261 protein-coding genes, 3 tRNA genes, 2 other RNA genes and 5 pseudogenes (1 of these 271 cut by a window edge) are annotated in these 341,126 nt (G+C 72.5%); 141 read left to right on the top strand and 130 right to left on the bottom strand.

Translation table 11 applies throughout. The features are described from left to right. The 5 genes from JJI54_RS14340 to JJI54_RS14360 all read right to left on the bottom strand — a co-directional run. Window positions 1–670: the 5' portion of a TetR/AcrR family transcriptional regulator gene (locus tag JJI54_RS14340; protein ID WP_203073686.1), read on the bottom strand. It extends 56 nt beyond the left edge of the window; only the first 670 of its 726 coding nucleotides appear in the window; it begins with the start codon at window positions 668–670; its stop codon lies beyond the left edge, outside the window. Window positions 671–776: 106 nt separating this feature from the next. Further along, window positions 777–1,853: a tartrate dehydrogenase gene (locus tag JJI54_RS14345; RefSeq protein WP_203073687.1), complete on the bottom strand. Its 1,077-nt coding sequence runs from the start codon at window positions 1,851–1,853 to the stop codon at window positions 777–779. A gap of 63 nt (window positions 1,854–1,916) precedes the next feature. Further along, window positions 1,917–4,760, bottom strand: a complete 2,844-nt coding sequence (locus tag JJI54_RS32715) for a pre-peptidase C-terminal domain-containing protein (protein WP_203073688.1) — start codon at window positions 4,758–4,760, stop codon at window positions 1,917–1,919. A gap of 158 nt (window positions 4,761–4,918) precedes the next feature. Further along, window positions 4,919–5,791: a protein-methionine-sulfoxide reductase heme-binding subunit MsrQ gene (locus JJI54_RS14355; protein ID WP_203073689.1), complete on the bottom strand. Its 873-nt coding sequence runs from the start codon at window positions 5,789–5,791 to the stop codon at window positions 4,919–4,921. 46 nt (window positions 5,792–5,837) lie between these two features. Continuing rightward, window positions 5,838–6,794, bottom strand: coding sequence for a mitochondrial fission ELM1 family protein (locus JJI54_RS14360; RefSeq protein WP_203073690.1), 957 nt, complete (start codon window positions 6,792–6,794; stop codon window positions 5,838–5,840). Window positions 6,795–6,877: 83 nt separating this feature from the next. Here JJI54_RS14360 and JJI54_RS14365 point away from each other — a divergent pair, with 83 nt between their 5' ends. From JJI54_RS14365 to JJI54_RS14395, 7 genes are read left to right on the top strand one after another with little or no spacing between them, the layout of a single operon-like run. After that, the gene (locus tag JJI54_RS14365; RefSeq protein WP_203073691.1) at window positions 6,878–7,591 is read left to right on the top strand and encodes an orotate phosphoribosyltransferase; all 714 of its coding nucleotides are present in this window, start codon (window positions 6,878–6,880) and stop codon (window positions 7,589–7,591) included. Between the two features lie 20 nt (window positions 7,592–7,611). Further along, complete coding sequence (locus tag JJI54_RS14370) at window positions 7,612–7,872, top strand: CopG family ribbon-helix-helix protein (protein ID WP_203073692.1); 261 nt, start codon at window positions 7,612–7,614, stop codon at window positions 7,870–7,872. Next, entirely contained in the window at window positions 7,869–8,156 is a 288-nt protein-coding gene (locus tag JJI54_RS14375; RefSeq protein ID WP_203073693.1) for a type II toxin-antitoxin system RelE/ParE family toxin, read from the top strand. The genes JJI54_RS14370 and JJI54_RS14375 overlap by 4 nt, the downstream gene beginning before the upstream one ends. Then, window positions 8,135–9,802 (top strand): peptide ABC transporter substrate-binding protein, encoded by a 1,668-nt coding sequence (locus JJI54_RS14380; protein ID WP_203073694.1) that lies wholly within the window; start codon window positions 8,135–8,137, stop codon window positions 9,800–9,802. The genes JJI54_RS14375 and JJI54_RS14380 overlap by 22 nt, the downstream gene beginning before the upstream one ends. A gap of 34 nt (window positions 9,803–9,836) precedes the next feature. After that, window positions 9,837–10,202, top strand: a complete 366-nt coding sequence (locus JJI54_RS14385) for a VOC family protein (protein ID WP_203073695.1) — start codon at window positions 9,837–9,839, stop codon at window positions 10,200–10,202. Further along, the gene (locus JJI54_RS14390; RefSeq protein WP_318987509.1) at window positions 10,199–11,137 is read left to right on the top strand and encodes an ABC transporter permease; all 939 of its coding nucleotides are present in this window, start codon (window positions 10,199–10,201) and stop codon (window positions 11,135–11,137) included. The genes JJI54_RS14385 and JJI54_RS14390 overlap by 4 nt, the downstream gene beginning before the upstream one ends. Then, a complete protein-coding gene (locus tag JJI54_RS14395; RefSeq protein ID WP_203073696.1) occupies window positions 11,134–11,952 on the top strand; it encodes an ABC transporter permease in 819 nt (272 codons plus the stop codon). Before JJI54_RS14390 ends, JJI54_RS14395 begins: the two co-directional genes overlap by 4 nt. A 6-nt stretch (window positions 11,953–11,958) precedes the next feature. Here the strand turns inward: JJI54_RS14395 and JJI54_RS14400 are convergent, their stop codons facing one another. Both JJI54_RS14400 and JJI54_RS14405 read right to left on the bottom strand, forming a co-directional pair. Further along, window positions 11,959–12,393, bottom strand: a complete 435-nt coding sequence (locus tag JJI54_RS14400) for a DUF3597 domain-containing protein (RefSeq protein ID WP_203073697.1) — start codon at window positions 12,391–12,393, stop codon at window positions 11,959–11,961. Between the two features lie 63 nt (window positions 12,394–12,456). Continuing rightward, a complete protein-coding gene (locus JJI54_RS14405) occupies window positions 12,457–13,935 on the bottom strand; it encodes an MDR family MFS transporter (protein ID WP_318987510.1) in 1,479 nt (492 codons plus the stop codon). 233 nt (window positions 13,936–14,168) lie between these two features. Between JJI54_RS14405 and JJI54_RS14410 the strand changes: the two genes are divergently transcribed. Then, entirely contained in the window at window positions 14,169–15,149 is a 981-nt protein-coding gene (locus tag JJI54_RS14410) for a Bug family tripartite tricarboxylate transporter substrate binding protein (protein WP_203073698.1), read from the top strand. Window positions 15,150–15,359: 210 nt separating this feature from the next. Here the strand turns inward: JJI54_RS14410 and JJI54_RS14415 are convergent, their stop codons facing one another. From JJI54_RS14415 to JJI54_RS14425, 3 genes are all read right to left on the bottom strand, one after another. Next, a complete protein-coding gene (locus tag JJI54_RS14415; RefSeq protein WP_203073699.1) occupies window positions 15,360–17,288 on the bottom strand; it encodes a PhoX family protein in 1,929 nt (642 codons plus the stop codon). A gap of 67 nt (window positions 17,289–17,355) precedes the next feature. Then, window positions 17,356–18,927, bottom strand: coding sequence for a PhoX family protein (locus JJI54_RS14420; RefSeq protein WP_203073700.1), 1,572 nt, complete (start codon window positions 18,925–18,927; stop codon window positions 17,356–17,358). Next, entirely contained in the window at window positions 18,924–21,233 is a 2,310-nt protein-coding gene (locus JJI54_RS14425) for a molybdopterin-dependent oxidoreductase (protein WP_203073701.1), read from the bottom strand. The genes JJI54_RS14420 and JJI54_RS14425 overlap by 4 nt, the downstream gene beginning before the upstream one ends. Window positions 21,234–21,382: 149 nt before the next feature. Between JJI54_RS14425 and JJI54_RS14430 the strand changes: the two genes are divergently transcribed. Together JJI54_RS14430 and JJI54_RS14435 are read left to right on the top strand one after the other, a co-directional pair. After that, window positions 21,383–22,792: an aspartate aminotransferase family protein gene (locus tag JJI54_RS14430; protein ID WP_203073702.1), complete on the top strand. Its 1,410-nt coding sequence runs from the start codon at window positions 21,383–21,385 to the stop codon at window positions 22,790–22,792. 140 nt (window positions 22,793–22,932) lie between these two features. Next, on the top strand, window positions 22,933–23,772 hold the full coding sequence (locus tag JJI54_RS14435) for an FkbM family methyltransferase (RefSeq protein WP_203073703.1): 840 nt from the start codon (window positions 22,933–22,935) through the stop codon (window positions 23,770–23,772). On the opposite strand, the gene JJI54_RS14440 is transcribed toward JJI54_RS14435, so the two are convergent. The 3 genes from JJI54_RS14440 to JJI54_RS14450 are packed head-to-tail and all read right to left on the bottom strand — an operon-like array spanning window position 23,769 to window position 25,553. Then, on the bottom strand, window positions 23,769–24,191 hold the full coding sequence (locus JJI54_RS14440; RefSeq protein WP_203073704.1) for an acyl-CoA thioesterase: 423 nt from the start codon (window positions 24,189–24,191) through the stop codon (window positions 23,769–23,771). The genes JJI54_RS14435 and JJI54_RS14440 overlap by 4 nt on opposite strands. Then, window positions 24,191–24,559, bottom strand: a complete 369-nt coding sequence (locus JJI54_RS14445; protein WP_226381796.1) for an acyl-CoA thioesterase — start codon at window positions 24,557–24,559, stop codon at window positions 24,191–24,193. The genes JJI54_RS14440 and JJI54_RS14445 overlap by 1 nt, the downstream gene beginning before the upstream one ends. Before the next feature lie 43 nt (window positions 24,560–24,602). Beyond that, the gene (locus JJI54_RS14450) at window positions 24,603–25,553 is read right to left on the bottom strand and encodes a Bug family tripartite tricarboxylate transporter substrate binding protein (RefSeq protein ID WP_203073706.1); all 951 of its coding nucleotides are present in this window, start codon (window positions 25,551–25,553) and stop codon (window positions 24,603–24,605) included. Between the two features lie 78 nt (window positions 25,554–25,631). Here JJI54_RS14450 and JJI54_RS14455 point away from each other — a divergent pair, with 78 nt between their 5' ends. Further along, window positions 25,632–26,210 carry a histidine phosphatase family protein gene (locus JJI54_RS14455; RefSeq protein ID WP_203073707.1) on the top strand — a complete coding sequence of 193 codons (579 nt, stop codon included), beginning with the start codon at window positions 25,632–25,634 and terminating at the stop codon, window positions 26,208–26,210. Between the two features lie 2 nt (window positions 26,211–26,212). Here the strand turns inward: JJI54_RS14455 and JJI54_RS14460 are convergent, their stop codons facing one another. From JJI54_RS14460 to JJI54_RS14475, 4 genes are read right to left on the bottom strand one after another with little or no spacing between them, the layout of a single operon-like run. Next, the gene (locus tag JJI54_RS14460; protein ID WP_226381762.1) at window positions 26,213–27,565 is read right to left on the bottom strand and encodes an LLM class flavin-dependent oxidoreductase; all 1,353 of its coding nucleotides are present in this window, start codon (window positions 27,563–27,565) and stop codon (window positions 26,213–26,215) included. Between the two features lie 16 nt (window positions 27,566–27,581). Further along, complete coding sequence (locus JJI54_RS14465) at window positions 27,582–28,289, bottom strand: ABC transporter ATP-binding protein (RefSeq protein WP_203073709.1); 708 nt, start codon at window positions 28,287–28,289, stop codon at window positions 27,582–27,584. After that, window positions 28,286–29,167: an ABC transporter permease gene (locus JJI54_RS14470; protein WP_203073710.1), complete on the bottom strand. Its 882-nt coding sequence runs from the start codon at window positions 29,165–29,167 to the stop codon at window positions 28,286–28,288. The genes JJI54_RS14465 and JJI54_RS14470 overlap by 4 nt, the downstream gene beginning before the upstream one ends. Next, complete coding sequence (locus tag JJI54_RS14475; RefSeq protein ID WP_203073711.1) at window positions 29,164–30,180, bottom strand: ABC transporter substrate-binding protein; 1,017 nt, start codon at window positions 30,178–30,180, stop codon at window positions 29,164–29,166. The genes JJI54_RS14470 and JJI54_RS14475 overlap by 4 nt, the downstream gene beginning before the upstream one ends. A gap of 271 nt (window positions 30,181–30,451) precedes the next feature. Between JJI54_RS14475 and JJI54_RS14480 the strand changes: the two genes are divergently transcribed. Together JJI54_RS14480 and JJI54_RS14485 are read left to right on the top strand one after the other, a co-directional pair. Further along, window positions 30,452–32,341, top strand: a complete 1,890-nt coding sequence (locus JJI54_RS14480; protein WP_203073712.1) for a primary-amine oxidase — start codon at window positions 30,452–30,454, stop codon at window positions 32,339–32,341. A 104-nt stretch (window positions 32,342–32,445) separates the two neighbouring features. Then, window positions 32,446–33,519, top strand: coding sequence for a branched-chain amino acid aminotransferase (locus JJI54_RS14485; protein WP_203073713.1), 1,074 nt, complete (start codon window positions 32,446–32,448; stop codon window positions 33,517–33,519). Between the two features lie 30 nt (window positions 33,520–33,549). Here the strand turns inward: JJI54_RS14485 and JJI54_RS14490 are convergent, their stop codons facing one another. After that, complete coding sequence (locus JJI54_RS14490; RefSeq protein WP_203073714.1) at window positions 33,550–34,752, bottom strand: ATP-binding response regulator; 1,203 nt, start codon at window positions 34,750–34,752, stop codon at window positions 33,550–33,552. Window positions 34,753–35,139: 387 nt separating this feature from the next. Here JJI54_RS14490 and JJI54_RS14495 point away from each other — a divergent pair, with 387 nt between their 5' ends. From JJI54_RS14495 to JJI54_RS14505, 3 genes are read left to right on the top strand one after another with little or no spacing between them, the layout of a single operon-like run. Continuing rightward, window positions 35,140–36,645 carry an ATP-binding protein gene (locus JJI54_RS14495; RefSeq protein WP_164693928.1) on the top strand — a complete coding sequence of 502 codons (1,506 nt, stop codon included), beginning with the start codon at window positions 35,140–35,142 and terminating at the stop codon, window positions 36,643–36,645. A gap of 43 nt (window positions 36,646–36,688) precedes the next feature. Continuing rightward, window positions 36,689–38,404, top strand: coding sequence for a gamma-glutamyltransferase (gene ggt / locus JJI54_RS14500; protein WP_318987511.1), 1,716 nt, complete (start codon window positions 36,689–36,691; stop codon window positions 38,402–38,404). A gap of 11 nt (window positions 38,405–38,415) precedes the next feature. Then, a complete protein-coding gene (locus JJI54_RS14505; RefSeq protein WP_203073715.1) occupies window positions 38,416–39,384 on the top strand; it encodes a 2-hydroxyacid dehydrogenase in 969 nt (322 codons plus the stop codon). Between the two features lie 55 nt (window positions 39,385–39,439). Here JJI54_RS14505 and JJI54_RS14510 read toward each other — a convergent pair whose 3' ends face one another. The 10 genes from JJI54_RS14510 to JJI54_RS14555 form a co-directional block, all read right to left on the bottom strand. After that, window positions 39,440–40,252 (bottom strand): creatininase family protein, encoded by an 813-nt coding sequence (locus JJI54_RS14510; protein WP_226381763.1) that lies wholly within the window; start codon window positions 40,250–40,252, stop codon window positions 39,440–39,442. A 17-nt stretch (window positions 40,253–40,269) separates the two neighbouring features. After that, entirely contained in the window at window positions 40,270–41,244 is a 975-nt protein-coding gene (locus tag JJI54_RS14515; RefSeq protein ID WP_203073716.1) for an ABC transporter ATP-binding protein, read from the bottom strand. Next, entirely contained in the window at window positions 41,241–43,064 is a 1,824-nt protein-coding gene (locus JJI54_RS14520) for a dipeptide/oligopeptide/nickel ABC transporter permease/ATP-binding protein (protein WP_203073717.1), read from the bottom strand. The genes JJI54_RS14515 and JJI54_RS14520 overlap by 4 nt, the downstream gene beginning before the upstream one ends. Further along, window positions 43,061–44,011 carry an ABC transporter permease gene (locus JJI54_RS14525; protein WP_203073718.1) on the bottom strand — a complete coding sequence of 317 codons (951 nt, stop codon included), beginning with the start codon at window positions 44,009–44,011 and terminating at the stop codon, window positions 43,061–43,063. Before JJI54_RS14525 ends, JJI54_RS14520 begins: the two co-directional genes overlap by 4 nt. Then, entirely contained in the window at window positions 44,011–45,543 is a 1,533-nt protein-coding gene (locus tag JJI54_RS14530; protein ID WP_226381764.1) for an ABC transporter substrate-binding protein, read from the bottom strand. The genes JJI54_RS14525 and JJI54_RS14530 overlap by 1 nt, the downstream gene beginning before the upstream one ends. An 85-nt stretch (window positions 45,544–45,628) precedes the next feature. Further along, window positions 45,629–46,687, bottom strand: a complete 1,059-nt coding sequence (locus tag JJI54_RS14535) for an ABC transporter ATP-binding protein (RefSeq protein ID WP_203073719.1) — start codon at window positions 46,685–46,687, stop codon at window positions 45,629–45,631. Further along, window positions 46,684–47,484 (bottom strand): ABC transporter permease, encoded by an 801-nt coding sequence (locus JJI54_RS14540; protein WP_203073720.1) that lies wholly within the window; start codon window positions 47,482–47,484, stop codon window positions 46,684–46,686. Before JJI54_RS14540 ends, JJI54_RS14535 begins: the two co-directional genes overlap by 4 nt. After that, the gene (locus tag JJI54_RS14545; RefSeq protein ID WP_203073721.1) at window positions 47,484–48,665 is read right to left on the bottom strand and encodes an ABC transporter permease; all 1,182 of its coding nucleotides are present in this window, start codon (window positions 48,663–48,665) and stop codon (window positions 47,484–47,486) included. Before JJI54_RS14545 ends, JJI54_RS14540 begins: the two co-directional genes overlap by 1 nt. 23 nt (window positions 48,666–48,688) lie before the next feature. Then, entirely contained in the window at window positions 48,689–49,714 is a 1,026-nt protein-coding gene (locus JJI54_RS14550; RefSeq protein ID WP_203073722.1) for an extracellular solute-binding protein, read from the bottom strand. Window positions 49,715–49,720: 6 nt separating this feature from the next. After that, complete coding sequence (locus tag JJI54_RS14555; protein ID WP_203073723.1) at window positions 49,721–50,671, bottom strand: aminotransferase class IV; 951 nt, start codon at window positions 50,669–50,671, stop codon at window positions 49,721–49,723. A gap of 102 nt (window positions 50,672–50,773) precedes the next feature. Between JJI54_RS14555 and JJI54_RS14560 the strand changes: the two genes are divergently transcribed. The 4 genes from JJI54_RS14560 to JJI54_RS14575 are packed head-to-tail and all read left to right on the top strand — an operon-like array spanning window position 50,774 to window position 55,066. Then, window positions 50,774–52,192: an amidase gene (locus JJI54_RS14560; protein WP_203073724.1), complete on the top strand. Its 1,419-nt coding sequence runs from the start codon at window positions 50,774–50,776 to the stop codon at window positions 52,190–52,192. Further along, a complete protein-coding gene (locus JJI54_RS14565; protein ID WP_203073725.1) occupies window positions 52,189–53,151 on the top strand; it encodes a Bug family tripartite tricarboxylate transporter substrate binding protein in 963 nt (320 codons plus the stop codon). The genes JJI54_RS14560 and JJI54_RS14565 overlap by 4 nt, the downstream gene beginning before the upstream one ends. A gap of 1 nt (window position 53,152) precedes the next feature. Then, window positions 53,153–54,046 carry an SMP-30/gluconolactonase/LRE family protein gene (locus JJI54_RS14570; protein WP_203073726.1) on the top strand — a complete coding sequence of 298 codons (894 nt, stop codon included), beginning with the start codon at window positions 53,153–53,155 and terminating at the stop codon, window positions 54,044–54,046. 45 nt (window positions 54,047–54,091) lie between these two features. Then, window positions 54,092–55,066, top strand: a complete 975-nt coding sequence (locus JJI54_RS14575) for a Bug family tripartite tricarboxylate transporter substrate binding protein (RefSeq protein WP_203073727.1) — start codon at window positions 54,092–54,094, stop codon at window positions 55,064–55,066. Window positions 55,067–55,070: 4 nt separating this feature from the next. Here the strand turns inward: JJI54_RS14575 and JJI54_RS33170 are convergent, their stop codons facing one another. The 7 genes and pseudogenes from JJI54_RS33170 to JJI54_RS14605 form a co-directional block, all read right to left on the bottom strand. Then, window positions 55,071–55,574, bottom strand: a complete 504-nt coding sequence (locus JJI54_RS33170) for a DbpA RNA binding domain-containing protein (protein WP_456305588.1) — start codon at window positions 55,572–55,574, stop codon at window positions 55,071–55,073. A gap of 249 nt (window positions 55,575–55,823) precedes the next feature. After that, window positions 55,824–56,765: pseudogene (locus tag JJI54_RS33175) on the bottom strand (DEAD/DEAH box helicase); the annotation flags it as partial. A gap of 83 nt (window positions 56,766–56,848) precedes the next feature. Continuing rightward, on the bottom strand, window positions 56,849–57,814 hold the full coding sequence (locus JJI54_RS14585; protein ID WP_226381765.1) for a Bug family tripartite tricarboxylate transporter substrate binding protein: 966 nt from the start codon (window positions 57,812–57,814) through the stop codon (window positions 56,849–56,851). Continuing rightward, window positions 57,811–59,232, bottom strand: coding sequence for an amidase (locus JJI54_RS14590; RefSeq protein ID WP_203073729.1), 1,422 nt, complete (start codon window positions 59,230–59,232; stop codon window positions 57,811–57,813). Before JJI54_RS14590 ends, JJI54_RS14585 begins: the two co-directional genes overlap by 4 nt. After that, a complete protein-coding gene (locus tag JJI54_RS14595) occupies window positions 59,225–59,434 on the bottom strand; it encodes a hypothetical protein (protein WP_203073730.1) in 210 nt (69 codons plus the stop codon). Before JJI54_RS14595 ends, JJI54_RS14590 begins: the two co-directional genes overlap by 8 nt. Next, on the bottom strand, window positions 59,431–60,267 hold the full coding sequence (locus JJI54_RS14600; RefSeq protein ID WP_203073731.1) for an HpcH/HpaI aldolase/citrate lyase family protein: 837 nt from the start codon (window positions 60,265–60,267) through the stop codon (window positions 59,431–59,433). Before JJI54_RS14600 ends, JJI54_RS14595 begins: the two co-directional genes overlap by 4 nt. Beyond that, on the bottom strand, window positions 60,267–61,526 hold the full coding sequence (locus JJI54_RS14605) for a CaiB/BaiF CoA transferase family protein (protein ID WP_203073732.1): 1,260 nt from the start codon (window positions 61,524–61,526) through the stop codon (window positions 60,267–60,269). The genes JJI54_RS14600 and JJI54_RS14605 overlap by 1 nt, the downstream gene beginning before the upstream one ends. A gap of 87 nt (window positions 61,527–61,613) precedes the next feature. Between JJI54_RS14605 and JJI54_RS14610 the strand changes: the two genes are divergently transcribed. Continuing rightward, window positions 61,614–62,528 carry a polysaccharide deacetylase family protein gene (locus JJI54_RS14610; RefSeq protein ID WP_318987512.1) on the top strand — a complete coding sequence of 305 codons (915 nt, stop codon included), beginning with the start codon at window positions 61,614–61,616 and terminating at the stop codon, window positions 62,526–62,528. A gap of 107 nt (window positions 62,529–62,635) precedes the next feature. Here JJI54_RS14610 and JJI54_RS14615 read toward each other — a convergent pair whose 3' ends face one another. Then, on the bottom strand, window positions 62,636–63,604 hold the full coding sequence (locus JJI54_RS14615; RefSeq protein ID WP_203073734.1) for a Bug family tripartite tricarboxylate transporter substrate binding protein: 969 nt from the start codon (window positions 63,602–63,604) through the stop codon (window positions 62,636–62,638). A 130-nt stretch (window positions 63,605–63,734) separates the two neighbouring features. Here JJI54_RS14615 and JJI54_RS14620 point away from each other — a divergent pair, with 130 nt between their 5' ends. The 3 genes from JJI54_RS14620 (at window position 63,735) to JJI54_RS14630 (ending at window position 66,196) form a co-directional block, all read left to right on the top strand. After that, the gene (locus JJI54_RS14620; RefSeq protein ID WP_203073735.1) at window positions 63,735–64,448 is read left to right on the top strand and encodes a cysteine hydrolase family protein; all 714 of its coding nucleotides are present in this window, start codon (window positions 63,735–63,737) and stop codon (window positions 64,446–64,448) included. Beyond that, window positions 64,445–65,194 carry a GntR family transcriptional regulator gene (locus JJI54_RS32725; protein ID WP_203073736.1) on the top strand — a complete coding sequence of 250 codons (750 nt, stop codon included), beginning with the start codon at window positions 64,445–64,447 and terminating at the stop codon, window positions 65,192–65,194. The genes JJI54_RS14620 and JJI54_RS32725 overlap by 4 nt, the downstream gene beginning before the upstream one ends. A 63-nt stretch (window positions 65,195–65,257) precedes the next feature. Then, window positions 65,258–66,196 (top strand): LysR substrate-binding domain-containing protein, encoded by a 939-nt coding sequence (locus tag JJI54_RS14630; protein WP_203073737.1) that lies wholly within the window; start codon window positions 65,258–65,260, stop codon window positions 66,194–66,196. 3 nt (window positions 66,197–66,199) lie between these two features. Here JJI54_RS14630 and JJI54_RS14635 read toward each other — a convergent pair whose 3' ends face one another. After that, entirely contained in the window at window positions 66,200–66,982 is a 783-nt protein-coding gene (locus JJI54_RS14635; RefSeq protein WP_203073738.1) for a class II aldolase/adducin family protein, read from the bottom strand. A 13-nt stretch (window positions 66,983–66,995) separates the two neighbouring features. Continuing rightward, window positions 66,996–67,964, bottom strand: coding sequence for a Bug family tripartite tricarboxylate transporter substrate binding protein (locus JJI54_RS14640; RefSeq protein ID WP_203073739.1), 969 nt, complete (start codon window positions 67,962–67,964; stop codon window positions 66,996–66,998). Between the two features lie 187 nt (window positions 67,965–68,151). Between JJI54_RS14640 and JJI54_RS14645 the strand changes: the two genes are divergently transcribed. The 6 genes from JJI54_RS14645 (at window position 68,152) to JJI54_RS14670 (ending at window position 75,283) form a co-directional block, all read left to right on the top strand. Then, window positions 68,152–69,270 carry a type 2 periplasmic-binding domain-containing protein gene (locus tag JJI54_RS14645; protein ID WP_203073740.1) on the top strand — a complete coding sequence of 373 codons (1,119 nt, stop codon included), beginning with the start codon at window positions 68,152–68,154 and terminating at the stop codon, window positions 69,268–69,270. A gap of 63 nt (window positions 69,271–69,333) precedes the next feature. Then, on the top strand, window positions 69,334–71,289 hold the full coding sequence (locus JJI54_RS14650) for a tripartite tricarboxylate transporter permease (RefSeq protein ID WP_203073741.1): 1,956 nt from the start codon (window positions 69,334–69,336) through the stop codon (window positions 71,287–71,289). Window positions 71,290–71,297: 8 nt separating this feature from the next. Next, window positions 71,298–72,413, top strand: a complete 1,116-nt coding sequence (locus JJI54_RS14655) for a 4-oxalomesaconate tautomerase (protein ID WP_203073742.1) — start codon at window positions 71,298–71,300, stop codon at window positions 72,411–72,413. Then, window positions 72,410–73,441: an Ldh family oxidoreductase gene (locus JJI54_RS14660; RefSeq protein WP_203073743.1), complete on the top strand. Its 1,032-nt coding sequence runs from the start codon at window positions 72,410–72,412 to the stop codon at window positions 73,439–73,441. The genes JJI54_RS14655 and JJI54_RS14660 overlap by 4 nt, the downstream gene beginning before the upstream one ends. Window positions 73,442–73,479: 38 nt before the next feature. After that, a complete protein-coding gene (locus tag JJI54_RS14665) occupies window positions 73,480–74,457 on the top strand; it encodes a Bug family tripartite tricarboxylate transporter substrate binding protein (RefSeq protein ID WP_203073744.1) in 978 nt (325 codons plus the stop codon). A 1-nt stretch (window position 74,458) separates the two neighbouring features. After that, window positions 74,459–75,283: an NAD-dependent epimerase/dehydratase family protein gene (locus tag JJI54_RS14670; RefSeq protein WP_203073745.1), complete on the top strand. Its 825-nt coding sequence runs from the start codon at window positions 74,459–74,461 to the stop codon at window positions 75,281–75,283. Here the strand turns inward: JJI54_RS14670 and JJI54_RS14675 are convergent. Beyond that, window positions 75,276–76,037: an MBL fold metallo-hydrolase gene (locus JJI54_RS14675; protein ID WP_203073746.1), complete on the bottom strand. Its 762-nt coding sequence runs from the start codon at window positions 76,035–76,037 to the stop codon at window positions 75,276–75,278. The genes JJI54_RS14670 and JJI54_RS14675 overlap by 8 nt on opposite strands. After that, a complete protein-coding gene (locus JJI54_RS14680; RefSeq protein WP_203073747.1) occupies window positions 76,034–77,077 on the bottom strand; it encodes an Ldh family oxidoreductase in 1,044 nt (347 codons plus the stop codon). The genes JJI54_RS14675 and JJI54_RS14680 overlap by 4 nt, the downstream gene beginning before the upstream one ends. A gap of 213 nt (window positions 77,078–77,290) precedes the next feature. On the opposite strand from JJI54_RS14680, the gene JJI54_RS14685 reads away from it, so the two are divergent. After that, window positions 77,291–79,279, top strand: a complete 1,989-nt coding sequence (locus tag JJI54_RS14685) for a PhoX family protein (protein ID WP_226381767.1) — start codon at window positions 77,291–77,293, stop codon at window positions 79,277–79,279. Here the strand turns inward: JJI54_RS14685 and JJI54_RS14690 are convergent, their stop codons facing one another. Next, entirely contained in the window at window positions 79,280–80,422 is a 1,143-nt protein-coding gene (locus tag JJI54_RS14690) for a MalY/PatB family protein (RefSeq protein WP_203073748.1), read from the bottom strand. It abuts the gene before it with no gap. Next, window positions 80,419–81,267: a sulfurtransferase gene (locus JJI54_RS14695; protein ID WP_203073749.1), complete on the bottom strand. Its 849-nt coding sequence runs from the start codon at window positions 81,265–81,267 to the stop codon at window positions 80,419–80,421. The genes JJI54_RS14690 and JJI54_RS14695 overlap by 4 nt, the downstream gene beginning before the upstream one ends. 87 nt (window positions 81,268–81,354) lie before the next feature. On the opposite strand from JJI54_RS14695, the gene JJI54_RS14700 reads away from it, so the two are divergent. The 4 genes from JJI54_RS14700 to JJI54_RS14715 all read left to right on the top strand — a co-directional run bounded on the left by JJI54_RS14700 (window position 81,355) and on the right by JJI54_RS14715 (window position 87,106). Next, window positions 81,355–82,671 (top strand): MFS transporter, encoded by a 1,317-nt coding sequence (locus JJI54_RS14700; RefSeq protein WP_226381768.1) that lies wholly within the window; start codon window positions 81,355–81,357, stop codon window positions 82,669–82,671. A 106-nt stretch (window positions 82,672–82,777) separates the two neighbouring features. Next, window positions 82,778–84,151 (top strand): LLM class flavin-dependent oxidoreductase, encoded by a 1,374-nt coding sequence (locus tag JJI54_RS14705; RefSeq protein WP_203073751.1) that lies wholly within the window; start codon window positions 82,778–82,780, stop codon window positions 84,149–84,151. Then, window positions 84,148–85,728: an ABC transporter substrate-binding protein gene (locus JJI54_RS14710; protein WP_203073752.1), complete on the top strand. Its 1,581-nt coding sequence runs from the start codon at window positions 84,148–84,150 to the stop codon at window positions 85,726–85,728. Before JJI54_RS14705 ends, JJI54_RS14710 begins: the two co-directional genes overlap by 4 nt. Before the next feature lie 16 nt (window positions 85,729–85,744). Further along, window positions 85,745–87,106: an LLM class flavin-dependent oxidoreductase gene (locus tag JJI54_RS14715; RefSeq protein WP_203073753.1), complete on the top strand. Its 1,362-nt coding sequence runs from the start codon at window positions 85,745–85,747 to the stop codon at window positions 87,104–87,106. Here JJI54_RS14715 and JJI54_RS14720 read toward each other — a convergent pair. The 5 genes from JJI54_RS14720 to JJI54_RS14740 form a co-directional block, all read right to left on the bottom strand. Beyond that, window positions 87,103–87,423: a hypothetical protein gene (locus JJI54_RS14720; RefSeq protein ID WP_203073754.1), complete on the bottom strand. Its 321-nt coding sequence runs from the start codon at window positions 87,421–87,423 to the stop codon at window positions 87,103–87,105. The two genes, JJI54_RS14715 and JJI54_RS14720, sit on opposite strands and share 4 nt — an antisense overlap. A gap of 80 nt (window positions 87,424–87,503) precedes the next feature. Further along, window positions 87,504–87,576 (bottom strand) — tRNA-Glu (locus JJI54_RS14725). 41 nt (window positions 87,577–87,617) lie between these two features. Then, on the bottom strand, window positions 87,618–88,697 hold the full coding sequence (locus JJI54_RS14730; protein WP_203073755.1) for an FAD-dependent monooxygenase: 1,080 nt from the start codon (window positions 88,695–88,697) through the stop codon (window positions 87,618–87,620). Further along, entirely contained in the window at window positions 88,694–89,377 is a 684-nt protein-coding gene (locus tag JJI54_RS14735) for a methyltransferase domain-containing protein (protein WP_203073756.1), read from the bottom strand. The genes JJI54_RS14730 and JJI54_RS14735 overlap by 4 nt, the downstream gene beginning before the upstream one ends. 1 nt (window position 89,378) lies before the next feature. After that, window positions 89,379–90,437: a type III polyketide synthase gene (locus JJI54_RS14740; protein WP_203073757.1), complete on the bottom strand. Its 1,059-nt coding sequence runs from the start codon at window positions 90,435–90,437 to the stop codon at window positions 89,379–89,381. A 373-nt stretch (window positions 90,438–90,810) separates the two neighbouring features. Between JJI54_RS14740 and rpoD the strand changes: the two genes are divergently transcribed. Next, window positions 90,811–92,625 carry an RNA polymerase sigma factor RpoD gene (gene rpoD, locus JJI54_RS14745; protein ID WP_203073758.1) on the top strand — a complete coding sequence of 605 codons (1,815 nt, stop codon included), beginning with the start codon at window positions 90,811–90,813 and terminating at the stop codon, window positions 92,623–92,625. 62 nt (window positions 92,626–92,687) lie between these two features. Here rpoD and JJI54_RS14750 read toward each other — a convergent pair whose 3' ends face one another. The 7 genes from JJI54_RS14750 to JJI54_RS14780 form a co-directional block, all read right to left on the bottom strand. Further along, on the bottom strand, window positions 92,688–93,068 hold the full coding sequence (locus JJI54_RS14750) for an H-NS histone family protein (RefSeq protein WP_203073759.1): 381 nt from the start codon (window positions 93,066–93,068) through the stop codon (window positions 92,688–92,690). Window positions 93,069–93,484: 416 nt separating this feature from the next. Then, window positions 93,485–93,560: transfer RNA gene (locus JJI54_RS14755), tRNA-Lys, on the bottom strand. Window positions 93,561–93,645: 85 nt separating this feature from the next. Continuing rightward, window positions 93,646–94,797, bottom strand: coding sequence for a rod shape-determining protein RodA (gene rodA / locus JJI54_RS14760; RefSeq protein WP_203073760.1), 1,152 nt, complete (start codon window positions 94,795–94,797; stop codon window positions 93,646–93,648). After that, a complete protein-coding gene (gene mrdA / locus JJI54_RS14765) occupies window positions 94,794–96,686 on the bottom strand; it encodes a penicillin-binding protein 2 (RefSeq protein WP_203073761.1) in 1,893 nt (630 codons plus the stop codon). The genes rodA and mrdA overlap by 4 nt, the downstream gene beginning before the upstream one ends. 316 nt (window positions 96,687–97,002) lie before the next feature. Beyond that, window positions 97,003–97,536 carry a rod shape-determining protein MreD gene (locus JJI54_RS14770; RefSeq protein ID WP_203073762.1) on the bottom strand — a complete coding sequence of 178 codons (534 nt, stop codon included), beginning with the start codon at window positions 97,534–97,536 and terminating at the stop codon, window positions 97,003–97,005. A gap of 11 nt (window positions 97,537–97,547) precedes the next feature. Next, complete coding sequence (gene mreC, locus JJI54_RS14775) at window positions 97,548–98,411, bottom strand: rod shape-determining protein MreC (protein ID WP_203073763.1); 864 nt, start codon at window positions 98,409–98,411, stop codon at window positions 97,548–97,550. A gap of 32 nt (window positions 98,412–98,443) precedes the next feature. Then, the gene (locus JJI54_RS14780; RefSeq protein WP_092958525.1) at window positions 98,444–99,487 is read right to left on the bottom strand and encodes a rod shape-determining protein; all 1,044 of its coding nucleotides are present in this window, start codon (window positions 99,485–99,487) and stop codon (window positions 98,444–98,446) included. Between the two features lie 246 nt (window positions 99,488–99,733). On the opposite strand from JJI54_RS14780, the gene JJI54_RS14785 reads away from it, so the two are divergent. Both JJI54_RS14785 and JJI54_RS14790 read left to right on the top strand, forming a co-directional pair. Then, window positions 99,734–99,970, top strand: a complete 237-nt coding sequence (locus JJI54_RS14785; RefSeq protein WP_203073764.1) for a YMGG-like glycine zipper-containing protein — start codon at window positions 99,734–99,736, stop codon at window positions 99,968–99,970. A gap of 53 nt (window positions 99,971–100,023) precedes the next feature. Next, a complete protein-coding gene (locus JJI54_RS14790; RefSeq protein WP_203073765.1) occupies window positions 100,024–100,677 on the top strand; it encodes a hypothetical protein in 654 nt (217 codons plus the stop codon). A 4-nt stretch (window positions 100,678–100,681) separates the two neighbouring features. Here JJI54_RS14790 and JJI54_RS14795 read toward each other — a convergent pair whose 3' ends face one another. The 4 genes from JJI54_RS14795 to JJI54_RS14810 form a co-directional block, all read right to left on the bottom strand. Further along, the gene (locus JJI54_RS14795) at window positions 100,682–102,538 is read right to left on the bottom strand and encodes an ABC transporter ATP-binding protein/permease (RefSeq protein WP_203073766.1); all 1,857 of its coding nucleotides are present in this window, start codon (window positions 102,536–102,538) and stop codon (window positions 100,682–100,684) included. A 3-nt stretch (window positions 102,539–102,541) separates the two neighbouring features. Continuing rightward, window positions 102,542–103,237, bottom strand: coding sequence for a hypothetical protein (locus JJI54_RS14800; protein WP_203073767.1), 696 nt, complete (start codon window positions 103,235–103,237; stop codon window positions 102,542–102,544). A gap of 5 nt (window positions 103,238–103,242) precedes the next feature. Further along, window positions 103,243–103,407 (bottom strand): DUF1328 domain-containing protein, encoded by a 165-nt coding sequence (locus JJI54_RS14805; RefSeq protein WP_203073768.1) that lies wholly within the window; start codon window positions 103,405–103,407, stop codon window positions 103,243–103,245. Between the two features lie 82 nt (window positions 103,408–103,489). After that, window positions 103,490–104,248, bottom strand: coding sequence for a PhyR family response regulator anti-anti-sigma factor (locus JJI54_RS14810; protein WP_203073769.1), 759 nt, complete (start codon window positions 104,246–104,248; stop codon window positions 103,490–103,492). 95 nt (window positions 104,249–104,343) lie between these two features. Here JJI54_RS14810 and JJI54_RS14815 point away from each other — a divergent pair, with 95 nt between their 5' ends. From JJI54_RS14815 to JJI54_RS14830, 4 genes are all read left to right on the top strand, one after another. Beyond that, window positions 104,344–104,844 carry a sigma-70 family RNA polymerase sigma factor gene (locus JJI54_RS14815; RefSeq protein WP_203073770.1) on the top strand — a complete coding sequence of 167 codons (501 nt, stop codon included), beginning with the start codon at window positions 104,344–104,346 and terminating at the stop codon, window positions 104,842–104,844. Between the two features lie 65 nt (window positions 104,845–104,909). Then, window positions 104,910–105,494, top strand: a complete 585-nt coding sequence (locus JJI54_RS14820; RefSeq protein WP_203073771.1) for a sigma-70 family RNA polymerase sigma factor — start codon at window positions 104,910–104,912, stop codon at window positions 105,492–105,494. 63 nt (window positions 105,495–105,557) lie between these two features. Next, the gene (locus JJI54_RS14825) at window positions 105,558–105,767 is read left to right on the top strand and encodes a NepR family anti-sigma factor (RefSeq protein WP_203073963.1); all 210 of its coding nucleotides are present in this window, start codon (window positions 105,558–105,560) and stop codon (window positions 105,765–105,767) included. 16 nt (window positions 105,768–105,783) lie between these two features. Beyond that, window positions 105,784–107,421: a sensor histidine kinase gene (locus JJI54_RS14830; RefSeq protein WP_203073772.1), complete on the top strand. Its 1,638-nt coding sequence runs from the start codon at window positions 105,784–105,786 to the stop codon at window positions 107,419–107,421. Here JJI54_RS14830 and JJI54_RS14835 read toward each other — a convergent pair. After that, window positions 107,384–108,988 (bottom strand): 2-isopropylmalate synthase, encoded by a 1,605-nt coding sequence (locus tag JJI54_RS14835; RefSeq protein WP_203073773.1) that lies wholly within the window; start codon window positions 108,986–108,988, stop codon window positions 107,384–107,386. The two genes, JJI54_RS14830 and JJI54_RS14835, sit on opposite strands and share 38 nt — an antisense overlap. A gap of 298 nt (window positions 108,989–109,286) precedes the next feature. Here JJI54_RS14835 and JJI54_RS14840 point away from each other — a divergent pair, with 298 nt between their 5' ends. Then, window positions 109,287–110,264: an NAD(P)-dependent oxidoreductase gene (locus JJI54_RS14840; protein ID WP_203073774.1), complete on the top strand. Its 978-nt coding sequence runs from the start codon at window positions 109,287–109,289 to the stop codon at window positions 110,262–110,264. A gap of 16 nt (window positions 110,265–110,280) precedes the next feature. Here the strand turns inward: JJI54_RS14840 and JJI54_RS14845 are convergent, their stop codons facing one another. The 11 genes from JJI54_RS14845 to miaA form a co-directional block, all read right to left on the bottom strand. Next, window positions 110,281–110,601, bottom strand: a complete 321-nt coding sequence (locus JJI54_RS14845) for a DUF6968 family protein (protein WP_203073775.1) — start codon at window positions 110,599–110,601, stop codon at window positions 110,281–110,283. Beyond that, window positions 110,601–110,939, bottom strand: a complete 339-nt coding sequence (locus tag JJI54_RS14850) for a DUF6968 family protein (protein WP_203073776.1) — start codon at window positions 110,937–110,939, stop codon at window positions 110,601–110,603. Before JJI54_RS14850 ends, JJI54_RS14845 begins: the two co-directional genes overlap by 1 nt. Window positions 110,940–110,946: 7 nt before the next feature. Next, window positions 110,947–111,894 (bottom strand): allantoinase PuuE, encoded by a 948-nt coding sequence (gene puuE / locus JJI54_RS14855; protein ID WP_203073777.1) that lies wholly within the window; start codon window positions 111,892–111,894, stop codon window positions 110,947–110,949. A 32-nt stretch (window positions 111,895–111,926) separates the two neighbouring features. After that, window positions 111,927–112,232, bottom strand: a complete 306-nt coding sequence (locus JJI54_RS14860) for a hypothetical protein (RefSeq protein ID WP_203073778.1) — start codon at window positions 112,230–112,232, stop codon at window positions 111,927–111,929. Next, complete coding sequence (locus JJI54_RS14865) at window positions 112,229–112,846, bottom strand: SOUL family heme-binding protein (protein WP_203073779.1); 618 nt, start codon at window positions 112,844–112,846, stop codon at window positions 112,229–112,231. The genes JJI54_RS14860 and JJI54_RS14865 overlap by 4 nt, the downstream gene beginning before the upstream one ends. A gap of 52 nt (window positions 112,847–112,898) precedes the next feature. Next, window positions 112,899–113,522 (bottom strand): aspartate/glutamate racemase family protein, encoded by a 624-nt coding sequence (locus JJI54_RS14870; RefSeq protein ID WP_203073780.1) that lies wholly within the window; start codon window positions 113,520–113,522, stop codon window positions 112,899–112,901. Between the two features lie 73 nt (window positions 113,523–113,595). Continuing rightward, complete coding sequence (ilvC, locus tag JJI54_RS14875) at window positions 113,596–114,612, bottom strand: ketol-acid reductoisomerase (RefSeq protein WP_203073781.1); 1,017 nt, start codon at window positions 114,610–114,612, stop codon at window positions 113,596–113,598. 15 nt (window positions 114,613–114,627) lie between these two features. Then, window positions 114,628–115,680 carry a zinc-binding metallopeptidase family protein gene (locus JJI54_RS14880; protein WP_203073782.1) on the bottom strand — a complete coding sequence of 351 codons (1,053 nt, stop codon included), beginning with the start codon at window positions 115,678–115,680 and terminating at the stop codon, window positions 114,628–114,630. Between the two features lie 55 nt (window positions 115,681–115,735). Next, window positions 115,736–116,260, bottom strand: a complete 525-nt coding sequence (gene ilvN / locus JJI54_RS14885; protein WP_203073783.1) for an acetolactate synthase small subunit — start codon at window positions 116,258–116,260, stop codon at window positions 115,736–115,738. Between the two features lie 76 nt (window positions 116,261–116,336). Next, window positions 116,337–118,139, bottom strand: coding sequence for an acetolactate synthase 3 large subunit (locus JJI54_RS14890; RefSeq protein WP_203073784.1), 1,803 nt, complete (start codon window positions 118,137–118,139; stop codon window positions 116,337–116,339). A 66-nt stretch (window positions 118,140–118,205) separates the two neighbouring features. After that, a complete protein-coding gene (miaA, locus tag JJI54_RS14895) occupies window positions 118,206–119,195 on the bottom strand; it encodes a tRNA (adenosine(37)-N6)-dimethylallyltransferase MiaA (RefSeq protein ID WP_203073785.1) in 990 nt (329 codons plus the stop codon). A gap of 48 nt (window positions 119,196–119,243) precedes the next feature. Between miaA and serB the strand changes: the two genes are divergently transcribed. Beyond that, entirely contained in the window at window positions 119,244–120,140 is an 897-nt protein-coding gene (serB, locus tag JJI54_RS14900; RefSeq protein ID WP_203073786.1) for a phosphoserine phosphatase SerB, read from the top strand. An 81-nt stretch (window positions 120,141–120,221) separates the two neighbouring features. Here the strand turns inward: serB and JJI54_RS14905 are convergent, their stop codons facing one another. The 3 genes from JJI54_RS14905 to hflK form a co-directional block, all read right to left on the bottom strand. Further along, window positions 120,222–121,736, bottom strand: coding sequence for a DegQ family serine endoprotease (locus JJI54_RS14905; RefSeq protein ID WP_203073956.1), 1,515 nt, complete (start codon window positions 121,734–121,736; stop codon window positions 120,222–120,224). Between the two features lie 212 nt (window positions 121,737–121,948). Next, window positions 121,949–122,848: a protease modulator HflC gene (hflC, locus tag JJI54_RS14910; protein WP_203073787.1), complete on the bottom strand. Its 900-nt coding sequence runs from the start codon at window positions 122,846–122,848 to the stop codon at window positions 121,949–121,951. Continuing rightward, complete coding sequence (gene hflK, locus JJI54_RS14915) at window positions 122,845–124,122, bottom strand: FtsH protease activity modulator HflK (RefSeq protein WP_318987514.1); 1,278 nt, start codon at window positions 124,120–124,122, stop codon at window positions 122,845–122,847. Before hflK ends, hflC begins: the two co-directional genes overlap by 4 nt. A 199-nt stretch (window positions 124,123–124,321) precedes the next feature. Between hflK and JJI54_RS14920 the strand changes: the two genes are divergently transcribed. Beyond that, window positions 124,322–125,455, top strand: coding sequence for an Mrp/NBP35 family ATP-binding protein (locus tag JJI54_RS14920; RefSeq protein WP_203073788.1), 1,134 nt, complete (start codon window positions 124,322–124,324; stop codon window positions 125,453–125,455). Window positions 125,456–125,458: 3 nt separating this feature from the next. On the opposite strand, the gene JJI54_RS14925 is transcribed toward JJI54_RS14920, so the two are convergent. From JJI54_RS14925 to JJI54_RS14945, 5 genes are all read right to left on the bottom strand, one after another. After that, complete coding sequence (locus tag JJI54_RS14925; protein ID WP_203073789.1) at window positions 125,459–126,349, bottom strand: ribokinase; 891 nt, start codon at window positions 126,347–126,349, stop codon at window positions 125,459–125,461. After that, window positions 126,346–126,942: an HD domain-containing protein gene (locus JJI54_RS14930; RefSeq protein WP_203073790.1), complete on the bottom strand. Its 597-nt coding sequence runs from the start codon at window positions 126,940–126,942 to the stop codon at window positions 126,346–126,348. The genes JJI54_RS14925 and JJI54_RS14930 overlap by 4 nt, the downstream gene beginning before the upstream one ends. Before the next feature lie 10 nt (window positions 126,943–126,952). Beyond that, window positions 126,953–127,180 carry a hypothetical protein gene (locus tag JJI54_RS14935; RefSeq protein ID WP_203073791.1) on the bottom strand — a complete coding sequence of 76 codons (228 nt, stop codon included), beginning with the start codon at window positions 127,178–127,180 and terminating at the stop codon, window positions 126,953–126,955. Further along, window positions 127,170–128,108 carry an FAD-dependent thymidylate synthase gene (gene thyX, locus JJI54_RS14940; RefSeq protein ID WP_203073792.1) on the bottom strand — a complete coding sequence of 313 codons (939 nt, stop codon included), beginning with the start codon at window positions 128,106–128,108 and terminating at the stop codon, window positions 127,170–127,172. The genes JJI54_RS14935 and thyX overlap by 11 nt, the downstream gene beginning before the upstream one ends. A 74-nt stretch (window positions 128,109–128,182) precedes the next feature. Beyond that, on the bottom strand, window positions 128,183–129,058 hold the full coding sequence (locus JJI54_RS14945; protein WP_226381769.1) for an alpha/beta fold hydrolase: 876 nt from the start codon (window positions 129,056–129,058) through the stop codon (window positions 128,183–128,185). Between the two features lie 72 nt (window positions 129,059–129,130). Here JJI54_RS14945 and ssrA point away from each other — a divergent pair. From ssrA to JJI54_RS14965, 4 genes are all read left to right on the top strand, one after another. Next, window positions 129,131–129,457, top strand: a transfer-messenger RNA (tmRNA) gene (gene ssrA, locus JJI54_RS14950). Between the two features lie 73 nt (window positions 129,458–129,530). Next, window positions 129,531–130,046 carry an SspB family protein gene (locus JJI54_RS14955; protein ID WP_203073793.1) on the top strand — a complete coding sequence of 172 codons (516 nt, stop codon included), beginning with the start codon at window positions 129,531–129,533 and terminating at the stop codon, window positions 130,044–130,046. A 175-nt stretch (window positions 130,047–130,221) separates the two neighbouring features. After that, window positions 130,222–131,823: a fumarate hydratase gene (locus tag JJI54_RS14960; RefSeq protein ID WP_203073959.1), complete on the top strand. Its 1,602-nt coding sequence runs from the start codon at window positions 130,222–130,224 to the stop codon at window positions 131,821–131,823. Window positions 131,824–131,827: 4 nt separating this feature from the next. Beyond that, window positions 131,828–132,079 (top strand): DUF1272 domain-containing protein, encoded by a 252-nt coding sequence (locus JJI54_RS14965; RefSeq protein WP_203073794.1) that lies wholly within the window; start codon window positions 131,828–131,830, stop codon window positions 132,077–132,079. Here JJI54_RS14965 and JJI54_RS14970 read toward each other — a convergent pair whose 3' ends face one another. The 3 genes from JJI54_RS14970 to JJI54_RS14980 are packed head-to-tail and all read right to left on the bottom strand — an operon-like array spanning window position 132,080 to window position 134,238. After that, window positions 132,080–132,343: a BrnA antitoxin family protein gene (locus JJI54_RS14970; RefSeq protein ID WP_203073795.1), complete on the bottom strand. Its 264-nt coding sequence runs from the start codon at window positions 132,341–132,343 to the stop codon at window positions 132,080–132,082. Continuing rightward, the gene (locus JJI54_RS14975) at window positions 132,333–132,638 is read right to left on the bottom strand and encodes a BrnT family toxin (protein ID WP_203073796.1); all 306 of its coding nucleotides are present in this window, start codon (window positions 132,636–132,638) and stop codon (window positions 132,333–132,335) included. Before JJI54_RS14975 ends, JJI54_RS14970 begins: the two co-directional genes overlap by 11 nt. Window positions 132,639–132,690: 52 nt before the next feature. Next, window positions 132,691–134,238: an ABC transporter substrate-binding protein gene (locus JJI54_RS14980; protein WP_203073797.1), complete on the bottom strand. Its 1,548-nt coding sequence runs from the start codon at window positions 134,236–134,238 to the stop codon at window positions 132,691–132,693. Window positions 134,239–134,599: 361 nt separating this feature from the next. Between JJI54_RS14980 and JJI54_RS14985 the strand changes: the two genes are divergently transcribed. The 5 genes from JJI54_RS14985 (at window position 134,600) to JJI54_RS15005 (ending at window position 139,338) form a co-directional block, all read left to right on the top strand. After that, on the top strand, window positions 134,600–134,998 hold the full coding sequence (locus JJI54_RS14985) for a RidA family protein (protein ID WP_203073798.1): 399 nt from the start codon (window positions 134,600–134,602) through the stop codon (window positions 134,996–134,998). Window position 134,999: 1 nt separating this feature from the next. Further along, window positions 135,000–135,410: a VOC family protein gene (locus JJI54_RS14990; protein ID WP_203073799.1), complete on the top strand. Its 411-nt coding sequence runs from the start codon at window positions 135,000–135,002 to the stop codon at window positions 135,408–135,410. Between the two features lie 70 nt (window positions 135,411–135,480). Continuing rightward, window positions 135,481–136,911 (top strand): class II fumarate hydratase, encoded by a 1,431-nt coding sequence (locus JJI54_RS14995; RefSeq protein ID WP_203073800.1) that lies wholly within the window; start codon window positions 135,481–135,483, stop codon window positions 136,909–136,911. Continuing rightward, window positions 136,908–137,186, top strand: coding sequence for a ribbon-helix-helix domain-containing protein (locus JJI54_RS15000; RefSeq protein WP_203073801.1), 279 nt, complete (start codon window positions 136,908–136,910; stop codon window positions 137,184–137,186). Before JJI54_RS14995 ends, JJI54_RS15000 begins: the two co-directional genes overlap by 4 nt. A gap of 49 nt (window positions 137,187–137,235) precedes the next feature. Further along, window positions 137,236–139,338, top strand: a complete 2,103-nt coding sequence (locus JJI54_RS15005) for a PAS domain S-box protein (protein ID WP_203073802.1) — start codon at window positions 137,236–137,238, stop codon at window positions 139,336–139,338. Between the two features lie 3 nt (window positions 139,339–139,341). On the opposite strand, the gene JJI54_RS15010 is transcribed toward JJI54_RS15005, so the two are convergent. Then, window positions 139,342–142,185, bottom strand: coding sequence for an AsmA family protein (locus JJI54_RS15010; protein ID WP_203073803.1), 2,844 nt, complete (start codon window positions 142,183–142,185; stop codon window positions 139,342–139,344). Beyond that, window positions 142,182–145,790, bottom strand: coding sequence for a hydantoinase B/oxoprolinase family protein (locus tag JJI54_RS15015; RefSeq protein ID WP_203073804.1), 3,609 nt, complete (start codon window positions 145,788–145,790; stop codon window positions 142,182–142,184). The genes JJI54_RS15010 and JJI54_RS15015 overlap by 4 nt, the downstream gene beginning before the upstream one ends. Window positions 145,791–145,918: 128 nt before the next feature. Here JJI54_RS15015 and JJI54_RS15020 point away from each other — a divergent pair, with 128 nt between their 5' ends. The 27 genes from JJI54_RS15020 to JJI54_RS15150 all read left to right on the top strand — a co-directional run bounded on the left by JJI54_RS15020 (window position 145,919) and on the right by JJI54_RS15150 (window position 175,203). After that, window positions 145,919–146,443 (top strand): winged helix DNA-binding protein, encoded by a 525-nt coding sequence (locus tag JJI54_RS15020; RefSeq protein ID WP_203073805.1) that lies wholly within the window; start codon window positions 145,919–145,921, stop codon window positions 146,441–146,443. A gap of 61 nt (window positions 146,444–146,504) precedes the next feature. Beyond that, on the top strand, window positions 146,505–147,278 hold the full coding sequence (locus tag JJI54_RS15025) for a TerB family tellurite resistance protein (RefSeq protein ID WP_203073806.1): 774 nt from the start codon (window positions 146,505–146,507) through the stop codon (window positions 147,276–147,278). A 16-nt stretch (window positions 147,279–147,294) separates the two neighbouring features. Continuing rightward, window positions 147,295–147,969 (top strand): N-acetylmuramoyl-L-alanine amidase, encoded by a 675-nt coding sequence (locus tag JJI54_RS15030; protein ID WP_203073807.1) that lies wholly within the window; start codon window positions 147,295–147,297, stop codon window positions 147,967–147,969. Then, window positions 147,966–148,514: a nucleotidyltransferase family protein gene (locus JJI54_RS15035; protein ID WP_203073808.1), complete on the top strand. Its 549-nt coding sequence runs from the start codon at window positions 147,966–147,968 to the stop codon at window positions 148,512–148,514. The genes JJI54_RS15030 and JJI54_RS15035 overlap by 4 nt, the downstream gene beginning before the upstream one ends. 35 nt (window positions 148,515–148,549) lie before the next feature. After that, an RNA gene (rnpB, locus tag JJI54_RS15040) (RNase P RNA component class A) lies at window positions 148,550–148,963 on the top strand. 356 nt (window positions 148,964–149,319) lie between these two features. Beyond that, window positions 149,320–149,796 carry a division/cell wall cluster transcriptional repressor MraZ gene (locus JJI54_RS15045; protein ID WP_203073809.1) on the top strand — a complete coding sequence of 159 codons (477 nt, stop codon included), beginning with the start codon at window positions 149,320–149,322 and terminating at the stop codon, window positions 149,794–149,796. Then, window positions 149,793–150,740: a 16S rRNA (cytosine(1402)-N(4))-methyltransferase RsmH gene (rsmH, locus tag JJI54_RS15050; RefSeq protein WP_203073810.1), complete on the top strand. Its 948-nt coding sequence runs from the start codon at window positions 149,793–149,795 to the stop codon at window positions 150,738–150,740. Before JJI54_RS15045 ends, rsmH begins: the two co-directional genes overlap by 4 nt. Beyond that, a complete protein-coding gene (gene ftsL / locus JJI54_RS15055; RefSeq protein WP_203073811.1) occupies window positions 150,737–151,642 on the top strand; it encodes a cell division protein FtsL in 906 nt (301 codons plus the stop codon). The genes rsmH and ftsL overlap by 4 nt, the downstream gene beginning before the upstream one ends. A gap of 7 nt (window positions 151,643–151,649) precedes the next feature. Continuing rightward, on the top strand, window positions 151,650–153,671 hold the full coding sequence (locus JJI54_RS15060; RefSeq protein ID WP_203073812.1) for a peptidoglycan D,D-transpeptidase FtsI family protein: 2,022 nt from the start codon (window positions 151,650–151,652) through the stop codon (window positions 153,669–153,671). A gap of 10 nt (window positions 153,672–153,681) precedes the next feature. After that, window positions 153,682–155,160, top strand: coding sequence for a UDP-N-acetylmuramoyl-L-alanyl-D-glutamate--2,6-diaminopimelate ligase (locus tag JJI54_RS15065; protein WP_203073813.1), 1,479 nt, complete (start codon window positions 153,682–153,684; stop codon window positions 155,158–155,160). Further along, on the top strand, window positions 155,157–156,527 hold the full coding sequence (locus JJI54_RS15070) for a UDP-N-acetylmuramoyl-tripeptide--D-alanyl-D-alanine ligase (protein ID WP_203073814.1): 1,371 nt from the start codon (window positions 155,157–155,159) through the stop codon (window positions 156,525–156,527). The genes JJI54_RS15065 and JJI54_RS15070 overlap by 4 nt, the downstream gene beginning before the upstream one ends. Next, on the top strand, window positions 156,524–157,612 hold the full coding sequence (mraY, locus tag JJI54_RS15075) for a phospho-N-acetylmuramoyl-pentapeptide-transferase (protein WP_203073815.1): 1,089 nt from the start codon (window positions 156,524–156,526) through the stop codon (window positions 157,610–157,612). The genes JJI54_RS15070 and mraY overlap by 4 nt, the downstream gene beginning before the upstream one ends. After that, on the top strand, window positions 157,609–158,988 hold the full coding sequence (murD, locus tag JJI54_RS15080; protein WP_203073816.1) for a UDP-N-acetylmuramoyl-L-alanine--D-glutamate ligase: 1,380 nt from the start codon (window positions 157,609–157,611) through the stop codon (window positions 158,986–158,988). Before mraY ends, murD begins: the two co-directional genes overlap by 4 nt. Continuing rightward, entirely contained in the window at window positions 158,985–160,118 is a 1,134-nt protein-coding gene (locus JJI54_RS15085; protein WP_203073817.1) for an FtsW/RodA/SpoVE family cell cycle protein, read from the top strand. Before murD ends, JJI54_RS15085 begins: the two co-directional genes overlap by 4 nt. Further along, window positions 160,115–161,278, top strand: a complete 1,164-nt coding sequence (gene murG, locus JJI54_RS15090; RefSeq protein ID WP_203073818.1) for an undecaprenyldiphospho-muramoylpentapeptide beta-N-acetylglucosaminyltransferase — start codon at window positions 160,115–160,117, stop codon at window positions 161,276–161,278. Before JJI54_RS15085 ends, murG begins: the two co-directional genes overlap by 4 nt. Then, window positions 161,279–162,721 carry a UDP-N-acetylmuramate--L-alanine ligase gene (murC, locus tag JJI54_RS15095; protein WP_203073819.1) on the top strand — a complete coding sequence of 481 codons (1,443 nt, stop codon included), beginning with the start codon at window positions 161,279–161,281 and terminating at the stop codon, window positions 162,719–162,721. 5 nt (window positions 162,722–162,726) lie between these two features. Continuing rightward, window positions 162,727–163,635, top strand: a complete 909-nt coding sequence (murB, locus tag JJI54_RS15100; protein ID WP_203073820.1) for a UDP-N-acetylmuramate dehydrogenase — start codon at window positions 162,727–162,729, stop codon at window positions 163,633–163,635. Next, entirely contained in the window at window positions 163,632–164,555 is a 924-nt protein-coding gene (locus tag JJI54_RS15105) for a D-alanine--D-alanine ligase (RefSeq protein WP_203073821.1), read from the top strand. Before murB ends, JJI54_RS15105 begins: the two co-directional genes overlap by 4 nt. Then, entirely contained in the window at window positions 164,545–165,429 is an 885-nt protein-coding gene (locus JJI54_RS15110) for a cell division protein FtsQ/DivIB (RefSeq protein WP_226381771.1), read from the top strand. Before JJI54_RS15105 ends, JJI54_RS15110 begins: the two co-directional genes overlap by 11 nt. Further along, entirely contained in the window at window positions 165,426–166,718 is a 1,293-nt protein-coding gene (gene ftsA, locus JJI54_RS15115) for a cell division protein FtsA (RefSeq protein WP_203073822.1), read from the top strand. The genes JJI54_RS15110 and ftsA overlap by 4 nt, the downstream gene beginning before the upstream one ends. A gap of 77 nt (window positions 166,719–166,795) precedes the next feature. Further along, complete coding sequence (gene ftsZ / locus JJI54_RS15120; RefSeq protein ID WP_203073823.1) at window positions 166,796–168,301, top strand: cell division protein FtsZ; 1,506 nt, start codon at window positions 166,796–166,798, stop codon at window positions 168,299–168,301. A 251-nt stretch (window positions 168,302–168,552) separates the two neighbouring features. Further along, the gene (lpxC, locus tag JJI54_RS15125) at window positions 168,553–169,500 is read left to right on the top strand and encodes a UDP-3-O-acyl-N-acetylglucosamine deacetylase (protein WP_203073824.1); all 948 of its coding nucleotides are present in this window, start codon (window positions 168,553–168,555) and stop codon (window positions 169,498–169,500) included. A 152-nt stretch (window positions 169,501–169,652) separates the two neighbouring features. After that, the gene (locus tag JJI54_RS15130) at window positions 169,653–170,495 is read left to right on the top strand and encodes an outer membrane protein assembly factor BamD (RefSeq protein WP_203073825.1); all 843 of its coding nucleotides are present in this window, start codon (window positions 169,653–169,655) and stop codon (window positions 170,493–170,495) included. 22 nt (window positions 170,496–170,517) lie between these two features. Continuing rightward, on the top strand, window positions 170,518–172,200 hold the full coding sequence (gene recN / locus JJI54_RS15135; protein WP_203073826.1) for a DNA repair protein RecN: 1,683 nt from the start codon (window positions 170,518–170,520) through the stop codon (window positions 172,198–172,200). Then, a complete protein-coding gene (locus JJI54_RS15140; protein WP_203073827.1) occupies window positions 172,197–172,673 on the top strand; it encodes a GNAT family N-acetyltransferase in 477 nt (158 codons plus the stop codon). The genes recN and JJI54_RS15140 overlap by 4 nt, the downstream gene beginning before the upstream one ends. Further along, window positions 172,666–174,834 (top strand): NAD-dependent DNA ligase LigA, encoded by a 2,169-nt coding sequence (ligA, locus tag JJI54_RS15145; protein ID WP_203073828.1) that lies wholly within the window; start codon window positions 172,666–172,668, stop codon window positions 174,832–174,834. Before JJI54_RS15140 ends, ligA begins: the two co-directional genes overlap by 8 nt. A 39-nt stretch (window positions 174,835–174,873) precedes the next feature. Next, window positions 174,874–175,203, top strand: a complete 330-nt coding sequence (locus tag JJI54_RS15150) for a hypothetical protein (RefSeq protein WP_203073829.1) — start codon at window positions 174,874–174,876, stop codon at window positions 175,201–175,203. On the opposite strand, the gene JJI54_RS15155 is transcribed toward JJI54_RS15150, so the two are convergent. Together JJI54_RS15155 and JJI54_RS15160 are read right to left on the bottom strand one after the other, a co-directional pair. After that, the gene (locus JJI54_RS15155) at window positions 175,194–175,982 is read right to left on the bottom strand and encodes an N-acyl homoserine lactonase family protein (RefSeq protein WP_203073830.1); all 789 of its coding nucleotides are present in this window, start codon (window positions 175,980–175,982) and stop codon (window positions 175,194–175,196) included. The two genes, JJI54_RS15150 and JJI54_RS15155, sit on opposite strands and share 10 nt — an antisense overlap. A gap of 4 nt (window positions 175,983–175,986) precedes the next feature. After that, the gene (locus JJI54_RS15160; RefSeq protein ID WP_203073831.1) at window positions 175,987–176,904 is read right to left on the bottom strand and encodes an NAD(P)-dependent oxidoreductase; all 918 of its coding nucleotides are present in this window, start codon (window positions 176,902–176,904) and stop codon (window positions 175,987–175,989) included. Between the two features lie 104 nt (window positions 176,905–177,008). Here JJI54_RS15160 and JJI54_RS15165 point away from each other — a divergent pair, with 104 nt between their 5' ends. Further along, a complete protein-coding gene (locus JJI54_RS15165; protein ID WP_203073832.1) occupies window positions 177,009–177,899 on the top strand; it encodes an alpha/beta fold hydrolase in 891 nt (296 codons plus the stop codon). Here the strand turns inward: JJI54_RS15165 and JJI54_RS15170 are convergent. From JJI54_RS15170 to JJI54_RS15215, 10 genes are all read right to left on the bottom strand, one after another. Continuing rightward, on the bottom strand, window positions 177,880–178,386 hold the full coding sequence (locus JJI54_RS15170; protein WP_203073833.1) for a DinB family protein: 507 nt from the start codon (window positions 178,384–178,386) through the stop codon (window positions 177,880–177,882). The genes JJI54_RS15165 and JJI54_RS15170 overlap by 20 nt on opposite strands. Continuing rightward, on the bottom strand, window positions 178,383–179,381 hold the full coding sequence (locus JJI54_RS15175; protein ID WP_203073834.1) for a GNAT family N-acetyltransferase: 999 nt from the start codon (window positions 179,379–179,381) through the stop codon (window positions 178,383–178,385). The genes JJI54_RS15170 and JJI54_RS15175 overlap by 4 nt, the downstream gene beginning before the upstream one ends. Then, window positions 179,378–180,580 (bottom strand): pyridoxal phosphate-dependent aminotransferase, encoded by a 1,203-nt coding sequence (locus JJI54_RS15180; RefSeq protein WP_203073835.1) that lies wholly within the window; start codon window positions 180,578–180,580, stop codon window positions 179,378–179,380. The genes JJI54_RS15175 and JJI54_RS15180 overlap by 4 nt, the downstream gene beginning before the upstream one ends. 54 nt (window positions 180,581–180,634) lie before the next feature. Then, complete coding sequence (locus JJI54_RS15185) at window positions 180,635–181,075, bottom strand: GNAT family N-acetyltransferase (RefSeq protein WP_203073836.1); 441 nt, start codon at window positions 181,073–181,075, stop codon at window positions 180,635–180,637. Between the two features lie 46 nt (window positions 181,076–181,121). Continuing rightward, window positions 181,122–182,321, bottom strand: a complete 1,200-nt coding sequence (locus JJI54_RS15190; protein ID WP_203073837.1) for a pyridoxal phosphate-dependent aminotransferase — start codon at window positions 182,319–182,321, stop codon at window positions 181,122–181,124. A gap of 86 nt (window positions 182,322–182,407) precedes the next feature. Continuing rightward, window positions 182,408–182,770, bottom strand: coding sequence for a hypothetical protein (locus JJI54_RS15195; RefSeq protein WP_203073838.1), 363 nt, complete (start codon window positions 182,768–182,770; stop codon window positions 182,408–182,410). Window positions 182,771–182,814: 44 nt separating this feature from the next. Then, on the bottom strand, window positions 182,815–183,612 hold the full coding sequence (locus tag JJI54_RS15200) for an ABC transporter permease subunit (RefSeq protein ID WP_203073839.1): 798 nt from the start codon (window positions 183,610–183,612) through the stop codon (window positions 182,815–182,817). Window positions 183,613–183,614: 2 nt separating this feature from the next. Continuing rightward, complete coding sequence (locus JJI54_RS15205) at window positions 183,615–184,496, bottom strand: ABC transporter permease subunit (protein WP_203073840.1); 882 nt, start codon at window positions 184,494–184,496, stop codon at window positions 183,615–183,617. Then, window positions 184,493–185,668, bottom strand: coding sequence for an ABC transporter ATP-binding protein (locus tag JJI54_RS15210; protein ID WP_203073841.1), 1,176 nt, complete (start codon window positions 185,666–185,668; stop codon window positions 184,493–184,495). The genes JJI54_RS15205 and JJI54_RS15210 overlap by 4 nt, the downstream gene beginning before the upstream one ends. Beyond that, window positions 185,665–186,771: an extracellular solute-binding protein gene (locus tag JJI54_RS15215; protein ID WP_203073842.1), complete on the bottom strand. Its 1,107-nt coding sequence runs from the start codon at window positions 186,769–186,771 to the stop codon at window positions 185,665–185,667. The genes JJI54_RS15210 and JJI54_RS15215 overlap by 4 nt, the downstream gene beginning before the upstream one ends. Window positions 186,772–187,125: 354 nt before the next feature. On the opposite strand from JJI54_RS15215, the gene JJI54_RS15220 reads away from it, so the two are divergent. From JJI54_RS15220 to JJI54_RS15240, 5 genes are all read left to right on the top strand, one after another. Beyond that, complete coding sequence (locus tag JJI54_RS15220) at window positions 187,126–187,776, top strand: hypothetical protein (RefSeq protein WP_203073843.1); 651 nt, start codon at window positions 187,126–187,128, stop codon at window positions 187,774–187,776. 45 nt (window positions 187,777–187,821) lie between these two features. Further along, window positions 187,822–190,176 carry a glycosyl hydrolase family 28-related protein gene (locus JJI54_RS15225; RefSeq protein WP_203073844.1) on the top strand — a complete coding sequence of 785 codons (2,355 nt, stop codon included), beginning with the start codon at window positions 187,822–187,824 and terminating at the stop codon, window positions 190,174–190,176. Between the two features lie 37 nt (window positions 190,177–190,213). Next, window positions 190,214–190,483: a hypothetical protein gene (locus tag JJI54_RS15230; RefSeq protein ID WP_203073845.1), complete on the top strand. Its 270-nt coding sequence runs from the start codon at window positions 190,214–190,216 to the stop codon at window positions 190,481–190,483. Window positions 190,484–190,514: 31 nt separating this feature from the next. Continuing rightward, a complete protein-coding gene (locus JJI54_RS15235) occupies window positions 190,515–190,889 on the top strand; it encodes a phage tail fiber protein (RefSeq protein WP_203073846.1) in 375 nt (124 codons plus the stop codon). A gap of 93 nt (window positions 190,890–190,982) precedes the next feature. Continuing rightward, complete coding sequence (locus tag JJI54_RS15240; RefSeq protein WP_203073847.1) at window positions 190,983–191,726, top strand: Crp/Fnr family transcriptional regulator; 744 nt, start codon at window positions 190,983–190,985, stop codon at window positions 191,724–191,726. 22 nt (window positions 191,727–191,748) lie between these two features. Here the strand turns inward: JJI54_RS15240 and JJI54_RS15245 are convergent. The 10 genes from JJI54_RS15245 to JJI54_RS15290 form a co-directional block, all read right to left on the bottom strand. Beyond that, window positions 191,749–191,823 (bottom strand) — tRNA-Thr (locus JJI54_RS15245). A 94-nt stretch (window positions 191,824–191,917) separates the two neighbouring features. Next, on the bottom strand, window positions 191,918–192,907 hold the full coding sequence (locus JJI54_RS15250) for a hypothetical protein (RefSeq protein ID WP_203073848.1): 990 nt from the start codon (window positions 192,905–192,907) through the stop codon (window positions 191,918–191,920). Between the two features lie 73 nt (window positions 192,908–192,980). Further along, window positions 192,981–193,994, bottom strand: coding sequence for a hypothetical protein (locus JJI54_RS15255; protein ID WP_203073849.1), 1,014 nt, complete (start codon window positions 193,992–193,994; stop codon window positions 192,981–192,983). After that, window positions 193,991–194,371, bottom strand: a complete 381-nt coding sequence (locus JJI54_RS15260; protein ID WP_203073850.1) for a hypothetical protein — start codon at window positions 194,369–194,371, stop codon at window positions 193,991–193,993. Before JJI54_RS15260 ends, JJI54_RS15255 begins: the two co-directional genes overlap by 4 nt. Window positions 194,372–194,443: 72 nt before the next feature. Next, window positions 194,444–195,463 carry a hypothetical protein gene (locus JJI54_RS15265; RefSeq protein ID WP_203073851.1) on the bottom strand — a complete coding sequence of 340 codons (1,020 nt, stop codon included), beginning with the start codon at window positions 195,461–195,463 and terminating at the stop codon, window positions 194,444–194,446. A 161-nt stretch (window positions 195,464–195,624) separates the two neighbouring features. After that, on the bottom strand, window positions 195,625–198,696 hold the full coding sequence (locus JJI54_RS15270) for an efflux RND transporter permease subunit (protein ID WP_203073852.1): 3,072 nt from the start codon (window positions 198,694–198,696) through the stop codon (window positions 195,625–195,627). Further along, the gene (locus JJI54_RS15275) at window positions 198,696–199,787 is read right to left on the bottom strand and encodes an efflux RND transporter periplasmic adaptor subunit (protein ID WP_203073853.1); all 1,092 of its coding nucleotides are present in this window, start codon (window positions 199,785–199,787) and stop codon (window positions 198,696–198,698) included. The genes JJI54_RS15270 and JJI54_RS15275 overlap by 1 nt, the downstream gene beginning before the upstream one ends. Before the next feature lie 102 nt (window positions 199,788–199,889). Then, window positions 199,890–201,749 (bottom strand): ABC1 kinase family protein, encoded by a 1,860-nt coding sequence (locus tag JJI54_RS15280; protein ID WP_203073854.1) that lies wholly within the window; start codon window positions 201,747–201,749, stop codon window positions 199,890–199,892. Between the two features lie 135 nt (window positions 201,750–201,884). Continuing rightward, on the bottom strand, window positions 201,885–202,142 hold the full coding sequence (locus tag JJI54_RS15285) for a DUF6200 domain-containing protein (RefSeq protein ID WP_203073855.1): 258 nt from the start codon (window positions 202,140–202,142) through the stop codon (window positions 201,885–201,887). Window positions 202,143–202,211: 69 nt separating this feature from the next. Next, the gene (locus tag JJI54_RS15290; RefSeq protein WP_203073856.1) at window positions 202,212–202,550 is read right to left on the bottom strand and encodes a DUF6312 domain-containing protein; all 339 of its coding nucleotides are present in this window, start codon (window positions 202,548–202,550) and stop codon (window positions 202,212–202,214) included. Window positions 202,551–202,836: 286 nt separating this feature from the next. Here JJI54_RS15290 and JJI54_RS15295 point away from each other — a divergent pair, with 286 nt between their 5' ends. From JJI54_RS15295 to JJI54_RS15345, 13 genes and pseudogenes are all read left to right on the top strand, one after another. Then, complete coding sequence (locus JJI54_RS15295; RefSeq protein WP_318987515.1) at window positions 202,837–203,586, top strand: thioesterase II family protein; 750 nt, start codon at window positions 202,837–202,839, stop codon at window positions 203,584–203,586. After that, window positions 203,573–213,604, top strand: a complete 10,032-nt coding sequence (locus JJI54_RS15300; protein WP_203073858.1) for a type I polyketide synthase — start codon at window positions 203,573–203,575, stop codon at window positions 213,602–213,604. The genes JJI54_RS15295 and JJI54_RS15300 overlap by 14 nt, the downstream gene beginning before the upstream one ends. Then, window positions 213,601–219,081: an SDR family NAD(P)-dependent oxidoreductase gene (locus JJI54_RS15305; protein WP_203073859.1), complete on the top strand. Its 5,481-nt coding sequence runs from the start codon at window positions 213,601–213,603 to the stop codon at window positions 219,079–219,081. Before JJI54_RS15300 ends, JJI54_RS15305 begins: the two co-directional genes overlap by 4 nt. Continuing rightward, entirely contained in the window at window positions 219,078–225,158 is a 6,081-nt protein-coding gene (locus JJI54_RS15310) for a type I polyketide synthase (RefSeq protein WP_203073860.1), read from the top strand. The genes JJI54_RS15305 and JJI54_RS15310 overlap by 4 nt, the downstream gene beginning before the upstream one ends. After that, entirely contained in the window at window positions 225,155–228,670 is a 3,516-nt protein-coding gene (locus JJI54_RS15315) for an SDR family NAD(P)-dependent oxidoreductase (protein ID WP_203073861.1), read from the top strand. Before JJI54_RS15310 ends, JJI54_RS15315 begins: the two co-directional genes overlap by 4 nt. Then, window positions 228,667–229,761: pseudogene (locus JJI54_RS33150) on the top strand (condensation domain-containing protein); the annotation flags it as partial. The gene JJI54_RS15315 and the pseudogene JJI54_RS33150, both read left to right, overlap by 4 nt. A gap of 471 nt (window positions 229,762–230,232) precedes the next feature. Continuing rightward, window positions 230,233–231,357 (top strand): annotated as a pseudogene (locus tag JJI54_RS33155) (amino acid adenylation domain-containing protein); the annotation flags it as partial. A 777-nt stretch (window positions 231,358–232,134) separates the two neighbouring features. Further along, a pseudogene (locus tag JJI54_RS33160) lies at window positions 232,135–232,386 on the top strand (acyl carrier protein); the annotation flags it as partial. Next, window positions 232,383–238,040 carry a beta-ketoacyl synthase N-terminal-like domain-containing protein gene (locus tag JJI54_RS15325; protein WP_203073863.1) on the top strand — a complete coding sequence of 1,886 codons (5,658 nt, stop codon included), beginning with the start codon at window positions 232,383–232,385 and terminating at the stop codon, window positions 238,038–238,040. The pseudogene JJI54_RS33160 and the gene JJI54_RS15325, both read left to right, overlap by 4 nt. After that, on the top strand, window positions 238,037–247,477 hold the full coding sequence (locus JJI54_RS15330; protein WP_203073864.1) for an SDR family NAD(P)-dependent oxidoreductase: 9,441 nt from the start codon (window positions 238,037–238,039) through the stop codon (window positions 247,475–247,477). Before JJI54_RS15325 ends, JJI54_RS15330 begins: the two co-directional genes overlap by 4 nt. Continuing rightward, window positions 247,464–253,469 carry a type I polyketide synthase gene (locus JJI54_RS15335; protein WP_203073865.1) on the top strand — a complete coding sequence of 2,002 codons (6,006 nt, stop codon included), beginning with the start codon at window positions 247,464–247,466 and terminating at the stop codon, window positions 253,467–253,469. Before JJI54_RS15330 ends, JJI54_RS15335 begins: the two co-directional genes overlap by 14 nt. Continuing rightward, complete coding sequence (locus JJI54_RS15340; protein ID WP_203073866.1) at window positions 253,462–253,935, top strand: nitroreductase family protein; 474 nt, start codon at window positions 253,462–253,464, stop codon at window positions 253,933–253,935. Before JJI54_RS15335 ends, JJI54_RS15340 begins: the two co-directional genes overlap by 8 nt. Beyond that, window positions 253,932–254,828 carry a methyltransferase domain-containing protein gene (locus JJI54_RS15345; RefSeq protein ID WP_203073867.1) on the top strand — a complete coding sequence of 299 codons (897 nt, stop codon included), beginning with the start codon at window positions 253,932–253,934 and terminating at the stop codon, window positions 254,826–254,828. Before JJI54_RS15340 ends, JJI54_RS15345 begins: the two co-directional genes overlap by 4 nt. A gap of 3 nt (window positions 254,829–254,831) precedes the next feature. Here the strand turns inward: JJI54_RS15345 and JJI54_RS15350 are convergent, their stop codons facing one another. Genes JJI54_RS15350 through JJI54_RS15360 form a run of 3 tightly spaced genes read right to left on the bottom strand, consistent with a single transcriptional unit; the run spans window position 254,832 to window position 258,169 of the window. Continuing rightward, entirely contained in the window at window positions 254,832–256,121 is a 1,290-nt protein-coding gene (locus JJI54_RS15350; RefSeq protein ID WP_203073868.1) for an MBOAT family O-acyltransferase, read from the bottom strand. Between the two features lie 58 nt (window positions 256,122–256,179). Further along, a complete protein-coding gene (locus JJI54_RS15355) occupies window positions 256,180–257,802 on the bottom strand; it encodes a radical SAM protein (protein ID WP_203073869.1) in 1,623 nt (540 codons plus the stop codon). Continuing rightward, the gene (locus JJI54_RS15360) at window positions 257,795–258,169 is read right to left on the bottom strand and encodes a MaoC/PaaZ C-terminal domain-containing protein (protein WP_203073870.1); all 375 of its coding nucleotides are present in this window, start codon (window positions 258,167–258,169) and stop codon (window positions 257,795–257,797) included. The genes JJI54_RS15355 and JJI54_RS15360 overlap by 8 nt, the downstream gene beginning before the upstream one ends. Before the next feature lie 213 nt (window positions 258,170–258,382). Here JJI54_RS15360 and JJI54_RS15365 point away from each other — a divergent pair, with 213 nt between their 5' ends. The 6 genes and pseudogenes from JJI54_RS15365 (at window position 258,383) to JJI54_RS15390 (ending at window position 275,364) form a co-directional block, all read left to right on the top strand. Beyond that, window positions 258,383–260,248: an HAD-IIIC family phosphatase gene (locus JJI54_RS15365; protein ID WP_203073871.1), complete on the top strand. Its 1,866-nt coding sequence runs from the start codon at window positions 258,383–258,385 to the stop codon at window positions 260,246–260,248. After that, the gene (locus tag JJI54_RS15370) at window positions 260,241–260,486 is read left to right on the top strand and encodes an acyl carrier protein (RefSeq protein ID WP_203073872.1); all 246 of its coding nucleotides are present in this window, start codon (window positions 260,241–260,243) and stop codon (window positions 260,484–260,486) included. The genes JJI54_RS15365 and JJI54_RS15370 overlap by 8 nt, the downstream gene beginning before the upstream one ends. Continuing rightward, complete coding sequence (locus JJI54_RS15375; RefSeq protein WP_203073873.1) at window positions 260,483–261,631, top strand: hypothetical protein; 1,149 nt, start codon at window positions 260,483–260,485, stop codon at window positions 261,629–261,631. Before JJI54_RS15370 ends, JJI54_RS15375 begins: the two co-directional genes overlap by 4 nt. A gap of 130 nt (window positions 261,632–261,761) precedes the next feature. Next, window positions 261,762–272,603: pseudogene (locus JJI54_RS15380) on the top strand (amino acid adenylation domain-containing protein); the annotation flags it as partial. 83 nt (window positions 272,604–272,686) lie between these two features. Continuing rightward, a complete protein-coding gene (locus tag JJI54_RS15385) occupies window positions 272,687–274,138 on the top strand; it encodes a cytochrome P450 (RefSeq protein ID WP_203073875.1) in 1,452 nt (483 codons plus the stop codon). Continuing rightward, entirely contained in the window at window positions 274,138–275,364 is a 1,227-nt protein-coding gene (locus JJI54_RS15390) for a cytochrome P450 (RefSeq protein ID WP_203073876.1), read from the top strand. Before JJI54_RS15385 ends, JJI54_RS15390 begins: the two co-directional genes overlap by 1 nt. Window positions 275,365–275,370: 6 nt before the next feature. On the opposite strand, the gene JJI54_RS15395 is transcribed toward JJI54_RS15390, so the two are convergent. Next, window positions 275,371–276,165 carry an IclR family transcriptional regulator domain-containing protein gene (locus JJI54_RS15395; RefSeq protein ID WP_203073877.1) on the bottom strand — a complete coding sequence of 265 codons (795 nt, stop codon included), beginning with the start codon at window positions 276,163–276,165 and terminating at the stop codon, window positions 275,371–275,373. A gap of 93 nt (window positions 276,166–276,258) precedes the next feature. On the opposite strand from JJI54_RS15395, the gene JJI54_RS15400 reads away from it, so the two are divergent. The 7 genes from JJI54_RS15400 to JJI54_RS15430 are packed head-to-tail and all read left to right on the top strand — an operon-like array spanning window position 276,259 to window position 283,326. Further along, window positions 276,259–277,581 (top strand): Rieske 2Fe-2S domain-containing protein, encoded by a 1,323-nt coding sequence (locus JJI54_RS15400; protein WP_203073878.1) that lies wholly within the window; start codon window positions 276,259–276,261, stop codon window positions 277,579–277,581. Then, a complete protein-coding gene (locus tag JJI54_RS15405; protein WP_203073879.1) occupies window positions 277,578–279,002 on the top strand; it encodes a glutamine synthetase family protein in 1,425 nt (474 codons plus the stop codon). Before JJI54_RS15400 ends, JJI54_RS15405 begins: the two co-directional genes overlap by 4 nt. A 42-nt stretch (window positions 279,003–279,044) precedes the next feature. Beyond that, window positions 279,045–279,818, top strand: coding sequence for an ABC transporter ATP-binding protein (locus JJI54_RS15410; protein ID WP_203073880.1), 774 nt, complete (start codon window positions 279,045–279,047; stop codon window positions 279,816–279,818). Next, a complete protein-coding gene (locus tag JJI54_RS15415; protein WP_203073881.1) occupies window positions 279,808–280,569 on the top strand; it encodes an ABC transporter permease in 762 nt (253 codons plus the stop codon). The genes JJI54_RS15410 and JJI54_RS15415 overlap by 11 nt, the downstream gene beginning before the upstream one ends. Window positions 280,570–280,583: 14 nt before the next feature. Next, window positions 280,584–281,549, top strand: coding sequence for an ABC transporter substrate-binding protein (locus tag JJI54_RS15420; RefSeq protein ID WP_203073882.1), 966 nt, complete (start codon window positions 280,584–280,586; stop codon window positions 281,547–281,549). After that, on the top strand, window positions 281,549–282,310 hold the full coding sequence (locus tag JJI54_RS15425; RefSeq protein WP_203073883.1) for an ABC transporter permease: 762 nt from the start codon (window positions 281,549–281,551) through the stop codon (window positions 282,308–282,310). Before JJI54_RS15420 ends, JJI54_RS15425 begins: the two co-directional genes overlap by 1 nt. Before the next feature lie 59 nt (window positions 282,311–282,369). Continuing rightward, window positions 282,370–283,326 (top strand): radical SAM protein, encoded by a 957-nt coding sequence (locus JJI54_RS15430; protein ID WP_203073884.1) that lies wholly within the window; start codon window positions 282,370–282,372, stop codon window positions 283,324–283,326. Between the two features lie 157 nt (window positions 283,327–283,483). Here JJI54_RS15430 and JJI54_RS15435 read toward each other — a convergent pair whose 3' ends face one another. Next, the gene (locus JJI54_RS15435; protein WP_203073885.1) at window positions 283,484–284,173 is read right to left on the bottom strand and encodes a cyclase family protein; all 690 of its coding nucleotides are present in this window, start codon (window positions 284,171–284,173) and stop codon (window positions 283,484–283,486) included. 108 nt (window positions 284,174–284,281) lie between these two features. Here JJI54_RS15435 and JJI54_RS15440 point away from each other — a divergent pair, with 108 nt between their 5' ends. Continuing rightward, complete coding sequence (locus JJI54_RS15440) at window positions 284,282–285,217, top strand: glutathione S-transferase family protein (RefSeq protein WP_318987516.1); 936 nt, start codon at window positions 284,282–284,284, stop codon at window positions 285,215–285,217. Here the strand turns inward: JJI54_RS15440 and JJI54_RS15445 are convergent. After that, window positions 285,193–285,684: a MarR family winged helix-turn-helix transcriptional regulator gene (locus JJI54_RS15445; protein WP_203073887.1), complete on the bottom strand. Its 492-nt coding sequence runs from the start codon at window positions 285,682–285,684 to the stop codon at window positions 285,193–285,195. The genes JJI54_RS15440 and JJI54_RS15445 overlap by 25 nt on opposite strands. Before the next feature lie 133 nt (window positions 285,685–285,817). Between JJI54_RS15445 and JJI54_RS15450 the strand changes: the two genes are divergently transcribed. After that, the gene (locus JJI54_RS15450) at window positions 285,818–286,861 is read left to right on the top strand and encodes a glycosyltransferase family 2 protein (RefSeq protein ID WP_203073888.1); all 1,044 of its coding nucleotides are present in this window, start codon (window positions 285,818–285,820) and stop codon (window positions 286,859–286,861) included. Here JJI54_RS15450 and JJI54_RS15455 read toward each other — a convergent pair. After that, entirely contained in the window at window positions 286,845–288,305 is a 1,461-nt protein-coding gene (locus JJI54_RS15455) for a DUF6311 domain-containing protein (RefSeq protein WP_203073889.1), read from the bottom strand. The genes JJI54_RS15450 and JJI54_RS15455 overlap by 17 nt on opposite strands. Window positions 288,306–288,544: 239 nt before the next feature. Then, the gene (locus tag JJI54_RS15460) at window positions 288,545–288,736 is read right to left on the bottom strand and encodes a hypothetical protein (protein WP_203073890.1); all 192 of its coding nucleotides are present in this window, start codon (window positions 288,734–288,736) and stop codon (window positions 288,545–288,547) included. A 303-nt stretch (window positions 288,737–289,039) separates the two neighbouring features. Here JJI54_RS15460 and JJI54_RS15465 point away from each other — a divergent pair, with 303 nt between their 5' ends. From JJI54_RS15465 to JJI54_RS15495, 7 genes are all read left to right on the top strand, one after another. After that, a complete protein-coding gene (locus JJI54_RS15465) occupies window positions 289,040–289,789 on the top strand; it encodes a sugar transferase (protein ID WP_226381774.1) in 750 nt (249 codons plus the stop codon). A gap of 72 nt (window positions 289,790–289,861) precedes the next feature. After that, complete coding sequence (locus tag JJI54_RS15470; protein ID WP_203073891.1) at window positions 289,862–291,415, top strand: flippase; 1,554 nt, start codon at window positions 289,862–289,864, stop codon at window positions 291,413–291,415. After that, window positions 291,412–292,470 carry a glycosyltransferase family 4 protein gene (locus JJI54_RS15475; RefSeq protein ID WP_203073892.1) on the top strand — a complete coding sequence of 353 codons (1,059 nt, stop codon included), beginning with the start codon at window positions 291,412–291,414 and terminating at the stop codon, window positions 292,468–292,470. The genes JJI54_RS15470 and JJI54_RS15475 overlap by 4 nt, the downstream gene beginning before the upstream one ends. After that, on the top strand, window positions 292,467–293,573 hold the full coding sequence (locus tag JJI54_RS15480) for a glycosyltransferase (protein ID WP_203073893.1): 1,107 nt from the start codon (window positions 292,467–292,469) through the stop codon (window positions 293,571–293,573). The genes JJI54_RS15475 and JJI54_RS15480 overlap by 4 nt, the downstream gene beginning before the upstream one ends. Next, a complete protein-coding gene (locus JJI54_RS15485) occupies window positions 293,570–294,448 on the top strand; it encodes a glycosyltransferase family 2 protein (RefSeq protein ID WP_203073894.1) in 879 nt (292 codons plus the stop codon). The genes JJI54_RS15480 and JJI54_RS15485 overlap by 4 nt, the downstream gene beginning before the upstream one ends. Next, a complete protein-coding gene (locus tag JJI54_RS15490; RefSeq protein WP_203073895.1) occupies window positions 294,448–295,320 on the top strand; it encodes a glycosyltransferase family 2 protein in 873 nt (290 codons plus the stop codon). Before JJI54_RS15485 ends, JJI54_RS15490 begins: the two co-directional genes overlap by 1 nt. Next, on the top strand, window positions 295,320–296,117 hold the full coding sequence (locus tag JJI54_RS15495) for a YdcF family protein (RefSeq protein WP_203073896.1): 798 nt from the start codon (window positions 295,320–295,322) through the stop codon (window positions 296,115–296,117). Before JJI54_RS15490 ends, JJI54_RS15495 begins: the two co-directional genes overlap by 1 nt. A 4-nt stretch (window positions 296,118–296,121) precedes the next feature. On the opposite strand, the gene JJI54_RS15500 is transcribed toward JJI54_RS15495, so the two are convergent. Continuing rightward, window positions 296,122–296,985: a LysR family transcriptional regulator gene (locus JJI54_RS15500; RefSeq protein WP_203073897.1), complete on the bottom strand. Its 864-nt coding sequence runs from the start codon at window positions 296,983–296,985 to the stop codon at window positions 296,122–296,124. Between the two features lie 84 nt (window positions 296,986–297,069). On the opposite strand from JJI54_RS15500, the gene JJI54_RS15505 reads away from it, so the two are divergent. Together JJI54_RS15505 and JJI54_RS15510 are read left to right on the top strand one after the other, a co-directional pair. Beyond that, window positions 297,070–298,215 (top strand): mandelate racemase/muconate lactonizing enzyme family protein, encoded by a 1,146-nt coding sequence (locus JJI54_RS15505; protein ID WP_203073898.1) that lies wholly within the window; start codon window positions 297,070–297,072, stop codon window positions 298,213–298,215. Beyond that, window positions 298,212–299,174 carry a tripartite tricarboxylate transporter substrate binding protein gene (locus JJI54_RS15510; RefSeq protein WP_203073899.1) on the top strand — a complete coding sequence of 321 codons (963 nt, stop codon included), beginning with the start codon at window positions 298,212–298,214 and terminating at the stop codon, window positions 299,172–299,174. Before JJI54_RS15505 ends, JJI54_RS15510 begins: the two co-directional genes overlap by 4 nt. Window positions 299,175–299,189: 15 nt before the next feature. Here the strand turns inward: JJI54_RS15510 and JJI54_RS15515 are convergent, their stop codons facing one another. Both JJI54_RS15515 and JJI54_RS15520 read right to left on the bottom strand, forming a co-directional pair. Beyond that, window positions 299,190–300,743: an ArnT family glycosyltransferase gene (locus JJI54_RS15515; RefSeq protein WP_203073900.1), complete on the bottom strand. Its 1,554-nt coding sequence runs from the start codon at window positions 300,741–300,743 to the stop codon at window positions 299,190–299,192. Window positions 300,744–300,885: 142 nt separating this feature from the next. Then, entirely contained in the window at window positions 300,886–301,881 is a 996-nt protein-coding gene (locus JJI54_RS15520; RefSeq protein WP_203073901.1) for a tripartite tricarboxylate transporter substrate-binding protein, read from the bottom strand. A 133-nt stretch (window positions 301,882–302,014) separates the two neighbouring features. Between JJI54_RS15520 and JJI54_RS15525 the strand changes: the two genes are divergently transcribed. Continuing rightward, on the top strand, window positions 302,015–303,001 hold the full coding sequence (locus JJI54_RS15525; RefSeq protein WP_203073902.1) for a tripartite tricarboxylate transporter substrate-binding protein: 987 nt from the start codon (window positions 302,015–302,017) through the stop codon (window positions 302,999–303,001). Between the two features lie 151 nt (window positions 303,002–303,152). On the opposite strand, the gene JJI54_RS15530 is transcribed toward JJI54_RS15525, so the two are convergent. Genes JJI54_RS15530 through JJI54_RS15540 form a run of 3 tightly spaced genes read right to left on the bottom strand, consistent with a single transcriptional unit; the run spans window position 303,153 to window position 306,675 of the window. Next, a complete protein-coding gene (locus JJI54_RS15530; protein WP_175533845.1) occupies window positions 303,153–303,581 on the bottom strand; it encodes an acyl-CoA thioesterase in 429 nt (142 codons plus the stop codon). Further along, window positions 303,578–304,807 (bottom strand): thiolase family protein, encoded by a 1,230-nt coding sequence (locus JJI54_RS15535; RefSeq protein ID WP_203073903.1) that lies wholly within the window; start codon window positions 304,805–304,807, stop codon window positions 303,578–303,580. The genes JJI54_RS15530 and JJI54_RS15535 overlap by 4 nt, the downstream gene beginning before the upstream one ends. Further along, complete coding sequence (locus JJI54_RS15540) at window positions 304,804–306,675, bottom strand: feruloyl-CoA synthase (RefSeq protein ID WP_203073904.1); 1,872 nt, start codon at window positions 306,673–306,675, stop codon at window positions 304,804–304,806. Before JJI54_RS15540 ends, JJI54_RS15535 begins: the two co-directional genes overlap by 4 nt. Before the next feature lie 117 nt (window positions 306,676–306,792). On the opposite strand from JJI54_RS15540, the gene JJI54_RS15545 reads away from it, so the two are divergent. From JJI54_RS15545 to JJI54_RS15555, 3 genes are all read left to right on the top strand, one after another. Further along, window positions 306,793–307,263 carry a MarR family winged helix-turn-helix transcriptional regulator gene (locus JJI54_RS15545; protein ID WP_203073905.1) on the top strand — a complete coding sequence of 157 codons (471 nt, stop codon included), beginning with the start codon at window positions 306,793–306,795 and terminating at the stop codon, window positions 307,261–307,263. Window positions 307,264–307,359: 96 nt separating this feature from the next. Then, a complete protein-coding gene (locus tag JJI54_RS15550; protein ID WP_203073906.1) occupies window positions 307,360–308,133 on the top strand; it encodes a crotonase/enoyl-CoA hydratase family protein in 774 nt (257 codons plus the stop codon). 2 nt (window positions 308,134–308,135) lie between these two features. After that, window positions 308,136–308,894, top strand: a complete 759-nt coding sequence (locus JJI54_RS15555) for an SDR family NAD(P)-dependent oxidoreductase (protein WP_203073907.1) — start codon at window positions 308,136–308,138, stop codon at window positions 308,892–308,894. A gap of 175 nt (window positions 308,895–309,069) precedes the next feature. On the opposite strand, the gene JJI54_RS15560 is transcribed toward JJI54_RS15555, so the two are convergent. From JJI54_RS15560 to JJI54_RS15600, 9 genes are read right to left on the bottom strand one after another with little or no spacing between them, the layout of a single operon-like run. Continuing rightward, window positions 309,070–309,789, bottom strand: a complete 720-nt coding sequence (locus JJI54_RS15560) for a PP2C family protein-serine/threonine phosphatase (RefSeq protein ID WP_203073908.1) — start codon at window positions 309,787–309,789, stop codon at window positions 309,070–309,072. Next, the gene (tagF, locus tag JJI54_RS15565; protein WP_203073909.1) at window positions 309,786–310,292 is read right to left on the bottom strand and encodes a type VI secretion system-associated protein TagF; all 507 of its coding nucleotides are present in this window, start codon (window positions 310,290–310,292) and stop codon (window positions 309,786–309,788) included. Before tagF ends, JJI54_RS15560 begins: the two co-directional genes overlap by 4 nt. A 2-nt stretch (window positions 310,293–310,294) precedes the next feature. Then, window positions 310,295–313,792 carry a type VI secretion system membrane subunit TssM gene (gene tssM / locus JJI54_RS15570; RefSeq protein ID WP_203073910.1) on the bottom strand — a complete coding sequence of 1,166 codons (3,498 nt, stop codon included), beginning with the start codon at window positions 313,790–313,792 and terminating at the stop codon, window positions 310,295–310,297. A 1-nt stretch (window position 313,793) separates the two neighbouring features. Beyond that, entirely contained in the window at window positions 313,794–315,161 is a 1,368-nt protein-coding gene (gene tssL / locus JJI54_RS15575; protein WP_203073911.1) for a type VI secretion system protein TssL, long form, read from the bottom strand. Continuing rightward, window positions 315,158–316,498, bottom strand: a complete 1,341-nt coding sequence (gene tssK, locus JJI54_RS15580) for a type VI secretion system baseplate subunit TssK (RefSeq protein ID WP_203073912.1) — start codon at window positions 316,496–316,498, stop codon at window positions 315,158–315,160. Before tssK ends, tssL begins: the two co-directional genes overlap by 4 nt. A gap of 47 nt (window positions 316,499–316,545) precedes the next feature. Continuing rightward, window positions 316,546–317,958 (bottom strand): type VI secretion system-associated FHA domain protein TagH, encoded by a 1,413-nt coding sequence (gene tagH / locus JJI54_RS15585; protein ID WP_203073913.1) that lies wholly within the window; start codon window positions 317,956–317,958, stop codon window positions 316,546–316,548. Window positions 317,959–317,965: 7 nt separating this feature from the next. After that, complete coding sequence (locus JJI54_RS15590; RefSeq protein WP_203073914.1) at window positions 317,966–318,268, bottom strand: PAAR domain-containing protein; 303 nt, start codon at window positions 318,266–318,268, stop codon at window positions 317,966–317,968. Window position 318,269: 1 nt separating this feature from the next. Then, window positions 318,270–318,860 carry a DUF6931 family protein gene (locus JJI54_RS15595; protein WP_203073915.1) on the bottom strand — a complete coding sequence of 197 codons (591 nt, stop codon included), beginning with the start codon at window positions 318,858–318,860 and terminating at the stop codon, window positions 318,270–318,272. A gap of 2 nt (window positions 318,861–318,862) precedes the next feature. After that, the gene (locus tag JJI54_RS15600) at window positions 318,863–320,845 is read right to left on the bottom strand and encodes a type VI secretion system Vgr family protein (protein WP_203073916.1); all 1,983 of its coding nucleotides are present in this window, start codon (window positions 320,843–320,845) and stop codon (window positions 318,863–318,865) included. A 207-nt stretch (window positions 320,846–321,052) separates the two neighbouring features. Here JJI54_RS15600 and JJI54_RS15605 point away from each other — a divergent pair, with 207 nt between their 5' ends. Further along, entirely contained in the window at window positions 321,053–322,126 is a 1,074-nt protein-coding gene (locus JJI54_RS15605) for a hypothetical protein (protein ID WP_203073917.1), read from the top strand. A gap of 2 nt (window positions 322,127–322,128) precedes the next feature. Continuing rightward, window positions 322,129–325,083: a caspase family protein gene (locus JJI54_RS15610; protein ID WP_203073918.1), complete on the top strand. Its 2,955-nt coding sequence runs from the start codon at window positions 322,129–322,131 to the stop codon at window positions 325,081–325,083. Between the two features lie 106 nt (window positions 325,084–325,189). Here the strand turns inward: JJI54_RS15610 and JJI54_RS15615 are convergent, their stop codons facing one another. Next, window positions 325,190–325,669: an Hcp family type VI secretion system effector gene (locus tag JJI54_RS15615; protein ID WP_203073919.1), complete on the bottom strand. Its 480-nt coding sequence runs from the start codon at window positions 325,667–325,669 to the stop codon at window positions 325,190–325,192. A 65-nt stretch (window positions 325,670–325,734) separates the two neighbouring features. Beyond that, window positions 325,735–328,392 (bottom strand): type VI secretion system ATPase TssH, encoded by a 2,658-nt coding sequence (tssH, locus tag JJI54_RS15620; RefSeq protein WP_203073920.1) that lies wholly within the window; start codon window positions 328,390–328,392, stop codon window positions 325,735–325,737. 173 nt (window positions 328,393–328,565) lie between these two features. On the opposite strand from tssH, the gene tssA reads away from it, so the two are divergent. The 11 genes from tssA to JJI54_RS15675 all read left to right on the top strand — a co-directional run bounded on the left by tssA (window position 328,566) and on the right by JJI54_RS15675 (window position 340,983). Then, window positions 328,566–329,678 (top strand): type VI secretion system protein TssA, encoded by a 1,113-nt coding sequence (gene tssA / locus JJI54_RS15625; protein WP_203073921.1) that lies wholly within the window; start codon window positions 328,566–328,568, stop codon window positions 329,676–329,678. A gap of 202 nt (window positions 329,679–329,880) precedes the next feature. Beyond that, the gene (gene tssB, locus JJI54_RS15630; RefSeq protein ID WP_203073922.1) at window positions 329,881–330,387 is read left to right on the top strand and encodes a type VI secretion system contractile sheath small subunit; all 507 of its coding nucleotides are present in this window, start codon (window positions 329,881–329,883) and stop codon (window positions 330,385–330,387) included. Between the two features lie 3 nt (window positions 330,388–330,390). After that, complete coding sequence (tssC, locus tag JJI54_RS15635; protein ID WP_203073923.1) at window positions 330,391–331,884, top strand: type VI secretion system contractile sheath large subunit; 1,494 nt, start codon at window positions 330,391–330,393, stop codon at window positions 331,882–331,884. 21 nt (window positions 331,885–331,905) lie between these two features. Continuing rightward, window positions 331,906–333,438 carry a type VI secretion system contractile sheath large subunit gene (gene tssC, locus JJI54_RS15640; RefSeq protein WP_203073924.1) on the top strand — a complete coding sequence of 511 codons (1,533 nt, stop codon included), beginning with the start codon at window positions 331,906–331,908 and terminating at the stop codon, window positions 333,436–333,438. A gap of 29 nt (window positions 333,439–333,467) precedes the next feature. Beyond that, window positions 333,468–334,247 (top strand): type VI secretion system accessory protein TagJ, encoded by a 780-nt coding sequence (locus tag JJI54_RS15645; protein ID WP_203073925.1) that lies wholly within the window; start codon window positions 333,468–333,470, stop codon window positions 334,245–334,247. Further along, the gene (tssE, locus tag JJI54_RS15650; RefSeq protein ID WP_226381775.1) at window positions 334,244–334,753 is read left to right on the top strand and encodes a type VI secretion system baseplate subunit TssE; all 510 of its coding nucleotides are present in this window, start codon (window positions 334,244–334,246) and stop codon (window positions 334,751–334,753) included. The genes JJI54_RS15645 and tssE overlap by 4 nt, the downstream gene beginning before the upstream one ends. A 3-nt stretch (window positions 334,754–334,756) precedes the next feature. After that, window positions 334,757–336,586: a type VI secretion system baseplate subunit TssF gene (tssF, locus tag JJI54_RS15655; protein ID WP_203073926.1), complete on the top strand. Its 1,830-nt coding sequence runs from the start codon at window positions 334,757–334,759 to the stop codon at window positions 336,584–336,586. Next, on the top strand, window positions 336,583–337,563 hold the full coding sequence (gene tssG / locus JJI54_RS15660; RefSeq protein WP_203073927.1) for a type VI secretion system baseplate subunit TssG: 981 nt from the start codon (window positions 336,583–336,585) through the stop codon (window positions 337,561–337,563). Before tssF ends, tssG begins: the two co-directional genes overlap by 4 nt. After that, complete coding sequence (locus tag JJI54_RS15665; RefSeq protein ID WP_203073928.1) at window positions 337,560–339,101, top strand: class I SAM-dependent methyltransferase; 1,542 nt, start codon at window positions 337,560–337,562, stop codon at window positions 339,099–339,101. Before tssG ends, JJI54_RS15665 begins: the two co-directional genes overlap by 4 nt. A gap of 83 nt (window positions 339,102–339,184) precedes the next feature. Continuing rightward, window positions 339,185–339,853 carry an OmpA family protein gene (locus tag JJI54_RS32735; protein ID WP_318987517.1) on the top strand — a complete coding sequence of 223 codons (669 nt, stop codon included), beginning with the start codon at window positions 339,185–339,187 and terminating at the stop codon, window positions 339,851–339,853. Window positions 339,854–339,876: 23 nt separating this feature from the next. Continuing rightward, window positions 339,877–340,983 carry a hypothetical protein gene (locus JJI54_RS15675; protein WP_203073930.1) on the top strand — a complete coding sequence of 369 codons (1,107 nt, stop codon included), beginning with the start codon at window positions 339,877–339,879 and terminating at the stop codon, window positions 340,981–340,983. Window positions 340,984–341,126 lie beyond the last annotated feature (143 nt).

The raw sequence follows: 341,126 nt of genomic DNA on the forward strand, positions 1-341,126 counted from the left end.
GGGCCTCTGCATGCCCGAAGGCCGGCAGCATGGGCGGCGGAAGCGGCGCCGCGGCGCCCGCATCCTGCCCCAGCCAGCCGCGCAGCTGCCGCTTCCACCAGCCCAGCATCGCGGCGTAGTAGGCAGGGTCATTGCGCAGCACGTTCTGCGCGATCATGCCGCGGATCAGGCACATGGTCGCGTTCAGCGACACCTGCGCCTCCTCCGCCGGAATGCCCGCCACCGCCGAAAGCCGGGTCCAGGACGCATCCAGCGCCGCGTGGAATTCCCGCACCACCGGCAGCAGCCGCTCCCGGAAGGGCGCGTTGTGGCGGGCCTCCGGCAGGAATTCCATCGTCACCTGGAACAGCCCGCTCGCCATCATGTCCCAGAGGTAGTCGACCAGCGCCTCGATCGGCATGGTCGGCGCGGGATAGGCATCGCAGAGCTTGCGCAGGCCGCCCGTCGCCTGGTCCAGCAGCCAGGCGATGGAGCAGACCAGCAGGTCCTCCCGGCTCGCGAAATGGTAGGTCAGCGCGCCGCGGGAAACGCCGGCGCGGCGCGCGATATCGGGCGTGGTCAGCCGGGTCAGCCCCTGGTCGCGCAGCGCCTCCACCGTGGCGCGCAGCAGCCGGGCCCGGGTTTCCTCCCGGCGCTCCTCCTGCGTTCGGCGGCGCGGCGCATCGATCATCACGGGATTGAGACAGCCCACAAACAAACACGCAAGTCTGTTCATGGCGCAAATCGCGCCCGCCCGGCGGGGGCTGCCTCGCGCGCGGGCAGCCCCGGCGCGGAACCTAGCCCCGCGCCACCGCCTCCGCGATCGCCTTGCCCACATCGATGGTGCCGGCCTGCCCGCCCATGTCGCGCGTGCGCGGCCCGCCCTCGGCCAGCAGCTTCTCGATGGTCTGCGTGATGCAGTCCGCCGCCGCCTTCTCCCCCAGGTGCTCCAGCATCATCGCCCCCGACCAGATCTGCCCGATCGGGTTCGCGATCCACTTGCCCGCGATGTCCGGCGCGCTGCCATGCACGGGCTCGAACATGGAGGGCGCCGTCTTCTCCGGGTTGATGTTGGCGCTGGCCGCGATGCCGATGGAGCCCGCCACCGCCGGGCCCAGATCGCTCAGGATGTCCCCGAACAGGTTCGATCCCACCACCACGTCGAACCAGTCGGGATGCTGGACGAAATGCGCGCAGAGGATGTCGATGTGGTATTCGTTCGCCGTCACCTCGGGATAGTTCTTCGCCATGAGCGCGAAGCGCTCATCCCAGTAGGGCATGGTGAAGGTGATGCCGTTGGACTTCGTCGCGCTCGTCACCTTCTTCCGCTTGCGCGTCATCGCCAGCTCGAAGGCGTATTTCATGATCCGGTCGCAGCCGATCCGCGTCATGATCGATTGCTGGGAAACGAATTCGCGATCGGTGCCCGGGAACATCCGCCCGCCGACGCTGCTGTACTCGCCCTCCGTATTCTCCCGCACCACGTAGAAATCGATATCCTCCGGCCCGCGGTTCGCGAGCGGGCTCTTCGACCCCGGCAGCAGCTTGCAGGGGCGCAGGTTCACATACTGGTCGAAGCCGCGGCGGATCGGGATCAGCAGGCCCCAGAGCGAGACATGGTCCGGCACCCCCGGCCAGCCGACGGCGCCCAGGAACACGCTGTCGCTGTCCCGCAGCTGGTCGAGGCCATCATCCGGCATCATCTTGCCGGTGGCGGCATAGGTCTCGCAGGACCAGTCGTAATGCTTCAGCTCCAGCTCGAAGCCGAAGCGCCGCGCCGCGGCGTCCAGCACGCGCAGCCCCTCGGGCGTCGTCTCCTTGCCGATGCCGTCGCCGGGGATGACGGCGATGCGGTGCTTTCTCGTGGTGCTCATGCGGGCTCGCTCCGGTCAGGGCGCGGACCCTGCCGCCCCCCGCCCGATCCGGCAAGCCCGCCCCTACAGCAGCAGCGTGTCCACGAAGCGCACATCGAGCAGCGGGTCGAAATCGCCCAGCAGGATGAAGGTATCGGACCCCGCCGCCCCCTGCACCCGCCAGATGTCGCCCGTGGTCCGCACCACGCTGGCGCCGGGGCCATAGCCCACGAAGACGATCTCGTCCCCCGCCGCCGCGCCATTGCCGGTGAAGTCCATGATGCGGTCGCTCTGCGCATCGCCGCGGCGCAGGATGAACAGGTCATCCCCCGTGCCGCCGAACAGCCGGTCCAGCCCGCCCCCGCCCTCCAGCGTATCGGCCCCGGCGGCGCCGGTCAGCACATTGGTCGCGCCATTGCCGATGATGAGGTTGTTGCCCGCATGCCCCGTGCCGTTGATCGAATCGGCACCGGTCAGGCGCAGCACCTCGAAGGCCGTGCCGAGCGTCCAGGTCACGCCCGCCATGACGGTGTCGTTGCCGGAGGCATCGGTCAGCCGGTCGCCGGCATCGTCCACCCAGTACAGGTCGTTGCCCGGGCCGCCATTCAGGCTGTCCGCCCCCGCCCCGCCATCCAGCGTGTCGTCGCCGCCGCTGCCATGCAGGGTCTGCGCGCCGGCGGCGCCCGTCATGCGGTTGGCGGCGCCATTGCCGGTGCCGCTGGTGCCGGGGGAGAGCAGTTCCAGCCCCTCCTGCCACCCGGCCATGGTCCAGCTGACGCTGCTGCGGATCGTGTCCTGCCCGCCGGTGTCCAGCAGCAGGTCGGCCAGGCTGTCCACGCCGTAGAAATCGTTGCCCGCCCCGCCCGCCAGCGTATCCGCCCCCGCGCCGCCATCCAGCGTATCGCCCAGGTCGCCGCCCGCCAGGTCGTCATCCCCCGCGCCGCCGGTCAGGGCGAAGCGCTCGATGCCGCCGAAATCCGCGAAATAGGCGCCGGTGCCCAGCACCCCGTCGCCATCCCCGAAGGCCATCAGGAAGACCGCGTCATCCTGCCCCGACCAGTCCGCCACCAGCAGGTCGATCCCCGTCCCGCCATCCACCACATGGCTGCCCAGGCCGATGACCAGCACGTCATCCCCCGAACCGCCCTGCAGCAGCGCCTCCGTCCCCGTGGCCGCCACCAGCGTATCCGCGCCGGCGCCGCCATCCAGCGCCCCGCTGCTGCCCGCGCCGCCCAGCACCAGCCGGTCCGCGCCGCCCTCGCCGCGCAGCAGCGCATCCGTCGCCACCAGCCCCTCCGCCACGGCCAGCAGCACGTCGTCACCCTCGCCGCCGGACAATTCGTCCTCCGCGCCGGCCACGCCGCGCAGCGTGTCCGCCCCCGCGCCGCCGCGCAGCAGGTCCGTCCCCTCGCTGCCTACCAGGTCGAAGCGCTCGAATCCCGTGAAGCGGATGGTGACGGGGTCGCCCACCGCGGTGTCGTCCAGCACCACGGTGATGCTGCCCCCCGCGCCCGCATCGGGCAGCACGGTGATGGCGGCAATCGCCTCCCCCGGCGCCAGGCGCAGCACGTCGTTGCCCTCTCCGCCATCCGCCAGCCCGCGCTGGGTCGCCAGGCCGAAGGCGGCGAAGGCGCCGGTCCAGGCCACCACCACCAGGTCGTCGCCCTCGCCCCCCAGCAGCCGGTCCATGGGCGCGCCCAGCAGCGTATCGGCCCCGGCCCCGCCTTCCAGCGTATCGGGCTCCGTCTCCGCGGCGCCCGGCGCCAGGCGGCCCGCCACCAGCAGGTCATTCCCCCCGGCGCCCAGCAGTCGGTCCATGCCGGTGCCGCCCACCAGCGTATCGGCGCCCGCCCCGCCATTCAGCAGGTCGGCGCCGCCATTCCCCTCCAGCCGGTCATTGCCCGCAGCCCCCAGCAGCGTGTCGCGGCCGCCATTCCCCTCATCCTGCGCATCGCCCAGGTCGCCGACCAGCGTGTCGTTGCCCGCGCCGCCATCCAGCCGGTCCGCGCCGAGCATCCCCGCCAGGCTGTCATGCCCCGCGCCGCCCAGCAGCAGGTCGTTGAAGCCCAGCGTCGTGGCCGTGGCCTCCGCATCGCCGATCAGCGTGTCCGCGCCATCCCCGCCATCCAGCGTGTCGCCGGCGGTACCGCCCAGCAGCCGGTCGTCCCCGGCCTCCCCCAGCAGGCGGTTATTGGCGCCCAGCGCCTGGATGGTGTCGTTGCCCTCCCCGCCGAAGGCGATGTCGAGGTCGCTCTCCCCCGCCTCGCCCAGCTCGATCCGGTCATGCCCCGCGCCGCCCCGCAGCGTATCGGCGCCGGGCCCGCCCAGCAGCGTGTCGTCCCCGCCGCCGCCATCCAGGCTGTCCGCCCCCGCCTGGCCGGCCAGGCTGTCCGCCCCCTCTCCCCCGCCCAGCGAATCGGACCAGGGCGAGCCCGGGGAGGTCTCGTCCCCCGCGCCGCCGACGAACAGCACCGGCAGGCCGGGGCGGGTGATGTTGAGCGTATAGGCCCCGACCGCCGTCCCCGCCGGCGCGCGCAGGCCGAAGACCCAGTAGCCCGTGGCCGTGGCCGTGAAGGACAGGAAGGGATCGGCGAGGGAGGCCGAGCCCGCATCCACCACCGCGGCATCCGCCGCCGTCGCCACCAGCGTGCCATTGGGGTTGAAGAGGGTGAGCGTCAGGTCGAGCGGCGCGGCGACGCCATCCACATCCAGCACCACCGCATCCCCGGCCGAGAGATAGACGGCGTAGTAGTCCTGGTCGGTCGTGGTGCCGATGCTGGCCTGGATCGTCGCCGTCATCAGCGCGGGGTGCAGGCTGCCGGCGCCATCCGCGGCACGGGCGGTGAAGGCGGCGCCGGGGATGGTCTGCGCCCCCATCACCCCCGCCACGCCCGTCAGCCCGTTCTCGATCTCCGCGATGATCGCCATGCCCCGCCCCTTCTGGCCGTCGACTCGGATGTCGTAACGGTCGCATTGCAGAAGGGCAGCTTCCTAGCGCCGCCGGTCCCGTTCATTGCGATTGCGTCAACGAAAGCCCCGAACGCGGTCGTTCTGCGGCAGGATTCGTTAAGATTCGGCTAAGACGGTTAACGCGCCCTTGCCGCGCGGCCGGGCCAGCGCAGCCGCGCCAGCCAGGGCAGCACCGCCACCGCCAGCCCGAGCACCAGGGTCAGCTGCGCCGGGCGCAACCCGGCGCCGGGGTCCAGGTTGGCGGCCAGGATGCGCGCAGCCGGCAGGTTGCTGGACAGGGCGTACCAGGCGAATTCCACCCCCGCCGCGCCCGCCGCCGCCAGCACCGCCAGCCCCGCCAGCGCCAAGGGGGAGGCCCGCCACCGCCCCGGCAGCGCCCGCCAGGCCATCAGGAACAGGAAGACGCCAGCCATCAGCACCGCGCCATCCGCACGGGACTTGGCCTGCAGGAACTGATGGAAAATGCCCGCCGCCGCCAGCGCATAGACGGCGCGGTGCAGCGCCTTCCACCGCCGGCCGAGCCGCGCCTGCCAGCCATCGGTGGAGGTCACGCCCAGCACCACGAGGCCCAGCAGCACCAGGAAGCCGAGGGTCAGGTAGAAGCGCAGCAGGATCTCGCTGGCGATCTCCGGCAGGTCCCAGGCCATGTGGCCGGCATACATCAGCAGGTGCAGCACCGCGTAGCCCAGCGCCACCAGCCCCAGCATGCGCCGGAAGGTCAGCGCCTGCGGCCAGTTGGCGACATGGCGCAACGGCGTGACCGCCAGGCTGATCAGCAGGAAGCGGATCGCCCAGGTGCCCGATTCCTTCGCCGCCGCCTTCCAGGGCTCCGCCCCCATCTGCCCGCTGCCGAGCAGCCAGAGCAGCACCAGCCCCGGCGCGATGGCGGAAACCAGCACCAGCATCCGGGTCCAGGAAAAGCGCCCGCCCCGTGTCAGCCAGGGCCAGGGGATGGACGGGCGATCAGGGGCGAGGGTCGTGGCGCTCATGCCCGCCCCTTCGCGCCGCGCGGCCCGGGCGTTACGCGGGGCAGCCTCACTCATGCGTCAGCAGGCCCCGTTCGCGGATGGCCGCCACGATGCGCGCCACCTCGTCCCGGGGCTGCCGGGCGAAGGGGGCGGGCGCATCGTCGATCGGCCGGGCCTGCCCGGCGGCTTGGAGGCTGGCATGCAGGGCCCTGTGGCGCGGCCCCTCGTCACCAAGGGGCGCGATGAAGATCGGCGCGGCGGTCACCAGCGCCTCCGACAACATGGAGACGCTGTCGCCCGACACCACCATCACATCCGCCCAGGCCAGGATGCCGAGATAGGGATTTTCCCCGGCACTCCCCCAGCCGTGGAGCCGATGCGGCACGGGGGCGAGGGCTTCCGCCAGCGCCGCGGTCGCGGCAGCCCCGGTCCGCCGGCTGGCCGTCGCCATCACGCTGCCCGCGAAGCCCGCCACCCGCCGGCCGAGCGCGGCGGCGATGGCGGGATCCAGCCCCTCCCCCCGCACCGGCCCGCCCAGCAGCAGGCCGACCCGGGGCGATGGCAGCCCCCCCAGCGCCGCGAAGCGGGTGCGCCCCGCCGCCAGCGCCGCCGGCGTCACCCGATGCGCGGCGCCCAGGATCTCGATCCGGTTCGGCGCCGGGCCCATCCCGTCATGCGCCCCCACCACCTGCAGGTCGAAGCCCGCGCTGCCCGGCGCCCGCATGCAATGCACCACCCGCGCGCCGCGCCGCCGGAGCCACAGCGCCACCGGCGCGGATCGCCGCCCGGCGGAGACCACCAGCCGCGGCCAGGGCGGGCGGAACGCGCCGCGGCTGGCCGGCGCCAGGCCCAGCAGCGTCCCCCAGCCCAGCGGCAGCCGCGCGAGCGGACCCCATTCCAGCGGCACCGCCCGGAAGGGCAGGCCCAGCCGCTCCGCGATGCCGATCGCCTGCGCCGCCGTCCCCGCGCGCGGATCGGCCAGCACCCAGACGGGTTCCGCCGCCTCGCTCATGGACGCCCTCATGGACGCCCTCATGGACGCGATGCACGGGCAGGGTTACGAACAGGCCTCACACCGCCCGCCCGACACCCGAGGATTTCGTCACGATGGCCATCCCCCACGCCTCCGACTGGGACCGCGACGCCGCGCTGACCACCGCGCGCATCCTGCTGGAAATCAAGGCGGTGAACTTCCGGCCGGAGGAGCCCTACACCTTCACCAGCGGCTGGAAGAGCCCCGTCTACATCGATTGCCGCAAGATCATCTCCTTCCCCCGCGCCCGCAACCGCATCTGCGACCTGGCGGTGGAGAAGATCGGCCGCCACATCGGCTACGAGACCATCGAATCGGTGGTGGGCGGAGAGACCGCCGGCATCCCCTTCGGCGCCTGGATCGCCGACCGGATGATGGCGCCCATGGCCTATGTCCGGAAGAAGCCCAAGGGCTTCGGCCGCAACGCCCAGATCGAGGGCGAGGTCCCCGTCGGCCAGAAGACCCTGCTGGTCGAGGATCTGACCACCGACGGCGCCAGCAAGATCAAGTTCGCCCAGGCGCTGCGCGACGCGGGCGCCATCTGCGACCACACCTTCGTCGTCTTCTACTACGGCGTCTTCCCCGGCAGCTTCGAGCAGATGAAGTCCATGGGCCTCAACCTGCACCACCTCTGCACCTGGTGGGACGTGCTGGAAGTATGCCGGGAACGCCCCTATTTCAGCGAAGGCGCGCTGAAGGAAGTGCGCAAGTTCCTGGAGGACCCCGTGGGCTGGTCCAGGGCCCATGGCGGCATCGGCAGCCTGGCGGAGGCCAAGCCGAAGGAGTGAGTTCGCGCACAGGGGGTCGGATGGTCCGCATCAGCGTCGAATTGCCGGATGAGGTGGCGGAGGCGCTGTCGCGCCTGGCGCATGGGCGGCAATCGACCCCCGCGGCCCTGCTGTCCCGATGGGCGGAGGAGGCCACCGCGTTCCAGGCAGAACTCGACAGCCGCCTCGAGGAGGGTCTTGCCGACCTCGCCGCCGGCCGCACCGCGTCGCATGAGGAGGTGATGGCTGACCTCGAGAGCTGGGCGGAAGACCTCGAAGCCCGGCACCGGCGTACACGGTGAGGCTGCGCTGGTCCCGCCTCGCCCGGCGCGACCTTGCCGACATCAAGCGCTTCATCGAGGACGACAACCCGCAAGCCGCGTCGGCGCAGGTGGCGCGCATCCGTCGCAGCGCCGCGCGGTTCGAGGAATTCCCGGAGTCCGGCCCGCTCATCACGACGTCGGGCCTGCGCGCCACGGGCGTGCCCGGCACCGCATACCGCATCGTCTACCGCATCGAGGCCGACCTCATCCTCATCGTCGCCGTCTGGCATGGAGCCCGTGCATGGCCCTTCGACCCGCGCTGACCCTCCTCGCCGCGCTCGCCGCCGCGCCCGTCCTCGCGCAACCCGCGCGGGACAGCCTCACCATCGGCATCACGCAATACCCCGCCACCTTCCACCCGAACATCGAGGCGATGGCGGCCAAATCCTATATCGGCGGCTTCACCCGCCGGCCGCTCACGGCGCGCGACCCCGACTGGGCGCTCGCCTGCCTCGGCTGCGAGACGGTGCCCACGCTGGAGAACGGCCTCGCCATCCGCGAACAGACGCCCGATGGCCGCCCCGGCATCCGCGTCACCTGGCGGCTGCGGGAGGGCTGGCGCTGGGCCGATGGCCAGCCCGTCACGGCGGAGGACCTGCTCTTCGCCTGGCAGGCCGGGCGCGACTTCTCCACGGGCTTCGGCGGCGCCGAATTCTACCGCCAGGCCTATGAGGCGATCGTCACCGACCCGCGCAGCATCACGCTCCGCTTCGACCGCGTGACCTTCGACTTCGCCAGCGCCGGCGATTTCGTGCCGCTGCCCGCGCATCTCGAGCGCCCCATCTGGCAGGCCGACCCGCGCGCCTACCGCACCCGCACGCTCTACGAGACGCAGACGACGAACCCCGGCCTCTGGAACGGCCCCTACCGCGTCACCGCCGTCACCCCCGGCAGCGGCGTGACGCTGGAACGCAACCCGCACTGGGCCGGCCAGGCCCCCGCCTTCCGCCGCATCGCCATCCGCACGGTGGAGAACACCGCGGCGCTGGAAGCCCAGCTGCTGGCCGGCCAGATCGACATGGTGGCCGGCGAACTCGGCCTGCCGCTCGACCAGGTTTCCGCCCTCGAACGCCGGATGCCGACACGCTTCCGCTACGCCTACAAGCCCGGCCTGATCTACGAGCATCTCGACCTGCTGCTGGACCTGCCGCAGCTCAGCGACGTGCGCGTGCGCCAGGCCCTCATCATGGCGACCGACCGCGCGCAGATCACGGCCCGGCTGTTCGAGGGCCGGCAATCCGTCGCCCACACCAGCGTCAACCCGCTGGACGGCATGCATGACGACAATGTCCGGCAATGGCCCTTCGACCTGGCCCGCGCCCGCGCCCTGCTGGACGAGGCCGGCTGGCGCCTCCCCTCGCCCCCCGGCGACGGCATCCGCCGGAACGCCGCCGGCGAACGCCTCTCCTTCGACCTGATGACCACCGCCGGCAACCGGTCCCGCGAACAGGTGCAGCAGGTGCTGCAGGGCATGTGGCGCCAGGCCGGCATCGAGGCGCGCATCCGCAACGAGCCGCCGCGCGTCTTCTTCAGCGAGACCCTGCCCCGCCGCCGCTATGGCGGCGCCGCCATGTTCGCCTGGATCAGCAGCCCGGAGAACGTCCCCCGCACCAGCCTGCATTCGGAGGAGATCCCGACCGCGGAGCGCAACTGGTCCGGCCAGAACACGACGGGCTTCCGCAACGCGGAGATGGACGCGCTGCTGGAGGCGATCCCCGTCGAGCTGGACCGCGACCGCCGCCGCGCCCTCTGGCACCGCCTCCAGGCGATCTATGCCGAGCAGCTGCCCGCCATCCCCCTCTGGTTCCGGTCCGACGCGCATGTCTGGCCCCTCTGGCTCGACGGAATCCGCCCCACCGGCCACCTGAACGCCTCCTCGAACTGGGTCGAGGAATGGCGGATCCGGTGATGGCTGCACCAGCAAATCCACGCCCCCACCCCTGATGTTCGACCACCTCTCCCTCCCCGTCACCGACATCCCCCGCGCGCGCCGCTTCTACGACGCCGTGCTCGCCCCCCTCGGCATCCCGCGCGTCTGGGCGGAGGATCGCGCCCTCGGCTACGGCCCGCGCGACACGGGCGCCGCCTACCTCACGCTCCGCCTCTCCCCGGCCGCCTCTCCCCCCGCCGCCCACACCGCCTTCCGCGCCCCCTCGCGCCAGGCCGTCCATGCCTTCCACCAGGCCGGCCTCGCGCAGGGCGGCACCTGTGATGGCCCGCCCGGCCCCCGCCCGCACTACGGCCCCGGCTACTACGCCGCCTTCCTGCTCGACCCCGACGGCAACCGGATCGAGGCGGTGCACCGGTGACGCGCCTCATCGCCGCCCGCCTCGTCCAGGTCGCGATCACGCTGGCGATCCTCTCCTTCGCCATGTTCCTGCTCATCGGCCTGATGCCGGGCGATCCCATCGACCTCGCCATCGCCGGCGACCCGCGCCTGACGGCGGAGGATGCGGCGCGGCTCCGCGCCCTCCACGGCCTCGACCAGCCCCTGCTCGCCCGCTACCTCGCCTGGGCCGCCGCGCTGCTGCGGGGCGAATTCGGCTTCTCCCGCCTCTTCGCCCAGCCCGTCGCCGCCATCATCGGCCCCGCCCTGCTCTCGACGCTCGCCCTGCTCGGTGCCGCGCTGCTGGTCGCGGCGGCCATCGGCCTCGCGCTCGGCATGCTGGCGGCGGCCAGGCCCCGCGCCGCGCCGCTGGTCGATGCCATCGCCATCCTCGGGCAATCCGCGCCCACCTTCTGGCTCGGCATCCTCCTCATCATCCTCTTCGCCGTCACGCTGGGCTGGCTGCCCGCCGGCGGCACCAGCGAAGCGGGCGGCCTCGACGCGCTCCGCTTCCTGCCGCTGCCCGTGGCCACGCTCGCCATCGCCAACCTCGCCGCCTATGCCCGCCACAGCGCCGCCGCGCTGTCCCACACGCTGCGGGAACCCTGGGTCACCGCCGCCCGCGCCCGCGGCAATGGGGAGGCCCGGCTGATGCTGCGCCACGCCTTCCCCAACGCCGCCGTGCCCATCCTGCAGGTCGCGGCGCTGGATGCGGGGGCGCTGGTCGGCGGCGCGCTGATCACCGAAACCCTCTTCGCCCGCCCCGGCATGGGCAAGCTGATCTATGACGCGGTGATGGGCAACGACACCAACCTGGCCCTCATCGCCCTGCTGCTGGTGGCGCTGGTGACCATGCTGGCGACGCTGGCGGCCGACCTCGCCCAGCGCGCCCTCGACCCCCGGCTGCGCGATTCATGAGGCTCTGGCTCGGCCTGCTGCTGCTCGGCACGCTCGCCCTCGGCGCCGCGCTCGCGCCGCTGGCGCAGGGCTGGCTGGGGCATGATCCCTTCGCGCCCGACCTCTTCAACCGCCTCGGCCCGCCCAGCGCCAGCAACCCGCTGGGCACCGACGACCTCGGCCGGGACCTGCTGCTGCGCCTGCTGCATGGCGCGCGGGTCTCGCTGGCCGTCGGCCTCGCCACCGCGCTGGCCGCGACGCTGATCGGCACCGCCATCGGCCTGCTCGCGGCCTGGCGCGGCGGGGCGCTGGACGCCGTGCTGATGCGCCTGGCCGATGGGCTGCTCGCCCTGCCCGCGCTACCCGTCCTCGTCGTCCTCGCCGCGGTGGACACCGGCAGGATCGGCCTGCCCCGGGGCGAGGCCGCTTCCGACATCCTCCGCATCACCATCATCCTCAGCCTCTTCGGCTGGGTCGGCGTCGCCCGCCTGGCGCGCGCCGCGGCGCTGTCGGTGCTGGCGCGGGACTATGTCCGCGCCGCCCGCGCGCTCGGCGCCAGCGAGGCCCGCGTCCTGCTGCGCCATGTCGCGCCCAACATCGCGGGCCCCGTCGCCGTCGCCACCGCGCTGTCCGTCGCCGGCGCCATCCTGGCGGAGAGCACGCTCTCCTTCCTCGGCCTCGGCATCGCGCCGCCCGCCGCCAGCTGGGGCAACATGCTGGCCAATGCGCAGGACCTGGTCTTCAGCGCGCCCATGGCCGCGCTCTGGCCCGGCCTCGCCATCCTGCTGGCGGTGGCCGGCTGCACCCTGGTCGCGGACGGGCTGCGCCAGCGCTGAGGCGCCTCAATCCCGCAGGCTGTCCGGCACCCGCCCGCCATTCTCCGCGAGCTTCCGCATCACCGCGCGGTGCAGCCAGGTGTTCATCGCCGCGCTGCCATCCAGCGCGCCGCCATAGCCCAGCTCCCGCGCCAGCGCCGACCGCGCCGCCAGGCTGCTGTCGAGGTCCAGCAGCTTCATCAGGTCCACGATGGAGCTGCGCCAGTCCAGCCTCTGCCCGGCCCGCGCCTCCAGCCCCGTCAGCACCGCCTCGACATCCACGGGCTGGGCGGGCGCCGCCGTCGCCGGCATCGCGGCGGGCGGTGGCGCGGCGCGTGCCTCATGCGCCGGTTCCGCCGCCGGCATGCTTGCCTGCTCGCTGGCCGGCCGCGCCTCCGCCGGCTTCGGGCCGAGGGTGCTGCCGCGGAAGACGCGGGAGACGATGTCGCCGAAGATGCTCATGGCCGCTGGCCCTGCCCCGTTGAAGCAGCCCCAACGGCGCCCACCGCCCGGCGTTCCGCCGCCCTACCCCTTCACCTCCTCCTCCACCCGGCTGCGCAGCGTCCGCTCCGGCAGCCCCAGCGTCACCAGGAAGGCCGCCGTCATCACAACCCCGCTCAGCGCGAAGCAGCCCGTCAGCGCCGCGCGATAGGCCAGCGCCACCGCCCCCGCCTCCGCCGCCGTCACGGCCTGCGCCGCCTGCTGCGTCAGCTGCGCCAGGCTCTTCCCCTGCGCCCCCGCCGTGATCGCCAGGCTATGCGCCATGATGGTGCCGGATGTCGCGACGCCGAGCGCGCCACCCAGCGACCGCAGGAAGGCCATGGTCCCCGTCGCCGCCCCCACCTCCCGGTGGTCCACCGCGTTCTGCACCGCGGTCGTCAGGTTCGGCATCCCCATCCCCATCCCAAGGCCCAGGGTCAGCAGGGACAGAAGAAAGACCCAGGCCGGCGCCGCCAGCCAGGCGAACAACCCCAGCGAGGCCAGCGCCGCCGCCTCCAGCCCCAGCGCCAGCAGCAGGAAGGGCTTGGTCCGCCCGACGCGGGACACGATCCGCCCGCCCAGGATCGAGGTCAGCAGCATGCCGCCGACCTGCGGCACCAGCATCGCCCCCGCCTCCGCCGGCGCCATGCCGAGCACCAGCTGGAAATAGAGCGGCAGGAACACCGTCGATCCCATCATGGCGAAGACCATCATGCCCCCCACCGCGACGCCCCGGGCGAAGACGGGGTTGCGGAACAGGCGCAGGCGGATCAGCGGCTCCGGCGCCACCGCTTCCCGCCACAGGAACAGCGCCGCCAGGCCCGCCGTGCCGCCCGCCATGGCCGCGGTCTGCCAGGACGCCCAGGGGAATTCCGTGCCGCCCCAGGCCAGCAGCAGCAGCAGCATGGCGGTCGCGGCCGCCAGCAGCAGCGCGCCCAGATGGTCCACCGGCCGCGCCACGCCCGGCGCGCGGCGGCGCAGCCCGATCGCCAGCATCACCAGCGCCAGCACGCCGATCGGCACATTCACGTAGAAGACCCAGCGCCAGGACAGCGTCTGGGTGATGAAGCCGCCGACCAGCGGCCCCGCGACGCTGGCGAGCCCGAAGGTGCCGCTGAACAGCCCCTGGTAGCGCGGCCGCTGCCGGGGCGGCACCACATCCGCCACCATCGCCTGCGCCAGCACCATCAGCCCGCCGGCACCCAGCCCCTGCAGCGCACGGAAGCCGATCAGCTGGCCCATGGATTGCGCCGCGCCGGACATGACCGATCCGCCCAGGAACAGCGCGATGGCGATGAAGAACAGCGCCCGCCTGCCATAGAGGTCCGACATCTTGCCGTAGAGCGGCGTCGTCGTGGTGGAGGTCAGCATGAAGGCCGTGACCACCCAGGACAGATGCGCCATGCCGCCGAGGTCCGCCGCCATGCGCGGCAGCGCGGTATTGACGATGTTCTGGTCCAGCGCCGCCAGCAGCATGGCCAGCAGCGCGCCCGCCAGCACGATCCGCAACTGCGTCGGCGTCACATCGGGCCCAGCCCCGGACGTCTCGACAGGCGTCGCCGCCCTGGGCCTGCTCGCTTCGTTCACCACGATTCCTTCGGCAACGCTGTGCCCGGCGCGCCATGCCTATCGCACCCCGCGGGGCGGTGAAAGCGCGCCAGCCCGTCGCGTTCCGCGCGATGGATGACGCATGGGTTAAGCCTGGGATAGATTGTTCCCTGGCGAGACCGGGACGACCCGGCCCCAGGAGGAAACCCATGAATCGACGCATGCTGCTGGGCGCGGCCCTGCTGGCCACGCCTGTCCTCGCCCGCCAGGGCGCCGCCCAAGGCGCCACCTGGCCCGGCAACCGCCAGGTGCGCATCGTCATCACCTATCCGCCCGGCGGCACCACGGATTTCGTAGCGCGCCTCTACGCCCAGTCGCTGGCGGCGCAGACCGGCGCCAGCGTGGTGGTGGACAACCGCAGCGGCGGCGGCGGCGTCGTCGGCTGGACCAACGTGGTGCGCAGCGCGAATGACGGCACGACCCTGCTGCTGACCGACAATTCGCTGGCCACCGCCCCGCCCCTCTACCCCAATCTCGGCTTCGACATCCGGCAGGACTTCACGCCGATCTCGCTGCTGGTGGACTACCCGACCGTCTTCGTGGTGCCCGGCAGTTCACCCGTGCGCACGCTGCGCGAATACGTGGAGAGCGTGCGCGGCAAGCCGGCCGACGCCAATTTCTACGGCTCCATGGGCGCGGGATCCTCGCCGCATCTCTACACCGAATACCTGCAGGACATCGCGGCCATCCGCATGACGCATGTGCCCTATCGCGGCATGGGCCCGGCCTTCGCGGATCTGCTGGCCGGGCGCATCGGCCTGCTGATCGCGGCCCCCGCCACGGTGATGGGCGCCATCGCCGATGGCAGGGCGCGGGCCATCGCCATCGGCACCACCGGCGGCCGCATCCCCGGCCTGCCCGATGTCGCGACCGCGAAGGAACAGGGCTTCGACTTCACCTATTCCTTCTGGTACGGCCTGCTCGGGCCGCGCGGCATGGATCCCTCGCAGGTCGGCGCCATCAAGGCGGAATGCGACAAGGTGCTCGCCAATCCCGAGAACCGCGCCCGCTTCCTCCAGCAGGGCGCCACCCCCGTGGCCGGGGACGGCGCGGCCTTGCGCGCCGTGATGGACAGCGACCTGGAACGCTGGAGCGCGGTGGTGCGGGAGAAGGGGATCAAGCTGGAATAGCTTGCACGGGGGAAGGGCGAAGGACTATATTCCTGCAATCATCGGCCGTCCCGCGGGGAAGGCGCTGCCTTCCCCGCGCCCCGGGGACCCCCGGGGCCGATGCGGGCCTGGACCCGCGCCAGGGGCACCGCGAAAACGGTGCTAAAAGCACTAAATCGGCATAAACGGCTAAATGCGCTGTATTTTCTAAAACATTCCCTGACCGCGCGTTCAGCTTCCGATCTCGCCCCCATCCCGCTTCACGATGGCGATCACCGAAGGCCGCGGCGGCCGCCCCGGCTCGAAATCGGGCCAGCGGGTGGAGGGGTTCTCGTAGGTGCTGCCGGTATCCTCCCCGGGATGCTGGATCGCCAGGAACAAGGTCCTGTCATCCGGCGTGAAGCAGGGGCCGCAGACCTCCGCGCCGGTCGGCGCCTGGTAGAAGCAGCGGGTCAGCGCACGGCCATGCCCGCTGGTATCCGCGGCCCAGATGCCATCCGCGATGCCCGCGAATTCCGGCCCGCCATCGGTGGCGATCCAGGCGCGGCCCTTGCTGTCGAAGGCGATGTTGTCGGGGCAGGACAGCCAGCCGCTGTCGCTGGTGGCGCGATGATACTGCGTGCCGGGATCGACGCCGGGCTTGCCCGCGGCGATGAACACCTCCCACCGCGCCTCCGTGGCGGAGTGATCGACACGGCCCGTGCCGGCGCCGGGGTGGATCACCTCCAGCACATGGCCATGGATGTTGTTGGCGCGGGGGTTGCCCGGCCCCGCCTGCTGCGCGGTGCGGCGGCTGTTGTTGGTCAGCATGACATAGACGCGGCCATTGACCCTGTTGGTCTCCACATCCTCCGGCCGGTCCATCGGCGTGGCGCCCAGCAGGTCGGCGGCGCGCCGCGCCTCGATCACCACATCGGCCTGGCTGTGGAAGCCGTTGGCCGGCGTCAGCGGGCCCTCGCCATGCGTCAGGGCCAGCCAGCGCAGGCGGCCCTGCTCCTCGAACCTCGCCACATACAGCGTGCCGTCATCCATCAGGTCGCGGTTGGCGGCGCGGTCGTTGGGGTTGAAAGGGCGCGCGGTGACGAATTTGTAGAGGTACTCGAAGCGCTCATCGTCGCCCATGTAGAAGGCCACGCGCCCGTCGCTGCCGATCGCATGCGTCGCCCCCTCATGCTTGAAGCGGCCGAGCGCGGTGCGCTTCACGGGAACGCTGGTGGGATCATAGGGATCGTATTCGACCACCCAGCCGAAGCGGTTCGGCTCGTTCGGTTCGCGGTCCAGGTTGAAGCGCTCGAAATGGCGGAACCAGGCGTAGCTCGGCTCCGCGATGATGCCGTAGCGGCGATAGGTCGCGGCCTCCGCGCCCGTCGTCGCGGCGGCGCCGCCGAAGTAGTTGTTGAAGTTCTCCTCCGCCGTGATGACGGTGCCCCAGGGCGTGTTGCCGCCGGCGCAATTGTTCAGCGTGCCCAGCACGCGCGTGCCGGTCGCATCCGCATTGGTGCGCAGCCGCGCATGCCCCGCCGCCGGGCCGCTGATGCGCATCGGCGTGTTCATGGTGATGCGCCGGTTCATCGCGCCGCCCGGCACCGCCTTCCAGGTGCCGCCTTCCTTCCGCACCTCGACGACGCTCATGCCATGCGCCTCGATCTCGACCGCCGCCTGCGCCGCGGTGGTGCGCCCGCGCGCGGCGCGGCCTTCGCCGATGCCGGCGAACATCAGGTTGGTGTTGGTGTATTCGTGGTTCACGCAGAGCAGGCCATGCTCGCTGTTGCGGCTGCCCGCCGGCAGCGGCCAGTAGTCGAGGTAGTCGCAATTGTAGCCGAACTGCCGCGCCTGCGCGGCCGCCGTCTGCGCCATGGGGTCGTAGGGGGGCGCGCCGTCCAGCACCGGGTCGCCCCAGCGGATCACCGTCTGCGCCTCATACCCCTCCGCCACCGCCTGGTTCTGGCTGAGCTGGTGGCGAAGCTCCGGGAAGGTCAGGGTGGAGGGCCCGCCGCGCACCGGCACGGGCAAGGGCTGCGCCACCGCCGGGGCGGCCGCCACCGCCGCGGCCGCGCCCAGCACCCCGCGCCGCGTCAGCCTGGCCGCGATGATCTCCCCCATCGCGCGGCCGGGCGCGGGATTGCTGCCGATATCCTCCAGCTCGATCTCGTCATCCATGGCTGTTCCCCCCATCGTGTCATCGAAGTGTCACAATGGGGCTCCCGGCTCACGGCGCCGTCAAGCGTCAACCGCCGATGGCACCGCCGGCGTTCCGCGTGATCGTCAGCAGCGCGCTGCGCGGCGGCAGGCGGTTGTCGAAGGCGGGCCAGCGCGTGGCCGGCCGGTCGAAGCTCGCGCCCGGCTCCGCGCCCGGCGTGCGCACCACCAGCAGCAGCGAATCGCCCTCCGGCGTCGGTGCCGCGCCGCCGATCGCGCCACCGCGCGGCGCCGCATGGACCGGCAGCGGTACCGCCCGCCCCGGGCCATCGAGGTCGCAGGCGAAGGCCATGTCGGGCGCCGCCCCGGGCCGGCCGGCACGGTCCGTGCCCAGCCAGAGCCGCCCGCGCGGGTCCACCGCCAGCGTCGCGGGGTAGCGCGGCACCGCCGTGTTCGCCGGCATGTCGCGGCCGTAGCGCCCGCCCTCCGCGCCATCGCCGGCCAGGAACAGCACCCGCGCGGCCAGGCGCGCGCCGGCGGGATCGCCGGTGATCTCGATGACATGGCCGGGATGCGCGCCGGGCCGGGGGTTCAGCGCATCCACCCGCGCCTCGCCCCGCGTCGTGCCGGCGCGGCAGGCCAGCAGCAGGCGCTGCCGCCGCGGGTCCATGGCCAGCGCGGCGGGCGTGTCGAAGGGCGTGGCGCCCGCGGCCTCCGCGGCCCCGGCCGGGTTCAGCAGCGACCCCTCGCCCAGCAGGCGCCAGGTGATGGCGTCCCCCTCCACCCGCGCCACGGCCAGTTGCCCGGCCTCCAGCGCCTCGCCCTCCATCGCCTTCCCAGCGGAGACAAAGCGGTAGAGGAAGCCCATCGGCCGTCCATCGGCCAGGAAGACGACGGCGCGGCCATCATCGGTGACGGTCGCCGCCACCGCCTGCGCGCCGATCCGCCCCAGCGCGCCGCGCTTCACCGGCACGCTCTGCGGGTCCAGCGGATCGACCTCCGCCACCCAGCCGAAATGCCGCCCATCCCGGAAGCGGGGGTCGAGGTCCTGCAGCCGCGCCAGCCAGCCGGCGGGGTCCTGTTCCGCCAGCAGCAGCGTGCCCCAGGGCGTCGCCGTGCCCGCCACGGGGCCGAGCAGCCCCACCACGCCGCCACCCAGGCCCACCGGCCCGCCCATGCGGCAGAGCGTCGCGGTGCCGAGACGGCGGCTCTGGAACCCGCCATCCACCAGCACCCAGCGCCCGCCTTGGCGTTCCAGGTTGAGCAGCGAGGCGCCGGACATGGCGGCGGCCACCGCCGGCCGGTCCCGCCCGCCGGGGAAGGCCATGGCGGGATCGACCTCCGGGTGCACCACCGCCACCACCAGCCGCGCCACGCCATCGGCGCCCATCGGCGGCGCCACCAGCCCCGCGAGCCGCGCATCCCAGCCGAACTGGCCGGAGACGCCATCGGCGGTCGGGTTGCGCGGGTCCCAGGGCGCGGCGTCGAAGGTCACGCGGTCGCCCCAGCGCACCAGCACGTCCCGCCGGTGCCCCGGCGCCACCCAGTCATCCGGCCGCACCGCCGGCATCGCGGGCGGCAGGTCGAGCGTCGTCACCTGCGCCCGGGCCGGCAGGGCCAGCAGCGCGGGCGCCGCCAGCAGCAGGCGGCGGCCGATCATGCGAAGGCGGTCGCGCCCGCCGGCGGCGCATGCACCGTCACGGGCGGCGGCTCGCCCGGCCAGGCCTCGATCTCCACCAGGCAGGATTGCGCGGCGGAACCCTGTCCGAGGCGGGACGTCCCGACATCGGAGGTCAGCACATTGGCGTTGCCGTGGATGCAGGCGGCATCGGTGGCGCCGGGCCTCGCCGGGTTCCACCAGGCGCCCGTCGCCATCGCCACCACGCCGGGGCGGATATCGGCCGTCACGCGCAGCCCCGCCGCGACCGCGCCGCGGGCGTTGAAGACGCGGACGACCTGCCCATCCACCAGCCCGCGCGCCGCGGCATCGGCCGGGTTCATGCGGATCGGCTCCCGCCCCTGGATCTTGTCCGCCGCCGCCACCGGCCCGCTATCCAGCTGCCCATGCAGCCGGGTGGAGGGCTGGAAGGACAGCATGTGCAGCGGGAACTGCGCGGCCAGCGCGGAGCCCAGATACTCCGTCGGCTCCCTCCACACGGGATGGCCGGGAGTCTCGGCATAGCCGAAGGAGGAAATGGTCTCGGAGAAGATCTCGACCTTGCCGGAGGGCGTGTTCAGCGGGTTGGCCGCCGGGTCCGCCGCGAACTCCGCGAACTGGACGTAGTCCTGTTCCGGCGCGGGAACCTCGACGAAGCCCTCGGCCCAGAAGCGCTCGAAATCCGGCACCTCGACGCCCTGCGCCGCGCAGGCCTGGCGCCAGCGGCCATAGAGGTGGCGGAGCCACGCGCCCTCATCCCGCTGTTCCGTGAACTGGGCGCGGAAGCCCGCGGCATCGGCCAGGTCCGCCAGGATATCGACGTCGTTCCGCGCCAGGCCCTGGGGCGGGATCGCCTGGTGCATGGCGCGCACCCAGCGGTCGCGGGACGCGCTGCCGATGTCGTTGCGCTCCAGCGTCGTCGTCGCCGGCAGCACGATGTCGGCATGCCGCGCGACGGCGGTCCACCAGGGTTCCTGCACCACCACCGTATCCGCCCGGTTCCAGGCGCGCAGCAGGCGCCCCAGGTCCTGGTGGTGGTGGAAGGGATTGCCGCCGGCCCACCAGATCAGCCGGATATCGGGCAGCAGCAGGTCGCGGCCATTGTACTGCAGGATCTCGCCCGGCCGCTCCAGCAGCTCCGTGACGCGGGCGACGGGGATATAGGCGCCGCAGGGGTTGCGCACGGCGGGGCCGGCGACGGAGGGCACTTCCTGCCGCGGCGTCCCCATCCCGTTCATGGAGCCATAGCCGAAGGCGATCCCCTGCCCCGGCTTGCCGATGCCGCCCAGCATGGCGGCAAGCGCGACCAGCGCCCACCAGGGCTGCTCCCCATGCTCCGCGCGCTGGATGGACCAGGTGGCGGTGCACATGGTGGGGCTGCCCGCGGCTTCCAGCGCCAGGCGGCGGACGGTGGCGGCGGGCACTTCCGTGATGGCTTCCGCCCAGGCCGGCGTCTTCGCCACGCCATCGGCCAGGCCCAGCACATAGTCGCGGAAGCGGTCGTAGCCGACCGTGCAGCGCGCGAGGAAATCCGCATCCTCCCGCCCCGCCTCGATCAGCACATGGGCCATGGCGAACATCATCGCCGCATCGGTGTTGGGCCGGATCGGCACCCATTCCGCACCCAGGAAATCGCCCACATCGCCCTTGAAGGGGGAGATGTTGACGAAGCGCACGCCCGCCGCGGCGGCGGCCTTCATCAGCGGCACGTATTCATGCCCGCCCGCGCCGCCCGAGGTGACGAGCCCGTTCTTCAGCGGCAGCCCGCCGAAGCAGAGCATGAGCTTCGCGTGCTTCCTGATGCTGGCCCAGTCCGTCACCGGGCCCTGGATGACCTCGTTGGTGCCCAGGATATGGGGCATCAGCGTCATGCCGGCGCCGTAGGAATAGTTCGTCACCTGCGCCGTGAAGCCGCCGCCCATGCCGAGGAAGCGGTGCAGCTGGGTCCGCGCATGGTGGTAGCGCCCGGCCGAGGACCAGCCATAGGACCCGCCGAGGATCGAGGCATGGCCGTGTTCGGTCCGCACCCGGGCGGATTCCTCCGCCACCAGCCGGATCACCTGGTCCCAGCCCATCGGCACGAAGTCATCGCCGCCGCGGGACGACCCGCGCCGTTCCCCCTTCAGCCAGCCGGCGCGGACATAGGGCTGGTCGATGCGCGCCTTGCCGTGCACGGCCTCCGGCATCGAGGCGAGCAGCGTGCCCGGGAAGGGATCGCGCGCGAAGGGGCGCGCCTCCACCAGGCGGCCCTGGTCCACCACCGCCTCGAAGGAGCCCCAATGGGAGCCATGCGGCTTGATCTCGGTCATGTGAAGTCTCCGGCCCCGCGGCGGGTGAGTGCGGGGCAAAATGCGACGAACACCGGCACGCCGCAACCAGGACGGGCGTCAGGGCAGATGACGCGGCGCGAATGCCGTTCTAGCATCCCGCGAACGCCTCTTGAGGAAGAACCACTCCCATGACCCCGCCCGCCACGCCGGTCCGGAATTCCAACGCGGAACGCGACATCGCGAACGTGCTGCATCCGTATACCGACCACCGTGCCCATGCCAAGAACGGCCCGCTGGTGATCGCGCGCGGCGAAGGCGTGAAGGTTTGGGACGACCAGGGCAAGGAATACATCGAGGCCGTGGCCGGCCTCTGGTGCGCCTCCCTCGGCTTCTCCAACCATCGGCTTGCCGAGGTTGCCTATGAGCAGATGAAGAAGCTGCCCTTCTACCACGCCTTCACGGCGAAGTCGCATGAGCCGCTGATCGACCTCAGCGAGATGCTGATCGAGCGCGCGCCCTGCCCGATGTCCAAGGTCTTCTACGCCAACAGCGGGTCGGAGGCGAACGACACCGCCATCAAGATGGTCTGGTACTACAACAACGCCATCGGCAAGCCCGAGAAGAAGAAGATCATCTCGCGCCTCAAGGCCTATCACGGCATCACCATCGCCAGCGGGTCCCTCACCGGCCTGCCGGCGAACCACAAGATGTTCGACCTGCCGGTCTCCGACCGCTTCATCCACGTCTCCACGCCGCACCACTACCACGGCGCCAAGCCCGGCGAGTCCGAGGAGGATTTCGCCACCCGCCTGGCGACCGAGCTGGAGGAGACGATCCTGCGGGAGGGGCCGGAGACGGTCGCCGCCTTCTTCGCGGAACCCGTGATGGGCGCCGGCGGCGTGATGGTCCCGCCCGCCACCTATTTCGACAAGATCCAGGCCGTGCTGCGGAAGTACGACGTGCTGTTCGTGGCGGACGAGGTGATCTGCGGCTTCGGCCGCACCGGCAACTACTGGGGCTGCCAGACCTACGCCATCACGCCGGACATCATCACCTGCGCCAAGGCGCTGTCGGCCAGCTTCCTGCCGATCTCCGCCATCATCATCAATGACCGAATCTTCCAGGGCCTGGCGGATGGCTCCGCCACCATCGGCACCTGGGGCCACGGCTTCACCTACTCCGGCCACCCCGTTGCCGCCGCGGTCGCGCTGGAGACGCTGAAGATCTACGACGAGCTGAACATCGTCGAGCACGTCAACACGGTCGGCGCCCATATGCAGGCGAAGCTGCGCCAGCGCTTCCTGGACCACCCGCTGGTCGGCGAGGTGCGCGGCATCGGCATGGTAGCGGCGATCGAGCTCGTCGCCGACAAGGCCGCGAAGAAGAACTTCGAGCCCTCCGCCAAGGTCGGCCCGCGCCTCGCCAAGCTCGGCGAGAACGAAGGCGTGATCCTGCGCGGCCTGGCCAACGACACCATCGCCTTCTCGCCCCCCCTCATCATGAAGGCGGATGAGGTGGATGAGATGGTGGAGCGCACCGGCCGGGCGCTGGACGCACTCGCGGTGCAGCTGCGGCGGGAGAGCCTGACGGTCGTCTGAGGGGGGGAAGGATCGTCCCCCTCACCCAACCCTCTCCCCCCCTCTCTCCAGGGGCCGGGGGAGAGGGCTTTTCAAGTTTGCCGCTTCATTAACCGCCGGCGCGCCAAATTGGCCCTGCGACAGCAGAAGGCAGCGCATCCATGGCGGCAGAAGGCCGGTCCTTCCGGGACCTCACGGGCCAGGCCATCCGCATCAAGGCCGTCGATATCGGCGCCAACCCGATCGATGGCGACCCGCCCTATGCGACGCTGCTCCGCGCCGGCCAGGCGGAGGTGGTGGGGTTCGAGCCCGATGCCGCCGCACTCGCCACGCTGAACACCCGCAAGGGCCCCGATGAACGCTACTTCCCGCACGCCGTCGGCGATGGCGGCCGCCACACGCTGCGGGTCTGCCAGGCGCCGGGCATGACATCCCTGCTGGAGCCCGACCCCGCGACGCTCGCCCTGTTCCACGGCTTCCCCGAATGGGGCCGCGTGCTGGACCGCGTGGAGCTCGACACGGTGCGGCTGGACGATGTGCCGGAAACCGCGGGCGCGGATCTCCTGAAGCTCGATATCCAGGGGGCGGAGCTGATGGTGCTGCGCCACGCGCAAGCGCGGCTGCGCGATGCGCTGGTGGTGCAGGCGGAGGTGGAGTTCCTGCCGCTGTACCGGGACCAGCCGCTCTTCGCCGACGTCGATGCCTTCCTGCGCGGCCAGGGCTTCGCCTTCCACCGCTTCTTTCCGCTGAACAGCCGGGTGATGGCGCCGATGGTGGTGGGCGGCAGCCCCTATGCGGGGCTCAGCCAGATGGTCTGGGCGGACGCCATCTTCATCCGGGACCTGACGAGGCCGGAGGCGCTGGACGACCGCGCGCTGCTGGCCATGGCGACGATCCTGCACGATTGCTACGGATCGGCGGATGCGGCGCTGCGCCTGCTGATGGAGCATGACCGCCGGCATGCCGGCGGGCTGGCGGGGCGCTACCTGGCGGGGCTCTAGCCTTCCGCCACCGCGCCTTCCGCCAGCATCCGCTCCCGCAGCTCGGGCCAGAGCGGCACCTTCTCCCCGGTGTCGTTGCGCGTCACCACGCAGACCGCGCGGCCCGTGCAGCAGGCGACGCCGTCGCGCCACATGGCGTAGTCATGGATGAAGGAGGTGCGGCGGAAGGAGACGACGCGGCTGCCGAGCACCACCTTCTCCGCGAAGCCCGCGGCGCGGTGGTACCTGGCCTCGATCTGCGCCACCACCGGGCCGGGCCTGGTGGGGGAGATGGGCAGGCCCGTCAGCGCCTCCCAATGCGCGATGCGCATATCCTCGAAGATGGTCAGGTAGGCCGCGTGGTTGACGTGGCCGTAGAGGTCGCATTCGGACCAGCGGATCACATGGTCGCGCAGCAGGGGCCAGGTGGTGCCGTCCATCACGCCGCCTCCGCCGGAAGCGTTCCAGTCGCCGGCTCCGCCGGCACGGGCCTCGGCTTCCGCGCCTCGTCGATCGCGACGAAGGTGAAGACCGCTTCCGTCACCAGGAACATCTCATCCTCCGACCGTTCGCGCCGCCAGGCCTCGACCTCGATGCGCATGGAGGTGCGGCCGACCGAGACGATGCAGGCATAGATGCTGACCTCGTCGCCCACCAGCACCGGGCGGTGGAACTTCATGCCGTCCACGGCAATGGTGGCGACGCGGCCGCGCGCCCGGCGCCCCGCGGCATTGCCCGCCGCCAGGTCCATCAGCCCCATCAGCCAGCCGCCGAAGATGTCCCCGGACGGGTTCGCATCCGCCGGCATGGCGGTGGTGCGCAGCTTCAGCTCCGCCGGCGATGGCGGCACCCTATTCGGCCCGGATGTTAGCGGCACGCACCACGCCTCCCCACAGCTCACGATCAGCGGCGATGCGGCGGTCCATCGCCGCCCCATCCTCGAACAGCGGCACCAGGCCCATGCCTTCCAGCCGCGACCGGAAGCCGGGATCGGCGACGGCGGCGGCGGTGCCGCGTTCCCACCGCGCGCGCCCCTCCGCGCTCATGCCCCTCGGGCCACAGAGGCCGAACCAGGTGTAGCTCTCCACCCCCGGCAGCGTGGCGCTGATCGGCGGCACGTTGGGGAAGAGCGGCACCGGGCGGCTGTCGCCCAGCGCCAGCAGCCGCAGGTCGCCATCCTGGATCTGCTTCGTCACGTCGCCGAGGCTCACCATCATGAAATCGGCGCGACCGGCGATGATGTCGAGCAGCGCGGGCGCCGCGCCGCGATAGGGCACATGCACCATCTCCGCCGGCGCGCGGAGCCCGATCAGCACGCCGCCGAGATGCGGCGCCGACCCCACGCCGACGCTGGCATAGGACACGGCTGCGGGCCGCGCCTTCGCGGCCTCCACCAGCTGGGCCAGCGACCGGTAGGGCGATTGCGCGCCGACCACCAGGCCATAGGGCGACAGGGCGAAGAGCGCGACGCCCGAGAGATCCGTGCGCGGGTCGATCGGCAGCCGCGCGCCCGGCAGCTCGGGCGCGATGGCCAGCATGGACATGACGCAGAGCACCACGGCGGAGCCATCGGCCGGGCCGCGCGCGACCTGTTCGGCGGCGATGAAACCCGTGGCGCCGGTGCGCGTCTCCACGACCGGGCGCGCCCCCAGCGCCGGGCCGGCCAGGTCCGCCAGCAGCCGGGCGACGATGTCGGCGGTGCCGCCCGGCGCGAAGCCGTTCACCAGCCGTGGCGGCGACTGCGCCATGGCAGGGAGGCTGAGCGCGGTGAACAGCGCGAGCGCGACGAGGCGACGGAGCATCGGCGATTCTCCTCAGGACCCCTACCCTAGGGGCGGGTTGCGCCCCTGGGGAGTCCGCGCATAGCGTGCGGGGGCGCCATGCCGGTCGTCCGATTCATTACCCATCCCGATGTCATGGTCGATCCGGCCCGGCCCGTGCCGGAATGGCACCTCTCGCCGCGCGGCATCCATCGCGCGCGGCTGATGCTGGGCCGCCCCTGGGTCGCGCGGTTGCGCAGCCTGTTCAGCAGCGCGGAACGCAAGGCGGTGGACACGGCGGCGATCCTGGCGGCGGGCACGAGCCTGGATGTGACCGTGCTGGAAGCGCTGCATGAAAATGACCGCAGCGCCACCGGCTACCTGCCCGGCCCGGTCTTCGAGGCGATGGCCGATGCCTTCTTCGCGCGGCCGGAGGAGAGCGTGCGCGGCTGGGAACGCGCGGTGGATGCGCAGGCGCGGATCGTGGCGGCGGTGGAGCGGGTGCTGGCGATGGCGCCGCCCGGCGATATCGCCATCATCGCCCATGGCGCCGTCGGCGCGCTGCTGCTGTGCCGGCTGAAGGGCGTGCCGATCAGCCGGGCGGAGGACCAGCCCGGCCGTGGCGGCGGCAACCTCTTCACCTTCGACCGCGCCAGCCGGGCGCTGCGGCATGGCTGGCGGCCGATCGAGGGCGGGTAGCCTCACGCCGCGGCGGGGATGCGCCGCGACGACGGGAAGAACTGGCTGTCCGGCCGGTCGAGGCCCAGGTGGTCGCGCAGCGTCGTGCCGCTGTAGCCGTGCCGGAACAGGCCGCGGGCCCGCAGGAGGGGCACGACCTCCGCCACGAAGGCGTCGAACAGCGCGGGCAGCACGGGGGGCATGAGGTTGAAGCCATCCGCGGCGCCGGTGGTGAACCAGTCCTCGATCACCGCCGCCACCTGTTCCGGCGTGCCGGCCAGGCTGAAATGGCCACGGGCGCCGGACAGGCTGTGCAGCAGGGCGCGCAGCGTCGGGCGTTCGCGCGCCACCAGCGCGGTGATGACGGCGGCGCGGCTCTGCGCGGCCTGCACCGTGGCGGGATCGGGGAAGTCATCGACGCTCAGCACCTGGTCGAGCGACAGGTGCGAGAAGTCATGCCCGCCGAAGCGGGCGGAGAGCCGTGCCAGGCCGACGGCGGGGTCGGTCAGCTCGTTCAGCTCGCGCTGCAGGCGCCGGGCCTCGGCCTCCGTCCCCGCGATGACCGGGCTGATGCCCGGCAGCACCAGGATCTGGGAGGGATCGCGGCCCACGGCGCGGGCGCGGGCCTTCAGGTCCGCGTAGAAGCCCTGGGCGGCCTGCTTCTCGAGATGCGCAGTGAAGACGGCCTCCGCATGCCGCGCCGCGAAGCCGCGCCCGGTGTCGGAGGATCCGGCCTGCACCAGCACGGGCCTGCCCTGCGGGCCGCGCGGCAGGTTCAGCGGGCCGGCAACCTGGTAGTGCGGGCCCTGGTGGTCGAAGCGGCGGATGCGGGCGGGGTCGGCGAAGCGGCCGCCATCGCGGTCGTCCAGCACCGCACCATCCGCCCAGCTGTCCCAGAGCTTCTTGACCACGTCGAGGAAATCATCGGCCTGGGCGTAGCGTTCGGCATGCGGCGTCTGCGTCGCCTCCCCGAAATTGCGCCCGGCTTCCGGCAGCCAGGTGGTGACGATGTTCCAGCCGGCGCGGCCGCCGCTGATGTGGTCCACGCTGGCGAATTGCCGCGCCAGGTTGAAGGGCTCCGTGTAGCTGGTGGAGGCCGTCGCGATCAGCCCGATATGGGTCGTGGCGCCGGCCACGGCGGCGAGCGTCGTGATCGGCTCCAGCTGCCCCTTCGCGACATGCTCGACCTCTCCGCCCAGGGCCAGGTGGTCGGCGAAGAAGATGCTGTCGAAGGCCGCGGCTTCGGCGGCGCGGGCCAGGTCCTGGTAGTAGCGGATATCGGTCAGCGCGCGCGGCGTGGCACCGGGGTGGCGCCAGGCGGCTTCGTGATGGCCGCGGCTGTTGATGAAGAGGTTGAGGTGCAGCTCGCGGGGCATGGTCATGCTCCTCCGGTCAGGCGTGTTCGGGAACGCCGAGGGCGTTGAGAAGGGTGGTGCGCAGCGCATCGAAGCCGGCATCGCTGCGGCGGCGGGGGGCAGGCAGGGCGATGGGCAGGTCCCGCGTGATGCGGCCCTGGTCCATCACCAGGATGCGGTCGGCCAGCGTCAGCGCCTCATCCACGTCATGCGTCACCAGCAGGACGGTGGGGCGGTGTCGCGCCACCAGCGCGGCCAGCAGCGCGTGCATGCGCAGCCGGGTCAGGGCGTCCAGCGCGCCGAAGGGCTCGTCCGCCAGCAGCAGCGCGGGTTCGCGCACCAGGGCGCGGGCCAGCGCCACGCGCTGCTGCTCGCCGCCGGACAGCGTGCCGGGCCAGGCATCCTCCCGCCCCTCCAGCCCCACCGCTTCCAGCACGCGGCGGGCGCGGGAATCGGCATCCGGCACCGCGAGGCCGAGGGTGACGTTGGCGAGCACGCGTTCCCAGGGCAGCAGGCGGCTGTCCTGGAACAGGATGGCCTTGTTGCGCGGCGCCTCCACCGTGCCGCCACCGGCCACGCCCTCATCGAGGCCCGCGATGGCCCGCAGCAGCGTGGATTTGCCGCAGCCGCTGCGGCCGATCAGCGCCACGAACTCCCCGGGCTGGAGGTCGAGGTCGATCTCCTCCAGCACCACGCGGCCGGCGAAGGCGCGGGTCAGCGCCTCGATCCTCATGGCCTGCGTCATGTGCCGAGCGCCTTGCGCCAGGACAGCGCGCGGCGTTCCACCGCCCGCACCGCCATGTCCGACGCCAGGCCCAGCACGGCATAGACCGCGAGGCCGACGACGATGACATCCGTCTGCCCGTAGTCCCGGGCGCGGTTCATCAGGTAGCCGATGCCCTCCGTCGTGTTGATCTGTTCCAGCACCACCAGCGCGGTCCAGCAGGCCGTGACCGCCAGGCGCAGCCCCGTGAAGAAGCCCGGCAGCGCGCCTGGCAGCGCCACGCGCCGCAGGAATTCCGCCCGGCCGAGCCCCACGGAGCGCGCCAGTTCCACGAAGCGCAAATCGATGCCCCGCAGCGCCGCATGGGTGTTGATGTAGACGGGGACGAGGACGGAGGTCGCGATCAGGGCGATCTTCATCGCCTCCCCGATCCCGAGCCAGAGGATCGCCAGCGGGATCAGCGCGAGCGTCGGGATGGCGCGCTTCACCTGCACGACGCCGTCGATCGAGGCCTCGCCGAGGCGCGTCAGGCCCGAGGCCAGCGCCAGCACCAGCCCCGCCACGACGCCGATGCCGAGCCCGAGCCAGGCGCGCTGGGCGGAGGCGAGGAAATGCTCCTGCAGGGTGCCGGCCTGGAGCATGGCGAAGCCGGTGGTGACGGCGGTGGAGGGCGCGGCCAGCAGGCGGGGCGAGAGCAGGCCCGTCTGCGAGGCCGCTTCCCACACCAGCACCAGCACCAGCGGGCCGAACAGGATGCCCCAGGCGGGCAGGCGCCGCGGCGCCAGCACCGGCGCGGCGGGGCGCGCGGATCGCGGCCGGGGCGGATCGATCGGCAGCATCACATCCGCGACCGAGATCAGTTCATAGGTCGCCCGGTCGCTGGTGGAATGGCCGCTCATGCCGCGTACTCGGCGATCACGGCGTCGAAGCGCAGGTCGAACTCCTCCCGCGCATCCAGGCGGCGGGGGATGTCGCCGGCGGCGTGGATCAGGTCGATCGTCGCCTGGTGCGGGGCGATGAGCGTGGAGAGCGCGGGAAAGCGGTACTCGCCCTCCGATGCCTCGATGGCGCGGCCATCCTCCGGCCGCAGATTCTGCAGGCGCACGTAATAGGCCTGCACCCATTCCTCCGGCCGCGCCTTGGACCAGCGGCTGGCGGCGATCCAGCGGATGACGAAGTCCCGCAGCGCCGCGGCCTTGGCCGGGTCATCCAGCGCGCGGCCGCTGGCATAGAGGTAGCTGAGCCGCTTCGGCAGATCGGCATACTGGTCCGCCGGCAGGGCGGAGGCGCCGCGATCCGCCCATTGCGCGAGGTAGCGGGAGAAATGCGGCTCGTTCAGCGGCGCGATATCCACCTGCCCGCCGCGCACCGCATCGGGGAAGTCCGAGACGCGGAGCGGCACGAGGCGAACGTCGCGCCGCGTCAGCCCCGCCAGTTGCAGAGCCCGCAGCACGAAGGGCTGGCGGCCCGTACCCTCGGCATAGGCGATGCGCCTGCCCGCGAAATCCTTGAGCGTCGTCACCGACAGCCCCGGGCGCACCGCGAATTTGTAGTCGGGCTCGGTGGAGGCGCGGGCCGCGATGACGGGAATGCGCTCCCCGGCCGCATGGGCCTGGATCGGCGGCGTGTTGCCGACGATGCCGAGGTCGAGCGCACCGGCGCGGAACGCCTCCAGGATGGCGGGGCCGCCGAGGAAATTGGCGTAGCTCACCTGGGCGGCCAGGCGGCCATGCTCGCCGGAGGCCTGCATCATGGTCTGCAGCGCCTGGTTCTGGTCGGCCGCGACCAGCCGCGTGCCGGGCGGCACCCGGCGCGGCAGCTCGCTCGCCAGGGCCGGAGACGCCAGCAGCGCGGGCAGCAGGAAGGTCGCACGGCGGCCGAGCACGGCGCGCCGGGATGGCACGAGAGGCATGAAGGATGGGTCCTTGCGCGGAGGGACGGCGCGGCCCGGCGGGCCGGGCGGAAGGAGGCGGCGGATCAGCCCCGACAGCAGGGCAGGATGGGCGGCATGGGGCGCTCCTCTGCGGCGGGCGGATCGTGCGATCAGCGGTCGCGCAGAGTCAATAAGCCCGATTCAAACATGGTGAATAGGCGATGCCTGCGCGTCCGGCCGTTGAACCGGCCCGCGCTTCCGTCCCCCTTCCGCCCCCGGTACCGTCGCGGGACGCCCGAAGGACGACGCCATGCCCGCCCATCCGCTCGACCCGCTGACCCCCGCGGAAATCCGCCAGGCCGCCGCGCTGGTCCGCGCCGCGCATGATCTGGGCGCGGGCATGATGTTCGAGACGATCAGCCTGCACGAACCCGCCAAGGCCGAACTGCGCGGCGATGCCCCGCCGCCCCGCCGCGCCTTCGTCTGCGCCTTCGACCGCACCGATGGCCGGGTGTTCGAGGCGGTGGCGGACCTGACCGCCGGCGCCATCCTGTCCTGGACGCCGATGCCGGGGGTGCGGCCGCGCATCCTGTTCGACGATATCGAGCTGGTGGGCCGCGTCGCCCGCGCCGATCCCGGTTTCCAGGCGGCGCTGGCGCGGCGCGGCATCACCGATATCGGCCTGGTCCAGGTCGATCCCTGGTCCGCCGGCAATTACGGCCTGCCGGATGAGGAAGGGCGGCGCCTGTCACACACCTTCTGCTGGCTCCGCACCTCTCCCGACGACAATGCCTATGCGCACCCCATCGAGGGTCTCTGCGCCGTCATCGACCTCGACCGCGCCTCGGTGCTGCGGATCGATGACCATGGCGAGGCGCCGATCCCGATGCGCGACGTGAACTACGCCGCGAAGTTCCGGCAGACCTTCCGCGACGACATCAAGCCGCTGGAGATCATCCAGCCGGAGGGCGCCTCCTTCACCGTCGAGGGCCAGGAGGTTCGCTGGCAGAAATGGCGCTTCCGGGTCGGCTTCAACGCGCGGGAAGGCCTGGTGCTGCATGCCCTGGCCTATGAGGACCAGGGGCGGCTGCGCCCGGTGATGCATCGCGGCGCGCTGTCGGAGATGGTGGTGCCCTACGCCCATCCCGGCGGCGGGCATTATCGCAAGAACGCCTTCGATGTCGGCGAATACGGCATCGGCGTGCTGGCCAATTCACTGACGCTGGGCTGCGATTGCCTGGGCGCCATCCACTACTTCGATGGCTGGCTGGCCGACAGCAAGGGCGATCCCTACTGCATCCGCAACGCCATCTGCCTGCATGAGGAGGATCACGGCATCCTCTGGAAGCACACGGATCTCCACACCGGCAAGGTGGAGGTACGGCGCGCGCGGCGGCTGGTGCTGTCCTCCATCTCCACCATCGGCAACTACGAATACGGGTCCTTCTGGTACCTGCACCAGGACGGCTCCATCCACTTCGAGATCAAGGCCACCGGCATCATGAACACCGCCGGCCTCAAGCCCGGGGAGGAGCCGCGCTTCGGCACCATGGTGGCACCTGGCGTCTATGCGCATCTGCACCAGCACGTCTTCGCCATGCGCCTCGACATGGATGTCGATGGGGAAGCGAACCGCGTCGTGGAGGTGGACACCGTCGCGCTGCCGATGGGGCCGGAGAACCCGCATGGCAACGCCTTCGTGCTGCGGGAGACGGTGCTGGAGAGCGAGTTGCGCGCGCAGCGCAACGTCGATTTCCACGCCATGCGCGGCTGGCGGGTGGAAAGCGCCACGGCGCGCAACGCCATGGGCCGCCCGACCGCCTATCGCCTGGTGGCGCAGAATCCCCTGCCCACCTTCTCCGCCCCCGAGGCCAGCGTCACCCGCCGCGCCGCCTTCATGACGAAACAGCTCTGGGTCACCGCCTTCGAGCCCGAGGAGATGTTCGCCGCCGGCCGCTACCCCAACCAATCCGCGGGCGGGGATGGGTTGCCGGCCTGGACGGCGGCGGATCGGCCGCTGGTCGATGCCGACCTCGTCCTCTGGCACTGCTTCGGCCTGCACCACATCCCGCGGCCCGAGGATTTCCCGGTGCAGCCCGTCATCACCGCCGGCTTCGCCCTGCACCCCGAGGGCTTCTTCGACGAGAATCCGGCGCTGGACGTGCCCCCCAGCCGCAGCGCGAAGAGCTGCTGCGTCTGACCGCAGGGCTGCCATGCGCGGAAATTATGTCAGCCCCTCTTACCGTTCCTAAAAGAACGCGGCATGGTAGGGAACGCGCAAGGAAACGCTGGAGGACCCGCCTGATGAGCAACTTCCCGATCACCCGCACAAGCTCGCCCAAGGCGAAGCCCGCCGACGAGACGCTCGCCTTCGGCAAGGTCCTGACCGACCACATGTTCCTCATGAATTACGACGAGGGCCGTGGCTGGCATTCCCCGCGCATCGAGCCCTATGGCCCGCTCTCCCTCGACCCCGCGACCAGCGTGCTGCACTACGGCCAGGCGATCTTCGACGGGCTCAAGGCCTTCCGCGGCGATGACGGCCAGATCCGCCTGTTCCGCGCCGATCGCCATGCGGAGCGTTTCAACCGCTCCGCCCGCATCATGTGCATGCCGGAAGTGCCGGTGGAGTTGGTGCGGCAGAGCTTCGACGCGCTGGTGGGGCTGGAAGCGGATTGGGTGCCGCGCAAGGCGGGCACCTCGCTCTACCTGCGGCCCACGATCATCGCGACCGACGTGATGCTGGGCGTGCATCCCGCCCACAGCTACCTCTATTTCCTGATCCTCTCCCCCGTCGGAAGCTACTACAAGGAAGGGGTGAAGCCGGTGCGCATCCTGGCCTCCGACACCCATGTGCGCGCGGTGCGCGGCGGCACGGGGGAGGCGAAGACGGCGGCGAACTACGCGCAGTCGCTCTCCGGCCAGCAGGACGCCGCGGCGGCGGGCTACACGCAGGTCCTCTACCTCGATGGCGTGCACCGCAAGTACCTGGATGAGGTCGGCACCATGAACATCATGGTCCGCATCGGGGATGAGGTGATCACGCCCCCGCTCGCCGGTACCATCCTGGATGGCGTAACCCGCGCCTCCACCCTGCAGCTCATGCGCGACTGGGGCCTCAAGGTCTCCGAGCGTCCCATCACCATCGACGAGGTCATGGCAGCGGGCCGCGACGGCACGCTGAAGGAGATGTGGGGCACGGGCACCGCGGCCGTCGTCTCCCCGGTGGGCACGCTGGGCTACAAGGGGGAGGACGTGCTGATCAATGGCGGCGTGACCGGGGAGCTGACGCAGAAGCTCTACGACAGCATCGTCGGCATCCAGTATGGCCGGACCAATGATGCGCATGGCTGGACCAGCGTGGTGCCGGCAGTCTGAGGCAGGCGCGGGGCGGCGCCTGCCGCCCCGTCACGCCGCCGGCAGCAGCAGCCGCATCGTCATGGCGCCGTCGGCGCCGCCGGTGCTGGTCAGGCTGCCGCCATGCCGCTCCGCCAGGCGCCGGGCGATGGCGAAGCGCAGATCCTCCTGCGTGCGGGCGAAATCGGACAGCACGGGCGCCGGCTGATCCGGCCCCGACTCGCTGGCCCGGACGGCGAAGCGGGCCTCCGCCATGCCGTTCGCGGCGGGCTGCGCCGCCAGCACGACGGATGCGCCGGGCGAGGCCCAGGCCAGCGCGCTGTCGGCGCAGAGGTCGATGACCCGCCGCAGGTCGTTCGGCAGGCAGCGCACCAGCACGCCCGCGCCCCCTTCCACCACCAGCGCCGCTTCCGGCGGCGGGTCCCGGCGCTGCAGCCGCTGGGCGAGCCGCGTGATGGCGAGGGAGAGGTCGAGCGGCGCCGGCTCCTCCCCCGGCGGGGTGGCATCGGTGCGGTGCAGCTCCTCCACCAGCGCCACGGCCTCCACCGCGCGCTGCACGCCGTCCTGCAGCATCGCCATGTCGTCCCGCGCCGCGGCGTCATCCAGCGTGCCGCCGCGCAGCTTCAGCAGGTCCGCCCCGCCGGCGATGGCGTGCAGCGGCGTGCGCAGCGCGTGGGAGATGGCGTGCAGCTCCCGCCGCAGCGCCTCGGCCGGGGCGAAGCCGCTCGGCATGGCCGAAAGCCGCCCCTCGGCGCCGCCGACCAGGCGTTCCATCTCGGCGCGGGCGCGTTCCGCCTCCTCCGTCCGGCGCAGCAGGTCGCGGCGATGGGCGCCATCCGCGCGGCGCGACCGGGCGCGGGCCAGGCCGCGTTCCACCGCCTCCGCCGCCGCATCCACGGTGAAGGGCTTCGGCAGGAAATCGAAGACATGCAGCCGGATGGCGGCCGCGGCGTCCTGCACCGTGGCGTGGCCGGTGATGACGACGACCTCGATCGCCGCCTCATCCGGCCGGCCGGTCATGATCTGCTGCGCCAGCTTCAGGCCATCCTCGCCCGGCATGCGGATATCCGTGATGACCACGCCGATATCCTCCCGCCCCGCCATCACCGCGCGGGCCTGTGCGGCCGAATGGGCGGTCAGCACCACATGGCCGCACATCTCCAGGCCCTCGGCCAGGTTCAGGACGATATCCTCGTCGTCATCCACCACCAGGACGCAGAGCGGGGCCTCGGGCGGCGGGGCGCCGGCGGCCATCACGGCCGGCGGCCCGGGCAGGAGGCTACGGGCCGGCATATCCGCAGCGACGACGGGCCCGGTGGCGTGATCATGCATGGAGGATGCCACGCGCGGCCGGGGGGCGACAGGTTCTGAATTGAAAGGAGCTTGCCCCGGGCATGGTCACGCCGTGCGGCCGGCAGGGGCGGAAGGGGGAGGAGACGTCATGACCGGGGGCGACGGGCTTCGATGCGGACCTGTCCCATCATGCGCCCCCGCACTTAACCGCGGATGAACCGCCGCCGGAATGGGCACCATGCTGCGGTGCCGAAATCCTGTCTTCCACCCCCTGCCCTGCCGCGTTAGTCCTCCGCCCCCCGCCCGGCCCCCGGGCGGCGAGTCCGCAACACCGGCCGGGATGGGTGCATGACGATCGGGATCGAGATGGGACGCGCGCCGAACGGGGAAGCCGCGACCTTCGACCTCGAGGAACTGCTCTCCACCCGCCTGCTGGTCCAGGGCAATTCGGGGTCCGGCAAGTCCCACCTGCTGCGCCGCCTGCTGGAACAATCCGCCCCCTGGGTGCAGCAGGTGGTGGTGGACCCGGAGGGCGACTTCGTGACGCTCGCCGACAAGCACGGCCACCTGGTGATCGAGGCCGAGGACCATACGGAAGCCGCCCTGGCCCGGGTGGCGGAGCGGGTGCGCCGCCACCGCGTCTCCGTCGTGCTGAACCTGGAGGGGGTGGAGGTCGAGGCCCAGCTGCGCTGCGCCGCCGCCTTCCTCAACGGGCTGTTCGAGGCCGATCGCGACGCCTGGACCCCGCTGATGGTGGTGGTGGATGAGGCGCAGCTCTTCGCCCCCGCCATGGCCGGGGAGGTCTCGGACGAGGCCCGCCGCGCCGCGCTCGGCGCCATGACCAACCTGATGTGCCGCGGCCGCAAGCGCGGCCTGGCCGGCGTGATCGCGACGCAGCGCCTCGCCAAGCTCGCCAAGAACGTGGCGGCGGAGGCGTCCAACTTCATGATGGGGCGCACCTTCCTCGACATCGACATGGCCCGCGCGGCCGACCTGCTGGGCATGGAGCGGCGGCAGGCGGAGATGTTCCGGGACCTCCAGCGCGGGCATTTCGTGGCGCTCGGCCCCGCCGTCTCCCGCCGCCCGCTGCCGATCCGCATCGGCGGGGTGGAGACGGCGTCGCGCTCCGCCGGCCCGGCCCTGGTGCCGCCGCCGGTGGCGAGCGCGGAGGAGGCGCGGGACCTGATCCTGAAGGCGCCGCAGGACGAGGCGCCCCGCCCCGCCCCCGTGCGCCGCGCGCCCAAGCCGCCCATGCCGGACATCCTGGTCCAGCTCTCCCAGTACCGCCCGCCCGCCGCCGCCGAGCCGGCGGAACCCCCGCCGCCCCCGACGCCGGAGCAGCAGGAGGACAGGCGCCGCCGCATGGACGCCATCCTCCGCCAGGTGCTGGCGGACCCGGAGGCCGCCTTCCGCCCGGCCAGCGTGCTCTACCAGGATTTCCTGGTCCGGCTCCGCATCCATGAGGTGGAGGGCCCGCCGGACCTGCCCGCCTTCCGCCGCATGCTCTCCACGGCGCGGGCCGGCATCGACCCCGATGTGGCGGAGGGCGAGGCCTGGCAGGGCGCGGTGGCGCGGGCGGAAGCGCTGCCCGAGGATTCGCAGGGCGTCTACCTGCTGCTGGCCCGCGCCGCGCTGGACGGCCTCCCCTGCCCCTCCGACGCCACCATCGCGAGGGCCTATGGCAGCCACTCCCTCGGCCGCGCGCGGCGCCTGCTGGCCTGGATGGAGGAGCGCAAGGCCATCGTGCTGCGCGCGGAGCGTGGCGGGCGGCGCGTGGTGGCGATGGTGGGCCTGGGCTGGGAGACGGCGCCGGGCGATCCCGACGGACCCGCGGAGGATGCGGCCGCGGCGTGAGGCCCCCTTTCTCACCTCGCCATCGCGGCCCAGACTGCGCGCCATGACGAGGAAGGAGGCGCCGGCGATGGCGCAATCGGTGGGCCGCAACGGCTTCGCCCTCACGCTGGAGAAATCGCCCGCGCGCGGGACGCGCGGCGTGGTGGCGACCAACCATCCCATGGCCTCCGCCGCCGGCGCGGAAGTGCTGCTGGCCGGCGGCAATGCGGTGGATGCCGCCATCGCGGCGCTGTTTGCGCTGACGGTGGTGGAGCCGATGATGGTCGGGCTGACCGGCGGCGGCGTCTGCCACCTCCGCATGGCCGATGGGCGGCACAAGGTCGTGGACGGCCTCAGCACCGCGCCCGCCGCGGCGAGCCCCACCATGTACACGCCCGCGCCGGGTTCGGCGCCGGAGGAGCGGGAGACGGTGGGCCGCGCGAATGCCATCGGCGCGCTCTCCGTCGCCGTGCCGGCGGCGCTGCGGGCCTGGTGCGTCACCTTGGCGGAATACGGGACCTGGCCACTGGCCGATGTCATGGCGCCGGCCATCCGCCTGGCGAGCGAGGGCTTTCGCGTCACGCCCTACCTCTCCGACTCCATCGGCGATGCCGGCGCCGACCTGGCGCGCGACCCGGACCTCGCCGCGCGCTTCCTGGCGGGCGGGGCCAAGCCCGCCGTGGGGTTGAAGCTGGTGCAGGGCGCCTATGCGGAGACGCTGCGCTGCGTGGCCCGCGAGGGAGAGGCAGCGCTGCATGGCGATGGGTCGCTCGGCGGCGTCGTCGCCGATGCCATCGCGAAGATGGGCGGCATCATCACGCGCGACGACCTCCGCGCCAGCCGCCCGATCCAGCGCGACCCGATCGGCGGCACCTATCGCGGCTACGAGGTCTTCGCGCCCCCGCCGCCGGCCTCGGCCGGCGTGCATGTCGCGCAGATGCTGAACGTGCTGGAGGGCTTCGACGTCGCGGGCATGGGCTTCGGCACCGTGGACGGCTTCCATCTGGTCGCGGAGGCGCTGAAGATGGCCTTCGCCGACCGTAGCGCAGCGACGGCCGACCCCGACTTCGTCAAGGTCCCGGTCGCGCACCTGACCTCGAAGGACTACGCGGCGCTGCGTCGCGGCGAGATCGACCTGGCGGCGGCGAAGGCCTGGGCCTCGCATCCCTCGCTGATGGAATCCAACTGCACCACCCATGTCACCGTCGCTGATGCCCACGGCAACATCGTCGCCACGACCCAGACCATCAACGCGCTGTTCGGCGCCCGCATGGCCATCCCCGGCACGGGCCTCATCTGCAACAACTACATGCATAACTTCGACCCGCGGCCGGGGCTCGCGCTGTCCGTCGAGGCGGGCAAGCGCGTCTATACCTCCATGGCGCCGACCATCGCGCTGAGGGACGGCAAGCCCGCCTTCGCGCTCGGCCTGCCGGGGGGCTTGCGCATCTTCACCTCTGCCTTCCAGGCCGTGCTGAACCTGATCGACCACGGCATGACGCTGCAGCAGGCGGTGGAGGCGCCGCGCATCTGGACGCAGGGCCAGGCGCTGGAACTGGAGCCCGCCGTGCCGGCCGAGGTCGCGGAAGGCCTGGCCGCGCGCGGCCACAAGGTGCAGCGCGTGCGCACCATCGGCGGCGGCATGAACGCCATCGCCTTCGAGGCCGATGGATCGATGACCGGCGCCGCCTGCTGGCGCGCGGATGGTTCGGTGGTGGCACTCGGCGGGGGGCTCGCGCGCGCGGGCATCCGCTTCTCCGCCGACGCCCCTGTTCTCTGAGGAAAGACACGATGACGACGAAGATTGCCCTGCTGCAGCCCATCGCCGGCGAGATGGCCGACATCATCCAGTCCCTGCTGCCCGAGGGCTTCACCGCCACGGCCGTGAAGGGCCGGAGCGTGGAGGACCTGAAGGCCGAGGTGGCGGATGCGACCTATGCGCTGTGGTGGGACGTGCCGGTGCCGGCGGAGGTGCTGGCCGCGGGGCCGAAGCTGAAGCTGGTCCACAAATGGGGTGTCGGCATCGACAACATCGACCTCGACTATTGCCGCGCCCACGGCATCAAGGTGGCGCGCACCACGGGCAGCAATGCCGCGCCCGTGGCCGACTTCACTATTGGCCTCATGCTGGCGTTGGCGCGGCGCATCGTGCCCGCGCATAACAGCACGGCCGCTGGCGGCTGGGCCAAGAACGAGGTGTGGAAGCAGTCCATCATGGTGTCCGGCAAGACCGTCGGCATCATCGGGCTCGGTGCCATCGGCAAGGGCGTGGCGAAGCGCCTGCAGGGCTTCGATTGCCGCGTGCTCTACTACAGCCGCACGCAGCTGCCGCCGGAGCAGGAGAAGGCGCTCGGCGTCGAATACCGCACGCTCGACGCGCTGCTGCCGGAGGTGGACATCCTCTCGCTGAACTGCCCGCTGACGCCGGAGACGGCGAAGATGATCGACGCCAAGGCCTTCGCGAAGATGAAGCGCGGCGCGCTGCTGATCAACGTCGCGCGCGGCGGCGTGGTGGTGGAGGCCGACCTGGTGGCGGCGCTGAAGGACGGCACGCTGCGCGGCGCCGCCGTCGATGTCTTCGACCAGGAGCCGCCGCCCGCCGACCACCCGCTGCTGCACATGGACAACGTGATCGTCACGCCGCACTGCGCCTCCACGGCCTATGAGAACAGCCGGCGGAGCATCCAGCACTGGCTGGGCAACATGATGCGGGTGGAGAAGGGCGAAGCGATCCCGGAGCAGGATCGCGTGGTGGACTGAAGGATCGACCCCTCACCCAACCCTCTCCCCCGTCCGGGGGAGAGGGCTTTTCACGTTACTGCTTGGCGTAGTGGTGGCAGAAGCCGGCGCCGATCTCCGTCAGGCGGTCGGCGATCAGCTTACCGGATTCCGCGCTGCACAGCCGCGGATCGCCGGTGCCGAGGCCGTTGGGGCTGACCGCATCATACTCGATGGGGACGGTGACTTCCGCGCCCTGGAAATCGAGCGCACCCCAGCCGCTGAAGGGCAGGCCCAACGCTTCCGGCTTGCCGCTGCGGGGCTCCGGCACCAGGTCCCCGCGGATGCGTTCCGGGAACAGGTGCATGCAGAGGCTGGTCAGCGGATCGGCGCCGTGGCTCGACACCGCCTTCGCCTTCTCCGCGCCCAGCAGCTTCGGCATCTCCGCATAGGCGATGCGCCAGAGATACAGTGCCGGGATGACGAGCCCCGTCTTGTGCATCACCGCGCGCGTGGCTTCGTTGATGACGGTGACGTTGCCGCCATGGCCGTTGATGACGATGAGCTTCGTCAGCTTGTGGCGCAGCAGCTCCCCGAACAGCTCATCCAGCACGGCGCGGAAGGTGGCGGCGGAGAGTGCGATGCCGCCCGGCATGGGGCCGAAGAAATCGCCCTTGCCGAAGGGCAGCACGGGCGCCACGACGGTGCGCGTGCCCTCCGCCGTCGCGCGCAGCGCGATCAGCTCCGCCATCTTCTCGGCCAAGAAATAGTCGCCCATCGGCGCGTGCGGGCCCTGGTCCTCATGACTGCCCATGGGCAGCAGGATCACGGGGTTGGTGGCGTAGAGCGCGCGGGCCTCGCCGCCCGTGATCTCCCCCATACGCACCTTGGTCGGGGACAGCGTCGTCATCTGGCTCTTCCTCTTGTTCAGCCGATCTCTTCGGCCCGGATGCAGGCCACACGGTGCCCGCTTTGGTCGAGGCTGCGAAGCGGGGGCACCGCCTCCGCGCAGGCGGGGCGGGCATGCAGGCAGCGCGTGCGGAACACGCAGCCGGATGGCGGGTTGGTGGGGCTCGGCGGCTCCCCCGGCAGGATCACGCGCTTCGCGCGCTTCGCGGGATCGAGCATCGGCGTCGCCGACAGCAGCGCCACGGTGTAGGGATGCAGCGGCCGCGCGAAGACCTGGGCGACGGGCCCTTCCTCCATGACGCGGCCCAGATACATGACGATGACGCGGTCACAGAGATGCCGCACCACCGGCAGATCATGGCTGATGAACAGCATGGCCAGGCCGAGATCGCCGCGCAGCTCCGCCAGCAGCTTCACCACCTGCGCCTGGATGGAGACATCGAGCGCCGAGACCGGTTCATCCGCCACCAGGAAATCGGGCGAGGTCGCCAGCGCGCGCGCGATGCCGAGGCGCTGCCGCTGCCCGCCGCTGAACTCATGCGGATAGGCGCCCATGCGCTGCGGGTCGAGGCCCACGCGCCGGAACAGCGCCGCGGTGCGCTCCTCGCGCTCGGCGGCGTTCAGCGTGGTGTGGATGGTCAGCCCATCCATCACCTGCGCGCCGATGCTGCGCCGCGCATCGAGGCTGCCGAAGGGGTCCTGGAAGACGATACCCATGCGGGCCCGCAGCTTCCGCCATGCGCTGCTGCCGGGCTTGGGCAGGGGTTCGCCATCGAAGCGCACGCTGCCGCCCGTGGCCGCCAGCAGGCCCAGCAGCAGGCGTCCCAGCGTGGACTTGCCGCTGCCGCTTTCGCCGACGACGCCCAGCGCCTCACCCTTCGCGACGGTCGCATCCACGCCGGCGACGGCGCGCACGGGCCGCCCGCCGGCCAGGATGCCGCGCGGGGCGAAGCTCATCTCCACCGCCTCCGCCACTACCAGCGGCGCGGTCATGGCGCGATCTCCCGCCAGCGGATGCAGCGCACGGCACGGTCCCCCTGCCCTTCCAGCGCGGGCGGCGCGGCGTTGCAGGCCTCCGTCGCATGGGCGCAGCGCGGCGCGAAGCGGCAGCCCGGCGGCCACTGGTCGGGCCGCGGCACGACGCCGGGGATCCCCTCGGGCTCCACATCGCCATCCGGCACGGCGGCGAGCAGCGCGCGGGTGTAGGGATGCAGCGGGTGGGCGAAGACCTCCGCCACCGGGCCGCGCTCCACCACCTGCGCGGCGTACATGACGACGACGTCCTCGGCCACTTCGGCCACGACGCCGAGCGAATGGGTGATGAGCACGACGCCCATCCCCTCCTCCCGCCGCAGCACCGCGAGCAGTTCCAGGATCGCCGCCTGCACCGTGACGTCGAGCGCCGTCGTCGGTTCATCCGCGATCAGCAGCCGCGGCTTGTTGGCGATGGCCATCGCGATCATCACGCGCTGGCGCATGCCACCGGAGAGTTCATGCGGATAGGCGCGGGCGCGGCGTTCAGGATCGGCGATGCCGACGCGCTTCAGCAGGTCCACTGCTTCCCGTCGCGCGGCCTCCGCCGTCACGTCGCGATGGGCGCGGATGGCTTCCGCCACCTGGTCGCCGATGCGGTGCACGGGGTTCAGGCTGCTCATCGGGTCCTGGAAGACCATCGCCATGGCGCCGCCGCGCAGCTTGCGGCGCTGCGCCTCCGGCATCCGCAGCAGGTCCTCGCCCTCGAACCGCGCGACACCATCGGCGGCGCGCGCCGCGGGCGGCAGCAGGCCCATGATGGCCGTGGCCGCCATGGATTTGCCGGAGCCGCTCTCCCCCACAATGGCCAGCGTGCGGCCGGCGGAGAGGCTGAAGGAGACATCCTCCACCGGCTTGATGACGCCGCCCGGCACCGCGATCTCCACCGTCAGCCCCTGCACCTCCAGCAGCGGCGCGGGCGAGGCCGGCGGGGGGAACAGCCCCGGCAGCAGCCGGTCCACCAGCCGCAGCCGCTTGGCACCACCGCCACCGCGCTTGTCCGCGATGTCGCGCACGGCGTCGCAGAGGATGTTCATCGCGAGGATGGTGAAGGTCAGCGCCACGCAGGGCCAGACCAGCAGCATCGGCGCCTGTTCCATGGTGGATCGCGCACCACGGATCATCAGGCCCCAGGACGGCGTCGGCGGCACCACGCCGAGGCCGAGGAAGGAGAGCCCCGATTCCAGCACCACCGCCGCCGCGACGGCGAGGGAGAATTGCACCAGCACCGGTCCCGCGATGTTCGGCAGCACCGTGCGCAGCAGGATGCGCGTGGTCGGCGCGCCGAGCGCGCGCACGGCCTCCACATAATCCTGGTTCCGCGCCGACAGCACCTCCGCGAAGCTCACGCGGATGAAGCCGGGGAGGTAGAGGACCGACAGCACCAGGATCAGCGTCGCCGTGCCCGGGCCGAGCAGCGTGACGACCAGCAGTGCCAGCAGCACCGGCGGGAAGCACAGCACGACATCCGCGCCGCGGATCGCCAGGAACTCCGCCACCCCGCGGAACCAGCCGCCGAGCAGCCCGAGTGCCGTGCCGACCACGGCCGCGATGGCGGAGGAGATGAAGGCCACCATCAGCGACGACCGCGCGCCCCAGATCAGGCGCGACAGCACGTCCCGCCCGAATTCGTCGCGCCCGAGCGGGCTGCCCGGCAGCCAGGCCGCGAGCCGGTTCGCGACATCCTGCCGGATCGGGTCCGGCATGGGCAGCAACGGCGCCGCGGCCGCGACCAGGCAGATGAACAGGACCGCGAGGCCCGGGAGATAGAGGCGTCTCATGACCGGCTGATCCGCGGATCGAGGGCGGCGTAGAGCAGGTCCATCGCCAGGTTGATGAGCAGGAACAGCGCGGAGACCGTCAGCACGATGCCGACCACCATCGGGTAGTCCCGCCCCTCCACCGCGCGCAGCAGCGGCGTGGAGAGGCCCGGCCAGTTGAAGACGTATTCCACCAGCACCGTACCGCCAAGCAGCGTGCCCATCTGCAGGCCGAGCACGGTGGTGACGGGGATCAGCGCGTTGCGCACGACATGGCGCGTCAGAACGCGCCGCGGCGTCAGCCCCTTCGCCCGCGCGGTGCGGACATGGTCGCGGGACAGCGCATCCAGCACGGAAGCGCGCGTCATGCGGAAGACCGTCGCCGTCAGCCCCTTGGCGATGGCGATCGCGGGCAGCGACAGCAGCAGCAGGTGGCGCGCGGGGTCCTGTGCCAGCGGCACGTAGCCCCCCGCCGGCATCCAGCGCAGTGTCTGCGCCAGCAGCAGGATCAGCAGCGTGCCCAGCACGAAGACCGGCACCGCCTGCAGCAGCGCCGCCACCCAGGATGCGGCACGGTCGAAGGCCCCGCCAGCGCGCACCGCGGCATAGGTGCCGGCCGGCAATGCGATGAGGATGGAAAGCAGCGTGCCGGCCAGGATGAGTTCGAGGGTGCGCGGCAGGCGCAACAGGATCTCCTCCGCCACCGGATAGTCATCCACCAGCGAATTGCCGAGGTCGCCGCGCGACAGCCCCTCCAGGAAGGCCAGGTATTGCTCCCAGATCGGCCGGTTGAGGCCGAGCTTCTCCCGCAGTTCGGCGATGGCATAGGCATCCGGCATGGCGCCACCGGTGGAAAGCAGCAGTTCCGCCGGATCGCCGGGGACCATGTGCAGCGCCATGAAGACGACCGTCGCCACCACCCACATGAGCAGCAGCGACACGCCGATGCGCTTGGCGATCCAGAGCATCAACCGAAGGCCGCGAATTCCAGCAGGGCGCCGGATGCGGTGGACAGCGCGGCGGGCAGGTTGGCGAAACCCGTGATGCGGCGGTCGAAGCCGTAGCCCTGCTCGCGCCAGGCGAGGCCGACCAGCGGTACTTCCTCCAGCGCCGCGCGCTGCATGTCGCGATAGATCTCGATGCGCTTCGCCTGGTCGAATTCCTGCCGGCCCTTCGCCAGCAACTCCGTCGTGCGCGGCGCGCGGACGCCGAAGGAACGGCCATGCGCGGGCGACAGGGACGTATCCATCACCACGCTCAGCCCATCCGGATCGTTGAATTCGGAGGAGACACCATGTACCGCCAGGTCATACTGCCCGCGGATGCCGCGGCTGACGCGCGTGGACCAGTCCACCAGCTGAAGCTCCGCGCGGATGCCGATGGCCGCCAGGTATTGCTGGCTGATCTCCGCGCTGTCCTTGTGCATGGCGAATTGCGAGGCGGCGAGCAGGGTGGTGTTGAAGCCGTTCGGGTGGCCCGCCTGCGCCAGCAGCGCCTTCGACCGCTCGGGATCATAGGCGTGGCCGCGGGAGAGTTCCGCATCGAACCAGGGCGTGCCCTCGGAGATCGGCATGCCCTCCAGCACCTTGCCGCGGCCGGAGAAGGCGACGCGCACGATGTCGTCCCGCTTCACCGCATGCGCCACGGCGCGGCGCACCAGCGGGTTGTCGAAGGGCGGGCGCGTGCCGTTGAACAGGATGTCCATGAAGGGGCCCATCTGGGTCGCCAGCGTGAGGCGCGGATCGGCCTCCACCGCCGCCATGCCGGACCAGGGCACGTATTCGATCATGTCCATGTCGCCGGATTGCAGCGCGGCGAGGCGAAGGTTCTCATCCGCATAGACGGTGAAGCGGATGGTGCGCGTGCGCGGCAGGCCGGGCACCCAGTAGTTCGGCACGGCCTGCACCTCGATCCAGGTGCCGCGTTCCTGCGACGTCACGCGGTAGGGCCCGCAGCCGACCGGCGCGTTCATGTCGCGCGACCCGCGCCAGACGATGGCCATGTTGTAGTTGGTGAACCACAGCGGGACGGTGGCGGAGGGTTCCTTCATCACCAGGCGCACGGTATGCGCATCCGGCGTCTCGACGCGCTCCACCTGCTGCATCTGCTGGCGGTAATAGGCGGTGGAGCGTTCGGCGGCCATCTGCTCGATGGTCCACTTCACATCCTCGGCCGTCACCTTCTCCCCATTGTGGAAGACGGCTTCGGGACGCAGCTTGAAGACCCAGGCGCCCTGCGCATCCAGCGACCATTCGCGCGCCAGCTCACCGCGCATCTCCCCCTTCTCGTCGAAGCCGACCAGGCGGCGATGGATCAGCAGCTTCACCGTGCCGGCGGAAGCGCCGGTGGAAACCCACGGCTGCAGGTTGGGCGGCCAGGCCGAAAGGCCGTAGCGGATCGTCGCCGGCCGCTGCTGCGCGCGCGCCGGGTTGACCAGCACGGGCAGCATGGCCCCGCCTGCGGCGGCGCCGAGAAGGGTGCGTCGGTTCAGCGTCGGCATGGGGACATCCTGCGGCTCCGGTCCCTGCGATGCCACGGGACGGGGCCGTCCCTGTCAAGCGGAATGCGGCCGCAAAAATTCCCTCTCAATCGCCGGATGCGCGAAACAACATCACCGACGATGGCGGGATGGTGAGGAAAACAGCCTCCCCCGGCCGCGGCACGGGCGATCCCTCCTGGCTCGGCCGCTTGGCGAAGAAATCCGGCAGGCCCGCATAGGACAGGCGAAGGCGGCAATGGTCGCCGAGATAGACGACCTCCGTCACCACGGCCCGATGCCCGGCTTCCGCCAGCTGGACTTTCTCGGGCCGGATACAGGCAAGAACACGCTCGCCGGCGGAAAAGCCGTGCGGCGCCGTGGCCAGCATCGTGCCATCGGCAAGGCGCAGCGTGGCGGAGTCGGCGACCACCGCCTCCATCCGGTTGTTCTCCCCGATGAAGCCCGCGACGAAGGCGTTGGCGGGGTGTTCATAGACCGCATCCGCGGTGCCGAGCTGCTGGATGCGCCCGCCTTCGAACACCGCGATGCGGTCGGACATGGTCAGCGCTTCCGACTGGTCATGCGTGACATAGACGATGGTCACGCCGAGCGTCGCGTGGATGCGCCGGATCTCCAGCTGCAACTCCTCCCGCAGCTGCTTGTCGAGCGCGCCGAGCGGCTCATCCATCAGCACCAGGCTCGGCGAGAAGATCAGCGCGCGGGCCAGCGCCACGCGCTGCTGCTGCCCGCCCGAAAGCTGCTGCGGGCGGCGATCCCCGAAGCCCGACAGCCGCACCATCTCCAGCGCCTTCGCGGTACGGCTGGCGATCTCCGTGCGCGAGGTGCCGCGGACGGACAGGGGAAAAGCCAGGTTCTGCGCCACCGTCATGTGCGGGAACAGCGCGTAGTTCTGGAACACCACGCCGATGCCGCGCTTGTGGGGCGGCACGGTGTCGATGCGCCTGCCCTCCAGCTCGATCACGCCGGCGGAGGGATCCTCGAACCCCGCCAGCATCATCAAGGTCGTCGTCTTGCCAGAGCCGGAAGGGCCGAGCAGCGTCAGGAACTCGCCGCGCGCGATGTCGAGGTCGAGCGCCGCCGCCACTTGCGTGCGGCCGTCATAGGATTTGCTCACGCCCCGGAAGCGGACGATCGGCTCGCTCATGCACGGCCCCTTCGTTCGGCACGCAGGCGCAGCGCCTCGCTGACCAGCAGGAAGACCAGGGAGCAGAGGAACAGCAGCGTGGCCGCGGCCAGGATGGTGGGGCTGAGGAATTCCCGCACGCTGGCATACATCTGCCGCGGCAGGGTGAACTGGCCGGGCCCCGCCATGAACAGCGTGATGACGAATTCGTCGAGCGAGGTGGCGAAGGCGAAGATGGCGCCGGCCGCGATGCCGGGCCAGATGTTCGGCACGACGATGCGCAGGAAGGCCGTGGCCGGCGAAGCGCCGAGCGAGGCCGCCGCGCGCAGCAGCGTCGCATCGAAGGTCTGCAGGGTGGCCAGCACGCTCACCACGACGAAGGGAACGGCCACCACCGTATGCGCCAGCACCAGCCCCGGCAGCGATCCCGTCAGCCCCACCAGCGAATAGGCGAAGAACATCGCGGCCGCGGTGACGATGTAGGGCGTCACCATCGGCAGGGTCAGGATCGTGACCAGCACCGCCTTGCCGCGGAACCGGCCGAGTTGCAGGCCGAGCGCCGCCATCGTCCCCAGCACCGTCGCGACCAGCGTCGTGGCGCCCGCGACGATAAAGCTGTTCTTCATCGCCAGCAGCCAGCGCGCGCTGTCCAGGAACTCCCCGTACCAGCGCAGGGAGAAGCCCCGCGGCGGCAGCGCCAGCAATTCGGTGGGGGAGAAGGACAGCAGGATCACCGCTACCATGGGCGCCAGCAGGAAGGCCAGCACCAGCCCCGTGACCAGGCGCAGCAGCAGGCGGGCCAGCGGCGATTCCCGCATCAGGCACGCCCGCCGATCGTCGCCACGCCGCCCGTCAGCACGCGCGCCAGGCCGATCGCGGCCCCCGTCAGCGCCAGCAGATAGGCCGACAGGGCCGCGGCCATGCCCCAGTTCACCTCCCGGTTCATGAAGTAGGCGATGAACCAGGCGACCATCTGGTCGCGGTCCCCGCCCACCAGCGCGGGCGCCGTGTACATGCCGACCGCGAGGAGGAAGACCATCGCCGCCCCGGCCAGCACGCCCGGCAGGCTCATCGGCAGATAGACGCGCAGGAAGCGCTGGAAGCCGTTGGCGCCGAGGGAGGCTGCGGCGCGGAGGTAGCTGCCATCCAGCCGCTTCATCACGCTGTGCATCGGCAGCACCGCGAAGGGCAGCAGCACATGCACCAGCGCCACCACCACCGCGATGCGCGTGCCGACGATCTGCACCGGCGCCTCCGTCAGCCCCAGCGCCATCATCGCCTGGTTCACCGGGCCTTCGCGTTGCAGCAGCACGAACCAGGCGGTGCTGCGCACCAGCACGCTGGACCAGAAGGGAATCAGCACGAGCGTCAGCGCGATGGACGACCAGGGCGCGCGCAGCTTCGCGATGGTGTAGGCGACGGGATAGGCCAGCAGCACGCAAAGCGCCGTCACCAGCAGGCTGATGCCGAAGGTCCGCCAGAAGAGCTGGCGGTACAGCGCCTCATCCGCCGCCACCGCCTGCACGCCGCCATCCGGTGCGCGCTGCAGATCCATGGCGCGCAGCAGGTAGAGCGGCGTCACCGGCCCGCCCGCGCGGGCGACCAGCAACCAAGTCTCGCTCTCCCCCCAGCGGGGATCGAGCGCCACCATCGATGCCGCATAGGGCGCGGCCAGGCGGCCGGAGGCCCGCGCGGTGCGCAGCAGCAGGCCGCGCATGCCCGTGCGTTCGAAGTTCAGGCGCTGCGCCATGTCGCCGATGCGCCGTTCCTCCAGCGCCTGGCCAAGCTCCTGCGCCATGGCGGCGAAGGCGGCCTCCGGCGGCAGGCCCTTGCCATCCCAGGCGGAGAGCGCCGCCCGGGTGCGCGGCAGCGTCGCCGCCACTTCCCGGTCCGCCACCGCGGTGAACAGCGCGAAGCCCACGGGCAGCAGGAAGCTGCCCAGCATCAGCAGCATCAGCGGCGCGATGAGAAGCGCGGCGAGCCAGTTGGTACGTCGCATCGCCGCGCGCCGATCAGGTCAGGTCAGCGATTCACCCAGGCGGCGAAGCGCTGTTCCAGGTCCGGCCCGTATTCCAGCCAGAATTCGGTATTGATCTCGAGCCCGCCGGCCTGGTGGTTCGTCATCATCAGCGGGTTGCGCGCGCGCACATCGGGGTCGTTCGCCACCGCCGCCGTCGCCGGGTTGATCGGCCAGAGCTTCGTCAGCTCCATCACCGGCCCCGGCTCCGTGATGTGCTGGATCAGCCGCATCGCCGCCGCCGTGTTCGACGAACCCCGCACCACCGCCCAGCTGTCATAGGCGTAGAGCAGCGTGGACCAGCGCAGCGCGTAGCGCGCGCCGGCGCGGATGCCGTTGGCGGTGCGGCCGACGAAGCCCAGCGCGTAGGCGACCTCTCCGGAATTCACCAGCTCGATCGGCTGCTGCCCGCCGGTCCAGAACACGAGGTTGGGGCGCAGCCGGTCCAGCGCCGCGAAGGCGCGCGCCTGGCCGGCCGGCGTCGCCAGCACGCGATAGACATCGGCGGGCGCCACGCCATCGCCCATCAGCGCCGCTTCCAGCGTGATGCGCGCGCCACGGCGCAGCGTCCGGCGGCCGGGGAAGCGCTGCGTGTCCCAGAATTCCTGGAAGGTCGAGGGGCCGTTGGGGTTCCGGCCCTCATCGTAGAAGACCGCGACGCCCCAGCCGATGGCGCCCGCGCCGCAGGTGGTGGCGCCGCCCGGCATGAACTTGGCGCGGTCCACCACGCTGTAGTCGATGCGTTCGAAGATGCCGTCCTCGCAGCCGCGGATCAGGTCCGGCGCTTCCACCAGCACCACGTCCCAGGTCACGTTGCGGGCCTGCACCATCGCGCGGATGGGGCCGACATTGTAGTCATAGGCCGTGTCCACCACCGGGCCGCCGGCAAAGGTGGAGAAGAGCGTCCGCCGCATGTGGTCCTGCAGCGCGCCGCCGCCGGCCACCACGGTCAGGTCCCGCGCCATGGCGGGCGACGCCGCGGCGGCCAATCCGATCGCCAGCCCCGCCAGCTTTCCCAGCAAACGCTTCATCCCGCCCTATCCCTCATCCCTGGCCGTCACCGGTGTGATGTGCCAGCCCTCATTCTTCTTGCGGTAATAGGTATTGAGCAAGCGCGTCGTGATCGGCCCGGGCACGCCGGCGCCGATGGCCCGCCCGTCGATCCGGGTCACCGGGAACAACCCGCAGGAGGTGGCGGTCAGGAAGGCCTCCTCCGCCCCCAGCAGCGCCTCCGGCGTCAGCGCGCCGTAGCGGGCGGGGATGCCGAGCTCCGCCGCGATCTCGAACATGGTGCGGCAGGAAATGCCCTCCAGCACCCCCGATTCCGGGCTGAGCAGCGCGCCATCGATGACGGCCACGATGTTGAAGCCCGGCGCTTCCGCCACCAGCCCGTCGGTCGCCAGCAGGATCGGCGTGTCGAAGCCCGCATCCTTGGCGGCGAAGGTGGCGCGGATGAAATCGCCCCAATGGCTGTTCTTCCAGACCGGATTCACGGCGGAGGACGGGATGCGGTGGATATCGCGAACCAGCATCGCATCCTTGCCGCGTGCCATCTCCTCCGGCTGCCCGCGCAGGATCAGCGGCGTGACGGTGGCGAAGAAGGTGTTGCGGGACAGCGTCGGGTCGCGCGACCCCGGCACCGCCATCCCCCGCGTGCAGGCGAAATAGACCAGCGTGTCCTGAAGCCCGCTCTGCCGCACCAGGTCCATCAGCACCGCCCGCATCCCTGCGCGGTCCATGCCCGCATCCAGCCGGAGCCCCGCCATGGAGGCGAAGAAGCGGTCGAGGTGATCCTCCAGCCGGAAGAAGCCGCCCTTCCAGGTATGCACCACGTCATAGGTCATGTCGGCATACATCAGGCCGAGGTCGCGGACCGGGATCTTTGCCTCCGCCAGCGGCACCACCGCGCCATCGATGAAGCCGAGCGCCTTGCTGAAATCGGCGTTCTCCACGGTCAGGTGCGTGGGAACCTGCAACGCCTCGGTCATCAATCATCCTCGTGTCGACTCAGGATAGGGATCGCCGGCGCGCCGCGTCAAACCGCCGCCCCCCGGCTTTGCAGCCCCGCAACGGCGTCGCATGCTGCTTGTATGGAACCCCACCCCGCCCCGCCTGTCGATGACCTGGCCGCGGCAGCCACCGCCCTCGGGACGGGGACCGCCACGTCGGAGGGCCTGCTGGAAGCCTGCCTGGCGCGGCTTTCGGCGCACAACCCGTCGCTCAATGCCATCATCGCCACAGACCTGCCGGCCGCCCGCGCGGCGGCGGCGGAAAGCGGCGCGCGGCGCCGCGCGGGAAAGGCGATCGGCCCGCTGGATGGCGTGCCGTTCACCGTGAAGGACAACCTCTACGCCACGGGCTTCGGCGCGACCTGGGGATCGCGGCTGTTCCGGGATTTCGCGCCGGGGGTGGACGACCTTTGCGTCGCGCGCCTGCGCGCGGCGGGGGCGGTACTGGTCGGCAAGACGAACACGCCGGAATTCGCGCTGGCCGTGCACACCAGCAACCCGGTCTTCGGCACCACGCGCAACCCATGGAACCCGGCGATGGTGCCGGCCGGGTCATCGGGCGGCGCGGCCGCGGCGGTGGCGGCGGGCATGGCGCCGCTCGCCATCGGCACGGATGCCGGCGGCTCCATCCGGCTGCCCGCGGCCTTCACGGGCCTCAGCGGCTTCAAGCCGAGCACGGGGCGAATCCCCCGGCTGCACGGTTTCCCGCCGCTGTCGCTGGACTACCAGGCGATCGGCGTCATGGCGCGGGATGTCGCGGGGCTGCGGCTGGCGATGGCGGTGCTGGCGGGGCCCGATGCGCGGGACCGCGCCTCCCTCGCCTTCGGGCCGCTCGATGCGTCACTCCCTGCCGGCGGCACGCGCATCCGCCTGGTCATGCAGGCGCCCGGCGAGGGGACGGACCCCGCCGTGGCGGCGCTGCTGCGCGATGCGGCCGCCGTGCTGGCGGAAGCGGGATGCACCGTCACCGAGGGCGCCATGCCGGGCGATGCCACCGCGCTGCGCGACTTTTCCGCCGTGCTGTCCGCCGTCGGCGTCGCGCGCGTCGTGCAGGGGCATGAGGGGTGGCAGGACGCCGTGACCCCCGCCATCCGCGCGGTGGCCGAACGCGGCATGGCGCTGTCGGGCATCGACCACGCCCGCGCCCAGGACGGCCTGGCCGCCTGGCGCGCCAGCGTCGGCGCCGCGATGGGCGATGACGACCTGATCGTGACGCCCACCTGCCCGGCCCCGCCCTGGCCGATCGAGTCCGGCCCGCCCGCCACCGTGGGCGGCATGCCCGCCGGGCCGCGCATGCCGGTCGCCTTCACCGCCTTCGCCAATGCCATGGGCTGGCCGGCCATCTCCATCCCCTGCGGCCTGTCGCCCGATGGCCTGCCCATCGGCCTGCACCTCATCGGCCGGTACGGGCAGGATGCGCGCGTGCTGGCCCTGGCCGAGGCCTTTCAACAGCGCACCGCCTGGCACAAGGCGCGGCCGCCTTTGGGAGAAACGCCATGACCCTCACCCGACGCACCCTGCTCGGCACGCTGCTGGCGACGCCAGCCCTGGCGCAGGATGGCTGGCCCAACCGCCCCATCCGCCTCGTCGTGCCCTTCCCGCCCGGCGGGCCCACGGACATCATGGGCCGGCTGCTGGCGCAGGCGCTGGAGGTCGATCTCCGCGTGCCGGTCGTGGTGGAGAACCGCGCCGGCGCCACGGGCGCCATCGGCAGCGCCGCCGTGATGCAATCGCCGCCGGATGGCTACACGCTGGTGGTCGGCACGCTCGGCAGCCATGCGCTGCAGCCGCTGATCGCGAAGACGCCGGCCTATGACCCGCGGCGGGATTTCGCGCCCGTGGCCCTCTTCGCCACCATCGCCAACGTCCTGATGGTGCATCCCGGCGTGAATGTCCGCAGCGCCGGGGAGCTGGTGGCGCTGCTGAAGGCGGAACCCGGCCGGCACAATTACGGCTCCGCCGGCATCGGGTCGCCCATCCACCTCTCCGCCGTGCTGCTGGAAGCGGTCGCCGGCGTGCAGGCGCAGCATATCCCCTATCGCGGCTCCGCCCCGGCCATCCAGGACCTCCAGGGCGGGCGGCTCACCTTCATGTTCGACGCGGTGCCGAGTGCCATGGGCGCCATCCAGGGCAATGCCGTGCGGGCGCTGGCCGTCACCACCCCCAACCGCATCGCCGCGCTGCCGGACCTGCCGACCATGCAGGAAGCCGGCATCAGACCCTATGACGCCTATACCTGGAACGCCATCTTCGCGCCGCCGCGCACGCCGGAGCCCCTCGTCGCGCGCCTCAACGCCGCCATCGGCGCCATCACCGCCCGCACCGAATTCCGCGCCCGCGCCACCGCGCTCGGCGCCGATGCCGCGACCTCCACGCCCGAGGCGCTGCGCGCGCTGGTGACGGCGGAGATGGAGAAGTGGCGCGGCATCGTCGAGACCGCCGGCGCGCGGGAGAGCTGAGATGGAAGCCATCCGCTGCCTGGCCGACACGGCCGACGAGCTCGGCGAGAGCCCGGTCTGGGACCCGCGCGACCATTGCGTCTGGTGGCTCGACAACCTCAAGCCCGCGATCCATCGCTGCGACCCCGCCACGGGCGCGCATGCCGAATGGAAGCTGCCGGAATTCGTGGGCTCCATCGGGTTGCGCGCCAAGGGCGGCTTCATCGCCGGCACGCTGCAGGGCTTCGCGGTGATCGAGCCGGAGAAGGGTATCTTCGAGACCATCGCCCGGCCGGAGCCCGACCGCCCCGGCAATCGCATGAATGACGGCAAGGTGGATCGCCGCGGTCGCTTCTGGTGCGGCGGCATGAATGCCCGCTTCGTCGAGACCTATGAGCCCTCGGCCTCCCTCTGGCGGCTCGACCCCGATGGCAGCGTGCACCGGATGGAAACCGGCATCATCGTCGGCAACGGCATCGCCTTCAGCCCCGACGACCGGACGATGTACCTCTCCGACAGCAGCGCCAAGACCGTCTGGGCCTACGACTTCGACCTCGACGCCGGCACCATCGGCAACCGCCGGATCTTCCTCTCCGCCACCAACTTCCCCGGCCACAACGGCAAGGTCGATGGCGCGGCGGTGGATACCGATGGCTTCTACTGGGCGGCGCTGCCCTATGACGGGCTGCTGATGCGCTACGCGCCGGATGGGCGGATCGACCGCTGCTACCGCATGCCCTCCTCCTGCCCCACCATGCCGAGCTTCGGCGGCGCGGCGCATGACGTGATGTTCGTGACCACCGCGCGGAAATTCCTGAATGGCTGGCAGCGCGGCGTGCAGCGCTGGGAAGGCGCGCTGCTGGAGGTCACGGGCCTCGGCGTGAAGGGCCTGCCGGAACCCATGTTCGCGGGCTGACCGACCCGTGCTTCACTGCGATCCAACAACGGGAGATTTCACACCATGCGTCGTCGCGCCGCCCTGAGCCTTCTCGCCGCCCCCCTGCTGCTGCCGCGCCTCGCCGGCGCGCAGGCGCCCTGGGCGCCGACCCGGCCGATCAGCATGGTGGTCCCCTTCCCGCCCGGCGGGCCGACGGACCTGGCCGGCCGGGTGGTGCAGAACGGCATGCAGGCGGCGCTCGGCCAGCCCGTGGTGATCGACAACCGGCCGGGCGCGACGGGCGCCATCGGGTCCCGCTTCGTCGCCGGCCAGCCGGGGGATGGGCACACGCTGCTGGTCGCGGCCAGCGGCACGCTGACCATCAACCCCGTCATCATGCGCAACCCCGGCTATGACGTGGAGCGTGACTTCGCCCCGGTGACGCTGGTGATGACGGCGCCGAACATGCTCGTCATCCACCCCTCCATCCCCGCGCGGGCGGTGCAGGAGGTCGTGGCCTGGATGAAGACCATCCCGGGCGGCCCGGCCTATGCCTCCTCCGGCGTCGGATCCTCCGAACAGCTGGGGATGGAGCTGTTCAAGCTGCTGACGGGGACGGAGGCCGTGGCCGTGCCCTTCACCGGCGGGCCGGCGGCGGCCACCGCCGTGATCCAGAACCAGGCGCCGATCGCGGTGCTGAACGCGGCGACGGTCGGCGTGCATGTGGCCTCCGGCGCGCTGCGCGGCATCGCCATCTGCGGCCCGACGCGCTTCGGCCAGCTGCCCGACGTGCCGACCATGGCGGAGCAGGGGCTGCCGGACCATGTCTCCGGCTCCTGGACCGCCATCGTCGCCCCGGCCGCGACCCCCGCGCCCATCCTGGACCGGCTGAACGAGGTGATCGTGGCGGCGCTGAAGACGCCGGAGGTGACGGAGCGCCTGGCCCGCGTCGGCTTCGCCGTGGATGCGACGGACCGGCCGACCCTGGCGCGGCTGATCGCCGCCGACCTGGCGCGCTGGCGCCGCGTGGTGCGCGACGCCCGGATCGACCTGATCTGAGGCGCTACCGCGGCGCCCGGTTCTTCGGCACGTAGGGGCGCTTCGGCCCCCGCGGCGGCCCGCGATCGTCATGCCGCGGCGGCCCGGAAGGCCGGGGCGGCGCCCGGTGCGGCGCGGGGCGGCCGAGCGGCTCCACCTTGATTCGGTCGTCCTCGTCCCCCGTCGGGCGGGCGACGGCGGCCAGGAAGCGCTCCGCGGCCCAGGGGGCGATCTCGACCCGCGTCTCCCGGTCCAGCACATCGATGCGCCCGACCTCCCGCCGCGTCAGGTCGCCGCGGCGGCAGAGGAAGGGCAGCACCCAGCGCGGATCCGCCTGGGAATGCCGGCCGATGGACAGGCGGAACCACACACCCTCACCGCCGCCCGTGTCGCGCGGCGCGCGGGGCGCGGGCGGCGGCAGGGCGGTGATCTCCTCGGGCGCCGGCAGGGTGGAGCGCAGCGCGCGGAACAGCGCGGCCGCCACCTGTTCCGGGCTGCGTTCCGCCAGCAGCGCCTGGCCCAGCGCCACATCATCCTCATCCGCCGCCGCATCGGCCGCGTCCCGCGCCTGCGCGGCCAGGCGTTCCCGGTCCTTGGCATGGACGTCATCGGCACTCGGCGGGCCTGACCATTCGGCCTGGAGCCGCGCCATGGCCAGCAGCCGCTCCGCGATGCGGCGCCGCGAATGCGGCACCAGCATCACCGCCGTGCCCTTGCGCCCCGCGCGGCCCGTGCGGCCGGAGCGGTGCAGCAGCGTCTCCTTGTCCCGCGGCAGCTCGGCATGGATCACCAGGCCGAGGTCCGGCAGGTCGATCCCCCGCGCCGCCACATCGGTCGCGACGCAGACCCGCGCGCGCCGGTCCCGCAGCGCCTGCAGCGCGCGGTTTCGCTCCGCCTGGGTCAATTCGCCAGAGAGTGCGACGGCCGAGAAGCCGCGTTCCGAGAGGCTGCCATGCAGCCGCGCCACCTGTTCCCGCGTGTTGCAGAAGACCAGCGCGCCGGAGGCCTCGAACCAGCGGAGCGCGTTGACGACGGCCGCCTCCACCTCCCGCGGTCCCACCATCATGGCGCGATAGGCGATGTCGCCATGGCGCTCGCCCTCCGCCGTCGCGGCGATGCGCATGGCGTCCCGCTGGTAGGAGGCGGCCAGCGCCGCGATCTCCCGCGGCACGGTGGCGGAGAACATCAGCGTGCGGCGGGATTCCGGCGCCGCTTCCAGGATGGCTTCCAGATCGTCCCGGAAGCCCATGTCCAGCATCTCATCCGCCTCATCGAGCACGGCGGCGCGGAGCTGGGACATGTCGAGCACGTTGCGCTCCACATGGTCCCGCAGCCGCCCCGGCGTGCCGACGACGATCTCGGCGCCGATGGAGAGCATGCGCCGGTCGCCGCGCACTTCCGTCCCGCCGACGCAGGCGATGACGCGGGCGCCGGTGCCGCCATAGAGCCAGGTCAGCTCATCCCGCACCTGCTGGGCGAGTTCGCGGGTCGGCGCGATGATGAGGGCGAGCGGCGCGCCGGTGCGGCGGCCTTCCAGCACATCGGCGGCCATGGCCAGGCCGAAGGCCACGGTCTTGCCGGAGCCGGTCTGGGCGGAGACGAGCAGGTCCCGCCCCTGGGTTGCGGGGTCGAGGACAGCGGCCTGGACGGGGGTGGGTTCGGCGTAGCCGCGCTCGGCCAGGGCCTGGGCGATCGGCTGGGGCAGTTCGGGAAATGGCATTGTGCGCCCCCCCTAGCGCAGAAAGGGGCGCACCGCACGCATTACCGGAAGGCCGCGCATGGCTGCACCGCGCCACACGCTTGTCAGTTGAGGGCGACGCCCGCCCGCTTCGCCACATCCGTCCAGCGCGCGACCTCCGACCGCACATGCGCGGCGAAGGCCTCCGGCGCCAGGGCGGCCATGGAGGCACCGCCGGCTTCCAGCACGCGCTGGTATTGCGGCTCCGCCATCGCCCGGTTGACGGCGGCGTTGATGGTGGCGGTCAGCGCCGGGGGCAGGCGGGCGGGCGCGAAGACCCCCCACCAGACGCCGGTGACGTAGTCGATCCCCGTCGCCTCCCGCACCGTCGGCACATCCGGCATGCGGGCGTCACGCTCGGCGGAGGCGGTGGCGAGGAGGCGAAGCTGCCCGGCCTCGATCAGCCCGCGGGCGGAGGCGAGGGTCGTCACCACCAGGTCGATGCGCCCGGCGGCGGCATCGGTCTGCGCCTCCGTGATGCCGCGATAGGCCACGGCCTCCATGTCCAGATTGGCCGCCATTTTGAGCAGTTCGGTCGCGAAAAAGGAGGTATCGCCGGGGCCGGCGCCGCCGAAGCGCAGCATCCCGGGCCGTTCGCGCGCGATCCGCACCAGATCCGCCATGGTGCGGGCCGGGCTGTCCTTGCCGACGGTCACGATCATCGGCGCCACGGCGGCCTGGGCGATGGGGGTGAAGTCCGCCACGGGGTCATAGGGCAGGCGCTGCACGGCGGCGTTCGTCGTGAGCGACGACGACATGAAGAGCAGCGTGTAGCCATCCGGCGCCGATTTCGCGACCTGGTCCGCGCCGATCGCGCCCCCTGCCCCGCCCCGGTTCTCGACCACGAAGGGTTGCCCGAGTTGCGCGCCCAGCCGTTCGCACAGCGCGCGGCCCAGCACGTCATTGCTCCCGCCCGGCGGGAAGGGCACCACCATGCGCACGGCGCGGGTGGGCCAGGCCGGCTGCGCTGCCGCGATCCCCGGCAGCGCGCCCAGCGCGGCGGCGGTCAGCAACGTCCTGCGATCCATCATGCGGCGTCTCCGTCGATGCGTGCCGGCAGCCCCGGCGTGAAGGACCAGCCCAGCGCGGCCGAGAGCCCGGCGCCGAGCGAGAGCAGCCGTGCCTCCCCGAAGGGCCGCCCGACCAGCTGCGCCGCGACGGGCATGCCGTTGCGGTCGAGCCCGATCGGCACCGTGAGCACGGGCAGGCCGAGATAGGAGAAGGGGCGCGTCCAGCTGGTCAGCGCCGCCACCACGGGGAAGACGCGGCCCGCGCCTTCCATATCGGCCTCGATCCGCGTCGGCACGGGGATCGGGATGGCGGGGCAGATCAGCGCATCGGCATCGGCCATGACGGTCTGGAGAAAATCCTCCAGCATCCGGGCGCGGAGCGCGAGCGATTCCAGGTAGCGCTGGGCCGGGATGTGCAGGCCGGGTTCCGTCCGTGAATGCACGGCGGTGGAATAGTCGCCGCCCTGCGTCGCCATCCAGTGGCCGTGCAGCGTGGAGGCCTCGACCTTGGAGAGCACGTCGCCCAGCGCATCGCAGGCCGCGAATTGCGGGAAGGGACGGCGCGCGACGGGGCCGTGGAGCTCGGCCGCGACGCGCAGCAGGTCCTCGATACGCGCGGCGATGTCGGCATCCATCGGCCCGGGATCGGCGAGCGTGACGAGGCGCGAGCCCGCCGCCGCGGTCGCGATCCGCGCGGCATAATCGGGCACCGGCGCATCGAGCGCGGTCGGGTCCCGCGGGTCCGGCCCGGCCAGCGCGCCGAGCATCAGTGCCGCATCCTCCGCCGTCCGCGTCATCGGCCCGACGCAGTCGAGGCTGTGCGCCCGCGGGAAGCAGCCGGCGCGGCTGACGCGGCCATAGGTCGGCTTCAGCCCGAACAGCCCCTGCATGGCCGCGGGCAGGCGGATGGACCCCCCGGTATCCGACCCCAGCGCCCCATAGACCGCGCCGGACGCCACCGCGGAGCCGGAGCCGGAGGACGACCCGCCGGAGATGCGATCCGCGTCCCAGGCATTCGTGCAATCCCCGAGATGCGGGTTCTGCCCCGTCGGCCCCGCCACGAACTCGTTCAGGTTCAGCCGCCCGAGATCGACCGCGCCCGCTGCTTCCAGCCGCGACAGCGCCGTCGCATCCCGCGCACCCGGCGCGCTGTCCGCCAGCAGCTTCGACCCCACGCCCATGGCGGCGCCCGCACGCTCGAAGCAATCCTTATGCGCAAGCGGCACGCCATGCAGCGGGCCGCGGAGGCGCCCCGCGCGCAGTTCCGCATCCAGCGCCCGCGCCTGGTCCAGCGCGCGATCCGCGAGAATCTCGACGAAGGCGTTGGTGACGGGCTGCACCGTCTCCGCCTGCTCGATGGCGGCAAGCGTCACTTCCAGGCAGCTCACCTGCCGCGCGCGAATGGCGGCGGCAATCTGCGCCAGCGTCAGCTCAAGCATTGGCGGGATCGGCGTTGCGCAGCAGCGCCGCCGGGAAATCCGCAGGCTGGTCGCTGAAATGCAGCGCCGGGCGGGCGAGGTCCCGCACCGCCTTGTTCAGCCGCACCACCTCCCGCGCCACGGCCTCCGCGCCGGCGCGGCTTTCGATCCCGTGCAACTCGCGCACGGAAATCCCGACCAGCCGCGCGATCTCCTCGCTCATGATGCCAGCGCGAGGATGCGGCGCGCGCGGATCAGGATGGGCTCATCCACCATCATGCCATCCACGGTGAAGGACCCGCGCCCGTCCCGCGCCGCCTCCTCCGCCGCCGCCAGCTGCCGCCGCGCCAGGTCCACCTCCTTCTCGGAGGGCGAGAAGCCCGCATTCAGCACCGGCACCAGCGCCGGATGGATGCAGGTGGCGCCCACGAAGCCGGAACGCTTGGAGCGCGCGACCAGGTCGCGGATGCGATCCGCATCCCGGTAATCCGCGACGGTGCCGAGCGTGCCGAGCGGCGCCACCCCCGCCGCCACCGCGGCCAGCACCATCTGCCGCTTGGCCAGCACGATGAGGTCGTCGTCGGAGGCAGCGTTGCATTCCAGCGCCAGGTCCTCCGCCCCCACCAGCAGCCCCGCCACCATGGACGACGCGCGCGCGATCGCTTCCATCTGCGGCAACGCGGCCGCGGTCTCGATCATCGGCACGATCACCATCTTCTGCCGCGCCTCGGCCAGCACCTCCGCCGCCAGGCGCACATGGTCGGGTCCCAGGCACTTGGTCAGCAGGATTCCATGCGCGCCCGCTTCCGCCGCCGCTTCCATGTCCGGCACGGCGAGCTTCAGCGGGCGGTTGATGCGCACCAGCACATCGGCGCCGCCGGAGGCCGCCATCGGCACCGCATCCTTCAGCGCGGCGCGGGCTTCCAGCTTGCGGTCATGCGGCACGCTGTCCTCGACATCCAGCACCACCGCATCGGCGCCGGCACCCGGCGCCTTGGCGACGAAGCGCGGCACATTGGCGGGGACATACAGCATGGAACGCCAGACGCGGGTCATCAGACAATCTCTCCGTGCAGGATCACGCCGGCGGCACGCAGCCGCGCGACTTCGGCCTCGCCCAGCAGGGGCACCAGCAGCGCATCATTGTCCTGGCCCAGCCGCGGCGCCGGATTGCGCAGGATGCCCGGCGTGGCCGACAGGCGCGGCACCTCCCCATGCATGGGCAGCCAGCCATCCGGCATCTCGGCGTCCGGCACCTCGATCAGCGCCTCCCGCTGCGCGGCGTAGTCGTCGGCATCGATATCCTCGACATCCATGATGGGGCCGATGGTGACGCCGTCGCGGTCGAATTTCTGCAGAGCCTCCTCCCGCGTCATCAGCGCGATAGCGTCGCGGATCACGCCGTCGATGGCCTCGATGTGCCTGAGGCGATCGGGGTTGGTGCGGAAGCGCGGGTCGTCAACCAGCTCGGGCCGCCCGATGCTCTGCATCAGGCGCACGAAGACCGCCTGGGTGGAGGTGGACAGGCTGAGCCAGCCGCCATCCTTCGTGCGATAGGCGTTGCGCGGCGCGGTGTTGGTGCTGCGGCTGCCCGTGCGTGGCTTCTTGCGGCCCATGATCCGCCAGTTGGCCATCTGCGGTTCCAGCACCGCGAAGATCGGCTCGAACAGCGAGAGGTCGATGACCTGCCCCTGCCCCGTCCTCTCCGCGTGATGCAGCGCGATCATGGCGGCGGAGGCGCCGTAGAGGCCCGCATAGGCATCCGCCATGAACATCGGCGGCAGCACCGGCTCCCGATCCTCGAAGCCGTTGATGGCGGCGAAGCCGGAATAGCCCTCCACCAGCGTGCCGAAACCGCCCTTGTGGCGGTACGGCCCCGTCTGCCCCCAGCCGGAGACGCGGACGATGACGAGCTTCGGGTTAATGGCCAGCAGCGTCTCCGGCGCCAGGCCCATCGCCTCCAGCGTGCCGGGTTTGAAGCTCTCGACGAAGATGGAGGCGGTGGCGGCCAGGCGCTTCACCACCTCGATCGCGTCGGGGTTGCGCAGGTCCATGCAGGTGCTGCGCTTGTTGCGGCACCAGGTCTTCCACGCCGTCTCCACGCCGTCGACCTTCCAGGCCCGCAGGCTGTCGCCCGCCGGCGGCTCCACCTTCACCACCTCCGCCCCGTGATCGGCCAGCACCTTGGTCAGCATGTTGCCGGCGACGAGCCGCGCCAGGTCCACCACGCGCAGCCCATCCAGCGCGCCCTTCGCCGCCGGGTCGAAGTCACGCCGCCGCTTGCTGGATCGCGGCTTCGAAGGGGTATCGCCCACTGACAGGCCTTCGGATAGGGTGGTTGTCCGTACAACGGTAGGCGCGGCCCCTCACGGGGTCAATGCGAGGGCAGGATGCACTACGAGGTGAAGCGCGACTTCGTCGGCTATGGCCGCCACACGCCCGATCCGCGCTGGCCGGATGGCGCGCGCATCGCCGTGAACTTCGTCCTGAATGTCGAGGAAGGCTCCGAACCCTCCGTGCAGGATGGCGAGGGCTTCACCGAGAACAACCTGACCGAAGCCGCCGCCCGCGCGCAGATTCCCCGCGGCCGCGACCTGGCGGCGGAGGGCATGTTCGAATACGGCAGCCGCGCCGGCTTCTGGCGCATCCTCCGCGCCTTCGAGGAACGGAAGCTCCCCCTCACCTTCTTCGCCTGCGCCCTGGCGCTGGAACGCAACCGGCCGATCGCGGAGGCGATCCGCGACAGCGGCATGGACATCTGCAGCCATGGCTGGCGCTGGGTGAAGCATTACGAGATGGACGAAGCGGAGGAACGGTCGCAGATCGCCCGCGCCGTCGCGAGCTTCAAGGCCACCACGGGCATGACGCCGGAAGGCTGGTATTGCCGCTACGGACCCAGCGTGAACACGCGCCGCCTGGTGGCGGAGCATGGCGGCTTCCTCTACGACAGCGACTATTACGGCGACGAATTGCCGCATTGGGTGACAGTGCAAGGCAACCCGCATCTCGTCGTGCCCTACACCATGACGACGAATGACGCGCGCCACTTCGGCGCGGCGACCACCTCCGACGACTGGTTCCATTTCTGCCGCGACCATTTCGACGTGCTCTACGCCGAAGGCGCGGTGGGGCGGCCGGTGATGATGTCGGTCGGCCTGCATTCCCGCATCACCGGCCAGCCCGCCCGCGCCGCCGGCCTGCATCGCCTGCTGGACCACATGGCAGCGAAGCCGGGCGTCTGGATCACGCGGCGGATCGACATCGCCCGCCACTGGGTCCAGACGCATCCCTATCCCGGCCGCGGCCTGAACGAGTAAGGGCTTTGCCCGCCCTCAAGCGCCGGGCGCGCGCTCCGCGCGCTTGGCTCGCCGCATAAGCGGCGGGCCGCGTTCGCGGCCTCGGTCGCCGGGGGCGACCGCCTTTCTCAATCCGGCCGGATGTTCGCTTCCCGGATCACCCGGGTCCAGCGCGCGCGGTCACGCTCGATCAGCGCGCCGAAGGCCGCCGGCGTCATCGGCGCGGGATCGGAACCCTGCGCCAGCAGCTTCTCGCGGAAGGCAGGGCGGGCCAGCAGCGCGTTGATCTCGCTGTTCACGCGCTCGATCATCGCGGCCGGCGTGCCGGTCGGCGCCGCGATGCCGTACCAGCCCGTGGCCTCGTAGCCCGGCACGCCCGATTCCGCGACGGTCGGGATCTCCGGCAGCGCCTGGTTGCGCGTGGCCGTCGTCACCGCCAGCGCCCGCACGCGGCCTTCCCGCACATGCGGCAGCGCCAGCGGCAAGGTGTCGCACAGGATCTGCACGCGCCCCGCGATGGTGTCCGTCATGGCCGGCCCGCCGCCGCGATAGGGGATGTGCTGGATATCCACGCCCGCCATCTGCTTCAGCAATTCGCCGAACAGGTGCTGCGCCGTGCCGTTGCCACCGCTGGCGTAGGACAGCGCGCCGGGCTGCGCCTTGGCCAGCGCCAGCAGCTCCGTCATCGTCCGTGCCGGCACCGCGGCGTTCACGATGAAGATGGAGGGCACGATCGCCACCATCGCAACAGGTGTCAGGTCCCGCGACGGGTCGATGTTCAGCCTGAACAGGCCGGGATTGATCGCGAAGGGACCCGTGCTGGCCAGCAGGAAGGTATAGCCATCCGGCGTGCTGCGCGCCGCATGCTCCGTGCCGATGGCGCCGCCGGCGCCCACGCGATTCTCGACGAAGACGGTCTGGCGCAGGGCGCCGGACAATTCCTCCGCCACCATCCGCGCCGTCAGGTCCGCGGCGCCGCCGGGCGGAAAGGGGGAGACGATCCGCACCTGGCGGTTGGGCCAATCGCTGCCCTGTGCCAGCGCCGGCAGGGAAAGCCCCGCCATGCCGCCGGCCAGCACCGTCCTGCGTCGCATCATCGGTCCGTTTCCCTCGGCTGATGTCCGGATGCGCCGCTCGCGATGCGCGGCGCCCTCGGTTATCATGTTGTCCGGACAAGGCTATGCGGCACCGCCCCCCGGGGTCAACGCCGCAGGCAGGAGGACCCGCATGCCGAGTGACACCGCACGCCCCTGGGACGTTTTCCTCACGGACGCCGATCGCGCCGTCCTGTCCAAGGGGCGCTTCGGCCGTCGCATGGGCTTCGGGCGTCGCGCGGCGGTCCTCGTCATCGATGCGCAGCGCTACATGGTGGGGGCGGAGGGTGATGACGCCGCCTGGCCCTCCTCCTGCGGCGCCATCGGCCGCGCATCGCTGGCCGCCGCCGCGCAGGTGGTCCGCGCCGCGCAGCAGGCCGGCGCGCCCTGCATCTTCACGCGCTTCGAACTCGATCCCGAAGGACGCGACATCGGCGTCTATGGCCGGAAGCGCGACCTGCTCCAGAGCCCGCATTGGTGCCTGGCCGGCACGCGCGGCGCCGAACTGGCGGAGGGGATGGAGCCCCACGCCCGCGACCTGGTCTTCGTGAAGAAGAAGCCCTCCGCTTTCCACGGCACGCCATTGCTGGGCTACCTGATCGATCGCGGCATCGACACCGTCATCGTCACCGGTGGCGCCACCAGCAACTGCGTGCAGGCGACGGTCTTCGACGCCGCCTCCTACAACCTGCGCGCCATCGTGCCGCAGGAAGCCGTCTTCGACCGCATCCCCATCTCCCACGCCATCGCGCTGTTCGACATGGACCGGCAATTCGCCGATGTCCTGCCGATGGAGGAGGTGCTGGCCTGGCTCGGCACGCTGCGGGACGGGACGGCCCCCGCATGAGCCGCCGCGCACCGCCCCGCCTCGGCCCGCGCTACGCCGCGCTGGCGGAGACGCTTGCCGCCGGCATCGCCGCCGGCCAGCCCGCGATCGGGGAGAACCTGCCCACCGAGGCGAAGCTGGCGGAGACGCATGGCGTCAGCCGCGCCACGGTGCGGGAAGCGCTGCGGCGCCTGCGCGACCAGGGCTTGGTGGAGCCCGTGCATGGCGTGGGCACCCGCGTCACCGCCCGCCGCCCGCGCCCGACCTATGAGATGGCGGTGCGGTCCCTCGCCGACCTCATGGGCTATGGCGGCCCGACGCAGCTGACGGTGACGAAGCGCGACCGCCTGGTGGTGGACCCCGCGCTCGGCGCGCTGCTCGGTGATGGCGCGGGGGTGGAGATGGCGCGCATCACCGGCATCCGCACCGCCGCCGGCACGGACCCGACGCCGCTGGCGGCGGTGGAGATGTTCGTCCCCGCCCCCTTCGCCGCCGCCGCCGAACGGCCGGAGGTCGGCCGCACGCCGATCTACCGCCTGATCGAACGGCAGTGGAAGATCCCCGTGGTGGACATGCGGCAGGAGATCGCGGCCCTGTCCCTGCCCCGCGCCGCCGCCCATGCGCTGGGCGTGCGCGCCGGCACGCCGGGGCTCCGCATCGTGCGCCGCTTCTACGGGCCGAAGGCGCTGCTGCTGGAAGCCACGGTGAACCTGCACGCGGCCTCGCCCCGCTTCGCCTACGCCATCCGCCTGTCATCGCCGGAGTGACAACGGGCCTGGACCTTCGCGCTGACAGGGCGATACTGCGCCCCGATTCATCCGGGACCCGCCATGACCCTCGCCGGCCTGTCGCTGCGTGACCTGGAATACCTGCTGGCCGTGGCGGAGCATCTGAGCTTCGGCCGCGCCGCCCAGGCCTGCGCCGTCAGCCAGCCCACCCTCTCCGCCCAGATCCGCAAGGTGGAGGAGCTGCTGAAGATCGAGGTCTTCGAACGCGCGCCGCGTGGCGTGCTGGTGACATCCCGCGGCGCGGAGGTGGTGGCCCAGGCCCGCCTGGTGGTGGCGGAAGCGCGAAGGCTGTTCGAGGTCGCGGCCGCCGGCAATGCGCCGCTGGAGGGCACTTTCCGCCTCGGCGTCATCGCCACCCTCGGCCCCTACCTCGTCCCCTTCCTGTTGAAGCCGCTGCGCGCCCGCTTCCCGCATCTGCGGCTGCTGCTGTCGGAGGGCTATACCCGGCAGCTTGCCCGCCAGGTGGAGGAAGGCGAACTCGACGCCATCCTCGCCGCCTCCCCCCTCCCCGGCCCCGAGCTGACGGAACTCAAGCTGTTCCGGGAGGAATTCGTCCTGGCCGTCCCGCGCGACCATGCGCTCGCCCGCGTGGAGGCGGTGCGGCGGGAGGATGTGCCCGTGCAGGACCTGATCCTGATGAGCGAGGGCCATTGCCTGCGCGAACACGCCCTGGCCTTCTACGCCGAGCGCCTGTCCGTGGACCGTCCCGAATTGCAGGCCGCGAGCCTGGAGACGCTTCGCCAGATGATCGCCGCCGGCGTCGGCGTTTCGCTGCTGCCGCAGCTCGCCGTGCAGGTCGGCGCGCTGCTGGATGACATGGTCGCCTATCGCCGCATCGGCGATGGCAGCATCTCCCGCGACGTGGCGCTGTTCCACCGCCCGGGCTTCAGCCGCATCCGCGACGTGCGGCTGCTCCGCCAGGCCGTGCAGCAGATCCTGGCGGAGCAGAGCGCGGTGAAGGTGGCGGCGACGCTGGCCTGACCGCTACTGCCGCCAGCTGCTGTCGGCCTGGTCCAGCTTCCGCAGCAGCCCCGGCCATTCCAGCAGCCCGTAGCGGCGGGACGCCGAGAGGTCATAGGCCGCGCAGGATTTCGCCACGACCTCCGGGGATGGCATCTCGAGTTCCGTGTTGCAGGCCATGGCGGCGAGCTGTGCCTGGCAGGCACGCTCCATGCCCCACATCGCGATGAAGGCCTCCGGCACGCTCTCCCCCAGCGTCAGCAGGCCGTGGTTCTTGAGGATGCAGTAGTTCTTCTCGCCGATGCTCTTCGCCAGCAGGTCGCGCTCGGAGGGATCGCGCTCCGGCCCCCGGAAATCGTGGTAGGCGACCCGGCCATAGAAGCGCGTCGCCGTCTGCGTCAGCGGCAGCAGCCCGCATTTCAGCGCGGAGACCGCCATGCCCGCGATGGTGTGCGTGTGCATCGCCGCCATCGCATCCGGCCGCGCGCGGTACAGCGCGCTGTGGATGGTGAAGCCGGCCTTGTGCAGCCCATAGGGCAGTTCCGGCTTGTAGAGGACCTCGCCCTCGATCGTGACCTTCAGCAGTGAGGATGCCGTGATCTCCCCGAACAGCATGCCGTTCGGGTTGATCAGGAACTGGTCCGGCGCATCGGGCACGCGGGCGGAGATGTGGGTGTAGATCATGTCCGACATGCCGTAGCCGTCGCAGAGCCGGTAGGCCGCGGCGAGGTCGAGCCGCGCCTTCCATTCCGCGTCGCTGACGGAAGCCTGGATGGGCGCGATCTCGAGCGGTCCGAACTGGGTCATTCTCGTCTGTCCTTCAGGAATCGCCGCGGATGCCGGCACGCTGGATCACGTCGCGCCAGCGGGGGATCTCGGCGGTCAGCTGCGCGGTCAGCGCGGCCGGGCCATCCATGCGCACGATGGCGGCGGCGGTGTTGAGGCGGTTCAGCAGGTCCTCGTCACTTCGCATCGCCGTCAGCTCCGCCACCAGCCGGCCCATCAAGGCATCGGGCATCCCCTTCGGCGCGAACATCGCGAACCAGTTGGGCGCGGCATAGCCGGGCACGAATTCCGCGATGGCCGGGATCTCCGGCACGGCCGGAACGCGCGCCGGCATCGTCATGCCCAGCAGCCGCGCGCGGCCCTGGCGGTAATGCGCCAGCACCTCCACCGTGCTGCCGAAGACGAAGTCGATCTCCCCCGTATAGATCGCATTCACCGCCTGGCTAACGCCGCGATAGGGCACATGGGTGATGTCGATATTCGCGAGCGCCCCGAACTGCGCCGCCGCCAGGTGGTTGGCCGAACCGACGCCGCCCGAGCCATAGGTCAGCCGCCCCGGCGCCGCGCGTGCCGCCGCGATCAGCGCGGGCAGGTCGGCGAAGCGGCTGTCGGCGCGCACCATCAGCCCGGCCGGCACGTCGCACACCACCGTCAGCGGCGCCAGGTCCCGCAGCGGGTCGAAGTTCAACTGCGCCTGCAAGGTCGGCAGGATGGCGATGGAGGAGGAGATGAAGAGCAGCGTCGCGCCATCCGGCTCGCTCCGCGCCACCGCCTGCGCGCCGAGCCCGCCGCCGACGCCGGGCCGGTTCTCCACGATGAAGGTGGCGCCCATCCGCCGGCTCAGACGGTCCGCGATGATGCGCGCCGGCACGTCCTGCGGGCCGCCGGCGGCGAAGGGGATGATGATGCGGACCTGGCGCACCGGCCAGGCTTCCTGGGCGCGCAGGACGGAGGGCGCCAGCAGCGCGCCCCCGGCGTAGAGCAGGACCTGCCTGCGTTGCATGGTGTTTCCTCCTTGGCGGGCGCGGTGGACCGCGCCTCTTGCGGCGCATGTTGCATGGCGGCGGCAACCCCGTCACCCCGCCCGCTAATGCAGGCGTGACGGCGGGGGGTTTTGCGTCCGTCGCCAAAAGGGTTCTATCTTTCCCATCAGGCGGGACAAACTCGCCATATCTGGGGAGAAAGCGACCATGGCTGACCGCGAGGGCGTGATGAACGCCGGACGCCGCGACCTCATCCGCCTCGGCGCCGGGCTTGGGGTGGCGGCGGCGCTGCCGGGCGCGGCGCGGGCCCAGGATTTCGCCGGCCGCACCATCGAATGGATCATCCCCATGTCGGTGGGCGGCGGGTCCGATACCTGGGCGCGCTTCCACCTGCCCTTCCTCAACCGCCACATGGCGGGCAACCCCACCATCGTCGTCCGCAACATCACCGGCGGCGGCGGCATCAACGGCACCAACCAGTTCGCCGCAAGGGCGCGGCCGGATGGGCTCACCATCCTCGGCACCACCGCCTCCATCCAGTTCCCCTTCCTGCTCGGCGATCCGCGCGTGCGCTACGACTACGCGAACTGGGTGCCGGTCCTGGCCTCCCCCACCGGCGGCGTCCTCTACATCCGGCCGGAGGTCGGCGTGCGCGGGCCTGGCGACATCGCGAAGCTGCGCGCGACGACGGGCCTGAAATTCGGCAGCCAGGGGCCGACCTCGCTCGACATGGTGCCGGCGCTGGCCTTCGAGCTGCTGGGCATCGACGTGCAGGTGGTGATGGGCATGCAGGGCCGCGGCCAGGGGCGGCTGGCCTTCGAACGCGGCGAGACGCCGATCGATTACCAGACCAGCTCCGCCTACATCTCCCAGGTCATGCCCCTGGTGCGGGAGGGCAAGGCCGTGCCGCTATGCAGCTGGGGCAGCCTGAACGATGCCGGCGAACTCGTTCGCGACAGCAATTTCCCGGACCTTCCGCACTTCGCGGAATTCCTGCAGGCCGCGACGGGCCGCGCCCCCTCCGGCCCCGCCTGGGAAGCCTGGAAGGCGCTCTTCGTCGCCGGCTTCGGCGCGCAGAAATTCGTCGTGCTGCCGAAATCCACGCCGGCCAACCTGGTGAACGCCTACAAGGAGGCCTTCCGCAAGACGATCGCCGATGCCGAATACCGGGAGAAGCGCGGCCCCGTGATCGGCGAGTACAACGAGACGGTCGGCGAGCCCGCCGACCGCGCCTATGCCGCCGCCACCACCATGGCGCCGGAGGTCCGGCAATGGACGCGGGACTGGCTGCAGCGCCGCTTCAACCACACGCTCGGTCGCGAATAGCGCGCAACGGGGCCCGCATCGCCGGTGCGGGCCCGATCGCCTTGCCTGGATGGATGACGCGCGATGATCGAAGCCCTGCTCTCCGCCCTCGTGCAGCTGTCGAGTCCCGACCGGCTGGCCTACATGGCGCTCGGCGTCGCCATCGGCTACGCGATCGGCGTGCTGCCGGCCCTCGGCGGCCTGGCGGGCCTCTCCCTCGTGCTGCCCTTCATCTACGGGCTGGACCAGGTCTCCGCGCTGGCGATGCTGACGGGGCTCGTCGCCGTGGCGGCGACGGCGGATACCTATAGTTCCATCCTGATGGGCATCCCCGGCTCCTCCGCCAGCCAGGCAACCATCCTGGACGGCTTCCCGATGGCCAGGCGGGGGGAAGCCGCGCGCGCTTTGTCCGCCAGCTTCATCGCTTCCATGATCGGCGGCCTGGTCGGCGCGGTGATCCTGAGCTGCGCGGTGCTGGTCGCGCGCCCGCTGATCCTGGCGCTGGGCACGGCGGAGCTGTTCATGCTGGCCGTGCTCGGCCTGTCCATGGTGGGCGTGCTGGCGGGGCGCAGCTTCGGCAAGGGGTTGGTGGCCTGCGGCCTCGGCCTCGCGCTCGGCACCATCGGATCGGCGCCCGCCACCGCGGAATATCGCCTCGATTTCGGCACGCTCTACCTGAGTGACGGCCTACCCCTGCCCGTCCTCGTGCTGGCCATCTTCGCGCTGCCGGAGATCGTGGACCTTGCCCGCGGCGGCGGCACCATCTCCAAGACGGCGGAGTTGGGGAAAGGCTGGATGGCGGGGCTGCGCGACATCGCGACGCATTGGTGGCTGCTGCTGCGCACCTCCACCATCGGCAGCCTGCTCGGCGCCATCCCGGGGCTTGGCGGCAGCGTGACGGACTGGATCGTCTATGGCCATGCCGTGCAGACGGAGAAGAACGGCCAGTTCGGCAAGGGCGATGTCCGCGGCGTCATCGCCGTCGAAGCCTCCAACAACGCGCGGGAGGGCGGCGCGCTGGTGCCGACGCTGTTCTTCGGCATCCCCTCCTCCGGCTCCATGGCCGTCTTCCTCGGCGGCATGACGCTGATCGGGATCGAGGCCGGGCCGCAACTCGTCGGCGAGCGGCTCGACCTGACCTACGCCATCATCTGGTCGCTGGCGATCGCCAACGTCATGGGCACGGGGCTCTGCTTCGTCACCTCGCCGCTGATCGCGAAGCTGACGACGATCCGCTTCGGGCTGATCGCGCCCTTCATGGTGATGATCGTCTGCTTCGGCGCCTTCAACACCAGCCGGGACGCGGCGGATCTCTACCTGCTGCTGGCGGTCGGCGTGCTCGGCCTGTTCATGCGCCGCTTCGGCTGGCCGCGGCCGCCCTTCGTGGTGGGCTTCGTCCTCGCCCAGCCGATGGAGACCTACCTCTACCAGGCCGTGCAGTTCTATGGCTGGAGCTTCGTGGAACGGCCTGGCGTGCTGATCATCGCCGCCATGATCGCGTTGTTCGTCTTCATCGGCGCCCGCCAGCGGCGCCTGGCCGATACGGATGACGAGAGCGACAAGCGCGGCCAGGCGCGGCCGCAGGCGATCTTCGCCCTCGTCCCCGTTGCCATCTTCGCGGCCGTGCTGCTGGACGCCACGAAGCACAGCTTCCTCGGCGCCGTCTTCCCCGGCATGGTCGCGGCGGCGATGCTGGTCATCAGCATCCCTATCGCGCTCAAGCTCGCCTTCGCGAAGGATCCGGGGTCCCTGCTGCATGACGGGGAGGAAGGTTCGGATGAAAGCCAGGGCGGCTTCTGGACCTACCTCTTCTGGTTCGCGGGCCTGATCCTGGGCTCCGCCCTGGTCGGCTTCCTGATCGCCAGCATCGTCTTCTTCCTGGCCTTCCTGCGCCACGCCGCGAAATGCAGCTGGACCAAGACGCTGGTGCTGACCGCCATCGCCAATGGCGGCCTTGTGGCGGTGGCGGATATCCTCGTGCTCGACTTCCCCAATGGCCTGCTGCAATCCATGATCGACCTGCCCTGGCCGCTCCGATGAAGGCTCCGATGACGAAACCCGTTCTCCAGACTGCGATCCCCTGCACCTTCATGCGCGGCGGCACCAGCCGCGGCCCCTATTTCCTGCGCAGCGACCTGCCCGCGGACCGGGAGACGGCGGGCCGCGTGCTGCAGGCCGTGATGGGCTCCCCCGATGCGCGGCAGATCAACGGCCTCGGCGGCGCGACCACCCTCACCAGCAAGACGGTGATGGTGAGCAAGGCGGAGCCCGGCCAGCCCCAGCAGGTGGACTACCTCTTCGCCCAGGTGAATGTGGACAAGGATTTCGTGGATTGGGGCCCCACCTGCGGCAACATGCTCGCCGGCATCGGCCCCTTCGCGATCGAGAATGGCCTGGTCCCGGCCGAGGACGGGGAGACGAAGGTGCTGATCCGAGCCGTCAACACCGGCGCGCTGATCGAGGCCGTGGTCCAGACCCCCGGCGGCCGCGTGACCTATGATGGGGATACCGCCATCGCCGGCGTCCCCGGCACCGCCGCGCCCATCGTGCTGAACTTCGCGGATGCCGTCGGCGGCTCCACCGGCAAGCTGATGCCCACCGGCAACCCGAAGGATGTGATCGAGGGCGTGGAAGTCACCTGCCTCGACGTCGCCATGCCCGTCGTCATCGCCCGCGCGCGGGACCTCGGCAAGACGGGGCATGAAAGCAGCGCGGACCTCGATGGCGACAAGGATTTCATGGCGCGGATCGAGCGCATCCGCCGTGCCGCCAGCCTCGCCATGGGCATGGGCGATGCGGAAGGGCGCGTGATCCCGAAATTCGCGATCGTCGGCGAACCCAAGGGCGGCACCGGCGTCGCCGCGCGCTACTTCACGCCGCTCGCGCTGCATGAAGCCATGGCCGTCACCGGCGGCATCTGCATCGCCAGCGCCTGCAAGCTGCCGGGCACGGTGGCGGAAGGCATCGCCGTGGTGAACAGCGAGGCGCGGGAGAACGTCACCATCGAACATCCCTCCGGCGTCATGGATGCCGTCATCACCACCGGCACCGCGGCGGATGGCAGCGCCACCATCCTCGGCGGCGGCACGCTGCGCACCGCGCGCCGCATCATGAAGGGGGAGGTCTATATCCCCGCGCGGGTCTGGGCGGGACACGGCGCGTGACGGACGCCACCATCACGGAAGACGCGCTGCGTTCGCTCGCCACCCGCGCGCTCGCCGCGGGCGGGATGCGGGAGGAGGAAGCGGCGCTGGCCGCGCGCGTGCTGGTGCTGGCGGATCTCTTCGGCCTGTCCACGCATGGCATCAGCCGCGTGCCGCAGTATCTCGGCCGCGTGAAGGTCGGCGGCATCGATGCGGCGGCCGGGGTGCAGGTGGAACGCGTAATGCCCGCCCTGGCCATGGTGGATGGCCGCAACGGCATCGGCCCGCTGGTCGGCATGAAGGCGCTGGAGGCGGCGCTGGAGGGTGCGCGCGCCTGCGGCATCGGCGCCGCCTTCGCCCGCGCCAGCAACCATTTCGGCCCCATCGCCCCCTACGCCATGATGGCCGCGGAACAGGGCTTCGCAACGCTGATCGCCAGCAACGCCACCACCACCATCGCGCCCTGGGGTGGCAAGGATACGCGGCTCGGCAACAACCCGATCGGCATCGGCATCCCCAATCCCGGCGGCGATCCCGTGCTGCTGGACATGGCGCTGTCCGTCGCCGCGCGCGCCAAGATCCGCAGCCTCGCCGCCTCCGGCCAGCCCATGCCGGAAGGCTGGGCCACGGATGCCGATGGCAGGCCCACCACCGATCCGAAGGCGGCGCTGGCCGGCTTCCTGCTGCCGGTCGGCGGGCACAAGGGCTATGGCCTGGCGGTGATGGTCGATCTGCTGGCCGGCCTGCTCTCCGGCGCCTCCTACCTCACCCGCGTGCGGGCCTGGGACAAGACGCCGGAGGTGGCGCAGGACCTGGGCCACGTCTTCATCGCCATCGATGCCACCAGGCTGGCGCCGGTGGAGGTGCTGAAGGCCCGCATGGCCGACTTCATCGACATCATCCACACCACGCCGCCCGCCGACGCCACCCGCCCCGTGCTGCTGCCGGGGGAGCGGGAGATGCAGCTGCTGCACCGAAGCCGCGCGCAGGGCGTGCGGGTGGCGAGCGCCGACCTGGTGAAGCTGCGGGAACTGGCGAGCGAAGCCTGAACGGCGCGACGCCCGCCACCAAAGGGAGGAAACGAACCATGCTGACGCGCCGCATCCTGCTGGCCAGCGCCACGACGGCGCTGGCGGCGCCTGCCCTCGGCCAGGGCGGCTACCCCAACCGCCCGATCCGCCTGCTGGTGCCCTATGCCGCCGGCGGCGGGCAGGACATCTCGGCCCGCCTGCTGGCGGACCCGCTCCGCAACGCGCTCGGCCAGCCCGTGGTGGTGGAGAACCGCACCGGCGCCAGCGGCATGATCGCCGCCCAGGCGCTCGCGACCGCCGCGCCGGATGGCTACACGCTGATGCTCGGCGGCGCCGGGGAGACGGCGATCAACCAGCACCTGTTCCGCGGCCGCATGACCTACGACCCGATGCGCGACATCCGCGCGGTGATGGTCGTGGTGAAGGTGCCGAACGTGCTGATGGTGAACCCGCAGGCGCCCTTCGGCACGGTGGAGCAGCTGGTCACCTACGCCAAGGCGAATCCCGGGCGGCTCTCCTACTCCTCCTCCGGCATCGGCAATCCGCAGCACCTGGCGGGTGCGCTGTTCGACTACATGGCGGGCATCCAGACCGTGCACGTGCCCTATCGCGGATCGGGCCAGGCGGTGATCGATATCGCCGGCGGCCAGGTGCAGTTCGGCTACAACAGCCTCGCCTCCGGCCTGCCGCTGATCCGGGAAGGCCGCATCAGGGCCATGGCGGTCACCAGCAAGGAACGGATGCCGCAGCTGCCGGACAGCCCCTCCGTCTCCGAATACGCGCCGCTCGCGGCCTATGAACTCGTGAACTTCTTCGGCGTCTTCGCCCCCGCCGGGGTGCCGGACCCCATCATGCAGCGGCTGCACGAGGTGGTCGCGGCCGCGGTGCGCGACCCGGAGCTGCGCGGCCGGTTCGAGGGCCAGGGCCTGCTGGTGCAGTCCATGAACCTCGCAGAATCGCAGGCCTTCGTGACGAATGAGGCCACGAAGTTCGGCCGCATCGTGGATGAGGCGAAGATCACGGTGGAAAGCTGAGATGCCGCGCTGGAACCGCCTTCTCGTCACCGGCGCGGCCGGGGAGATCGGCAGCGTCATCCGCCCCGCGCTCCGCGGCGCCGCCTCCAACCTCCGCTGGCACGACATCCGCCCCATCGCCGATGCCGCGCCCGGTGAGGAGGTGATGCGGGGTGACCTGGCGGAGCCCGGCGTCGCGCTGGACGCGACGCGTGACGTCGATTGCCTCATCCACCTCGCCGGCATCCCGCGCGAGACCGGCGGCACAGCCGCTGACATCCTGCGCGCCAACGTCATCGCCTGCCACGCGGTCTTCGAGGCCGCGCGGGAGAACGGCGTGAAGCGCTTCATCTTCGCCAGTTCCAACCACACCATCGGCTTCCACCCCGCCGATGCGCTGGTCGGTACGGAGGAACGGCCCCGCCCCTCCGGCCAGTACGGCGCCAGCAAGGTGTGGGGGGAGACGCTCGGCCGTCTCTACGCCGACAAGCATGGGATCGAGGTCGCCTGCCTCCGCATCGGCGCCTTCCGCGCGCGGCCCGGCAATGCGCGCGAACTCGGCGGCTGGATCAGCCATGGTGACATGGCGGGCCTGGCCCGCGCCGCGGTCGATGCCGCGCCCTTCCACTTCCTCGTCGTCTATGGCGTCTCCGCCAATCGCCGCGCGCTATGGGGCAAGGACGAGGCCGCGCGCGCCGCGCTGGGCTGGTGGCCGAAGGACGATGCTGAACCCTATGCCGCGGAACTCGCGGACAAGCGCCCGCCCGCCGGCAGCGTCGCCGCGCGCTTCCATGGCGGCGTCGTCTGCGAATACGGCTTCACGGGCGACGCCGACCGGATCAGCTAGCGCCGCGCTCCGTCACGTCGAACCTCGTCACGTCATCGAGCGAGGCGCCGAACCAGGCCTGGATCTCCAGCACCCGGGCCTCCATCGCCTCGGGCTGCCCATCGGCGCCGATGCGCAGCGCGACGTCATGGCCGGGCAGCAGCACCGTGCCCGGCTTCTCCCGCCACACCGCGTTCAGCCGCGCGATGGAGGCGCGGTGGACCCCGGCATCCATCGTCATGTCCGCCACCCCGGTCGCCAGCTCCGCGCGGTTCTTGGCGACGTCGGCGGAGAAGATGGTGCGCGCCGCACCCTCCAGCACGAAGACCAGGTGGTACGGCGAATGGCCAGGCGCCTCGAAGCAGGTGATGCCGGGCACGCCCGTCTCCCCTTCCGCCAGCCGCCGCATGCGCGGGTTCTCCGCCAGCGCGCGGAGGCAGAATTCCGGCCAGAGCGGCGCGCCTTCGGGCTGGCGCAGCGCGTAGTCCAGTTCCGCGCCTGGCACATGGATCAGCGCGTTGCGGAACATCGGCCAGTTCTCGACATGGTCGTAGTGCAGATGCGTGACCAGCACGTCGGTCACCGCCTCCGCCGCCACGCCCACCGCCTTCAGCCGGTCGAGGATCAGGCGGCGCGCGCCGCTGCGCCCGGTATCCAGCACGGCGATGCGGCCACCGGGTCCGCGCGCCAGCGCCACGGTGCTGAAGCCAAGCCCGCCCTGCTGCTTGGATTTGCCGGGATAGCCCTGGATCAGCGTCTCGACGGTCCAGCTCATGCCATCAGCTCCTCCGGGGCGGCGACGCCCCAATGCGTCGCGGCCTGGCGCAGATCCAGCACCGTGTTCTCCGGCAGGTCGATGCCCTGCGCCAGATGCTTCGCCTCGTTCCGTGCCTCGATCTCGCCGGGGTAGAAGATCTCCTCCACCCCATCCGCGCGCGGCGCGGCCTTCATCTCCGCGATCATGCGCTCGATCCGGTCCTCGAAGACCGGCAGCAGGCCGAAGGCGGCGATGTTCAGCGCCATCACGAAATGGCCGCTGCGGCTGCGCTTCTCCGCCTGGTAGGGGCCGGCCACCTCCGTCAGCATCCCGCTGCCGGACAGCGCGCCCGCCAGCACATCCATCATGGCGGAGATGGCGTAGCCCTTGTGCTCCGCCATCGGCTGGATCACGCCTTCCAGCGCCGCCACCGGGTCCGTCGTGCGGCGGCCTTCCTTGTCCAGCGCCCATGAATCGGGAATCGGCTGGCCCTTCTGCCGCGCCAGGAAGATCTTGCCGCGCGCCACGCTGGTATTGGCGATGTCCAGCATCATCGGCGCATGCCGCCCCGCCGGCGCCGCGATGGACCAGGGGTTGTTCCCCACCACCTTCTTCCGCCCGCCCCAGGGCGCCATGGCCGGGCTGCCATTGGCGACCAGCATGCCGATGCAGCCCTGCGCCGCCGCCATGCGCGTGAAGTAGCCGAGCGCCCCGTGGTGGTTGCTCTCCCGCACGGAGACGATGCCCACGCCATGCTTCCGCGCCCGGTCGATGGCGCTGTCCATCGCCTGCTTCGCGATCACCTGGCCGACGCCGTCATGCCCGTGCAGCACGGCGATGGCGCCGCCATCCACCAGGTATTCGGCCTGCGTCCGCGCCTTCATCACGCCGGTACGGATGCGGTCCAGGTACCAGGGCGCGCGCATCACGCCGTGGGAGGAATGGCCCCAGAGATCCGCCTTCACCAGGCTGTCCGCCACCAGGGCCGCATCATCCCCCGGCAGCCCGGCCGCGCGGTACAGCGCCGCCACGAAGTCACGCAAGCCGTCAGCCCGCACCACCGCCATCGTCCTGATCGTTCCCCATCCCCATGGGCGGATCATGGGCGGCCCGCCGCCCCGGCGCCAGCCTGCCGGGGCGTGGCGGGGTCAAGGCAGCCATGCAACCGCCACGGATGCTTCATCCATCCGTCATCGGCCTTTCGCGGAGCCTGTCTAATCACCCGCCCGACCGCCGCGCCATCCCGCGCGGCGCCGGAGAGACGAGTGACCATGCCCGAGACGATGGAGCCAGCCGGCCACGGCAAGCCGATCGAGATCGAGGATATCGGCAGCAACCCGAACCCCCGGGAGACGATCGGGGATGTGATGAAGCGCCGCCTGTCCCGCCGCGCCGCGATGCTCGGACTGGGTGGCGCGGCCGCCGCGGCGACGCTGGTGGACCAGATGGTCGCCGCCGCCGATGGCGCGCTGGCGCAGGGCGTGGTGCCGATGACGGATGGCCCCTCCACCCTCGGCTTCACCGAGATCCGCCACGGCATGGCGCAGCGTGACGCGGTGGCCGAGGGCTATGAGATCCAGACCGTGATCCGCTGGGGCGATGCGGTGGTGGGGGAGGCGCCGGCCTTCAACCCGATGGCGCAGACCCCCGCCGCGCAGGAAGTGCAGTTCGGCTACAATAACGACTTCATCGATTTCCGCCCGCTGCCCCAGGGCAGCCGCAACAGCGACAGCGGCCTGCTGGTGGTGAACCACGAATACACCGACACCCAGCTGATGTTCGCCGGCATCGGCGCCGGCCGCGCCGGCCGCCTGCGCGCCACCGCCGAGCAGTCCCGCATCGAACTCCTCGCCCATGGCCTCAGCGTGGTGGAGATTCGCAAGACCGATGGCCGCTGGGCCGTCGTGCCCAACAGCCGCTACAACCGCCGCATCACCGGCGAGACGCCGATGCGCATCAGCGGCCCGGCCGCGGGGCATGACCTGCTGAAGACCGCCGCCGACCCGACCGGCACCCAGGTCCTCGGCACGCTCAACAACTGCGCCGGCGGCAATACGCCCTGGGGCACCGTCATCACCTCCGAGGAGAACTTCAACCAGTACTTCTCGGGCCGCGCGGCCACCACCGGCGCGCAGGCGGAAGCCTATCGCCGCTACGGCATCGCGGCGGAGGGCACCTATGGCTGGTCCCGCTTCGTGGACCGCTTCGACCTGGACAAGGAACCGAACGAGCCGAACCGCTTCGGCTGGAACGTCGAATTCGACCCCTACGACCCCGCCAGCGTGCCGGTGAAGCGCACCGCCATGGGCCGCTTCAAGCATGAAGGCGCGACGCACGCCATCAGCGCCGATGGCCGCGTGGTCTTCTACCAGGGCGACGACGAACGCTTCGACTACGTCTACAAATTCGTCACCGCCCGCCCCTGGAACCCGAATGACCGCGCTGCCAATCGCGACCTGCTGGATGAGGGCACGCTCCACGTCGCGCGCTTCCACGATGATGGCCGCGTCGAATGGTTGCCGCTGGTGCATGGCCAGGGCCCGCTGACCGCGGCCAACGGCTTCGCGAACCAGGCGGAGGTGCTGATCAACACCCGCCGCGCGGCCGACCTGCTGCAGGCCACGCCGATGGACCGGCCGGAGGATGTGGAGGCGAACCCCGCCACGGGCCGCGTCTATGTCATGCTGACCAACAACGGCAACCGCACCGCGCAGCAGGTGAACCGCGTGAACCCGCGCGCCGCCAACACCCATGGCCATGTGGTGGAGATCATCCCGCCCGGCGCGGGCACCAACGCCGTGGACCATGCCGCGACCGAGGCCCGCTGGGCCATCTTCCTGATGGCCGGCAAGCCCGGCACCGATGCGGGCGCGCGCTACCACCGCGCCACCAGCGATGCGGGCTGGCTCTCCTGCCCCGACAATTGCGCCTTCGACAGCAAGGGCCGCATCTGGATCGCGACCGATGGCGCGCCTTCCGCCGCCGGCGTCGCGGACGGCATCTGGGCCGCGGATACCATGGGCGCCGGCCGCGCGCTGACGAAGCAGTTCTACCGCGCGCCGACCGGTGCGGAGGTCTGCGGCCCCTGCTTCACGCCGGATGACCGCACCCTCTTCCTCGCCATCCAGCACCCCGGCGATGATGCGGGCAGCACCTTCGAACGCCCCTCCACCCGCTGGCCGGACTTCGCGGAGGGCATGCCGCCCCGTCCCGCCGTCATCGCCATCGTCAGGAAGGATGGCGGCGAGATCGGGTCGTAGTCAGCGCGCCGCCAGCGCGGCCTGAAGGCGGGCGACCCCCGCTTCCAGCGTCGCGCGCGGGCAACCGAAATTGAGCCGGGCGCCGAGAGGCACGCCGAATTCGGCGCCCGGGCTGAGCGCGACCTTCGCACGCTCCAGGAACCAGGGCTGCGGCTCCCCGATGCCGAGGGCGCTGCCGTCCAGCCAGGCCAGGAACGTCCCCTCCGGCCTGTGGATCGAGAGACCCGGAAGGCGCGCGCGCACCGTCTCCACCAGCCAGTCGCGGTTGGCCTGGAGGTATGCGAGCACCGCCGCCTTCCACGCCGCGCCGTGTTCCAGCGCCGCCAGCGTCGCCTCCAGCCCCAGCACGTTCACGCTGTCCACCATCCCCGCCTTGCTGGCCAGGAACCGCTCCCGCATGGCCTCGTCCGGGATGATGGCGAAGGCGGTCTTCAGGCCGGCGATGTTGTAGCTCTTGCTCGCCGACATCAGCGTGATGGTCCGCGCCGCGACCGGCGGCGAGAGGGACGCGATCGGGATGTGCCGCCGCCCGTCGAAGAGCAGTTCGCAATGGATCTCGTCGGAGATGATCACCGCGCCCGCCTCCAGCGCCGCGGCCGCGATCGCCTCCAGCTCGGTTCTCGAAAAAACCTTCCCCAACGGGTTGTGCGGGTTGCAGAACAGCAGCGCGCGGGATTTCGCCAGTGCCGCGCGCAGCGCATCCATGTCGCAGATGACGTCATCGCCCCGCACCGCGAGCGGCGCATCCACCCGCCGCAGGCCCCAATGGCCGGGCGCGGCCAGCATCGGCTTGTACGCCGGCGTCTGCACCACCACGCCCTCTCCGGGCGTCAGGAAGGCACGCAGCGCCATGTTGAAGCCGGGCTCCACGCCGGGCAGGAAGCACACCGCCTCCGGCGCCACCGCCCAGCCATACTCCCGCGCCAGCATCGCCACCACGGCATCCCGCAGCGCATCCCGCGCCACGCCATAGCCCAGCACGGGATGCTCCAGCCGTGCGCGGATGGCGTCCAGGATCGGCGGCGCCACCGCGAAATCCATGTCCGCCACCCACATCGGCAGCACGTCGTCGCCGTAGCGGCTCCATTTCGAACAGCCGGTGCCGCGGCGGTCGATCGGCGTGTCGAAGTCGAAGCCGCTCATTCCGGGCGGCCGCCCACCACCACCGGCCGGTCGGGATCGGCGATCCAGGCGGACCAGGATCCCGGATACATCGCGGCCTCCACCCCGATGGAGGCCAGCACCGCCACCGCATGCGCGGCCGAGATGCCCGCGCCGCAGGAAACCCCCACCGGCCGGCTGCCATCCGCCCCCAGCGCGGCATAGAGGTGCCGCAGCGTCTCCGCCTCCGCGAAGGTGCCGGCCTCGGTCAGGTTGTCGATGGCGGGCGCGCTGACCGATCCCGGGATATGCCCGCGCCGCGGCTGCCCCGGCGCGACCGTGGCGCCGATGTAGTTGGGCCGCACGCGCGAATCGAGCAGCACCCCCTCCCGCGCCAGCCGCGCCGCACCATCAGCGTCCAGCACGCCGAGATGGCCTGGCGACAGCACCACATCCCCGGGCGCCGGATCACCGGGCGAGGTCACGGTGGAAAGCCCCGCCCCCTGCCAGGAAGCGAAGCCGCCATCCAGCAGCCGCACATCCGCAATCCCCGCCCAGCGCAGCACCCACCAGCCCCGCCCAGCCACCAGGCAGCGGTCATGGTCATAGACCACCACGGCATCCCCCTGGCGGATGCCCCAGCGCCGCGCGGCTTGCTGCAGCGCCCCGATCTCCGGCAGCGGCCGGCTTCCCTTGGTGCCGCCGCCGGGGGAGGCCAGTTCGGTCGGCAGATCCACATCGATGGCGCCCGGTATCCGCGGCGCCGCTTCCATCTCCGCCGTCCTGGGATTGCGGACGCACAGCACCACCGGCGGCCGCGCCCCCTGCAGGGCCGCCGCCAGCGCAGTCGCGGTGATGAAAACCTGGTCGCGGGGGTCGGTGGCCATGGAGTCTCCGGAGCATTGCGGCGCCGCGCATCCTGCCCCGCGCAGGCCGTGGTTGCGAAGCGGGGGGCGGCAATGCTCCCCTGGGCCATGCCTGATCCCTCCCCTGGCGCGCTGTCGCTGCTGCGCCAGACGCCCTTCGCGCTCTTCCTCGGCTCCCGGATCATCTCGGCCATGGCCGTGCAGGTGCAGGTCGTGGCCGTGGGCTGGCAGGTCTATGACCTGACGGACAGCGCCTTCGCCCTCGGCCTGGTCGGGCTGGTGCAGTTCCTGCCCGTGCTGCTGCTGACGCCCCTGACCGGGGAGGTCGCGGACCGCTTCGATCGCCGCCTGGTCGTCGGCATCTGCCGGGCGCTCACCGGCCTGGCCGCGCTGGCGTTGACGCTGGCCAGCCATGGCGGCTGGGTGACCAGCTCCACCATCTTCGCCTTCGTGGCCGTCATCGGCGCGACGCGGGGCTTCGAGATGCCGGCCCAGCAGGCGCTGCTGGCCGGCGTGGTGCGGGCGCCCGACATGGCGCGCGCCACCGCCCTCTCCTCCTCCGCCAGCCAGGCGGCCACCATCGCGGGGCCGGCGGCGGGCGGCTTCCTCTACGCGCTGGGCGGGCCGGAGATCGCCTATGGCACGGCGGCGGGCGGCTTCCTGCTCGCCGCCCTCATGGCCTTCGCCATCCGCACCGCGCCCCGCCAGGGCATCCGCGGCCGCGTGACGATGGAGAACCTGCTCTCCGGCCTCGTCTTCGTCCGCACCCGCCCCGTTCTGCTCGGCGCCGTCTCGCTCGACATGGTGGCGGTGCTGCTGGGCGGTGCGGCGGCGCTGCTGCCGATCTATGCGCGGGACATATTGCAGACCGGGCCCTGGGGCCTCGGCATCCTGCGTGCAGCCCCGGCCGTGGGCGCGCTCGGCATGTCGCTGGTGCTGGCCTGGGTGCCGCTCGGCCGCAACGCGGGGCGGAAGATGTTCGCGGGCGTCATACTGTTCGGCGTCGCGACGGTGGTCTTCGGCTTCTCCACCAACCTCTGGCTCTCCGCTAGCGCGCTGGCGCTGATCGGCATGGGGGATGTCGTCAGCGTCGTGGTGCGGCAGACGCTCGTGCAGTTGGCAACGCCCGATGAGATGCGCGGCCGCGTCGCCGCGGTGAATTCGCTGTTCATCGGCGCCTCCAACCAGCTCGGCGAATTCGAATCCGGCGTCGCCGCCGCGCTGATCGGCCCCGTCGCCGCCGTGGTGCTGGGCGGCATCGGCACCGTCGCGGTCGCGCTGCTCTGGATGCGGATCTTTCCCGCGCTGAGGGACATCGACCGGCTGGAGGACATCACGCCGGACAGCGAGACCGCGCGCCGGCGATCCGCAACCGGCAAGCCCGCGATGCCGTCGTCAGGAACAGCGAAAAGCACGTTGCAATAGTCCCACCGCGTGACATGCTTTCGCCTGTCGCGACGGCTCCCACCAACCCGTCGCATTCCCGGCATCACCCTCGCGCGGTGCCGAAGGGGCTGGAGGGCTTTGCACGATGCCTGCGACGCGAAAGATCAGGCTCGGCGTCTCCATGGTCGGCATGGGGTATCACCTCGCCGCCTGGCGCCATCCCGACGCCTCCGCTGGCGGCAACATGGAATTGCAGCACTTCGTGAAGACGACGCAGGTGGCGGAGCGCGGGCTGCTCGACATGGCCTTCCTCGCCGATGGCGTCGGCATCCGTTTCAACGACCGTCCGCCCGGCGCGCTCAGCCACACCTGCAAGAACGTGCAGTTCGAGCCGCTGACGCTGCTTTCCGCGCTGGCCATGGTGACGGAGCGCGTGGGCCTCGTCGCCACCGCCTCCACCACCTACAACGAGCCCTATCACGTCGCGCGGAAATTCGCCTCGCTCGACCATATCAGCGGCGGGCGCGCGGGCTGGAACGTGGTGACCAGCGCGACCGACATGGAGGCGCAGAATTTCGGGCTGGATGGCGCGCCGGCCAAGGGCGGACGCTACGACCGCGCCATCGAATTCGTCGACGTCGTGCGCGGCTTGTGGGAGTCCTGGGAGGATGATGCCTTCGTCCGGGACAAGGCGAGCGGCGTCAACTACGACCCCGCCAAGCTGCACATCCTGAACCACCAGGGCGAGCATTTCCGCGTCCGCGGGCCGCTCAATGTGCAGCGCACGCCGCAGGGCCGCCCGATCATCGTGCAGGCCGGTGCCAGCGACCAGGGACGCGAGTTGGCCGCCGCCACCGCCGATGTCGTCTACGCCGCGGCGCAGACGCTGGAGGATGCGCGCGCCTACTACCAGGATGTGAAGCGCCGCATGCCCCGCTACGGGCGCCATCCCGACCAGTTGAAGATCATGCCGGGCCTGATGGCCGTGCCCGGCCGCACGCGGCAGGAGGCGCAGGATCGCTACCAGGTGCTGCAGGAACTGGTGCAGCCCGTGGTCGGGCTCGGCGCTCTCGCCAACTACCTCGGTGATCTCTCCGACCATGACCTCGACGGCCCGCTGCCGGAGCCGAAGGACCGGCGCGACCACAGCCGCGGCCAGATCTTCATCGACATGGCGCGGCGCAACAACCTGACGATCCGCCAGCTCTACCTCTCCATCGCCGGCGGCAACGGCCACCGCACCGTCATCGGCACGCCCGCCGATATCGTCGACGCCATGGAGGAGTGGTTCCACGGCGAGGCCGCCGATGGCTTCAACATCCTGCCGACCTGGCTGCCAGGCGGGCTCGAGGAAGTCGTGGAGATGGTGGTGCCGGAGATGCAGCGGCGCGGCCTCTACCGCACCGCCTATGAAGGCCGCACCCTGCGGGAGAATCTCGGCCTCGCCTATCCCGAACACCCCGCCGCCGCCGCCCGCCGTGCCGCCCTGTCACAAGCCCTCGGGAGTGCCGCTGAATGATCCGTCCGACGCTCGCCCTGCTCCTGGCCCTTGGCACCGCGCTGCCCGCAGGCGCCCAGACGCTGCGCATCGGCATGAAGGCCGCGATCGACGGATCGGACCCGCACCAATCCTACAGCCCCAACCGCAACGTGCAGATGCACGTCTATGAATCGCTGGTGGAGCAGGATCCCAACATGCAGGCCCTGCCGGGGCTCGCGGAATCCTGGCGCGTGGTGGACGACAGCACCTGGGAATTCAAGCTGCGGCCTGGTGCCACCTTCCATGACGGGACGCCGCTCCGCGCCGCCGACATCGCCTTCTCCTTCGCGCGCGCCGGCGATGCGCGGGGCCTTCGCACCTACAGCGCGCAGATGCGCGCGGTGACGGGGGTGGAGGAGGTGGATGCGCGCACCATCCGCATCCGCACCAACGGCCCCTCGCCGCTGCTGCCCTACAACCTCGCCTCCATCATGATCGTCTCCGCCGCCGCGGTGGGGGAGAATGCGACGGAGGATGACTTCAACGGCGGCCGCGCCGCCATCGGCACCGGCCCCTATCGCTGGGTGCGCTTCAACCGCGGCGCCGACGTCACGATCGAACGCGTGCAGCGCCCCTCCGGCCGCCCAGCCGAGCCCTGGGAGCGGGTGGTCTTCCGCTTCATCCCGAATGACAGCGCGCGCGTCTCCGCACTCCTCGCCAATGATGTCGATGTGGTGGATGCGGTGCCGCCGGCGCTCTATGGCCGCGTGCGGACCGATGCGCGCTCGCGCCTCGTCACCTCCACCTCCGGCTTCAACTTCTACATGTACATCGACAGCGGACGCGAACGCTCGCCCTTCGTCACCACGACGGAAGGCCAGCCGCTGGACCGCAACCCGCTGCAGGACCGCCGCGTGCGCCTTGCCCTCTCCCACGCGCTGAACCGAACGGCGCTGGCGGAGCGCGCGATGGAAGGCGGCGCGGAGCCCGCGGGCCAGATCGCGCCGGCGGGCTTCATCGGCCATGTGCCGGACCTGCCGATCCCCGCCTTCGACCCCGCCCGCGCCCGCGCCCTGCTGGCGGAGGCCGGCTACCCCAACGGCTTCGGCCTGACCATCCACTGCACCGGGGACCGCTTCGCCGGCGATGCGCGCAGCTGCCAGGCGATCGGCCAGATGCTGACCGCGATCGGCATCAGGACGGAGGTGGAGGCCCTGCCCTCGGCCATCTTCTTCCGCCGCGCCAATCGCAACCCCGCCAATGGCGGCCCGGAATTCTCCGTCTCGCTCTCCATGTTCTTCACCACGACGGGCGCGGCGCCGGAAGGGATGAGCACGATCCTCCGCACCTACAACGCGCAGCTCAGCCACGGCGCCTCCAACCGCGGCCGCTATTCGGATGCGAATCTCGACCGCCTGCTCGCCGCCATCGAGACCACGCTCGACGATACGCGGCGCGAGGCGCTGACGCAGGAAGCCGTGCGCTACGCCATGCAGGAGGCGGCCATCGTGCCGGTCTTCTTCGTCCGCTCCGCCTGGGGCACGGCGCGCAACATCACCCTGACCCCGCGCGGGGACCAGTACACCATGGCGACCGGCATCCGCATCGCCCGCTGAACGGACCATCCGCATCATGACCACCAAGAAGAAACAGCTGAAGCTCGGCGCCTTCCTCAGCGTGCCGGGCAACCACCTGGCGGGCTGGCGCCACCCCGATGCCGTGCCCGAATACGACATGGATTTCGCGCTCTACATGCGCCTGGCCCAGACGGCGGAGCGCGCGCTCTACGACACCATCTTCTTCCAGGACACGGTCGCGGTCGGCGGCAGTGATGCGCTGAAGGCCGGCGACCTGACGCGCACGCGGCTGTCGCGCATCGTCAAGCTGGAACCCACCGCCACGCTCGCGGCGCTGGCCGTCGGCACGAAGAACATCGGCCTGATCGCCACGGCGACGACGACCTTCAACGAGCCCTACAACATCGCCCGCCGCTTCTCGACCATCGACCACATCAGCGGCGGCCGCTGCGGCTGGAACCTGGTGACCTCCCAGATCGAGGACGAGGCCGGCAACTTCAACCTCGACACCCATGTGGACCACGCGCTGCGCTACGAACGCGCGATCGAGTTCTATGAGGTCGTCGCCGGGCTCTGGGATTCCTGGGAACACGACGCCTTCCTGCGGGACAAGGAAAGCGGCGTCTGGTTCGACCGGGAGAAGATGCATTTCCTCGACCACCACGGGAAGTACTTCAACGTGCGCGGCCCGCTGAACTCGCCGCGCACGCCGCAGGGAAGGCCCGTGGTGGCGCAGGCCGGCTCCTCCGAACCGGGCCGCGAACTCGCCGCCCGCACCGCCGACATCGTCTTCACCGCGCAGACGGAGCTGGAGGCCGCGCGCGAGTTCTTCGCCGATGTGAAGGGCCGCACCGCCCGCTACGGCCGCACGCCGGACGACATCAAGATCATGCCCGGCATCACCCCCGTCATCGGCCGCACGATGGAGGAGGCGCAGGAGAAGTACGACGCCCTGCAGGCGCTGCTGCCGGACGATGTGGCGCTGGCCGCGCTGGCCCGCTTCACCCGCGGCATCGACATCTTCAGCTATGATCTGAACGGCCCGATGCCGGACCTGCCGGAGGCCAATTCCGCCAAGTCGCGCCAGAAGCTGATCATGGACATGGCGAAGAAGCACAACATGACGCTGCGCCAGGTCGCGCGCTCCGTCTCCGCCGCGCAGGGGCATCGCGTGCTGGTCGGCACCGTGGGCTACATCGCCGACCAGATGCAGGAATGGCTGGAAGCCGATGCCTGCGACGGCTTCAACGTGATCTGCAACTACTACCCCGGGCCCTTCGACGATTTCGCCAACCAGGTGATCCCGGAACTGCAGCGGCGCGGCATCTTCCGCACGGCCTATGAGGGCAGCACGCTGCGGGAGAATCTCGGCCTGCGCGTGCCGGAGAACCGCTACACCGCCGCGCGGCGGGGCTAGATCCCGGCGCGCCGCCGGGCGCGCCGCATCAGCCAGCCCGCGACACCAGGCGCCTTGTCGATGAGGTCGCTGAGCGCCTTCCGCTCGGCCTCCGCCTTGGCCCGCGCCGCGGCAGCTTCCAGCGCCTGGCCGCGCGCCACCAGCCGCGCCTCATCCATCTCGGCCATGCGGCGCTTCATATAGGCATCCGCGCCCTCGGCCTCGATCCGCCGGAGCTTCGCCTCCAGGGACTCGATCGCCTGGCACAGGGCATCGACATCGGCCGTGGCGGCGGGTTTCGGGCTGCGGATCGGGGGCTTCTGGCGACGCCGGCTCATGGCTTCCTCCCGCGCCGCCTCGCGGCGGAACGCACTGGAAGTGGGGTGGGGAAGGCGTTGGCGCCCCTGCGAAAGGGGTATGCCCCGTACGGGATTCGAACCCGTGTTACAGCCTTGAAAGGGCCGTGTCCTAGGCCTCTAGACGAACGGGACAGCCGGAGGTGGTGGGCGTATGGCCGCGCCCGGGCGACCGGTCAAGTCCCAGGCACGCCCAATCGGGTGCGAAGCGCCGCCCAGCGCGCCAGCCCCGGCGCCCAGCCTGCCAGCAGCGCCACCGCCCCCGGCCCGCGGGCCAGCGCCCAGTCCACCAGGCCCGCCACCCGCATCCCCGGCCGCACATGCCGCCCCCAGGCCGCCTGGTGCCGCGCCGCGCCCTGCCCCGCCAGGATCATCCGCGCCGCATGGCCGCCCGATCCCAGCGCCATCGCGATTCCATCCCCGCAGAGGGAGGGGATGACCGCCGCCTGGTCGCCGATTCGGAACAGGGACGAGGCCTCCGGCGCCACATAGCCATAGGGCACCGCCGCCACCGCCAGCGGCCGGTCCCACAGCGGCACCGCCCCCCGCAGAAGCGCCCGCGCCAGCAGGCTGCCGCCCGCCACCAGGTCGAGCAGCGCGGCGGGCTCCCGCGCCGCGGCGGCCAAGCCGGGGGTGCCCGCCGGCAGCGCCAGGCAGAGATTCGCCCCGCCCCCCGCCCGGGGCTGCAACCCGGCATAGCCGCCGCCGCAGGCCAGCACGGCGATCGCATCCCCGATCGGCACCGCCGCCAGCGGCAGCTTCAGCCCGACCGCCCCCGCCGCCGCGCCCCGCCCCCAGCCGCGCAGCTCATGCTTGCCCGTCGCCAGCACCAGGTCCCGCGCGCCCAGCACCCGGCCATCGGCCAGGCGGAGCGACCAGTCGCCCTCCCGCCCCGTCGCCGCCGTCACCGCCACCCCGCGCTCCACCCTGGCCCCCGACGCTTCCGCCGCCGCCAGCAGGGCCTCGTCGAGCACCAGGCGCGGCAGGCTCCAGGCCGCGAAGGGCAGGCCGAACCGGCCCTCCCGCCGCCCGGCGGCGAAGATCGCGCGCCGGACCGGAACCGCGCCCAGCGCGGCCAGGTCGATGCCGAGGCCCGCCAGCGCGGCCGCGGCATCGGCGCCCAGGAATTCGCCGCAGACCTTCTCCCGCGTCGCCGGATCGCGTTCCAGCAGCAGCGGCCTGGCGCCGCCGCGGGCCAGGGTGATGGCGGCGGCGCTGCCCGCGGGGCCGCCGCCCACGATCACCACCCCCGTCACCCGCCGCCCGGCCCTTCCACCGCCCAGCGGAAGGGCAGCACCCAGCGGGCGCGCGCCTCCACCCCCGCTTCCGCCACCAGCCGCGTCCAGTCATTCCGCTTGAAGCCGCGCGCGATGGAGATCGGGCCGTCATGGCTCACCATGGGGTGCATGCGCATCACCCGCGTCCCGGCCCAGACCGCCGCCCAGGGAATCCAGTGGCGATGCAGGTCCAGGATCAGCCAGCGATCCCGCGCATGCCCAGGCAGCCAGCGCAGGAAGCGCACCAGCGTCGCGTCATCCAGGTGATGCGCGAACAGCCCGCAGATCACGACATCGAAGCGCCGCCCCGGCTCCAGCTCGAACAGATCCGCCGTGATCCAGCGCGCCGGCGTGCCCCGCGCCAGGGCGTGCCGCTCCGCCCAGGGGCTGCGGTCCAGCCCCCAGAGATCCGTCGCGATGCCCCGCTTCGCCCCCCACCGCGCCACCGCCCGCAGCGCATCCCCGCCGCCCGCGCCGACATCCAGCACGGAGATCGAATCCCGCGGACGCGCCGCCACCACCCGGTCCAGGAAGCGCAGCAGCGGCGTATAGGCGAAGGTCAGGCGGTTCAGCGTCTCCAGGTCCCGCAGCGCGGCGGCGAAATCGGCCTCGGACTGGCCGGGATCGTCCATGATCTCCCCGGCCTGGCTGCGCGGCATGTCAGGCGGCCTCGAAGCGCATGGCCTCGGCCGAGAGGCCCGGCCCGAAGGCCAGCGCGCAGCCCAGGCCCCGCCGCCCCTCCCGCATCATCCGCGCCAGCACGAAAAGCACGGTGGCGGAGGACATGTTGCCATGCTCCGCCAGCACGCCCCGGCTCTCCGCCAGCGCATCCTGCGGCAGGTCCAGCCCATGCGCCACGGCATCGAGGATGCTGCGCCCGCCGGGATGCACGGCCCAGAGGTCCACCGCCGCCACCTCCCTCCCCGCCAGCATCCGCGGCGCCAGCGCCGGCAGCGCATGGGCCAGGGTGAAGGGCACCATGCCGGACAGGGTCATGTCGAAGCCCGCATCGCCGATGCGCCAGGTGATCTGCTCATGCGCCTCCGGGATCACCACGCTGCTGAACCCGTCCAGCCGCAGCCCCGTCTCCTCCGCGGACACGATGGCGGCGGCGCAGCCATCGGCGAACAGAAGAAAGCACAGCAGCTGTTCCAGCGCCGTCGTGTCCTGCAGGTGCAAGGTGCAGAGTTCGAGGCACACCACCAGCACGCGGGCCCGCGGCTCGCTCCGCACCACATGCCAGGCCAGCTTCAGCGCGTTGATCGCGGCCTGGCAGCCCATGAAGCCCACGGTGGTGCGTTCCACCGACAGCGGCAGCCCGAAGCGGGTGATGATGTGGCGGTCGAGCCCCGGGGCCACGAAGCCGGTGCAGGTGGCGACGATGACATGGGTGATCCCCGGCGCCGCCGAGGCCAGGTCCAGCCGTTCCAGCGCCGCATCCGCCAGCGCCGGCGCCTCCTCCTCCCACCGCCGCATCCGGGCCTGGGTGGTCGGGAAGGCGCCGCCCTGGCGGTAGAAGCCGCAGCTGGTGCCCGAACCCTCCGGCTCGGCGGGGTGGAGCACGGAGTGCCGGCTTGCGATGCCGGACCGCGCCGCCATCTTGGCGAAGGCGGCGCGGTCCCGCCCCAGCGCCTGGGCCATGGCGAAGGCAGAGAAGGCGCCATGCACCTGGTGGGCGGGCGTTGCCGTGGCGATGCGGTTCAGGAAGACCTGTGTCATCCCATCAAGGTTGGGCGGCGCGGCCCGGCGGTAAGGCCCCGTTCACGAAACAGGCGGTGAGCAGCCGCGACTCCGCCATGCAGCAAAGTCAATCCTGGGCAGCCCTTGGCGCAGGTCTACCCCCAAACCCCGCTTTTCCCTGCATTTTCCGCCGCCTGCCCGGCGTTCTGCACATGACAGGTTTCTGGCGATTTGGGGGTGTCTTGGCGCCTTGACTGGCCCATATGGTGCCGGCGGCCGAAACCGGCCCCTTCCCAACCGCAAGATCGCTGACCCGCCGGTGAACCCGCGCGGGCCATCGCTCGTGCCGGCGCCGGGCGGGGGTCCTGGCTTCGGGCACCGACGTGATGGCGGCAGGGACACGGGCTGACAGATGGACGGGATGTTCGGACAGAAGGCGACCGACCGGGACGGGCTGGAGGCTGAGGCCCCCAGCTTCGCGGCCCTGATGCGCCGCGATGGCTCCGACGATGCGGGCCATGACGAGATGCGCCCGGGTGTCTCGGCCGAGGCCCTGATCCCCGAGGATGACGAGGATGCGGTCGTCGGCCTGGTGGATGACGCCGGCCTCGACGTGCTGCCGGAGGAAGAGGCCGAGGAGCAGGAGGGCATGGCCCCCCTCGGCTTCACCGCCGGCGCCGGGGACGACGAGTCCGCCCCGGCCGCGGGCAACATCAATCCTGCCTCCGGCGGCCGCAACGACGACAGCGTCACCATGTTCCTGCGGGAGATGGGCCAGGCGGAGCTGCTGTCGCGCGAGGATGAGATCGCGATCGCGCAGCGGATCGAGGCCGGGCGCGAAGCCATGCTCTCCGCCCTGTGCGAGAGCCCGACGACCATCGCCACGCTGACCGCCTGGCGGGACGCGGCCGAGGCCGGCCGCCTGCCGCTGCGCGACCTGATCGAGCTGGAAGCCGCCGCCGCCGCCCATGGCGCGGAGGAACCGATCGTCGAGGGCGTGGAGGAAGCCGCCGCCGACCTGCCCGTCATCTCCGTCGAGGCGCGGATGCGGCCGGAGGTGATGGAATCCTTCGCCACCGCCCTCGCCGCGCTGGCCGCGCTGCGGGCCCCCGGCATCAAGGCGGCCGAGCTGCAGGCGCTGCGCCAGGAGGCCGTCGCGCAGGTGACGGCGCTTCGCCTCCGCCCCGCGCGGACCGAGGAGCTGCTGGGCAAGCTGCGCGACATCCACCGCCAGCTGGTCGCGCTGGAAGGCCGGGCCCTGCGCCTGGCCGCCAGCGCCCGCATCAGCCGCGACGATTTCCTGAAGCTCTGGAAGGGCGGCGAGGCCGGCTGCGGCGCGCGGCTCGAAAAGGCGATCGGCGCCACCAAGGCGGCGACCACCCTCAAGGGCGACCTGGCCGAGATCAAGGCCGAGCTGGCGCGGATCGAGCAGGATTCCGGCGTTCCCGCCGCCACGCTCCGCCGCCTCTATGCCGAGGCCGCCCGGGCGGAGCGCGACCTGCGCCAGGCGAAGGATGAGCTGATCCGCGCCAATCTCCGCCTGGTGGTCCACCTGGCCCGCAAGTACCGCAACCGCGGCCTGATGCTGGGCGACCTGATCCAGGAGGGGAACATCGGCCTGATGCGCGCGGTCGAGAAGTTCGACTGGCGCCGCGGCTTCAAGTTCGCGACCTACGCGACCTGGTGGATCCGCCAGTCCTTCACCCGCGCCATCGCCGACCAGGCCCGCACCATCCGCGTGCCCGTCCACATGACGGAGACGGTCGGCAAGGTGGTGCGCGTCGGCCGTCGCCTCGCCCAGCAGACCGGCCGGGAGCCGACGCCGGAAGAGCTGGCGGATCGCCTCGGCATGCCGCTCGACAAGGTGCGCGCCGTGCAGGGCCTGGCGAAGGAGCCGGTGAGCCTGGAATCCCCGATCGGCGAGGATGGCGACGCCAGCCTCGGCGACCTGATCGAGGACCGCAACGCCGTGCTGCCCTTCGACAGCGCCGCCCAGGCCGGCATGCGCGAGGCCGCCGGCCGCGTGCTGGCCGACCTGACGCCGCGCGAGGAGCGCATCCTGCGCATGCGCTTCGGCATCGGCACCAATGGCGAGCACACGCTGGAGGAGGTCGGCAAGACCTTCGGCGTGACGCGCGAACGCATCCGCCAGATCGAGGCGAAGGCGCTCGGCAAGCTGCGCTCCTCCGGCCAGGGCCGGGCGCTGCGGAGCTTCCTGGAGGCGTAAGGCCTCCGGCACGCCAGGAATGACAGGCGCCGGCGGGGGAGACCCCGCCGGCGCTTGTCGATTCAGACGGCGTAGTCGTTCCGGCTGCGCCCTTCGGCCTCCACCGCCTGCACCCAGCGCGGCGGGCGCCCACGGCCCGACCAGGGCTCCCCATTCGGCCCGCGATACTTCACCGCCGCGCTCGCGCGCGTCTTCTTCTCCGGCTTCGCGGCGCGGCGGCGGCCGGAGGAAGCGGGCGCGATCTCGCCCAGCACATCGCTGATGCTGAGGCCGAGCGCCGCGGCCTTCTTGCGGGTTTCCTCGATGAAGCTGCGGCGTTCGCTTTCACCGCGCTCCTGCGCCAGCCGTTCCGCCGCCGCGGCGACTTCCCGCAATTCCGCGACATCGAGCGCTTCGAGAGCGCCCAGCGCCGTGGCCAGCGGGGTTTTTTCCGATGCCGTCATGGTGTTTGCCTCTATCCGGTCCGCCGCGCGGTTATGCCAGCGGATGGCGACGGCATAGCCCCTAAAACCATCGGGGGAAACGAATTAATCGCGAGCGGCCTTCGCGATGCCGTTCCGCGGCAATTAACCATCGTGGCCGGAACGTATTTTTACCATACCGGAAATGCATCGAATGCGCGGCGCGCCTTCATTTCCCGATGACCGCATCATCGATTTATTCATCTTTTCCGCCGGCCCACCCGCGACCCTTCGCCCGACAGCCGCGCAAGGTCATCCGGGAATAAGCCGCCCCGTGCTATCGCGCCCCGCGCAGCGGGAATCGCCCGCATCGCATCGCGCGCCGCGCGAATCGGCGCCGCGCGGACGCAACGCGCCCGCGAATGCCGGCAACCGGATCTGGTAACAGGAGGGGGATTTGGTGGGCGCTGTAGGGCTCGAACCTACGACCCGCTGATTAAGAGTCAGCTGCTCTACCAACTGAGCTAAGCGCCCGGGCGGTGACCGCCGGTGAGGGGCCGTTTAAGGGCTGGGACGGGGTTTGGCAAGCCCATGCGGTCATGGGAGACCTGCATCCTCGTCAGGTCTCGCCGCGTTCGGTCCCCATCTCCGCATCGCGGTGCACATGCGCCGACATCAGCAGCCCGAAGCCGATCATGACGGTGATCATGGCGGACCCGCCATGGCTGATCAGCGGCAGCGGCACGCCGCCGACGGGGATGGATCCCGTCACCATGGCGATGTTGACGAAGACATAGAGGAAGTAGTTCGTCGCCAGCCCCACCGCCAGCAGCCGCCCGAACTGGTGCCGGCTGCGCAGCGCCACCAGGAAGCCGAAGGCGATCACGCAGGCCAGCAGCCCCAGCACGGACAGCCCGCCCACCAGGCCGAATTCCTCCGCCAGCATGGTGAAGATGAAGTCGGTCTGCTTTTCCGGCAGGAAGTTCAGGTGCCCCTGCGTGCCCTGCAGGAATCCCTTGCCCCAGAATCCGCCGGACCCCAGCGCGATCTTGGACTGGATGATATTATAGCCCGCCCCCAGCGGATCGCTTTCCGGATCCAGGAAGGTGGTGATCCGCGCGCGCTGATAGTCGTGCAGGTTTTCGTACACGATCGGCGCCGCGATCGCGACCGCGCCGACCACCAGCGCGAATTTCCAAAGCCGCACCCCGGCCGCGAAGAATACCGCGCCGCCGATCATCAGCGTGATCAGCGACGTGCCGAGATTAGGCTGCTTGAAGATCAGCGCCGCCGGGATCAGCACCGCGATGATCGGCGGAATCAGGAACAGCGGATTGCCGATCCTTTCCCAGGACGCCTTGTGGAACCAGGATGCCAGCGCGACCACCAGCATGATCTTCATCAGCTCGGAAGGCTGAAGCTGCACCGGGCCGATATCGATCCAGCGCTGCGCCCCCTTCCCCACCTGCCCATGCAGGGCGACCAGCACCAGCAGCCCGACGCCCATCGCGTAGCCCACCCAGGCGAAGCGGGCGATCAGCCGGATATCCACCAGCGCGATGGACAGCATCACCACCAGGCCGAAGCCGAAGCGGATGGCGTGCCGCCCCGCATAGGGGTCCGGCGACCCGCCGCCGGCCGAATACAGCGCCACATAGCCCACGCCCGCCACGGCGCAGAGCAGCAGGACGAAGACCCAGGGGATCTGCCACAGCTTCTCGAACACCCCGGTGCCGCGTTCCCGCAGCAGCAGGCGCCGTTCGAACTTCATGGCCGCACCGGGGGGATGGGCGAACGCGGCGCCTCGGCGACGCGCGCCGCCGGCCCGCCCTGCCCCGGCCGCAGGCGCTGGAAGGCCTCCACCAGCACGTCCCGCGCCAGCGGCGCCGCGGCGCCCGAACCGCTGGTGCCATGCTCCACCACCACCGCCACGGCGAAGACCGGGTTCTCGACCGGCGCGAAGGCGACGAACAGCGCATGCGGCCGCCATTCCCGCGGCAGCTGGTCCACCCGGAAGCCCCGCTCCCGCTGTTCGCGGCTGACGCGCCGCACCTGCGTGGTGCCGGTCTTGCCCGCCATGGTGCCGATCTCGGTGGGCAGGCGGGCGGCGCGGGCCGTGCCGCCCTGCTCGTTCACCACCGCCCACATCGCTTCCCGCACCAGGCGCAGGTCGCGCTCGGGAATGCCGAGGCTCGGCCAATCCTCCGCCCGCGTCCCCCGCACCGGCCGCCCGCCGATCGATCGCGTCAGGTGCGGCTGCACCGCGCGCCCGGTCGCCAGCCGCGCCGTCATGGTCGCCAGAGACAGCGGCGTCAGCTGGTAGAAGCCCTGCCCGATGCCGTGCACCACCGTGTCGCCCAGGGCCCAGGGCTTGCCCTGCGCCTGGCGCCATTCCCGCGTCGGCACCAGGCCCGGCCGCGTGCCGGGCAGCTCGATCTCCAGCGGCACGCCGAGCCCGAAGCGCCGCGCCATGGCGGCGATGCGGTCCATGCCGACGCGCTTCGCGACCTCATAGAAATAGACGTCGCAGGACAGCTTGATGGCCGTCCGCATGTCCACGCCGCCATGGCCCGGCCGGTGCCAGCAATGGAAGCGCGTGTCGCCCAGGTCCATGTAGCCTGGGCAGTTGATGCGCTCCCCGGGCGTCACCACCCGCGCCTCCAGCCCCGCCAGCGCCACCACCATCTTGAAGGTGGAACCCGGCGCGTAGAGCCCGTTGGTCGCCTTGTTGATCAGCGGCGTCGCGCGGTTGGCCGTCCATTCCCGCCACTGGGCGGCGGAGACGCCGGAATTGAACACGTTGGGGTCGAAGCTCGGCTGCGTCGCCATCGCCAGCAGCTCGCCGTTCCGCGCATCCATCAGCACCACGGAGGTGCCTTCCTCGATCTTGCCGCGGATCGATTTCTGCAGCTCCGCATCGACCGAAAGCTGCACGTCCTGGCCCTGCACGCCCTCCCGCCGGTCCAGCTCCCGGATCACGCGGCCGACGGCATTGACCTCCAGCTGCACCGCGCCGGCGCGGCCGCGCAGCGCCAGGTCGTGGTGCCGCTCGATCCCCGCCCGGCCGACGCGGATGCCGGGCAGTTCCAGCAGCGGGTCGCCATCCATGTCGCGCTCGGCGGGCGGCGCGACATAGCCGACGATATGGGCGAGGTGCTCGCCCTCCGCATAGATGCGCGTGGTGCCGACATCGACGCTGATGCCCGGCAGGTCCGGCGCGTTCAGCTCGATCCGAGCCATCTCCTCCCAGCTCAGGAATTCGCGCACCACCACGGGCACGAAGCGGCGGCGGCGGCGGACCTCGCGCTCGATCCGCGCGCGCTCGGCATCCGTCAGCGGGATGATCTTCGTCAGCGTCTCCAGCGTGGCGCTGACGTCGGAGGTCTGCTCCGCCACCAGCAGGGCGCGCCAGTTCAGCTGGTTGCCCGCGACCACGCGCCCTTCCCGGTCCAGCACCCGCCCGCGCGGCGGCGCCAGCAGCCGGGCGGAGAGGCGGTTCTCCTCTGCCAGCGTCGCGTAGCGCTCCCCCTCATCCACCTGCAGCGTGTGCAGCCGATGCGCGAGGAACCCCAGCAGCCCCATCTGCCCAGCGCCGAGCAGCAGCGCCCGCCGGCCGAAGATGCCGCGGACCCGCTCCTCCTCCCGCTGCTTGCGGCTCATGAATTTTTGCCCTCAAGCGGCGGGCGCGCGCTCCGCGCGCTTGCCTGCGCGCCGACGCACTGTCGCGTGGGGCCATGCGGGCGGTCTGTGCGCGGGGCCGCTATCGCGGCCGCGGCCCGGCGGAACAGCCGGGCCGAAAGAGGCGCGGGCGCACGGCGCGCGCTTCGCGCGCTTGCCTGCGCGCCAACGCACTGCCGTGCGGGGCCATGCGGGCGGTCTGTGCGCGGGGCCGCTATCGCGGCCGCGGCCCGGCGGAACAGCCGGGCCGACAGAGGTACGGTGGCGCTGGTGGGTATGGGCGGGGCCGTGAGCCTGGTCACACCGTCTCCTCCGCCTGCCGCATCGCCGTGTGGATGCGGCCCAGGACGAAGGCGAAGGCCGGGTAGAGCCCGGCGGAGAGCGCCGCCAGGTGCAGGGAAGGCGCCGGCGCCGGCAGGTCCCAGGCCAGCAGCGCCGTCAGCACCCAGCCCAGCCCGGCCGACCCCGCCGCGAAGCCACAGAAGCACAGCCAGACGAACAGGAAGCTCTGCCGCACCAGGAAGCGCCGCCAGGCCACCGCCAGCCCATGCGCCACCAGCAGCGTCACCACCCCCGTCCCGAAGGGCGCCAGCGTCAGCAGGTCCTGCAGCAGCGCCAGCAGGAACACCGCCGGCGGCGGCATCGCGCCCGGCCGGAAGATGGACCAGAAGATGATGCAGGGCAGCGCCACCCCCGGCACCAGCGTCGGCAGCCCCGTGGGGCCGGAGGCCATGATCATCAGCACGGCCGTGCAGGTGGCCGGGAAGGCCGCCCGCGCCAGGTCGTCCAGCCGCCGCAGCAGACCGGGCGACGGTTCCTTCCGCCCGACCATGGGGCCTGCCTCTACCGCCGGCCACGCGGTTCGGGCCGCGCCACGGCTTCCGGCGGCAGGATGCCGCCCAGCCCGAAATCGAACAGCCGCACCACGTCCAGCCGGTCGAGCCGCGCGAACAGCTCCACCTCCGCCGTCCCCGATTCCGTCCAGCGCACCACGCCGATCGGCAGCCCCGCCGGGAAGGCCACGCCCTCCGCGCTGGTGACGATCCGCTCGCCCTCGGCCGGGCGGCTGCCTTCCGCCCAATGCTGCAGCCGCGGCCGGGCACCATTGGTGCCGACCATCATCGCCCGCGCCCGGCTGCCTTCCAGCGTCACGGGGATGCGGCTGTTCATGTCGGTCGCCAGCAGCACGCGGGCGGAGCGGTTGCCCACCTCCGTCACCCGCCCGACGAAGCCCCGCTCATCCAGCGCGATCTGCCCGCGCCGCACCTGCATCTCCGGCGGCACGGACAGCAGCACCGCCCTTGCATAGACGCCCCCGCCATCCGCCACGACCCGCGCCGTCTGGTAGGCCGGCGCCCGTTCCGGCACGAAGGCCAGCTGGCGCCGCAGCATGGCGTTCTCCGCCTCCAGCGACAGGGCCGCGGCCTGCCAGCGGCGCAGCCGCTCATTCTCCTCGCGCAGGCGGGCATTCTCCTCCCGCATGACGAAGAGCTGCTCCAGCTCCTCCACCGCGTCCCGCACCGCATGGGCGGGCTCCGCGAAGGCAGCGTAGAAGGGCATCAGCGCATCCGCCAGCGCCGTCCGCGCACGCTCCGCCAGCAGCGCATCGGCCTTGCCGAGCAGCATGGTGCCGAAGGCGACCGCGATCAGGACGGGCAGCGACAGGCGCGACAATGCCTGCCGGAGCGGAATGCTGAGACGGATCAACCGACGCCCCCCCGCAAGAACCTAACCCCCCATCAATACATGGAGGTCAGCACGTGGCGAAGCCGCTTCATCTCCTCAAGGGCCCGCCCCGTGCCGAGAGCGACGCAGGAAAGGGCATCCTCCGCCACCACAACGGGCAGGCCGGTGGCATCCCGCAGCACGCCGTCCAGCCGGTGCAGCAGCGCGCCGCCGCCGGTCAGGACGATGCCCTTGTCCACGATATCGGCCGCCAGCTCCGGCGGCGTGTTCTCCAGCGCCACCCGCACCGCCTCGACGATCGCGATCACGGGCTCATAGAGGCTTTCCGCGATCTGCCGCTGGCTGACGATCACCTCCCGCGGCACGCCGTTCATCAGGTCCCGGCCCTTGACCTCGGTCATCGGCCCTTCCTCCCCATCCGGGGGCGGGGCGGCGGCGCCGATCTCCATCTTGATGCGCTCGGCCGTGCTCTCGCCGATCAGCAGGTTATGCTGGCGGCGGATGTAGCTGATGATGGCCTCGTCCATCTTGTCCCCGCCCACGCGGACGGACCGGGCATAGACGATGCCGCCCAGCGAGATGACGGCCACTTCCGTCGTCCCGCCGCCGATATCCACCACCATGGACCCCGAAGGCTCCGTCACCGGCAGCCCCGCGCCGATCGCGGCCGCCATCGGCTCCTCGATCAGCAGCACCTTCCGCGCCCCCGCGGATTCGGCCGATTCCTGGATCGCCCGGCGTTCCACGGCGGTGGAGCCCGAGGGCACGCAGACGATGATCATGGGAGAGGCGAAGGACCGCCGGTTATGCACCTTGCGGATGAAGTGCTTGATCATCTCCTCCGCCACCTCGAAGTCGGCGATCACCCCGTCCCGCAGCGGGCGGATGGCGGCGATGTTGCCGGGGGTGCGGCCCAGCATCTGCTTGGCCTCCTCCCCCACCGCCAGCACCTGCTTCTTGCCGCGATGGTCGGAAATGGCGACGACCGAGGGCTCATTCAGCACGATGCCGCGGCCCTTCACATAGACCAGCGTATTCGCGGTGCCGAGGTCGATGGCCATGTCGGCCGACAGGAAGCCGAACAGGCGGGAAAACATGCGGCGGGAACCTTCCAGGCGTCGATGCCAGCAAGCCCGCCCGCCATCGGCCCGGCACGCCTGCCCAGGCCCGCTGGGTCATGGCGCCGCCCGGTCCTCACGGCGCCGCGGGGTGGCGAGAGGCGCTTCCGATAGCCCTCCCCCGCCCCTGGCTCAAGCCCTGATGAGCAGCGGCGCCCCACCGGCGGCGAACCCCACGGGTTCCGCAGCGTTACGGCGGGCATACGAACCCCGAAGGAGGTCACGATGCGTCGTCTTCCCCTGCTTCTCCTCGTCGCCGGCTCCATGGCCGCCTGTGGCCAGACCACCGGCGACCGCGCCGTCTCCGGCGGCCTGCTCGGCGCCGGCGCCGGTGCCGCCATCGGCGCGGTCTCCGGCGGCGGGGTCGGCACCGGGGCGCTGATCGGCGGCGCGGCCGGCGCGGCCGGCGGCGCGCTGACCAGCCCGGGCACCGTCAATCTCGGCCGCCCCGCCTGGCGCTGAAGGGGCGGCCTTGCCCATGGCGCGATGCCGGGCGGCACCCCTATCCTGCCGCCATGGGGCATCGGGACCGGATCGGATGGGGGCGCGGCGCGCTGGTCGCCGCCGCCCTGTCGCTCGCCCTGGCCTGTGCCCCGGCACGGGCCTCCGCCTTCCCGGCGACGGAGGACGCCGCCCTCCTCTCCACCCTGCCCGACCGCCTGGCGAGCCTCCGGCGGCAGGGCCCGGTCAGGGAGGGCGCGCTTCCGCGCGCCGCCCCCCTGCTGGCCTTCGCGAAGCCCGGCGTCCTGGCCGCCATCATGCTGTCCGGCCAGGGCACGCTGCCGGTGCCGGACGGCCCCACCTCCACCGCCGCCCGCGGCGCCCTGGCGGAGGCGACGAGCGACGCCTCGCTCCGCATGCTGGAGGAAGCCAGCCGCCAGGCACGCGCCGGCCATGGCAGGCGCCCCACGGAGCTGCGCTGGCGCAGCTTCGTCATCCATGACGGCAGCGCCACCGACCTGCTCTGCAACCGCGCCACCCTGCCCGCCGCGCGCGGCCAAGTGACGGAAATCGTCTGCGTGACCGGCGTGGCCGGGCGGATGATGACGGTGGGCCTCACCCTGCGGCACCCCCGGGACGGGCAGCAGGAGGCGATCCGCCTGGCCTGCCGCTTCGCCGCCGCGGCCCGCGCCGCGCTGCGGGAGGCCGGGCGCCTCCACCGCGCCTGACCGTTCAGCCCCGCCGCAGCATCCGCCGCAGCGCCCCGCGCCCGGCCGCCACCAGCGGCCCCGCCTTGCCCTTCGGCCGCGGCGGCCCGACCCGCCGCCGCACCTCCAGCCTCGCCCCATCCGGGGCGCGGGAGAGGTGGAGCGTCCGGTCGTGATAGGCATCGAGTCCCGGGCGATGCCCGATCGAGACCAGCGCGCTTTCCGCCAGCTCCTCCCGGAACAGGTTCATCATCACGTCCTGGTTCTCCTCGTCGAGCGCGGCGGTCGCCTCGTCCAGGAACACCCAGCGCGGCCGGTGCAGCAGCAGCCGCGCGAAGGCGAGCCGCTGCTGTTCGCCGAGCGACAGCACGCGGTCCCACCGATCCTCCTCCTCCAGCCGCGGCACCAGGTGCGGCAGGCCGCAGCGTTCCAGCGCCGCCGCCATGGCCGCATCCGGGAACTTCTTCGGCGCGGCGGGATAGGCCAGCGCCGCGCGCAGCGGCCCGAGCGGGATGTAGGGCCGCTGCGGCATGAACATCATGCGGTCGCGCGGCGGGATGCGGATCTCCCCGGCGCCCCAGGGCCAGAGCCCCGCGATGGCGCGGAACAGCGTGGACTTGCCCGTGCCGCTCTCCCCCACGATCAGCACCTTCTCCCCCGCCTTGATCTCCGCATTCGCCTCCTGGATCACGACATTGCCGTCGGCATGGCCGATCTGCAGGTCGCGGAAGGCCAGCACCTCCCGCCCCTGCTCGTCCGGGCCTTCCTTCACCGTGATGCGCTGCTCGGATTCCATCGCCTCCGCCTCGTCGAAGGTGTCCTCCAGCGCCGCCACGCGCTCCACATGGCTCCGCCAATCCGCCAGGATCGGGAACTTGTCCACGAACCAGTTCAGGCTGCGCGTCACCTCCAGGAAGGCCTGGGTGATCTGCATCAGCACGCCCAGCGTGATGGCGCCCGCGAAGTAGCGCGGGGATGCCACCAGGATCGGCACCACGCCGGCGGCCATGCCATAGGCGGAGGTCAGCCACATCAGCCGCCGCTCGCTGCCATAGAGGTCCTTCATCACGCCGACCACCTGGCCGAAGGCCCGCTTCAGCCCGCGTTCCTCATCCGCCTCGCCGCGGATCAGCGCGATGCCCTCGCTGCTCTCCCGCATGCGGATCAGCGCGAAGCGGTGGTTGCTCTCCGCCTCGTTGCGCCGGATGTTGATGTCGACCATCGGCCCGCCGATGAACCAGGTCAGCACGGACCCCACCACGGCGTAGATCAGCGCGGCCCAGACCATGTAGCCCGGGATCTCGAACTCATTGGCGCCGAAGGCGACATGCAGCGGCCCCGACAGCGTCCAGAGGATGCCGAGGAAGGAGGCCAGCGTCAGGATCGACCCCAGCAGCCCGACCAGCAGGTCCACCGCCATCGCCGTCGCCCAGCGCGTATTCTCGCTGATGCGCTGGTCGGGATTGTCGGCGGCGTCGGGCATGAAGTTCAGCTGGTAGTGCCGCCCGCCTTCCAGCCAGCGCCCCTGCAGCCGGTGCACCAGCCAGCGACGCCAATCCAGCATCAGCGCCTGCCGCGCCCAGAGCTGCGCGACGGCCGTCACCATGGCCGCGATGATCAGCGCGCCGAACATCCACATCTGGCCGAAGAAGGCAGCGCGGTCGCGGTTCTCCAGCGCGTTGAAGAAGTCGCGGTTCCAGATGTTGAAGCGAAGCTGCACCATGATCTGCGCCAGCGTCAGCACGATGACGCCGATGGTCAGCAGCCAGGCGCGCTTGCGGTCCTGCGGGGAGGCATAGTAGCCGCGCGCCAGGCGCCAGAAGCGCCGGAGGAAGCCCTGCCGCGGCGCGGACTCGGGTTGCGCCTCGGTCGTGTCCGGCATGGGTCAGCGCCTGCGTTGGGGTTCGGGAACCGTGACGGGCTTCAGGTTTTCCACCGTGTCGCCGATGCGGTCGGCGGCCAGCGCGCGGCCATGGTCGCCCGCCACGCCAGGCCCTTCCGCCGCCAGCCGGGCGCCCGGCCGCAGCAGGTCGCGCAGGCCGTCTGAGGCACCGGGCGGCAGCGTGATCACCGTGCCGTCGTCAAGGATCGCGCCCGCGACCTCGCCCTGCGGGGCGAAGTAGGGCGCCTTCACCGTGCCGGCCACGCTGACGCGCTCCGCCCGCTCCGCCGCGCTGCGCCCGCCGAGCCGCCAGTAGAAGCGATCGACCACGCCGGGCACGCTTTCCGCATTCGGCGCGAAGGCCAGCATGGTGATCACCGGCGCATGCCGCGCGCGGATGCCCCAGACGATGATCGGCCGCCCGGCGGGCGCCGCATCGCGCACGGCCTGCGCGACATCCGGCGGAAAGACGATCTGCGGTCCCTCCCGGAACAGCAGCGCATCCGTCTCGCCGCGCGGATTGATGAGGTAGCGCTCCACCGTCCCGGTGAAGGAAGGCAGCTGCGTCGGATCGAACCAGAGGTCCGATTGCGGCCGGGGCGGCGGCCTGTCCTGCGCGATGGCAGGCGCTGCAAGGGAAAGGCACGCGGCCAGGCCCAGCACGATGCGGCGCGTCGCGCCCTTCCCCCGCGGATGCATCCCCGTCAGGCGCCGCGGATGGCGCCGAAGACCAGGCTGACCAGGAACAGCACGATGAAGATGCCGAACAGGATCTTCGCGATGCCGGCGGAGGCCGAGGCAATGCCGCCGAAGCCGAACAGCCCGGCGATCAGCGCGACGACGAGGAAGATGAGGGTCCAGTAGAGCATGATCGCCTCCCGCTTGTGGGAACCGCCCCACGAACGCGAGAAGCCGTGACCGGTTTCCCCACCGGAACGGGAATCTGGCCGGTCAGACCGGGTCCAGGTGCACGCCGCGCGTCACCGCCTGGTAGGTGGCGACGGCCAGCGTCGTCGGCTCGAACGGCTTGGTGATGATGAAGGCGGGCTCCAGGTCCTGACCCGTCAGCAGCCGCTCCGGATAGGCGGTGACGAAGATCACCGGCGCGCGGTGCGTGGCCAGGATGCGCGCCACGGCCGTGGCGCCATCGCCGCCGGCGCCGAGGTTCACGTCCGCCAGCACCAGCGTCGGCAACTCCGCCTCCGCGATCGCCACGGCCTCGTCCTCGCTGGCGGCGATGCCCACGACCTCATGGCCCGCATTCTCGACGAGTTGCTGCAGGTCCATCGCGATGATCGGCTCATCCTCGATGATCAGCACGCGCGCCACCGCGCCCGCGCGCAGATGCGCGCGCGCCGCCTCCACCTCCGCCGCCGCCGCCGCCGCCGGCAGCCCGACCGCGATCGCCGCGTGCGGCGTGTCCAGCTCCTCGAGCGAGGTGAGCAGCAGCAGCATGCGCTGCGTGGTGGTCAGCGCACCGTCATCCGCGTCATGCAGCGACAGGTCCGCGGCCTTGCGGCCGATGGCGCCATAGAAGGCGACGCGCGCCGCCAGCACCGGTTCCTGCACGGCGGCCGGGGGCGCCAGGCCGGCGCGCAGCGCATCCGCCACCATCGCATCGCCGCGGGCCTGCGAACCCGTCAGCGCGCGGGCATAGCGCCGCGCATAGGGAAGCGCGCCGATCAAGGCTGTCCGACCGATCTCGCTCATCACCTTGTCATCTCCGATCCGGCAGAGTGCGGTGCCGCGCCCGTCGCGTCGTTGATATGCATCGCGCCGTGATTGAACAAGCCAAAGACACGGCGATGCGCGCCGCAATCGCGCAGTTGTTGCCGGAACTCCGCGCCAGCGCGCGGATGCTCACGCGTTCGAGAGCCGAGGCCGACGACCTCGTGCAGGACGCCGTGCTGCGCATGCTGCGCAACCTCGATTCCTTCGAGCCGCCGCCGGAGCTGGCGCATGACATGCACGCGGCGCTGCGCCCCTGGGCGCTGACCGTGCTGCGCAACGCCTTCCGCGAAGGATGGCGCCGCGCCAAGCGCGAACAGGATCACCGCGACACGCGCGGCCCCGACATCCCGCCACCGCCGGCGGAGCAGGAGACGGCGCATGAGCTGCGCGACCTCGCCCGTTCGCTCGCGCGCCTCACGCCCACGCTGCGGGAGGCGCTGGTGCTGGTGGCGGCGCGCGGCCTGAGCCATGAGGAAGCCGCCGCCATCTGCAACGTGCCTGTCGGCACCATGAAGGCGCGCGTGTCGCGCGCGCGGAAGGCGCTGGCCGATGATCTCGCTCCCGTGATGGGGTAACGGAACCGCGATGCAACCCGATCCCCGGCCCGGTCATTCATCCCGTATCCAGGATGGAGTTGACCATGCCGAACGAGTTCCACAGCCAGTTGATCACGCTGCTGCCCCGCCTTCGCGTTCAGGCGCTTGCCCTGACCCGCAACCGGGCCGCGGCGGAGGACCTGGTGCAGGACGCGGTGGCCAATGCGCTGGCTGCCCAGAACAGCTTCACGCCGGGAACGAACTTCGCCGCCTGGATGCACCGCATCCTCCGCAACCGCTTCATCAGCACGCTGCGCAAGCAGCGCGAGACCACGGATATCGAGGACCTGCCCGCGGGCGCCTTCGCCGTCAGCGCGACGCACGAGGACCGTCTGGTGCTCAAGGAACTCGGCCATGCCGTGAACCGGCTGCCCGCCGACCAGCGCGAGGCGCTGTTCATGGTGGTGCTGCAGGGCATGTCCTACGAGGATGTGGCGGAAGCCACGGGCTGCGCCGTCGGCACGGCCAAGTCCCGCGTCTTCCGCGCACGCCGCCAGCTGCAGACCTGGCTGATGGGCGAGGAGAGCGCCACGCGCAACGAAGCGACGCAGGCCGAGGATCGTGCGCAGGACGCGCGCGGTGGGAAGGATCGTCGCGCAGGGGTTGGCGATCAGCAGTTGTTCGCCTAAGTCCCGCTGACACGGCGCCGCAACGGCTCAGTCTCTCGTGCGGCGTCGGTGGCGGCGATGGACATGGACAGAAGCGACAGCAGGACCCCTCCCCCGAAGCCACCAGCCGCCCCGGGCCAGCCGGCCCCGGGCAAGCCCGGGGCTGCGGAGGATCCCTTCGGGCTGTGGCTCCAGCGCGGGCTTCATCAACTCTACGACAGCGTCGCGAACGAGCCCATTCCGGCGGAGCTGCTGCGGTTGATCGAGGACGACAAGTCCAAGGACCGCGGCTGAGCGGGCGGGGCACGGGATGAAGATGCCCGGCCCCGACCACATGCCGGCGGATGCCGCCGCCATCGGGCGCCGGCGCTGGCCGTTCCTGCGCCCGCATTCCACCATCCGTGGGCGCCTGATCGGCCTGCTGCTGCTGGCCGCGACGCCCGTGGTGGTGATCGCGCTGGCCGGCACCGCCAGCGATTTCGGCGCCGCCCAGCGCGCGGTGCAGGATGCCCTTACGGTGCAGCGGGATCTCCTGCTGCGTCGCGTCGTAGCGCGGCTCGATGTCGCGGATACGGCGCTGCACCTGCTGGGCGCGATGCCCGATATCGACACCGCCTGCCAGAGCCTGGCCGCCACCGCGCTGCCGGCCGGGCTGACGCTGCGCGTGGTGCAGGGCGCCGCGCCCGGCGCATGCGCGGCCGGGGAGGTGCTGCTGGACGCGCCGCAGGCCACGGGGCAGCAGGCCCTCCTCATCCGCAACGGCGTCGCGACCCTGGCGCGAGAGGTGGAAGGCCGGCGCCTCTCCGCCCATGTCACCCTGCCCCCGCCGCCGCCCGGCCTCTCCGCCTGGATCGTGGATGCGGAGGGCCAGCCCTGGCCCATCACCGCCGATGGCCCGCAGGCCCCCGCAGGCTGGCGGGTGGACGCCACCACCGCGACCGACGCCAATGGCCGGCCGCTGGTGCTGGCCCAGGCGCCGATCGCGGAAGACCTGGTGCTGGTGGTGTCGCAACCCGCCGGCGCGGCGCGGGACGAGGCGATCCTGGCGGCGCTGCAACGGGTGGGGGAGATCCTCGGCCTGCTCGCCCTCAGCATCGGCGCGGTCATGCTCGGCTCCGGTTACGCCGTCACGCGCCCCCTGACGCAGCTGCGCCGCATCGTCACGCAATGGCGGCAGGATGGCGCCAGCGTCGCGCCGCCGGACCGCGCCGGCATGCCCGATGAGATCCGCGACCTCGCCGAGAGCTTCGTCGCGGGGGCGGAGGCGCTGGCGGCGCGCGAGGCGGATCTGCGGGGCGCGCGGGAAAGGGCGGAGATCCTGGCCTCCGAGGTCCATCACCGCGTGAAGAACAACCTCCAGATCGTCAGCAGCCTGCTGGCACTGCAGGCCCAGCGCGTGACGGATCCCGCGGCGCGGGCGGAGTTCGAGGCCGCGCGCGACCGCATCGGCGCGATCGCCACGCTGCACCGCCACATGTACGCGCATCACGACCCGGAGGCGATCGACCTTGGCGCCTTCATCGAGGAACTCGGCGTCCAGCTCTTCGCCGCGGTGGGCGACCGGCCTGGCCGGCGCATCATCCTCGATGTCTCCGCGCCCGCGCTGCGCATCTCCTCGGACCAGGCGGTGCCGCTGGCCCTGATCATCACGGAAGCCGTCTCCGCGGCGCTGAAGCAGGGCTTCCCGCCCGGCCAGGGCGGGCGCATCACCATCCGGGTGGAAGCCGATGCGCGGCGCGCCAACCTCGCCATCGCCGACGATGGCGTGACGCCGCGCAGCGACGACCAGCTGCGCGCCATGCTGCTGCGCGGCCTGGCCCGGCAGCTCGGCGGAGAGTTGAAGCGGCAGGATGCGGGGCTGACGCTGGATTTTCCCCTGCGCTCGCCCCTGCCACGCCCGCCGCCTTCGGTCAGGCCGCCCCCTGCACCGGCGTCGCGACCGGGCTGATCGCCGCCGGCGCCGTGCGCTGCCGCTTCACCAGCAGCTTGTTCAGCGCGTGCACATAGGCGCGGGCGGAAGCGACGATGGTGTCGGTATCCGCGCCCTGCCCGTCCACATGCTTGCCTTCCTCCTCCAGCCGCACCGTGACGCGCGCCTGCGCATCCGTGCCGCCGGTGACGGACTGCACCGCGTAGAGCTTCAGGTTCACCTCATGCGGGAAGGCCTGGCGCAGCGCCGCGAAGGTGGCGTCCACGCCGCCATCGCCGCCGGCCACGCCCTCGCGCGCCTCGCCATCCACTTCCAGCGCGATGGAGGCGATGGGCCGCGTGTGCATGCCGGTGGAAACACTGAGCCCGACCAGCTTGATGCGGTCATTGGCGCGGACGACCTCGTCATCCACCAGCGCCACGATGTCCTCGTCGTAGACGACCTTCTTGCGGTCGGCGAGGTCCTTGAACCGCTTGAAGGCGTCGTTCATGGCGTTGTCGCCGACATCGTAGCCCAGCGCCTTCAGCTTGTCCTTGAAGGCGGCGCGGCCCGAATGCTTGCCCAGCACCAGCGACGACTTCGTCCAGCCGACGCTCTCCGGCGTCATGATCTCGTAGGTGGAGCTGTCCTTCAGCATGCCGTCCTGGTGGATGCCGCTCTCATGCGCGAAGGCGTTGCGGCCGACGATCGCCTTGTTCGGCTGCACGTCGAAGCCCGTGATCGTCGCCAGCAGGCGGGAGGTGCGCAGGATGTTCGGCGTGGCGACGCCATTCGCGAAGGGCAGCGCATCATGCCGCGTGCGCAGCACCATCGCGATCTCCTCGAGCGAGGCATTGCCCGCGCGCTCCCCGATCCCGTTGATGGTGCATTCCACCTGCCGCGCGCCGGCGCGGATCGCCGCGATGGTGTTCGCCACCGCCAGGCCGAGGTCATTGTGGTTGTGCGTGGAGAAGATGACGCGCTCCGCCCCCGGCACGCGGTTGCGCACGGTGGAGAAGATGTTCGCCATGTCCTCCGGCACCGCATAGCCGACGGTGTCGGGGATGTTGATGGTGGTGGCGCCGGCCTTGATCGCGGCCTCCACGCAGCGGCAGAGGAAGTCGATCTCGGTCCGCGTGCCGTCCTCCGCGCTCCACTCGACATCCGCCGTCGCGTTGCGCGCGGCGGTGACGGAGGAGGTGACCAGCGCCAGCACATCCTCCGGCTCCATCCGCAGCTTCACGCGCATATGCAGCGGGCTGGTGGAGACGAAGGTGTGGATGCGGCTGCGCGCCGCGGGCTTGATGGCTTCCGCCGCCCGCGCGATGTCGCCCGGCGCCGTCCGCGCCAGGCCGCAGACGACCGGCCCGTCCTTGCTGAACTTCTGGGCGATGGCGTGCACGCTTTCGAAGTCGCCGATGCTGGCGATGGGGAAGCCGGCTTCCAGCACATCGGCGCCCAGCTCGTGCAGCGCCTCCGCCATGCGGATCTTCTCCTCCAGGTTCATGGAGAAGCCGGGGGACTGTTCGCCATCGCGCAGCGTGGTGTCGAACACGATGATGCGGTCGGGGTCCATCGCCCCGAAGGACGGATGATTGATGGCCATGGGAGGCGTTCCTTCGATTCGTCGTTGAGCCATGCGCGAGGGCATAACGGCCCTCAGGGTCCCCTGAGCGATGCCGGCCGTGGTCAGCCGGGCGTTACGCCCAGGGGTGGCTAAGTCGAAGAAGAAGGAGCGCGCGCAGGCACAGACCCGCCCGGGGGGCGTCGGTCGGCTCGAAAAGGCGCGCGCGGGGCGTCATGGCTGCCCGCACCCTAACCGCGACCGCGCGGCCCTGCAAGCACTGGCGCGCAAGCCGCGGCGGGGTCACGATACCGCCGTTAAGGGCGGGGAAACGAAAGCCATGGGGTTCAAGGTGGTGGTCGGCCGCAGGCTGGCGGCGGCAGGGATGGCGGTGCTGGAGGCGCGGCGCGACCTCGACATGACGATCCTGCACGACCCGACCGAGGCCGAATGGCACGCCGCCCTGGCCGAGGCGGAGGCCTGCATCGCCTGGACCAACCGCGTGGACCGCGCCGCCCTGGCCGTGGCGCCCCGGCTCCGCGCCGTCTCCCGCATCGGCGTCGGCTACGACACGGTGGACATCCCCGCCTGTTCGGAGCGTGGCGTCGCCGTGATGGTCGCCAATGGCTCCAACGACCTCTCGGTCGCGGAACACGCCATGATGCTGCTGCTGGCCGTGGCGCGCCGGGCGGTCGATATCCACAACCACGTCGCGCGAGATGGCGGCTGGTGGCCGCAGGACGGCCTGCGGATGGTGGATCTGGCGGGCCGCAAGGCGCTGGTCGTCGGCTATGGCCGCATCGGCACGCGCGTGGCGCAGTACCTGAAGGCGTTCAGGCTGGACGTCGCGGTGCTGGACCCCAACTTCGCCCCCCACCGCATCGCCGCCGACGGCTTCCGCTGCGTCCGCGACCTGCATGCCGGCCTGGCCGAGGCCGATGTCGTGACGCTCCACTGCCCCCTGATGCCCGCGACCCATCACCTGATGAACGAGTCCGCCTTCGCGGCGATGAAGCCCGGCGCCATCCTCGTGAACACCGCCCGCGGCCCCGTGGTGAAGCAGGATGCGCTGGTGGCGGCGCTACGATCCGGCCACCTGATGGGCGCTGGCCTCGACGTTCTGGAAGTGGAGCCCGCCCTGCCCGGCAACCCCCTCCTCACCCTGCCCAACGTCGTCATCAGCCCCCATTCCGCCGCGAGCACGAAGGAGGGCCTGGACCGCATGGCGGCCTTCGCCGCGCAGAACATGCTGGACGCGCTGGACGGCAAGCCGGACCCGGCGATGATGGTGAATCCCTGGATCTTGCAGAAGACGTAACGAGCCTTCCGCGCTCTCAGCCGGCGCCCTTCCTGGTCCCGTGCAGTGCCTGCGGATCGGGGAGGCCAAGGTCACCAATGACGCCATCGAGAGACAGCAATCCCCGCACGGCCTCCTCGCAGAGTCCCAGGTCCAGGCTCGCCCCGGCAATGGCCAGAAGCAGCGCCTGCACCGCATCGGCGCCGCCGAGGCGGAAACGGCGTTGTGTCAGCGGGCCGTCAATCTCATAGGGGCGGAGAAAATCCCGGCCGTCCGGGAAGGGCTCCGGCTTGCCGATGCAAAGCACCAGATCGGCCATGCCGCGCAGCTGGTAGCGCCGCTCAGCGATCACCTCCATCACGCCTCCGGCGCATGCCGGTGGAAATGCTCGACATTGACGGGGTGGTGTTGATGCAGCCCAGGGTCCGGCAGGTCGAAATAGCCCGTCGCCCCGTCGTAGCTCAGCCGGCCCTCAAGATATTCTTCGCACGTCTCCAGCTTGAGCCGCACCATGTAGATGGCGTGCACCAAGGCCTGCATGGCATCGGCGCCGCCGAACGACCCCTTGATGCTGGTCTTCGGCCCCTGGATCTCGTAGCCGCAGAACCAGTTGCCGTCCGCCTCCATGATGGGCTGTTCGATCGCCACGCGGAGTTCGGGCCGGCCATCCACCTCATAGACCCGGGTCGCGATCACCCCCATGTCACGGGGTGGCACCAGGCGGATGCACCGCCCACCAATGCCGCGCGATATCCGCCCGCCGTGCCACCCAGACCTCGTCCCGGTGCTTCGCGACATGCGCGAGGAAGCGCTGCAAGGCCCGCGCGCGCCCGGGCCGCCCGACCAGCCGGCAATGCAGCCCGACCGACATCATCTTGGGGCTTCCCGCGCGCCCTTCCTCCAGCAGCAGATCGAAGGCATCGCGGAGGTGCCGCTCGAACCCATCGGGATCGCCGAAGCCCGGCGGCACAGCGAACTTCATGTCGTTGTTGTCGAGCGTGTAGGGGATGACGAGCACGTCCTTCCCCTCGACCTTCACGTAATGCGGCAGGTCGTCGTCATAGCTGTCGCTGTCATAGAGGAACCCGCCATGCCGCGCGACGAGCCGGCGCGTCATCGGGCTGAACCGCCCCGTGTACCAGCCGACCGGCGGCGTGCCCGTCAGCCGCGCGATGGTCTCGACGCAGCGATTGATGTGCTCGACCTCCTCCGCCTCGCTCATCGAATGATAGTCGAACCAGCGCCAGGCGTGGGAGGCCACCTCATGCCCCGCCTCCGCGAAGGCGCGGGCGACATCCGGGTTCAGTTCCAGCGCGCGACCCACGCCATAGACGGTGAAGTTCAGCCCCTGCTGCGCGAAGAGCCGCATGACGCGCCACACGCCGGCCCGCGCGCCATAGTCGAACTGCGTCTCCGTGCTGCGGTTGCGCTCGCCGACCGTGGGCGACCCGCCCGGCACCTCATGGAGGTAGAGCTCGCTGCCCCGGTCGCCGTTCAGGACGGTGTTCTCGCCACCCTCCTCGTAGTTGAGCACGAAGGAGAGTGCGAGCTTTGCGCCGCCCGGCCATTTCGGGTCGGGCGGGTTGGCGCCATAGCCGCGGAGGTCGCGGGGATAGCCGGAGCCGTCATCGGGGAAGCGGGCGTCTGTCATGCCGGAAGAGTGACAAGCGCCGCCCCTTCCGGTCAATCGCGGCAGATGAACGGCACGAAGCTGCTCGCCGCGCCCGCATTCATCGCCGCGATGGTCATGACGTCGGCCATGGCGATCTCCTGCGGCGATCGCGGGCAGACATCCCGCGTGCGGCAGCCCGAGGCGATGAAGGCCTCGTGCCGCGCGAGGAATTCCTCCGACAGCCCCACGCGCCCGAAGCGCGCCAGCGCCTGCGGCCACATCTCGCTGTAGCGGCCGCATTTCTCCGCGGTCCAGTCGCGGGACTGCGCCACAGCCGGCGAGGCCAGCAGCACCAGCAGGATCGCCAGCCGGATCATCGCGGCACCACCGGCACCGCCACCTCGTTCCGCCGCAGCGCGGGGATGGTCCAGGGCGGATCGTAGAACCAGCCCACCACCTCACCCGCCGCCGCCCAGCGCGTGGCGGGCAGCGCCGCTTCCAGCCGCGCCCGCGCCGCCGCCACCGCCGCCGGGCTCGGCACGCCCGTGAAGCGCAGCACCGCCACCGTCTCCCCCGGCACTTCCACGACCTTCACGCGCGCATCGTTCGGCGCCGGCGGATCGCGCAGCGCGGCGGGCAGGAAGAAGCGGATGCGGTAGCCGCCCGGCGCCGCCGCCTGCGCCACCGGCGCGGTCATGGCGATGCGCATCGGATCCTGCGCGACCGGCGCCGTCATCGCGATCCGCGCCGATCCCTGGTTGCCCCCGAAGATGTAGCGCGCCAGGCGGGAGAACCCCTCGCTCCGCGCCGCCTCCTCGCTGCCCTCCACCACCGTCTCCGCGGCCAGGCGCGGCGCGTAGCGGCGGAATTCGATCCCGCCCTCCGTGCCCAGCGCCTCGTAGCGCGGCTCCTCCGTCCCCGACCTCACGCCGACGACCGAGCAGGCGGAGAGGAGGACGGTGGAGGCGAGGGTCGCAAGGCGCTTGAGCATGGCGGCACCGCTACCACCCCGCGCCTGGCGCCGCACGCCAATCCGGCCGGACTCACGCGCTTGCGAGGGCCGCGGCCAGCCCGGCGGGCGGGCTCGCCAGCGGCTTGCGGCCCCGCGCCATCCCGACCGCGCCGGCCATGCTGGCCTGCGCCAGCGCGACCTCCGCCGCCCCTTCCGCGAAAGCGGCTTCGGCGGCTTCCGCGACCAGCCGGTGATACCCCGCCACGTCCCCGCCGCGGAACGCCGCCCAGGCGCCCGGCACCAGCCGCACATCGAGCGTCGCGCCATGCCGCGCCGCCGGCCCCTCGAACACCTTGCGGCTCGGCTCCATCGTCGTCTCGACCGCACAGAGCACCATCACGCGCCCGCCGCCCTTGGTCGCGGCCTCCGCCAGCGCGGCATCCACCCGCAGCACCGGCACCGGGGCCCGCGCCAGCGCGACGCCAGGCCCGACCGTGGAGCAGGTCAGCAGCACCGCATCCACGCCGGGCCCGGCCAGCGCCTCCAGCGCGCGGGCTGTCCGCGCTGCGATGGCCTCCGTCAGCCCGCCCGCGGCCTCGGCATCCTTCAGCAGCGCCTCGTTCACCGTGTGGCGCAGCGTCACACCGGGCGGGCAGGCCGCGTCGAACACCGCGACATTGCTCCCGGCCGTGTGCAGGCAGGCGATGGTCTTCATGGTTCTTCCCCCCTGAAACGACGAAGGGCGGCGGGTTGCCCCGCCGCCCCCCGAGACGGCGTCTCCGCCGATCTCAGTTCCGCGCCTTGTCCACCAGCTGGTTCTTCTTGATCCAGGGCATCATGCCGCGGAGCTTCTCGCCCACTTCCTCGATCGGGTGCTCGGCCAGGCGGCGGCGCGTCGCCTTGAAGGAGGCCTGGTTCACCTTGTTCTCCAGCATCCAGTCGCGGGCGAACTTGCCGGTCTGGATGTCGGCCAGCACGCGCTTCATCTCGGCCTTCGTCTCCGCCGTGATGATGCGCGGGCCCGTCACGTACTCGCCATACTCCGCGGTGTTGGAGATGGAGTAGTTCATGTTGGCGATGCCGCCCTCATAGATGAGGTCGACGATCAGCTTCACCTCGTGCAGGCACTCGAAATAGGCCATCTCGGGCGCGTAGCCGGCTTCCACCAGCGTCTCGAAGCCCGCCTTGATGAGCTCGACCAGGCCACCGCAGAGCACGACCTGCTCGCCGAACAGGTCGGTCTCGCATTCCTCCTTGAAGGTCGTCTCGATCACGCCCGAACGACCGCCGCCGATGGCGGAGGCGTAGGAGAGCGCGATTTCCAGCGCGTTGCCCGACGGGTTCTGGTGCACCGCCACCAGGCAGGGCACGCCGCCGCCCTTCTGGTATTCGCCGCGCACCGTGTGGCCGGGGCCCTTCGGCGCGATCATGAACACGTCGATGTCGGCGCGGGGGTCGAGCAGGTTGAAATGCACGTTCAGGCCATGCGCGAAGGCCAGCGCGGCGCCGGGCTTCAGGTTGGCGTGCAGGTGTTCGCGGTACAGGTCGCCCTGCAGCTCGTCCGGCGTCAGCACCATGACCACGTCGGCCCACTTGGCCGCGTCGGCGGGCGTCATCACCTTGAAGCCGGCGGCTTCCGCCTTGGCCCAGGACCCGCCCGGCCGCAGCCCGATGACGACCTCGGTCACGCCGCTGTCGCGCATGTTCTGCGCATGGGCATGGCCCTGGCTGCCGAAGCCGATGACCGCGACCTTCTTGGCCTTGATCAGGTTCACGTCCGCATCGCGGTCATAGTACACGCGCATTCTCAGGCTTTCCTTCTAGCTGACCCCGATCCCGGGTCCTTGATGGGTCTCGGGTCTGTGATGCACCAATTCATGGATGAACCCAAGCTTCCGCGCCACGGGGGCAGACAGGACAAACGGGTATAGGTCCGGTGTCCCCATGCTGCGGTTGATCTCGTTCATCGCCACCGTCAGCGGCGTCCAGGCCGCGAGGATGTCGTCCATGCCGGCACGGTAGGGGTCGAAATCCACCTCCGCCTCCAGCACGCCCTCCCGGTCCAGCCGCGGCCGGATGCGCAGGCCGACGCTGCCCGCCGTCTCCAGGCTATCGACCATGTGCAGGTAATGGGCGAAGCACTCCGCCCAATCCTCATGCGGATGCGCGGCCGCGTAGGCGGAGATGTATTCCCCCCGCCATTCGTCATTGGCGCCGCGCGCGTAATGCGCCTGCAGCGCCGCCGCGTAATCCGCGCTCTCGTCGCCGAACAGCTGGCGGAAATCGGCCGTGCGGCCGGCGCGCTCCACCAGCACGATGAAGTACCAGTGCCCCACCTCATGCCGCATATGGCCGAGCAGCGTGCGGTAGGGCTCGTTCATCAGCCCGCGGCGCTTCTCCCGCTCCGCGTCATCGGCCTCCCGCAGCGCGATGGTGATGTGGCCCTTGTCATGCCCCGTCATGGCGGGCTGGCCGTCCACATCGGCCAGGAAGCTGAAGCGCAACTCCGCCGTCTCATGCGGCAGGCCGAGGCGCTGCAGCGTGTAGAGCAGCCGCCGCTTCGCCCCTTCCAGCTTGCGCCACAGCGGCAGGTTCTCCGCCACCGTCAGGTCCGGCACCACCTCGTTGTGGCGGCAGGAGGGGCAGTAGCTCTCCGCGTCATCCGCCGGCAGTCGCCAGTTGCAGGCATCCTCCGCGGCATTGGCGCAGGGCTTCCAGGGCTGGTGGTCCAGCATGGCGGTCAGGCCATCGGCCTCGAAGGCGGAGAGGCGGCCATGCCGGGGAAGGAACCCCAACCCGGATCCGCACTTCTCGCAGGAGGTATTCTCGAAGTGCAGCAGGTTGCCGCACTTCTGGCAGGCGAAAAGGCGCATGGCTCGGGCTCCGCGGTCGGTTCGCGCAGCGAACGGCGTGAGGCCCGGCAAGGTTTCAGCCCATCAGCGCTTTGGTGCCGCGCGCGATCGCGACGGCGCCGGTGCGGGAGATCTCGGTCAGCCCGATCGGCCGCATCAACGCGCAGAAGGCGTCGATCTTGTCGGCATTGCCGGTCATCTCGAAGACGAAGCTCTCCGTCGTCGCGTCCACGACGCGGGCGCGGAAGGCATCGGCCAGGCGCAGCGCCTCCACCCGATGGTCCCCGGTGCCGACCACCTTGATCAGCGCCAGCTCGCGGACCAGGTGCGGCCCCTCCAGCGTCAGGTCGCTCACCTTGTGGACGGGCACCAGGCGGTCGAGCTGCGCCTTGATCTGCTCGATCACCATCTCCGTGCCGGAGGTGACGATGGTGATGCGGGACAGGCGCCCTTCCGCATCCACGGGCGCGACCGTCAGGCTGTCGATGTTGTAGCCGCGGCCGGAGAAGAGGCCGATGACGCGCGCCAGCACGCCGGCCTCGTTCTCGACCAGCACCGCGATGGTCGCGGCGCGCAGGGCAGTTCCGGTCTTGTCGGACATGGGATTCGATCTTGGTCAGAAGGTCAGGAGGGCGGGACGCCCGAGGCGCCCCGCAATGGTCACGCGGCGTGAGGGATCAGACGAGGACCTTGCCCTCATCCGTTACGCCGGCGACGCCACCTTCCTGCCCCGGGCCGAGGATCATCTCGTTATGCGCGGCGCCCGAGGGGATCATCGGGAAGCAATTCTCGTCCTTCGCCACGGCGATGTCGGCGATCACCGGGCGATCCGTCGCCAGCATCTCCCGGATCACGTCATCCAGCTGGTCCGCGTTCGTCGCGCGCAGGCCAACACCGTGGAAGCTCTCCGCCAGCTTCACGAAGTCCGGCAGCGCGGCGGAGTAGCTCTCCGAATACCGGCCGCCATGCAGCAGCTCCTGCCACTGCCGCACCATCCCCATGTATTCGTTGTTGAGGATGAACACCTTCACCGGCAGGCGGTACTGCGCCAGCGTCGCCATCTCCTGGATGTTCATCAGGATCGACGCCTCGCCGGCGATGTCGATCACCAGCGCATCGGGATGCGCGATCTGCACGCCCATCGCCGCCGGCAGGCCGTAGCCCATGGTGCCGAGCCCGCCCGAGGTCATCCAGCGGTTCGGCTTCTCGAAGCCGAAATACTGCGCGGCCCACATCTGGTGCTGGCCGACCTCGGTGGTGATGAAGGTGTCGCGCCCGCTCTCGCGCGTGATCTCGTACAGCCGCTTCACCGCATGCTGCGGCTTGATGATCTTGCCCTGCTGCACGTAGCGCAGGCAGTCCTTCGCGCGCCAGGCGTCGATCTGCTTCCACCAGGCGGCCAGCGCCTCCCGGTCCTGCGTGGTGGTGTCTTCCTTCCAGGCCTGGATCATCGCCGCCAGGATGCGCCCCGCGTCGCCGACGATCGGCACGTCCACCTTGACGTTCTTGTTGATGGAGGAGGGGTCGATATCCGCGTGGATCTTCTTGGAGCCCGGGGAGAAGTGGCTGAGCTTGCCCGTCACCCGGTCATCGAAGCGCGCGCCCATGTTCAGCATGACGTCGCAGCCATGCATCACGAGGTTCGCCTCGTAGGTGCCGTGCATGCCCAGCATGCCGATGAACTGCTTGTCCTGGGACGGGAAGGCGCCCAGGCCCATCAGCGTGTTCGTGCAGGGGAAGCCCGTCAGGTGCACGAATTCCGTCAGCAGGCGCGACGCCTCCGGTCCCGCATTGATGACGCCGCCGCCGGCATAGACCACTGGCTTCTTGGACGCCTTCAGCAGCGCGATCGCCTTGCGCACCTGGCCCATGTCGGGCTCCGCCTGCGGGCGGTAGGACCGGTGCGGCTGGGTGGCCGGCGGCGCCTCCACATAGGGCGCCTTGTTGATCAGGATGTCCTTCGGCAGGTCGATCACCACCGGGCCCGGGCGGCCGCTGCGCGCCACATGGAAGGCCTCATGCACCACCCGCGCCAGGTCGTCCGACCGCTTCACCAAGTAATTGTGCTTGGTGGCGGGGCGCGTGATGCCGGTGGTGTCGGCTTCCTGGAAGGCATCGTTGCCGATCAGGTGCGTCGGCACCTGGCCCGTCAGGCAGACCAGCGGCACGCTGTCCATCAGCGCGTCCAGCAGGCCCGTCACCGCATTGGTCGCGCCGGGGCCGGAGGTCACCAGCACGCAGCCCACCTTCCCCGTGGACCGCGCATAGCCTTCCGCCGCATGCACCGCGGCCTGCTCATGCCGCACCAGGATGTGGCGGATGGCGTTCTGCTGGAAGATCGCGTCGTAGATCGGCAGCACCGCGCCGCCGGGATAGCCGAAGATGACCTCGACGCCCTGGTCCTTCAGCGCGCGGAGGACGACCTCCGCGCCCGACATCGTCAGGGGCGTTGCGTCGGCGTGCTGGGTGGTGGCGGACATGGGGTGCTCGGCTTTCCTGTGTCTGGCGTGAACCGGCATGGCTGCGCCCTGCCGGCCCGCGTCCCTCTACGCCCGCGATTCACCCCCGTCAACGCGCCGATCAACAAAAGCGATGATTTTTGCCAGTTCGCATTCCGAAAATTGCTCCAGACCCTCACATCGCGCATGGATGCTATGCATGAGCGCCGGGGGCGCCAGGGCGTGATGCCGGAACCAGGTCGCCTGCCGCTTGGTGTACTGGCCCGTGTTCAGGATCGCGCGGGTGGAGGCCGCCTCCAGCGTCATCCGCCCCGCCTGGTGCGCCAGCAGCTCCGGCACCCCATGCGCGCGCATCGCCGGCAGCGCGGGGTCCAGCCCCTGCGCCCCCAGCGCCGCCACTTCCGCCTGCGCCCCGCCCGCCAGCATGGCCTGCCAGCGCCGGCGGATGGCCTCCCGCAAGGCCGGCCGCGGCGGGTCCAGCACCACGGCGGCGAAGCGCCAGGGCGCCGGCGTCGCGCCCCCCGCCCGCTGCCAGGCCCGGAGCCCCCTGCCCGTTCCCGTCACCACCTCATAGGCCCGCGCCAGGCGCTGGCTGTCGGAAGGCCGGAGCGCCGCCGCCGTCTCCGGGTCCAGCGCCGCCAGCCGGGCATGCAGCGCGGGGGCGCCCTCGGCCTCCAGCAGCCGCCGCGCCTCCGCCCGCGCCTCCGGGGCCACCGGCGGCACCTCCGCCAGCCCCTCCGTCAGCGACAGGAAATAGAGGCCCGTCCCCCCGCAGAGGATCGGCACGCGCCCCGCCGCCCGCGCCTGCGCCATCGCCGCCAGCGCCTCGCCCCGCCACCAGGCGACGGTGCCCGCCTCCGCCGCCGGCCGCACGCCATACAGCGCATGCGGCACCATCGCCTCCTCCGCCGGCGTCGGCCGCGCCGTCAGCACGCGCAGCTCCCGGTACACCTGCATCGAATCGGCGTTGATGACGGTGCCGCCGATCCGCCGCGCCAGCGCCAGCGCCAGCGCGCTCTTCCCGCTTGCGGTCGGGCCGGCGACGATCAGGGCGGGGGGCAGCGCATGCGTTGTCATGCCCCTGATGTTGCACAGCCCGGACGCCAATGGCATGGGGCGCCCCGCATGCCCCACATCCTCACCCTGGTCGCCGCCCCCGGCGCGCTCGACCCCGCCCTCGTCTCCCGCGTCCGCGGCGCGCTGGAAGCCCTCGGCGCCGCCCCCGGCACGCCGGACTGGCTGGCGGAGCGCGAGGCCGTGGACATCCCCTTCGCCGAGGCCGCCGCCGAACAGGCCGCCGCCGCCGCCCGCGCCGCGCTGGCCGATGCGCCGGTGGACGCCATCGCCATGCCCGCCGAGGGCCGCCGCAAGCGCCTCCTCGTCGCCGACATGGACAGCACCATCGTCACCAGCGAGACGCTGGACGAGATCGCCGCCTATGCCGGGCTCAAGGAGAAGATCGCGGAGATCACCCGCCGCTCCATGAACGGCGAACTCGATTTCCGCCAGGCGCTGGTGGAGCGCGTCGGCATGCTGAAGGGCCTCGAGGTCTCGGCGCTGGAAGCCACCTGGGCGCAGACCGCCATGATGCCCGGCGCGGCGGAGCTGGTCGCCACCATGCGCGCCAACGGCGCCACCTGCTGCCTGGCCTCCGGCGGCTTCACCTTCTTCACCGGCCGCGTGGCGGAGAAGCTGGGCTTCCACCACCACGTCTCCAACGTGCTGCTGATCGAGGACGGGAAGCTGACCGGCCAGGTCGCGGAGCCCGTCTTCGACCGCAACGCCAAGCTCGCCACCCTCACGCGCCTCGCGGCGGAAAACAGCCTGCCCATGGCGGCGACGCTCGCGGTCGGCGACGGCGCCAATGACCTCGACATGATCCAGGCGGCGGGGCTGGGTGTCGCCTATCGCGCCAAGCCGGTGGTGGCGGCGGCGGCGCGGGCGCGGGTCGATCACACGGACCTGCTCGCGCTGCTCTACATGCAGGGGTATCGGCGGGCGGAGTTCGTCGCGAAGGCCTGAAAAGAAAAAGGGGAGGGCTCTGCCCTCCCCCGACCCCACCCGCCAGGGGCGAACCGCCCCTGGACCGTCGTCAGTGGAAGATCAGCCCGGCGCGCCGGGCGGGCGGGCGGGCGTCAGGCGCAGGGGGACCCAGCGCTGGCCCTGGGGGCCCTCGATCAGCAGCAGCGCGGTCGCGCGGTTCTGGCGGCGCAGGCGCTCCAGCCGCTCCTGCACCTCCTGCGGCGTGTTCACCCGCTCCTGCTGCACCTCGACGATCACGTCGCCCGGGCGCAGCTCACGCTCCGCCGCCGTGCTGCCCGGCGCCACTTCCGTGATCACCACGCCCCGGCTCTCCGCCCGCAGGCTGAAACGCTCCCGCGCCTCGGGCGTGATCGGGCCGACCCGCAGGCCGAGGCCCGAAAGCTCCAGCGTCTGCGGCCGGGCGGCCGGCGCCGGCGTCGCCGCGGCCTGCTGCGTCTCGGACGGCAGCTCCGCCACCGTGATGGTCACGGTCCGCTCGGCCCCGTCGCGCCACACCACCACCGGCACGCTGTTGCCCACATTGGTGTCGGCCACGATGCGCGGCAGGTTGCGCATCTCCCGCACCTCCTGCCCGTTGAAGCGCAGGATCACGTCGCCGGCCTGGATGCCGCCAGCCGCCGCCGGCCCGCCTTCCTGCGCCCGCGCCACCAGCGCGCCCCGCGCGCCGCCGCGGATGCCGAGGCTCTCCGCGATCTCATCCGTCACCTGCTGGATGTTCACGCCGAGCCAGCCGCGCCGCACCCGCCCCTGGTCCCGCAGCTGGTTCGCGATGTTGCGCGCCAGGTTGGAGGGGATGGAGAAGCCGATGCCGATCGACCCGCCGGAGGGCGAGTAAATCGCCGTGTTGATGCCGATCACCTCGCCCGCCAGGTTGAACAGCGGGCCGCCGGAATTGCCGCGGTTGATGGCCGCATCCGTCTGGATGAAGTCATCATACAGGCCCTGCCGGATGTCGCGCCCGCGGGCCGAGACGATGCCCGCCGTGACCGATCCGCCGAGCCCGAAGGGATTGCCGATCGCCAGCACCCAGTCGCCCACCAGCGCCGTGTCGCTGTCCCCGAAGGCGACGGAAGGCAAGGGCCGCTCCGGCCGCACGCGCAGCACGGCGATGTCCGTGCGCGGGTCGGTGCCCACCAGCTCCGCCCGCAGCGTCGTGTTGTCCTGCAGCACCACGTTGATCTCATCCGCGCCGTCGATGACGTGGTTGTTCGTCACCACGATGCCCGACGGGTCGATGATGAAGCCCGAACCGAGCGACTGCGCGCGGCGCTGCGGCTGCTGCTGCGGCGGCTGGTTCGGCCGGCCCTGCTGGCCGGGCGGGCGGTTGCGTTCCAGGAAGTCCCGGAAGAATTCCTCGAAGGGGCTGCCGGGCGGCGCCTGGGGGGTATCCGGCGCATCGGGGCGCTGCGCCCGGCCGGGGGACCCCGCGGCCTGGGTGGTCTGGATGTTGACGACGGCCGGCAGCAGGCGCTGCGCCAGCGGCGCGAAGGAGGACGGGGCCCCCGGCGGCGGGATCTGCGCGGCGGCCGGCGCGGGCGACAGCGCCGCGAAGGGCGCGGCGATGGCCGCGGCCATCAGAAGGGGGGCAAAGCGCACGGGCGGCACCTTTTCTCAGCTCGGACCGACAGGGTGGGCGCGGACGCCCGAGACGGCAACATTGGCATGCCGGGCGAAGATCGTAAGACCGGCCCTCAACACGAAGTGTGGCCGCGGGATGGCGCGGCGCCCTGCCCGCTCCCTCCCCCGCGCCTGGCGGGGGAGGGTCGGGGCGGGCTCGCCGCGGCCCGCTACCGCGGCGTGGTCGGGGTCAGCGGCGCGCCGACCGCCGGCATGCTCTCCCGGAAGAAGCGGAAGAACTCGCTGTCCGGGGACAGCAGCAGCCGCGTCTCGCCCTCGCTGAAGGCCTCGCGATAGGCCTGCATCGTCCGGTAGAACTGGAAGAACTGCGGGTCGCGCTGGAAGGCCTCCGCGAAGATGCGGATCGCCTCCTGCTCGCCCTGGCCGCGCAGGATGTCGGCCTGCGCCTGCCCTTCCGCCAGCAGCACCGTGCGTTCGCGGTCGGCGCCGGCGCGCACGCGCACCGCCACCTCGGCACCCTCGGCGCGCGCCTCCCGGGCCACGCGCTCGCGCTCGGACTGCATCCGGTTGAGGATGGCCTGCGTGTTCTCCTCCGGCAGGTCGGCGCGGCGGATGCGCACATCCGTCACCTCGATGCCGAAGCGCCGCGCCTCGTCATTCACCTGGCGGCGGATCTCACCCATGATCCGGGTGCGGTCCGTGGACAGCACGCTGAGCAGCGGTTCGTTGCCCAGCACGCGGCGCAGCGCGGAGGTGACGATGGAGTTCAGCCGCGCCCGGATGCCGGCTTCCGCCGCGCCCGCGGTCTGGAAGAACAGCAGCGGATCGACCACGCGGTAGCGCGTGAAGCTGTCCACGATCAGGCGGCGCTGGTCGCCCAGGATCAGCTCCTCGCCCGGCGCGTCGTAGTCCAGCAGCCGGCGGTCGAAGGTGATGACGGCGTCCAGGATCGGCACCTTGGCATGCAGGCCGGGCTCGCGGATCACCCGCACCGGCTCGCCCAGCCGGGTGATCAGCACCTGCTGCGTCTGGTGCACCGTGAACAGGGTGGAGGAGGCCACGACGAGGCCGATGGCGGCGACGACCGCCAGGATGAGGGCGCGGTTCATCGGGGCACTCCGGCCGGACGGTTGTTGCCGAAGCCCTGGCCCTGGGCGGGCTGGGCCGGCGGCGGCGCGGGCGGCTGGCGCATCACCTGCGGCACGGCGCCCGCCACGCCGCGGCCCTGGTCGCCCAGGTTCAGCAGCGGCACCACGCCCTGCAGCCGGTCATCCACCAGCACCTTCGGATTGCGGCGGAGGATCTCCTCCATCGTCTCCAGGTACATCCGGCGCACCGTCACGTCCTGCGCGACCTGGTAGGCCGAAAGCACGGACACGAAGCGCGCCGCCTCGCCTCGGGCGCGGGCGATCTGGCTTTCGCGGAAGCCCTCGGCCTCCTGCACCAGGCGCTCGGCCTCGCCGCGCGCGCGGGGGATGATGTCGTTGCGATAGCTCTCGGCCTCGTTGCGGGCGCGTTCGCGGTCCGCATTGGCGCGCTGCACGTCGCGGAAGGCGTCCACCACCGTGGCCGGCGGGTCCACCTTCTGCAGCTGCACCTGCGTCACCTCGATGCCCGCGCGGTACTGGTCGAGGATCGCCTGCGTCCCGCGGCGCACATCCTGCTCGATCTGCGCGCGCGCCTCCGTCAGCGCGGGCTGGATCGGCGTGCGGCCGATCACCTCCCGCATCACGCTCTCGGCCGCGGACTTCACGGTGGCCTCGGTGTTGCGGGTGTTGAACAGGAAGTCGGCGACGTCGCGGATCTGCCAGAAGACCGCGAAATCGATGTCGATGATGTTCTCGTCGCCCGTCAGCATCATGCTCTCCTCGAGCACGTCGCGGGACGGGATGGGCCGCACGGCCTGGCCGCTATCGGCCGGCGCGCGGAAGCCGACATCGACGCGGTTGATGCGCGTGACGCGCGGCTTGGACACCGCCTCCACCGGCCAGGGGATGGCGTAGCCCCAGCCCGGCGGCGTGGTGCGGTTGAAGGCGCCGAAGCGCATCACCACGCCCTGCTCGTCCGGCTGCACCCGGTAGAAGCCGGAAGCCCCCCAGATGCCCACCAGCACCACGCCGATCAGCGCGAGCCCCATGCCCCCGCCGCCGCGCGGCAGGTAGCGGCGCACCGTGTCCTGCGCCTGGCGGATCACGTCATCAAGGTCGGGCCCGCCACCGCCGCGGCCACCGCCGCCACCACCGCCCTGGCCCCCGCCGGAAGGCGGCTGCGGCGCCCCCCACGGCCCGCCGGGCCTGGGATTCCCCCAGGGGCTGGGTCCGCCGCTGCTGTTCCACGCCATCGGGCTGTAGGCCTCCTTCAGTACGGGCAAGACATGTGCCACGTCCCTTCCCGGCAAGGGAGGGGTGCAGCGGTCGCGTCGTCGGTCCATATGGGGGCCATATGGGGGCCGCGCCGGGTCGGGCGAGCCCGGCCTTCTCGGTGCCGGGCCAATCCGCACGGGCATCCGCCCCGCGGTGAACCGCGCGACGGGGCCGACTTGGCCGGCGCGATATCGGATGGAACAGGGGGTTTTTCAAGCGATGGGCGAGATGCTGGAACAGGCGGTGCGCACCGCGCTGCGGTCGGTGCGCGACCCCGTCACCGGCCAGGACGTGGTCAGCGCCGGCATGGTGGATGGCCTCGCGGTCAAGGCCGGCATGGTGCAGTTCGCGATCCAGGTGCCGCGGGAGCGGGCGCGGGAGAGCGAGCCGCTGCGCGCCGCCGCCGAACGCGCCGCCGCCGCCGTGCCCGGCGTGCTCTCCGCCACCGTGGTGTTGACGGCGCATCGGGCGCCGCCCGCGGGCGGATCGGGCGGCGAGGCGGCACCCCACGCCCATGGCCCCGCCCCCGGGGCGAAGCCCCCCCCCGGCCAGGGCCCGATGCTGCTGCCCGAGGTCGGCGCCATCATCGCCGTCGCCTCCGGCAAGGGCGGCGTCGGCAAGTCCACCACCGCGGTCAACCTGGCCGTGGCGCTGGCCATGCAGGGCCAGCGCGTCGGGCTGCTGGACGCCGACATCTACGGCCCGTCGCTCCCGCAGATGCTCGGCACCCATGAACGCCCGCGGGCGGAGGGCAGCCGCATCATCCCGCTCAGCCGCTGGGGGCTGAAGGCCATGTCCATCGGCTTCCTGGTGGAGCAGGAGACGCCGATGATCTGGCGCGGCCCGATGGTGATGGGCGCGCTGGAACAGCTGATGGGCCAGGTGGCCTGGGGGCCGCTCGACATCATGGTGGTGGACATGCCGCCCGGCACCGGCGACGCGCAGCTCACCATGAGCCAGCGCGTGCCCCTCGCCGGCGCCGTCATCGTCTCCACGCCGCAGGACGTGGCGCTGATCGATGCCCGCCGCGGCGTCCGGATGTTCGAGAAGGTGAACGTCCCCGTCCTCGGCCTGATCGAGAACATGAGCTTCTTCTGCTGCCCGAATTGCGGCCACCGCACCGACATCTTCGGCCATGGCGGCGCGCAGGCCGAGGCCGCGCGACTCGGCGTGGAATTCCTGGGCGACCTGCCGCTGAAGCTCGCGATCCGCGAACTGGCCGATGCCGGCACGCCGATCGTGGCCGCCAGGCCCGACTCGGAGGAAGCGGCCGCCTACCAGCGCATCGCGACGCGGCTGCGGGCCAAGCTGGCGGAACGCGCCGGCGCCGGCCCCAAGATCGTCATCGACTGATCTTCATCGACTGGCGAGCAGCGCGTCCGTCTCCGCCCCGGTCGGCATCGAACTCGCCGCGCCGGGGCGGGTGCAGGCGATGGCGGCCGCGGCGGAGGCCCGGCGCATCGCCGCATCCAGCGGCAGCCCGCGGTCGAGGGCCGAGGCCAGCACGCCGCACCAGCAATCCCCCGCCCCCGTCGTATCCACCGGCTTCACCGGGAAGGCGGGGTAGCGGAACAGCCCGGCGGAGGTCGCGGCGGTGACGCCCGACCCCCCCATGGTCAGCGCCACATCGGTGCCGAGCGCGGCGCGGATCGCCGCCGCATCCGGCGCGGTGCCGAGGCGCCGCGCGACGGCCATCGCCTCATGCTCGTTCACCACCAGCAGGTCGAGCGCGGCCAGGATGTCCCGCGGCAGGTCGCCCGCCGGCGCCAAGTTGAGGATGACGCGCGCCCCCCGCGCCCGCCCGCGGGCGACGGCCACGGCCACCTCCGCCGGCGGCACCTCCATCTGCAGCACCAGCCAGGTGCCGGGGCGCAGCATCGTGTCCTCGATCTGCTGCGCGCTGGCCAGCAGGTTGGCCCCGCTGCCGACCGCGATCTGGTTGGACCCGTCCGGCCCGACGCAGACCGCCGCGCAGGCCGTCGGCGCCTTCACGGTGGCGAGGCGGGAGAGGTCCACCCCCGCGCCCCGCAGCCCCGCCAGCGCCACATCGGCCATGGCATCCGCGCCGACGGCGCCGACGAAGACCGTCCGCGCCCCGTCCCGCGCCGCCGCCACCGCCTGGTTCGCGCCCTTGCCCCCCGGCAGCGCCCGGTACCCCGGGCCCAGCACGGTCACGCCCGGCCGCGGCAGTTCGGGCAGGGAGAAGACGAGGTCGGCGACGACGGATCCGAAGACGATGACGGTCATGCCGCGAACATGCCCGCCGATCGCGCCCGGTCATAGAGCATGCCGATCAGCGCATCGAAGGCGGGGGCCACGGCGCGCGCCGGGTTCATCCGGCCATGCGTCTGCGCCTCCCGGATTCCGGCATGGCGCCAATGCCCGGTGCCGATCACGCCCTGCATCATGCCCTGGGCGCGGTCGCAGGCCATGGCGAAGCGGGCGGCCTTGCTCTCCCCCTCCTCGAATTCCTCCCACAGCGCGCGCAGGCGCTGGCCGAGGTCGGGCGGCAGCAGGCCGAACACCACATCCGCCGCCGCACGCTCCCGCGCCGCCTGGGTCAGCAGATGCGCCTCGTCATAGGCGAAGGTGTCGCCGGCCTCGATCTCCACCAGGTCATGCGCGGCGATCATCGCCAGCACATGGCCGAGGTCGGGCGGGTCCTCCACCTCCGCATGCAGCAGCACGGCGACCAGGGCGACGTTCCAGCAATGCTCCGCGCTGTTCTCCGCCCGGTCGGTACCGTCCGGGCCCCGCGTGCGGCCCCGCCGCTCCACATGCTTCAGGCGATCGGCCAGCGCCATGAAGTCCAGCAGCGCCGCGGTACGGTCCGGGGTCATCCATCCCTCCTCATCGCGGCGCGGTCCAGCGGCCCAGCAGGAAGCCGAACAGCGCCGCGCCGCCCAGCAGGGCCGCGACCTCCCCGAACAGCGCATGCGCCACCGGCAGGCCGATCGTCACCAGCGCGACCAGCAGCGCCACCTTCCACCAGCGCTGCAGCCAGGCGAGCCGCGCCCCGCGCCCGCCCGCCTTGCCCCGCGGCTTCGCGCCGCGGCGGGAGGCAGCGCTACTCGCCACGCCCCAGCGTCTCCATCAGCTCGCGCCATTCGCGCTTGGACAGGCCGGACCCCGCCTGCTCCACCGCCTCCCCCGCCAGCATCCGGCGCAGGATCGCGAGCATCTGGGCGGACAGCGTGACGGCGCCCAGCCGGTAATCCTTGAAGGCCCCGGCCGCCATCGGCACCCAGGCCTCCGCCATCGTCATCATCGCCTCGGCATAGACGCGGATCTCGTACTGCGCATGCGCATCGGCGCGCAGCGACAGGAAGTGGAAGAGGTTGTGGAGGTCCGTCTTCCAGTACCACTGCGTATAGGCGTTCAGCGTCAGGTTCATGCGCGCCAGCTCCCGCGCCAGCCCCTGGCGGGAGGGATCGAGCGGCTGCCCCCCCTCATCCTCGTTCAGCATCTCGACGTAATGGTCGTAGTTGCGGGTCGCATCCTCCCGCAGCAGGTCCAGCACGCGGGCGGCCTCCGCCCCTTCCAGCACGGTGCCGCGCCCCTGACGGTTCATCGCGGACTGGGCCGCGAGCTGCGCCGGCGCCGGGATGTAGAATTCGCGGTCCAGGATCGAGTAGCGCGCGCTGTATTCGTTCACATTCGCCGTGCGGTGCCGGATCCATTGCCGCGCCACGAAGATCGGCAGCTTCACATGGAACTTGATCTCGCACATCTCGAAGGGGGTCGAGTGGCGGTGGCGCATGAGGTAGCGGATCAGGCCCCGGTCCTCATTCGCCGCCCGCGTGCCGCGGCCGTAGGAGACGCGGGCCGCCTGCACGATGGCGGCATCGTCGCCCATGTAGTCGATGACGCGGACGAAGCCGTGGTCCAGCACCGGCACGGCCTGGAACAGCATGGCTTCCAGCGCGGGCACGGTGGGGCGCAGCGTCCGCGCCTCGGCGGCGCGCGCGGCCTCGATCTCCTGCTGCTGCTCGCTGGTCAGAGCCATGCCAATCCCCCTGCACCGGGTCGCGCGCGCGACCCGGTGGGGCACTACCGTCCCGGCCCTCCGGCGTCCAGCCGCTAACCGACTAGGCCCGGATGCGCCTGCAGGAAGCGAAGCAGCCCCGCCCGGAATTCCGGCGTCCCCGGGGCGCTGCCATGGCTCGCGCCGGGAATCGTCACCAGCTCCAGCCGCGGCATGGCGGCCTTCAGCCGCTCGAAATCCCGCAGATAGGGGTCGGCCATGCCAACGATGCCGAGCGTCGGCATCGGCACCCGCGCCAGCGTCTCCACCGGCACCACCTGGTCGGGGTTGGACCGCCGCACCGCCGCCAGCGCCCGCGCATCCTGCCCGGCCAGGCGCCGCTCCGAATCGGCGCGGATCTCGGCCTCGCCCGGCGGCGGCCGGTCCCGCGGCCAGAGGCGGAGGAACTGCGACCGCAGCAGCCCCTGGTCCATCTCGGCGCTTTCCTCATCGACGCGCTTCTGGTCATCGGCCGTCCAGCCCAGCCGCCCGGCGGCGCCGCCCAGCGTCAGCGTCGCGAAGCGCCCGGGGTCCAGCACGGCCAGCTGCGCCACGATATGCGCGCCCATCGAATAGCCCACGATATGCGCCCGCCGCAGGCCGAGATGGTCCATCAGCCGCGTCACGTCCCGCCCCATCTCCGGCCCATAGGCGCTGCGCTCATGCGGCTTGCCGCTCTGCCCATGGCCGCGGGCATCGAGGGCGATGGTGCGGAAATGCGGCGCCAGCGCGCCGAAGACGCCGGGCCTGACCCACTGCCCTTCCAGGTTGGTGGTGTAGCCATGCAGGAGGATGACGGGCTCCCCCTGCCCTTCCTCGATGAAGCGGATCGGCACGCCGGCGCTGTCGAAGCGCCGCTCCTCCGCCGCGCGGGCGATGCTGGCGGCGAACGGCATGGCGAGCGCGGCCGAGACGACGGCACGACGGTTCATGGCACGCTTCCTTCCCCTCGGGGTGTCTTCCCCCGGGGAAAGCGCATCACCGGGGGCGGCGCGGGTCAAGCATGGCTGGAACTATGGGCGCCCATCGCCTATATGACCGGCGTCGGCTTGCCGACTATGGCGATAAACACGGTTCGGAATAAGCGTTGCGGACCCGGGGGCAGTGCCCGGCGCCTCCACCATTCCTCCTCTGCCTCGCGCAGGGGCGGAAAGTCCGGGGGCGAAACAGCTTCGACGCGCGTAGTAAAGGGATCGCTTTTGCCCGGCATTGTACCGCCGTTATCGGGCTAACCCTACAAGTGCGAACGATAACAGCCGCGAGGCTGTCGCACTCGCTGCCTAACAGGTAAGCGCGGTTCGGGGGGCACCGGGCAACAGAAGCCCCCCACTTCCTTTATCCTCGGCGGCGCCTCTTTCCCCAACAGCGGCGTCATCTTATGGTTGTATGCGAAGGGGTGCATCCATGAGCGACGAGGCCCGCCCGGCGCAGGGGCAGATTCCGTACGAACGTTGGACCGATGATGCGCTGCGCGAAGTGGTGGCAAGGTCGCTCGACCTGGCGGGCTCCAAGGGCCTGCCCGGCGACCATCATTTCTACCTGACCTTCCGCACGGACCATCCCGGCACCCGCGTGCCTGGCCACCTCAAGGCCAAGTACCCGCAGGAAATGACGGTGGTGCTGCAGCACCAGTTCGAGGCGCTGGTGGTGGACCGCGCCGGGGGCTTCTTCTCCGTCCGCCTCTATTTCGGCGGCGTGCCCTCCACGCTGGTGGTGCCCTTCGCGGCGCTGACCGGCTTCGCCGATCCCTCCGTCCGCTACGGGCTGCGCTTCCAGCCGCAGATGGATGCCATCCCCGCCCCCGCGCCGGAACCCGTGGCCGCCCCCGCGCCGGCCCCCGCCGCCGCCCCGGCCGCGGTGGAAGCCCCCGCGCAGGTCGTCAGCCTCGACGCCTTCCGCCGCCGCCCGGCGCGGGATTGAGGGCACGGCCAGGCCGCCCCGTTGGCGGCCCGGCCCCGCTGCGCTACCACCCGCGGATCACGTCGCGCGCCCAAGCCCCGGGCGCCGCCCACGGAGACCGCCCGTGACCGCACCGCTCGACCTCGACAGCCCCGTCATCGCGCCGACCCGCCCGGAAGGCTTCCGCTACAGCCCCATGCTGCCGCTGGGCGAGGATGCGACGCCCTACCGCAAGCTCGACATCGCCGGCGTCTCCACCGCCACCTGCGATGGCAGGACGGTGCTGAAGGTGAAGCCGGAGGCGCTGGAACAGCTGGCCTTCCAGGCGTGCAAGGACGTCTCCCACCTGCTGCGCCCGGCGCATCTCCAGCAGCTCGCCAATATCCTGAAGGACCCGGAGGCGAGCCCGAATGACCGCTTCGTGGCGCTGGACCTGCTGAAGAACGCCAACATCGCCGCCGGCGGCGTGCTGCCCATGTGCCAGGACACCGGCACCGCCATCGTCTTCGGCAAGAAGGGCCAGCGCGTCTGGGTCGAGGGCGATGAGGAGGAGGCGCTGAGCTACGGCGTCCACCGCACCTATACCGAGACCAACCTCCGCTATTCCCAGATGGCCCCCCTGACCATGTGGGAGGAGGTGAACACCGGCAACAACCTGCCGGTCGAGTTCTCCATCATGGCGCAGCCCGGCGACCACCACGCCGATGAGATGCACCTGATGTTCATCCTCAAGGGCGGCGGATCGGCCAACAAGACCTTCCTGTTCCAGCAGACCCGCGCCGTGCTGTCGCGCGACAAGCTGCTGAAGTTCCTGGAAGACAAGATCAAGACGCTCGGCACCAGCGCCTGCCCGCCCTATCACCTCTCCATCGTCATCGGCGGCACCAGCGCCGAGATGAACCTGAAGACCGTGAAGCTCGCCTCCACCAAGTGGCTGGACGCGCTGCCGACCGAGGGTTCCAAGGCCGGCCACGCCTTCCGCGACACGGCCTTCGAGGCCGAGGTCCACAAGCTGACCCAGAACCTCGGCATCGGCGCGCAGTTCGGCGGCAAGTATTTCTGCCACGACGTCCGCGTGGTGCGCCTGCCGCGGCACGGCGCGTCGCTGCCCATCGGCATCGGCGTCTCCTGCTCCGCCGACCGCCAGATCAAGGCGAAGATCACGCCGGAGGGCGTGTTCCTGGAGCAGCTCGAGCATGACCCCGCCAGGTACCTGCCGGAGGCGACGGACAGTATCCTCGGCGGCGATGTGGTCCGCATCGACCTGAACCAGCCGATGAGCGCGATCCGCGCCGAACTGTCGAAGCACCCGGTGAAGACCCGCGTGTCGCTCACCGGCACCGTGGTGGTCGCCCGCGACATCGCGCATGCGAAGCTGCAGGAGCGGCTGGACCGCGGCGAGGGCCTGCCCGACTACCTGAAGAACCACCCGGTCTATTACGCCGGCCCCGCCAAGACGCCGACGGGCTACGCCACCGGCAGCTTCGGCCCCACCACGGCCGGGCGCATGGACAGCTATGTCGAGGCCTTCCAGAAGGCCGGTGGTTCGCTGGTGATGCTGGCCAAGGGCAACCGGTCCAAGGCCGTGCTCAACGCCTGCAAGAGCTATGGCGGCTTCTACCTGGGCTCCGTTGGCGGGCCCGCGGCGCGGCTGGCGCAGGACTGCATCCGCAAGGTCGAGGTTCTGGAATACCCGGAGCTCGGCATGGAAGCCGTCTGGAAGATCGAGGTCGAGGACTTCCCGGCCTTCATCGTCGTCGATGACAAGGGCAACGACTTCTACGAGGGGCTGGAATAGCGCCATGCTGGAACTGCGCCCGAACTGCGAATGCTGCGGCGCCGACCTGCCGCCGGATTCCGACCGGGCGCTGATCTGCTCCTTCGAATGCACCTGGTGCCGGGACTGCGCGGCCACGCGCCTGCCCGGCGGTTTGTGCCCGAATTGCGGGGGGAACCTCGTCCCCCGCCCGATCCGCCCGGCGGGCAAGCTGGAGCGTTTCCCCGCCAGCACGGTGCGGAAGCGGAGCACGCTGCCGGCCTGCACGGGGGGCTGATCAGCCCGCCTTGCGCTCCCGCTGCGTGCCGACCCATTCACGCAGCGCGGCATTGATGCGGGTCTGGTAGCCCTTCCCACCGGCCTCGAAGAAGTCGATGAGGTCAGCATCCAGCCGCAGCGTGATCTGGCGCTTCACCGGCCGGTACATCCCGCCCCGCACCGCATCGCTCCAGTCCAGCACTTCCGGGATGTCGGAGGTGTCGATCGTCTCGTCCGGCATGGCCGCCAGTTCGCGCAGATGAGCCTCCATCTCAGGCGTCATCGGCGCTGAACTTCCCAGCGTGATACGCACGTCGCTCTCGGGGTGTCGCTCGTCTGGCTGATATGATCCGGACTTCTTCGTCATCGCCGCTCACCCATTGCGCGTGTACGACCAGGAGAACCAGCGGATTTGCACTGCTCGGCATGCCGATCGTCTGCCACCGCTGCTCATGGCGTGTGTCGTCCAGGCGCGTCCTGTGCGATGGGTCGTCGAAGACCCGGATTGCTGCCTCGAACCTGACACCATGCTTGCGCAGGTTGTCGGCGGCTTTCCATTCATCCCAGGAGAAACGCATGGATTGCTCACCTACGAAAATGTAGTTACAATGAGGCCATCCATCAACCCCCTCACCTTGGCCTGATCTCCACCGCCAGCACCTCCTCATCCGCCCGCGCCTTCGTCACCAGGTTCGCGCTGCCCGCATGGGCGGAGTGCACCAGTCCGACGCCGATGATCAGCGCCTCATCCACCGTCCGCTGCACCAGCGCCCGCAGCAGCCGGTTGCGCTCCGCATCGTCCAGCGTGGCCCGCGCCCGCGCGATCTCGGCATCCACCGCCGGCACGCCGTAGCCCGTGAAGTTCAGCGTGCCCAACCCCGGCACCGTCCCGTTGGTGTGGATCTGGGAACTCAGCAGGTAGGACGTCTCCCCGGTCAGGGACCCGAAGACGGTCACGAAGACCCCGTATTCCCGCCGGTTGCGCCGGGTCAGGAAGGTCGCCTGCGGCACCACCTCCACCGTCGTGCGGATGCCGATGCGGGTCCAGGCGGCCGCGATCGCCTGGCAGATGCGCGGCACGCGCGCCGGGGAGCAGAACAGGTTCAGCCCGAAGCCCTGCCCCCAGCCCGCCTCCGCCAGCAGGGCGCGGGCGGCGTTGAGGTCGGCCGCCGGCAGGGCGCGGTCCGGGATGGCGCCGAAGACGAAGGGCGGCACGGGCTGGTCGGTCGGCTCCGCATAGCCTTCCATGATCTGGCGCGCGATGCCGTCCCGGTTCAGCGCCAGCGACATGGCGCGGCGGACGCGCACGTCCCGCATCGGGTTCTGGCCGCCGGCCTCCACGCCGGGCGGGCTGGCCCGCTCCACATCCGGGTAGATGTTCACGGCGTAGATGGACGGGCTGGTGAACAGCGCCACGCGGCGATCGGCCGCGAGCCGCCCCGCATCCTGCAGCGGCACGTTGTTGATGAAGTCCACGTCGCCCGCCAGCAGGGCCGCGACGCGCGCCGGGTCGTTCGGGATCGGCGTCAGCACCGCCGTCTCCCACGGCACGCGCCCGCCCCACCATTCCTCGTTCCGCCGCAGCACCAGCGGCGCGTTGGTGGACCACGACCCCAGCTTGAACGGCCCCGTCCCGATCGCCGCCTGGCCGCTGTTGAATTCCGGATTGCCGAGCCCCGCCACGGCGCGCGGCACGATGAAGATCTGCGTCAAATTGGTGGGCAGGATCGGCAGCGGGCCGGAGGTGCGGATGCGGAAGACCAGGTCGTCCACCACCTCCACCCCCGTCACCCCGGACAGGTAGATGGAATAGGGGTTCGGGTTGCCCGGCACATTCGGCACCCGCTGGAAGCTGGCCGCGATATCGGCGGAGGTCAGCGGGCTGCCGTCATGGAAGCGCACGCCGGGGCGCAGCCTGAACTCCCAGGTGGTGTCGTCCACCACCCGCCAGGATTCCGCCAGGCCCGGGCGCAGCGCCATCTGGTCGTCGCGCATGACCAGCGTCTCGTAGATGTTCCGCAGCGCCCCGGTATTGGCCAGGTTGAGCAGCCAATGGGGATCCAGCGTGCTCGGCGGCGCCTGCATGCCGATCCGCAGCGTCTGCGCCGCGGCCGGCGGGGCCAGCGGGACGGCAAGCGCGAGTGACAGCCCGAAGGCCAGCCTTGTGACGAACCCCATGCAGCCCGATCCCCTCTTGTCCCGTCCGGGGCGTCAGAGTGCCACCCGCGGCGGCGCCGGGGCCAGGGGCAAGGCCCGCGAAAACGGTGGCGCCGGGCGCCGTGTTGCTGCTATGTTCTGTTCGCCACTGGCCCAGCCATGCCCCAGGCACCCCGGCGGCACCCCCGTGAATCGTGACTAAAGAGGCATAAACGGCATAATCGGCTAAATCCCCTAAATGCCTTTAGTGGCGCCCGCGCAACACCCTGGCACAACCGGTGGCTGCAAGTTGGTGGGTGGCGGCGGCGCCGGCCCTTCCGGCCGGCCCGTCCCTGCGATATGGCTTCCGCCACCAGCACCTCCCCCGGGAACCCGTCAGCCCATGGCCCGCCTCCGCTTCTCCTCCGGGAGCCGATTCGAGGAAGAGATCGGCTATTCCCGTGCCGTCATCGACGGCGACTGGATCTTCGTCTCCGGCACCACCGGCTTCGACTACGCGACGATGACGATCGAACCCGGCGTGATCGAGCAATGCGACCAGGCCTTCCGCAACATCGAAGCGGCGCTGCGCCAGGCGAATGGCCGGATGGACGATATCGTGCGCGCCAACTTCATCCTGCCGGACCGCGCGGATTGGCCGCCCTGCTGGCCCGTGGTGAAGAAGTGGCTCGGCCGGGTGCGCCCGGCCTCCACCATGATCGTCGCCGGGCTGCAGGCGCCGGAGATGCGGATCGAGATCGAAGTGACGGCCCGGCTGCGGCGCCGCGAAGGGGACAAGTAGCATGCGCTTCGCCGTGGACCGCCTGGACCACCTGGTCATCACCTGCCGCGACGTGGAAACCAGCGCCGGCTGGTACCAGCGCGTGCTGGGCATGGAGCGGGAGGAATTCGGCGAACAGCGCCGCACCGCGCTGCGCTTCGGCGGCCAGAAGCTGAACCTCCGCCCGAAGGAGGCGACGCAGCAGGCCTGGTTCTCCTCCGTCGTCGCGGAACCCGGCACGCAGGACCTCTGCTTCGTCGTCACCGTGGATGCCGACGACATCGTCAGCCACCTGCGCGGCTGCGGCGTGCAGGTGGAACTGGGCCCGGTGCCGAAGCAGGGCGCGCTCGGCCCCATGACCTCCGTCTATTGCCGCGACCCCGATGGCAACCTGATCGAGGTGGCGACCTATGGCGACCGCTTCCCGGAATAGCGACCATCGGCAAGCGTGATGGGCGGCCGCCCCGGCGGCTGCCTATCTGGCGGGACGGAGGGTCCCAACCATGACCGACGCTACCCGCACCGAGACCACGCGCACCGAGACGGACAGCCTCGGCACCATCGACATCCCGGCCGACCGCCTCTGGGGCCCGCAGACGGAACGCGCGCGGCGCCTGTTCCGCATCGGGACGGAACGCTTCCCGCCGGGGCTGATCCGCGCCGTCGGGCTGCAGAAGCAGGCGGCGGCGGAAGCCAATGCCAGGCTCGGCGAGCTGCCCGCCGACATCGCCGCCGCCATCGCCGCCGCGGCGGCGGAAGTGGCGGAAGGCCGCCACGATGCCGAATTCCCGCTGCCGGTCTGGCAGACGGGCTCCGGCACCCAGACCAACATGAACGCCAACGAGGTCATCTCGAACCTCGCCAACCGCGCCCTCGGCCAGCCCCTCGGCAGCCGCAGGCCGGTGCATCCGAATGACCATGTGAATCGCGGCCAGTCCTCCAACGACAGCTTCCCGACCGTCATGCATGTGGCGGCGGCGGAAGCGGTCTCCCGCCGCCTCATCCCGGCGCTCGGCGTGCTGCTGGCCAGCCTGTCGCGCCGCGCGCGCGAATGGGACGCCATCGTGAAGATCGGCCGCACCCACATGATGGATGCGGTGCCCGTCACCCTCGGCCAGGAAGCGGCCGCCTGGGCGCGGCAGGTGGAACACGGCATCGCGCGGCTGCAGGATGCGCTGCCGCGCGTGCTGGAACTCGCCCAGGGCGGCACCGCCGCCGGCACCGGCCTCAACCGCCACAAGGATTTCCCGCGGGTCTTCGCCGCGATCCTGGCGGAGCGCACCGGCCTGCCCTTCCGCCCCAACCCCAACCCCTTCGAGGGCATGGGCGCGCATGACGCGCTGGTGGAGCTGTCGGGCGCGATGAACACCATCGCCGTCTCGCTCAACAAGATCGGCAACGATGTCCGCCTGCTCGGCAGCGGTCCCCGCGCCGGCTTCGCGGAACTCGTCATCCCCGCCGATGGCCTGTCCAGCAGCATCATGCCCGGCAAGACCAACCCGACGCAGTCGGAGGCGCTGACCATGGTCGCCGCCCAGGTCATGGGCAACCACGTCGCCATCACCATCGGCGCGGCGCAGGGGCACCTGGAGCTGAACGTCTTCAAGCCCCTCATCATCCACAACGTCCTGCAATCCGCGGGGCTGCTGGCGGATGCGGCGGAAAGCTTCGCGGCCAACATGATCGACAAGCTGGCGCCCAACCACGCCCGCATCGCCGACAACCTGGCGAAGTCGCTCATGCTGGTGACGGCGCTCAACCCGCGCATCGGCTACGACAAGGCCGTCGCCATCGCGAAGCTGGCGCTGGCGGAGGACATCACCCTGAAGACCGCCGCCGCGCGGCTCGGCCATGTGAGCGAGGCCGATTTCGACCGCTGGGTGGTGCCGGCGGAGATGGTGCATCCCGGCACCACGCTGGATGGCGGTGGATGAGCGGGGGCGAGGGCCATCTGCGCAAGCGGTCCTTCCGCCTGGCCGGCCACCGCACCTCCGTCGCGCTGGAACCCGCCTTCTGGTCGGCGCTGGAAGCGATGGCGGCCGGGCGCGGCACCAGCCTCGCGGGGCTGGTCGCCGCCATCGATGCCGGGCGCACCGACCTCGCCATCCCGCTCTCCAGCGCGCTGCGGGTGGAAGCGCTGCGCGCCGCCTGTCAGGGGGGCATGACAGCGATGGTTGACAGCGATCCGGCCCCGTTAAGGTCCGCTTAATCCCGCCGGCTGAGACTATCGCCCACGCATTGGATGATCGGCTGGGCTGATGGGATTCTTCGGAGGCAGCGCGGATGCCGCGCTGGTATCGGCGATCGAACGGTCGCAGGCCGTCGTTGAATTCTCGCCCGCCGGCCGCGTGCTTCGCGGCAACGCCCTGTTCCTCCGCGCCATGGGGTATGAGGCGAAGGAGGTGGTGGGCCAGCCGCACGCGATGTTCATGCCGCCGGAGGACCGCGACGGCGCCGCCTATCGCGCCTTCTGGGCGGCGCTGCGCCGCGGCGAACACCAGGGCGGGGAGTTCCGCCGCATCGCCAAGGGCGGCCGCGAGGTCTGGCTGCAGGCCACCTACACGCCGATCCTCGGCCTCGGCCGGCGCGTCACCCGCGTGGTGAAGTTCGCCACCGACGTGACGGAAGCCAAGCGCAAGGCGGCCAGCGATGCCGGCCACATCGCCGCCATCCACCGAGTCCAGGGCGTGGTCGAATTCGCGCTGGATGGCACGATCCTCGATGCCAACGCCAATTTCCTCGCGGCGATGGGCTACGGGATCGAGGAGGTGCGCGGCCGCCACCACCGCCTCTTCATGCGGGATGGCGAACACCAGGCGCCGGACTACGCTGCCTTCTGGGCCGCGCTGCGCCAGGGGGAGGTCCGGGCCGGGGAGTTCATGCGACTGGCCAAGGGCGGGCGGGAGGTCTGGATCCAGGCCAGCTACAACCCGGTACTGGACCCGGCCGGCCGGCCCGTGAAGGTCGTGAAGTTCGCCACCGACATCACCGCCGCGAAGCGCCAGGCGGCGGATGACGCGGCCCAGATCGCCGCCATCAACCGCGCCCAGGGCGTCATCCAGTTCGCGCTGGATGGCACCATCCTCGCCGCCAACGCCAACTTCCTCTCCGCCACCGGCTATGAGGCGGAGGAGATCGTGGGCCGCCACCACAGCCTGCTGATGCCGCCCGGAGAAGCCGGGACAGAGGCCTATCGCGCGCTGTGGCAGGCACTCGCCCGGGGCGAGGTGCGCGCGGGCGAGTTCCGCCGCCACGGCAAGGGCGGGCGGGAGATCTGGCTGCACGCCACCTACAACCCGGTCTTCGACCCCGCCGGGCGCGTGACCAAGGTCGTGAAGTTCGCCACCGACATCACGGAGGAGATGCAGCGCCGGCGCCTCTTCGCGCTGCTTTCGCTGGTGACGGACGAAACCGACAACAGCGTCATCATCTGCGATGCCGCCGGGCGCATCGAATACGTCAACCGCGGCTTCAGCCGGATGACGGGCTACGCGCCGGCGGATGCGCTGGGCCGCAAGCCCGGCGACTTCCTCCAGGGCCCGCAGACGGACAAGGCGACGGTGGCGCGCATCCGCGACCGGCTGCGGGAAGGCGTGCCGATCTACGAGGAGATCCTGAACTACAGCCGCGCGAAGGAACCCTACTGGATCTCGCTGGCCATCAACCCGATCCGCGACACGGCGGGCCGGCTGCAGCGCTACGTCTCCGTCCAGGCCAACATCACCGCGACGAAGCAGCGCGGCCTGGAAGCCGCCGCCAAGCTGGACGCGATCGACCGGTCCAACATCGTCATGGAATGGGATGGCGATCGCCGCCTGGTGCGGGTGAACGACGCCGCCCTCGCCGCCCTCGGCCATGCGACGGAGCAGGAGGCGCTGCGCGCGCCCGACCTGGCCCATGACCGGGTCTTCGACGAAGCGCAGCGCGCCCGCCTGGCGAAGGGGGAGGCGCTGGCCCTGGCCGTGCAGCTGCGCCATGCCGAGGGCGCCGCGATCCACCTCTCCGCCACGGTCCAGCCGCTGCTGGGTGTGGAGGGACGGCAGGTGCGCACCGTGCTCTACGCCGCCGACGTCTCCGCCCGCCGCAAGGCGGTGCGGGAGACGGAGCGCGTGATGACGGAGGTGCTGGACCGCATCAATCGCGTCGCGACGGAGATCGGCGGCCTCTCCGCCCAGACCAACCTCCTCGCCCTCAACGCCACGATCGAGGCCGCGCGTGCCGGGGAAGCGGGCAAGGGCTTCGCCGTGGTGGCGGCGGAGGTGAAGACGCTGGCGGCGCGATCCGCCACCGCGACGGGGGAGATCTCCGCCCTCGTCTCCGACACCCGCAGCCGGATCGAGGACCTGATCGGGATGGCCTGAGGCCTACCCCCGCTCCGCCCGCCAGCGGGCCCAGGCCGCCGTCTCCGGCAGGGCGCGCGGGCCATCGGCCGGGCCGGTCAGGCGCAGGCCGAGGTCCGGCGCCTCCGGCGCCGCGGGCCGGGACAGGATCTGCAGGTCGAGCGCCCCGCGCGCCAGGTCGATCTCGCCCCCGATGGTCGCGGTGGCCCCGCCTTCCGCGGCCAGCCGCGCCTCCTCCAGCCGCAGCCGCCCGGCCAGCAGCCGGCCCGTCGCATCCAGCCGGTCGAAGGCGGTCGCGCCATCCAGCAGGGCGCGCCGCGTGCCGCGTTCCGCCGCGACCGCATCGGGCAGCGCCGTCGCCTGCGCCGCCGCCGCCAGGTCGAACCCCGCCACCACCCCGTCCCGCAGCCCGACCCCGACCCGCCCGGCCAGCGTGCCGAGCAGGGCCGAGGGCGAATGGCCGCTGGCGGAGACGGCGAAGACCGTGTCGCCGCGACCGGCAGTCAGGTCGATGGGCACGGCGAAGAGGGGTGCCGCGATGCTGGCGCCCGTCAGCCGCCCCTCCACCGCCAGGCGCGGCGGGGCCTGGCGATCCAGGTCGAGCGTCGCCAGCGCCTCCAGCTCCCCGCCCGCCAGGCGGGCCCGCGCGCCCTCCAGCCGCAGCCTTCCCTCGGCCAGCTTCAGCGTCGCGGCCGCCTGTTCGGCGACGACGCCCGCGACCTCGAGCCGCGCAGCCTCCAGCGCCAGCTCGGCATCGATCCCGGCCAGCGCCTCCAGCCCCAGCGGGTCTGCGCTGCGCCAGCCCGCGAAGGGCAGCGGCAGGCGTTCAGCGGCCAAGCGCCCGGTCAGGCGCGGCCGGCCGCCCAGCGCCAGGGCCAGGCCGCCCCGGGCGCGCAGCCCGCCCGCCACAAGCTCGAAGCTCTCCGCCGCGATCCCCTGCGGCCCGCCGGCCAGCGCGGCGATGAGGGAGAAGGACCCCTCCCCCAGCCAGGCCCCGGCATCGCTGCGGAAGGCCTCCGCCAGCAGCCGCGGCGCGCCGGGGTGGCGCAGCGTGACGCTGGCGCTGCCCCGGCGCTGCGGCAGGTCCAGCGTGCCGGAGGCTTCGAGCCGAAGCTCCCCCATCTCCGCCCCGCCGCGCAGCGCCAGCGCATCCAGCGTGCCGCCGCCGGTCAGGCGCAGCGCCAGCGGCATGCCCGCGATCGCGGTGCGGTCCGGCCATTCCCCCGGCACCAGCGCCAGCAGGCCGCGGCCGGAGGAGCCGCTCGCCTCCACCGTCAGGTCCTGGAGTCGCAGCTGGGGGGCCAGGGTGAGGACGCCGGAGGCGGTGACATCGGTTTCCGCCAGCCGGCCGGACAGGCGCCGCAGCGTCATCCGGCCATTCTCCAGCGCGCCGTCCAGGGAGGCCCGCTCCATCACCGCGCCGCCCAGCGTGACGCGGTCCGCCGCCAGGCGCAGGTTGAGATCGACGGGGCCGAGCGCGCGGCCCGCCTGCACCGGATCGAAGCCCTGCGGCAGCCAGCGCGCGAGGTCGAGGCGATCCAGCGTCAGCCCGATGCCCAGCGCCGGCCGCGCGCCATGCCGCAGCACGCCGGCGCCGGAGAGGCGCAGGTCGCCGATCGTCGCCGCCAGTTCGGGGATGGCGGCCTGCGCATCCTCCAGCACCAGGCGGAAGCGCCCCTCCCCCCGCCGCAGCAGGGACGGGTCCAGCTCCTCCACCGGCAGGCCGATGGCGCCGAGGCTGGTGCGCATGTCGGGCCCGGCGAAGCGGGCGCGGATCTCGAGCCGCCCGCCCGCCGTGGCGCCGGCGAACTCCAGCTCCGCCTCCCCGGGCAGCAGGACGGAGACGTCGGTCAGCGTCAGGCGCCCATCCTCCAGGAAGGCGGCGCCGCGGATGCGCCGCAGCGCGACACCCTGGAAGCTGCCGGCCTCCGCCGAGAGGTCGAGCGCCATGGGTACCGGCCGCGCCGCGCCCTGCCGCAGCGCCGCCACCCAGCCATCCAGGTCCAGCCGGCTGGCCACCAGCGCCACATCGAGCCGCGGCGCGGGCAGCAGGCGCAGCGCCACGGATCCGCGCGCCGGAACGCCGCCGACATCCAGCACCAGCTGGTCGGCCGCGATCAGCTCGGCCGAGGCATTGAGCCGCCCCGCGAGGCGGAACGGCAGGGCGGGCCCGGCCAGCAGGGCGGAGAGGTCCGGCCCGCGCGCCTCCACGCTGCCCTCGAACCCCGCGCCGGGCACCAGCACGCCGCGCGCCGTGCCGCTGGCTTCCGGCAGGGTCAGGGAGAGTTCGAGGGTCGCGACCCCGTCCCAGCCCGGCCGTCCCAGCGTGCCGGCGAAGCGCGCGGCGCGGCCCGCCCAGGTGAAGGTACCCGATGATTCGATCGCCTGCGCCAGGCCGGCGGAGGTCAGGCGGGCCGTCAGCCCCTCCAGCACCGCGTCGCCGATGCGCACCCGGCTGTTCTCCACCCGCGCATCCAACTCCGTGATCCAGGCGGGGGGCCGCAGCGCCAGCAGCGCGCCGGGCGGCCAGGGCAGCGTCAGCTCCGCGCCGACCAGCGCGATCTCCCGCGGGGCGAGGCGCCCGGCGAGCAGCGCCGCGAGGTCGAGCCGCACGCGCAGCAGCTGCGCGGTGACGCTGAATTCCTCCCCGGGATCGCCGATGGCGACGCCGCCGGCGCGCACCATGGGCTGGGGCAGCAGCAGCAGCTCGACCGGCCCGTTGAGCGTGACGGCGCGGCCCAGGCGGTCACTCGCCAGTTCCGCCAGCCGGCCGCGCCACGGCTCCCAATCCACCAGGCGCGGGCCGAGCCAGAGGCCCAGCCCGGCCAGCAGCAGAAGGGAGGTCAGCGCGGCGGCAAGGCGCTTCATCCGGCGGCCGGCGCGCCCCAGCCGCCGCCGCCCGGCGTCTCCAGCGCCAGCACGTCACCGGGCTGCAGCGCGGCGCGGTCGCAGCCCTGCATGGCGTGGATGCTGCCATCCACGCGTTCCACCCATTGCCGCCCGGGCGCGCCGGGCTGCCCGCCCCGCAGGCCATGCGGCGCGACGCGGCGGCGGGAGGCGACGATCACCGCCTCCATCGGGCGCAGGAAGCGGATGCGACGGCGGCTGCCATCCCCGCCCGGGAAGGCACCGGCGCCGCCGGAGCCGCGGCGGATGGAGAATTCCTCGAGCCGCACGGGATAGCGGAGTTCCAGCACCTCGGGGTCCGTCATGCGCGTGTTGGTCATGTGCGTCTGCACCGCGGCGGTGCCCGGGAAGCCGGGGCCGGCACCGGTGCCGCCGCAGACCGTTTCGTAATATTGGTAAACCGCGTCCCCGAACAGCAGGTTGTTCATCGTCGCCTGGGCGGAGGCGCAGGCGCCGAGCGCCGCCAGCAGCGCGTTGCAGGTCATCTGGCTGACCTCCGTATTGCCGGCGACGACCGCGGCACCGGGGCGGGGCGAGAGGAACGTCCCTTCCGGCACCACGATGTCGAGCGGCACCAGGCAGCCATCGTTGAGGGGAATCTCGTCCCCCACCAGGCAGCGGAAGCAGTAGAGGACGACGGCGCGGCAGACCGCGGCGGGGGCGTTGAAATTGTCGGGACGCTGCGGGCCTGTGCCGGTGAAGTCGATGGTGGCGCGGCGGTTCGCGCGATCCACCCGCACCGAGACCTTGAGCGGCGTGCCGTCGTCGATCGTCGTCTCGAAGGCGCCGTCCTGCAGGCGGTCCAGCACGCCACGCACGGCGGCCTCCGCATTGTCCATCACATGCTTCATGTAGGCGCGGACGGTATCGAGCCCGTAGTCCCGCACCGCGCGCTGCAACTCCTGCACGCCCTTCTCATTCGCCGCGACCTGAGCGGTGATGTCGGCCACGTTCACGTCGGGGCTGCGGGCGGGGTAGCGGGCGGCGGCCAGCAGTCCGCGGAACTCGGCTTCCCGGAAGCGGCCCTGCGAGACCAGCAGGAAGTCGTCGATGACGACGCCCTCCTCCTCCAGCGTCGCGGAGCCGGGGGGCGTGGAGCCGGGCGTCAGGCCGCCGATATCGGCGTGGTGGCCGCGCGAGCCCACGAAGAAGAGGATCTTCGTGCCGGCCTCATCGAAGACGGGGGTGATGACGGTCACATCCGGCAGGTGCGTGCCGCCATTGTAGGGGTTGTTCAGCGCGATCACGTCGCCCGGCCGCAGCGTGGCGCCGCGGGAGCGGATGACGGTGCGCACGCTTTCCCCCATCGCGCCGAGATGCACCGGGACATGCGGCGCATTGGCCACCAGGCGCCCGGCCTCATCGAAGATGGCGCAGGAGAAGTCGAGCCGTTCCTTGATGTTGACGCTGAGGGAGGTGTTCTGGAGGACGGCGCCGGTCTGCTCGGCGATCGACATGAAGAGGTTGTTGAACAGCTCCAGCATCACGGGATCGACGCGCGTGGCATCCGCCACGCGCGCGGCCTCCCGCTGCTCCGTCCGGCGCAGCACCAGGTGGTTCCGGGGCGTGACCTCCGCGGTCCAGCCGGGCTCGACCACCGTGGTCGCGATGGCTTCCCGGATCAGGGCGGGGCCGGCGATGCGGTCGCCGGCGCGCAGCGCGTCGCGGTCCAGCACCGGCGCCTGCCGCAGGGCGCCCGCGGTGAAGACCTGGGCGGTGGCGAGGCGCGGCAGGTCCTGCCCGGCGTCCCGCGGCGGCAGGGGCGCCTCCTCCACCGCTTCCCCGGGCGCGGTCACTTCGACGACGCAGGCTTCCACCACCACCGGGCGTTCCGGCGTGGCGAAGCCGAAGCGGCGGCGATGCGCTTCCGTGAAGGCAGCCAGCACCGTCGCGTGGTCGCCGAAGGGCACGGGCAGGAAGCTGTCGGTGCCGGCGTAGCGCAGGTGCAGGCGATGCGCGGCGCGCAGCGCGCCGGCCGCGGCCCCCTGGCGCACCAGCTCCGCGCGGCCCGCTTCCTCCAGCGCATCGAGCCGCGCGGCGAGCTCGGCCATGGCATCGGGCGCCAGCGGGGCCTCGACGGCCGCTTCCCGGATCGCGCTCTGGTCCGCGAGGCCCATGCCATAGGCCGAGAGGACGCCGGCGAAGGGGTGGATGAACACCGTCTCCATGCCGAGTTCGTCGGCCACCAGGCAGGCATGCTGGCCGCCGGCGCCACCGAAGCATTGCAGGGCGTAGCGGGTGACGTCGTGGCCCTTCTGGATGGAGACCTGCTTGATGGCGTTGGCCATGTTGGCGACGGCGACGCGCAGGAAGCCTTCCGCCACCGCATGCGGGTCCTGGGGCTGGCCGGTCGCGGCCTCGATCTCCGCCGCGAGCGCCTCGAATTTCTCGCGCACCACCCCGGCGTCCAGCGGCTGGTTGCCATCGGGGCCGAAGATGGCGGGGAACTGGGCGGGCTGGATCTTGCCGACCATGACGTTGGCGTCCGTCACCGTCAGCGGGCCGCCGCGGCGGTAGCAGGCGGGGCCCGGCACGGCGCCGGCGCTCTCCGGGCCGACGCGGAAGCGGGCGCCATCGAATTTGAGGATCGAGCCGCCGCCGGCGGCCACCGTGTTGATCGCCATCATCGGCGCGCGCATGCGCACGCCGGCCACCTGCGTCTCGAAGGCGCGCTCGAACTCCCCGGCATAGAGCGCGACATCCGTGCTGGTGCCGCCCATGTCGAAGCCGATGATCTTCTCCAGCCCCGCCATCGCCGCGGTGCGCGCGGCGCCGACGATGCCGCCGGCGGGGCCGGAGAGGATGGCGTCCTTGCCCTGGAAGGACCGCGCCTCCGCCAGCCCGCCGGAGGATTGCATGAAGTAGAGCCTGACGCCCGGCAGCTCCCCGGCCACCTGGTCCACGTAGCGGCGGAGGATCGGGGAGAGGTAGGCATCCACCACCGTCGTATCCGCGCGGGGCACGATGCGCGGCAGGGGAGAGGCCTCGTGGGAGAGGCTCACCTGGGTGAAGCCGGCCTCCCGCGCCAGCTCGCCGACGCGCTTCTCATGCGCGGGATGCGCCCAGGCATGCATGAAGGCGATGGCGACGGCGCGGATGCCATCTTCATGGGCGGCGGAGAGCGCGGCACGGGCGGCGGCTTCGTCCAGGGGCTCGATCTCCGTGCCATCCACGGCGATGCGCCCGCCCACTTCCGCCACGCGTTCCTGCAGCAGGTCCGGCAGCCGCACCTGCAGGTCGAACAGCCGGGGGCGGGCCTGGTTGCCGATGCGCGTCATGTCCGCGAAGCCGCGATTGACCAGCAGCAGCACGCGTTCGCCCTTGCGTTCCAGCAGCGCGTTGGTGGCGACGGTGGTGCCCATCTTCACCGCATCGACCAGCCCGGGCGGGATGGCGGCGCCATCGGGCAGGCCGAGGCAGGCGCGGATGCCGGCCACCGCGGCATCCCGATACCGGCCGGGATTCTCCGACAGCAGCTTGCGGGTTGTCAGGGTGCCGGCGGGATCACGCGCCACGATATCCGTGAAGGTGCCGCCGCGATCGATCCAGAACTGCCAGCCACCCATCGCGCATCCCCTTTGGCCGTTGATCACACCCCGGCAGCGGCCGCGCAAGGCCGGCCGGGCGATGCGGGCTTCATTGACAATTCGTCGATAAATCGTCAACGTTTTTCCGAAGAGCAGGAGGACCGCCCATGCCGAGTTCACGACGCGGGGAGCAGATCCCGGTGGTCTCTTCCGCCCATCTCGCGGCCGGGGCCTCCCCCGCCTTGTCGGAGGTGGAGTTCGGCCTGATCCTGGCCGGGCATGGCTTCGCCCGCTGGATGGTCCGCTGCATGGCGGCGGCGGGGCGGCCGGGCCTCTCCCCCACGGAAATTCTGGTGCTGCACACGGTCCGGCACCGCGACCGGCCGAAGCGCCTGGCCGACATCCTGCTGGTGCTGGACATCGAGGATACGCATGTCGCGACCTACGCCATCCGCAAGCTGGAGGAAGCCGGGCTGGTGACGACGGGCCGCGCGGGGAAGGAGAAGGTGGTGAGCGCGACGGAGGCCGGCAGCGCGCTCTGCGCCGCCTATGCCGGGGTGCGGGAACGGCTGCTGGCGGAACCGCTGCGGGGTTCCGGCCCCTCCGAGGAGCAGCTGTCGAGCGTGGCGCAGCTGCTGCGCGCCCTGTCCGGCTACTACGACCAGGCGGCGCGGGCGGCCGCGACGCTCTGACGGGGCCTGTGGCGCGCCGGGCAGCCGTGCTAGGACCGTCGCAGAGTTCATCGAGGCCGGCTTGAGCATCTGGGGCAAACTCATCGGCGGCGTGGCCGGCTTCGTCACCGGCGGGCCGCTTGGCGCCGTGGTCGGCGCGGCGCTGGGCCACGCGGCCGACAACGGCGTGATGCCGGGGCGGCAGATCGGGCCGGGGGCGGCGGACCTGGCCGCCTTCCTCGGCAACCGGGAAACGCTGTTCGCCATCTCCGTGATCGTGCTCTCGGCCAAGCTCGCCAAGGCGGATGGGCCGGTGAAGCGGGAGGAGATCGACGCCTTCAAGGCGATGTTCCGCATCCCGCCCGAGAACCTGCGCGAGGTCGCGCAGATGTTCGACGAGGCGCGCAAGGATGCCGAGGGCTGGGAGCCCTTCGCGGAGCGCATGGGCGAGGCCTTCGCCGACAACCGCGCGCTGCTGGAGGATGTGCTGACGGCGCTGTTCCACATCGCCCGCGCCGATGGCCCCGTGACCAAGGGCGAGCTGCCGGTGCTGCAGGGCGTGCATCTGCGCTTCGGGCTGGACCACGGGGCGTGGGAACGCGCCAAGGGGGGCGGCCAGCCCGGCGGCGCGGCGCAGCGCGCCACCGAGGACCGGGACGCCTTCGCCGTGCTCGGCCTGACGCCCGCCGCGACGGATGAGGAAGTCCGCCAGGCCTGGCGCAAGCTGATGCGGGAGAACCATCCGGACGGCCTGGCCGCCCGCGGCGTGCCGCCCGAATTCGTGGACCGCGCGACGCGCAAGGTGGCGGAGATCAACGCCGCCTGGGACAAGATCAAGCGGCAGCGCGGCCTGTAGGAAGCGGCTTCGGACCATGCGCATCCGCGACCTGCCAAGCCCGAACCAGGATGACCGCCCGGCGGGCCAGGCGATCGACATGCTGGTGCTGCACTACACCGGGATGGAAAGCGGCCAGGCCGCGATCGACCGGCTGCGCGATCCCCTCGCCGCCGTCTCCTCCCATTATGTGGTGGAGGAGGATGGCACCGTCTTCCGCCTGGTGGAGGAGGAGCGGCGGGCCTGGCATGCCGGCATCTCCCACTGGCGGGGCGCCAGCGGGCTGAACGGCCGCAGCATCGGGATCGAGATCGTCAATCCCGGCCATGAATTCGGCTACCGCCCCTTCCCCGCCCTGCAGATGGCGGCGGTCTGCGACCTCTGCCTCGATATCCTGGCGCGGCATCCGATCGCGGCGCGGGACGTGGTGGCGCATTCGGACGTGGCGCCGGACCGGAAGGAGGATCCGGGGGAGCTGTTCGACTGGCAGGGCCTGGCGGCGAATGGCGTCGGGCTGTGGCCGGGCAACGCGGCGCCGCAGGCCAAGGGCGATGCGATCGAGCTGCTGGGCGCGATCGGATACCGGACGGACCTGCCTTTGCCCGTGCTGCTGCGCGCCTTCCAGCGGCATTGGCGACCCTCCCGCGTCGATGGGCAGCTGGATGGCGCGACGCTGAGGCGGCTGCGCACGGTCGCCGCGGCGGCGGGATGAGCGCGGCGCGCGTCGCCGCCATCCTGGCCGGCAGCGCGGCGCACCGGGATGCCTTGCAGGCCCTGGCGCTGGCGGGCCCGCGCGGCGCCTGGATCGGCGCCGGCTTCGTGCGCAACGCGGTGTGGGATGCGCTGGCGGGGCGGCGGCCGGAGGTCGCGACGCTTTCCGACATCGACGTGGTGCATTGGGACGATGCCGCCCCCGATGCGGCGTTCGAGGGCGCGTTGCGCGCGGCGCGGCCAGCGCTGCCCTGGTCGGTCACGCATCAGCGCGGCATGGCGGCGGCGAACGGCCATGCGGCGTATCGCGACGTCGCCGAGGCGCTGGCGCATTGGCCGGAGACGGCCACGGCGGTCGCCGCGCGGCTGGTGGCCGGCCGTGTGGAGGTGCTGGCGCCGCTCGGGCTCGATGACCTCATGGCGCTGGTGGTGCGGCCCGGGCCGGCCCATGCGGCGTGCCCGGCGGTGGTGCGGGCCAGGCTGCGGGCGAAGGATTGGACGGCACGCTGGCCCGGCTTGCGCATTATCGGCCTGGCGCACGATTGACCGCGGGCGCCGGAAGCGCGAGAGGGAGCGCGGTGCCGGGTGGCTGGGCGACCGCTGGCGCCGGAGAGATCCGGTGCTGGAGGAAAGTCCGGGCTCCACGGGAATACGGTGCCGGTCAACGACCGGCGGGGGTCAAACCCCAGGGAAAGTGCCACAGAAAGCAAACCGCCGCGGCGTGGCGACACCCCGCGGCAAGGGTGAAAGGGTGGGGTAAGAGCCCACCGCATCCACGGCAACGTGGATGGCATGGTAAACCCCACCGGGAGCAAGGCCGAATAGGGGTGGCCGGCAGTGCGGCGCGGGGTTCGCCCCCGTCGCGGATGCAGGGGCGTTCCCGCCCCGCCGCCCGGGTTGGCCGCGAGAAGCCTGCGGCGACGCAGGCTCCAGAGGAATGGTCGTCCACTGCCTTCGGGCGGGGACAGAACCCGGCTTACAGGCCACCCGGCACCAGTTTTCCCCGTTATTCACAGGCTGTGGGGCGTCGCCCAAGGAACAAATGCGGAAGGAACATAACGTATACTGTATTGTATTTTTCTTCTCTCGCGCGGTCCCAGAACCAGGGTCTACAGTGCTGGAAATGCTTACTTTTCACTCTGCCGTTTAGGTTCCGTTAACGGTATTTCCCCTTGTCGTCCCGCCGAAACCCATGCTATCCCAAGCCATCCCGTGAGGGACCCGGCTCGGGGGGGCATTATGGGTCTCAAGGGGGATGGTCGGGTGAGCCGGCGGGGTCGGGGGGCCTCGCCGGCCGCTGAGCGGGGGACGATAGCCGAAAGGCTGTCGATGGGGGCAGCAGCATAGCGCGATGACCCAGTTCGTGGGCACGCATTTCGGAAAGCGGGACGCCAAGGGCCGCATTTCCGTGCCCGCGCCCTTCCGCGCCGAGCTTGAGGCTGCCGCCACGAACCAACTCGTCTTCCGCGTCTCCCATCAACATCCCTGCATCGAGGCCCGCAGCCGCGCCGTGTTCCAGCAAATGCTCGACAGCATCCTGCGCCTCGACCACTTCTCCGAGGAGCGCGAGGCGCTCGAAGCCGGCATCGTCGCGGACAGCATGATGCTGCGCATCGATGGCGAAGGCCGCCTGGTGCTGCCGGAGGACATGGCGGACGAGGTCGGGCTGAAGGGCGACCTCGCCTTCCTCGGCAAGGGCGATCGTTTCGAGATCTGGGATGCGGCGGCGGCGCGGGCGCATGTCGCCGCGGCGAAGGCGCTGGTGCGCGAACGTCGCCTCACGATTGCAGCGACGCCTCTCAACACGAATCCGAAGAGCGTGCCATGACGGGCCACGTTCCCGTCATGCTGGAGGAAGTGCTGGCGACATTGCAGCCCCGCGCTGGTGCAACCTATCTCGACGCCACCTTCGGCGGCGGCGGTTATGCGCGCGCGATCCTCGATGCTGCCGACTGCACCTTGTGGGCGCTGGACCGCGATCCCGATGCCATCGCGCGCGGCGCGGCGCTGGCCTCGTCGTATCCTGGCCGGTTGCATCTGGTGGAAGCGCGCTTCGGCGACATGCTGGATGCGCTGGCGGGGCGCGGCGTCGAGAACCTCGATGGCGTCGTGATGGATCTCGGCGTCTCCTCCTTCCAGCTCGACGAGGCGGAGCGCGGCTTCTCCTTCCGGGCGGACGGGCCGCTCGACATGCGGATGGGGCGCAGCGGGCCGTCGGCGGCGGACCTCGTCAACACGCTGGATGAGGGCGCGCTGGCCACCATCATCAAGGAATTCGGCGAGGAGCGGCATGCGCGCCGCGTCGCCCGCGCGATCCTGCGCGAAAGGGCGGTGGAGGCCATCACCACCACCGCGCGGCTGGCGGGCATCGTGCGCGCCGCCGTGCCGCGCGACCCCTCCGGCATCGATGGCGCGACGCGGTCCTTCCAGGCGCTGCGCATCGCGGTGAACGACGAGCTCGGTGAGATCGAGCGCGGGCTGGAACAGGCGATGGGGCTGCTGGCGCCGGGCGGGCGGCTGGTCGTCGTCGCCTTCCATTCGCTGGAGGACCGGCTGGTGAAGCGCGCCATGGTGGCGGCCGCCGGCCGCGGCGGCCATGCCTCCCGCCACGATCCCGCCTCGCTCCTGCCGCGCGGGGAAGCGGACTTCGCCCTGCTGACGCAGCGTGCGCTGCGGCCGGGCGAGGCCGAGACCGCCAGCAACAGCCGGGCGCGTTCCGCGCGCCTGCGGGCCATCGAACGTCGCGCCGCGTCCCAGGGAATGCCGTCATGATCCGGCCCTTCACCTTTGTCTGCTTCGCGGCCTTCGCGGGTGCCGGCGCCTGGCTCTACCAGGTGAAGCACCATGTCGCGACCTATGACCGGGAGCTGCGCGAGATCCGCCGGCAGACGGAGCAGACGCGCGACCGCATCTCCATCCTGCGCGCGGAATGGGCCCTGCTGAACGAACCCGACCGGCTGCGCCAGGTCGCCACGCGGCACCTGCCGCTGGAGCCGATGCAGCCGACCCAGTTCGCCCGGCTGGCGGAGATGGAGCGACGCCTGCCGCAGGCCGTGGCCTTCGCCGGCCCGCCGAACCTCTTCGCGCCGCCGGAGCCGCCGCGCCATGCGGGGACGGTGATGATGGCGGCCGCCCAGGCGCCCGCCCCCGCCCGGCCGGCCGCCGCGACCCCGGCGCCCGCCCCGGCCGCCGCGCAGGCCCCGGCGCGCAACGCCCCGGACCCGCGCGCGCCGGAAGCGCCGGCGCTGCAGGCACTGGCCGCGACCGTGGCGGCGCAGCGCGCCACGCAGACCACGGTGCCGCCGCCCGTGCCGCCGCGCCCGGCGCCGCTGCGGGACGTGGCGCCGCGCGCGCCCTCCCCCACCCTGGCGCAGCTGACGCCGGGCGTGATCCGCCAGGCCTCGGCGGCGCCCGTCGCCCCGGCCATCCCGGCCGCGACGCCCGCCGCCGCGCCGCGCCCCGCCCCCGCGCCCGCCCCGGTGCAGGCCGAGCCGGTGCGCGTCGCCCGCGCCGCGCCGCCGCCGGCCCCGGCGCCTGCGCCCGCGCCGCCCACCTTCGTCTCGGCGCTTGGCGGGGGCTCCAGCCTCGGCCGGCCGGCGCTGGCCCCGCCCGTGCCGTTCGGCGCGGCTTCCGCCGCCACGCTGGGTGGCCTCGCGCCCCCGCAGCCGCGCTGACCCGCTGATGAACCCCCTTCCCCCCGCCCCGGACGCCGCCCCCATCGGCCGCACCATCGGCCGTGATGCGGCGCCGCGCACGGCGCTGGTCCGCGTGCCGCGCCCGGAACTCGCGCGGCGGGCGGTGCTGGAGCGCAGCCGCCGGCGGCTGGTGGTCGCGGCCGGGGGGTTCGGCCTGCTCTTCGCCGTGGTCGGCTTCCGGCTGGCCGATGCCACGCTGATCTCGCCCGCGGAGCCGCGCCGTCTCGCGGCCATGTCGCGCCTCGACGTCGCGCCGCAGGAACACCTGCCCGGGCGCGGCACCATCGCCGACCGCAATGGCGAGATCCTGGCCGTCTCGCTCCCCGTCACCGCGCTCTACGCCAATCCGCAGGAGATCGAGAACCCGGCCGAGGCGGCGCGGCGCCTGGTGCGCGTGCTGCCGCAGCTGGATGTGGAACGGCTGACCGCGCGGCTGTCCGGCGAACGGCAATTCGCCTATGTCGCCCGGGCGCTGACGCCGCGCGAACAGCAGGCGGTGAACTCGCTCGGCATCCCCGGGCTCTACTTCCAGCAGGCGGAGCGGCGGGTCTATCCGCAGGGGCGTTCGGCCGCCCATATCCTGGGCGGCGTCGATGTGGACGGCAACGGCACGGCGGGCGTCGAGAAGTATTTCGACGAGCGGCTGCGCCTGCGGCGGGGCGACCAGCTGCGGCTTGCCATCGATGTGCGCGTGCAGCTGGCGCTGCGCGATTCCGTGCAGCGCGCGATCACGGAGTTCAACGGCATCGGCGGCGCCGGCATCCTGATGGATGTCCAGACCGGCGAGGTGCTGGGCATGGTGTCGCTGCCGGATTTCGACCTGGCCGAGCCCGCGCGCATCGACAACACGCCGCAATCGCGGGAGGAGCAGGCGCAGAACCCGCGCTTCAACCGCGCGACCGTGGGCGTCTATGAGCCCGGCTCCACCTTCAAGCTGCTGACCACCGCGATGGCGCTGGAACTCGGCACGGTGAATGTGTGGGGCGGCTACGATGCGTCCCGCCCCATCCGCTACGGCCGCTTCACCATCAATGACTTCCGCGGCAAGAACCGCTGGCTGGCGGTGCCGGAGATCCTGGCCTACTCCTCCAACCTCGCCTCCGCCCACATGGCCGCGGCCGTGGGGCCGCAGCGGCACCGCGACTTCATGGTCCGCATGGGCATGGGCAGCCGCCTGCCCGTGGAGCTGCCGGAGACGGCGGTGCCCCTGATCCCGAGCCCGAACAACTGGCGCGAGATCAACACCATGACGATCGGCTTCGGCCACGGCATCTCCGTGACGCCGCTGCATGTCGTGACCGGCATCGCCGCCGTCGCCAATGGCGGCATCCTGCGCCCGCCGACCCTGATGGCGCGGGAGCCCGGCGTGGCGGTGGAGGGCACGCGGGTGCTGAGCGAGCGGACCTCCGACACCATGCGCCGGCTGATGCGCCTGGTGGTCACGGAAGGGTCGGGCAAGAGCGCGGATGTCCCGGGCTACTTCGTCGGCGGCAAGACCGGCACGGCGCAGAAGACCGGCCCGCGCGGCGGCTACCTGGAGAACAAGCGCATCGCGGCCTTCGTCGGCGCCTTCCCGATGAACGCGCCGCGCTACGCGCTTTACGTCATGGTGGACGAGCCGAAGCCCAACGCGCGCAGCCAGGGCTATGCCACCGCCGGCTGGGTGGCGGCGCCGGCGGCGGGCATGGTCGTCCGCCAGGTCGCGCCCATCCTCGGCATGGCGCCGGAGACGGAGCGGATGGCGGAGATCCAGGCCTCCATCGCCATGCCGCTGCAGCCCGGGCGGCCACCGGCGGCGCGGCCGGCCGGCGCCCCTGCCCCCGCGGCGGCCCCGCCCGCCCGCCCGACGCCCGCCGTGCAGCCGGCGGCGCCCCCCGCCCCGCAACCCGCGCCGCGCGTGGCGCCCACCGCGCCGACCGCCGCCGCCCCCGCCCGCGCCGCGGAGGCCCCCAGGCCCGCCGCCGCGCCCCCCGCCGCGCAGCGGGAGGCGAGCCTTGCGCCCCGATGACGGCCCGACCATGCGCCCGCTTCCCGATCTCCTGCGCGGCGTGCCGGGCCTTGACCTGCCAGCGGGCCCGCTGCCCGCGATCGCGGGGCTGACGGCCGACAGCCGCCAGGTCAGGCCCGGCTTCCTCTTCGCCGCCCTGCCCGGCAGCCAGGCCGATGGCCGGCGCTTCATCGGCGCCGCGGTCGCCGCCGGCGCGGTGGCGGTGCTGGCGCCCGCCGGGACCGGCTGGCCGGACGGCATCCCTGCCCGGCCGATGATCCGGGCGGCCGACCCCCGCCGCGCCCTGGCGCAGCTGGCGGCGGGCTTCCATGGGCCGCAGCCCGCGACGCTGGTCGCGGTGACCGGCACCAACGGCAAGACCAGCACGGTCGATTTCCTCCGCCAGCTCTGGACGCTGGCCGGGGGCCGCGCGGGGTCGATGGGCACGCTCGGCCTGGTGGCGCCCGGCTTCCCGCCCGGGCCTTCCCTGACGACGCCGGACCCGGTGGCGCTGCATGGCACGCTCGCGGCGCTCGCCCGGGGCGGCGTCGAAGCCGTGGCGATGGAGGCATCCTCCCACGGGATCGAGCAGCGCCGGCTGGATGGCGTGGTGCTGGCGGCTGCCGGCTTCAGCAACCTGACGCGCGACCACCTCGACTACCACGGCAGCATGGCGGCCTATCGCGCCGCCAAGCTGCGGCTGTTCGACACGCTGCTGCCGGAAGGCGCCGCGGCGGTGGCGAATGCGGATATGGAGCCGGAGACGCTGGGCGCGCTGCGCGCCATCGCGGCGCGCCGGCACCTGCGCCTGCTGACGGTGGGCGAAGCCGGGGAGGCGCTGCGCCTGGCCGACCACGCCCCCCTGCCCGCCGGGCAGCGGATCCGGGTGGCGGGGATGGGCGAGGATCGGGAGGTCACGCTGCCCGTCCCGGGCCGCTTCCAGGCCGACAACGCGCTGATGGCCGCGGCGCTGGCGATCGCCACGGGCATGCCGGCGGGCCAGGCGCTGGACCTGCTTTCGGGCCTGCGTGGCGTGCGGGGCCGGATGGAACTGGCGGCCCGGCTGCCGAATGGCGCCGCCGTCTATGTGGACTACGCCCATACGCCGGATGCGCTGGAACGGCTGCTGGTGGCGCTTCGGCCCCATGTGGCGCCGGGCGCGCGGCTGCATGTGCTGTTCGGCGCCGGCGGTGACCGGGACCCGGGCAAGCGGCCGCTGATGGGCGCGGCCTGCGCCCGCTTCGCCGATCGCTGCTGGGTGACGGATGACAACCCGCGCAGCGAGGATCCGGCCGCCATCCGCGCCGCGGTGCTGGCCGGCTGCCCGGGCGGGATCGATGCCGGGGACCGGCACGCCGCCATCGCGCTGGCGCTGTCCGACCTCGGCCCCGGCGATGTGCTGGCCGTGGCAGGCAAGGGGCATGAAAGCGGGCAGACCATCGGCGGCGTGACGCTGCCCTTCGACGACGCCGAGGTCGTGCGCGGCCTGGCCGGGGATGTGGCGGCATGAGCATGCTGTGGGACAGCGCCGGGCTGCGGGACGCCACGGGTGGCACGATCGGCGCCGATGTCGCGATCACCGGCGTGTCGATCGACAGCCGCTCCGCCGGGCCGGGGGACCTGTTCATCGCGCTGCGCGACGCGCGGGACGGGCATGATTTCGTGGCGGATGCGCTGGGCCGCGGGGCGGCCGCCGCCATGGTGGACCGGGACCCCGCGGGTGTACCGCCCGGGGCGGCCCTGCTGCGGGTGGGCGACACGCTGGCGGGGCTGACGGCGCTGGGCGATGCCGGGCGCCGGCGCGCCACCGGGCGCTTCGCCGGGGTGACCGGCAGCGTCGGCAAGACGACGACGAAGGAGATGCTGCGGGCTGCCCTGTCGGTGCAGGGGCCGACCCATGCGGCGGTCGCGAGCTACAACAACCATTGGGGCGTGCCGCTGACGCTGGCGCGCATGCCCGCCGGCAGCGCCTTCGGCATCATCGAGATCGGCATGAACCATCCCGGGGAGATCGCGCCGCTGGCGCGGCTCGCCCGGCCGCATGTCACGGCCATCACGGCGATCGAGGCCGCGCATATCGGCCATATGGGCAGCCTGGAGGCGATCGCGCGGGAGAAGGGCTCCATCATGGAGGGCCTGCTGCCCGGCGGCATCGCCGTGCTGCCGGCCGAGAGCCCCTTCCTGCCCCTGCTGCGCGACCTGGCCCAGGGGGCGGCCGTGATGACCTTCGGCGCCGGGGGCGATGCCCGCGCCACGGGGATGGAGCCCGATGCCGAGGGCACCACCATCACCGCCGACATCGCGGGCCGCGTGCTGCGCTTCCGGCTCGGCACCCCCGGGCTGCACATGGCGCGCAACGCCATCGCCGCGCTGGCGGTGGTGCAGGCGCTGGGCGCGGATGTGGCGGCCGCGGCGGCCGCGCTGGCCGATTTCCGGGCCCTGGCCGGGCGGGGCGACCGGCAGCGGATCCGCACCCCCGATGGCGGCAGCGCCACCCTGCTGGACGAGGCCTATAACGGCCAGCCCCCCTCCATGCGCGCCGCGCTCGCCCTGCTGAAGCTGCTGCCGGCGCGGCGGCGGGTCGCGGTGCTGGGCCAGATGGGGGAGCTCGGCGACTTCGCGGTGGCCGAGCATGCCGCGCTCGGGCCGCATATCGCGGAATCCGCGGATCTGGTCTTCGCCTGCGGCCCATTGATGCAGCACGCCCTGGCTGCCATTCCCGCCGCCCTGCAAGGGGGCTGGGCCCCCACGTCACGGGACCTCGTCCCCCTCGTCCTCGACGCGCTGCGCGACGGCGATGCGATCCTCGTCAAGGGCAGCCTGGCCACGGGCATGAAGACCGTGGTGCAGGCGCTGACCGAAAGTGCTTCCCGATGATCTTCAACCTGCTCTCGCCGCTGGCCGACGAGTTCATCCTGTTCAACCTGATCCGCTACACGACCTTCCGCGCCGGCGCGGCGTGCATGACGGCGCTGTTCGTGGCACTCGCCTTCGGCCCGTGGCTGATCCGCTTCCTGCGCGCGCGGCAGAATGGCGGCCAGCCGATCCGGGAGGACGGGCCCCAGAGCCACCTGCTGACGAAGAAGGGCACGCCGACCATGGGCGGCGTGCTGATCCTGCTGTCGCTCTCCGTCTCCACCCTGCTGTGGGCGGATCTGCGCAACGGCTATGTCTGGGCCGTGCTGATGGTGACGCTGGGCTATGGCGCGCTGGGCTTCGCGGATGACTGGCTGAAGGTCACGAAGCGCAACACCAAGGGCGTGTCCGGCCGCCAGAAGCTGATCGTGCAGGCGCTGATCGGGCTGGCGGCGGCGCTGTGGATGGCCTGGCTGATGCCGCCGCACCTGGCGGACAAGCTGGCCGTGCCGTTCTTCAAGGAAGTACTGATCCCCTTCAGCATCGTCTTCCCGGCCCTGGCCATGCTGGTGATGATGGGCGCCTCCAACGCCGTGAACCTGACCGACGGGCTGGATGGCCTGGCGATCGTGCCGGTGATGATCGCGGCCGGCGTCTTCGCGCTGATCGCCTACCTCGTCGGCAACCGCATCTTCGCGGACTACCTGCAGCTGCATGCGGTGCCGGGGTCCGGCGAGCTGGCGGTGTTCTGCTCCGCGCTGATCGGCGCGAGCCTCGGCTTCCTGTGGTTCAACGCGCCGCCGGCCGCGGTCTTCATGGGCGATACGGGGTCCCTCGCGCTCGGCGGCGCGCTGGGCGCCGTGGCCGTCGCGACCAAGCATGAGGTGGTGCTGGCGATCGTCGGCGGGCTGTTCGTGGTGGAGACGGTGTCCGTCATCATCCAGGTCTTCTGGTACAAGCGGACGGGCAAGCGCGTCTTCCTGATGGCGCCGCTGCACCACCATTTCGAGAAGAAGGGCTGGGCGGAGCCGACCATCGTGATCCGCTTCTGGATCATCGCCATGGTGCTGGCGCTGATCGGCCTGAGCACGCTGAAGATCCGATGAGCGATTTCCGCCCCTTCGCCGGAGAGCGCATCGCCGTGGTCGGCCTGGGCAAGGCCGGGCTGCCGGCGGCCGCGCGCCTGGCGGCCTGGGGGGCGGAGGTGACGTGCTGGGATGACCGGGCGGAGGGACGCCAGGCGGCGGAGGCGGCGGGTTTCACGCTGCGCGACCCCTCGGCCGGGCCCTTCACCCAGGATGCGCTGCTGCTGTCGCCCGGCATCCCGCATACGCTGCCGAAGCCGCACCCGGCCGCGGAGCACGCGCGGGCGGCGGGGCGGCCGATCCTGTGTGACGTGGAATACCTGTTCCGGGCGGTGCGCGCGGCGGGCAGCGCGGCGCGCTTCGTGGGCATCACGGGCACCAACGGCAAGTCCACCACGACGGCTCTGCTGCACCACCTGCTGGTGGGCGCGGGGCGGGTGTCCGAGGTGGGGGGCAATCTCGGCCCGGCGGCACTCGGCCTCAACATGTTGGGGTCGGAGGGGACCTACACCCTCGAAATGTCGTCGTACAGCTTGGAGCGAATCGCGACCGTCGGGTTCAACGTGGGGGTTATGCTGAACCTCAGCCCCGATCATCTCGACCGCCATGGCAGCATGGCCGGCTATGCCGCTGCGAAGGCGAATGTCTTCGCGCGCCAGGGCCGGGACGACGTCGCGGTGCTGGGGCAGGATGATGACTGGTCCAGGGGCATGGCGCGCGCGGTGACGGCGCGGCTGGTGCCGGTTTCGGGCCTGCGGGCCGTGCCGGGCGGGGTCTGGGCGGCCGGGCCCCTGCTGCGGGACGAGGCGGGGACGATCGCGGATCTGCGGGACGCGCCCGCCCTGCCGGGCACGCACAACGCCCAGAACGCGGCCGCCGCCACCGCGGCGGCGCTGGCGCTGGGGCTGGACCGGGGCGGGATCGCCGCGGGCCTCGCCAGCTTTCCGGGCCTGCCGCACCGGCAGGAGCGGGTGGGCGGCCTGCGCGGCGTGGTCTTCGTGAACGACAGCAAGGCGACCAATGCGGACAGCGCGGCGCGGGCGCTGGCGTCCTATGGCCGCGTCGTCTGGATCGCGGGCGGCATCGCGAAGGAGGGGGGCATCGAAAGCCTGGCGCCCTTCTTCCCACGCATCGCGCGGGCCATCCTGATCGGGCGCGATGCGCCGGCCTTCGCCGCCACGCTGGCGGCGCATGGCGTGGCGCATGAGGTGGCGGGCACGCTGGATGCGGCCTTGCCGGCGGCGGCGGCGGCGGCCTTCGCGGGCGCAGCACCGGTGGTGCTGCTGTCCCCGGCCTGCGCTTCCTTCGACCAGTTCAGCGGCTTCGACGCGCGCGGCGACCGCTTCCGCGCCCTGGTGCAGGCCATGGGCGCCACCGATATCGGGAGGGCGGCATGATCCAGGTTTCACGCGCCGATACCTCGACCCTCGGCCGCTGGTGGTGGACGGTCGATCGCTGGACGCTGGCGGCGCTGCTGGCGCTGATCGGCTTCGGCTACGTGATGATGCTGGCCGCGAGCCCGGCGGTGGCGGAGCGCATCGGCGCATCGTCGCGCAACATGTTCTTCCTGCGCCAGATCTTCTACCTGGCCATGGCGGCGGCCGTGCTGATCGCGGTGTCCATGCTTTCGGTGAAGCAGGTGCGCCTGCTCGCCTGGGTCGGGCTGATCGGCGCCATCGGGATGGTGGCGGCGACGCTGCTGATCGGCGTCGAGATCAAGGGCGCGCGGCGCTGGATCGCGCTGCCGGGGCTGGGTTCGCTGCAGCCGTCGGAGTTCCTCAAGCCCTGCTTCGCCGTGGTGGCGGCCTGGCTGATCGCGGAAGGCAAGCTGAACGGGCGCTGGGGCGCGACGCTGCTCGTGCTCGGCATCTTCGTCGTCATCGCGGGGCTGCTGAAGGGGCAGCCCGATATCGGCATGCTGCTGGTGGTGACGGCCGTCTTCTTCGCGCAGTTCTTCGTGGCGGGGCTGAACCTGTTCATCGTGGGCTTCTTCGGCGCGGCCGGCGTGGCGCTGGCGGGGCTCGCCTACATGATCTTCCCGCACGTCCAGTCGCGCGTGCACCGCTTCCTCGACCCCGCCGCGGGCGACAACTACCAGGTGACGGTCGCGCTGGAGGCCTTCGGGCATGGCGGGCTGCTGGGCCGCGGCCCCGGCGAGGGGCGCGTGAAGAACGTGCTGCCGGACGCGCATGCGGACTTCGTCTTCGCCGTGGCCGGGGAGGAATTCGGCCTGGTGGTCTGCCTGCTGATCCTCGGCCTGTTCGCCTTCGTGGTCGTGCGCGGGCTGATCCGGCTGCTGGGGGAGATGGACCTTTTCGTCGTGCTCGCCTCCGCGGGGCTGCTGACGCAGTTCGGGCTGCAGGCCTTCGTCAACATGGCGTCGTCGCTGCACCTGATCCCGACCAAGGGGATGACGCTGCCCTTCGTCAGCTATGGCGGGTCCTCCGTGCTCGCCATCGCGCTCGGCATGGGCATGCTGCTGGCGCTGACGCGCAAGCGCCTGTCCCGCGCCGAGGAAGATCGATGAGAGGCCCCGCGGTGCGCCCCATCGTCATCGCCGCCGGCGGCACCGGCGGGCATCTCTTCCCGGCCGAGGCCCTGGCGGCGGAGCTGCTGGCGCGCGGGGAGCGGATCGCGCTGATGACGGATGCGCGCAGCGCGGCCTTCGAAAGCCCGGCCTTCAGCAATGCGGAGCGCTTCGTGCTGCGCGGATCCGGCATCGCGGGGCGCGGCGTGAAGGGCGCGGCCAAGGGCGCGCTGGCGCTGGCGGCCGGCACGCTGGAGGCGCGGCGCATCCTGACGCGCATCGATGCCTCCGCGGTCGTCGGCTTCGGCGGCTATCCCTCCGTCCCGCCCCTGATCGCGGCACGCACCCTGCCGCGGGCGACGCGCCCGGCGACGGCGCTGCATGAGCAGAACGCGGTGCTCGGCCGCGCGAACCGGCTGCTGGCACCGGGGGCCGACCTGCTGGCGCTGTCGGTGCCGGATACGGCGAAGGTGCCGTCCTCCGCCCATGCCGAGGTGGTCGGCAACCCGGTGCGCCCGGCGCTGGCCGCCCTGGCGGGAGAGGTCTACACGGCGCCGGCGGAGGAGGGTGTGATCCGCCTGCTCGTGCTGGGCGGCAGCCTGGGTGCGCGAATCTTCGCCGATGTCGTACCCGCCGCCGTGGCGCTGCTGCCGGAGGCGCTGCGCCAGCGCCTGGTGGTGACGCAGCAGACGCGCGCCGAGGACCTGCCGCGCGTCGAGACCGCGTATCGGGAGGCCGGCGTGCCGGCGGACCTTTCCCCCTTCTTCGGCAATATCGCGACGCGGCTGGCGATGGCGCATCTGGTCGTGGCGCGGGCCGGTGCCTCCACTGTCGCGGAACTCGCCTGCGCAGGGCGGCCCTCCGTGCTGGTGCCGCTGCCGCATGCGATCGACGACCATCAGACCGCCAACGGAAGGTCGCTGGACAGCGCGGGCGCGGCGTGGCTCATGCGCCAGCCGGACTTCACGCCGGATGCGCTGGCCAGGCAGCTGACGGCGATGTTCTCCAACCCGCCCGTGCTCGCGCGCGCGGCGGCGGCGGCCTCTCGCCTCGCGCGGCCCGACGCGGCGCGGCGGCTGGCCGACCTTGTGCTGAACCTGACCACCCGCGCCGAGCCGCGCGAATTGACGCGCATCGATGCGCGGCCGGAGTCCCGCTAGATGCGCGCCCTTCCCCTCTCGATCGGCCCCATCCACTTCGTCGGCATCGGCGGCATCGGCATGTCCGGCATCGCGGAGGTGCTGCACAACCTCGGCTACACGGTGCAGGGCAGCGACATCGCGGAGGGCTACAACGTCACGCGCCTCCGCGATGCCGGGATTCCCGTGATGGTGGGGCATGACGCGGCCAATCTGGGTGGTGCGCAGGTCGTCGTCGTCTCCACCGCGGTGAAGCGGGACAATCCGGAGGTGCAGGCGGCCCGCGCGCGGCTGATCCCGGTGGTGCGGCGGGCGGAGATGCTGGCCGAGCTGATGCGGCTGAAATGGGCAGTCGCGATCGGCGGCACCCATGGCAAGACGACGACGACCAGCCTTGTCGCCGCGGTGCTGGAGGCTGCCAAGCTCGATCCCACCGTCATCAATGGCGGCATCATCAACGCCTATGGCACCAACACGCGCCTCGGCTCCGGCGACTGGATGGTGGTGGAGGCGGATGAGAGCGACGGGTCCTTCCTGAAGCTGCCCGCCGTCTGCGCCGTGGTCACCAACATGGACCCCGAGCACCTGGACCATTGGGGGACCGAGGAGGCGATGAAGGAGGGCTACGCCCAGTTCGTCGGCAACATCCCCTTCTACGGCTTCGCCGTGCTCTGCGCTGATCATCCGGAGGTGCAGGCCATGATCCCGCGCCTGTCGGATCGCCGCATCATCACCTACGGCTTCTCGCCCCAGGCGGATGTCCGCGCGGAGAAGCTGATCACGGACCGGATGGGTGCCACCTTCGAGGTCGCCGTGCGGGACCGCGCCACGGGCCGCAGCCGCACGCTGAAGCCGATGCGCCTGCCGATGCTGGGCAGCCACAACGTCCAGAACGCGCTGGCCGCGGTCGCCATCGGCGTCGAGATGGATATCGACGAGGGCACGATCCGCACCGCGCTGATGGGCTTCAAGGGCGTGAAGCGCCGCTTCACCCGCACGGGCGAGGCCGGCGGCATCACGGTGATCGACGATTACGGCCACCACCCCGTGGAGATCGCGGCGGTGCTGAAGGCCGCGCGGCAGGCCGGCGCGCGGGATGTCGTCGCCATCGTGCAGCCGCACCGCTATTCGCGCCTGGCCTCGCTGTTCGAGGAATTCTGCGCCTGCATGAACGATGCGGGCACGGTGATCGTGGCCGATGTCTATGCCGCGGGCGAACAGCCGATCCCGGGCGTCGATCGCGATGCGCTGGTCGAGGGGCTGCGCGCGCGCGGGCACCGTTCCGTCGTGCCGCTGCCGGGGCCGGACAGCCTGGCGGAGATGGTGAACGCCATCGCGCGGCCGGGCGACTACGTGGTGTGCCTCGGCGCGGGGAACATCACGACCTGGGCGCATGCGCTGCCGGACCAGCTGACGGCGCTTCAGTCCCGCACCAGGCCGCGCCTGGTGGGTGGCAGCAAGTGATTGTCATGGCGGATATGCGCGGCCTGGCCACGCTGCCGCCGATCCGCGGCCGCGTGCAGCGCGATGCGGCGCTGGCGCCCTCCACCTGGTTCCGCGTGGGCGGGCCGGCGGAATGGCTGGTGCGGCCCGCGGATGTGGACGACCTGCTGCTGCTGCTGCGCGACCTGCCGGAGAGCGTGCCGCTGACCATCATCGGCGCGGCCTCCAACCTCATCATCCGCGATGGCGGCGTGCGGGGCGTGGTGGTCCGGCTGGGCGGCAAGGCCTTCGGTGGGATCGCCATCGACGGCGATGGCATCGTCGCGGGCGCGGCAGCGCTGGACGCCGTGGTGGCGGAGCATGCGGCGGCCGGCGGGCTGGCGGGCCTCGAGTTCCTGAGCGGCATCCCGGGCGCCATCGGCGGCGCGGTCGCCATGAATGCCGGCGCCTACGGCGCGGAAGTGAAGGATGTGCTGGACTGGGCGGAGGTGGCGACGCCGGCTGGCCTGGTCCGCATGGCGGCGGCGGAGTTCGCCTTCGCCTATCGCATGGCGGCGCTGCCGGCGCGCGGCGTCGTGGTGCGCGCGCGCTTCCACGCGCGGCCCGACGATGCGGGTGCCATCGCGGCGCGGATGGCGGAAATCCGCACGGCGCGAGAGGCGACGCAGCCCGTCCGCGCCCGCACGGGCGGCTCCACCTTCAAGAACCCGCCGGGCGCCAAGGCCTGGGCGCTGGTCGATGCCGCGGGCTGCCGCGGGCTGATGCGCGGCGGCGCGCAGGTCAGCGAGAAGCACACGAACTTCCTCCTCAACCTCGGCGGCGCCACGGCCGCCGACATCGAGGGGCTGGGCGAGGAGGTGCGCGCGCGCGTCCTCGCCACCAGCGGCGTTGCGCTGGAATGGGAAATCAAGCGGATCGGCGAGGTCGCGCCATGACGAAGCATGTCGCGGTGCTGCATGGCGGCTTCTCGGCCGAGCGGGAGGTGAGCCTGGCGACCGGCGGGCAGGTGGTCGGCGCGCTGCGGGCGGCGGGCTTCGAGGTTACGCCGATCGAGGTGGGTGCCGATCTGGGCGCCGTGATCGCCGCGCTGCAGGCGGCGAAGCCCGACGTGGTCTTCAACGCCCTGCATGGCCGCTTCGGGGAGGATGGCTGCATCCAGGGCGTGCTGGACTGGATGGGCCTGCCCTATACGCATTCCGGCGTCCGTGCCTCCGCCCTTGCCATGGACAAGGCGGCGTCCAAGGCCGCCTTCGCCGCGGCGGGCATCCCCGTGCCGCCCGGCCGGATCGTCACGCCGGAGGAGCTGGAGGCGGAGGACCCCCTGCCCCGCCCCTATGTCGTGAAGCCGATCAACGAGGGCTCCTCCGTCGGCGTCGAGATCCTGCGGGAGGGTGACAATCGCCGCGCGGAGATCGCGCAGCGCTGGAAGTTCGACCGCCGCATCATGGTGGAGGCCTTCATCCCCGGCCGCGAGCTGACCGTCGCCGTGATGGGCGACCGGACGCTGGAGGTGACGGAGATCGACACGGGCCACGTCTTCTACGACTACGACGCGAAATATGCCGATGGCGGCAGCCAGCACACGCTGCCGGCACCGGTGCATCCGGCGACACGCGCCAAGGCGATGGAGATCGCGCTGCGCGCGCACCAGGTGCTGGGCTGCCGGGGCGTGTCCCGCGCCGACCTGCGCTACGACGACACGGCGGGCGAGCCGGGCCAGCTCTACCTGCTGGAAGTGAACACCCAGCCAGGCATGACGCGCACCAGCCTGGTGCCGGAGCAGGCCGCGCATGTCGGCATCCCCTTCCCCGACCTTTGTGCCTGGATGGTGAGGGAGGCGCGCCATGGCCCGTAACGCCCCGGTTTCCTCCCGCGCCCGCGCGGCGCGGCGCGATCCCGATCGCCCCAGCAAGCTGCGCCTGTGGCTGAAGCGCCGGCGCGGGCTGATGCGGCCGGCGGCACTCGGCGTGATGGCCGCGGCGCTGGTGATCGGCGTCGGCTACGCCGTCTATGCCAGCGACCCGGCCGGGCGCATGCGCGCCATCGTGGAGAATGTCGGCGATATCGGCCTTTCCGCGGGGCTCGAGGTGACGGAAGTGGTGGTGCAGGGCCGCCGCAATACGCCGTCCGACCTGATCAGCGCCGCCATCGGTGCGCAGCGCGGCGATCCCATGCTCGCCTTCTCCCCGGAGGAGGCGAAGACGCGGCTGGAGACGATTGCCTGGGTGGAGGCCGCGCATGTGGAACGGCGCCTGCCCGGCACCATCCTGGTGCGGCTGACGGAGCGCACGCCCTTCGCGATCTGGCAGCACAATAGCCGCTTCGCGGTGATCGACCGCGAAGGCCGCGTGGTGGCGACGGAAACGCTGGACGCCTTCGGCCCGCTGCCACTGGTGGTGGGGGCGGGCGCCGACAAGCATGCGGCGGCGCTCTATGACCTGCTGCTGGCGCACCGGAACATCCTGGAACGCACGCAGGCGCTGGTGCGCGTTGGCGAACGGCGCTGGAACCTGCGCCTGCACAACGGCACGGACGTGCTGCTGCCGGAAGGGCAGGAAGCGCCGGCGCTGAACCGGCTGGCGGAGCTGCAGACGCGCAATGCGCTGCTGGATCGTCCGCTCGCCGCCGTCGATATGCGGCTGCCGGATCGCCTGGTGCTGCGCCAGCAGCCCGCGCCCGAACAACCCGCGCAGCCGCAGCGCCGCACCACCGCGAGCACGCGCGGATGAACGCGCTGTCCCGCCTTCCCGCCGGCATCGATCCGCCGCCCGAGAAGCGCCGCCGCGGCGCGCGCAGCGGGCCCTTCGGCGTGCTCGACATCGGCACCACGAAGGTGGTCTGCCTGATCGCGCGCATCGAGGGAGACGGGGAGCCGCGCGTGCTCGGCTTCGGCTGGCAGCGCGGGCGCGGCGTGAAGGGCGGCTCCATCATCGACCTCGAGGAAGCCGAGCGCGCGATCCGCGCCGCGGTGGGGCAGGCGGAGGAGATGTCGGACACGCAGCTGTCCGGCGCCATCGTGAACCTGTCCTGCGGCCAGCCCGATTCGCGCCTGCTGCATGTGCAGTGGCCGATCGGCGGGCGCGCGGTGACCGATGCCGATCTGCGCGCGATCCTGCATGAAGGCCGGCGCCGCGGCACGGAGGATGGGCGGGAGACGGTGCATGGCTCCCCCGTCTCCTTCACCGTCGATGCCACGCCGGGTGTCGAGGATCCGCGCGGCATGGTGTGCGACACGCTCGGCGCGCGCGTGCACCTGGTGGATGCGTCGCAGGCGGCGCTGCGCAACCTCGGCGCCTGCCTCGCGCGCTGCGACCTGGAGGTGGAGGAGCTGGTTTCCGCGCCGCTCGCCGCCGGGCTCGCGACGCTGGTCGAGGATGAGAAGCGAATCGGCGCCACCGTCATCGACATGGGCGGCGGCACGACCTCCATCGCCGTGTTCAGCGAGGGGCAGCTGATCCACACGGCGCAGATCCCGGTTGGCGGCTGGCAGGTGACGAATGATCTGGCGCGTGTGCTCTCCACGCCGATCAGCCATGCCGAACGCCTGAAGACGCTGCATGGCGGCGCGCTGGCCGCCGCGGATGACGAGCGCGAGATGCTGCCGGTGCCGCTGGTCGGCGAGGATGAGGATCACATCGCGCGCGTGCCGCGCACGATGATCGTGAACATCATCCGCCCGCGGCTCGAGGAAACCTTCGAATTCGTGCGGGAGCGGCTGGAGCAGGCCGGAGTCGCCAAGGAAGCCGGCACGCGCGTGGTGCTGACGGGCGGCGCCAGCCAGATGATCGGCGCGCGGGAACTGGCGGCGCGGGTGCTGGACCGGCAGGTGCGAATCGGCCGGCCGCGCAGCGTGCGCGGCCTGCCGGATACCGCTGGTGGCCCGCCCTTCGCGGCCGCGATCGGGCTCCTCGCCTGGGGTGCCGGCGAAGGCCGCCCCGTGGTTGACATCGCCCCCGGCATCGATCGGCCGCAGGGCTCGATTCGCCGCCTCTATGCGTGGCTGCGGGACCGCTTGTGATGCGCCCGCGCCGCATTCCCCCCATCCCAATCCCCCGGCCGGTGCGCTAGGCTGAGTTCCAGGAGAGGCCCCGACACATGACCCTGAACCTGACCATTCCGATCCACCAGCACACCGACTTCAGCCCGCGGATCACCGTCGTCGGCGTGGGCGGTGGCGGCACGAATGCCGTGAACAACATGGTGGCCATGGGCCTGGACGGCGTGGAGTTCCTCGTCGCCAATACCGATGCGCAGTCGCTGGTCCACAGCAAGGCGGACCGGCGCGTGCAGCTCGGACCGCATCTGACGCAGGGACTCGGCGCCGGCGCGAAGCCGGAGATCGGCCGTGCGGCGGCGGAGGAAGCGACCGAGGAGCTGGCGCGGCACCTCGATGGCAGCCACATGGTGTTCGTCACGGCGGGGATGGGCGGCGGCACGGGCACGGGCGCGGCGCCGGTGATCGCCCGCATGGCGCGGGAGCGGGGGATCCTGACCGTCGGCGTGGTGACGAAGCCCTTCGACTTCGAAGGCCCGAAGCGCAAGAAGTCCGCCGATGCGGGCATCGAGGAGCTGCAGCAGTTCGTCGATACGCTGATCGTCATCCCGAACCAGAACCTCTTCCGCCTGGCGAATGAGCGCACGACCTTCGCCGAGGCGTTCAAGATGGCCGACAACGTCCTCTACATGGGCGTGCGCGGCGTGACGGACCTGATGGTCAATCCGGGCCTCGTGAACCTCGACTTCGCCGATATCCGCACCGTGATGGCGGAGATGGGCAAGGCGATGATGGGCACGGGCGAGGCCGAGGGCGAGGATCGCGCCATCAAGGCCAGTGAGGCCGCGATCAGCAACCCGCTGCTGGAGGACACCTCCATGCGCGGCGCGCGCGGCGTGCTGATCAACATCACCGGCGGCTACGACATGACGCTGTTCGAGGTCGATGAGGCCGCGAACCGCATCCGCAAGGAAGTGGACGAGGACGCGAACATCATCTTCGGCTCCTCGGTCGATGAGACGATGAACGGCCGCCTCCGCGTCTCCGTCGTCGCGACCGGCATCGATGCGCGGGAGAACCGGGAGGCCGAGCGGCCGAAGCTGGTGGCGATGGGCGGCGGGGCGCCGGTGCAGGCCGTGGCCACGGCCAGCGTCGCCCCCGCCCCGGCCGTGCGCTCCCCGGGCGGCTTCACGCCGCGGGTTGCCGCCGCGCCGGCCCCGGCCGCGATGCGGCCCGCGCAGTCCTACGTGGCGCCGGCCGTGCCGCAGCCGGTCGCCCCGGCCCCTGCCCCGGCGCCCGTGGCGGCCGAGCCTCCGCCGGTGGTGGAAGGCCCCGTGGTGATGGCGCAGCAGGCCGAGGTCGGGCTGCGCGCGCCGGCGACCACCCGGGCGCCTGCGGCCCCCGCGCCGGCTCAGGCGGGCGGCCTGAACAACCTGTTCCGCCGCGCGACGGGCCTGATGCGGCGCGACGTGCCGGAAGCGCAGGCCCCGGTCGCGCCGGTGGCGCGCGTCGAACCGCCCGCGGCGCCGCGGCCGGTGGCGCGTGCACCGCAGCAGGACGAGATGGGGCTCGACATCCCCACATTCTTGCGCCGCCAGAGCAATTAAGGCCCAAATAGGGCATTGCTGCGTCACAGCAATGCCCTAATTTCAATGACTCGCGACGTAATACCGCGAAACAAGGCTTGAATGGCATTCGCAGGTGGCGAGTGCCATCTTGACCTGGGTGATCCCGTCGGGACACCCGCGCCGGTACAACCGCAGAACGCGGACCGGCGTTGTCGGAACGGGGGATGCGCTGCTGAAGGGGTCCGCAAGCCGCGGATTCCGTCACGCGACGCAGACAGAGGCGCAAGCAGATGGACGGTTTCCTTCCGATCGACAGGGCCCGGCGCAAGACGCTGAAGACCGCGATCGGCTGCGTGGGCGTCGGTCTGCACAGCGGTCGCCGGGTTTCGCTGACCCTCTGCCCGGCCCCGGCCGGCACCGGCATCGTCTTCCGCCGCACCGACCTCGGCATCGACATCCCCGCCCGCTTCGACCGCGTGGCCGATACCCGCCTCTGCACGGCCCTCGTGGCTGCCGACGCGCCGCAGGCGCGGGTCGGGACGGTGGAGCATGTGATGGCCGCGCTGGCCGGCACCGGAGTGACGGACGCGATCCTGGAGATCGACGGGGCCGAAGTGCCCATCCTGGACGGTTCCGCGGCCCCCTTCGTGTTCCTGATCGACTGCGCGGGCACCACCAGCCTGAACCTGCCGGCACCGGTGATCGAGGTCCTGCGCCGCGTGCGGGTGGAGGAGAAGGGCGCCTTCGTCGAGCTTCTGCCGGCCGCCACGGCGGGCTTCGAGGCGGAACTCTCGATCGACTTCCCCTCCACCGCCATCGGCAGCCAGAGCGTCGGCATGCGCGTCACCCCGGCCGCCTTCCGCGCCGGCCTGGCGGATGCCCGGACCTTCACCCTGGCCGAGGAGATCGCGCGCCTGCGCGCCGCCGGCTTGGCGCAGGGCGGCAGCCTGGCGAATGCGATCGTGGTGGATGGCCCGCTGGTGCTGAACCCCGGTGGCCTGCGGCGGCCGGATGAATTCGTGCGCCACAAGCTGCTGGATGTGGTGGGCGACCTGGCGCTGGCCGGGGCGCAGCTGTCCGGCCGCTTCGTCGGTCATCGCTCCGGCCATGCGCTGAACAACAAGCTGCTGCGGGCGATGTTCGCGGATCGCAGCGCCTGGCGCCTGGTGGAAGGCGAGGTGCCGGCCGATGGCGCCACCATCCGGATGCCGGCCGCCGCGGCGCCGGCGATGGCCTGATCCACCCGTTCGCGGTTGCCAGCCGGCCGCGCCTGCCGCATCACCCTGCCGTGACGGGGTGAGCGAAGGCTTCTCACGAAGCGCGACCCCCGCCTTGCCCCTGGTGGGCCGCGACGTGGTATAGGGGGGTTCTCATGCGTGACCGGTCAACGATGCTCCGACGCCTGCTGCCCCTCGTCCTCATCCTGCCTATCGCGGCGTGTTCCGGGCCCTCCGCCTGGGACGGCCGGCAGAACTCGCTCGGTGCCGCCCGGCCCGGCGCGACCGGCCAGGATACCTCGCCCGAAGCGCTCTATGCCGCGGGGATGGAGGAGCTGAACGCCGAGCGGTTCCAGCGCGCGGTCCAGCTGTTCGACACGGTGGAGCGGGAACACCCGTATTCCGCCTTCGCGACCAACGCGAAGCTCATGTCCGCCTATGGCGAGTACATGCGCAACCGCTACACGGAAGCCCTGGGCGCGCTCGACCGCTTCATCCAGTTGCACCCGGCGCATCGCGACATCGCCTATGCCTACTACCTCCGCGCGCTCTGCTACTACGAGCAGATCAACGACACGGAGCGTGACCAGCGCACGACCGAGCAGGCCATGGCGGCGCTGCAGGACGTGGCCAACCGCTTCCCCAACACGCCCTACGCCCGCGACGCGCGCCTGAAGATGGACCTGGCGCGCGACCACCTGGCGGGGCGGGAGATGGTGGTGGGCAGGTTCTACCAGAACCGGCGCCTCTACACGGCCGCGATCGGCCGCTTCCGCCGCGTGATCGATGAATACCAGACGACGAATCACGTGCCGGAAGCGCTGCACCGGCTGACCGAAATCTACCTCGCGCTCGGCCTGACGGATGAGGCGCGGCGCACGGCCTCCGTGCTCGGCCACAACTACCCCGGCAGCCCCTGGTACCAGGACAGCTACGCGCTGCTGGTGGAGGGAGCATCGCCGGCGGAACAGGATCGGCCCGGCTTCCTGCGCCGCGCCGTAGGCTGGATCTTCTGAGCCGCGGGGCGCAGCGCCCGTCGTGCTGACCGCCCTCGCCATCCGCGACGTGGTGCTGATCGAGCGGCTCGACCTCGTCTTCGGGCCGGGGCTGACGGTGCTGACCGGCGAGACCGGCGCGGGCAAGTCCATCCTGCTGGACAGCCTGGGGCTCGCGCTCGGCGCGCGGTCCACGGGTGGCGGCCTGGTCCGTGCGGGCCAGGCCCAGGCCAGCGTGGCCGCCGCCTTCGCACCCGGCGACCAGCACCCTGCCCGCGCGGTGCTGGCCGAACAGGGAATCGAGTCGGAGGAGGAGATCGTCCTCCGCCGCATCGTCACCGCGGATGGCCGCAGCCGCGCCTTCGTGAACGACCAGCCCGTGGGCCTCGCCATGCTGCGGCGGCTGGGGTCGCTGCTGGTCGAGGTGCAGGGCCAGCATGACCAGGTGGGCCTCGCTGATCCGGCGCATCATGCGGGGCTGCTGGATGCCTCCGGTGCGCTGGACGGTCTGCGCGGCAGCGTGGCGGAGGCCCATCGCGCCTGGCGGGAGGCGGAACGCGCCCTCGCCACCGCGCGGGAAGAGATCGCGGCCGCCCAGCGCGACGAGGAATTCCTCCGCCACGCCGTGAGCGAGCTGGAGGATTTGGCGCCCGTGGAGGGCGAGGAGGACCAGTTGGCGGCGGAGCGCCAGCACCTCCAGCAGGGTGAACGCCGGGGAGAGGCGATCGCGGAAGCGCTCGCCGCGCTGCAGCCGCGGGACCGGCGCAGCGCCAATCCCGGCGCGGCGCTGCGCAGCGCATCCCGCGCCCTGGAGCGCCTGCCCGCCCCCAACACCGATGCCGAGCCGGCGCTGGAGGCGCTGGGCCGCGCGCTGGATGCGCTCTCGGATGCGGAGACGGCGCTGGAACGCCTGGCGCATGAGGCCTCCGCCGATCCGCGGCGCCTGGAGCATGTCGAGGAGCGGCTCTTCGCGCTGCGCGCCGCGGCCCGGAAGCACCTGGTGCCGGTGGTGGAGCTGCCGGGGCTGCTGGCGTCGCTGAAGGCACGCCTCGCCGCGCTGGATGCCGGCACGGGCCAGGTGGCGGCGGCCGAGCAGCGGGCGCGGGAGACGCGCGGGGCCTATGTCGCCGCGGCCGGGCGGCTGACGGCAGCGCGGCGGGACGCGGCGCAGAAGCTGGAGAAGGCGATCGCGCGGGAATTGCCGCCCCTCAAGCTGGATCGCGCCCGGCTGGTGGTGGAGGTGGCGGAGAAGCCGGAGCCCGCCTGGGGCCCGGATGGCGTGGACCGCGTGACCTTCCTGGTCTCCACCAATCCCGGGCAGGCGCCGGGCGCGCTGGACAAGGTCGCCTCGGGCGGTGAGCTGTCGCGCCTGATGCTGGCCTTCAAGGTCGTGCTGGCGCGGGGGTCGCCCGTGCCGACGCTGGTCTTCGACGAGGTGGATAGCGGCGTCGGCGGCGCCACCGCGGCGGCCGTGGGCGAACGCCTGGCCCGGGTGGCGGAACGGCTGCAGGTGCTGGTGGTGACGCATTCGCCGCAGGTCGCCGCGCGCGGCGGGCGCCACTTCTCCGTGGCCAAGCAGGTGAAGGCGGGGCGGGCGGAGACGCGCGTGGTGCCGCTGGACGTGCCGGCGCGGCGGGAGGAGATCGCCCGCATGCTGGCGGGGGAGAAGGTGACGGAGGCCGCGCGGATGGCGGCGGACAGCCTGCTGGCGGGCAGCCTCTTGTGATCCGCGCCGGCCTGCCCGGCGATGCCGAGGCCGTCGCCACCCTGATCAATGCCATCAACAGCCTGGACGGGACGCCGCCGGCGAAGCCAATGACCGCGGCCGTGGTGCTGCGCGACCTCATCGGCCCGGGGGCCCGGGCATGGCTGCTGGTGGCGGAGCAGGCAGGACGGGTGGTTGGCTTCGCCACCGCCGGCACGATCTACGATGCCGAACGCCAGGCGGATGCGGTGATGCTGCTCGACCTCTATGTGCTGCCCGAGGCGCGCCGCCGCGGCCTGGCGCGCGCCCTGATGGCGCGGCTGGCGGCGGAGGCCACGCAGCGCGGCGCGGGCTGCCTCTGGTGGGGCGTCGATGAGGGCGATGACGAGGCGACCGCCTTCTACCGCGCCATCGGCGCGGTGAGCGAAGGCCGCTTCAGCGGCGAGATCCTGGAAGGGCAGGCGCTGCGGCGCCTGGCGGCGGAGCATGAGTGACCAGGCAGGCGATCCCGCGCTTCGCGCGCGGGCGGTGGACGCGCTGACGGATGAGGAGGCGCAGGCGGAGCTGGCCGCGCTGGCCGCCGAGATCGCGCATCACGATGAGCGCTACCACAAGCTGGACGCGCCGGAGATCAGCGACGCCGACTACGACTCGCTGGTGCGCCGCAACCGCGCCATCGAGGCGCGCTTCCCCGAGCTGGTGCGGGATGACAGCCCGAGCCGGCGCGTCGGCGCCGAGACGGCGGAGGGCTTCGCCAAGCTGCGCCATGGCGTGCCGATGCTCTCGCTCGACAACGCCTTCGCCGATGCGGATTTTCTCGAATTCTGTGCCTCCATCCGGCGCTTCCTGCGGCTCGACCCGGCCGAGACGCTGGCCTTCGTGGGGGAGCCGAAGATCGACGGCCTGTCGATCAACCTGACCTATGAGGATGGCGTCTTCGTCCGCGGCGCCACGCGCGGCGACGGGACGGAGGGCGAGGACGTCACCCGCAACCTGCTGACGCTCCGCAGCCTGCCGAAGCAGCTCATCGCCCCCTTCCCCGCCCGGATCGAGATCCGTGGCGAGGTCTTCATGGACAAGGCCGACTTTCTTCGGTTTCGCGCCCAGCAGGAACAGGCGGCGGCGGAGCGGGACGAACGGCGCGCCAGGGGGGAAAAGGTCGGCGCGGCGGTCACCATTCCGGCCAATCCCCGGAATGCGGCGGCGGGGTCGTTGCGGCAGCTCGATCCCTCCATCACGGCGCAGCGGCCGCTGAAGCTCTTCGCCTATGCGATGGGGGAGGCCAGCGAACAGCCAGCGGAGACGCATGAGGGCTGGCTGCAGCGGCTGCGCGACTGGGGGTTCAGCGTGAACCCCGTCTCCGAACTGCTGGCCGACGAACAGGTGGCGCTCGGCTTCCAGAAGCGGATGGCGGAGCAGCGCGCGGGGCTTGCCTATGACATCGATGGTGTCGTCTACAAGCTCAACCGGCTGGACTGGCAGCGCCGCCTCGGCTTCGTCGGCCGCGCCCCGCGCTGGGCGATCGCCTGGAAGTTCCCGGCGGAACAGGCGACGACCGTGCTGCTGGATATCGAGATCCAGGTCGGCCGCACCGGCGCGCTGACGCCGCGGGCGGTGATGCAGCCCGTCAGCGTCGGCGGCGTCATGGTCAGCCATGCCAGCCTGCACAATGAGGATGAGATCGCCCGCAAGGATGTGCGGATCGGCGACACCGTCATCCTGCAGCGCGCTGGCGACGTCATCCCGCAGATCCTGGGCGTGGTGGCGGAGAGGCGGCCGGAAGGCGCCGAGCCCTTCGCCTTCCCGGATCGCTGCCCCGCCTGCGGCAGCCATGCCGTGCGCCCGCCGGGCGAGGTGGTGAAGCGCTGCACCGGCGGCCTGATCTGTCCTGCCCAGACGGTGGAGCGCCTGATCCACTTCGCCCGCCGCAACGCCATGGATATCGAAGGGCTGGGCGCGGAGAACGTGCAGAAGCTGTTCGACGAGGGCCTGGTGAAGAGCCCCGCCGACATCTTCCGCCTCGCACAGCATGCCGACACGATGCGCGGCTGGGAGGGCTGGGGCGCGCGATCCAAGAAGGATGCGAAGAAGGTCGCCAACCTGCTCGCCGCCATCGAGGCGCGGCGCAGCGTGCCGTTCGAGCGCTTCATCTTCGCCCTCGGCATCCGCCGGATCGGGGAGGCCAATGCCAAGCTCCTGGCCCGCCACTACCACAGCTTCCCGGAGTGGCGCGCGAAGATGCTGGCCGCCACCACCATCGGGTCCGAGGCGCGGGAGGAGCTCGGCTCCATCCAGGGCATCGGCCCCGCCATCGCAACCGAACTGGCCGAGTTCTTCATCGAGCCCCGCAACCTGGCCGCGCTGGACGACCTGGCGCGGGAGGTGACGCCGCAGGAGACGGTGGTGGTGGCGGCGGAGGGCAATCCCTTTGCCGGCAAGACCGTGGTCTTCACCGGGTCACTGGAGACCATGTCGCGGGACGAGGCGGAGGCGCAGGCGGAACGGCTGGGCGCCAAGGTGACGAAGAGCGTGTCGAAGAAGACCGATTTCGTCATCGTCGGCACCGATGCCGGCAGCAAGGCCACCAAGGCGGCGGAGCTCGGCCTGCGGGTGCTGACCGAGGCCGAGTGGCGCGGGATGGCGGGCCTCGGCTGACGCTTGCGCCGGCGGGCGTTGCAGCCCTATCTGCGCGCCATGTCCGCCTTCTTCCTTTCGGCGCTGCTGCTCTCGGTGGCCGCCTATATCCATACGCGGTCGGAGGACCCGGCCATGCGGCCGGCCAACCCGATCGCGGACCTGTTCTGGCGCGGGCTGTCCTATCTGTGTCTGGCGGTGTGGGCGCTGATGATCCTGCGCGGCTTCTACACCCGCCACTGGGCCGATGGGCTGGCGGCGCTGCTCGGTTCCTTCGCCGTCAACTGGTGGTTCGGCTATCGCGGGCCGAAGCCCGCCTGGCCGGGAGTCTCCATGCTGTTCGGCGTGGTGGGGCTCGGCCTGGCCGTCTATTCCTACCTCTACGAGTAGGGCGGCAGGTCGAGGCGCGTTGCCTCCGGGTTTCCCGGCTCCGCCGGGAAGCGGCTGCGCACCAGCGGGTCATGCCCCGGGATCACCAGGCTTTCGTCGCCACCCGCAAGCGCCCGCGCCCGACGCCAGCCCTGCACCATGGCGCCCAGGTCGAAGACGATGGGGAACGGGTTCTCCCGCGCCATGTTGGCGTAGTAGTGGCTGGCGTCGCCGGCGATGACGAGGGGGCCGCGCGCCGTTGCGATGCGCACCATCTGCAGCCCGCCGGAATGGCCACCGACGCCGTGCAGCGTCACGCCCGGCGCGACCTCCCCTTCCCCGTCATGGAAGACCACGCGATCCGCATAGACGGCGCGCACCAGGCGGACCACGTCCTCGACCTCGAAGGGATGGCGCAGGCAGTGGCTGCACATGTGGCGGCCGGTGGCGAAGGAGACCTCATTGTCCTGGATGTGCAGGCGCGCCTTCGGGAACAGGTCGAGGTTGCCGGCGTGGTCGTAGTGCAGATGCGTGACGATCACGTCCTGGATCGCGGCGGGATCGACGCCGATAGCGCGCAGGCAATCGCCCACCGGGCGCAGGATGGTGCGGCCGCGCTTCGCCGCCGTCTCCTCGCTGAAGCCGGTATCGACCAGCACCAGGCGCCCTTCCGGCCCGCGCAGCAGCCAGACGAAGTAGTCCATCGGCATGGCGTCATGCGCATCCGCCACCGGCATCATGAAGTTGGACTGCGCGGTGCGCTCATGCCGCGCGTAGCGCAGCGCCAGGACTTCCCACATGGCGCTACGCCTTCTTCGGGATCTGGGGCGATTCGAGCGCGGATGCGGCCAGCGCCTCGCTGAACCGTGCCGCCGCCGTATGGTCCTGCCCCGGGCCGAGCAGCGACGCCGCCGCCGCCCACAATTCCCGCGTCTGCGCGGCGAGCGGCGCGGGCGTGCCTGTCTCCCGCCCCACCTGCAGGGCGATGGACAGGTCCTTCACCATCAGGTCCAGCCCGAAGCCGGAGTTGAATTTCCGCGAGAGCACGAACTGGTTCAGCTTCCGCTGGGTGCTGTTGTTCATGCCGGTGGAGTTGTTCAGTACCTCCACCATCACGGCGGGGTCGAGCCCGAAGCGGCTGCCGATCAGCAGCGCCTCCACGCTGATCAGGAAGCCCGCGGCGCTGACGAGGTTGTTGAGCGCCTTCATCGCCTGGCCGGCGCCGACATCGCCGCAGCGCGTGATGCTGCCGCCCATGGCGCGCAGCAGCGGGTCCACGCGGTCCAGCGGCACCGCATCACCGCCCGTCATGATGGCGAGCGTCCCCGTCTCCGCCCGCGCCACGCCGCCGGAGACCGGCGCATCGACCATGGCGATCCCATGCGCCGCCAGATCCTGCGCCATGGCGCGGGTGGCGGAGGGTTCGCCGGACGACATCTCGATCACGACGGCACCGGGGGCGAGGTTCGGCCGCATGGCGGCGATGACCTCCGCCACCTCCCGGCTTGTCGGCAGCATGGTGATGACGGCGCCGGCGCCCTGGGCCGCCGCGGCGGCGCTGGCGGCGGCGATGCCGCCATGCTTCGCGGCGAAATCCGTGGCGCGGCCGGGCACGGCATCATGCACCGCGACCGTGAAGCCGGCCTCCCGCAGCCTGATGGCCATGGGCCAGCCCATCCGCCCGATGCCGATGAAGGCCACGCGGCTGATCCCGCTTTCCATGCCGTCTCTCCCCCGTTTCGCCCGCAAGGCTGGCCGTAGCCGCGGCGGGGGTCAACGGCCCGCGGCGACGGACTAGGCTGCGCCATTCAGCAGGAGCGGCCACCATGTTCGAGGGCTTCATCGAGGAGACGCGCGACGCGGATGGCCAGGCGCTGCGCCTGCGGCGGGGCGGCGAGGGCCCTCCCCTGCTGCTGCTGCACGGCAACCCGCAGACCCATGCCATGTGGCACAAGGTGGCGCCGGTTCTGGCGCGGGACTTCACCGTGGTCTGCCCGGACCTGCGGGGCTACGGGCTTTCCGGCAAGCATCCCGTCTCCGCGGATCATGCGGCCTATGCGAAGCGGGCGATGGCGGCGGACATGGTGTCGCTGATGCGCGGCCTGGGCTTCGACCGCTTCCAGGTGGTGGCGCATGACCGGGGCGCGCGGGTCGCGCATCGGATGGCGCTGGACTGGCCGCCGGCGGTGGAGCGGCTCTGCACCATGGATATCGTGCCGACGCTGCATCACTTCGAGACGACCGACATGGCCTTCGCCATGGGCTATTATCACTGGTTCTGGCTGGCCCAGCCGCATCCGAAGCCGGAACGCCTGATCCTGCGGGATGTCGAGGACTGGTTCGACATGCACACCTCCCGCGAGCCGAAGGACAAAGGCTTCTTCCATCCGGAGGCGCGCGCGGACTACCTGGCCGCGCTACGCACGCCCGGCACCGTCGAGGCGATCTGCGAGGAGTATCGCGCCGCCACCACGATCGACCTGGAGCATGACCGCGCCAGCCGGGAGGCCGGCCAGAAGGTCCAATGCCCGCTGCTCGCGCTCTGGGGCGCCAAGGGCAAGGTCGGCGTCTGGTACCAGCCACTCGAGGTCTGGGGGCGCTACGCCAGCGGGCCGGTCAGCGGCGGCCCCGTCAATTCAGGCCACTACCTCGCGGAGGAAGCGCCGGAGGAGGTGCTGGCGGCGCTGGAGGGCTTCCTCAATCGAAGGGCAGGATGAAGGGGATATCCGTGTCCCCCGTCTTCTCGCCGAAGCCGGTGATGAGGGCGTGGGCCTGGCCGCGGTGATGGGTCTGGTGGTTGAAGAAATGCGTCACCAGCACCCAGGTCGGGCGCGTCACGTCCCGCTGCAGGGCGCCGCTGAACCAGGAGAGGGTGCCGGCGAGCCAGGCGGGATCGACCGTGGCGGCCCAGGCCTCGATCCGGCTGTCCGTCTCGGCGCGGATGGTCTTCAGCACGGCCCAATCGTCATGCAGCGCCACGCTGGCGGGGATGCCGCCCTTCGGGGCCTCCCACCCCGCGAAGCGAGACATCCAGGTGGTGTCGCCCCAGACGAGGTGGTTGAGCGTGGCGTGGAGGGAGCCGAAGAAGGCGCCGCGATCCTCCCGCCGCTGCGGCTCCGTCAGCCGGTCCGCGGCGGCATAGAGGCGCCGGTTCATCTCGGCATTGTAGGCGGCCATCAGGCGGACATGGTCGGGGGAGATCACGGCACGGCCTTCCAGAAATACAGGATGTCCCGGGGCTGCATCGCCTCGTCCAGCTCGCCGCCGGGGATGCAGCCGCCCTCCGCCCAGCCAGTGGCACGATACAGCGCCTCCGCCGCCGTGCCACGGCGCGTATCCAGCACCATCAGGCGCCGCGCGACCCCGCGCGCCGTCTGGTCCACGCGCCGCATCAGCGCCCGGCCCACACCCTGGCGGCGATGGGCGGGATCGACCATCAGCTTCTCGACATCCACGCGATGCGGCTGGTTCGGCTCCGTCGCCAGGCCGAGCTGCACGGTGCCGACCAGTTCGCCATCCAGCCAGGCCACCAGCAGGATCCGCCGCCCGAGCGCGATATCCGAGGAGACGCGCTTCCACGCATCCCGCGCCACGGCGGGCGAGAGCGGGCGGAGGTAGGACAGGCTCGCGCCCTCCGCCACGCAATCCACCAGCAACTGCGCCAGGCGCCGCTCCGCGCTCGCGGCCGCGGCGGCGTCCAGCGCTTCCACGACCAGGCCGCGGATGGGCTTGGTGTAGCGGAATTCCAGGCTGTTGGAGATGTCGTCGAGGATGCGGATGGAGCCCTGCCGCACGAAGCCGCGCTTCTCATAGAAGCGGTGCGCCGCCTCGAACCGCGTATCGGTCCAGAGCACCAGGCGATGCGCGCCGGCGTCCCGCGCATGCTGCTCCGCCGCTTCCAGAAGGCGGTGCGCCAGGCCGGTGCCGCGTGCCTCCGCCGCCACATAGACCTTGCAGATCTCCCAGGCCTGATCCTGGTTCAGCGGCCGTGTCGCCGCCATGCCGATCAGGCGCCCTTCCTGCTCCGCGACCCAGAGCGCCCCGCCGGCCTCCCCGAAATAGGTGGCCAGCGCCCGAAGCTCCGGCACCTCCGCATCCACGTCCAGGATGCAGTTCGGGTATTCCGACCAGCAGGCATCGATCAGCGCGATGAAGCCCGCTTCGTCCTCATCCCGCCCGGGGCGAAGCGTCGCGGTCACGACAGGCCTTTGCAGAACTCCTGGATGCGGGTGCAGGCCTCCCGCAGGCTTTCCGTGTCCGTGGCGTAGGAGATGCGGACATAGGGGCTCATGCCGTAGGCGCTGCCATGCACCGTCGCGACATAGGCCTCCTCGAGCACCGCCAGAGCGAAGTCGAGGTCCGTCTCGATCCTGCGGCCGCCCTTGCTGGTCTTGCCCAGGCAGCCCGCGACGTTCGGGAAGACGTAGAAGGCGCCTTCGGGCTTGTGGCACTGGATGCCCGGCGCCTGGTTCAGCATGTCCACCACCATGTTGCGGCGGTCGCGGTAGATCGCGGCGCGCTCCTTCACGCCATCCTGCGGCCCGTCCAGCGCGGCGATGGCGGCGGCCTGGCCGACGCTGCTGGTGCCGGCGCTGATCTGGCTCTGCATGTTCACCATGGCGGCGATCAGGTTCTTCGGGCCGCCGCAGAAGCCGATGCGCCAGCCCGTCATCGCATAGGTCTTGGACACGCCGTTGACCGTCAGCACCCGGTCCTTCAGCCGCGGCTCCACATCCGCGATGGTGCAGAACTCGAACCCGTCATAGACGAGGTGTTCATACATGTCGTCGGTCAGCACCCAGACATGCGGGTGCTTCAGCAGCACCTCCGCCAGCGCCTTCATCTCCGCCCGCGAACAGGCGGCGCCCGTCGGGTTGTTCGGGAAGTTGAGGAACAGCCACTTCGTCTTTGGCGTGATGGCGGCGTCGAGGTCCTCCGGGCGCAGCTTGAAGCCGTTGTTCTGCGGGCAGGGGATGGTCACCGGCGTCGCGGTGGCAAGCTTCGCCATCTCCGCGTAGCTGGTCCAGTAGGGGGCCGGGATCAGCACCTCGTCACCCGGGTCGCAGGTGCCGAACAGCGCGTTCATGATCACCTGCTTGCCGCCATTGGAGATCATGATCTCGTTCAGCGCGTAGTCGAGGTTGTTGTCGCGCTTGAACTTGCGCTGCACGGCTTCCTTCAGCGCACGCGTGCCGTCCTGCGGCGGATACTTCGTCTCGCCCCGCAGCGCGGCCTGGTAGCCGGCCTCGATGGCGTGGCGGGGGCTGTCGAAATTGGGCTCCCCGATCGCCAGGCTGATGACCTTCTGGCCGGAGGCCGCGATCTCTCGCGCGCGGTTGGTCATGACCGCCGTGGCGGCCAGCTTGATGTCGTTCAACCGTGTGGCGAGAGCGGGCATGGTGAGTGCTTTCCCGTGCGAAGGCCGGTGGTGTAGCCAAGCCAGCCGGGCGGCTCAATCCGCCGGGCGGCGCATGACCCAGTCGAAGGGCTTCTCGTCGATGACGGCGAAGCCGAGCCGTTCCCAGAAGCGCCGCGCGGGGCTTTCCTTCAGCACTTCGATCCAGAAGGACCGGCCGGGATGGGCGGCCTGGATGGCGCGGAAGACGGCCTCGCCCAGCCCCTGCCCTTGATGGGCGCTGTCGAGGAAGAGGCTGTGGATCTCCACATCCGGGCCATCGGGCTCGATGCCGACGCAGCCCAGCGTATCCCCGCCCGCCTCGATCACCCGCAGGATGCCCGCGTCGAACTGCTTGCGCATGCGCGACCGGCGGCGATCCGGGTCGAAGCGGCCCACCCGCTCCAGATGCTCCCGCATCACCCGGATGGACAGCGCCAGCATCGGCTCGAAATCCGCCTCCGCCGCGCGGCGGAGGCGGAAGATGTGGCTGGCCATGCGATTCAGACCTTCAGGCCTGCGGCCTTCCGGTCATCGCACGGCGTCACTTCAGACCGGCACAGAAGGCCTGGATGCGGGTGCAGGCATCCGTCAGCGACGCATCGTCGGTCGCGTAGCTGATGCGGAAATGCCCGGGGAACATGAAGGCGGCGCCGTGCACGGTCGCCACACCCTGTTCCTCCAGCAGGCCGAGGCAGAAATCCTCGCAGGTCTCGATCTTCTTGCCGGACGCGCTGGTCTTGCCGAGGCAGCCGCGGATGTCCGGGAAGACGTAGAAGGCGCCTTCCGGCGTCGGGCAGCGCACGCCCTGTGCCTTGTTCAGCATGCCGACGACCAGGTCGCGGCGGCGCTGATAGACGACGCGCATCGCCTCCACGCTGTCCTGCTGGCCGGTCAGGGCCTCGATCGCCGCCGCCTGGCTGATGGAGGAGGTGTTGGAGGTGGACTGGCTCTGCAGCTTGTCCATCGCCTTGATGAGCTGCACGGGCGCGCCGGCGAAGCCGATGCGCCAGCCGGTCATGGCATAGGCCTTGGAGCAGCCATTCATGGTGACCGTGCGGTCCTTGAGGCGCGGCTCCACCTCGACCAGCGTCGCGAACTTGATGCCGTAGGTCAGCTTCTCATAGATGTCGTCGGAGAAGATCCAGACATTCGGGTGGCGCAGCAGCACCTCCGCCAGGCCCTTCAGCTCCTCCGCCGTGTAGCCGGCGCCGGTCGGGTTGGACGGGTTGTTGAGGATCAGCCACTTGGTCTTGGGCGTGATCGCCGCTTCCAGCTGCTCCGGCGTCATCTTGAAGCCCTGGTTCGGGCCGCAGGCGACGATCACGGGCTTGCCTTCGGCCAGCGCCACGATGTCCGGGTAGCTCACCCAGCACGGCGCCGGGATGATGGCCTCGTCGCCCGGGTTGATGGTGGCGACCAGCGCATCGAAGATAACCTGCTTGCCGCCGGTGGCGACCAGGATCTCCTCCGGCTTGTAGTCGATGTTGTTGTCGCGCTTGAATTTCTCGCAGACCGCCTTGCGCAGTGCCATGGTGCCGGCGACGTCCGTATACTTCGTCTCGCCGCGCTCGATGGCCGCGATCGCCGCGTCCTTCACGTTGCGGGGCGTGTCGAAGTCGGGCTCCCCGGCGGCGAGGGAGATCACATCCTTCCCCGCGGCCTTCAGCGCGCGCGCCTTCGCCGTCATGGCGATGGTCAGCGAGGGCGAAATGCGGTCGAGGCGATCGGCGATGAGGTTCATGGCTTGTCCGGCGTCCCTGCCCAGCCCATGCCGGGCGGCGGGTCGTTTCCTAGACCCGGCGGCACGGATCGTCCACCGTCCTGCCTCTATTCCAGGCGGAGCGGACGGTAGCCCTGGAAGGTGAAGCCGCGCTCCGCCATGCAGTTGCGGCGCCAGCCCTCCCGCGGGCCGTTGTTGATATCCACCTGGGAATACTGGGCCGGGCGGTAGCGTTCGGTCACGCGGCAGCGTTCCTGCCCCCGGTCCCGCCAGCAATCACGGTCCCGTTCGATGCGGGCGGGCACGCTCATCTGCCAGACAAGCTGGGGCGGGACGGCCAAGGCGGCCTCGTTCCGGCAGGCCTCCACCATCGCATCGGCCTCCGCCTCGCTGGTCCCGGGCCGCGTCCAGCGTTCGGCGCAGGCGGTCAGCAGCAGGCAGGCGAGAAGGGCGGGTCCGGCGATACGCATGCGCGGAGCTTAGGCGAGCCTTGTGGATAAAGCATGGCAGGCCGTCAGCCCCGTCGGCCCCTAGCCACCACCCAGGTCGCCACCCCGAGGCCCAGCGCGACGGCCGCCACCAGCAGCGTCGCCAGCGCATAGAGGTCCGGCGCCAGGCCGAGCCGGACGGCGGAGAAGATCACCATCGGCAGGGTGGAGGCGCCGGGGCCGGAGACGAAGCTGGCAATCACCAGGTCATCGAGCGAGAGGGTGAAGGCCAGCAGCCAGCCCGCCGCGATGGCCGGCGCGATCAGCGGCAGGGTGATGAGGAAGAAGACCTTCCAGGGCCTGGCCCCGAGGTCCATCGCCGCTTCCTCCAGGCTCGTGTCGAAATCCGCGAGTCGCGCCTGCACCACCACCGCGACATAGGCCGCGCCGAAGGTGGCATGGGCGATCGCCACCGTGTCCGCCCCGCGCCCGGCCGGGAAGCCGAAGGCCTGTTCCAGGGCGACGAACAGCAGCAGCAGGGACAGGCCGGTGATCACCTCCGGCATCACCAGGGGCGCGGCCATGGCGCCGGCGAAGGCGGTGCGGCCGCGGAAGCGCCCCATCCGCGCCAGGGCGAAGCCCGCCACCACGCCCAGCACGGTCGCCATGGTGGCGGATACCGCCGCGATGCGCAGCGACAGCCCCGCCGCATCCATCAGCGCCTCATTCTCCCACAACGCCAGGTACCAGCGGCCGGAGAACCCCGTGAAGGTCGTGACCAGGCGGCTGTCGTTGAAGGAGAACAGCACCATCAGCAGGATGGGCAGGTAGAGGAAGGCGAAGCCGAGGCCGAGCGGCACGGCCAGCCTGGAGGCCCGGCGCATGGCTACCGCCCCTCCCGCGCCGCGCGCGCCTGGAACAGGGCGATCGGCGCGACCAGCAGCAGCAGCAGCACCAGCGCCAGGGCGGAGGCGAGCGGCCAGTCCCGGTTCTGGAAGAACTCCGTCCACAGCACGCGGCCGATCAGCTGGGCATCCGGCCCGCCGAGCAGTTCCGGGATCACGAACTCCCCGACCGCGGGGATGAAGACGAGGAGGAAGCCCGCCACCACCCCGGGCATGGACAGCGGCAGGGTCACCCGCAGGAAGGCCCGGAACGGGGTCGCGCCCAGGTCCTCCGCGGCCTCCAGCAGCGCCGGGTCCAGCCTGGACAGGGTGGCATAGAGCGGCAGGACCATGAAGGGCAGGTAGCAGTAGGTGATGCCGACATAGAGCGCGAAGTCGGTGTAGAGCAGGTGCAGCGGCTCCTGGATCAGGCCCAGCGCCATCAGCGCCCCGTTCAGCCATCCCTGGTCCTGCAGGATGCCGATCCAGGCGGTGATGCGGAGCAGGAACGACGTCCAGAAGGGCAGGATGACGAGCATCAGCAGCGTCGCGCGCCAGCGTTCCGGCGCGCGGGCGATGGCCAGCGCCATGGGGTAGCCCACCAGCAGGCAGAGCGTGGCGGAAATGGCGGCGACGCGAAGGCTGCGCAGCCCGGCCTCCACGTAGAAGGGATCCTCCAGGAACAGCCGGAAATTCGCCAGGTTGATCTGGATGACCGGCCCCCCTTCCTCCGTCCAGCGCAGCAGGGGCGTGTAGGGGGGCAGGCCCTCGCTGGGTTCGGCGAAGGCGATGGTCAGCACGATGAGGAATGGCACCACGAAGAACAGCGCCATCCAGGTCCAGGGTAGGGCCAGCACCAGGGCGCGGCCGAGCCGCCCGGTCATTCCGGCAGCACCATGCTCGCTTCGGGGTCCCAGGTGACGGCGACGCGGTCCTCCCAATCCACCGGCCGCGCCGTCATCCGGCGCAGGTTCGGCTGGCTGACCCGGATCTCCTTCCCCGTGTCGAGCACCACGTAATACATGAAGAAATCGCCGAAATAGGCGATGTCCCTCACCCGCCCGACCAGCCTGTTGTCGCCGAGCGGCGTCGCCGGGTCGGTGCGTTCGATCCGCATCCGCTCCGGCCGGATGGCGACATAGGCGCGGCTGCCGACGGGCTTGAGGGCCCCGGCCTCCGCCAGGATGTCGAAATCCAATTCCGAGCTGCCGATGCGCGTCACCTGGTCATCCGCGGCTTCGACCACGCCTTCCAGGATGTTGGCGGTGCCTAGGAATTCGGCGGTGAAGCGGCTGTTCGGGAATTCATAGACCTCCCCGGGCGTGCCCACCTGCGCCAGCGTGCCGCGGTCCATGACGGCCAGGCGGGTCGCCATGGTCATCGCCTCCTCCTGGTCATGGGTGACGATGACGAAGGTGGTGCCGGTGCGTTCCTGGATGTTCACCAGTTCGAACTGCGTCGCCTCCCGCAAATTCTTGTCGAGGGCGGAGAGCGGTTCGTCGAGAAGCAGCAGCTTGGGGCGCTTGGCCAGCGCACGGGCCAGCGCCACGCGGGCCTTCTGCCCGCCGGACAGCGCGGAAGGCTTGCGGCCACCGAAGCCTTCCATCTGGACCAGCGCCAGCATCTCCGCGACCCGGTCGGCGATCACCGCCTTGGGCGCGCCTTCCTGCCGCAGGCCGAAGCCGATGTTCTGCGCCACCGTCATGTGCGGGAACAGCGCATAGGACTGGAACATCATGTTGATGGGCCGCTCATAGGGCGGCACGCCCGACAGGTCCTGGCCATCCAGCACGATGCGGCCCGCATCGGGCTCGATGAAGCCCGCCAGGCAGCGCAGCAGCGTGGATTTGCCCGACCCGGACGCGCCGAGCAGGGCGAAAAGCTCGCCGCGGTAGATGGGAAGCGTGACCGCATCCAGGGCGACGAAGCCGTCGAAGCGCTTCGTCACCCCCTCGATCCTCAGGAACGGGTCCGCGGCAGGATCGCGCCAGGGCTCGGCCGCGCCGGGCCTCGCCGCGACCTTGCCCTCGGGCCGCTCCGCAGCGGGGCCGCTCACCGGCCCGCCTTGAACCTCGCCCAGACGCGGTTGCGGGCGCGTTCCGCGGCCTGCGGCACGGCGCCGATGGTGAAGAAGCGGGCGCGCATCTCCTCCGTCGGGAAGACGGACGGATCATTCGCCACCTCCGCCGCCACCAGCGGGCGGCTGGCCGGCACGCCGTTGGGGTAGCGGACGTGGTTGGTGATGTTGGCCATCACGTCGGGCTGCAGCAGGAAGTTGATGAAGGCATGCGCCGCGGCCGGATTCGGCGCATCGGCCGGGATGGCCAGCAGGTCGAACCAGAGCTGGGCACCTTCCTTCGGCGCCACGTACTGGATGTTCACGCCCCGATTCGCTTCCTCGGCGCGGGCGGCGGCCTGGATGACGTCACCGGAATAGGCGAAGGCCATGCAGAACTGCCCGCCGGCCAGCGCCTCGATCACGCCGCCGGAGGAGAAGGCGCGGATGAAGGGGCGGATCGTCATCAGCGTCCGCTCCACGTCGCGCAGATCCTCGGGACTCGTGCTGTTCGGATCCTTGCCGAGGTAGCGCAGCACCATCGGGATGACGTCGGAGGCGCTGTCCATCATGACGATGCCGCAGCGCTGGAGTCGCCGCGCATGGGCGGGGTCCAGCAGCAGGCGAAGGCTGTCCATCGGCGCATCGGGCGCCAGGGCGCGGACGCGGTCCACGTTGATGCCGAGTCCGATCGTCCCGTAGAGGTAGAGCGCGCCGAACCGGTTCTCGGGATCCGCGCTGGCCACCTGCTGCTGCAGGGCGGGGTCGATATTGGCCAGGTTGGGGATCAGGCTGCGGTCGAGCGGGCGGAAGGCGCCGGCGCGGGCCAGGCGGGAGAAGGTCGGCTCGCTGGTCGGGACCACGATGTCGTAGCCGGTGCGGCCCGCGGACATCCGGCCTTCCAGGGTCTCCAGGCTGTCATAGATGTCGTAGCGGACGCGGATGCCCGTCTCCCGCACGAAGCGCTGGACCATGTAGGGGTCGATATAGTCGTTCCAGTTGAAGACGTTCACGACCTGCTGCGGGGCCTGCTGCGCCTGCGCAGGGGGCGCGCCGCAGATCGACACCAGCAAGGCCGCCATTACCGCCACTCGACGCATCATCCGAGGCACTCCCGCGATTGGTTGGCGGGGGGAACCCTACCACGAAGGCTGATGGCTGCACGGGGGTGACGAGGCCGGTCCACACTAGGTCTTTTTTCCTTGACCTTTGCGCCGCCCGATTGTAGTCATGCGGCACCACGGGGTGATCTGCGTCCGGATACCGGCGCGGCATCCTGCCCCTGGATGGCTCCGCGGCGGCTTTCCGGCCGCATCCCGGTTCTCCCCGTATCCTCGCAGCCGATCCTGATGGCGCCGGGCCGTGCCCGACGACAGGACAATTGTCCCCTCAACCCCGCATGACCGCGGGCGCGCCTCCGCGCGTCCCTGCGGCCGCCTGTCCAAACGGAGACACTGATGGCCTTCGACAACGCCTCGCTGATCCCCCTGCTCACCGGCAGCGGGTTCACCCTCTGGCTGTATCGGACCACCGATACGCGGGCGACGGCGCTCGGCGCCACCTACTTCGCGCCGGCGGCCGCCCGCATCGATACCGGCGACATCATCCTCCTCCAGGCCTCGGATGCGGTCGCGCTGCTGCCGGTGCGGACGGGCGATGTCGTCGCCTCCGGCGTGGTGCTGGACACGGCGGCGGCGCCGTTCCGGGTGAACCGCACCGCGGCGCAGCGCTTCACCGTTCGCCAGGCGGCGACGGCGGTGGCCATGACCGCCGTCCTCGCGCCGCTCGCCGCCGGCATCGTCGCCAACGGCACGGTCGATGCGCAGGCCACCATCGTGGGGCCGGTGCCCGAGGTCGCCTTCAGCATCAGCGATGCCAACGGCGCCACGGTGCGCGGGCCGCAGACCGCGGCGGTTTCCGCCGGCACCGCCACCGTCAGCCTGCCCGCGCCGCCGGCCGGCACCGGCTACCGGATGCGCGTGCAGGCGACGATCGACCCCGCCGTCGCCGACAGCTCCGCCCCCTTCGCCGTCACGGCGCCCTACGGCCTGCTGCTGCAGACCGGCATGTCGCTGCTGCTGGAGGATGGCGGGCGGGTCCTGATCTGACCGCACGACCCCCTCCCCCGCCCCAGACCAGGACAGGACCCCCCGATGCCTGACGCCAGGATTTCAGAACTGCCGGTCGCCGCGGCGCTGACCGCCGCGGATATCGCGCCCTTCGTGCAGGGCAGCGGCACCGCGGCGCAGACGCGGCGCGCGACCTTCGCCCAGATCACGGCCGGCGTGCATGCCGAACGCATGTTCCATGTGCGGGACTACGGCGCGGTCGGCAACGGTACCACCGACGATGCCGCGGCCATCCAGGCCGCCATCAATGCCGCATCGGCGGCGGGCGGCGGGACCGTCCGCCTCGGACCGCGGCGCTACCGCGTCGTCGCGTCCGACATCACGGTGCTGGAGAATGTCTGCCTGGAGGGTCCCACGACCTTCCCGGGCGGGCAGCGCGCTTCCGCCGACTATCGCGGCATCCCGGGCACGCTGATCATCGATCCCGCCCGCACCGTGCGCGTGATGCGGGCGGCGACGCTGCGGGCGATGACGCTGTCGCGCGATGGGCTGGGGGCGCCGCCCACCAACCTGCGCGCGGGCGTCACACTGCGCGCCGCCATGGCCGGCACGGCGATCACGATCGGCGATGGTTCCGGCAGCCAGCACGACGTGCTGGTCGAGGACCTGCTGATCCTGGGCTTCAACCTGGCGATCCGGTCGGACAACAGCCAGCGCCTCAGTGTCCGCCGCGTGCGGGGCGACAACCAGAACGGCATCTACCTGACGCGCACCTACGACGTCACCCGCATCCACGAGGTGCATTTCTGGCCGTTCCTGACGGGGAACATCTCCAACGTCTCGCTCGCGCAGGTGGGCGTGGCGGGGGTGGCGAATAACGGGTCCGGCCTGGTGCGGCTGACGGCCACCGCCGCGCATGGGCTGGTGACGGGCGACCTCGTCAACACCTATGGCATCGGTGGCGTGCCGGCCAACGGGCTCTACGTCGTGACGGTGGTCGACGCCACGCGGGTGGACCTGCAGGGCAGCACCTTCTCCGGCACCTGGACGGGCGGCGGCAACATCGCCGTCTGGAACAACCGCCGCACGGGCACCGCCTTCCGGGTGGAGGACAGCGACGTCGCGGAATTCGTCAGCTGCTTCGCCTATGGCTACCGGACCGGCTTCGACCTCGGCAACGGCGCGCAGTCGATCCAGCTCAGCAACTGCAGCGTCGACGACCTGCTGTCGCTGAAGGACCCGACGACGGTGGGCGCCCTGATCCAGGGCACCGCCTTCCGCACCAAATGGGTCGGCGGCTTCATCAGCAGCATGTCCACGGCCATCCGCGTCAATTCCTCCTCGCCCAACCAGGGGGACAACCAGTTCGTCGGCGTCATGGTCGGCGGCGACGGCGCGGGGCGGGCGGTCGAGGTCTTCGACGGCGGCCTCACGCTGGTGGCCTGCGACCTTCCGGCGGCGCGGGTCTACATGGCGACGGCCGGCGACAGCCTCTCGGTCGTGGCCTCCGACACCCGTTCCGCCACCTTCCAGGGGCAGACGGCGGCGGACCTGGCGCGCATCGTCCTGGTCGGCAACCGCCTCCAGGCGCTGGGATCGTCCCCGGACCAGGAACGCGCCATTCTCCGCCGCCGCTCCGCCACCCAGGGTGGCGACCTCGACGTCGAGAACCAGGACGGCACCGTCACCTATTCGGTGAGCGTCGGCTCGGGGGCGACGGCGCCGCTGGAGATCGCCGGCGACGCGACGAACAACCCGAATGGCGGCGTGGTCTTCGGGGCGCCGAGCGGCATGACCGCGCCGATGGTCGTGACGCTCCGCCGGCGTTCCACCGCGCCGGCGGCCAACGACCCGCTCGCCCGCGTCGCCTTCAGCGGCAACAACGCGGCGGGGACGGAAACGGTCTTCGCCCGTGCCGGCGGCATCGCGGAGGCCGTGGGCACGGGATCGGAGGCCGGTGCCTTCATCGTCGAGACCCGCAGCGGCGGCAGCGTGACGGAGCGGCTGCGCGTCGCATCGACCGGCACCGTGACGCTGACGGGCCCGCTGGTGCTGCCGGGCGATCCCACCACCACGAACCAGGCGGCCAACAAGGGCTATGTGGACGCCCAGTTCACCTCGCGCCGCCTGCCGGTCGTGGGAACCTCCGCCGCCACGGCGCTGACGCTGGCCGCGCATCACGCGCGGATCGTCTCCGCCAATGCGGGCACGACGCTGTCCATCGACTGGGCGGCGACCGGCGATGGCTTCACCTGCCTGGTCGTCAATCGCACGGGCGCGGACCTCGCGGTGACGATGACGGGCTTCACCGGCAGCACGCCCACCAACCCCGACGGCCTGACGAAGATACGGCCGGACGGGCTGGCGACGCTGCTGGCCTTCAGCCCGGATGGCGGCACGACCAGGCTGCTCATGCTCTCCGGCGCGGCCGCGCCATGAGGCCGCACCGCTCCACCCACGCCCCGAGGAGCCTCCGATGACCGACTGGACCATGATGTGCTGGCAGGGGCCGCCGGCCGCCGCCGCCGACGGCCTGCGCCAGTTCGGATGGTCGGGACCCGGCGAAGGCCCGAGCGACGCGATCGACGCCCGCATCGGCGGGTTCATCCCGCCGATCGGCCAGCCCATCGTCACCATCGAGGGGACCGCCTTCGTGGCGCTGGTGGCCACCGGGCCGATCGAGCCGCCGAGCGGCCTGGCACCCACCGACCCCGACCTGTCCCGCAGCATCATCGGCAGCTTCTGACGCCGCATCCCATACCGAGGAGACCCGCAGCATGTCCGACCTCACCGACTACGCAAAGAACCTGCTGGCCCGCAGCCTGTGCGGCCGCCTGCCCACCCTGCCCACCGCCGCCTGGGCCGCGGTGGGCACCGGCGGGTCCGACGCCGCCGGCATCACCGGCGAGCCGGCCGGCACCGGCTATGCCCGCCAGCGCGTGACCTTCACCGGCACCGGCCAGCAGCGGAATGTCGAGGCGATCCGCTTCACCTTCACCGCCGCGGCCGGGACCGTGAGCCATGTCGGCCTGTTCGATGCCGCCACCGGCGGCAACCCGCTGACCTGGTCCGCCCTGGCATCCCCCGTGACCGTGGCCGGCCCCGGCACGGTGACGATCGCGGTGGACGCCCTGACCGTGACGCCCGAGTAAGCCCCGCTTGACAGGAAGGGTTGTCCAGCCCCCTTGAAGCCGAGCGAAACGCTCGGATAACCTCACCCCCGGAGAGAACGGGGGAGGCAAGGCGTGAATCCGCTCGATGCGGCCAGGCGAATGGTGCGTGACGCCTTGGGCGAGGGCGAGATCTGCGGCACCTGCGGATCCCGCGTCGCCGGGCTTTGCAGGCCGCTGGACGCCGCGACCCTGGACGACGTGCTGGCGGAAGCCGAGCACGTCGTCTTCGGCGCCCGTGACTACCTCTTCCAGGAGGGTGACCGGGCGGGCCACGTCTTCACGCTGGTGCACGGCACGGCCAAGCTGGTCCGGCTGCTGCCCGATGGCCGGGAGCAGGTGCTGGGCTTCCGCTTCACGGGGGATGTGCTCGGCTACACGACGGGCGGCACCTACCCCTTCGCCGCCCAACTGCTGACCGGCGCGACCGTTTGCCGGCTGGACCGCCACCGGCTGGACGCGCTGATGCGCCGCTATCCCTCGCTGGAGCGGCGGTTCCTCGACCTCTGCATCCAGGAACTGGCAGCGACGCAGGACCAGCTGGTGACTGTCGGCCGCCGCACCGCGGAAGCCCGGCTCGCCGCCTTCCTGCTCTCCCTGGCGGAGAGCGGGCACCGGCGGCACATCGACGGGCCGGTGCTCGACATGCCGATGACCCGCGCGGATATCGCCGACTTCCTGGGCCTGACGCTGGAGACCGTGAGCCGCGGCTTCACGGCCTTCCGCCGCCGGGGCTGGATCCGCGAACCGTCGCATGGCCGCGTGGAGATCCTGCGGCGGGACGAACTGACGGAGCTGACGGACGGGGAGCCGGGCTGAGCCGGCGCGGCGCGGCGCGGGATGGTGCTGCTGGAGAGGATTGAACTCTCGACCTCTCCCTTACCAAGGGAGTGCTCTACCACTGAGCTACAGCAGCGTGCCGCCGGCGAAGTGGTCGGCTTCCTAGCGGTTCAGGGGGGGGCGCGCAACCCCCGCCACCCGGCCGGCGGGCGGGCGCCCCCGCTCCCCCGTCAGGCGAGGAGCGAGCCGTTCGCCGCCAGCCAGTCCCGTTCCTCCGGCCGCAGCGCGGGCACCTTGTAGCGGCGGCGCAATTCGGCCACGGGCTGCTCCACCGCGGACCAGAGATCCCATTCCGCCAGCAGGTCCACCTCCGTCGCCGCGCCGCGCGCGACGGCACGGAAGAAGGCGTCCGGCTTCAGCTCATCGGCCAGCACCGGCCCCGGCATCACCTGGAAGCCGGCCTGGAACTGCAACAGCGTCAGCAGGAGCAGGTCCATGCACAGGACCTCCGTATTGCCGCCGCTGAAGGCGGCGTTGAGCATCTCCCCCTGCAGTGACGTCTCGTATTCACTGATGATGTGGTAGACCTCGTGCTTCGACCAGCCTTCCGGAAAGCTCTTCGGCTCCCCCGGCATCGGGAAGCCGCGATCGCGGTAGAAACGGAACAGGCTGTGGCCGAGCGTCCCCTCCGGCCGGGCTTCCAGGCCGCGGTACCGCGCCAGCAGGGTCCGGTCCACGAGCATGGCATAGACGCCCGGGATCGCAGGCATGGCGATGCGGATCATGTCGAGCCAGTCCCGCAGCCGCGCCCGGCCTGTCGGCGACCAGTAATGCGCGACGGAGCGCATCATCAGCCGGAGCGCCAGCTTCCGGAACTTGCGCTGCTCGGCCAGCCGGAGCAGGCCGACGCCATATTCATCCACGCCAAGCTGCTCGGCCACCGCCTCCACCAGGCGCACCTTGGCGTCCAGCACCTTCTTGTCGATCACCGGCAGCATGGCGAGGATGCGCACCACCTCGCGCCGCATCGTTGGCGTGTCGATGGCCTGTGCCAGATCCGCCGGCAGGGACAGCGCCGGTGGGTCGATCGGTTCATCGAGATGCAGCAGGTGGCGCTGGATCGCGAGGATGCTGTCGGCCTCGACAGGCAGCAGCGGCAGCGTGCCCTCCGCCGTCGCGACGGCGTGCATCGCCTGCACGATCAAGCGTGCCTGCGGCATCGTTGGCACAATCACCTGCACGATCGACCTCCCCCATCACCGGGGCCTGGTGCCCCTCCCGCCGTACACATGCTCAGGCCGGCAGCAGCGCCTTGTGGGGCGCCAGCTCCTCGCGCTCCGCCGCCGTCAGGGCGGGGATGCCGTAGCGATGGCGCACATCGTCCAGCGGCATGTCGGCCACGTCCCAGATCCGCCAGCCATCGAGCAGGTCCACCTGCATCGCGGCGCCGCGGGCCATGGCACGGAAGAAGGCGTCGGGCCGCAGCTTGTCCTTGGAAACCGGTCCCGGCACGAACTTCACCCCGGCATGAAGCTGGATCAGGGCCGGCAGGACGATGTCGAGGCAGAGTTCGTCCGTATTGCCGGCAATGAAGCCCGCCAGCAGCAACTCACCCTGCAGGTTCGTCGCGTAGCCGCTGAGCACGTGGTAGATCTCGTGCCGGGCCCACCCCTCGGGCAGGCTCTTCGGCTCGCCCGGCATCGGAAAGCCATGGGTCGCGTAGTAGCCATGGACGGCCCGGCCGAAGCTGCCGGCCGGCAACTCGCCGAGCGCGCGGTAGCGCAGGAGCAGCGCATCGCGTCCGAGATACCGGCCAAGGCCGGGCAGCCAGGGCGCCGCGGTCCACACCATGCCGAGCCAGTCGCGCAGCGTCGCCTGGCCGTCGAAGGACCAGTAATGGGCGACGATCCGGCGCATGAAGCCGAAGGCATGGCCCCGCCCCTCCCGCCTCGCCAGGCGCGACAGCACCGTCAGGCCGAATTCCGAGACACCGAGACGGCGCGCCGCCTCCTCCACCACCGCCACCTTCTCCCGCCGCAGCGCGCCATCGACGATCGAGAGGATCGCCAGCTGCCGCACCGTCTGCCGGCGCAAGGCGGCATCGGCGATCACGCTCTCCAGCCCCGCCGGCAGCGGGCCGGGCACGCAGGGCATCGGGTTCGCCTGGCCCAGCATGTGCCGCTGATAGGCATCGAGGGCCTCGATCTCGATCGGCTCGGGCTGCAGGGTGCCGCCGGCGGATGCCACCGCGCTGGCGGCCGCCACGATGCAGGACAGCACCTCGGGGCTTGGCTCGAATAGCTTCACGCCACGGCTTCCGCTTCGGCGGCAAGCACCTCGCATTGGGCGGCCAGCCCCGCCAGCGCGCGCTCGGCATCCCGCAGCACGCGGCGCCCGAGGGCCGGATCATCAGTGTCGCGGGCGACGATGATGCCATAGGCCGCCTGCTGCGCGCAGGGCGACCGCGGCGAGGGGATGAAGAAATAGGCGTAGCCGCCACCCTGCTCGACCACCACCTGGATCAGCGAGGGATCATCCACGTCACCCGGCGCGCCCTTGCTGCCGACGACGCGCACGGCGGCATCCGCGCCGATCGCGATGCCGAGCTCCGCGAGTGCCGGCCGGGGCGCCTCGACCACCCGCTTGCGGAAGGCCGCATCGGTCCAGACCCGCGATATGGCCAAGGCCTGCGCTTCATCCACCATCCGCGAACCACCCATCCCGATTGTGGTGACGCCACGCACGCATCGTCGATGTCAGGCGGCGACGGGCGCGGCCAGGCCCTGGTCGATGCCGGGCCAGTCGGCGGGGGTCGAATGGCCGGGGCCGAGCAGAAGGCCGTTGTAGCCGCCCACCACCGCGCGCTCATGCTCGGAGATCGGCGGAATGCCGTATCGCGCGCGAAGCTCCTGCAGATCCGCGCCGGCCACGGCCCAGAGATCCCAGCCCTGCACCACATTCGCCGTCATCGCCGCGCCGCGCGCCATGGCGGCGAAGTAGCTGTCGGGGTCGAGCAGCCCCTCCGCCACCACGCCCCCGATCAACGGGCTGCCGGTCTGGTAGGACAGCAGGCCGAACATGATCTGGTCCATGCAGTTCTCGCCGAGGGAACCGCCGACGAAGGCCGTCAGCAGCAACTCGGCCTCCAGCTTCACGCCGTACTCGCTGAGGACGTGATAGACCTCGTGCATCACCCAGGGGACGCTCTTCGGCTGGCCCGGCAGGCTGATGCTGTTGTCGGCGTAGAAGGCATGCAGGGCGCGCCCGAAGGTGCCCTCCGGCAGGGTCGCGAGGGCGGCGTAGCGCGCGGCGAGTTCGGCATTCCGCCGCGCCGTGCCGGCGCCATGCAGCTGCGGCAGCATCCACCAGACGAAGCGCATCCAGTCCCGCAGGCCCGCCTTGCCGGAGGGGGACCACCAATCGACGAAGCCCTTCATGAGCGACATCGCGATGCGCTTGAACTGCCCCTGCGCCGCGCGCTGCAGCAGCAGGACGCCCCGCTCCTCCACGCCAAGCCGCTGCGCGGCCTCCACCACGACCGCGACCTTGTCGCCCCGGACCCGGCGCCCCACCACAGCGAGGATGACGAGCAGCTGGACCGTCAGGCGCCGCAGCTCGGGATCGGTGATGACGGTGGCCAGGTCATCCGGAAGGCCGGCCATCCTGGCGCGGATCGGCTCCGCCTGGCCCAGCAGGTGATGCTGGATGGCCTGGATGCTGTCGCGCTCCACCGGCAGCGGCGCCACGCGCCCACCCGCCGACACCACGGCCGACATCGCCTGGACCATCGTGTGAAGCTGAGCCGCAGTCGGATGAAGGAGCTTCATGCGTCACCCTGCCGAAGACGAGCCTGCCGCGACACCGCGCTTCCGCGCGCGGAAAGATTAGGCGAAGGCCCGCACGGGATGGAAGAGCGGAGTGGACACCCCGCGCCCGGTCAGTGCGACGCCCCCTCCCCGGCCGGTGGCGGAGAAACCAGCGGCTTGCGCACCTTGCGGGACATCACGACGTAGCAGGCCGGTACGATGAACAGCGAAACCAGCGTGCCGAAGAGCATGCCGCCGACGACGACGGCGCCAAGATCCTCGCGCGACCGCGCACCGGGCCCGACGGTCAGCAGCAGCGGCACCGCGCCCAGGATGGTCGCCACCGTCGTCATCAGGATGGGGCGCAACCGCGTCGCCGCCGCCTCCACCACCGCCTCCCGCAATTCACGCCCCTCGTCGCGCAGCTGGTTTGCGAATTCGGTGATCAGGATGCCGCCCTTGGCGACAAGGCCGATCAGCGTCACCAGCCCGATGAAGCTGTAGGCGTTGAGCGAGCCGTTGACAGCCAGCAGGCCGAGCGCCGCGCCGACCATCGCGAGCGGCACCACCGACAGCACGATGAAGGGGTCGCGGAAGCTCTCGAACTGCGCCGCGAGCGTCAGGTAGATGAAGGCCAGCGCCAGCAGGAAGACGATGCCCACGCTGGCATCCGCCTGCTTCAGCGCGCGGGAGGGTCCGTCGTAATCCACCTGGTAGCCCGGCGGCAGGATGCGGGCCGCCTCCTCCTCCAGCGCCGCCAGCGCCTCCGACAGCGACCAGCCGGGCGCCAGCGTGGAGGTGATGCGCGCGGATCGCAGCTGCTGGAAGCGCGGGAGGGAGGAGGCGCCCACCGTCTCACGCTGCGACACGACGTAGGACAGCGGCACCACATCCCCCGCGGCGCTGCGCAGGTAGATGTTGTTGACGATGTCGGAATCCCGGCGGTCCTGCTCCTCGATCTGCAGCAGCACCTTGTACTGCTGGCCCTCCCAGCCGAAATTGCCGGCCTGCTGGCCGCCGAGGAAGGTGTTGATCGTCTGGCCGATGCGCATGATGTCGATGCCGACGACGGCGGCGAGCGGCCGGTCGATGACCACATCGATGCGCCGCGTGTTCAGGTCCAGGTCCACGGCGGGCGAGGTGAAGGCGGGATGGCGCCGCGCGAAGTCGCGCAGCCGCGTCATCACCTGGGACAGATCCTCGTAATTGCCGGTGGTGCGGACCACGAACTGCACCGGCGCCACGTTGCCGCCCGCGAGCGGATTGGGATCGAGCAGGGTGAAGCGCGCCCCCGCGATCCGGTTCAGGGCGGGCATGATGCGGGCACCGATCTCGACGGAGGTCGCCTGCCGTTCCGCCCAGGGCTTCAGCAGCAGCAGGCCGATGCCGGAGGTCGGCGACGACATGCCGTTCATGATCATCGTCCCGCGGCGCTCCGGCACCGTCGCGAAGACCGAATCCACCCGGGCCGCCAGCTCATCCATGTAGTAGGTCGTGGCGTCGGAGGGCGCGGTGAATTCGACGATCACGTAGCCCGGGTCATCCGCCGGCGCGAATTCCCCCGGCAGGCGCATCATCAGCAGGATGCCGCCCGCGAAGACGCCCGCGCTGCCGATCAGCACGAACCAGCGGAAGCGCAGCGTGGCCCGCAGCAGCCGGGCGTAGAGCGTGGCCAGCCGCGCGAAGGCATGGTCGATCCGGATCGCCACCCCGCCCAGCCGCTTCGCCCGCAGCATCCGCGAACACATGGCCGGCGACAGGGTGCGGGACACGAAGCCGGAAATCACGACACCGGCCGCGAGCGTGAAGGCGAATTCCGCGAAGAGGCTGCCGAGCAGCCCCGGCATCAGTCCGATCGGCAGGTAGACGGCGGCGAGCGTCAGCGTCGTCGCGACGATGGCGAAGCCGATCTCCCGGCTGCCGATGAAGGCCGCGGTGACGGGATCGCTGCCCATGTCGATGTGCCGCTGCACGTTTTCCACATCGACGATCGCGTCGTCCACCACCAGGCCGATGGCCAGCACCATCGCCAGCAGCGTGAAGGTGTTGATGCTGTAGCCCACGGCATACATGAAGCCGAGCATGCCCAACAGCGACAGCGGGATGGTGACGAGCGTGATGATGGAGGAGCGGAAGGAGCCGAGGAACAGCAGGATCACGACCGTCACCAGGGCGACCGCCACGATGATCGTCTCCGCCACCTCCTTCACCGCGATCTCGATCGCCTCGGACCGGTCGAACACCACGTCCAGCGTCATGCCGGCCGGCAGCAACCCGCGCAGCCCCGGCACCAGGGCCCGCACGGCGCGCGCCACCTCCAGCGGATTGGCGGAGGACTGCGCCAGCACGCCGACCGCCACGCCGCTCCGGCCATCGATGCGGATCGCGTTGGTGATGCTCTCCGGCCCCACCTCCACCCGCGCCACGTCGCCGAGCTTCACCAGCCCGTCATCGCCGAGGCCGCGCCGCACCACGACCTCGGAGAACTGCTCCGGCCGCAGCAGCGCCGTGTCGGTATAGACCAGGGCCTTCCGCCCATCGCGCTCCAGCGTCCCCGATGGCACGGAGATGTTCTGGGAGATGATGGCGTCGTTCACCTCCGGCGCCGTCACGTTGTGCGCCGCGAGCGCCCAGGGATCGAGCCAGACGCGGATCGCGTAGCGGCGCTCGCCCAGCGTCTGCGACGCGGCGACGCCATCGACGGCGGCCAGGGCGGGCCTGACCACGCGCGCGACGATCTCCGTCACCTCCATGGCGCTGCGGGCCGAATCCGTCAGCGACAGGTAGATCACCGGCACCGCGTCCAGGCTCAGCTGCGCCACCGTGGGCGCCAGCGCATCGGTCGGCAGCACATTGGCCAGCTGGCCGACCTTGTCGCGAACCTGCGTCACCGCGTTCAGCGGGTTCGTCCCGGCGCGGAAGGCGATCTGGATCTGGCTGCTGCCCTCGCTGCTGGTGGAGACGATGGTATCGATGCCACCGACGGCGGAGATCGCCTGCTCGATCGGCGCCGTCACCGTCCGCTCCACCAGGTCCGGCGCCGCGCCGCTGTAGATCGTGGTGACGGACACGAAGGGCAGGTCGAATTGCGGCAATTCCCGGATCGCGAGGCGCGACAGGCCGAGCAGCCCGACCAGCGCGACGATCAGGTTGATGACGATCGCGAAGACCGGCCGCCGGATGAAAAGGTCAGAAACTGACATCAGCGCTGGCCTGGCGTCCGCGACACCGCGTTCACGCGCCTTCCGTCATCCAGGTTGAACTGGCCGGCCGTCACCACCTGGTCGCCGGCCTCCAGCCCCTCCACGATCTCGACCCGATCGGGAAGCTGAAGACCGACGCGGACCGGCGTGCGCCTGGCGCGGCCATCCTCGACCTTGAACACATAGGCCCCCGTCAGCGTGTAGAGCATGGCGGAGGGCGGGACGACGATCGCGTCCGGCCGGCTCTCGATCACCAGGCGCACGCGCGCGAAAAGGCCGGATGGCAGCACCGGCGGGTCGTTGGGGATCTCGGCCCGCACCTGGATGTCGCGGTCATTGGTGCCGGGCCGCGCATCGAGCAGGGTGACGCGCCCCGTGAAGCGGCGGCCCGGCACGGCGTCCAGCGTCAGCTCCACCGCCTGGCCGATGGCCAGCCGCGGCAGGAAGCGCTCCGGCACGCGGAAGCTGACGCGCAGGACCGACCGGTCCTCCAGCACCACGAGGCGCTTGCCCGCCTCGATATACTCGCCGACACCGAATTCGCGCTGGCCCAGGATGCCGGTGAAGGGCGCGCGGACCGTCAGCTGTGCCAGCTGAGTCTGCCGGATCGCCACCTCCGCCGCCGCGCGGTCGATCGCCGCCCGGTCATCGTCCAGCTGCTGGCGGGACCGGAAGCCGGAGCCCGACAGCTGCTGGCTCCGCTCGAAGCGAAGCTGGGCCGCGCGCAACTCCGTCTCGGCGGATGCAAGGTTGGCCCGCGCGATGCGCTGGTCGAGGTCGAGCAGCGGCGCATTCGCCTCGACCCGGCTGCCTTCCTGGAAGTGGATGGCGGTGACGACGCCGGGATTGAGCGATGCGACCGGCACGCTTTCCCGCGCCTGCAACGTGCCGAGCGAGTTCAGCGCCTGGTCCACGCGCCCCCGCGTGGCGCGCGCGACCTCGACCGAGGCAGGCGCGGGTTCGGCGGCCACGACGGGCGCGCGCGCTTCCGGCGCGGCGCCGACGGCGGGCAGGGCATAGCGCGTGAGGACGGCGCCGCCCACGAGCCCGGCCAGGGCGGAAACGCTTGCGATAACCCATCGCGACGGCATGCCGACCAACCCCCTGCGCGGTTGCCACGCCCGCGCTGCAGCCTCACTGATAACAGAGGAGTGACGAGTCTTGCAGCCCCGACGGCAGCGGCAACGCCGCCCTCATTGGGTTGCCGAAAGGGATTTCCGGGCCGTTCGCAACACGTTGGAAATGAACAGCGCGACCGCCAGGAACAGCAGCCAGTAGATGCCGTCGAGGTCCGGCAGCGGTTCCAGCACGAATGTCAGCAGGCGCTGCGCCGGCGGCTGCCAGGTCAGCGGCAGATAGTCGATGAAGCGGTTCAGCAGCATCATGCCGAGCGTGACGAGGATGAGCGTCCAGATCCCGCGGTTGAATACCTTCAGCACCGCCAGGCGGAACTGCTGCACGCGGTCCGCCATGCCCTGGAGGCGAAGCCCCTGGAAGCGGACGGCGGAGCCCAGCACCACGTTGGCATCGGAAGCGAGGCCCATGACATCCTGCAGCGCGGATTGCAGCGGCCGCATCGCCCCCTTCAGCGTCCGCTGCCGCCGCTGCCGGTCCTTGAAGTAGGCCCGGGTGAAGTCCATGAAGTTGCCGTCCGGCACCAAGACCTGCAGCGATGCATCCAGCGTGGACAGGGCCCGGCCGACGCGCATCAGGCCCCAGCCGACCGGCACGTTGTGGCGCGCCATCACGCGGGTGATCTCATCCCCCATGGAGGCCACGGATTTGTCGGCGTAGGAGGTGTTCGGGAACTCGCTGCGCAGTTCCCATTTGCGCAGCGCATCCGCCAGGTCGCTCCGCAGCCGCGCGTGATCGACGACGCCGAGGCCCGGCTGCTGCAGCAGGGTGTAGTCGGCCGCACGCTCGAAATCCCGCGTCGCCAGCGCCACCATGGTGTAGCGGTAGAGCTGCCATGTCCGCCGGTCCAGCCGCCCGACGCTGCCAAGGTCCAGCAGCGCGATGCGGTTGTTGGCCATGATCATGATGTTGCCGGGGTGCAGGTCGGCGTGGAACTCGTTGTCCTCCAGGATCTGGCGCAGCACCGTCACCATCAGCCCCTTGCCGAGCTTCAGGGGATCGACGTTGTTCTCATGCTCCCAGCGCCGCACCGCGGGCAGGTTCTCCGTGCGCATCTGGATGTAGTGCGTCATCAGCACGCCCGGGATCTCGTCCATCACCAGGATGCGCGGCCCGCAATAGCGGGACAGTACCCGGGGAACGGAGACCTTGTGCCGCCGCAGGTTGCGCCGCATGCGCTTGAGGTTCACGGCCTCGAACCGGTAGTCCGTCTCCTCGCTCAGCACCGCGCGCAGCTCGCGCAGCCCATCGACCAGGTGGAAGCGGCTGCCGATGCCGAGGACGCTGAACACGGCCACCAGGCCGCGCAGCAGGCCCAGGTCGCGCGCGAAGCTGCGCGCCACGTCGGGCCGCATGATCTTCACGACGACGGCGCGATTGTTCTCCAGCAGGGTCGCGCGATGCGCCTGGCAGATCGACGCGGCCGCGAAGGGCATGGGGTCGAACCAGGAGAAGACGCGGGAGATCGGGGTGCCCAGATCCTCCTCCACGACCCGCAGCGCGACCTCCGGCGGGAAGCCCGCGACGCGGTGCTGCAGGCTGGACAGCGCCTCGCACATCTCGTCGGTCAGCAAGTCGGTGCGCAGGGACAGGAGCTGCCCGGCCTTGATCCACATGCCGCTCAGCCCCTCGAACAGGGCGCGGGCCAGGGCGGCATCGCGGGCCGGCGTCATCTGCCCGGTCGCCCGCAGCCAGAGCCGCATGCCCACGAAGCGGATCAGCGCCGTGAACACCGCCAGGCCGCGGAAGCGGGAGGCCGGCGGCAGGGGCTCGATGGTGATCGGCCGGGAGGCACCGCCCGTGGAAAGGGGCGTCGGCACGATCGAGTCGAGGTCGGGGGGAAACTCGCGCTCGGGGTTCCGCGGCTCCAGCGCCACGAGCGTGGTGGCAGCGTTGCGGCGGCGCCGGATGACATCCAACCGGAACCCAGCGATCCGCTTGACCAGAATGGAGACGCTCTCCCAGACGAGGGCAGCCTATCGGTCGGATGGCAGCCGGCTTGGCCGGGCCCGGATCAACCGTGCCCGGCGTATCGGATCAGACCTGGCCGACGATCAATCGTCGTCGTCGTCGTCATCGTCGCGGAACATGTCGCCCAGGCGCTGTTCCTGCCGCACCACCACGACCACGGTCTGCGCCGCGCCGTCGAGGACGCCTTCGTCATGGAGGGCGGCGATCGCATCCTCCACCTTGTCCATCAGCTTCCCCTCGCCGCGACGAAGCCGCCGGACGCGTTTGCGGGAATGCTCCCCGAGATCGAGGACGCAGACAACGCCTTTCGCGTCCTTCACGTCCGCACTGGCCTCACTCATGCTCGTCCCTCGCGATTGCCGGATGGATGCGAAAGCCGGACCGCGCGGGCGCGATCCGGGAAGGCTTGGTCAACCGCGCCGGATCACGCGCACCAGGTTGCGCCCGATATCGCGGGCCCAGCCATTGCGGCGCTTGCGGTTGGACTGCTCGTGCAGTGCCAGGTAATGGCCCAGCGCCTTCTGTTCGCGCCGCGCCAGCTTGCGGATCTTCTTCTCGACCACCTTCAGGATGCCGGTCTGCTTCTTGCGCTCGCCGAGGTCGAGGTGGATGTCGTCCCGCGTCACGCGGCTACCCGCCACGGTCCAGACTTTCACCCGCTCCGCGCTGCCCGTCTCATCGTCCAGGGAAGGCTTAGTCCGCCGGATCGTCGCCGGCTGGCCGGGCTTCAGCACCGTGATCCGCTTCACGCCTGAAATCATCCGAACGCGCATGCCGACGTGCTCCCTTTGCCGGGCACCGGAACCTTCTCGCAGCCTGCGACGCTTCCGTATCGAGGCCGCCCCGGGCCGGCGATACGCAAACCTATACCGAGAAATCCAGGACGGAGGGAAGAGCCGTCTTCGTTCATCGTATCGCTCGCGATCGAACAAGCGCCGCCACTTGTCTCGTCAGTCTCGGCGGGCGGAACAGCTCTCGGGTTGACAGGACGCGGACATTCTTGCGCCATTGGTGGCGTCGCAATGGGGTGGGGCGGTGCGTCCGGTCTGGTTAACGTTTCCACAGCCGCGTCCGCACGCGGCGTTGCAACTGCTCTGCTTTCCGCATGCCGGCGGGGGCGCATCCATGTTCCACCCCCTCGCCACCCTCCTGCCGTCATCGATCTCCATGGGCGCGGTCCAGCTGCCAGGGCGCGAAGCGCGGCTCGGCGAAGCGCCCTTCACCAGCATGGGTCCGCTCATCGCCGCGATGGCGGATGCGATCGCCCCGGCGATGCAGCAGCCCACCGCCTTCTTCGGCCATTCCATGGGCGCGCTGCTGGCCTATGAACTCGCCCGCGAACTCGTGCGCCGAGGCCTGGCGCCGCCCGTCTCGCTCGTCGTCTCCGGCCGCCGCGCGCCGACCTTCGAGGGCAAGGAAGCGCCGCTGCATCCGCTGCCGGACGATGCCTTCGTGGCCGAGCTCGTCCGGCGCTACGATGCCATCCCCCAGGCGATCCTGGCGGAGCGCGAGCTGATGGCGCTCTTCCTGCCCGTCCTCAAGGCCGATTTCGCGGTGTTCGAGACGCATCGCCACCTGCCGGGCGCCCCCCTGCCCTGCCCGATCGCCATCTATGGCGGCGATGCCGATCCGCAGACCGCGGAGATGGAGGGCTGGGCCGCGCTCTGCGCCGGCCCCGCCACCCGCCGCGTCTTCCCCGGTGGCCACTTCTACCTCGTGCCGCAGCGCCAGGCCCTGGCCGCCGCGCTGGCCGACGATCTCGGGGTGCTGGTTGGCACGGGCTGAACCAGGGGGCCCGGGCGAGCACGGCACCGGGGATCTGGCCGCGCGGCTTCGCCAGCTTGCCGCGGCACGGCTCGGCATCGACGCAACCGCGATCGATCCCGGCGAGCGGCTGCATCGCTACGGCCTCACCTCCCTCCTCGCCGCCGGCCTCGTCGCGGATATCGCGGCGATGACCGGCCGCGCGTTGCCGCCGACGCTGGTCTGGGACCACCCGACGCTGAACCGCCTGGCCGCCTGGCTGGCCGGTGAGGCGCGGGAGGAAGGCCCGCCCCCGGCCCGCCCCCTGCCGGCGGGGGAGCCGATCGCCATCACCGGCCTTGCCTGCCGCCTGCCGGGCGCGGCCTCGCCGGCCGCCTTCTGGTCGATGCTCCTGGCCGGCACGGATGCGGTCGGCGACGTGCCCGCGGATCGGTGGGATGCGGCGCTGCTGACCGATCCGGATCCGGATGCCCCGGGCCGCATGCGCACCGGCCGCGGCGGCTTCCTGCCTGACGTCGCGGGCTTCGATGCCGCCTTCTTCGGGATGTCGCCGCGCGAAGCCGCGCAGGCGGACCCGCAGCAGCGTCTCGCCCTCGAACTCGCCTGGGAAGCGCTGGAGGATGCGGGCATCCGCCCCTCCCGCCTTTCCGGCACCCGCGCCGGCATCTTCATGGGCGCGATGTGGAGCGACTATGCGCGGCTGCTCGGCGATCCCGCCGGCATCGCCGCGCATACCGCGACGGGGCAGGACACCAGCATCATCAGCGCCCGCATCGCCCATGCGCTGGGGCTGATGGGCCCGGCCATCACGGTGAACACGGCCTGCTCCTCCGCCCTCGTCGCCGTCCACCAGGCCTGCCGCAGCCTGCGCGCCGGCGAATCCGCCATGGCGCTGGCCGGCGGCGTCCACCTGGTGCTGTCGCCCGAAAGCTCCATCGCCATGACCAAGTTCGGCGCGATGGCGCCGGATGGGCGCTGCAAGGCCTTCGATGCCGCGGCCGATGGCTATGTCCGCGGCGAGGGCGGCGCGATCCTGGTGCTGGAACCGCTCTCCGCCGCCCGCGCCGCCGGCCGGCGCGTCTTCGCCATCATCCGCGGCGGCGCCATCAACAATGACGGGCCGAGCAACGGCCTCACCGCGCCGAACCCCGCGGCGCAGCGCGCCATGCTTCGCGATGCCCTGGCCGATGCAGGGCTGGCGCCGCAGGATGTCGACTACGTCGAGGCGCATGGCACCGGCACCGCGCTCGGCGACCCGATCGAGGCCAATGCGCTCGGCGCCGTGCTCGGCCAGGGCCGCGCGGCGCAGCGGCCGCTGCGCATCGGGTCGGTGAAGACGAATATCGGCCATCTGGAGGCCGCGGCGGGCGCCGCGGGCCTGGCGAAGATGGCGCTTGCGCTTCGCCACCGGCACATCCCGCGCAGCCTGCATTTCCATCGCGCGAACCCGGCCATCGACATGACCGGCCTCGCCATCCAGGCGGAAGCGACCCCCTGGCCCGCCCGCGCCGATGGGCGCGCCATCGGCGGCGTCAGTTCCTTCGGCTTCGGCGGCACGAACTGCCACCTGCTGCTGGAAGCCCCGCCGCCGGAAGCCGCCGCCACCGCGCCGCCGGTCTTCGTCTTCGCCGGCAACGGCGCCGCCTGGCCCGGCATGGCGGACGGCCTGATGGCCTCCCCCGCCTTCGCGGACTCGCTCCGCGCCTCCGATGCCGTGCTCGCCGGCCTCGGCTTCCCAGCCTCCGTCATCGACGTGCTGCGCGATGGCCGGGTGGAGGAAGTGGCGCTCGGCCAGCCTGCCCATACGGCCTACCAGATCGCGCTCGCGGACCTCCTCGCCAGCTTCGGCATCCGTCCCGCGGCGGTCATCGGCCACAGCCTCGGCGAGGTCGCCGCCGCCTGCGTCGCCGGCGTGCTGACGCGGGAGGGCGCGCTGCACCTCGCGATGACGCGCAGCGCGCTCCAGGCCGGCTGCGCCCGCCACGGCGCGATGGCCGTCGCCGCCGCCCCGGCCACGGCGCTGCACGGCCTGCTTCCCGCGGGTGTGGAGATCGCGGGCGAGAACGGCCCCACCACGACCGTTCTCTCGGGTCCGCCGGCAGCGATCGAGGCCGCGATGACGGCGCTGGATGCAAGGGGCATCACCACCCTGCCGGTCCGCGTGCCCGTCGCCTACCACAGCGCCCAGATGGACCCGCTGGTGCCGCGGCTGGTGGCCGCGCTGCAAGGCCTGGCGCCGCGCGCCGGCGACATCCCCTTCGTCTCCACCGTGACGGGCACGGCGCTGCCGGGCGAGGCGCTCGATGCCGGCTACTGGGGCCGCAACCTGCGCCAGCCCGTGCTGCTGCGGCAGGGCATCGCCACCCTCGCCGCCAGCGGTCATCGCCACTTCCTGGAACTCGGCCCGCATCCCCTGCTGGCGCTGCCCATCCGCCAGGCGGTGCCGGATGCCATCGTCACCGCGCCGCTCCGCCGCGGCGCCGCGGACGAAGCCACGCTGCGCGGCGCGGTGGCGCCGGCGCGGCAGGGGCAGCGCCCGCGCCACCTGCTGCTGCTCTCCGCCCGCAGCGCCGCCGCGCTGGATGCGCTGGCACGGCGCTGGGCCGACCATCTCTCGACCGCCACCGACTTTCCCGATCTCTGCCACACCGCCCTCGCGGGCCGGGACCGCTTCGCCCATCGCCTCGCCCTGCATGCCGCCAGCGCGGCGGAGGCCCGCGCGATGCTGCTCGCCGGCACCTGCCGCCGCGGCGTCGTGCAGGGCGGCGCCGCGCCGGCCTTCGAGGCAAGGCGCGCCCCCGCGGAGCCGTGGGGCGCCTTCCTCGACCGCTGCGCGGAAGCCTTCGTCGACGGCGCCGAGATCGATGCCGACCTCTTCGAGGCCGGCGAGCCCTGGCGCCTCACGGACGCGCCCACCTATCCCTTCGAGCGTGAGCCCCATTGGCTGCCGCGCACCGCCGCGGGGCTCTCCTACGCCCTGGCCTGGGAGGCGCTGCCGGCGGCGACTGCCACGCTGCCCTCGCCCGCCCTGCAGGCACCACCACCGGATGAGGGGCTGGAGGCGGAGGCCACGGCCTTCGCCGAGGCCGCGCTGCGCGCCACCCCGCAGGTCGCGCCGCCGCATCGCGCCTTCGCCGCGCGGCTCGCCGCCTGGTCGTCCATGCCGGTGCGGCACGCGGCGGACACGCCCGCTGCCCGCCTGCTGCGCCGCGTCGGCGCGGCGCTGCCCGGCATCTTGGCCGGCCGGACCGGCGCGGTGGAGGCCCTCTTCGCGGAAGGGGACCTGGAGGCCGCCCGTGCCGTCTATGCCGCGCCCCCCTTCGCCGCCGCGCAGCAGGCGGTGGTGGATGCGGTGGTGGCGCAGGCGGCCGGCCGCCCTATCCGGCTGCTGGAGGTTGGCGCCGGCACGGGCGCGCTGACGGCGCTGCTGCTGCCGCGCCTGCCCGCCGGCAGCCAGGTGACGGCCACCGACGTGACGCCCGCCTTCCTCTCCGCGCTGCGCCGCCGGCACGGCGACGGCCTGGCGACGGCGGTGTTCGACCTCGATGATCCGCACGGTGCCGAAGGCCCCTTCGACGTCATCGTTGCCGCCAATGCGGTGCATGCGGCGGCGCGGCTGGGGCCGGCACTGGCCGCGCTGCGGGCCAGGCTGGCGCCGGGCGGGTTGCTGGCCCTGGCGGAGCTGGCGCGGGCGCCGCGCTGGGTGGACCTCGTCTTCGGCATCACGGAGGGCTGGTGGAACTTCCGCGGCGATCCGCTGCGCCCCGGCCACGCCCTGCTGGGCGCGGAAGCCTGGCAGGCCGCGCTGGCCGAGGCAGGTTTCGGCCCCGTCGCCACGTTGCCGGACGGCGATGCGCATCTGCTGGTCCTGGCCCGGGCACCGCGCGTCGCGCCCCGCTTCCGGCTGCGGGGCGACCTCGTTCTTCCCGCATCGCTCGGCCTGCATGACGCCCCGGATGCAACCGCCTGCCTCTGGTGCCCGGCCGAGGATGCGCCGCCGCCGCGCATCGTGGCGGAGGCCGAGGCTCTGGCCGCGGATGACCTGCCCATCACGCTCCTCGCCCGTCCCGGCCTCGCCGGCGCCGCGGCGATCGGCGCGGCGCGCGCCATCGCGCTCGACCGCCCCGGCGCCATCGCCGCGATCATCCACCTGGATGATGCGGAGACGGACACCCTGGCCGCGCTGGCCGCCTCGATCGGCGACGCCCGCGGCGATCTCCGCGCCCGTGCCGGCCGGCTGGAAGCGGCGCGGCTGGCGCGGGCCGATGGTGGCAGCACCGTCCGGCCGGATCCGGAAGCGCTGCACGTCATCGCCGGCGGCACCGGCAAGCTCGGCCTCGCCTTCGCCCATCACCTGTCGCGCCTCGGCGCGCGGCACCTGCTGCTGGTCGGCCGCCGCAGCCCCGATCCGGCGGCGCTACCGGCCGGCGCGCGGCACCTCGCGCTCGACCTCACCGCACCCGATGCGCCAGCGCGCCTCGCGGCCGCGGTGGATCGCCGCCCCGGCCTCGTCGTCCATGCCGCGGGCCTGGCCGATGGCCCGGCGGCGCAGGTGATGGCGGCGAAGACCGGCATCGCGCAGGGGCTCGCCGCCGCCATCCCGGATGCCGCCGGGCTGCTGCTCTTCTCCTCCGCCGCCGGCATCTGGGGCGTCCGGGATCGCGTGGCCTATGCCGCGGCGAATGCCGCGCTGGATGAATGGGCGCGCGACGCGCGCGGGCGCGGCCTGCCCGCAACCAGCATCGCCTTCGGCCGCTTCACGGAAAAAGGCCTGCTCTCGGGCGCGGAGGATGCGGCGCTGGATGCCGCGGGGATGCTGGCCATGGCGCCCGCGGATGGCTTCGCCGCGGCGCTCGATGCGCTGGGCGCGGGGGAGGCGCTGCGCATCGTCGCCCGGATCGACTGGCCCCGCTTCGCCGCCGCCTATGCCGCGCGCCGCGACACCGCGCTGTTCGAGAGGCTGCTGCCCCGGCCCGCGCCGCCCGTGCCGCGCCAGCCCGAGGCGACGCGGCCTGCGACGCGGCTCGACCGTGCGGGCCTGGCGGCGCTGGTGGCGGAGCTGCTCGGCCACGCCGATGCTGCGCGCATCGACCCGGAGGCGGGGCTCTTCGAACAGGGGCTCGACAGCCTTCTCGCCGTCGCGTTGCGGCGGCGGCTGGAGGAAGCGGCCGGCATCCCGATCCCGGCCGCCCTGCTCTTCGCCCAGCCCTCCATCGCCAGGCTGGCCGATTGGCTGGCGGGCCAGGCGCGCGCCGTGCCCAGCGCGCCGGCCGCCATCGCCGCGGGCAGCGAGCCCATTGCCGTCATCGGCCTAGCCGGCCGCTTCCCCGGTGGCGCGGAGGATCCGGATTCGCTGCTCGCCCAGTTGCTGGCGGGCCAGGATGCGGTGCGCCCCCTGCCCCCAGGCCGCCCCGGCGCGCCCCACAAGGCCGGATGGCTGGATGGGATCGACCTGTTCGACGCCGCCTTCTTCGGCATCGCGCCGCGTGACGCCGCGGCGATGGACCCGCAGCAGCGCCTGCTGCTGGAAGCCGCCTGGCGCGCGCTGGAAGCCGCCGGCATCGCGCCGGATCGCGTCGCAGGGACGCGCGTCGGCGTCTTCCTCGGTGCCACGGGCAGCGACTACGCGGCCCTCGCGCGGCAGCAGGCGGACAGGCTGGATGCGCTCAGCCTCACGGGCCAGCCGAGCAACACGCTGGCCGGGCGCATCGCCTACCAGCTCGGCCTGCATGGCCCGGCGCTGGTGGTGGACACCGCCTGCTCCTCCTCCCTCGTCGCGATCCACCTTGCCGTGCAGTCGCTGCGGCGGGGAGAGGCGGCGATGGCGCTGGCCGGCGGCGTCAACCTCATCCTCGCGCCGGAAGGCTCCGCCATGCTGGCGCGGGCCGGCCTGCTCTCGCCAGGCGGCCGCTGCGCCACCTTCGATGCCACCGCCGACGGCTATGTGCGGGCAGAGGGCGTGGGCATCGCCGTCCTCAAGCCGCTGGCGCAGGCGGAAGCCGATGGCGACCGCGTGCTCGCCATCATCCGCGGCAGCGCCGTGAACCATGATGGCCGGTCCTCCAGCTTCACCGCGCCCAATGGCGCCGCGCAGGTCGCCGTCATCCGTGCCGCGCTCGCCGATGCCGGCCTCGATGCCGCCGCGATCGACTATGTCGAGGCGCATGGCACCGGCACGGCGCTCGGCGATCCGGTCGAGATGGATGCGCTGGCGGAGGTCTTCGGCGGCCGGGACGCGGCCCTGACCATCGGCGCGTTGAAGGCCGGCATCGGCCATGCGGAAGCCGCCGCCGGGATCGCCGGCCTTGCCAAGGTCACGGCCATGCTCGGCAGCGCCACCATCCCGCCGCAGCCGCATTTCCGCCAGGCCAACCCGCATGCCTCCGCCATGGATCGCCTGCATGTCCCGCTGGCGGCGGAGCGGTTTGCAGCGCCGCGGCCCCGCGCCGGCCTCAGCGCCTTCGGCGCCAGCGGCACCAACGCGCATCTGGTGCTGGAAGCGCCGCCCCCCCCACCGCCGCCCCGGGGCGATGGCCCGCCGCACCTTCTGCTGTCCGCCGCCACGCCGGAGGCGCTGGAGGTCCTGCGCCACCAGATTCTCGCGCGCCTGCAGGACGGCTCGCTGCGCTTCGAGGATGCCTGCCACACCGCCTGGGTCGGCCGGGCGCGGCTGCGGCACTGGCTGCTGGCGGACAGCGCGGAGGCGCTGCGCCTGGCGCCCGCCCGGCAGGGCACGCCCCCGGACCTCGCCACGCCGCGCGGCCGCCGCGTCGCCCTGCCGCCCACGCCCTTCACGCCGCGCCGGCATTGGCTGGAGGGCACGCCCGCCGCCGCGCCCTGGCAGCCGCCGCCGCCGCGCCGTTCGGCCCGCAGCGGAGAGGCCGTCTCCGCCTTCCGCCTGGATGCCGCCGCGCCCTGGCTCGCGGACCATGCGGTGGAGGGTACCGTCCTGCTGCCGGCCACCGGTTTCCTCGCTTTCGCCTTCGCCGCCGGCGCCGAGGCGCTGGAGGATGTCGCCCTGCTGCGCCCGCTGGCCCTGCCGCCGGGCGCGATCGAGGCGCAGCTGGTGCAGGACCGCGATGGCGCCTGGTCGCTGCATGCGGAACTGGCCGAGGGCTGGGCCATGACGGCCAGCGCCCGCCCCGGCACGCCGGGCGGCGATGCGCCCCCGCCCCCGGCCGCTTCGGCCGCCTGGGAGGATGGCGGCGCCATCGCGGCCGGGCTGGCCGCGCGCGGCTTCGCCTTCGGCCCGCTCTACCGTCGCATCACCGCGCTTCGCCGCGCCGGCGACGTGGCGGAGGCCAGGCTGGCGCCGTCCGAGGCGCTGGACCCCATGCTGCTGGATTCGGCGATCCAGACGCTGACGGCGCTGCTGCCCGCCGATGACCAGCCCTGGCTGCCGCAGCGCATCGCCGCTGCCTGGCGGGGCGCGGTGCCGGAGGGACCGCTCCTCGCCCGGGCCCGGCTGACGGCGCTGGAGGATGGCGCCGCCACCGGCGATGCCGCGCTGCTGCGGGAAGACAAGGCGGTGGTGGCGCTGCTGCGGGGCATCACGCTCCGCCGCCCCGCCGCCGCGCCGGGCGCCTGGCAGCATGACATCGCCTGGCGCCCCGCCGCCGAACCCGCCCTGCCGCTGGCGGGGCGCTGGCACGCCATCGGGCCGCAGGCGGCCTCGCTCGGCACCGCCAGCGCCGATCCCGTGGGCGGCGCGCCCCTGCCGCCCTGCGACGGCATCATCGACCTGCGCCCGCTGGCTGCCGCGGATCCCGCCGCCTGCATCGCCAGCGTCGCGGCGCTGGTGCCCGACGCCGCCGCGCTGTCCCCACCGCCGCAACTGATCCTGGTCAGCCGCGGCGCCGCCACCGCACCCCCGGTCGCCCCCGGCGCCGTGCCGGCGGCGGCCGTGCTGGGCGGGCTGCTCGGCACCATCGCGGCCGAGCATCCCGCGCTTCGCTGCCGCTGGATCGACCTCGACCCGGATGAGCCGGGCATCCCTGCCGCGCTGGCGGGCGCGCCCGGCCGCTTCGCGCGGCGCCACGGGGCGCTGCTGACGCCGGAGATCCTGCGCACCGCCCCGCCATCCGGCGTCGCGGAGCGGATCGCCCCGGCCGCGGACCACGCGCTGACGGCGCTGCGCCGCCTGCCAATCACGCCCCGCGCGCCCGGCCCCGGCGAGGTCGCCATCGCGATCGAGGCCGCGGGGCTGAACTTCAAGGACACGCTGGTCGCGCTGGGCCAGGTGGAGGGCGAGGCGCTGGGCCTGGAAGCCGCGGGCCGCGTGCTGGCGGCAGGCCCCGGCATGCAGGGCTTCGCACCGGGCGATGCGGTGATCGCCTTCGCGCCGGGCCTGCTGGCCGGGGAAGCGGTAGTGCCCGCCCATCGCCTCGTCGCCCGCCCGGCCTGGCTCGGTGCCGAAGCCGCCGCCAGCCTGCCCGTCGCGACCCTGACGGCATGGCGCGGGCTGCATGACCTGGCGGGCATCGCGCCCGGCATGCGGGTGCTGGTCCATGCCGGCGCCGGCGGCGTGGGCGCCGCGGCCATCGCGCTGGCCCGCCAGGCCGGCGCGCGGGTCTTCGCCACGGCCAGCGCCGGCAAGCACGCCGCGGCGCTCGCGGCGGGGGCGGAGGCCGTCGCGGACAGCCGATCCACCGCCTTCGCCGCCGCCGCGCGGGCATGGGCGGGGGAGCAGGGCTTCGACATCGTGCTCCACGCCCTATCGCCCGCCATGGCCGCGGCCTCCGCCGCGCTGCTGCGCCCGGGCGGCGTGTTCCTGGAGATCGGCAGCGCCGCGCCGCCCCCCTCGCCGCACCCGATCCGGCATCTCGCCTATGAGTTGGAAGCCCCGATCGCCGCCGATCCGGGCTGGTTCGCGGACCGCACGGGCCGGATCCTGGCGCTGCTGCGCGACGGCGCCATCCCCCTGCCGCGGCGCAGCGTGCTGCCGATGGCGCTGGCGGAGGAAGCCTTCCAGTCCCTCGCCCAGGGGCGCGCCATCGGCAAGTTCGTGCTGCGGCCACCACAGCCGCCACGCATCACCGGCACCTGGCTCGTCACCGGTGCGGGCGCCGTCGGCACCGCCATCGCGGATTGGCTGGCGGCACAGGGGGCGACGCGAATCATCCTCGCCTCCCGCACCGCCGTGGCCGCGCGGCATGAGGCCGTGGCGATCGATGTCTCGGACCGCGCCGCCCTGGCATCGCTGCTTGCCGGCCTCCCTGATCTGCGCGGGATCGTCCATGCCGCGGGCGTGGTGCGGGATGGCCTGCTTGCCACGCTGTCGCCCGCCGATATCGACGCCACCCTGGCCGCCAAGGTCGATGGCGCCCGGCACCTGGATGCGCTGACGCGCGACCGGGCGCTGGACCACTTCATCCTCGTCTCCTCCACCGCCGCCAGCCTGGAGGCCCCCGGCCAGGCCGCCTATGCGGCCGCCAATGCCTGGCTGGACCGCCTGGCGGCGGCGCGGCGGGCCGAGGGCCTGCCGGCTGTGTCCGTGGCCTTCGGCCCCTGGGCGGCCGGCATGTTCGCGGCGCTGCCCCCGGCGCAGCGCGCCCGACTCGAAGGCCAGGGCTTCCGCCCAATGGCACCGCGCCGGGCAGCGGCCGCGCTGGCCCATGCCATCGGCTCCGGCGCCACCCATCGCCTGGTGATGGACCGGGTGGCGCCGCGGCCCGTGGCGGCGGCGACCAACCTGCTCGACGCGGTGCGGGCCGCCGCGCCGGATCAGCGCGCCGCCCTCCTGCAGGCCGCGCTCGCCGGCCGCATCCTGGCGACGCTCGGCCTGCCGCCGGACACCGCGCTGGAACCCGGCCGGGCGCTGCGCGACCTCGGCCTCGATTCGCTGCTCTCCGTCAGCCTCAGGAACGAGTTGGCTGCCGCGTTGTCGCTCGACCTGCCCTCCACCCTGCTGTTCGACCACCCCACGCTGGCGGCGTTGGCGGACCATTTGCTGGGCGCCCTCGGCTTCCATGACCTGGAAGCGATGGATGAGGCGGAGCTCGCCGCGCTGCTCGCGCAGGAACTGGCGGCGCCGGCATGAGCGGGACCGATCCGAAGGAAGTCCTGCGCCGCGCGCTGCTGGAAATCCGTGCGCTGAAGGAGCGCCTCGCTGCAGCGGAACGCGGCGGGGAGGATCGCCGCCCGCCCATCGCCATCACCGGCATGGCCTGCCGCTTCCCCGGCGCGCCGGACCTGGCCGCCTTCGCCCGCCTGCTGGCCGAGGGGCGCGATGCCATCGGCCCGCGCCCCGCCGGGCGGTGGGAGGGCGAGGCCGGGCCGCCCGGCGGCTACCTGCCGGATGTCGAGGGCTTCGACCCGCGCTTCTTCGGCCTGTCCCACCGCGAGGCGTCGGCCATGGACCCGCAGCAGCGCCTGCTGCTGGAAGTGGCCTGGGAAGCGCTGGCGGAGGCCGCGCTGGCGCCGGAGGCCCTCGCGGGCAGCCGCACCGGCGTCTTCATCGGCCTGGCGACGCATGACTGGCTGCGGCGCATGCCCGAAGCCGGCCTGGATCGCTTCTTCGGCAGCGGCAGCAGCCCCGCGGTGGCGGCCGGGCGCATCGCCTACCTGCTGGACCTGCACGGCCCGGCGATGACGATCGACACCGCCTGCTCCTCCTCCCTCGTCGCCATCCACCAGGCCATGCGCGCGCTGCGGGGCGGCGATTGCGATGCCGCGATCGTCGGCGGCACCTCCCTCATGCTGATGCCCTCGCTGACGCGCAGCTTCCAGGAAGCCGGCATGCTCTCCGCCGATGGCCGCTGCAAATCCTTCGCCGCCGGCGCCGATGGCTATGGGCGGGGCGAGGGTTGCGGCGTCGTCGTGCTGAAGCGGCTGGAGGATGCGCTGCGCGCGGCGGACCCGGTGGTGGCCGTGCTGCGCGGATCGGCGGTGAACCAGGATGGCCGCAGCGCCGGCCTGACGGCGCCGAACGGCCCGGCGCAGACCGCGCTGATCCGCGACGCGCTGCGCGATGCCGGGCTGGTGCCCGACGACATCGACTATGTGGAGGCGCATGGCACCGGCACGCCGCTGGGCGACCCCATCGAATGGCATGCGCTGGCCGCGGCCTTCGCCGGGCGCGCGCGGCCGCTGGCGCTCGGCTCCGTCAAGTCGAACATCGGGCATACGGAAGCCGCGGCCGGCATCGCCGGGCTCATCAAGGCCGCGCTGGCGGTGCGCGATGGCGTCGCCGCCCCCAGCCTGCACCATGCCCGCCGCAACCCTGCCATCGCGGAGGGCGCGACACCGATCGCGGTGGCGACGGCGCCATGGCCCGGCATCCGCCGCGCTGGTGTCAGCGCCTTCGGCTTCTCCGGCACCAATGCGCATGTCGTGCTGGAAGCGCCGCCGCCGCGCGCCCCCGCCGCCCGCGCGGCGCTGCCCGCACCCGCCTTCCAGCGGGAACGCCTGCCCCTGCCGCCAATCGGCGGGACGCCGGCCGCGGACCGGCAGCTGACACCCGAGGATCCGCTGCTGGCCGGCACCGGCGGCTTCGCCCATCTCGGCGTGCTGCTGGCCCTGTTGGGGCCGGTTGGCGCGCTCGCGGATGTCGCCTTCCCCGCGGGCCTCGCCGTGGCCGCGCCCCGGCGCATCCGCGTGAGGCGCGAGGCGGGCGGGCTGGCGCTGGAAAGCCGCGACGAGGCGGAGGAGGCCTGGACCACCCACCTCGCGGCGCGGGACCTCGCCGGCGCCGCAGCGCCAGGCGCGCCCCCCGCGCTGCCGCCGGCCGGGACCGATGCCGCCGCCCTCTATGGCCGCATCGCCGCGGCGGGCTTCGACTATGGCGAGGCGGCCCGATGCCTGCGTCGGCTTGGCCAGGCAGGGGACATGGTCCGCGGCACGCTGGCCGGCGCCGGCCCGGGGCTGGCCGAGGCCGCCGCGCAGCTTTCCTACGCGCTGCTGCCGCCAGGCGCGGCGCCGGTGATGCTCTCCTCCATCGCGCGGCTGCTTCCGGGCCGTGGCGGGACAGCCACCGATGCCTGGCTGCGGCGGACGGCGGAGCAGGGGGATGGCGGCTTCACCGCCGATTTCGGCCTGCTCGATGCGGCCGGCACCCCGGTCCTGGTCGCGGAAGGCGCCCGCTTCGCGCCGCTGCCCGACCGCGGCGCGGCCTGGACCCGCCGCATCGCCTGGCGGCCCGTCGAGGCCATGGCCGGCGCCATCCACCAGACCGATGCCTGGATCGCCCCGCCCGGTCCCGCCGCCACGCTCTGCGCCGCGCTGCTCGACCACCTCCGCCGGGCCGATGACCGGCCGCTGCGTATCGTCACCCGCGGCGCCCAGGCGACGGGGCGGGAGATGACGGCGCCGGACCCGGAGCAGGCGGCCCTCTGGGGCCTCGCCATGGCCGTCATGGCCGAGCGGCCGGGCCGCCGCTGCCGCCTGATCGACCTCGACCCGGATGCGCCCGCCGCCGCGCAACAAGCCGCCCTGGCCGAGGAGCTGGCGCGGGAGGATGAGGCCGCGGTCGCGCTGCGCGGCAGCCAGCGCCTGGCCCGGCGGCTGGAGGCGCTGCCGCGGCCGGCCGCCACGGCGCTCGCCGCCCGCCTGCGGGATGGCCGCCTCGCCTGGGACCCCGCCCCGGCGCCGCCGCCCGGGCCCGGCGAGGTCCGCATCGCGATGGTGGCCGCGGGCCTCACCTTTCGCGACCGGCTGCTGGCCAGCGGCCTCGCCCCCGCGGGCAGTCCGCTCGGCGCCGATGGCGCCGGCATCGTCGAGGATGTCGGCGCGGGTGTCGGCGGCGTCGTGCCCGGCGATGCCGTCATCCTCCTGGCGCCCGGCGCCATCGCGGACCGCCTGACGGTGCCGGCGCTGCGCGTCGCACCCGCGCCCGTGGCCGACCTGATCGACGCGGCGACCATGCCGGTGCCCTATCTGACGGCGCTGGCGGCCCTGCCTGCTATCGGGCCCGGCGACCGCGTCCTGGTGCACCAGGCCACCAGCGCCACCGGCCTCGCCGCCCTGGAAATCCTGCGCCGCGCCGGCGCCACCATCGTCGCCACCGCCAGCCGCCCGCGCCATGCCTGGCTTGCCCGGCACGGCATCGCGACGGTGCTGGACAGCCGCGCGCCGGAGGGTTGGGACCTCAGCGGCGTGACCCTCGGCTTCGGTGCCTTCCCACCCGACCTCGCCGCCCGCCTGGCGCCGCTGCCCCTGGTGAACCTGGACAAGCGCGTGGCGGGTCACTTCGACCTTGATGCGCTGCCCGATGACCGCCTGCCCGCGCTCTTCGCCCAGCTCCAGGATCTTCCGCCCCTGCCCCGGCATCCCGTGGCGCGCGACGCGGTGGAGGAAGCGCTCTCCACCGCCAGCCCACCCGGCCGCGCCATCGTCACCCTCGCCCCCCCGCCGCCCTTCCTGGTCCAGCGCGCCACGACCTGGATCGTCACCGGCGCGGCCGGCGGGCTTGGCCGGCTGCTGGCGGATTGGCTGGAGGCGCAGGGCGCCGTGGCCTGCCGCGTGGACCTGTCGCCATGCGAGGGCGCCTGCACCGCGCAGGGCGATATCGCCGGTGCGGCCTTCGTCGATGCGCTGGTGCCGCGCCTGGCTGCCGGCGACGCGCCGCTGCGCGGCATCATCCACGCTGCCGCCATCACCGATGACGATGCGCTGGAGGCGCTGACGGAAGCGCGGATCGCCGCCGTGCTGCGCGCCAAGCTGGGCGGCGCCCAGGCGCTGGACACGGCGACGCGGCGCCACGGCGTGACGCTCTCCGCCTTCGTGCTGTTCTCCTCCGTCGTCGGCGTGCTGCCCTCTGCCCGCCAGGGCGCCTATGCGGCCGCCAATGCCGCGATCGACCAGCTGGCGGAAGCGCGGCGGCGGGACGGGCTGCCAGGGCTCGCCATCGCCTGGGGCCCCTGGGCGGCAGGGATCGGCGCGCGGATGGGTGCGCGCGCCGCAGCCACCTGGAAGGCCTTCGGCGTCACGCCCATCCCGCCGGCCCTCGGCCTGCGCGCCCTTCCTGGCCTGCTCGCCATGCCGGAGGCCCGATGCCTGGTCGCCGACCGGGCAGAAGCCCCGGCGCCGGCCGCGCCGGAGGCCGCATCGCCGCCCCCCGCCACGATCGATGTCGCGCTGCTGCAGGCGATCCTGGCGCCCCTGCTCGGCACGCCCGATCCCGCCATGCTGGACCCGCAGGCCCCGATGACCGCCCTCGGCATGGATTCGCTGGCCGCGGTGGAATTCGCCCGCGCCCTGTCGCGGCGCCTGGGCCGCGCCATCCGGCCGGACTTCGCCTATGGCCACGCCAACCTGGCGCAGGCCGCGGCCGCGCTCGCCGCCCCCCGCGCCGCGGAGCCCCGCGCATCCGGCGGCTTCGCCCTGCTCGCCCCGGCCTGGGACAGCATCCCACCGGTGCAGGGGACGGCGCGTGGCTGGACGGTCGCCGGCGAGGGTCCGGTCGCCGCCACGCTGCGGGAGGCCATGGGCACCGCCGACCCGGCCGCGCTCCTCGACCTCACGGCGCTTGCAGCCCTGCCCGCGGATCCCGCCGCGCTGCGCGACGCCGTCATGCCATCGCTGCTGGCGCGGCTCCGCGGCCTCAGCGGCCAGGCCGCCCGGATCGCCATCGCCGTGCCGGCTGCCTCGCCCATCGCCCCGCTGGTCGAAGCCTTCGCGACCGCCGCCGCCGCCGACGAACCCGCCTGGTCGCTCCGCACCATCCGCCTCGACGCCGCGCTGCCGGACCCGGCGGAGGCGCTTCGTCGCGAACTGGCCGCGACGGATGGCGAGACGCGGCTGCGGCTTCTTCCGCGCCAGCGCACGGCGCTGCGCCTTCGTGCCGTGGCTTCGGCGGAGCCCTGGCAGCCCGATCCCGACTCCACCTGGCTCATCACCGGGGCCAGCGGCGGCATCGGCACGCTGATCGCCGCGGACCTCGCCCGCCGCGGCATGAGGCGCATCATCCTGGCCAGCCGTCGCCCGGTGATGCGCGACCTGCCCGGGACGGCAGTGGAGACACGCGCGATCGACCTGACGGATCGCGGCGCGATCGAGGCGATGGTGGCCGATCTCGGCCAGTCCGCGCCGCCGCTGCGCGGCATCATCCACGCCGCCGGCGTCACCGCCGATGGGCGCATCGCGACGACGCCCTGGTCCGGATTCGCGCCAGCCTTCCCGGCCAAGGCCGATGCGGCGCAGGCGCTCGACCTCGCGACGCGGGGGATGCGCGATGTGGAGCTGGTGCTCTTCTCCTCCACCGCCGCCTTTTTCGGCCTGGCCGGGACCGCCGGCTATGCCGCGGCGAATGGCGCACTCTTCGCCGTGGCCGCCGCGCGCCGGCAGGCGGGGTTGCGCGCGCGCTGCATCGCCTGGTGCGCCTGGCAGGGAATCGGGATGGCCGCGGATGAAGCCCTGTGGAACGACGGCCGCGCGCCATCGCTGCCGGCATCCCTCGCGCTCCGCGCCTTCGATGCGGCCATGGCAAGCGATGCGCATGACCTCGTCGTGGTGGGTTCCGGTTGGCAGCCGCCACGCGCGTCGCGCATGATGACGGGGTGGGGGGGACAGGGATCGTGACCGCTGGGCGTGAGCCGATCGCCATCATCGGCATGGGATGCCGCTTCGCCGGCCAAGCGGTCGATCCCGCCTCCCTGTGGTCACTGGTATCCCAGGGCGGTGACGCGGTGCGTCCGATCCGTCGCTGGGACCACGCCGCCTGGCAATCCGCCGATCCGGAGCAGCCTGGCCGCACCACCCAGGCGGAAGCCGCGCTGCTGGACGGCATCGAGGAATTCGACGCCGCCTTCTTCGGCATCGCGCCGCGCGAGGCGGAGGCGATGGACCCGCAGCAGCGCCTGGTCATGGAAGTGGCCTGGGAAGCGCTGGAGGATGCGGCCATCCCGCCTGACCGGCTGGAGGGCATCGCGGGCGGCGTCTATCTCGGCCTCTACAACAGCAATTACGGGCTGATCGGGCGTGGATCGCCCGATGCATCACGCATCGGCGCCTGGTCGGCCTCCGGCACCCATACCTCCATCGCGCCGGGGCGCATCGCCTTCCGGCTGGGCCTCACGGGGCCGGCGGTGGCGCTCGATACCGCGTGTTCCTCCTCGCTCGTCGCCGTGCATCTCGCGGTGCAGTCGCTGCGGGCGGGCGAATGCGCGGTGGCGCTGGCGGGTGGCGTGCACCTGATCCTGTCGCCGCTGCCGCTGGTGGCGAGTGCGAAGCTCGGCGCTGCATCGCCGACCAGCCGCTGCCGCGCCTTCGACGCCGCCGCCGATGGCTTCGCCCATGGCGAGGGCTGCGGCGTGGTCGTCCTCAAGCGCCTGTCGGATGCGGTCGCGTCGGGTGATCGCGTCCTCGCCGTCATCCATGGCAGCGCGGTCAACCAGGATGGCCGCAGCGCCGGCCTCACCGCGCCCTCCGGCCCCGCCCAGGAAGCCGTGCTCCGCGCCGCGCTCGCCGACGCGTCGCTGCCGCCCGCCGAGATCGACGCCATCGAGGCCCATGGCACCGGCACGGCGCTTGGCGATCCCATCGAGATGCATGCGCTCCGCAGCGTCTTCGCCGGTGATCGCGCGCGCCCGCTCGCCGTCGGCTCCGCCAAGACCAATATCGGCCATACCGAGGCCGCCGCCGGCATCGCGGGCCTCATCAAGGCCGTGCTGATGCTTCGCCACCAGCAGGTGGCCCCGAGCCTCCACTTCACGCGGCTCAACCCGCATATCGACCTGACCGGCGCGCGGATCGAAGTCCCGACGCGGCTGGAGGCGACGCCGCTCCGCCATATCGGCGTCAGCTCCTTCGGCTTCTCCGGCACCAACGCCCACATCATCCTCGGCGCCGCGCCAGCCGCCGAGCCCGCCGCCGATCCCCGCCCCGCCCATGTCCTGCCCCTCAGCGCCCGCGATCCCGCCGCGCTGACGGCGCTCACCGCCCGCTGGCAGCAGGCGCTGTCCGAACCCGGCGCCGACCTCCCCGCCCTCGCCCGCACCGCCGCCACCGGCCGCGCGAGCCTCCCCCGCCGCATCGCCATCGTCGCCCGCGATGCCGCCTCCGCCGCCGAGGCGCTCTCAAAGGCCGAAGCGACGACCGCCACCCGCCCCCGTATCGCCTTCCTCGTCACCGGCCAGGGCAGCGCCTTCCCCGGCATGGCCCGCGGCCTGGCCGAGACCGCCCCCGTCTTCCGCCGCGTCCTCGACCGCTGCGACGCCGTCATGGGCCTCCCCGCGCCGCTGTCCCGCCTCTTCGAGGATGGCGCCGCCCTCGCCCGCGCCGATATCGCCCAGCCCGCCCTCTTCGCCCTCTCCGCCGGCCTCGGCGCGCTCTGGCGCAGCTGGGGCGTGGAGCCCGTGGCACTCCTCGGCCACAGCCTCGGCGAATATGCCGCCGCGCACCTCGCCGGCGTGCTGCCGCTGGAGGATGCCGCGCGCCTCGTCGCCGCACGCGGCCGCCTGACGCAGGCCCTGCCCGCGGGCGGCGCCATGGCCGCGGTGCTCGGCCCCAACGGCCAGGCCGTGCTGGCGCGTCACCCCGCGCTGGAACTCTCCGGCGAGAACGGCGCCGAGGCTATCACCGTCGCCGGCCCGCAATCCGCCATCGCCGCGCTGCTCGATGATCCCGCGCTGGCGCGGCAGGGGCTGGAGGCCCGGCCGCTCGCCGTCTCCCACGCCTTCCACTCCCGCCTGCTCGACCCGATGCTCGACGCGCTGGAAGCGGAGGCACGCGCCATCCCGCACAACCCGCCGGCCATCCCCGTCATCGGCAACCTCGCAGGCGCCGTCGTCGCGCGGCACGACGCCGCCTATTGGCGCGCCCATGCCAGGCAGCCCGTGCGCTTCGCGCAGGGCCTCGCGAGCCTCGCCGCGATGGGCGTGACGCATGCCGTCGAACTCGGCGCCATGCCGATGCTGTCCGGCTTCGCGCGCGCCGCCCTGCCCGCCCTGGTCACGCTGCCAACGCTCGCCCGCGCCAGGCCGGGGCAGGATGGTGCGACGCTCGGCTGGACCACCGCGATGCAAAGCGTGGCCCGCCTCTGGCAGGACGGCGTGGAGATCGACTGGCCCGCCTTCCACCAGCCCTACCCGACACGCACCACATCAGCGCCGACCTACCCGTTCCAGCGCGAACGATTCTGGCTGGCCGACCCCACGCTCGACCGCGCCGCGCCATCCACCACCGCCGACCGCGCGGCGCCCGAGGTCGGCGATGCCCGCGTCACCGGCTTCTATGACGAGCTCACCACCATCGCGAGCCACTACGCCGATCCCGGCGATGGCAGCGAGGGCCACCTCACCTTCGGTCTCATGCCCGCTCCGCGCGCCGGCTTCTCCTGGCTCCGCGCACTCTTCGCCGGGCCGTCCGAGCCCGACTCCTACGCGCTGCTCCGCCGCGCGCAGCACGCGCTGAAGCAGGCCATCTTCGCGCCGGTGGACTTCAACCGGGCACAGCGCGTGCTGGATTTCGGCTGCGGCCACGCCGCCGATCTCTGCGACATCGCGCTGCGCCACCCGCATCTGCGCCTCGATGGCTGTACCATCTCTGCCGAACAGGTGCAGGTCGGCCGCGCCCGCGCCGCCCGCGCCGGCCTCGCGGATCGTCTCCGGATCCATCACCGCGACAGCGCGCGCGACCCCTTCCCCGGCCGCTACGACGTCATCTTCGGCGTCGAGGTCTCCGGCCTCATCGAGGACAAGGCCGGCCTCTTCGACAATATCCGGGACCACCTGGAGCCCGGCGGCGCGCTGGTCATCGCCGATTTCGTCGCCGCCGGCGATGGCATCGCCGCGCCCGACACGGCCTCCTTCACCTCAACCGCGGAGGAATGGGCGCGCCTGCTCGCCGAACGCGGCCTGCGGCTGACGGATTGCGTGGATACCAGCGCCGAGGTCGCGCACTTCCTCGACGATCCGGGCTTCGAGGCCGAGGTCGATCGCCTGGTGGCGCAGCATGGCCTGTCGGACCTCACCCGCCGCCATCTGCTGTCCAACGACAATATCGGCCGCGCGCTGCGCCGTGGCGTGATGCGCTATGTGCTGCTGGTCGCGCGGCAGGATGCGACGGCGCCGGTCACCCGCCTGCTGGCCGCCAACCGCGCGCGCCTGGCCGCACCCGATCGCTGGGAACAGGCGGAGCCCTGGCGCGGCTGGTTCCACCACCTGACCTGGCAGCCCGACCCCGTCGCGCAGGCGGTGGCACAAGGGTCCGCCCTGCTGGCGGAAGCCGCCGGCGCCGCGGCCGCCACGGACCGCCTGGCCCGCGCCTGGATCGGCGCCGCGCGCCTCGCGGATTGCACGCCCGCGCCGCGTTTCGCACGCCTGCACGCGTATCTCTCGCGCCTCGCCGCCAACACGGAAGACCCCGCGACGCTGTCGGTGCCGGATCTGCCGGAGGCGCGGCTGCTCGCCCGCAGCGGCCCGCATCTCCGCGCCGTGCTGGAAGGCCGCGCCGATCCGCTCGATCTGCTTTTCGGCGATGGCGGTGCGGTGGCGGAAGCGCTCTATGCCGCCTCCCCGGCCGCGCGCGCCGTCAACGGCATCGCCGCCGCCGCCTTCGCCCAGCTGCTCGAAGGCCGTGGCGCCGCGCGGGTGCTGGAGATCGGCTGCGGCACCGGCGGCACGACGCAGGCGCTGCTGCCGCGGCTGCGCGCGGGGGACAGCTACCGCGTCACCGATGTCTCCCCCGCCTTCGTGCAGGCCGCGCGCCGCCGCTTCGGGCTGGAGGGGGAGGTGCTGGACATCAGCGCGCCGCCCGCCGCGACCGGCACCGCCGACATCGTCGTCGCCGCCAATGTCCTGCACGCCACGCCCGACCTGCGGCGCACGCTGCGCCACGCGGCCTCGCTGCTGGCGGAGGATGGCGCGCTGCTGCTGGTGGAGAATGCCGGCGAACTCGCCTGGGGAGACCTGACCTTCGGCCTGACCGACGGCATGTGGGCCTTCGCCGACACCGATCTGCGCCCCGGCCATGCGCTGCTGCCGCCCCCGGCCTGGGTCGCGCTGCTGGCGGAGCTGGGCTTCGTCGCGCAGGCCCATCAGCCCGGCGATGCCCGCACCGCCGCCCTCAGCGGCCAGTTCGTGCTGGTCGCGCGCCGCACCCGCGCCACCACCGACATCGTCTGGCGCGCCCCCCGCGGCGCCAATGCCGAAGCCGTTCTGGCCGAGGCGCTGCCCATCCTGCAACAGGCCGCATCGCTCCCCAGCCCGCCGCGCATCTGGATCGGCACGGACCGCGCGCGCGCCATCAACGCCGGCGACGCCCCCGATCCCGCCCAGGCCGCGCTCTGGGGCTTCGCCAACGCCCTGGCCATCGAGGCCCCGGAGCTTCGCGTCACGCTCGTCGATTCCGACGATCCCGCAACGCTCGACCGTGAAGTCGCCGCCGGCACGGCGGAGACGCGGATCGCCTGGCGGCAGGGCCACCGCCACCTGGCGCGCGTCGATCGCCTGCATGCCCCCGAAGCCGCGCCCAGCCTGCGGGCGGAGGGCACCTGGCTCGTCACCGGCGGCCTGGCGGGCGTCGGCCTCGCCGTCGCGCGCTGGCTGGCGGATCAGGGCGCCTCGCATCTCGTGCTGCTCGGCCGCACGGCGCATGCCATCGGCGCCTTCCCGCCTGGCGTGCGCGTCACGACAGTGACCGGCGACGTCGCGGATGAAGCGACGCTCACGGCGCTTCTCTCCGCCATCGAGCGTGACGGCCCGCCGCTCATCGGCGTCATGCACGCCGCCGGCGTGCTGGATGACGGGCTGCTGGCGCAGCAGACACCAGCGAAGATGGCGGCCGTGCTGCGCCCGAAGCTGGAAGGCGCGCGGCTGCTGGACCGGCTGACGCGTCGCCTCGCACCGCGCCACTTCGTCCTCTTCTCTTCCTCCGCCGCGCTGCTCGGCTCCGCCGCCCAGGCCAACCACGCCGCGGCCAATGCGGCGATGGACGCGATCGCGGAGGCACGGCGCGCGGAAGGCCTGCCCGCGCTCAGCATCGCCTGGGGCGCCTGGGACGAGGTCGGCGCGGCCGCGCGCGCCGGCGCCGGCGTGGCCCGGCGCGGTCTTCTGCCCATGGCCCCCGACCAGGCGCTGGCCGCGCTCGGCCTGGCGCTCTCGGCGGAGCAGGCGACGCTCGGCATCCTCGACGTCGATTGGGGCCGCTTCCTCGCCCGCTTCGCGCCGCACCCGGTGCCGCCCGTCTTCGCCGGCTTCCGCGCCACCACCACCACGACGAGCGCGATCGATGCCGCGCCAGGCCAGCCCGCCAGCGCCACGCTGCGCGACCGGATCGAGGCCGCGCCGCAGGCCGAACGCGCCGCGCTGCTGCTGGCCGCGGTGCGCGAGACCGTCGCGCGCATCCTCGGCCTGGCCGACGGCGCGCTGCCGCCGGCGGAGGCGCCGCTGCGCGAACTCGGCCTCGATTCGCTGATGACGGTGGAACTCCGCAATGCCCTCGCCGCGGCCTGCGAGACGAAGCTGCCCGCCACCCTCGTCTTCGAGCATCCGAGCTGCGACGCGTTGGCGTGGCATCTCGGCGCCACCGTCTTCGCCGACCTCCTGCCCGCCGCTACGCCGGCCGACGCGCTGGATGCGATGGAGGAGGATGAGCTGGCGGCGCTGCTGGAAGCCGAACTCGGCGCGGCCGGCGCGGCCCTGGGGGCGCGCGCATGAGCCTCTCGCCCGAGGACCGGATGAGGGAGGCGGTGCGCACCATCCAGGCGCTGCGCAAGCGCGTGGACGAGCTCTCCGCCGCGCGCAACGCGCCGATCGCCGTCATCGGGCTCGCCTGCCGCTTCCCGGGCGCCGAGACCCCCGCCGCGCTGTGGGACCTGCTGGCCGCCGGCCGCGACGCGGTGGGCCCGATCCCTACCGATCGCTGGGATGCCGAGGCCTGGTATTCGCCCGATCCCGACGCGCCCGGCCGCATCGCCTTCCGGGAGGGCGGCTTCATCCGCGATGTCGATGCCTTCGATGCCGCCCGCTTCGGCATCGCGGCGAAGGAAGCCGCGGGGATGGACCCGCAGCACCGGCTGCTGATGGAACTCGCCTGGCAGGCGCTGGAAGCGGCGGCGATGAAGCCGGATGCACTCGGCGGCAGTGCCACGGGCGTCTTCCTCGGCCTCAATGCGGGCGATCACCTCCAGGCCGTGATGACGGACCCGGCGCGGCTCGGCACCCATGCGCTGGCCGGCGCGGTCGCGTCGCTCGCCGCGGGGCGCATCGCCTATGCGCTGGGGCTGAACGGCCCCGCCCTGGTGGTGGATACCGCCTGCTCCTCCTCCCTCGTCGCCACGCATCTCGCCGTTCAGGCGCTGCGGGCGCGGGAATGCGACATGGCGCTGGCCGGCGGCGCGCATCTGATGCTGGCGCCGCAGGTCTCCGTCGCGCTCAGCCGCGCGCGCATGATGGCGCGCGACGGGCGCTGCAAGGCCTTCGATGCCAGCGCCGATGGCTTCGGCCAGGGCGAGGGCGGCGGCATGGTGGTGCTGAAGCGCCTGGCCGATGCGGAAGCCGCGGGCGATCCCGTGCTGGCCGTCATCCGCGGCGCCGCGCTGAACCAGGATGGCCGCAGCGCCGGCATCACCGCGCCGAGCCTCGGCGCGCAGCAGGCGGTGATCCGCGCGGCGCTGGCCGATGCCGGCCTGGCGCCCGCCGATATCGACGCGATCGAGGCCCATGGCACCGGCACGGCGCTGGGCGATCCGGTGGAGTTGCACGCGCTCGCCGCCGTCTTCGGCCAGGGCCGCGCAAGGCCGCTGCGCGTCGGTTCGCTCAAGACCAATATCGGGCATACGGCGGCGGCGGCGGGTGTCGCCGGCCTCATCAAGGCGGTGCTGATGCTGGATCGCGGCGCGGTGCCGCCCAGCCTGCATTTCCGGCAGCTCAACCCGCATGTCGATCTCGGCGCCGCGCCGATCGAGATCCCGACGGCGCTGGTGGCGGAGGCCCCGAAGCGCGTCGGCGTCAGCGGCTTCGGCTTCTCCGGCACCAATGCGCATCTCGTGCTGGAAGCGCCGCCTGCGCTGCCCGCCCGCCGCGCGCCCCTGCCGCCAGCGCCGCTGAACCGCCAGGTCTTCCCGCGCCTCCGCGCCGCACCGCCGGAGACCGCGCTGTTCCCCGGCCGCGTCATCGACAGCCCCGCGGCGGCGCGGCAGGTGGAGGCCGTGCTGGACCTGGCGCTGCTGCCCTGGCTCGCGGACCACCGCGTGCAGGGCCGCGTCGTCGTGCCCGGCGCGGTCATGATCGCGCTGCTGCTGGCCGCCGCGCCCCCCGGCACCACGGCGCTGGCCGACATCGCCTTCGCGGAGCCCGTGGTGCTGGAAGCGGCGTCCGTGCGCCTGGTGGCGCTCGGCCAGCCCGATGGCACGCTGCGCGTCGCCTCCCGCGCCGGCACGGGCTGGCTGACCCATGCGACGGCGCGCGTGGCGGCACTGTCCTCGCCGCTCGAACTGCCCGCTGCCGCCACCACGGCATGGGAACCGCGCGCCGCCTGGATCGCGCATCTGGCCGCGCTCGGCATCGGGATCGGCCCCGCCTTCCAGGGCATTGCCCGCATCGCCCGTGGCGAGACGACGCAGGCCGCGATCGACGCGCTGCCCGGCGTTCCCGGCGCGCCCTTCCACCCCGCGCTGCTGGATGCCGTCCTGCAGGCCGCGGGCGGCACGCTGCCGGCGGAACCGGTGCTGCCCATCGGCATCGCGCGGCTCGACCTGCATGCGCCGCTGGCCGGCCCGCTCACCGTCACCGCGCGGCGGCAGGGCGAGGTCATCGACCTGCTGGCAACCGGCGATGCCCCCATCGCCTCCATCCGCGGCCTCGCGATCCGGCGCCTGGCGGAGGCGCAGGCCGTGCCGGTGCTGGCCGCCCTGTCCTGGGTACCCGCGCCCCCGCCCGCACCGGGGCCGCCCGCCACGGCGATCGAGGATCCCAGCCTCGGCCAGGCGCTGGCGCTGGTGCACCGGTCGCTGAGCACCCCCGCGCCGCTGGCCTTCGTCACGCGCGGCACCGGATTCCAGGCGCTGCTGCATGGCCTCGCCACCGCGCTGGCGGCGGAACGCCCGGAACTGCGCGCCCGCGCCATCACCGTCGCGCCCGATGCGCCGCCGGCGCTGCTGCGCGCGGAACTCGACGGCGACGGCGCGGAGCCCTCCGTGATGCTGCACGCCGAGGGCCGCTTCGTGCCGCGCCTCGCGCGGATCGATCCCCCCGGCGGCCAGGTCGCGCTCTCCGGCACCGTGCTCATCACCGGTGGCCTCGGCGGCATCGGGCGGCAGGCGGCGCGCTGGGCGCTGGACCGGGGGGCGCAGGCGCTGCTGCTTATCGGCCGCACCGCGGCCGAGGCGCCCTTCCCGCAGGCACGCGTGCTGGCCTGCGACATCGCCGCGCCCGACGCCACGGCGCGCATCGCCGCGGCGCTGGCCGGCATGCCGCCGCTGCACACGGTCATCCATGCCGCCGGCGTGCTCGACGATGCGATGATCGAGGACCAGACCGAGGCCCGGATGCAGCGCGTCATCGCGCCGAAGCTCCGCGGTGCCGAGGCGCTGCACGCCCTGCCGCAGCGGCCGGAGCACTTCCTCCTCTTCGGCTCCGTCGCCAGCGTGATCGGCGCCGCGGGCCAGGCGGGCTATGCGGCGGCCAATGCGGCGCTCGATGCCGTCGCGCTGCAGCGGCGCGCGCAGGGCCTGCCCGCGCAATCCATCCTCTGGGGCCGCTGGGCTGACATCGGCATGGCCGCGGCGCTCGACGCCGCCCGCGCGACGCGCGTCTCCGCCCGCGGCCTGCTGCCCATGGCGCCGGATCGCGCCATGGCCGCGCTCGACGCCGCCATCCTGTCGCAGGAGCCCGCGGTGATGATCGCCGCCTTCGACTGGGCGCGCTTCGCCGAAACCGCCCTGCCCGCCTTCGCCCCCCTGCTGCCCGCCACCACGATGAGCGACGGCCCGGTGCGCGACCAGGTCGCGGACATCATCCGCCAGATCCTGGGGGAGGTGCCGCCCCCCGGCCGCGCCCTCGTCGCCTGCGGGCTCGACAGCCTCATGGCCATGGACCTGCGCAACCGCATCAACCGTCGCTTCGGCACGGCGCTCGGCTTGGCGGACCTGCTCGGCGGCGCCGATGCCGAAACGCTGGCCGCGCGGATCGAGTCCGAGGCGGAGGAGACGGAGGTGCTGACGCTGTGACCACCGCCGCCTTCCTGCAGGACCTGGAACGCCGCGGCGTCACGCTCTCCGTCAGCGGCGACGAACTCTCGCTGCGCGCGCCGCGCGGCGTGCTGACGGAAGCCGATCGCGACCGGCTGCGGGCGGAGAAGGCCGCGATCCTCGCCCTGCTGCGCGGCGACGAAACGCCCACCGATGAGCCCTTCCCGCTGACGGAAATCCAGCAGGCCTATCTGGTCGGCCGCTCGGCGGAACTCGAACTCGGCCGCGTCGGCTGCCACGCCTACCGCGAATTCGAATCCGACAGCATCGACCTCGACCGGCTGGAGGAAGCCTGGAACCGCCTGGTCGCGCGCCACCCGATGCTGCGCGCCGTCGTCACGCCCGATGGCCGCCAGCGCGTGCTGCCCGAGGTCCCGCGCGTGACGATCGAGCGCATCGACCTGCGCGAGGCCGCCGATGCCGGAGCCCTGCTGGCGGCGGAGCGGGAGGCGCGGTCGCACCACGTCTTCGACCCGCATGCCTGGCCGCTCTTCTCGCTGAAGGCCGCGCTGCTGCCGGGCGGGCGGGTGCGGCTTGGCGTCGGCATCGACCTGCTGCTGGCGGATGCGGCCGCGCTGGTCACGCTGTTCCGCGACTGGGGCGCGCTTTACGCCGCGCCGGATGCGGTGCCGCCGCCGCCTGCCGCGCGCTTCGCAGACCATGCGCGGCGCCTGCCGCAGCCGAGCGATCGAGACCGCGCCTATTGGCAGGCGCGGCTGGCCGATTTCCCGCCCGGGCCCGATCTGCCGCTGCTGCCGGTCGCCGGCCCGCCACGCTTCACCCGCCGCACGCATCGCATCCCGGCCCCCGCGTGGCAGGCGCTGCGTGCCGCCGCCGCCGCGCGCGGCATCACCGCCTCCGTCCTGCTCGCCACCGCGCTGGCCGATGCGCTGGCGGGGTGGAGCCGCCGGTCGCGCTTCGCCATCACCCTCACGCAATTCGCCGCACCGCCGGGCATGGAGGGCGTGGTCGGCGACTTCACCTCCACCATCCCGCTGGAAGCCGATGTCACGCCGCCGCGCTTCGAGGATCGCGCCCGCGCGCTGCAGGCGCGCCTCGCCGCCGATCTCGACCATGCCTCCATGAGCGGCGTCGCGGTGCTGCGGGAGATCCGGCGCCTGCGGCCCGAAGCGGCCGCCGTGCCCGTCGTCTTCACCTCCACCATCGGGCATCCCTCGCTGGGCGGCGTGACATCGCCGCTCGCCTGGCTGGGCGAGACGGTCTTCGCGGTGACGCAGACGCCGCAGGTGGTGCTGGACCACCATGTGTTCGAGGAAGCCGGCGCGCTGGTGCTGGGCTGGGATGCGGTGGAGGCCGCCTTCCCGCCCGGTGTGCTGGACGCGCTGGTGGCCGCGCAGGCGTCGCTGCTCGCCGCGCTGCTGAGCGGGGAAGGCTGGACGCGCGACGCCAGCGCCTGCCGCCCGTCCCAGCCCCGCGCGAGCCTGACCGAAGCCGCCCCGCCACGCCTGCTGCACGCGGCGCTGGAGGAAGCGGCCCGCGCCACGCCCGACCGCCCGGCGGTGATCGATGCGGAGCGCGTGCTGGACCACGCGACCCTGCACGCCGCCGCCGGCCACCTGGCCGCGACGCTGCGCGACCGGCTCGGCGGCGAGGCGCGGGACCGCCTGGTCGCCATCGTGCTGCCCAAGGGCTGGCGGCAGGTCGTGGCCGTGCTCGCCGTGCTGAAGGCCGGCGCCGCTTACCTGCCCGTCGATCCCGCGCTGCCCGCCGAACGCCGCCGCTACCTGATCGCGCAGGGCGAGGCGCTGCCCCTCGAGGATCCCGCCGAGGTCGATGCAGCCCTCGCCGCCGCCCTCTCCGGCCAACCGCCCGCGCTGCCGCCGGTCGAGGATCCCTCGCGCCTCGCCTATGTCATCTACACCTCCGGCTCCACCGGCCAGCCCAAGGGCGTGATGATCGAACACCAGGCGGCGGTGGCCACCGTGGATGAGATCAACCGCCGCTGGGCCATCGGCGCGGAGGATCGCGCCTTCGGCCTTTCCGCGCTCGGCTTCGACCTCTCGGTCTGGGACATCTTCGGCCCGCTGGCCAAGGGCGGCGCGGTGGTGCTGCCGCCGCCGGAGGCCGCGCGCGATCCCGGCGCCTGGGCCGCGCTGCTGGTGCGCCATCGCGTCACGGTCTGGAACAGCGTGCCGGCGCTGATGGCGATGCAGATGGAACACGGGCTGCCCGTGGGCCATGCGCTGCGCCTCGTGATGATGTCGGGCGACTGGGTGCCGGTGGAACTCGTCCGGCGCCTCCAGGCCGCGCTGCCGCAGGCCGCGCTGGTCGCGCTGGGCGGCGCCACGGAGGCGGCGATCTGGTCCAACGCGCATGAGATCGGCGCCCTCGACCCCGCCTGGCCCAGCATCCCCTACGGCCTGCCGCTGGCGGGCCAGATGCTGCATGTCGTCGATGCGCGCGGCGCGCCCTGTCCCGATTGGGTGACGGGCGAGATCGAGATTGCGGGCGCGGGCCTGGCCCGCGGCTATTGGCGCGACCCTGTCCGCACGGCGGAGCGCTTCGTCACCAACCCCTTCACCGGCGAACGCCGCTACCGCACCGGCGATCTCGGCCGCTTCCGCCCGCATGGGGATGGCACCGGCCCGACGCCGATCGAGTTCCTCGGCCGCGAGGATTTCCAGGTGAAGATCCAGGGCTACCGGATCGAATTGGGGGAGATCGAGGCCGCGCTGGAATCGCACCCCGAGGTCGCTAGCGCCTGCGCGACGGTGGTGGAGGGTCCCGGCGGCAAGGCGCTGCATGCCTTCGTCGCACCGCGTCGTGACTCCTGGGACCGCGCGCGCCGCGTCCTCTCCCGCCCCGGCCTGCGACGGGACGGTGCCGCGCGCCTGCCCCTGCCGCATCGCGCGAGCGAGGAGAGCTACGACACCCGCCGCACCATCCGCCGCTTCACGGAGGCCGTGCCGCCGCCGGCCGCGCTGGAAGCGGTGGTCGCGGCCGCCGGCATGCCCGTGACCGTGCTGAACCGGGCGGAGGCCGGCGGGCCCGGCATCGCCATCCCCGATCCCGCCACCGCCCGCGTCGCTTCGGCCGCCGGCGCGCTGCTGCTGCTGGAAGCGCCGCGCAGCCGCACCGCGCTGCTCGCCGCCGGGCGCGCCGGGCAGCGGATGATGCAGGCGGCGGAGGCGCAGGGCCTAGGCCTTTGCGCCATCGGCCTGCTGCTGAAGGATGGCGCGCCGGTGCTGCACGCCTTCGCCTGCGGCGTGCCCGCCACCGAGGTCGCGGGCATCGACCTGGCCGGCGCGCTGCGGGAACACTGCGCCGCGCTGCTGCCCGCCTACATGGTGCCGCGTCACCTGCATCTGTTGGAATCGCTGCCGCTCAGCGCCAACGGCAAGGTGGACCGCGCCGCGCTGAAGCCGCCGAGCGTGGAGACGGCCGCCCCCGCCGGCGCAACGGAATCCGGCGTGGCCGCACTGGTGGCGGAAGCGCTCGGCCAGGCCGTCGCCTCGCAGCGCAACCTCTTCGATGCCGGCGCCACCTCGCTGCACATGGTGCGCCTCCAGCGCCTGCTGGCGGAGCGCATGGGCAGCCGCCTCTCCGTCGTGGACCTCTTCCGCCTGCCCAGCATCGCCGCCATCGCCGGTGCCCTGGCCGGGGAGGCAGCGGAGGGCGCGGTGCAGGGCGGGCTCGACCGCGCCGCGCGCCGCCGCGCGGCCCAGCGCCGATGAGCGGCATCGCCATCATCGGCATGGCCGGCCGCTTCCCCGGCGCGCCGGACCTGCACGCCCTCTGGTCGCTGCTCGCGAACGGGCGCGAAGGCATCACGCGCCTCGACCGCGCGACGCTACTGGGCGAGGGCGTGCCCGCGGCCGCGATCGACGATCCCCGCTACGTCCCCGCCGCCGCGGTGCTGAACGGCATCGACCGCTTCGACGCCGGCTTCTGGGGCATGGCCCCGCATGAGGCCGCGCTGATGGACCCGCAGCAGCGCGTGCTGCTGGAGACCGCCTGGCATGCGCTGGAGGATGCGCATTGCGATCCCCGCCGCACCGAGGGCCAGGTCGGCGTCTTCGTCGGCAGTGCCATCAGCACCTACCTGCTGTTCCGCCTGCGCGGCCAGATCGAGGGCCCGAGCCGCGCGGGCCAGCTCCTCGCCATGGCGGGGAACGACAAGGATTACGCGGCGACGCAGCTCGCCTACCGGCTCGATCTCAAGGGCCCGGCCATCGCGGTGCAGACCGCCTGCTCCTCCTCCCTCGTCGCCGTGCACCTGGCCTGCCAGAGCCTGCTGTCCGGCGAATGCGACGTCGCCATCGCGGGCGGCGTCAGCATCCGCGTGCCGCATCGCGTCGGCTACCGGCATGAGGAAGGCGGCATGCTCTCGCCGGACGGGCATTGCCGGAGCTTCGCGGAAGGCGCGGCCGGCACCGTCTTCGGCAGCGGCTGCGGCCTGGTGGTCCTCAAGCGCGCGGAGGATGCGGGGCGCGACCGCGTGCGCGCGATCATCCTCGGCACCGCCGTCAACAACGATGGCAGCCAGAAGGTCGGCTTCGCCGCGCCGAGCCAGGACCGCCAGGCCGCCGTGATCGCGGAGGCGATGGGCGTCGCCGGCATCACGCCCGCCGAGATCGGGCATGTGGAGGGCCATGGCACCGGCACGCCGCTCGGCGACCCGATCGAGGTCGCGGCGCTCGCCGCCGCCTTCCGCGGTACGGCGCCGGGCAGCGTCGCGCTCGGCAGCCTGAAGAGCGCGATCGGGCACACGGAGACGGCGGCCGGCGTCGCGGGGCTGATCAAGACCGTGCTGATGCTGGAACAGGGCGTCATCGCGCCGACGCTGCACGCGGCCGAACCCTCCCGCCGCATCGACTGGTCGCAGACGCCCTTCCGCCTGGCGACCGAGGCGCGGCCCTGGACGGAGCGCCGCATCGGCGGTGTCAGCTCCTTCGGCATCGGCGGCACCAATGCCCATGCGGTGGTCGCCGCGGCACCGGCTCGTGGCGCCATCGCGCGCCAGGCCCGGCCGCGCCTGGTGATCACCGCGAAGGACCCGGCAGCGCTGGCGGCACTGCGCGCCGCCTATGCCACGCGCCTCGCGGAACCGGGCGCCGATTTCGCCGCCATCGCCGCCGCCGCCAGCCGCCGCCCACGCCTGCCACTCGCGCTGGTCGCCGACAGCGCGGCGGCGCTGGCGACCGCAACCCCCACCAGCGACCTGCCGCCGGAAGCCCCGCCGGAGCCGGGCCTGCCGGCGGACCTGCCCGCCTATCCCTTCCAGCGCCGCCGTCACTGGGCCGCGACGCCGCGCCTCGGCAATCCCATCGCCCTGCCTTCCGGGGAGACGCTGCGCCTCGCCACGCCGGAGCCCTGGCTGCGCGACCATGTCGTGGACGGCGTCGCCCTGCTGCCCGGCGCCTGGCACCTCGCCTTGCTGGCGGAAGCCGGCGCCGCCACCCTCGCCGACCTCGCCTTCACCGCGCCCCTGCCGCTCGACGCCGCCGGCGCGATCCAGCTCTGGCAGGACCAGGCCGGGCGCTTCCGCGTGATGGCGGAGGCCGAGGGCGGCTGGCGCCAGATCGCGGAGGCGCATGCCGGCGCGCCGGCCCATCCCGCCACGGCCTTCGACATCACGCCCGCCGACATGATCGAGGGCGAGGCCTGGGCCGAGACCCTGGCCGAGGCCGGCCTCGCCTTCGGCCCCACCTTCCGCCGCATCACCCACCTCGGCCGCAGTGCCGATGGCGTCGTCGCGGAGATCGCCGAGGACAGCGAGGAGGTCGCGATCCTCGATGCCGGCCTGCAGGCGCTGGGGGCCGCGGTGCGCGACGCCAGCCTCGGCTTCCGCCCCGCCGCCATCGCGCGCTTCGCCCTCCATGCGCCCGTCGCCGCCTGCCGCCGCATCGTCGCGCGGCTGACCGAGGATGGCGCGGAGACGAAGACCGGCGACATCCTCTGGCTCGACACCGCCGGCGCCGTGCTGGCGGAAGCACGCGGCGTCGCCTGCCGGCGGGCGCGCGGCGCCACCTCGAACCTTCTCTTCACGCTGGGCTGGCGCCCCGCCACGGATCCGGCGCTCACCGCGCCGCATGAGGCGCTGGAGCGCTTCGCCCAGATCTTCGCCCGGGATGCGCTGGCCGCCGTCCCGAACCCCGCGCGCCCCGCGCTGCGCGCCCTGCTGGCGCCGCATGCCGCCGCGGCCGATGCCGGGGACGCGGCAGCCGGCTGCGCCGCCCTCGCCCGGCAATTCCCGGCGCAGGCGGCGGAGATCGAGCTCGTCGCCCGCTGCGGCGCGGCGCTGCCGGCGGTGCTAGCTGGCCAGCGCGATCCGCTGGACCTGCTCTTCGGCGATGGCAGGCCCGATGGCGCCTATCGCGGCAGCCCCCTCGCCCGCCACCTGAACGGCGTGGCCGCCGCCATCGCCAAGGGCGCGCGCCGCGTGATCGAGATCGGCGGCGGCACCGGCGCCACCACCGCCGCGCTGCGCGCCGCCCTGCCCGGCGCGCGCTACCTCTTCACCGATATCGGCACCGGCTTCCTCGATGCCGCTGCCCGCCGCCTCGGCGTCGAGACCGCGCGGCTCGATATCGCCGCCGATCCCGCGGCGCAGGGGATCGAGACCGGCGCGCATGACCTCGTCGTCGCCGCCAATGTCCTGCACGCCACGCCCGATCTGCGCGCCGCCATCCGCCACGCCGTGGCGCTGCTGGCGCCTGGCGGAAGGCTGCTGCTGGTGGAGGGCACGGGCCCGCTCGCGCGGCTCGACATTACCTTCGGGCTGACGGAGGGCTGGACGACGCGGAGCGACCACGAGCTGCGCCCCGACCATCCGCTGATCCCCGCCGATCGCTGGTGCGACCTGCTGCGGGAAGCCGGCCTCGACAGCCCGACCGTGGTGGCCGAGGCCGGCGGCCAGGTCGTCATCACCGCGACGCGCGCCGCCCTGCCCTGGGTTACCCTGGCGCCCGGCGCCGCGCTGCCCGCCACACCCATCGCCGGCGCCATCGTCGAGGCGCCCGTGGCGCCCGAAGCCCTGGTCGCCCTCGCCGATGCCCTGGCAGCAAGGTCGAAGTCGCCGCGCCTGCTTCTGGCGACGCGCGGGGCCGAGGCCGTGGCGCCCGGCGAAATCCCCGATCCCGATGCCGCCGCCCTTGGCGGCCTGTTGCGCACGCTGGCCCGCGAATATCCGGGCCTCGCCGCCCGCGCCGTCGATCTGGACGGCACCGGCGACGCAGCCGCGCTGGCCATCGAGGCCGCGCTCCGGGACGGCGAGGACCGCGTCGCCTGGCGCCAGGGCCAGCGCCATCTTGCGCGTCTCTCGCGCGCATATCCCGCCGCGCTGCCGGGCCCGGCAATCCTCACGCCCGCGCTCCACCTCGCGCCGCGCGACCCGCCCCGCCCCGGCCCGGGTGAGGTGCTCGTCCGCGTCCGCGCCGCCGGGCTCAACTTCAAGGATGCGCTGACCGCCGCCGGCCATGTCCCGGCAATCGGCCCCGGCCTCGGCGGCGAGGCATCGGGTGAGGTCATGGCGCTCGGCGAGGGCGTCACCGGCCTGCGCGAGGGCGATGCGGTCCTCGCCGTCGCGCCCGGCGCGCTGGCCACGCATCTCGTCGCCGATGCGCGGCTGGTGCTGCCCCTCCCGCGCGCACTGTCCTTCACCGCCGCCGCAGCCCTGCCCATCGCCGGCGTCACCGCCTGGCATGCGCTGCGCCACCTGGCGCCGCTCCGCCCGGGCATGCGCGTGCTGGTCCATGCCGCGACGGGTGGCGTCGGCAGCATCGCGCTCCGCCTCGCCCGCGCCGCCGGCGCCACCATCATCGCCACCGCCGGCAGCGAGGCGCGTCGCGCCGCCCTGCGCGCCGAGGGCATCGCGGAGGTGCTGGATTCCCGCGGCGCCGGCCTTGCCACCACCGCGCCGCTCGACGTCGTGCTCGGCGCCCTGCCCGCGGCCCTTCGCGACGCCGCGCTGGACCGGCTGCGCCCCGGCGGGACCTATATCGAGATCGGTCGCCTCGGCATCGCGAGCCCCGCCGAGATCGCCGCACGCCGCCCCGACATCGCCTGTCACGTCGTGGCGCTGGACCAGGTGGAGGCACCGGTCTTCGCCGCCCTGCTGCGCGAATTGCTGGCCGCCGTCGCGGCCGATCCGTCGCTGCTGCCACCGGTCACGGCCCTGCCGCTCTCCGCCGCGCCGGCCGCGCTGCAATCCATGCTGCGGGCGGAGCATCGCGGCAAGCTCGTCGCCATCCCGGACCTGCCGCGCGCCATCCGCGGGGATCGCAGCTACCTCGTCACCGGCGCGGGCGGCGGTCTCGGCCTGGCCATCGTCGCCTGGCTCCGCGCCCGCGGGGCCGGCGGCGTGCTGCGCGTGGCGCGGCGGGGTGATCCCGCGCCCGACCTCGTGCCGGGCGACGTGACCGATGCCGCGGCGCTGGCCGCCGTCACGGCGCGGGCCGCCAGCCTCGGCCTGCCGCCCATCGGCGGCGTGATCCATGCGGCGGGGCTGCTGGAGGATGGGCTGGCCGCGCGCCTCCCCCCCGGCGCCTTCGATCGCGTCGCGGCGCCGAAGCGCGGCGGGCTCACCGCCATCCTCGCGGAATGGCCGCATCTCGACCTGCTCATCGGCTTCTCCTCCGCCGGCGCGCTGTTCGGCTCCGCCGGCCAGGCCGCGCATACCGCCGCCAGCGCCGGGCTCGATGCCGCGCTGCGCGAAGCGGCGGCGGACGGCATCAATGCGGTCGCCGTGGATTGGGGCGCCTGGCGCGGCATCGGCGCGGCGGCGGAGCGCGGCGTGGACGTCACCGCCGCCGGCATGGGCGATTTCAGCGCGGCCGAAGCCTTCGACTCCCTCGACCAGATCCTGGCGCTGTCGCTCCCCCAGGCCGCCGTGCTGCCGCTGCGGGAGGATGCGCTGCGGGAGGCCGGCGCGCCGCCCCTGCTGCGGGACCTGCTCGACACGCCCGTGGCGCCGCCGCCGCCTGCGCCCGAACCCTCTTGCCCGGACATGCCGCCGGAGGATCGCCGCGCCTGGCTGCGGGACCGCATCGCCGCCGAATGCGCCGGGCTCCTCTCCCTCCCCGGCCCGATCGATCCCAGGCGGCCCCTGCAGGAATACGGCCTCGACAGCCTCGGCTCGCTCGAACTCCGCAACCGCCTGTCCCGCCTGGCCGGCGCCGCCCTGCCCGCCACGCTGCTCTTCAACCACCCGAGCATCGCCGCCATCGCCGAGCATCTCGCCGTCACGCATTTCGGCATGGCCGCGGAAGCCGCGCCCGCGAAGCCCGACGCGGTCGAGACGCCGGATGACCTGACGCAAGCCTCCGACGAGGAACTCGACGCCGCGCTGGCCGGCTTCGCCGCCCTGCTGGGGGAGGAGGCGCGATGAGCACCGACCGGCAGGTGAAGGAACAGGCCGTCCGCCTGCTGCAACGGATGCAGGAGAGGCTGGACGCCTCCGAGGCCCGCTTCCGCGCGCCCATCGCCATCATCGGCATGGGCTGCCGCTTCCCCGGAGCCGAGGATCCTGACGCCTTCTGGACCATGCTCGCGGAAGGCCGTGACGCCGTGCGCCCCGTGCCGCCGGATCGCTGGGCCGCGCCGGCGGAGGGCGGTACCGCGCAGGGCGGCTTCCTCGACGGCATCGACCTCTTCGACGCCGGCTTCTTCGGCATCGCGCCCCGCGAAGCCGCGGCGATGGACCCGCAGCAGCGCCTGGTGCTGGAAGCCGCCTGGCGCGCGCTGGAACATGCGGGCGTCTCGCCCGACGGGCTGGAAGGCACGCAGACCGGCATCTATCTCGGCTGCTGCACCGCCGATTACGCCCGCATCGGCGACCCGGCCGCGATGTCGGAGGAAGGCTACGCCGCGACCGGTGGCGCGCCCGGCGTCGCGGCGGGGCGGCTTGCCTACCTGCTGGGGCTCCAGGGCCCGGCGCTGGTGGTGGATACCGCCTGCTCCTCCTCCCTCGTCGCGACGCATCTCGCCGTGCAGGCGCTGCGCGCGGGCGAATGCTCGCTGGCGCTGGCGGGCGGCGTGAATTTGACGCTGCTGCCCTGGGGCGCGGCGACGCTCGACCGGCTGCACATGCTCTCCCCCGATGGCCGCTGCCGCGCCTTCGATGCCGGCGCCAACGGCTTCGTCAGGGCGGAGGGCTGCGGTGTGCTGGTGCTGAAGCGCCTGGCGGATGCGCAGGCCGATGGCGACCGCGTGCTCGCCGTCATCCGCGGCAGCGCGGTCAACCAGGATGGCCGCAGCAGCGGGCTGACGGCACCGAACGGCCTGGCGCAGGAAGCGGTGATCCGCGCGGCGCTGGCCAATGCGGGGCTGACGCCCGGCGATATCGACGCGATCGAGGCGCATGGCACCGGCACCACGCTCGGCGATCCGATCGAGATGCAGGCGCTGCGCGATGTCTTCGGCGCCGGGCGCGACACACCGCTCCGCGTCGGGTCGGTGAAGACGAATATCGGCCATGCGGAGGGCGCGGCCGGCGTCGCCGGGCTGGTGAAGGCCGCGCTGATGCTGCGCCACCAGGCGGTGGTGCCGAGCCTGCACTTCACCCGCCTCAACCCGCATATCGATCTTGGCGGGGCCGCGATCGAGGTGCCGGTCGCGACCGCGCCCGCCACGCTCCGCCGCGTCGGCGTCAGCAGCTTCGGCTTCTCCGGCACCAATGCCCATCTGATCCTGGAAGCGCCGCCGGCGATCCAGGCGCGCGACATCGAAACTGCCGAGTCACCCCACCTGCTGCTCAGCGCCCGCACCCCGGCGGCGTTGCGCGCGATGGCGGCGGCGACACTGACGAAACTGCGGGAAGGCGCCTTCAGCTTCGCCGATGCCTGCCACACCGCCGCCGTCGCCCGCCCGCGCCTGCCCTGGTGGATCGCGGCCGACAGCGTGGAGGCGCTGGCCACGGCCGAGCCCTCCGACGCGCCGATGCCCGACCTGCCCGCGCCGCCCGGCCGCCGCGTGGACCTGCCGGGCCATCCCTTCGACCGCCAGCGCTTCTGGCTCGACGAGGCCGAGCTGCTGCCCGGCCGCCGCCTGCCCCAGGCCGGCCCGGCCCCGGTGTTCGAGGCGCTGCTGGCGCCCGGCGCCCGGCTGCTGGCGGACCATCGCGTGCGCGGCACCGCCCTGCTGCCGGCGGCCGACATGCTGGAACGGCTACGGGCTTCGGCCGAGGCTTCCGGCCAGGGCAGTGCCCTCACCGACATCACGCTGGACCGCCCGCTGCCCGTCACCGTGCCGCGCCGCGTGCAGGTCGTGGCCGGGGATGAACTCGCGCTTTTCGCCGAACAGGATTCGGGCTGGGATCGCCACGCCACCGCCCGCGCCGCCGCCGCCGCCGCGCTGCCGGACCGGGCCCTCGCCCCGCTCCGCGCCGCCTGCGCGGAGCCACTGGACACCGGGGCCTTCCACGCCTGGCTCGCCGAGGCCGGCATCGAGTTCGGCCCGCATTACCGCTGCATCGAGGAGCTGTGGCGCGGCCGCGGCCAGGCGCTGGCGAAGCTTGGCCCGGCCCCCTTCCCCGTGCTGCTGGACGCGGCGCTGCGCACGGCCGGCGCCATCGCGCTGGGCAGCGGCGGCGCGGCCCGCCTGCCCGCCGGCGCAGCCCGCTACGCCCGTGCCCCGCGCGCGCCCGGCGCCACCTGCTGGGCGCATGCCGCCATCACCGGCGATGCCGGCGGCGTCACCACCGCCGATATCCGGCTGCTGGATGAGGACGGCACCGTGCTTGCCGCGGTAGAGGGCCTTCGCCTCGCCGCCGCGCCGGAAGCCTGGCGCGGCTGGTGCCACGCCATCGCCTGGACCCCGCGCCCCGATCCCCGCGCCGAGATCGCCGCGCTGACCGAGGGCCTGGACGACCCCGCGCGCCGCCTGGCGCTGGAAGCCGCCGCCACGCGCCACGCCCGCGCCGCCCTTGCCGCCGTCGCGGCGGAGGAGGTCGCACCCCGCCACCGGCGGCTCTTCACGCATCTCGCGCGCCTTGCCGCCCGGCCGCTGCCGGAAGCGGCGCCAAGCCTGGGCACGCCGGAGGCCGCGCTGCTCGATCGCTGCGGCGCCGCGCTGCCCGCCGTGCTGCGCGGTGAGGCCGATCCGCTGAAGCTGCTCTTCGAAGGCGATGGCGCGGAGCAGGTCTATCGCGACAGCCCCGCCTATGCCGCCGCCAACCAGGTGATGGCCGCGCTGGCCGATGCCGTGCTGCCCCCCACCGGCCCGCTCCGCGTGCTGGAGATCGGCGCCGGCACCGGCGCCACCGCGGCCGCCGTGCTGGCGCGGCTCGATCCCGCGCGCATCGACTACTGCTTCACCGATATCGGCCGGTCGCTGGTGGAACGCGCCCGCGGCCGCATTCCCGCCCAGCGCTTCGCCGTGCTGGACATCGAGGCCGATCCCGTCGCGCAGGGCATGCCGGAGGCCGGCTTCGACCTCGTCATCGCCGCCAATGTCCTGCATGCCACGCGGGACCTGGAAGCGGCGCTGCGGCATGCCTCCCGCCTGCTGGCCCCCGATGGCCGCCTGCTGCTGCTGGAAACCGATCCCGAGGGATTGCCCGGCGATCCCACGCCCGGCGGCTGGGTGGACCTCGTCTTCGGCCTGACGGAGGGCTGGTGGCGCTTTGCCGACCCCGCGCTCCGCCCCGACCACCCGCTGCTGACGCGCGCCGCCTGGCTGGCGCTGCTGCAGCGCCTCGGCTTCGAGGCGACCGCCATCCCCGGCCTGCCCGGCAACACGCTGCTGGTGGCGCGCCCGGCGGCGGAGGCGGTGACCTTCACCGATCCCGGCGGCCCCGCGCCCGACCGCTGCGCCGCCTTCCTCGCCACGATCCAGGCGCTGCAGCCCAGCCAGCGCCGGATCACGCTGGTCACGCAGGGCGCAGAGGGTCCGTCGCCGACCGACCCCGCCGGCGCCGCGCTCTGGGGCATGGCGCGCACGCTGCGGCAGGAACGGCCGGAACTCGACATCCGCCTGGTGGACGGGGAGGCGCCGCCCGCCCTGCTGCTCGCGGAACCCGAACTGGTCGTGCAGGACGGCGCGCTGCTGGTGCCGCGCCTCGGCCCTGCCGCCGAGGGCCCCGCCGCCGCGGTCGATTCCGATGGTCCCATCCTCGTCACCGGCGCCTTCGGCGGCCTCGGCCGCTTCGCCGCGCAATGGCTGGCGCGGCGCGGCGCGCGCCACCTCATCCTGGCGGGCCGACGCATCCCCGACGAGATCGGCTGGGTGGAGGCGCTGCGGGATGCCGGCGCCACCGTCACGCTGGAGGCCTGCGACCTTGCGGACGGCCCCGCCCGCGCCGCGCTGATAGCGCGCCTGCCGCGGCTCCGCGGCATCGTCCACGCCGCCGGCACGCTGGCGGATGCCACGCTCGCCCAGGCCACGCCGGCCGATTTCGCCACGACGCTGGCGCCGAAATTCGAAGCCGCGCGGGACCTCGACGCCGCCTTCCCCGGCCTGGATTTCTTCCTCTGCTTCTCCTCCGCCGTCGCGCTCTTCGGCCAGGCGGGCCAGGCGGCGCATGTCGCGGCGAGTGCCGCGCTGGATGCGCTGGCCGCCGCGCGCCGCGCCCGCGGCGGCCGCGCCACCAGCCTCGGCTTCGGCCTGTGGCGCGACATCGGATCGCAATCCGGCAATGCGGCGCTGATCAACCGCCTCGCCGCCCAGGGCCTCGGCACCATCCCGTCCGAGGCCGGGGAGGCCCTGCTGGACTGGGCGCTCGCCACGCCGCAGGCCGCGAGTGCCATCCTGCCCATCGACCGCCCGCGCTTCCTCGCGAGTTTTGCGGCCACGCGCCCACCGGCATCGCTGCGCGGCTGGGCGGTGGCCAAGCCCGTCGCCGCCGTCACGTCTTCAACGCAACAGGCCGCCCCCGCCGCCGCGCTGGCCGACCTCATCGCGGCGGAGGCCGCCACCGTGCTCGGCGTGCCGCCCGGCCAGGTGCTGGACCGCCGCGCGAATCTCTTCGAACTCGGCCTCGACAGCCTGATGGCGGTGGAACTCCGCAATCGCCTGCAGGCGCGCCTCGGCCGCGGTGCCCTGAGCGCCACGCTGCTCTTCGACCACAGCAGCGTCTCGGCCCTGGCCGCGCATCTCGGCGACGCCCCCGCCCCGGTCGCCACGCCCGCGCGCGCCACCGCCAGCGAGGAGCCGATCGCCATCATCGGCATGGGCTGCCGCTTCCCCGCGGGCGGCGAGGACCCCGACGCCTTCTGGCAGGCGCTGGCGGAGGGCCGCGACGGCATCATGGACCGGCCGGAGGGCCGCAGCCTCGGCCCGCTGGACCTGGCCGGCCCGCCAGCCGGCTACCTGCCCGATGTCGCGGGCTTCGACCCCCTCGCCTTCGGCATCGCCCCGCGCGAGGCCCCCTTCATGGACCCGCAGCACCGCCTGCTGCTGGAAGTGGCGTGGGAAGCGCTGGAGGATGCGCTGATCCCGGCCGACAGCCTGGCGGGCAGCAGCACCGGCGTCTTCATGGGCCTCTGCAACTACGACTACGCCCAGCTGGCCGCGAGCGCCGAGGGTGCCGAGGCCTTCGCCGGCACCGGCGGCGCGCCCAGCATCGCGGCGGGGCGCATCGCCTACCTCCTCGGCCTGAACGGCCCCGCCCTGGTGCTGGACACCGCCTGCTCCTCCTCCCTCGTCGCGCTGCACCTGGCGGTGCAGGCGATACGCCGCGGCGAATGCGCCATGGCGCTGGCGGGCGGCACGAACCTCGCACTCGGCGGCGGCACGACGAGTGCGCTGCAGGGGCTCTCCATGCTGGCGCCCGATGCACGCTGCAAGGCCTTCGATGCCCGCGCGGATGGCTTCGTCCGCGCCGATGGCTGCGGCGTCGTGGTGCTGAAGCGGCTCGGCGACGCGCAGGCGGCGGGTGACCGCATCCTCGCCGTCATCCGCGGCACCGCCGTCAACCAGGATGGCCGCAGCAGCGGCCTGACCGCCCCCTCCGGCGCCGCGCAGGAAGCGGTGATCCGCGCCGCGCTGGCCGATGCCGGACTCGCGCCCGGCGACATCGACGCGATCGAGGCGCATGGCACCGGCACCGCGCTCGGCGACCCGATCGAGATGCATGCGCTGCGCAACGTCTTCGGCCCGGGGCGCGACCGCCCGCTGCTCGTCGGCTCGGTCAAGACCAATATCGGCCATGCGGAGGCCGCGGCCGGCATCGCGGGCCTCATCAAGGCGGTGCAGATGCTGCGGCATGGGGAGGTCGCGCCGAGCCTGCATTTCGGCACGCTCAACCCGCATATCGACCTCGGCGGCGTCGATCTGCGCGTGCCGGTGGCGCGCGCCCCGGTCGCCTTCCGCCACATCGGCGTCAGTTCCTTCGGCTTCTCCGGGACCAACGCCCATGCCGTGCTGGAAGCGCCGCCCGCGCCGCCACCCGCGCCGCCGCCGCCCGCATCGCCGCGCCTGCTGGTCACGGCCCGCAGCGAGGCCGGGCTCAAGCGCCTCATCGCCGCCTACCAGGCGCGGCTGGCGGCGGGCGCCGATTTCGCCGCGCTCGCCGCCAGCGCCGCCACGGGCCGCGCGCGCCATCCCTGGTGGGTGCTGGCGGAGACGGCGGAAGCCCTGGCAACGGCCGTGCCCAGCAACGCCCCGCATCCCGACCTCCCGCCGCAAGCCGGCGCCCGCGTCGCGCTGCCGCTGACGCCCTGGGACCGCCAGCGCCATTGGGCGAAGCCACCCCGTGCCGCGCTGCCGCCCAGCGCCCATCCGCTGCTCGGCCGGCGCCTGCGCAGCCGTCGCGGCGAACGCCTCTTCGAGGCCGATCTCGCCCCCGACCGCCCCGCCTGGCTCGCCGACCATGCGCTGGCCAGCCGCGTCGTGCTGCCTGCCGCCGCCATGGTGGAGATGCTGCTGGCCGCCCTGCCGCCGGAGGCGCCCCACGTCCTGGAGGACATCACCTTCGACCGCCTGCTCGCCCCCGCGGAGACGCCGGTGGTGCAGACCAGCCTCGCGGACAGCGCCCTCACCCTCGCCGCCGCCGCCGAGGATCCCGAAGCCCCCTTCGCCACCATCGCGACCGCTCGCGCCGGCACGGCCGCCACCCCGCCGGCGCCCTCTCTGGCGGAAACCCGTGCCCGCTGCCCCCGCGCCATCGACATCGCCGGCCTCTACGATCGCTTCGCCGAGGCGGGCCTCGCCTATGGCCCCGCCTTCCGGGGGCTGCGCGCCCTCTGGGCCGGGGATGGGGAGGCCGTCGCGGAGCTGCCGGACAGCCGGCCGGGCTTCCGCATCGACCCCTGCGTGCTGGATGCCGCCTGGCAGGCGCTGGCCGCCGCCCTGCCGCCGGACAGCCAGGGCGCGCTGGTGCCGAAGGGGCTGGCGCGCTTCACGCTGCTGGGCGGCACGCCGCGCCATGCCGTGCTGCGGCTCTCCGCGCCCGACCGGGCGGAGATCGCGCTGCTGGGCGCGGATGGCGCCCCGGTCGCCCTGTGCGAGGGCCTGGCGCTCGCCATCGCGCGGCCCGGCGTGGTGGTGCAGGAACCCGCCTGGGACACGATCGCCCCCGGCACCGAGACACCGCCCTGGATCGACCTGCGGGCGGAGGCGGATGCCGTCGCCGCCGCCTGGCGCGTGCTGGAAGCCGCCCGCGCCGCCCCCGCCCGCCTCGCCGTGCTGGCGACGCTGGAGGCCGGCCCCGCCCAGGCCGCACTCGCCGGGCTGGTCCCGACACTCGCGCTGGAACACCCCGAGCTGCGCCCGGTGCTGCTCGACCTGCCCGCCGGCGCCATGCCGCCCGCCATCCCGGCCGAATCCCCGCCGGTGCTGGCGTTCCGCGACGGCACGCTGACGGCCCGCAGCCTCGCCATCCGGCCGACGCCGCCGCCCAGCCCCGCGCCCTTCGTCCTGGCCCGCGGCGCCGATGCCTCGCTGGAGGCCCTGCGCTGGGATCGCGCCGCCGCCGCCGCGCCCGGGCCTGGCGAGGTCGCGATCGAGATCGCCGCCACCGGCATCAATTTCCGCGACGTGATGAACCTGCTCGGCGTCTATCCCGGCGATGGCGGGGCGCCTGGCGTCGAATGCGCGGGCCTGGTCGCCGCCATCGGCCCGGGCGTCTCGGGCCTGGCCCCCGGCGATGCCGTGCTGGCCATCGCGCCCGGCTGCTTCGCCAGCCATGTGGTCGCCGATGCCCGGCTGGTGCGCCCGCTGCCGGAAGGCCTCGGCTTCGCGGAGGCCGCGGCGCAGCCCGTCGCCTGGCTGACCGCGCGCCTCGCGCTGCTGGAAGTGGCGCGGCTGCAGCGCGGCCAGCGCGTGCTGATCCATGCCGCGACCGGCGGCGTCGGCCTCGCCGCCGTGGCAGTGGCGCGCGCCGCCGGCGCGACCGTGGTCGCCACCGCCGGCAGCCCTGCCAAGCGCGCGCATCTCGCCGCCCTCGGCATCACGGAAATCCATGACAGCCGCGGCACGGATTTCGCCGCCGCCGCGCCCGTCGATGTCGTGCTGAACAGCCTGACCGGCCCCGCCATCCCGGCCGGGCTCGGCCTGCTGAAGCCCGGCGGCGTCTTCCTCGAGATCGGCAAGGCGGAGATCTGGGACACCGCCCGGGTGGAGGCGATCCGCGCCGATATCCGCTACCGCCCCGTGGCGCTGGACGGCCTCATCCTCTCCAACCCCGCCCGGGTGGGGGAGATGCTGGGCACGCTCTGCGACGACCTCTCGCAGGGCCTGGCGCCGCTGCCCGTGGAGCGCTGGCCCTTCGCGGAGGTCACGCCCGCGCTGCGGCGCATCCAGGCCGCGCGCCACATCGGCAAGCTGGCGCTGGCGCGCAGCCTGTTCCGCGGGGATGCAACCTACCTCCTCACCGGCGGCACCGGCGCGCTCGGCCAGCATCTCGCGCGCTGGCTCGTGGCACGCGGCGCGCGGCATCTGGTGCTGCTGGCCCGCAACCCTGGCGAGGTCGCGATCGAGGGCGCCGAGATCCGCGTCGTCGCCGCCGACATCGCCGATCCCGCCGCGCTGCGCCGCGCGCTGTCTGGCCTGCGACACCCGCTGCGCGGCATCTTCCACCTGGCCGGCGCGCTGCACGACGGAACGGCGGCGCTAATGGACCGGGAAAGGCTCGCCGCCGCCTTCCCCGCCAAGCTCGCGGGGGCGGAGGCGCTGGACCGCATCGCGGCCGCCCATCCCATCGAGCATTTCGTCCTCTTCGGCTCGCTGGCCGCGCTGCACGGCTCCCCGGGCCAGGCGAACTATGCCGCGGCCAATGCCGCGCTCTCGGCCGTGGCGGCGCGCCGCCGCGCCCGGGGCGAGCCCGCGACGCTGGTGCATTGGGGCGCCTGGCAGGGTGCCGGCATGGCGGGGGGCCGCGCCGGCCTGTCGCCGGAGGCCGCGCTGGCCGCGCTCGATTCCGCGCTCTCCGCCGGGCTGGCGGAGGCCGCGGTCTCCGCCGCCAGCAGTGCCGCCCCGCCGCCGCGCCTCGCGCTGCAGGAACGGCTTGCCGCCGCCATCGGCAGCGCGAAGCGGGACGCGCTGGCCGATGCGGTGGCGGAGGCGATCGGGCGCATCCTCGGCCTCGGCGACATGCCGCTCGACCGCGCGCGGCCGCTGGCGGAACTCGGGCTCGACAGCCTGATGGCGGTTGAACTCCGCAACACGCTCTCCGCCGCCATCGGCAAGCCGCTCCGCGCCTCGCTCGTCTTCGACCATCCGAGTGCCGAGGCGCTCACCGCGCATCTCGCCGCCGAACTCGGCCTCGGCGCCACGCCGCGGGCCGAGACGCCACCGCCGCCACCCGCCCTGCCGACCGAAGCCCCGACCGACGACGACGACGCGATGCTCCTGCTGCTCGAACGGAAGCTGGCCCATGCCGGGTACTGACACCGCCGCCCGCGAAGCCAGCGCGGTCCGCCGCGCCCTGGCCATGATCCAGGACCTGGAAGGGAAGCTGGAAGCCGCCGGCCGCGCGGCGCGGGAGCCCATCGCCGTGATCGGCATCGGATGCCGCTTCCCCGGCGGCGCGGAAGGCCCGGACGCCTATTGGCAGTTGCTCTCGGAAGGCCGCGACGCCGTGACGGAGGTGCCGCCGGAGCGCTGGGACGCCACCGCCCTGTTCGATGCCGATCCCGACGCCCCCGGCCGCGCCAGCAGCCGCTGGGGCGCCTTCCTCGATGCCATCGACCGTTTCGACGCCGCGCTCTTCGGCATCTCCCGCCGGGAAGCGGAGGCGATGGACCCGCAGCACCGCCTGCTGCTGGAGAATGCCTGGGCGGCGCTGGAGGATGCGGGCATCGCGCCGGATCGCCTGGCCGGGCAGCCGATGGGCGTCTTCGTCGGGCTGAGCACGGCGGATTACGGCACGCTGCTCGGGCGGCAGCGGGACCTCGGCTGGATCGATGCCTATGCCAGCCTCGGCAATGCGCCTTCCATCGCCGCGGGCCGCATCGCCTATGCGCTCGGCACGCAGGGGCCGACCATGGTGGTGGACACCGCCTGTTCGTCCTCGCTGGTCGCCACGCATCTCGCGGTGCGCGCGCTGCGCAGCGGGGAATGCAAGGTGGCGCTGGCGGCCGGGGTGAATGCGACGCTGTCGCCGGAGCTCACCATCGGCTTCTCCAAGGCGCACATGCTGGCAGGCGATGGCCGCTGCAAGACCTTCGACGCGGCGGCCGATGGCTATGTCCGCGGCGAGGGCTGCGGCGTGGTCGTCCTCAAGCGCCTGTCGGATGCGGTCGCGGCGGGTGATCGCATCCTCGCCGTCATCCATGGCAGCGCCGTCAACCAGGATGGCCGCAGCGCCGGCCTCACCGCCCCCTCCGGCCCCGCCCAGGAAGCCGTGCTGCGCGCCGCGCTGTCCGACGCATCGCTGTCGCCCGCCGAGATCGACGCCATCGAGGCCCATGGCACCGGCACCGCGCTTGGCGATCCCATCGAGATGCATGCGCTCCGCAGCGTCTTCGCCGGCGATCGCGCGCGCCCGCTCGCCGTCGGCTCCGCCAAGACGAACATCGGCCATACCGAGGCCGCCGCCGGCATCGCCGGCCTCATCAAGGCCGTGCTCATGCTCCGCCATCAGCAGGTGGCCCCGAGCCTCCACTTCACGCGGCTCAACCCGCATATCGACCTGATCGGTGCGGCCATCGCCGTGCCGACGCGCCTCGAAGCCACGCCGCTCCGCCACATCGGCGTCAGCTCCTTCGGCTTGTCCGGCACCAATGCGCACATCGTCCTAGGCGCCGCATCGACGGTAGAACACGCGGCCGATTCCCGCCCTGCGCACATCCTGCCGATCAGCGCCCGCGATCCCGCCGCGCTGACGGCGCTGGTGGCGCGCTGGCAGGCCACGCTGGCAACGCCGGGCGCCGACCTCCCCGCCCTCGCCCGCACCGCCGCCACCGGCCGTGCGAGCCTCCCCCGCCGCATCGCCATCGTCGCCCGCGATGCCGCCTCCGCCGCCGAGGCGCTGGCCGCCGCGCAGGCCACCACCGCCACCCGCCCCCGCCTCGCCTTCCTCGTCACCGGCCAGGGCAGCGCCTTCCCCGGCATGGCCCGCGGCCTCGCCGAGACCGCCTCCGTCTTCCGCCGCGTCCTCGACCGCTGCGACGCCGTCATGGGCCTCCCCGCGCCGCTGTCCCGCCTCTTCGAGGATGGCGCCGCCCTCGCCCGCGCCGATATCGCCCAGCCCGCCCTCTTCGCCCTCTCCGCCGGCCTCGGCGCGCTCTGGCGCAGTTGGGGCGTGGAGCCCGTGGCGCTGCTCGGCCACAGCCTCGGCGAATACGCCGCCGCGCACCTCGCCGGCGTGCTGGCGCTGGAGGATGCCGCGCGCCTCGTCGCCGCACGCGGGCGCCTGACGCAGGCCCTGCCCGCGGGCGGCGCCATGGCCGCGGTGCTCGGCCCCAACGGCCAGGCCGTGCTGGCGCGTCACCCCGCGCTGGAACTCTCCGGCGAGAACGGCGCGGAGGCCATCACCGTCGCCGGCCCGCAATCCGCCATCGCCGCGCTGCTCGATGATCCCGCGCTGGCGCGGCAGGGGCTGGAGGCGCGGCCGCTCGCCGTCTCCCATGCCTTCCACTCGCGCCTGCTCGACCCGATGCTGGACGCGCTGGAAGCGGAGGCGCGCGCCATCCCGCACAACCCGCCCGCCATCCCCGTCATCGGCAACCTCGCGGGCACGGTGGTGGCACGGCACGACGCCACCTATTGGCGCGCCCATGCCAGGCAGCCCGTCCGCTTCGCGCAGGGGCTCGCGAGCCTCGCCGCGATGGGCGTGACGCATGCCGTCGAACTCGGCGCCATGCCGGTGCTGTCCGGCTTCGCGCGCGCCGCCATGCCCGCGCTGGTCACGCTGCCGACCCTCGCCCGCGCCAGGCCGGGGCAGGATGGTGCGACGCTCGGCTGGACCACCGCGATGCAAAGCGTGGCCCGCCTCTGGCAGGACGGCGCGGAGATCGATTGGCCCGCCTTCCACCAGCCCTACCCGACCCGCACCACATCAGCGCCCACCTACCCGTTCCAGCGCCAGCGCTACTGGTTCGCGCAGGAAGCCGCCGCGCTGCTCGATGCGCCCATCGCGCTGGCCACCGGCGCGCGCCTAGCCCAGGCCCGCTTCGACACGCAGCGCCTGCCCTTCCTGGCCGACCACGTCGTGATGGGCGACCTCATCGTCCCCGGCGCCAGCCATGTCGTCGCCATGCTCGCCGCCAGCGGCGGCACGGCGCTTCGCGACATCGTCTTCGCCGCGCCCTTCAAGCTGCCCGCCACCGGCTGCGCCGTGCAGGTGCTGGTGGAGGGCGACCAGGTCTCCCTGCATGCCGATGCCGGCGGCGCCTGGACGCGCCACGCCGCCGCCACCCTCGCGCCCGCCCCCACGGCCCCCGCGCTTCAGGACCCGCAAGCCCTCGCCGCCCGCGGTGTCGAGGAGGAAGGCGGCGCCGCCGCGCTGCACGCCATGCTGGCGGAACGCGGCATCACCCTCGGCCCGACCTTCCGCGGCATCCGCCGCGTCTTCCGCGGCGCCGCCGAAGCCATCGTCGATGTCGAGCTGCCCGAAGGCACGCCGGCCATCGCGCCGCTCCACCCCGCGCTGCTCGATGCCTGCTTCCAGGCGCTCGGCGCCACCTTCAGCGGCCAGGGCGAATCCGGCGCCTTCCTGCCCCTCGCCATCGATGCGGTCGCGCTGCACAAGCCCCATGCCGGCCCCGTCCGCGCCTGGGTCCGCGCGCGCCCGACCAGCGGCGGCGGCGTCGCCACCGGCGATGTCGAGATCATCGACACGGACGGCGCCCCCGTCATGACCGTCACCGGCCTCACCATCCGCCGGATCGAGGCCGGCGGCGCCGATCCCGCCGACCGCTGGACCTACGAGGTCGAGTGGGTCGCCCTGCCGCCGGAAAGCCGCATCCCGCCCCTCGGCGAGGCCGCCGCCCGCGCCGGCGCCGCCACCGCGCCGCGGGAGGAGCCGGGCTTCGCCGAGGCGCTGGAATCGCTCGCCGGCGGCTACGCCGCCCGCGCCCGCGCCGCGGTGCCGGAAGCCGCCGTGACTCCCGCGCTCGCGCGCCTGCACCGCCATCTCCCCGCCATGGCGCAAGGCGGCGCCGCCGACCCCGATGCGCTGGCCGCCGACCTCGCCGCCCGCCACGGCGACCGCATGGAAATCGCCCTCGCCCGCCGCGCCGGCGCCGCGCTCCCCGCCGTGCTGCGCGGCGAGGCCGATGCCCTGGCCGCGATCTTCGGCGATGGCGGCTCCATCTACGCCGACCCGCCCTTCGCCCGCATGCTCAACGCCATGCTGGTCGCCGCCATCGCCGAAGCGGTCGCGGCGCTGCCCGAAGGCCGCAAGCTGCGTCTGCTGGAGATCGGCGCCGGCACCGGCGCGCTGGTTGCGGCGCTGGCGGAGGCCGGCCTGACGGACCGCCTGGCCATCACCTTCACCGACATCTCCGCCGGCTTCCTCGATGCCGCGACCGCGCGCTTCGGCACGGCGATCGCCGCCGCCCAGCCGCTCGACATCGAACGCGCGCCCGAATCCCAGGGCTTCGCGCCCGCCAGCTACGACCTGGTCGTCGCCAGCAACGTCCTGCACGCCACGCGCGACATCCGGGACAGCCTGCGCCACGCCGCCAGCCTGCTCGCCCCCGGCGGCGCGCTGCTGCTGCTGGAGGCCTGCCGCCGCAGCAGCTGGGCGGACCTCGTCTTCGGCTCCACCCCGGGCTGGTGGCGCTTTGCCGACACCACGCTCCGCCCGGACCACCCGCTGCTGGCGCCGGCGGCCTGGCAGGCCGTGCTGGCGGAGCGCTTCGGCGCGGTGGAGATCGTGCCCGCCCCCGGCGGCGCCCAGGCCATCGCCATCGCCCGCGCCCCCCGCCCCGCCCGTGCCTGTCGCGTGGCGGAACCCGCCAGCGCCGCCGAAGCCCTGGCCGCCGCGCAGCAGGCCGCATCGGCCGCCGAACCCATGGCGCTGCAGTTGCTGACCCGCGGCGCCCAGCCCGTGGGCCCCGTCACCCGGCCGGACCTCGCCGCCCTCATCGGCCTCGGCCGCGTCGTCGCGCTGGAACACCCGGAACTCGACCTCCGCCTCCTGGACCTGCCGCCCGGCGAGGAGCCGCCCCCGCCGCCCGAGGGCGAACGCGAGGCCGCCTGGCGTGACGGCGCCTGGCACGTGCCGCGCCTCAAGCGCGTGGCGCTGCCGCCCGGCCCGGGCTTCGCGACCAGCGGCACCCACCTCGTCACCGGCGGCCTCGGCGGCCTCGGCCCGCTGCTGGCCGAATGGCTGCTGGCGCGGGGGGCGGAGCGTGTCGTGCTGATGGCGCGCCGTCCCGCGGCCGGCACGCCCCTGCCGGCGCGCTGCGACGTCATGATCGGGGACGTGGCCGATGCCGATGCGGTGCGGCGCATCGTCGCGGCCATCGAGGCGGAGGGCCCGCCCCTGCGGGGTGTCTTCCACCTTGCCGGCAGCCTCAGCGACGGCGCCATCCTCCGCCTCGGGCCGGAGGACCTGGCCAGGGTCGCCGCCGCCAAGGTGGATGGCGCGCTGAACCTGGAAGCCGCCACGGCGGGCCGGGTGCTCGACGCCTTCGTCCTCTTCGGCTCCTCCGCCGGCCTCATCGGCAATGCCGGCCAGGGCGCGCATGCCGCGGCCAATGCGGTGCTGGGCGCGCTGGCCCATGCCCGCCAGGCGCGCGGCCTGCCCGGCCTCTGCATCGACTGGGGCGCCTGGGGAGAGGCCGGGGCCGTCGCCGCCACGCCCGCCGGTGCGCGCCTGACGGCGGCCGGCGCCGCGCTGATGGCGCCGAAGGATGCGCTGGGCGCCCTCGGCCGGGCCATCGCGTCCGGCAAGCCGCGCCTGCTGGTCGCGGCGATCGACTGGCCGCGCTTCCTCGCGGGCTATGGCGCCGCCGTGCCGGGCTTCTTCACGGCCGTCGCGCCGCCCCGCGCCGCCGCGCCCCGCGCCCGCGCCGCCACCCAAGGCGCCGATCCCCGCGGCAGCCGGGAAGCGCTCGCCGCCTTCATCGCCGGAGAGGCCGCGCGCGTGCTCCGCGTCGGCGCCGGAGAGGCGCTGGCCCCCGACCAGCCGCTCAGCGATGCCGGGCTCGACAGCCTCATGGCGCTGGAATTGCGGAAGGCCCTTGGCGACGGGCTTGGCCTGACGCTGCCCGCGACGCTGCTGTTCAGCTACCCGACGGTGCAGGCGCTGGAAGCCCATCTGGCCGGCGTGCTCGGCCTGGATGCGCCCGCCGCCGCGCCCCCGCCCCGCGCCGCCCCGCCACCCCCGGATGATGAGATCGAGGCCAGTGTCATGCGCATGTCGGAGGATGAGATGATGGCGCTCATCGCGCAGGAATTCGCCCTGGCGACGGAGGATGGCCGTGGCTGAGCTTTCCCTGGACAGCCTCGGCCGCCTGCTCGGCATGCTGGCCAGCCGGCCGGGGCCGCTGCCGAAGTACCGCTACGCCTCCGCCGGCACGCTCTACCCCGTGCAGGCCTACCTGTCCCTGCCCGCGCCCGGCCTGCCTGGCCTGGCCCCCGGCTGCCACTACCATGACCCGGAAGCCCATGCGCTGGCCCCCGTCTCCGGCCGGCCGGCGGATGCGGTGCCGCTCCTGTTGCTGGTCGCGCAGATGGCCGCGATCGAACCCGTCTATGGCGCCCTGTCGGAGGATTTCTGCATGCTGGAAGCGGGATACATGAGCGCCGCGCTGGAGGATGCCGCCGCCGAGGCGGGCCTGGCCCTCGTCGATGCCGGCGACCCCGCCGGATGGGACCGCGCCCTGCTCGATGCCGCGCTGGCGCTGGAGCCGACGCACAAGCCGCTGCTCGCGCTGCGGGTCGCCGCGGCATGAGCACCAGCATCCCGGCCCGCGGCAAGCTGCGGGAGGCGCTCGACTACCTCCTCTGGTTCTACACGCCCTTCAAGCGCATGAGCGCGCGGGACATCTACGAACTCGTCTCCACCCATTCCTTCAGCAAGCGCGGCCTCTACCTCAACCTCGGCTACTGGCGCGACGCGACCACGATCGACGAGGCCTGCGAGGCCATGGCGATGCTGGTGGCGGAAAGCGCCGGCGTCGGGCCGGGGATGGATGTGGTCGATGTCGGCTTCGGCTTCGCCGACCAGGACATGCTCTGGATGCAGCGCCTGGCGCCGCGCTCCATCACCGGCCTCAACGTCACGACATCGCAGGTGCTCACGGGGCAGAAGCGCGTGGCGGAAGCCGGCATGGCGGACCGCATCACGCTGCTGGAAGCCTCCGCCACCGCCATGCCGCTGCCCGATGCCAGCGCGGATGCGGTGCTCGGCGTCGAATGCGCCTTCCACTTCGACACGCGGGAGCAGTTCTTCGGGGAGGCGATGCGCGTGCTGCGCCCGGGCGGGCGGCTCTCGCTGGCCGATGTCATCCGCAACGACCCGGAGCCCGGCGCCTTCGGCCGCCGCGTGCAGGACTTCAACTGGAACTTCTTCATGCAGAAATACGCGGTGCCGCAAGCCAATGCCGATGACCGCGCCAGCTACGCCGCCAAGCTGCGGCAGGCCGGCTTCGTGGATGTCGAGGTCCGCTCCATCCGGCATGAGGTCTATCCCGGCCTGCACCGCTTCATGGCGACGGACCCCGAGATGCTGCAGCGCTTCCACCCCATCGCGCGCATGCCCTACAAGCTCTCGCTGCGCTTCAGCCATGAGAAGGTCTACAACGCCTACGATTATGTGCTGGCCACGGCGCGCAAGCCGGGCTGAGCGTCAGAAGAACTGGTAGAGCAGCGGCGGCGGCGCGAGGCCGAGGGCCAGCGCCGCCGCGAGCAGCACCAGCTGCGCGATCGCGACACCGCCGCGATGCGCCTCCATCCAGTTCGTGGCCGGATCGGCGGCCAGGCGCCCCGCCGGCAGCGCCACCGCCAGCACCGCCGCCACGATCAGCCCCGCGGGCAGGATCGCGACCGACACCGCCGCGACTGGCAGCCAGAGAACCATCAGCGCCATCACGAAGGTGCCCACCCCGCCGACCGCCGAGGCCAGCGCATAGTCCCGCCGCCGCTTCAGGCTCGCATAGCCCGCCTTGCCCAGCCGCCGCGCGAGCAGCGTCTGCGCCACCTTGTTCACCCCCGCCGCGACGCCGAGCAGCAGGCCGTAGAGCGCGAAGCGCCACCCGATGCCGTGCCACAGCCCCATCAGCAGGAAGGTGCCGGCATAGGCGACGGCGCCCAGCCAATGCGCCTGCTTCGTCGCGCCCGTCGTCGCCAGCAATCCCTTCAGCAGCGGGTTGAAGACATACAGCCGGAACCAGTCGGAGAGGCTGATATGCCAGCGCGACCACACCGCCAGCATGTTCTCCGCCGCCCAGGGCCGGTCGAAATTCTCCGGCAGCCGCACGCCCATCAGCGCGGCGAGCGAGACGGCGAGGCGCGAATAGCCCGCGAAGCTGATCCAGAGCCACGTCGCGAAAGCCAGCGCCGCCACCGCCAGCCCGAATGCGCCGGGCGCGGCCAGCCCTTGCCGGAACACCCACCACGGCCCCGCCGCCAGCACCACCACCCCGAACAACCCGCCGACCACGCCCGCCCCGTGCCGCCGCCAGTCCTCCCGCGAAGGCCATGCCGCCGGCGCCGCCAGATCCTCGAGGAAATCCTGCGCGCGTCCGATCGGCCCGGCCAGCAGGCTCGGCGGGAACAGCAGCCAGGCGAGCAGCGGCAGCGGCGGCGCATCGGCCGGCGCCTCGCCCTCCGCCGCATCGACCAGCAGCTGGATCAGCCGGAACATGACGTAGGACAGCCCGATACTGCCGCCGAGCCCGATCGGCGGCAGCAGCCCCAGCGCGGGCAACCCCTCCCGCACCAGCAGGAACAGCCCGACCAGCGCCGCGATCGCCGCCGGCAGCAGCCGGGGCCGTGCCGCCACGGGCCGCAGCATCGCGCATCCCGCCAGCGCCATGGCCGGCACGGGCAGCATCGCCGCCGGCGTCGGCGCCAGCCAGGCCACCAGCGCCAGCCCGCCCGCGACGAAGGCGCCGGCCCGCGCGCGGCGTGCCAGCACCAGCGCCGCCGCGATCAGCAGGAATACCGGCGAGACGAGGTCCCAGGCCGGCGGCAGGTCACTCGGCAGCTTGGGTGAACTCCGCGGCCTCGGGCAGCGCCGCCAGGTTGCCCGCGGCCAGCTGGCGCTTCATCAGCGCGTTGATCTCCGCCTGCCACTGGCGGATCTGCGCGAAATCGTAGCCCTGGTCATAGAGGTACGCCATGTACCAGAGCGAGGTATCGGGATCGATATGCGTGCTCTCGATCGCCTGGAACATCTCCAGCTTGATGCGCGACGCCTGCTCATGGCTCATCGTCGCATGCGACCATTTGTTGCCCATGCCGGTCAGGCCGTATTCCGCCCGCTTCTCATGCACCAGCGTGTGGGGCATGTAGTAGAATTCCTTCAGCGAGTAGAACCGCACGCCGTTGTCGCGGATGAAGTCGATATTCTCCTGGATAGTCCCGTCATCCTCGCCCGGGAAGCCAAGGACGAAGGCCGCGAGGTAGTCGATGTCGTGCTTGTTCAGCAGCTGCACGCCCTCGGCGAATTGCCGCGACGTCGCGCGCTTGTTCATGTTCCGCAGCACCTTGTCGCTGGCGGATTCGATGCCGAGGTAGACGCCCTTGCAGCCGCTGTCCTTCATCATGCGGACGACCTCGTCATCCACATACTGCACCCGCAGGAAGGAGAACCATTCGAAGCGGTATTCCGCGAAGATCTTGATCAGCTCGCGGAAGCGGTGCGGCGGCACGTTGAAGGTATCGTCGATGAAGATGATGCGGTCGATGCTGCCGATGCGCATCAGGCTGTCGAGGTGGGCGCGCACATGGTCGGCCTCCACCGTCTGCCAGGGCCCGGCCGTGGTCGGGTAGGAACAGAAGGCGCAGGCGAAGGGGCAGCCGGAGGCCGTGCGGATCTGGATCGTCCGGTTCAGGAAGGGCAGGTGGTGCTGGTCCCAGGTCGGCGGGCAATCCTTCAGCGACAGCAGCGGCTCGTTCCACACCTTCGGGCCCAGCTCGAAGCTCCCGCCCGCCAGCTTGCCGTCGATGCGCGCCAGGTTGCGCACCGCATCGATGGCGGCGTTGCCGCGGCGCGCCGCCAGCAGGTCCCGCAGGTCCGTCTCCGAATTGAAGGCATGCAGCACGTAGCGGATGCCGTAGCGCCGCATCCGCTGCGCGAAGGCGGCGGGATCGCCGTTGATCGTCTCCGCATTCGCGAAGGCGCCGCCCAGCACGATGTCCATCTCCGGGTCCAGCGCGCGCAGCCGCTTGGCCACACCGCCGACCTCCTTCCAGGAGAGGTAGAAGGTGGAGGAGATGCCGACCAGCGGCGGCCGCCGGCAGTTGCGGTACGCCTCCTCGAACCAGTCCCATTCGCTGTCGAGGTTGTTGATGACGCGGACGCGGTAGCCGAACTGGGCGAGGTAGTTGATCAGGTGGACACCGGCCATGGAGGGCAGGTTCCAGATGTTCAGCATCTCCCGCCGCTGCGCCATGCTCCCCTGGTCGAAGTAGCGCCCATGCACACGCCGGTTGATGTAGTCGAGGTGCGAGCGGAACCGCCCCTCATGCAGCACCATCCGCGGATAGACCAGGTGCTTGTACAGGTCGCTTCGGTCCAGCGGCAGATTGCCGAAGCCCTCATAGTCCACGACGTTGGACTGCGTGACGAGGATGAGGTCCAGCTGGTCATCCATGGGCCGCGACCTCCTGGGTGAAGCCGATTGTCGCCTTGCCGCGCGCCACCACCGCGCCTGCCTCGTCCCGCGCCTCGATCTTCAGCACGGCGGACCGCACGGCATCGGACACCTGGTCCACGACGCCCGCGATGGTCACCCTGGTGCCGGCGATGACCGGCGCGACGAAGGCCATGTTCACCCCCAGCAGCAGAGCGTTCCGCCCCGGCAGGACCATGCCCACCAGCTGCGAGACATAGCCCACCAGCAGCGCCCCATGCGCGACACGGCCGGCGAACCCGCGGGATGTTGCGAAGGCGGCATCGATATGCAAGGGGCTGCGGTCGCCGGTGACCGCCGCGAAGCGATCGATGGCGTCCAAATCCATGAGACAGGTGATCTCCGCCCGGTGGCCGGGCGCCAGGTCCTGGAACTCCAGTCTCGACGCTTCCCCTGCCACGCGATGCCAGTCCCCAGCTTCAATTCCTTCTGCCACGATGGCCTTGCGCCAATCAAGCGGAACGCTTTGCAAGCGGTTGCGGCGTGGATATCCTGTGCAGGCCGGGCAGCCGGTGCCAGGCAGGGGGATGGGCACGCCAGGATGCCGCTCGATACGACGGACCGCACCCGGGTGAAGGACGGCATCGCCCGTGCCCGCGCGGCCCTCGCATCCGGCGATTCCCGCGGCGCCCTGGCGCTGCTGCGGGAAGCCATCGGGCCGGAGACCGATTTCCTCGACCAGCTTCGCGCGGCCCGGCTGCTGGATGGCATGGATGCCGCCGCGCTCGGCCTGCGGCCGCTGCGCCTGGCCATCGCGGGCGCCAGCACGCTCGACCATCTGGTGCCGCTGCTGCGCTTCTGGCTGACGCTGGCGGGCTTCGCGCCCGCCATCCACCTCGCCCCCTTCGACACGGCGCGGGCCTCCGTGCTCGACCCCGCCAGCACGCTGCATTGCTTCGGGCCGGACCTCGTCTGGCTCTTCACCACGCACCGGGACCATGACCTGCGCCTGCCGCCCGGCGCGGATGGGGCGGCGCTGCGCGGCGCCGTCGGCCGCGCCGTCGCCGCGCGCGCCGCGCTGTGGGATGCGCTGCGCGGTCGCGGCTGCCTGGTGCTGGAGAACAATGCGGACCTGCCGGCGGAAGATGCCGCGGGCAACCTGGCCGGCGCCGCCGCCTGGGGCCACCGCACCGCGCTCCGCCTGCTGAACGCGGAACTGGCGCTGGCCGCGCCCGCCGGCGTCGTGCTGCTCGATCTCGACCATCTCGCCGCGCGGCACGGCCGGCATCGCTGGCATGATCCGCGCTACTGGCACCACTCGAAGCACGCGGTGGCGCCCGATGCCTCCGGCATGCTGGCCCATGCCGCGGCCAGGCTCATCGCCGGCGCGCGGGGGCTCGCCCGCAAATGCCTGGTGCTCGACCTCGACAACACGCTCTGGGGCGGCGTCATCGGCGATGACGGGCTGGCGGGCATCGCGCTCGGCAACGGGGCGGCGGGGGAGGCCTTCGTGGCCTTCCAGGCGCATGCGAAGGCGCTGAAGGACCGCGGCATCATCCTCGCCGCCTGCTCGAAGAACGAGGCCGAGACCGCCTCCCTCCCCTTCCGCGAGCATCCGGACACGGTGCTGCGCCTGGAGGATTTCGCCGTCTTCCGCGCGGGCTGGGGCAATAAGGCGGATGCGCTGCGCGACATCGCCGCCACGCTCAATATCGGGCTCGATGCGCTGGTCTTCGTGGACGACAACCCGATGGAGCGCGACATCGTCCGCCGCCACCTGCCGGATGTCGCGGTGGTGGAGATGCCGGAGGATCCGGCGCACTTCATCGCGGCGCTGGAAGCCGGCGCCTGGTTCGAAGCCGCCACCTTCGCGGCGGAGGACGCGGCCCGCACGCGGCTCTATGCGGAGAATGCGCAACGCGACGAGCACCGCGCCGCCTTCGTGGACATGCAGGCCTATCTCGCCAGCCTCGGCATGATGGCGACGACCGGCAGCGCCGATCCCTTCCACCTGCCGCGCATCGCGCAGCTCATCGGCAAGAGCAACCAGTTCCACCTGACCGGCACGCGGCCGACGGAGGCCGAGATCGCCGCCCTGGCGCGCGATCCCGCCTGGACGGTGCTGCACATCCGGCTGCGCGACCGCTTCGGCGACAACGGCCTGATCGCGGCGCTGCTGCTGCGGCAGGATGGCCAGGACCTCGTCATCGACACCTGGGTGATGAGCTGCCGCGTCCTGGCCCGCGGCGTGGAGGAATTCACCGCGAGCCTCATGCTGGCGGAGGCGCGGCGCCGCGGCTGCACGCGCCTGCTCGGCCGCTACCGTCCCTCCGGCCGCAACCAGCTCGTCGCCGGGCTCTATGCGCGGCTCGGCTTCGCGCCGGCCGGCGAGGATGCCGGCACCCTTCTCTTCTCCACACCAGCGGATCGCGATCCCTGGCCCAGCATGGTGCAGCACGATGCCTGACCGCACCGCGATCCTCGATCGCCTCACCACCGTGTTCCGCGAGGTGTTCGAGGATGATGCCCTGGTGATCCAGGACGCCACGACCGCCGACGACATCGATGAATGGGACAGCCTTCAGCACATCGTCCTGGTGCTGGCCGTGGAGCGGGAGTTCAAGGTGCGGCTGAACCCGGCGGAGGTCGGCAAGCTCGAGAATGTCGGCGCCATGGCCGACCTGCTGGCCGCCCGCGCCGCATGATGCGCCTGCTCAGCCCGAACGAGGCGAAGTTCTGGCTGCTGGACCAGGTGGCGCCGACCAACAGCGTCGTCGTGCTGCAGCGCGCCGAAGGCGGCTTCCCGCTGCAGGCGCCGCCGGGCTTCGACCTGCCCGTGGCACGCCTCGGCCGCCGCGCCCGGCCGCGCTGGACGGCCGCGACGCGGCCCGGCGTCATGGCCCGCATCACGCTCGCCGCCGAGGCCGACTGGGTCGGCGTGGCGGAAGACCTGCTCGATGCCCGCATCGGCACCGATGACAACCCGCCCTGGCAGGCAGTGGTCGCGGACCATCCGGGCGGGCAGACGCTGCTGCTGGCCGTCAGCCATGCGCTGACGGATTACCGCACCGCCCTCGCCATCGGCCGCGCCTTCGCGGAGGGCACGCCGGTCGGTGACCTCGCCCCCGCCTGCGAGGAATTGCTGCCCGACCGCGTCTTCGCCGATGCCGAAGCGGGTGACCTGATCGAGGGCTGGTGGTCGGATCGCGCCGGCGCACGGTGGGAAGCGCTCGGCCTGCAACGCCTCACCGCCATCCTGCCGCCAGCGTCGCGCACGCGGCTCACGCTGCACCGCTACGACGAGGCCGAGACGGCGCGCATCCTGGAGCGCTGCGAGGCGGAAGGTGCCAGCCTCAACAGCGCGCTGGCCATCGCGCTGCGCGATGCCTCGGGCACGGATGCCTGCGCCTTCTCCGTCGATCTCAGCCGCTTCATCCGCCCGGCCCTGCCGCCCGGCCCCGGCATGGCGATCAGCCATGTCTATGCCGACCTCGCCCCCGGCGAGTTCTGGGAATCCGCGCGGGACAACCGTGCCATCGTCTTCGACTGGATCGAGGGTGGCGAGGCCGGAGACAGCCTGCTGATCCTGCCGCGCCTGCTGCAACGCCCAGGCACGCCGCCGGCATGGCGGCGCAGCGGCCTCACCATCACCGGCGCCCCGACCTGGCGCGCGGCCGGGGAGGATGGCTACGAGCTGCAGCTGGTGCTCAGCGCCGCGCGCGCCGGCGGCGGCGTGGTGATCCCGACGCTGTGGCGCGGGCAGTTGCAGCTGCTCGGCTGCTCGCCGGAGGACGATGTCGCCATGCCGCTCGCATCCCTCGCCGCCGCGCTGCTGCGGGCCTGCGACTGATGGCAAGGGATCGCGCCTGATGCTCGACCGCCCCGCCATGACGCCGATGCAGCAGGCCGTCGTCGCCCTGCAGCGGCTCCGCGCCCGCAATGCGGAGCTGGAACGCGCCAGCAGCGCGCCCATCGCCATCATCGGCATGGGCTGCCGCTACCCCGCGGGATCGGACAGCCCGGACGCGATGTGGCAGGCGCTGCTGGAAGGCCGCGACGGCAGCCGCGAAGTGCCGCGGGACCGCTGGGACATCGACGCGCTGTATGATCCCGAGCCCGGCCGCGCCGGGCGCATGTATGTGCGGAAAAGCTGCTTCCTCGACCGCGTCGATGGGTTCGAGCCGCTCTTCTTCCGCATCTCGCCGCGGGAGGCGATCGGCATCGACCCGCAGCAGCGCCTGCTGCTGGAAGTCACCTGGGAAGCGCTGGAGGATGCGGGTATAGCCCCGCCCTCCCTCGTCGGCAGCCGCACCGGCGTCTATGTCGGCATCAGCACCAACGACTATTCGGCGCTGCTGTCGCGCACCGCGCATGGGTCGGGCAGCAATGCCGCGGCGGGCGCGGGCAATGCGGCCTCCGTCGCCTCGGGCCGCATCAGCTACAGCTTCGGCTTCCAGGGCCCCTGCATGGCGGTGGACACCGCCTGCTCCTCCTCCCTCGTCGCCACGCATCTCGCCGTGCAGGCGCTGCGGGCGCGGGAATGCGGGCTCGCCATCGTGGCCGGCGTGAACCTCATGCTGACGCCGGACATCACGATCAATTTCTGCCTCGGCCGCATGCTCTCCCCCGACGGCGCCTGCAAGACCTTCGACGCCGGCGCGGATGGCTATGTGCGCGGCGAGGGCTGCGGCGCGCTGGTGCTGAAGCGGCTGTCGGATGCCGTGGCGGATGGGGACCGCGTGCTCGCCGTCATCCGCGGCAGCGCCGTGAACCAGGATGGCCGCAGCGCCGGCCTCACCGCCCCCAACGGCCCCGCGCAGGAAGCCGTCATCCGCGCCGCACTCGCGAATGCCGGCCTGACGCCCGACGATATCGATGCGATCGAGGCGCATGGCACCGGCACCGCGCTCGGTGATCCCATCGAGATGCATGCGCTCCGCGCCGTCTTCGGAAGCCGCGCGGAACGCCCGCTGCATGTCGCCTCGGTCAAGACCAATATCGGCCATTGCGAGGCCGCGGCCGGCACGGCGGGGCTGATCAAGGCGGCGCTGATGCTGCGCCACCAGGCCATCCCGGCCAGCCTGCATTTCACGCGCCTCAACCCGCATATCGACCTGGCCGGCGCCGATATCCGCGTGCCCACCGAACCCGTCCATGGCGGCGTCCGGCGCGTCGGCGTCAGCAGCTTCGGCTTCTCCGGCACCAACGTGCACATCGTGCTGGAAGCCCCGCCGGCGCCGCCGGTCATCGAGGCGGAGCCCGGCGACGCGCCGGTACTCTTCCTCTCCGCGCGGACGGAACCGGCGCTCCGCGCCCTCATCGCCCGCTACCGCGACCACCTGGCGACGACGACGGATGGCTTCGCCGATATCTGCCACACCGCGCGCGTCGGCCGCGCGAAGCTGCCCTGGTGGGTCGCGGTGCGGGCGCCGGGCGAACTCGCCAGCGCCATCCCCTCCAACGCCCCGCCGCCCAGCCTGCCCGCGACGCAGGGCCGCCGCGTCGCGCTGCCGACCACGCCCTTCCAGCGCGAACGCTTCTGGATCGATGCCCCCGCCGAAGCCGCGCCCGCCGCGGCGCCGGATGATGACGGCGCCCATCCGCTGCTCGGCCGCCCCATCCCGCTGCCGCTGTCCAGCGAACGGCGCTGGTCCTGCGTCATCGACCTGGCCCGCCCCGCCACCGCCTTCCTCGCACAACACCGCATCGAGGGCCAGGCGATCCTGCCCGCCAGCGCCTATGTGGAGATGGCGCTCGCCGCCTTCCCCGGCCAGGCGATCGAGGCGCTGGAGATCACCGCGCCGCTCCGCCTTGCCGATGCCGCGCCCGCGCATCTCCACACCATCGCCGCGGACGGCGCCTTCCGCATCCTGAGCCACCGGCCGGAGGATCCCGCTTCCGCGCCTGTCATCCACGCCACCGGCCGCCTCGCCCCCCGCGCCGCGCCTTCCGCGCCGCCCGCGGCTTCCGGCGACACGCCCCTCGATCCCGCCGCGCTTTATGACGCGCTGAACCAGCGCGGCATCCAGCACGGCCCCGCCTTCCGCCTGCTCGGCGCCATCCGCCGCGGCCCCGGCACCGCCAGCGCCACCCTCGCGCCCCCTGCGCCGGAGCCGCGCTTCGCCCTGCATCCCGCGACGCTCGACGCCGCCTTCCAGCTCGTTGCCGCGGCCGTGGCGGCGGAGGCCGGGGCCACGCTCGTCCCCGGCGGCATCGGCCACATCGCCCTGCATCGCCGCCCCGGCCCCGCGCCCCGCGTCACCGTCACCGCCCGGCCGGAGGGTGATGGCATCACCGCCGACCTCGCGCTGATCGATGATGAGGGCGTGGCGCTGGAGGTCCGCGGCCTCCGCTTCCTGCCCCGCCCCGGCAGCCAGGCCTTCTGGCAGGAAGCCCGCCACCCCGCGCCACTGCTGGAGGGCCTGGCACCCCCCGCCTTCCTGCCCAGCGCCGCTCGCCTCGGCGCCGCCCTGGCGCCCGAAGCCGCGCGCCTGGCCGCGCTGCACGACATGGATGCCTATGCCCGCCAGGGCGAGGCGCTGGAATCCGTGGCCACCGCCTATGTCGTGCAGGCGCTCCGCCGGCTCGGCCTGCCCTTCAAGCCCGGCGCGCAGCTGACCTTCGGCGCGCTGTCGGAAGCGCTCGGCATCGCGGAGCGTCATCACCGCCTCTTCCGCCGCCTGCTCTCCATGCTGGCGGAGGACGGCATCCTGAAGCGCGATGGCCGCCGCTGGACCGTGCTGCGCGCACCGCCGGAGGCGCCGCCCGCCATCGACGCCGTCCTCGCCGCCGCCCCCGCCATGCAGGGGGAGGTCGCGGTGTTGCGCCGCTGCGGCGAGGCCCTGGCCGATGTCCTCACGGGGCGCACCGAACCCCTCGCGCTGCTCTTCCCGGCCAATGAGGCCGGCGCGGGCGCCTTCTACGAAACCTCCGCCTATGCCCATACCGTCAACGGCCTGCTGCGCGCCGCCGCCACGCGCCTGGCCGCCGCGACGCCGAAGGGCCGCCGGCTGCGCGTGGTGGAGGTCGGCGCCGGCACGGGCGGCGCCACCGGCGCGCTGCTGGAAGCCCTGCCGGAAGCCGCGCGCCACTACCGCTTCACCGATGTCTCCCAGGCCTTCCTGACGGCGGCCACGCGGAAATTCGCGGGCGCGGACCTCTCCACCGCGCTGCTCGACATCGAACGCGATCCCGCCGCGCAGGGCTTCGCGCCGGGCTGCGCCGATGTGGTCCTTGCCGCCAATGTCCTGCACGCCACCGCCGATCTCGGCGCCACGCTCGCGCATATCCGCGGGCTGCTCGCCCCGGGCGGCGTGCTGCTGCTGGTGGAGAGCACGGCGCGCCGCCGCTGGATCGACATCGTCTTCGGCCTGACCGAGGGCTGGTGGCGCTTCACCGACACGACGCGCCGCCCCGACCATCCCCTCCTCACGCTGGACGCCTGGCGCGCCCTGCTGGCGGAATCGGGCTTCGAGGTGCCGGGCGATGCGACCGGGGAAGTCATCCTCGCCCGCCGCCTGCCCGAACGCCCGGCCGCCGGGCCTGCCTGGCATATCTCCGGGGAAGCCGGGCGCGCCGCCGCCCTGCTGGCCGGCGCGGGCGCGCGCCTCGCCGGTGCCTCCCAGGCCGAGGCCCTGCTGCACATCCTGCCGCCCGTCGCCGCCACCGCGCCGGCGCAGGAAGCGCTGCTGGCCGACCTCGTCTCGCTCGCCCGCGAAGCGATGGCCCGCCCGGTGCCACCGCGCCTCGTCATCGTCGCCGACGGCACGCTCGGCCATGCCGGCCTGCCCGGCTTCGTCCGCTCCCTCGCGCTGGAAGTCCCTGCCCTCGCCCCCCGCCTGCTGGTCGCACCGCCGAGCGCGGAGGCGCTGGTGGATGAGGTGCTGGCCGGCGACGGGGAAGCGGAGGTCGGCTGGGATGCGGAGGGACGCCGCACCGTGCCGCGCCTGCGCGCCACCCCCGCGCCCCGCGCGCCGGATCGCGTCGGCGGCACCTGGCTCATCACCGGCGGCAGCGGCGGCCTGGCGCGGGAGATCGCGACCTGGCTTGCCGCCCATGGCGCCGCGCGCATCCTGCTGCTGAGCCGCCGCGCCGCCACGCCGCCGGCCCTGCCCATCCCGGCGCAGCACATCGCCGCCGATGCCGCCGACACGGCCGCGATCGCGCGGCTGCTCACGGCCACGCCCGACCTGCAGGGCATCGTCCACGCCGCCGGCCTGCTGGCGGATGCGCCGATCGCGGCGCAGGACGAAGCCACCATCGCCCCCGTGCTGCGCGCCAAGATCGCCGGCGCGCTGGCGCTGGATGCCGCCATCCGCGCCCTGCCGGCAGCGGCGCGGCCGCGCCACCTGGTCTTCTGCGCCTCCGCCGCCGGCGTCATCGGCTCCGCCCGCCAGGCCAACCACGCCTTCGCCAGCGCCTTCCTCGACGGGCTCGCCAGCCTGCGGCGGGCAGAGGGGATGCCCGCGATCAGCCTGGATTGGGGCGTCTGGCGCGGCACAGGTTCCGCCGCCGCGCTCGGCTTCGACCGCCAGGCGGAGGGGCTGGGCCTCGGCTCCATCGCGCCGGAGGAAGGCCAGCGCCTCTTCGGCGCGGCGCTCGGCGCCGATGCCGCGCGGCTGATCCTGCTGCCCTCCGTCGATTGGCGCCGCTTCGCCGGGCTGTTCGGCGCCACACCCCCCGGCCTGTTCCGGGACGTCGCCGCCGCCCCCGCGCCGCGTGCCCCCGCGCCCGCGCAGGCCGCGCCGCAGCCCACCGCCGCCCCCGCCGCCCCGCGCCCCGATGTCGCGCGCATCGTGGCGGAGGTGCTCGGCCTGCAGGGCGCCGTCGCCACCGATGTGCCGCTGCACGACCTCGGCCTCGACAGCCTCATGGCCGTCGAGATCAGGAACCGCCTCGCCGCCGAGGCCGGCCTCGATGTCTCCGTCCGCGCGCTGATCGAGGGCGCGACGGTCGCCTCCCTCACTCCCGCCGGCGCCGCGCCCCCGTCGGCCCTGGCGCGTGGCGATGTCGCGCGGATCGTGGCGGAGGTGCTGGGCCTCGCCACCACGCCGGATGCCGCGACGCCGCTGCACGATCTCGGCCTCGACAGCCTCATGGCCGTGGAAATCCGCAACCGCTTGGCCGCGGAGGCCGGCATCGACGTCTCCGTCCGCGCGCTGATCGAGGGTGCGACCATCGCGTCGCTGACACCCGCCGTCAGCGAGCCAACGCCTGCCCCCGCGCGCGGCGATGTGGCGCGCATCGTCGCGGAGGTGCTGGGCCTCGCCACCACCCCCGATCCCGCGACGCCGCTGCATGACCTCGGCCTCGACAGCCTCATGGCCGTGGAAATCCGCAACCGCCTCGCCGCGGAGGCCGGCATCGACGTGCCCGTGCGCACGCTGATCGAAGGCGCCACCATCGCCAGCCTGCTCGGCGCCGCCCCCGCGCCGGCCACGCCCGTGCCGACCCAGGCCGCGCCGCGCGCCCTGGTGCCGGACCTCGCCAGCCGCCACGCGCCCTTCCCGCTGACGGACATGCAGCAGGCCTATTGGCTCGGCCGCCGCGGAGACCTGGCGCTCGGCGCCACCGCCTGCACGCTCTACACCGAATTCGACAGCACGGTGATCGACCTGGCCCGCGCCGAGGCCGCGCTGAACGTCCTGATCCGCCGCCACGACATGCTGCGCGCCATCATCCTGCCGGACGGCACGCAGCGCATCCTGGCCGACGTGCCCCACTACGCCATCGAGATCCTCGACCTCGACGGCGATCCCACCGCGCGGCTCGCGGCGCTGCGCGAAAGCCTCGCCGCCCGCGTGGCGGAACCGGACCACTGGCCGCTTTTCGACATCCGCGCGACGCGCTTCGGGGGCACGACGCGCCTCCATCTCTCCTTCGACCTCATCGCGCTCGACGCGGCCTCGATCCATGCGCTGCGCCAGGAATGGGGGCTGCTCTACGAACAGCCGGATGCCGCGCTGCCACCCATCGGCATCAGCTTCCGCGACCATGTCCTGGCCGAGATCGCCTTCCGGGAGACCGCCGCCTACCAGCGCGACCTCGCCTATTGGGCCGCGCGCAGCCTGCCGCCGGGGCCGGACCTGCCGCTGCTGGGCGATCTGGCGGACGGCACGCGCCGCCCCTTCCGCCGCCACCGCGCCATCCTGCCCGCCACCCAGGCGGAGGCGCTGAAGCGCGAAGCCCGCGCCCAGGGGCTGACTCTGCCGACGCTGCTTGCCGCCGCCTATGCGGAGACGCTCGCCGCCTGGGCGCGGCAGGACCGCTTCTGCCTCACCGTCACCGCCTTCAACCGCCCGCCGCGGCACCCCGACATGCCCCGCGTGCTGGGCGACTTCACCTCCACCATCCTGCTGGAGGTCGATGCCCGCCCCGCCGGCTTCGCCGCCCGCGCCCAGACCCTCGCGCGCCGCCTGGCGGAGGACATGGACCACGCGACGGTCAGCGGGATCGAGGTGCTGCGCCAGGCCGCGCGCCAATCGGGGGAGGCCGCCGCCTACAGCCCCTATGTCTTCACCAGCGCGCTCGGCTTCCGCCGCGCCGGCGATGCGCCGGAGACGGATGCGACGGGCTTCGACCGCCTCGGCCGCACCGTCTTCAACGTCTCCTCCACCCCCCAGGTCATCATCGACCACCAGGTGTCGGAGGAGGATGGCCAGCTTCTCTGTTCCTGGGACGTGGTCGAAAGCCTCTTCGCCCCCGGCACCGTGCCCGCCATGGTCGCCGCCTGGCGCGGCTTGCTGGATGACCTCGCCGCCGGGCGTGGCTGGAACCGCAGCGTGGCGGCGATGCTGCCCGCCCTCTCCCGCGCGGCCCTGCTGCCCGCCGCCGCCCCCGAACTCCTCCAGGCCGGCTTCGAACGCCAGGCCCGCGCCAACCCCGCCGCCACCGCGCTGGTCACGCCGGAGATCGCGCTCGACTACGGCACGCTCGACGCCGCCGCGACGCATCTCGCCGCGGTGCTGCGGGAACGGCTGGGCGGCGATGCGCGCGACCGCCTGGTCGCCATCGGCTACCCCAAGGGCTGGCGCCAGATCGTGGCGGTGCTGGCCACGCTGAAGGCCGGCGCCGCCTACCTGCCCGTCGATCCGGCGCTGCCCGCCGACCGCCGCGCCCTGCTGGTGGAACGCGGGGAGGCGCTGCTGCTGGAGGAGGCGGCGCCCGCCGACGCCGCCCTCGCCGCCGCCCGCGCTGGCGCGCCGCTGCCCGCCCTGCCCCCGGTCGAGGACCCGGCGCGCCTCGCCTATGTCATCTACACCTCCGGCTCCACCGGGGAGCCGAAGGGCGTGATGATCGAGCACGCCGCCGCCATCGCGACGGTGGCGGAGGTCAATCGCCGCTGGGCCATCGGGACGGGGGACCGCGCCCTCGGCCTGTCGCAGCTCGGCTTCGACCTCTCGGTCTGGGACATCTTCGGCATCTTCGCCGCCGGCGGCGCGCTGGTGCTGCCCGCGCCGGAAGCCAGCCGCGACCCCTCCCACTGGGGCGAACTCTGCGCGCGCCACGCGGTGACGGTGTGGAACAGCGTGCCCGCGCTGGTCGCGATGCAGCTGGAATACGGCCTGCCGCCGGACCACCGCCTGCGCCTGGTGATGATGTCCGGCGACTGGGTGCCGCTCGACCTGATCCCGCGCCTGCGCGCCCAGGCCCCCGCCGCGCGGCTGGTGGCGCTGGGCGGCGCGACGGAAGCCGCCATCTGGTCCAACGCGCATGAGATCGAGGCGCTCGATCCCGCCTGGCCCAGCATCCCCTACGGCCTGCCGCTGGCCGGCCAGATGCTGCATGTCGTGAACCGCCGGGGCGAGCCCTGCCCGGACTGGACCATCGGCGAGATCGAGATCTCCGGCGCCGGCCTGGCGCGCGGCTACTGGCGCGACCCCGTGCTGACGGCGGAGCGCTTCATCCGCAACCCGCTGACCGGCGAACGCCGCTACCGCACCGGCGACCTCGGCCGCTTCCGCCCGCATGGCGAGGCCACCGGCCCCACCCCCATCGAATTCCTCGGCCGCGAGGATTTCCAGGTGAAGGTCCAGGGCTACCGGATCGAACTGGGGGAGATCGAGGCCGCGCTGGCCAGCCACCCCGCCGTGGCGCAGGCCGTGGTCACCGCCCATGCCGCCGGCGCCGGGCGGGACCGGGTGCTGCACGGCTTCTATGTGCCGAAGGCGGAATTCCAGCAGCGCACCGCCCATCTGCTGGAACGCCGCGGCCTGCGCCACCCGCCCGCGCGCCTGCTGCCCCTGCCGCACCGCCCCGCCGAGGCCGCCTACGACACGCGCCGCAGCCACCGGTATTTCACCGGCGAAGCCCCGCCGATGCCCGCGCTGCAGGCCTTGCTGCGCGCCGGCGACCTGGCCCTCCGCGTCCTGCTGGATGCCGCCTGCCTGCGCTGGGATGGCGATGGCCTGCGGGATGCGGAACGGCCCGCCATCATCATCCCCGATGCCGCCAATGCCGCGATCGTCGAGCGCAGCGCCTTCCTGCTGCTGCTGGAGCCGCCCGGCGATGGGCGGGAGGCGCGTATCGCGGCCGGCCGCGCCGCGCAGCGGATGATGGAAGCCGCGCCCTCTCTCGGCCTCGGCCTCTGCCCCATCGGGCGCGTGCTGTGCGACGGCACGCTCGCCATCCACGCCCTGGCGGGCGGCATCCCCGCGCCGGGGCAGGGGGCGGCGGATCTCGGCGCCGCGCTGCGCGCCCATCTCCGCCAGCGCCTGCCCGCCTACATGGTCCCGGCCAGCCTGACGCCGATCGACCGCGTGCCCCTCTCCTCCAACGGCAAGGTGGACCGCAAGGCGCTGGTGCCGAAGCTGCTGGCGGGCGAGGACGGCCAGCGCCAGGGCCTGGCGCGGGACGTCGCCGCGGATGTCGCCGCCGTGCTCGGCGTGCCGGTGCCGGAGGCCGATCGCTCCCTCTTCGAACTCGGCGCGACCTCGCTCTCCCTCGTCTCGATCCAGCGGCGGCTGGCGGAACACTACGGCCGCGCCATCCCGCTGCAGGCCATCTTCGCCCGCCCCACCGTCACGGCGCTGGTGGAGGAGCTGCAATCCGGCCGCGCCGCCACCAACGCCGTCGTCACCTTCGGCCAGGCGGCCGATGACCGGCGCCCGCGCCTGGTGCTGATGCCGGGCATCCTCTCCCTGCCCTTCTACCTGCGCGACCTCGCCGCCGCCGTCAGCCGCTTCGCCATCATCTCCGTCCAGCTGCCCGGCATGGCGGAAGGGGAGACGCCGCTCGACAGCATCGAGGCGCAGGCGGACTACGTCGTGGCGAAGCTGCGGCAGGACCAGCGCCATGGCCCCTATCTGCTGGCCGGGCATTCCTTCGGCGGCCTCATCGCCATCGAGGTCGCGCGCCGCCTGCGCGCGATGGGGGAAGCCGTGCCGCTGCTGCTGCTCGGCGACACGCTGCGCACCACCGCCCGCTTCGATGAGGTGCAGTCCGACGAGATCGCCTACACCGCCATGACGCGGGGGCTGGAGGCGCTGTACGGTGCCAGCCTGCCGATGGATGGCGCGGATGCGGAAACCCGCTTCCGCCGCACCGCCGCGGCCATGCAGGAAGCCGGGCGCTTCGGCCCGCTGACCCTGCCGCTCGACCGCATGGTCGCGATGTTCAAGGCGAATTTCCGGGCGCTTGGCGCCTACCGGCCGGAGCCGATCGAAGGCGACGTCGCGCTGATCCGGAGCGACGAGGGCTTCCCCGCGGAACTCCGCGGCCTGGACAGCGCGGCGGCGGCGGAGGACCCCCATCTCGGCTGGGGCGATGTCGTGCGCGGGCGGATCACGCTGCGGCGCCTGCCCGGCGACCATCTGGCCATGCTGTCCGCCGCGAACCTGCCGCGCATGGCGGCGCTGATGACGGAACTGGCGGAAGCCGCCACCGCCATCGACCCCGCGCTGGTGCAGGCGGCGCGGGACGCCGCGACGCGCGCCGGCCAGCCCGTGGCGGAAGCCGATTTCGCCGTGACGGCGGAGACCTTCCGCGACCAGGCCGCCGCCGCCGCCGCCGCCGCGATCCGCGCCATCGCCGACGGCGCCACGCCCCCGGATGCCGCTGCGCTGGTGGCGCAGCACGGCGTCATCCCGCGCTACCGCTTCTGGCTGGACCGCATGCTGCCGGAGGCGGCGCGCATCGGCGCCGATGCCGTGCCGCCTTCCACCCATGCGATCCTGGGCGTGGATCGCCTGGGCTTCGGCCCGGCGGCGCGGGACTTCCTGGACCGCGTCATCGCCGGCCTGCCGGGCCTGCTGACGGGGCAGGAGCACGCGGCCGCGATCTACCTGGCGGACGAAACGCCCGATGTGTACGGCAAGCTCTTCGCCGAGCCCAATGCCGCGCTGGCCGCCATCCTGGCGCGGCTGGCCGCGCAGCGGCCGATCGAGGTGCTGGAACTCGGCGGCGGCCTCGGCACCACGCTCGCCGCCATCGAGGGCAGCCTCCCGCCCGGGCGCCTGCGCTACCGCTTCACCGACCTCAACGCCCATCTGCTGCGCCGGGCGGAGCGCCGCTTCGCGGGGCGGGACTGGCTGGAATTCGGCACGCTGGACATGGACCAGCCGCCCGCGGAGGCGCGGCGCTTCGACGTGGTGCTGGCCTCCTCCGCCCTGCATGCCGCCCCCGACATCGCCCGCGCGCTGCGCCACGCCCGCGCCTGGCTGAAGCCCGATGGCCTGTTGCTGGCGCTGGAGGAGACGCGCTTCTTCCCCTGGTTCGACCTCGGCATGGGCCTCCAGGCCGGCTTCGACGACCGCACGGACCTGGCGCTGCGCCCGCTGCATCCGCTGCTGTCGCGCGAGCAATGGCAGGACGCGCTGGCGGAGGCCGGCTTCCGCGCCAGCGCCTTCGTGGCCGGGGATGGCACGGTCGCCGCGCGGCTCGGCTTCGACGTGATCCTGGCCGCGCCATGACCGGCTGCCCCGTGCATTTCGACCTGCTGGATCCCGCCATCCAGGCCGATCCGCACGCCGCCTATGCGGCGCTCCGCCAGCATGCGCCCGTGCACCGCCTGGATCGCCCGCCGATGTGGCTGGTGACGCGGCATGCGGAGGTGGAGGCGGTGCTGCGCGATGCCGCGACCTTCGCCTCCGACCTCGGCATGGACGTGCCGATCATGTCCATGGTGATGAAGGACGCGCCGGACCACACCAGGCTGCGCGGCACGGTCAACAAGGCCTTCACGCCGCGCGCCATCCAGCATCTGGCGCCCCGCATCACCGCCATCGCGGAACAGCTGGCGGATGCGCTGCCGGAGCGCGCGGAGATGGTGGAGGGCTTCGCCAACCCGCTCTCCGTCACCGTCATCTGCGAGATGCTGGGCGTGCCGCTCGACCAGCGGGATGCCCAAAGGGATGCGATGAACCGCTACGCGCGCGACGCGCTGCTGGCCGGCTTCGCCGCCACCGGCATGGGTCCGCCCGAATTGCTGGCGGAAGCGCGCATCGGCCTCGACGCGCTGATGCGCATCCTGGATGCCGCCATCGAGGATCACCTGGCCCATCCCCGCGACGACATCCTGGGCACGCTGGTGCAGGAGGAAGCGCGCGGCACGCTGACGCGCGTGGAACTGCGCAACCTCTGCGCCCTGCTGCTGATCGGTGGGCATGAGACGACGGCGAACCTGATCGCGAGCGGCCTCAACTGGCTGGCGCGGGACGCCGCGCTCTTCGCCCGGCTGCGCGCCGAGCCCGACCTCATCCCCCGCTTCGTCGAGGAGCTGGCGCGCCTCCTGCCGCCGCTGCAACGCATTGCCCGCCGCACCACACGCCCCGTGACGCTGGGTGGCACCGCGCTGCCGGAAGGCGCGATGCTCATGCTCTTCCCCGGCGCCGCCAATCGCGACGAGGCGCGCTGGCCCGATGCCGATAAGCTCGACCTGGCGCGCGACAATCGCGGCCACCTCGGCTTCGGCACCGGCATCCATACCTGCCCCGGCGGCCCGCTCGCGCGGCTCGAGGCCCGCATCGCCTTCGAGGCGCTTCTCGCGCGCCTCGACGGCATCACGCTAGACCCCGCGCGCAAGCCGCAGCCGATCGTCGGCTACGCCGCGGGCAATCTCGGCTGGAACACGCTCCCGCTGCTGCTCAGGAAACGCATGAGGCCCGTCATGGTGGAGGATGTCTTCGGTGCGCTGTGCGCGCTGGTGGCGGAGACGCTGGAGATCGACGCCGAGGACATCACTGCCGGCACCAATGCCAGGACCACACCGGAATGGGATTCGCTCGGCCATATGCGCATCCTGGCGGCGGTGGAGAAGCGCTTCGGCGTGAAGCTCCCGCGCCTCGCCGCCTATCGCGTCAAGGATGTGGGTGAACTGGCCGCGCTGATCGAGACGACGCAGTCGCAGGCGGGCGCCTGATGTCCGGCCTGCGGCGGACGGTCTTCCGCCCGCTCGACCCCGATTTCCTCGAAGACCCCTACCCCACCTATGACCGGCTGCGGCGGGAGCACCCGATCGGCTGGGCGACGACGCCGGCGCAGGGCTATGCGGGCTTCTGGTTCGTCAGCCGCTATGCCGACGTCAATGCCGGGCTGAAGGATGACCGCTTCGGGCGGGAGGTCGCGAAGGTCCTGCCGCCGGAGGCCTTCGTGCCGATCCCGGAAGCGCATCGCCCGCTCTACGGCATGATCGCGCAATGGATGCTGTTCAAGGACCCGCCCGACCACGCCAGGCTCCGCCGCATCGCAGCCCCCGTCTTCGCGCTGCGCCAGGTCAATGCCATGCGGCCGCGGATCGAGGCGCTGATCGAGAACGCCTTCGCGCAGGTGCCGGACTACGGCCCCTTCGACATCATCTCCGACTTCTCCTCGCCGCTGTCCATCGACATCGTCTCCGACCTCATGGGCGTGCCGGAGGCCGACCATCCGCTGGTGCGCGGCTGGGTCAGGGAGATCACGCTCTCCCTCGACCTGGTGCGCACGCCGGAACGCATCGCCGCCGGCAGCCGGCGCGCCGCCGAGCTCGTCGCCTATTTCGGCGCGCTGGTGCGCGAAAGGCGCACCCGGCCGAAGGATGATTTCCTCGGCCTGCTCATCGCAGCCCATGATGCGGGCAGCTTCCTGACGGAGGAGGAGCTGCTCGCCTCCTGCGTCCTGTTCCTCTTCGCGGGGCATGAGGCGTCGTCGCTGCTGATCGGCAACGGGCTCTTCGCCCTCGCCCAGAACCCCGCCGAATACGCCCGGCTCCGCGCCGGCGAGACCCAGGGCCGCCTCGTGGTCAGCGAATTGCTGCGCTACGACAGCCCGCAGCAGATCGCCTTCCGGCATGCGCTGGAGGATGTCGATTTCCTCGGCGTGTCGATCCGCAAGGGCCAGACCGTCGGCTTCGGCCTCGGCTCCGCCAATCGCGACCCGGATGTCTTCGCCGATCCCGATCGCCTCGACCTCGGGCGGCAGGAAACGCGGCACCTCGCCTTCGGCGCCGGCATCCACACCTGCGCGGGATCGAGCCTGGCCAACATCGAGGCCGAGATGGTCTTCGCCACCATCGCGAAGCGCTTCCCCCGCATCGAGATCATCGCGGCGCAGCGGCAGGAAAGCATCCTGGTGCGCGGCCTGACGCGCCTCATCATCGATTGCGGCTAGCGCGCCCTACAGCAGCAGGGGCGATGCCGCCGCCGCCTCCTCCCGCAGCCGCGGCAGCCATCGCGCGCGGAATGCCTCCGCGCTGCCGCCTTCCGTGTGCATGCCGATGTTGAGCGCGGCAACCACGCGCCCATCCTGCCGCGGCAGCGGCACGGCGAGGGACCGGAAGCCCCACTCCGCCTCCTGCTCCACCAGCGCATGGCCCTCCGCCGCCGCCGCCGCGACCAGCGCCTTGAGCCGCGTGGGGTCCGTCTCCGTCCGCGGCGTCACGGCGAAGGGCGTAGCCAGCGCCGCCTCGCGCGCCGCCGCCGGCAGCCCCGCCAGCAGCACGCGCCCCAGCGCCGTGCAGAAGGCGGGCAGGCGGCTGCCGACCATGGTGGAGACATTCAGCATCAGCCGGGGCCGGCCATAGGCCACGAAGACGATCTCCGCCCCATCCAGCACCGCGGCCGAGCACGGCCCGCCCGCCTCCGCCGCCAGGCGCTCGCACAGCGGCTGCAGCACGGTCGCGACGCCGCTGGCGCCGAGGTAGCCCGCCGCCAGCCGCAGCACCTGCGGCGTCAGCCGGAACAGCCGCCCATCCGTCTCCACATGCCCCAGCACCACCAGCGTGTGCAGCGCGCGGCGCACCGTGGCGCGCGGCAACTCCACCGCCCGCGCGGCCTCCGCCAGCGTCATCTGCCGGCGCTCCGGCCCGAAGGCCTGCAGCACCGCCAGGCCCCGCGCCAGCGCCTCCAGGAAGTCGGCACCATGGCCGGCCTCGCGACGCCGCGCCGCATGCTCATCCCCGATCCGGGGCATGGACCCTCCAACACTGTCTTGCCGCCGCTTCCGGCTTGCCCCTATCATCGCACAGACGTTCGGTCAGTGAACACCTGTCCAGGAGCAAAGCCTGTGATCAGTGCGGAACAGAATGAACGGCTGACCCGCGTCGGCCCCGGCACGCCGGGCGGCCGCGTGCTGCGCCACTACTGGCAGCCCATCGCCCTGGTCGATGAGCTGGACGGCAAGCGCCCCGTCCGCCCCGTCCGCGCGCTGGGCCAGGATTTCGTGCTGTTCCGCGACGAACAGGGTCGCATCGGCCTGCTGGACCGGGACTGCCCGCACCGCAATGCCGACCTGGCCTTCGGGCGGCTGGAGGATGGCGGCCTGCGCTGCCCCTTCCATGGCTGGCTCTTCGACGTGACGGGGAAGTGCCTGGAGACGCCGGCGGAGCCCGAAGGCAGCACGCTCTGCACCCGCATCAAGCAGCGCAGCTACCCCGTGGAAATCCGCAGCGGCATCGTCTTCGCCTATCTCGGTGAGGGTGCGGCGCCCCCCTTCCCCGCCTTCGACTGCTTCGCCGCGCCCGATACCCACACCTTCGCCTTCAAGGGCCTGATCGAGTGCAACTGGCTGCAGGCGCTGGAGGTCGGCATCGACCCCGCCCATGCCAGCTTCCTGCATCGCTTCTTCGACGATGGCGACGAGAAGGAGGCGTACGGCAAGCAGTTCCGCGCCACCAGCGACGGCTCCGATTTGCCGATGACTTACGTCCTGCGCGAATTCCCGCGCCCGCGGATCGAGGTGGACAACACGCCCTACGGCCTGCGCGTCACCGCGCTGCGCAGCATCAACGACGCGACGACGCATGTGCGCGTCACGAACCTGTTCTTCCCCCAGGCCTTCGTCATCCCGATGAGCGCGGAGATGACCATCACCCAGTGGCACATGCCGGTCGATGACACGCGCTGCTACTGGATCGCGATCTTCACCAGCTTCGCCGGCCCGGTGGACCGCGCCCGCATGCGCGCGCAGCGGCTGGAGAACTATTCCCTGCCCGACTACCTCCCGAAGAAGGGCCGGCAGAACGACTACGGCTTCGACCCCGATGAGCAGGCCAGCAAGACCTATACGGGCATGGGCGAGGACATCAACGTCCATGACCAATGGGCCGTGGAGTCGCAAGGCGCCATCCAGGACCGCACCCGCGAAACCCTCGCCAGCAGCGACAAGGCCATCGCCGCCAATCGCCGCCTGCTGATGCGCGCCATGGCGGCCGTCGAGGAGGGCAAGCGCCCCGCACTGCTGCAGGAAGAGACAACGGCGGACCTCACCGGCCCCGGCACCATCGACACCATGGCCCCCGCCACGACGTGGGAGAGCCATTGGCGCCAGGCGGTGGAACGCCGCCGCGGCGCCGCGCCCTGGGCGCCCCCGGCCCTCGCCGCCGAATGAACTTCGCTGACCGATACGGCCTGACCACGGCCGAGGCGCGGGCGGACGTCCTCGACCGCATCGCGGAAGAGGGCATCGAGGTCGTGCGCCTCGCCTGGCCCGACCAGCACGGCATCCTGCGCGGCAAGACGATCGTCGCCAGCGAGGTCGCGCGCGCCCTCGAATCCGGCGTCGCGATGACGACGACGCTGCTGCTGAAGGACACCTCGCACCGCACCGTCTTCCCGGTGTGGAGCGCGGGCGGGGGCCTCGGCGAACGCGCGCTGGAAGGCGCCGCGGATGCGCTGCTGGTGCCGGATCCCGCCAGCTTCCGCCGCCTGCCCTGGGCGCCCCACACCGGCTGGATGCAATGCGAGGCCTACTACCAGGATGGCCGAATCGTCCCCTTCTCCACCCGCCACCTGCTGCAGCAGCAGATCGCGAAGGCGGAGGCGCTGGGCTTCGACTACGTCACGGGCCTCGAGGTCGAGTTCCACCTGTTCCGCGTGACCAACCCGCGCATGGCACCGGAGGATTCCGGCCAGCCCGGCATGCCGCCCGACGTCTCCCTGCTGACGCAGGGCTACAACTACCTGACCGAGCTTCGCTACGACCAGCTCGACCCGGCGCTCGAGATCCTGCGGCGCGAGATCCAGGCCCTCGGCCTGCCGCTGCGCTCCATGGAAGTGGAGTTCGGGCCGAGCCAGGTGGAGTTCACCTTCGCCGCGCAGGATGCGCTGGCCAGCGCGGACCTGATGATCCTGTTCCGCTCCGCGGTGAAGCAGGTGGCGCGGCGGCATGGCTACCACGCGACCTTCATGTGCCGCCCGCGCATCCCCAACGTGATGAGCAGCGGCTGGCACCTGCACCAGTCGCTGAAATCCCGCGCCACCGGCCGCAACGCTTTCGCGACGGAGGGCGATGAGTTGCTGTCGCCGACAGCGAAGCACTTCCTCGGCGGGCTGCTGGCGGAAGCGCGTGCCGCGGCGGCCTTCGCGACGCCGACGCTGAACGGCTATCGCCGCTACCGCCCGAACAGCCTGGCGCCGGATCGCGCGATCTGGGGCATCGACAATCGCGGCGTCATGCTCCGCGCCCTCGGCACCCCCGGCGACAGCGCGACGCGGATCGAGAACCGCGTCGGCGAGCCCGCCGCCAACCCCTATCTCTACATGGCGTCGCAGCTCGCCTTCGGCCTGCACGGCATCGCGACAGAGGCCGACCCCGGCCCGCCCGCCGACACGCCCTATGAGACCAAGGCCGCGCCCCTGCCGCGCAACCTGGGCGAGGCGCTGTCGGCGCTGGAAGCCAGCACCGTCGCGCGCGAGGCCTTCGGCAGCGCCTTCATCGACTACTACCTCCGCCTCAAGCGCGCGGAGATCGCCCGGTTCGAGGCCGAGGTCTCGGAGTGGGAACAGCGGGAATACTTCGAACTATTCTGAGGGCGGAAAACGCCGCACGGATTCCTCTGGTTGGAAGACACGATGCGGTTCCTGGAACTGGATGAGGTCACGAAGGAATACCCGACGCGCGGCGGCAAGCCGGCGCGCGTGATGGATCGCGTCTCGCTCGCGGTGCGGGAGGGCGAGTTCCTCGCGGTGCTGGGCCCCTCGGGCTGTGGCAAATCGACGCTGTTGCAGATGGCGGCAGGCCTGCTGCCGCCCACCAGCGGCCGCGTGCGCCTCGCCGGCCGCGCCGTCACGGCGCCGCCGCCCGAAGCGGTCTATGTCTTCCAGCAATACAGCCGGTCCCTGCTGCCCTGGCGCAGCGTGCGGGACAATGTCGCCTTCGCCACCGAACACCGCCTCGGCCGCCGCCGAGCGCGTGAGGCCGCGGACGAACCGCTGAAGCTCGTCGGCCTCGACGGTTTCGGCGACCACTTCCCCTGGCAGTTGTCGGGCGGCATGCAGCAGCGCGTGGCCATCGCCCGCGCTTTGGCCGCCGAGCCCGCCATGCTGCTGATGGACGAACCCTTCAGCGCGGTGGACGCGCTGACGCGGCTCGACCTGCAATCCCTCGTGCTCGACATCTGGTCCCGCCGCCGCCTGACCGTGATGCTGGTGACGCATGACGTGGAGGAGGCGATCCAGCTCGCCGACCGCATCATCGTCCTCACCAACCGCCCGACCACGGTGGCGGAGGAGATCGAGGTCGCCCTGCCCCGCCCGCGCGACCCCATCGCCACCCGCGAACACCCACGCTTCCTCGAACTCCGGCACCATCTGCTGGAAAGGCTGCTGGCGCGTCATGCGGGTTGACCGCCTGCTGGCGCCGCTCCCCGGCCTGCTGGTGCTGGCCGCGCTGCTGCTGGGCCTGGAATGGGCCGTCGAGGCCGGCCTCATCCGCCGCGCCCTGATGCCGGCACCCAGCACCATCGCGCTGCGGCTCTGGGACCTGCTGGCCAGCGGCGACGCGCTGGCGCCGCTGCTGCAGACGCTGCGCCTGGTCTTCACCGGCTTCGCCATCGGCAGCGCCATCGGCATCGCGGCGGGCCTCGCCATGGGCTGGTGGCCATCCGTCTTCCGGCTGCTGGAGCCGCTGGTGGAGCTGGTGCGCCCGATTCCGAAATCCGCGCTGGTGCCGCCGCTGATGCTCTTCCTCGGCATCGGCTTCGCCATGAAGGTCACCTCCGTCGCGCTGGTCGTCACCTTCCCCGTGCTGGTGAACACGCTGCAGGGCGTGCGCGGCGTGGACCGCGTGATGCTGGATGCCGCGCGCACCCATGGCTGGCCCGCGCGCCACACGCTGCTGCACCTGGTCCTGCCCGCCGCGCTGCCGCTGGTGCTGGCGGGCATGCGCATCAGCCTCGGCCTCGCCATGGTGCTGGCCTTGCTGTCGGAGATGCTGGCCGGGGAGGGCGGCCTCGGCTTCCTCATCCTCGACATGCAGCGGAGTTTCCGCGTGCGCGACATGTATGCCTGGCTCGTCATCCTCGCCGTGCTGGGCCTCGCGCTGAACTGGCTTTTCGTCCTCGCCGAACGTCGCGCGCTGCACTGGCAGCGGCGCTGAACAGGAGACATCGCATGAGCCTCACCCGCCGCACCGCCCTCGCTGCCGCGCTCGCCACGCCGCTCGCCGCCCCCGCCTTCGCGCAGGGCGCGCTGACGCGCATGCGCGTCTCCGTCATCCCCGTGCTGGACGTGGCTCCGCTGCACGCCGCCATCCGTGAAGGCTATTTCGCCGCGGAGGGGATCGAGATCGACACCTCCACCACCGCAGGCGGCGCCACCGGCCTGCCGGGGCTCGTCGCCGGGCAGTTCCGCGTCGTCTTCTCCAACGTCGTCTCCATCATGCTCGGCGTGCGGGAGGGGCTGGATTTCCGCTTCGTCTCCGGTGCCTCCCGCGCCAAGGACAGCCCGCCGGACATCCTGGCGCTGCTGGTGCGCAAGGGCAGCGGCATCCGGACGGGCCGCGACCTCGAAGGCAAGCGCCTGGCCTCCAACACCCGCAACAACATCGTCTGGCTGCGCGGCATGGCCTGGGTGGAGAAGACCGGCGGCGACTGGCGCCGCGTCAACACCGTGGAGGTCCCCTTCCCGCAGATGGCGGATGCGCTGGCCGGCGGCCAGGTGGATGCCGCCATCTTCTCCGAACCCTTCGTCGCCGCCGCCCTCGAAACCCATGGCGACCGGCTGGAGCGCATCGGCTGGCCGATGAGCGAAACCGCGCCCGGCGGCACCAACGCGCAATACGTCGCCATGGCCGATGATTTGTCCCGCAATGGCGATCTCTTCGACCGTTTCGGCCGCGCGCTGCACAAGGGCGTGGACTGGGTGAACGAGCGCCAGGGCCAGCCCGCCCTGCTGGAGCTGATCTCGGCCTTCTCCCGCGTCCCCCTCGCGCGGCTGCAGAACACCGCGCTGCCCGCCTATCCCAAGGCGGTCACATCAGCGGAGCTGGACGAGGTCGTCGCGACCATGACGCGCTACGGCCTCGGCGGCCGCTACCCCGCCAGCGCCTCCCTCATCTTCCGCACCGCCCGCGGCTGATGAAGGTCACCTCCGGCACCTGGCTCATCCTCGGCCTGCTGGCGCTGTGGGAGGCCTCCGCCCGGCTCGGCTGGGTGGATTCCCCCAATTGGCCGGCGCTGAGCCAGGTACTGGCGGCGCTGGCGCGGGACATGGCGACGGGCGAACTCCCCGCGCGCATCGGCGGATCGCTCTGGCGCATGGCCGCCGGGCTGGTGGCGGGTGGCCTAGCGGGGGTGCTGGTCGGCCTCGCCTTCGCGCTGGTGCCGCTGACGGCCAGGCTCTTCGGCATGCTGGTGGAGCTGCTGCGCCCCATCCCGGTGCCGGCCGTGATCCCGCCGCTGGTGCTCTTCCTCGGCCTCGATGATCCCATGAAGATCACCGTGGTCGCGCTGACGGTCTTCTTCCCCGTCCTGACCAACACGCTGCAGGGCGTGCAGGCGGTGGAGCCCGATTCCATCGCCATGGGCCGCACCTTCGGCATCGGCCCGCTCCGCCGCGCTGGCTTCATCATCCTGCCCGCCGCGCTTCCCGCCATCCTCGCCGGCTTCCGCGTGGCCCTGGCGCTCGCGCTGGTCGTGACCGTGGTGGCGGAGATGATCGCCGGCGAGCAGGGCATCGGCAGCTACCTGGTCCTGATGCAGTTCGCGGGCCGGGCGCCGGAGATGTATGGCGTGATCGTGCTGCTCGCCGCGCTCGGTTACGCCCTCAACCGAGGCTTCGTCGCCCTTGAACGCCGCCTCATCGCCTGGTGGTACGCCGCGGGGCGGGAGGTCGCGTAACCCCTCCCCTATTCCGCGCGAAGCCCTATCTTCAGGCCATCGCGTCGAAAGCATCGCCCTTGTCCATCGCCCTGCCGAAGCCGCTCCTCCCCGGCAAGTTCCAGGACCCCGTCACGACGCTGAAGGGGGAGCGCCGCGCGACCGTGGCGCTGACGGGGCTGCGCACCCTCTGGTTCAACACCGGCACGCTCTGCAACATCACCTGCCAAGGCTGCTACATCGAAAGCAGCCCGCGCAACGACGCGCTTTCCTACCTCTCCGCCGCCGATGTCACGACCTTCCTGGACGAGGCGGAGGCGGACGGATTGCCACTGGAGGAAGTCGGCTTCACCGGCGGCGAGCCCTTCATGAACCCAGGCCTGGTCCCGATGCTGGCCGATGTCCTGTCCCGCCCGGGCCTGCGCGCGCTGGTGCTGACCAACGCGATGCAGCCGATGCGACGCTACGCGCAGCCGCTGCTGGATCTCCGCGACCGCTTCGGCACGGACCGCCTGACGCTCCGCGTCAGCCTCGACCATTTCGAGGCCACCCACCATGACGCCGAACGCGGCGAGGGCAGCTTTGCCAGGACCATGGAAGGCCTGAGATGGCTCGCCCGCGAGGGTTTTCGCCTGAACGTCGCCGGCCGCGCCAGCTTCGGCGGCCAGGACGAGGCCGCGATGCGCGCCGGCTTCGCGCAACTCTTCGCCGCCCACGCCATCCCGGTCGAGGCCAGCGACCCGGTGGCGCTGATGCTCTTCCCGGAGATGGATGCCCGGGTGGATGTGCCGGAGATCACGGAAGCCTGCTGGGGCATCCTCAACAAATCCCCGGACAGCCTGATGTGCGCGTCATCGCGCATGGTGGTGAAGCGCCGCGGCGCCGCCGCCCCCGCCGTCATCGCCTGCACCCTGCTGCCCTATGACAGCCAGTTCGAGCTGGGCGCCACCCTGGCGGAGGCCGCGCGCCCGGTCGCGCTCAACCACCCCCATTGCGCCAAGTTCTGCGTGCTCGGCGGGGCCGCCTGCAGCCGCTGAGCGCCCATCTGGAAGTCGGCGCTCGGTACAGCGGATTTAGCCCTTTTAGTGCCTTTAGCACCGATTCCGAGGGCCCCCGCCGGGCGCAGGGGTGGCGTTGATGTCCCGAACATAGCAGGAACATCGCGCCGGGGCCAGCGAAACCGGGCCGCCGCCCCTATTCGAAGATGGCCACCGCCCGGATCGGGCTCGCCGTGCCGCCCCGGATCTTCAGCGGGAAGGCGACGAAGCGGAACCGCCCGCGGCCGACCAGCGCCTCCAGGTTATACAGGCACTCGATATGCGTGATGCCCCGCTCCGCGCAGGCCATATGCGCCAGGAAATTGGGCTCCCCCTCCGGCGCGGGGCTGATCGCCTCCACCCCGAACATGCCGATGCCGCGATCCGCCAGCCAATGCACGCTGTCCAGCGCCAGGCCCGGGAAATCATGCAGGTAGCCCGGCTTGCCGAGCAGCCTGGCGTTGACCCCCATATGGATCAGCACCGTGTCGCCCGGCCGGATCTCCTGCCCGCTCGCTGCCAGCGCCGCCTCCATCTCCGCCACGGTGATGGCGTGCTTGAGCGGCACATGGGACAGGTCCAGGCAGATGCCCTGCGTGTAGAATTTCTCCAGCGGCACCTGGTCGATGGAGGCCGCGCCCGGGCGCGGGTCGAAATGCACCGGCGCGTCCACATGCGTCCCCGCATGGTCGCTCATCGCCAGCGACATCGCCTTGCTGCTGAAGGTGGTCTTGCCCGCCACCTTCTTCTCGCCGTGGTCGTTCCACACCGTCATCACCACCGGCGGGTGGGAAGGGTGGGTCTGCGTCCGGTGGAAGATCTCCCGGCTCAGATCGACGAATTCCATGGCAACCCCTCCCCCTGGCATCACACCCGCCATCAGGGGCGCTGACGCGCGCCCCGTCCAGCCCCACATCCCGCCTGGATCGCGGGAGCAGGCATCTTGGGACAATTGGTGGACGGCGTCTGGACCACGGAGGACCGCAAGACCGGCAGCGATGGCGCCTTCCAGCGCGCCGCGACCAGCTTCCGGGACCGCATCGCGCCAAGCGGCCCCTTCCCGCCGGAGCCCGGGCGCTACCGCCTCTATGTCTCCCTCGCCTGCCCCTGGGCGCACCGCACGCTGATCTTCCGCGCGCTCAAGGGCCTCGCGGACATCATCCCCGTCTCCGTCACCCATTGGCACATGGGCGAGAATGGCTGGGGGTTCGAGCCAGCGCCCGGCGTGGTGCCCGACCCCGTCTTCGGCGCCCGCCACCTGCACCAGCTCTATGCGGCCGCCAGCCCCGGCTTCACCGGCCGCGTCACCGTCCCCGTGCTGCTGGACACCCAGAGCCGCCGCATCGTGAACAATGAATCCGCGGAGATCATCCGCATCCTGAACTCGGCCTTCGACGGCATCGGCGCCCTGCAAGGCGACTACGCCCCGGCAGACCTGCTGCCGGAGATCGAGGCGGTGAACGCCCGGGTCTATGAGACGCTGAACAACGGCGTCTATCGCTGCGGCTTCGCCCGCAGCCAGGCCGCCTATGACGCCGCCATCACGCCGCTGTTCGAGACGCTGGACTGGCTGGAGGACCGCCTGGCGCGCCAGCGCTTCCTCTGCGGAGACCGGATCACGGAAGCCGATTGGCGGCTCTTCACCACCCTCATCCGCTTCGACGCCGTCTATCACGGCCACTTCAAGTGCAACCTGCGCCGGATCGCGGACTACCCCGCGCTGATGGACCACACCCGGTCCCTGCTCGCCTGGCCCGGCGTGGCGGAGACGGTCGATCTCCATCACATCCGCCACCACTACTATGGCAGCCACCGCCACCTGAACCCGAGCGGCATCGTGCCGGCCGGGCCCCTTCTCGACCTGGATCAGCCGGGCTCCCGCGGCCCCTGAGCGGCGAGCGCCGCCTGGCGGCGGGCCTCCGCCGTCAGCAGGCGGATCGCCTCCTCCAGCATCGCCAGGCTGCCGGGGGGCAGCGCGGCGCGGAAGGCCGCCTCCCGCTCCCGCGCCGCGCGCATCAGCCCGTCCTGCACCCGCTGCCCCTCGGCGGAAAGGCGCAGCGCCACCTCCCGCCCGTCGCTCGGCCCCGATTCGCGCTCCACCAGCCCGCGCGCCACCAGCGCCTTCACCGCCCGGCTGGCCTGCGCCTTGTCCAGCCCGCTTTCCCGCGCCAGGTCGCGGAGCGTCAGCGGCGCGAAGCCGCCGAGCAGCGCCAGGATGCGCCATTCCATCAGGCTGACGCCGAATTCCTGCCGGTAGCGCAGCGCCGCGCCCCGGCTGAGCGCATTCGCCAGGCGGTGGATGCGGTAGGACAGCAGGTCACGAATGGTTGCGGCGGCGGCCGGGTCGGGGCTGGACATCGGCCGGAATCGTCGCGGCAGCGCCGCCCGGCGTCAACGCCCGCGCCCGCCGGGCCCGCAAAGCGGTTGACCTGCCGCCACCCTGCCCGCAGATCGCCGTGGAACCGCCGCATGGCGGAAGGATTCATTGCGCATGTCCACGCAACTCGCCGCCCGCCCGCCGCTCGCCGCCGCCCCCGGCCTGACCGCCGCCACCACCCGCCCGGCGGAGGCCCGCCCGGCGCTGTCCGTCGTCGTGCCCGCCTATAACGAGCAGGAGGTCCTGCCCGCCTTCCATGCCCGCCTGGCGCCGGTGATGGAGGCGATCGGCCTGCCCTGGGAGGTCGTCTATGTGAATGACGGCAGCCGGGACGGCACGCTGGCGCTGATGGAGGCGCTGAAGGCCGAGGATCCCCGCGTCGCCGTGCTCAACCTCAGCCGCAATTTCGGCAAGGAGATCGCGCTGACCGCGGGGCTGGACCACGCCGCGGCGACGGATGCCGTGATCGTCATCGATGCCGATTTGCAGGACCCGCCGGAGGTGATCCCGGACCTGGTGGCGGCCTGGCGCGGCCAGGGGGTGGACATCGCCTATGCCCAGCGCCGGGTGCGGGAAGGCGAGACCTGGGCCAAGAAGGCGACGGCCAGCGCCTTCTACCGCGTGATGCAGCGGATCGGCGGCAAGGTGAAGCTGCCGCCCAATACCGGCGATTTCCGCCTGATGTCCCGCCGCGCGCTGGATGCGCTGCTGAGCCTGCGCGAACAGCACCGCTTCATGAAGGGGCTCTTCGCCTGGGTCGGCTTCCCCTCCGTCGCCGTGCTGTATGACCGCGCGCCGCGGGCGGCGGGCGAGACCAAGTGGAACTACTGGAAGCTCTGGAACCTGTCGCTGGAGGGCATCACCTCCTTCACCGTGGCGCCGCTGAAGGTGGCGACCTATCTCGGCCTGGCCACCGCGGTCTTCGCCGCGGGCTACGGCGTCCTCATCATCCTGCGCACCATGATCTGGGGGAACCCGGTCGCGGGCTATCCCAGCCTGATGGCGGTGGTGCTCTTCCTCGGCGGCGTGCAGCTGATGACGCTCGGCATCATCGGCGAATATCTCGGCCGCATCTTCAACGAGACCAAGGGCCGCCCCCTCTATTTGGTGGAGCGGCACCTGCCGAGCGGCCCGCCCGCCCTCAGCGGCAGAGAATGAGCGGGCCGGCCGGCCCGCACCGCGCCGCGCCATCCGGCACCAGGGGCGCCAGGGCGGGCAGCGCGGCGGGCAGGATGACGCGGACCTCGCCCTCGGCCAGCGGCGCGGCGGCCAGCGCCCGGTCCCGGCAGGCCGGCGGCGTCCGCCAGCGCGCCACATACATGGTGCTGGCCGGCACCGCGCGTTCGGAGGCGAGGGCCAGCGTCTCCAGCAGCAGGGCGTAGGTCTCCCCGCCCGTGGCGTGGTCCACGCAGGGCCAGGAGGGCAGCAGGGTCAGCGACCGGGCCTCCGCGAAGGCCTCCCGCAGCGCGGGCGCATCGATGTCCCAGGCCGGCCTCGCCCCCGCCCAATCCGCGATGGCGCGGCGCAGCGGCGCGGCATCGGCCAGCTGCGCCAGCCCCGCCAGCAGGCACAGCACCGGCCCCGCCCGCCCCGCCCTGGCCAGCAGCACCATGGCGCCCACCAGCAGCGCATAGCCCACCGGCCAGAAGAAGCGGCCGGAGGCCCTGAACTGCTCCAGCGGCCCCGGCGCGGGGCCGAGGTCCAGCACGATCTCCGCCCCGAAGCCCACGCGATGCGTCACCGCCAGGGCCGTCAGCGCCGCCAGCACCACGGCCAGGCCGGCATGCTTGCAGGCGAGCTTCCAGGCGGCGCGCGGCCGCGCCAGCACGCCCAGCACGAAGGCGCCCAGCAGCCCGAAGCCCAGCCAGTTGTAGCCTTCCCACCCGCCATGGCCGGTCGCGTCCAGCTGCGGCGCCCAGGGCCAGCCGGCAAACCAGGACCCCGCCGGCCAGACGGGCGAGAGCAGGTTCATGGCGAACATCCCGTAGCCGCCATCCCCCTGCGCGCCGAGGTAGCCGAACCCCGCCATGACAGCGGCCACCGCCGCCAGCGCCACCGCCACCGCCAGGGCGGGGCCGATGAAGGCCTCCCCCCGCAGCAGCCGCGTGGCCGGCACGGCGCCCAGCAGCGCCAGCGTCATGGCGGCGAGGTAGGGGTGCACCAGCAGCGCCGCGACCTGCAAGGCGCCGGCACCGATCCACCGCCCCACGGTCGGTCGCCGGACCAGGCGCAGATACACCCCCAGGCCGAGCAACAGAAGAAAGTGGCCGCAGAGCGCGGCATGGCCGAAGCGCCCGATGAAGGCGGGCATGGAAGCCGCGGCCAGGGCGACGCCGATCGCGGGCAGGATCCGCGTCTCCCCCGCCCCGCGCAGCGCCCAGACGGCGGCCAGGGGCTGCGCCACCCAGGCCAGGCCGTAGAACAGGCCGACACCGTGGAACCCTTCAGGCAGCAGCCCGCGCAGCAGCTTCAGCAGCAGCGCCAGCAGCGGGATCGAATCGGCGAAGACGGTGTTCAGCCCGCCTTCCTGGGTGTTCAGCGTGGCGGCGAAGGTGGGCGGCCAGCGCCAGGCATCCGTGATGAGGTAGCGCTGCGCCACCATGTGCTGCGCCGCATCCCCCGCCGGGCGCCAGGCCTGGCCCGCCGCGGGGAACAGGAAATCCAGCGGGAAGAGATGCAGCGCCAGGGCCAGGCCGATGGCCAGCGCCGCCAGGTAGGATGCCGCCGCGTCACGGCCCGCATCGGGGCCCGCATCGGGGAATGAGTGCTTCAGGGCGGCGGTTCCTCGGCGCGCGGATCGCCCTGCGCCTTACGCCGCCGGCGCCGCGCCCGGCAAGGCGGCTACAGAAGGGCGGCGAGTCCCGCCCAGAACAGGACGGAGATCAGCACCGCCAGCGCGATGCCGCGTGCCGGCGCGCCCTGTTCGGGCCGTGGCAGGGGCCGCCAGGGCTCGTACCGCACGGGCTGGTCCGGCCGCGGGGCGTCCCAGGCGGGTGCGGGCTTGTTGGGTACCGGGCCTCTCCGGGCCCCCATGGTCTGGCGATGCTGGCGCATGGCGAAATTGTGGCACGACCCGCCACGAAGCGCCCGCGAAAAGCGCGCGACGAGCGAATTTTCAATGACTCCCCGGCAGATTGCCGCACCGCCACAATCCCGCCGCAACCCCGTCGCAAACCCGCCGGTCAGTAGGGCTAACCCTTATCGTCGAGGGAAAGGTCCCGAGGATTGAACCGCCCGCGCACCAAGGCCACTTCGCCCTGGTGAGTGGCCGGAACAGTTCCGGATCGGACCCAAGTCAACGCAAGCCGCGGCCCCCGCCGCATCACGAGGACCTCCATGCCTGGCCTGGAAGCCGTCCAGACGCTCGCCCCCGAGCATGAGACGAAGCGATCGGCGATCCCGCATCCGGTGTTCGCGGGCGGCATGCCCGGACAGGCCCGCATCGGCGCCGATGCCTCCGCGCCCGGGGAGAAGGCGCGACTCGCCGCCAAGCGGACGCTCGACATCCTGGGCGCCGGCGCCCTGCTGCTGGCCACGCTGCCGGTCTTCATCATCCTCGCCATCCTGGTGAAGATGGATGGCGGCAAGGTGTTCTATGCGCATGAGCGGGTGGGCCGGGGCGGGCGCCTCTTCGGCTGCCTCAAGTTCCGCTCCATGGTGGCGGATGCCGATCGCCGCCTGGCGGCGCTGATCGAGCGCGACCCGATCGCCCGGGCGGAATGGGAATCGACCCGCAAGCTGAAGAACGACCCGCGCGTCACCTGGGTGGGCCGCTTCCTCCGCGCCTCCTCGCTGGATGAGCTGCCGCAGATCATCAACGTGCTGAAGGGCGACATGAGCCTGGTCGGCCCCCGGCCGGTGCAGGCGGCGGAACTCGCGGCCTATTACGGCCAGGCCGCGCAGCACTACCTGGCGGTTCGCCCGGGCATCACCGGCCCCTGGCAGGTGAGCGGCCGCAGCGACACCTCCTACGCCCAGCGCGTGGCGCTCGATGTCGCCTATGTGATGCACCCGTCGCTGCTGAACGACATCCGCATCCTGCTCCGCACCCCGGCCGCCGTCCTGGCCCGCCGCGGCGCCTACTAGAGCTTCACCGAACCACGACCATTCGGGCCCGCGGCACGCGCCGCGGGTCCCTTCACAGGGATGGCGCACGCCATGGCCGAACTGGCCGACAAGGGCGCCTCCGGCGTTGCCGAACAGCGCGCCTCCGGCGGCCGGCTCCTGTCCGGCACGCTCTGGAACGCAGCGGGGCGGGGCCTGCCCCTTCTCCTCGCCCTCGCCCTCACGCCCGTGCTGGTCCACCAGATGGGGCTGGACCGCTGGGGCCTCTTCACCCTCGCCCTCGCTTTGGTCGGCGTCTTCGGGGTCTTCGACCTCGGCGTCGGCGCGGCGCTGACCCGCGCGCTGTCGGCCCGCATCGGCGCGGGCGAGACGGACGGCGCGGCGGACCTCGCGGGGGCGGCGATCAGCGCGCTGTTCCTGCTGAGCGCCGCCGTCGCGGCGGCCGCCTTCGCCTTCATCCCCTGGCTGGTGGGCAGCCTGCTGAACACCCCGCCGGCCCTGCAGGCGGAAGCGACCACAGCCTTCCGCGTGCTCTGCGCCGCCGCGCCGCTGGTGGTGGTGAATGCCGCGCTGTGGGGGACGCTGGCGGCGCATCAGCGCTTCCGGGAAGCCAACCTCGTCACCATCCCCGTCGCGATCTTCTACTACCTCGGCCCCGTGCTGGTGCTGCTGGTCTGGCAGAGCCTGGTCGGCGTGATCCTGGCGCTGGTGCTGTGCCGCCTGGCCAATACGGTCTGCTACCTCTGGCTGGCGCGGCGGGACCTGCCGGGCCTCAGGCCCGGCTGGCCGCGCTGGTCGCTGGTCGGGCCCCTGGTGCGCATGGGCGGCTGGATGAGCGCATCCGGCATCCTGACCCAGGCGCTGCTCTATGCCGACCGCTTCCTGGTGGGCGCGGTGCTGACGCTGACGGCGGTCGCCTTCTACGCCACGCCGCTCGACCTCGTGATGCGGATGTGGATCCTGCCCGTCGCGGTGGCGCAGGCGCTGCTGCCGGCCATGGCCAGCGTCTTCGCCACCCATGCGGAAGCCACCGCCGGGCTGCTGCGGCGCGGCGCGCTGATGGTGATGGCCATGGTCCTGCCCGCCTGCCTGGTGCTGGTGGCCGCCGGGCCGCTGGTGCTGCAGCTCTGGCTCGGCGCCGAATTCGCGGCCGGCGGCGGGCGCGTGCTGCAGATCCTCGCCGTCGGCATCTTCTTCTCCTGCGCCGCCTTCGCGCCCGGCGCGCTGCTGGATGCGATCGGCCGGCCGGACCTGAACGCCAAGTGGCAGCTGGCGCAGGCGCTGGTCTTCCTGCCGCTCTCGGCTGGCCTGCTGCTGTGGCTGGGGATCGAGGGCGCGGCCTGCGCCTGGGCGCTGCGCTGCGCGGCGGATTGCCTCGGCCGCCTGGCGCTGGTCGCGCGCTTCTACCCCGCCGCGGCCGATGCCGCGCGGCGCCTGGCCGCGCCGCTTCTGGCCGGCGGCGCGGGCCTGTCGCTGCTGCTGCTGCCGGCCGGCCCCTGGGCGCTGGCCGCGCTCGGCCTGCTGGCGATCATCGCCTTCACCGCCGCGGGCCTGCCCGCCCTCACCCCCAACGAGCGCCAGGATGCGCGCGGCCTGCTGCGCCGCCCCTGGCGGATCCGCGCCGTGCTGCGCGGGGAACCCGCATGACCATCGCCATCAATGTCCGCTTCCTGACGCAGAACATGTCGGGCGTGCAGCGCTTCGCGCGCGAGGTGACCACCGCCATGGCCGCGCTGTCGGAAGCCGGCCAGGCGCCGCGGCTGCGCCTGCTGGCGCCGAGGGGCGCGCCCCAGACCTTCGCCGGCCTGCCGGTGGAGGTGGTGGGCCGCCTGTCCGGCCAGGCCTGGGAACAGCTGGAACTGCCCGGCGCCGCGGGGCGGGACGTGCTGCTCAACCTCGGCAACACGGCGCCGCTGCTGCGGGGCGGCGGCCAGGCCGTGGTGATCCACGATGCCGGCGCCTTCGACACGCCGGAATCCTACTCCCTCGCCTTCCGCAGCTGGTACCGCACGCTGCACCTGGCGCTGCCGCGCCTGGGCGCGCAGCTCATCACCGTCTCCGACTTCTCCCGCACCCGCCTCTCCCGCCGCCTCGGCATCGATGCGGAGCGGATCGGCGTGGTGGCGGAAGGCGGCGAGCATGCGCTGCGCGACCCCGCCGACGACGCCGTGCTGGCGAAGCACGGCCTCGCGCCCCGCGGCTACGCGCTGGCCGTCGGCACCCGCGCCGCGCACAAGAACCTGGATGCGCTGCGGGATGCCGTGGCGCTGCTGGCGCAACGCGGGCTGGTGCTGGCGGTGGCCGGCGCCGCCGATGCCAGCGTCTTCCGCAATGCCGGCGACGTGGACGCCGCCAGGGCCCTCGGCCGCGTGACGGATGCGGAGCTGCGCGCGCTGTACGAGAACGCGCTCTGCCTCGTCTTCCCCTCCCGCTACGAAGGCTTCGGCCTGCCGCCGCTGGAGGCGATGTGGTGCCACTGCCCGGTCCTCGCCGCCTCCGCCGGCGCGGTGCCGGAGGTCTGCGGCGATGCCGCCCTCTGGTTCGACGCGGAAGGCCCCCGCACCCCCGCCGCGGCGCTGGCCCGCCTGCTGGACGAGCCGGGCCTTTCGGACCATCTCCGCGCCGCCGGCCGGGCGCGGGCCGAAACCTTCTCCTGGCCCGCCGCCGCGCGGCGCCTGCTTGACCTGGTGGAGCCCCGATGAGGGTCGCGATCGTCCATGAATGGCTCGAGACCTATGCCGGGTCCGAGCGCGTGCTGGAGCAATTGCTGGAGGTCTGGCCGGACGCCGACCTCTTCGTCGTCTGCGACTTCCTGGCCGATAAGGACCGGCACTTCCTGCGGGGCAAGGTGCCGACGACCAGCTTCATCCAGCGCCTGCCGCGCGCCCGCCAGTGGTTCCGCTACTATCTCGGCCTGATGCCGATCGCGGTGGAGCAGTTCGACCTCTCGGCCTATGACCTGGTGCTGTCGTCCTCGCACGCCGTCGCCAAGGGCGTGCTGACGGGGCCGGCGACCTTGCATGTCTCCTACGTCCACAGCCCCATGCGATACGCCTGGGACCTCCAGCACCAGTATCTGCGTCAGGCGCGGATGGAGACGGGGCTGAAGGGCCTGCTGACGCGCTGGCTGCTGGCGCGGATGCGCGGCTGGGACCATGCCTCCGCCGCGCGGCCCGATTTGATCACCGCCAACAGCGCCTGGATCGCCGCGCGCATCCGCAAGACCTGGCGGCGGGAGAGCACGGTGATCCACCCGCCCGTGGACATCGATGGCTTCCCCTTCGAGCCCGCCAAGCAGGACTACTATTTCGTCGCCTCCCGCATGGTGCCCTACAAGCGCATCGACCTGGTCGCCGAGGCTTTTCGTCAGTTGCCCGACAAGCGGCTGATCATCGCCGGCGACGGGCCGGAGATGGCGCGCGTCCGCGAAGCCGCGGGTGACTCGCAGAACATCGAGATCCTGGGCCGCGTGCCGCAGCCCGACCTCATCCGCCTGCTGCAGGGCGCGCGCGCCTTCGTCTTCGCGGCGGAGGAGGATTTCGGCATCGCGATGGTGGAGGCGCAGGCCTGCGGCACGCCCCTCATCGTCTATGGCCGCGGCGGCGCTTCCGACATCGTCGTGCCCGACACCACCGGCGTGCTCTTCCCCGAGCAGACCGCGCAGAGCATCCGCGACGCCGTCGCGCGCTTCGAAACCCTCGCCATCGCCCCCGATGCCTGCCGCGCCAATGCGGAACGCTTCAGCCGCGCCGTCTTCCGCGACCGCATCCAGGCGCTGGTCGCGCAGGGGCTCGCCGTCCGATGATCCGCTTCAGCCTGGTCATGGCGACCCGCGGCCGCACGACCGAGATCGCCGAGTTCCTCGACAGCCTGATCGCGCAGGGCCGCGAGGATGCCGAATGCATCATCGTGGACCAGAATGGCGACGACCGGCTGGCGGCGGTGCTGGCGCCCTATGCGGGGCGCGTGCGGCTGACGCATCGCCGCTCCGCCATCGCCAATGCCAACCACGCCCGCAACCTCGGCCTGCGCGACGCGGTGGGGGAGATCGTCGCCTTTCCCGATGATGACTGCCTCTTCCCGCCGGGCACGCTGGCCATGGTGGACCAGGCCTTCGCCGGCGACCCGCGCCTGATGGTCCTCACCGGCCCCGCCGCCAGCCCCGAAGGCGGCCTCGGCAGTGGCCGCTGGCGCCAAGCCGGCGGGGCGATCACCGCCGAAAATGTCTGGACCAGCGTGATCGAGTTCAACCTCTGGCTCCGCCGCCCCGTCGCCCTGGCGCTGGGCGGCTTCGATGAGGGCATGGGCCCCGGCACGCCCATCGGATCGGCGGAGGGCAATGACCTCGTGCTGCGCGCGGTCGAGGCCGGGCACGAAGCCCGCTACGAACCAGCGCTGCGCGTGGTGCATCCGGACAAGCGCCTCTCCGATGTCGCGACGGCGCGCGCGCTGCTCTATGGCCGCGGCCTCGGCTTCGCGCTGCGGCGGCATGGCGTGGCGCCCGGCGTCTGGCTGCCCTTCGCCATCCGGCCGATCGGCGGCGTCGTCCTCTCCCTGCTCAAGGGGCGGCCGCGCGATGCCGCCTACTACGCCATGACCTTCGCCGGCCGCGCCGCCGGGTTCCTGCGCGGTGACGCGAAGGATGGCCTGGTCCGCGCCCCCATCGAGGGGCAGCGCTGATGAAAATCGCCATCGGCATCGCGACGCGCGGCCGCGCCGCCATCCTGGGCGAGGTGCTGGCGGAACTCCGCCTGCAATCCCGCGCGCCCGACCGCATCATCATCTGCCACGTCACGCCGGATGACGTGACGGGCCTGGCGGAGCGCTTCCCCGCCGTCGAGTTCCTGCCCTCCCCCGCCGGCCTGCCCCGCCAGCGCAACGCCATCCTGGACGCCGCCGCCGATTGCGACGCGGTGCTGTTCCTCGACGATGATTTCCTGCCCGCCCCCGACTACCTCGCGGTGACGGAGCGCGTGCTGGACCTGCATCCGGATTGCGTGGTCACCACCGGCACCGTCATCGCCGATGGCGCCAAGGGCCCGGGGATCGAGGTGCCGGAAGGCCGCGCCATCCTGGCCGATGACCGGTATGAGGGCGATGCGCTGGCGGTCCAGGCGCATTTCAACGGCTATGGCTGCAACATGGCCTTCCGGATGGCGCCGCTGCGCGCCCACGGCATCCGCGTCGATGAGCAGCTGCCGCTCTATGCCTGGTACGAGGATATCGACGTGACGCGCGCGCTCGGCCGCCACGGCTCCATCCTGCGGCTGGCGGGGGCGCGGGGCGTCCACCTCGGCACCAAGTCGGGGCGCGTGGCGGGCAATCGCCTCGGCTACAGCCAGATCGCGAACCCCATCTACCTCGCCCGCAAGGGCACCTTTCCCTGGAGCCACGCCCTGCCCTCCGCCGGGCGGCACATCGCCATGAACGCGCTGCGGTCCCTGGCGCCGGAGCCGCATGTGGACCGCTTCGGGCGGCTGAAGGGCAACCTCCTCGCGCTGTGGGATCTGCTGCGCGGGCGGGCGCATCCCATGCGGATCATGGATCTCTAGTGGAGAGCGTCACCTTCATCGCCTCCAAGGCGCTGTGGATGGTGCTGGCGCCGAACACGGCGGCGCTGCTGCTGGCGCTGCTGGGCCTGGCGCTGGTGTGGCGCGGCCGTCGCTTCGGGCGCTGGCCGCTTCTGCTCGGCCTCGGCTGGTATGCGCTGGTCTTCGCCACCCCGATCGCCGCCTGGCTGACCGTGCCGCTGGAGACCCGCTTCAGCCGCCCCGCCACCCTCCCTGGCCCCGTCACCGGCATCGTCGTGCTGGGCGGCGCCGTGGACCAGGAGATGACGCAGCACCACGGCATCCCGGCGCTCAACGGCGCGGCGGAGCGGATGACGGAGGCCGTGGCCCTGGCCCGCCGCCACCCCGGCGCCCGCCTGCTCTTCACCGGCGGATCGGCCGCCATCATCGCCGGCGGCCCGACCGAGGCCGATACCGCGCGGATGCTCTTCACCGATCTCGGCGTGCCCGCGGATCGCCTGGTCTTCGAGAGCGAAAGCCGCAACACGCATGAGAATGCGGTGCTGTCCTTCCGCGTCGCGCAGCCGAAGCCCGGCGAGACCTGGCTGCTGGTGACCTCCGCCAGCCACATGCCGCGATCCATGGGCGTCTTCCGCCAGGCCGGCTGGACCATCACGCCCTGGCCCGTGAACTACACGACCATGGGGGGCTATGGGCTCGACTATTTCGGCCCCTTCCCGACGCGGCTGAACCAGGCGGAATGGGCGCTGCGGGAGTATGTGGGCCTCGTCGCCTACCGGCTCATGGGCCGGACGAACGCGCTGTTCCCAGCGCCCTGACGCCTCACGCCGCCGCCACCAGGCACTCGCGAAACGCTTCCACCATCCGCGACGGCGCCCGGCTGCGGGAGACGACCATGGTGACCGCGAGCGGCATGCGCGGCCGGATCGGCCTTGTCGCCAGCCCCTGCGCCCGCGCCTCCGCCAGCCCATAGCCATCCAGCAGCGCGATCCCCGCCCCCGCGCGCACCAGCGCGCAGGCGATGCTGGATTGGGAGACCTCGATCGCGATGCGCGCCTCGCCCAGCGCCGCGCCCACGGGCTGCTGCGGGCTCAAGGAGATCACCGCCTCCCCCTCCAGCTCCGCCAGCGCCAGGCTGCGCTTCGCGGCCAGGCGGTGCCCCGGCGGCAGGGCGCAGCCGATCTCGGAGGTGCAGAGCAGCGTCGCCTCCACCCGCGCATCGCCGGTACCGCCGAGGATGACGGCCAGGTCCGCGCGGTGGTCCGCCACCTGGTTCACCGCCTCCAGCGCCGTCGTCGCGCGCAGCCGCAGCATCACGCCCGGCCGCCCGGCGCGGAAGGCCTGGATGGCGCGCGGCAGCAGGGCGGTGGCCAGCACCGGCACGGCGGCCACGGTGAAGCGCCCGCTGCGCCCCGCCCGCAGCGCCGCCGCCAGCCTCTCCACGCCGCCGATCGCGGCGAAGGCGCCCATCAATTCGGGCAGCAGCGCATGCGCCTCCGCCGTCGGCACCAGCCGGTTGCGGTCCCGCGCGAAGAGGGCGAAGCCGAGCCGCGCCTCCGCCTGGCGCAGCATCTTGCTGGCCGCGGGCTGGGACATGCCGAGCTGAAGCGCCGCGCCCGTCACGCCCCCCGCCTCCATCACCGCGCGGAAGACCTCCAGCTCCCGCAAATTCAGCCCCATAACCATCCGTCTATGATCCCGGCCATCCCGGCTATTTGACAGAATGGCCGCCGCTTCGCACCGTCCGCCGCAACGACGGACGGAGGAAGCGTGAAGGTCATCGGCATCAGGGGATTCCTCGTGGGCTTCGCGCCCCGCCCCGCCCTCGGCAACGCCGCCACCTTCATCCGGCGGCGGGAGGTGCTGCTGGTGCAGCTGACCGGGGAGGACGGCACGACGGGATGGGGGGAGGCCTTCAACGCCCCCGCCGCCGCCGCCGCGCTGATCCGCACGCGCATGGCCCCCTTGGTGCTGGGCCAGCCGGCGGAGGCGATGGGCCGGATCTACAACGCCATGCTCGGCACGCTGGGATATGACCGGCGCGGCGCGGGCATGATGGCGATCTCCGCCATCGACATGGCGCTGCATGACCTGGCCGCCCGCGCGCGGGGCATCAGCGTGGCGCGGATGCTGGGCGGCGCGCTGCGCGACCGCATGCTGGCCTATGCCAGCGGCCCCTTCATCGCGGAGGGCCCGGACCCCTATGGCGCCTATCCCGCCCAGCTGGATGCGCTGCTGGCGCGCGGCTTCCGCGCCATCAAGCCCCGCGTCGGCGTGGCCCCCCGCGCCGATGGCGCCGTGATGCGCGCCATGCGCCGGCAGGCCGGGCCCGACACGGCGCTGATGGTCGATATCAACCAGGGCTACACGGTCGGCGCCGCGCTCGACAGCCTCCGCCACATGGAGGAAGCGGACCTGCTCTGGGTGGAGGAGCCCCTCCAGCCCGAGGATATCGGCGGCTACCAGGCGGTCGCCGCCGCCGCGCGCTGCGCCATCGCGGGCGGGGAGGCGCTGGCCAGCCTGGCCGGGTTCCGGGACTTCCTGGTGGCGCGGACCTTCTCCGTCCTGCAGCCGGACATGGCGGTCTGCGGCGGCTTCACCGGCTTCCGGCGCATCCTGGCGCTGGCCGATGCCTTCGACGTGCCGGCCATGCCGCATGTCTTCGGCAGCCTGGTGAATGCCCATGCCGCGCTGCAGATGGGCGCGCTGATCGGTGCGCGGCGCGGCGGCGGGCCCGCGCCCTATCCCTTCATCGAGGTCGATGTCACGCCGAACCCGCTGCTGACGCTGCTGGGCCCGGTCGAGCCCGGCGCCGATGGCTGCATCGCCGTGCCGGATGCGCCCGGCCTCGGCTTCGACCTCGCGCCGGAACGGCTCGCGCCCTTCGTCACCGACCATTGGGAGATCACGCCATGAAGCGCCGCGCCCTGCTGGCCGCCGCCGCGGCTTCCGTGCCGTCCCTCGCGCTCGCCCAGGCCTGGCCGACGCGGCCGATCCGCCTCGTGGTCCCCTACCCGCCCGGCGGCGCCAGCGACATCACGGCGCGGCTGCTGGCACAGGACCTGTCGGGCGTGCTGGGCCAGCCCGTGGCGGTGGAGAACCGCGGCGGCGCGGCCAGCATCACCGGCACCCAGGCCGTCGCGACCGCGGCGGCGGATGGGCACACGCTCGGCGTGGTGGATACCGCCTTCGTGGTGAACCCCGCCCTGTTCGGCGCCCGCCTGCCCTATGACACGCTGCGCGACTTCACGCCGGTGTCGCTGCTGGTGCGCGCGCCCCTCGCGCTGGTGGTGCCCGCCGCCGCGCCCTGGGCCGATGTGGCGGCGCTGGTGGCGGAGGCGCGCGCCAGGCCGGAACAGCTCTCCTTCGGCTCCGCCGGCAACGGCACCGCCGTGCACATGGCGGGCGAGCAGTTCCGCCAGGCCGCGGGCTTCACCTACCTCCATGTGCCCTATCGCGGCGGCGGGCCGATGATCACGGACCTGCTGGCCGGCCGCGTGCAGATGGCCTTCGGCACCGTGCCCGCCATCGCGGAGCATGTGCGCGCCGGGCGGCTGCGGGCGCTGGCCATCACCGGCGCCGCGCGATCCGCCCTGCTGCCAGCGGTGCCCGCCATGGCGGAGGCCGGGCTGCCCGCGGTGGATGCGGCGCTGATCAACGCCCTGGTCGGCCCCGCCGGCCTGCCCGCCCCGGTGGTGGACCGGCTGGCGGAGGCCGCGCGCGGCGTCATCGCGGGTGCGGCCATCCGCTCGCGCCTCGCCGAACTGGGCTTCGATCCCGTGGGCGGCACCCCGGCGGAGCTGCGCGCCAGCCTGGCGGCCGAGATCCCGCGCTGGGAGGCGATCGTGCGGGCCGGCGGCATCACGCCGGACTGACCGCGCGCCCAGGCGCTACCGCGCCCGGTAGATCTCCACCGGCCCGCGATACTCCGCGACCGTCGCGAACAGCTCGTAGCCCTGCTCCACCGCCGCCATCACCTGCGCGGCGGCGGCGGGGCGCATGGTGTGCATCCAGCCGCGATCCACCACGATGACGCGGGGGCGGGAGGCGAGGACGCGCACCAGCTCGGCCTCCGTGTTCGTGTCCGACAGATCCTCGAACACGCCGGTCAGGTGCGCGGGGAAGGGAAAGCGGGTGGAGAGCCGGGCGCCGGAGATGACATAGACGCTCGGGTGGTAGTTCGCGATGAAGGCGTCGCCGCCCGGCCCCGCGGCCTCCGCCACCTTGGCCGAGACCAGGCGGACGGGATCGGGGTGCATCAGCCCCGGGCCGCGTTCCAGCCGGCCCGTCGCCTCCATCAGCCAGGCCTGGGCGGCGATGGCGCCGACCACGGCGATGAAGGCGATGCGCGCGCGGTCAGGCCGCGCCAGCGCCTGCGCGATCCACCAGGCGCCGATCGAGGCCAGCAGCGCCAGCGGCGGCAGCCAGAGCAGGAAGTAATGGGCGAAGAAGAAGCCCGGCCCCGCGATGGCGGCGGAGGTCACGGCGAACCACACCACCCCCGCGCCGGTCAGCAGCACCACCGGCCCCGGCGCCCAGCGCGGCCGCCAGGCCACGACCGCCACCAGCGCCGCGCCGAAGGCGAGCCCGAGCTGCAGCGCCGCCGCGCCGATCCGCCGCGCGGCCTCCGCCCCCTCGATCCGTTCCAGCGAATAGCGGAAGGGCGCCATGAGCGACCCGTCCAGGTACTGGTCGAGCCAGCCCTGCGTCCAATAGACGAAGCCCGCCAGGACGAACGGGAAGGCGCAGAGCCCCGCATAGGCCAGCGCCATCAGCGCCGCCCGCCGCCAGGGCAGCACGCCCCGCAGCAGCGCCGGCAGCACCAGGATGAGGAAGGCGAGCGAGCCTTCCGGCACCACCACCTGCTTCACCACCAGCGCCGTGCCGATCAGCAGCCCCATGGCGACCAGCGGCGCCCAGCCCGGCGCGCGCGGCGCGGGGCCCACGGCCTGCGCCGCCCCCCTGATGGCCAGCGCCATGCTGCCCGCGACGAAGGGGGCGATCAGGATCTCCGTATTGGTGCAGAGCCCGCCCAGCAGCACGGACAGCGCGGCATAGACGACACCCGCCCCCATCCCGATCCGCCGCGGCGCCCCCGCCGCCCGCGCCGCGCCATACAGCGCGCAGGCGGTCGCGGCGACGCAGATCATGCCGAGCAGCCGCACCGCCTCCACCGAGACGCCGAAGGCCAGGAAGGCCAGGGCGAACATCGCCGGCGCGCCGATCGGGTGCATGTCCCAGGCCGCCACCAGCGGCCAGCCGCCATTCAGCCATTCCCGGGCCTGGACGAGGTAGAGCCCCTCATCCGTATCGACCACGGCGGGGACAAAGCTCGTCATCCGCAGCGCCGCCGTCGCCACCAGGATGAGCAGGATCGCGCCCGCATCGCCGATCAGGGGCGAGCGGGTGCGGGTGGGCGCGTAGAAACTCTGGCCGTCGGGCATGGGGCCTCACGCGGGCGTGAATTCTCCGCCCACCCACCCTTCCCAGAGCGCGCGGGCGGATGCAACCCCGCTTCCGTTCAACCTTGGTCCCGCCGCATGGCGCCGGGCGGGCGCGACTGCGGCGGGGGGAAGGCAGCCGCCCTCAATTCTCCGGCGTGAAGCCGCTGTCGCGCACGATCGGGCCGTATTCCGCGCGTTCCCGCGCGATCAGGTCGCGGAACGCCGCCGGGCTGGCGGAGACGGTCGGCAGGAAGTCCAGCCGGTCCAGCGCCGCCACCAGGTCCGGCATCCGGGACGCCTGCACGATCGCGGCATGCAGCCCGTTGACGATCGGCGCCGGGGTATTGGCGGGCAGCAGCACGCCGAACCACTCATCCTTGGACAGGTCGCGGTAGCCGAGCTCCAGGAAGGTCGGCACATCCGGGTAGCGCGGGTTCCGCTGCGGCGAGGACACGGCCAGCATCCGCGCCCCCGTCCCGTGCTGGGGCGAGACGTCGCCCAGCACGCCCACGAAGATCGGCAGCCGCCCGCCGATCAGGTCCTGCACGGCCGGCACCGCGCCGCGATAGGGCACATGGGTCACCGGCACGCCGATGGCCTTGCCGAAGGACACGCCCAGGAAATGCGGCGCCGACCCCGCGGCCGGGGAGGCGAAGGGCACCTCCCCCCGCTGCGCCTTCATCCAGGTCACCAGCTCCGCCAGGGTCTTCGCGGGGTGGTTGGCCGGCACCGCCAGGGCGAAGGGGAAGGAGCAGACGGTGGAGACCGGGATCAGGTCCGTCAGCGCGTCATACCGCACCTCCCGCGGGAAGACGTGCGGCTGAAGGGTCAGCATGGAGGCCGGCGTCTGGAGGAAGACGGTGCCGTCGGGCTCGGCGGCCTTCACCGCCTCCACCGCGATGCGCCCCGCCGCGCCGACCCGCCCGTCGACGATGACGCTCGGGGCATAGACGCCGCGCAGCTTCTCCGCATACAGCCGGGCCACGATGTCGGAGGACCCGCCCGGCGGGAACCCCAGGATCAGCCGCGCCGGCCGGTTGATGGCCTCGGCCCGCGCCTGGCCGGTGAAGGCCGACCCGATGAAGGCCGGCAGCGCGAGCGCGCCGAGGGCGGCACGCCGCTTCAGCATGAGGGTCATGGAGGTTCCTTCCCTGTCCTTGCGCGGGGATGCCGCCGCACCGCGAGCGTCCCGCTTGAATGCAACCATTATGCGCCATAAGTTTAACCGCAAGGCAAGGTGCATCGTCACCGCCAGGGGAGGATCAGGGACCATGACCATCCAGTTCGGCCGCCGTGCGGCCCTCGCCACCCTCGCCACCGCCGTTGCCGCGGGCGCCGCCCCCGCGGCCCGGGCGCAGGCGGTGTCCCGCCCCGCCCGCGTCCTGGTGGGCTTCGCCGCCGGCGGGCCCACGGACCTGGTCGCCCGCATCTATGCGGAGCGCCTGCGCGGCGCCTATGCCCCCTCCGCCCTGGTGGACAACCGCCCCGGCGCCTCCGGCCGCCTGGCCGTCGATGCCACCAGGGCCGCGGACCCGGATGGTACGACGCTGCTCGTCACCCCCGCCAGCGTCATGACGCTGCAGCCCCACATCTTCCCGCGGGAGGTGCGCTACGACGCGCTGACGGATTTCGTGCCGGTCTGCACGCTGTGCGACTTCGCCTTCGCGGTCGCCGTGCCGGCCAGCCACCCGGCGCGGACGCTGGCGGACCTCACCACCTGGCTCCGCGCCCAGCCGGCGGAGGTGCCCTATGGCTCCCCCGGCGCCGGCTCCGGCCCGCATTTCGTCGGCGACATGATCGGCCGCGCGGTCGGCGCGCGGCTCAACCACGTGCCCTATCGCGGCGCGGCGCCCGCGGTGCAGGATGCGCTGGCCGCGCGCATCCCGCTGGTGGTGGCGGTGGTGTCCGACCTGCTGCCGCATCACGGCCAGGGCGTGCGCATCCTGGCCATCTCCTCCCAGTCGCGCCTGCCCCGCCTGCCGGATGTGCCGACGCTGGCGGAGGCCGGCTACCCCGCGCTGACCATCAGCGAATGGATGGGCCTTTTCGCCCCCGCCCGCACGCCGGCGCCCATCGTCGCCGCGCTGCACCAGGCGGTGGCGGCCGCCGTGCGGACGGAGGAGGTGCGCCAGGTGCTGGACCGGCTGGAATTCCAGCCGACCGTCCAGGGGCCGGAGGAATTCGCCGCCCGCATCCGCCACGACCGCGACCTCTGGGGCCCCGTGGTGCGGGCGAGCGGCTTCCAGCCGGAGACGTGATCCATGGCACGAAGGCTACGCCTTCGTGCCCCTCAGACGCCGGTCGCCGCGCATCCGCGCGGCTTGGCTTCGCCGCATTGGCGGCGGCGGCCGGTCGGCCGCTCGGCCCGTCGGGCCGCATACCGCACCTGTTCCCCGCAGGTGCGGCGTGTCAGGCCCCGAAGGCCGCCACGACCTCCGCCGGGATCGGCGCCGCCTTGATGCCCTTCGGATTGTTCGGGTCCCGCGCCACCCAGACGCGGGTCTCGAACCCCTCCACCCCCAGCGCGCCATCCGCCTTCAGCAGCCGGTGCTCCACATCGAAGGAGGAGCGGCGGAAGGCCGTGATGCGGCTTTCCACCACCACCTCATCGCCATAGGCGGAAGGCACGGAGAACTTTCCCCGCGTATCCACCATCGGGATGCCGACGATCCCGAACTTCTCCGTCCACTGGATCTTCGGCATCCCCAGCGCCGCCTGGAACAGCGCCGCCGTGCAGGCATCGAAGATCGCGAAGTAGCGGGGGTAGAAGACGATCCCGGCGGGGTCGCAATCCCCCCACTCGATGGTGACGGGGCGGCGATTCACGAGCGACGTCACGACGCCACCTCGATCAGCAGCGCGATCCCCTGCCCGCCGCCGATGCAGGCGGAGGCGATGCCGTAGCGCCCGCCGCGCCGCTTCAGCCCCCGCGCGCAGGTCACGGCCAGGCGGATGCCGGTGGCCGCCAGCGGATGGCCGATGGCGATGGCGCCGCCATGCGCGTTCAGCTTCGCCTCATCCAGGCCGAGCGCGCGCGAGCACGCCATCACCTGCGCGCCGAAGGCCTCGTTGATCTCGATCAGGTCGATCTGGTCGAGCGTGAGGCCCGTGCGCGCCAGCAGCGCCTGGATGGCCGGCACCGGCCCGATGCCCATGATGGCCGGCGGGCAGCCCACCGCCGCCGAGGCCACCAGCCGCGCCAGCGGCGCCCTGCCCTTCGCGAAGGCGCCGCTGCACACCAGCGCCGCCGCCGCGCCATCCACCACGGCCGAGGAATTGCCCCCGGTCTGCACGCCCCCGAAGGCCGGCCTGATCTTCGCCAGTGTCTCCACCGGCGACGGCCGCGGATGCGTGTCCGCCTCCACCGAGGGCGTGCGGCGGGACAGCGCGATGCCGCGATCCGCGAGCCCCTCGCGGGAGAAGGTCTCGCTCGTCACCGGCACCACCTCGTCGTCGAAGAAGCCCGCCTCGCGCGCCGCCAGCGCCCGGTCGAAGCTCCGCGCCGCGAAGGCGTCCACTTCCGCGCGGGAGATCCCATGCCGCTTGGCCAGCTCCTCCGCCGTGCCGCCCATGCTCAGCCCGCAGGCGGGGTCGAGCAGCGCCTCCCACAGGAAATCCTTGAACTCGACGGGCGCGCCCAGCGTAAAGCCGTTGCGATGGGTGTAGGAGGCGATGGGGTTGCGGCTCATGCTCTCCGCGCCGACGCAGAGCGAAACCCCCGCCCCCTGCCGCTCCACGGCATTGGCGCCCTGGGCCAGCGCCTCGATCCCCGTGCCGCAGACGCGCTGCACCAGCAGCGCCGGCACTTCCTCCCGCACCCCCGCATAGAGGCCGACATGGCGCGGCAGCATGTAGGCGTCGAAGCTCGCCTGCGCGACCGATCCGGCCACCACATGCCCGATCTCCGCCGCGTCGATCCCCGCCTTGCCGATGGCGGCGCGCGCCGCCTTGATGCCGAGGTCGATGGGGGAGACGAGGCCGAGGGGCCCGCCCAGATCCGCGAAGGGCGTGCGGGCGCCGGCCAGCAGCCAGGCGTCCCGCCATTCATTGATCAGCGCGGTCATGACAGCTCCGGGGTTACGATGACGAGGGATGACGGTTGGTCGGCATAGAGGTCCTCCACCAGCGCGGCCCGTGCCGACAGCACGGCGCGCTGGTTGATGGAGCCCTTGTCCGTGATCTCCCCGGCATCGAGGGAGAGCGGCGCCGTCAGCAGCACGGCGCGGGCGATGCGCTGGGAACTGCCGCTGGCCGTGGCGCCGAGTGCCGCAAGCTTGTCCGTGAGCGCGGCGCGCAGCGCGGGATGGGTGGCGGGGTCCTCCCCCTTCGGCACCAGCGTCGCGACCGCTTCCGGTTCCGGCAGCAGGATGGCGGCCAGGAAATCGCGATCGACGCCGGCGATCACGGCGTCCTTCACATAGGGCGCCAGCGCCGCCACCAGCTTCGCCCGCAGCGGGCCGACGCTGACCCAGGTGCCGGTCGCCATCTTGAAATCCTCGGTGATGCGGCCGTCGAAGCGGAAGCCCTTGTGCAGGTCGTCGCGGTCGATCGGCACCAGCGCATCGCCGAAGCAGTAGAAGCCTTCCTCGTCGAAGGCCTTGGCCGTGGCTTCCGGGTTGCGCCAATAGCCCGGCGTGATGGAGGGGCCCTTCACCCGCGCCTCCATCTTCCCCGCCACGGGCGCGAGTTTCATGGTGAGTCCCGGCACCGGCAGCCCGACCGCGCCGGATTCGGAAAACTCCTCCCGCACGCAGACGGCGAAGGGCGCGGTTTCCGTGGCCCCGAGGCCGGTGATCATCGGGATGGTGTGGCCGCGTTCCGCCAGCGCCATCCGGTCCAGCTCGTTCCAGATGTGCTGCGGCAGGCCGGCCGCCGAGTAGAACATCATGTGCAGGCGGCTGAAGAAGATGCGGCGCAGGCCCGCATCCTCCCGCAGATGGTGCACCAGCTCCTCGAAGCCGCGGGGCACGTTGAAGTGGATGCTGGTCGCGATCTCCCGCAGGTTGCGCAGCGATTCGCCATAGCCGCCGGGCACCGGGCGGCCATCATCCATGTACATCGTGCCGCCATTGTAGAGGCAGATGCCGATGTTGTGGTTGCCGCCGAAGGTGTGGTGCCAAGGCAGCCAGTCCAGCAGCACGGGCGGGTCCTCCCCCATGAAGGGGAAGGCTTCCAGCAGCATCTGCTGGTTGGAACAGATCATGCGCTGCGTGTTCACCACGCCCTTGGGCAGCCCCGTGGAGCCCGAGGTGAACAGGATTTTTGCTGGTGCATCCGGATCGACGGCGGCCGCCGCTTCGTCCACCGCGCGGCCCGGCGTGGTGGAGAGCAGCTGCTCCATCGTCGTCACCGCGCGGCCGGCGGGCGGGTTGCTGCCGACCAGCAGCTCCACATCCTCCGGCACGACGGCCGCCACCGCATCCGCGAAGCGCGCGCCGTCGCTGACGAAAACCATGCCCGGCGTCAGCAGCGCCAGGCAGTGCCGCAATTTCTGGAAATCCTTGGCCAGCAGGGCGTAGGAGGGCGAGACGGGCGCCACCGGCACGCCGACATGCAGCGCCGCCAGCGTCAGGACCGCCTGGTCCAGGCAATTGCCGGACAGGAAGACCAGCGGCCGTTCCGCCGACAGCCCCCGGTCCAGCAGCGCCTGGCCCACCGCCCGCACCTTGGCCAGCATCGCGCCATAGGTGATGCGCCGCCATTCGCCGGCCGGCTGGCCCTTGGGCGCGCGTTCCCGCTGCGCGATCAGCGTGCGGTCGGGCGCCAGCGCCGCGTGATGCTCCAGCCGTTCCGTCAGCCGCCGCGGATAGGGGCCGAGTTGCGGGACGGGCGTGACCAGCAGCGCGCCATCGGCCCGCGCCTCGAACCGTACCGGCGCGGCGCCCAGGCGGCGGCGCGGCGGAAGCTGCGGCGGGGCATGGTGGGTGGACATCCTCTCCTCCGGCGCCGATCGCGGCGTCATGAATTGTTATGTACCATAATAGTATGGTCCGGCTTCGCTTCCAAGGCCCCCTTCCGCGATCCGGTCCAGGCCTTATAAGCGAAGCCCATGCCCAAGCCCCGCCGCCAGGGAAGCACAGCCGCGCCCGCCGAGGCGCCCGACCTCTCGCCCCTCGACACCAAGCTCGGCTTCCGGCTGCGGCTCGCCCAGCAGACTGCCTTCGAGACCTTCCACCGCACCATGTCGCCGCTCGGCCTGACGCCCGGGCGGCTGGCCGTGCTGCTGATGCTGGAGGCGAACCCCGCCATCCGCCAGGGCGTGCTGGCGGAGGCGCTGCGCATCAAGCCCTCCAACCTGACGGTGCTGCTGGCGTCGCTGGAGGAGGAGGGGCTGCTGAAGCGGGCGGAGGAGGAAGGCAACCGCCGCGCCAACCTCCTCCAGATCACCCCCGCCGGCCGGGCGCTGCTGAAGCGCGGCAAGGTGGGGGAGGCCGAGGTGGAACGCCAGCTGGCGGAGGGCATGACGCCCGAGGAACACGCCACCCTGATCAACGCGCTGCGGCTGCTGGCCCGCGGCTGAAACGCCCCCCAGCCCGCCCCGCGGGATCGCACCCCGCCCTTGCCCCGGCCGCGCCCCGCGCCTATTGTTATGTGACATAACTAAGGGGAAACGCCCATGGCCGGGGACCTCGTCAGCCTCGTCATCAGCGGCACCATCGCCCGCATCGCCCTCGACCGCCCCACCAAGCGCAACGCCATCAGCGATGCGCTGCTGGAGGCGCTGGACGCCGCCGTGGTGCAGGCGCAGCGATCCGCCCGCGCCATCATCATCCAGGGCAACGGCCCCTGCTTCTCGGCGGGCCTCGACCTCGGCGAGCACAAGGCCCGCACGGCGGAGGAGGTATTCCATCATTCGCGCGGCTGGCACGCCGTGTTCCGGCGCATCCGCACCGGGCGCATCCCGGCCATCGCCGCCATCCATGGCGCCTGCGTCGGCGGCGGGCTGGAACTGGCCGCTGCCTGCCACATCCGCGTCGCCGACAGCACCGCCTTCTTCGCCCTGCCGGAAGGCACGCGCGGCATCTTCGTGGGCGGCGGCGCCAGCGTGCATGTGGCGCGGCTGATCGGCGCCGGCCGGATGGCGGACATGATGCTGACCGGCCGCGCGCTGGATGCCGCGGCGGCGGAACGCGCGGGCCTCGTCACCTATGTCACCGAGGCCGGCGCCGCCCCCGCCAAGGCGGGTGAGCTGGCCGAGAAGGTCGCGAAGATGGCGCCGCTGACCGTGATGGGCGTGCTGCAGGCCCTGCCGCGCATCCAGGACATGAGCGAGGAGGACGGCCTCTTCGTCGAGAGCATGATGGCCGCCATGGCGCAGACGGGGCCGGAGGCGCAGGCTGGCCTCGCCGCCTTCCTGGAGAAGCGGGCGGCCAAGGCGGGGGAGGCCTAGGGATGGACATGCAGGGCGCATCGGCCGTCGTCACCGGCGGCGCATCGGGCCTCGGCGCCGCGACGGCGGAGGCGCTGGCCGCCGCCGGCGCCAGGGTCGTGGTGATGGACATCAACCAGGCCGCCGCGGAGGCCGTGGCCGCGCGCATAGGCGGCGTCGCCGTCGCGGGCGACGTGGCGGAGGAAGCGCCGGTCGCCAAGGCGGTGGAGGAAGCGGCGGCGCTGGCCCCGCTCCGCCTCGCCGTCGCCTGCGCCGGCATCGCCCCCGCCGCGCGCGTCGCCGGCCGCAACGGCCCGCATGATTTGGCGCTGTTCGAACGCGTGGTGCGGGTGAACCTGATCGGCACCTTCAACCTGCTGCGCCTGGCCGCCGCGCGGATGACGTCCAACGCGCCGCTGCCGAATGGCGAGCGCGGCCTGGTCGTCGCGACCGCCTCCATCGCCGCCTATGAGGGCCAGATCGGGCAATGCGCCTACAGCGCCTCCAAGGGCGGCATCGTCGGGCTGACGCTGCCGGCGGCGCGGGAACTCGCGAAGTTCGGCGTCCGCGTCGTCACCATCGCGCCGGGCCTGTTCCACACGCCGCTGATGGACACGCTGACGGAGGAGGCGCGGGAGAGCCTGGGCCGGATGCCCCTCTTCCCCGCCCGGCTCGGCCGGCCCGCCGAATATGCCGACATGGTCCTGGCCATCGCCGCCAACCCGCTGCTGAACGGGGAGACGATTCGCCTGGACGGCGCGCTGCGGCTGCCGCCGGCCTGACGCGGCCGATTTTCATGGCATCGGCCGGGGTGTTCGGGCTATGTTCCGGGCACCACGGGCCGATCCGCGTCCAGGCTCCGGCGCCCGTCTGGAAGTCGCGCCGGCGGCGCCCCGGAATCGCGGAATCGGTGCTAAACACCCCTAATCGGCATAATCGGCTAAAAGGGGTTAGTGGCTAAAAGGCCACGCCGGCCCGCACCACCACCGCCGTGACATTGTCCCGGGCACCGCGCGCCAGCGCGGCCTCGATCACCGCCCCAGCCCCCTGCCCGGCCGCCAGCATCGTGCCGATCTCGGCTTCCGGCACCGCCTTGAAGACGCCGTCGCTGCACAGCAGGAACAGGTCGCCCGCCGCGAAGCGGGCGCTGACCTTGTCGAGCTCCAGCGTCCCATGCCCGCCCACCGCGCGGGTGATGACATTGGCCTGGGGGTGGCCCTCGGCCTCCGCCTCGTCGATCACGCCGCCATCGACCAGGTCCTGCACCAGGGAATGGTCGCGGGTCAGCCGCTGCAGCGCGCCGTCCCGCAGCAGATAGGCCCGGCTGTCCCCGGCCCAGAGGCAGGCGAAATGCCCGCCGCGCGCCAGCAGCAGCACCAGGGTCGTCGCGATCACGCGCCCCGGCCCCGCCGCCGCGGCCCGGGCCTGGAGGTCCGCATGCACCGCGCCCACGCGCAGCCGCACCTGCGCCAGCAGCTCCGCCGCCGAAAGCCCCGGCGGCAGGTCCCGCAGCGCCTCCGCCACCGCGGCGGAGGCGACATCGCCCGCCCCATGCCCGCCCGCGCCATCCGCCACGGCCCAGAGGCCGATATCGCCGCGATCGACGAAGGCATCCTCGTTGCGGGGCCTGACGGTGCCGGGATGGGTCACGGCCTCTCCGGCCAGGGTCAGGCTCATCCGCCGCCCTCCGCCAGCACGCGGAACAGCGCGGGCGGCGGCAGGGCGGGCCAGTCCCAGCGCGCGCCGTCCAGGCGCCACCAGCCCTCCTCCGGCGGCTCCTCCCCGCCGGGCGGGATGGCGGCGATGGCGGCCAGCAGGGCATCGGCATCCTGGCCCGGCAGCCGCGCGGCGGCCTCCACCGCCTGGTACCAGGCCGCGCCCGGCGCCTGCCCGCCCGCCAGCAGGCAGGCCAGCGTCACGGGGAAGAGTCGCCCGACCAGGTCCTCGCTCGGCACCAGCACGCCGGCCACGGCATCCGGCCCGCAGGCGCCGGCGGGCAGGCGGAAGCACCAGGCGGGGGCGGCGGTCCAGGCCCCGGCGAAACCCTCGCCCAGCGCGTCCCGCGCCTCCGCGATGCCGGCCTGGAGCCATTCGTCCCAGGGGCCGACGAAGCTGTCGGGCAGCCCCCGGCGCACGAAGTCCCCATGCGCCGGCAGCTTGCCGAAAAGGCCCGCGGCCATGGCTATTGCGCCGGCAGGGCGGGGCAGCGGAACTCCGACAGCTCCCGCAGCGCGAAGGGGTTGATGACGGAGGAGGCGCGCAGCTCGAACTCCGCGCTGCGCTCCCCCTGCACCATGCGCAGCCGGAAGCGGTCGCCCGCCGCGCCGATCTGCGTCAGCTGCCCGCGGGAGACGAAGCGCATCGCCGCCCAGGCGCCATCCGTCGTCACCGGCGCGCCGCTGGCGGGCGCGGGGTCGAAGGTCAGCGCCACGCCGCCGCGGCTCGGCCAGATCATCGGGACCGGCCGGGCGCCGGCGGCGCCGCGGGCGATGGCGATCCGCTGGCCCTCCACCTCCAGCGTCGCGGCATTGGCGCCGGGGTCCAGCCCCTGGGGCAGCAGCTCGAACCGCAGGCCCATGGCGGCGCCCACCAGGCCGGAGGGGAAGAACCCGTCCCGGATGGCGGCGGCGCGCTGGAACTGCATGAGGTCCGCGGGCGAGATCGGCGGTGCCAGCCCATCCGCCGCCACCAGCCGCCAGGGCCGCTGCGTCGTGTCCACGAAGTTTCGCAGGTGCTGGGCGAAGAACTGGTCGAAGACGCCGCCCGGGCCGAAGAGGCGGACGAAGTCATCGAGCGGCATCTCCGGCGCATCCACGGTGCGGCGGAAGGGGAATCGCGTCTCCAGCCCCCGGCAGAAGGGGCCGAGCGCCTGGCCGCCCGCCGCCGCGATGGCCGCCCTTGCGCCGCCCGACCGCGCATTGGCGGTGGAGGCCGACATGGCCTGCAGCCAGCGCCCCAGCGGCTCCGGCGCCCTTGCGGCCTCCGCGGCCAGGCGCTGGCCGGGGTCGAGCCCCGTGGCCGGCGGCAGCACCGTGCCCGGCGGCGCGCTGGCCAGGCGCTGCACCTGCACGAAGAGGTCGTTGACGATCTGCAGCGTGGCATCCAGCGGCTGGCCCGCTGCTTCCCGCAGCGGCCGGAACCGCTCCTCCACCACCGTCGCGACCGGCGCGGCGGAGGAAGGCTGCGCCGCCGCCCCCAGCGCCGCCGCGATGCGCCCGCCCCCGGCGGCGGCCTGCGCGGCCGCCTGGGCCGCCCCCGCCGCCGCGGCGCCCGCCGCGCCACCGGGCGGGTCGGGCGGCGTGCCCGGGGAGAGCTGCCGCGCCGCGCTGCGCAGCACATCGCGGATCGGGGAGTTGGGCGCGCCGAGAAGGTTCAGCGCCTCCGACGCCTGGTTCAGGTTGCGGAAGGGCGGCAGCACGAGGTCCGCCAGCACGGCCTGCCAGGCGCGGGCGTAATCCTCCGCATAGAGGCGCAGCACCGCCTGCTCCAGCTGCCGTGGATCGCCCGCGAGGCCGGCCGCCGCTTCGGGGCCGAGCACCCAGCTTTCGCTGGCGGCCTCCACGATCGCGGCGGGCAGGCGCGGCAGCAGGCCGCGATGCAGCCCCTCCACGGTGAAGAGGCCCGGCACCTGCGCCTCCGCCAGCGGGCGGTTGGAGGCCAGCGCGAACCAGCGCTGCCCGGCGGGGCCGAGGCTGTCCGCGGGCTTCCAGGGCGCCGCATTGGCCGCGCTGGTCCGCAGCCGCGAATACAGCCGCTCCGCCATCGGCAGGCGGGAGAAGATGCGCCGCGCCTGGTCCACCAGCGCGCCATCCAGCGGATAGGCGATGAAGTCCCCGGCGAGCATGGCATCGAGGTGCAGCGCCAGCGCATCCCGCACCGGCGCGGCGACCGCGCCCGGGAAGCTCTGCTGCCAGTCGATCGCCATCCATTCCTTCACCAGCGCCCGGTCCAGCGGGCCCTGGCGGCCGAGCATCAGGTAGATGCGCGTCGCCTCGTAGAGGAAGTCCGGCCGCTGCATGCCGGCGCGGATCTGCGCCTCCAGCCGCGCCAGCAAGCGGGGCAGCAGCACGCGGTCCAGCGCGCGCTTGTAGGCGAGTTCGCCACCCTCGATCAGCTTGGCTTCCTGGCTGAGGCCCGGCAGCGCGCCATCCGCCCGCGCGGAGGGCGGCAGGGCGCGCACGGCGTCGAGGTAGGGGACCACGCGCGGCAACTCATCCGCCGCCATGACGCGATCGAGCGGCAGGCCCTGCGCGGCCTGCTCCGCCTTGGCCAGCGCCTCGGCCAGGCGGGCGGCGCGGGCGCTCTCCGCATTCATCGCCATGAAGCCCCAGGCGCCGCCGCCCAGCACCAGCAAAAGCGCCGCGGCCCAGGCGCCCATCTGCACCAGGCGGCCACGCTTCGCCTGGCCGCCATCGAGGGCCGCCAGCCGCGCCTCGTTGAACACGACGTCGCGCAGCAGGCGGCCGAGGAAGTAGCTCCGCCCCTTCTGCCCCATGATGGCGGCCGGGCGGCGCGGATCGAGCCCGAAGGTGCGGGACAGCGCCCCCGTCAGCCGGTCGATCGGCGTGCCTTCCTGCGTGCCTGACGTGAAGTAGATGCCGCGCAGGAAGGGCGCGGGGTCGAGCTTCGATCCGCCGAAGGCCGCGTTGACGAAGGCGCCGAGCGGCGCTTCCAGCGAGGCGAATTGCGCCGGGAAGCCGCCGATGCGCGCGCGCTGCTCCGGCCCGCGTTCCGCCTGCAACCGCTCCAGCAGCCGGTCCTGCAGGCGCTTCACCAGGGCCGCGAACTCCTCGCCGAATTTTCCTGAGTGCCCCTCCGGCCCGGCCTGGGGCGGGAAGGTGACTCCCCAGACCTGGGCGCGCGTTTCCTTGTCCAGGTCGTCGAAGAATTCGGAGAAGCCGACGATGAGGTCCGCCTTGCTGACCAGCAGGTAGACCGGCAGGCGCTGGCCGAGCTTCTGCTCCAGCTCCCGGATCCGGCGCCGCACGGCCTGCGCATGCTGGTCCCGCTGCGCGGCATCCAGCCGGCTGATCATGTCCGCGCCGAAGGCCACCACCACGCCGTTCAGCGGCTGCTTCGGCCGCTGCTTCCGCAGCAGGTCGAGGAACCGCTCCCAGCCCGCCCTGTCGGCATTCGCGTCGCTGTCCTGCGTGGTGTAGCGGCCGGCGGTGTCGATCAGCACCGCCTGCTCGGCGATCCACCAGTCGCAGTTGCGCGTGCCGCCGACGCCGGCGACGCGCCCGGCCGCCAGCGGGAAATCGAGCCCGCTGTTCTGGATCGCCGTCGTCTTGCCGCTGCCGGGCGGGCCGATGATGACGTACCAGGGCCGCTCATAGAGGTAGCCGCCCTTCCCGCCGCCGGCCTGCTTCAGCGCGCCCAGCGCCTCCGCCAGCCGCGCCGCGACGGCGCTTTCCTCGGCGGAGGCGTCGGCCGCCGCCTTGTTCTCCGCCGCGCGGGATTCGGTGGCGCCGGCGACGAGCGCGGCATCGCGCCCCTGCCGGCGGCGCACCACGATGATCATCACGACCAGCCAGATGAGCACCGGCAGCGCCGCGAGCAGCGCCAGCAGCCACAGCGCCTCGATGCCCAGCAAGACCGGCGCGAAGAGCCAGATGACCGGCACGAGCAGAAGCGCGCCGACGAGCCCGCCGATGGCGGGAATGGTGAGGAAGGCCTTCATGTCAGCGCCCCTCCCGCATCAGGACCACTTCGATGCGGCGGTTGGTCTCCCGCCCCTCCGGCGTCGCGTTGGTGGTGAGCGGCTCGGTATCCGCGCGCCCCACCGCGGTGAAGCGCGCGGGCGCGCCGGTGGCGCCGGCGATGATGTCCTTGGCGGCTTCGGCCCGCGCGGCGGAGAGCGCGAAGTTGGAGGGGAAGCGCACGGTGCGGATGGGCTGGTTGTCGGAATGGCCGAGCACCGTCACGCGCCCGGGTTCCGTCCTCAGCGCCTGGCCGATGCGGTTGAGCAGCGGGACGAAGTTCGCCTCCACTGTCGCGCTGCCCGACGGGAACATGCCCCGCCCCGCGATGCGCACCAGCAGCCGCCCCGCATCGCCTTCCACCGTCACCAGCCCCTGCTGGATCTCCGGCGCCAGGAAGGTGCGGACCTTCTGGATCAGGTCGGGCTCCGCCGTCGGCGGCGGGGGTGGCGGCGGCGCGGGCGGCACCGGCGGCGCGGTGCGGTCGATGGCGGGCGGCGCGCCCGGCGGCAGCTGCGCCAGGCGCGATTGCAGGTCATCGCCCTTCGCATTGACGCTGTCGCTGACGAAGATGTAGCCGAAGGCGAGCAGCGCGACCGCGACCGCGCCAGCCACCCAGGCGGGCACGCGCCTGCCGGGGCCGCGATGGGGCGCATCCACGCCGCGCCAGCGCGGCGACAGCTCCCGCTCCCAATTGCCGCGCAGCTGCACCAGCAGCTGGTAGAGACCCTCCCGGATCCGGTCCAGCTCCGCATGGCCGCGCGGCGCCAGGCGGTAGCGGCCCTGGAAGCCGAGGGCGAGGCAGAGGTAGCAGATCTCCAGCGCGTTCAGGTACCGCCCGGGATCCTTCTGCATGCCGGACAGCAGGTCGAAGAAGCGCTCCCCGCTGCGCACTTCCTGGTGGAAGGAGGAGACGAGGGAGCGGGTGGACCAGCTGCTGGCCTGCCCCCAGGGCGTGGCCAGCGCGACATCGTCCAGCGCGGCGCAGAGCGCGTAATGCGCGGCGCGCAGCTGGTCGGGGGAGACCTCCATCGCGCGGCACTCGCCCTCGAAGGCCTTGAGCGCGCGCATGGCGCGTTCGCGCAGCTCCTCCGGGTTCTGCACCTGCGCCGCCTGCGGCCCCGCGCCGATGCGCGCGAGCAGGTCGAGCAGCGGCGCGGCGGCGGCGGCCATGGGGGAGAGGCCGACCTTCGGCAGCGCCTCGGCCTCTCCCGCCAGGCGCGGCGCCACGGGTTGCGGCGCGGCGGGCGCGGCACCGGCGCGTGGCGGTGGCGGGGGCGGCGCGCCGCCGGGGCCGCGCACCACCGTGCGGTCGCTGTCGTCAGGCTCGGAGAAGGGGTTGTCGCTCATGCCCGTATCGCCCAGAGCTCCATGCGCAGATTCGGGAACTCGCCGGAGACATGCACGGCGAAGCCGCCCGAGGACTGCATCTGCTGCCAATGCGGGGAGCCCCGGTCGAGCTCGAAATAGACCGCGCCGGCATTGAAGGGGATCTGCCGCGGCGCCACGGGCAGCGGCCGCACCGCTATGCCGGGCAGCGCCACGTTGACGAGTTCGCGGATATGCTCGACCGCGCCGATCTTCACCTGGTTGGGGAAGATCCGGCGGATCTGCTCGCCAGGCACATCGGCCGCGACCGTCAGCACGAATTGCGACGCGCGCAGCAGGTTGCGGTCCGTGATGGCGCCGACGCGGACGCCGAAGTTCCTGTCCTGCAGCGGGATCGCGACGGCGTTGGTCTCCAGCACCTGCGACAGCGAACGGCGGAGATCCGCGACGACGGGCGCGAAGCTGCGCTGGAGATCGTCATGCCGGTACGCCGGATAGGCGGTGGCGCGCTTGTCCGGCGCGGTGAAGGTCGCGAGTTCGCCCGCCAGCTGCACCAGCGCGGCGAAGAGGCTTTCGGGATGCACGTTCCCCGCATCCGCCCAATGCGCGATCAACGGCTGCCAGCGGTTCACCGTCTGCAACAGAAGAAAATCGGCCACCTGCGCGACGCCCTGCGCGCCGGGCTGGCCAAGCCGCGCGGCCAGCGCTTCCCCGCGCTGCCCCAGCATGCCGACGAGTTCGGCGACCAGGTTGTTCAGCACGAAGGCGGCGGAGATGCGGAGGCAGGGCGGGATGAAACGCTCATCCAGCACGACGCGGCGATCCGCCTGCACCTCCACCACGCGCGCCAGGCCGAGGCACGCATAGCCCGCGCGTTCCTCCGTCTCCAGCATGTAGCGCAGGCGGAGCTTACCGATGGACAGCTCCGCCGGCATGGTGCTGTCGGAATGCGTGTCGAAGGCTTCGAAGCTGCGCAGCGTGTGGCGCGCGCGCATCGCCTCCGGCCCCGCATCCGGGGCCGCGACCTCCGGGCTGCCGGCCTGGCGCAGCGGCAGCGCCAGGTAGATGACGCAGTTGCGCGTGCCCTCCGGCAGGTCGAGCGGCACGGGCGGGTCGGCGGTGCCGGGGATGGCGAAGGGCGTGCCATCCTCCATCACCCCCGCGGCGCCGGAGAGCGCGAAGCGCCCCGCGGCCAGCAGGTCCCGGTCCAGCGCGACATCCGTGACGCCCCAGGGATGCGGGCGCAGCGGCGCGGCGCGGGCCTGGAGCAGATGCTCCATGTGCCGGTCCTGCTGCTGGAAGTGCTGCGCGCGGAGGAACATGCCCTCCTGCCAGACCACCTTGTCGTGCCAGACCATCCGCTTCCGTCACCCTCTATCGGCCGTGCCGTGGCACGGCATTCGCATCACCGGTCGCGCTTGCCCGTCGCCTGTTCGTAGGCGCGGGCGAAAGCCTTGCCGAAGGCGCTGTCGAAATCATCCTCGAACTGGTCCACAAGCTGCGCGTGGCGGCGCCTGTAGGCCTCCCACAGCCGCTTCTCCTTCGCCCCCGGCAGCAGCCCGCCGCCGGGGTCTTCCGCTTCCAGCGAAGCCGGCGCCAGGCGTTCCAGCAGCGCGCGCGCCGCGGCCTGCGTCGCGGCGAGCCCCGCCACCTGGTGCGCCGTCAAATCGTCCACCGTCTCCTGCACCGCGCGCAGCGCCGGCGATCGGGGATCGAGCAGCGCGGCGAGGGCCTGTTCCTCGGTGGCCGCGAATTTCAGCGGGTTGTTGTCGGTGGCGCGCAGCATCGTCTGCTCGATGCGGAATTCGCGCTTCACATCGGCCCGCGCGATCAGCAGCGCGCGCAGCCCCGCGACGGCGGCGCGCAGCATGGCGCCGGCGGCGCGCAACGCGGCATCGGGGTCCTGCTGCGCGCGCGCGGCCATGGCGGGCGGCAGGCCCGCGCCATCGAACAGCGCGGCCAGCGCGGCGGCCGCATCGCCGGCCATCGGCGCGACCGGCGGCGGCGCGACGGGCGGCGGCGGTGGCGCGGCCGGCGGCGGTGGCGGCGGCATCGGCGCTTCCGCGAAGGGGTTCGCCGCCGGCGGCGCGGGCTTCGGCGCGGGCGCCGGGGCCGGCGTCAGGCCCAGGTCCCAGTCATCCGGGATCAGCGCCTTGCCCACGGGCCGCGTGGGCGGGACCATGAAGGCCTCCGCCGTGGATGGCGCGTGGTCCGGCATCGGCGCGGCGCTGTCGGCGAAGGGGTCGAAATCATCCGGCAGCAGCCCGCCCCGCGCGGGCGGTGCCATGCCGGGCAGCGGCGTCGCATCGAAGCGCGGCGGCGGCGGCGGCGGCGCGAAGGGGTTGGGCGATTCCGCCGCGAAGGGATCGCGCGGCGCCGCGGCGTAAGGATCGCGCGCCTGCGGCGCGTAAGGGTCCCGCGCCTGCGGCGCATGCGGATCCCGCGCCTGCGGCGCGAAAGGATCGGCCGCGCCGCCCCAGCCGCCGGTGGCCGCCGGCGCCTCCGCGATGCGTACCTCGATCTCGTAGCTGCCGAGGCGCAGGCGGTCGCCATCCATCAGCGGCTTCACCTGGTCCCGCCCCACCGGCGCGGAAGCGTGGTTCACGAAGGTGCCGTTGGTGGAAGTGTCGCGCAGCTGCCAGCCGCCGCCGAAGAACTCCAGCACGCAATGCTTCTTCGACAGCACGCGGTCCGGGTCCTGCAGCACCCAGTCGCACTCCGCGCCGCGGCCGAGGCTGATCTCCCCCCCGCTCGCGCGGCGCTGTTCGGGCACCACCGCATCGGGGCAGCGCAGGACGGATAGCGTGATCTCCGCCATGGCCGCCTCAGCCCCCGATCATCACGGTGGGAAAGCCCATGACGATGACGCCGCCATGCGCGCAATTGTCGCCGATGCGCGCCGCCGGCATCTTGCACACCAGCACGGTGGCGCTGCCCTTCACGATGACATCGGGCGGGCCGACGCACATGCACATGTCGCTGATGCGCGCCTGCGGCATCTTGCCGACGATGACGGTGGGCGCGCCGGTCAAGATGGGCCCGCCGATATGCGGGATGGGCGGCAGGCCCGGCGTCACCATCGGGCAGACATGCATGTCGGTGATGCGGGCGGCGGGCGGTCCGGGCATCTCAATTCTCCTCCGGCGCGATGCGCCCCGCGCCGCCGGCGGCGATGTCCCGCGCCGCGGCGAGGAAGCGCGCCAGGCGGTCCTGCGCCCGGTCGGGGCGCAGCCGCACGGCAGCGAGGACGACGCCGCCGCTGACGGCGACGCCGGTCAGGTGATCGGGCGGCGGCACCACGGGCTGGCCGGCCGGCGCCATGCTGCCGCCGGACCAGAAGGCGCCGACCGCCGCCCAGGCCTCCGGCGAGCGGAAGGCCGTGCGCTGCGCGGCCTCCATCGCGGCGCGGCGCAGCGTCTCCTCGTTCGGCTTGCGCACCCAGGCCTCCGCGGCCAGCAGCGCATCGGCATCCACGGGCAGCAGCGCGGGGTCGGGCACGGCGCGGGCGCACATGCAGCCCCACCACACGGCCTCCCGCTTCGGCAGCGCATGCGCGGCCAGGCGCGCGGCCTCGTTCCGCAGCCCCGCGGCTTCCAGCTTCAGCATGCCGTCGGCCGCCGTCGGCAGCCCGTCCAGCAGCGCGAGCGCCGGCGGTTCGAGCTCCAGCCGCGGCAGCAGCGGAGGAAGCGGCGTGGCCAGCTTGGGAAGGGTCTCGGCCATGGTCAGTTGATCATCACGATGCCACCCTCGAGCTGCATCATGGCATCGGCCTTCTCCTGCAGCATGAGGGTCTTGAGCGTGTGGAGGAGTTGCGCCTCCGTCTGGATGATCATCCCCTTGATGGTGACGCCGGTCTGGTCCACCACGATGGTGGATTGCCCGACCTTCAGCGTGATGCTCTGCATCGCCTCGATCGTCACGGCGCCGAGGTCGCATTTGATGGACAGGTTGCCCATCTTCAGCTGCGTCGAATCATTGCCCATCTTCAGCGTCGTGGAGCGGTTGCCGGTATCGATCGAGAGGGTGTCGTTGCCCAGCTTGATCGTGTCCTCGCGGTTGCCCTTCTCCAGCGTCAGCTTGTCGTCGCTGTCCTTGATGGTGACGGTGCGGGCGTTCTGCACCACCTCCGTCTGGTCATGGCCGATGGTGCGGTCCTCGTTGTTCTCGACCTCGACCTTCAGGTCCTTCTGGGCATGGAGGAGGACCTCCTCCTGCCCCTTCTTGTCCTCGAAGCGCAGCACATTGGCATCGGCCGCGCTGTCCGACTTGTAGCTGCGCGTGACGTAGCCCGTCTGCGTCTTGTTCGCGGGCAGCGTGAAGGGCGGCTTCGAATCCTTGCCGTAGACGGAACCGACGACGACCGGCCGGTCCGGATCGCCGTCGAGGAAGGCGACCAGCACCTCGTCCCCCACGCGCGGCAGGTACCAGGCGCCGCCCCAGCCGCCCGCCACGGATTGCATGACGCGCACCCAGCAGGAGGAGGTGTCGTCATCCTTCCCCCAGCGGTCCCAGCGGAACTTCACCTTGATGCGGCCGAATTCGTCCACATGGATCTTCTCGCCCGGCGGGCCTGTCACCTTGGCCGAATGCATGCCCGGCATGGCGGGGCGCGGATAGCGCGGCTGCGGCACCCAGCGCCGGCCCGCGAAGGCGAAGGTGAGCGCGGCGCGATAGCTCTCCACCCCGCCCGCCCCGGCGATGAGGCCCGAGGTGTCCACCGCCTCATGCCGCGCGCTGGTGATGATGAACTGGCGCGAGCGGTTGGTGCCGTCCTCCAGGTTCACCTTGATGACCACGCGGCTGCCGGTGGAATTGCGCGGATCGATGGCGGTCGCGGCATATTCCTCGCTGCGCGCCTCCTGGTCGCTCATCGACACCTCGGCCGGATCGAGGCCGGGCCGCGTGCTCATGCCGCCGGGCCAGAAGTAGTTCTCCCCCGCGCCCGGCATGTTGGGCTCCTCGAAATAGGTGCGGGTGGGGCGGGAGGAGCTCAGCACCTCGGACGGCTTGCTGCGCTCGTCGTCCATGTCCTCGAGCCGCGTGATGAAGCTCCGCGTCCGGTTCATCCGGCGCCAGCCGCCATAGGTGTCCAGGTCCGCATCGCCGTGATGGGCGGTCTGGTCGGCGCGTTCATCCTGCGGGAAGGACGCCGCGGCCCCGGCGACGCAGAGTTCGTGGCCGCCGGCGCTGTGCTTGAAGAAGTAGGTCAGGCCATGCTCCTCCAGCAGGCGGGAGAGGAAAGCGAGGTCGGTCTCGTTGAACTGGGTGCAGTAGGGAATCGGGCTGGCATCCACCATATGCCAGGTCGGCGGCGACTGGCCGTGGTCCTTCAGCACCGCCGTCACGATGTCCTTCACCGACTGGTCCTGCCAGATGCGGCAGTTGCGCCGCAGGCCGAGGCGCCAGAGATACGGCACGGCGACGAGCCGGTAGGTCATCCGCCCGGCGGCGCCCGGCGCCAGCTTGCGGAACTCCGCCACGGTGCCATGGAAGTGCCGCTCGACCGGGCTCGGCCCCTTCTGCGTGACAGTGATGGTGACATCGACGTTCAGCATCTTCTCGGGCAGCAGGGCGGGATCCTTGCCCAGCACCTCGGCCTCGATCGCGTAGGTCAGGCCCAGCTCCTCGGTCACGCTGAGCTTCGTCACGGTCAGCGCGCCGTCCCCGAGGGGTGACTTGATGGTCAGTAGCCGTGGAGGCTGCATGCCGGGCGGGCCCTCCGTTGCAGTCCCCCATGGCGCCGAGGACCGGTTCGCGTCGCGAACCAGGATAGACACGCCGCCGCCGCAGCGAAAGCAAGGCCTGCTTCGTGTCGCGTGTTGCGCCATGCTGCACCGGCCGCATTCCGGGATGGCCCGGGGCCGAAAGGGCTGATAGCCTTCGCGCAACACTCGGCCAACGAAGGCAGCGCCATGTCCACCACGTCCGCTCCGCTTTCCCCTCCGCTGGTGCCCGCGGCGCAGCCCCGGCCGCGGGGCCGGGTGCAGCGAAGCATCGCCGTGCTGACGGCGGCGGCGATGCTGACCGCCTGCGTCAGCACGCGCGAAGGCCGGATCGGCGCGGATGACGGCACGGATGCCTGCCGCGCGCAGGTCGTCGCCCTCGACAGCACCGGCAATTTCTTCGCGGAGGACATCATCCGCGGCGCCGCGATCGGCGCGGTGGGCGGCGCCGCGCTGGGCGCGCTGCTGGCCGCGGCCTCCGGCGGGCGCGGGCGCAACATCGCGGCGGGCGCGGCGATCGGCGCCGTCGGCGGCGCGGTGGTGGGCGGCACCGCCGGCTACTTCTCCGCCCGCCAGCAGCAGGCGCAGGACCAGGCCTCGCTCAGCATGGCCGTCGCCAACGACCTGGCGGCGGAGAATGCGCAGCTGGACCGTACCTGGGTGGCCTATACCCAGCTGATGGATTGCCGCTTCGGCACCGCGCAGCGCATCCGCCAGGCCTTCCGCGCCGGGCAGGTGACGCGCCCGCAGGCGGAAGCGCAGCTGGCCGATGTCCGCGCCCGCACGCAGCGGGATTTGGCGCTGGCCCGCAGCATCAACGACAAGATCGGCGAGCGCGGCCAGCAATTCGACGTGGCGATCGAGAACATCGCCCCCGGCACCAAGGACCAGGTGCTCTCCGGCGCCCGCGTCTCCCGCGCCGTGCCGGTGCAGGCCCGCGCGCCCGTCGCGCTGAAGCTGCGCCCGGACCCCAACGCGCCGGAGGTGACGCAGATCTCGGCGCGGGAAGCGGTGACGCTGCGTCCCTCCTACAACGGCTTCGCGCTGGTGGAGACCGCGTCCGGCGTGCGCGGCTACGCGCCGGCCAGCGCCTTCCCGGAGGCCCGCAACCTCGGCGTCGCGCCGCCCCAGCCCACGGCCAGCACGGGTGGCGATTTCCGCTCCCTCGCCGCCAGCAACATCGCGCGCCGCGACAATTTCTCGCAGAGCCTGGAGAATACCGAGCGCCTCGCCCAGGGCGCGGGCTTCGAACTGGCGAGCTGACGATGCGCGGTCTGGCGGCCGCCTTCCTCCTCCTCCTGCTCGGCACGGGCGGCGCCTTCGCGCAGGCGCCGCCGGAGCCGCCCCAGCAGCCCTTCCTGCGCGTCGAGGCCGCGGCCCATACCGCGCCCGTCGCGCGGCTCGCGACCGATGCGGAAGGCCGCATCCTGGCCAGCGTGTCGGACGACAAGACGCTGCGGCTGTGGGACCTGCCGGATGGCACGCTGCGCGCCGTGCTGCGGCCGCCGATCGGGACGGAGGCGGAGGGCGAGCTCTACGCCGTCGCCCTTTCCCCCGATGGGCGCAGGGCCTTCGTCGCGGGCTGGACGGGCGCCGCCTGGGACCGCAGCTTCGCCATCTACCTGTTCGACACCGGCAATGGACGTCTCCTCGCGCGGCTGCCGGGCCTGCCGGCGCCGGTGCAGCACCTCGCCATCTCGGCCGATGGCACGCGCCTGGCGGCGGCGCTGGGCGGAAGGGCGGGCATCCGCGTCTGGGATGCGCGCAACGGCACGCCGCTGTGGGAGGATGCGGCCTACACCGGCCCCGCGCGCATGGTGGCCTTCGATCCGGCCGGCGAACGCCTGGCGGCGAGCGGCGCGGATGGGCGGCTGCGCGTCTATGACCGCGCCGGCCGCCGCATCGCGGATCGCGCGCCGGTGCAGGGCGCGCGCCCCTTCGGCCTCGCCTGGTCGCCGGATGGCGCGCTGATCGCGCTGGGGTTCGAGGACCGGCTGCGCGTGGAGGTGATGGCGGCGAGCGACCTGCGCACGCTGTTCCTGCCCGATGTCGCCGGCCTGGCCGGAGAGGGCCTGCCCGCCGTGACCTGGGCGCATGATGGCCGCGGCGGCGTGCAGCTTCATGCCGCCGGCTATGCGCGACGCGCCGCGCCCGCTGCCGGCGCGCGCGGCATCGCGGCGCCCGGTTCCGCCGCAGGCGCGGCGGAGGCGCGGCGGGATTTCGTCATCCGTCGCTGGACCGATTTCGGCCTCGGCCCGCCCGGTGACATCGCCGCGGCGCGCGATGCCATCGCGCAGCTGGTCCCGCTGCCGACCGGCGGCGTCGCCTATGCCGCGGCGGATCCGGGCTGGGGGCGCGTCGCGCCGGATGGCATGCTGGCCATCGCGCCGCGTCCGCCAGGCGCCGATTTCCGCAACACCGGCGCGGCGCTCGCGACCTCCGCCGACGGCACGCGGCTGCGCATCGCCCTGCGCCCGGGCGATCCCGCCCTCGCCTTCGATTCGCTGGCGGGCACGCTGACGCGCGACGCGGGCGATGGCACCGGCTTCGCGCCCGCCCGCACCGCCAGCCCGCGCCTGCCGCTGGCGGATTGGCGCAACTCCAACCGGCCGCGGATCGGGCAGGTGCCGCTGCGGCTGGGCGATGGCGAATTCTCCCGCAGCGCGGCGCTGCTGGCCGATGATGCGGGCGTGCTGATCGGCACCGACAACAGCCTGCGCCTGTTCGATGCGGGCGGGCGCCCCATCGCCGCCCTGCCCGTGCCTGGCGCGGTGTGGGGGCTGACCATCGCCGGGGATGTCGCCGTCGGCGCGCTGGGCGACGGCACGCTGCGCTGGTGGCGGATCGGCGCGGGGCGCATCGTGGAACAGGCGGCGCTGTTCATCCACGCGCAGTCCCTGCGCTGGGTGCTGTGGACGCCGGAGGGCCTGTTCGACCACGCGCCCAATGGCGGGCAGGAACTGGTCGGGCTGCACCTGAATGGCGGCCGCGCGCAGACGCCGGAATGGGCCAGCTTCCAGCAGGCCTATCGCGCGCTCTTCGCCCCCGCCGCCGTGCGGGCGCGCATCGCGGGCGATGGCGCGCCGGCGCGCGAGAGGCTGGCGCAGCTCGGCGAGTTGCGCGCCCGCGTCGGCCGCCTGCCGGTGCTGGCGCCGCGCAGCGCCTGCGCCGTGACGCCCGCGGGCTGCGCGCCCGTTGCCTGGGATGCGCGCAGCCTGCCGGCGGAGGCCACCGCGCTGCGGCTCGGCTTCACCGTCACCGATCGGGGCCTCGGCCTTGGCCCGCTCGACGTGCTGGTGAATGACCGCATCGCGGTGCGGGCGGAGGCGACGGCGGGCGAGGTGCTGGCGGAAGTGCCGCTGGATGCCGGGCCGAATCGCGTGACGACGCGGCTTTATGCCGAGGATCGCGCGCTGTTCGCGGAGGGCCCGGCGCTCGAGATGCGCCGCGCCGGCGAAGCGGAGCCCGCCGCCGATGCCGGGCGCCTCATCGTGCTCGCCATCGGCGTGAACGACTACGCCAATGCCGCGCTGAACCTGAACTACGCCGTGCCGGATGCGCAGGTGGTGGCGGATACGCTGCGCGCCCGCGCCGGCACGCTGTTCCGGGAGGTGCGCGTCACCGTGCTGCGGGACCGCCAGGCGACGCGCCGCGGCGTCATGGAGGCGCTGGAGGAGGTGGCGCGCACGACGCTGCCGACCGACACCTTCGTCCTCTACATCGCCGGCCATGGCGTGCGGACGGAACCCGACCAGCGCTTCCTGTTCCTGCCGCATGACGTCACCGACACCAGCAACTGGACCACGCTGCGGCGCCAGGGGATCGAGGATTCGCAGCTGGTGGCGGCCATCGCCCGCATCCGCGCGCGGGACGGGCTGCTGCTGCTGGACACCTGCCATGCCGGCCAGCTGACGATGGACCAGCTCTCCGCCCTCGGCAACGAGACGGGGCGCTTCCTGCTCGCGGCCTCCACCAGCGTGCAGGAGGCGCTGGACAGCTACGACGACCGCAACGGCGTCTTCGCCTATGCGGTACGGGAAGCGCTGCAGGGACGCGCGGCGACGGATGGCGAAGGCCGCGTCAGCGCCCTGGCGCTGGGCGAATGGGTGATGCGCCGCGTGCCGCAGCTGGCGCGGGAGAAGCAGCACAGCCAGGACGCCGTCTTCCGCACCGCGAGCCGCGAGCTGCGCAGCTTCCCCATCGCCATCGTGCCGCGCTGAGCCGGCGCAGGCGGGCCCGGAAACGACAACGCCGCACCCCCGGGGGGATGCGGCGCTGCGGCAGGGGCGGTTGCCGCGCCGGGCGGGCCGGCGCGGCGGGCGATGCTCAGCCGGACTTGGCCGCCGACAGGTCGTAGATCACATGGCCGGTCGTGGCGGTGCCGAACTTGTCGTCGATCTTGATGTACTCGCTGTCGAACTTCGTGAAGTTGATCGAGATCGACTCGTTCGGGCGGTCATCGCCGGCGCTCAGGCTGTAGCCGCTGACCAGCGAGTTCTCCAGGATGTACTTCTGGTAGGGCATGTGCTTGCCGCCATTGTCGGTCTGCGTCAGGTGGATCTCCACCTTCGTCGCCTTGCCGCCGATCGCTTCCTTGAGGACGAGGGGCGAGAAGGCGTCCATGGTCTTGGTGACGACGATCTCGCTGACGCTCGGCGCCGTCGCCTCACGCTTCGACCCGCCGCCGACGCCGGCGGAGATGCCGCGGCCCACGCCCCACTGGAAGCTGTGGACCTGCACCCAGTCCTTGTAGCCTTCCGCCGTCGTCTCGCCCTTCAGGGCGCCGTACTTCAGAAAAACCGCCATGGTCCGTTCCTTCGCTGCTGCGGTGTTCGCCGTCCCCGCCTCGGTCTGCCTCGGCCGCGGGGCCCCTAACCGAGGTCGTACCGGAAGCCGCCGGCATCATCGACGCCGACCTGCACCCGGGTGATCTCCAGCCCCTCCGCCAGGCGCGCCAGGATGCCCGCGGAAAGCTCGGGCAGCAGGGTCCGGCTGAGGATGTTGTCGATGTTGCGCGCGCCGCTCTCCACTTCCTTGCAGCGGGAGACGATGGTCTCCGGCACGCTGTCGTCGAAGTGCAGAGGCACGCCGTAATTCTCCATCACCCGCTTGCCGATGCTGCGCAGCTTGAGGACGCAGATCCGCTTCAGGATCTCATCCGCCAGCGGGTAGTAGATGACGACGTTGCAGCGGCCGAGGAAGGCGGGCTTGAAGACCTTCAGCAGGTCGGGCTGCAGCGCGTCGCGCAGCGGCTCCGGGTCCGGCGCCGTGTCGGGATCGGCGCAGAGCTTGGCGATGGTGTCGGTGCCGGCGTTGGAGGTCATGATGACGACGGTGTTGCGGAAGTCGATGTCCCGCCCTTCCCCATCCTTCATCTGGCCCTTGTCGAAGACCTGGTAGAACACGTCCTGCACGCCGGGATGGGCCTTCTCCATCTCATCGAGCAGCACCACCGAATAGGGGCGGCGGCGCACGGCTTCGGTCAGCACGCCGCCTTCGCCATAGCCGACATAGCCGGGCGGCGAGCCCATGAGGAGCGATACCTTATGCTCCTCCTTGAACTCGCTCATGTTGATGACTGTAAGATTTTGTTCGCCACCGTAGAGCAGGTCCGCGACGGCGAGCGCCGTTTCCGTCTTGCCGACGCCGGAGGTGCCCGCCATCAGGAAGACGCCGATCGGCTTGCGCGGGTCGGTCAGCCCGGCGCGGCTGGTGCGGATGGCCTGCGCGATGGCGTCCAGCGCATGGTCCTGGCCGACGACGCGCTCCATCAGCTTCTGCTTCAGGTTCAGCACGGTCTTGATCTCGTCGGAGACCATGCGGCCGACGGGGATGCCGGTCCAGGTCGCGACCACTTCCGCGACGGCCTGGCCATCCACCACCGGATGCACCAGCGGCTCCTCCCCCTGCAGCGCCTTCAGCGATGCGGCGGCTTCCGCGAGTTCGGCGCGGATCGCGGCCTGGTCCTCGGCCGGCGCGCCGGGCGTGAGGTCGAGCGCCGCGCTTTCGGCGCGGGCGCGCAGGTCCCGCATGCGGGCGACCAGCGCCTTCTCCTGCTCCCACCGCGTATTCAGCGCATCGAGTTCCGCCTGCGCCTTGTCGCGATCCGCCTCCAGCGCCGCGATGCGGGCCGCATGGTCGGCGCCGGTGGCGAGTTCGCGGCCGATGGCGCCGAGCTCCGTCGCCACCAGCTCGATCCGCCGGATGCGGTCCTCGACCGGCGCGGGGACGGAAGCCTGGCTCATCGCCACGCGGGCACAGGCGGTGTCGAGCAGCGAGACGCCCTTGTCCGGCAATTGGCGGGAGGGGATGAAGCGCGCGGAGAGCTTCACCGCATCCTCGATCGCCTCGTCCAGGATGCGCACGCCGTGGTGCTTCTCCAGCGTCTTCACCAGGCCGCGCAGCATGGCCATGGCCAGCGGCTCCGACGGCTCCTCCACCTTCACTACCTGGAAGCGGCGGGTCAGCGCGGCGTCCTTCTCGAAGTACTTCTTGTACTCGGCCCAGGTGGTGGCGGCGACGCAGCGCAGCTCGCCGCGGGCGAGCGCGGGCTTCAGCAGGTTGGCGGCATCGTTCTGCCCGGCCTGGCCGCCGGCGCCGATCAGCGTATGGGCTTCGTCGATGAACATGACGATGGGCGTGGGCGATGCCTTCACCGTGTCGATTACGCCCTTCAGGCGGTTCTCGAACTCCCCCTTCACGCCCGCGCCGGCCTGCAGCAGGCCGAGGTCGAGCGACATCAGCTTCACGTTCTTCAGCGCGGCGGGCACGTCGCCGGCGGCGATGCGCAGCGCGAGCCCCTCCACCACCGCCGTCTTGCCGACGCCGGGTTCGCCGGTGAGGATCGGGTTGTTCTGGCGGCGGCGCGTGAGGATATCGACCATCTGCCGGATCTCGGCATCGCGGCCGAGGATGGGATCGATCCTGCCGGCCTTGGCCTGCGCCGTCAGGTCCGTGCAGAATTGTTCCAGCGGCCCGCCGCCGCGCGGCGCCTCACTGGCCGGCGCGGCGGTGCCGGGCGCGGCGGCGGCCACGGCTTCGGCCTGCGCGCCTTCCTCGCTGCCCGCGGAAAGCTCGGCCAGGTTGCGGCGGATGGCATCCGCGGGCAGGGCGGAGAGGGTCGGGCTGCTGTCCTTCAGCGCGCGCGCCAGCGCATCATCCGACAGCAGCGCGGCCAGCAGGTGGCCGCTGCGGATCCGCGTGGCATTGGCTTCGAGCGAGGCGATGAGCCAGGCCTCGCGAAGCCAGGTGACGATGTCGGGCGAGAGGGCAGGCGCGCGCGCATTGCCGGTGCGCAGCCGGTCCAGCGCGCGCGTCAGCTCCGCCCCCACGCGGCCGGCATCGACTTCCCGCTTCCGCAGGATGGCGGTGATGTCGCTGCCCGCGGCTTCGACCAGCTTCAGCAGGACGTGCTCGATCTCGACATTGTAGTGGCTGCGCGACAGCGTCAGCCCCGCCGCGGCTTCCAGCTGCCTCCGGCCAACCTCGCTCAGCCGGCCGACGACGGATTTGAGATCGACTGCGACCATTCGATTATCATCCTCAGCCGTGCCGGCGAAAAAGCCGCTGGTCCGCGTCGCCGGCCGATGGCAGGCTGACCATCGACAGCATCCACAACGCGCGGTTGCGGGTCCAGAGCGAAACAAGGCGCGCGAAACAGCGCAACACAAAAGTCACGCCGGGGCGAGGCTATAAGGACGACATGAGCGGTCATCCCATCGACATCGATGCATTGCTTGCACCGCTGGATCACGGCGATGGCGGCGCGGGCGAGGATCTGCGGTCGGACTACTCGCCGACCTCCCCCTATCAGCGCCTTCGCGATGCCCGCGCGGCGGCGCGCGCGGAGGAGCGTGCCCGCGACGCGGATGGCGAGGTCGATGCGCCGGTGGCCGAGGCGTGGCGCGACGTCACGCGGATCGGCGTGGAGGCGCTGTCCTCGCGCAGCAAGGACCTGGAGATCGCATCCTGGCTGACGGAAGCGCTGGTGCGCCACCACGGGCTCGATGGGCTCGCGGCCGGCGCGGCGCTGATCCAGGGGCTGTGCGAGGGCTTCTGGGACCATGCCTTCCCCCTGCCGGACGATGAGGGGCTCGATGGCCGCTCCGCGCCGATCGGCGGCCTGGCGGGCGCGGGGGTGGACGGCACCGTCATGCAGCCGCTGCGCCGCCTGCCGCTGTTCCGGCGCGCCGATGGATCGCCGCTCGGCCTCTACCAGTGGGACCAGGCGGAGGAGACGGACGGCATCATCAACGAGGAGCGCCGCCAGGCGCGGCGCGATGCCGGCGTGCCGGAACTCGCGACGCTGGAGGCGGAGGCGCGGTACGATCGCGGCTTCCTCGCCGGCGTCGCGGAATCCGCCGTGGCGGCGCTGGAGGCCTGGCGCGCGATGGAGGCGGTGACGGAAAGCCGCTTCGGCAGCGAGTCTCCCTCCACCCGCAACGTGGCCGCGGTCGTCGAGCGCATCATCGAGGTGACGCGCCGGCTGCTGGGGCCGGCGGAGGAAGGCGCCGCGGAGGCGGAGGAGGCGGGCCCCGCCGCTTCGACCGGCGGCGCGGCGCCCGCGATGGCCGCCTCGGGCGGCGGCGGCGGCGGGGCGATCCGCACGCGGGAGGATGCGCTGCGCGAACTCGGCCGCATCGCCGATTTCTTCCGCGCGACGGAGCCGCATTCGCCGCTCGCGTACACGCTGGAGGAAGCGGTGCGCCGCGGGCGGATGACGCTGCCGGAGCTGCTGGCCGAGATCATGCCGGATGAGGAGGCGCGCCACGGCATGCTCTCCCGCCTCGGCATCCGGCCGGAAGCGGCGCAATGACGATCCGGCGGGCCCCGCCGTGAAACACGCGAAACGTGTATCACGCGAACGGGGCCATCCGGGTGCCCGGCATGGTTGACGCCCCCGTCAGCCGCTGGGCTAAGCTGGTTGTGCAGAATGCGCCCAACCGCGACAGCGCCTGCGCATCCTGCGCGGCGTGGCGTGGACAAGGGCAGGAACGGACAAGGGGCGGCGAGAGGCCATGACGAGCGTTCATGACAAGCTGGCGCGGGTGCGCAAGCCGCGCGTCCACATCACCTACGAGGTCGAGACGGAAGGCGCCGCCATCGTGCGGGAGCTGCCCTTCGTCGTCGGCGTGATGGGAGACTATGCCGGCGACCCGGCGGAGCCGCTGAAGCCGCTGGCGGAGCGGAAGTTCGTCCAGATCGACCGCGACAACTTCAACGACGTGATGGCCCGCATCGCGCCCGGCCTAAACCTGAAGGTGGACAACACCCTGGCCGGCGATGGCAGCCAGATGGCGGTGAACCTGAAGTTCAAGTCGATGGATGATTTCGACCCGGCCAAGGTCGCGGAACAGGTGCCGGCGCTGAAGGCGCTGCTGGAGACGCGCGCCAAGCTGCGCGACCTGATGAGCAAGGTGGACCGGTCCGACGAGCTGGAGAGCCTGCTGGAGCAGGTGCTGAACGACAAGTCGAAGCTGGATGCGCTGTCGGCCGAACTCGGCCTCGACAAGAAGGAGGGCTGAGCCATGAGCTCGACGCAGTCACAGCCCTCGGGCGGCGCCACGACGACGGAGGAGACGGGACTCGGCCTGCTCGACCAGGTCATCGGCGCGACCAAGCAGACGGAGCGCGACCGCGCGCAGGAACTGATCAAGGCGCTGACCGAGGAGGCGCTGAAGGGCACCGTCACCTTCAGCCGCAACCTCAGCCAGACCTTCGACCGCGCCATCGCCGCGATCGACGCCAAGGTCAGCGAACAGCTGAACGCGGTGATGCACCATCCCCGCTTCACGCAGCTGGAAGGCAGCTGGCGCGGGCTGCACTACCTCGTCTCCAACAGCGAGACGGGGACGAGCCTCAAGATCCGCATGCTGCAGGCCAGCAAGCGCGACATCAGCCGCGACCTGCAGCGCGCGGTGGAGTTCGACCAGAGCCAGCTCTTCAAGAAGCTCTACGAGAACGAGTTCGGCACGCCGGGCGGCGAGCCCTATGGCGCCATTGTCGGCGACTACGAATGGACCGCCCATCCGGATGACGTGGAGACGCTGCGGCTGATCTCCAACGTCGCGGCCGGCGCCTTCGCGCCCTTCATCTCCGGCGTCGGCGCGGGCATGTTCGGCATGCAGGATTGGCGGGAGCTGTCCAAGCCGCGCGATCTGGCGAAGATCTTCGAGACGCAGGAATACGCGAAGTGGCGCTCCTTCCGCGAGACGGAGGATGCGCGCTTCGTCGCCCTCGTCATGCCGCGCGTCATCGCCCGCCTGCCCTATGGCGCCGCCACCAAGGCGGTGGAGGAATTCGCCTATGAGGAGGCGCCGCGCAACGCGGACGGCACCGCGCGGGCGATGGACCACAACGAGTATTGCTGGATGAACGCGGCCTATGTGAAGGCCGCGCGCCTCACCGACGCCTTCGCCCAGTACGGCTTCTGCACCGCGATCCGCGGCGCGGAGGGCGGCGGCAAGGTGGCGAACCTGCCGAACCACGTCTTCACCTCCGACGACGGCGACAGCGACGCCAAGTGCCCGACCGAGATCGGCATCACCGACCGGCGGGAGGCGGAGCTGAGCGCACTCGGCTTCCTGCCGCTCTGCCACTACAAGAACACGGATTACGCGGTGTTCTTCGGCTCGCAATCCGTGCAGAAGCCGAAGAAGTACGACCGGCCGGAGGCGACGGCGAATGCCGCCATCTCCGCCCGCCTTCCCTACATGATGGCGACGAGCCGCTTCGCGCACTACCTGAAGGTGATGGCGCGGGACAAGATCGGGTCCTTCATGGAAGCGTCGGATTGCGAGACCTGGCTGAACCGCTGGATCCAGAACTACGTCAACCCGATGGAAGGGGCGGGCCAGGAATCGCGCGCCAAGTATCCGCTGCGGGAAGCGATGATCGAGGTGAAGGAAGTGCCAGGCAAGCCCGGCGTGTACAACGCCGTCGCGCATCTGCGACCCTGGCTGCAGATGGAGGAACTCACGACCTCCATGCGCATGGTCGCGCGGATTCCGCAGAAGTCCTGACCCCGGACAGGACCGCCGATCATGCCCGCGGAGGCCGCGCCGCCGCCGCTGCGAGAGGCGGTCCTCACCGGCCGGTATTTCGGCCGCACCGATGCCGCCGCGGCGGCCGGCCTCGCCGCGCTGGTCGCGGCGACGGATGCGGCCGCGGTGCTGCGCGACTGGTTCGGGCAGGCGCGGCTCGCGATCCTCGCGCGGGACGAACAGCCGGGCGAGGCGCTGCGCGGCGCGATCGACCGCGACATCGCGCGGATCGACCAGCTCGTCTCCGCGCAGCTCGATGCCGTGCTGCATGCCGCGCGGCTGCGGCGGCTGGAAGGGTCCTGGCGCGGCCTGGCCTGGCTGGTGGACCGGCTGCCGCCTGGCGGCGGGCGCATCCGCGTGAAGCTGCTGACCGCGCGCTGGACGGAGATCTGCCGCGACCTGGAACGCGCGGTCGAATTCGACCAGAGCCAGATGTTCCGCAAGGTCTATGAGGAGGAGTTCGGCACCGCCGGCGGCGAGCCCTTCGGCCTGATCGCGGCGGATTACGAGATCCGGCACCTGCCCTCCCCCACCCATCCCACCGACGATGTCGGCGCGCTGACGGCGCTGGCGGGCGTCGCGGCGGCGGCCTTCACGCCCATCGTCTTCGCGGCCTCGCCGGAACTCGTGGGCCTCGACAGCTTCGCCGATGCGCAGCCCGCCTTCGACATCGCAAGCGTGCTGCAGGGGCCGGAGCATGCGCGCTGGCGCAACGCGGCGACGCAGGAGGACATGCGCTTCCTCTGCGTCGCGCTGCCGCGCGTGCTGGCGCGCGCGCCCTGGGCGGATGATGGCGCGCGGGCCGATCGCTTCCGCTACCGCGGCCATGCCGCGGGGGCGGCGCAGCGGGTCTGGACCACGCCGGTCTATGCGCTGGCCGCCGTCGCCATCCGCGCCTTCGAGCGCTTCGGCTGGCCCGGGGAGGTGCGCGGCGCCGAGCCGCAGGAGGACCCCGTGGGCGGCGTGGTGGATGGCCTGGCGTGGGAGGCCTTCGCCTCCGATCCGCCGCGCGGGCCGCCGCCCCGCCCGCCGCTCGACCTCGCGCTCACGGATGAGCAGGAGCGCCAGATCAGCGATGGGCGCCTGGTGCCGCTCTCCGCGCTGGAGGCGCAGGCCGAGGCCAGCTTCGGCGCGCTGCCGTCCCTGCACCGCCCGCCGCGCATGAACACGGCCATCGCCGATGCCAACCAGCGCCTGTCCACGCAGGTGAACACGCTGCTCTGCGTCAGCCGCTTCGCCCACTGCATCAAGCTGATGGGGCGGGACATGGTGGGTTCGGGGCGGGAGGCGGAGGAGGTGCAGCTGGTGCTGCAGAACTGGCTGAGCCGCTTCGTCAGCGGCCTCGGCACCGGGGGCGCCGAGGTGACGGCGAAGTACCCGCTGCTGGATGCGAAGGTCGAGGTGCGGGAGCGCCGCGGCAAGCCCGGCGTCTATGGCTGCACCGTGCATCTGCAGCCCCACCACCAGCTGGATGAGGTCGGCGCGGCCTTCCGGCTCGTCACCGAATTCGCGCCCCGCCGCGTGGCGGCGTAACCGATGACAGCCGCAGGGAAGACAGGACGATGACGACCGCAGGGGATGCCTTCCGCGCCGGGGACCTGGCCGGCGCGCTGGCCGCCGCCACCGCCGCGGTGAAGGCGGCGCCGGCCGATGCCGATGCCCGCTGGCTGCTGGCCGAGCTGCTGCTGTTCAGCGGCGAGGCGGAGCGCGCCGACCGCATGCTGGACGCCGCCGCGCTGCATGAGCCGAACCCCGCGGTGCTGGAGTTCCGCCGCCTGCTGCGGGCGGAGGTCGTGCGCGGCCAGGTGCTGCGGGAAGGGCGCGCGCCGAAATACCAGGGGGATGATGCGACGCCGGCGCAGCAGGCGGCGCTGCGCGCCCGCATCGCCCTGCGCGCGGGCGACCTGGCGGCGGCGGCCGATGCGTCGGCGGAGGCCGAGGCGCTGCGCCCGCGCGTGCCCGGCAAGGCGGGCGACACGCCCTTCGACGATCTGCGCGACGCGGATGACCTGATGGCGGCGGAGTTCGAGGTGCTGACCACGGCCGGCGAGCACATGCTGGTGCCGGTGGAACGCGTGCGGTCGCTGAGCTTCGACCCGCCGCGCCGGCCGCGCGACCTCTACTGGCGGCGCACCATGATCGAGCTGAAGGACGGCACGGAGGGCGTGGTCTTCATGCCCGCCCTCTATCCGGGGCCGGAGAGCGACACCGGCCTGAAGCTGGGCCGCGCCACGGATTGGACGGAGGATGCGGGCCCGGTGCGCGGCCGGGGGCAGCGCGTGCTGCTGGCGGGGGAGGAGGCGCTGCCGATCGCCGCCGCCACCAGCCTGGTGTTCGATTGAGCGGCTTCCGCCCCGGCGGTGCCCCGCGCGGCCCGGTGCAACGGGCGCGGCTGCCGCTGCTCGACCGGCTGCTGGATGCGGACCCCGCGACGCCGGAGCCGCCGCCGCCCAGCGCCGCCGTGGCGCTCGACATCCTGCGCGCCGCGGTGCGGCGGGACCTGGAGGCGGTGCTGAACGCGCGCCGCCGCCGCCGGCCGCTGCCCCCGCATCTCGGGGAGTTGCCGGCCTCGCCGCTCGGCTACGGGATCCCGGATGCGACCTCCGGCGCCTATGCCGTGCCGGAACGGCGGCATGCGCTGGCGATGGAGGTGGAGGCGACGATCCGGCGCTTCGAGCCGCGGCTGATGACGGTGCATGTGACGCTGATCGAGGATGAGGAGAACCTCGGCCGCGCGTTGCGGCTGAAGGTGGACGCCGTGCTGCGCGCCGACCCGGTGCCGGAGCCCGTGAGCTTCGAGACGCTGCTGGAACCCGTGTCCCGCGACGTGACGGTGCGGGAGGGATAGGCGGTGTCGGACGACCTTCTCCCCTTCTACAACAGGGAGCTTGCCGCGATCCGGCGGCTCGCGGGCGAATTCGCGGAAGCGAACCCGAAGGTCGCCGGCCGGCTGCGCATGACGCCGGATACGGTGGACGACCCGCATGTGGAGCGGCTGCTGGAAGGCGTCGCCTTCCTGGCCGCGCGGGTGCAGCACCGGCTGGACGACGAATTGCCGGAACTGACGGATGCGCTGCTGGAGCTGCTCTGCCCGCATCTGCTGGCGCCGGTGCCGTCGCTGACCACGCTGCGCCTGCTGCCGAAGCCCGCGGCCACCGGGGCATCGCGCGTGCCGCGCGGCACGCCGGTGGAGACGGAGCCGGTGCGCGGGGAGCGCCTGACCTACCGCACCTGCCAGGAGGTGGTGCTGTGGCCCGTGGCGGTGGAGGCGGCGCGCCTGTCCGGCCTGCCGCTGCCCGCGCCCGCCAACCCGCAGGCGGCCGGCGCGGTAGCGGTGCTGCGGCTGACGCTGGCCACCACCATCCCGGACCTGCCCTTCGCGGCCACGGGGCTCGACCGGCTGCGGCTGCACCTGCGCGGCCCGGCGCCCCTGCCGACGCAGCTGCTGGAGCTGCTCTGCACCGCGACCATCGGGATCGCGCTGGCGGATGGGCCGGGCGATCCGCGGCCGACGCTGCTGCCGCCGGAATGCCTGCGCCATGCGGGGTTCGAGCCGGAGGAGGCCGCCCTGCCCTGGCCGCCCCGCGCCTTCACCGGGCACCGGCTGCTGACCGAGTATTTCGCCTTCGCGGAGAAGTTCCTCTACCTGGACCTGGAGGGGCTGGAGGCGCGCAGCCTGGTGCAGCGCGGCGGGCGCATGGAGGTCTTCATCTACCTCTCCCGCGCGGTGCCGGAGCTGGAGCGCAGCGTCTCCGCCGAGCATGTCGCGCTGGGCTGCACGCCGGCGGTGAACCTGTTCCGCCAGCCCTGCGAGCCGATCGCGCTGGATGGGACGGAGAGCGACTGGCTGGTGGTGCCCGATGCCCGGCGCCCGGCGGCGCTGGAGGTCTATGCGGTGGAGACGGTCCGGCAGAGCCGGCCGGAGGATCCCCGCCCGAAGCGCGTGCCGGCCTTCCATCGCCTGCGGCATGAGGAAGGGGCGGATGAGGTGGCGCCCGGCATCCACTGGATCGCGGCGCGGCGGCCCGCCCCCGGCGTGCTGGGCGGCAGCGAGACGCGGCTGATGCTGCGCGACCCGCATTTCGACCCCAGCCTGCCGGCCGATGGCGTGCTGAGCGTGGATGCGCTGTGCTGCAACCGGGACCTGCCATCCCTGCTGCCCTTCGGCGGCGGGCAGCCGAGGCTGCGCATCACGGACCCGACGGCACCGGCCTCCGGCGCCGAATGCCTGTCCCCACCCACGCCGACGCTGCGGCCGCAGCTGCGGGAACGCAGCGGCTGGCGGCTCGTCTCCCACCTCGCGCTCAACCACCTCGGCGTCACGGGGGGGGCGGAGGCGGCGATGGCGCTGCGGGAGATGATGCGGCTGCACGACCTGCGGGACACGGCGGAGACGCGGCTGGCGCTGGAGGGGCTGGTTTCCGTCAATGCCCGGCCCGGCGTCGCCCGCCTGCCGGGCGTGCGGCCGGGCAGCTTCGCGCGCGGGCTCGACATCACGCTGACCTTCGAGCCGCAGGCCTGGACCGCGGGCGGGCTGTTCCTGCTGGCGGGGGTGCTGGAGCGGTTCCTGGCGCTGCAGGTCTCCGTCAATGCCTTCGTCCGCACGGGCGTCAGCCTGCGGGGCCGGGGCGGTGGCGTCGCCGCCTGGCCGGCGCGCAGCGGCACGCGGGTGCTGCTGTGACCGAACCCTCGCCGCGCGAACGCCTGGCGCGGGAGCCCGCGCGGTTCAGCCTGGACCAGGCGGCGGCCATCGTCGCGCCGGGGCGGGACCCGACGGAGATCGACTTCCGCACCAGCGCGCGGCTGGGCGCCCCCGGCGGGGAGGTTTCGGCCGCGGTGCCGGAGGAGCGGCAGATCACCACGCCGACCTTCGGCCTGATCGGGCCCGGCGGCGTGCTGCCGCGGCACTACACGGCGATGGTGGGGGCGGAGGCCCGGCGGCGTTCGACCGCGCTGCACCGGTTCCTGGACCTGCTGGCGCGGCGCTTCACGGGGCTGTTCGTCAAGGCGAGGGCGAAGTACCGGCCGGCCCGCGACCCGGCGCCGGCGGAGCGGGTGCTGGCGGCGGCGGCGGGGCTCGGCACGCCGCATCTCGTCCAGCGGCTGGCGACGCCGCTGCCGGCGCTGCTCTACCACGCCGGGGCGCTGGCTTCCCGCAGCCGCAGCGCGGAACGGCTGCGGGGCCTGCTGGCGGAGGAAGCCGGCATGCCCGTGCGGATCGTGGAGTTCGCGGGCGGCTGGGTGCGGCTGCCGGCCTCCGAACAGTCGCGCCTGCCGCGGGGCGGGCGGAAGGCCGGGGGCGGGCAGCTCGGGATCGATGTCGTGGCGGGGGCGCAGATCTGGGACCCCAGCGCGCGGTTCCTGATCGAGATCGGGCCGCTGAGCCTGCCGCAATTCCAGGCCCTGCTGCCCGGCTCGCCCCTGCATGCCCGGCTGGTGGAGCTGGTGCGCCTCCAGCTCGGGCTGGAGCAGGACTTCGCCTTCAACCCGATCCTGGCCGCGAAGGCGGTGCCGCCGCTGGCCCTGGGCGGGGCGGGGGGGGCGCGGCTGGGCTGGACCAGCTGGATGACCAGCCCGCATCCGCGCGGGCGCGACGCGGCGGAGGCGATGCTGAGCCCGGCCGCCCCCGCCGCCAGGACGGAGAGTGTCACCGCATGAACAACCCGGCCGCCTGGTCCCGCGGCTATCCGGTGGCGGAGCCCTATCCGCCGGCCTGGCACGGCTTCCAATCCCCGGCGCATCTGCGCGCGACGCTCGCGATGATGGGCGTGGCGTGGGAGGTGGGGCCGGAGACCCCGCTGCGCATCGCGGAGATCGGCTGCGGCAGCGGCTACAGCGCCAATGTGCTGGCGGCCGGGTGCCCGGCGGCGGAGGTCGTCGGCCTCGACTACAACCCCGCCCATATCTCGGAGGGCCGGTCCTTCGCGGCGGAGGCGGGGCTGGCGAATGTCCGCTTCGAGGAGACGGACCTGGCGGAGCTGGACGGCGCGGCGCTGGAGGCGCTGCCGGCCTTCGACCTGGTGCTGATCCACGGCCTGTGGTCCTGGGTCGATGACCGGGTGCGGGAGGGGGTGCTGCGGCTGCTGCGGCGGCGGCTGCAGCCGGGCGGCGTGGTGCTGCTGACCTACAACGCCATGCCCGGCGCCGCGACGGGGCTGGCGCTGTGGCGGCTGGTGCGCGGCATGCTGGCCGGCGCCGCGCCGGGCAGCGATGCCTTCGCCGCGGCGCGCGCGCAGGTGGAGCGGCTGGTGGCGGCGGAGGCGCGGCACCTGCTGCCCTCCGTCTGGCGGAGCCTGCTGCTGGGGGAGATGGGCCATGCCCGCCCCGGCTACATGCTGCACGAATTCGCCACGGAGCATTGGCGCCCCGCCTTCTTCGCCGATGTCGCGGCCGCGATGGGCAGCGCGCGCTGCGAGTATGCGGGCAGCGCCACGCTGTCCGAGAACTTCCCCTCCATGACGCTGTCCGAGGCGCAGCAGGCGCTGTGGCGTGAGGCGCCGGACCAGGCGGCGCGGGAGCTGGTCGTCGATCTCTGCGTGCCGCGCGCCTTCCGGCGGGATGTCTATGTCCGCGGCATCCGGCGCGTGGGGGCGGAGGCCGCGACGGACGCGATCGAGCTGGTGCCGGCCAGCCTGTCGCGGCAGGAGGTGAAGCTGGTGGCCCAGGCGGGGGAGGCCGTGCTGCCGCCCGCCATCATCGGCCCGATGCGGGACGCGCTGGCGCAGGGCCCGCAGACCATCGGCGCGCTCCGCGCCCTGCCGGGCTGCGGCGGCGCCACGCCGCAGGAAACCCTCGCCATGCTGGTCGGCAGCCATGTGGCCATGCCGGTCTGGCAGCATCCCGGCGCGGTGCCGGCGGCTGGCCTGGCGGCCGCCCGGCGGCTGAACGCGGCTTCCATGCGCCGGCTGGCGCCGCATGGCGTGAGCCCGCTGGCGGGCGATGGCTCTCGGCTGGCGCTGGCGACGCCCGTGCTGGGCGGCGGCCTCTTCGCGGACCCGCTGGAGGTCGCGGTGGCCTGCCTGATGGCGCAGGACCCGCCGGGGCCGGATGGCGGGATCGACCTGGCCGCCCTGATCCGCCGCCTGGTCCCGCCCGGCCCGCCGCCCCCCGCGGAGGTGGTGGCGGGGCTGCAGGAGACCATCGTGACGCTGCTGCGGGAACGCTGGCCGGTCTGGCGGGCGCTGGGCATCGCATGACCGCCGTTCCGCCATCGGGCCGCCATGCCGCGGCCCCCAGATTTCGCGGCCCCACCGCGCCCCCCTCTGCGAGGAGACGATCCATGCGATACGCTGCCCTTCCCCTGGCCGGGATCCTGATGGCCACCGGGCTCGGGATCGGCCTTCCGGCGCCGGCGCGGGCGCAGAACGACCCCGCCGCCCTGCAGCTGATCGAGCAGCTGCGGCCCCGCACCCGCGGCATCCGGCTGCCGGCGCCGGCCGATGCCACGCCGCCCGCCAGCCCGGTGGCGCCGGCGGCGGTGGCGCCCGGCGGCCCCGCCGTGGCGGCGCCCGAGGCGGCGAAGCCGGAGGCCTCGGCCCCGCCCCTGGCCAGCGTCCCGCCCCCGACCGTCGCGCCCGGCACCACCGCGCCGGCCGGCGTCGCGGCGGTGTCGATCACCGTGACCTTCCCGAGCGGCTCCGCCACGCTGACGCCCCAGGCCGAGGCGACGCTGGCGCCGCTCGGCCGGGCCCTGTCCTCGCCGGACCTGGCGCCCTTCCGCTTCCGGATCGAGGGCCATACCGACACGGTCGGCGATGCGGCCAGCAACCAGCGCCTGTCCGAACGGCGGGCGGAGGCGGTGCGCGGCTACCTCGTCGCCCGGCACGGCGTGGCGCCGGGGCGGCTGGAGGCGGTGGGCCTCGGCGAGACGCGGCTGCTGGTGCCGACGCCGGATGGCTGGGACGAGGCGCGGAACCGCCGGGTGCAGGTCATCAACCTCGACGACTGAACCCGGGGGCGGCGGAGGGTGCGATGACCGGGGACGACGACACCATCCGCGTGCCGCCGGGCGGCGCAACCCCGGGGCGCGTCGCGCCCCCTGCCCCGCCTACCGTGACCTGGGGCAGGCCGGCGCCGCCCGCCCCGGCCCGGGCGCGGCGGCGCGCGCCGGTGGCGCTGCTGGCGGGCATCCTGCTCTCCGGTGGCGTGGCGGGGGCGCTGTGGTGGGCCTGGCTGGCGCCGGTGGTGGAGGCGCCGGCCGTGCAGGCGCCCGCCGTGCAGGCACCGGTCCCGCAGCCGCCCGCCGCACAGGCACCGGTCCCTCAGGCCCCGGCGCTGCAGGCGCCCGTCCCACAGGCGCCGGCCCCGGCCGCGGTGCCGTCGCGGCTGGCGCGCATGCCGGTGCTGATGGACATGTCCGGCATGCTCGCCCACCGCGCCGCGGTGCCGACCATGATGCGGCTGGCGGAGGAGACGGCGATCTTCGTCCTCGACTTCCCGAGCCTCGAGGAGCAGGGCGCCGCGCTGAACCGCGTGGCGGCGCTGGTGGAGAAGGCGGGCCTGCCGCGGGACCGGGTGCTGACGCCGGCGGAGATGGCGGCCGCGATCGCGCGGGCGGGCGACACGCCCGCCACCTACTACTACGGCCACAACTACCGGGGGGCGGAGCTGGAGCGCTTCTTCGCCCTGGCCGCGCGGGACGGGCTGGCGCTGTCGCCCGACGAGGCCTGGGTGGAAGCCCAGTTCCGCCTGGCGCGCGGCCTGCTGCCGCAGGACCGCGAGATCGCCGTGATCTCCATGGCCGCGCCCGGGCCGCTGATGGACGAGGCCGCGCGCGCCAGCGTGCTGCGGCATGAGCTGAGCCACGGCTTCTTCGCCACCCGCCCGGCCTATGCGGAGCATATCCGCCGCGTGTGGCGGGAGGGCTTCACCGAGGCGGAGCGCGAGGCCTTCCGCCAGTTCCTGGCCCGCGAGCATTACGACCGGGGCAATGAGGAGGTGATGCTGGACGAGGCGCAGGCCTATCTGCTGCACACCCCGGATCCGCGCTTCTTCAGCCCCGCGCATCTCGGGCTGCCGGCGGCGCAGGTGGAGCGGATGCGGGCGCTGATGCGGCGGGGCGCGCCGGGGCTGGAGTGAGCGGGTGTGGCCTTGAGGTCACTAGAGCGTGATCGTCATAGACGGAATCGGATTGGGGATTCCGGCTTGGGCTGATTTCTGATTCAAGCTGCTGGCTGGGCGGAGGCCAGCAGCCCATGACGAGAGCGTTGTCGACTGATCTG

It is taken from the genome of Falsiroseomonas ponticola, assembly GCF_016805305.1.
Lineage (GTDB): Bacteria > Pseudomonadota > Alphaproteobacteria > Acetobacterales > Acetobacteraceae > Falsiroseomonas > Falsiroseomonas ponticola.

Coding starts and splice junctions, on each gene's coding strand:
- JJI54_RS14345 (WP_203073687.1), bottom strand. CDS start 1,853: ATGAGCACCACGAGAAAGCACCGCATCGCCGTCATCCCCGGCGACGGC.
- JJI54_RS32715 (WP_203073688.1), bottom strand. CDS start 4,760: ATGGCGATCATCGCGGAGATCGAGAACGGGCTGACGGGCGTGGCGGGG.
- JJI54_RS14355 (WP_203073689.1), bottom strand. CDS start 5,791: ATGAGCGCCACGACCCTCGCCCCTGATCGCCCGTCCATCCCCTGGCCC.
- JJI54_RS14360 (WP_203073690.1), bottom strand. CDS start 6,794: ATGAGGGCGTCCATGAGCGAGGCGGCGGAACCCGTCTGGGTGCTGGCC.
- JJI54_RS14365 (WP_203073691.1), top strand. CDS start 6,878: ATGGCCATCCCCCACGCCTCCGACTGGGACCGCGACGCCGCGCTGACC.
- JJI54_RS14370 (WP_203073692.1), top strand. CDS start 7,612: ATGGTCCGCATCAGCGTCGAATTGCCGGATGAGGTGGCGGAGGCGCTG.
- JJI54_RS14380 (WP_203073694.1), top strand. CDS start 8,135: ATGGCCCTTCGACCCGCGCTGACCCTCCTCGCCGCGCTCGCCGCCGCG.
- JJI54_RS14385 (WP_203073695.1), top strand. CDS start 9,837: ATGTTCGACCACCTCTCCCTCCCCGTCACCGACATCCCCCGCGCGCGC.
- JJI54_RS14395 (WP_203073696.1), top strand. CDS start 11,134: ATGAGGCTCTGGCTCGGCCTGCTGCTGCTCGGCACGCTCGCCCTCGGC.
- JJI54_RS14400 (WP_203073697.1), bottom strand. CDS start 12,393: ATGAGCATCTTCGGCGACATCGTCTCCCGCGTCTTCCGCGGCAGCACC.
- JJI54_RS14410 (WP_203073698.1), top strand. CDS start 14,169: ATGAATCGACGCATGCTGCTGGGCGCGGCCCTGCTGGCCACGCCTGTC.
- JJI54_RS14415 (WP_203073699.1), bottom strand. CDS start 17,288: ATGGATGACGAGATCGAGCTGGAGGATATCGGCAGCAATCCCGCGCCC.
- JJI54_RS14420 (WP_203073700.1), bottom strand. CDS start 18,927: ATGATCGGCCGCCGCCTGCTGCTGGCGGCGCCCGCGCTGCTGGCCCTG.
- JJI54_RS14425 (WP_203073701.1), bottom strand. CDS start 21,233: ATGACCGAGATCAAGCCGCATGGCTCCCATTGGGGCTCCTTCGAGGCG.
- JJI54_RS14430 (WP_203073702.1), top strand. CDS start 21,383: ATGACCCCGCCCGCCACGCCGGTCCGGAATTCCAACGCGGAACGCGAC.
- JJI54_RS14435 (WP_203073703.1), top strand. CDS start 22,933: ATGGCGGCAGAAGGCCGGTCCTTCCGGGACCTCACGGGCCAGGCCATC.
- JJI54_RS14440 (WP_203073704.1), bottom strand. CDS start 24,191: ATGGACGGCACCACCTGGCCCCTGCTGCGCGACCATGTGATCCGCTGG.
- JJI54_RS14445 (WP_226381796.1), bottom strand. CDS start 24,559: ATGCCGGCGGATGCGAACCCGTCCGGGGACATCTTCGGCGGCTGGCTG.
- JJI54_RS14450 (WP_203073706.1), bottom strand. CDS start 25,553: ATGCTCCGTCGCCTCGTCGCGCTCGCGCTGTTCACCGCGCTCAGCCTC.
- JJI54_RS14455 (WP_203073707.1), top strand. CDS start 25,632: ATGCCGGTCGTCCGATTCATTACCCATCCCGATGTCATGGTCGATCCG.
- JJI54_RS14460 (WP_226381762.1), bottom strand. CDS start 27,565: ATGCCCCGCGAGCTGCACCTCAACCTCTTCATCAACAGCCGCGGCCAT.
- JJI54_RS14465 (WP_203073709.1), bottom strand. CDS start 28,289: ATGACGCAGGCCATGAGGATCGAGGCGCTGACCCGCGCCTTCGCCGGC.
- JJI54_RS14470 (WP_203073710.1), bottom strand. CDS start 29,167: ATGAGCGGCCATTCCACCAGCGACCGGGCGACCTATGAACTGATCTCG.
- JJI54_RS14475 (WP_203073711.1), bottom strand. CDS start 30,180: ATGCCTCTCGTGCCATCCCGGCGCGCCGTGCTCGGCCGCCGTGCGACC.
- JJI54_RS14480 (WP_203073712.1), top strand. CDS start 30,452: ATGCCCGCCCATCCGCTCGACCCGCTGACCCCCGCGGAAATCCGCCAG.
- JJI54_RS14485 (WP_203073713.1), top strand. CDS start 32,446: ATGAGCAACTTCCCGATCACCCGCACAAGCTCGCCCAAGGCGAAGCCC.
- JJI54_RS14490 (WP_203073714.1), bottom strand. CDS start 34,752: ATGGCCGCCGGCGCCCCGCCGCCCGAGGCCCCGCTCTGCGTCCTGGTG.
- JJI54_RS14495 (WP_164693928.1), top strand. CDS start 35,140: ATGACGATCGGGATCGAGATGGGACGCGCGCCGAACGGGGAAGCCGCG.
- ggt (WP_318987511.1), top strand. CDS start 36,689: ATGACGAGGAAGGAGGCGCCGGCGATGGCGCAATCGGTGGGCCGCAAC.
- JJI54_RS14505 (WP_203073715.1), top strand. CDS start 38,416: ATGACGACGAAGATTGCCCTGCTGCAGCCCATCGCCGGCGAGATGGCC.
- JJI54_RS14510 (WP_226381763.1), bottom strand. CDS start 40,252: ATGACGACGCTGTCCCCGACCAAGGTGCGTATGGGGGAGATCACGGGC.
- JJI54_RS14515 (WP_203073716.1), bottom strand. CDS start 41,244: ATGACCGCGCCGCTGGTAGTGGCGGAGGCGGTGGAGATGAGCTTCGCC.
- JJI54_RS14520 (WP_203073717.1), bottom strand. CDS start 43,064: ATGAGACGCCTCTATCTCCCGGGCCTCGCGGTCCTGTTCATCTGCCTG.
- JJI54_RS14525 (WP_203073718.1), bottom strand. CDS start 44,011: ATGCTCTGGATCGCCAAGCGCATCGGCGTGTCGCTGCTGCTCATGTGG.
- JJI54_RS14530 (WP_226381764.1), bottom strand. CDS start 45,543: ATGCCGACGCTGAACCGACGCACCCTTCTCGGCGCCGCCGCAGGCGGG.
- JJI54_RS14535 (WP_203073719.1), bottom strand. CDS start 46,687: ATGAGCGAGCCGATCGTCCGCTTCCGGGGCGTGAGCAAATCCTATGAC.
- JJI54_RS14540 (WP_203073720.1), bottom strand. CDS start 47,484: ATGCGGGAATCGCCGCTGGCCCGCCTGCTGCTGCGCCTGGTCACGGGG.
- JJI54_RS14545 (WP_203073721.1), bottom strand. CDS start 48,665: ATGCGACGTACCAACTGGCTCGCCGCGCTTCTCATCGCGCCGCTGATG.
- JJI54_RS14550 (WP_203073722.1), bottom strand. CDS start 49,714: ATGAAGCGTTTGCTGGGAAAGCTGGCGGGGCTGGCGATCGGATTGGCC.
- JJI54_RS14555 (WP_203073723.1), bottom strand. CDS start 50,671: ATGACCGAGGCGTTGCAGGTTCCCACGCACCTGACCGTGGAGAACGCC.
- JJI54_RS14560 (WP_203073724.1), top strand. CDS start 50,774: ATGGAACCCCACCCCGCCCCGCCTGTCGATGACCTGGCCGCGGCAGCC.
- JJI54_RS14565 (WP_203073725.1), top strand. CDS start 52,189: ATGACCCTCACCCGACGCACCCTGCTCGGCACGCTGCTGGCGACGCCA.
- JJI54_RS14570 (WP_203073726.1), top strand. CDS start 53,153: ATGGAAGCCATCCGCTGCCTGGCCGACACGGCCGACGAGCTCGGCGAG.
- JJI54_RS14575 (WP_203073727.1), top strand. CDS start 54,092: ATGCGTCGTCGCGCCGCCCTGAGCCTTCTCGCCGCCCCCCTGCTGCTG.
- JJI54_RS14585 (WP_226381765.1), bottom strand. CDS start 57,814: ATGATGGATCGCAGGACGTTGCTGACCGCCGCCGCGCTGGGCGCGCTG.
- JJI54_RS14590 (WP_203073729.1), bottom strand. CDS start 59,232: ATGCTTGAGCTGACGCTGGCGCAGATTGCCGCCGCCATTCGCGCGCGG.
- JJI54_RS14595 (WP_203073730.1), bottom strand. CDS start 59,434: ATGAGCGAGGAGATCGCGCGGCTGGTCGGGATTTCCGTGCGCGAGTTG.
- JJI54_RS14600 (WP_203073731.1), bottom strand. CDS start 60,267: ATGACCCGCGTCTGGCGTTCCATGCTGTATGTCCCCGCCAATGTGCCG.
- JJI54_RS14615 (WP_203073734.1), bottom strand. CDS start 63,604: ATGATGCGACGCAGGACGGTGCTGGCCGGCGGCATGGCGGGGCTTTCC.
- JJI54_RS14620 (WP_203073735.1), top strand. CDS start 63,735: ATGCCGAGTGACACCGCACGCCCCTGGGACGTTTTCCTCACGGACGCC.
- JJI54_RS32725 (WP_203073736.1), top strand. CDS start 64,445: ATGAGCCGCCGCGCACCGCCCCGCCTCGGCCCGCGCTACGCCGCGCTG.
- JJI54_RS14630 (WP_203073737.1), top strand. CDS start 65,258: ATGACCCTCGCCGGCCTGTCGCTGCGTGACCTGGAATACCTGCTGGCC.
- JJI54_RS14635 (WP_203073738.1), bottom strand. CDS start 66,982: ATGACCCAGTTCGGACCGCTCGAGATCGCGCCCATCCAGGCTTCCGTC.
- JJI54_RS14640 (WP_203073739.1), bottom strand. CDS start 67,964: ATGCAACGCAGGCAGGTCCTGCTCTACGCCGGGGGCGCGCTGCTGGCG.
- JJI54_RS14645 (WP_203073740.1), top strand. CDS start 68,152: ATGGCTGACCGCGAGGGCGTGATGAACGCCGGACGCCGCGACCTCATC.
- JJI54_RS14650 (WP_203073741.1), top strand. CDS start 69,334: ATGATCGAAGCCCTGCTCTCCGCCCTCGTGCAGCTGTCGAGTCCCGAC.
- JJI54_RS14655 (WP_203073742.1), top strand. CDS start 71,298: ATGACGAAACCCGTTCTCCAGACTGCGATCCCCTGCACCTTCATGCGC.
- JJI54_RS14665 (WP_203073744.1), top strand. CDS start 73,480: ATGCTGACGCGCCGCATCCTGCTGGCCAGCGCCACGACGGCGCTGGCG.
- JJI54_RS14670 (WP_203073745.1), top strand. CDS start 74,459: ATGCCGCGCTGGAACCGCCTTCTCGTCACCGGCGCGGCCGGGGAGATC.
- JJI54_RS14675 (WP_203073746.1), bottom strand. CDS start 76,037: ATGAGCTGGACCGTCGAGACGCTGATCCAGGGCTATCCCGGCAAATCC.
- JJI54_RS14685 (WP_226381767.1), top strand. CDS start 77,291: ATGCCCGAGACGATGGAGCCAGCCGGCCACGGCAAGCCGATCGAGATC.
- JJI54_RS14690 (WP_203073748.1), bottom strand. CDS start 80,422: ATGAGCGGCTTCGACTTCGACACGCCGATCGACCGCCGCGGCACCGGC.
- JJI54_RS14695 (WP_203073749.1), bottom strand. CDS start 81,267: ATGGCCACCGACCCCCGCGACCAGGTTTTCATCACCGCGACTGCGCTG.
- JJI54_RS14700 (WP_226381768.1), top strand. CDS start 81,355: ATGCCTGATCCCTCCCCTGGCGCGCTGTCGCTGCTGCGCCAGACGCCC.
- JJI54_RS14705 (WP_203073751.1), top strand. CDS start 82,778: ATGCCTGCGACGCGAAAGATCAGGCTCGGCGTCTCCATGGTCGGCATG.
- JJI54_RS14710 (WP_203073752.1), top strand. CDS start 84,148: ATGATCCGTCCGACGCTCGCCCTGCTCCTGGCCCTTGGCACCGCGCTG.
- JJI54_RS14715 (WP_203073753.1), top strand. CDS start 85,745: ATGACCACCAAGAAGAAACAGCTGAAGCTCGGCGCCTTCCTCAGCGTG.
- JJI54_RS14720 (WP_203073754.1), bottom strand. CDS start 87,423: ATGAGCCGGCGTCGCCAGAAGCCCCCGATCCGCAGCCCGAAACCCGCC.
- JJI54_RS14735 (WP_203073756.1), bottom strand. CDS start 89,377: ATGCCGCGCAGCCAGGCCGGGGAGATCATGGACGATCCCGGCCAGTCC.
- JJI54_RS14740 (WP_203073757.1), bottom strand. CDS start 90,437: ATGACACAGGTCTTCCTGAACCGCATCGCCACGGCAACGCCCGCCCAC.
- rpoD (WP_203073758.1), top strand. CDS start 90,811: ATGGACGGGATGTTCGGACAGAAGGCGACCGACCGGGACGGGCTGGAG.
- JJI54_RS14750 (WP_203073759.1), bottom strand. CDS start 93,068: ATGACGGCATCGGAAAAAACCCCGCTGGCCACGGCGCTGGGCGCTCTC.
- rodA (WP_203073760.1), bottom strand. CDS start 94,797: ATGAAGTTCGAACGGCGCCTGCTGCTGCGGGAACGCGGCACCGGGGTG.
- mrdA (WP_203073761.1), bottom strand. CDS start 96,686: ATGAGCCGCAAGCAGCGGGAGGAGGAGCGGGTCCGCGGCATCTTCGGC.
- JJI54_RS14770 (WP_203073762.1), bottom strand. CDS start 97,536: ATGGTCGGGCGGAAGGAACCGTCGCCCGGTCTGCTGCGGCGGCTGGAC.
- JJI54_RS14780 (WP_092958525.1), bottom strand. CDS start 99,487: ATGTTTTCCCGCCTGTTCGGCTTCCTGTCGGCCGACATGGCCATCGAC.
- JJI54_RS14785 (WP_203073764.1), top strand. CDS start 99,734: ATGCGTCGTCTTCCCCTGCTTCTCCTCGTCGCCGGCTCCATGGCCGCC.
- JJI54_RS14790 (WP_203073765.1), top strand. CDS start 100,024: ATGGGGCATCGGGACCGGATCGGATGGGGGCGCGGCGCGCTGGTCGCC.
- JJI54_RS14795 (WP_203073766.1), bottom strand. CDS start 102,538: ATGCCGGACACGACCGAGGCGCAACCCGAGTCCGCGCCGCGGCAGGGC.
- JJI54_RS14800 (WP_203073767.1), bottom strand. CDS start 103,237: ATGCATCCGCGGGGGAAGGGCGCGACGCGCCGCATCGTGCTGGGCCTG.
- JJI54_RS14805 (WP_203073768.1), bottom strand. CDS start 103,407: ATGCTCTACTGGACCCTCATCTTCCTCGTCGTCGCGCTGATCGCCGGG.
- JJI54_RS14810 (WP_203073769.1), bottom strand. CDS start 104,248: ATGAGCGAGATCGGTCGGACAGCCTTGATCGGCGCGCTTCCCTATGCG.
- JJI54_RS14815 (WP_203073770.1), top strand. CDS start 104,344: ATGCGCGCCGCAATCGCGCAGTTGTTGCCGGAACTCCGCGCCAGCGCG.
- JJI54_RS14820 (WP_203073771.1), top strand. CDS start 104,910: ATGCCGAACGAGTTCCACAGCCAGTTGATCACGCTGCTGCCCCGCCTT.
- JJI54_RS14825 (WP_203073963.1), top strand. CDS start 105,558: ATGGACAGAAGCGACAGCAGGACCCCTCCCCCGAAGCCACCAGCCGCC.
- JJI54_RS14830 (WP_203073772.1), top strand. CDS start 105,784: ATGAAGATGCCCGGCCCCGACCACATGCCGGCGGATGCCGCCGCCATC.
- JJI54_RS14835 (WP_203073773.1), bottom strand. CDS start 108,988: ATGGCCATCAATCATCCGTCCTTCGGGGCGATGGACCCCGACCGCATC.
- JJI54_RS14840 (WP_203073774.1), top strand. CDS start 109,287: ATGGGGTTCAAGGTGGTGGTCGGCCGCAGGCTGGCGGCGGCAGGGATG.
- JJI54_RS14845 (WP_203073775.1), bottom strand. CDS start 110,601: ATGGAGGTGATCGCTGAGCGGCGCTACCAGCTGCGCGGCATGGCCGAT.
- puuE (WP_203073777.1), bottom strand. CDS start 111,894: ATGACAGACGCCCGCTTCCCCGATGACGGCTCCGGCTATCCCCGCGAC.
- JJI54_RS14860 (WP_203073778.1), bottom strand. CDS start 112,232: ATGATCCGGCTGGCGATCCTGCTGGTGCTGCTGGCCTCGCCGGCTGTG.
- JJI54_RS14865 (WP_203073779.1), bottom strand. CDS start 112,846: ATGCTCAAGCGCCTTGCGACCCTCGCCTCCACCGTCCTCCTCTCCGCC.
- JJI54_RS14870 (WP_203073780.1), bottom strand. CDS start 113,522: ATGAAGACCATCGCCTGCCTGCACACGGCCGGGAGCAATGTCGCGGTG.
- ilvC (WP_203073781.1), bottom strand. CDS start 114,612: ATGCGCGTGTACTATGACCGCGATGCGGACGTGAACCTGATCAAGGCC.
- JJI54_RS14880 (WP_203073782.1), bottom strand. CDS start 115,680: ATGCGCCTTTTCGCCTGCCAGAAGTGCGGCAACCTGCTGCACTTCGAG.
- ilvN (WP_203073783.1), bottom strand. CDS start 116,260: ATGTCCGACAAGACCGGAACTGCCCTGCGCGCCGCGACCATCGCGGTG.
- JJI54_RS14890 (WP_203073784.1), bottom strand. CDS start 118,139: ATGTCCGCCACCACCCAGCACGCCGACGCAACGCCCCTGACGATGTCG.
- miaA (WP_203073785.1), bottom strand. CDS start 119,195: ATGACAACGCATGCGCTGCCCCCCGCCCTGATCGTCGCCGGCCCGACC.
- serB (WP_203073786.1), top strand. CDS start 119,244: ATGCCCCACATCCTCACCCTGGTCGCCGCCCCCGGCGCGCTCGACCCC.
- JJI54_RS14905 (WP_203073956.1), bottom strand. CDS start 121,736: ATGGCCGCGGCCATCGCCGCGCCCTTCGCGGCGCTGTCGCCCGCGCCG.
- hflC (WP_203073787.1), bottom strand. CDS start 122,848: ATGAACCGCGCCCTCATCCTGGCGGTCGTCGCCGCCATCGGCCTCGTC.
- JJI54_RS14920 (WP_203073788.1), top strand. CDS start 124,322: ATGGGCGAGATGCTGGAACAGGCGGTGCGCACCGCGCTGCGGTCGGTG.
- JJI54_RS14925 (WP_203073789.1), bottom strand. CDS start 126,349: ATGACCGTCATCGTCTTCGGATCCGTCGTCGCCGACCTCGTCTTCTCC.
- JJI54_RS14930 (WP_203073790.1), bottom strand. CDS start 126,942: ATGACCCCGGACCGTACCGCGGCGCTGCTGGACTTCATGGCGCTGGCC.
- thyX (WP_203073792.1), bottom strand. CDS start 128,108: ATGGCTCTGACCAGCGAGCAGCAGCAGGAGATCGAGGCCGCGCGCGCC.
- JJI54_RS14945 (WP_226381769.1), bottom strand. CDS start 129,058: ATGAACCGTCGTGCCGTCGTCTCGGCCGCGCTCGCCATGCCGTTCGCC.
- JJI54_RS14955 (WP_203073793.1), top strand. CDS start 129,531: ATGAGCGACGAGGCCCGCCCGGCGCAGGGGCAGATTCCGTACGAACGT.
- JJI54_RS14960 (WP_203073959.1), top strand. CDS start 130,222: ATGCTGCCGCTGGGCGAGGATGCGACGCCCTACCGCAAGCTCGACATC.
- JJI54_RS14965 (WP_203073794.1), top strand. CDS start 131,828: ATGCTGGAACTGCGCCCGAACTGCGAATGCTGCGGCGCCGACCTGCCG.
- JJI54_RS14970 (WP_203073795.1), bottom strand. CDS start 132,343: ATGACGCCTGAGATGGAGGCTCATCTGCGCGAACTGGCGGCCATGCCG.
- JJI54_RS14975 (WP_203073796.1), bottom strand. CDS start 132,638: ATGCGTTTCTCCTGGGATGAATGGAAAGCCGCCGACAACCTGCGCAAG.
- JJI54_RS14980 (WP_203073797.1), bottom strand. CDS start 134,238: ATGGGGTTCGTCACAAGGCTGGCCTTCGGGCTGTCACTCGCGCTTGCC.
- JJI54_RS14985 (WP_203073798.1), top strand. CDS start 134,600: ATGGCCCGCCTCCGCTTCTCCTCCGGGAGCCGATTCGAGGAAGAGATC.
- JJI54_RS14990 (WP_203073799.1), top strand. CDS start 135,000: ATGCGCTTCGCCGTGGACCGCCTGGACCACCTGGTCATCACCTGCCGC.
- JJI54_RS14995 (WP_203073800.1), top strand. CDS start 135,481: ATGACCGACGCTACCCGCACCGAGACCACGCGCACCGAGACGGACAGC.
- JJI54_RS15000 (WP_203073801.1), top strand. CDS start 136,908: ATGAGCGGGGGCGAGGGCCATCTGCGCAAGCGGTCCTTCCGCCTGGCC.
- JJI54_RS15005 (WP_203073802.1), top strand. CDS start 137,236: ATGGGATTCTTCGGAGGCAGCGCGGATGCCGCGCTGGTATCGGCGATC.
- JJI54_RS15010 (WP_203073803.1), bottom strand. CDS start 142,185: ATGAAGCGCCTTGCCGCCGCGCTGACCTCCCTTCTGCTGCTGGCCGGG.
- JJI54_RS15015 (WP_203073804.1), bottom strand. CDS start 145,790: ATGGGTGGCTGGCAGTTCTGGATCGATCGCGGCGGCACCTTCACGGAT.
- JJI54_RS15020 (WP_203073805.1), top strand. CDS start 145,919: ATGCCGAGTTCACGACGCGGGGAGCAGATCCCGGTGGTCTCTTCCGCC.
- JJI54_RS15030 (WP_203073807.1), top strand. CDS start 147,295: ATGCGCATCCGCGACCTGCCAAGCCCGAACCAGGATGACCGCCCGGCG.
- JJI54_RS15035 (WP_203073808.1), top strand. CDS start 147,966: ATGAGCGCGGCGCGCGTCGCCGCCATCCTGGCCGGCAGCGCGGCGCAC.
- JJI54_RS15045 (WP_203073809.1), top strand. CDS start 149,320: ATGACCCAGTTCGTGGGCACGCATTTCGGAAAGCGGGACGCCAAGGGC.
- rsmH (WP_203073810.1), top strand. CDS start 149,793: ATGACGGGCCACGTTCCCGTCATGCTGGAGGAAGTGCTGGCGACATTG.
- ftsL (WP_203073811.1), top strand. CDS start 150,737: ATGATCCGGCCCTTCACCTTTGTCTGCTTCGCGGCCTTCGCGGGTGCC.
- JJI54_RS15060 (WP_203073812.1), top strand. CDS start 151,650: ATGAACCCCCTTCCCCCCGCCCCGGACGCCGCCCCCATCGGCCGCACC.
- JJI54_RS15065 (WP_203073813.1), top strand. CDS start 153,682: ATGCGCCCGCTTCCCGATCTCCTGCGCGGCGTGCCGGGCCTTGACCTG.
- JJI54_RS15070 (WP_203073814.1), top strand. CDS start 155,157: ATGAGCATGCTGTGGGACAGCGCCGGGCTGCGGGACGCCACGGGTGGC.
- mraY (WP_203073815.1), top strand. CDS start 156,524: ATGATCTTCAACCTGCTCTCGCCGCTGGCCGACGAGTTCATCCTGTTC.
- murD (WP_203073816.1), top strand. CDS start 157,609: ATGAGCGATTTCCGCCCCTTCGCCGGAGAGCGCATCGCCGTGGTCGGC.
- JJI54_RS15085 (WP_203073817.1), top strand. CDS start 158,985: ATGATCCAGGTTTCACGCGCCGATACCTCGACCCTCGGCCGCTGGTGG.
- murG (WP_203073818.1), top strand. CDS start 160,115: ATGAGAGGCCCCGCGGTGCGCCCCATCGTCATCGCCGCCGGCGGCACC.
- murC (WP_203073819.1), top strand. CDS start 161,279: ATGCGCGCCCTTCCCCTCTCGATCGGCCCCATCCACTTCGTCGGCATC.
- murB (WP_203073820.1), top strand. CDS start 162,727: ATGGCGGATATGCGCGGCCTGGCCACGCTGCCGCCGATCCGCGGCCGC.
- JJI54_RS15105 (WP_203073821.1), top strand. CDS start 163,632: ATGACGAAGCATGTCGCGGTGCTGCATGGCGGCTTCTCGGCCGAGCGG.
- JJI54_RS15110 (WP_226381771.1), top strand. CDS start 164,545: ATGGCCCGTAACGCCCCGGTTTCCTCCCGCGCCCGCGCGGCGCGGCGC.
- ftsA (WP_203073822.1), top strand. CDS start 165,426: ATGAACGCGCTGTCCCGCCTTCCCGCCGGCATCGATCCGCCGCCCGAG.
- ftsZ (WP_203073823.1), top strand. CDS start 166,796: ATGACCCTGAACCTGACCATTCCGATCCACCAGCACACCGACTTCAGC.
- lpxC (WP_203073824.1), top strand. CDS start 168,553: ATGGACGGTTTCCTTCCGATCGACAGGGCCCGGCGCAAGACGCTGAAG.
- JJI54_RS15130 (WP_203073825.1), top strand. CDS start 169,653: ATGCTCCGACGCCTGCTGCCCCTCGTCCTCATCCTGCCTATCGCGGCG.
- ligA (WP_203073828.1), top strand. CDS start 172,666: ATGAGTGACCAGGCAGGCGATCCCGCGCTTCGCGCGCGGGCGGTGGAC.
- JJI54_RS15150 (WP_203073829.1), top strand. CDS start 174,874: ATGTCCGCCTTCTTCCTTTCGGCGCTGCTGCTCTCGGTGGCCGCCTAT.
- JJI54_RS15155 (WP_203073830.1), bottom strand. CDS start 175,982: ATGTGGGAAGTCCTGGCGCTGCGCTACGCGCGGCATGAGCGCACCGCG.
- JJI54_RS15160 (WP_203073831.1), bottom strand. CDS start 176,904: ATGGAAAGCGGGATCAGCCGCGTGGCCTTCATCGGCATCGGGCGGATG.
- JJI54_RS15165 (WP_203073832.1), top strand. CDS start 177,009: ATGTTCGAGGGCTTCATCGAGGAGACGCGCGACGCGGATGGCCAGGCG.
- JJI54_RS15180 (WP_203073835.1), bottom strand. CDS start 180,580: ATGCCCGCTCTCGCCACACGGTTGAACGACATCAAGCTGGCCGCCACG.
- JJI54_RS15185 (WP_203073836.1), bottom strand. CDS start 181,075: ATGGCCAGCCACATCTTCCGCCTCCGCCGCGCGGCGGAGGCGGATTTC.
- JJI54_RS15190 (WP_203073837.1), bottom strand. CDS start 182,321: ATGAACCTCATCGCCGATCGCCTCGACCGCATTTCGCCCTCGCTGACC.
- JJI54_RS15195 (WP_203073838.1), bottom strand. CDS start 182,770: ATGCGTATCGCCGGACCCGCCCTTCTCGCCTGCCTGCTGCTGACCGCC.
- JJI54_RS15200 (WP_203073839.1), bottom strand. CDS start 183,612: ATGCGCCGGGCCTCCAGGCTGGCCGTGCCGCTCGGCCTCGGCTTCGCC.
- JJI54_RS15205 (WP_203073840.1), bottom strand. CDS start 184,496: ATGACCGGGCGGCTCGGCCGCGCCCTGGTGCTGGCCCTACCCTGGACC.
- JJI54_RS15215 (WP_203073842.1), bottom strand. CDS start 186,771: ATGATGCGTCGAGTGGCGGTAATGGCGGCCTTGCTGGTGTCGATCTGC.
- JJI54_RS15220 (WP_203073843.1), top strand. CDS start 187,126: ATGGCCTTCGACAACGCCTCGCTGATCCCCCTGCTCACCGGCAGCGGG.
- JJI54_RS15225 (WP_203073844.1), top strand. CDS start 187,822: ATGCCTGACGCCAGGATTTCAGAACTGCCGGTCGCCGCGGCGCTGACC.
- JJI54_RS15230 (WP_203073845.1), top strand. CDS start 190,214: ATGACCGACTGGACCATGATGTGCTGGCAGGGGCCGCCGGCCGCCGCC.
- JJI54_RS15235 (WP_203073846.1), top strand. CDS start 190,515: ATGTCCGACCTCACCGACTACGCAAAGAACCTGCTGGCCCGCAGCCTG.
- JJI54_RS15250 (WP_203073848.1), bottom strand. CDS start 192,907: ATGCCGCAGGCACGCTTGATCGTGCAGGCGATGCACGCCGTCGCGACG.
- JJI54_RS15265 (WP_203073851.1), bottom strand. CDS start 195,463: ATGTCGGCCGTGGTGTCGGCGGGTGGGCGCGTGGCGCCGCTGCCGGTG.
- JJI54_RS15270 (WP_203073852.1), bottom strand. CDS start 198,696: ATGTCAGTTTCTGACCTTTTCATCCGGCGGCCGGTCTTCGCGATCGTC.
- JJI54_RS15275 (WP_203073853.1), bottom strand. CDS start 199,787: ATGCCGTCGCGATGGGTTATCGCAAGCGTTTCCGCCCTGGCCGGGCTC.
- JJI54_RS15285 (WP_203073855.1), bottom strand. CDS start 202,142: ATGAGTGAGGCCAGTGCGGACGTGAAGGACGCGAAAGGCGTTGTCTGC.
- JJI54_RS15305 (WP_203073859.1), top strand. CDS start 213,601: ATGAGCGGGACCGATCCGAAGGAAGTCCTGCGCCGCGCGCTGCTGGAA.
- JJI54_RS15315 (WP_203073861.1), top strand. CDS start 225,155: ATGAGCCTCTCGCCCGAGGACCGGATGAGGGAGGCGGTGCGCACCATC.
- JJI54_RS15325 (WP_203073863.1), top strand. CDS start 232,383: ATGAGCGGCATCGCCATCATCGGCATGGCCGGCCGCTTCCCCGGCGCG.
- JJI54_RS15330 (WP_203073864.1), top strand. CDS start 238,037: ATGAGCACCGACCGGCAGGTGAAGGAACAGGCCGTCCGCCTGCTGCAA.
- JJI54_RS15335 (WP_203073865.1), top strand. CDS start 247,464: ATGCCGGGTACTGACACCGCCGCCCGCGAAGCCAGCGCGGTCCGCCGC.
- JJI54_RS15345 (WP_203073867.1), top strand. CDS start 253,932: ATGAGCACCAGCATCCCGGCCCGCGGCAAGCTGCGGGAGGCGCTCGAC.
- JJI54_RS15355 (WP_203073869.1), bottom strand. CDS start 257,802: ATGGATGACCAGCTGGACCTCATCCTCGTCACGCAGTCCAACGTCGTG.
- JJI54_RS15360 (WP_203073870.1), bottom strand. CDS start 258,169: ATGGATTTGGACGCCATCGATCGCTTCGCGGCGGTCACCGGCGACCGC.
- JJI54_RS15365 (WP_203073871.1), top strand. CDS start 258,383: ATGCCGCTCGATACGACGGACCGCACCCGGGTGAAGGACGGCATCGCC.
- JJI54_RS15370 (WP_203073872.1), top strand. CDS start 260,241: ATGCCTGACCGCACCGCGATCCTCGATCGCCTCACCACCGTGTTCCGC.
- JJI54_RS15375 (WP_203073873.1), top strand. CDS start 260,483: ATGATGCGCCTGCTCAGCCCGAACGAGGCGAAGTTCTGGCTGCTGGAC.
- JJI54_RS15385 (WP_203073875.1), top strand. CDS start 272,687: ATGACCGGCTGCCCCGTGCATTTCGACCTGCTGGATCCCGCCATCCAG.
- JJI54_RS15390 (WP_203073876.1), top strand. CDS start 274,138: ATGTCCGGCCTGCGGCGGACGGTCTTCCGCCCGCTCGACCCCGATTTC.
- JJI54_RS15395 (WP_203073877.1), bottom strand. CDS start 276,165: ATGCCCCGGATCGGGGATGAGCATGCGGCGCGGCGTCGCGAGGCCGGC.
- JJI54_RS15405 (WP_203073879.1), top strand. CDS start 277,578: ATGAACTTCGCTGACCGATACGGCCTGACCACGGCCGAGGCGCGGGCG.
- JJI54_RS15410 (WP_203073880.1), top strand. CDS start 279,045: ATGCGGTTCCTGGAACTGGATGAGGTCACGAAGGAATACCCGACGCGC.
- JJI54_RS15415 (WP_203073881.1), top strand. CDS start 279,808: ATGCGGGTTGACCGCCTGCTGGCGCCGCTCCCCGGCCTGCTGGTGCTG.
- JJI54_RS15420 (WP_203073882.1), top strand. CDS start 280,584: ATGAGCCTCACCCGCCGCACCGCCCTCGCTGCCGCGCTCGCCACGCCG.
- JJI54_RS15425 (WP_203073883.1), top strand. CDS start 281,549: ATGAAGGTCACCTCCGGCACCTGGCTCATCCTCGGCCTGCTGGCGCTG.
- JJI54_RS15435 (WP_203073885.1), bottom strand. CDS start 284,173: ATGGAATTCGTCGATCTGAGCCGGGAGATCTTCCACCGGACGCAGACC.
- JJI54_RS15445 (WP_203073887.1), bottom strand. CDS start 285,684: ATGTCCAGCCCCGACCCGGCCGCCGCCGCAACCATTCGTGACCTGCTG.
- JJI54_RS15450 (WP_203073888.1), top strand. CDS start 285,818: ATGTCCACGCAACTCGCCGCCCGCCCGCCGCTCGCCGCCGCCCCCGGC.
- JJI54_RS15455 (WP_203073889.1), bottom strand. CDS start 288,305: ATGGTGGCGCAGCGCTACCTCATCACGGATGCCTGGCGCTGGCCGCCC.
- JJI54_RS15460 (WP_203073890.1), bottom strand. CDS start 288,736: ATGGGGGCCCGGAGAGGCCCGGTACCCAACAAGCCCGCACCCGCCTGG.
- JJI54_RS15465 (WP_226381774.1), top strand. CDS start 289,040: ATGCCTGGCCTGGAAGCCGTCCAGACGCTCGCCCCCGAGCATGAGACG.
- JJI54_RS15470 (WP_203073891.1), top strand. CDS start 289,862: ATGGCCGAACTGGCCGACAAGGGCGCCTCCGGCGTTGCCGAACAGCGC.
- JJI54_RS15475 (WP_203073892.1), top strand. CDS start 291,412: ATGACCATCGCCATCAATGTCCGCTTCCTGACGCAGAACATGTCGGGC.
- JJI54_RS15480 (WP_203073893.1), top strand. CDS start 292,467: ATGAGGGTCGCGATCGTCCATGAATGGCTCGAGACCTATGCCGGGTCC.
- JJI54_RS15485 (WP_203073894.1), top strand. CDS start 293,570: ATGATCCGCTTCAGCCTGGTCATGGCGACCCGCGGCCGCACGACCGAG.
- JJI54_RS15490 (WP_203073895.1), top strand. CDS start 294,448: ATGAAAATCGCCATCGGCATCGCGACGCGCGGCCGCGCCGCCATCCTG.
- JJI54_RS15500 (WP_203073897.1), bottom strand. CDS start 296,985: ATGGTTATGGGGCTGAATTTGCGGGAGCTGGAGGTCTTCCGCGCGGTG.
- JJI54_RS15510 (WP_203073899.1), top strand. CDS start 298,212: ATGAAGCGCCGCGCCCTGCTGGCCGCCGCCGCGGCTTCCGTGCCGTCC.
- JJI54_RS15515 (WP_203073900.1), bottom strand. CDS start 300,743: ATGCCCGACGGCCAGAGTTTCTACGCGCCCACCCGCACCCGCTCGCCC.
- JJI54_RS15520 (WP_203073901.1), bottom strand. CDS start 301,881: ATGACCCTCATGCTGAAGCGGCGTGCCGCCCTCGGCGCGCTCGCGCTG.
- JJI54_RS15525 (WP_203073902.1), top strand. CDS start 302,015: ATGACCATCCAGTTCGGCCGCCGTGCGGCCCTCGCCACCCTCGCCACC.
- JJI54_RS15535 (WP_203073903.1), bottom strand. CDS start 304,807: ATGACCGCGCTGATCAATGAATGGCGGGACGCCTGGCTGCTGGCCGGC.
- JJI54_RS15540 (WP_203073904.1), bottom strand. CDS start 306,675: ATGTCCACCCACCATGCCCCGCCGCAGCTTCCGCCGCGCCGCCGCCTG.
- JJI54_RS15545 (WP_203073905.1), top strand. CDS start 306,793: ATGCCCAAGCCCCGCCGCCAGGGAAGCACAGCCGCGCCCGCCGAGGCG.
- JJI54_RS15550 (WP_203073906.1), top strand. CDS start 307,360: ATGGCCGGGGACCTCGTCAGCCTCGTCATCAGCGGCACCATCGCCCGC.
- JJI54_RS15555 (WP_203073907.1), top strand. CDS start 308,136: ATGGACATGCAGGGCGCATCGGCCGTCGTCACCGGCGGCGCATCGGGC.
- JJI54_RS15560 (WP_203073908.1), bottom strand. CDS start 309,789: ATGAGCCTGACCCTGGCCGGAGAGGCCGTGACCCATCCCGGCACCGTC.
- tagF (WP_203073909.1), bottom strand. CDS start 310,292: ATGGCCGCGGGCCTTTTCGGCAAGCTGCCGGCGCATGGGGACTTCGTG.
- tssM (WP_203073910.1), bottom strand. CDS start 313,792: ATGAAGGCCTTCCTCACCATTCCCGCCATCGGCGGGCTCGTCGGCGCG.
- tssL (WP_203073911.1), bottom strand. CDS start 315,161: ATGAGCGACAACCCCTTCTCCGAGCCTGACGACAGCGACCGCACGGTG.
- tssK (WP_203073912.1), bottom strand. CDS start 316,498: ATGGTCTGGCACGACAAGGTGGTCTGGCAGGAGGGCATGTTCCTCCGC.
- tagH (WP_203073913.1), bottom strand. CDS start 317,958: ATGGCGGAGATCACGCTATCCGTCCTGCGCTGCCCCGATGCGGTGGTG.
- JJI54_RS15590 (WP_203073914.1), bottom strand. CDS start 318,268: ATGCCCGGACCGCCCGCCGCCCGCATCACCGACATGCATGTCTGCCCG.
- JJI54_RS15595 (WP_203073915.1), bottom strand. CDS start 318,860: ATGGCCGAGACCCTTCCCAAGCTGGCCACGCCGCTTCCTCCGCTGCTG.
- JJI54_RS15600 (WP_203073916.1), bottom strand. CDS start 320,845: ATGCAGCCTCCACGGCTACTGACCATCAAGTCACCCCTCGGGGACGGC.
- JJI54_RS15605 (WP_203073917.1), top strand. CDS start 321,053: ATGTCCACCACGTCCGCTCCGCTTTCCCCTCCGCTGGTGCCCGCGGCG.
- JJI54_RS15610 (WP_203073918.1), top strand. CDS start 322,129: ATGCGCGGTCTGGCGGCCGCCTTCCTCCTCCTCCTGCTCGGCACGGGC.
- JJI54_RS15615 (WP_203073919.1), bottom strand. CDS start 325,669: ATGGCGGTTTTTCTGAAGTACGGCGCCCTGAAGGGCGAGACGACGGCG.
- tssH (WP_203073920.1), bottom strand. CDS start 328,392: ATGGTCGCAGTCGATCTCAAATCCGTCGTCGGCCGGCTGAGCGAGGTT.
- tssA (WP_203073921.1), top strand. CDS start 328,566: ATGAGCGGTCATCCCATCGACATCGATGCATTGCTTGCACCGCTGGAT.
- tssB (WP_203073922.1), top strand. CDS start 329,881: ATGACGAGCGTTCATGACAAGCTGGCGCGGGTGCGCAAGCCGCGCGTC.
- tssC (WP_203073923.1), top strand. CDS start 330,391: ATGAGCTCGACGCAGTCACAGCCCTCGGGCGGCGCCACGACGACGGAG.
- tssC (WP_203073924.1), top strand. CDS start 331,906: ATGCCCGCGGAGGCCGCGCCGCCGCCGCTGCGAGAGGCGGTCCTCACC.
- JJI54_RS15645 (WP_203073925.1), top strand. CDS start 333,468: ATGACGACCGCAGGGGATGCCTTCCGCGCCGGGGACCTGGCCGGCGCG.
- JJI54_RS15665 (WP_203073928.1), top strand. CDS start 337,560: ATGAACAACCCGGCCGCCTGGTCCCGCGGCTATCCGGTGGCGGAGCCC.
- JJI54_RS32735 (WP_318987517.1), top strand. CDS start 339,185: ATGCGATACGCTGCCCTTCCCCTGGCCGGGATCCTGATGGCCACCGGG.
- JJI54_RS15675 (WP_203073930.1), top strand. CDS start 339,877: ATGACCGGGGACGACGACACCATCCGCGTGCCGCCGGGCGGCGCAACC.